The 461,373-nt window shown below is 45.9% G+C and carries 386 protein-coding genes, 8 tRNA genes, 3 rRNA genes, 1 other RNA gene, 2 pseudogenes and 1 riboswitch (2 of these 401 only partly in view); of the genes and pseudogenes, 187 read left to right on the forward strand and 213 right to left on the reverse strand.

The window, feature by feature from the left end:
• From ACU37H_RS16890 to tpiA, 6 genes are all read left to right on the forward strand, one after another.
• On the forward strand, nt 1-1,135 hold the 3' portion of the coding sequence (locus tag ACU37H_RS16890; protein WP_472704902.1) for a family 43 glycosylhydrolase. 371 nt of this gene lie to the left of the window's left edge; only the last 1,135 of its 1,506 coding nucleotides appear in the window; its start codon lies beyond the left edge, outside the window; the stop codon is at nt 1,133-1,135.
• A gap of 53 nt (nt 1,136-1,188) precedes the next feature.
• Nucleotides 1,189-2,289 (forward strand): glycoside hydrolase family 88/105 protein, encoded by a 1,101-nt coding sequence (locus ACU37H_RS16895; RefSeq protein ID WP_472704900.1) that lies wholly within the window; start codon nt 1,189-1,191, stop codon nt 2,287-2,289.
• Nucleotides 2,290-2,335: 46 nt separating this feature from the next.
• Nucleotides 2,336-2,698 (forward strand): DUF2200 domain-containing protein, encoded by a 363-nt coding sequence (locus tag ACU37H_RS16900; protein WP_472704898.1) that lies wholly within the window; start codon nt 2,336-2,338, stop codon nt 2,696-2,698.
• A gap of 309 nt (nt 2,699-3,007) precedes the next feature.
• Nucleotides 3,008-3,256, forward strand: coding sequence for a type B 50S ribosomal protein L31 (locus tag ACU37H_RS16905; RefSeq protein WP_472704896.1), 249 nt, complete (start codon nt 3,008-3,010; stop codon nt 3,254-3,256).
• A gap of 103 nt (nt 3,257-3,359) precedes the next feature.
• Nucleotides 3,360-4,601, forward strand: a complete 1,242-nt coding sequence (locus tag ACU37H_RS16910) for a putative sugar nucleotidyl transferase (RefSeq protein ID WP_472704894.1) — start codon at nt 3,360-3,362, stop codon at nt 4,599-4,601.
• 14 nt (nt 4,602-4,615) lie between these two features.
• Complete coding sequence (gene tpiA, locus ACU37H_RS16915; RefSeq protein WP_472704892.1) at nt 4,616-5,377, forward strand: triose-phosphate isomerase; 762 nt, start codon at nt 4,616-4,618, stop codon at nt 5,375-5,377.
• Nucleotides 5,378-6,105: 728 nt separating this feature from the next.
• On the opposite strand, the gene ACU37H_RS16920 is transcribed toward tpiA, so the two are convergent.
• The 10 genes from ACU37H_RS16920 to ACU37H_RS16965 all read right to left on the reverse strand — a co-directional run bounded on the left by ACU37H_RS16920 (nt 6,106) and on the right by ACU37H_RS16965 (nt 20,600).
• Nucleotides 6,106-6,972 carry a TIM barrel protein gene (locus ACU37H_RS16920; protein WP_472704890.1) on the reverse strand — a complete coding sequence of 289 codons (867 nt, stop codon included), beginning with the start codon at nt 6,970-6,972 and terminating at the stop codon, nt 6,106-6,108.
• A gap of 148 nt (nt 6,973-7,120) precedes the next feature.
• Entirely contained in the window at nt 7,121-7,984 is an 864-nt protein-coding gene (locus tag ACU37H_RS16925; RefSeq protein ID WP_472704888.1) for a hydroxypyruvate isomerase family protein, read from the reverse strand.
• A gap of 7 nt (nt 7,985-7,991) precedes the next feature.
• On the reverse strand, nt 7,992-9,197 hold the full coding sequence (locus tag ACU37H_RS16930) for a nucleoside permease (RefSeq protein WP_494407566.1): 1,206 nt from the start codon (nt 9,195-9,197) through the stop codon (nt 7,992-7,994).
• A gap of 313 nt (nt 9,198-9,510) precedes the next feature.
• The gene (gene pyrG, locus ACU37H_RS16935) at nt 9,511-11,154 is read right to left on the reverse strand and encodes a CTP synthase (RefSeq protein ID WP_472704884.1); all 1,644 of its coding nucleotides are present in this window, start codon (nt 11,152-11,154) and stop codon (nt 9,511-9,513) included.
• Nucleotides 11,155-11,461: 307 nt separating this feature from the next.
• Nucleotides 11,462-13,882 carry an outer membrane beta-barrel protein gene (locus ACU37H_RS16940; protein ID WP_472704882.1) on the reverse strand — a complete coding sequence of 807 codons (2,421 nt, stop codon included), beginning with the start codon at nt 13,880-13,882 and terminating at the stop codon, nt 11,462-11,464.
• 30 nt (nt 13,883-13,912) lie between these two features.
• Entirely contained in the window at nt 13,913-15,256 is a 1,344-nt protein-coding gene (locus tag ACU37H_RS16945) for a DUF3526 domain-containing protein (protein WP_472704880.1), read from the reverse strand.
• Between the two features lie 3 nt (nt 15,257-15,259).
• Nucleotides 15,260-16,702, reverse strand: coding sequence for an ABC transporter permease (locus ACU37H_RS16950; RefSeq protein ID WP_472704878.1), 1,443 nt, complete (start codon nt 16,700-16,702; stop codon nt 15,260-15,262).
• 39 nt (nt 16,703-16,741) lie between these two features.
• On the reverse strand, nt 16,742-19,237 hold the full coding sequence (locus ACU37H_RS16955) for a TonB-dependent siderophore receptor (protein ID WP_472704876.1): 2,496 nt from the start codon (nt 19,235-19,237) through the stop codon (nt 16,742-16,744).
• A 176-nt stretch (nt 19,238-19,413) separates the two neighbouring features.
• Nucleotides 19,414-20,118 carry an ABC transporter ATP-binding protein gene (locus tag ACU37H_RS16960; protein WP_472704874.1) on the reverse strand — a complete coding sequence of 235 codons (705 nt, stop codon included), beginning with the start codon at nt 20,116-20,118 and terminating at the stop codon, nt 19,414-19,416.
• Nucleotides 20,119-20,264: 146 nt separating this feature from the next.
• Nucleotides 20,265-20,600, reverse strand: coding sequence for a hypothetical protein (locus ACU37H_RS16965; protein WP_472704872.1), 336 nt, complete (start codon nt 20,598-20,600; stop codon nt 20,265-20,267).
• A 237-nt stretch (nt 20,601-20,837) separates the two neighbouring features.
• Between ACU37H_RS16965 and ACU37H_RS16970 the strand changes: the two genes are divergently transcribed.
• Nucleotides 20,838-22,103, forward strand: a complete 1,266-nt coding sequence (locus ACU37H_RS16970; protein ID WP_472704870.1) for a spondin domain-containing protein — start codon at nt 20,838-20,840, stop codon at nt 22,101-22,103.
• A gap of 47 nt (nt 22,104-22,150) precedes the next feature.
• Here ACU37H_RS16970 and ACU37H_RS16975 read toward each other — a convergent pair whose 3' ends face one another.
• Nucleotides 22,151-22,354 (reverse strand): hypothetical protein, encoded by a 204-nt coding sequence (locus tag ACU37H_RS16975; RefSeq protein ID WP_472704868.1) that lies wholly within the window; start codon nt 22,352-22,354, stop codon nt 22,151-22,153.
• Here ACU37H_RS16975 and ACU37H_RS16980 point away from each other — a divergent pair.
• From ACU37H_RS16980 to ACU37H_RS16995, 4 genes are all read left to right on the forward strand, one after another.
• A complete protein-coding gene (locus ACU37H_RS16980) occupies nt 22,354-23,199 on the forward strand; it encodes a helix-turn-helix domain-containing protein (protein ID WP_472704866.1) in 846 nt (281 codons plus the stop codon). The two genes, ACU37H_RS16975 and ACU37H_RS16980, sit on opposite strands and share 1 nt — an antisense overlap.
• Before the next feature lie 36 nt (nt 23,200-23,235).
• Complete coding sequence (locus ACU37H_RS16985) at nt 23,236-23,865, forward strand: peroxiredoxin-like family protein (RefSeq protein ID WP_472704864.1); 630 nt, start codon at nt 23,236-23,238, stop codon at nt 23,863-23,865.
• Between the two features lie 141 nt (nt 23,866-24,006).
• Nucleotides 24,007-25,800, forward strand: coding sequence for a PAS domain-containing sensor histidine kinase (locus ACU37H_RS16990; protein ID WP_472704862.1), 1,794 nt, complete (start codon nt 24,007-24,009; stop codon nt 25,798-25,800).
• Nucleotides 25,797-26,207 (forward strand): response regulator, encoded by a 411-nt coding sequence (locus ACU37H_RS16995; protein ID WP_472704860.1) that lies wholly within the window; start codon nt 25,797-25,799, stop codon nt 26,205-26,207. Before ACU37H_RS16990 ends, ACU37H_RS16995 begins: the two co-directional genes overlap by 4 nt.
• Before the next feature lie 37 nt (nt 26,208-26,244).
• On the opposite strand, the gene proC is transcribed toward ACU37H_RS16995, so the two are convergent.
• The 6 genes from proC to folK form a co-directional block, all read right to left on the reverse strand.
• Complete coding sequence (gene proC / locus ACU37H_RS17000) at nt 26,245-27,039, reverse strand: pyrroline-5-carboxylate reductase (RefSeq protein ID WP_472704858.1); 795 nt, start codon at nt 27,037-27,039, stop codon at nt 26,245-26,247.
• Between the two features lie 105 nt (nt 27,040-27,144).
• The gene (locus ACU37H_RS17005) at nt 27,145-27,930 is read right to left on the reverse strand and encodes a DUF3050 domain-containing protein (RefSeq protein ID WP_472704856.1); all 786 of its coding nucleotides are present in this window, start codon (nt 27,928-27,930) and stop codon (nt 27,145-27,147) included.
• A gap of 145 nt (nt 27,931-28,075) precedes the next feature.
• Nucleotides 28,076-30,307: a phosphoribosylformylglycinamidine synthase subunit PurL gene (purL, locus tag ACU37H_RS17010; protein ID WP_472704854.1), complete on the reverse strand. Its 2,232-nt coding sequence runs from the start codon at nt 30,305-30,307 to the stop codon at nt 28,076-28,078.
• 299 nt (nt 30,308-30,606) lie between these two features.
• Nucleotides 30,607-31,890: an MFS transporter gene (locus ACU37H_RS17015; protein WP_472704852.1), complete on the reverse strand. Its 1,284-nt coding sequence runs from the start codon at nt 31,888-31,890 to the stop codon at nt 30,607-30,609.
• 114 nt (nt 31,891-32,004) lie between these two features.
• Nucleotides 32,005-32,634 carry a deoxynucleoside kinase gene (locus ACU37H_RS17020; RefSeq protein ID WP_472704850.1) on the reverse strand — a complete coding sequence of 210 codons (630 nt, stop codon included), beginning with the start codon at nt 32,632-32,634 and terminating at the stop codon, nt 32,005-32,007.
• Nucleotides 32,635-32,702: 68 nt separating this feature from the next.
• Nucleotides 32,703-33,206 carry a 2-amino-4-hydroxy-6-hydroxymethyldihydropteridine diphosphokinase gene (gene folK / locus ACU37H_RS17025; protein ID WP_472704848.1) on the reverse strand — a complete coding sequence of 168 codons (504 nt, stop codon included), beginning with the start codon at nt 33,204-33,206 and terminating at the stop codon, nt 32,703-32,705.
• 405 nt (nt 33,207-33,611) lie between these two features.
• Between folK and sppA the strand changes: the two genes are divergently transcribed.
• The 3 genes from sppA to ACU37H_RS17040 all read left to right on the forward strand — a co-directional run bounded on the left by sppA (nt 33,612) and on the right by ACU37H_RS17040 (nt 37,070).
• Complete coding sequence (gene sppA / locus ACU37H_RS17030) at nt 33,612-35,366, forward strand: signal peptide peptidase SppA (RefSeq protein ID WP_472704846.1); 1,755 nt, start codon at nt 33,612-33,614, stop codon at nt 35,364-35,366.
• Nucleotides 35,367-35,448: 82 nt separating this feature from the next.
• Complete coding sequence (locus ACU37H_RS17035; RefSeq protein ID WP_472704844.1) at nt 35,449-36,549, forward strand: ABC transporter permease; 1,101 nt, start codon at nt 35,449-35,451, stop codon at nt 36,547-36,549.
• A 32-nt stretch (nt 36,550-36,581) separates the two neighbouring features.
• Nucleotides 36,582-37,070, forward strand: a complete 489-nt coding sequence (locus ACU37H_RS17040; RefSeq protein ID WP_472704842.1) for an SRPBCC family protein — start codon at nt 36,582-36,584, stop codon at nt 37,068-37,070.
• A 1-nt stretch (nt 37,071) separates the two neighbouring features.
• On the opposite strand, the gene ACU37H_RS17045 is transcribed toward ACU37H_RS17040, so the two are convergent.
• From ACU37H_RS17045 to ACU37H_RS17130, 18 genes and pseudogenes are all read right to left on the reverse strand, one after another.
• Nucleotides 37,072-37,815: a DUF4184 family protein gene (locus tag ACU37H_RS17045; protein ID WP_472704840.1), complete on the reverse strand. Its 744-nt coding sequence runs from the start codon at nt 37,813-37,815 to the stop codon at nt 37,072-37,074.
• A gap of 40 nt (nt 37,816-37,855) precedes the next feature.
• The gene (locus ACU37H_RS17050) at nt 37,856-38,209 is read right to left on the reverse strand and encodes a bleomycin resistance protein (protein WP_472704838.1); all 354 of its coding nucleotides are present in this window, start codon (nt 38,207-38,209) and stop codon (nt 37,856-37,858) included.
• A gap of 62 nt (nt 38,210-38,271) precedes the next feature.
• Entirely contained in the window at nt 38,272-38,868 is a 597-nt protein-coding gene (locus tag ACU37H_RS17055; RefSeq protein ID WP_472704836.1) for a dihydrofolate reductase family protein, read from the reverse strand.
• Between the two features lie 169 nt (nt 38,869-39,037).
• Nucleotides 39,038-39,304 carry a hypothetical protein gene (locus ACU37H_RS17060; RefSeq protein WP_494407617.1) on the reverse strand — a complete coding sequence of 89 codons (267 nt, stop codon included), beginning with the start codon at nt 39,302-39,304 and terminating at the stop codon, nt 39,038-39,040.
• Between the two features lie 31 nt (nt 39,305-39,335).
• A pseudogene (locus ACU37H_RS17065) lies at nt 39,336-39,407 on the reverse strand (hypothetical protein); the annotation flags it as partial.
• Nucleotides 39,408-39,507: 100 nt separating this feature from the next.
• Nucleotides 39,508-40,317 (reverse strand): hypothetical protein, encoded by an 810-nt coding sequence (locus ACU37H_RS17070; RefSeq protein WP_472704834.1) that lies wholly within the window; start codon nt 40,315-40,317, stop codon nt 39,508-39,510.
• A gap of 100 nt (nt 40,318-40,417) precedes the next feature.
• The gene (locus tag ACU37H_RS17075; RefSeq protein WP_472704832.1) at nt 40,418-40,999 is read right to left on the reverse strand and encodes an RNA 2'-phosphotransferase; all 582 of its coding nucleotides are present in this window, start codon (nt 40,997-40,999) and stop codon (nt 40,418-40,420) included.
• Nucleotides 41,000-41,246: 247 nt separating this feature from the next.
• Nucleotides 41,247-41,987 carry a hypothetical protein gene (locus ACU37H_RS17080; protein WP_472704831.1) on the reverse strand — a complete coding sequence of 247 codons (741 nt, stop codon included), beginning with the start codon at nt 41,985-41,987 and terminating at the stop codon, nt 41,247-41,249.
• A gap of 66 nt (nt 41,988-42,053) precedes the next feature.
• Nucleotides 42,054-42,518 (reverse strand): glycosyl-4,4'-diaponeurosporenoate acyltransferase CrtO family protein, encoded by a 465-nt coding sequence (locus tag ACU37H_RS17085; protein ID WP_472704829.1) that lies wholly within the window; start codon nt 42,516-42,518, stop codon nt 42,054-42,056.
• Between the two features lie 80 nt (nt 42,519-42,598).
• Complete coding sequence (locus ACU37H_RS17090) at nt 42,599-42,991, reverse strand: DUF1801 domain-containing protein (RefSeq protein WP_472704827.1); 393 nt, start codon at nt 42,989-42,991, stop codon at nt 42,599-42,601.
• On the reverse strand, nt 42,984-43,205 hold the full coding sequence (locus ACU37H_RS17095; RefSeq protein WP_472704825.1) for a hypothetical protein: 222 nt from the start codon (nt 43,203-43,205) through the stop codon (nt 42,984-42,986). Before ACU37H_RS17095 ends, ACU37H_RS17090 begins: the two co-directional genes overlap by 8 nt.
• Before the next feature lie 2 nt (nt 43,206-43,207).
• Nucleotides 43,208-43,852, reverse strand: coding sequence for a hypothetical protein (locus ACU37H_RS17100; RefSeq protein ID WP_494407567.1), 645 nt, complete (start codon nt 43,850-43,852; stop codon nt 43,208-43,210).
• Between the two features lie 222 nt (nt 43,853-44,074).
• Nucleotides 44,075-44,515: a DUF4279 domain-containing protein gene (locus tag ACU37H_RS17105; protein ID WP_472704821.1), complete on the reverse strand. Its 441-nt coding sequence runs from the start codon at nt 44,513-44,515 to the stop codon at nt 44,075-44,077.
• 135 nt (nt 44,516-44,650) lie between these two features.
• A complete protein-coding gene (locus ACU37H_RS17110; RefSeq protein WP_472704819.1) occupies nt 44,651-44,884 on the reverse strand; it encodes a hypothetical protein in 234 nt (77 codons plus the stop codon).
• The gene (locus ACU37H_RS17115; protein WP_472704817.1) at nt 44,881-45,186 is read right to left on the reverse strand and encodes a hypothetical protein; all 306 of its coding nucleotides are present in this window, start codon (nt 45,184-45,186) and stop codon (nt 44,881-44,883) included. Before ACU37H_RS17115 ends, ACU37H_RS17110 begins: the two co-directional genes overlap by 4 nt.
• A 165-nt stretch (nt 45,187-45,351) precedes the next feature.
• Nucleotides 45,352-46,536: a S41 family peptidase gene (locus ACU37H_RS17120; protein ID WP_472704815.1), complete on the reverse strand. Its 1,185-nt coding sequence runs from the start codon at nt 46,534-46,536 to the stop codon at nt 45,352-45,354.
• Between the two features lie 231 nt (nt 46,537-46,767).
• The gene (locus ACU37H_RS17125; protein WP_472704813.1) at nt 46,768-47,013 is read right to left on the reverse strand and encodes a hypothetical protein; all 246 of its coding nucleotides are present in this window, start codon (nt 47,011-47,013) and stop codon (nt 46,768-46,770) included.
• A complete protein-coding gene (locus ACU37H_RS17130; RefSeq protein WP_472704811.1) occupies nt 47,010-47,369 on the reverse strand; it encodes a hypothetical protein in 360 nt (119 codons plus the stop codon). Before ACU37H_RS17130 ends, ACU37H_RS17125 begins: the two co-directional genes overlap by 4 nt.
• A 983-nt stretch (nt 47,370-48,352) precedes the next feature.
• Between ACU37H_RS17130 and lipA the strand changes: the two genes are divergently transcribed.
• Nucleotides 48,353-49,276: a lipoyl synthase gene (lipA, locus tag ACU37H_RS17135; RefSeq protein WP_472704809.1), complete on the forward strand. Its 924-nt coding sequence runs from the start codon at nt 48,353-48,355 to the stop codon at nt 49,274-49,276.
• Between the two features lie 88 nt (nt 49,277-49,364).
• On the opposite strand, the gene ACU37H_RS17140 is transcribed toward lipA, so the two are convergent.
• From ACU37H_RS17140 to ACU37H_RS17155, 4 genes are all read right to left on the reverse strand, one after another.
• Nucleotides 49,365-49,886 (reverse strand): GNAT family N-acetyltransferase, encoded by a 522-nt coding sequence (locus tag ACU37H_RS17140; protein WP_472704807.1) that lies wholly within the window; start codon nt 49,884-49,886, stop codon nt 49,365-49,367.
• Between the two features lie 156 nt (nt 49,887-50,042).
• Nucleotides 50,043-50,585, reverse strand: coding sequence for a VOC family protein (locus ACU37H_RS17145; protein ID WP_472704805.1), 543 nt, complete (start codon nt 50,583-50,585; stop codon nt 50,043-50,045).
• Between the two features lie 225 nt (nt 50,586-50,810).
• On the reverse strand, nt 50,811-51,779 hold the full coding sequence (locus tag ACU37H_RS17150; protein WP_472704803.1) for an ROK family protein: 969 nt from the start codon (nt 51,777-51,779) through the stop codon (nt 50,811-50,813).
• Between the two features lie 134 nt (nt 51,780-51,913).
• Entirely contained in the window at nt 51,914-53,365 is a 1,452-nt protein-coding gene (locus tag ACU37H_RS17155; RefSeq protein ID WP_472704801.1) for an MFS transporter, read from the reverse strand.
• A 126-nt stretch (nt 53,366-53,491) separates the two neighbouring features.
• Between ACU37H_RS17155 and ACU37H_RS17160 the strand changes: the two genes are divergently transcribed.
• The 3 genes from ACU37H_RS17160 to ACU37H_RS17170 all read left to right on the forward strand — a co-directional run bounded on the left by ACU37H_RS17160 (nt 53,492) and on the right by ACU37H_RS17170 (nt 58,478).
• Nucleotides 53,492-54,913, forward strand: a complete 1,422-nt coding sequence (locus ACU37H_RS17160) for a glycogen synthase (protein ID WP_472704799.1) — start codon at nt 53,492-53,494, stop codon at nt 54,911-54,913.
• A 96-nt stretch (nt 54,914-55,009) separates the two neighbouring features.
• Nucleotides 55,010-56,290 (forward strand): glucose-1-phosphate adenylyltransferase, encoded by a 1,281-nt coding sequence (locus ACU37H_RS17165; RefSeq protein WP_472704797.1) that lies wholly within the window; start codon nt 55,010-55,012, stop codon nt 56,288-56,290.
• Between the two features lie 226 nt (nt 56,291-56,516).
• Complete coding sequence (locus ACU37H_RS17170) at nt 56,517-58,478, forward strand: DUF4347 domain-containing protein (protein ID WP_472704795.1); 1,962 nt, start codon at nt 56,517-56,519, stop codon at nt 58,476-58,478.
• 116 nt (nt 58,479-58,594) lie between these two features.
• On the opposite strand, the gene ACU37H_RS17175 is transcribed toward ACU37H_RS17170, so the two are convergent.
• Complete coding sequence (locus ACU37H_RS17175) at nt 58,595-59,776, reverse strand: L,D-transpeptidase family protein (protein ID WP_472704793.1); 1,182 nt, start codon at nt 59,774-59,776, stop codon at nt 58,595-58,597.
• Between the two features lie 159 nt (nt 59,777-59,935).
• Between ACU37H_RS17175 and ACU37H_RS17180 the strand changes: the two genes are divergently transcribed.
• The 4 genes from ACU37H_RS17180 (at nt 59,936) to ACU37H_RS17195 (ending at nt 66,923) form a co-directional block, all read left to right on the forward strand.
• Complete coding sequence (locus tag ACU37H_RS17180; protein WP_472704791.1) at nt 59,936-61,060, forward strand: 5-(carboxyamino)imidazole ribonucleotide synthase; 1,125 nt, start codon at nt 59,936-59,938, stop codon at nt 61,058-61,060.
• 205 nt (nt 61,061-61,265) lie between these two features.
• Entirely contained in the window at nt 61,266-62,327 is a 1,062-nt protein-coding gene (locus ACU37H_RS17185; RefSeq protein WP_472704789.1) for an efflux RND transporter periplasmic adaptor subunit, read from the forward strand.
• An 81-nt stretch (nt 62,328-62,408) separates the two neighbouring features.
• Nucleotides 62,409-65,555, forward strand: a complete 3,147-nt coding sequence (locus ACU37H_RS17190) for an efflux RND transporter permease subunit (protein WP_472704787.1) — start codon at nt 62,409-62,411, stop codon at nt 65,553-65,555.
• 39 nt (nt 65,556-65,594) lie between these two features.
• The gene (locus tag ACU37H_RS17195; protein ID WP_472704785.1) at nt 65,595-66,923 is read left to right on the forward strand and encodes a TolC family protein; all 1,329 of its coding nucleotides are present in this window, start codon (nt 65,595-65,597) and stop codon (nt 66,921-66,923) included.
• Here the strand turns inward: ACU37H_RS17195 and ACU37H_RS17200 are convergent.
• Complete coding sequence (locus ACU37H_RS17200) at nt 66,917-67,546, reverse strand: GtrA family protein (protein WP_472704783.1); 630 nt, start codon at nt 67,544-67,546, stop codon at nt 66,917-66,919. The genes ACU37H_RS17195 and ACU37H_RS17200 overlap by 7 nt on opposite strands.
• 92 nt (nt 67,547-67,638) lie before the next feature.
• Here ACU37H_RS17200 and argS point away from each other — a divergent pair, with 92 nt between their 5' ends.
• Both argS and ACU37H_RS17210 read left to right on the forward strand, forming a co-directional pair.
• Complete coding sequence (gene argS / locus ACU37H_RS17205; protein ID WP_472704781.1) at nt 67,639-69,411, forward strand: arginine--tRNA ligase; 1,773 nt, start codon at nt 67,639-67,641, stop codon at nt 69,409-69,411.
• A 183-nt stretch (nt 69,412-69,594) separates the two neighbouring features.
• Nucleotides 69,595-69,777 carry a hypothetical protein gene (locus ACU37H_RS17210; protein WP_472704779.1) on the forward strand — a complete coding sequence of 61 codons (183 nt, stop codon included), beginning with the start codon at nt 69,595-69,597 and terminating at the stop codon, nt 69,775-69,777.
• Between the two features lie 95 nt (nt 69,778-69,872).
• Here the strand turns inward: ACU37H_RS17210 and glgB are convergent, their stop codons facing one another.
• The gene (glgB, locus tag ACU37H_RS17215) at nt 69,873-71,837 is read right to left on the reverse strand and encodes a 1,4-alpha-glucan branching protein GlgB (RefSeq protein WP_472704777.1); all 1,965 of its coding nucleotides are present in this window, start codon (nt 71,835-71,837) and stop codon (nt 69,873-69,875) included.
• Between the two features lie 504 nt (nt 71,838-72,341).
• On the opposite strand from glgB, the gene ACU37H_RS17220 reads away from it, so the two are divergent.
• Together ACU37H_RS17220 and ACU37H_RS17225 are read left to right on the forward strand one after the other, a co-directional pair.
• Nucleotides 72,342-75,146, forward strand: coding sequence for an outer membrane beta-barrel family protein (locus ACU37H_RS17220; protein WP_472704775.1), 2,805 nt, complete (start codon nt 72,342-72,344; stop codon nt 75,144-75,146).
• A 14-nt stretch (nt 75,147-75,160) separates the two neighbouring features.
• Nucleotides 75,161-75,895, forward strand: a complete 735-nt coding sequence (locus tag ACU37H_RS17225) for a GLPGLI family protein (RefSeq protein WP_472704773.1) — start codon at nt 75,161-75,163, stop codon at nt 75,893-75,895.
• Here ACU37H_RS17225 and ACU37H_RS17230 read toward each other — a convergent pair whose 3' ends face one another.
• The gene (locus ACU37H_RS17230; protein ID WP_472704771.1) at nt 75,896-77,167 is read right to left on the reverse strand and encodes an aspartate kinase; all 1,272 of its coding nucleotides are present in this window, start codon (nt 77,165-77,167) and stop codon (nt 75,896-75,898) included.
• A 245-nt stretch (nt 77,168-77,412) separates the two neighbouring features.
• Between ACU37H_RS17230 and ACU37H_RS17235 the strand changes: the two genes are divergently transcribed.
• The 5 genes from ACU37H_RS17235 to ACU37H_RS17255 all read left to right on the forward strand — a co-directional run bounded on the left by ACU37H_RS17235 (nt 77,413) and on the right by ACU37H_RS17255 (nt 80,734).
• Nucleotides 77,413-78,174, forward strand: coding sequence for an ABC transporter ATP-binding protein (locus ACU37H_RS17235; RefSeq protein WP_472704769.1), 762 nt, complete (start codon nt 77,413-77,415; stop codon nt 78,172-78,174).
• A gap of 58 nt (nt 78,175-78,232) precedes the next feature.
• Nucleotides 78,233-78,670, forward strand: a complete 438-nt coding sequence (bamJ, locus tag ACU37H_RS17240; protein WP_472704767.1) for a BamJ family beta-barrel-assembly machinery protein — start codon at nt 78,233-78,235, stop codon at nt 78,668-78,670.
• A 1-nt stretch (nt 78,671) separates the two neighbouring features.
• Nucleotides 78,672-79,202, forward strand: a complete 531-nt coding sequence (locus ACU37H_RS17245) for a YfiT family bacillithiol transferase (RefSeq protein WP_472704765.1) — start codon at nt 78,672-78,674, stop codon at nt 79,200-79,202.
• A 282-nt stretch (nt 79,203-79,484) separates the two neighbouring features.
• Complete coding sequence (locus ACU37H_RS17250; protein WP_472704763.1) at nt 79,485-80,033, forward strand: NUDIX hydrolase; 549 nt, start codon at nt 79,485-79,487, stop codon at nt 80,031-80,033.
• Nucleotides 80,034-80,122: 89 nt separating this feature from the next.
• Nucleotides 80,123-80,734 (forward strand): DNA-3-methyladenine glycosylase family protein, encoded by a 612-nt coding sequence (locus tag ACU37H_RS17255; protein WP_472704761.1) that lies wholly within the window; start codon nt 80,123-80,125, stop codon nt 80,732-80,734.
• A 53-nt stretch (nt 80,735-80,787) separates the two neighbouring features.
• On the opposite strand, the gene ACU37H_RS17260 is transcribed toward ACU37H_RS17255, so the two are convergent.
• The 14 genes from ACU37H_RS17260 to ACU37H_RS17325 form a co-directional block, all read right to left on the reverse strand.
• Complete coding sequence (locus tag ACU37H_RS17260) at nt 80,788-82,209, reverse strand: alpha-L-fucosidase (protein ID WP_472704759.1); 1,422 nt, start codon at nt 82,207-82,209, stop codon at nt 80,788-80,790.
• Between the two features lie 245 nt (nt 82,210-82,454).
• Nucleotides 82,455-84,212, reverse strand: coding sequence for a SusD/RagB family nutrient-binding outer membrane lipoprotein (locus tag ACU37H_RS17265; protein ID WP_472704757.1), 1,758 nt, complete (start codon nt 84,210-84,212; stop codon nt 82,455-82,457).
• A 28-nt stretch (nt 84,213-84,240) separates the two neighbouring features.
• Nucleotides 84,241-87,552 (reverse strand): SusC/RagA family TonB-linked outer membrane protein, encoded by a 3,312-nt coding sequence (locus ACU37H_RS17270; RefSeq protein ID WP_472704755.1) that lies wholly within the window; start codon nt 87,550-87,552, stop codon nt 84,241-84,243.
• Nucleotides 87,553-87,892: 340 nt separating this feature from the next.
• Nucleotides 87,893-89,653 (reverse strand): SusD/RagB family nutrient-binding outer membrane lipoprotein, encoded by a 1,761-nt coding sequence (locus tag ACU37H_RS17275; RefSeq protein ID WP_472704753.1) that lies wholly within the window; start codon nt 89,651-89,653, stop codon nt 87,893-87,895.
• Between the two features lie 29 nt (nt 89,654-89,682).
• A complete protein-coding gene (locus tag ACU37H_RS17280; RefSeq protein ID WP_472704751.1) occupies nt 89,683-93,006 on the reverse strand; it encodes a SusC/RagA family TonB-linked outer membrane protein in 3,324 nt (1,107 codons plus the stop codon).
• Between the two features lie 501 nt (nt 93,007-93,507).
• A complete protein-coding gene (locus ACU37H_RS17285; RefSeq protein WP_472704749.1) occupies nt 93,508-95,082 on the reverse strand; it encodes a SusD/RagB family nutrient-binding outer membrane lipoprotein in 1,575 nt (524 codons plus the stop codon).
• Nucleotides 95,083-95,092: 10 nt separating this feature from the next.
• Nucleotides 95,093-98,443 carry a SusC/RagA family TonB-linked outer membrane protein gene (locus tag ACU37H_RS17290; protein WP_472704748.1) on the reverse strand — a complete coding sequence of 1,117 codons (3,351 nt, stop codon included), beginning with the start codon at nt 98,441-98,443 and terminating at the stop codon, nt 95,093-95,095.
• 329 nt (nt 98,444-98,772) lie between these two features.
• Nucleotides 98,773-100,449, reverse strand: coding sequence for a M57 family metalloprotease (locus tag ACU37H_RS17295; protein ID WP_472704746.1), 1,677 nt, complete (start codon nt 100,447-100,449; stop codon nt 98,773-98,775).
• A gap of 525 nt (nt 100,450-100,974) precedes the next feature.
• Nucleotides 100,975-102,630 (reverse strand): SusD/RagB family nutrient-binding outer membrane lipoprotein, encoded by a 1,656-nt coding sequence (locus tag ACU37H_RS17300; protein WP_472704744.1) that lies wholly within the window; start codon nt 102,628-102,630, stop codon nt 100,975-100,977.
• A gap of 42 nt (nt 102,631-102,672) precedes the next feature.
• Nucleotides 102,673-106,128 (reverse strand): SusC/RagA family TonB-linked outer membrane protein, encoded by a 3,456-nt coding sequence (locus ACU37H_RS17305; protein WP_472704742.1) that lies wholly within the window; start codon nt 106,126-106,128, stop codon nt 102,673-102,675.
• A gap of 519 nt (nt 106,129-106,647) precedes the next feature.
• Nucleotides 106,648-108,546: a SusD/RagB family nutrient-binding outer membrane lipoprotein gene (locus ACU37H_RS17310; protein WP_472704740.1), complete on the reverse strand. Its 1,899-nt coding sequence runs from the start codon at nt 108,544-108,546 to the stop codon at nt 106,648-106,650.
• A 14-nt stretch (nt 108,547-108,560) separates the two neighbouring features.
• Nucleotides 108,561-111,698: a SusC/RagA family TonB-linked outer membrane protein gene (locus ACU37H_RS17315; RefSeq protein WP_472704738.1), complete on the reverse strand. Its 3,138-nt coding sequence runs from the start codon at nt 111,696-111,698 to the stop codon at nt 108,561-108,563.
• 329 nt (nt 111,699-112,027) lie between these two features.
• Nucleotides 112,028-113,251, reverse strand: a complete 1,224-nt coding sequence (locus tag ACU37H_RS17320) for an ROK family protein (protein ID WP_472704736.1) — start codon at nt 113,249-113,251, stop codon at nt 112,028-112,030.
• Nucleotides 113,252-113,514: 263 nt separating this feature from the next.
• A complete protein-coding gene (locus ACU37H_RS17325; RefSeq protein ID WP_472704734.1) occupies nt 113,515-114,147 on the reverse strand; it encodes a MiaE family protein in 633 nt (210 codons plus the stop codon).
• 200 nt (nt 114,148-114,347) lie between these two features.
• On the opposite strand from ACU37H_RS17325, the gene rpsO reads away from it, so the two are divergent.
• Both rpsO and pnp read left to right on the forward strand, forming a co-directional pair.
• The gene (rpsO, locus tag ACU37H_RS17330) at nt 114,348-114,617 is read left to right on the forward strand and encodes a 30S ribosomal protein S15 (protein ID WP_472704732.1); all 270 of its coding nucleotides are present in this window, start codon (nt 114,348-114,350) and stop codon (nt 114,615-114,617) included.
• A gap of 257 nt (nt 114,618-114,874) precedes the next feature.
• The gene (gene pnp / locus ACU37H_RS17335) at nt 114,875-117,040 is read left to right on the forward strand and encodes a polyribonucleotide nucleotidyltransferase (protein ID WP_472704730.1); all 2,166 of its coding nucleotides are present in this window, start codon (nt 114,875-114,877) and stop codon (nt 117,038-117,040) included.
• 173 nt (nt 117,041-117,213) lie between these two features.
• Here the strand turns inward: pnp and nagB are convergent, their stop codons facing one another.
• Nucleotides 117,214-119,142, reverse strand: coding sequence for a glucosamine-6-phosphate deaminase (nagB, locus tag ACU37H_RS17340; protein WP_472704728.1), 1,929 nt, complete (start codon nt 119,140-119,142; stop codon nt 117,214-117,216).
• Nucleotides 119,143-119,188: 46 nt separating this feature from the next.
• Nucleotides 119,189-120,835 (reverse strand): beta-N-acetylhexosaminidase, encoded by a 1,647-nt coding sequence (locus ACU37H_RS17345; protein ID WP_472704726.1) that lies wholly within the window; start codon nt 120,833-120,835, stop codon nt 119,189-119,191.
• A gap of 94 nt (nt 120,836-120,929) precedes the next feature.
• Between ACU37H_RS17345 and ACU37H_RS17350 the strand changes: the two genes are divergently transcribed.
• Nucleotides 120,930-121,430, forward strand: coding sequence for a nuclear transport factor 2 family protein (locus tag ACU37H_RS17350; protein WP_472704724.1), 501 nt, complete (start codon nt 120,930-120,932; stop codon nt 121,428-121,430).
• Between the two features lie 9 nt (nt 121,431-121,439).
• Here the strand turns inward: ACU37H_RS17350 and ACU37H_RS17355 are convergent, their stop codons facing one another.
• From ACU37H_RS17355 to ACU37H_RS17365, 3 genes are all read right to left on the reverse strand, one after another.
• Nucleotides 121,440-122,144, reverse strand: coding sequence for a class I SAM-dependent methyltransferase (locus tag ACU37H_RS17355; protein WP_472704722.1), 705 nt, complete (start codon nt 122,142-122,144; stop codon nt 121,440-121,442).
• 118 nt (nt 122,145-122,262) lie between these two features.
• Complete coding sequence (locus ACU37H_RS17360) at nt 122,263-122,418, reverse strand: DUF308 domain-containing protein (RefSeq protein WP_494407568.1); 156 nt, start codon at nt 122,416-122,418, stop codon at nt 122,263-122,265.
• 628 nt (nt 122,419-123,046) lie between these two features.
• Nucleotides 123,047-123,589 carry an NADPH-dependent FMN reductase gene (locus ACU37H_RS17365; RefSeq protein ID WP_472704721.1) on the reverse strand — a complete coding sequence of 181 codons (543 nt, stop codon included), beginning with the start codon at nt 123,587-123,589 and terminating at the stop codon, nt 123,047-123,049.
• A 176-nt stretch (nt 123,590-123,765) separates the two neighbouring features.
• Here ACU37H_RS17365 and ACU37H_RS17370 point away from each other — a divergent pair, with 176 nt between their 5' ends.
• Entirely contained in the window at nt 123,766-124,791 is a 1,026-nt protein-coding gene (locus ACU37H_RS17370; RefSeq protein ID WP_472704719.1) for an isoaspartyl peptidase/L-asparaginase family protein, read from the forward strand.
• Nucleotides 124,792-124,842: 51 nt separating this feature from the next.
• Nucleotides 124,843-125,580, forward strand: a complete 738-nt coding sequence (locus tag ACU37H_RS17375; protein WP_472704717.1) for a copper homeostasis protein CutC — start codon at nt 124,843-124,845, stop codon at nt 125,578-125,580.
• A 13-nt stretch (nt 125,581-125,593) separates the two neighbouring features.
• On the opposite strand, the gene ACU37H_RS17380 is transcribed toward ACU37H_RS17375, so the two are convergent.
• The 9 genes from ACU37H_RS17380 to ACU37H_RS17420 form a co-directional block, all read right to left on the reverse strand.
• Nucleotides 125,594-126,403, reverse strand: coding sequence for a sensor histidine kinase (locus ACU37H_RS17380; protein WP_472704715.1), 810 nt, complete (start codon nt 126,401-126,403; stop codon nt 125,594-125,596).
• Nucleotides 126,393-127,064, reverse strand: a complete 672-nt coding sequence (locus ACU37H_RS17385) for a hypothetical protein (protein WP_472704713.1) — start codon at nt 127,062-127,064, stop codon at nt 126,393-126,395. The genes ACU37H_RS17380 and ACU37H_RS17385 overlap by 11 nt, the downstream gene beginning before the upstream one ends.
• On the reverse strand, nt 127,039-127,605 hold the full coding sequence (locus ACU37H_RS17390; RefSeq protein WP_472704711.1) for a hypothetical protein: 567 nt from the start codon (nt 127,603-127,605) through the stop codon (nt 127,039-127,041). The genes ACU37H_RS17385 and ACU37H_RS17390 overlap by 26 nt, the downstream gene beginning before the upstream one ends.
• A gap of 169 nt (nt 127,606-127,774) precedes the next feature.
• Nucleotides 127,775-128,416, reverse strand: coding sequence for a response regulator transcription factor (locus tag ACU37H_RS17395; RefSeq protein WP_472704709.1), 642 nt, complete (start codon nt 128,414-128,416; stop codon nt 127,775-127,777).
• Nucleotides 128,406-129,191: a sensor histidine kinase gene (locus ACU37H_RS17400; protein WP_472704707.1), complete on the reverse strand. Its 786-nt coding sequence runs from the start codon at nt 129,189-129,191 to the stop codon at nt 128,406-128,408. The genes ACU37H_RS17395 and ACU37H_RS17400 overlap by 11 nt, the downstream gene beginning before the upstream one ends.
• Nucleotides 129,161-129,841 carry a hypothetical protein gene (locus ACU37H_RS17405; RefSeq protein ID WP_472704705.1) on the reverse strand — a complete coding sequence of 227 codons (681 nt, stop codon included), beginning with the start codon at nt 129,839-129,841 and terminating at the stop codon, nt 129,161-129,163. The genes ACU37H_RS17400 and ACU37H_RS17405 overlap by 31 nt, the downstream gene beginning before the upstream one ends.
• Before the next feature lie 35 nt (nt 129,842-129,876).
• Entirely contained in the window at nt 129,877-130,125 is a 249-nt protein-coding gene (locus tag ACU37H_RS17410) for a hypothetical protein (protein ID WP_472704703.1), read from the reverse strand.
• A gap of 217 nt (nt 130,126-130,342) precedes the next feature.
• Entirely contained in the window at nt 130,343-131,344 is a 1,002-nt protein-coding gene (locus tag ACU37H_RS17415; protein ID WP_472704701.1) for a WD40/YVTN/BNR-like repeat-containing protein, read from the reverse strand.
• A 284-nt stretch (nt 131,345-131,628) separates the two neighbouring features.
• Nucleotides 131,629-131,700: transfer RNA gene (locus ACU37H_RS17420), tRNA-Glu, on the reverse strand.
• Between the two features lie 181 nt (nt 131,701-131,881).
• Here ACU37H_RS17420 and gap point away from each other — a divergent pair.
• Nucleotides 131,882-132,895, forward strand: coding sequence for a type I glyceraldehyde-3-phosphate dehydrogenase (gap, locus tag ACU37H_RS17425; protein WP_472704699.1), 1,014 nt, complete (start codon nt 131,882-131,884; stop codon nt 132,893-132,895).
• Between the two features lie 218 nt (nt 132,896-133,113).
• Nucleotides 133,114-134,313, forward strand: coding sequence for a phosphoglycerate kinase (locus ACU37H_RS17430; RefSeq protein ID WP_472704697.1), 1,200 nt, complete (start codon nt 133,114-133,116; stop codon nt 134,311-134,313).
• A 329-nt stretch (nt 134,314-134,642) separates the two neighbouring features.
• On the opposite strand, the gene tnpA is transcribed toward ACU37H_RS17430, so the two are convergent.
• Nucleotides 134,643-135,104, reverse strand: coding sequence for an IS200/IS605 family transposase (tnpA, locus tag ACU37H_RS17435; protein ID WP_472704695.1), 462 nt, complete (start codon nt 135,102-135,104; stop codon nt 134,643-134,645).
• A 253-nt stretch (nt 135,105-135,357) separates the two neighbouring features.
• On the opposite strand from tnpA, the gene ACU37H_RS17440 reads away from it, so the two are divergent.
• Nucleotides 135,358-135,732 (forward strand): diacylglycerol kinase family protein, encoded by a 375-nt coding sequence (locus tag ACU37H_RS17440; RefSeq protein ID WP_472704693.1) that lies wholly within the window; start codon nt 135,358-135,360, stop codon nt 135,730-135,732.
• 63 nt (nt 135,733-135,795) lie between these two features.
• On the opposite strand, the gene ACU37H_RS17445 is transcribed toward ACU37H_RS17440, so the two are convergent.
• From ACU37H_RS17445 to ACU37H_RS17465, 5 genes are all read right to left on the reverse strand, one after another.
• Complete coding sequence (locus ACU37H_RS17445) at nt 135,796-137,460, reverse strand: M56 family metallopeptidase (protein WP_472704691.1); 1,665 nt, start codon at nt 137,458-137,460, stop codon at nt 135,796-135,798.
• A 5-nt stretch (nt 137,461-137,465) separates the two neighbouring features.
• Nucleotides 137,466-137,849 (reverse strand): BlaI/MecI/CopY family transcriptional regulator, encoded by a 384-nt coding sequence (locus tag ACU37H_RS17450; RefSeq protein ID WP_472704689.1) that lies wholly within the window; start codon nt 137,847-137,849, stop codon nt 137,466-137,468.
• Nucleotides 137,850-137,969: 120 nt separating this feature from the next.
• A complete protein-coding gene (locus tag ACU37H_RS17455) occupies nt 137,970-139,139 on the reverse strand; it encodes a hypothetical protein (RefSeq protein WP_472704687.1) in 1,170 nt (389 codons plus the stop codon).
• Between the two features lie 310 nt (nt 139,140-139,449).
• Nucleotides 139,450-140,316, reverse strand: coding sequence for a transglutaminase family protein (locus tag ACU37H_RS17460; RefSeq protein WP_472704685.1), 867 nt, complete (start codon nt 140,314-140,316; stop codon nt 139,450-139,452).
• A 73-nt stretch (nt 140,317-140,389) separates the two neighbouring features.
• A complete protein-coding gene (locus tag ACU37H_RS17465) occupies nt 140,390-141,112 on the reverse strand; it encodes a YebC/PmpR family DNA-binding transcriptional regulator (protein WP_472704683.1) in 723 nt (240 codons plus the stop codon).
• 426 nt (nt 141,113-141,538) lie between these two features.
• Here ACU37H_RS17465 and ACU37H_RS17470 point away from each other — a divergent pair, with 426 nt between their 5' ends.
• Together ACU37H_RS17470 and ACU37H_RS17475 are read left to right on the forward strand one after the other, a co-directional pair.
• Entirely contained in the window at nt 141,539-142,324 is a 786-nt protein-coding gene (locus tag ACU37H_RS17470) for a HipA family kinase (RefSeq protein WP_472704681.1), read from the forward strand.
• Nucleotides 142,302-142,688 carry a DUF3037 domain-containing protein gene (locus tag ACU37H_RS17475; protein WP_472704680.1) on the forward strand — a complete coding sequence of 129 codons (387 nt, stop codon included), beginning with the start codon at nt 142,302-142,304 and terminating at the stop codon, nt 142,686-142,688. Before ACU37H_RS17470 ends, ACU37H_RS17475 begins: the two co-directional genes overlap by 23 nt.
• A 7-nt stretch (nt 142,689-142,695) precedes the next feature.
• Here ACU37H_RS17475 and ACU37H_RS17480 read toward each other — a convergent pair whose 3' ends face one another.
• From ACU37H_RS17480 to ACU37H_RS17520, 9 genes are all read right to left on the reverse strand, one after another.
• Nucleotides 142,696-143,682: a UbiA family prenyltransferase gene (locus tag ACU37H_RS17480; protein ID WP_472704679.1), complete on the reverse strand. Its 987-nt coding sequence runs from the start codon at nt 143,680-143,682 to the stop codon at nt 142,696-142,698.
• A 5-nt stretch (nt 143,683-143,687) separates the two neighbouring features.
• A complete protein-coding gene (locus ACU37H_RS17485) occupies nt 143,688-144,665 on the reverse strand; it encodes a glycosyltransferase family 2 protein (protein ID WP_472704677.1) in 978 nt (325 codons plus the stop codon).
• Nucleotides 144,666-145,832, reverse strand: a complete 1,167-nt coding sequence (locus ACU37H_RS17490; protein WP_472704675.1) for a glycosyltransferase family 4 protein — start codon at nt 145,830-145,832, stop codon at nt 144,666-144,668. It lies immediately after the preceding gene.
• The gene (locus ACU37H_RS17495) at nt 145,829-147,643 is read right to left on the reverse strand and encodes an ABC transporter ATP-binding protein (RefSeq protein ID WP_472704673.1); all 1,815 of its coding nucleotides are present in this window, start codon (nt 147,641-147,643) and stop codon (nt 145,829-145,831) included. The genes ACU37H_RS17490 and ACU37H_RS17495 overlap by 4 nt, the downstream gene beginning before the upstream one ends.
• Before the next feature lie 86 nt (nt 147,644-147,729).
• A complete protein-coding gene (locus ACU37H_RS17500; RefSeq protein ID WP_472704672.1) occupies nt 147,730-148,791 on the reverse strand; it encodes a hypothetical protein in 1,062 nt (353 codons plus the stop codon).
• A gap of 48 nt (nt 148,792-148,839) precedes the next feature.
• Nucleotides 148,840-149,658, reverse strand: coding sequence for a 4-(cytidine 5'-diphospho)-2-C-methyl-D-erythritol kinase (gene ispE / locus ACU37H_RS17505; RefSeq protein ID WP_472704670.1), 819 nt, complete (start codon nt 149,656-149,658; stop codon nt 148,840-148,842).
• Between the two features lie 58 nt (nt 149,659-149,716).
• Nucleotides 149,717-150,319 (reverse strand): bifunctional nuclease family protein, encoded by a 603-nt coding sequence (locus ACU37H_RS17510; protein ID WP_472704668.1) that lies wholly within the window; start codon nt 150,317-150,319, stop codon nt 149,717-149,719.
• Between the two features lie 90 nt (nt 150,320-150,409).
• Nucleotides 150,410-151,366 carry an electron transfer flavoprotein subunit alpha/FixB family protein gene (locus ACU37H_RS17515; RefSeq protein WP_472704666.1) on the reverse strand — a complete coding sequence of 319 codons (957 nt, stop codon included), beginning with the start codon at nt 151,364-151,366 and terminating at the stop codon, nt 150,410-150,412.
• Between the two features lie 60 nt (nt 151,367-151,426).
• Entirely contained in the window at nt 151,427-152,170 is a 744-nt protein-coding gene (locus ACU37H_RS17520; RefSeq protein ID WP_472704664.1) for an electron transfer flavoprotein subunit beta/FixA family protein, read from the reverse strand.
• A gap of 324 nt (nt 152,171-152,494) precedes the next feature.
• Here ACU37H_RS17520 and ACU37H_RS17525 point away from each other — a divergent pair, with 324 nt between their 5' ends.
• Both ACU37H_RS17525 and tilS read left to right on the forward strand, forming a co-directional pair.
• Nucleotides 152,495-152,806 carry a tetratricopeptide repeat protein gene (locus tag ACU37H_RS17525; protein WP_472704662.1) on the forward strand — a complete coding sequence of 104 codons (312 nt, stop codon included), beginning with the start codon at nt 152,495-152,497 and terminating at the stop codon, nt 152,804-152,806.
• 2 nt (nt 152,807-152,808) lie between these two features.
• Entirely contained in the window at nt 152,809-154,146 is a 1,338-nt protein-coding gene (tilS, locus tag ACU37H_RS17530; protein WP_472704660.1) for a tRNA lysidine(34) synthetase TilS, read from the forward strand.
• A gap of 74 nt (nt 154,147-154,220) precedes the next feature.
• On the opposite strand, the gene ACU37H_RS17535 is transcribed toward tilS, so the two are convergent.
• Nucleotides 154,221-155,372, reverse strand: a complete 1,152-nt coding sequence (locus ACU37H_RS17535; RefSeq protein ID WP_472704658.1) for an aldose epimerase family protein — start codon at nt 155,370-155,372, stop codon at nt 154,221-154,223.
• 221 nt (nt 155,373-155,593) lie between these two features.
• Between ACU37H_RS17535 and mnmC2 the strand changes: the two genes are divergently transcribed.
• Nucleotides 155,594-156,283, forward strand: coding sequence for a tRNA (5-methylaminomethyl-2-thiouridine)(34)-methyltransferase MnmC2 (gene mnmC2 / locus ACU37H_RS17540; RefSeq protein WP_472704656.1), 690 nt, complete (start codon nt 155,594-155,596; stop codon nt 156,281-156,283).
• A 22-nt stretch (nt 156,284-156,305) separates the two neighbouring features.
• Here the strand turns inward: mnmC2 and ACU37H_RS17545 are convergent, their stop codons facing one another.
• Nucleotides 156,306-156,893, reverse strand: coding sequence for a DUF4126 domain-containing protein (locus tag ACU37H_RS17545; protein WP_472704654.1), 588 nt, complete (start codon nt 156,891-156,893; stop codon nt 156,306-156,308).
• Nucleotides 156,894-157,058: 165 nt separating this feature from the next.
• Between ACU37H_RS17545 and ACU37H_RS17550 the strand changes: the two genes are divergently transcribed.
• Complete coding sequence (locus ACU37H_RS17550; RefSeq protein WP_472704652.1) at nt 157,059-157,649, forward strand: TrmH family RNA methyltransferase; 591 nt, start codon at nt 157,059-157,061, stop codon at nt 157,647-157,649.
• 17 nt (nt 157,650-157,666) lie between these two features.
• Here the strand turns inward: ACU37H_RS17550 and ACU37H_RS17555 are convergent, their stop codons facing one another.
• The 10 genes from ACU37H_RS17555 to miaB all read right to left on the reverse strand — a co-directional run bounded on the left by ACU37H_RS17555 (nt 157,667) and on the right by miaB (nt 165,412).
• Entirely contained in the window at nt 157,667-158,632 is a 966-nt protein-coding gene (locus ACU37H_RS17555; RefSeq protein WP_472704650.1) for a YihY/virulence factor BrkB family protein, read from the reverse strand.
• On the reverse strand, nt 158,629-159,654 hold the full coding sequence (gene mltG / locus ACU37H_RS17560; protein WP_472704648.1) for an endolytic transglycosylase MltG: 1,026 nt from the start codon (nt 159,652-159,654) through the stop codon (nt 158,629-158,631). Before mltG ends, ACU37H_RS17555 begins: the two co-directional genes overlap by 4 nt.
• A 340-nt stretch (nt 159,655-159,994) precedes the next feature.
• Nucleotides 159,995-160,351 carry a preprotein translocase subunit SecG gene (secG, locus tag ACU37H_RS17565; protein ID WP_472704646.1) on the reverse strand — a complete coding sequence of 119 codons (357 nt, stop codon included), beginning with the start codon at nt 160,349-160,351 and terminating at the stop codon, nt 159,995-159,997.
• Nucleotides 160,352-160,353: 2 nt separating this feature from the next.
• Complete coding sequence (locus tag ACU37H_RS17570) at nt 160,354-161,280, reverse strand: DUF8458 domain-containing protein (RefSeq protein ID WP_472704644.1); 927 nt, start codon at nt 161,278-161,280, stop codon at nt 160,354-160,356.
• Nucleotides 161,281-161,288: 8 nt separating this feature from the next.
• Nucleotides 161,289-161,825, reverse strand: coding sequence for an LPS assembly lipoprotein LptE (gene lptE / locus ACU37H_RS17575; RefSeq protein WP_472704642.1), 537 nt, complete (start codon nt 161,823-161,825; stop codon nt 161,289-161,291).
• Nucleotides 161,806-163,074, reverse strand: coding sequence for a sigma-54 interaction domain-containing protein (locus ACU37H_RS17580; RefSeq protein ID WP_472704640.1), 1,269 nt, complete (start codon nt 163,072-163,074; stop codon nt 161,806-161,808). Before ACU37H_RS17580 ends, lptE begins: the two co-directional genes overlap by 20 nt.
• 52 nt (nt 163,075-163,126) lie before the next feature.
• The gene (locus ACU37H_RS17585; protein ID WP_472704638.1) at nt 163,127-163,279 is read right to left on the reverse strand and encodes a nucleotidyltransferase domain-containing protein; all 153 of its coding nucleotides are present in this window, start codon (nt 163,277-163,279) and stop codon (nt 163,127-163,129) included.
• A 10-nt stretch (nt 163,280-163,289) separates the two neighbouring features.
• Nucleotides 163,290-163,628, reverse strand: a complete 339-nt coding sequence (locus ACU37H_RS17590; protein ID WP_472704636.1) for a HepT-like ribonuclease domain-containing protein — start codon at nt 163,626-163,628, stop codon at nt 163,290-163,292.
• Nucleotides 163,618-163,932, reverse strand: a complete 315-nt coding sequence (locus ACU37H_RS17595; RefSeq protein ID WP_472704634.1) for a nucleotidyltransferase family protein — start codon at nt 163,930-163,932, stop codon at nt 163,618-163,620. Before ACU37H_RS17595 ends, ACU37H_RS17590 begins: the two co-directional genes overlap by 11 nt.
• 13 nt (nt 163,933-163,945) lie before the next feature.
• Nucleotides 163,946-165,412 (reverse strand): tRNA (N6-isopentenyl adenosine(37)-C2)-methylthiotransferase MiaB, encoded by a 1,467-nt coding sequence (gene miaB / locus ACU37H_RS17600; RefSeq protein ID WP_472704632.1) that lies wholly within the window; start codon nt 165,410-165,412, stop codon nt 163,946-163,948.
• A 305-nt stretch (nt 165,413-165,717) separates the two neighbouring features.
• Between miaB and ACU37H_RS17605 the strand changes: the two genes are divergently transcribed.
• The 5 genes from ACU37H_RS17605 (at nt 165,718) to ACU37H_RS17625 (ending at nt 170,286) form a co-directional block, all read left to right on the forward strand.
• Entirely contained in the window at nt 165,718-166,269 is a 552-nt protein-coding gene (locus ACU37H_RS17605; RefSeq protein WP_472704630.1) for a YceD family protein, read from the forward strand.
• A 73-nt stretch (nt 166,270-166,342) separates the two neighbouring features.
• Nucleotides 166,343-166,537, forward strand: a complete 195-nt coding sequence (gene rpmF, locus ACU37H_RS17610; protein WP_472704628.1) for a 50S ribosomal protein L32 — start codon at nt 166,343-166,345, stop codon at nt 166,535-166,537.
• A 378-nt stretch (nt 166,538-166,915) separates the two neighbouring features.
• The gene (gene plsX / locus ACU37H_RS17615) at nt 166,916-167,866 is read left to right on the forward strand and encodes a phosphate acyltransferase PlsX (protein WP_472704627.1); all 951 of its coding nucleotides are present in this window, start codon (nt 166,916-166,918) and stop codon (nt 167,864-167,866) included.
• Nucleotides 167,867-167,876: 10 nt separating this feature from the next.
• On the forward strand, nt 167,877-168,848 hold the full coding sequence (locus ACU37H_RS17620) for a bile acid:sodium symporter family protein (RefSeq protein ID WP_472704625.1): 972 nt from the start codon (nt 167,877-167,879) through the stop codon (nt 168,846-168,848).
• A gap of 142 nt (nt 168,849-168,990) precedes the next feature.
• Nucleotides 168,991-170,286, forward strand: coding sequence for a thioredoxin domain-containing protein (locus ACU37H_RS17625; protein ID WP_472704623.1), 1,296 nt, complete (start codon nt 168,991-168,993; stop codon nt 170,284-170,286).
• Nucleotides 170,287-170,357: 71 nt separating this feature from the next.
• On the opposite strand, the gene hisIE is transcribed toward ACU37H_RS17625, so the two are convergent.
• From hisIE to ACU37H_RS17680, 11 genes are all read right to left on the reverse strand, one after another.
• Complete coding sequence (gene hisIE, locus ACU37H_RS17630; protein WP_472704621.1) at nt 170,358-170,951, reverse strand: bifunctional phosphoribosyl-AMP cyclohydrolase/phosphoribosyl-ATP diphosphatase HisIE; 594 nt, start codon at nt 170,949-170,951, stop codon at nt 170,358-170,360.
• 33 nt (nt 170,952-170,984) lie between these two features.
• Nucleotides 170,985-171,740 (reverse strand): imidazole glycerol phosphate synthase subunit HisF, encoded by a 756-nt coding sequence (gene hisF / locus ACU37H_RS17635; RefSeq protein ID WP_472704619.1) that lies wholly within the window; start codon nt 171,738-171,740, stop codon nt 170,985-170,987.
• 167 nt (nt 171,741-171,907) lie between these two features.
• Nucleotides 171,908-172,318 carry a GxxExxY protein gene (locus ACU37H_RS17640; protein ID WP_472704617.1) on the reverse strand — a complete coding sequence of 137 codons (411 nt, stop codon included), beginning with the start codon at nt 172,316-172,318 and terminating at the stop codon, nt 171,908-171,910.
• Nucleotides 172,319-172,353: 35 nt separating this feature from the next.
• Nucleotides 172,354-173,070, reverse strand: a complete 717-nt coding sequence (gene hisA, locus ACU37H_RS17645) for a 1-(5-phosphoribosyl)-5-[(5-phosphoribosylamino)methylideneamino]imidazole-4-carboxamide isomerase (protein WP_472704615.1) — start codon at nt 173,068-173,070, stop codon at nt 172,354-172,356.
• Between the two features lie 64 nt (nt 173,071-173,134).
• A complete protein-coding gene (hisH, locus tag ACU37H_RS17650) occupies nt 173,135-173,719 on the reverse strand; it encodes an imidazole glycerol phosphate synthase subunit HisH (protein ID WP_472704613.1) in 585 nt (194 codons plus the stop codon).
• Between the two features lie 10 nt (nt 173,720-173,729).
• Complete coding sequence (hisB, locus tag ACU37H_RS17655; protein WP_472704611.1) at nt 173,730-174,869, reverse strand: bifunctional histidinol-phosphatase/imidazoleglycerol-phosphate dehydratase HisB; 1,140 nt, start codon at nt 174,867-174,869, stop codon at nt 173,730-173,732.
• 62 nt (nt 174,870-174,931) lie between these two features.
• On the reverse strand, nt 174,932-176,005 hold the full coding sequence (hisC, locus tag ACU37H_RS17660) for a histidinol-phosphate transaminase (protein ID WP_472704609.1): 1,074 nt from the start codon (nt 176,003-176,005) through the stop codon (nt 174,932-174,934).
• 28 nt (nt 176,006-176,033) lie between these two features.
• On the reverse strand, nt 176,034-177,326 hold the full coding sequence (hisD, locus tag ACU37H_RS17665) for a histidinol dehydrogenase (protein WP_472704607.1): 1,293 nt from the start codon (nt 177,324-177,326) through the stop codon (nt 176,034-176,036).
• Nucleotides 177,327-177,403: 77 nt separating this feature from the next.
• Nucleotides 177,404-178,342 carry an ATP phosphoribosyltransferase gene (gene hisG / locus ACU37H_RS17670; protein ID WP_472704605.1) on the reverse strand — a complete coding sequence of 313 codons (939 nt, stop codon included), beginning with the start codon at nt 178,340-178,342 and terminating at the stop codon, nt 177,404-177,406.
• 269 nt (nt 178,343-178,611) lie between these two features.
• Nucleotides 178,612-181,131, reverse strand: a complete 2,520-nt coding sequence (locus ACU37H_RS17675) for a TonB-dependent receptor domain-containing protein (RefSeq protein WP_472704603.1) — start codon at nt 181,129-181,131, stop codon at nt 178,612-178,614.
• 143 nt (nt 181,132-181,274) lie between these two features.
• On the reverse strand, nt 181,275-182,483 hold the full coding sequence (locus ACU37H_RS17680; protein ID WP_472704601.1) for an immunoglobulin domain-containing protein: 1,209 nt from the start codon (nt 182,481-182,483) through the stop codon (nt 181,275-181,277).
• Between the two features lie 43 nt (nt 182,484-182,526).
• Between ACU37H_RS17680 and ACU37H_RS17685 the strand changes: the two genes are divergently transcribed.
• The 13 genes from ACU37H_RS17685 to ACU37H_RS17745 all read left to right on the forward strand — a co-directional run bounded on the left by ACU37H_RS17685 (nt 182,527) and on the right by ACU37H_RS17745 (nt 195,579).
• Nucleotides 182,527-182,802: a hypothetical protein gene (locus ACU37H_RS17685; RefSeq protein WP_472704599.1), complete on the forward strand. Its 276-nt coding sequence runs from the start codon at nt 182,527-182,529 to the stop codon at nt 182,800-182,802.
• An 11-nt stretch (nt 182,803-182,813) separates the two neighbouring features.
• Nucleotides 182,814-184,697: a heparinase II/III domain-containing protein gene (locus ACU37H_RS17690; protein ID WP_472704597.1), complete on the forward strand. Its 1,884-nt coding sequence runs from the start codon at nt 182,814-182,816 to the stop codon at nt 184,695-184,697.
• A 62-nt stretch (nt 184,698-184,759) separates the two neighbouring features.
• Complete coding sequence (locus tag ACU37H_RS17695; RefSeq protein WP_472704595.1) at nt 184,760-185,533, forward strand: exonuclease domain-containing protein; 774 nt, start codon at nt 184,760-184,762, stop codon at nt 185,531-185,533.
• Nucleotides 185,534-185,588: 55 nt separating this feature from the next.
• Nucleotides 185,589-186,347 (forward strand): polyprenol monophosphomannose synthase, encoded by a 759-nt coding sequence (locus tag ACU37H_RS17700; RefSeq protein WP_472704593.1) that lies wholly within the window; start codon nt 185,589-185,591, stop codon nt 186,345-186,347.
• A gap of 106 nt (nt 186,348-186,453) precedes the next feature.
• Complete coding sequence (locus tag ACU37H_RS17705) at nt 186,454-186,906, forward strand: DUF4268 domain-containing protein (RefSeq protein WP_472704591.1); 453 nt, start codon at nt 186,454-186,456, stop codon at nt 186,904-186,906.
• 266 nt (nt 186,907-187,172) lie between these two features.
• Nucleotides 187,173-188,072: an alpha/beta hydrolase gene (locus ACU37H_RS17710; protein ID WP_472704589.1), complete on the forward strand. Its 900-nt coding sequence runs from the start codon at nt 187,173-187,175 to the stop codon at nt 188,070-188,072.
• A gap of 130 nt (nt 188,073-188,202) precedes the next feature.
• Nucleotides 188,203-189,606, forward strand: coding sequence for an MBL fold metallo-hydrolase RNA specificity domain-containing protein (locus ACU37H_RS17715; RefSeq protein WP_472704587.1), 1,404 nt, complete (start codon nt 188,203-188,205; stop codon nt 189,604-189,606).
• 288 nt (nt 189,607-189,894) lie between these two features.
• Nucleotides 189,895-190,755 (forward strand): SPFH domain-containing protein, encoded by an 861-nt coding sequence (locus tag ACU37H_RS17720; RefSeq protein ID WP_472704585.1) that lies wholly within the window; start codon nt 189,895-189,897, stop codon nt 190,753-190,755.
• Nucleotides 190,756-190,771: 16 nt separating this feature from the next.
• The gene (locus ACU37H_RS17725; protein WP_472704583.1) at nt 190,772-190,960 is read left to right on the forward strand and encodes a type II toxin-antitoxin system antitoxin; all 189 of its coding nucleotides are present in this window, start codon (nt 190,772-190,774) and stop codon (nt 190,958-190,960) included.
• 100 nt (nt 190,961-191,060) lie between these two features.
• The gene (locus tag ACU37H_RS17730) at nt 191,061-193,517 is read left to right on the forward strand and encodes a penicillin acylase family protein (RefSeq protein WP_472704581.1); all 2,457 of its coding nucleotides are present in this window, start codon (nt 191,061-191,063) and stop codon (nt 193,515-193,517) included.
• A 58-nt stretch (nt 193,518-193,575) separates the two neighbouring features.
• Nucleotides 193,576-193,923 carry a hypothetical protein gene (locus ACU37H_RS17735; RefSeq protein ID WP_472704579.1) on the forward strand — a complete coding sequence of 116 codons (348 nt, stop codon included), beginning with the start codon at nt 193,576-193,578 and terminating at the stop codon, nt 193,921-193,923.
• A gap of 351 nt (nt 193,924-194,274) precedes the next feature.
• Nucleotides 194,275-195,315 (forward strand): oxygen-dependent tRNA uridine(34) hydroxylase TrhO, encoded by a 1,041-nt coding sequence (gene trhO, locus ACU37H_RS17740; RefSeq protein ID WP_472704578.1) that lies wholly within the window; start codon nt 194,275-194,277, stop codon nt 195,313-195,315.
• Nucleotides 195,316-195,408: 93 nt separating this feature from the next.
• A complete protein-coding gene (locus ACU37H_RS17745) occupies nt 195,409-195,579 on the forward strand; it encodes a hypothetical protein (protein ID WP_472704576.1) in 171 nt (56 codons plus the stop codon).
• A gap of 12 nt (nt 195,580-195,591) precedes the next feature.
• Here the strand turns inward: ACU37H_RS17745 and ACU37H_RS17750 are convergent, their stop codons facing one another.
• The 3 genes from ACU37H_RS17750 to ACU37H_RS17760 form a co-directional block, all read right to left on the reverse strand.
• On the reverse strand, nt 195,592-196,152 hold the full coding sequence (locus ACU37H_RS17750; protein WP_472704574.1) for a DUF1003 domain-containing protein: 561 nt from the start codon (nt 196,150-196,152) through the stop codon (nt 195,592-195,594).
• 65 nt (nt 196,153-196,217) lie between these two features.
• Nucleotides 196,218-196,913 carry an ROK family protein gene (locus tag ACU37H_RS17755; protein WP_472704572.1) on the reverse strand — a complete coding sequence of 232 codons (696 nt, stop codon included), beginning with the start codon at nt 196,911-196,913 and terminating at the stop codon, nt 196,218-196,220.
• Between the two features lie 57 nt (nt 196,914-196,970).
• Nucleotides 196,971-198,164 (reverse strand): hypothetical protein, encoded by a 1,194-nt coding sequence (locus tag ACU37H_RS17760; RefSeq protein ID WP_472704570.1) that lies wholly within the window; start codon nt 198,162-198,164, stop codon nt 196,971-196,973.
• Nucleotides 198,165-198,329: 165 nt separating this feature from the next.
• Between ACU37H_RS17760 and ACU37H_RS17765 the strand changes: the two genes are divergently transcribed.
• From ACU37H_RS17765 to ACU37H_RS17775, 3 genes are all read left to right on the forward strand, one after another.
• Nucleotides 198,330-200,180: an ABC transporter ATP-binding protein gene (locus ACU37H_RS17765; protein WP_472704568.1), complete on the forward strand. Its 1,851-nt coding sequence runs from the start codon at nt 198,330-198,332 to the stop codon at nt 200,178-200,180.
• Nucleotides 200,181-200,289: 109 nt separating this feature from the next.
• Complete coding sequence (locus ACU37H_RS17770; RefSeq protein ID WP_472704566.1) at nt 200,290-200,934, forward strand: rhomboid family intramembrane serine protease; 645 nt, start codon at nt 200,290-200,292, stop codon at nt 200,932-200,934.
• Nucleotides 200,935-201,020: 86 nt separating this feature from the next.
• Nucleotides 201,021-201,296, forward strand: coding sequence for a hypothetical protein (locus ACU37H_RS17775; RefSeq protein ID WP_472704564.1), 276 nt, complete (start codon nt 201,021-201,023; stop codon nt 201,294-201,296).
• Nucleotides 201,297-201,441: 145 nt separating this feature from the next.
• Here ACU37H_RS17775 and ACU37H_RS17780 read toward each other — a convergent pair whose 3' ends face one another.
• The 3 genes from ACU37H_RS17780 to rseP form a co-directional block, all read right to left on the reverse strand.
• Complete coding sequence (locus tag ACU37H_RS17780; RefSeq protein WP_472704562.1) at nt 201,442-202,107, reverse strand: DUF4352 domain-containing protein; 666 nt, start codon at nt 202,105-202,107, stop codon at nt 201,442-201,444.
• Nucleotides 202,108-202,498: 391 nt separating this feature from the next.
• Nucleotides 202,499-202,874, reverse strand: a transfer-messenger RNA (tmRNA) gene (gene ssrA / locus ACU37H_RS17785).
• A 181-nt stretch (nt 202,875-203,055) separates the two neighbouring features.
• Complete coding sequence (rseP, locus tag ACU37H_RS17790) at nt 203,056-204,441, reverse strand: RIP metalloprotease RseP (protein ID WP_472704560.1); 1,386 nt, start codon at nt 204,439-204,441, stop codon at nt 203,056-203,058.
• 239 nt (nt 204,442-204,680) lie between these two features.
• Between rseP and ACU37H_RS17795 the strand changes: the two genes are divergently transcribed.
• Entirely contained in the window at nt 204,681-205,157 is a 477-nt protein-coding gene (locus tag ACU37H_RS17795; protein ID WP_472704558.1) for a DUF3276 family protein, read from the forward strand.
• Between the two features lie 34 nt (nt 205,158-205,191).
• Here the strand turns inward: ACU37H_RS17795 and ACU37H_RS17800 are convergent, their stop codons facing one another.
• The 4 genes from ACU37H_RS17800 to rplU all read right to left on the reverse strand — a co-directional run bounded on the left by ACU37H_RS17800 (nt 205,192) and on the right by rplU (nt 208,052).
• A complete protein-coding gene (locus ACU37H_RS17800) occupies nt 205,192-206,874 on the reverse strand; it encodes a DNA polymerase/3'-5' exonuclease PolX (RefSeq protein WP_472704556.1) in 1,683 nt (560 codons plus the stop codon).
• Between the two features lie 116 nt (nt 206,875-206,990).
• Nucleotides 206,991-207,284 carry a hypothetical protein gene (locus ACU37H_RS17805; protein WP_472704554.1) on the reverse strand — a complete coding sequence of 98 codons (294 nt, stop codon included), beginning with the start codon at nt 207,282-207,284 and terminating at the stop codon, nt 206,991-206,993.
• A gap of 133 nt (nt 207,285-207,417) precedes the next feature.
• A complete protein-coding gene (rpmA, locus tag ACU37H_RS17810) occupies nt 207,418-207,681 on the reverse strand; it encodes a 50S ribosomal protein L27 (protein WP_472704552.1) in 264 nt (87 codons plus the stop codon).
• Nucleotides 207,682-207,752: 71 nt separating this feature from the next.
• Complete coding sequence (gene rplU / locus ACU37H_RS17815) at nt 207,753-208,052, reverse strand: 50S ribosomal protein L21 (RefSeq protein ID WP_472704550.1); 300 nt, start codon at nt 208,050-208,052, stop codon at nt 207,753-207,755.
• 153 nt (nt 208,053-208,205) lie between these two features.
• Here rplU and ACU37H_RS17820 point away from each other — a divergent pair, with 153 nt between their 5' ends.
• The 5 genes from ACU37H_RS17820 to ACU37H_RS17840 all read left to right on the forward strand — a co-directional run bounded on the left by ACU37H_RS17820 (nt 208,206) and on the right by ACU37H_RS17840 (nt 216,095).
• Nucleotides 208,206-209,705, forward strand: coding sequence for a GH3 auxin-responsive promoter family protein (locus ACU37H_RS17820; protein WP_472704548.1), 1,500 nt, complete (start codon nt 208,206-208,208; stop codon nt 209,703-209,705).
• Nucleotides 209,706-209,832: 127 nt separating this feature from the next.
• Entirely contained in the window at nt 209,833-210,987 is a 1,155-nt protein-coding gene (locus tag ACU37H_RS17825; protein ID WP_472704547.1) for a 1-deoxy-D-xylulose-5-phosphate reductoisomerase, read from the forward strand.
• A gap of 1,080 nt (nt 210,988-212,067) precedes the next feature.
• Nucleotides 212,068-212,559 (forward strand): hypothetical protein, encoded by a 492-nt coding sequence (locus ACU37H_RS17830; RefSeq protein WP_472704545.1) that lies wholly within the window; start codon nt 212,068-212,070, stop codon nt 212,557-212,559.
• Nucleotides 212,560-213,090: 531 nt separating this feature from the next.
• Nucleotides 213,091-215,235 carry an AAA family ATPase gene (locus ACU37H_RS17835; RefSeq protein ID WP_472704543.1) on the forward strand — a complete coding sequence of 715 codons (2,145 nt, stop codon included), beginning with the start codon at nt 213,091-213,093 and terminating at the stop codon, nt 215,233-215,235.
• Nucleotides 215,236-215,399: 164 nt separating this feature from the next.
• Entirely contained in the window at nt 215,400-216,095 is a 696-nt protein-coding gene (locus ACU37H_RS17840; protein WP_472704541.1) for a hypothetical protein, read from the forward strand.
• A 368-nt stretch (nt 216,096-216,463) separates the two neighbouring features.
• Here the strand turns inward: ACU37H_RS17840 and ACU37H_RS17845 are convergent, their stop codons facing one another.
• The gene (locus ACU37H_RS17845; RefSeq protein WP_472704539.1) at nt 216,464-216,895 is read right to left on the reverse strand and encodes a helix-turn-helix transcriptional regulator; all 432 of its coding nucleotides are present in this window, start codon (nt 216,893-216,895) and stop codon (nt 216,464-216,466) included.
• Between the two features lie 308 nt (nt 216,896-217,203).
• Here ACU37H_RS17845 and ACU37H_RS17850 point away from each other — a divergent pair, with 308 nt between their 5' ends.
• The 6 genes from ACU37H_RS17850 (at nt 217,204) to ACU37H_RS17875 (ending at nt 225,860) form a co-directional block, all read left to right on the forward strand.
• The gene (locus ACU37H_RS17850) at nt 217,204-217,623 is read left to right on the forward strand and encodes a VOC family protein (protein WP_472704537.1); all 420 of its coding nucleotides are present in this window, start codon (nt 217,204-217,206) and stop codon (nt 217,621-217,623) included.
• A gap of 352 nt (nt 217,624-217,975) precedes the next feature.
• On the forward strand, nt 217,976-218,557 hold the full coding sequence (locus tag ACU37H_RS17855; protein WP_472704534.1) for a hypothetical protein: 582 nt from the start codon (nt 217,976-217,978) through the stop codon (nt 218,555-218,557).
• Between the two features lie 40 nt (nt 218,558-218,597).
• Nucleotides 218,598-219,545, forward strand: a complete 948-nt coding sequence (locus tag ACU37H_RS17860) for an SRPBCC family protein (protein ID WP_494407569.1) — start codon at nt 218,598-218,600, stop codon at nt 219,543-219,545.
• Between the two features lie 812 nt (nt 219,546-220,357).
• Nucleotides 220,358-221,176, forward strand: coding sequence for an alpha/beta hydrolase (locus tag ACU37H_RS17865; RefSeq protein ID WP_472704530.1), 819 nt, complete (start codon nt 220,358-220,360; stop codon nt 221,174-221,176).
• 155 nt (nt 221,177-221,331) lie between these two features.
• Nucleotides 221,332-222,114, forward strand: a complete 783-nt coding sequence (mazG, locus tag ACU37H_RS17870) for a nucleoside triphosphate pyrophosphohydrolase (RefSeq protein WP_472704528.1) — start codon at nt 221,332-221,334, stop codon at nt 222,112-222,114.
• 2 nt (nt 222,115-222,116) lie between these two features.
• A complete protein-coding gene (locus ACU37H_RS17875) occupies nt 222,117-225,860 on the forward strand; it encodes an ATP-binding protein (RefSeq protein ID WP_472704526.1) in 3,744 nt (1,247 codons plus the stop codon).
• A gap of 66 nt (nt 225,861-225,926) precedes the next feature.
• On the opposite strand, the gene ACU37H_RS17880 is transcribed toward ACU37H_RS17875, so the two are convergent.
• The 10 genes from ACU37H_RS17880 to sufB form a co-directional block, all read right to left on the reverse strand.
• Nucleotides 225,927-226,139, reverse strand: coding sequence for a putative periplasmic lipoprotein (locus ACU37H_RS17880; protein WP_472704524.1), 213 nt, complete (start codon nt 226,137-226,139; stop codon nt 225,927-225,929).
• A gap of 135 nt (nt 226,140-226,274) precedes the next feature.
• Nucleotides 226,275-226,742 (reverse strand): RrF2 family transcriptional regulator, encoded by a 468-nt coding sequence (locus ACU37H_RS17885; RefSeq protein ID WP_472704522.1) that lies wholly within the window; start codon nt 226,740-226,742, stop codon nt 226,275-226,277.
• Between the two features lie 73 nt (nt 226,743-226,815).
• Entirely contained in the window at nt 226,816-227,127 is a 312-nt protein-coding gene (locus tag ACU37H_RS17890; protein ID WP_472704521.1) for an SUF system Fe-S cluster assembly protein, read from the reverse strand.
• A gap of 44 nt (nt 227,128-227,171) precedes the next feature.
• Complete coding sequence (locus ACU37H_RS17895; protein WP_472704519.1) at nt 227,172-227,606, reverse strand: SufE family protein; 435 nt, start codon at nt 227,604-227,606, stop codon at nt 227,172-227,174.
• 279 nt (nt 227,607-227,885) lie between these two features.
• Complete coding sequence (locus ACU37H_RS17900) at nt 227,886-229,130, reverse strand: SufS family cysteine desulfurase (protein ID WP_472704517.1); 1,245 nt, start codon at nt 229,128-229,130, stop codon at nt 227,886-227,888.
• Between the two features lie 135 nt (nt 229,131-229,265).
• The gene (gene sufD, locus ACU37H_RS17905) at nt 229,266-230,570 is read right to left on the reverse strand and encodes a Fe-S cluster assembly protein SufD (RefSeq protein ID WP_472704515.1); all 1,305 of its coding nucleotides are present in this window, start codon (nt 230,568-230,570) and stop codon (nt 229,266-229,268) included.
• Between the two features lie 84 nt (nt 230,571-230,654).
• Nucleotides 230,655-231,227 (reverse strand): Uma2 family endonuclease, encoded by a 573-nt coding sequence (locus ACU37H_RS17910; RefSeq protein ID WP_472704513.1) that lies wholly within the window; start codon nt 231,225-231,227, stop codon nt 230,655-230,657.
• A gap of 24 nt (nt 231,228-231,251) precedes the next feature.
• Nucleotides 231,252-232,001, reverse strand: coding sequence for a Fe-S cluster assembly ATPase SufC (gene sufC, locus ACU37H_RS17915; RefSeq protein WP_472704511.1), 750 nt, complete (start codon nt 231,999-232,001; stop codon nt 231,252-231,254).
• A 40-nt stretch (nt 232,002-232,041) separates the two neighbouring features.
• Nucleotides 232,042-232,431 (reverse strand): four helix bundle protein, encoded by a 390-nt coding sequence (locus ACU37H_RS17920; RefSeq protein WP_472704509.1) that lies wholly within the window; start codon nt 232,429-232,431, stop codon nt 232,042-232,044.
• A 94-nt stretch (nt 232,432-232,525) separates the two neighbouring features.
• Entirely contained in the window at nt 232,526-234,010 is a 1,485-nt protein-coding gene (gene sufB / locus ACU37H_RS17925; RefSeq protein WP_472704507.1) for a Fe-S cluster assembly protein SufB, read from the reverse strand.
• Nucleotides 234,011-234,276: 266 nt separating this feature from the next.
• On the opposite strand from sufB, the gene ACU37H_RS17930 reads away from it, so the two are divergent.
• Complete coding sequence (locus ACU37H_RS17930) at nt 234,277-234,600, forward strand: ferritin family protein (RefSeq protein WP_472704505.1); 324 nt, start codon at nt 234,277-234,279, stop codon at nt 234,598-234,600.
• Nucleotides 234,601-234,671: 71 nt separating this feature from the next.
• Here ACU37H_RS17930 and ACU37H_RS17935 read toward each other — a convergent pair whose 3' ends face one another.
• The 4 genes from ACU37H_RS17935 to ACU37H_RS17950 form a co-directional block, all read right to left on the reverse strand.
• Entirely contained in the window at nt 234,672-235,088 is a 417-nt protein-coding gene (locus tag ACU37H_RS17935) for a DUF6157 family protein (protein WP_472704503.1), read from the reverse strand.
• 68 nt (nt 235,089-235,156) lie between these two features.
• Nucleotides 235,157-235,612, reverse strand: coding sequence for a GNAT family N-acetyltransferase (locus ACU37H_RS17940; protein WP_472704501.1), 456 nt, complete (start codon nt 235,610-235,612; stop codon nt 235,157-235,159).
• Nucleotides 235,613-235,617: 5 nt separating this feature from the next.
• The gene (locus ACU37H_RS17945) at nt 235,618-236,115 is read right to left on the reverse strand and encodes a DinB family protein (RefSeq protein ID WP_472704499.1); all 498 of its coding nucleotides are present in this window, start codon (nt 236,113-236,115) and stop codon (nt 235,618-235,620) included.
• A gap of 182 nt (nt 236,116-236,297) precedes the next feature.
• Entirely contained in the window at nt 236,298-236,945 is a 648-nt protein-coding gene (locus ACU37H_RS17950) for a hypothetical protein (RefSeq protein WP_472704497.1), read from the reverse strand.
• A 503-nt stretch (nt 236,946-237,448) separates the two neighbouring features.
• Here ACU37H_RS17950 and ACU37H_RS17955 point away from each other — a divergent pair.
• From ACU37H_RS17955 to ACU37H_RS17970, 4 genes are read left to right on the forward strand one after another with little or no spacing between them, the layout of a single operon-like run.
• Nucleotides 237,449-238,213, forward strand: a complete 765-nt coding sequence (locus tag ACU37H_RS17955; RefSeq protein WP_472704495.1) for an SDR family NAD(P)-dependent oxidoreductase — start codon at nt 237,449-237,451, stop codon at nt 238,211-238,213.
• A gap of 34 nt (nt 238,214-238,247) precedes the next feature.
• Entirely contained in the window at nt 238,248-239,102 is an 855-nt protein-coding gene (locus ACU37H_RS17960) for a fumarylacetoacetate hydrolase family protein (RefSeq protein WP_472704493.1), read from the forward strand.
• 47 nt (nt 239,103-239,149) lie between these two features.
• Nucleotides 239,150-239,983, forward strand: a complete 834-nt coding sequence (locus ACU37H_RS17965) for an amidohydrolase family protein (protein ID WP_472704491.1) — start codon at nt 239,150-239,152, stop codon at nt 239,981-239,983.
• Between the two features lie 33 nt (nt 239,984-240,016).
• Nucleotides 240,017-240,394 (forward strand): retropepsin-like aspartic protease, encoded by a 378-nt coding sequence (locus tag ACU37H_RS17970; RefSeq protein WP_472704489.1) that lies wholly within the window; start codon nt 240,017-240,019, stop codon nt 240,392-240,394.
• 113 nt (nt 240,395-240,507) lie between these two features.
• Here ACU37H_RS17970 and ACU37H_RS17975 read toward each other — a convergent pair whose 3' ends face one another.
• Entirely contained in the window at nt 240,508-241,329 is an 822-nt protein-coding gene (locus tag ACU37H_RS17975) for an enoyl-ACP reductase FabI (RefSeq protein ID WP_472704487.1), read from the reverse strand.
• 96 nt (nt 241,330-241,425) lie between these two features.
• Here ACU37H_RS17975 and ACU37H_RS17980 point away from each other — a divergent pair.
• Together ACU37H_RS17980 and ACU37H_RS17985 are read left to right on the forward strand one after the other, a co-directional pair.
• Nucleotides 241,426-241,797, forward strand: a pseudogene (locus ACU37H_RS17980) (DUF1016 N-terminal domain-containing protein); the annotation flags it as partial.
• A gap of 171 nt (nt 241,798-241,968) precedes the next feature.
• Nucleotides 241,969-242,427, forward strand: a complete 459-nt coding sequence (locus ACU37H_RS17985; RefSeq protein ID WP_494407618.1) for a PDDEXK nuclease domain-containing protein — start codon at nt 241,969-241,971, stop codon at nt 242,425-242,427.
• A 59-nt stretch (nt 242,428-242,486) separates the two neighbouring features.
• Here ACU37H_RS17985 and ACU37H_RS17990 read toward each other — a convergent pair whose 3' ends face one another.
• The 3 genes from ACU37H_RS17990 to recN are packed head-to-tail and all read right to left on the reverse strand — an operon-like array spanning nt 242,487 to nt 245,243.
• A complete protein-coding gene (locus ACU37H_RS17990) occupies nt 242,487-243,341 on the reverse strand; it encodes a phosphatase PAP2 family protein (RefSeq protein ID WP_472704485.1) in 855 nt (284 codons plus the stop codon).
• A 13-nt stretch (nt 243,342-243,354) separates the two neighbouring features.
• Nucleotides 243,355-243,561, reverse strand: a complete 207-nt coding sequence (locus ACU37H_RS17995) for a hypothetical protein (protein WP_472704483.1) — start codon at nt 243,559-243,561, stop codon at nt 243,355-243,357.
• 11 nt (nt 243,562-243,572) lie between these two features.
• Nucleotides 243,573-245,243: a DNA repair protein RecN gene (recN, locus tag ACU37H_RS18000; RefSeq protein ID WP_494407570.1), complete on the reverse strand. Its 1,671-nt coding sequence runs from the start codon at nt 245,241-245,243 to the stop codon at nt 243,573-243,575.
• Between the two features lie 153 nt (nt 245,244-245,396).
• Between recN and ACU37H_RS18005 the strand changes: the two genes are divergently transcribed.
• The 4 genes from ACU37H_RS18005 to ACU37H_RS18020 all read left to right on the forward strand — a co-directional run bounded on the left by ACU37H_RS18005 (nt 245,397) and on the right by ACU37H_RS18020 (nt 248,419).
• Entirely contained in the window at nt 245,397-245,789 is a 393-nt protein-coding gene (locus ACU37H_RS18005) for a hypothetical protein (protein ID WP_472704479.1), read from the forward strand.
• Between the two features lie 153 nt (nt 245,790-245,942).
• Nucleotides 245,943-246,374: a type II 3-dehydroquinate dehydratase gene (aroQ, locus tag ACU37H_RS18010; RefSeq protein WP_472704477.1), complete on the forward strand. Its 432-nt coding sequence runs from the start codon at nt 245,943-245,945 to the stop codon at nt 246,372-246,374.
• A 98-nt stretch (nt 246,375-246,472) separates the two neighbouring features.
• The gene (locus ACU37H_RS18015; protein WP_472704475.1) at nt 246,473-247,708 is read left to right on the forward strand and encodes an MFS transporter; all 1,236 of its coding nucleotides are present in this window, start codon (nt 246,473-246,475) and stop codon (nt 247,706-247,708) included.
• Nucleotides 247,709-247,813: 105 nt separating this feature from the next.
• Entirely contained in the window at nt 247,814-248,419 is a 606-nt protein-coding gene (locus tag ACU37H_RS18020; protein ID WP_472704473.1) for a hypothetical protein, read from the forward strand.
• Between the two features lie 121 nt (nt 248,420-248,540).
• On the opposite strand, the gene ACU37H_RS18025 is transcribed toward ACU37H_RS18020, so the two are convergent.
• From ACU37H_RS18025 to rfaE1, 3 genes are all read right to left on the reverse strand, one after another.
• The gene (locus ACU37H_RS18025) at nt 248,541-249,521 is read right to left on the reverse strand and encodes a glycosyltransferase family 9 protein (RefSeq protein WP_472704471.1); all 981 of its coding nucleotides are present in this window, start codon (nt 249,519-249,521) and stop codon (nt 248,541-248,543) included.
• Nucleotides 249,522-249,616: 95 nt separating this feature from the next.
• Complete coding sequence (gene rfaE2, locus ACU37H_RS18030; protein ID WP_472704469.1) at nt 249,617-250,114, reverse strand: D-glycero-beta-D-manno-heptose 1-phosphate adenylyltransferase; 498 nt, start codon at nt 250,112-250,114, stop codon at nt 249,617-249,619.
• Nucleotides 250,104-251,126, reverse strand: a complete 1,023-nt coding sequence (rfaE1, locus tag ACU37H_RS18035; protein ID WP_472704467.1) for a D-glycero-beta-D-manno-heptose-7-phosphate kinase — start codon at nt 251,124-251,126, stop codon at nt 250,104-250,106. Before rfaE1 ends, rfaE2 begins: the two co-directional genes overlap by 11 nt.
• A gap of 82 nt (nt 251,127-251,208) precedes the next feature.
• Between rfaE1 and ACU37H_RS18040 the strand changes: the two genes are divergently transcribed.
• On the forward strand, nt 251,209-252,891 hold the full coding sequence (locus tag ACU37H_RS18040; protein ID WP_472704465.1) for a S41 family peptidase: 1,683 nt from the start codon (nt 251,209-251,211) through the stop codon (nt 252,889-252,891).
• Between the two features lie 6 nt (nt 252,892-252,897).
• Here ACU37H_RS18040 and ACU37H_RS18045 read toward each other — a convergent pair whose 3' ends face one another.
• The 3 genes from ACU37H_RS18045 to ACU37H_RS18055 form a co-directional block, all read right to left on the reverse strand.
• Nucleotides 252,898-253,080 carry a hypothetical protein gene (locus ACU37H_RS18045; RefSeq protein WP_472704463.1) on the reverse strand — a complete coding sequence of 61 codons (183 nt, stop codon included), beginning with the start codon at nt 253,078-253,080 and terminating at the stop codon, nt 252,898-252,900.
• Between the two features lie 37 nt (nt 253,081-253,117).
• Entirely contained in the window at nt 253,118-254,296 is a 1,179-nt protein-coding gene (locus ACU37H_RS18050; protein ID WP_472704461.1) for a M20 metallopeptidase family protein, read from the reverse strand.
• 106 nt (nt 254,297-254,402) lie between these two features.
• Nucleotides 254,403-254,834 carry an SPOR domain-containing protein gene (locus ACU37H_RS18055; protein ID WP_472704459.1) on the reverse strand — a complete coding sequence of 144 codons (432 nt, stop codon included), beginning with the start codon at nt 254,832-254,834 and terminating at the stop codon, nt 254,403-254,405.
• Between the two features lie 180 nt (nt 254,835-255,014).
• Between ACU37H_RS18055 and ACU37H_RS18060 the strand changes: the two genes are divergently transcribed.
• From ACU37H_RS18060 to ACU37H_RS18080, 5 genes are all read left to right on the forward strand, one after another.
• Nucleotides 255,015-255,254 carry a uroporphyrinogen decarboxylase gene (locus tag ACU37H_RS18060; RefSeq protein WP_472704457.1) on the forward strand — a complete coding sequence of 80 codons (240 nt, stop codon included), beginning with the start codon at nt 255,015-255,017 and terminating at the stop codon, nt 255,252-255,254.
• Nucleotides 255,255-255,294: 40 nt separating this feature from the next.
• Nucleotides 255,295-256,332 (forward strand): glycosyltransferase family 2 protein, encoded by a 1,038-nt coding sequence (locus tag ACU37H_RS18065; RefSeq protein WP_472704455.1) that lies wholly within the window; start codon nt 255,295-255,297, stop codon nt 256,330-256,332.
• A gap of 65 nt (nt 256,333-256,397) precedes the next feature.
• The gene (locus tag ACU37H_RS18070) at nt 256,398-256,637 is read left to right on the forward strand and encodes a hypothetical protein (protein ID WP_472704454.1); all 240 of its coding nucleotides are present in this window, start codon (nt 256,398-256,400) and stop codon (nt 256,635-256,637) included.
• Between the two features lie 94 nt (nt 256,638-256,731).
• Nucleotides 256,732-256,804: transfer RNA gene (locus tag ACU37H_RS18075), tRNA-Gly, on the forward strand.
• 47 nt (nt 256,805-256,851) lie between these two features.
• Nucleotides 256,852-256,940, forward strand: a tRNA-Leu gene (locus ACU37H_RS18080).
• Between the two features lie 339 nt (nt 256,941-257,279).
• Here ACU37H_RS18080 and ACU37H_RS18085 read toward each other — a convergent pair.
• From ACU37H_RS18085 to ACU37H_RS18140, 12 genes are all read right to left on the reverse strand, one after another.
• On the reverse strand, nt 257,280-257,729 hold the full coding sequence (locus tag ACU37H_RS18085; RefSeq protein ID WP_472704452.1) for a protein-disulfide reductase DsbD domain-containing protein: 450 nt from the start codon (nt 257,727-257,729) through the stop codon (nt 257,280-257,282).
• Nucleotides 257,730-257,740: 11 nt separating this feature from the next.
• Nucleotides 257,741-259,303: a redoxin domain-containing protein gene (locus tag ACU37H_RS18090; RefSeq protein WP_472704450.1), complete on the reverse strand. Its 1,563-nt coding sequence runs from the start codon at nt 259,301-259,303 to the stop codon at nt 257,741-257,743.
• 16 nt (nt 259,304-259,319) lie between these two features.
• Nucleotides 259,320-260,852 (reverse strand): RagB/SusD family nutrient uptake outer membrane protein, encoded by a 1,533-nt coding sequence (locus ACU37H_RS18095; RefSeq protein WP_472704448.1) that lies wholly within the window; start codon nt 260,850-260,852, stop codon nt 259,320-259,322.
• A 22-nt stretch (nt 260,853-260,874) separates the two neighbouring features.
• A complete protein-coding gene (locus ACU37H_RS18100) occupies nt 260,875-264,369 on the reverse strand; it encodes a SusC/RagA family TonB-linked outer membrane protein (RefSeq protein WP_472704446.1) in 3,495 nt (1,164 codons plus the stop codon).
• Between the two features lie 125 nt (nt 264,370-264,494).
• A complete protein-coding gene (locus ACU37H_RS18105; RefSeq protein ID WP_472704445.1) occupies nt 264,495-265,274 on the reverse strand; it encodes a FecR family protein in 780 nt (259 codons plus the stop codon).
• Nucleotides 265,275-265,329: 55 nt separating this feature from the next.
• Complete coding sequence (locus tag ACU37H_RS18110; RefSeq protein WP_472704443.1) at nt 265,330-265,692, reverse strand: hypothetical protein; 363 nt, start codon at nt 265,690-265,692, stop codon at nt 265,330-265,332.
• A 62-nt stretch (nt 265,693-265,754) separates the two neighbouring features.
• Nucleotides 265,755-266,354 (reverse strand): RNA polymerase sigma factor, encoded by a 600-nt coding sequence (locus tag ACU37H_RS18115; protein ID WP_472704441.1) that lies wholly within the window; start codon nt 266,352-266,354, stop codon nt 265,755-265,757.
• A 390-nt stretch (nt 266,355-266,744) separates the two neighbouring features.
• Complete coding sequence (locus ACU37H_RS18120) at nt 266,745-267,830, reverse strand: serine hydrolase domain-containing protein (RefSeq protein ID WP_472704439.1); 1,086 nt, start codon at nt 267,828-267,830, stop codon at nt 266,745-266,747.
• A gap of 471 nt (nt 267,831-268,301) precedes the next feature.
• A complete protein-coding gene (locus ACU37H_RS18125; RefSeq protein ID WP_472704437.1) occupies nt 268,302-269,303 on the reverse strand; it encodes a DUF4973 domain-containing protein in 1,002 nt (333 codons plus the stop codon).
• Nucleotides 269,304-269,322: 19 nt separating this feature from the next.
• Nucleotides 269,323-271,335 (reverse strand): RagB/SusD family nutrient uptake outer membrane protein, encoded by a 2,013-nt coding sequence (locus tag ACU37H_RS18130; RefSeq protein ID WP_472704435.1) that lies wholly within the window; start codon nt 271,333-271,335, stop codon nt 269,323-269,325.
• 10 nt (nt 271,336-271,345) lie between these two features.
• Nucleotides 271,346-274,417 carry a SusC/RagA family TonB-linked outer membrane protein gene (locus ACU37H_RS18135; RefSeq protein ID WP_472704433.1) on the reverse strand — a complete coding sequence of 1,024 codons (3,072 nt, stop codon included), beginning with the start codon at nt 274,415-274,417 and terminating at the stop codon, nt 271,346-271,348.
• Between the two features lie 95 nt (nt 274,418-274,512).
• Nucleotides 274,513-275,889 (reverse strand): IPT/TIG domain-containing protein, encoded by a 1,377-nt coding sequence (locus ACU37H_RS18140; RefSeq protein ID WP_472704431.1) that lies wholly within the window; start codon nt 275,887-275,889, stop codon nt 274,513-274,515.
• A gap of 572 nt (nt 275,890-276,461) precedes the next feature.
• Here ACU37H_RS18140 and ACU37H_RS18145 point away from each other — a divergent pair.
• The 7 genes from ACU37H_RS18145 (at nt 276,462) to ACU37H_RS18175 (ending at nt 289,686) form a co-directional block, all read left to right on the forward strand.
• Entirely contained in the window at nt 276,462-277,547 is a 1,086-nt protein-coding gene (locus tag ACU37H_RS18145) for a Gfo/Idh/MocA family protein (RefSeq protein ID WP_472704429.1), read from the forward strand.
• Nucleotides 277,548-277,660: 113 nt separating this feature from the next.
• The gene (locus tag ACU37H_RS18150) at nt 277,661-279,676 is read left to right on the forward strand and encodes a beta-L-arabinofuranosidase domain-containing protein (protein WP_472704427.1); all 2,016 of its coding nucleotides are present in this window, start codon (nt 277,661-277,663) and stop codon (nt 279,674-279,676) included.
• Nucleotides 279,677-280,127: 451 nt separating this feature from the next.
• Nucleotides 280,128-283,250 carry a SusC/RagA family TonB-linked outer membrane protein gene (locus ACU37H_RS18155; protein ID WP_472704425.1) on the forward strand — a complete coding sequence of 1,041 codons (3,123 nt, stop codon included), beginning with the start codon at nt 280,128-280,130 and terminating at the stop codon, nt 283,248-283,250.
• 81 nt (nt 283,251-283,331) lie between these two features.
• Nucleotides 283,332-285,197, forward strand: a complete 1,866-nt coding sequence (locus ACU37H_RS18160) for a RagB/SusD family nutrient uptake outer membrane protein (protein WP_472704423.1) — start codon at nt 283,332-283,334, stop codon at nt 285,195-285,197.
• Nucleotides 285,198-285,295: 98 nt separating this feature from the next.
• Nucleotides 285,296-285,991: a DUF3823 domain-containing protein gene (locus ACU37H_RS18165; RefSeq protein WP_472704421.1), complete on the forward strand. Its 696-nt coding sequence runs from the start codon at nt 285,296-285,298 to the stop codon at nt 285,989-285,991.
• A 65-nt stretch (nt 285,992-286,056) separates the two neighbouring features.
• Nucleotides 286,057-287,688, forward strand: a complete 1,632-nt coding sequence (locus ACU37H_RS18170; protein WP_472704419.1) for an arylsulfatase — start codon at nt 286,057-286,059, stop codon at nt 287,686-287,688.
• A 156-nt stretch (nt 287,689-287,844) separates the two neighbouring features.
• On the forward strand, nt 287,845-289,686 hold the full coding sequence (locus ACU37H_RS18175; RefSeq protein ID WP_472704417.1) for a glycoside hydrolase family 2 protein: 1,842 nt from the start codon (nt 287,845-287,847) through the stop codon (nt 289,684-289,686).
• Between the two features lie 133 nt (nt 289,687-289,819).
• On the opposite strand, the gene ACU37H_RS18180 is transcribed toward ACU37H_RS18175, so the two are convergent.
• Together ACU37H_RS18180 and ACU37H_RS18185 are read right to left on the reverse strand one after the other, a co-directional pair.
• Complete coding sequence (locus ACU37H_RS18180) at nt 289,820-290,593, reverse strand: response regulator transcription factor (RefSeq protein WP_472704415.1); 774 nt, start codon at nt 290,591-290,593, stop codon at nt 289,820-289,822.
• Entirely contained in the window at nt 290,565-293,756 is a 3,192-nt protein-coding gene (locus ACU37H_RS18185) for a ligand-binding sensor domain-containing protein (protein ID WP_472704413.1), read from the reverse strand. The genes ACU37H_RS18180 and ACU37H_RS18185 overlap by 29 nt, the downstream gene beginning before the upstream one ends.
• Nucleotides 293,757-294,243: 487 nt before the next feature.
• Here ACU37H_RS18185 and ACU37H_RS18190 point away from each other — a divergent pair, with 487 nt between their 5' ends.
• On the forward strand, nt 294,244-294,690 hold the full coding sequence (locus tag ACU37H_RS18190; RefSeq protein ID WP_472704411.1) for a helix-turn-helix domain-containing protein: 447 nt from the start codon (nt 294,244-294,246) through the stop codon (nt 294,688-294,690).
• Entirely contained in the window at nt 294,680-295,243 is a 564-nt protein-coding gene (locus ACU37H_RS18195) for a PIN domain-containing protein (protein WP_472704409.1), read from the forward strand. The genes ACU37H_RS18190 and ACU37H_RS18195 overlap by 11 nt, the downstream gene beginning before the upstream one ends.
• 247 nt (nt 295,244-295,490) lie before the next feature.
• Here ACU37H_RS18195 and ACU37H_RS18200 read toward each other — a convergent pair.
• Nucleotides 295,491-295,564: transfer RNA gene (locus ACU37H_RS18200), tRNA-Arg, on the reverse strand.
• Between the two features lie 108 nt (nt 295,565-295,672).
• Nucleotides 295,673-295,819 carry a hypothetical protein gene (locus ACU37H_RS18205; RefSeq protein WP_472704407.1) on the reverse strand — a complete coding sequence of 49 codons (147 nt, stop codon included), beginning with the start codon at nt 295,817-295,819 and terminating at the stop codon, nt 295,673-295,675.
• Between the two features lie 180 nt (nt 295,820-295,999).
• Between ACU37H_RS18205 and ACU37H_RS18210 the strand changes: the two genes are divergently transcribed.
• Nucleotides 296,000-298,639 carry a response regulator gene (locus tag ACU37H_RS18210; RefSeq protein WP_472704405.1) on the forward strand — a complete coding sequence of 880 codons (2,640 nt, stop codon included), beginning with the start codon at nt 296,000-296,002 and terminating at the stop codon, nt 298,637-298,639.
• A gap of 91 nt (nt 298,640-298,730) precedes the next feature.
• On the opposite strand, the gene ACU37H_RS18215 is transcribed toward ACU37H_RS18210, so the two are convergent.
• The gene (locus tag ACU37H_RS18215) at nt 298,731-299,957 is read right to left on the reverse strand and encodes a 4-hydroxy-3-methylbut-2-enyl diphosphate reductase (RefSeq protein ID WP_472704403.1); all 1,227 of its coding nucleotides are present in this window, start codon (nt 299,955-299,957) and stop codon (nt 298,731-298,733) included.
• A gap of 359 nt (nt 299,958-300,316) precedes the next feature.
• Between ACU37H_RS18215 and ACU37H_RS18220 the strand changes: the two genes are divergently transcribed.
• Entirely contained in the window at nt 300,317-301,597 is a 1,281-nt protein-coding gene (locus ACU37H_RS18220; RefSeq protein ID WP_472704401.1) for an alpha-amylase family glycosyl hydrolase, read from the forward strand.
• Between the two features lie 182 nt (nt 301,598-301,779).
• On the opposite strand, the gene ACU37H_RS18225 is transcribed toward ACU37H_RS18220, so the two are convergent.
• Nucleotides 301,780-303,327 (reverse strand): trypsin-like peptidase domain-containing protein, encoded by a 1,548-nt coding sequence (locus tag ACU37H_RS18225; protein ID WP_472704399.1) that lies wholly within the window; start codon nt 303,325-303,327, stop codon nt 301,780-301,782.
• A 208-nt stretch (nt 303,328-303,535) separates the two neighbouring features.
• Nucleotides 303,536-304,537 carry an aldehyde dehydrogenase family protein gene (locus tag ACU37H_RS18230; RefSeq protein WP_472704397.1) on the reverse strand — a complete coding sequence of 334 codons (1,002 nt, stop codon included), beginning with the start codon at nt 304,535-304,537 and terminating at the stop codon, nt 303,536-303,538.
• A 98-nt stretch (nt 304,538-304,635) separates the two neighbouring features.
• Here ACU37H_RS18230 and ACU37H_RS18235 point away from each other — a divergent pair, with 98 nt between their 5' ends.
• From ACU37H_RS18235 to ACU37H_RS18255, 5 genes are all read left to right on the forward strand, one after another.
• Nucleotides 304,636-304,983 (forward strand): 4Fe-4S dicluster domain-containing protein, encoded by a 348-nt coding sequence (locus tag ACU37H_RS18235; RefSeq protein ID WP_472704395.1) that lies wholly within the window; start codon nt 304,636-304,638, stop codon nt 304,981-304,983.
• Between the two features lie 21 nt (nt 304,984-305,004).
• A complete protein-coding gene (locus ACU37H_RS18240) occupies nt 305,005-305,385 on the forward strand; it encodes a DUF5618 family protein (protein ID WP_472704393.1) in 381 nt (126 codons plus the stop codon).
• A 124-nt stretch (nt 305,386-305,509) separates the two neighbouring features.
• Nucleotides 305,510-306,496 carry a D-alanine--D-alanine ligase gene (locus tag ACU37H_RS18245; RefSeq protein ID WP_472704391.1) on the forward strand — a complete coding sequence of 329 codons (987 nt, stop codon included), beginning with the start codon at nt 305,510-305,512 and terminating at the stop codon, nt 306,494-306,496.
• Between the two features lie 29 nt (nt 306,497-306,525).
• Nucleotides 306,526-307,359, forward strand: a complete 834-nt coding sequence (locus tag ACU37H_RS18250) for a PASTA domain-containing protein (RefSeq protein ID WP_472704390.1) — start codon at nt 306,526-306,528, stop codon at nt 307,357-307,359.
• A 36-nt stretch (nt 307,360-307,395) separates the two neighbouring features.
• A complete protein-coding gene (locus ACU37H_RS18255) occupies nt 307,396-307,710 on the forward strand; it encodes a rhodanese-like domain-containing protein (RefSeq protein WP_472704388.1) in 315 nt (104 codons plus the stop codon).
• 80 nt (nt 307,711-307,790) lie between these two features.
• Here ACU37H_RS18255 and ACU37H_RS18260 read toward each other — a convergent pair whose 3' ends face one another.
• Complete coding sequence (locus tag ACU37H_RS18260; protein WP_472704386.1) at nt 307,791-310,037, reverse strand: TonB-dependent receptor; 2,247 nt, start codon at nt 310,035-310,037, stop codon at nt 307,791-307,793.
• A 57-nt stretch (nt 310,038-310,094) separates the two neighbouring features.
• A riboswitch (TPP riboswitch) is annotated at nt 310,095-310,204 on the reverse strand.
• 170 nt (nt 310,205-310,374) lie between these two features.
• The gene (lepB, locus tag ACU37H_RS18265; protein ID WP_472704384.1) at nt 310,375-311,922 is read right to left on the reverse strand and encodes a signal peptidase I; all 1,548 of its coding nucleotides are present in this window, start codon (nt 311,920-311,922) and stop codon (nt 310,375-310,377) included.
• A 255-nt stretch (nt 311,923-312,177) separates the two neighbouring features.
• On the opposite strand from lepB, the gene ACU37H_RS18270 reads away from it, so the two are divergent.
• Nucleotides 312,178-313,443 carry a thioredoxin family protein gene (locus ACU37H_RS18270; RefSeq protein ID WP_472704382.1) on the forward strand — a complete coding sequence of 422 codons (1,266 nt, stop codon included), beginning with the start codon at nt 312,178-312,180 and terminating at the stop codon, nt 313,441-313,443.
• Between the two features lie 39 nt (nt 313,444-313,482).
• On the opposite strand, the gene ACU37H_RS18275 is transcribed toward ACU37H_RS18270, so the two are convergent.
• Nucleotides 313,483-313,965 (reverse strand): cytidine deaminase, encoded by a 483-nt coding sequence (locus ACU37H_RS18275; protein ID WP_472704380.1) that lies wholly within the window; start codon nt 313,963-313,965, stop codon nt 313,483-313,485.
• A gap of 79 nt (nt 313,966-314,044) precedes the next feature.
• On the opposite strand from ACU37H_RS18275, the gene ACU37H_RS18280 reads away from it, so the two are divergent.
• The 6 genes from ACU37H_RS18280 (at nt 314,045) to ACU37H_RS18305 (ending at nt 318,528) form a co-directional block, all read left to right on the forward strand.
• The gene (locus tag ACU37H_RS18280; RefSeq protein WP_472704378.1) at nt 314,045-314,974 is read left to right on the forward strand and encodes a 3-keto-disaccharide hydrolase; all 930 of its coding nucleotides are present in this window, start codon (nt 314,045-314,047) and stop codon (nt 314,972-314,974) included.
• 260 nt (nt 314,975-315,234) lie between these two features.
• A tRNA-Met gene (locus ACU37H_RS18285) sits at nt 315,235-315,306 on the forward strand.
• A 48-nt stretch (nt 315,307-315,354) separates the two neighbouring features.
• Complete coding sequence (locus ACU37H_RS18290; protein ID WP_472704376.1) at nt 315,355-315,585, forward strand: GIY-YIG nuclease family protein; 231 nt, start codon at nt 315,355-315,357, stop codon at nt 315,583-315,585.
• 264 nt (nt 315,586-315,849) lie between these two features.
• A complete protein-coding gene (gene era, locus ACU37H_RS18295) occupies nt 315,850-316,722 on the forward strand; it encodes a GTPase Era (protein ID WP_472704374.1) in 873 nt (290 codons plus the stop codon).
• A gap of 91 nt (nt 316,723-316,813) precedes the next feature.
• Nucleotides 316,814-318,124, forward strand: coding sequence for a ribosome biogenesis GTPase Der (gene der / locus ACU37H_RS18300; protein ID WP_472704372.1), 1,311 nt, complete (start codon nt 316,814-316,816; stop codon nt 318,122-318,124).
• A 56-nt stretch (nt 318,125-318,180) separates the two neighbouring features.
• A complete protein-coding gene (locus ACU37H_RS18305; RefSeq protein ID WP_472704370.1) occupies nt 318,181-318,528 on the forward strand; it encodes a hypothetical protein in 348 nt (115 codons plus the stop codon).
• A gap of 389 nt (nt 318,529-318,917) precedes the next feature.
• Here the strand turns inward: ACU37H_RS18305 and ACU37H_RS18310 are convergent, their stop codons facing one another.
• The 4 genes from ACU37H_RS18310 to ACU37H_RS18325 all read right to left on the reverse strand — a co-directional run bounded on the left by ACU37H_RS18310 (nt 318,918) and on the right by ACU37H_RS18325 (nt 325,705).
• Nucleotides 318,918-319,673, reverse strand: coding sequence for a zinc ribbon domain-containing protein (locus ACU37H_RS18310; RefSeq protein ID WP_472704368.1), 756 nt, complete (start codon nt 319,671-319,673; stop codon nt 318,918-318,920).
• A 37-nt stretch (nt 319,674-319,710) separates the two neighbouring features.
• A complete protein-coding gene (locus ACU37H_RS18315) occupies nt 319,711-320,805 on the reverse strand; it encodes a Nif3-like dinuclear metal center hexameric protein (RefSeq protein ID WP_472704367.1) in 1,095 nt (364 codons plus the stop codon).
• An 89-nt stretch (nt 320,806-320,894) separates the two neighbouring features.
• Nucleotides 320,895-323,231, reverse strand: coding sequence for a hypothetical protein (locus ACU37H_RS18320; RefSeq protein ID WP_472704365.1), 2,337 nt, complete (start codon nt 323,229-323,231; stop codon nt 320,895-320,897).
• 98 nt (nt 323,232-323,329) lie between these two features.
• Complete coding sequence (locus tag ACU37H_RS18325; protein WP_472704364.1) at nt 323,330-325,705, reverse strand: hypothetical protein; 2,376 nt, start codon at nt 325,703-325,705, stop codon at nt 323,330-323,332.
• Between the two features lie 230 nt (nt 325,706-325,935).
• Here ACU37H_RS18325 and ACU37H_RS18330 point away from each other — a divergent pair, with 230 nt between their 5' ends.
• Both ACU37H_RS18330 and dnaJ read left to right on the forward strand, forming a co-directional pair.
• Nucleotides 325,936-326,484 (forward strand): nucleotide exchange factor GrpE, encoded by a 549-nt coding sequence (locus ACU37H_RS18330; protein WP_472704363.1) that lies wholly within the window; start codon nt 325,936-325,938, stop codon nt 326,482-326,484.
• Nucleotides 326,485-326,568: 84 nt separating this feature from the next.
• Entirely contained in the window at nt 326,569-327,735 is a 1,167-nt protein-coding gene (dnaJ, locus tag ACU37H_RS18335) for a molecular chaperone DnaJ (protein ID WP_472704361.1), read from the forward strand.
• 467 nt (nt 327,736-328,202) lie between these two features.
• Here the strand turns inward: dnaJ and ACU37H_RS18340 are convergent, their stop codons facing one another.
• Entirely contained in the window at nt 328,203-329,333 is a 1,131-nt protein-coding gene (locus ACU37H_RS18340; RefSeq protein WP_472704359.1) for a PepSY-associated TM helix domain-containing protein, read from the reverse strand.
• 205 nt (nt 329,334-329,538) lie between these two features.
• On the opposite strand from ACU37H_RS18340, the gene ACU37H_RS18345 reads away from it, so the two are divergent.
• The 3 genes from ACU37H_RS18345 to ACU37H_RS18355 all read left to right on the forward strand — a co-directional run bounded on the left by ACU37H_RS18345 (nt 329,539) and on the right by ACU37H_RS18355 (nt 334,960).
• Nucleotides 329,539-330,303 (forward strand): SIMPL domain-containing protein, encoded by a 765-nt coding sequence (locus ACU37H_RS18345; protein WP_472704357.1) that lies wholly within the window; start codon nt 329,539-329,541, stop codon nt 330,301-330,303.
• 18 nt (nt 330,304-330,321) lie between these two features.
• Nucleotides 330,322-332,787, forward strand: coding sequence for a mechanosensitive ion channel family protein (locus ACU37H_RS18350; protein ID WP_472704355.1), 2,466 nt, complete (start codon nt 330,322-330,324; stop codon nt 332,785-332,787).
• Nucleotides 332,788-332,968: 181 nt separating this feature from the next.
• Nucleotides 332,969-334,960 (forward strand): menaquinone biosynthesis decarboxylase, encoded by a 1,992-nt coding sequence (locus ACU37H_RS18355; RefSeq protein WP_472704353.1) that lies wholly within the window; start codon nt 332,969-332,971, stop codon nt 334,958-334,960.
• A gap of 61 nt (nt 334,961-335,021) precedes the next feature.
• Here ACU37H_RS18355 and ACU37H_RS18360 read toward each other — a convergent pair whose 3' ends face one another.
• The 7 genes from ACU37H_RS18360 to ACU37H_RS18390 all read right to left on the reverse strand — a co-directional run bounded on the left by ACU37H_RS18360 (nt 335,022) and on the right by ACU37H_RS18390 (nt 341,475).
• A complete protein-coding gene (locus ACU37H_RS18360; protein ID WP_472704351.1) occupies nt 335,022-335,606 on the reverse strand; it encodes a hypothetical protein in 585 nt (194 codons plus the stop codon).
• A gap of 98 nt (nt 335,607-335,704) precedes the next feature.
• Nucleotides 335,705-336,145, reverse strand: coding sequence for a hypothetical protein (locus ACU37H_RS18365; RefSeq protein WP_472704349.1), 441 nt, complete (start codon nt 336,143-336,145; stop codon nt 335,705-335,707).
• A gap of 182 nt (nt 336,146-336,327) precedes the next feature.
• Nucleotides 336,328-337,143 (reverse strand): M48 family metallopeptidase, encoded by an 816-nt coding sequence (locus ACU37H_RS18370; RefSeq protein WP_472704347.1) that lies wholly within the window; start codon nt 337,141-337,143, stop codon nt 336,328-336,330.
• A 199-nt stretch (nt 337,144-337,342) separates the two neighbouring features.
• Entirely contained in the window at nt 337,343-337,999 is a 657-nt protein-coding gene (gene plsY, locus ACU37H_RS18375; protein ID WP_472704345.1) for a glycerol-3-phosphate 1-O-acyltransferase PlsY, read from the reverse strand.
• Nucleotides 338,000-338,315: 316 nt separating this feature from the next.
• The gene (gene prmA / locus ACU37H_RS18380; protein WP_472704344.1) at nt 338,316-339,131 is read right to left on the reverse strand and encodes a 50S ribosomal protein L11 methyltransferase; all 816 of its coding nucleotides are present in this window, start codon (nt 339,129-339,131) and stop codon (nt 338,316-338,318) included.
• Nucleotides 339,132-339,140: 9 nt separating this feature from the next.
• Nucleotides 339,141-340,472 (reverse strand): DUF445 domain-containing protein, encoded by a 1,332-nt coding sequence (locus tag ACU37H_RS18385; RefSeq protein WP_472704342.1) that lies wholly within the window; start codon nt 340,470-340,472, stop codon nt 339,141-339,143.
• Between the two features lie 10 nt (nt 340,473-340,482).
• A complete protein-coding gene (locus ACU37H_RS18390; protein ID WP_472704340.1) occupies nt 340,483-341,475 on the reverse strand; it encodes a YpdA family putative bacillithiol disulfide reductase in 993 nt (330 codons plus the stop codon).
• Nucleotides 341,476-341,796: 321 nt separating this feature from the next.
• Between ACU37H_RS18390 and ACU37H_RS18395 the strand changes: the two genes are divergently transcribed.
• The 4 genes from ACU37H_RS18395 (at nt 341,797) to ACU37H_RS18410 (ending at nt 347,620) form a co-directional block, all read left to right on the forward strand.
• On the forward strand, nt 341,797-342,786 hold the full coding sequence (locus ACU37H_RS18395) for a pyruvate dehydrogenase complex E1 component subunit beta (protein WP_472704338.1): 990 nt from the start codon (nt 341,797-341,799) through the stop codon (nt 342,784-342,786).
• 95 nt (nt 342,787-342,881) lie between these two features.
• A complete protein-coding gene (locus ACU37H_RS18400; protein ID WP_472704336.1) occupies nt 342,882-344,072 on the forward strand; it encodes a sigma-54-dependent transcriptional regulator in 1,191 nt (396 codons plus the stop codon).
• 152 nt (nt 344,073-344,224) lie between these two features.
• Nucleotides 344,225-345,892 carry a TldD/PmbA family protein gene (locus ACU37H_RS18405; RefSeq protein WP_472704334.1) on the forward strand — a complete coding sequence of 556 codons (1,668 nt, stop codon included), beginning with the start codon at nt 344,225-344,227 and terminating at the stop codon, nt 345,890-345,892.
• A gap of 57 nt (nt 345,893-345,949) precedes the next feature.
• Nucleotides 345,950-347,620, forward strand: coding sequence for a metallopeptidase TldD-related protein (locus ACU37H_RS18410; RefSeq protein ID WP_472704332.1), 1,671 nt, complete (start codon nt 345,950-345,952; stop codon nt 347,618-347,620).
• A 118-nt stretch (nt 347,621-347,738) separates the two neighbouring features.
• On the opposite strand, the gene ACU37H_RS18415 is transcribed toward ACU37H_RS18410, so the two are convergent.
• Entirely contained in the window at nt 347,739-348,413 is a 675-nt protein-coding gene (locus ACU37H_RS18415; protein ID WP_472704330.1) for a hypothetical protein, read from the reverse strand.
• Nucleotides 348,414-348,879: 466 nt separating this feature from the next.
• On the opposite strand from ACU37H_RS18415, the gene ACU37H_RS18420 reads away from it, so the two are divergent.
• From ACU37H_RS18420 to ACU37H_RS18500, 17 genes are all read left to right on the forward strand, one after another.
• Complete coding sequence (locus ACU37H_RS18420) at nt 348,880-349,461, forward strand: LemA family protein (RefSeq protein WP_472704328.1); 582 nt, start codon at nt 348,880-348,882, stop codon at nt 349,459-349,461.
• Nucleotides 349,462-349,474: 13 nt separating this feature from the next.
• Nucleotides 349,475-350,056 (forward strand): LemA family protein, encoded by a 582-nt coding sequence (locus ACU37H_RS18425; protein WP_472704326.1) that lies wholly within the window; start codon nt 349,475-349,477, stop codon nt 350,054-350,056.
• Nucleotides 350,057-350,060: 4 nt separating this feature from the next.
• A complete protein-coding gene (locus ACU37H_RS18430) occupies nt 350,061-350,525 on the forward strand; it encodes a TPM domain-containing protein (RefSeq protein ID WP_472704324.1) in 465 nt (154 codons plus the stop codon).
• A gap of 97 nt (nt 350,526-350,622) precedes the next feature.
• Nucleotides 350,623-351,408, forward strand: coding sequence for a TPM domain-containing protein (locus ACU37H_RS18435; RefSeq protein WP_472704322.1), 786 nt, complete (start codon nt 350,623-350,625; stop codon nt 351,406-351,408).
• A gap of 91 nt (nt 351,409-351,499) precedes the next feature.
• Nucleotides 351,500-352,750: a DUF4476 domain-containing protein gene (locus tag ACU37H_RS18440; protein WP_472704321.1), complete on the forward strand. Its 1,251-nt coding sequence runs from the start codon at nt 351,500-351,502 to the stop codon at nt 352,748-352,750.
• 72 nt (nt 352,751-352,822) lie between these two features.
• Nucleotides 352,823-353,548 (forward strand): tRNA pseudouridine(38-40) synthase TruA, encoded by a 726-nt coding sequence (gene truA, locus ACU37H_RS18445; RefSeq protein WP_472704320.1) that lies wholly within the window; start codon nt 352,823-352,825, stop codon nt 353,546-353,548.
• Nucleotides 353,549-353,946: 398 nt separating this feature from the next.
• On the forward strand, nt 353,947-357,120 hold the full coding sequence (locus ACU37H_RS18450; protein ID WP_472704318.1) for a SusC/RagA family TonB-linked outer membrane protein: 3,174 nt from the start codon (nt 353,947-353,949) through the stop codon (nt 357,118-357,120).
• Between the two features lie 26 nt (nt 357,121-357,146).
• Nucleotides 357,147-359,069: a RagB/SusD family nutrient uptake outer membrane protein gene (locus tag ACU37H_RS18455; protein WP_472704316.1), complete on the forward strand. Its 1,923-nt coding sequence runs from the start codon at nt 357,147-357,149 to the stop codon at nt 359,067-359,069.
• 29 nt (nt 359,070-359,098) lie between these two features.
• On the forward strand, nt 359,099-360,307 hold the full coding sequence (locus ACU37H_RS18460) for a DUF5000 domain-containing lipoprotein (protein ID WP_472704315.1): 1,209 nt from the start codon (nt 359,099-359,101) through the stop codon (nt 360,305-360,307).
• Between the two features lie 107 nt (nt 360,308-360,414).
• A complete protein-coding gene (locus ACU37H_RS18465; protein ID WP_472704313.1) occupies nt 360,415-361,551 on the forward strand; it encodes a DUF4998 domain-containing protein in 1,137 nt (378 codons plus the stop codon).
• A 1,020-nt stretch (nt 361,552-362,571) separates the two neighbouring features.
• Nucleotides 362,572-364,097: ribosomal RNA gene (locus tag ACU37H_RS18470) — 16S ribosomal RNA — on the forward strand.
• Nucleotides 364,098-364,271: 174 nt separating this feature from the next.
• Nucleotides 364,272-364,346 (forward strand) — tRNA-Ile (locus ACU37H_RS18475).
• A 78-nt stretch (nt 364,347-364,424) separates the two neighbouring features.
• Nucleotides 364,425-364,498, forward strand: a tRNA-Ala gene (locus tag ACU37H_RS18480).
• A 334-nt stretch (nt 364,499-364,832) separates the two neighbouring features.
• Nucleotides 364,833-367,644, forward strand: a 23S ribosomal RNA gene (locus ACU37H_RS18485).
• Nucleotides 367,645-367,786: 142 nt separating this feature from the next.
• A 5S ribosomal RNA gene (gene rrf, locus ACU37H_RS18490) occupies nt 367,787-367,898 on the forward strand.
• The 16S, 23S and 5S rRNA genes sit together here with 2 tRNA genes alongside, the layout of an rRNA operon.
• Nucleotides 367,899-368,193: 295 nt before the next feature.
• A complete protein-coding gene (gene pth / locus ACU37H_RS18495) occupies nt 368,194-368,775 on the forward strand; it encodes an aminoacyl-tRNA hydrolase (RefSeq protein ID WP_472705901.1) in 582 nt (193 codons plus the stop codon).
• A gap of 22 nt (nt 368,776-368,797) precedes the next feature.
• Nucleotides 368,798-369,409: a fumarylacetoacetate hydrolase family protein gene (locus tag ACU37H_RS18500; protein WP_472705903.1), complete on the forward strand. Its 612-nt coding sequence runs from the start codon at nt 368,798-368,800 to the stop codon at nt 369,407-369,409.
• Nucleotides 369,410-369,580: 171 nt separating this feature from the next.
• On the opposite strand, the gene ACU37H_RS18505 is transcribed toward ACU37H_RS18500, so the two are convergent.
• Nucleotides 369,581-369,826, reverse strand: coding sequence for a hypothetical protein (locus ACU37H_RS18505; RefSeq protein ID WP_472705905.1), 246 nt, complete (start codon nt 369,824-369,826; stop codon nt 369,581-369,583).
• A gap of 103 nt (nt 369,827-369,929) precedes the next feature.
• Here ACU37H_RS18505 and ACU37H_RS18510 point away from each other — a divergent pair, with 103 nt between their 5' ends.
• Together ACU37H_RS18510 and ACU37H_RS18515 are read left to right on the forward strand one after the other, a co-directional pair.
• Nucleotides 369,930-372,287, forward strand: coding sequence for a TonB-dependent receptor (locus ACU37H_RS18510; protein WP_472705907.1), 2,358 nt, complete (start codon nt 369,930-369,932; stop codon nt 372,285-372,287).
• Nucleotides 372,288-372,458: 171 nt separating this feature from the next.
• Nucleotides 372,459-372,956 carry a DUF4442 domain-containing protein gene (locus tag ACU37H_RS18515; protein ID WP_472705908.1) on the forward strand — a complete coding sequence of 166 codons (498 nt, stop codon included), beginning with the start codon at nt 372,459-372,461 and terminating at the stop codon, nt 372,954-372,956.
• Here the strand turns inward: ACU37H_RS18515 and ACU37H_RS18520 are convergent.
• From ACU37H_RS18520 to mgtE, 3 genes are all read right to left on the reverse strand, one after another.
• Nucleotides 372,928-375,147, reverse strand: a complete 2,220-nt coding sequence (locus ACU37H_RS18520) for a DUF4954 family protein (protein ID WP_472705910.1) — start codon at nt 375,145-375,147, stop codon at nt 372,928-372,930. The two genes, ACU37H_RS18515 and ACU37H_RS18520, sit on opposite strands and share 29 nt — an antisense overlap.
• 97 nt (nt 375,148-375,244) lie before the next feature.
• The gene (glmS, locus tag ACU37H_RS18525; RefSeq protein ID WP_472705912.1) at nt 375,245-377,083 is read right to left on the reverse strand and encodes a glutamine--fructose-6-phosphate transaminase (isomerizing); all 1,839 of its coding nucleotides are present in this window, start codon (nt 377,081-377,083) and stop codon (nt 375,245-375,247) included.
• 293 nt (nt 377,084-377,376) lie between these two features.
• On the reverse strand, nt 377,377-378,768 hold the full coding sequence (mgtE, locus tag ACU37H_RS18530; protein WP_472705914.1) for a magnesium transporter: 1,392 nt from the start codon (nt 378,766-378,768) through the stop codon (nt 377,377-377,379).
• Between the two features lie 222 nt (nt 378,769-378,990).
• Here mgtE and ACU37H_RS18535 point away from each other — a divergent pair, with 222 nt between their 5' ends.
• On the forward strand, nt 378,991-379,374 hold the full coding sequence (locus ACU37H_RS18535) for an SET domain-containing protein (protein WP_472705916.1): 384 nt from the start codon (nt 378,991-378,993) through the stop codon (nt 379,372-379,374).
• Nucleotides 379,375-379,377: 3 nt separating this feature from the next.
• On the opposite strand, the gene ACU37H_RS18540 is transcribed toward ACU37H_RS18535, so the two are convergent.
• The 3 genes from ACU37H_RS18540 to ACU37H_RS18550 are packed head-to-tail and all read right to left on the reverse strand — an operon-like array spanning nt 379,378 to nt 381,149.
• Complete coding sequence (locus ACU37H_RS18540) at nt 379,378-379,830, reverse strand: RES family NAD+ phosphorylase (RefSeq protein ID WP_472705918.1); 453 nt, start codon at nt 379,828-379,830, stop codon at nt 379,378-379,380.
• Nucleotides 379,830-380,279, reverse strand: a complete 450-nt coding sequence (locus ACU37H_RS18545) for an Xre family toxin-antitoxin system antitoxin (RefSeq protein WP_472705920.1) — start codon at nt 380,277-380,279, stop codon at nt 379,830-379,832. Before ACU37H_RS18545 ends, ACU37H_RS18540 begins: the two co-directional genes overlap by 1 nt.
• 48 nt (nt 380,280-380,327) lie before the next feature.
• On the reverse strand, nt 380,328-381,149 hold the full coding sequence (locus tag ACU37H_RS18550) for a DUF4846 domain-containing protein (protein WP_472705921.1): 822 nt from the start codon (nt 381,147-381,149) through the stop codon (nt 380,328-380,330).
• 175 nt (nt 381,150-381,324) lie between these two features.
• Between ACU37H_RS18550 and rnhA the strand changes: the two genes are divergently transcribed.
• Genes rnhA through ACU37H_RS18565 form a run of 3 tightly spaced genes read left to right on the forward strand, consistent with a single transcriptional unit; the run spans nt 381,325 to nt 383,365 of the window.
• Entirely contained in the window at nt 381,325-381,795 is a 471-nt protein-coding gene (gene rnhA, locus ACU37H_RS18555) for a ribonuclease HI (protein ID WP_472705923.1), read from the forward strand.
• A gap of 31 nt (nt 381,796-381,826) precedes the next feature.
• Nucleotides 381,827-382,156, forward strand: coding sequence for an L-rhamnose mutarotase (locus ACU37H_RS18560; protein WP_472705925.1), 330 nt, complete (start codon nt 381,827-381,829; stop codon nt 382,154-382,156).
• 12 nt (nt 382,157-382,168) lie between these two features.
• Nucleotides 382,169-383,365 carry a serine hydrolase domain-containing protein gene (locus tag ACU37H_RS18565; RefSeq protein ID WP_472705927.1) on the forward strand — a complete coding sequence of 399 codons (1,197 nt, stop codon included), beginning with the start codon at nt 382,169-382,171 and terminating at the stop codon, nt 383,363-383,365.
• A 47-nt stretch (nt 383,366-383,412) separates the two neighbouring features.
• On the opposite strand, the gene ACU37H_RS18570 is transcribed toward ACU37H_RS18565, so the two are convergent.
• Nucleotides 383,413-383,634, reverse strand: a complete 222-nt coding sequence (locus ACU37H_RS18570; protein ID WP_114792839.1) for a DUF2795 domain-containing protein — start codon at nt 383,632-383,634, stop codon at nt 383,413-383,415.
• A 254-nt stretch (nt 383,635-383,888) separates the two neighbouring features.
• Between ACU37H_RS18570 and ACU37H_RS18575 the strand changes: the two genes are divergently transcribed.
• The 6 genes from ACU37H_RS18575 to ACU37H_RS18600 all read left to right on the forward strand — a co-directional run bounded on the left by ACU37H_RS18575 (nt 383,889) and on the right by ACU37H_RS18600 (nt 390,110).
• Entirely contained in the window at nt 383,889-384,563 is a 675-nt protein-coding gene (locus tag ACU37H_RS18575; protein ID WP_472705929.1) for an ABC transporter ATP-binding protein, read from the forward strand.
• A gap of 871 nt (nt 384,564-385,434) precedes the next feature.
• Nucleotides 385,435-386,967: an MFS transporter gene (locus ACU37H_RS18580; RefSeq protein ID WP_472705931.1), complete on the forward strand. Its 1,533-nt coding sequence runs from the start codon at nt 385,435-385,437 to the stop codon at nt 386,965-386,967.
• 60 nt (nt 386,968-387,027) lie between these two features.
• Nucleotides 387,028-387,282 carry a DUF6814 family protein gene (locus tag ACU37H_RS18585; protein WP_472705933.1) on the forward strand — a complete coding sequence of 85 codons (255 nt, stop codon included), beginning with the start codon at nt 387,028-387,030 and terminating at the stop codon, nt 387,280-387,282.
• Between the two features lie 72 nt (nt 387,283-387,354).
• Nucleotides 387,355-387,687, forward strand: a complete 333-nt coding sequence (locus ACU37H_RS18590; protein ID WP_472705935.1) for a hypothetical protein — start codon at nt 387,355-387,357, stop codon at nt 387,685-387,687.
• An 87-nt stretch (nt 387,688-387,774) separates the two neighbouring features.
• Nucleotides 387,775-389,439: a SulP family inorganic anion transporter gene (locus ACU37H_RS18595; protein ID WP_472705937.1), complete on the forward strand. Its 1,665-nt coding sequence runs from the start codon at nt 387,775-387,777 to the stop codon at nt 389,437-389,439.
• A gap of 32 nt (nt 389,440-389,471) precedes the next feature.
• A complete protein-coding gene (locus ACU37H_RS18600; RefSeq protein WP_472705939.1) occupies nt 389,472-390,110 on the forward strand; it encodes a carbonic anhydrase in 639 nt (212 codons plus the stop codon).
• Between the two features lie 92 nt (nt 390,111-390,202).
• On the opposite strand, the gene lpdA is transcribed toward ACU37H_RS18600, so the two are convergent.
• The 3 genes from lpdA to ACU37H_RS18615 all read right to left on the reverse strand — a co-directional run bounded on the left by lpdA (nt 390,203) and on the right by ACU37H_RS18615 (nt 393,106).
• Nucleotides 390,203-391,606: a dihydrolipoyl dehydrogenase gene (gene lpdA / locus ACU37H_RS18605; RefSeq protein WP_472705941.1), complete on the reverse strand. Its 1,404-nt coding sequence runs from the start codon at nt 391,604-391,606 to the stop codon at nt 390,203-390,205.
• Between the two features lie 124 nt (nt 391,607-391,730).
• On the reverse strand, nt 391,731-392,597 hold the full coding sequence (locus ACU37H_RS18610; protein ID WP_472705943.1) for a sugar phosphate isomerase/epimerase family protein: 867 nt from the start codon (nt 392,595-392,597) through the stop codon (nt 391,731-391,733).
• Nucleotides 392,597-393,106: a DinB family protein gene (locus tag ACU37H_RS18615; protein ID WP_472705945.1), complete on the reverse strand. Its 510-nt coding sequence runs from the start codon at nt 393,104-393,106 to the stop codon at nt 392,597-392,599. The genes ACU37H_RS18610 and ACU37H_RS18615 overlap by 1 nt, the downstream gene beginning before the upstream one ends.
• 163 nt (nt 393,107-393,269) lie before the next feature.
• On the opposite strand from ACU37H_RS18615, the gene rpmB reads away from it, so the two are divergent.
• From rpmB to ftsY, 4 genes are all read left to right on the forward strand, one after another.
• On the forward strand, nt 393,270-393,506 hold the full coding sequence (gene rpmB / locus ACU37H_RS18620) for a 50S ribosomal protein L28 (RefSeq protein WP_472705947.1): 237 nt from the start codon (nt 393,270-393,272) through the stop codon (nt 393,504-393,506).
• 20 nt (nt 393,507-393,526) lie between these two features.
• Nucleotides 393,527-393,715 (forward strand): 50S ribosomal protein L33, encoded by a 189-nt coding sequence (rpmG, locus tag ACU37H_RS18625; RefSeq protein ID WP_114788943.1) that lies wholly within the window; start codon nt 393,527-393,529, stop codon nt 393,713-393,715.
• 76 nt (nt 393,716-393,791) lie between these two features.
• Nucleotides 393,792-393,965 carry a DUF4295 domain-containing protein gene (locus ACU37H_RS18630; protein ID WP_240827089.1) on the forward strand — a complete coding sequence of 58 codons (174 nt, stop codon included), beginning with the start codon at nt 393,792-393,794 and terminating at the stop codon, nt 393,963-393,965.
• Between the two features lie 147 nt (nt 393,966-394,112).
• The gene (gene ftsY, locus ACU37H_RS18635) at nt 394,113-395,093 is read left to right on the forward strand and encodes a signal recognition particle-docking protein FtsY (RefSeq protein ID WP_472705950.1); all 981 of its coding nucleotides are present in this window, start codon (nt 394,113-394,115) and stop codon (nt 395,091-395,093) included.
• A 67-nt stretch (nt 395,094-395,160) separates the two neighbouring features.
• Here the strand turns inward: ftsY and ACU37H_RS18640 are convergent, their stop codons facing one another.
• From ACU37H_RS18640 to ACU37H_RS18675, 8 genes are all read right to left on the reverse strand, one after another.
• Nucleotides 395,161-395,940 carry an SDR family NAD(P)-dependent oxidoreductase gene (locus ACU37H_RS18640; protein ID WP_472705952.1) on the reverse strand — a complete coding sequence of 260 codons (780 nt, stop codon included), beginning with the start codon at nt 395,938-395,940 and terminating at the stop codon, nt 395,161-395,163.
• Between the two features lie 268 nt (nt 395,941-396,208).
• A complete protein-coding gene (locus tag ACU37H_RS18645) occupies nt 396,209-398,497 on the reverse strand; it encodes a DUF5703 domain-containing protein (RefSeq protein WP_472705954.1) in 2,289 nt (762 codons plus the stop codon).
• Between the two features lie 119 nt (nt 398,498-398,616).
• Nucleotides 398,617-399,783 (reverse strand): mandelate racemase/muconate lactonizing enzyme family protein, encoded by a 1,167-nt coding sequence (locus ACU37H_RS18650; protein ID WP_472705956.1) that lies wholly within the window; start codon nt 399,781-399,783, stop codon nt 398,617-398,619.
• A 120-nt stretch (nt 399,784-399,903) separates the two neighbouring features.
• Nucleotides 399,904-402,828 (reverse strand): glycoside hydrolase family 2 protein, encoded by a 2,925-nt coding sequence (locus ACU37H_RS18655; RefSeq protein WP_472705958.1) that lies wholly within the window; start codon nt 402,826-402,828, stop codon nt 399,904-399,906.
• 57 nt (nt 402,829-402,885) lie between these two features.
• On the reverse strand, nt 402,886-403,590 hold the full coding sequence (locus tag ACU37H_RS18660) for an RraA family protein (protein WP_472705960.1): 705 nt from the start codon (nt 403,588-403,590) through the stop codon (nt 402,886-402,888).
• 187 nt (nt 403,591-403,777) lie between these two features.
• Nucleotides 403,778-404,674 carry an AraC family transcriptional regulator gene (locus ACU37H_RS18665; protein ID WP_472705962.1) on the reverse strand — a complete coding sequence of 299 codons (897 nt, stop codon included), beginning with the start codon at nt 404,672-404,674 and terminating at the stop codon, nt 403,778-403,780.
• 666 nt (nt 404,675-405,340) lie between these two features.
• A complete protein-coding gene (locus ACU37H_RS18670; RefSeq protein ID WP_472705963.1) occupies nt 405,341-406,981 on the reverse strand; it encodes a RagB/SusD family nutrient uptake outer membrane protein in 1,641 nt (546 codons plus the stop codon).
• A 95-nt stretch (nt 406,982-407,076) separates the two neighbouring features.
• The gene (locus ACU37H_RS18675; RefSeq protein ID WP_472705965.1) at nt 407,077-410,133 is read right to left on the reverse strand and encodes a SusC/RagA family TonB-linked outer membrane protein; all 3,057 of its coding nucleotides are present in this window, start codon (nt 410,131-410,133) and stop codon (nt 407,077-407,079) included.
• Nucleotides 410,134-410,509: 376 nt separating this feature from the next.
• Between ACU37H_RS18675 and ACU37H_RS18680 the strand changes: the two genes are divergently transcribed.
• Entirely contained in the window at nt 410,510-412,051 is a 1,542-nt protein-coding gene (locus tag ACU37H_RS18680) for a sulfatase-like hydrolase/transferase (protein WP_472705966.1), read from the forward strand.
• A 149-nt stretch (nt 412,052-412,200) separates the two neighbouring features.
• Here ACU37H_RS18680 and ACU37H_RS18685 read toward each other — a convergent pair whose 3' ends face one another.
• Entirely contained in the window at nt 412,201-412,872 is a 672-nt protein-coding gene (locus ACU37H_RS18685; protein ID WP_472705968.1) for a gluconate 2-dehydrogenase subunit 3 family protein, read from the reverse strand.
• Between the two features lie 76 nt (nt 412,873-412,948).
• On the reverse strand, nt 412,949-414,688 hold the full coding sequence (locus ACU37H_RS18690; RefSeq protein ID WP_472705970.1) for a GMC oxidoreductase: 1,740 nt from the start codon (nt 414,686-414,688) through the stop codon (nt 412,949-412,951).
• A 131-nt stretch (nt 414,689-414,819) separates the two neighbouring features.
• Here ACU37H_RS18690 and ACU37H_RS18695 point away from each other — a divergent pair, with 131 nt between their 5' ends.
• Both ACU37H_RS18695 and ACU37H_RS18700 read left to right on the forward strand, forming a co-directional pair.
• The gene (locus ACU37H_RS18695) at nt 414,820-415,452 is read left to right on the forward strand and encodes a DUF4230 domain-containing protein (protein WP_472705972.1); all 633 of its coding nucleotides are present in this window, start codon (nt 414,820-414,822) and stop codon (nt 415,450-415,452) included.
• Nucleotides 415,453-415,597: 145 nt separating this feature from the next.
• A complete protein-coding gene (locus tag ACU37H_RS18700) occupies nt 415,598-417,037 on the forward strand; it encodes a Gfo/Idh/MocA family protein (RefSeq protein ID WP_472705974.1) in 1,440 nt (479 codons plus the stop codon).
• A gap of 343 nt (nt 417,038-417,380) precedes the next feature.
• Here ACU37H_RS18700 and ACU37H_RS18705 read toward each other — a convergent pair whose 3' ends face one another.
• Nucleotides 417,381-419,606: a sodium-translocating pyrophosphatase gene (locus ACU37H_RS18705; protein ID WP_472705976.1), complete on the reverse strand. Its 2,226-nt coding sequence runs from the start codon at nt 419,604-419,606 to the stop codon at nt 417,381-417,383.
• 617 nt (nt 419,607-420,223) lie between these two features.
• Here ACU37H_RS18705 and ACU37H_RS18710 point away from each other — a divergent pair.
• A complete protein-coding gene (locus ACU37H_RS18710; RefSeq protein WP_472705977.1) occupies nt 420,224-421,954 on the forward strand; it encodes a hypothetical protein in 1,731 nt (576 codons plus the stop codon).
• A 134-nt stretch (nt 421,955-422,088) separates the two neighbouring features.
• Here ACU37H_RS18710 and ACU37H_RS18715 read toward each other — a convergent pair whose 3' ends face one another.
• The 3 genes from ACU37H_RS18715 to amaB form a co-directional block, all read right to left on the reverse strand.
• Nucleotides 422,089-423,477 carry a saccharopine dehydrogenase C-terminal domain-containing protein gene (locus tag ACU37H_RS18715; protein ID WP_472705979.1) on the reverse strand — a complete coding sequence of 463 codons (1,389 nt, stop codon included), beginning with the start codon at nt 423,475-423,477 and terminating at the stop codon, nt 422,089-422,091.
• 38 nt (nt 423,478-423,515) lie between these two features.
• A complete protein-coding gene (locus ACU37H_RS18720) occupies nt 423,516-425,165 on the reverse strand; it encodes a S8 family peptidase (RefSeq protein WP_472705981.1) in 1,650 nt (549 codons plus the stop codon).
• Between the two features lie 171 nt (nt 425,166-425,336).
• Nucleotides 425,337-426,839 carry an L-piperidine-6-carboxylate dehydrogenase gene (gene amaB, locus ACU37H_RS18725; RefSeq protein WP_472705983.1) on the reverse strand — a complete coding sequence of 501 codons (1,503 nt, stop codon included), beginning with the start codon at nt 426,837-426,839 and terminating at the stop codon, nt 425,337-425,339.
• Nucleotides 426,840-427,032: 193 nt separating this feature from the next.
• Between amaB and ACU37H_RS18730 the strand changes: the two genes are divergently transcribed.
• Nucleotides 427,033-427,959, forward strand: a complete 927-nt coding sequence (locus ACU37H_RS18730; protein ID WP_472705985.1) for an aspartate carbamoyltransferase catalytic subunit — start codon at nt 427,033-427,035, stop codon at nt 427,957-427,959.
• Between the two features lie 185 nt (nt 427,960-428,144).
• On the forward strand, nt 428,145-428,630 hold the full coding sequence (coaD, locus tag ACU37H_RS18735; RefSeq protein WP_472705987.1) for a pantetheine-phosphate adenylyltransferase: 486 nt from the start codon (nt 428,145-428,147) through the stop codon (nt 428,628-428,630).
• Here coaD and ACU37H_RS18740 read toward each other — a convergent pair.
• The 5 genes from ACU37H_RS18740 to ACU37H_RS18760 form a co-directional block, all read right to left on the reverse strand.
• Entirely contained in the window at nt 428,623-429,339 is a 717-nt protein-coding gene (locus ACU37H_RS18740; protein ID WP_472705989.1) for a hypothetical protein, read from the reverse strand. The genes coaD and ACU37H_RS18740 overlap by 8 nt on opposite strands.
• A 1-nt stretch (nt 429,340) precedes the next feature.
• Entirely contained in the window at nt 429,341-429,730 is a 390-nt protein-coding gene (locus ACU37H_RS18745; RefSeq protein ID WP_472705991.1) for a DoxX family protein, read from the reverse strand.
• Nucleotides 429,731-429,944: 214 nt separating this feature from the next.
• Complete coding sequence (locus ACU37H_RS18750; protein WP_472705993.1) at nt 429,945-430,646, reverse strand: Crp/Fnr family transcriptional regulator; 702 nt, start codon at nt 430,644-430,646, stop codon at nt 429,945-429,947.
• Nucleotides 430,647-430,823: 177 nt separating this feature from the next.
• Nucleotides 430,824-432,560 carry an energy transducer TonB gene (locus ACU37H_RS18755; protein ID WP_472705995.1) on the reverse strand — a complete coding sequence of 579 codons (1,737 nt, stop codon included), beginning with the start codon at nt 432,558-432,560 and terminating at the stop codon, nt 430,824-430,826.
• 6 nt (nt 432,561-432,566) lie between these two features.
• Nucleotides 432,567-432,935 carry a BlaI/MecI/CopY family transcriptional regulator gene (locus ACU37H_RS18760; RefSeq protein ID WP_472705997.1) on the reverse strand — a complete coding sequence of 123 codons (369 nt, stop codon included), beginning with the start codon at nt 432,933-432,935 and terminating at the stop codon, nt 432,567-432,569.
• 217 nt (nt 432,936-433,152) lie between these two features.
• Here ACU37H_RS18760 and ACU37H_RS18765 point away from each other — a divergent pair, with 217 nt between their 5' ends.
• From ACU37H_RS18765 to ACU37H_RS18775, 3 genes are all read left to right on the forward strand, one after another.
• Nucleotides 433,153-433,437, forward strand: a complete 285-nt coding sequence (locus ACU37H_RS18765) for a type II toxin-antitoxin system HigB family toxin (RefSeq protein WP_472705999.1) — start codon at nt 433,153-433,155, stop codon at nt 433,435-433,437.
• 55 nt (nt 433,438-433,492) lie between these two features.
• The gene (locus tag ACU37H_RS18770) at nt 433,493-433,930 is read left to right on the forward strand and encodes a helix-turn-helix domain-containing protein (protein ID WP_472706001.1); all 438 of its coding nucleotides are present in this window, start codon (nt 433,493-433,495) and stop codon (nt 433,928-433,930) included.
• A gap of 94 nt (nt 433,931-434,024) precedes the next feature.
• Nucleotides 434,025-434,714, forward strand: a complete 690-nt coding sequence (locus tag ACU37H_RS18775; RefSeq protein WP_472706003.1) for a cell division ATP-binding protein FtsE — start codon at nt 434,025-434,027, stop codon at nt 434,712-434,714.
• On the opposite strand, the gene ACU37H_RS18780 is transcribed toward ACU37H_RS18775, so the two are convergent.
• The 4 genes from ACU37H_RS18780 to ACU37H_RS18795 form a co-directional block, all read right to left on the reverse strand.
• Nucleotides 434,695-435,822 carry a glycosyltransferase family 4 protein gene (locus ACU37H_RS18780; RefSeq protein WP_472706005.1) on the reverse strand — a complete coding sequence of 376 codons (1,128 nt, stop codon included), beginning with the start codon at nt 435,820-435,822 and terminating at the stop codon, nt 434,695-434,697. The two genes, ACU37H_RS18775 and ACU37H_RS18780, sit on opposite strands and share 20 nt — an antisense overlap.
• A 322-nt stretch (nt 435,823-436,144) precedes the next feature.
• Nucleotides 436,145-438,814, reverse strand: coding sequence for a TonB-dependent receptor (locus ACU37H_RS18785; protein WP_472706007.1), 2,670 nt, complete (start codon nt 438,812-438,814; stop codon nt 436,145-436,147).
• 114 nt (nt 438,815-438,928) lie between these two features.
• Nucleotides 438,929-439,486 (reverse strand): DUF445 domain-containing protein, encoded by a 558-nt coding sequence (locus ACU37H_RS18790; protein WP_472706009.1) that lies wholly within the window; start codon nt 439,484-439,486, stop codon nt 438,929-438,931.
• A gap of 112 nt (nt 439,487-439,598) precedes the next feature.
• Nucleotides 439,599-439,672: transfer RNA gene (locus ACU37H_RS18795), tRNA-His, on the reverse strand.
• Nucleotides 439,673-439,929: 257 nt separating this feature from the next.
• On the opposite strand from ACU37H_RS18795, the gene ACU37H_RS18800 reads away from it, so the two are divergent.
• From ACU37H_RS18800 to ACU37H_RS18885, 18 genes are all read left to right on the forward strand, one after another.
• A complete protein-coding gene (locus ACU37H_RS18800) occupies nt 439,930-442,050 on the forward strand; it encodes a carboxy terminal-processing peptidase (protein WP_472706011.1) in 2,121 nt (706 codons plus the stop codon).
• 149 nt (nt 442,051-442,199) lie between these two features.
• Complete coding sequence (locus tag ACU37H_RS18805) at nt 442,200-444,734, forward strand: SLBB domain-containing protein (protein WP_472706013.1); 2,535 nt, start codon at nt 442,200-442,202, stop codon at nt 444,732-444,734.
• Between the two features lie 16 nt (nt 444,735-444,750).
• Nucleotides 444,751-445,854 (forward strand): GumC domain-containing protein, encoded by a 1,104-nt coding sequence (locus ACU37H_RS18810; RefSeq protein ID WP_472706015.1) that lies wholly within the window; start codon nt 444,751-444,753, stop codon nt 445,852-445,854.
• 248 nt (nt 445,855-446,102) lie between these two features.
• Nucleotides 446,103-447,653, forward strand: coding sequence for a lipopolysaccharide biosynthesis protein (locus ACU37H_RS18815; protein WP_472706017.1), 1,551 nt, complete (start codon nt 446,103-446,105; stop codon nt 447,651-447,653).
• Between the two features lie 5 nt (nt 447,654-447,658).
• Nucleotides 447,659-448,204, forward strand: a complete 546-nt coding sequence (locus ACU37H_RS18820; protein ID WP_472706019.1) for a CatB-related O-acetyltransferase — start codon at nt 447,659-447,661, stop codon at nt 448,202-448,204.
• Nucleotides 448,204-449,130: a polysaccharide pyruvyl transferase family protein gene (locus ACU37H_RS18825; protein ID WP_472706021.1), complete on the forward strand. Its 927-nt coding sequence runs from the start codon at nt 448,204-448,206 to the stop codon at nt 449,128-449,130. The genes ACU37H_RS18820 and ACU37H_RS18825 overlap by 1 nt, the downstream gene beginning before the upstream one ends.
• Nucleotides 449,131-450,144, forward strand: coding sequence for a glycosyltransferase family 2 protein (locus ACU37H_RS18830; RefSeq protein WP_472706023.1), 1,014 nt, complete (start codon nt 449,131-449,133; stop codon nt 450,142-450,144).
• Nucleotides 450,141-451,196: a glycosyltransferase family 2 protein gene (locus ACU37H_RS18835; RefSeq protein WP_472706025.1), complete on the forward strand. Its 1,056-nt coding sequence runs from the start codon at nt 450,141-450,143 to the stop codon at nt 451,194-451,196. The genes ACU37H_RS18830 and ACU37H_RS18835 overlap by 4 nt, the downstream gene beginning before the upstream one ends.
• 14 nt (nt 451,197-451,210) lie before the next feature.
• A complete protein-coding gene (locus ACU37H_RS18840; protein ID WP_472706027.1) occupies nt 451,211-452,305 on the forward strand; it encodes an EpsG family protein in 1,095 nt (364 codons plus the stop codon).
• Nucleotides 452,306-452,315: 10 nt separating this feature from the next.
• On the forward strand, nt 452,316-453,188 hold the full coding sequence (locus tag ACU37H_RS18845) for a glycosyltransferase family 2 protein (protein WP_472706029.1): 873 nt from the start codon (nt 452,316-452,318) through the stop codon (nt 453,186-453,188).
• Between the two features lie 3 nt (nt 453,189-453,191).
• Complete coding sequence (locus ACU37H_RS18850) at nt 453,192-454,373, forward strand: right-handed parallel beta-helix repeat-containing protein (RefSeq protein ID WP_472706031.1); 1,182 nt, start codon at nt 453,192-453,194, stop codon at nt 454,371-454,373.
• A gap of 35 nt (nt 454,374-454,408) precedes the next feature.
• Nucleotides 454,409-455,803 (forward strand): phenylacetate--CoA ligase family protein, encoded by a 1,395-nt coding sequence (locus tag ACU37H_RS18855; RefSeq protein ID WP_472706033.1) that lies wholly within the window; start codon nt 454,409-454,411, stop codon nt 455,801-455,803.
• Between the two features lie 59 nt (nt 455,804-455,862).
• Nucleotides 455,863-457,116, forward strand: coding sequence for a nucleotide sugar dehydrogenase (locus tag ACU37H_RS18860; RefSeq protein WP_472706035.1), 1,254 nt, complete (start codon nt 455,863-455,865; stop codon nt 457,114-457,116).
• 10 nt (nt 457,117-457,126) lie between these two features.
• The gene (locus ACU37H_RS18865) at nt 457,127-458,101 is read left to right on the forward strand and encodes an SDR family oxidoreductase (protein ID WP_472706037.1); all 975 of its coding nucleotides are present in this window, start codon (nt 457,127-457,129) and stop codon (nt 458,099-458,101) included.
• A 164-nt stretch (nt 458,102-458,265) separates the two neighbouring features.
• Nucleotides 458,266-459,426 (forward strand): glycosyltransferase family 4 protein, encoded by a 1,161-nt coding sequence (locus tag ACU37H_RS18870; protein ID WP_472706039.1) that lies wholly within the window; start codon nt 458,266-458,268, stop codon nt 459,424-459,426.
• A gap of 51 nt (nt 459,427-459,477) precedes the next feature.
• Nucleotides 459,478-460,098 (forward strand): acetyltransferase, encoded by a 621-nt coding sequence (locus ACU37H_RS18875; RefSeq protein WP_472706041.1) that lies wholly within the window; start codon nt 459,478-459,480, stop codon nt 460,096-460,098.
• Nucleotides 460,091-461,233 (forward strand): DegT/DnrJ/EryC1/StrS family aminotransferase, encoded by a 1,143-nt coding sequence (locus ACU37H_RS18880; RefSeq protein ID WP_472706043.1) that lies wholly within the window; start codon nt 460,091-460,093, stop codon nt 461,231-461,233. Before ACU37H_RS18875 ends, ACU37H_RS18880 begins: the two co-directional genes overlap by 8 nt.
• A gap of 15 nt (nt 461,234-461,248) precedes the next feature.
• On the forward strand, nt 461,249-461,373 hold the beginning of the coding sequence (locus ACU37H_RS18885) for a polysaccharide biosynthesis protein (RefSeq protein WP_472706045.1). The gene runs 1,087 nt beyond the window's last position; 125 of the gene's 1,212 nt are visible here — the first part of the coding sequence; its start codon is at nt 461,249-461,251; the stop codon falls past the right edge of the window.

Here is a 461,373-nt window from a genome sequence, read left to right on the forward strand (position 1 = left end):
CAATGGCCAGAACGCCAATCACCGCATGTATGTGGTGGAAAATACCTCGCCCAACCCGGTTGAGGGGAGCTGGGAATTGAAAGGAAAAGTGGCGGATGCCACGGATCAATGGGCCATCGACGGAACGGTTTTTCGCCATAATGGCCAGCTATACATGTTGTGGTCAGGCGGCAATGCAGGTGCGCCTCCGCAACATATTTACATTGCCAGGATGAGTAACCCGTGGACCATCTCAGGTGAAAAAGTGATCATTTCCTCACCGGAATACAATTGGGAGAAAACAGGAAACCCGATCAATGAAGGTCCGCAGGTGCTGGTCAATCCGCAGGGCCGCGTCTTTATCGTGTACTCGGGTAGCGGCTATTGGGTCGATACCTATTGCCTCGGGCTGCTTTCCCTTAGCGAGAACGGGGACCCGATGAATCCGTCTGACTGGGTGAAAACTCCGGAGCCTGTCTTTTCGATGAATGCAGCAAGCAGCGCTTACGGACCGGGACATAACGGGTTTTTCAAATCGCCCGACGGTACGGAAGACTGGATCATTTATCATGCACGCACAAAGCCGAACGGCGGCAGCAACAACGGCCGAAACCCTCGTATACAGAGGTTTTCATGGAACGCAGATGGTACGCCTAATTTTGGAACACCTGCTCCCGTTGAAACACCTTTGAGAAGACCATCGGGAGAAACGATACGGTTGATCTATCCTAAAGATCAGTGGACGATTGCCGGGTTTAGTTCGGAAGAAACGAATAACAGCCGTTTGGCCATCCGCCTGATCGATGATCAGTTATCAACCTACTGGATTGCCCGTTATTCGTCTGAGCCTACCCAATACCCCGACCATTGGATCAGTGTAGACATGGGTATTGCAGCCAAAGTGGACGGGTTTATTATCTCTCAGAAAGCCGGCGACCGCAAGGTAAAAGAGCTGGAGATCTTTAGCAGCAACGATAGTACGACCTGGGAAAGCCTCGGCGTATTTTCTCTGAACAATATTGACCTCCTGAAGCAATATGTGGATCTGCCACAGCGCAGGGAGTTCAGGTATTTTAAACTCGTTCCCCGATCGGGTCATGACAGCCAGCCGCAGCCCGGACTGGCAGAGGTTTCCGCCTTCAGGCTTCCGAATTAAAGTCGCCGGATGGTTTAGTCGTTTGGATAAGCAGTTTTTGTAAAATCATTCTCATGTATAAAAAAATAGGTACTATTTTGTTGGTTCTCTTTTCTCAGTTGTCGTTTTCACAGGCTGATCTTACCCAATTTCCCAAAGGCTATACGCCGGAAGAAGTGGGGAAGCTGGTGGCCTATCGGTTTGTGTATGCCAACCACGCACTTCATGCCGGGAAATGGATCAGCTATCCGGAAACTTTCTATTGGAATGGGGCGCTGAATTATTCAAGGTTAACCAAAGACGCTATGCTGACCAAATTCCTGCAGCGACGGTTTGACCTGCTGGTGTCCGAAGAGCAGCAGCTGTTACCGCCCAAGAATCATGTCGATCTGAATATGTTTGGCAGCCTGCCCTTAACGCTCTATCATATCACGAAGGATCAGCGTTACCTCGATATGGGGCGGTCCTATGCAGATACCCAGTGGGAGCTGCCTACCGGTGCGAAGCCACAGGAGAAGACCTGGGCTGATAAGGGGTATAGCTGGCAAACGCGGCTTTGGATCGATGATATGTACATGATCACGATCGTGCAGACACAGGCTTATGCGGCTACCGGCGATCAGAAATACCTCGACCGGGCAGCGCGCGAAATGGTGTTGTACCTGGATGAGCTGCAGCGTCCCAACGGTCTTTTTTACCACGCGCCTGATGTTCCTTTTTATTGGGGCCGCGGCAATGGCTGGATGGCCGCGGGTGTGACGGAATTGCTGCGCTACCTGCCTAAGAATCACAAGGACCGGCCCAGGATCATGGAAGGCTATCAGAAGATGATGAAAAGCCTGAAACAATACCAGCGTGCGAACGGTATGTGGAATCAATTGATCGATCATCCTGATTGCTGGGCGGAAACTTCCGGAAGCGCGATGTTTACCTACGCTTTTATCAGTGGTGTAAAGCATGGCTGGTTGAATGAAAAGGAATACGCACCCGCCGCGAGAAAAGCATGGATGGCGCTGGTGGGCTACGTGAATGGTAAAGGTGCGGTGGCAGAAGTATGTGTCGGAACCAATAAAAAAAATGACCAGCAATACTACTACGATCGTCCGCGCGTAACCGGTGACTATCATGGGCAGGCGCCTTATCTGTGGTGTGTCAATGCCCTTCTTGAAAAATAGCAGGCCTGGCGGAGCCGGTTGAAAATTGTAATTTTGTGCGGATCAAATGAAAGCGCAGATGAACAACTCGAGGATCTATACCATGTCGTTTGCCGGCGTGTACCCGCATTATATCCAGAAAGCGGAAAAGAAGGGACGGACGAAAGAGGAAGTGGATGAAATTATCTTTTGGCTGACGGGTTATGATGCTTCATCATTGCAGCGGCAGATTGACGACAAAGTGAATTTCGAAACGTTCTTTGGCCAGGCGCCAAAGATGAATGAAAATGCGTCGAAGATCACCGGCGTGATCTGTGGCTACCGGGTGGAAGAGATCGAAGACCCGCTGGTGCAAAAAGTGCGGTATCTTGACAAGATGATCGACGAGCTGGCGAAAGGCAAGGCGATGGAAAAGATCCTGAGAAAATAACGCGTATAAGCTGAGGCGGATGCTGGTCAAAAGGCAGCGGCGGGTTGTGTCCATGGCGAATCACCGGTACCTGGTCGGACCGGGACGCCCGCCTGTACCTTTCGGACAGGGTCAGGTCAGACGCCAATTTAGGGCATTCGGGACACTGTTCCAACCTGCTTTAGAGGTGTTTGTCCTGCGAATCTTTCAGGCTTTGCCCTGTAATTCTGAAAAATATTGTACCTTTGCCGCTCTCCGGAATCTTTCCGGCTCAAAATTATTATATCACCGGTACGGCAAAATCCGTACAACCTTAAAAATCATAAAGTTATGAAACAAGGTATCCATCCAGAACATTACCGTTTTGTCGTATTTAAAGACATGAGTAACGGTGATGCCTTTTTAGGAAAATCTACCGCTAATTCAAAAGAAACCATCCAATGGGAAGACGGTAACGAGTACCCGGTAATCAAATTGGAGATTTCAAGTACTTCTCACCCTTTCTTTACCGGTAAAAACATGCTGGTTGACACCGCAGGCCGTATCGATAAGTTCAAAAAGAAATACGCGAAAAAATAATTATTCCAAAAGGGATAACCTTTGTAAAAACCCCGCCCCGCGGGGTTTTTTTATTGCTGATGCTTCTTACTGCTTGCTTTCAAATGCTTATCTTAGTGGCCCCATGACGAAGTATATTGTATTTGCACCCCATGCATGTGAGCCTGAGTTGCTCTATCCTTTTGCATTTACAAGAAAGGTTCAAGATTTCAGAGTGGGCGCGTTGACTATCCGCGAAAAATGGGAGTATCTGCTGGGGCTTCCTTCCCTGGATCTGCCGGATCCGCGCTATTCCCGGCATTTTCCTTCCACCAGCCCGGACCAGATAGGGGACAATGTGTTGATGTATATCATCCCGGGAAATTTATTACCGGACGGCGAACTGGTCCGTCAGATACAACACCTCCAGCCCGGACAAGCGCTGGGCAATGAGAACGGCGAAGCCGTGATCCGGTGCGTCACTCATGCCGGTCAGGTAAACGGCGGCCACCGGGTAATAGCCACCCCGGCATTCCGGTTATTGGAATTTTTTCTGGATATTATCCGCTATAATAAAGAGGAGTTGATCTCAGACTTTGATATTTTGCGGGCTCATAAAACCGCGCAGGCGATCGACAGCTCTAATGGAGTAACGGCGCCGGAAAACATTTTTATCGAAGAAGGGGCCGTGGTCCGGCATGCTTTATTAAATGCGGCAGATGGTCCGATATTTATTGCAAAGAATGCACTGGTGATGGAAGGTGTTTGCCTGCGTGGTCCGATCTATGTCGGCGAAGGGGCTACCCTGAAGATGCGGACGACGGTGTATGGCGCTACCACGATCGGTCCTCATTGCGTGATAGGAGGGGAGGTGAAGAACACCATGTTCTTCGGTTATTCTAATAAAGGACACGATGGCTACCTGGGAGATTCGATCATTGGAGAATGGTGTAATTTTGGTGCCGGTACGAGTTGCAGCAACATGAAGAATAATGTGGGCGCTGTGACTTACAATCTTGGTGACTCGATGTTTGTTGCAGGGAAGAAAGGAGGAGTAGTGATGGGTGACTTTAGCCGGACGGCTATCAATACGTCTATTAATACAGGCACATTAATCGGTGTTAGCGCACACGTTTTTGGCAATGGACTCACTCCGAAATTCATACCTAATTTTAGCTGGGGATTTGAACGGGAGGAAAAGAAGACCCTCAGTACCGTAAAGGATATAGAAGAACAGATGCGTGCGGATGTGGAGCGACGAAAAAGGACGCAGAAATATGACCTGGAAAAAGCGCTTAGAGACGCGCACGAATGGAAACAGCTGAAAGGGCAGCGCTTAACCGAAACAGAAAAAAATATATTGACAGAACTTTATAATAAACGATAAAAATTATCATCAAAATGAGAAAACAAATAGCAGCGGCAAACTGGAAAATGAATCTTTCTTACCTCGAAGGTCAGCAACTACTGGGCGCAATCCTGGAAAACGATCTTGGAAGTAAAGATCACCATGAAGTGATATTTGCCGTTCCTTTTCCTTACCTGATCATGGCGAAGGAGAAAACGACGTCGCTGAAAAATTATTTTATTGCTGCGCAGAATTGCAGCAACAAGAAATCTGGTGCTTATACAGGCGAAGTGTCTGTAGATATGCTTGATTCGATCAACATCAAACATTGCATTATCGGCCACAGCGAAAGAAGAGAATACTTTAACGAGAGCAATCAAATGCTGGCTGAAAAAGTAAACCTGTTGCTGGAAAAAGGCATGACTCCGATATTCTGCTGTGGCGAGTCTTTAGACATCCGCGAAGCCAATACACAAAATGCGTTCGTGGAAACACAACTGAAAGAGTCGCTGTTCCATCTGTCTGCGGACGAAGTTAAAAAAGTAGTGATCGCGTATGAACCTATCTGGGCGATCGGTACCGGAAAAACGGCGTCCACCGAGCAGGCGCAGGAAATGCATGCCCATCTTCGTGCGGTATTAGCCGGTCAATACGGCGCTGAAGTGGCTGATGAAATTTCGATCCTGTATGGCGGTAGCGTAAAGCCCAACAATGCAAAAGAGATCTTTGCCAGCCCTGATGTAGATGGTGGTCTTGTAGGCGGTGCTTCATTGGTAGCGCTCGACTTTATCGAAATTATCAAAGCGTTGAAGTAAATATAATACGGAGATTCCTCCGCTTGTTTTGCTGAAGGCAAAACTGCGGTCGGAACGACGGATAATAATGGGATCTCGCATATAGTCCTGGCGGGCACTTCGCTGTGCTCCGGTCGGAACGAGGGCATACTAAGGACCGTCATGGTGAGCGCCTTGCCCGGCCCGGAGGGTCGGGAAGCACAGCGGAGTCCCTGCCCGGATGAATCCGTTCGCCAGCCCGAAAGATTCGTTCTGGCGGGGAGACGGGGAACCATCTCATCCCTAATGAATGAGATTTCTCCCCGCCCGTACCGTTCGGGCGGGCGCTCGCTTCACGTTGTTACGCTCGGTCGAAACGACGGTACAACATGCGCCCTACGACCGTCATGGTGAGCGAAGCATAGCGGAGCCGAACCATCTCTTTTACGAAGCGGGATTCCTCCCCGTCCGTACCGTCGGGGCGGGCATTTCGCTGTGCTCCGGTCGGAACGAGGGCATACTAAGGACCGTCATGGTGAGCGCCTTGCCCGGCCCGGAGGGTCGGGAAGCATAGCGGGAGCCGAACCATCTCTTTTACGAAGCGGGATTCCTCCCCGTCCGTACCGTCGGGGCAGGCACTTCGCTGTGCTCCGGTCGGAATGACGAGACACAACACTTTTATAAAAAAGGGATGTCACTTTGAAGCGACATCCCTTTTTCTATGTGGCTGAACCACGGATTTTAAATAACCCGGGTTCCTGCTGTCTTTTCTAAAACACGAGCTGGTTGAGGTAGGCAGCGCCTTCCTTCACACATTGAATCGGTTCTTTTTCGTAAGCCTCTTGTTCGAGGATATAATGCTGCATGCCGAGGTTCTTGGCCTGTCCCAGGATCGACTTATAATCGATGGATCCATTACCGACAATACAGCTTTGGTTGGGTTCACCTTCTTTAAAAGGCGTATCCTTCTTGCGGTCTTTGATGTGGCACAGCTTAAAGCGCCAGCGGTATTTGTTCATCCACTCCACAGGATCCTGCCCGGCGGTCACTACCCAATAGATATCCATCTCAAAATCTACCAATGCAGGGTCTGTATTTTTCATCATGATATCCTGCGGATACTGGCCGTCTTGCAGGCGGAAGGAATAATCATGATTGTGGTAGGCAAAACGCAAGCCGTTCTTACGGCAGATAGCGCCGGCTTTGTTAAATTCATCAGCGGCTTTTTTGTAATCATCGAGCCGTCTTTGTTTTCCCAGCCAGGGGCAGATCAGGTATTTCATACCGATCTCACCGGCTTCGGCGGCTTTCCGTTCAAAGTCCGTCCTGTGATCGCAATGGCTGCTGATAATAGACATGCCCAATCCGCCCAGGTACTTTTTGAAATCGGTATTTTTCATCCCCCAGAACATGCCCTGGGCGCCTTCGTAACTTTCAATCGTTTTATAACCAAAAGAAGAGAGCTGTTTCAACACCCCTTTAGGATCTTTGGGCAGATCGTCCCTCAGAGAATATAATTGAATTCCCAGGTTCTTTATAGTTCCTTTGCCCGCTGCGGCTCTGCTGCCGGCGCAAGAGGCGAGCGCCATGCCTAAAGCCGCACTGCCGCTCATTTTTAGAAAATGCTTCCTATCCATTTTGATGAATTTAGTTTTCGAATTATTACTTCAGGGCTACCCGCTGCTTTGCCAGCCATTGATTCTGATACGGTTCACAATGTGACACTTAGTATCTCGGCTACGAACCATAAACTATGGACTATAGGTCATCAACCATCAACTCTCATTACACATCACACACTCTTACGGCTTGTTCCAGGGCATTGAAGCGGTCTGCTTCCGTTTTACCGGTCGGAATAAACTCCTGGGCCACATAGCCTTTGAACCCCGTGTCCAGGATGGCCTGCATGATAGCTGGGTAGTATAGTTCCTGTTTATCGTTTAATTCGTTCCGGCCGGGAACGCCTGCTGTGTGGTAATGCGCAAAATACTTGTGATGCGCGCGGATGTTAGCGATTACGTTTCCTTCATCTACCTGCATATGGTAAATGTCGTAAAGTAGCTTGAAATGCTCGCTGTCCAGTCTTTTGCACAGCTCAACGCCCCAGGCAGTATGATCGCACATGTAATCCTTATGATCTACTTTGCTGTTCAGCAATTCCATCACGAGCACTACGTTGTGCTTTTCGGCAAGCGGTAAGATCTTTTTCAATCCTTCCGCACAATTTTTCAAACCGGTTTCATCGTCCATGCCCCGGCGGTTGCCGCTAAAGCAGATCAGGTTTTTATAGCCTGCCTTGCCTACCAATGGAATACCTTCCTCGTAATCTTTAATAAGAGAGGCGTGGAATTCTTTGCCGGCAAATCCATCGGTCAGGCTCACTTTTCCCGGAATGTAACACATACTGCAGGTGATACCATGTTTTTGAATGGTGGGCCAGTCTTTTGGTCCTAACAGGTCAATGGCCGATAAGCCCATTTTTTTCACTGTCGTGCACAGTTCCTCCAGCGGCACTTTTCCAAAGGTCCACTGGCAAACACTGTGATTAATATTTCCTTTTAACGGTTCCATCGATTTTTGTTCGTTGGCTAAGCTGCTCAACGGTGAAAGACCTGCTGCGAGCGAGCCGGCAGCAAGGGTTTTAAGCATATGTCTTCTATTTTGCATCTACAGGTTGAGTTTTATCGTTCTTAAAAACTATAGCAAATAAAAAGCAAACCACCGCTGCAATACCTGCCGGTACCAGCCATACGTTGTGCCAGTAGCTGTCGGAGTTTTGAACTGATTTGTAATGTTCGGTTACAAAACCCGCTACCCAGAAGCCAATCAATTGTCCGACACCATATGTTGCAAGCGTGATCAACCCTTGCGCAGAGCTTTTATATTTTTCACCGGCTTTGCTATCGGTATAGATCTGGCCCGATACAAAGAAGAAGTCGTAACAGATACCGTGCAATGCAATGCCTATGATCAGCATGAAAGAAAGATCGCCGGCGTCACCATAAGCGAAGAGCACGTAGCGCACCGCCCAGGCCAGCATCCCGATCAGGATGGTATTTTTAAATCCGAAACGCTTAAAAAGGAAGGGGATCAATAGCAGGAACAGTACTTCAGATACCTGTCCGATAGCCATCTTGGCCGTTGGGTTTTCCAGGCCTACACCTGTAAGAAAGGGATTGGCATTCTGATAGTAAAACGCCAGCGGAATACAGATCAATATAGAAGTAATAAAGAAAACCAGGAAGTTCTTGTTCTTTAATAATTGCAGGGCATCTAGTCCCAGGATCTGGCTGACAGAAGCGCCTTGCTCTGCTTTTTTAGGTGGTGTCTTAGGCAGCGAAAAGCTGAAGAGTCCCAACACTAAAGAGGCGATAGACGCCATCAGGAACGTATTTCTTAATGTATCATTAGCCGTGTTGTTCTCTTTATTGTCCCAATGGAAGACATAGCTGATGATCACGCCGGCGATGATCCAGCCGATCGTTCCGAAGATCCTGATGGAGGGGAACTCTTTCTCAGGATTTTGCATTTGCCGGAAGGAAACAGAGTTTACGAGCGCCAGGGTAGGCATATAAGCGATCATGTAGGCCAATGCATAAGGGTAAAACGCAGCAGAATTTTCAGACTTGAACATCATGTACATCAGCACAGCGCCCAGCAGGTGGAGCACACCCAGGATCCGCTCGGCATTGAAGAAGCGGTCAGCAATTAAGCCAATAATAAAAGGAGCGATGATAGCTCCCCAGGACTGCGTTGAAAAAATATTGGCGATTTCCAGGCCGTTAGCTTTTAGATTCGTCCCTAAAAAAGTTCCTAATGTCACAAACCATGCGCCCCAGATGAAGAATTCGAGAAACATCATAAAGGAAAGTTGGATTCTTGTGCCTGATTTCATATTGCTTTCGTTAATGTGTGGTTAATTGATGAATGATTAATGGATAAATGTAGCAATTTAATCCATAAAAATATACGGGCTTACAGATTTTATTATAGCTGTAAAAATAAAGAAGCTGCCTCAAAAGCAAAGAGATTTCACACAAATAGCACAACGCGTACGAAGAAGCCGGCGGTAGTTGCTTGCCAACCTGCCGTTGTTTCTTTGTTTTTCTGTGTTACTGATGCGTGAAACAGCACTTTTGATACAGCTTCCTTACAATAAGTTGATGAAGCCCTGCTTATAATTTGGCCATCTCTGCCCGGTGTTCTTTCGGGGTTGTTGTGCTTCTTGCAATGGCTGCCTTTACAAAATGAACGAAGATGGGCTGCGGATTTTCTACCGTACTCTTCAGTTCCGGGTGGTACTGGGCGCCTACAAAGAAGGGGTGATTGGTCAGTTCGATGAACTCTACCAGTCCGCTGTCCGGATTTTTACCGCTGGCGATCATACCGGCTTGCTCAAACGCTTCCAGGTATTTATTGTTGAATTCCCAGCGGTGCCTGTGTCTTTCTGTGATCGTATCAGACCCATAGATGGTATGAGCCAGGCTGCCCGGCTTTATAGCGCAGGTATAAGAACCCAGGCGCATGGTGCCGCCTTTTTCAGTTACCTCCTTTTGTTCTTCCATCAGGTCGATAACCGGCTCTTTGGCATTCTCATCCATTTCAGTGGAGTTGGCTTCTTTGATACCAAGGACGTTACGGGCAAATTCAATGGCCGCCATTTGCATGCCGAGGCAGATACCAAAGAAGGGTAAGCCATTTTCACGCGCATACTTGACGGCTGTTATTTTTCCTTCGATACCGCGCAAGCCAAAACCTGGCGCTACCAGTAAGCCTTCCAGTCCGGCCAGCTTCTCTTCCACATTTTCTTCTGTGATATATTCGCTGTGCACATTCACGATCTGCACCTGGCACTCGTTTACCGCTCCGGCGTGAACGAAGGCTTCGAGGATCGACTTATAAGCATCCTGCAATTCCAGGTATTTCCCGATCAGCCCGATGCGCACCACTGTTTTGGGATATTTCAGCTTATCCAGGAAAGTGCGCCATTTGGTAAGCTCCGGTTCGTTGTATTGGGTAATGTTCAGTTTTTTGAGGCAGGTCACATCCAGCTTTTCGCGCAGCATCGCCAATGGTACTTCATAGATCGTTGATTGGTCCGTTGCTTCAATCACGGCTTCCTGCTTTACATTACAGAATAACGCGATCTTTCTTTTCAGATCCGGTGTCAGTGGCCTTTCCGTGCGACATACGATCACATCGGGGCTTACCCCTTCCTGGCTCAACATCCTCACACTGTGCTGGGTAGGTTTGGTCTTCAGCTCTTTCGCTGCTTTCAGGTAGGGGATATAGGTCAGGTGGATCACCACGGTGTCTTCTTCCGGTAATTCCCATTGCAGCTGGCGGATCGATTCCACAAACGGCAGGCTTTCGATATCACCGATAGTACCTCCGATCTCCGTGATCACGATGTCATAATCACCTGTATTGCCCAGCTCCATCATGCGGCGCTTGATCTCGTTGGTGATATGAGGAACGACCTGCACGGTTTTACCCAGGTAAGCACCTTCTCTTTCTTTGTTGATCACCGTCTGATAAATGCGGCCAGTGGTCACGTTGTTGGCCTGGGAAGTGAAAATATTCAGGAATCTTTCGTAGTGGCCCAGGTCAAGATCCGTTTCCGCACCGTCTTCGGTCACAAAACATTCACCGTGCTCATACGGATTCAGTGTTCCGGGGTCGATGTTGATATAAGGGTCAAACTTCTGAATCGTCACCCTCAAACCACGCGCTTGCAGCAGCTTGGCTAAGGAAGCTGCTATAATACCTTTTCCTAAAGAGGAAGTCACGCCACCCGTAACAAAAATATACTTGGCCATACCAAAAATGATTTTTACTTATATGATGTTGCCGCCTACCAGGATGGTAAAGCCACACCATATAATCAAATGATTATTATCTAAAAAATATTAAATGAAAAAACTAAAAAAGTGACCGACAGAAAATAATCGATGAGAAAATTTTTGAGGTCGCACAAAGGTATAGAATTCCTGTTTATTATGGAGCGGAGGGCGCTGCTTTTTTATGCGATTCATGACGCCGATCATGTCGAGCCACTTCTAAAAGACATTCTTATCCGGTTTTCGAAATGGATGAAAGCAGGCAAAACAGCGGTTCCATTCACGCTTACAACCGTTCCTGCTCTTCGGTTTGGCGCCGGCTGGCGGGCAGTGCCTTGCCACCGATATGCCAGGTGATCGATATGCCTGCCCGGCGGCTGTCGGGTTTTCCGTTATAGTAGTACGTGGTAATATCTGTGATCGAGTACATCCTGCGCCGGGTCGTGTTGAAAATGTCTGCAATCGACAGCCGGAGATCCATTTTGTTTTGCCACAGCGATTTTGTAAGGCCGGCATCTATATAATAATAGGGATCGACCCTGAAAAAGCCTTGCAAAGCTTCGCTGAAATAATAGGCGTTCAGCGAGGCTTTAAATCCTGCCGGCAATAAAAACTGCTGTTGCAGGGAGGCATTGGCCGACCATTGCGATACCTTTTGCTCACCGCTTAAAAAGGGAACGGGGTATCGGGTGTAGCTCGCACCGGAAGACAGCTGCACCTGCCAGTTTTTGACAAGGGAGAAGGGAATCGAAATAGTTGCATCGGTGCGGTGTAAAGTTCCGAAATTGGCGGTCTGGCTTTTTATCGTGCCGCTTTCTTCGTCAACCGCCAGTCGCTCGGCCATAAAAGCATCGCTTTTATTATAGGTTAAATTCAATACATATTTTTTTCGCCACTGGTATACCGATGAAATGACCCAGGCCAGTTCCGGCACCAGGTCAGGATTTCCTGAAAAATAGAAGTACTGATCCCTGTACCAGCGAACTGGATTCAGACTCGTATAAGTGGGCCGGTTGATCCGCCGGCTCAGCGCGATGCTGAGATGATGTGCCGTGCCCCATTCCTGTTCGACAGACAGAGAAGGGAATAATTGCGTGTACTTCCATCTGTTCACTACACCCTGTTTCAGGGTGAATCCATTGGCATCGGTATGCTCCAGTCGTAAGCCCAGGTTTATTTCTGTATGATGCAGGCGTTTGCGGGCCGTGACATAAGCGGCAGCGATCCGCTCGGCGTAGCGAAACCTATCGCTCATCGCGTCGATGGCAATAAAAGCACCATTTTGCAGGGAGTCGAACCGGTATTCATTATCATTATTCACGGCTGCATATTTCAGCCCGGCTTTGAACAAGGTCTTTCCCAAAGGCAACTCCGCATCCGTCTTTATAGAACGGATGGTCACAAAGCCGGGCTGATAGGACCGGAGCTGGTTCGTTCCGGTGAGGTCATTTCCGGCATTATAATATTGCAGATCCATCAGCGCGTCCGAATAATTCCTGTAGGAAGTGTAGTCTGCATCGGCCGTAATTTTTTTGCCCGAACTGTCGATGTCGAACTGGTAGGAGAGGTTGACGGCATTATAATGGTAAGGCTCAATGATATTATTGTAAGACTGTGTGCGGCCGGTGGGTTTCTCTCCGTTGAAAAGCTGAATCCGTGTGTCGTGAAAGCAGGTAAAATCATCGAGGTAGCCGTGATAATGCAGGCCCAATCGGTGTTGGTCATTGAAGGCCCAGTCTGCGCCCAACCGGTAAGTATAATACTTTATGTTGTAACCAGATGCCGCTTCACGTTCCACCCGTCCGCTACCCCGTCCCGGAATAGTATTGCCTCCCGTTGCTTTTAAAAATTTATGCGGTGTGCTGTAGTCAAACGAAGCGTAGGCGGCGATGCTTTTGGAGTAGTACCCCAGGGTGAGCTGCTGATTGGTCATCAGGTACTGTCCTTTACTCACTGCCGATCGCAGGTCCATCACGAAACCGGGGTTTAGCTTTTTCCTGGAAACGATATGGATGATGCCTGCATTTCCAGCTGCATCAAGGCCTGCGTCGGGCGCATTGATCAGTTCAATCGTGCTGATGTCTTCGGCGCTCAGGCCTTTCAGATAGTTGACAAGCTGTGTCCCTGACAGATAGGTCATCCGGTTATTCATCATAACATTGACGCCGGCCGATCCGCGTAAGGTGATGTTTTCGTTTTGGTCCAGGGTCACCCCGGGTAAACGCGAAATAATATCCAGTGCGGTTTGCCCGCTGCCCAGCGCCATGTCCCGCACGCGGAATTGTAGCTTGCCCTCTTTGAACGATACTGCGGGCGCCGCAGCTTTTACGATCACGGTTTTCAAGGTGTCCGATAACGGCTGTAATGTCCAGCCGGACTGCATATGCGGGCGACTGGCGTCAAGCAATAAGCTATCGCTTGTAACCGGATGGTAACTCAGATGTGAAATGAATAATTGGTAATATGCTGGTACAAGCGATCGAAACGAAAAATTGCCGGAGCTGTCCGTAAGTGTTGCGGCATTGCTGTCGGGGCCGTCGATGCGTTTCAATTGCACACTGGCTCCGGTCAGAGCATGCCCCTCGGCCGCTGTTATTCTGCCTGAGATGACGCCTGACTGGGCCATGCTTTCCTGTGTCCAGACGAGGAGCAGCGTCCAGAGCAAGAGGTGGACTTGCTTCGCTTTTATAAATAGGTCAGGTTTCATATTCTTAAAGGACTATGACGGACAGTTGAATCAGGACATTTTCCGGAATACACCAACGCCGGCACCGCCGAAAATGCCTGTCATCAGCAACAATGGCAGTAGCAATGCTGCCATCGACATTTTAGAGACGGGTTTAAAATATTCCGGGGCATGCGTTTCCCACGGTTCGGAAGCGACCGTGCTGTCTCCGAAAATTTTGGGATAAAAATGGAGCTTGGTCCGTTCATGAAACTGCGCTGTGCTGTCGAGATATTGTAAATATTGCGTCAACCCGGTACCAGCAATGTCAGTAAACTGCAACTGTGCCTGCATCGAAGGGATCCATCGCGCTACGGCTTCGCTTGCCTGCTGGCGCGCATGTAATTTCCGGTGCATGCGTTTGCTGTCGGCGGCAGCTTCGTTATCTCCCAGCTGTTGCATGGCATAGTACCATAAATAATTAAACTTAGGCCCCTTCCACTCGTAATGACTGTACTGAGGATAATATTTAAAAAAGGCATTCAATGTGTGTGCCGGATCTTTATCCCATTTCGTATGGTAGCCATCCCGCTGCTTCAGGAAAGTGCTGTACGCTTCTTTTACAGGATAGCGGGAGGTGACATAGCTGTTTACCATGGCCGGAAGCAGCAGGCAAATGACTACCCAGCTGGTTAACAGGAGCAGCGCGCTGATGCTGCTGCTTTTATGAAATGCGATAATAAAAAAGCTGATTGCAAACCAAACACTGACATAGAGCATGGCTGTAAGCGCATAAGTCCGGAAAGCTGCGTCGGGCGGAATGCCTACGATGATCAACGCCAGGATCAGCAAGAGGATCAGCAATGCCTGGACGACGATAAAACGGATGCTCAGCTTCCGGATGAGGAAACGGAGCGGCTGCACGGCCTGCACGTTGACCAACGGCCAGGTACCGCCTTCTTTCTCCTGCGAAAGCAGGTTGAAGTTGAATGCAATGATGAGCAGCGGAAACAGGAAAAGGATCACGAAGCTCAGATCAAAATTGCCGGTCAGCTGATTGTAAGGATTAAACAGGTCCGTATCATACCGCTGTGCTTCGAGTCCGCGGATCGTCAGGTATTGTATGTTGGTATTGATATCCAGCTGCCCTATGGACAGGGCCGCGATGGGCTTAGGCTGATGGATATACGCAAAACGCAGGTAATACATGAGTAACCCGAACTGATCTGGTATATGGCTCACATTTCTTTCTATTTGTTCTTTCTGTAATGCAGTAACCGATTGGATAGCCTGTTCCTGCTTTTGCAGGAAGGCTTTTCCGATGTAAATACTTACCAGGCCCGTACCCAGAAACAGGGCAAGGGCTATCATTACGGAGCGGCTTCGTATAAAATTGAGGAATGCTAAACGGTACATAAATTATAATGCTTTTGCTTTGGCAGCGGTGAAGTAAATAGCGCCGATCGATATCAGCAACCACGCGGCCAAAGCGGCTATGGTCCATTGCTGTTGGTGGATCACGGAGGATAATGATGGAAACCGATGTTTGAAGTCGGCGAACTCAGTCCAGTGACTTTTGTCAATGCTATGCGGCTGCTCATCTTTGCCGGGCTTACGGTTGCTGATGTGTCGGATCTGTAACTCATTCATGCTTTGCGCCAGGTGATACCGGTATTCTTCGGCTTCCTGCTGAAAAGAGCGATAGGCTTTAAAGTCGGTACCACTTATGGCCATGTTCATGTTCCTGATAGCGAGCAGCGGGTTGATAAAGGCGGCCAGGTAGCTGATATGATTCTGTTGCTCGTAGCGGTCATACAATTGCTGCAAATGCCTGTTGTAAACTTCGGCGCTCATCTTTTCGCCTTGCTGCATCTGGAACCCGCTATAATTAAAAGGAAGTTGCTCCACGGAGTCGACATGATGCGCTTTCAAAACCGAATCTTTTAGCCGGGTAAAGTGAGGATCGTCTGGGTTATGACTGTTACCGATCTGAAGCACGTCTTTTTCCACCGCGGTTTCAAATACAATCTTTCCCGGAGCCGGATAGAGAAAGCTCCCTGCGGCTTGTAAGGTTTTGGGTAATACGATCACCATCAACAACCAGATGCCTAAGAGTTGCAGCAAGGATGCGCGGCTGTTGCGACTTCCGGCTGATATGCAAATGGAGATAACACTGATGACCCATAAAAAGACCAGGCTGCCGGCCAACAGCCAGCCACTTCTGGCCCAGACGCCCGCGCCGGCAGGCAATTGCCCTGTAAGCAGCAATTGTGTCGCTGCCGCGATCACGGCGGGCAGCAGGAATAATAGTGACAGCCCAAACAGCCCGAGGCTGTAGCCCCAAACGATTTGCCTGAAGCCGGCACCCTGGATCAGCAATATTTTCAGGGTGCCGTTTTCCCGCTGTTGCGCGATAGCGCTGAATCCGAGAAAAAAAACAATCAGCGGCAACACGATCTGCAATAGCATTGATAAACTCAATTCACCGAAGCGCAGGAGCCCGGTGCTGAAACCCGCTTCGCTGAAGTTGACGGTATTCTGCTTATGGGCTTCTAAGAAGACTGCATTGCCGGTGTAGCTCTCCATACCATAATCGTACATACTTAACGGATGCTTCAGGCGAAATGCGAACGTGCCGAAATGAGCCATCCGGTGGGGATGCTTATCGGGATTGGCTTCCCAGCTTTGCCTGGCCTGCCGCTGAAAGTCAAGCCGCAGGCGGTTTTGCGCGTTGTATGTTTGATAGCCGGTGTAAGAGGCATACACCACAAGCAACAGCCAAACTACGTAAATGGGTGCGAGCACTTTGCTGCGCAATGTCACAGAAAAAAAATGAGTCGCTACGATCCTGATAGCATTCATGGGCGATGTTTTATATCTGATGATGGCTTATCATCTCTTTTAAAAAGTATAAGTGGCGGTCAACATGAGGTTCCGCGGTGCACCGGGAAACAAACGCTGGTAATTTTGCGCGCCAATCCAGTAAGTCTTATCCAAAACATTGTTCACATTCAGCGCTACCTGCATATTACCTGTCGAAGGCCGGTAGTAGAGCGCGAGATCCACAAGCGTGTAAGCCGGTGTTGTAAATGACCGGTCAAACCAGGGAACCTGGTTGCCCTGGTATTGCAGTCCCAGTCCCAGTCCTATGTCTTTAAGTAAAGTAGTAGCGGGGAAGTTGTATCGCGACCAGAGATTGGCGCTGTGAAAAGGCGTGTTTTGCTTGCGCGCTCCTTCCAGCTTGGGGTCATTGTCTTCAATGATCCGGGCGTCAATAAAACTGTACGACGCATACACCTGCAAAGACGATGATACGTAGCCTGTAACATCTATTTCAAAACCACGGCTGCGTTCAGCGCCACGTGTCACCATCGAATCGGGATAGTCCGCGAGGTTGGCATTCATCAGTAAATTTTTTTGATTGATTTCGTATAGCGCTGCATTTAGATTCAGCTTGTCATGGAGGAAGCTCGCTTTCGCACCTACTTCTTTAAGATTGCTGACCAGTGGTTTAAATCTTGATGCAGATTCATCGGTCCAGAAATAACTGCCGGTACTGGGCAGCAAGGTCACGGTGTTGCTTTGAGGCTGGTACCCTTCGAGGTAAGTAGCATAAGCGTTAACATGAGGAGACACTTTATACGTCACGCCGATCCTGGGAACGAGTTTCTTGTTGGTAAAAGATAATTCCCGGGGCGCTTTATAATTGGTGATATCCCTGAACCAGTCATGCCTCAGGCCCAGCAACACGATAAACTTGTTCCAGCGGAGCTGCTCCTGTACATATACCGCATGGGTTGTCGTGAGCGCTGCCGGGATCGCCGTGCGGCGGTTGAGTGTGTAGTCATCTATATTGCGGACCGTGTAAGTGGGATTCTTCAGATCGAAATACGGGACGTTCGGTTGAGGAAATACGACCCCTTCATGGGTGATGGTTTGATATTGATCGGCGTTAGCCGCAACAAAGGAGTTGGCCACCGTGCCGTTCTTCAACATGAACCCGCGGGCTGCATTTTGTCCGCCACCTTTCACTTTTTGCCAGCTGCTCAGATCATAACCGATAAGAAATTCATGCTTTACCTGGCCCGTGGCTGCCTTGAAATTGAAAAAGGCGCTCAGGTTATCGATATTCCAGTGCTGCTGCCGTTGAACAAATTGCATGGCCACCAGGGATCTGGAGGGCTGATTGTTGATGTCTACTGCAAATGCATTGGTCGTGCGGTGCTCCAGCAGATCCTCTTCCCAGGTTTGTTTCATGTAAGCGGCGTTAAAGCTGACGTGTTGATTGAACTGGTGGGCCAGGCTGGTGGTCAGGATCAATTCTTTGGATTTGAAGAAATCGCTGCCTGCGCCCAGGTTCAGACTGATGGGCGTGCTGTTCAAATCAGTCTTACCCGCAGTTGCCCCAAATATGGGTTGACCGCGGTCGAGGTTACCTGCCATGTTGCTAAAGATCATTTCAACGTTCAGCGCGGTTTTGTCGCTGGGCAGATAGGTTAGTGAAGGCGATAGCAGCAGCGCATTATTTTGCACCAGGTCCCTGTAGCTCCGGGCCCGCTGGTAAGCGCCGTTGAGCCGGTAGAGCAATGTTTTCTCTTTGTTCAACGGCCCCGTGAAGTCGAGGGTGCCGCGTAAGGTGTTGAAGCTTCCGGCGCTCAGGCTGATCTCTTTACGGTTTGTTGCCAATGGTTTCTTCGTCACCAGGTTCACGCTGCCACCGGGATCTACGCTGGCGAAAGTGGCGCTGGCCGGGCCTTTGATCACTTCCACCCGTTCGATATGAGCGGTGATGGGCTGCAGGAAATAATATTGCCGCGTCCGCATGCCGTTGATGAGCTGTCCCTCCTCGTTCTGGCTGATGCCCCTGATCGTATACTGATTATAAAAACTGGCTGGGATCACACCGGGAATCACTTTGATGGCATCCGCGAGCTGGAAGGCCTGCCGGTCTTTCATGATCTCCTTGGTCACTGTTCCCACGGATTGGGGTAACTCTTTGTTGAGGCTCGCTGTTCGTGTAGTGCTGAACGTGTAGGCACTGTAATATTTTTTTTCAACGCGTCCCAGCACTTCCACTGTTTGCAGATCCGTGATTTGAGGACGCAGGATGACCGATAACGCAGCAGCTCCCGAAAGCACGAGGGATTGCTGAAAATCTTCATAGCCTACAGCGGATACCTGCACATTGATTTTTCCTTTTTTCAAGTCAGGCACCATGAAGTGACCGGCACTGTCTGTAACCACTTTTCGGGTGATCTCTTTTTGTCCGATCATGACGAGCGCACCCGACAAGGGATGCTGGTGCTCGTCAGATACCGTACCCTGCAATGCGTGCTGACTGTGCGCGCAGAGGTAGTGAACGGTTAAAATAAACAAGAGTAAAGATTGTTTCATCATTATTGTAGTTTAGGTTTTGATTGTATATCGATAGGCCCGTAGATCGCGCCGTGCGGCAGCTCGGGCAGTTCGTAATCTTTTTCATCGCGACAGTTGTAGTGCCACCATTCCATTGGTATATACTTTAGCCGGCAGCTTACCGTGATCATCAGATCAGATGAATGTTGGTCTGCTGCTTAAATGGTTTCCAGGTATAATTGCTGTAACTCGTTGGCGGAAATGCCGCTGGTAGGAGTGGTATGGACGAGGCTTCCCTGTTTCATGATGCCGATGCGCGAGCCAACGTTTACCGCGTTGAAAATATCATGCGTCGCCATAAAAATGGTCTTGCCCTCGGCAGCGAGCGATTGGCAGACTGTTGTAAATTCTGATGTAGCCTTGGGATCCAGGCCGCTGGTTGGCTCATCCATAAATATAACATCAGCATTTTTAGCTAATGCGATGGCAATGCCCACCTTTTGCCGCATACCCTTACTGTAAGTGCTGAGCTTTTTTCCGTAAGCTTCCTGTTGCAGGCCGGACCGCTGCAGGAAGGCGGATAAAAGTTTCTTATTGTAGCGAAATCCGGCCAGGCGGCTGAAATAGTCCAGGTTTTCCAGGCCCGTCAGGTTGCCGTACAGTTGTACGACCTCGGGGATGTAGGCAATGAGGTCTTTGGTGCCGGTATTATTCGGCTTCACCTCTATTCCTTTGATAAAAGCCTTGCCGGACGTGGCCTGGATAAAGCCCAGGAATGAATTGATGGTGGTGGTTTTGCCCGCACCGTTTTGTCCTAACAGGCAAAAGACTTCACCGGCCGTTATGCGCAGATCCAGCGCCCGAAGGGCCGTGTAATGTTGATAATTTTTGGTAAGCTGTACAGCTTCTAATATGTATGACATAATGTGGATTTATCCGGATGGACAGTTGGGGTAGAGCGGTTACCTGCTGGTTTCGCAGAATGCCTGACCGGTCCTGATCCGGATGAATCAGGTATGGGCGGCAATTAAGATAACGGCTGTAGTGATCGGATTAGTGATCAAAATGATCAGCACACTAAAATGGCGGGCGGGCCGCGGGTGAGAGAGAGGCTGGTTGCTGTTTTGGAAGTGGGAAGACCTGCGTCGATATCAAAAATGGAAAAAGGGTTCGGCGGTAAGGATAAGGTCAACGCTTCAGGAACATAAGGTGCATACTGATGAGAACAGATCTTGCACTGTGCGTCGTTTGACAGATCCGCTTTGTGAACCCCGCTTTTCTCTTTCGAAACCGTCGTCGCTGCTGTATTATGATGATGCCACAATGAGACCGGTAGGGCCACCCACGTGTATACCACCAATAAGATCAGGCTGACGAACGGACGATATGAGGTTTTTAAGTACAATTATTTTTTGAAACGAAGTTGCAAATATAGAGGTTTTGAAAATTCGCTCCTAACTAAATTTTGAAAACCTGAACAGGTGTTTCGGATCATGTCTTAAGCGCTTAAAAGCTGTTAAAAGGAAATATCGGTAAGACAAAGGGAAATCCGGGTATTTACTAACCGGTCGTTACCAGGTAGCTTTGTAGCACTTGTAATTAAAAAAAATTGTAGCGTATGATGTATCAAAGAAAGTCGATAATGAAGTCCCTTTTGCTTTTGCCGGTAACGATCCTGGCATTAGCTTCTTGTACAAGGGATAAAGTGGAAGTGAAACAACCCAAAACGATCACTATTGAGAATGTGTTGGATAGCCGGCCGCTCGTGCATTCCGGAACATTCAAGGGCGAAGGAACACCTCCGGTTATTCTTCCGGGCCAGTCAGTGTCTATTACTTTTTCTGCGGCCAGGGGGCAGGCGTTGACGTTTGCAACCATGTACGGATGGTCCAACGATTTATTTTTTGCTCCTGAAAATCCGGGCATACCATTATTTGCGGAAGACGGAAGTCCCGTAACCGGCGATGTGTCGGCGCAGGTAAAGTTGTGGGATAATGGTACCCGTGTCAATCAGTCACCGGGCAAGGATGTTACACATCCGGGCACTGCTGAGTCAGCTGCTAAAAATATCAAAGAAGTGAAATTGATGGACGATCAGGGTAATGTATATCTTGACGCCTCTAAATTGATGGGGGTTTCCCTCGCGTATGAGAATTCGATATTCACATTGACGATTACCAACAACTCCGGCGGTACGCTCAATGAAACGCCCTTCAGTCCCGGGGTTTGGGCGGTGTCTTATATCGCAGGCGGTAACCTGTTGAACGCTGAGCCGATCTACACGGCCGGAAAGATGACCGCTAACGGACTTACGGCTCTTGCCGAGACAGGAGATAACGCAGCGATGATTTCCTATCTTACCGGTCTGACCGGGATATTTACACCGCTGTCGCCGGTGCTGGTAGTGGTGTACCAGAGTGATGAAAATCCTTTGTACACAGAAGGTCAAAAGGACAGGGGAGAAGGGCTTAAGGAGTTGGCTCAAACCGGAGATGCTGAAGTACTGGCCGCTGCTTTAAAGTCAAAGCCGAATATTAAAGACGTTTACGTCCTGAAAGAACCAGCCACAACGGTCTTACTGCCGATGGTCGGTGATAAACCGGGCGGCAAGGTTTCGCAGCAACTGCATGTAGTGAACGGAGATAAGATCGCTATTGCCACGATGTATGGTCTGTCCAACGACTGGTTTTTTGCGGGCGTCGGTATTGACGCTTTAGCAAAAGGCGACAGGTCATCTGACATTAAGTTGTACGACAATGGTACTGCCGTCAATCAATATCCCGGAGCGGGTGCGTCGCAGAAAGCGCTGGGAGGAACTCCGATTCCGGAAAGCAAACCCATTGCAGCTGTGCCTGATCCGAATGCTTTCACTACGCTGCCTCAGATTGTGAAAGTAACATTGAATTAAGAAGGATAGCGGGTCCGCCGGCAAAAAAGCTGGCGGATCTGGCTATTTCAATAGTCGGGCATACAGATATTTTTGGTACCCATGTCCTGAAGAATATCGATGGTATATAACGCTAAAAAGATGAATACAGATACAACCCTCCATTGCCCATTCATGTCTTTGTTGCGTAATTGATAGTCGATATGTGCTGTTTTGGAGCCAATAGATATTTTTTGTACCATTGTATGAACTGCGTACAAAACTTTCAGCATTGAAATATCTTTTTAGTGACACCCGTACCAATGGATTATTCCGGATCTATAAAGAAGACAAAGAGCAGTCATTACACGGCGAAGGCTTCGTTAAACAGGATACGATTAACAGTATTGTGTACAACAGATATGAGAGCCAGATGGTGATCATTGATGAAGTGCCTTACACGTTTCCACCGCGATCCGTACTGCCTTTAATGAACAACCAGCACTTTGTGTTTGAGCATCCGGAGAAATTAAGCGCCTGGCAATTCAACAGGGAGTTCTACTGCATTGTGGATCATGATGTGGAAGTGGGTTGTGTAGGATTTCTGTTTTACGGCGTGAGGCATCCGCTGTTTGTATCCTTGTCAGACAAAGAGGCGAATGACATTGAAATGATTGAACAACTTTGTGTCGAAGACACGCGGGTGAAGGACCGGATGCAGGGAGAGATGTTGCGCACCTTGTTAAAAAGGCTGATCATCAGTATTACCCGGATCGCGCGCCGGCAGAACGCCGGAGCAAGAAACCTAGAAGACGACAAGCTGGATATCGTAAGAATGTTCAATCTTACGCTGGAAGTGCATTTTAAAACAGAGCATTCTGTGCAATTCTACGCCAAAGCATTGAACCGGTCCCCTAAAACGCTGAGCAACCTGTTTGCCGCGTTGAACTATCCTCCGCCGTCGAAGGTGATCCAAAACCGGATCTTGCTGGAAGCCAGACGCTACCTGCATTATTCGGATAAGACCGCTAAAGAGATCTCCTATGCATTGGGCTTTACCAGCCCGGCCCATTTCAGCCGTTTCTTTAAGCAACATGCCGGAGAAAGTATTTCGAACTTCAAGACCGGTCGCAGATAAGCCGGTATATTTAATAACATTTAAACTCAATTTATAATGAAGTATTTTAAAATAATATTCGCTATTCCTTTATTCCTTTTCGCAGGCATGATGAGCACTTATGCGCAGGACTATCAAGCACCCGATCAGCCAGACCAGGTACATCCGCTATTGGTAGGTGCCAATATCCTAGACGTGAAACTGACAAATGCCTCAGGTGATCAAGTGGACCTGTCTAAAACCCTGGCTGATAAACCCACTGTTCTTGTGTTTTACCGGGGTGGATGGTGTCCTTATTGCCAGGTGCAACTGGCTTCATTGCAAAAATCACTTGGAACCTTACAGTCATTGGGCTATCAGGTATTGGCGGTGAGCACAGACAGCCCGGAAAACCTGAAGGAAACAGCTGCAAAACGCAAGTTGTCGTATCCGTTACTTTCCGACGCGGACCTGACGCTGTCTAAAAAACTGGGAATCGCGTTTGTCGCTCCTAAAAACTATCACTCCTTTCTGGGCAAGGCTTCGGGTGGCAAAAATGTCGACAACCTGCTGCCGGTACCAGCTGTGTATATCGTAGATAAAAAAGGCACCATCAAATTTCAGCACATCGACCCGGACTTCAAGACCCGGATGGGACTAAAACTGCTCACTGATGTGGCAAAAGCTTACGCGGAAACAGTACAATAATATCATACCAACGATATAGATCTCTAATCCTGGAAGCAGGATAGCAGGGCGGACGTGTCTTTCACGTTCGCTCTGATCACTATCAAAGTGCCTTTAATTTTTTAAGGCAAAAACCACTATCTTGCTGCTATAGTTTTAACAGTGAAGACGTATTTAACAGACTCTGCTAAAGATTGTATCCTCGGCATCAGCCTCACCGGCAAGATCATTTACGCGAATCATGCGGCCCTCCAGCAATTCCATGACACGCAGAACGGCCCTTTGGAAGGGCAGCCCTTTGCCTCGCTGCTGGTGCCCGAGTCGCGCGATGCGTTCGATACGATCCTGGAACGCGTCACATTTAACGAACAACTGGAGTCCGTAAGAGCTGAAGTGATTGCGGTTCCCGATAGCCGTAAGTCTGTAGTGATCCAGTATTCTTCAATACTGGATGAGCAGCAGCGCATCCTGGGCGTCTCCGCCGTGATCAGGCCGGCCAGCCAGACCTACAAGGTGGCGAGTAAGGCGCAGGCATTGCTGGAAACCGCGCCTGACGCGATGGTAATCGTCAACCGCAGCGGCCAGATCGTACTATCCAATGCACAGACCGAAAACCTTTTTGGCTATACCAAAGAAGAATTGCTGGGCCGCGATGTGGAAGTGCTGATCCCTGATTCTTTTCTCAAACATCATAAGGCACACCGCGAAAGTTATTTCCAGAGCCCTACCATGCGCAGCATGGGAAAGGGACTGGAGTTGCATGGCCGGCGTAAAGATGCAACGACCTTCCAGGCGGAAATTTCGTTGAGCCCGCTGATCACGGAGGAGGGCACTTTTGTGTCGGCTGCCATCCGCGACATCACGGAAAGAAAGCGCGCAGAGCGTATGTTCCGCGGACTGTTGGAAAGTGCTCCGGACGCGATGGTAATAGTCAGTAAGGAAGGTATTATACAGCTCGTGAATACACAGGTGGAAAATATCTTCGGCTATGAGCGCAGCGAGCTGATCGGCAAGAAAGTGGAAATCCTGATTCCTGACCGGTTTCGGGGCAATCATACATCGCACAGGGATCACTTTTTCTTTAATCCCAAAGTGAGGCCTATGGGCGCGGGGCTTGAATTGAAAGGCCTACGGAAAAGCGGCGAAGAGTTCCCCATAGAAATTTCCCTGAGCCCGCTCGAAACAGATGAAGGCATCATTGTAAGCGCGGCAATCAGGGATATTACCGACCGGATCAAAGCGCAGAATGTGTTGAAGGCCTATAACCAGGAGCTGGAAAATAAGAACCGGGAGCTCGAGCAATTCGCCTACATTGCGTCGCATGACCTGCAGGAACCTTTGCGCACGGTGATGAGCTTTGTGGAACTGCTTCATGAAGATTATGGCCCCGTGTTTACGGACCAGGGCAGGCTCTATCTTGATTTCATCAATGAGTCTACCAACCGGATGAGTAACCTGATCAAGGCGTTGCTGGATTATTCACTGATAGGACGCAATAGTGAACTGTCGTCTGTCGATTGTAACGTCGTTGTAGGCTCTGTGATCAGCGATCTCTCTGCCAAGATCAGGGAGTCGGGGGCCACGGTGGAGGTGGGAGACCTTCCTGTTATCAATGTTTACCGCACGGAACTACGCATGTTGTTTCAAAACCTGATGGTGAACGCGCTCAAGTTTACGGAAGCCGGCAGACCTCCGGTTATCAATGTGGAGTGTGCCGAACGGGACGATTGCTGGATGTTCTTTGTGAAAGACAATGGCATCGGCGTAGAAGAAGAATATAGTGAGAAGATCTTCCGGATCTTTCAGCGGCTACATTCGAACAGCAGTTATGAAGGAACCGGAATCGGGCTGGCCCACTGCAAAAAAATTGTAGATTTGCACGAAGGTGATATCAGTGTGGCGCCTAACAGCCCTTTTGGCAGTGTGTTTTCCTTTACCATTTCAAAGCATTTATGAGCAGATCGATTAAGTTAAAGTGTATCGTTCTTATCGACGATAACAAGGCGGCTAATTTTATCAATAAAGTGATCCTGGACAAAATGGACTGTGCGGAACAAATTATTTGCTTCCAGAGTGCCGAGGAAGCTTTTAAGGCACTGACCAGTCGCGATGCGGATGAACATATCCAACCGGATCTGATCTTCCTGGACATCAACATGCCAAAAATGGATGGCTGGGAATTTGTTCAGAAGCTTTCACAAAATTCGCAGGTAGCGTCGCTTCATGTGCCGATCATCATTCTTACATCCTCGTCTAATCCTTCTGATCTCCACAAGGCGGATGAAATGCCTGAGATCAAAGAACTCATCAATAAACCATTGAAGAAGGAGACCGTGGCTACAATACTCGAACGGTATTTTTAACCACGGGCAGGGCTATAAATCAGGCTCAGGGGAAACCTTAATCCTTTGCTATTTTCTTGTAGCTGGTAATGACACCTCTGATCAGGGAAGAACTGAAACCCCGATGCTCCATTTCATTCAGCCCCACGATCGTGCAGCCTTTGGGAGTGGTTACCTTATCAATTTCCTGTTCGGGATGACTGCCGTGTTCCAGCAATAATTCAGCAGCGCCTTTTACCGTCTGGGCTGCGATCAGGCTGGCCGTTCTGGCATCAAACCCAATTTCAATACCTCCCTGGATATTGGCTCTCACGTAGCGCAAGGCAAAGGCCGTTCCGCAGGCGCCGAGTACAGTAGCCGCATCCATCAGTTTGTCGTCGATCACGGCAACCTTGCCCACCGTATTGAACATTTTAGTCACCAATTGTACTTGCTTGTCTGACGCATTATCAAAGCTGATGCAGGTCATGCTTTCCCGTATTGCGATGGCTGTATTGGGCATAGCACGAAATACCGGCAGCTGGATTTGGGCCATTTCTTTCAGGTCGCTAACCGTGACGCCGGTGATGACGGAGATCAGCACGTGCTTTTTGGTTAACACCGGGGCGATCATTTTCATCACTCCTTCGATCTGGAAAGGCTTTACAGCCAAGATGATCACTTCGCTGGAGGCAGTGGCGGCGACATTGTCGTCGGTGATGGTCACTGTTTTTGGCAACTCACCTTTCAGGGTAGAAATATTTCTTTTGGTAATTGTGATAGCAGCAGGATTTGAAAACCCGCTATTGATAAGGCCTTGCGCGATAGCAGTGCCTAAATTACCCCCTCCGATGATTGCTATTTTTTGAGCCACTTTGTTTTATTTAAAGGATGAATGCCTGCAAATATATTATATCCGGTTGGTTTGCTGCTGCCTTCCGATGCGCCCGGACGCTGATCAGTTGTTGTGTCTGACCCATTACTGCGCCTGGTTTTTCTTAAGTATCTCAGCGTGGATCGCATCCCAGAGCCTGCTTCTTTGTTGTAATGATTGTTCCGTAGCCGCAGTAGCTTCCTGCCAGTATGTAGCATCATCGCCGCATAAGCTGGAAGTCATCTGCAGCGCCAGCTGGCTGTGATGATCCCCATCCACTTCAATATGCCGTTCGATATAATACTTAAAAACAGAGATCTCTCCCGGCAGATTTTTGTGAATCTCGTTGATGATAGAAAGGAACATGTCCGGGATCAGGTCTTCACGGCCAAAGGTGAATACCGCCGATTGAACATGATCTTTTCCGCCGCCAATGGTATCGAACGTGAAACGCACAAAATCTTTGACCGCTTCCGGCGTTTCTGCCTTCTGAAAGGCTGCCTCAAGATCGCCCGATGCTTTCAGCTCTTCTACGAAAACTTCGATAGACCGGGTGTCTGCGCCACATTGTTTCATCGCGTCCAGGTACATCTCATAATGGCTTTTGCGTTCGCCATTCATGTCGACGTCAGACTCTTCTCCGTTCACAATTTCATTGATCAGGTGCCTGGTGTCCCCTGAACCTTTAGGATACCAGGGAACGGTAGTGCAGGTCAGGCTGTTTTGTAAAGATTTCAGCAATGACATAAAATCCCAAACGGCATATACATGATACTGCATGAAGATCTTCAGGTCGTCTACATTTTTAATCACCTGATATACCTGGTGATCGACAATCGATTGTCGCAGGGGAGTTATGGTTTGTTGCAGCTGTTGTAACGGTAATTCCATGATCTGACTTTAAGCTTTCTGTTAAGAGAAGGCTGTTATATGCCCGAAGTGTCGCACGGTGAACACGAGGAGATGAGCATAGATGCACCTGCATCCTCACATCTCTCATGATACGTTCGACCTTTCAGGGGTATTTTTGAATTGATTAAAGACTGCTCAACGCATCGGCCGCGGCTTCTTTGCTGAGGTACCGCTCAATGGCTGTGTCGTAGAACTTTTTCCATTTCTGAATATCACCCCAGTTTTCGCCGTCCACGTTGACCATGCTATTGGTCACCGCACCGATCTTGGTAACAGGGATCGCGCCTGCCGCGGCTTCGAACGCCGCAATATTTTCTGCTGCCACCGTTACGACCACGCGGCTTTGTCCTTCACCGAACAGGAATGCATCCTTGCGGAGATCCTTGCTGCTGCTGATGCTGAAGCCCAGGCCATTTACAAAGCCACTCTCACAAAGGTTTACAAACACACCGCCTTCGCTGACATCGTGCGCTGATTGGATCAGTTTGTTTTGGATAAGGCTCAACAGGTTTTGCTGCAAAGCAAACTCATCTTCGAGTTCAAAATGCGGCGCAGGCGACTTCGTCACACCGTGAACATGGTACACATACTCAGATGAGTTGATATCATCTGTTTGTTGACCTAATATATAAATCGCATCGCCCTCGCGTTTGAAGCCAAGCGTCATTTTGCTGTCGATATCTTCCAGCAATCCCACCATACCAATAGTAGGCGTGGGGTTCACGGGACCATCGGGGTTCTGGTTGTAGAAGCTCACGTTCCCACCAGTTACCGGTGTGTTGAACTTCCGGCAGGCATCACCCATACCTTTAATAGCGTTGGCAAACTGGTAATATACTTCAGGATCGTAAGGGTTACCAAAATTCAGACAGTTGGTAACGCCGAGAGGCTCACCGCCGCTGCACACAATATTCCGGGCCGCTTCGCTTACGGCGATCATGGCGCCTTTGTAAGGGTCTGCGTATACATACCGGCTGTTACAATCTGTGGTTACTGCCAATCCTTTCTTCGTGCCTTTCACCACCACGATGGCAGCATCGGAAGGCGCATTGGTAGACGCATTCACGGTACCCACCATGCTATCGTATTGGTTGAAGATCCACCTTTTGGATGCGATAGACGGCAGGGAGATGATCCTTTCTGCCACGATCTTCAGATCTCCGGGTTGCTTCACGGAAGCCGGATCAAAAGCGTTGATCTCGGCCAGGTATTTAGGTTCTCTGTATTCGCGGTCATATTGCGGAGCGCCGCCACCGAGCACCAGCTCTTCAGCAGGTATGGATGCTTCCAGCTCTCCGTTCATATAAAAATTGAGTACACCATCGTCTGTCACATGTCCGATCACGGAGCAGGGAAGATCCCATTTTTCAAAAACAGCTTCAACTTCTTTTTCACGGCCTTTCTCGGCTACCAGCAACATGCGTTCCTGGCTTTCGCTCAATAACAATTCCCAGGCTTTCATATTTTGCTGACGGGTAGGTACTTTTTCCAGGTCGATCTTCATGCCCACGCCGCCTTTGGCGCTCATTTCCGCAGTAGAACAAATGATCCCCGCAGCGCCCATGTCCTGCATACCTACTACCGCGCCGGTCTGGATCACTTCCAGGCAAGCTTCTAATAATTTCTTTTCCTGGAAGGGGTCACCCACCTGTACGGCCGGTAATTCCTGTACACTTTCGGAAGTGATATCTGCGGAAGCAAAAGAAGCGCCGCCGATACCATCTTTCCCGGTCGCACTACCTACGAACATGACGGGATTGCCGGTTCCTTCAGCCGTTGCGGAAACGGTTTCGCCGGTTTTTACGATACCTACGCTCATCGCGTTCACCAAAGGATTGGTGTGATAACAATTATCGAAATAGATTTCACCGCCTACCGTGGGAACCCCGAAGCAGTTGCCGTAATGACCAATACCGTGTACGACGCCCGCCAGGAGGTGCTGTGTTTTAGCTTCCTCTAAACGGCCGAAGCGAAGCGAGTTCAGCGCCGCGATCGGTCTGGCGCCCATCGTAAAAATGTCACGGTGAATACCGCCTACACCGGTGGCGGCGCCCTGAAATGGTTCCAGCGCTGAAGGGTGGTTGTGCGATTCAATCTTAAACACCACACCCAGGCCATCCCCGATATCCATCAGGCCCGCATTTTCCTCACCGGCCGCCACCAGCATTTTTCCTCCCTCACGCGGCAGGGTTTTAAGCCATTTGATCGAGTTTTTATAGCTGCAATGCTCGCTCCACATAGCGGAGAAGGCACAGAGCTCGTTAAAATTGGGCATACGGCCCAGTTTTTTCTGGATCAACTCAAATTCTTCTGCTGTCAGTCGTAATTGTTCGGCGGTTTTTACTGTTATTTCCATGAATTGTTACTTAAGGCGTATAATTGAAAACGGGAGGATTGCGCCCCGCTAAGCTTTAAAAAGCAGCAAACTTACATGAAATTTTTCACCTTATCACGGGTAAAGTGGAGGCGGGGTGCATAACTTTTGCTTCTTTCCCTCCGTGTATTTTCTTTGAGGTCTGCCGGTAAAAAAATCAAAAAACATTGTGCATCCGCTGGGAGCAGGTGAGCCAAAGCATCCACAAAAAAGCGGGATCTGATGAATGCCTTTAACATCGTTTCCCAGGCCGGCCACACTTTTTAACAATGTAGCGGCTGTCAATACTCGAACTTACGCAGGGTAGGGGCCTTGAACCAGGTGGTGATCACCACTGCCAGCGTCATGCAACCTCCAAAAACGACGGAAGGGATGACGCCCAGGGCCCGCGACATGACGCCGCTTTCAAATTGTCCTAATTCATTGCTGCTCAATACGAACATGCCGCTGACACTGCTCACGCGGCCGCGCATATGATCCGGGGTCAGCAATTGCATCACAGTGCCGCGAACTACCACGCTCACGCCATCGAGAATGCCGGCGATAACCAGCACGCTAAAGGATAGCCAGAACAGCTTGGAAAGGCCAAACAAGATGATGCAGGTACCGAAGCCGGCCACCGCAATGAGCATTTTTCGGCCCTGGTTGCTTTTCATGGGCCAGAGTGTCAATATGATCACAATAAAGATCGCGCCGATATCCGTGGCGGCATTCAGCCAGCCGAAGCCTTTGGGACCAATTTTTAAAATATCGCTCGCAAACACAGGGATCATCGCCACAGCGCCGCCAAATAAAACGGCAAACATATCCAACGCCATCGCAGCCAGCAAGGCTTTGGTGCGGAACACAAAAGACAAGCCTTCCATTATACTTTCCCAGGTCCGTTTTTCCGGCGGTGCCGCGCCATCCGCCGTAGCGACCTTGATCGGCGGCTTGGGCTTTAAGCGGGACAGGGCAACGATGCTCAGGCAAATCAGTGTGGCAATCACCAGCAGCGTGCTGCTGATCCCCAGACCTGCAATCAGGAAGCCACCCACCGCATGGCCCGTTACCGAAGCAGACAGCCAGGTGCCCTGGTTCCAGGTGGTGGCGTTTTGCAGCAGGTTTTTGGGTACGATCGTGGCGATCATCGCGCTGAAGCTGGGCCCTACAAAAGATCTCAGGATACCCGTAAAAAAGAAGACACCGTAAATGAACCAGGCAATGTGCGAAGTGTGCAGTAGCTCCTGTGTTTTTTCGGTGGATAAAGTAAATAAGGTTAGGGCTGCGATGAGGTAGCCCGTCACGCCGCGAAGGATCAGTTTTCTTTTATCATTGGTATCCACCCGATGTCCGGAATACAAAGCCAGGGACAAAGCCGGTATTACTTCTGATAGTCCGATCAGCCCGATCGCCAGTGGGTCTTTGGTCAACTGGTAGATCCACCATCCTACGACGGTAGTGATCATGCGCATGGCGGCTACAAAGGTGAAGCGGCCGATCATGAGATTTCTGTATTCAGGTACGCGTACTGCTGCAAAAGGGTCGTTCGTGAGCTGTACCTCGGAAGGGGATGTGCTTGTCATGAATGCCGCAAAATTAAGAAATGTGCAGCTTTGATAATGAAAAGTCGGAAGTCGGAGGTCGGAGGTTGAAGTGCGACCTTGTTGGTTGCTGCGTGAACGGGTGGGTCGGGCTTATTACAAATGCACATGATGGATGCCCGGCTCGTAGTCTCGCTCCAGCGCTGCATAAATGATCTTCAGGTGCTCATCATGCGTGATGAAATCCGCATTGGACGCATCTACCAGCAGCACAGGAAAGGGCAGCTGGCGGATATATTGCAGATAGGTCTCCTGTATGCTCAGCAAATAATCATCGGGGATCTGCTGCTCGTAGGACCGTTGTCTTTTACGGATATTTTCCTGCAGTTTTCTTACTGGCGCATGAAGGTAGATCAGGATTTCGGGTTGTATCAACTGTTGCTGCACGATGTCAAACAGCCGTTGGTAGAGTTTGAACTCGTCTTCGCTAAGCGTTACTTTGGCAAACAACAACGACTTCTTGAATAAATAGTCCGTAACCGTAACCTGCTGAAACATATTTTTCTGAAACAGGATCTCCTGCAGTTGCTTGTACCTTTCGGCCATAAAGAACAGCTCAAGCGGAAACGCGAATTGTTTGGGGTTATCGTAAAACTTAGGGAGAAACGGGTTGTCGGCGAAGGCTTCCAGCACCAGCCGAGCATTGTAATGATGGCTTAATGCGGTGGCCAGCGTGGTTTTTCCCACACCAATATTTCCTTCTATCGTTATAAATTCGTAACGCACGTCTATGAAACTGTTTGAGCGATTGCTTTCCTTTTATTTGCCTGGGGCAGTCTGCAAATATAAAGCTGTCACTCGTGCGGTGAGATTTTTTTTACCGCTAACAGGTCGGTGCTGGCCTGGAGGAGCTCTGCTGCGGTTTGGTGTAGCTGGGGGTGCACCATGCTTCCGGCCACTTCAGCCAGCGGAGCCAGCACAAAATTTCTTTCGGCGATGCGGGGGTGGGGCACTGTCAATGCGGGAGACTGGATGATATCATCATTAAAAAATAATATATCGATATCGACAATCCTTGCACCGTATTGAACGGTTCTGATCCGGCCCATCTCTTTTTCGATCGCGAGAATGGTATGAAGTGTGGACAGGGCGTCCAGCGGTGTGATAACTTTGACCACCTGGTTATAGAACGCGGGCTGATCTGTGATGCCCCAGGGAGCTGTTTCGTAGATGGCTGATGCCTGGTGTACTTCGCCCACCCGTTCGCGGATCAGGCGTATCGCCTGTTCCAGATTTTGTTGCTTATCTCCCAGATTGGTACCGAGCAAGAGAAATACCTGGTTTACATCACGGCTCATAGTTGAATATATTCTTTTTTATAGCGCTTCAGTTTGCGGTTGAGTCATCATTCGCCGGCCGCTATTGGAGGGCCGGTCTGCTGCTTCCTACGCTTCTAATCATGGTTCAGACGGTAAATATCTTTAATTTTGGCGATTGTATCGTGAAGTAGCTGAAGGCATCTGACTTTTTTGCTGATCGCAGTGAACGGCCTGATACATTTTGTAAAAAAAATTTATCAACTGCGGAAAGTCTGAAACGATTTGGTAGCTGACCAGTTTAATCATCAGCTGAAATAATAATGAAAGGAGCATAAAAATCAGCGGGCTGCATTAGACCGGAAACAGGGATCATTTTGATGCGCATTCCCTGCCCCTTCGGTCAGGCGGGCATCTAACAAATAAAATTCAATAAAAAATAAACAGATGAAGTCTTTTTTTAAAATTTTTCTCGCTGCATTTTTGGCAATAGTCGTGTTTTGTGTGGTGTTGTTCTTTTTCTTTGCCGGCATTATGGGAAGCGCTTTATCCGACCAGGCGCCTGTGATCGCGGAAAAATCCGTTTTGGAAATCGACCTCAGTAAAACCTTTGAAGAACGACCCATCACCAATATCCGATCCGTTATTGCTTCAGAATCTTTAGAAGAGAAAGTTTCTTTCTATGATGTGATCCGGCTGATCGAGAAGGCCCGCGACGATAAAAACATCGGGGGCATTTTGCTCAGAGCCAACGGCAATGGAAATGGCTTTGGCAATAGTGATGAGATCCGGAAAGCATTGCTGGACTTTAAGGCTTCCAAAAAATTCATTATTGCTCATGCAGACATGATGTCTCAAAGGGCCTATAGCATTGCGAACGTCGCCGATAAAGTATATGTGAGCCCTAAAGGAATTTTTGAGTGGGTCGGTTTTAGTGTGAACTATTTTTTTCTTAAAGGGGCTTTGGACAAACTGGAGATTCGTCCGCAAATATTTTATGCGGGAAAGTTCAAGAGCGCTACCGAGCCATTGCGCGCGGAAAAGATGACCGATGCGAATCGCTTACAGACAACAGTATGGCTGAATGATATTTACCATGATTTCCTGGCAAAGACCGCGCAGATGCGCAAGGTTGATACAACCACATTGCATCAGCTGGCAGTAACCGGCGTAATCCGTACTCCTGAAGATGCCGTTACTCATAAGTTGATCGACGGAGTGAAATATGACGATGGCCTCCAGGATGAAATTAAAAGCCGCCTGAAAGTGGAGGCGGATAAAAAGATCAATTTTGTAACGATTGAAAAATACCGCTCGGCGAACCGGAACCTGCAGGGAAGCGGGGATAATATTGCATTGATCTATGCTACCGGAGAGATCGTAGACGGGCAAGGGGAAGTGGATAATATCGGGAGCACCCGTTATGTAGATCTGCTTCGCAAGGCGCGCCTGGACAAATCGGTTAAAGCCATTGTTGTGCGGGTCAACTCAGGCGGAGGCAGCGCATTGGCAAGTGAAAATATCTGGCGTGAAATGACCCTTGCTAAAAAAGCAAAGCCGCTCATTGTCAGCTTTGGCGACGTGGCCGCCTCAGGTGGTTATTATATATCAGCAGCGGCTGACAGCATCTTTGCTTCGGAGAATACCATCACCGGCTCCATCGGCGTATTTGGCGTGGTGCCTGACATGAGCGGCTTCTTCAAAAACAAGCTGGGCGTGACTTTCGACGGCGTGAAGACCGGGCCGCTTGCTGACGCGGGCAGTATCGATCACCCGATGACCGAACAGGAACGGCAGCTGGTGCAGACGAGGATCGAGCAGATCTATGCAGACTTTAAACAGCGCGTGGCCGAGGGCAGGGAAAAAGATACCGCTTATATCGAAACGATTGCGCAGGGAAGAGTGTGGACCGGAACGCGAGCAAAGGAAGTGGGGCTGATAGATGCGCATGGCGGCCTGGAAACGGCGATTGCTGCGGCCGCTAAAAGAGCAAAGCTCGCAAAATACGAGGTGAAGGAATATCCCAGGCCCGACGGTTTACTGGAACGGCTGCTGGGTAGCAATGATATTGGCATGACAGAAGCCACTGTTAAAAAAGAATTGGGGGACGATTATTACCGGGTGTATCGCCAGCTCCTTAAAATCAAAAACATGACGCAGGGTGCACAGACCAGGTTGCCGTTTGATTTTACCATTCGTTAAAACACGGTTATATCTAGCCATCACACATCAGAAATCATACATTTGACATCAGACATCCTAAATCAGAAATTTTACATTCTACATGTCCTATAGTCAGTCAAGAGCATTGTGGGCCGTGACAAAAGCCAGCTTCAAAGCGATCTTCAGTCAGCCGTCAGCCTTATTCTTCAGCTTCTTGTTTCCCATTATTTTCATTTTGATCTTCGGTGCATTCAGCGACCGGCCTCCCAGCCCTTACAAAGTGGCGATCCGCGAAGGCAGTGATACCACGAACATGTTGTACGATAGTATGGTCAACAGTTCGCGGTTGAACATCATTCGTTATGGAGGCGATACGGCCAAACAAAACCAGGACCTGATCAAAGGCAATATTGCAGCAGTCATTAACATTCAGCCGGTACATCCTGACTCAACGTCTTACTATAAGGTGCACCTTATTTCCAGCGAAGCCAGTGGTGGCAGCGTGTACAACCTGATGCGCACCCTCGATTACCAGGCGCTGCAGATTGAGCTGGACGAGGCGCATCAGTTGCAAAGGGAATATTCATTCGTTCCCCAAATCGTTCCCGGAAAAAAGTACCGCCAGATCGATTTCGTGTTGCCGGGCCAATTGGGATTCTCGATTCTTTTTGCCACGATGTTTGGAATTGCTTTCGTGTTCTTCAACCTGCGGGAACAGCTGGTGTTAAAGCGTTTCTATGCTTCACCGATCCGCAAGATCAATATCCTGATAGGCATCGGCGCGAGCCGCTTGGTCTTCCAGCTCATTAACGTGGTGGTGCTGATCCTGTTTGGCCACTTCTTCCTGAACTTTACATTAGTGAACGGCGCTGTAACCTTCATCGAGATGATCGTGATGACCATCTATATGTTGTTCCTGTTGATGGGTGTGGGATTGATCTTCGCCAGCCTGGCAAAGAGCGATACCAGCATTCCTTTATTGATCAACCTTTTTGGATTTCCCCAGATCTTATTATCCGGAACTTTTTTCTCGATTGATGTATTTCCACAATGGCTACAGGACCTGTGCCAGCTATTGCCTTTGACGCAATTCAATAATGCAGTGCGAAAGATATCTTTTGAAGGCCTGCATTTATGGGACTGCTGGAAGGAGATTGGTATTTTAGGACTTTGGATCGTTGTTGTATATGCGATCGTTATGAAGGTGATGAAATGGGAGTAGGAGAGATACTTCTTTAGAATAAAAATATGTACATGAAATATATCCGTCTTTTTATATTGAGCATTGTCGTCTTTTTTGTCCTCGCCTGTATTGTAGCCTTTTTTATCCCCTCGCAGATCAGGGTATTGAGAATGGTGCATATTGCGAATGGAAGAGACAGCGTGTTAAACGAGGTGAGAGACCTTTCGCGCTGGAAAAACTGGTATCCCGGTTTTGAAAATGTGCAGTTTTCGGCCACAGAACAAAGCCAGGAAAAAGTGGTGAAAGCCAATGCAGATGGCATTTTACTGAAAGTGACAGAATCTTCCGACAGCACAGTTGTGGTGAATATGACGCGTGGTGATCGTCCGGTGATCGCCGGCTGGCAGCTCAATAAAAATGAAAAGAATGATTCGCTGGCGCTGCAGGCCTATATGGACTTCCAGTTGAAGTGGTATCCCTGGGAAAAATTTTCCAGCCTGATGCTGGATAAGGGATATGGCGATAGACTGCAGCAGGGATTGGAGCAATTGAAAAAGTGATCTAATGATCTTGGTGCGGGACAGCCTTCCTGCCTGACAGATAAGGCGTGATGACCAGTGAAATTAACAGTGCACTGATCCCGGTCACGATCAGGTTTCCATATTGGTGCAACCCCAGGCCGCTTATTATTCTTAAAAACACGATGGTTAATGTCAGACCTGTTACCAGTAACCAGTATCGTAAAAAAGCCGGAGCTTTCCCGTCGTTGCGACGCGGAAGCCGATAAATAGCCAGGGCGATGATAAGACCGCCGATCAGAGTGCTCAAATGTTGCAGTATCCTAAACACAGGCACGGGCTTATTAAACAATACTACATCTTCGCGTAATGCCGCGATCTGCTGTACAAAGAACCCTTCTTTATGCGTGAAGCTGTCCCAGAAAATATGTGAGCCTGCGCCGATGATCAGGGAAATGAGCACCGCCAATCCATATTTTTTAAAATGCCGGATCCAATCAAAGCCTTTAAATACGATAAGCCTTGATCTTAAGGCAGCAGGAAGATGCTCCAGTAAACTGTCGCGAACCACTATATGAAAGACAAAGGTCAGCAGCAACCCTAAGGGAACATCCAACCAGAATAGCCCGCCTATCGTATGGCTGTAATCGCTTTGCACCCGCATCCGCACGAAATATTCAAAATCAGGCGTGAGGCTGCCTGCGACCAGACCTGTTAAAGATATCCATGGTTTTCGCAGATAACCGAGTGGTAATACGATAGCAGGATGAGAAAAAGTAAAAGGCATCGTTCATGGTTTTAACGTTCACAGTTATAGGTGCAACCCGTTACAGGCTTTGACCAAAGGTGATCAGGTTGTTGTCAGGGTCCAGCACTGAAAATTCTTTTTGTCCCCAGGGCTTCGCCTGAAGCGGGCCATTGGGATGAATAGCGCCCTGGTCTGATAGATCACGGTAAAGCTGCTCAATGTCTGTTGTGCGGATATAGATCTGCCCATCATTCTCTTGCGGATCAAGCGCTTTGAACTTAAAGAAATGAATTTCTACCTGGTCTCTTTTAATCATCAGGTAATCCTCAAAGTCCGCACTTCCGATTTCCTGGAAGCCGAGCTTCGCGAGATAAAAGCTACGGGTAATGGCCTTGTCCCGCATGGGCAATTTCGGATGAATGGCTGTAAGCATCTTGGTTTTTTTGATGTAATGATCTTGCAGAACACCCTACACCCGATAAAAGCCGCTGCACATTATTGGGCGCCTGCCGTTCCCGTTTCCACTGCTCCGGCACGAAGATAATGCGCAAAGATAACACCCCGCGGCGTCACTGTACTTTCTGTTAACACAAACGCGGCAGGGATCGGTCCGTGATCAAACAATTTTTTCCCTTTGCCCAGCGTTAAAGGGTGGATCATCAACCAGAACTCATCCACCAGGTCGTTAGCCAAAAGGCTTTGTACCAGCTCGCCACTGCCCCAGACTTGAATGTCCGCGCCTTGGGAAGCTTTGAGCTTTTCAATTTCTGCGAGGCTGTTCAGGAAAACGCAGTTATTCCATTCAGACTCACTCTTGGTGGTAGAGCATACATATTTGGTCACCTCGTTAATGCCGGGCCAATGCTCTGCATGTTGGGGCCAGTAATGTTCCCAGATGTCAAAAGTTTTCCGGCCTAACAGGAGATCCGCAGGCTGCATCAGTTTTTCCATGACTTTGCCGGAAACGTCGTCATCATAAGGAGCAACCCAGCCGCCATATTCGAAGCCGCCAGACGTATCTTCTTCCGGTCCGCCGGGGCCTTGCATCACGCCGTCCAGCGTGATCATTGACATAACGATTAATTTTCGCATACAATAGATTTTATAGAAGATAAAGTTCCTTATTTCAGTGGAAGTTGCGGCGGTACAAATGCGACAATGATAGGGACCGATCACGACGTCTATACTGCGGTCGCTAAGTTGTTCCCGTGCGCCTTGGTGCCAAGTTTTATTCTATCGTATCAGTGAAGCCTGCGATATGTTATCCGGGGTTCCGTGGATTAGTTGTTGAGTCTGCTTTTCTGATGTACGCGGCCAGATCTTTTTCAACACCAATTTCGCTTTGCTCCAGGTGTTTGACAATCCTGCCAATCTCGTCCTTGTTTTTGTTCTGACTAAGCTTTTGCCGGCCCTGCAGGTCTGTTACCTCAAGCTCGAAGGCTACGATCCCTTTGCGCATTCCTGTTTTAAATTTCTCCGGAAGTCGCGCCCATTGTTGCCGATACTCCGGTTCATACAACCGGATCATCTCCTCAATTGCTGCTACTTTTTTAGATTCGTCATGAAGGATTTTCGCTTTCCCATATGCATGGCACGGCAATGTAGTCCCAGGTGGGAACGTTTTCACGTTTGTCATAATGAACAGGTGAAACATAGGCGTGAGGCTGCGGGTCGCTTTTTTCGGACTTCCCGAGAGATTACAAGCCTGTTACTTTTAAAAAGTGAGGTTTGTTACTCCATTTTTTCCGGCATTCCCTGTTTTTTTTCAATATGTATCCAACTCCAAATGTCGCCGGATTTTAATGGTGTGCTTATGCTTGTCGAGTTGTCAATTATAATCTTTTCAAAGTAAGGCTTATAATACCAGGCAAAAAAAACTGCTCCCAATGTCGGTTTTTCGGCCTCCTGATAATTTAACCGGATTTCTTGAGGTTTGTCCACTTTGAATCCGTAAAATGCACCTTGGTAGTAACTATCGTCCTTAAGTATTTTTGTACCTGAGGGGTCAATGGTATAAATGAACTCACCACCATATACAGCTACGCTATTGGGTTGAAAGGCCGGTAAAATCCAAACTGTAAATGTTCGATTTTCATTTTCTTTGATGTATTGATTAAATCTTAAATGGACGGTATCCTTAAGCGCCTTCACTTCTTTAGTAGCCGTTTGTAAAGCCCGTGAGTATTTGTGAAGTATAGTGGTGTCGATCGTTGCAGCGGTTCTTCTTATCTGCCCTTTGTCGTCTGCCAGAAAATGAAACACAAGGTCAAATTGATTGTTTTCAAATTTCCCGTATACGGCGTGCCAGATTCCATTTTTCTTAAAACAAAACCAGTCACTCCCCAGTCTTTGTAGATCTTTTTTATCCTGCGCCATAACGCTGTCCGAAGTTTTCCAAGCGATCATATCATACTCGCATAACCATTCTGCGACTTCCATTTTCTTATTGAAGTCTGCCACGTCAAAATGGAGATCTTTTGAGTTTTGACCGTAAATAATGCTCGTCAATCCGATAAACAAGCAGGTCAATAGTTTATTCATTTTGTCATTTTTTATTTAATTAGTCCGAAGCGGAGCAGCTGGAGTGTAAATTATATCCAACTTAAAAAAATAGGCCTAGCCGAGCCCGTCAACGATGCGTTTAAAACTTCATTCCTGTAGTATGATTTTTCTCATCAAGTGGTTCCAGGTAAGGAGCAGGTACATCGTCTGTCAACCAAACACCGTTATCAGATATGAAGAAACGAAAACCATCGCGATGCATTTTTGAGGCAAACACTTTAAAAATAAATGGTTTTCCATGTCGCGTTCCCACTTGCAAAGCTGTTTCCGGATCTGCACTTAAATGAACATGCTGCCTGCTTCGCCTTTCTAACCCCGTTACCAAAATGGAGCGAACGGATTGTTCACCTGTCCCGTGAAATAATATTTCAGGCGGTTCCTGACTCGTGTACCCTAACTCGATCATTACAGAATGTCCCTGGCTCGCTCTTATTTTATCGAGTTCTGCATTAAAAGCAAATCTTTTTTTGGAATTGGTTGCGACAATGTGATCCAATATCTTTCTGTCAAACCGCACTCCGTAATCATTTGACCTGCCCATTAACTCTTCAATATCGGCCCATCCGTTCTGATCTAATTGTATACCTATTATTTCTGGTTTGTGTCGCAGCACGAGACTGAGAAACTTGCTGATGTCTTTAGATTGTTTGTCACTGATCATGTTAGTTTAATTACTTACGGCTTGTAACGATTTGTGGTCAAATTTAGCAAATAGTTATATTCGACCTCAGCTCCTAAACCCCTACACAAGCAGGAGTCATTCTTGCCTGATTGCTTAACTGGTTATCGCCCCGCCTCTAATCCAGTACCAACGTTCCACCTTCACTGAATATCGTTTTGTCATCTTTTGTAATCTTGAGGGTAATGTCAGGCGAGTCTTCCGCTCCGATAACGTTCCTGTAAACGTGCTAGGTATAATCACCCTGAATAAAAGTGATCACATGATTTCCGCCGCTTCCTTCAAACTCTAATACCCCATTTTCAAGAATGATATCTGGTTGCGAGGATTCTTTTTCATGCAGCTTCCAGGAAGCATATCGGTATTTGTAACCGGGCAGTTCGTCTATCCGGATCAGGTATTTTTTGGTTTTGATCTTGTAGGTCGGACTTTCGAAGTTTTTTAACGACGGGTGTACGGCTGCTTTCTGTTTCGCTATAAGATGCTGTCTTAGTTTTTTCTCATAGGCGCTTTCATAATTCACAGCCGTTATCATTTCTTCGTCATAGGCCAACCATACGATACCGCGATCTAACATCGTTCCTCTCCAGCCCACTTTAGACCACTGTCCTGGTTCTGAATCAGCAATTTTCTTAATGAGCACCGTGTCAAAAACCTGATTAAATCGCTGTTTAAATTCCTGTTTGTTTTTAATCGGTGGTACAGGATATTCTCTACGTAGTGGAAACCGGATGATGTCGGAAATTTTGTCGATATGCTTCTCCTTAAACAGCGCAATAACATTATTGATGTGGGCTGTTTCATCTTCGTTTGATTTTTCGTTGGCGTTCACAGCTTCCGGGCTCTTAATGGGCTGGTCTATGGTATCCTTATTGATCTCCTTGTCAGGCGTTTTGTCTTTACCGCGTCTCGCGTTACAGGCAAAAAGCAAAAGCGTGACTGCTATAAATAGTTGTTTTAGGTGTTTCATTTTAGGTTTTTGGTCTTTGATGGCGTTTAATTTCTCAGTCCGTATAGTTTTGAAGTTAGATAGATTTTATTTTTTTGTTGCTATTTTTAGCCTGATCAGTCGGTCCATTCGGCGCTTGTTTTCCTGTTGTAACAGGGAAGGGTATAAGTTCATCAGTACATTCACTACCATGATTACCAGCCCAAACCATAAATTATGAGTAAAGGTCTTATAGATGGCAAACACGGTCACAAACAGGAACGCGATAAGATGACTGATTTCAGCGATCGTCATTTCTTTTCGTAGGGCAACCAGGTCTGTTCTTTGATCTTTTACCTGGATTTTTGGATTGAAAAACCTGAAAAACGTATGCTTCACGATCCACCGGAAATACCCGATGCCTATGTATTGATTCACTTTTTTGCTCCGGATAAAATTCAGGTCCGATAGTTTCTCATAATATGCAGTCTTCAGCAATATGCCATTCACGATCATCCCGACGATCCAGGATATAAAAGATATCGATATGCCGAACGAAATATATTTAATCATCAGTTGTTTTTATTGCAGAGAGTTGGGGTTTGCTTAGTTATTTTATTACCTGCTGTTTTAGTACAACAGCTTGTTGTGTGTCATTTCAGTCGTTCCAGCTTTCCTTTTCGTTTAACGATGTTTTTGTAGTCCCATTGTATATTCCGGCTTTTGTCAAGCCATCGTTCCAGATCTGCAGTGTCGATTTCCTCCGCGCTGTTATAGAAAACAGATGCGTCTTTGAATTTTTTGCCCAATACGTTAAGCCCTTTCTCGTCAAAGTCCGCGCCGCTCCAGAACATCAATCGTATTCCTTTTTTTTGTTTGGAGTAACCGACTGTCGGGTTGCCTTCTAAAAACCAAACCGGATGGGCGTGCCACATTTTGCTTTCAGCGTCGGGAAGCCGGAGGTCTATTATTTCAGACAGTAATGTACAAATATCTTTGTCTGACCCGGACTGATGCACGTTGTATACCTGGATATCTTTATTCATTCTTGGGTTGTTGGTTGGGATTGATTTGTAGGGCTACCCACATCCAAATATCAGAAAGAATTTGACAGGACAAAAATTTTTTCGCCGGGCGATGATGGAAGAATCCTTTGATGATGCTTTGAGCTATTACTTGAAGATGTTCATTATGTAGCGTTCCGTGTTTTTGAAGCCTTATTGCAAATACCACGTTATAGGCAGTCTTGTTTGTCGTCATTCTTAAAAGTCAAGTTTACTGCTCTTGAAATATAGTTTCATATTATTTCTCAGTTTTTGTCTTGGCAATATTTCTTGTCCGTCCGTTGAGCCGTTGCTTGCAAAATAGCTACCGCTTTTAAATTCAACATATCCATAAATAATTTGCTTTTTAGATGAATCGGGAATTTCAGATAAAACAATTTTTGTGTCTGTACAAGGAACTTCAAGTCGGGAAATTAAGCTGTCATTTTCATTGTAGGCACAAGTTGGAAAATCGTCAGAACTAAGCATATGATAAAGTCTTGCTGTGTCATTTAATATTTCAACGCCAAAGCCAATTCCACCCCAAATTCCATATGCTCCATCTATTGTCAATGTGTCACCTTGCCACAAGTAGAAAGATTTAAACGGTGTTTTGTTTTCGCCAAATTTTGAGCTAAAAATCAAACTGTCATTTTTGTATGATTGAATGTCGCCCGAGTTTAAATACACTTGCATTTTGTCGCTAAACATTTCGTAGTCTTTGGAAGTTTCAATGTGTTTTTCAACTTCGTTTTTTATGCTTGGGTCAATTGTCAAGCCGATGGTAGTTTGAATACTTTTTTTCTGTCCGCAAGCCGCTAAAGTCAGGCAAATAATAAAAAATGTGATTATGTTTTTTGTCATTGAGTTGTGTCGGTAAGGTTGCCTATAACGTTCGGGTATTGCGGAAGGTGGGGAAATCAATGCACAAATGTTGAATTCTGCAACTCCGAAAGCCGAAGCGAATTGATTAGCTAATTTACATTTTTTAAGCGAATAAAATTCGCTTTGGCAGAATAGAAGCACAAAAGTTGAGGCTTGCACTTCAGCCCCGCTTTTGGCGATACCGTGTTAGCAGTAGTGGTTCTATTCCATAAAGCTGTTTCCGCGTACATAAAGGTCAAAACTTATTGATAGTTTTAAGTCGTTCATTCTTCTTATGTCGGCTGTGTCAATATTGTGTCCACCAATCATTCCGTTTGCGTTATGAATGTCCATTGCTACTTGAATGTAGCAATTTGCATTGTCAACAAGCCTTTTTATACCGTTTTTGTCTTGCTCCAAGAAGTCAAGTAGTTTTTTTAGTTTGTCTTCAAACTCGTCTGGTTCTGGATTAGGCAAAACTTCAAAATTGCTAAATGTGTGATTTGATTTTCCATTTTTCCTAAGATCGCCTTTATTCCAAAATTCGGTTGGAATTAAATTCGTCATTGCTCTTAAGTCGTCCACAGATAAGTTTTCTGATGTCGCTCTGAAGTAAACCCGATTATATGCTTCTGTTCCAACACCTGTAACCTCCTGTGTCATGGTATTAATGTAAACTGCAAAATAGAATCGTTCGTCAACTACTGGCAAATAAGCAATGATATAATCGTCCTTTGTATAATGTTTTCAAAAATGTCCCATAACCTCCGATGTCAATCAACTCGTCTTTGATAGAATTTATTGCAAGTCCGAACATTTAGTTTCTTCGTCAAAATAAATTTTGTAGCCCCTTTCATTTTCCTCAAGCACAGTCCATAATTCGTAAACGTCGGTCGAGTCATTAGCATTTTTATATTTCTGTTTTGTAGGCTCGATTAAACACTTTGTTAAGTCAAGTCCAAATACATTTTTAATGTCAGGTCCGGCCATAGTTTCACTATTTATTATGTCTCTAATTTCCTTGGCTGTCATTCTGTGATTTTTAAATGTTTGATGAGGATTTCTTCAACTTCTTCAGCGGATAAATTGTCAAAATCACCTCCGGGTGTATATGGAAAGTCATCTGTTGTCGGTGGGTTTTCCAGCGAAACAAAAAACACATTGTCGATTCTTCCACTGTCAGTGATGTAAACTGTATATTTTTTTGTTTTGTCTGCAAGTCCAATTGCTGTATTGTCAGCGTCCCAATAGTCCGTTACAATGATATTCTCTGAACCATATTTTTCTAAAAGATGGTCTGTCAATTGCCTTATTTGTTGGGTCTTTTGTTCCAATTGTATAAATTCTTGTATTTAGATTGTCGTCTCTTTTGGTTGCAAGTAACGTTTTTGGGCTTGGCGAAGGTGGGGGATTTTTTGCAAAAAAGTTCAATAGAAGTCCAAAGATGAGCATCTACCTTTCAGCCGCCATACTGCAAATACTATGTTAGCGGCTGTTTTTTATTCAATTTCTTGAACTTTCTGCATGGTCTGTTCGCTGTTTTGAGTCAGGCTTTCAGGTAAGAAACTTTCTCGTGGCGTTCCGTTTATGTGATACAATCTTTCGGTCGGAATCTGAAAACCAATTTTCGTTTCGGTAAGTTGAAAATGTGAAACTGCTCCGATTAGTCCAGCCATTTGGGTTCCTATAATTTTAGCTCGATTCATTCCGTCAAACCCGACCTCCATTCCTTCTCCCATACTTCCTGTCCACCGTCCGACGAGTATATAGACATTGCCATTATAAATTTTCTTTCTTGGTGTTACATATTCAACCCAATGTCGCTTGGTTCGGTATTCTTTTTCATCAAACTCGTGAATCTGGTACGGGAGCATTTGATTTGTGAATCGTCCCATTATTGCTCTGGCAACTGTCGTGTTTCCTCCTCCAGGTGTTTCTGTTAAATCAATAATTAAATTCTTATACTCAAACAAGCTATCTAATGTTTTGTCAAATTCCGCGATCAGATTATTTTTTCCCAAAGAATTATTGATTTTGATGTAAGCGGTATTTTTGTTCATTGCTTTACAATAAAGCAATTCGTCTCTATTTCCGTAATTAACTGGAAAATAAGTTTTTGCTTTTCGATTTTCGATTACTGTAATTGCTCTTTTTTTATCGTGTGTTCCTGCAAAAAGCATGTTAAGTGCATATTGGTACATTTTTGAGGTAGGATTTTCGGTGTATCTTGGAAGAAATTTTTCCAATTGCTTTTCAATAGGATTTCCGTTGAAAAGTTTTACTTCCATTCCTATTTTTAATCCCGACAGATCTGCTCCAAAACCTTTCCGTAAATCCTTAATATAAAATCTATCTCCCAATTTTTGAACATATAAATCTAAACCTGAAGGAATCAGCCTATTCGACGTACTCAGGTTGGTGTTTAAAGACGAATGTCCGTTATGAAGCTCGTTTAAAACGTTCTCGAGAAATCTGATAAATTCGTAATCATTTGAAATTTTTTCAACCTCAGGCTCGTAAATTTCTCTGACCTTGTTCCAATCAATATTTTGTTTTTCCAAATAGGCATAATGATTATTTATATCTCTCCAGAATTCACTAAAATCTTTTTGGTATTTTGACTGGGCCAAAATGGAATTTCCTGCCAAAATTAAACTCAGCATTAATGTCAAAGAAAATCTCATATGCTCTTTATTTTTGGCCTGTTAAAAATTGCTGTCGACAGTTTATGTAATGCTATACCCATCATTTGTCGTTGTGTTGTCTTTTTACGTTTACCAATAACGTTTCGGGTATTGCCAAGGGCGGGGCACTAGAAATCAATCTAAAAACGAACCTTGTACAAAAGCCCAATCGAAGAACTTCAGCCCTGCTTTTGGCAAATCCTTGTTGAGTGTAGTATTTTCTGTTTGTTATTATAATTCTGTTTTCTTAATGATCTGAATTCCGCCAATACTATAAGCAACATTTATTGGTACTGGTTGTCCATCTAAATAAAAATTTCCGTTATAAAATTGTGTCAATCGCTCGCCAATTAGAAAATGATAATTTTCTTTGTCGTTTAATATTTCGAAATTTTCCTCAGTCAATTCTATTTGTTCAATATATTCAACAAAACCAAGTTTATATAATTCTGGAATTGTAATTTTTTCATTATTCAATAAATTGTTTTTACAACTTCACTTTCATTTGCTTTTCCAAATTCAATTGCAGGTGTTGTAGATTTCTTTCCTGTAACTTCACAAGAAATAAATTCGGCTATTCCCTCGTAAATACAATTTGAAAGAAGATTGTCAACTGGTCTGTTTTGATTTGTACGAATATATTCGTGTGTACACAATAGTGCTAAATCCTGAATTGGGTCTTTATAAATTTGATAAAATGGCTTTCTCCATTCAGGTAATTCATCTATGATTGTATTTTCATCAGCCAATGAAAGTTCTGAACCAATTAAGACTTTATTTTCGTGTATTGTTCCACCTGTTCTAAAAGCACCTATTGCAAAATAAATCGGCATTGGTTTTAATTCAGGATAATGTGATTTCAGCTTTTTAATATCTGTTTCTATTTTGGATATAGTTCGCCTATGTTTAAAGTATTATTTCTGATTGAAGTCCAAAATTTAGGACTATTATTTATGTAATCTAAAAATTCCTTTTGAGTATAATTTCTGACGATGATAAGACTTTTTAATCCCTCCGTTCCCTTGTCTAAATAAAGTTCTTTGAAATATTTTTGTTGAAGCAAAGTGTCTTTTGTTGAAGTTATTTATCATAAGCTTCCCAAAAATTATGAATGTCTTTTGAAACAAATTCTTGTTTGAAGTCTTGTGCAAAAATGAAGTTTGAAAAGATAAAAAAGGGTCAAAAAATAATTTTTCATTTGTTCAATTTTGGTGTCTGTTTTTTTAGCATTGCCGCTAACCCTCAAATATACGCAAGTTTAAAAAAACCTTAAACAACCTGTCTTTTTGATAGGAAACACTTGTTCCCAACAGTTTACGCGCAATAAAAACTGCCGAATTTTGTATTATTTTGTTTCAAAACGGTAACCTGATGAATATCAAATGCGCAGATGGGAAAGCTCACTAGTACGCCACGAGAAGCGTGCAAAGACATTTTTAAAATGCCATTAAACTGCCTGACATCAATAAAATGCAGTAAACGAAAATTATCTATTTTGCGTCGATCCCTTTCAGCGTTTCGATTATAACTTATCCTATAAATACCGAACCCGCGTTGCGCAATCAATAACGCGCAAACCTTAACCCCCAAACTTTAAACCCTAAACCCTTCAACCACCTTCACCCACCATTCAACCTTCCGCGAACAAACCGATGCCCTATATTGTTAGTTCATGGGCTGCCGCGCCTGTAAGGTGTAGCCGCGCCCACAGCGGGGCCGGAGCGAAGCGGAGCCTGGAAGGGGCGGAACTGCAGTTGGTAGATGTTCTGCTGCTGAGAGCCCCAACAGTCAATTTAAAGCATTATTTTCGCAGCATATGACGGAGTTACCTGTTACCACAAGAGTGAAGAAACCTGATTGGCTACGTGTCAAACTGCCCATTGGGGAGGAGTATAAGCACGTGCGCGGCCTGGTGGATACGCATAAATTGCATACCATTTGCGAGAGCGGCAACTGCCCCAACATGGGCGAGTGCTGGGGCGCGGGCACGGCTACTTTTATGATCCTGGGTAATGTCTGCACCCGGAGCTGCGGATTTTGTGCGGTGGCAACAGGAAGGCCCCTGCCGGTGGATTATGACGAACCGCAGCGCGTGGCGGAAGCGATCTTTTTGATGAAAGTGAAACATGCAGTGATCACCTCGGTGGACCGCGATGAACTGAAAGATGGCGGTGCGCAGATATGGCACAACACGATCAAAGCCGTGAAGACGCTCAATCCCGGCACGACCTTGGAAACGCTGATCCCCGACTTCAAAGGAAAGAAAGAAGATATTCAAACGGTGATGGACGCCGCACCGGAAGTGATCTCCCATAATATTGAAACAGTAGAGCGCCTCACCCGCCAGGTGAGGATCCAGGCCAAATACTGGCGCAGCATGGAAGTGATCCGCACCCTGAAGGAAGGCGGCATGCGCACCAAAAGCGGCATTATGCTGGGCCTGGGCGAAACGAAAGAAGAAGTGGTGCAAACCATGCAGGACCTGAAAGACAATGGCTGCGATGTTGTGACGATCGGTCAGTACCTGCAACCCACACAAAAACACTTACCCGTACAGCGTTTTGTACACCCGGATGAGTTTGCTTATTACAGGGACGCCGGTTATGAAATGGGATTGGACTATGTAGAAAGCGGCCCGCTGGTGCGTTCTTCTTATCACAGCGAAAGGCATGTATTTCCCGGCCTGGGAAGAAAGGAGTGGGAGCAAAGCAAATTGGCGGTGTACGAGGCGAAGGGTTGATTTCCCGGATCAGCTTCAAATAGTTAAACCGTTAAGGCGTCCGGGTGGTTAAGTGCTGTTGTTTCTTAATCTCCTGATGGACGTTCCCTCAAATTACGTCGCGTTTCATTAACAGATCAGTTTGTTCGTCGTTGCCCAGCTTGAACACGTGCTGATCAAAGACGGTAAAGCCATTCTTTTCGTAGAAGTTGATGGCCCGCGTATTGTGTTCCCACACACCGAGCCAGATATAATCCAGTTGCTTTTCTTTCGCCAGCTGCAGCGCCTTCTGATAGAGTTGTTGTCCTATTTTTTGTTTGTGGAATTCCTTTAAGACATAGATCCGCTCGATTTCCAGGCTGCGATCGTCCCGGAGCTCGGTTTGTGCCAGACCGAAGTTTAGTTTGATATATCCGGCGATGACCGTGCCAAGCGTGGCGAAATAATAGGCCGTGTGCGGATTGTTCAATTCAGTAGTCAACCGATCGATGGAAAAGCTATCGGAAATATAGCGGTTCATGTTCTCTTCCGTATTCACTTCTGAGAAAGTATCGCGGAAAGTCTGTATGCTAATGCGTTGTAAATGACCGATATCTTCTATTGATACGGGTCTGATGTTTATCTGTTCCATGTTGTTGCCATGTAATGAAGAATAAGAAACAGTGTTCGGGTTATTAAAGGCCGTCACGTTTTTCAGGCTGCGTTACGGTCCAGTGCTCGTTGTCCATTGCTTATTGTCCATTGTCCATTGCTAATTGCCTATTGCTCATTGTCCCTTGCTCGTTGCCTATTGCTTATTGCCTATTGTTCGTTGTCCATTGCTTATTGCCCATTGTCTATTACTCATTCCCTCCGCCAACAGTCCTTCCACATCCAATCGTTTCGTATACATATCCAGAGATCCGTCTGGCTTTGCAGGCCATAACTCTTTGGGTCTGTCCCAATACAGCTCAACGCCGTTTCCGTCGGGATCATCCAGGTAGATCGCTTCCGATACGCCATGGTCCGCGGCGCCGGTGATCGGGTATTCAGCGTCGATCAGTCGTCGGAGCGCAATAGCGAGATCCTTCCGTGTGGGGTAAAGGATCGCCGTGTGATACAGGCCAGGCGCGGTTTCCGGCGCACGCTCGCCGCCCAGGCTGTGCCAGGTGTTGAGACCAATATGATGATGATAGCCGCCCGCGGAAATAAATGCGGCCTGTGATCCGTAAAGCGTTGTGATCTGAAACCCGAGCAACCCCACATAAAAGTCCAAAGACCTCTGCAGATCCGACACCTTTAAATGGACATGCCCGATACGGGTTTGTGATGGAATGGTATAATTGCTCATAATTGAGGAGGAAGACGGAAAAAGTCCGAAGAAGACCGAGGTCCGAAGACGGAAGAGGTCCGAAGACGGAAGACGAAAGAAGTCCGAAGACGGAAGACCGAAGTCCGGAGAAGGTTAAAGAAAGATGGATGACCGATGGTCGAAGCGCTGAAAACTTTCAACAGAGGCCCCTGATCTTTCGACTTCTGACCTCCGACCTCCGACCTCCGACTTTCCGACCGCTCTCTACTTCTCCCAGACCAGTGCACTTGCGCCCAGTATGGCTGCATCCGCTTCCTTCAGCTCGCTGAATACCAGTTTCACTTTATTCTGGAAGATCGGCAACAGGTTCTTCTCCATATGTTCTTTGGTCGGCTTCATGATATAATCGCCGGCTTTGATCACGCCTCCAAACAGGATGATCGCCTCGGGAGAGGAGAACATGATAAAATTAGCCAGGGCTTCGCCCAGTATCTGGCCGGTGTACCGGAACACTTCAAGAGCAATGGCATCGCCTTTTTCAGCAGCTTCGTAGACGGCTTTTGAATCCAGCAATTCTTCCGGCACCGCATTCAGGATGGAACCAGGGTTCTCGGCTCTCAGTTTTTTAGCGGTAACAGTAATACCCGTAGCGGAACAATAAGCTTCGAGAGACCCGTGAGCCCCGGTGCTGTAGTGCTTACGGCCGCCGGGGCGAACTATAATATGTCCCAATTCGCCTGCAAAGCCGTCGTGACCGTACACCACCTGACCGTTGCACACAATGCCGCTTCCCACCCCGGTGCCCAGCGTGATCATGATAAAATCTTTCATGCCGCGCGCGGCTCCGTACATCATTTCACCCATGGCCGCCGCGTTGGCATCATTGGTCAGGGTACAGGGAACGCCAAATTTCTGGCTGATCATATCAGCGATCTGGATCGTGCCTTTCCAGGGTAGATTAGGCGCATATTCTATAGCGCCGGTGTAATAATTCCCGTTGGGGGCGCCTACGCCGATACCTTTTAATTTATACTCCTGTTCGAATTTTTCAACCAGCGGTTGAAGCGCAGTGTATAGGGCTTCTACATATTCGTCAATCGTCGGAAAAATGTCTGTTTTAATATCTCCTTTGTCAAAAATCAGTCCGCGGTGATTTACTAATCCGAATTTGGTGTTCGTGCCACCAATATCAATGCCGATCACCATTTCCCTTGATAAATCGTAAACGCCCATGTGTCTTTTTTATTTTTATTAGTTCTTGTATAGCAAAGAACCGATAATGACCGAAACCTCATTGATACTGCAAAGCGTATGAGTTTTTTTCATTAAAGGTTACTGAAAGCAGGTGCAATATTATAACAGATTTATTAATGACCGCCACTAACTTTTACGTCGTAGTCAATTCCCTGCTGTTTTAAGACCGCTTTTGCCCTTATAGCATAGTATGCAAGATATGCAAAACACGCAACACCCGTGAAATACGAGAATTGGATGCCCAGCAGGTCCGGCGATGCCAGGTAGCCCTGGAGCAGGCTGATAAAGCCGCCTCCCATGATCATTAATATCAGCAAGCTGGAGCCTTTGTTTGTGTGTTTTCCCAAGCCGGCGATAGCCAGAGTGAAAATACAGGGCCACAGGGTAGAGCAAAACAGTCCCACGCTGATGAAGGCAAACACGCTTACCATGCCGTCCGCGAAAATACCGATCAGCAGCGCTACGATACCCATGCAGCTAAAGATCAGCAGCTGGCGGGCAGGATTGCCCTTGCTCAGTACATCACAGATGATCAGTGCAACAATGATCAGCGCATAAATAGGGAACGGAGTAATGTCGTGATTGGCGATCTTGTTGACAATGAGGAAAACGCCAAATGCGATATACGGCATCAGGAAGCGCAAAATGCTTTTTGCACCTTTTGAAAGATTAAAAGCTCCCACGGAACCAGTCCATCTGCCAATCATCAGGCTCGCCCAGAACAAAGAAACAAAGGGTGCGATCTTATCAGTAGACGTGTTTAAGTGCTCCTTCATGAACTCGGGCAGGTTAGCGGCCGTGCTTACTTCCACGCCTACATAAACAAATATGGCAATCATACCCATAACCAATTGGGGATAGCCCAGTGCGCTTGGTTTGTGGGCCACTTTTACGGCATTTTCGCTTTCTTCGTCTGCGATCTCGTCCAGGTCTATCTTGTTAGGCACAGACGAGAATTTAAAGATAAGCGCTACTACAATGAAGGCCAGGCCCAGGATCAGGTAAGGCACTTTAATACTTTGAATATCGGCATGCGTGTTACCGGCGGTAGCGGAACCAAAGATGGCAAAGCTGACGATCAACGGACCGATGGTCGTACCGAAATTGTTGATGCCCCCGGCCAGGCTCAGGCGCTGCGATCCCAGCTTAGGGTCGCCCATGATGATGGCCAGCGGGTTGGCAGCAGTTTGTTGCAATGAAAATCCCAGTCCCACGATGAACAATCCGGTGATGAAAAGAGGGAAAGAGGCGGTCTCTGCCGCAGGATAAAACAGCAGGGTGCCCAGGGCAGAAATGATCAACCCGACAGCAATACCATTCTTATAGCCCAGGCGTTCCAACAGGTCTTTTCCGATCACGCGGCTGATCAGGAGGAATATCAGTGATCCGATAGTATAAGCCACATAAAAAGCGAAAGCAACCAGTTGTGATTGCCATTGTTCCAGGTGTAACTGCTCTTTAAAAACAGGTATCAAGATGTCGTTGCTTGCGGCAACAAAGCCCCAAAAAAAGAACACTATTATTAGTGTTCCAAACTGAGACCACTTAGTGGTTTGAGTAGTCATTTCAATCGTTTTAAGTATTGCCGGTAAATGTAAAAAGATAAACCGTAACTAAAAATTTTAAATTGAAACGAATGTTTTTTGTTTTATATAAAATATCACTACTTTTAAGCGAAGCAATTATTATTTATGGAAATTGTTCATATATCGGCAGAGTGTTATCCTATGGCGAAAGCAGGTGGTTTGGGAGATGTGGTAGGGGCACTGCCCAAATATCAAAACGAGTTAGGCCATGTTGCGAAAGTGGTGATGCCCATGTACCGTACCAAATTTCTATACGATAACGAATGGGAGTTGGTGCACGAGGGCGGCCAGGCTTTAGGTAATCATTGGTTCAAGTATAGCGTCATTAAAGAAAAGACCAACAAGCTGGGCTTTGACTTATATCTGGTAGATATCAATGGCGTGCTGGACCGGGAGAAGATCTATGGTTATGATGATGACACCGAAAGGTTCGTCTCTTTCCAATTAGCAGTTTGTGATTGGATGAGTCGCTGGCAGCACAAGCCCGACGTGATTCATTGCCATGATCATCAGGCAGGCTTTATACCTTTCTTTTGCAAGCACGTATATGCTTTCCGTTACCAGCTGGCGGATATACCCACTGTATTTACGATTCACAACGGTCAATACCAGGGCCAGTTTAGCTGGGATAAGTATTACCTGATCCCCGCTTATGATACCTGGAACTGGGGCTACCTGGATTGGAACAACGATATCAATCCCATGGCTTCCGCCGTCAAATGTGCCTGGAAGGTGACGACAGTTAGTCCTAATTATATGGAAGAGCTGCGCCAGTCGGCCGCGGGGCTGGAGGCGTTGTTCGAGTATGAGCGCGGTAAATGCACCGGTATCATTAACGGGATTGATACGGAAGTATGGGATCCGGCTACGGATACTTTCCTGGTAGAGAATTACGACAGCACTACCGTCAGCCAGGGAAAAGCTGCTCATAAAAAAGAACTCACGAAACAATTTGGATTAGACCCGCAACGGCCACTGATCAGTTTTATCGGCCGCCTGGTGGACGAGAAGGCAGCGGACCTGCTGCCGGAGGCCATCAGCCAGTCGGTATACCAGTATGGGGGCAAAGCGTCTTTCCTCATTTTGGGCTCGGGCAATCCCTATGTAGAGGCGGCGCTGGCCAATATGAATAAGACCCTGAAAGGTTATGTCAATACCTATATAGGTTACAGCGAGTCGCTGAGCCACCTGATCTACGCCGGTTCCGACTTCCTGTTGATGCCAAGCAGGGTAGAGCCATGCGGGCTGAACCAGATGTATGCGTTACGTTATGGAACCATCCCGATGGTGCGCAATGTGGGCGGGTTAAAGGATACCGTGCTCGACTACGGGGAGCCCGGAGGTTTCGGCATTACGATGGAACAGTCGAGCGTCGGCGATATTGCCTATTCAGTAGGACGCGCTATTGATCTGTTTGAAAACAAGCCGGGACAGTTTGCAGAGATCAGGGAACGCATTATGGCGATTGATCACAGCTGGACTACATCGGCCAGGCAATATACAGATCTGTATGCATCTTTGAGGTAGACCGAACCGGTACGCCTTTATTATTAATAACATCCTTCAATTTGTATTATCAAAAGCTCTCAGCCTTAAAATGAAAAAACTTTAAATATATATCTTATGAGTATTTCGCAGGAAGTAATTGCAATGATTTTAGGAGGCGGTGCTGGAACAAGGCTTGCTCCATTAACAAGCAGCAGGTCAAAGCCTGCGGTACCTATCGCAGGTAAATACAGGTTGGTTGATATTCCCATTTCCAATTGCATCAATTCAGACATCAATCGCATGTTTGTGTTGACTCAATATAACTCGGCTTCGTTAAACAGACACATTAAGAACACTTACCGGTTTAGCGCTTTCAGTACCGCTTTTGTTGATATCCTTGCTGCAGAGCAAACACCCGACAATCCGGCCTGGTACCAGGGCACGGCCGATGCCGTTCGCCAGTGCCTGCGGCATTTATCTGCTTTTCCAAGCGAGTATGTCCTGATTCTCTCCGGCGATCAGCTGTATCAAATGGACTTTAATAAGATGCTGGACAATCACAAGGCCTGCGGAGCGGATATTTCTATCGCAACCATACCGGTAGGGGATCGCGAAGCGCCGGAGTTCGGTATTTTGAAGGCGGATGAAGAAAGCCTGATCAGCTCATTTATTGAGAAGCCATCCCGGGACATCCTGCCGGAATGGGTAAGCGACACGGGTGCGGCCATGCAACAGAAAGGCAGGAATTATCTTGCTTCCATGGGTATCTACATTTTCAACCGTCAGTTACTGCTCGACCTGTTGCTGAAGATTCATCCGGACGCAACGGATTTTGGTAAGGAGATCATACCTTCTTCTATCAGCACCTACAAGGTGGCCAGCTATCAATATGAAGGCTACTGGACAGATATCGGGAACATCTACTCGTTCTTCGAAGCGAATCTGGAGCTGACAGCTGACATACCGGAGTTTAATTTATTCGATAATACAAAATCAATTTATACCCGTCCGCGCATGTTGCCGCCCGCTAAGATCAGTGGTACGACGCTGGAAAAAACAGTGATCGCCGACGGTTGTATCATTAACGCATCGCGCATTGAACATAGTGTGATCGGCATCCGGTCCAGGATTGGCTATGGATCCACTATTGTGAGTTGCTACATTATGGGCAGCGATTATTATGAAACGATCGACGATATCAACAATGATCAAAATAAAGGTGTGCCGCCGATTGGGATTGGCAAACGCTGTTATCTTAAAAACTGTATCATCGATAAAAACTGCCGCATCGGCGATGATGTGCGGCTGAATGGCGGACCTCATCTGGCCAATGCAGAAACGGATCTGTATGTGATCAAAGAAGGCGTGATCGTTACAAAAAAAGGCGCCGTATTCCCCAATGGATATGTAGTTTAAACGTTACATCAATCAGATCAGGATACTGTCCGCCTCCAATTTGGAGGCGGTTTTTTTTGCTAGGAAATGAACGGGGTAAAGCTCCTGTAAATATAAATATTTATAAAAATGTATATGTTTTTAATTAAATATAATATATTTGCTATTGATTGCAGCCTGATATCCGATGCCCGGCTTCCTTTAAACGCATCGTTCACGCTAATTAAGAAACGCTAAAACTTGATCTATGGAACTAAAGTTATACCCTCTTGTATGGGCTATCGCGGCAACATTATTTCATGAACCAGTTAATCTTGCTGAAGCACCTGCGTCCAACATGTATATCGATCGCTCAGTCGCCGGTTCGTTTAATCGTTTGCAGGCTTCCCCGGGTTTTCAACTGGTTACCCATGGCCGGCCAGGAGAACTTTTTATCCAGGGGAAATGGTGCAACGAAAAAGAAATCGCATCGTTCCTGAAACTCCAACTGGACGGAGCTTCAAAAGAGATGCATCATATCAACATATTCGGTTGTGAGTTTGCAAAAGGCGAGAAAGGAAAAAAAGCAGTTGCGTATCTCGAAAGGGAAATGGGTACAACGATTGCTGCTTCAGATGATATAACAGGTAAAGATGGGGACTGGACGCTTGAAGCAGGCTTGCCGGTAGTGATCAAAGGCATGGACGATTATGCATTTAATCTGCAGTGTACTACTTGTACGGCCACCGCGGGAACCGCTCACAATCAGGACATGGACCAGGATGGTATCTGTAATTCAGATGATGTTGACGATGACAACGATGGCATATCGGATGTAGAGGAACAGGGGAGCCGCGCTTACTTTGATGTAACCGAAATAATTCGAAATTCAGTACCTCCCAACTCTGAAGATAATACAATTACTAATCTGGATGTAAGCAGTGCGCTGGGGTTGCCGCCGGGAAGTGTTATAATAAACGGAGAGAAAATCAACCGGAGTGCTGGTCCGCTTCACGTAGATGCCATCGAAGAAAACAGCATATATACCATATCAGGTAATGTGCCTGTATATGTGCGTGGCATACATGGAGGTAGCATAGCTGCTGAGAAGAGGGACGCGGTCCGGTCTTACGACGGCAATGTCTACACACTGACATCAACCCTGTCGAGTGGTTTTGTTAGCGGTAATTTCACAGACGGGAACGGCCGCGTCGTGTATTACGTCGAAAACCAGCAGTCAACATTAGCCACCAATGTGGAAGATTTCAATTGGGTATCTAAAGATTATGTTACCAAAATGGGATACTTCACCACCAGTGGAAATGATAATAGTGCCTACCGGTTGGAGATGGGCTTTTACCGCGATACCGATCAGGACGGTGTTCCCAATCATTTGGATCTGGATAGTGATAATGATGGCATACCTGATGCGATAGAAGGTTGTGGCAACAGAAATGTGTCATTAACAAATTGCCGGTTCCCCAATCATTCGACACAAAGTGGTAATTGCGGGGCCGCGCTCACTTCGGAAGGTGTCGCTCCCTGCACTGATGCTCCCATTGATACGGATGGAGATACCTTGCCTGATTACCTGGATCTGAACAGTGATGGCGACGGTTGCAGCGACGCAGAAGAAGCGCGTAATATGTCCGATAATGTAAATAAGACTGATTCCAGCTACACGGCCGATAACGCCACTGACGATGGATTGACAGACGCCGGATGCCACGTACCTCCCGATGACAATTGGATCACCAACGCTGATGACTGCGCGGCTGCGCTACCAGTCATCTTCGGAGGGGTGAGTGCGCGGATAAAGAATGGTCTCCTGCAGGTGAACTGGGAAACGTTGAGTGAACGGTCGGTGAGCAGCTTTGAAATCGAAGTATCAAAAGATGGAACCAATTTCAAGACGATCAGCACTACGCTTAGCAAAGCGACGCAGGGCTTCTCAGATGCTGCTATTGTGTATTCGGAAGAAGTGCCTTTAAGCAGCCTGAGCTGGCTGGGGGCATCGCTGTTGATCATGTTCGCAGGATGGACACAGCGCAGACGCAAATGGAGTTTACTACTGGTTGTTTCAATCGGGTTGGCCATCACCGTTTACAGTTGCTACAAGACCGATAACCTGCAGATGAATAAGCAGGACAAGCTGTATGTGCGCGTTAAACAGGTCGACAAAGATGGAGGCATGAGCTACTCTCAGGTGGTAGTCGCTGTGGTAAAATAAGTGATCGCATTCTGACCTGGGTAACAAAATCAATCCTTATGACTGCAAAATAGGGTATCAAAAAAGAGGTTGCCATTTATTTCGGCAACCTCTTATCGTATCAATGCTTTTGTGTATTAATCAGCGCCCACCGGCACGGTTTGCACCATCTTCTTGGCTACCGGTTTTTCACGGTAAATGGCAGGCGACCATTTAGGCATCTGCTCCATCTTCTCTACCAGCACCGCATTAAAGTAGTCGTCTACGCCATTCAACACTTTGAAGTTGACCGGTGTTCCGTCTTTATCAATGATAAACTCTACCTGCGCGTACACTTTAGTGACGCCATCGGGGAATGCAGGAACCATTTCCTTGCCCAGTTGCTTCAGGTAAGCGGCATAAGCTTCTCCGCCGCCGGGAAACTCCGGCCATTTAGCTACGGCGTCGGCCACAAAGTCGATCTTCCTCACTGTCGGTTTGTGATTGCTTTTGGGCCGAACCTTGGGCTGGAACTTCGGCACTCTGGGAAGTGCGTCGTTGATCACATATTCACCATTATCCTTGATCATCACAATAGGGATCTGCTTATACTTTTCAAAATAATCAAAGGCGTCTTCCATCTTGCCGGCAAAATCTTTCAACTGCGGGTTTTCCTTCGTTAATTTTCCCAGATATTCATAGCTCTTCTTCACATCATACTTGATAGGGAAGATATGAACAGGAATAAAGTCGAGGCCCACCGATTTACTGCTGGCCGTCAGCACGTATAGTTCATCGATCTGATCATCTTTAATGGGAATACAACCCACGGTGGCGCATCCGCCGTGGATATAAATATCGCCGCCGGGTTTAACCGGATCGCTCAGTACCCTATCTGAAGCGTTGGGATAGTTCAATCCCAATGAGAGATAATAGGAGCTGTTCGGGTTGAATTCATTAATATGATAAAATCCTTCCGGCACCTGGTAATCCCCTTCAAACCGTTTGGGGCCGAGGGTACCCACCAGCGCACAAACCTTATAGATCTTTAATAATTTGTAAGGTTCCTGTACCGTGTTTTTCACCCACACTTCCAGCTGGCTGTCATACTTGAACGAGCGGATATACATGTACCGCGCTGGCCACTTCAGGTTCTTGGCTTCAAACAATGCTTTTAGGTTGGCCTCCTTGCGTGCAAAGGACTCACGCGGCCGCTGAAAACCCATCTGATAAGTGACAAAGGACGCGCTGGCTGGTAAGTTGACAGAAGATGTCTGCGCCCCGAGTGGTAAACAACCTGTAATAATAAGAATGATCGAAAGAATATTTTTAATCATCATCGATAATATTGCCCGATTTAAGAAGTTAGAAACGAAACACTTGTGTAATAGTGCCCCTTGACCAATACATGCAAATTTAACTCATCTGCAACAAAAATTGTCTAACTAAATGTTATAAATGAAAGCGCTTCCAATCCGGTACACGCCTATCTTTGCGCCATGCAAAAAATCGGAATTTTAGGCGGTGGCCAGTTGGGAAGAATGTTGTTACAGGCAGCAGCCAATTATCCTGTGACAACCTACATTTTAGAAAGCGATGAAGAAAGCCCCGCCGCGCATCTCTGTCACCACTTTGTAAAAGGCGATATCAGGAACTTTGATGATGTGTATCGCTTTGGAAAGGAGCTGGATGCCATTACGATTGAAATTGAGAATGTCAATATCGACGCATTGGAGCAGCTGGAAAAAGAAGGAAAAACTATTTTTCCGAAGCCATCCGTGCTCCGCACGATTTGTAACAAGGCCATTCAAAAGAAATACTACACCGAAAATAATATTCCTACGTCGCCTTACTTGCTGACGCATAACATGGCCGACCTGTCGGATAACCTGGATTTTTTACCCGCTGTTCATAAACTGGCAGAAGGTGGCTATGACGGCAAAGGGGTGCAGGTATTGAACGAGGAGAAGGATATCACCAAAGGTTTTGACGCGCTGAGCGTACTCGAAAAGAAAGTCAATATTGCCAAAGAAATTGCCATGATGATCGCCGTGGGCATCGATGGGAAAATGGCGCTGTACCCACCCGTCGAAATGGTATTTGACCAGGACCTCAACTTACTCGCTTACCAGCTTTGCCCTGCCGGAATCACTGAAGAAGTGCATTTCAAAGTGGAGGCCGTTGCCCTTGCCACTATTAAGAATTTCAAGTCGCCCGGTATTTTCGCCGTCGAAATGTTTGTAACGCCGGAGGGAGATGTGCTGGTCAATGAAACCGCCCCACGCGTTCACAACAGCGGCCACCACACGATCGAAGCGCATTACAGCTCTCAGTTTGACATGTTGTGGCGGGTGATGCTCAACTATCCTTTGGGTAGCACCGAACCCATCATGCCTTCCCTGATGCAAAACATCATTGGGGCCGAGGGCCATAGCGGAACGGCTCACTATGAAGGCCTTGAAGAAATGTTGAAAATTGAAAATGCGTTCTTCCACATATACGGAAAGAAAACAACCAAGCCCGGTAGAAAGATGGGACACGTAACGATCATCAGCGATGAAAAAGCGGATCTGTTGCATAAGGCCAACCGTATCAAGCATAATCTGTCGGTGATCGCGAAATAAGAACGATAACCAAAGCGATCGTCCGTATGTTGCTCCCCGCCCGGCTCCGCGTCGTTGCTCTCCGGCTGTTTGGCGTGACGAAGTCTTGAAAGAATACATTTCTGTTAGCTCCGACCGGATGATGATCCGGGGATATAGCAGGAAATTTCATTTTTTGTCGTCATATGTTCGGTACCCGCTTCATTTCAAGGATTAACAATATTGGATGATCTTAAAACCTGTATTCCCCGCTATCCTCAGTATAGCGATTGCCTCTTTTTTTGCCGCCTGCGGATCAAAAAAGGAAACGCCTAAAGGCCGGCCGGCGCAGCAGCGCAATGCCCCACAATTAGAGGGCTACATTGTGACGGCCGAAACCTTTGCCGAATTGATAGAAGTGCCCGGATCCATCGTGGCCAATGAAGTTACCGAGATCCGTCCGGAAGTATCCGGGAGGCTGGTACGGTTACATATTGCCGAAGGTAAAACCGTTGCCAAAGGTGCTTTGCTTGCTAAAATCTACGACGGTGACCTGCAGGCCGAGCTTAAAAAGCTGGAATCGCAGATGGCAATTGCTAAATCCAATGAAGGTCGCGCTTCCCGGCTGCTGGAGATCCAGGGCATCAGCCGCAGCGATTATGATGTGACCTTGCTCAATCTTAATAATATCCGCGCTGATATCGATGTCATTAAGACGCAGATCTACCGCACCGAAATACGGGCGCCATTCAGCGGAAGGTTAGGTCTGCGGAATATCAGCCCCGGTGCTTATGTAAGCCCTGCCGATGTGATTGCCACCATCAACCAGGTCAATGAATTAAAACTGGATTTTTCTATTCCCGAAAAATATATCGGCCTGATCAACGTAGGTCAGAATGTCAACTTCACGGTGCAGGGTAGTGACCAGGTGTTCGCCGCCGGGGTATACGCTACCGAATCCAATGTGGGCGTTACCAACAGGAGTCTGCTGGTCCGTGCACGGGTATTCGGAAAAACTGCGGGTCTTGTTCCCGGCGCTTTTGCCAAAGTGAAGATCGGGTTCACGCCCAACAACAATGCCCTTTTCGTTCCCTCCCAATCGGTGGTGCCAACGATAAAAGGTAAGCAGGTTATTCTCTATCAAAGTGGAAAAGCTGTCTACCAGGATGTAGAAGTTGGTGCCCGCGATTCCGCGCGTGTCGAAGTGATCAGCGGTCTCAAAGAGGGCGATACGGTTTTGACCACCGGTATTATGACCACCAAACCGGGCACGGCCATCAAGCTGAACAAAGTGCGCAAGGGAGAATAATGCACTGATAAGTAGTTCGTGCAGGAGCCCGTCCCGTAAAGCCAGGTGCCCTTTGTAAAAAAGAAAATCCCAGATGCTTCAATGAATATTTCTGAATTAAGTTTACGAAGACCGGTGTTAGCGATAGTGATGAATATTGTCATTATTGTCTTCGGTATTATTGCTTTCAAGTTTTTGGGGGTGCGGGATTACCCGGCGATCGATCCGCCCAATATCGGCGTCCGCACCAGTTATTCCGGTGCCAATGCCGATATCATTGAATCACAGATCACCGAGCCACTTGAAGAAGCGATCAACGGTATTCCCGGTATCAGGAATATTGAGTCCACCAGCAGTGCCGGTAGCAGCAGTATCAATGTGGAATTTGAAGTGGGTGCGGATCTCGAAACAGCGGCCAACGATGTGCGCGACAAAGTGTCTGCTGCGCAGCGTCAGCTTCCCGACGATCTGGATGCGCCATCTTCCGTTAGTAAGGCCGATGCCAGTGCAGAACCTATCCTTGCCATGACCGTGCAGAGCGACACCAAAAACCCGATGCAGCTAACCGAATATGCCACCAATGTCCTGGTAGACCGGTTACAAACGATTCCCGGCGTGAGTAGTATTGACACCTGGGGTGAAAAGCGATTTGCGATGCGCCTCTGGCTCGACCCTAATAAAATGGCGGCCTTTGACGTGACGCCAACAGAAATTCAAAATGCGCTGCAGCGGGAAAATATTGAACTGCCTTCGGGTAAATTATCCGGAGAAAGCACTGAGCTGACCATCCGCACTTTCGGGAGATTGGATACGGAAGAAGAGTTTGCCGATATTATCATCAAAAATGTAAACGGCGCAGACATTCGTGTGAAGGACGTAGCATCAGTCGTGCTGGGCCCCGAGAATGAAGAGACCCAGTTGAAAGAAAGTGCCATTCCTATGATTGCGCTGGCCGTGATCCCGCAGCCGGGTGCCAACTACGTGGCCATCTCCGATGAATTTTATAAAAGGATCGAAAGCATTAAAGAAGAAGTGCCAGCCGATATCAAGCTCAACATCGCGCTGGATCAGACAGAATACATTAAGAAGTCGATCACAGAAGTGGAAGAAACGCTTTTCATCGCCATCGGGTTGGTGGTGCTGATCATTTACCTGTTCTTCCGGGATTGGATCCTGTCTATCCGTCCGCTGATCGATATTCCTGTGTCGCTGATCGGTGCGTTTTTCATCATGTACATTATGGGTTATACCATCAACGTATTGTCCCTGCTGGCGATCGTGCTGGCAACGGGGTTAGTGGTAGATGATGGTATCGTGGTCACGGAAAATATTTTTAAGAAGCTGGAGCAGGGGATGAGCAAGCGCAAAGCAGCCCTGGAGGGATCCAAAGAAATTTATTTCGCGGTGATTGCCACGTCTATCACGCTTGCAGTCGTGTTCCTGCCGATTGTATTCCTGCAGGGATTTGTGGGACGTTTGTTCCGCGAGTTCGGGATCGTCGTGGCTGGAGCAGTGATCATTTCCGCGTTCGTATCACTTACGTTAACGCCTGTGCTCAACGTATTTGTTTCTAAAAAAGATGTTCATAAAAAGTCCTGGTTCTATAAGAAGACGGAGCCTTTCTTCGTGGGTATGGAACGCGGCTACGAGCGCAGCCTGAAAGCCTTCATGAAGGTCTTCCTCACGGTTCGCTCGCGCCATGTGCATTGGCTGGCGTGGACATTGGTGCTCGTTTGTTTTGGTATCATCTTCCTGATCGGTTCCAATATTCAGTCAGAGCTGGCGCCCATGGAAGATAAAAGCCAGTTCAGGCTGAGCCTGACGGCCGCAGAAGGCACTTCCTTTACCGCCATGGACCGCTACGTAGATCAGGTGTCGCAGTTTATTATAGACTCTGTTCCTGAACATGAGATCGTGCTTTCCATGGCGGGGTCCCGGAGCAGTGGCGGCGTGAATGGCGGCTTTGCCCGGGTGCGCCTGGTAAAGCCCGGTGAACGGGAGCGAAGTCAGAAGGAAATCGTTGAATATGTCAATAAAGGTGTGTCCAAATTCACTAACGGAAGGGCCTTTGCGATACAGGATCAAACCATACAGGTGAACCGCCGCGGCGGACAGGCCGTACAATTTGTGTTGCAGAATAACGACTTTGCGAGGCTGTCCGAAGTGTTGCCGACCTTCCTGGAAGAGGCCAACAACAGCGACGTATTTCAGCAGGTAGATGCAGATCTCAAATTCAACAAACCGGAACTGCGGGTGCATGTGGATCGCCTGAAAGCAGCGCAGCTAGGCGTTTCCATTGCCGACGTATCGCAAGCGCTTCAAACGGCTTACAGTAATCAGCGGCTGGGCTATTTCACCAAGAGCGGTAAGCAATACCAGGTAATGGCACAGGTAGACCGGATCAACCGAGACGATCCTGACGATCTGAAAAAAATATTTGTAAGAAACAACAGCGGACAGCTTATCAGCCTGGACAATATTACCAACTCCGTAGAATCGACAACGCCGCCATCCATCTATCACTTCAACCGCTACAAATCAGCTACCATATCTGCCGGACTTACAGAAGGGCATACCGTGGGCGACGGAGTTAAAGAAATGGAGCGCATTGCACAAAAAGTATTGGATGATACATTCACTACCTCATTGACCGGTACGGCCCGCGACTTCGCGGAAAGCAGCAGTAATACGAGCTTTGCGTTTTTGCTCGCGTTGGGCCTGATCTACCTGATCCTGGCGGCGCAGTTTGAAAGTTTCCGGGATCCGTTTATTATCATGATCACCGTGCCGCTCGCGTTGGCCGGAGCGCTGCTGTCATTATGGATCTTTGGACAGACACTGAACATCTTCTCCCAGATCGGTATGATCATGCTGATCGGGTTGGTCACCAAGAACGGGATCTTAATTGTAGAATTTGCCAACCAGAGCCGTAAGAAAGGAATGGAAAAAAACGATGCCGTGCTATACGCTGCAGGTCAGCGTTTACGGCCCATCCTGATGACCAGCATGGCGATGGCCCTCGGCGCGTTACCAATTGCCTTGTCCCTGGGCGCCGCCGCCACCAGCCGGATACCGTTGGGTATCGTGATCGTGGGAGGAATTATTTTCTCGCTGATATTGACATTGTATATTTTGCCTTGTATCTACAGTGATATGTCTTCCCGGAGAAAGCGAAAAGAATTTGAAGAGATGCTGGAAGAGGAGCAGGGGCAGCATCCGCATCCTGCCATCACGCCGGTGCAGGGTTAATTGGATTGACGGTTGTAGTAATTTTAGTTAAAGAATCGCATGCGCATTACCATTTTAATTATTGTTATCAGTTTCATGATGGGCAACGCGGTTGCCGCTCAGCGGGTGCTGACGCTTGAAGAGGCCATCGCAACGGCTTTGCAGAACAATTATGATATACAGATTGCCCGGAATGACTCACTGGTCGCGGCGATCGACTACAGCTACCGGAATGCTGTTTTTCTTCCGCTCGTGAATGCCGATGCGACGCGCACTTTCAATAATAATAACCAGCGCCAGACATTGGCCGATGGCACGGAGCGCAAGTCTAATAATATCCGCTCCAACAATCTTCAGGCCCGCATTGGACTGGATTGGGTGCTCTTTGATGGGTTCCGGATGTTCGCCACCAGGGATAAAGCAAGGGTCTTGCTGGAAGCCGGTTCCTACGCCGCCAAAGAGCAGGTGGTCAATACAGTGGCGCAGGTAGTAAACACCTACTACAATATCGCCCGCCAGCAGCAGCTGGTGCGCGCTACAGATGTGCAGATCCGGCTGAATGACGAAAGAGCCCGGTTGGCCAGTTATAAACTGGAGATCGGAAGTGGCGCCAAGCCGGATGTATTGCAAAGCAAAGTGGATCTGAACGAACAACGTGCCCTGAAAATGCAACAGGAAACGCGGATCGAACAATTGAAACAGGAACTGATACAAGCGATGAACAGTAAAGTGCGGGAGCATGAGTTTGAAGTGCCCGACACTATTCCCTTGAATCCCTTCATCGCGCTGGGAGATATACAGGATGGTATCGAAAGAACGAACCCTTCGCTGTTGAGGGCGCGTACCAATATCGACGTAGCCAAATACACGCTGAAAGAAACAAGAGCCGGATTGTGGCCCACCATCTCGTTTGGGACGGCTTATAATTTTAACCGCACGATTAACGGAAGGGTGATCAATAATTTCTCGACCTTGTTTAATCAACAAAATGGTTTGAATTATGGTTTTACCGCTAGCGTGCCGATATTTAACCAGTTCTCCGTCAGGCGGCAGATCAGGCAGGACCGGCTTTCTGTCAACCTCCAGGAATTGAATTATGACAACCAGCGGTCATTGATCTACTTATCCGTTATCAATGCATTCAAGGATTACCAGCAGCAGCAGAAATTATTAAGACTGGAAGAGGAGAGTATCGAACTCGCCGAAGAAAATGTCGGGATCGTATTTGAGACCTATAAACTGGGTGCTGCCACCCTGGTGCAATTACGGGAAGCGCAATTGAGCCTGGCACAGGCCTACGACCGGTTGATCGACGCGCGGTATAATCTGAAAGTTTCAGAAACGGAGTTGCTGAGGTTGAAAGGCAATATTGTCAGATCGACCTATTGATCCTCTTTTTCGACGTAATCCGGCAGCGCGCCTTTTCTGAAGGTAAAATGTCGCTGGGCCAGGTAGCTTATAACGATCACGATAAGGGTAGTTGCCAGTTGTGCGAAGGTTGGATAAACATGCAGCACTTCCACCGCCAGCTTCAGCAATACATAGTTTAACACGAGGTTGAACAGGCAGACCAGAAAATAGCGGAACATCTGAACATGCCCCCTGATCCGGCTGTCATCAAACACCACATATTTCATCAGGAAAAATCCCCAGAAAAAAGCGGCTGTAAAAGATATGATCAATGCGGCGGTGTAGGATTCGAGCGCATAAAACCCGAGATCCAGGTCACGCGTACGGAGCACATAATGATAGGCCACATAAAAGACCACCAGGCCAAATATCGTGTTGGACACGCCAGACACCGCATACCGGAATGTTTGTAACGGCATTAACCTTTTAACCGGGGGATAAAAAAAGTCAATGATGGGTAATATGACGTTCCTGGCTTTATAAAAATGTTGCCTCATCTGGCTGCGAAGATAGCTGTAAAGACGGGAAGTCGGAGGTCCGGGGTCAGAGGTCTGAAGAAGTAGCATGGTCGTGTTATTGGTGTCGATACTACGATGAACCATATGCGCTTGTTGGCAGTCTTTCGGGACTTTCCGACATCCGATTTCCGACCTCGGACTTTAGGACTATCTTTGCACGAAAAATTACAGACAGTATGAGCATTGTTGCGGAATTGAAACCGGTTATTGTTGCTGCTTTAAACGATTTATATCAACAGGACTTTAAGGAAGATGCGGTGGCCATCAATATCACGAAACCTGAGTTTGAAGGTGATTATACATTGGTATTGTTTTCTTTTATCAAACAGTTGAAAAAGAAGCCGGAAGATCTCGGCGCAGAAATAGGAACGTATCTCGTGGACAAGCATCCACAGCTGGTGACGGCCTACAATGTGATCAAAGGGTTTTTAAACTTATCCGTTAATGCCGGCTATTGGAAACAATTCCTGGAAACACATTTCAACCAAAAGAACCAGGCGCCTTTGCAGCAGGAGGGTAAACAGATCATGCTGGAATATGCGTCGCCCAATACTAACAAACCACTGCACCTCGGGCACCTGCGCAATATATTCCTTGGCTGGAGCGTTTCTGAGATCTTAAAAAAGCAGGGAAATGCGGTTTTTAAGAGTTCCATTTCCAACGACCGTGGTATTCATATTTGCAAATCGATGGTGGCCTGGCAACAATTTGCCAATGGGCAAACACCGGAAGGAGCAGGCATTAAAGGCGATCACCTGGTAGGTGATTATTACGTGTTGTTTGGCACAAAGCATAAGGAACAAATGGCCGGGTTGATCGAGGGTGGGATGAGTAAAGAAGAGGCAGATAAAAGCACGCCGATCATGAAAGCTGCCCAGCAGATGCTGGTAGAGTGGGAGCAGGGCAATGAAGAGGTAATGGCGCTGTGGAGGCAGATGAACGGCTGGGTGTACGAAGGGTTCAATAAAACCTATGATCGGATCGGTGCTGACTTTGATAAAAACTATTATGAGAGCCAAACCTATTTGCTGGGTAAAGAGTTTGTACAGGAAGGACTGAAGAAAGGCGTGTTCTATCAGAAAGATGATGGTAGTGTGTGGATCGATCTGACTTCTGAAGGACTTGACGAAAAGATCGTACAGCGTAAAGACGGCACTTCTGTTTATATCACACAAGACCTGGGCCTGGCCGATGAGAAATACAAAGATTTTCCCTATGATGAAAGCATTTATGTGATCGCCGATGAGCAGAACTATCACATGAAGGTATTGAAGCTGATCTTACAAAAGCTCGGAAAGCCTTATGCAGACAGCATTCATCACCTGAGTTATGGATTGGTGGAACTGCCGAATGGCCGTATGAAAACAAGGGAAGGCACGGTGGTCGACGCTGATGACCTGATCAATGAACTGGTGAAAGTGTCTGCTGCTAAAACAGAAGAGCTGGGGAAGGTGAGTGGCTTTGCGCAGGACGAGTTGAACGAATTGTATGAAACGATTGCGCTGGGCGCCCTGAAATTTTTCCTGCTGAGAGTGGATCCTAAAAAGCGAATGGTGTTCAACCCCGAAGAAAGCATCGACTTTCATGGGTTTACGGGACCTTTTATTCAATATACACACGCACGCATCCGGTCCGTGTTAAGGAGCGAAACCATTAACGAATCCGCAATATCAACGGATCTGCTGCCACTGGAGAAGGAGCTGATCTTTTTACTGGAACAATTCAACGTCACTATTCACCAGGCAGCGGCTGAAATGAATCCTTCGCTTATAGCCATTTATGCGTTCAATCTGTCCAAGCTATTCAATAGCTTTTACGCAGCTCACTCTATCAGGAGCGCAGAAAGCGAAGAGAAGAAACAGTTGCGGTTAAAGATCTCCATGCTGACGGCAAATACCATTGCCGAAGCGATGAGGTTGCTGGGCATTAAAGTACCGGAGCGGATGTAAAATATGGGGTGGCCTCTCTTCCGAGCTTTCCCTGGACGGGGGCGCGGCATTAACAGCTACCTTTTCTCATTTTGTGAAAATATCGATCCTATTCGCAAATTTCATATGAATGTTGCGATTTCATTCGCAATTTTTATATGAATTTTTCGATTTCATTATAATCTGGCTTATTTTTTTTCAGGTATGATCGACCGCTTGCAAGAAAATATCATCGTTAAATACCTTAAAGATAAAAAAGCCCTTATCCTGATGGGGGCGCGTCAGGTGGGTAAAACCATCGCACCGTCTTTTTCTTCCAGGTTATCTATTTCCTGTGGCGCATGGGTACGCCAGAAATATCTCTTTGCAATCCTGTTGTGGTTGTGATTAAATTTCAGGAAAAGCTTTATCGATGCTTATTCGCCGGAAATGACCACAGTAATCACTAATGACAACTTTGATGAATTCATCAGCTAATACACTCACTTCAGGATCAACCCGGCCAGCGGTGGCAGGTTCAGCGTGATCCGGTATTTCTGCGTTTCGGGGTCGAGGCATTCGCAACGCAATGATTCATTGAACACATCGCCTGTTCCGTCAAATTTCTTCAGATCAGAATTGAAGATTTCCTGGGTGTACGCCTTTCCGTAGGTTTCTATCACCCAGTCGTGCCGCACTTCAGGCGTTGCGTTGAGCACCACCAGCAGATCGTCATCTGGCTTTTCTGCTTTTCTTTTGTAGACCATCACACATTCACCACGGTGGTTGAGATCGATCCATTCAAACCCATCCTTGCTGAATTGTTTCTCGTACAACGCAGGTTCCTCCTTCAAGACCTTGTTGAGCGTCTGCAGACATTGCTGAGCGCCCTTGTGACTGCCATGTTCCAGCAGGTGCCAATCGAGCTGACCTTTGTAATTCCATTCGGATGTTTGTCCAAACTCACTGCCCATGAACAACAGTTTACCGCCGGGGTGCGTCCACATGTAGGTAAAGAACAACCTGAGGTTGGCGAACTTTTGCCACAGGTCGCCGGGCATCTTGAAGACCAGCGGACTCTTGCCATGCACCACTTCGTCATGGCTGATCGGAAGCATGAAGTTCTCGTCATAATAATACATCATGCTGAACGTAAACTGATCCTGCTGTTGAGCGCGGTTCCACGGATCCAGCTTGAAATAATTCAATGAGTCGTGCATCCAGCCCATCATCCACTTCATGCCAAAGCCAAGGCCACCGGCGAAAGTGGGTCTTGAAACGCCAGGCCAATCCGTTGCTTCTTCAGCAATGGTCTGCACGCCTTTAAAATCGCGGAAAACCATTTCATTCAAATGTTTGATAAACTCAATGGCTTCCAGGTTGCCATCGCCGCCGTGTTCATTCGGTTCCCATTGCCCTTCTTTGCGCGAATAGTTCAGTTTCAGCATAGAGCTTACTGCGTCCACCCTGATGCCGTCGATATGGAAAAGCTCAAACCAGAAACGTGCATTGCTGATCAGGAAAGATTTGACTTCCCCTCTTTTATAGTTGAAGATATAACTGTTCCAGTCAGGGTGAAAACCCTTGCGCATATCCGCATATTCATAAGTATGGTTGCCGTCAAATAAAAACAGGCCGTGCGAATCGTAAGGAAAATGAGAAGGTACCCAATCGAGGATGACACCGATACCCTCCTGGTGAAAAGCATCTATCAGGCGCATCAGTCCCTGCGGATCGCCAAAGCGGGAGGTAGGAGCGAAGTAGCCGGTGATCTGATAGCCCCAGCTTCCATCAAAAGGATGCTCGGCTACCGGCATAAACTCCACGTGTGTAAATCCCATTTCTTTCACATACGGTACCAGCTTTTCGCGAAGCCCATCATAGGTGAGATATGTATGCTCATCTTCGGGGTTGGGTCTTAGCCAGCTGGCCAGGTGCACTTCATATACGCTCCACGGCGCTTGTAGAGAATTAGGTTGTTCGCGGCCCGACATCCAGTCGCCATCAGCCCATTCGTAGTGGAGGTCCCAGGTGATGGAGGCAGTTAACGGCTTCACTTCCCAAAAGTGAGCAAATGGATCTCCCTTGTCCGCAATACTGTTGTCGGGACCTACGATATGATATTTGTACACTTCGCCCAAATGAAAGCCGGGAATAAAGCCTTCCCATATGCCGCTGTTGTCCCAGCGGGCCGTCAGGGGATGGGAGAGTTTGTTCCAATCATTGAAATTACCGGTAACGAAAACGAACTTTGCGCTGGGCGCCCACACACAGAAATACATGCCCCAAACTCCATTGACCTGTAAAGAGCGCGAACCAAATTTTTCATACAAGGTGTAATGAGTGCCGGCCTGGAAGTTGGTAATATCTTCATCGGTTAAGATCGAATAATTCCAGACAGGCTTCGACGTGTCTATAAAATTGTTCCTTTCAAAAGATTCCTGTATGTTTTTGATATCAGCTGGCATGTATAATGTTTCGAGCAATTTACGATAATTATGATGCCCATAAAATCTTTGGCCTGATAAAACGCTGCTTTACCGGTAAATAACTACCGTTAACCGGAAGAGCATGCTTTACGTTCGGCGCTTACTGCTACTTTTGGTATGAGCTTCCTCTACTCCGCTTCACCGTGGCCGGAATGATGAATTCTACATGTTTTTATCAATCCTCATTGCCACCGAAGTTTTGCTCCGGCCATGCTGAGATATCTGTTACACCGTTTGGAGGGCCCGACTGGATGGTTTACGGAGGCGTTCGGGTTGAAATGGGGTTCTCTCTGCATGGGGGGTGGACCCGAATCGTGCATCTTGTTTAGCGTCTCAGGGAGATTCTACGTAATTTTCGTAGATATTTATTATTATCGTATTTTAACAAAAGTTTGAGAAATTGATGTTCCCACAATGTATTGATTTTGTGCATTTTTGCTTTTTGCGCGTCATAATGGTTTTATTATAACTATCGAAACAACTATGAGAATCTATCTGACATTTGCCCTGTTGATCATTCTTTGCTTGCCTGCTTTTTCGCAAACAACCACCATCAAAGGTGCTTTGGTGGACTCGTCTGATCAAAAAAGTTTACAGAATACAGTGGTCGCACTTTTAAACGGCCGGGATTCTATCCTGGTAGATTATAAAAGGGCGGGCGCTGATGGTTCGTTCCAGTTTAATGTGCCTGATACAGGAAGCTATCTGTTACTGGTAACCCATCCTTATTTTGCCGACTTCTCCGAAAAAATTACACTGCAGCCCGGTAAGCCTAAAGACATGGGCTTTATCAATATGATATCGAAAGCGAAGCTGCTGGATGAGGTGATTGTGAAAGCTAATAAAACGATGTTCATGCGGGGTGACACGACGGTATTTACGGCCGACAGTTTCAAAGTGGCCGAGGGAGCGAACGTAGAGGAGCTTTTGAAAAAACTGCCGGGATTCCAGGTCGATCGAAACGGAAATATAACTGCGATGGGCCAGGCTGTTAAGAAGGTGCTGGTAGATGGGGAGGTGTTCTTCGGAAGTGATCCGGGCATCGCAACTAAAAACCTGAGAGCCGATGTAGTGGAAGAAGTGAAAGTGTACGATCGCGGCAGTGATCAGGCTAATTTCACCGGCATTGACGACGGGGTCAAGGATCGAACGGTTGACCTGAAGCTGAAAGAGGACAAGAAAAAAGGTTATTTCGGTAAGATCGATGCAGGCGGTGGCTATCGGGAACGGTCCGCCTCGAATGACGATGCCGGCAAAGGACGATATTATGGCGCGGCCATGCTGAATTCCTTCAAGGCGAAACGTAAGATAGCCGGATATGCCATTAGCAGTGATATCGGATTTATGAATCTGAACTGGGACGACGCTTCGAAATACGGCGGCGGAAATGATAACGTACAGGTGACAGATGATGGCGGCATTATGATTTTCGGGGACAGCAGAAACCGTAGCAACGGTATCCCGATCAATTACAACGCAGGTATACATTACAGCAATAAATTCAATCAGGACAAGCATTCGGTGAACGGCGGATATCGCTATGTGCGTATTGAAGCTCCCGGAAATACACAGGTCTTTGCCAGGAATTTCACACCTGACCTGGCCTATAACACTGCCTCGAATTCGGACTTCATGAATGTCTCTGACAAACACAGTGGCAACCTGACCCTGGAAACCAAGCTTGACTCCATGAACACGCTGAAACTCACGACCGGCGTTAACTTTAATTTCAGTAAATCGAATTCAGCTTACTACGCCGAAAACACGAATTCGGAAACCGGCGCGTTTATCAACATAAACGACAGAAAGTCTAATGACGATGTGGATCAATCTGCCTATAACGCCAATCTGCTTTGGATGCATAAATTTAAAAAACAGTATAGAACGCTTTCCGTTAATACGACCTTGAACGCTAATAAAACTAACAGCGATGGTTTCCTGATTTCGAAATTACAGATCTATGAAGACAATGCATTAGATACCACCCAGAGTATTGATCAGCGCAACTTGCTTAATAATAGTAGCAACGCCTTTGGCACACGTATTTCTTACACAGAGCCTTTAGCAAAAGATTTTTACCTGGAGGCCAGTTATGCCTTTAATCTTACCAGCCGTGATCAGCTGCGGGACATCTTTTCAAAAAAGGGAGATGCTTATACGAACAGAGTGGATTCTTTGAGCAACGATTACGGATTTAATGAGATGTCTAACACGCCCGGTCTTGGGTTTAGGTATAGTAATAAAAAAGTAAATATCAATGTAGGCTCATCAGTAGGGTTAACCAATTATGAGCAGGTCGACAAAACACTGGGATCTACCACCAGCTATGATTTTACCAATCACTTTCCAAGGGCGAACATTGCCTATAAATTTACGCCTAACAAAAGCATCCGGCTGTATTATAATGGACGAACCAATGCGCCATCTCTTGATCAGCTGCAACCAATCCGCGTAAATACTGATCCGTTAAACCAGGTGATTGGTAATCCTGATCTTCGCCCCTCGTTCAATCACTCTTTCAGTTTGAGCTACAACTCATGGAAGATGTTATCTGAAACCGGCTTGTATTTAGGAGTTAACGGCGGTTTCACGCAAAACGCATTTGTAACTGCCAGCACCATTATCAATGCTGTGCGGACCATTCAAACGGTTAACACCAATGGTATCTGGTACGGAAGTGTCTACAGCTGGTACAATAAAAAATTCAGGTCGATCAACCTGGATCTGGGTCTGAGTCCTAATATCCGGTTCAATCAAAGCGTAGATTTCGTGGGCGGTAATGGCCCCGTTTCTAAAAATATCACCAAAAACTCTTTCTATAATCTGCAGGTTAGTCTGTCCAGAGACGTTGAAAAGAAATACAGAATCAGTATCGATCCTTATTTTGGTTATAATATTGCCAGGGCGTCCGTGAGCACGCAGGCAAACGCTGAGTACTGGACCGGCGGGGGCTATTTTTCCGGAAGATTATATTTGCCTAAGGAGTTCGAGCTTTCTACTAATGTAGACGCCTCGCTCAGGCAAAAAGATTCCCGTTTTCCAACCAATAACAATTTCGTTTTCTGGAATGCCGAGTTAGTGAAATGGATCTATAAAAAAGAGTTTCAGCTCAAAGCTGCCGTCAATGATATTTTAAATCAGAGGAACGGGTACTCAAGAAACTTTGGAGAGCAGGGTAGTTTTACTGAGACGTACAATACCGTTTTACGCAGACATTTTTTGTTAGGGTTTGTTTGGAATTTCAATAAAATGAATGGAGGAGCCGCTGCCGCACCAGCAGCTCAATAAAAAAAATAATAACGATGAAAAATATTTTTACGCTTTTTGTATTGCTGGTCGCTTTGCAGTCGTCGGCGCAAAAGTTTATCACTGCCGGATCGATCGAGTATGAAGTAAAAGCCAATGTTCACGCTCAGAACGAGGGGAACGAATGGTTTGACCGGTTCAAAGATCAGGTACCCAAATTCAATACGAATTATTATACACTTCTTTTTGATAATAATGTATCTCTTTACAAATTTGACAGAAAAGGGGACGCAAAGAGAGGCTTTTGGGGAATGAACGAGGAAGAAAATCTCTGGTATAATGATTACAACAATAACACGTACGCGACGTTGATGACATTAGAAGGCTATTTGCTGTTCAATGGTCCACAAAGAAAAATCAACTGGAAGCTTTTCCCCAACGATCAGCGGGAAATTGCGGGCTTCAACTGCCGCAAAGCCCAAGCGGTCCTGTTTGATAGCGTGTATGTATTTGCGTATTACACGGATGAGATCGCTATAAGTGGCGGACCGATGAATCTGAATGGCTTGCCAGGCGCGATATTGGGTGTCACCGTGCCGAGGCTGCATACCAGCTGGATTGCAACAGGTGTCAAGTTAGAAGCACCCAAACCTTCAGAATTAACCGCACCTACGAAAGGAAAGAAAAAGTCGCAGGCCGAAGTAAAAACGGATCTGGCCAGCCTTGCAAAATCCTGGGGAAGCGAGAGCAAAAAATGGATCGACCAGTTATACTGGCGCACCTTCCTGTAATCACAGCCACTCCTGATAAAGCAACCTCAGGTTGTGCGAGGTTTGCTGTCTTACTAAAAAATTTTTGCCGTCGACATACCGCTTCAAAGCGGCTTCATCGTAGTGCCGGATCGTCAACAGCGTCAGCCCCGGCGTTATCTGCACGTCAAAGTTGGTCGCGGCGGCAGCGGCAAACTGGCTGATCTTATCCTCCTTATGATCGAAAGCGTAAATGATATTGATCGCGCCGTTTTGTGTCAGGGTAGGCGTGATAAATAATTGTTCGAATAGTTCGTAAAGGATCTCCGTATTATGCTCACCGATAAATGAGAAGTCTTTAGATTTTAATTCTACCATCACCTGGTTTCTCTTGATCACGATGATGGGTGGCAGCTGCTTCACGATATTATTGTGAATATGCGTACCCGGAAGACTGGCATCCAGAAAGCATTTGACATATAATGGGATGCCTTTATTCTGTAGGGGTTTGATTGTCTTGGGGTGGATCACCTGGGCGCCATAATAGGCCATCTCGATGACCTCGGTATAGCTGAGTTCCGGAATCGGCACTGCATCGTGGATCTCTTTGGGATCAGCATTCATCACGCTTTCAACGTCTTTCCAGATCACCTGGCTTTCGGCGTCCAGCATATTGGAAAACACTGCTGCTGTGTAATCACTTCCTTCGCGGCCCAACGTCGTGCTTTCGTTCTCGTCCGTGGCCCCGATAAATCCCTGGGTCAACACGATATTACCGGCTTCCAGCAGGGGTTTGATCTCGTCATTCGTTTTGTTTTGGGTAAATTCCCAATCGATATTAGCGTCCCTGAAGTTATCGTCCGTTCGGATAATATCGCGTACGTCGATCCAGGTATTAGGTATATTTATTTCATTGAGGTAGTGACTGACGATCGCGGTGGATAGAAGCTCGCCGGCACAGACGATCTGGTCGTAATAATAATCGTATTCACGCACCGGTTGATCATGCAATAACCATTCTACTTCCGTGAAAAAGTCTTTCAACTGTGCTTCACAGGCCAGGTAGCGGGTCACCAGCAGGTATTTAGCGGTGGTCAGATGTTGTTGTTTCACCTGGTTGAACAGTTGTAAGGCTTCCTCTTTTTGGGAGGCGTAAAAAGCTTCGGCCACTTTTTCCAGTGCGTTGGTCGTTTTTCCCATTGCAGAGATCACCACCAGCAGCTGCTCATTGGGATAATGCTGTAAGATAGCTGCCAGGTTTTTAACACGCTCCACACTGTTTACCGATGCTCCTCCAAACTTGAATACTTTCATGATCGAATCTTTTTAGGAATTGCAAATGTCGTGGTTTGGTGGTAATCTGCCTGTAATCCGGGTGCACAACATTTCTACATTTTTGATGTTTTTACCAAGGACTTCAAAGGAAATACACAGAGCAATACGATGACAAAGAAGAAAAATGTTTATGCACCATGTAAATCTGCCTTTCCATTAAGGCAGCCCCTTTCACGTGTCAACTTTTCAACTGCCTATTACCAACTAAATTGTAGTTTTATCCCATGGCAAACGTGATGATATCCGTACAGGACCTCGTAAAGAATTATGGTGACTTCCGGGCGGTGAAAGGAATTTCTTTTGAGGTGTACGAAAATGAAATCTTTGGTCTGCTCGGTCCCAATGGTGCCGGCAAATCTACCACACTGGAAATCATTGAAACCCTCCGGAAGAAGACGAGCGGCACCATCAGCGTGGCTGGGTACGATCTGGATCAACACCCTAACACCATCAAAGGGTTGATTGGTGTTCAGTTGCAGGCCAGCAGCTATTATCCCGGGCTCAACCTGCTGCAGCTGATCGATCTTTTTGCTGGTTTGTATAACCAGGAGGTGGACGGTATGGAGCTGCTGCGATCGGTGAACCTGGAGGAGAAAGCGAAGGCAAAATTTAAGGAGTTGAGCGGCGGACAAAAACAACGTTTCTCTGTGGCCACCACACTCATCAACCGCCCCAAGGTTATTTTTCTGGATGAACCCACTACCGGCCTGGATCCCCAGGCACGACGGAACCTCTGGGAACTGATCAAGACGATTAAAGCCCAGGGTACGACCATTATTATTACCACTCATTATATGGACGAGGCCGAATATCTCTGCGACCGTATCGCCATTATTGATGCCGGCAATATCGTGGCGCTGGACACGCCCGATCACCTGATCGATCATCTAGTGGCTTCAGGATTTGAGCGGCCAAAGGAGGTTAAGAAGGCGAACCTGGAAGATGTATTTATTCAGCTTACGGGGAAATCTTTGAGGGAAAGCTGATCTGAAGGATCACTCCCGGATGAAATGGTCCATAAATTGCATAGCAAGAACAAAACATATGAATTTACAAGAAAAATTAAGAAAAGCAATGAACGAAAAAATAGACAAGCAAAAGCAAATAGGGCGCGAGTTTTTAGAGCAAAATAAAAACAAAGAAGGCGTTAAAGAGCTCGACGGCGGCATACAGTATGAGGTGTTAAAAGAAGGAACAGGCGTGCAGCCGGATCCTACCGATTCGATAACAGCCCATTATAAAGGAGCGTTACTGGACGGAAAAGAATTTGACAGCTCTTTTAAAAGAAACCAGCCTTTCACGGCGCGCCTTACCCAATTGATCAGGGGATGGCAGGTAGCTATTCCTTTGATGAAAGAGGGAAGTCACTGGCGGCTTTGGATACCATCAGAGCTGGCTTACGGCGATCGCGGTGCGGGTGCAGACATTCCCGGTGGCGCGACACTGATATTTGAAGTGGAATTATTAAAAGTGAACCGGTAAAATGGAAATAGAAAACCAGTACCCTATTGGCCATTTAGAGGTGCAGCCGTTTTCTGAAGCAGTCAGAGACAGTGCCCTGGCAGATATCAGATTTCTGCCCAATGCACTGGAAGCTGCTATCACCAACCTGGACGAAACGCAATTGCACACTCCTTACCGCGAGGGTGGGTGGACGGTGCATCAATTGGTGCATCACGTCGCCGACAGTCACATTAATGCCTATACGCGCTTTAAGCTTTGCCTGACGGAAGAGCTTCCTACTATTAAGCCTTATGATGAAAATGCATGGGCGCAGCTGGATGATGTAAAATCTTTACCCGTTAACATGTCTATCACTTTGTTGTATGCGCTGCATACGCGCTGGTACGAAGCTATCAAAAATGTGACTGATGAAGGGTGGAAGCGTGCCGCGTGGCATCCCGGGCTGCAACAGGAGCTTTCGCTTTGGCACTTTCTCCAGTCTTATGCCTGGCATGGCCGGCATCATGTGGCGCAGATCAACGGACTGAGGGAGAAGAGGGGATGGAGGTAAAGTGATTGGTAAGTTCAAAGTTGGATAAGTGTACGCGACGGCTGTTGAAACAGATGGTCTGACCTTTGCCCATCCGGCCAGGTGGGCGTCCCGGTCTGACCATCTGTTCTTGTTGAGATGCGCATCACCGGAAAAGAGTACCGCGTCCGCCCGGCACAGGCGGATAAGATCGATGCGTTATGTTATATAGCTGGTCTAATAAAAGATTCAATGGCTGCCCGTAATTAGGAAATTGATAAAGCCTCGAAGAGGTTTTCCCCATTAAATGAAGACTCAGTTATTATGAAGTGGAAAATATTAAAGTCGGAACAACTGTTCAATGACCTTTGGTTTAAAGTCAGGAAAGATACCTGCGAAACACCGCAGGGAAAGATTGTGGATCCTTATTATGTGTACGAGTTCCCCACATGGGTGACCTGTTTTGCCTTAACCGAAGACAATAAGGTTGTGATGGAAATGCAGTACCGGCATGCAATCGGCGAAACCTGCTGGGAAATCCCCGGAGGCTGTGTAGACGCGGAAGATGCCGACCTGGAAACGGCCATCAGGCGCGAGCTGCTGGAGGAGACCGGCTACGAATTTTCCAGCTATGAGTATCTGGGAAAGACCTGTGCGAATCCTTCAACAAATAATAACTGGATGCACATGTTTCTGGCAAGAGGCGGAAAAAAGACATCCGAGCAAAACCTCGACCCCAACGAGGAGATACAGGTGACACTGATGGACCTTGAAGAATTTAAAGCTAAATTCAGGAACAATGAATTTATACAGTCGATGCATGTGACCTGTATGCTATATGCCCTGATGAAGCTGGGCGAGTTGAAGGTTTAGCGCTTATCGAGGCCGTTTGAATGTTGATGGAAGCCAGTGACAACGGCTCAATTTTATTTCACCGTATGCAACAAGATTAAACCTTTCATATGTCTTATCGGCGACACTTAAATAAGGATCCTGTCTTAAAGGCCGTTATCAAGCGGCAGCAACCTCTTGTGTTGGAGCTCAGGAAAAATATTTGCCTGCATATTTGTGCTTCTATCATGAGCCAGCAATTGAGTACGAAAGTAGCCGCTGTTATCTATGCCCGGTTTTTGACGCTGCTCCGTAGCCGGAATCCCAGGCCTTCATCCATCCTGCAAGTGCCCCACGAGCAACTGAGAGGTATTGGCTTGTCGAATGCAAAAGCCGTCTACATTAAAAACGTTTGCCAGTTCTTTATCGACCATAAATTAACAGATGCGAAGCTGCATCAAATGAGCAACGAAGAGCTGCTCGTGTTGTTAACGCAAATAAAGGGTGTTGGTAAATGGACAGTGGAAATGATTCTCATGTTTGCTATGGCGCGGGAGGATATTTTTTCTACCGGAGACCTAGGCATACAAAAGGCGATGATACAATTGTACCAGATAGAGTACAACAATCAAAAGGAGCTGATCGAAAGAATGACGGCTATCTCAGACCAATGGAGTCCTTACCGCACCTATGCCTGCAAACATTTATGGCGACACCTCGATGCACCACTGATACCTGTATAGGATCTTGAAAGCTGCATCAGAATGACGTCCGTTATCTATGCGAGTATACCTGTTTACCTGCTCTTGGTGAAAGCAATCGCCACCGCTGCTGTCTTCAATCCTTTTGGCAATTGTACAGTCACCTTGCCGTCTTTTTCAGACCATTTTAGCTTTTGACCAGTTTGCAGTAATGTCATTTTAGAACCCCTGGCGGGAAGATTGCCGCTCCAATCAAGTGACGAAGGAACAGTCGTGCCGTTTTTAACCGGAGTTAATGCATATATGGTCTTGCCGTCTTTCGATTGAGTAAAAAATGTGTTTCCGTCCTTATAAATTTCGGTGGTGCGGGTATTATAAATAGCTGCTCCGTTGACATCCATCCATTTTCCAATTTCAGAAAGCCTTTCAATGATGGGTTGCTGCAACGTGCCATCCGGGCCGGGCCCCACTCCTAACAAGAGACTACCGCCTTTAGCCACGATCTCGATCAGGCTGCCAATCACCTGCGAAGCAGGCTTGAACTTCTCATTAGGCACATAACCCCAGGCGCCACCCAATGTCATACAGCTCTCCCAGGGATTATCAATTTTATGATCCGGGATGCGTTGTTCCGGTGTCTGATAGTTTTCATAAGGGCCATGCACGGTCCGGTCTACAATCAACAGGCCGGGCTGCGCCTTCCGTGCCATCGCGGCGATCTTAGGCATATCGATGTCCTGGCTCCATTGGGGAATAGGAGCGCCCCAGCTCAATACTTCTTCGTTCACCGTTTCGCGCGGACGGACCCAGCCACCATCCAGCCATAGGATATCCATTTTGCCATAATCGTGCATCAGCTCGCTGATCTGGTTGTAGGTATATTTCTTGAAGTTGTCCCATCTCCAGGGATACTTCTTGATATCATAGTTATTGTTACGGTTGGGCGTGGCATACATAGGCCACCAATAGTCCGGGCTGTGCCAATCAGGTTTGGAAAAGTAGGCGCCGATCATCATGCCTTCCTTGCGGAATGCATCAAATACATATTTGGCCACATTGGCCTTAGGGTGATCTTTAAACGGACCATCAGTGATTTTGAAGTCCGTCTCTTTGGTATCGAACATGCAAAATCCATCGTGGTGCTTCGTGGTAAACACCAGGTATTTCATACCCGCGTTTTTCGCTGCTTTCGCCCATTGTTCGGGGTTGAAGTTGACAGGATTGAAATCTTTTTTCAGTCCCCAATACCACTTTTTATAGTCCCCATAGTAGGAGTTACTGTCCCGGGTGATCCAGTCCTCCGAACACAGCGACCACGACTCGATGATCCCCGGTGCCGCATACAAACCCCAATGAATGATCATCCCGAATTTCTGATCCTGCCATTGATCCAGCTTTTCTTTTACCAGCTGATCTTCAGGCCATTCATATTTAGCAGAAGCGGGATGAATGCCTTGCTCCTGCGCGGACACCGAGGCGACCCATAATATACCCAGCAAAAAAGCTAATCTTTTCATCTTTTTGTTTTTTTAATTTTTTGGTCGGACCCGCCCGTCAAGCCTTTCGTTACCGCGCCATCTGATCATCATCAAGCCCGGCCAAAGCAAGTGTGTTGATTGAGATTGGAATATCCATCCGCCTCTTTCTTTATTTTAAAAAAGCGACCTTGGATCACATTACCGGATCACAACTTGTTTCCAGGTTAAAAATACAGGAACAGGCATTAAAAAACCGCCCGGAGGCGGTTTTTTAAAAAGTGAGGTTATTCGTAATTGTAATTGTCCCAATATGGATTAACTGTACGAAGACTTTCCGGAACCCAGAAGATGGGGCTTGTGAAATTATCCTGGTCCCTCACTTTAGCATAATTATCAGCATTAGTTGATTGCTCGGACGTAGGATATTTGAGCCTTTCTGGAAATGGTTTCATTACCTTACCGCCAAATGTCAATGGTTCTAATTTTGGATGTCTAGTTCTTCTTTGTTCAGACCAAAGTTCGTAAGGGCACATGATGTTTAAATGGATGAACTTTTGTTGCATGATGATTTCCATTTTGTCATCAAGTCGGGTCTTACCGTTGAACCGTGCTACCATAAAATTCGCGTAGGTATTTGTTGTGGCAGCATCCGGTTTTGAAGGATGCATAATAGGGTGCTCTTTAGCGTACAGGCTTTCTGCATTTCTTTCATACCAAAAGTCTGTGGAGTGTAAAATGGCGTCTTTGATGTGTTCGCCAGCTGTCTTACCGGTATTTCCCATTCCTTTGGCAGCTACTTCAGCCAATAACAGATCGACTTCTGCTTTTGACATCATATAGACTGGAAAATAAACATTTCTGGTGTAGGTAACATAGTTGTATTGGGACTTACTGTCTTGCTTAAAGTTCTGTGTTATATCGCCTGTCGGGCCTCCGACATAATATCTCTCACCATCAACATATCCCTGTTTTGCTCCGTCTGCATTCATGGTAACACCTCTATAATCTCCCACAATCGGTGTTTCAAATTTGCTGTATTTAGTCGGCATTGCAATAACGGGCAGCCTTGGGTCGTCTTTGCCAGCTTCATATATAGAACTATCGAAGTTCATCCTTTTCATGATGATATTAGGAATGAACGTGCCGGGCCAGGCTTCTTTTAAACCCCTTAACCACTCACCTCCGTTTTGTACATCAATCTGATAAGGCATTCTCCATACCATATCGGTTGCTGGCAGATTGTTTTTTGAGAGAACGTCCTGGATATGAGCCTTAGCAGTGGCCTCATCAACACCGGAAATTCTTATGGCATATTTCAAACGCAGCGCATTGATATATTGTCTCCATTTTTGCACATCACCTTGAAATGCGATATCCTGTACACTGAAAGTGCTGATGGCCCCAGGCGACATTTTGCTATACACTTCCGGAAGCTGGGCTTCTATAGTTTTTAATTCATCCAAAACGCTTGTATATATCGACTTAGCGTCATCGTATTTTGGGAAGAAGACCCTGTCGGCTCCGGCAAATGCTTCAGAATAAGGAATGGAATTGTAGAAGTCAACCGTTAGCAAAGCCGAATAGTCCTTCACTACCGTTGCAAGCAGGTAATAGATTTTATTATTATCAAGTTCGTCGCCTGATACCAAAGCAATATTATCCTTGATGGAAACCCATCCCGCTGCTCCACCATAAAAGGCAGATAGCCGACCCTGCCACAAGGCTGTTGCCCTACCAAAGCCATCAGATCCGCTCAGATCATCATATAAATTGAACCAGCCGTAACGATCAGTTATGTATCGTTGAGCAACTTGTGTATATCCAGCTACTCCCATGGCACCGCTACCGGCAATTTCCCACCACCATTCGCCGTAATCCTGAACGTATACTTTCCATTTGTAAAGAGAATTTGTGAATAATCCTCCGAAGAGATTTCCCGTGTTACTGTAGATTTCGGGGTTTGAAAACTCGTCGTCCAACACCTTCTTACAAGAGGAAAAGACGAGCAAAGCTGACAATAACCCAATGAATATTTTTTTCATGTTAATATATTGATTTTATAAGAGTTGATTAGAAGCTCACTGTGACACCAAAAGAATAAGATCTTATTGAAGGGAAGAACGAGTACTCAATGTAGGACTGAGCACCTAAAGCACCTTCCGGATCTATGTTGGGCACCGTTTTGTACAGGTAACCTAAGTTTCTTGCCGCAAGCGAAAGCATCACCTTTTGTAAGCGCGCTTTCTCTACGATTTTTTTCGGGATGGTGTACTGAACAGCTAATTCTCTTATTTTAATGTAATCATTTTTGAATAAACGATCGGGTGGCCATGACGTGCTCAGGTCATTTATGAACGTTTGATAATAAGCAGGGGCGCTAATGATCACGTCATTTTTAACATAAGTAGTCTGCCCGTTTGTTGTAACCTCCCTGACTCCGTCCAAAATAATACCATCACTATAAATGATACCGTCTTTTGCTTCGGCAGGAGCCGCTTTATTATGTTCCCAGGCTACTTTTTTGTTGGAAGTTTTATCGATATAGTACGCCAATCCTCCCTGCGATTCATCCCTACCAGGAAGCGAGGCCTTGATGGCGCCGGTTCCCATCAGATAGTTGTTGGTATAGGAGAATATGGTTCCTCCAAATTTGTAATCCATGCCAAAATGAAAATTGAATCCTTTAAAAGAGAAATCACTGTATACCCCTCCAAATATCCTGGGGTTAACATTCTTTCCAGTGCTTTGCACTTTATCTGTAAGTTGATAGAACCCGTTTGTATTTATAATTCTATTTCCGTCTGCATTCTTTTTATAGTCGTAGGCTCTTATTTCACCGATGGGTTCTCCTTCTTTTGCCCATACCTGGAATCCACTGTTGCCATCGACTTGTTTTTCGGTGATACCAGGATACAGTTTCACAATTTTAGAGCGTTGATTAGCGGCAGTAAATGTGACATCCCAACGATATTTTTCAGTAGCTATCGGTGCACCTTTTACAAATAACTCATAGCCCCAGTTCTTAGTATTACCCGTGTTGATTTTAGCGCCACCGGGATATCCGGTTGCTGCTGAAAGAGGGTTGGTAATAATTTGGTTGTAGATATTGTTAGTATAAAATGAGAAGTCAACCTCAAGCCGGCTTCTTTCAAACCAGCGGTTATTAAAGCCTACTTCAAATTCTCTTTTTCTAAACGGTTTGATCGCTTCTAAAAGTAAAGTAGTGGGCGGTGTAACGATGCTAGGACCGGAGGGATAAGGCAATTGTCCTACAGAAAATACATTATTAGCAAAGTACCGGTTCCCGGTCGCCGTGCTTGGTCCGCCACCAACGTCTGCCCACGAAGCTCTTAACTTACCAAATTGCAGTTTGGGTATCTCGAAATTCTCTGAAAAGTTCCACGTAAATGATAAGCCTGGATAGAAGTAGGAATTGTTAGGACTCTGAAGAGTCGAGTTCCAGTCATTTCGTGCTTGAGCTTCCAGGTAGAATGCATTCTTATACGAAAACGTGGCAGATCCCAAGACGCTGTATAACGACTCTGATCCTCTGTTCAATCCTGTCACTTTATCCCTTGCACCTGCACTAGGCCAGAAACGTATATCCGCATTGTTTAAAGAATACCAGCCAGGAAATAATAACCCCATATCTCCCGTCGAAGAATAAATATTATTAGTAGTGATTTTCTGATACGCGCCACCTCCATATATGAATAGATCCATATCAGTGTTTAATTTTTTCTCAAACTTTAGCAGACCCTGATAATTTTGCACAGTAGTATTGTCTTTTGTCCATGCATACTTCCCTCCAATCCTTGCAGGAGTCAGGCGAACTATTTTATCTTGCGTTATGTAGTCTGTATTGGTGTAATCTAATGATGCTTGTCCGATTAATGATAGCCACTTGGTGAATTGAAGCGTAGTGCGAACCGAGCTAACAAGATGCAGTTTTTTGTCATTGTTCAGGTTGTCGTTTTGCTCCCATAAAATTTCTGCAACTTTACCTGGCCAAAACAATCCTGTAAACCCTACCGGTTCTAAATCTCTCCTGAATCCTTCGGCATCTTTATAAAAGCTCTTCATCCAATTATAGTCATAATCACGATTTAAACCTGAGGCTACCCATTGACCGATGTTGGGCCTTCTGTTTTTAGTGTTGGTGGTGTAAAGGTTGTTAATAAACTCAAACCGTGCAAAGGGAGATACTTTAAAATTACCGTTAAAGCTGAAAGTGTTTTGTTTTTGAGTAAATCCTGGCAAAACGTCTTCGTAAGTATTTCTCGTATAGGAGGCACGGACACTACCCATTTCGCCGCCTCCTGCTATAGCTATATTGGTTCTATTGTATATAGCTGTTTGAAAAAAGTCAATGAAATTGTCAGGATAGGCTTTATAGGTGCTCATTGTGCTATCATACAGCATGATAGGACTTCCGTCAAAGGCAGGTCCAAAACTATACCTGCTCCTGGGCAAAACTCGTATAGGAGTTCCCGAGGATGTGTCATATTGGAAATCTTTAACGCTGCTTCCACTACCATATTGGTTTTGAAAGTCAATAAAAGTGAATGGTTTATCGACGGTCGTTTGATGTGACAACTGTATACCTAATCCTCTGGTGCCTCTTCCGCTTTTGGTAGTGATAAGGACCACGCCATTCAGAGCCTGGCTACCATAAAGTACGGTCGCCTTAGCGCCTTTCAGTATTTCTATGCTTTCTATATCTTCAGGATTTAGATCGTTAATTCCGGATCCGTAATCGAACGAGTTTAGTGGATCGTAATTTCTTCCTTCCATTGAAGTTTTCTGGTCATACAGCGGCACGCCGTCCACAACGAAGAGTGGTCGGGTGTTAGTATTGGACTCTAAGCCGGCAGCACCACGTATTCTTACGTTTACGCCAGCCGTTGGCCCACCGGATCCAATATTAATTCCGACCCCTGCTGCTTTACCATAGATAGCAAGAAATGGGTTTTGAGTAGCACCCGCCTTCAACAACTCTTCTCCACTGACGGTTGCTGTAGCATATCCCAGCGAACGAGCCTCCCGTTTAATTCCCAAGGCTGTCTCCACTATCACCGTCTCCATTTGGGTGTCGTCCATTTCGAGTATAACAGTTATAGTGACGGCGGCTCCCACCTTCACTGATTTCGTCTTATAACCTACCGAGCTAAATTCGAGAGTGGCATCTTCGGAGTTAATGGTTACTGAAAAGCTCCCTTTTTCATCTGTGATTCCACCCACTGCGGTTCCTTTTACCAAATAGGTAGCATTGGCAATCGGCGTTCCCTGATCATTGGTTACGTTACCTGTTACTGTTCGTTGTTGCGCCCATAAGCAAAGCGATGTACAACTTAAGAGCAAGGCAAGTAACATTTTTTGCATTGTTTTCCTCATACTGGTTGTCTTTAGTTTAATAAAAAAATCTAGCGCATATGCGCAAATATCTTTCTGGCTGAGAGGAGGTAAGGAGGGGAACCTGATAAGAATAGCGGTGTTATTGCTAAGGATCTAATACGTTAGGCGTTCTGAGGATCTTGCATACACAAATTATCCCCCGGTGTTATCTAGTAAAGCTATTCTTAAAAGCAATAGTTCTAATCGCAAATATAGGATTCTTTAACTAAAATTTAATATACTTATTAAATTATTTATTTACTTTTTTTTGTCGACTAAAAGGAAATGACAAAAAAAACCGCCCGGAGGCGGTTTTTTAAAAAGTGAGTTATTCGTAATTGTAATTGTCCCAATACGGATTGACACTTCGAAGGTTATTAGGAACCCAGAAAATCGGGCTGGTGAAATTATCCTGCTCTCTGACCGTGGCGTAGTTTTCTGCATTGGTCGATTGTTCGGACGTTGGATATCTAAGTCTTTCCGGATATGGCTTCATTACTTTTCCGCCTAACGTCAATGGTTCCAGTTTCGGATGTCTTGTTCTTCTTTGTTCGGACCAAAGTTCGTAGGGACACATAATATTCAGATGGATGAACTTTTGTTGCATGATGATCTCCATTTTATCATCAAGGGAGGTTTTGCTGTTATATCGTGTGGCAACAAAATCTCCAAACGTGCTGATCGTGGCAGCGCTTGGTTTTGAAGGATGCATGATCGGATATTGAGTTGCGTAAGGGCTTTCTGCATTTCTTTGATACCAAAAGTCAGTGGAATGTGAAATCGCATCTTTGATGTGATCGCCAGCTGTTTTGCCTGTATTGCCGTAACCTTTCAGCGCAACTTCGGCCAGCAAGAGATCTACTTCGGCCTGAGACATCATATATACAGGAAACTTAGAGTTGCGTGTGTAGGTGACGTAACTGTATTGTGATTTTGAGTCTTGCGCAAAGTTTTGTGTGATATCTCCGACGGGGCCGCCTGTATAATAACGCTCCCCTGCTACATAAGCTGGTTTTGCGCCATCAGCATTCATAGTAACACCTCTGTAATCACCTACCGCTGGGGAAGATGTGAAGTCGCTGTATTTAGTTGGCATAGCCATAACGGGGAGTCTGGGGTCATCTGTGCCAGATTCATACTTGGTGGTACCGAAGTTCATTCTATTCATGATGATGTTCGGAATAAATGTTCCTGGCCATGCTTCGTTCAAACCCCTCAACCATTCACCTCCACTTTGTACATCAATAGGGTAGGGCATCACCCAAGCCATATCACTCGCCGGCAAATTATTCTTTGACAGTACATCTTGAATATGCGACTTGGCTAAAGTTTCGTCAACACCTGAAATTCTTACGGCATATTTGAGACGCAGCGCATTGATATATTGCCTCCATTTTTGTATATCACCCTGGAATGCGATATCCTGCACATTGAATGTACTGATCGCTCCGGGAGACATTTTACTATACACTTCCGGAAGTTCCGCTTCTATGGCTTTCAATTCATCTAAAACACTTACATATATCGATTTTGGATCGTCGTATTTCGGGAAAAAGACCTTATCCTTTCCTCCAAACGCTTCGGAGTAAGGAATAAAATTATAAAAGTCCACAGTAAGGAGCGCCGAGTAATCTTTCACCACCGTAGCTAATAAAAAATAGATTTTATTATTATCAAGATCGGTGCCGGATACGAGTCCGATATTGTCCTTTATAGAAACCCATCCTGCTGCGCCTCCATAAAATGCAGATAGTCTTCCCTGCCACAGTGCAGTAGCGCTGCCAAAGGCGTTGGTGCCGCTGAGATCATCGTATAAGCTAAACCAGGCGTAGCGGTCGGTTATATACCGTTGCGCGATCTGCGTGTAGCCTGCAACGCCCATGGCGCCACTGCCGGCAATTTCCCACCACCATTCTCCATAATCCTGTACATATACTTTCCATTTGTATAACGAGTTGGTAAAAAGTCCGCCAAACAGGTTTCCGGTCTTGTCGTAGATTTCGGGATTCGGAAACTCATCATCCAATACTTTCTTACAAGAAGAAAGAATAAGCAGAGATGAGATTATTCCTAAGAATATTTTTTTCATATACTTTGTATTAATTAATTAAAGAGTGATTAGAAGCTAACAGTTACGCCAAATGAGTAAGATCTGATAGAAGGGAAAAAGGAATACTCTATATAGGATTGAGCTCCTAAGGCACCTTCCGGGTCTATATTCGGCACCGTTTTATACAGATATCCCAGGTTCCTTGCAGCAAGTGAAAGCATTACTTTTTGTAAGCGCGCTTTCTCTACGATCTTTTTGGGAATGGTGTATTGAAGAGATAGCTCTCTGATTTTGATATAGTCGTTTTTAAATAATCTGTCGGGAGGCCATGAGGTGCTTAAGTCATTAATAAATGTTTGATAATAAGAAGGCGCATCAACGATCAGGTCATTTTTAACGTAGGTAGTTTGACCATTTTCTGTCATTTCCTTCACACCTTCCAACACAATACCGTCGCTATATACAATACCACCACGTGCCTGGGATGGCGCTGCAGTATTATGTTGCCACGCTACTTTTTTTCCTGTAGCGTCATCAATATAGTAAGCCAGGCCTCCTTGTGACTCATCTCTGCCGGGCAGAGAGGCTGCTATGGCACCTGTACCCATCAGGTAGTTATTAGTATAAGAGAAAATCGTTCCTCCAAACTTATAATCCATACCGAAGTGGAAATTGAAGCCCTTGAATGAAAAGTCACTGTATAAGCCTCCAAATATTTTCGGGTTTACATTCTTTCCTGTGTTTTCCGCTTTTTCTGTAAGCTGATATATCCCGTTTTCATTTACAATTCTGTTACCTGCTTCGTCTCTCTTGTAATCATATGCTCTGATTTCTCCTATCGGTTCGCCTTCCTGTGCCCATACCTGGAATCCGCCATTACCATCCACCTGCTTCTCAGTAATGCCGGGGTATAGCTTTACAATTTTAGATCTTTGATTGGCGGCAGTAAATGTTAGGTCCCAACGATATTTCTCTGTTGCTACCGGAGCACCTTTCACAAATAGTTCATATCCCCAGTTCTTAGTATTACCAGTGTTGATCTTCGCTCCATCAGGATACCCGGTGGCTGCAGAAAGCGGATTGGTAATAATTTGATTGTATACATTATTAGTGTAGAAGGAGAAATCTACTTCAAGTCTGCTTCTCTCAAACCAACGATTGTTAAAACCGACTTCAAATTCTCTTTTCCTGAATGGCTTGATCGCCTCCAAAAGTAAGGACGTAGGCGGGGTCACGATCGCCGGTCCTGAGCTGTAAGGAAGTTGGTTTACCTCAAATACATTGTTTGCAAAATAACGGTCACCAGTTGCCGTACTGGGACCGCCACCTACGTCTGCCCATGAAAATCTTAATTTACCAAATTGCAATTCGGGTATCTTAACGTTTTCTGAATAATTCCAGGTTAAAGATAGCCCGGGGTAAAAATAAGAATTATTGGGACTTTGAAGAGTTGAGTTCCAATCATTACGGGCCTGCGCTTCGACGTAGATAGTGTTTTTATAAGAGAAGGTTGCAGAACCTAAGATACTATATAAGGATTCTGAACCTCTTTTCAATCCCATTACCTTATCCCTCGACCCGGCAGTGGGCCAATATCTTGTGTCGGCGTTTTTCAAAGAAAACCACCCTGGATATTGAAGCCCCATTTCACCGGTTGAAGCATACATGTTGTTCGCGGTTATCTTTTGATAGGCGCCTCCACCGTAAACGAACAGGTTCATATCTGAATTCAGGTTCTTTTCAAATTTTAATAATCCCTGATAATTCTGAACTGTTGTATTATCCTTGGTCCAGGCATATTTTCCACCGATGCGGACCGGACTCATGCGAACGATTTTATCCTGTGTGATGTAATCTGTATTGGTATAATCTAATGAAGCCTGTCCGATTAAGGATAACCATTTGGTGAATTGAAGGGTGGTGCGAACAGAGCTCACTAAATGCAGCTTCTTATCATTGTTCAGATTGTCATTCTGCTCCCATAAGATTTCTGCCACTTTAGCCGGCCAAAATAATCCTCCAAATCCAAGCTGTTCGAAATCTTTTCTATATCCTTCCGGATCTCTGTAAAAATCTTTCATCCAGTTGTAATCATAATCCCTGTTTAGGCCAGATGCTACCCACTGCCCGATGTTAGGCCTTCGGTTCTTTGTGTTAATCGTGTATAGATTATTAACAAACTCGAAGCTGGCAAAAGGAGATACCTTAAAATTTCCGTTAAAGCTAAATGTATTTTGTCCCTGGGTAAATCCTGGCAACACGTCTTCATAAGTGTTCCTGGTATAAGATCCTCTTACACTACCCATGGGCCCGCCGCCCGAGATCGCAACGTTGGTCCTGTTGTAAATAGCTGTTTGAAAAAAGTCAATAAAGTTGTCCGGATAGGCTTTGTAAGTGCTCATGGTACTATCGTAAAGCATAATAGCGCTTCCATCAAAAGCAGGTCCAAAGCTAAAACGACTTCTAGGTAACGTTCTTACCTGGTTGCCATTAATGGTCGCATACTGCGTATCGCGTACACTTTCCCCGCTACCATATTGATTTTGAAAATCTATAAAAGTAAAAGGCTTGTCGATAGTGGTCTGATGCGAGACCTGGATGCCCAGACCTCTGGTGCCCCGACCGCTTTTTGTTGTTATCAATACTACGCCGTTTAGTGCCTGGCTTCCATATAATACAGTTGCCTTTGCGCCTTTCAAAATCTCAATAGATTCAATGTCCTCCGAATTCAAATCGTTAATTCCTGATCCATAATCGAAAGAGTTCATCGGGTCGTATCCCCTTGCTTCCATGGAAGTTTTTTGATCATACAGAGGAACACCATCAACCACAAAAAGCGGTCTCGTATTGGTATTCGATTCCAAGCCCGCAGCGCCGCGGATTCGAATATTTACGCCGGCGGTTGGTCCACCAGAACCGATATTGATGCCTACACCAGCCGCTTTACCATAGATTGCCAGAAACGGGTTTTGGGTGGCTCCGGCTTTTGTCAGCTCGTCACCATTAATGGTAGCGGTAGCATACCCTAACGATCTGCGGTCTCGCTTGATTCCCAGTGCAGTGACTACCACCTCATCCATGCCGGTTGCTTCGGAATTGACGAGTACCACTGACAATGTACTGTTTTGTCCGACGGTAACTTCGGTCGTTTGATAACCTACAGCACTGACTTCCAGCACTGCATTTTCGCTATCAATCTGGATGGAAAAAGTTCCATTTTCATCGGTCACACCTCCTGTCTTACTTCCTTTGATCATGTAAGAGGCGGCAGCAATGGGCTTCCCGTCACTATCGGTAACTACACCCGTTACCGTTCTCTGCTGAGCTAATGAGAGTAGGGCGGTACAACTCATCAGCAATGCAAGCAGCATTTTTTGCATTGTTTTCTTCATTCTTGTTGTTTTTGATTTTTATTAAAAGACTCTTGAAGAGCAGCTAGAGGTTATGTTATAGTTTTAATATTTAAGCAGGGCACAACAATACACTTCACCAAGGCTAAATGGCCTTTGATGGTGTTACCAACGCGTCATCCATGTCACGCCATCTTCCAATGGCGACCTTAATTTTTATTTATCTTGAGGGCCGGTACAAATCGTTTTTTGGGAGTACGGGCTTTGGTTTGAAATGTTAAGTAAATGTAAATACCATTTTTCAAAAAATAAAATACTTTTTAAATTATTTTTTATCTTTTGTTGAATGGTGCTAATGCGTGATGAGCGGAATCAGGGAGATTATAGGCGCAAATGAATTTAATGAGGCAAGCTCATTCGGATAACAAGCAGGTATCTGGAGTTTACGGTTGTTATTTGAGGACGAACGAGGTATACAAAAAAGCTGCCCTCAAGATCTGTTGTTGCAGAGCCTGGGGCAGCCGATGTAAAACCGATATTAAATCACTTAGTGTCCCAGAAAAGCAGGGTATTTATATTATCCTGACTTTTCACTGTACTGTAATTCTCCGTGTTGTAGTTAACTTCGTCGGCAGGTAAGTTCCACTTAACCGGTGGTGTTTTCTGTATATCGGAAGGCTGTACAACAAAATTAAACACCGGAAAATCCAATCTCCGAACCTCTGCCCATGATTCCATTGGCTGAATGATATTAAAGTGTAGCCATTTTTGCGTGGCTACAAGTTCCATCTTATTAGCGGTGCCCGCCCAATTCAAATTATTGATGAACGTGCTAATATTTGTTTCGGATGGGATTGCCGGAGCTGATACGGTGTTGTCATTGCTAACGCTTCTTATATTATACATCATTTCAATGGAAGCTTTAACGCCACTCTCAAAGGCTGTTTTAGCGGAAGCTGTATTTCCATTGTTCAAATAGTATTCAGCTGAAGCGAAGTGCATTTCAGCGGCACTGATCAATATTCCCGGAAAATACTGATTCCTGGAATAAGTGGATCTGTTATAAATGGAGAGGGTACCACCGTTAACCAGATCGGTTTGCGCACTGCTGTTCAGCGATTGATCGAGGCCGTTGTAAGTGCTTCCTGCGTTTACGCCTGGCTCAAACATAACCGGCAGCCTCGGATCCGCCGCGCCTTTCATCAGGTCGATCATTTTTTTTCCGGCTATATTTCTGTTCCAGCCTTGCGCTTCCAGAGCGTCTCTAATTGATGCCTTGATGTCAGTGGCGGGATCATACACCTTAATTTGGATATTCTCGCTATTGCTTAAAACGATCGGATAAGTGCTGCTATTTCCGAATATTTGAGCCAACTCAGTTTCTGCTCTTGTGCGGAAGGATGATGCTCCCGATACCCTGAGCAGCATTCGTACACGAAGAGAGTTACAATACCTTTTCCAGCGGGTGATGTCACCGCCATTTAAAATATCCTGCTTTTTTAAGCCGGTTAAAATTCCTGCATCTACCTTGATATTGTTGAGTTCATCGCTTATTTTTTTCAAATCATCCAACATCGTAGTGTAGATCGCTTCGGCGTTGTCATAGGGTGCCTTCGAAACAGTGTATTCACCGCCATTGGCATTTAATAGCCCTGCTTTCGACCACGGAATGCTGCCATGCAGGTCCACGACCTGTTGTGTTTGATCGTAAAAGAATATTTTAGCGGTCAGAAAAAAGATCCGGTATTGTGCCTTTTCCGTTTCTGAAAGACTGTTGTATATATTTTCTAATTCCTTATACTGCGCAAGGCTACTGTAATAAGTAGACCACCTGTCTGATATGGAGGCACCGCCTGGGGTAAGTTGATTGGCCTCGTTGATCCAACCGGTTGCCTGAACATACCGGATGGTGGTGTTACCCATGATCACAAAATAATTCCAGTAACTGGGTATAACCAATTCTCTATTTTGATAGAACAAACCTGCAAACTGCTTATCTATAGTTGTTGCAGACACTTTTGAAGGATCTCTGTAATAGTCATCGAACGAAGACTTTTTACAAGAGGTAACGGATGCTACGGTTAATAGTAATCCGAATATTGTTATATATCTTTTCATTTTTACTTATTTAGAATGTTGCACGTAACATGATACCAAACGAACGGGTGGCCGGGCTCGTACCAGCATTGGTAACCTGGTTTACCCAATAGGATCCTGCAGTCATTTGCTCCGGATCCAGGTCTTTTATCGTACGATATATAAAGAAGAGGTTGCGTCCGTAAACAGATAGTTGTATATTTTTTGCACGGAGCTTCGATGATATGGCGTTCGGTAAACGATATGCAAGCGATATTTCACGCATTTTAAAATAATCGTTTTTCTGAACGTATAATTCGTATCTGGCCTTACTGGAATATTGAGGTCCCCCCCAGTTATAGGTATTCCAGTAATAGTAGGCCTGCGAAATAACGTTGGTGTTTGGTGCGCCGTCGCTGGTTACGCCCTCTAATAGCATACCATCATGATATACGGTCTCTCCATTGGGGCCGGTATTGCCATCCCATGCAATTCCTTTGTTATTAGCATCGAGGTAATAGGAAATGCCACCGTGGGCTGCGTCCATATTGGTTAACGTTTCTTCCAATAACCCGCGGCTTTTCATCCAATTGATACCGGTCGGCATCACATGTCCTCCTAAACGAAAGTCAACAAGCAGATCGAGCGAAAAGTTTTTGTAGCTAAAGTTATTGATAAATCCACCTACAGCCTTTGGCATTGCGTTGCCGGCTTTCTTCCATCCATTGACACTTCCATCCAGTTCATATAATCCGCTTGAGCCTACAAGGAGATTGCCATTTTGGTGTGTCGCCACCGGCCGTACCAAGATGTCGCCCATTGACTGGCCGACTTTAGAAACCAACATAGCCGCATCTCCGTCGTAGGTCCTATGTGTTATTTGTGTTTCGCCGTTTGGAAGTTCTTCGATAGTGTTTTTGTTCATCGAAAAATTCAGTATGGAATTCCATTTGAAGTCGGGTTTACTGATGGGGTACCCTGAAATAGCAAACTCCCAGCCTCTGTTTCTCAGTGCGCCGGCATTAGCCAGAATAGACGATGCGCCGCTGGTAATAGGAATGGTGAGGTTCAAGATCTGATCCTTTACGAGACCATTGTAGTAGGTAATGTCTATACCGAAGCGGTTTTTGAACATCCGTGTTTCCAAACCAAACTCCACTTCATGTTTATTTTCAGGTTTTATCTTTTCATTTCCAAACGAAGAGGTGGGTAGTACAGTATAAATGGGCGCTGCATTTCCTTGTGTGCCCAGCGATTTTTGTGTATAGCTTAAAGCGCTGGCATATATTTCCGGATACTTACCAACTACGCCCCATGACCCCCTCAACTTAGCGTAGCTAACAAATGAAGGCAGCTTTAGTATGTCACTCAGGATTAAACTCGAATTAACTGATGGGTAATACAATGTATTATTATCCGGATGCATGGTGGAAACCCGCTCCCTCCTGAAAGTCGCTTCCACAAACCAGTAATCTTTCAAGTTACCATTGATCGTAGCAAAAATCGCATCTCTCAAAAGGTTACGACGAAAATTGTAAGCGTCGTTTGTATAAGTTCTTGCACCTGCAGCTTTTAAATCAAACCAATCCCTCTGGCTGAGCCCACTTACATTTTCGGGGCCGGTATTTGCTTCCACTGATACTTCCTGAGTTTTAGTTGCTGTGTAACCGGCCATTGCTCCGAAAGTAAAGTTTTCGCTTATTTTTTTGTTGTAGGAGGCCAGGACATCTGCATAGTAAACGTTGCTGTTTAAATTGGCAATGCTGAAAGCTCCTGAAGGACCATAGAGAAGAGGTATTGTATTAGGTTTTTTCTCCTCGGTGTTCATTTGAGTAAGATCGGCTGAGAATCTTCCCCTTAAAGACAACTCTTTAGTAAGCTCCCATGTATTGGTGAACGAACCTATGAAACGATTGCTTCTCTCATCGTGTTCATTGGCTTTGATATTCCAGATATAGTTAAGCACATCGGTTTTATAACCATTTCTTACCAGATTTTCATCTGGCGTCAGGCTTTGGTTAGTACCTGTAACAAATTTGTATCCTAAACTTGTTTTGTATTTGTTCAGATACCATTCAGGGTTGTCGAACGGACTGATCATGCCACTAAAATTGTTGATCAGGCGATCCGTTAGAAATGGCCTGTTATGAGTGTGTTGATTGATATAATTTATCACAACATCCGTCGTAAGTTTTTTCCCAATCTTAAATGTGCTGTTCAGGTTGGCAATATTTTTAGAATTCCGGGATCCTAAAGAAGTCATCTGGTTGTCTTGCCTTGTCAAAGAAAACCGCGTATTGGAATTTTCGGAGGCATGACTTAATGCGATATTGAAGTTGGTATTATTCCCGTTTTGAAAAAATTTATGGTAGGCGTTTTGTGCTGAATAGGGCCGGATAACTCCGTCCCAGGCCATAATAGGTTGCCCGTCGAATTTCGGTCCGAAATTAATAGATTGAGTAGTAACACCTCTTGTTTCTTTGGTGCCGTCTTTGTCTAAATCATAATAATAGAATCCATCAGCTGCCTGGCCGGCGTCGCTTACATGTAACGGAGCACCCGGTCCCCGCACGTCCTGAAATCGGGGCAAGTAGGCTAGCCGGTCGTTTGTATAATTAGCATTAACATCAATACTAAATCCTGATTTTCCTTTCCCGGACTTTTTCGTCACCAAGACAACGCCGTTTAACGCCTCCGATCCATAAAGCGCCGCGGCTGACGCGCCTTTCAGAATGGATATAGATTCAATATCCTCGGGGTTCAGATCCTCAAGGCCATTTCCTCTTGCCCTTTGATCCCCCCAATAATTAGCATTGTTGAAGGTGTTCTGACGAAGCACAACGCCGTCTATGATTATCAGCGGTTGCGAGTTGCCGGTTATAGAATTAATTCCTCTTATATTGATATTGATACCGGAAGTTGCGCCACCTGGTGCCGCGGAAATCCTTACACCAGGAGCTTTCCCGTACAGCGCGCCTGCAAAGTTCGGACTTCCTGTTTTTGTCAGTTCTTTGGCGCTTATCGTACTGGTTGCGTATCCAAGCGACTTTTCCTGCTTCTTAATGCCCAGCGCTGTTACAACTACTTCTTCCATCCCGGCATCTGCTCGGACCAATACTACGGAAAGATCACTTTTATTTCCCACTGCTACTTCTTTTTTCACGTAACCCACCGCAGTGAATTCCAAAATAGCATTTGCTCCGTCGACCGAAAGAGAAAATTTTCCGTTTTCATCGCTCACACCTCCTGTGGCGGTCCCTTTCACTGTAAAGGATGCGTTCGGAACAGCAGCTCCTGTTTCGTCCATCACCGTTCCGGTGATTGTACGCTGCTGTGCCCATAACAGCAACGAAGTGCAGCTCATAAGCAGGGCCAGCAACATTTTTTGCATTGTTTTCTTCATAATAGTTCTCATTTTTAAATAATAAAAAGTAAGGACGCGTTACGCGTCATTCCATTTTGGTTGCGAGGACGGTTATGGGGCGTAAAGTGATGGCGATTAAAAGTGCCATTGTCAGAACACTTCAACTGCTGGGGTAAATGAGCCAGTCTCCAAGAATATTGCTTAAGATATTGTTAGCAGTGTTGTGTCTTTTTCATGATAGCGAATCAAAAAAGTTGAGAACAAACATACGAATCTTTTAATATAAATTATAATAGTTTTTAAATTTTTTACTATCTCTGGAAGGGACACAAAAAACCGCCCGAAGGCGGTTGAGTAAAGTCAAACTGTTATAAGTCGCTAATTGTTAAAGTTGCGTTACCAACTGAGACACCCGAATAAGAGGCAGTGTATCCTGTTTGCGTGCCGTAACCATTAAGAACAAATTCTTTCATAGCTACGCCTGGCCCGCCAGGCACAACGATTTCTATATGATATTGGCCAGGTGGTATACCCGAAAGTATTGCACTGCCCTCAGCATTAGAGAAGTAAGATGATAAGTTATAAGTTTGGTTAAAGTTTGAGTTATAAACATTGATTTGACCATTCAAATAATCTGCGTTGTTAATGATAGTGATTCCTGTGGCACAAGTTCCTTGTTGATTAGCGTAAGTTTGACCGTAAGCATTTAGTTGCGCCCTTGCCTTCGAGTCAGCATCCGCCTGAGATATTTTTGAAAAAAACTGATTTGCATAAACTGTATAGGTAACCGGTGACCCATTACCCGAAGGACAGTCGTTTTTAGTAAACACTTTACTTTGAGCTACGTTTGAATAGTGATTGGGAAATACTTCGATAAAAAAACCATCGCCGATAAAGTGAGTGCCCAATGAAATCCCATTACTGCTATTAATAAGTGTAGCAGATTCAGATCCATTTATTGATGCGTAGTAGGGTGTGTGACCCGGAGGTAAAGACGCGATTATTTCGTAGTCATAGGTGATGTAGGGTAGCGATACATAACTTGAACTGTTTGCGTTTGCCACTGTTCCTGAATTCGAAAAAAGCGAACAGCCGGTGTTGGATCTGAAAGTAAAAGCCCCCGGTAGGAATACCGAACTCGCGTTTTTTAACTCAACTGATACGGATTGGGATGGTTTCGGATATAAATATTGAATAGCAATTTTGTCAAAATTACTGAAGCCAACGCCATTGGTATTATTAAGGCTTTGAGTCCAGTAGGCGCCGGCATATGAGTCTGCCATTATAAATGAATTGGGGTCAGGGTTAGAACCAAAACCAGGAGTGCCTGGAATACTATTTAAGTAAAAATTATAGTCAGTTCCGGAGAAATTCCAATTTTCAGTCGAAACTGGTGTATCTGTATGGGCTAAACCAATAGTATGTCCAAGTTCATGGGTGGTTAATCGTGTCGCTGATGCTACGCTGGGGAAATTTTCGTGATAATATAAGTTTAAGTATACATGTTCTCCGGGTTTTCCGTTTATCGGATAATAACCATAACCTCCTCTGTCACTTTCTCCCTCGTCAACAAGCTGCACAATTATATCAGCATAATTAGCATTTGACACTTCATTCATATTAATCGAAATGTCGGGTATAAGTGTGTTGAAGTTACTTATCGCAGCTCTGATCGCATTTTTATATCTATCGATGATTGCTTGAGAATATGCTGTAGTTTCGACATTTATGAATATTGAAATGCTGTTTCTATTTTGAATACTTATTGGACCACATCCCCAATATGTAAAAGCATTGGTGGTTTTAGCCACAACCTGTCTTTTGACGGTTGTTTGCCAGTTTTTTTTCCTGAAAAAAATGTCGCCGTCAACAATATAAAAGTCATCTTCCTCTTTAATAATATCGGTTGATACTCCGATATGAGCTGCGAAGGATTCTATATCAGATCGGTTTCCATTATCGAAATGCTGTGAAAAATCCCGTCTACAGGATGTAATTAGAATAATTACTATGCTTAGTAAGCATAAGAGTTTGGCGTTTTTCATACGTTTATTTTTTAGGTTATATAAAATGATCGACCGAGAAACAGAATTTGATCAATTGATTCGAAGAGCAAATTTTTTTGCACCTTTAGCTTAGTGTCCAAATGAACTACCATCATGATTGGTAGCTGGATAAAAAAATGCCTTCATGGAATGAAGGCAAAATCTCCAAGAAAATAAATATGATTAGTAAACTTATTATTTGGTGTTAATGTATTCCAAATATAATTAATGTATTTGAAACAAAAAAATTTATTCTAAGATTTTCAGCAGCTTGAATGCTGTTGGCTTTGACTCAAACTTTCACCATCAATCATCATTTTTTGCAGCCTCTAACAAGTAAAATATTCTTTGCGGTTCAACATGCTACTAAATATGGGAGGACCTCAAATTCCGTGTTAACTCTAACTCATCTGGCCGGATTTATGGGGAGCTTACAAACTGGTACCAGTTGTTCGACACGTGCCATCTTAAAAAAGAGGCCATCTCGGATTGTCGAGACGGCCTTCATTAACGAGGGAAAACTATTTAAGGCATCCAATATACCTTCTTCGTAGCCTGTACGTCAGGGGCGTCGCCGTTGCTGGCTTTTAACCAGTTATCGCGGTTATTCACTTCTTCATCATTAGGGTAAGGCAACTTGTTAAACACCTGGGGTGTGTATCCCGGAGCTTTAGGAGTGAGGCCTGTTCTTCTCACAATGGCCCATGCTTCTGGCTGCTCCCACAAGGCTGCTAACCAGGCCTGTGTAATGATCTTACTGAGGTTCTGCGTGGTCTGACCCGCTACCAGCGCGACTTTTGGTTGTGCCAGGAAGTTCGCGACGGCATTAGCTCCCAAGGTCGGTTTCGCTGAAGAAGGCCAGATACCACTGGAGGTAGTCTCAACATAAGTGTACCAGAAATCGATGGACGACCTTAAGCCTGCCTGGTATTCCTGGTTGGCCTTTGTGAAGTCGGCAGCCACACCCATACCACGGGTATAGATTTCTGCTTTTAAGAAATGTACATCAGCTTCGGATATGATAATATACGGCAGCGACTGGAAATCTCTGACCAGGTAAAAATTAAATCCAGCAAACCGGTTGTCCTTCAACGTGTCTTTGGGCCAGGGCGCGTTCGTGCTCAGGTTGGGATACAAGCTGCTGGAGCCTTCGGCAACAGACCTGTTCTGCGGCTGTGGTACCCAGTTGCCGGCATTGTTGGGCATGAACCAAACAAACGCGCGTGGATCAAAAATTCCTGATCCGTTGGTGGCATTGGAATTAGAGATCTGCTCCCAAACATTGCTGCTCAGCCTGATGTTGCTCACGGAAAGCTCTCTGAAAGCATACCATAGCCTGTCGCCATAATCAGGGTTTTGAGGGACGATGATCTGGGGATAATTGCCGTAGTTATTTTGACGCATCGCCTCCATATTGTCATAAGTGATCGCGTCGGGCAGCGGCTTGTTGCCTCCAATGATATCGGTAATAATGGGATTGGCCAGTCCAGGGTTCTTAGCATGCAGGCGTACTGCATAACGCAGCCGCAGGGCATTACCAAATTTAACCCATGATGTATAATTGCTTCCTAAGAATGATTCGTTATTGCCGAGTGCTACCTGGCCCGAAGTTCCTGCGGAGATCGCATTTACTGCGGTAGCCAAATCATTCAATACCGATTCGTAAACACTCAACTCATCATCATATGCCGGTCTGTAATAAGTGGTACCCGCACTGGCATCACCTGCCTGGGAGTAAGGGATGCTGCCATACCGGTCAAGCATGGATAAGGTCTTAGACGAGATGAGGATGGTCGCCATACCGCGCAGATTGGTATATGCTGCGGGATTCACGTCGGCATCGATCAGTTTCACCAGGAGCTTATAATCTGCCAGATCCTTATAATAATTCGTCCAATAATTGGAAATATAATTGGTGTAAGGAATGGAAACGTTTTGCACACCTTGCTGATTCGTGATCGGCATTAACAAACCGGTGTGTAAGGTGTAGTCTTCATTCGTTGCATTGCGGGAGAGCTGGTTAAACAATGCTACAGGAGAAGCCGTAGTCACCGTTACGTCCTTGTAAGGACTATTGGTTTCCTCGAAATTTTTCGTGCAAGAGGCGGAAGCTAAAAGCAACAGTATGCCTGCACTATGAACCATCCTGCTGATTCTTTTTATAGGTACATTTTGTTTCATGATAAACGACATTTTGAGTTGTTAAATTTTCCTAAGTCCTTATTAGAAAGAAGTTCTTACGGTGAAACCGAAAGAGCGAACCTTAGGCATAGATGAATATTCAATACCTTGAATATTACCGATACCATTCACACCTTCAGGGTTAAGTCCTTTTGGAATAGTAGTGAAAATGTAGAACAGGTCGCGGCCATACACGGAAAGATTCAGGTTTTGCAGCACTTTCGTTGCTTTCACTACATTTTGCGGTACCTGGTAAGAAAGCGATACCTCTCTCAGTTTCATCCAGGAGTTTTCAAACACATGTGCCGAGCGGGGAACACCGATATGGTTCCAGGCGGAATAAGTGCCGGCATAATACCACAGGTAATGAACTACGTCATTGTTGGGAGTGCCGTCTGCAAAAACACCATCAAAATTTACACCTACATTACCAGTAGTACCGTCAGGATACGTGTAGGGTAATCCGCCCCCGTTTCTTTCCTTTAAGGTCTCCTGAAGGTTACCACTTCCCATCGCCGCAGCATAAGAACCGAAGTAAGTGTCGCCACCGATCTTGGCATCTGCCAGCATATAAAGAGAGAAGTTTTTATAACGCAGGGTATTGGTGATACCGCCGGTTACTAAAGGCTGTGAGTTGCCGATAGGCACTTCATTAGGTGTTAGCACCCATTGTGTGCCTGCATAATAGGTCTCGCCATTTGCAGTGAAAGTCACCGGTTGACCGTCCGTTCCTACCGCACGTTTCACAACTTTTTCTCCGTTCAGATAAGTATAATCTTTACCATAAATAGTTCCGTAATAGTCACCCACTTTCACTCTTTGAGAAACCCCTGATCCGCCAAAGAAGTTGCCGAGGTTTAACTCTTCGATACCGTCAGACAATGCCAACACTTTTGTTTTCGAATGAGCGGCATTGATGCCAATGTTCCAGGAGAAGTCGTCGGTTCTCACCGGGGTTGCGTTTAAGATCAGCTCCAGACCATTGTTACCCAGTGAGCCTGTATTGATGGTAATGCTATTATATCCCGATGAAATAGGCAATGGATTGCTCAGGATCTGATTGAAACTCTTCATCCAGTAGGCGGTGAAGTCCAAAGTGATGCGGTTTTGCAGGAAAGCCAGGTTCAGACCAGTTTGGAATGAGCGGCTTCTTGCAGGTTTTACGCCGGGGATCTTTAATGCATCTGGTAAGCTGGAAGCCAGTACGCCATTATAGGTATTACTTTCCAACAGGTTGTGGATGGCATAAGGATCTGTATCGCTACCGGTTTCCGCATAAGACAGCTTTAATTTACCGAAGCTCAGCCAGGGAAGGCTTTCGCTGATGCTGCTGATGCCATCTGTGAACACATAGCTCATGTTGACGGATGGGTAGAAATAGCTGTTATCAGTAGAAGGTAGCGTGCTCGACCAGTCGTTGCGCGCCGTAGCTTCCAGGAACAAGTAGTTTTTATACGAAAGGTTCAGGAATGAATACAAAGAATTGATCTTTTTGGCATATTTCAATTCCTCTGCCGGGTCATTGGGCGGTGTTCCATTATTCAAAGCGAAGATGAACGGCTTCACAAATGGGGCTCTTGTCCAGTTACTGATCGATTTATCGTCTCTGTAATAGCTTTCACCACCTGCAGTCAGACTGGCGTTGAAATGTTCGCTGAACAGCCCATCTTTATGCAATCTTAAATAAGCGATCATATTCCGGCTCATGTTCCGGGCCATTGTTTCCCGGTATACACCATCTGCCTTTCCTAAAACATCGGTCGGGTAAGTAATGAATGTCGCGAAGTCATTCGAATTGTCTATACCACCTTGTGCAGTAACGCTCAGAAATTTAGTAAGGTCGGCAGTCAACTTTAAGCTTCCCAAAAACTGGTTCCTGGTGAAGTCGTTGTTATTCATGAGCAGGTTCCAGTATTGATTATTCAGGTAGCCTGTACTGTAAGGGTATTGGGGCACGTCTGAAGCAGGATAAGTGCCGTTGCCATCAGTAATATTCCTCCTCTCACCGTTAGGTCCGAAAGCCTGAGAAAAGGCTAGCTGCGGATTGTAATCTCTTGCCATAGAGTAGGTCGGGCCCGCTTGCCAGGCGGCGCCAATCTGCGGCGCGTTATGTCTGAAAAAGTTGACATAGCTCGATGTGGCTTCCCCATATAATTTCTCACTGATTTTAAAAGTAGATCCCAGGTTGAAGGTATTCGAGTTCATCTTGCTGTTGATCATATTAGGCTTCGTATCATTGCGGGTGTAAGACAACCTGAAAGTCGCTTTCTCATTACCACCTGAAACCGCTATGTTGTGTTGTGCTACAGAACCATCAGGGAAGAACGCTTTCCAGTTGTCAGGCTGAGGCGAGTAAGGCCTGAGCACACCATCGTAATTCATGATAGGCTGACCGTCCATCCGTGGTCCCCAGGAATAACTACCGGGATAACTGAAGTAGGTATAAAAGTCGTAAGCATTAGGGTAGGGCAGAGGACCATGAGAATTGTTCACATAGTTGTCCGCCGGGTTGGTATTGTTACCAATCTGCATGCGCTGTCCCTGGCTGTTGTAAGGGAACCACTTGCTTTGATCTGCAGATGTCATGCTGGCTACGCCACCTTGTCCATATTCATTCTGATAATCAAAAAGCTCCCAGGGTTTGGTAGCCCGGTACGAGAAACTGTAATCGACGCCGATACCAGACCGGTTGGAACCTTTTTTGCGGGTGATGAGGATCACACCGTTCGCACCTCTTGCACCATAAAGTGCAGCTGCTTCAGGTCCTTTCAGCACCGTAATATCTTCAATATCTTCCTGGTTGATCAGGTTCATACCTGTACCCCAGTCGTTGTTTCCCGAAACGTCTGCACCAACACCTCCGAGCACGGATTTACCGCCACCACCATTATTATTGTTCACGTTCACAGGATCATTATTAATAGGAACACCATCTACGATGATCATCGCGCGGTTATCACCCGTTAACAAGGTGTTACCTCTCACGACCAATCTCGAGGAAGCTCCGTCAGCACCGCCCCCGGATTGGGAGATCTGCAAACCGGCAACTTTACCCATCAGGCCCTGGGCAATGGTAGGAGCCTGGGCAATCGTTAAGTCGTCGCCCTTTACCGTCTGTGCGGAATACCCCAGCGACCTGGCTTCTCTTTTGATACCAAGGGCCGTGGTCACCACCACTTCTTCCATTCCCTGGACGTCCGAGGTTTCAAGTATGACGTTTAACGTGTTGCTGCTTCCCACAGTAACTTCTTTGGTGGTGTATCCCACTGAGGTAAACTCAAGCACGGTATTGCTGCCGTCTACCGCGACAGAAAAGCTACCGTTTTCAGCGGTGACACCACCTCTTGACGTACCCTTAATAATGTAGGATACATTTGCGATGGGCTCACCCTTACTGTCTGTAACAGTACCAGTAACTGTCCGCTGCTGCGCATATGCGAGGAGCGTGAAGCAACTCATGATGCACGCGAACAGCAGTTTTTGCATTGTTTTGTTCATACTTGTTCGATTTGGATTGATTAATAGAATTCTTATAGCAGTGGTTTAGGATATCATTGTTTACAGCTTTTAAGAAACAGTATTAAGTGGTGCGCCAGACATGTTTGCCTGCTCACCCAGGGCAATCGCAATAAGCTTGCTACACGTCAATTTCCGGAAGGTTATTGAACAACTCTGTTTAGGGCCTGTACCAATCGTTTTTTGAAAGTGGCTTACGGGCGTCGGGCTTAATGCTAAAGTAAATGTAAACACCTTTTTTGAAAAAATAAAATACTTTTTAAATTTTTTTATAACTATTTATTAAAGGTGGATTCTTTTGCCGCAATAGGTCGGGGCGTAAGAGTTGGCTAAGGGATGTATGTTGTTGCGCGGGCCGCAAGTTAGTATAACTTTGCTTTTGCGAGGGAAAATGAGATCATATTTTTCGCGACGATCGGATGCTATCGCGATCGTTTTTAACAGGTTACGAAAAAACCGCCCTAAGGCGGTTTTTTTTATACAGTTTCAAATATATCTGGTTTATTGTTTTTTCGCCCACCAAAGAGGTGTAAAGACATTGTCCTCGCCGCCTAATAATTGAACGGCTTTGGTATAACCAGCCGGATCGCTGATTTTTAAACTCGATGGATAGGGAAGTCGCTGCGGAAAAAATTTCACACTGACCGTCATGTAATTACTTGCTGTAAGCGCCGGCAAATTGGAGTTAGGACTTTCCACCGCAATGTTTTCCATAAACGGAAGGCCTAACCTACGGTGGTCGCACCAGGACTCTAAAGCAAGCCAGGGAACCTGTGCCAGGTATTTTTGCGTAATGATCTTGGTCAAACGGTCGTTCGTAACAGTGCCGTTTTTATACAACCCGTTTACCGCGTAAGGCATATTATAGACTCCGCTGGAATTAGTGTAGCCATCGACATAACTCTTAGCAGCCGTAACAGCCGGTTCGGTGATATGATCCCAGTTGGCTGAAGTGCCCGCGACATTATAGCTATTGGAGCTCAGATAGGTATCGGCAAACTGGCTCAATCCCCAGAAAGCAAAACTTGCTTTCACCCCTGACTCATATGCTTCTTTGGCGCCTGTACCCACAGACCAGCCTTTTAAGGCGGCCTCTGCTAACAGGAAATAGGTTTCCCATGAACCGAAAAACAGTCGTTTCTCCGTGCTCGTCCTGAAATTATTGGCAAGTGCCGGCGTGCCCTGGGTAGTTCCGCGCATTGGATTCAAAGCGAATTTATCTCCCCAGTTCCCAATGACATAGGCGTTCCAGGTGAATTTGGTATTGACCGGAATTGAGTCGGTAACGCCGCTAATTGCGGGCAACTTAAAGTTCAGCGTATTGGCATTTGTGTTTCCAAAAAAGTTGGGGTTGCTGTAATCGCCAGGTATAACAAACAGCTTGTAAGCCCTGGGATCAATGCTATGAGGCAATCCATCCATCCAAAAGCCTGTTAAAGGGTCATTGGTCTTTGATGGATAATGCTGGGAAACCTTCATACCAATGTAGTTGTCTGGCTTTATATATGCCTGATAATCGGCGCCTAGTTGCGTCGAAGAAGGAATACCGCCGAGACCGAGGTATAAATTATTTAAGGTCTTGGAAAGAAGCTGCGCATTCCAGGGGCGGCTCATGACACCGGTTAAGGCGTTCCAGCCTCCCTTTTCCTGAACGCTAAAGTGGTCGCCGCTGCTTTTTATCAGCAGGTTACTGGCGGCAGCATCTTCAAATTCAGCTCTGGCTTTTTCCTGATCAACTTCTGCAATTCTCATGGCTAAACGCAGCCTAAGTGAGTTGGCATATTTTTTCCATTTTTCAAAATCAAAGGAATAAGCCGGATCGTATTTTTTAATATCCTGCGGCACTGTTTCACTATCAAACTTTTTTACAGCGTCTTTCAGTTCGTCCAGCAGAAAATAGTATACGTCTTTGAGACTGCTGAATTCGGGATTTTTTCCCTGGAATGCATTCACAGGAATGGGCCCGAAATTGTCCGCCAGCTCCGACATCAGGTATACTCGCCAGATGCGGGCCACCTGCTTGAGGTTATTATTATAAGGCTTGGCTGTTCCTGTAGCTGCTTTTTCATCTGCAATCTGAATGGCGGTGTTGGCGTGGTTTTGCCAATCTGCCGAATAGCGGAGATAGTCGCTGCTCCATCCGTCGTCATACCCCCCGCCTGCAATGCCGGTCGTTAATTGTTGCCGCGCGGCCGTTTTCCAATAGAGCACAAACACCCGTTCTGCAATATGTGGGTCCATTTGAGTACCGATGATAGAGTTGTTGATAAAATACTCTACTTGCACCTGATCTGCAGTGGCAGCCGTCGGGTTCTCGTTGATCATTTCAAACTTGGAACATCCGGAGAGCAGCGCTCCCGACAAGAGGCCCAATCCGATATTATATATTATTTTTTTCATTGTCTTCGTTTTAATTAAAATCCAAAAAGGAAGTTTAGAAAATAGGAGCGTCCGGTGGGTGGCGCAAAAAATTCAAAACCGATAGCATTGGAGCCGGTTGCAAATACAGACTCCGGATCAATGCCGTTCAGATTGCTTTTGATCATCCAAACATTGTTGACAGAGAATCCGATCTTGGCCCTTTGCACAATAGAATTTTTAAGGAAGCTTTTAGGCAGCGAATAATTAAGCGACACGTTTCTCAGGCGGATATTCGTGGCGTCATAAACGTTGGCTTCAGTGATGCCTAAGTTACCTACAGCTATTGCACCCCAATAATCTTGTTGTACAACTTCTTTTGTATTAGGCAGGTAGTTGCCGCTCTTGGCCGGATCAACCACTACTCCGTCAACTACGAACTTTTCTCTTTGCCCCCCTGGCGCTGTCTTTGCTGCAAGGCCTGCTTCCTGAAGGATCAGGTTGGTACCAGAGAATATTTCTCCGCCAATGCGACCATCTAATAATAATCCCAACGTGAAATTTTTATAGCTAAAAGTGTTGCTCAGGCCCAGTATCGCTTTGGGTAACTGGTTGCCTAATAAGGCAGCTTTTGGATCTGCCTGTGGCAAACCCTCGCTCGACAGCAACGGCTTGCCATAATGCGCACTGTTCGGATCAGTTACTCTCAAAAATTTGGTTCCCCAGATATCCCCGTAATTGCTTCCTTTAACAGCATTGATCTGCACGTTGTCGTATCCACCCAGGTTGTATACATCTACGTCTTCATACAGGTCAACGATTTTGTTTTTGTTCCTGGCGTAGTTGAAAGTGATATCCCAGGTTAACCCTTTTTCGTGTTCGATAGGGCGTGCATTCAACACCAGCTCGATACCGGAGTTTTGAATGTTACCGGCATTGACACGTTTGAACTGGTAACCGCTTAACGGATTAGTCGGAATTCTTAAGATCTGATTAGTGGCATTCTGCTTGTAATAAGTAAGATCAAAGCCAAACCTGTTCCTGAAGAACTTACTTTCCAATCCTACTTCAAAATTTCTAATCAGTTCGCTTACGATATTTTCATCGTTCAGCGTGTTTTCCCTACCGGCTGTAGTATTACCGTTAGGGTCTTTACCTATAGTGTAGTTATTATATAATTGATAAGGAGGCAGGTCGTTTCCGACTGTAGCGTATGAGGCTCTTACTTTCGTAAAACTTAACCATGCCGGTGTATGACCTCCCGTACGATTGATCATGTCGGTTACGATCAATGATGTGCTGACAGAAGGGTAGAAGTAAGAACGGTTCTGTTTAGTTAAAGCAGACGACCAGTCGTTACGCGCTGTGAAATTCAAGAACCAGAAGCCATTATAGTTAATCTCTGCAGTGCTGAACATAGAGTTGATCTGCTTTTTCTCAAATATCTGGCTAAGCGTTGCGGGATTCTTACCATTGTTCAGAGAAAACAAATTAGGAACTTCCAATTCTCCGGAATTAGCCGCTACATACTTGCGGTCTCTTTTCATCATTTGGCCATACACGCCAATCGACCCACCGAACTTTCCCAACAAATTATCTTTAGATGCGGTAATCGATCCAATGAAATTCTTCTCTATAAATGCATCTGTACTATAAGCGTATCTGCCGTTGGTCAGGATCGGGCTACTGGCGTAAAGCTTTGTTTCGCCAATGGTGTTGAATATGTCAGCACCACCTCTTAATTCACCTACTAACCAATCGGTAAATTGATACTTGATAGACCCGTTCAATAAAAAACGGTCTCGCTGATCCTGGTTGATATTGTTATCTACTGCCCAATACGGATTCACGGCAGAAGACTGATCGCTTGGCAGCCAGTAAAAATGATTGCCATTCTTGTCTACCCCTGGCTGAAGATCCCGTATGTCAAAGGACCGGGGCTGCAGCAGAACGGTGTAGAAATAGTTATTTGCATTGTTACCGCTCAATGGCCTGTTGGTAGCCTTATTGTTCATATACTGAACTTTGAAGTCAGTTGTCCATTTTTTATTCAAGCCAAAATTGGACACTGCTCTTGTAGTCAGGTTCAACCGCTCCAGCTTGGCGCCGGGTATACGGCTATTGTCAGAGAAGTAAGTACCTGAAGAATAGATGCTGGTATTGGGAGATATTTGTTGCTGAAAAGAAAGATTATGGGTAGTATTAAAACCTGTTTTAAAGAAAGCGTTGATGTTATCAAACGCCTGCATAGCAACGGTAGCGCTATCCCATTTTTTATAGCTCTGCCCTTCAATCTTCGGACCCCAGCTCGATGTATTATTTACTACGTATGCGCCGTAAGAACCCTGACCAAATGAAGACTGAAGTTCAGGCTCCATGAACAAGGTTTCCATTCCAAATGTAGCGGAGTAAGTAATACCAGCTCCGGGCTTCTTTGTCCCTTTCTTCGTTGTAATTAATATAACACCGTTACCTGCTCTTGAACCATACAAGGCTGAAGCTGCACCGCCCTTTAACACACTCAGGCTTTCGATGTCATCGGGGTTTAAATCCGCCAGGCCGTTACCCATGTCCACTGCCGGATTCCAATAGTCGTTGTTGGCTGATCCTGTAAAATTATCCATCGGTATTCCATCTACAACGATGAGCGGCTGGTTGCTTCCGGTCAGAGAATTAAAACCCCTGAGGACTATCTTGGAAGATCCGGCAGGTCCGTTACTTCCTCTCACTACCTGTAAGCCGGCTATTTGTCCGGTGAGCGCGTTGGCGAGATTAGCCTCTCTTCGTTCAACGAGCGCTTCTCCTTTCACCTCCTGGAAGGCATAACCCAGTGCTTTTTTCTCACGTTTAATGCCCATCGCTGTCACCACCACTTCTTCCATGCCTTTGGCTTCAGCACGCGTAAGTGTGATGGAAAGCGTGTTTTGGGTGCCCACTGAAATCTCTTTGTTCAAATAGCCGACAGCGCTGCATTCGATCACCGCGTCGTTGCCATTAATGGTTAATGAGAAGGTTCCGTTGGCATCGGTCGTTCCGCCGGAGCCAGTCCCTTTGATCGTTAAGGAAGCGTCAGGAATCGGCACATTTTGTTCATCCGTTACTGTGCCCGTAACGGTTCGCTGCTGTGCGTGAACGAGTAGCGTCACACTACTCATAATAATAACGAACAGCAGTCTTTGCATTGTTTTGTTCATAGTTACTGATTTTTTGGTTTACAAATGAATACGCCACAGCCAGCAAATGGCCGCAGTCTGCTCCCCTGTGGGGCAGCAGCAGTTAAAAAATTTAGGTAGCATCAACCTGGAGTGCACTCTTTTTGAGCAGTAGATCGCAAAACGATAGGTTTAGCAAAGCAGCTTCGTAAATTGCCGGTTAATAATGGGTTAAATGCTTTTTGATTAATTAATATGTCTTTTAGTACGATACATCATCATCATTTTTCAAATTAAACAATACGGTATTAAAATATAACACGCAGCGCGGAAATAATGCCGACAGTTTACAAGATGTATGGTCGCAGCAGTTAAGCGATCATCATTTTTTCTGCCAATAGCTTTGGAAGCTTTTCGTAATTATCCATGATCAGCGCTGTTGCGCCGATCAGTTCTGCGTTATATCCCAGTGAGGATATTTTGATTTCAGTATTTTCAGAAATTTTGGGTATGCAGTGTTCGTTCACCGCCTGTTGTATCGGCGCTACCCATACTTTACCAGCGAGCGAACCAATGCCGCTGATCACAATCAATTCGGGATTGAGCAAATGGATCAGTATGGCTACTCCGCGTCCTATGTTGTAAGCGGCTTCCGATATTAATTCTATTGCAAATTTGTCTCCTTTGTGAGCCGCTTCAATGATCTTCTTGGCAGACTCTTCCATCCGGTTGCCGTTCAACTCTTTGATAAGGGTAGGAGCGGTTTGCTTTTTAAAGGTCTTTACTGCTTTCTGGGCAACCACCAGTAAGGAAGTCTCTGTTTCAAGACAGCCGTGTTTGCCGCAGCTGCAGATCTTGTTATTATCAAACAAAGGTATGTGGCTAAACTCACCGGCAAATCCGTCTTTACCGCGAAATAACCTTCCATCTGAAATAATTCCCAAGCCCACACCCCAGCCCACATTGATCACCATCACATGGCTTTTATTTTTCGCAGCACCCCACTTCAGCTCGGCCAGCCCTACGAGGCTCGAATCATTATCGATCAGCGTGGGGATCTTCAGCGCTTCCTCAATATTGCTTACAATGGTGCCTTGTGTACAAGGCAGAAATGTATGATTGATTCCTTTTGCCACATCTACAAAGCCCGGCATACCTATGCCAATGCCTGCAATTTTTGACGGAGGAATACCTGAACGTTGTATAAAAACCTGTAAGTGCCGGATCAATTCTTTCAGGCTATTGGGATTGTCAGCCAGCACCAGATCGAATTTCTCCACTTCCCCGACAATAGTATTGTCGTTCGAAATCAGTGCGACACGGGTCACCAGCTGATCCATTGCAACTGCCACTACATATAAGGTACCATTTTTGATACTGTAGGTTTGTGGTCTGCGTCCCCCTGTTGAGGCAGCATACCCTTTCTCCACGACCATTTTGAGGCCGATCAGCTCATTAAGGTATTGCGTGGTAAGCGGTATACTTTTACCAATCAGGTTGCTCAGGTCTGCACAAGACAATTGTTTATTAAAAAACAAGTGCTTTAAAATCTCTTTATAAAATTTCTGCTTTTTGGAGATAATGTTGGCAATCATTTGTCAAGGTTTTCTTTAGCAGTTAAGGATACGAGTGATAAATGTAGGTATTATTTTTTAATAATTGAAAAAACTTTTTAAATTTTTTTCTGAAGTCTGAGGATGGAGAGGCTAAGTCCGAAGCCTAAAATCGGAAGACCTAATGCCGAAAGCTGAAGACAACATCAACCTCGGTCTCGCATCCCTGCCACGGACTTTCGGACTTTTATGTCTTGCCCCCAACTGCAGACCTTCACTTCTGTCTCCTGGCGCCCGATCTCCGACTAATGTATCCGATCTCCTCTCACTTCCAGCTCATTCATTATGACCGTTTCGTGCGATAACCATTCTGCCCAGCGGCTGCGCACCTTTTCCCTGGGCAGGTAGGTCTCCGCGAGTTCGATAAAAAGTGTGTAATGGCCTGCCTCGCTTTCCATAAAACGCCGGTAGAATTTGGCAAGGTAAGGATCGTTCAATCCTTCGCTTAGTCTTTTAAAGCGCTCGCAACTACGGGCTTCGATCATGGCCATCATCAGTAACTGATCCAGAAACCGGTCATCCGGAGCGCCTCCTTTCTGTTGAAACTGGATCAGCGCATTGACATATTCATCTTTTCGCTGTTTGCCTAGTCTCAAGCCGCGCTTGTGCAGCTCCTGTAAAACCAACCGGAAATGGCCCCATTCTTCAGTGACAATAGGAGCCAGCTCAACCACCAGTTTCTCTTTTTCACTGTATTTTTGTATCAATGTGATGCAGCTCGTGGCGGCTTTCTGTTCGCAATAAGCATGATCGGTCAGGATAGCTTCCAGGGAAATTCCCGCCAAATCTACCCAACGCGGATCGGTAGGCAGCTGGAGACCCAATATATTTCTGGTGTGTTGGTCGTATTGCATGGTGCAAAAATAGCGTTGAGTCATGATTTTTAAGCGAATCGGATCATGGCGGCCTGGTAGGGCCGATTTTGACGCTCACCTGGGTGACAAGTTTCACATTTTAAGGTACCAGGCGGTGATTTCGAAAAATCTCGGCCCTAAATTCCAAATTTTAAATTTATTCCTTACCTTTGCCGCCTTAAATTATAGGATACAAAACAGGATGACCTTTTAAAAAAGACAGTATGCCACTTACAAAAGAAAGAAACGCACAGATTTTTGAAGAATTCGGTGGAAATGCCGCTAACACAGGTTCTATTGAGGGCCAGATCGCGCAATTAACCGAGCGTATCAGCCAGATCAGCGGACATTTAAAGCAAAATAAAAAAGATTTCTCTACTCACCGCGGCCTTATGCAGCTGGTAGGTAAACGTAAAAGCCTGCTGGGATATTTACAGAAGCATAACCTTGAGGGCTATCGTGCTTTAATTGAGAAGCTGGGATTAAGAAAATAGTAATCCTCCTTCGGTAACGTTGGGGAAACTGTTTTATATCCTGGGTTTGATTAGATAATTTCAGACTTAACATATTATCGTATTCCCAACATTGACCAGTGTTGGGAATACGTGTTTTTGTACCCCAAATCTTGTCAACCGGAATAGCTCTTGATTATACCCGATTGCTAGCCGGTATTGCCGGTCTGTTAGTCGCCAGGGCTAATAATGAAAGCACTGCTGCTTGATCCATAATTCAAAAAATCTAAAACGTTTTTATGTTACAACAACCATTAAGAAAGACCTTCGATCTCGGCGATGGCCGCGAAGTTACTATAGAGACGGGCCGTTTGGCACGTCAGGCAGATGGCTCCGTTACCGTGAGCATCGGCAAAATGATGCTGCTGGCGACCGTGGTGGCCAACAAGGAACCTAAAGAAGGCCAGAGCTTTTTCCCTTTAACAGTAGATTATCAGGAGAAGTTTGCTTCTGCAGGCCGCATTCCCGGTTCATTTTTCAAGCGTGAAGGAAAACTGAGCGATTATGAAGTGCTGATTTCCCGTTTGATCGATCGTGCGATCAGGCCCTTGTTCCCCGACGACTATTTTTGTGAAGTTCAGGTGCTGGTAACACTGGTGAGCAGTGACCCGGACATTCTGCCCGATGCTTTCGCTTGTTTGGCTGCTTCCGCAGCATTGGCCGTATCAGATGTGCCTATCAAAGAGATCCTGAGTGAAGTGCGTGTAGCACGCATCAACGGCGCCTTCAAGGTGAACCCTGGCCGCAGCGAAATGGAGAATGCTGATATGGACTTCATCATCGCCGCTACTGAAAAGAACCTGATGATGGTGGAAGGTGAGTCTGACGAATGTTCAGAAGCCGACCTGATCGAAGCGTTAGGCATAGCGCACGAAGCCATCCGCATCCAGATCAAAGCTCAACAGGAGTTGAGAGATCTGAAAGGCGTGAGTACCAAACGTGAATATGCATTGCCTGCTATGAACGAGGCGATGAAAGAAAAAGTATATGCATTTGCCGGTCCGAAGGTATACGAGATCGCAAAAAGCAAATCCGCTAAGCACGATCGTTCCAGCCAGTTCAAGGCATTGGAAGACGAACTGATCGCCAAGCTGGTGGAAGAGTCAACTGAAGAAGTTCCTTTTACCGATATTGAAAAGAAGCTGGCATTAAAATATTATCACGACGTACAGTATGATGTCGTTCGCGACATGGTGCTGGATGACCGGATCCGCCTCGACGGACGTGCGCTGAATGAGATCCGTCCGCTGGATATGGAAGTGGATGTATTGCCTTCTCCTCACGGTTCTGCATTGTTCACAAGGGGAGAGACCCAGTCTCTCACTACCGTAACACTGGGCACTGGCCTGGACGAATTGCTGATTGAAACAGCCGCTACCTCTAAATATTCCAAATTTATCCTTCATTATAATTTCCCTCCTTTCTCTACCGGTGAAGTAAAACCGATGCGTGGACCTGGTCGCCGGGAAGTAGGACATGGTAACCTGGCTATGCGTTCGTTAAAACAAATGATGCCTTCAGAAGCTGAGTTTGGATATACGGTGCGCGTTGTAAGTGACATCCTTGAGTCAAACGGTTCTTCATCTATGGCGACTGTTTGTGCGGGATCACTGGCATTGATGGATGCGGGTGTACCTTTCCCTAAACACGTGGCGGGTATTGCAATGGGACTGATTACTAAAGGAGAGAAATACTCTATTCTAAGCGATATCTTAGGAGATGAAGATCACCTGGGAGACATGGACTTTAAAGTGACGGGTACCCGCGATGGTATTTGTGGTGTACAGATGGATATCAAAGTGGATGGTCTGTCTATGGAAGTGATGAAAGAAGCGCTGGAACAAGCGAAAGCCGGCAGGTTACATATCCTGGAACATATGTACAAAGCAATCCCTGAAGCCAGAACGGAAGTGAAGCCACATGCTCCAAGGGTTGTTAAGATGTTTATCGATAAAGAATTTATCGGTGCAGTGATCGGGCCAGGCGGTAAGGTGATCCAGGAAATTCAGCGTGAGACAGGCGCTACCATTAATATCGAAGAAGTGAATAACATGGGAGAGATCAGCATCTTCGGTGTTGAAAAAGAAGCGGTGACCAAAGCAGAAGATTGGATCAAAGGTATTGTAGCAGTGCCTGTTGTGGGCGATGTATACGATGCCACGGTTAAGTCAGTGGTGCCGTTTGGAGCCTTCGTAGAGTTCTTGCCAGGTAAACAAGGATTGGTTCACATCAGTGAGATCAGCTGGAAGCGCTTAGAAACGCTTGATGGATTAGTAAAAGAAGGAGATGCGATGAAAGTGAAGTTGATCGGAACTGATCCGAAATCAGGTAAATTCAAGCTTTCCAGGAAAGCCTTGATTCCAAAACCGGAAAGAAAGCCGGAGGGCGATGCTCCTCAATCTTAAAATATCAGAAGGTGTTCCAAAAGAGCACCTTCTTTTTTTATATAAGTGGCATCTGAGGAACATCCTATCAGGATTGCCTTTGCTATATCTTCCATTACGCTTGCTTACGCCCAATAAAAAAACCGCCCCGGTAACCGGGACGGCTTCTTACTGAAGGTTTAATCTGTGTTCGTTTAATAATGCCATCTTACGAAGGCTTCCATTGCCGCGTAATGCGTCAGACCGAGATCCGCATAGATCTTGGCTGTTGCTGCATTTCTTTCTTCTGCACGTTGCCAGAACTCGCGGTCGTCGCTTCCCTGGAAAGGCACACTGTCTTTCTGAGATTGATGAATAAAAATACCGAAACGTTTTTTCAAAACCTGAGCCGGGCTCATAGGGATGGCCATTTCAATATCTTCGATATCCCATTCCTGCCATGCTCCTTTGTAGAGCCAGAGCCAGCAGTCGTTGATCCATTCGTCTCCGTCTGCTTTGATCCTTTGCAATGCTTTTAATACGGCATTGAAGCAAACCAGGTGGGTACCATGCGGATCAGCAAAATCACCGGCACAATACACCTGGTGTGGTTTTATTTCGCGCAGTAATTCAACGGTTAGTTCAACATCTTTTTCTCCGAGCGGATTCTTTTCAATCGTGCCTGTCTCGTAGAAAGGCAGGTTCTGAAAATGAATATGAGCCGGGTTGATACCAACATAGTTACACGTCGCTTTCGCTTCCCCGCGCCGGATCAGGCCTTTGATCTCCCGGATGATAGGAGAGTCTACCTGTCCCGGCTTCTTGCCCGAGATATAAGTTTTAGCTTCTGATAAAATTTGAGAAGGGATCTCCGAATGAATGTTGGCTATCTCGTTGAACCCGACCGCGAAGTCGAGGAACCTCGTAACGAATTCGTCGGTTACCGCGATATTACCTGAAGTCTGGTAAGCCACATGCACCTCGTGTCCCTGGTCGTGGAGCCGCTGGAAAGTGCCGCCCATACTGATAATATCGTCATCAGGATGCGGAGAAAATATTACGCAGCGCTTAGGGTAGGGGTTGGACCGCTCGGGGTGCGCCGGAATGATCGCATTAGGTTTGCCTCCGGGCCAGCCAGTGATGCTATCGCGAAGCATATAATAAACTTCGAGATTGATTTCGTAAGCGTCTCCTTTTTCAACCAGCAGATCGCTAAGACCATTGTCATTATAATCCTCATTCGTCAGGCTCAACACGGTCTTGCCCAACTGGAGCGCCATGTTCACTACTGCCTTCTTAATGGTCTTGGGCGTCCATTCACAATCTCCGGTAAGCCAGGGTGATTTGGAACGGGTCAGCTGTGATGCCGCTGCTTCGTCTATCACGAAACTTACGTTATCGTGGTTTTGCAGGAAGGAGGCAGGTACTGTTTCGCTGTCGTCGTCCTCTACTGCTTTTTTAACAGCAGCTGCTTTTGCGGGGCCCCATGCCATCAGGATGATCTGCTTGGACTTCATGATGGTGCTGATCCCCATGGTGATTGCCATGCGGGGCACCTCCGAGATATTGGCAAACTCGTAAGCATTCGCCAGGCGGGTGCTGTTGGTCAGGTTCACCAGGCGGGTTCTCGTGTAGATGCCGGAACCAGGTTCATTGAATCCGATGTGGCCGTTGTTCCCGATACCCAGGATCTGAAGATCGATGCCACCGGCGTCCTCGATTTTCTTTTCGTAGGCCGCGCAGGCAGATTTAATATCTTCTTTGCGGATATCGCCATCAGGAATATTAATATTTTCGGGTTGTATATCCACCTGGCTAAACAAATGCGTTTGCATGAACCGATAATAGCTCTGCGGCGCTTCTTTACTGATAGGATAATATTCATCCAGGTTAAAGCTGATCACATTGCTGAAGCTTAGTCCTTCCTCTTTGTGCATGCGCACCAGCTCGGCGTAGAGGGTTTTAGGGCTCGACCCGGTCGCCAATCCTAATACACAATTCTTTCCTTCAGCTTGCTTTTTTCTGATGAGCTCCGCGATCTGTTGAGCAATAACCACTGACCCCGCCTTCACGTCTGCCTGTATATTGACACTGATTTTTTCCAGGCTGTCAATGTGGTTACTTAATGTTTGTCTCTTGTCCATTGTTCGGTTTTAAAAAATGATGCTTCTTTTATGCAGTTGTTGAATCTTATTGCTTACCGTAATAATTGGTACCCCACAGATCATACCGTTTTTTCTGGGTTTCCAGGCGTTTGCTGAAGTCGTTCCAATCTTTTTTATCTTCCGGCGTCCATAATACTTCGCTCACGGCTGCCACACGTGGAAAGATCATATATTCCACTTTGGAGGGATTAGAGACGTATTCTGTCCACAAGTTAGCTTGTCCGCCTTGTACATAAGGTTTTTCTTCTGCTGTTAAGGCATCAGGATATATTTTCCAGCTGTACACCTTATCGATTGGCAGGTGACCTTTATTATTACTGATGGTAACGGAGTCTTCATGCTTAGCTTGCTGATAATCGATATAAGCGTAAGTGGTAGGCGTCATGATCACGTTGTGATGTTGTTTCGCCGCTTCGATACCGCCTTTCTCGCCGCGCCAGCTCATAACCCACGCGTTAGGCGCCAGACCGCCTTCCAGGATTTCATCCCATCCAATCAGCGTCTTGCCTTTGGCATTCAGGTACTTTTCCATGCGCTGCACGAAATAGCTTTGCAGGTAGTGTTCCGCTCTATGGGTTTTATCGGTTTTTATACCGAGGTCTTTTATTCTTTTCTGGCAGTTAGGACAATATTCCCAGTTGATCTTGGGCGCTTCATCGCCGCCGATATGTACGACTTTGGAGGGGAACAGAGGAATCACTTCGTCCAATACATTTTCCAGGAATTCGAAAGTAGATTCTTTACCAGCGCAGAAGATGTCGTCGTAAACACCCCAGCTTTGCATGACCTGTTTACCCGCAAGGTCGCCAGCCCAATATTCGTCGGTATTGTCCCTGATGAAATAATCGTAAGTCGGTTTGTCCGGGAAACAGCTTAAAAAAGGATACGCCGCGATAGCCGCGCTTCCATGTCCCGGCATCTCAATTTCGGGTACAACGGTAATGAACCGGTCTGCAGCGTACTTAACCACCTCTTTCACTTCTTCCTGTGTGTAAAAACCGCCGTAACGCTCGTTGGTATTACCTGTTCCGGGGAAACGGCCGATGATCGTCCCGTTTCTCCATGCGCCCACTTCAGTAAGCCTGGGATATTTTTTAATTTCAATCCGCCAGCCCTGATCATCCGTCAAATGCCAGTGGAAGGAATTCATTTTGTGCAGGGCGATATAATCAATGTATTTCTTCAAAAAAGACACGGGGAAAAAGTGGCGCGACACATCCAGCATCAGGCCGCGGTATTGCACCGTTGGCGCATCGGTGATGCTAACAGCCGGGATGGCCAGCGTAGCAGATTTGGTAGTGGGGAGCAGCTGTATCAAGGTCTGTATCCCGTAAAAAGCTCCCGGTGCTGTATTGCCTTTGATCGTAACCGCATTCTTTCCGGCGTTCAGCGTGTATCCGTCCTTCCCGGTATTTCCCGCCATAATAATGATACCTTTGCTGCCGGAAGACCGCACAGGAAGCGAAAAGCCAAAATAGCTTTTCAGGTAGTCGTTCAGGAAATTAGCCGATAGTATTTCATCTTTGCTTTTCGCTACGATGACCGTCTTGTTCGAAATAGTGAACGAACCGGTTTTCTCGACAACACTCGTCGGCTTGGGAATGATATTAATGTTTTGTGCTGATAAGCACTGGCTAGCTAGCAGTAGTACAAAAACGAAAGGTTTTAACATAGCAAAGAATATTTTTAGAGTTGCCAAGATAAGTATTTTTGCAGACGATCTGAGCACAAAATCAGCGCAAACGATTGTCTTTTAAAAAGTGAATATGACAAATAAGCAAGTAGTAGAAAAGTTTTATGAAGCCTTTAGCAGAAGGGATTTCCAGACCATGAACAGTTGTTATGCCGAAGATGTGCTGTTCAGTGATCCGGTGTTTGGATTCCTGCGTGGTGATGAGGTGAAGGCGATGTGGGAAATGTTATGCACCAATGCCAAAGACTTCTCGCTGACGTATAATGAAATTACAGAGATCGATCATCAGTATATTACCTGCAAGTGGACAGCGATCTACACGTTCACAGCCACGGGGAGAAAGGTGGTTAATCGTGCAAAAGCGTTTATGAAGATCAGCGATGGCATCATCCTCGAACACAGCGATGGCTTTAAGCTGGCGACCTGGCTGGAGCAGGCTTTTGGGCTGACCGGTAAACTATTTGGGTGGACCAACTTTATGAAACGCAAGGTGCATCGCCGCGCCCGGAAAAACCTGCAGGCCTTTATGGATGGGGAGAGCACTCCTGAAAAGCCCGACCAGCCTGCTTTGTAGCGGGTTTAACTATTTGATACCGCCAAAGGCAGCAAAGCATAAATTTTTGTGCAATAGCTCTACCTGGCTAAAACCTACCTGGCGCATCAGGTCGAGCTGATAAGTGACGGACCGGGGCGAATCTTCCTGATCGATATAATCCAATACTTTTTGGCGATACTCGCTGCCGCCCAGCTCTTCCAGGTAATCACCGTACCGCTTCCAGATATAGTCGTTGAGTGCTGCGTTATCCTGCGTTACCAGGTCGCTGATCATCAGGCAGCCACCGGGCTTGAGAAGATTAAACAGTTTTCTGAAAGTGTTCAGCCAGTCCTTATCATCTCTTAAATGATGAAGCACCGCCCCTGCCAATACAATATCAAAGCTGTTTTCCGCTAAGGCGGCGTCGCGGATATCGCTTTGCAGAATCGTTACAGAGCCTGAGGTCTGCGCAGTGACACGCTCGAGGGCTTTGTCCAGCATGGGCTGGCTCAGGTCAACCAGGGTACAGTGCAGGTCTGGCAGTTTCGAAAGCATTTTAAGGGTATAATTGCCCGCGCCGCAACCAATATCCAGCAAATGCGTGGCCTGCGGCCGTATCGATCTGGCTGCTTCGGTGATCAATTCGAGAGAAAGAGTAGCATCAATGGTCGATTGTTGTCCGGTTTCCAGGTTGGAAAACCTTTCTACATCGTTATCAAAACGTTCTCTTATTGCTGCTACTGAAGATTTCATGGGTTCCATTTATTTAATCCAATCCCGAAGTTACGGATCTGAAACAATGTTCAGGGCAGAGCTCCGACATGAATATAATGCAACTGAAAAGTAAGAGCCAAGGGTGCTTTACCCGTTTTTACTTTTTCTTACATAAAAAAACAATCCCGATAATAATAAGTATGGTTCCATTAACAATAAATAAATATTTGTTATTTATATCGGGTAGGCTGAAATACTCATATAATTGAAACAACCCGAGTAGCACTAGAAATGCGGAAATGACCATTCTCATGTAATACGTTTTAATATTGAGGTAATAAGTCCATTTCTTTGTTGGTATCCAACTCTTTGCAGCTAAATAGAATAAACGGAAGATCCCTCTTTAAAACGGAAATAGTTCCAAACAGGTATTAGAAAAACCTGAATAACAATTGTAAGCAAACCGTAAAATACAACGTTACAGCAATAGAATTTGGTCATCCGGATTTGGAACAAAGCCCAGCAGCACTGCGAGTGAGTTTTTGATGTTGATCCAACATTTGTCAACACAGTTAATAGAAGCAACGCTAAATAGTTTTTTAAGAATGACGATCAGACAAGTTTTTAACTGCAATGTAAACAAGTAGTACAGTCAATATCATCAGCAATAAGAAAAAAAAATCGGCTTTAAGTCTTCCGTAATTTTTTTCCTTGAAAGAAACATAGATGCTATTTAGCTTACTGCCAAACGTCATTACTGCGAGAATAATAAATAAAGGACTTAATTCCATAATCGTTAACTTTTTCTCCATAACCACCAGCCGAATGACACTTTAAATATAATAATAAATACTTATATATTATTTAAGAAATACGATGACGTGCTACAAAAAAGCCCAAAGAGAACCAACTCTTTGGACTTACATACTTAACAATAAAAATTACTGCGCGATCTTCTCTGCCAGCCACAGGTATTCAGAAGCAAAATTGTGAATGCTCTTCTCAAAGGCCGGATCGATCAGGTCTCCGTTCGCGTCGATCTTTTTATCAATGGTGGGGATCACCAGCAGTTGCGGACATACCACTGTGAACAGCCCGGCGCCCAGCAGGATCAGTTGTTGCGCGGCTCTCATGCCACCAAATCCGCCGTTGGACGCGGTTACAACGCCTAATGTTTTATGTAATTGTTTAGGAAAATGATCAACCAGGTTTTTCAGCGAAGGTGAATAACCCCCGTTATATTCGGGTGTCACAAAAATAAATGCATCTGCTTTGAAAACCCGCTCAAACAAAGGCTTCCAGGGATCGGGTGTATTGTCTATCGAATTAAATACTTTCTCCACCCAGGGCAGCTGGTGTTCGCGGCAATCAATAATGCCCACGTGATGTTCCGTGTGCTTTTGAAACCATTTTTGTACGGCATAGGCAGCTCTCACTGTTAAACTCTCTTTCCTGGGGCTTCCTGATATTATTTCGATGTGCATCTTATAAAGTTTAGAAAATTAACAGCGAAGTAAAGCAATTGTTGTCAAATAGCTGATAAAACAAGGTGTTTCAGGTGGGCCACCGTCATTTTTATCGCAAACGACTTCTTAAAACTTACGCATGGCAGATTTGAATATATCGTAAAGTCCTAATTTCGACATCAAATCTTTATATCATGATGGACCGTAAACGTTTTCTACAGCTCAGCGCGCTCACCGGTATTGCAACAACCTGGGCGAACAAGGCCCGAAGCCAGGCCGGCACGAAGGTGAGCGGCCCGGTAGTGATCTCTACCTGGGATGCCGGCCTGAGAGCGAATAAAGGCGCCTGGGAAGTATTAGGGAAAGGAGGCAGCGCTTTAGACGCCGTGGAAAAAGGTGTAATGGTAACAGAAAATGAGATCAACTGTTGCGTCGGACTGGGCGCCAACCCGGACAGGGATGGTTTTGTGACCCTGGATGCCTGCATTATGGACCACCAGTTCAACTGCGGCAGTGTGGCATTTCTCGAACGGATCAAACACCCCATTTCCGTTGCGCGCAGGGTGATGGAAAAAACGCCGCACGTCATGTTGGTGGGCGACGGCGCTCAACAGTTTGCCGTGGCTGAAGGGTTTACTTTGGAACCGCAGGAGTTGTCGCCAGACGCCAAAAAGGCTTATGAAAAATGGTTGCAAAATTCAAAATACGAACCGCAGATCAACCGGGAAAATATCGAGAACAAAGGCCATGGCCCTTTTGCCCCGGCTCAGATCGATGGAGAATGGAATCATGATACGATCGGGATGGTCGCTTTGGATGCGAACGGGCACCTGGGCGGTAGCTGCACCACCAGCGGCATGGGCTTTAAGATGAGAGGTCGCCTGGGCGACTCGCCCATTATCGGAGCCGGCCTGTATGTCGATGGGGAAGTAGGAGCTTGTACGGCTACCGGGCAGGGTGAAGATGTGATCCGGGTAGCCGGGTCTCACAGTGTAGTAGAGATGATGCGGCAAGGTTATGGTCCGGAAATGGCGTGCCAGAAGGTTATTGAGCGCATCGTTAAAATAAAAGGAGACGATGTGAAGAAAATTCAGGTGGCATTTTTAGCGATCAACAAAAATGGCGTAGTAGGTGCTTATGCCATCCACAAAGGCTTTAGCTATGCTTTAAAAACCTACACGACTGAGAAGCTGATCACTGCAAAGAGCTGGTTTAATTAAGGAATGTGGTTGAAAAGTTCACAAGTTGAAAGGTTTAATTTTTAATAACTCATGCTTCAGAAATATCTTTTAGAAATTGCGACATCCGATTTTGAATCCACCAGGAGCGCTGTGGCCGGTGGGGCGGATCGCATTGAACTTTGTGCGAACCTCGGTGAGGGCGGAACGACACAGTCTTACGGTGTGATCAAAAAATGCCGGGAAACTTTTGATGTCAAATTGTATCCCATTATCCGCGTACGTGGTGGCGACTTTTATTATTCTGATGAAGAGTTTGAGTGCATGTTGTACGATGTGCTCAAATGCAAAGAGCTGAACTGTGACGGAATAGTGATCGGCTTTCTAAAGAGGGATGGTGCTATTGATCTTGAAAGAACAGCAAAGGTCGTGGAAGCGGCCTATCCGTTGGGCGTCACGTTTCATCGGGCTTTCGACAGATGCCTTGATCCTTTGAAATCCCTGGAAGCCTTGATAGACCTGGGTTGTGAGCGTATTCTTACCAGTGGCCAGCAGTTGACCGCGCCCGAAGGAGCAGACCTTATTGCGGAGTTGAATACGGCGGCAGACGGCCGGATCATCATCATGCCCGGCAGCGGCGTGAGGGAAAATAATGTGCGGGCGCTTGCTGATCAAACCCACTGCTTTGAGTTTCACACCTCGCTGAGAACGCTCAAAAAAAGCGACATGACCTTCTTTCCACCCGCTTTCAGCGATAATGCAGAGAATAATCATTATAGTGTTGAAGAAAATGCAGTCAGAAGCATGAAGGCAACCATGCTTGCTCCTTAATCGTTGCCCGTGATCAAGAGGCTTCATTAAAATGCTGCTCTGCCTCCAGGGGAACAACTATCTCTATAAGCACTCCCTTATTGAGCCCGCTGGTGAGTGTGAAGCGGGCGCCAATGGTTTTCGCGCGGTTTTCCATGTTGAGCAAACCAATTCCGGTATTAGAGATTGACTCGGGATCAAATCCTTTTCCATTATCCTGAACGCGGATCAGTAATGCTTCCGGATCGGCATTGATGCTGATGTGGATCTCGCTTCCCGGCGCATGTTTAACAGCGTTGCCGATGGCTTCCTGCACCATCCGGAACAGGATCACCTCTTTTCGCGGATCAAGATCTAATTGGTCCACATTCAGGTTCAGACTGGCTTTGGAAATACCCATTTTGTTGATGCGCGATATTTCAAGCTGAAGAGAAGCTATAATGCCCGCCCTTGTTACCTTTTCACCCAGCAACGTTTGAGAAATATGACGGATATCCTGCAGGCTGTTCGAGAGGATCTCCTGGCAGGAATGCAGCTTTTTATTGTCGCTGAAAACAGCTTCCTGCGAAAGAAGGTTCAGGTAAATCGTGGCGGCTGATAATTGTTGCCCGACATTGTCATGAAGCTCGCGGCTGATATCGTCAAATGCTTTTTCCTGGATCTCAATCGTACTTTTTAAAAGATCTTCATTGAACTGCGTTTGAAGCCGTTGCTTCTCCTTTTGATTTTCCTGTTGTTTTTTATAGTAGCTCGTTACAAAAAAAACAATGAAGACACAGAACACTGTAAAGAGCAGCATCCCGGTGATGATGAATACATACATTTCGGAAAGACTAGCCGACATTGTTGTATCGTTTACTGTTGAGGTAGATGGAAAAGCCCAGCGTTATATAATAAATATAATTTACAAAGTAAACGGTATTTGTTATAAAGCTGGTGTCGATGTGATACTTAATGAATATGTTATAAAAACTCCAGCAGAAAAACGTGCAGGTGAAATAAGCCAGCACCGCTGCGTTGCACCAGAATATATCGAGCGACCATAATGACTTGCCCGTCACATCAGTGATAAGGCGCTTGAACATCAGAAAAGCATAGATGATAAATACCAGGCCAGACATCAGTATGATATTGGAGGGAATCGTCCAGATGCTTTGATAGTACATCGCATTGATCAACGAAAACAGCACCATCAGTAGGGGGGAATAGGAAAACCAGGCGCTCTTCCTGAGGTACACGCTGTAGAATAACGTGATCAGAAAGAACTGAAGCGGCGCAAACAAATGGTACCCGGGCATGCTATTGACAAACCGCATGACAAAAAAACGGGAAACCACGTCGCTCGCAATGCCCAGCCCGATAAGCAGCACAAGCACTTTGTAAGGCGCACTTAATTTCCTGAAGCGCGTCAGCGTTAAAAGAAATACGATCGTAATGATGACCAGGTAGGTGACCAGCCGTGGTGACCAGACGTTGAAGCTAGTCAAGAGGTGGAGGGACATCATTATTACATTTATGAGGACAGGGGTCGGTCATATCTGCATAGGAGCCAGACTCCTCAACGTTATTTCCTTTTTCTGATCTGGATAAGGCTTTTTCTGATCCTGCTGCACCTTCGTTTAATACCGTGCCGCGCAGGATGATCGTGTAAGCTCTCTTATCCAGTGTTGGATCTGCCTTACCGAAACGGATATCGTATCCCGCAATTTTTGCTTTAGGATTTTTTTTCATGATGGTGCTGTCCATCGCATGTAGGGTGCCGATACTGATCCAGAATCCCCGAAGCTCTTCATTTTCCTGCTTTCCCGTAACCAGCCGGTAGTTGCTGTCAAGGCTTCTCTGGTCGCGCAGGTAATTCCGGATATATTCTTTTGCTTTCTTTTCGTCCATCAGACCAGCTTTGGTTGGCAGGTACACGTAAGTTGGGCCGTCGTCCTCTTCCGCCTTTTCAGATACTCTGTCATAAATATAAAAAATGAAGAAACCGAGCAAAATGAGAAAAAGATAGAACGGGACTCTTTTAACAGTTAATGATTCAGTAGCCATGGGTTTATTTTTATAAGGGATCCAAACTTACACCAAAAATGGATAGGCCGGATAGATGGGTGCATAACATTTTTAAGTTATCATCTTTCTTTTACCACAAAGAATTCACAGAAGAAGGAGAAAACTATTATGCAACGGAATATATTTTATCTCAAATAACGGTTTCGCGTTATAGAGTGACCAGCTTTTTCCGCAACGCTTCGAGGCACAGTCCCACCCGGCTTTGCACATTGAGTTTTTTAAACAGTGATTCCCGGTACCCGTCAATAGTGCGTTCGCTAAGATTCATTTCGGATGCGATCTGCTTGTACGTAAGCTCGCTGCAAGCGTGTTGCAGGAAGATCATTTCTTTCGGCGTTATCTGGGCCTCATCCTTTTCATCCGCTTTCATCAGTATCCGGCGAAAGTTAATATTTCCCGCATCGGCGTTATAATATCCTTTGCGGTTAATTTCGTCCAGGGCTTTTTCCAGCTCATTAGGATGCGTATCTTTTAAAAGATAGCCGCAGCATCCTGCTTTAAACATCGAAATAATGGCATGGTCATCCGCGTTCATGGAAAGTGCCACAGGCTTGATTTGGGGATAATGTTCAGACAACCACTTAGCAGTTTCCACACCGTTCATCAATGGCATATTTACATCGATCAACATGATTTCCGGAAGCTCTTTCCGGTTTTTTATTTTTTCCTGCAGGTCCTTACCATTGGATGCCTCAAGGATCACATCATACACTTTAAAGCTTTCCAGCATAAGGCTGAGAGACTTCAAAAAAAGCTGGTGATCGTCGACCAGGCCTATCTTAATCTTCATATTGTTCCGGGTTTTCAGGAATGAATATAAGAATATTCGTGCCTTGTTGTACTTCCTGGTATTTCATAATGCCTCCCAACAGTTTGGTGCGATCGGTCATGTTCTTAAGTCCCATTCCGTTCAGTGTTGGCCGCGCCGGCATACCGTTGCCATTGTCGGTAATTTCAATCTCAAAATACGGATCACCCCGGCGCAGGCTGATAGAGATCTCATCACAGCGGCTATGCTTTAGGGCGTTTTGTACGGCTTCCTGTATGATCCGGAAAAGCATCAGTTGTTTCGCTGAAGAAAGTTGCGGCTCTGCCTGAACGTCCAGTTTCACTTTGATGTCGCTGCAGGTGGAAACCCTGATTATTTCCCGCTGCAGATTATCCAGGAGCTTAAATTGTGAAAGCCATTCTTTATCGAGCGACCTTGATAGTAACCGGAGCTCATGGATCGCCGACGCAATGGTGGCGTTCGCTGTTTGCAGTGCATCAGGGGGCCTTTTTAGTTTCCGTTCTGCAAGGCCGATCAGCATGCGTGAAGTGCTGAGCAACTGCCCGAGGTTGTCGTGAAGCTCTTTCCCGATATGCGAGAACGTTTGTTCCTGCACCTCGATTTGCGATCTCAACAACTGGCTGTTGAAGGCTTCTTCCAGCAGTTTCTTTTCTTTCAGATGTTTATAGTCTTTGCGTTTATAGGCCATTAACAATACAACGATGAATAGTGTGATCAATAAAAAAAATACCGTTGCACCCGGTATTAAGATAATATCGTCCGGTAATTTTTGCATAACACTCCGTAGCCTATATACAGGCTGCATATGAACAGTAAAATATTATGGAACCGCCACAAGACAGCCAGGGTACTGCTATCGGAACTGATCAGGTATTTATACGATAAGAATATGAAGAAAGCGCCTGCATAGTAAGTGAAAATACCGACAAGGCACCAGAATATACTGGTTTCGGGTATGTTGATGTTTTCCGACGTATGGATGAGTTGAGTATAGAAGTAATAAATACAAAGGCTAACAATAATGACACTTTCCAAAGCCGCGCTGATACTGTTGAATTGGGAGATCCCATCGCCGCTGCTCAACAAGAGCGCAGATACCGCGATATAACCAATGAGTAATGCGTTGAACCGAAACGGTCTTATAAAAATCAGGTGCCTCGCGAAAAGGTATAAAAGCATTAAAAAGCAGCCGGTTGAATTTAATTTATACACCCAATAATTATTATTCAGCAAAGGAAAATCGGTAGGGATGGCTGCCCGCTCTATCAGCGTGGCGATAGTGTTGCAGAGTAGCTGAACCAGGCAGAATCCCAGGATATATCTCATTTCCCGCGAGAGCGATTGTTTGCTGGTCAACAGAAGAGACACCGCCATCGCCGGTCCGATGGTATCGAGGATATTTAGTATGTCAGAAATAGTTTTCAAAGGGCTGATAAATTAGAATAGGAGGAACGTCCGCGTTAGTCGCCACAGCCCGGCGGATAAGGACAGCCACTGACTTTAGCGGAGAGCGATCTGATCTTATTGGCACCGTTGTCAGCGATCGCCTTTATTTCTATAATATTGATCTTCTCTTTGTCCGCTGTTTGTCTGACTTTGATCTCCTGGCAAAAGATGATCCCCTTTGCCTCCGGGTTTTCTTTCAATAATTGTTCAATATTTTCCCTTGTAAAGTAAAATTCAATTTTACATGGATTGGTTTGCGCCATATTGTTAGTAGTTATATATCATTCGTAGCACAAACATATCAACATGCGCTGGCTGTCCATACGGGAAAAATCCCGTATGGGGACCGTACTTTTCCGGGGATATTAAAGGTGGCCGCCTTCTAATTTTGGCGGTAAATAAAAGACACTTGAGCAGTTGTGGCTAACTTATGGGAAGCACGTCTAGTCCTGTGAGCCATCGATGGAAGTAATGGGGATTTTACAATTGTAATTTTCCCAATCTTCCATTATTACCAGCAAAATAAACAGCGTTTTCTTTTTCGGCGTACACGCAGGTGTTAAAGCTTTCATCACTGATCTTTTTCCAGTTGACTCCGCCATCATCGCTGATGTCAATACCGGTAATGCCACACGTGATGGCCTTATTGTTCCCGATAAAACACACGCTGCTCCTGTAGCCTGCTGGCATCGTGGTTGGTAAATGCCAGGTTTTCCCGCCGTCGTGGCTGTACACAAACGCGCTATCGGTTTTTGGAAGATCGTTATAGTTGCCACTTGCCACCAGGAGTCGGCGGCCCTGGCTGGCCACGCCATTAGCGCCGGTCATAGTCTGACCTTGCGTGGTGGGTAACAGGATGGCCTTTTGGTCAAAGAAAATACGGGAAGAAAGTCCGCCGCTCACCAGGTAATAACGTGACCCTGACCAAATGACATTTGTACCGCTGGCAGCGAAAAAGGCCTCGCCCGGGAGTGGCGTCACGGGAAACAATTTCCGATCCTCCTGCCAGGTCTTCCCACCGTCGTCAGTTGTGGCGACGAAAAAAGCACCATTTACCGGATCGCCGATCACCACACCTCTTTTTTTATCCCGGAAGGCCATGGCATCGAGAAACATCAGGCTGTCGGCATTTTCATAGACTTTTTTCCATGTGTGTCCACCATCGCTGGTTTTGAGGATGTAGGCCGGCGATGCGATCGACATGACGATCGCGGTATATTCATCCAGCGCTTCAATGTCGCGGAATTCATTTTTTTCGAAACCTTTTACCGTTTGCCAGGTCCATGTAGCGCCACGATCTGTTGACCGACCGACCGTTCCGCCGCTTCCGCTTACCCAAACGGAATTGCCGCAAACGTTCAGCCCGCGAAAGCTGGTTCGGGTGTCTTTTTGCACGATGGTGATCTGCTGATTGTAGGCGGTATGATATAGTAAGGAGCAGGCGAGTAACCAGGCCGCCCTTTGCAGTATTGCTTTTTTCATGTACGGAAGTTGAGACGGTTCAAATAGCAGGGGCCAGGATGTCAATAACTACTTTTTTCCTTTCATGGAATACCCGGCAAAAGCCAAAATAATAAGTACAATGATAATAAACTCGAACATTTTTTAAATATAGGAAAAAGTGGTTAGAGTACCTGCAAACGCCGGTCTTTTTGATGACAGACGCGTGGAAAAGGCTTGCGGCGATCGTCAGGAACAAAAATTTATGTGGGAGGCTAGCCTGAACTCAGGCCAATAAAAAAACCGGGCTAAAAGCCCGGCTCTTGTACCGCGTACGGGAATCGAACCCGTGATTCATCCGTGAAAGGGATGCGTCTTAACCCCTTGACCAACGCGGCTTGTTGTTTTTGGGAGTGCAAATATAGGAAGGCGTTTTATTCTGGCAAAACTTTTTTATAAAATCTTTTTTGAAACAAGACGGTGGAAAAAAATAAAATGTATTAAGTACACTTTCCTCTTTAAATTCACTAACTTCACGCCTCCAAAAAAAGTACTTATTTAATTAAATTACTAAAAATCATGAGCACAGTAAAAGTAGCCATCAATGGTTTCGGTAGAATCGGACGTTTAGTTTTTCGTCAGATCTACAATCAACAAGGCATTGATGTGGTAGCAATTAATGATCTGACAAGTCCGAAAACTTTGGCGCATTTATTAAAATACGACTCAGCACAAGGCCCCTTTAATAAAAATGTTTCTCATTCTGATAATTCCATTACTGTAGAAGGCGAAGAAATCAAAATCTACGCTCAGAAAGATCCTTCTCAAATTCCCTGGGGAGAACATGATGTGGATGTAGTATTAGAGTGCACTGGCTTCTTTACTGACAAAGACAAAGCGTCTGCTCACATCACTGCCGGTGCTAAGCGTGTAGTAATCTCTGCTCCTGCAACCGGTGATCTGAAAACGATCGTTTTCAACGTAAACCACGATATCTTAGACGGTAGCGAAACCATCATCAGCTGTGCTTCTTGTACTACCAACTGTTTGGCTCCAATGGCAAAAGTACTGGATGATACTTATGGTATCGAGATCGGTATTATGACTACCATCCACGCTTATACTAACGACCAGAACACTTTAGATGCGCCGCATCCTAAAGGAGACCTGCGTCGTGCCCGTGCCGCTTCTTCCAACATCGTGCCTAACAGCACTGGTGCTGCAAAAGCTATCGGCCTGGTATTGCCTAACCTGAAAGGTAAACTGGACGGTAGCGCACAGCGTGTTCCTACCATCACGGGTTCTATCACTGAGTTGAACGTGATCCTGGGTAAGGCAACTACTGCAGAAGAAATCAATGCAGCGATGAAAGCAGCAGCTAACGAAAGCTTTGGCTACAACGAAGATGAAATCGTGAGCAGCGATGTAATCGGAACCAGCTATGGCTCTTTATTCGATGCTACTTTAACTAAAGTGATGAACGTAGGTGACAAGCACATTGCGCGTACGGTTTCCTGGTACGATAACGAAATGAGCTATGTATCTCAGTTAGTTCGTACGGTTAAGTATTTCGCTGGATTAATAAGCAAATAATTAGCATATTTAAGTAAAAAGCGGAGCATCATGTTCCGCTTTTTGTTTTTATTGTCCCGGCAGAAAAATATATGGGATCGGTATTGCGTCGCACACTTCACTTGTAATGCACCTCCCAACCCATATAATCGATACCATGTTCATCGGATAGTTTATTGGCCCTGCGCCATCTATTACTTGTCAACACATAACTTTTCACCTTTTCAATTGATCACATCATGTCTAAATTTTCCAACTATAACTTTAAGGGTCAGAAAGCCCTCGTGCGTGTGGACTTTAATGTTCCGCTCAATGAGAACATGGAAATTACTTCCGACGCGCGCATGAAAGCGGCCGTACCTACTATTAAAAAAATACTGTCTGACGGCGGTAAAGTGATTTTAATGTCTCATCTCGGTCGCCCGAAAACCGGGCCTGAAGATAAATTTTCATTAAAGCATTTGGTAAAGCACCTCAGCGAATTGTTAGACGGCGCACCTGTGTTGTTTGCTGATGATTGTGTGGGCGAGCAGGCCTATCTGACTGCCGACATGATGCGCGAAGGAGAAGTGTTGCTGTTAGAAAACCTCCGTTTCTACAAGGAAGAAGAAAAAGGGGATGAGGCATTCGCAGAAAAATTAAGCAAGCTGGGCGACGTGTATGTGAACGATGCGTTCGGGACAGCACACCGCGCTCACGCTTCTACCGCAGTGATTGCTAAATTCTTCCCGGCAGATAAAAGAATGTTTGGCCTGTTAATGGAAGCCGAAGTAAACAACGCACAAAAGGTATTAGGCGATGCGCAAAAGCCGTTCACTGCCATATTGGGTGGTGCGAAAGTGTCTGATAAGATCCTGATCATCGAAAACCTGCTGGAGCGTGCTACTGATATTATCATTGGCGGCGGTATGGCCTACACGTTCTTCAAAGCGATGGGTGGAAACATCGGCGCTTCGCTTTGTGAAGAAGACCGTTTAGACACCGCCAAAGAGATCCTGGAAAAAGCGAAAGAGAAAAATGTGTGCATTCATTTGCCAGGCGAAAGTCTGATTGCCGATAAGTTTGCCGCTGATGCTGATACGTCAGAAGCGCCCAGCAACAATATCCCTGAAGGTTGGATGGGATTGGATATTGCCGGCGAATCAAGAGGACAGTTTGCCAATGTGATCAAAAAGTCAAAAACCATTTTATGGAACGGTCCGATGGGCGTGTTCGAAATGGAAAAATTCCAGGGGGGAACCAAGGCCATTGCTGATGCAGTTGCAGAAGCGACAGAGAACGGCGCCTTCTCGCTGGTAGGCGGTGGCGACAGCGTTTCCGCGGTTAATAAATTCGGTTATGCCGACAAAGTAAGCTATGTATCCACCGGTGGTGGCGCTATGCTTGAGTTTTTCGAAGGAAAGACTTTGCCGGGTATCGCTGCCGTTAATGAAGCATAATAACTATCAGGCTAATTAATAGCAATGCGAAACCCGCGAGGTTTCGCATTTTTTTTATGTGGGGGTGTTGGGGTTAATGTATCGAGCCTACGGCTCTCGATGTTATTATTGCCATTTTGTTCAGCTCAGCGGAATAAATTCCGGCGTTATTGTATGAAGCAGGCCTAAAGGCCTTCAGCTGGCAAGTTGTTAAACATAGAGATATTCCACTTTGCTAACTTGCAAGGTTTTATCAGTACATCGTCCATATTCAAAACCCCTGCGAAGCGTAGCTTCGGCCCATCGTATAGCTCCGGAATTTATTCCGGCGAAAAAATGCGACGCATTTTTTATATCAAAGGATCAAAAATATATTGTCGTTCGTAAGGAATATCAAATTCCTGCAGCAGGCCTAGATATTCAGTTTGAAAGGTCCTAGCCCGATGATGCTCTTGCTGGTTTTCGATGTATCGGTAGACGAAGCTGACGTCGCGTTCGCTGTAGGAAAATGCTCCATATCCCCCTTGCCATTCAAACCGGCGGGCTGTTAGCCGGTGATCATTTACATATTTGGATGATTGCGCTTTTACTGTTTTCATTAACTCGGAAATAGATATAACCGGTTTCAAGCCAATAAGGCAATGCATATGGTCTTCAACTCCATTCACAATAAGCGTTTTACAGCCCGCTTCGTTAATCAGGTTGCCAATCACTGCCTGCAATTGTGGACGCCATGCGTCGTTAAGTACGGCTGCTCTGTATTTCACGGCAAAAACCGTTTGGATATACAATTTGTGGTAGGTGTTAGCCATTGGTCAACTATTTGTGGAATGGTGGACGGTTAGGTTAGCCTGTTCCGATTGTTTCGCTAAAGTAATAAAAACAACTCGAAAACTTGCGAGGAGCACGTTCGCTATTTTACACTGAAAGTGCATCATTCGTGTATTGGTGCGCATTCGTTTTGTTAGTAGGCATGTCGCAGGGTCTCACCATATTGATTTGTTCGCGCCGTCTGTCATTGTGAACGACCATTATTTAAGGTAATATAATTAGATTTGTTGCCGCATGCAACAGCGTTTCTCCATAAAGAAATTTATAAAAAGTTTTGCCTACGCTTTCAACGGGTTGAGGCTGGTCGCAAGGTCCGAGCAGAATTTTAAGGTACATGTAGCTGCAGCCATTGTTGCGATTGTCCTTGGTTTTGTTCTGAAACTATCGGCCATGGAGTTTTGCGTGATCATTATTTGCATTGCCAGCGTCATGTCCCTTGAAATCATTAATACGTCTATAGAAAAGATCTGTGATTTTGCAAAACCGGATTATGACGAGAAGATCAAAGTGATCAAGGATCTGGCTGCTGCAGCGGTGCTGATAGCCTCCATTGCATCACTGGTCATCGGCATGATTATTTTTCTACCCAAGCTCGGGATCTTTAGTTAGCGTAGTGTGCCGCATCGCCCCGACCAGTCAGGCGTTTCAGCAGCGATTAATAGCGCATTCATTTTACAGATCGACCACTTTCTTGCTACGCAGGCTATCCATTTTAGTTATGGCAGATTGGTATTGTGTGATCAATGAATCCAATGCTTTTATTTCGGCACGTTTCTTAACTCCCTTCGACAGTTCTTTCTTGTAATCATTTAAAGCCAGTGCCGCCTCTTTATATTTTTTGTAAACGCTATCCAGTTTGAATCCTTGTAATGCCGTAGCCAGGTTTTCGTTTGCTCTTTCCCAGTCGATATTGGCATAGTGCATGCGCAACAGGTTGGCTTGCTTTTCCCAGTTGGCCGCTTCCAGTTTTTGGCTGTAGGCTTCTTTCAGCAGTTGTTTCTCTTCTGCGGTTACCGTTTCGGCTAAGGAGCTTTCAATTGCTTTCCAGCTCAGCTCTGTCACGATCTTTTTCGTGGCGGCCAGCGCTTCCTGTACCGTCAGCTCTTCCGTTGCTTCCAGTTCGGGCGTGATAATCGTGACGTTGTTCACAAATGTTGCCGGCACTTCCGGTGTATTATCAACGGGATCTTGCGCCTCGGGTGCCACCGTTTCTGAGACGATGGTCTCTGTATGTGATGCTACCTCTTCGGTATGCTCAATGATTGTAATCTCTTTTACCGGCGTGCTTTCCGGCTCCGGTTCCACCGGACTCCTATCGATTACAGCAGGTTGATAAACGGCCACGGGGGTGAGGTTGTAGGCCACACCTTCGCTCCAACCGGTTTGCTGTGTTGGCTTTTGCAGGAGCGCGGCCACTAACGTGATCAGGATAAATGAAGCGCCCAGTGTCAGGCTTTTTAAAGATGGGTGACGCCGGCTTGCCGATCCCAGTAGCCATTCTATTCTTTCGAGGAGAGAACTGCTTTTGCCGGAAATAGGCACCGCCAGCCGGCTCTGGATGCTGGCGTTTTGTTGGGCAAGCTGCAGCAGCGTGTCAGCATACATATGATTATCATACTGAAACTGCAGTACCCATTTGTCTGCGCTTTTTTCGCGCTCCAGGTTCTGCATCCTGGCGAGCAGTTTGATGAATGGGTTAAAATATAAAATAGTAAGAATGATTTGTGTGATGACATTTTTCAGGTAGTCATTTCTCCTGATGTGCGCCAACTCATGAAGGATAATGGCTTCGGCCTGGTGTGTTGTCAACTGGTTGACCAGGGCTACAGGAAGCAGGATCACGGGTTTGATAAAGCCTACGGTTAGCGGAGAGGTAACCAGTTGAGAGGTGTAGATCTTTACTTTTCTTTTGATGTCCAGGTATTGAACCGCATTCAGCAGGAAGATCTTCAAGTGGCCCGGAACCCTTGCCAGGCCTTTATTTCGTAACACATAAACGTTCCTCAGACCAAAGAAGAGTCGGACCGTGGGTATCATCAGCAATAGTATATAAAGCAGTGCTGCATAAAACATCGCGTTATACAAATGGTCAATGTCTAATATCCATGTTAATATCCCGGCGTTCATTTGCGGCGCAGCGAGGGATACGCAGAATGTGATGACGAAAGCGGCAAAGCTGGTGATCAGCGCTGCAAAGCTCAGCTGGCTAAGTTTTGCCGGTGATATCCGAAACCTCGACATCCCGAGAACGCACAACCATATCAGGCCGGCCTGCCAGATGCTGTTGAGGATCGCATTTCCTAAAGCAGTAAGTAGTAATTGCAAGCTTTCGGGCATAGTCGTTATTTTTTCTTAAGATCGTCAATTAATGATTGAATCTGATTCAGTTCGTCTTCAGACACTTTCTGACTGCCCAGCGCCTGCATTACCAGCTGCGATGAAGAGCCACCAAAAAGATTGCTGATAAATTTATTCAGAAGAAACTTTTGCGTGTTCTCCCGGTTGGTAACTGCTTTATAAATATGAGTACGCGCCGAGTCGTCCCGCTGCACCAATCCCTTTTCATTCATGATTTGCATCAGCTTCAATGTGGTCGTGTAACCGATATCCCTTGTGGTTACCAGCTCTTCATGCACGTCCCTGACGGTCGCTTTCCCTTTTTTCCAAAGTACCTGTAAAATTTCCAACTCGCTTTCTGTTGGCTTCAGCGTTCTTAATTCAGCCATAAAACACCCATTTTTTCAGCAATTTACGATTTCTTTCGTATAATTAACATCTTCCTAGATGCCGAGTTGATTTTTTAACAATTGTTTGAGTCAGGGACGGCATGCAGGCCAGCCCGATGGTTATTTCACCACGGCGGTTATCACGGGGGAGTGACTTGCTGTACCGTCTTTGTCAACCTGTTTTACCCGTACATACACTTTTTTCTCCTTAGAAGGCAGGTTCACGTCAGCCCTGGAGCATCCGTATAACAGCCCACCGGTTACTACCAACGCCAAAGAAGCCATCATCCACCAGGAACGGCGTTTTGAGGCGAACATACCTAATATCAGTACAGACATGCCCATAACAGCAGTCATGGCGCTCAGAGGGACCGATTGCTCATACCGGATCGGCGCCTCGGAAAAGCCGTTGACTGCTTTGCTGGGTTGCCTGGCTACGCTGTAAAAGCTCTTACCATCGGTCGATGCTTCTATTTCGAAATAGGCAACATTGGTTTCTGACAAAGTCTCCCAGTTTACGGTCAGCGTATTGTTCTTAATTTGAGCATACACGTTACCAAAAACGAGCGGCAACGGATCGCCGGCCCTTTGTGCCGACAGGCAGCCGAGGTTAACGCTACCTGTTTGTATAGTCAGGGCGGAGTGTATCGGGTCTGTTTCGCTTCTTGTTACGTTTGCAGCCGTAACCGCATTCTGTACTTCATAGTTCATGACCGTATCGCTCCCTCTCTTTGCAACGAATACCATAGTCGCTGCGCCGTCGGCCTGAGGCTTGAGCACAATAAAGATGGAATCGCCAAAGGTGGGGTTGTAGACGCCATTGGCATTGCTCGGTTGAACACCTGACCCCTGGGCTGTATTAATATAAAAGATAGAACCCTGCACACGGACATTCGCCACCCAGTAATCGCGATATTCCTGCTCTGTACTAGGATTTACCTGATTGTATCCCGCACCAGCAAAATCGTCGTTGAAGGACCATCCTAATGTCCACGAGTCGGAGTTTTGGGTGGAATTACCTACTTTGTAGAATACAGAAAGAGTAGAGGTCTGCGCAGAAAGGTTGATTTCCTCGCCTGCTTTTACGATCGATGACCAGACGGCAGAAGCGTCGTCAGTTACTCTTGAACTGTCAAAATGGTCGGCGAGTCTTATATTCTCGCCATCATCATAGACAAACTTGTCGTCAGCTGAGCTGCTGCCGGTATTGGTCTTTTTCCAATCGGTTTCTGTTGGGTAACTTCCGTTAATATTTTCGCATCGGGATTGAGCAAATGCTTCTTGATTCATAAGCATAAAACATACAAAAAATAAAAAAATGGAGCATATCCCCTTCAGGGATGTTGAAAGATACTTTTTCATGGTTCAGTGTTTTTGTGTTTTAGAGTTCGATTAGCCTTTAGAGCGCTTAGGTTCTGTCAGGTAGCGCCACAAATATACTACAATTATTGTATAAGTAAAAAAGTGTATATATTTTTTGGTTGTCCGCAAGGGTACCAGCTACAAACCGGTTTGCGGTTTTGTTTACAGTAAAAGTGCGAATAAAAGGGTGATCAGGTGGATGGCGGGTGAGACTGTATCCTGGGGACGGCATCAAAGATTAGTCCTGCAAGATGTTGATAAGCTCCTCCATCTCATTAAAGAGGTACAACTTATCATCTGTAGTATAACATTGTTGCAGATCGCTCAGCAGCTTTTGAATGATCTGTTTATTATTCTGCGGTCTGAAGTAATCCGGTTGTACGGCCAGTGAAATACGGTTAAAATAATTATAAAGATCATTGTGCGTAAACACCTGCCCGATGGTCGGATCGATGAAGAAATCGATGTTGAGGTGCAGTTTGTCAACGTCGCTTTCCGTCCTGGATTTAAAATAAGCCAGTACAAACTGGTTGGGAATGCGGATGAGCCGTACAGGAATGTCCAGCAGCTCGCAAAGCAGGAGGTACAGTACACCATTGCCGGTTTGATTGCCCTTTTTAGATTCAATGATATTGGAAATCAGAAAATCGTTTGGGGAACTGGCTTCGCGGTTGGTTCCTTTCAGCCCGAAGTAATTATATAAAATACTCGTGACCACATTGATTTGCTCCAGGGGCGTCAGGTAATTGTTGAGTTCGATCCAGATATTCCTGCGAAGGCGTTCAATATCCTGGATAACCTTGCCTGTATGCAGATCAGGGTAGAGCAATTTAGATACCAGCAGGGCACCGGGTATAAGCTCGTGGTGAGAGGAGGCGCTCCATTCTTTAAAATCATTTCTGAGGCTCAGAAAATGCAGGCGATGGATCAACAGCTCGATCCGTTGCTGAACGGCATCATCAACGGTATGTTCCCAAAGATTTTCAAGATTGGCAATGATGGGAGTGCCATAAGCGATGATGCGATTGCTGACCGCTTCAAAAACCTCTGTGTCGGGATCTTCGATCAGTGTAAGTAATGCTTCAACTTCTTTTTCATTGTCCATTGAAACAAATATAGGAATTGTTAGCCGGTAGTCCATGGTCCATCAACTATGGTCCACGGAATATGGTGTCTTATCAACCCATATTGTGAAACACTTTCTGAACGTCATCGTCCTGTTCCAGACGTTCGATCAGTTTACTGACTTCTTCGGCTTGTTCATCGTTTACCGGAACGGTGGTGGATGGGATCCACTCTACCTCAGCGCTGTTAGGCGTGATATTTTTTTCTTCGAGCGCTTTTTGCATGTTGCCAAAATCGGTGAACCCGGTACGAAGCACGATAATGTTATTGCCCTCTTCGTCTGTGCTTTCACCCAGTTCTTCCAGGCCATAATCGATCAGCTCCAGCTCCAGGTCTTCAATATTCAGCCCCGCGGGTTTTAATTTGAAAACCCCCATTTTGTTAAACTGGAAAGCCACGCTGCCGCTGTTGCCCATAGCGCCGCCACCTTTGTTGAAATGCGATTTCACATTGGCTACTGTGCGCACGTGGTTGTCGGTTGCTGTTTCTACAAGGATCGCCACACCGTGGGGTGCATACCCTTCGTAAAGGATCTCTTCATAGTTCTCCATCTCTTTACCCTGCGCGCGTTTGATCGCGGCTTCCACGCGATCTTTAGGCATGTTTACGCTCTTGGCGTTTTGCATGCAGCGGCGAAGGGCCGGGTTGGTGGCAGGGTCGGGGCCGCCTGCTTTTACAGCAATGGCGATTTCCTTACCAATTCTTGTAAATTGTTTGGCCATGCGGTCGTAGCGAGCAAACATGGTGGCTTTACGAACTTCAAAAATCCTTCCCATAATGAAATGAATCTATTTGTTTTTTGAGGTGGCAAACTTACAGGAAAAATTTCATCTTCGGGACAGTCAGGTCAGCGCAAACGATTTAAAATGGTGAGGAGATGAGTAGCGATCGATAAAACGGTAAAGAGTGCCGCTGATACCTTTGTAGCGATAGTCGTTCTACCTGCATTGTATGAATTTGAAAAGCAAACGATTTGAGTAGGTCGGTTAACCTTGTGAATACGCGAATTGATTTGAAGATCAAAACGGCTATTGTTTCCTGGAAGAGCTAAACCTGCGTCTGACCGTCCTCGGTCTGACGCAGGTTTAGCCATGAGTGCACAAAAATGATTTGTAACTTCATTCAATAATTATACTGCCTGAAAGGTTTTGGGGAATCATTGAAAGTCATTGTATCTTTCAGGCCTAATCAAAAAGAATATCGTGCCCGATATAAGAACCATTCATGTTACCCGGTACGTCACACCCCTGCGGGAAGGAGGTTCACTGCCCGCTATTGCGGAGGGGGATGACGGGTTTCTCTATGCTCTGAAGTTTAAAGGAGCAGGACAGGGCATTAAAGCTCTTGTCGCTGAGTTTATTGGTGGCGCCGTAGCCCGGTTGCTGGGATTGAAAGTTCCTGAAATAGTGCTGGCGCAGCTCGATGAAGCTTTTGGCCGCACAGAGCCAGACGAAGAAATACAGGACCTGCTGAAAGCGAGCCAGGGATTGAACATCGCGCTTCACTATCTGAGCGGCGCTATCACTTTCGATCCGGCGGTGAACAGCGTTGATTCGAAAACGGCTTCTACCATTGTATGGCTGGATGCTTTCCTGACGAATATGGACCGGACCGCCCGCAATACGAACATGTTAATGTGGCACAGAGAACTTTGGCTGATCGATCACGGTGCCTGCCTGTATTTTCATCATAATTGGGAGAACTGGTCGGCGCAAATGAAGAGTGCGTTTCCATTGATCAAGGATCATGTACTGCTTAAAGATGCCGGGGGGCTGGAGGAAGCAGATGCTTTTTGCAAAACGGTCATCACCGCAAGGCGTATCCATGAAATCATTGACGCGATCCCGGACGAATGGCTGGCCTACGAAGAGACAAATGGCGATATCGCCACCACCAGGCAGGTGTACAAAGAGTTCCTGACCTACAGGCTGCAACACAGTGAAATATTTTTAAACCAGGCGACCCATGCAAGAGCGGCACTTATATGAATATGCCGTGATACGCGTGGTGCCACGCGTAGAGCGGGAAGAGTTTATCAATGTGGGCATTATCCTGTTTTGCAAAAAGACAGGGCACATCGGTTGCAGCTTATTTTTCAACGAACGTAAATTGTTGTCTTTGGACGCCGAAGCAGACATCGATTCCATCCGCGGAAACCTGTCGGCCCTGGAGGCGATCGCTTTAGGAAAAAAGGAATGTCTTTCGCCGATATCCAAGCTGGACGCGCCGTCTCGCTTTCGCTGGCTGACCGCCACCAGGAGCACGATCATTCAATGTTCCAAAGTACATCCCGGCATGAGCGGTGACCTCCAACAGACATTGGAGCAACTCCTGGAGGCTGTAGTAAAATAAGGTGCGGCTATCGGAAGATTGCCCTCTTCACATCTTTCAGCATCTGAATGGTCTTGAAGGGGAACAGGATGAAATGGATCAGCAAGAGAATCCATCCCTTTGGTTGATAGAAAGCCGCATACAGCAAGAGCGAAAGAGGAAAAAGCGCCTGCATAAAATCCAGCATCAAAATCTGGTAGGGGCGACCCGGTTCAATAATGATCACGGGGAAGAGATGCAGTCTTCTATATCTGAGCAGGACCAATATCCCGTAGGCCAGGCCGGCGAGATACGCGAAGCTGTTATCGAGTTTCAAAAGAATCCCCAAAGTGGCTGCCAGCTCTGCAATGAAAATGATTCTTTCAGTTGTGCGGAATGCAGCAGGTTGGCGCTTTGTGGCAAAAGTTTCGATGCCTGATGTAAGATCATTAACCCGGTCGTGGAACTGGTGCCAGAGAATACCTCTCATGCCGTAACACAACGCCCATGTTGCTATGAGCAGCAACCATACAATATCGATAGTTACTCCGGAAACGAAAGACATAGTGCTCACCATCAGCAGGCTGGTAAAAATATGAGAGCCTCCTGCATCTGCGAAAACGCCCAGTACGCCGCGGTTCTTGAGCCGCACGGGTCGGAAGCTGTACATGCTGAACAGGATCCAGGGCATCAGGTAAAACACACATGAAAGTGCATCGGGCCAATAAAAAAAGACCATAAAGCAGGCTCCCGGCAAAAGACAAATAACAGGTAAAAGGATTTGTTGCTTTTGGGAAAGCCCGGCCATGCGGTTGGTTTTTCCGGCGGCCAGGTCGTCTTCAATATCTGTGAGGTCGTTGATAATACTGACATAGGCCGCGCCGACCACGAGAGAAAGCAGGATCATTCCGATGGTTGCTGCCTGATCAAAGATATTCTGATCATGCAGGAGCAGCGTGGCATAGGCAATGCTTAGCAAGGGAGGCAATTTATACTCCCACCATTCTGCGTGTCGTAATGTTTTTAAAAATGACATGGCTGCTAGCTAAGCCGCTTTTTTTCTTTTTTCTCATCCATGATCCGCCTGTAACCGCTCGATATAATGGCGGGAATGCTTTTGAAGGTATGTAAGGTATCCAGTTGCAGCGAACGGCCCAGCAGTTTAGAAGTCTCTCTGAAATTAAATTCCCGGATCAGGTTGTGCTTGGCCAGTTCAACGAGGCTATAGACATGCTTCTTTTGCATGAGGCGGTATTCGCTGCGCGTCATTTTATCTTTAAAATCGTTCAGCATCTTTTCCATGTCGGAGATGTACAAATACTCCAACACTTCGCTTCTTTTGCGGCCATCATAGATATTGATATCATCGATACATTTTCTCCAAACCTTATCCAGCGTAAAGGCGGCTTTTCTTTCAGAAGAATAGATGGAGCGAACCAACAAATACCAGTCGTCCCCGATTTTAATTTCGCGGTTCCAGCCATCGGCCACAAATTCCCGGGTCATGATCAAAGACGAGGAAGGAGAGGGGCAGCCCTGGATATAAATATGCCGCAACACTTTCGAATCCAGGTTCACCCAGCCGTCTTTCATTTTTGAAAAATACGGTTCCAGGAAAATATTGGTAGACAGGAAATCCCAGAACTGACCCTTCGAATCTTGCTGGTCCCAGTTCAGAAAAACAAAATCAAGATCTTCTGCTACCATTTTTTCTACGCCGCGCTCAAGGAATTCCGGATACCATTCATCATCCGAGTCCAGTGTTGTAATAAGCGAACCTTTAGACAGCTCCAGTCCGCGGTTGCGGGCGCTGGCTTGTCCGCGATTCTCCTGGTACACATAACGGACGTCAGGATACTGCCCGACGATTTGCTCGGTATTATCCGATGAACCATCGTTCACCACAATGATCTCGTAGTGTGGATAGGTCTGCGACAAAACGCTCTCAATAGCGGTCGGCAAGGTTTTAGCCCGGTTATACGTGGGTATGATAACAGAAACGAGAGGGCTGGTTTTCATTTATAGTACTAATTTTAATATCGATTCAGCAAATGCTTGTTCGGGAGCGGGTGGCAGCACTTCGCGGATAAACCTGTTGGCATTGAGGCCGATTTGTTGCCATTGGTCGCGGGCTTCCCAGGCGGTTTCCATGACAGCGGCAAAATCTTTTTCGGTTGCATCTCCGATAAAACCGGTTTTCCCATGTTCAATAATATCAGCGTGTCCTCCTGCATTAGTCGTTATCACGGTCCGCCCTGCAGCCATCGCTTCAAGGACGGAGAGGGCCATTCCTTCGCTTCTCGAAGGTAAAACCAATGCGTGATATTCGCTCCAGAGTTGCGCGATATCTTTATGATGACCGGTAAATGCTACATTCTTTACATCCAGCAGATCCCTAAGCGCATGGATACCGGCTTCGTCATGCCCCGAGCCAACAAAAGATACTTTGACGGGGCGCGACCGCCAGGGCTCTTTGGATAAGATGCGCAGCAATATGTCCTGCCCTTTGTCGATGATAAATAACCGTCCTACACAAGCCAGTTGAAACACTTCATCGACAGCAGGATAGGGTAGCGGTTCTTTAGAGATCTTTACAGGATTCCATACCACTTCAGCGTTGGTAAACCGGAAGCCGAACTGCTCTTCCGTCAACTGCTGATTGTGGCGCGATACGAAATAACATTTTTCAGCTTTCTGAAAGGTCTCGATCATGTAGGATCTTTCCGCAGTAACCGGCCAGAAAAAATCGACGGCTTTTTGAGCGATAATGCAATAAGGAATACCCAATTGCAAGCACTGGTAAGCATAACCGATGCCATCAAAGTTGATACCCTGTGCGATGATCGCCATGGCAGGTCTGCGGCGCTGCAATTCTTTTCTGAACGCCAGTGCGTGCGGACTATTGGTATAGAACGGAGATCGTTCTTTTTCGAACACCTTGCGGTAGAGCTTCTTTCCGGTTCGTTTGATCAGGGATTGCGGCCGGTCCAGTTCAATACCCGCTACACCCTGTTGCAGCAATTGACGAATTTCGGGATGGTCAAAATTGATGCGATCTTTATACAAGGTAAAGGACAGCCCCTGCGCGCGTAAGTAAGGGATAGCGCGTGCCCACAGCTCTTCGCTGCCGCCCCAGTCGTCCATGCAGCAGGTCACTATGGCTATATGTTGCGGGTTGCGGCTCATGATTCGGTCTCTGATTTAGCAGCTTCGCCAAACAGCGAAGCGTACGCGCCGTTTTTATGAATCAGTTCTTCATCTGTTCCTTCTTCCACGATCTGTCCGTTGGCAAGGACGTAGATATAATCTGCATGCACAATCGCTGACCGGCGGTGACTAATAATGATGGCGCCGCGATTGCCGATCCGTTCGCGAATCGAATCGAAAAGCTCTTTCTCTGAGATGGCATCCAAAGCGCTGGACGCCTCGTCAAAGATCAGGAATCGCGCGTCTGAATAGAAACACCTGGCGAGGGCCAGCTTCTGCCATTGGCCGATGCTCACTTCTTCACCGTCTTCCAATATGCGGCCCATCATGCTGTCATACTTATCGGGAAACTTTTCAATAAAGTCAGCAGCGCCTGAGTTTTGGGCTGCTTCGCGGATACGCTGTTCATCATAAGCCCTGGAAATATTGCCAAAGTAAATGTTCTCTCCTGCAGTGAAATTGTATTTATTAAAATCCTGGAACACAATACCGAGTTGCCTGCGGTATGCCGCAGCATCCAGTTGCCTGATATCAACACCCCCATACAAAATAGCGCCTTCGGTTGGATCATACAACCTGCATAACAGTTTAATAAGTGTCGATTTCCCTGCGCCGTTCAGCCCTACCAGTCCGATCATCTTGCCGGCGGGAATGGTGAGATCAATACCGCGGATCGTCTTCTGATCAGCATGAGGATAAGCAAAGTGAACATTCTGAAGTGCAATGCTGACCTCGTCTTGAGTGGGAATAGGAGCAGGTTCTTTCTGATCCGGTAATTGACTTTTGAGATGCAGCAAATCAAAAACGCTGTCGATATAAATGCTGTTCTGGTATACATTAGAAATACCGCCCGCGAGATTTTGAAGCAACGTAAATGCCTGCGGAAAGGCTACGAGGAATAAAGTGATATCGCCGGTGCTGGTTTCGCCCGAGATGGACTTGAGGGCAATAAATCCTATGCAAAAGAAAACACCGATATAAGATAAAGTAGTGGTGACGATCTCGAGCTGTGTTCTTTTTAGATTGATCGAGAGCTTGTCTTTAACCAACACCTTCCTGATCGAAGTGAACTTTTCTTTGAAATATCGACCTAAAGAATAAGTCCGAATCTCTTTAGCTGCCGTATCGGTAGTGATCAGGTTGCTGAAATAAGCAGACTTGCGTTCCTGCGGCGTTTGAGCGATGCGAAGCGCATTTAATTTTTTCGAAAAGATCAGGCGCACCAAAAGCGTAGGAACAATGAACAGCGCCAACAACGGGAGCAATAGCCAGTTGATCAGGATCAGGGCTGATCCTACAGCTGCCAGTGACAAACAGTTTTTTACAATCTCTATCAGGCTCGTGATGATCAGGCCGGGCTTATCTGCACCCGAATCCAAGGCTCTTTTCAAGGTGTCATAGTAGGACGGACTTTCATAAAATGACAGCTCAAGGTTGACAGCCTGGTGGTGCACTTTTTCCAATACATGTTCTGTTGTCTTGACGGATAAGACTTCCACGGCATACACAGAAAAAGAACGAAGCACAAAGTATAAGATACCGGCAACACCCCCTAACACCACGTATTTGATGATCTCAGTCTGGGCAGCCGGGTTGGAAGGCGCTAACGCCACCACGTCGATCAGCAGTTTCATGAAATACAGGGAGCCAAAAAAGACGATTGTTTCTATAAGGATCAGCGAAACGGACAGGTATAGCCATCCTGTGGCCGCTTCCTTAACCAGTGTTATGATCCGAGATAACCCTAACTTGCTTTTAATATGGGATATTTTTCTTTGAATAGAAGTCATAGAGGGCTCATGAGCTTATTAGATATATCTTTTGGATTTAGGGGCCGGCGCAAAGATATTGTTAAAAAGAGGAAAGGCCGGAGACATTATTCAGTTTTCAATAAATGTTTTTGATACAGGTGCAGCGCTTCTATACACAAGGCAGTAGTCACTTCTTCGCAGCCCCAAACCAGTATCTTAGCAGGTCCGGATAAGAACTCGAAACGCCTCCATTCCCCCGTGCCGGCCTGAAGTGAAAGCAGCCTTTCCACATAGCCACCGATGCGTTCATCCCTACAACCGATATTGATCAGCGCGGAGATAGCCAAACCGATCTCAAGATCACAGTCATTGAAATGGGCGCTGTCTTGGATGGCTGAAAAAATCCGCTCCTGAACGATGGGTTGTATTTCCTTCAATTCAGGGATATTGAGGACAAATAACCTTGATAAGAAATAATAGTATACGATTTGATTCAGGTACCACTTGTCTGAACCGGCTTCCTTGTTTTGCTTAATGATGTCAATAATATACGCTACCGCGGGCTTTGTGATCTCGCTATAACCGAGGTGACAGGTGATGTTGCTGTTCACGATCGCGTCTATATCATCTCTCCGGTGGTCTCTTTGTGTCCAGTATAATAAGGTTTTAACAGGGCTCTTTAATTCTCTTGCGATCAGTCGCCAAAAGGTCCTGGAGTATTTTAAAAAATTTCCATGGATCGTAAACCAGGTATAGAATAGGCCGTTTTTAGCGCGATTCATCAGCAGCATCGGCGTATTATCCTGGAAAGCGACATCTCTGGCTTTGAGGAAAGCAGATATCAACACTGTGTCGTCTGTGTCCGGAGGCAGGTATTTATACAGATGATGCCATTTGGTGAAGTATTGCCATACACCGCCCCTCATGATCTGATACGATAAAAAGCCGGTAGCCCTGGTCAACATACGATCCACCTCGGGCCGGTCCTGGAAAGGCAACAAGCAAGTGCCGATCACAGCCGTGATGCCCGTGACGCTGTCTGGCACACACCATTCCTGCATAGCTTCGTCGGGAGCGATATAACATACAAATTCTCCGTTAGGAAACTGGTGGTGATTCAGGTAGTCGATACCCTTGTTGATAGAAGTGTCAATTTGTTCCTTCAGGTCGCTTTTTGCAGATACCATCCGTAAGCAATAGATTTAGGGGGTGAATAGTCCGGGTTTAAAGAGCAATCAAATGTATGGAATTATCTTCTTAATAAAGTAGTTCCGGGGCAGATTAAGGCTGATGCTCAGGTGTTTTTCGAATAATCCGTATACCGTGCTGCCGCTACCGCTCATGGCCGCAAACGAAGCGCCTGCTGCGTAAAGATCCTCTTTTATAGCAGCGATGGCCGGATGCGCTTTGAATACCGCTGCTTCAAAGTCATTGACAATGTGATCCTTCCAGGCAGCTACCGGTTGTTGTATCATTTCCTTCAGGTCAAAGGCCGGAGGCTGCGGGTGTAGCTGGCTGAAAGCCCAGGGCGTAGCGATATGGATCGCCGGATGCACAAGAACCATTTGATACCCGGACAGATCCAATGAAACCTTTTCAAAAACTTCCCCGCGACCGCGCGCGAAAACAGGTTGATTCCTGATAAAGAACGGGCAATCACTTCCCAGCTGCAACGCATAGTGAAGCAACCGTTCTTCTGTGAGCTCCAGGTTAAATTTTTTATTGAGTGCCTGCAATGCATAAGCGCCGTTGGCGCTTCCAGCGCCGAGTCCTGCGCCCGTGGGAATGTTCTTCAGTAAATGGAAATGAACCGCGGGAAGATCGCTGAAGTCATCTTTGAGCAGCTTCCAGGCTTTGATGACCGTATTCTGTTCGGTATTCCCCGGCACCGGGAGGCCATACAGCGACAGGCGGGTTTCTTGCGCCTCGAGCAATTCGATTACATCCAGCAACGGAATGGGGTAGAAGATGGTTTCCAGGTCGTGATAACCGTCGGGCCTTTTCCGGGTAACGGATAGGCCAATATTGATCTTGCAGTTTGAAAAGCGAATCAAAGCAAATGTCTGATTGAAGATACATCAGACATCGTACATCCGACATCCGACATTGATTTTATTTCTTTTTACGACTGTTCAGCTCATCCCTGATGGCGATGGCTTTCATATAATCCTCCGTCTCCAGCACTTCGTTGAGCAGCTTGTTCAGCTCATCCACGCTCATGCTTTTCAGGTCGTCTCCGGAATTGTCTAAGGTGGCGCTGGCGAGTATTTCAGCACTTTCCTGGGTTGCCGCGGCCTGGCCCTTGTCGTCCATCACGATACCGGCGCTGCCAAGGATATGCTCATAGGTGTAAATAGGGCAGCCAAACCGAACCGCCAGGGCAATGGCATCAGAAGTTCTGCTGTCAATCTCGATCGTATCATGATCGGATGAGCAAACGAGCTTGCTGAAGAAAATACCTTCCTGCAAATCGGAAATCACAATTTCGTGAAGATCAATGGTGAACGCCATCATGAAATTTTTCATCAGGTCGTGCGTCAGTGGCCGGCTGGGGTTCATTTTCTCCAAAGCCACAGCAATAGCCTGGGCCTCAAAGCCGCCGATAACAATGGGCAGTCTCCGCAAACCATTTACTTCTCCCAATACAACCGCATAGGAATGCGTTTGTGTGATGCTATGAGATAATGCTACTACTTCCAGTTCTATTTTTTTCATAAAACAAGCCACGAAACTAAGGATTTTTTCGGGCATTAAAAAAGCTAATGGACCTCCATTAGCTTAATTCTTTATGAGGGGAGGAATGAATCAGTTCAGCTCCTTAATAGCCGCTGTGAGTTTGGGCACTACTTCAAAAAGATCGCCCACGATGCCATAATCCGCAGCCTTGAAGAACGGCGCTTCCGGGTCCTTATTAATGACCACGATCACTTTGCTGCGATTGACACCAGCCAGGTGCTGGATCGCTCCGGAAATGCCCACGGCCAGGTAGAGATTCGGTGCGATGGCTCCCCCGGTCTGGCCGACGTGCTCGTTGTGCGGGCGCCAATGGGCGTCGGCAACGGGACGGCTGCAAGCTAAGGCAGCATGCAGTTCTTTAGCCAGGTCTTCCAGGATGCCCCAGTTTTCAGGTCCCTTCATGCCGCGGCCGCCGCTGACAACGATCTCGGCTTCTGCGAGCGGCACTTCTCCGCTTTGCCTCGTAACATTCGTGACCTTCACCTTTGGCGTGTCGACGGATATATTGACTTCGGTCACTGTTGCAGTGCCGCTCCCTTCCTCGATCCTGAAAGCATTGGGATTCAGCGATATAATTTTAACCGGGGTGGATATGCTGACATGGGCAAAGGCTTTTCCCGAGAAGACGCTTTTCTTCACGACAAAACCATCACCTGCTTCGGGCAATGCTACAGCTCCGGCAACAAGTCCGGCTTTTAGACGAGCAGATAATCTGGGCGCAATAGCTTTGCCGTCGGTATTATTAGAAAATACAATCACCGTAGCGCCGGTCTGTTGTGCTACTTCAGCGATCGCTTTGGTGTACACCTGTGCGTCAAAATGTTTTAAAGCATCATTTTTTACCTGGTGAATGGTAGTGATGCCATATTTGCCCAGCGCCGCCAGGTCTTCCGTTACAGGGGCCAGCACGACGCCTTGCGCTTCCAGGCCTTGTTGCTTAGCTAACTGACTTCCATAGGTCATAGCTTCCAAAGAAGATTTCTTAACGCTGCCGTCTTCGGCTATATCGATAAATACTAATACCATGTTGATGTTTGATTTCTGATGTGATGATTTCTGATGTAATGTTGGAAAAGTCGCTCCCTGCTAGATCACTTTTGCTTCTTCTTTCAGCAATCTTGCTAACTCCGCGACATTATCCGCATCAATTAACTTCACGCCTGCTTTGGCGGGCGGTAAGGCGAAGGTTTCTACGCTGGTCAAAGCTTCTACAGCAACCGGCTCTACCACTTTCAAAGGCTTGGTTCTTGCAGCCATAATGCCTCTCATATTGGGTATGCGTTGCTCTGCCATTCCCTTATTACAGCTTACAACTACAGGCACATTGACTTCACATACTTCTTCACCACCTTCTATCTCGCGGGTGACGGTGGCTGTTGAGCCGTTGAGTTCAAATTTCGTAGCCAAAGAAATATAAGGAAGGTCCAGCAATTCGGCGATCATACCGCCTACCGAGCTGCCATTGTAATCAATGGTTTCTTTGCCGGTGAAGATCAGGTCATATCCGCCATCTTTTGCAACCGCGGCAATTTGCGAAGCAATTGAAAAGCTGTCGCTGCTTTCAGCATTTACGCGGATCGCTTCGTCGCCACCCAACGCCAGCGCCTTGCGTATAATAGCGTCCGTGTCGGCCGCGCCTACTGTTACCAAATGAATGATCGTTGAAGGATCTGCTTCTTTCAACTCGATAGCCCGTACCAGCGCATAATATTCATCATTCGGATTGATGATCCATTGCACATTGCTGGTATCAAATTTCGTGTTGTTATCGGTGAAAGCTATTTTTGCCGTTGTGTCTGGCGTTTTGCTGATACATACGAGTATTTTCATCCGTTACTATTTAGGTTTATGCGCCAGAGGTAGCCGCTTTACGAACTGTTGTTGAACAATTCTCACGCCCGGATCCATATGGCGGGATTTATAAAAAGGTTGTTTATGCAACTAAACAAAGATAACGGTTATTAGCAGAAAAAGCAATTTTTGCCAATGCCGAAGTGTAAATTTCAGGCGTGGATGTACCGGTGATCTGCCTCGGATTGATATCAGAATAAGTATGGACCGCCGGGAGGACCGTCCGGACTATATTTGAGCCGCGGGTTATAAGCGCAGCAATTAAAATGATCAGGTTTTACATTATCCAAAACCTTAAAAGGTATGTCAAGGATCGAACAACTACATGAATTATTAAAAGAAAGTCCTGCCGATTCTTTTCTGCAACATGCATTGGCATTGGAATACGTGAAAGTAGACAAGGACGAGGATGCCCGCCAGCTTTTCGAAAAGCTCCTGGAAGAAAACCCCGATTACGTAGGCAGCTATTATCACCTGGGAAAGTTGTGGGAGCGCGCGGGAAAAGAGGAGGAGGCAATGGCTGTTTACGAGCGAGGCATGGCAGTAGCCCAAAAGCTCAGGGAACAGCATGCTTACAGTGAGTTAAGAAGCGCATACGAATACCTGGCTTATTAAAAATGTTACCATTGGTAGAGCAATTTACAGCGCATATTCATCAACATCATCTATTCACCCGGAATAACCGGCTGCTGATTGCTGTGAGCGGCGGCATAGACTCGGTGGTGTTGTGTCATTTGTGTAAAGAGGCGGGTTATGCTTTTGCGATAGCCCATTGCAATTTTAGTTTACGCGGAAGCGACAGCGACCGGGATGAGGCTTTCGTAAAGGAGCTGGCAGCGTCATTAGAAGTACCGTTTTTTTCTGTGCGATTTGACACAAAGCGGATTGCTCAGGAACGCAAATGGTCTACGCAGGTGGTCGCAAGGATGTTGCGTTACGATTGGTTCGACACCTTAAAAGAACAGCAGGGATTTGACTACATCCTGACAGCTCATCACGCCGACGATAATATCGAAACATTGCTGATGCATTTTTTCCGCGGCACAGGTATCGCTGGCCTCGCGGGCATTAAAGTTGCTAATGATCACATCCGCCGCCCCTTGCTGTTTGCCAGGCGCGCCAACCTGGAACGCTATCTCGAAGAACATCAATTGCCTTTCGTGCAGGATGAAAGTAATTTTACGGATGACTATACCAGGAACTATTTTCGCAATACCCTCCTTCCGATGCTAACAAAAATATATCCCGAGGTTCAACAAAATCTTCTTCATAACATAGAGCGATTCAAGGAAGTGGAACAGATTTATACACAGGAGATCGATCGTTTGCGCAAAAAGATACTGATCGTGGACGGGGCGGGAGCGAGAATACCGGTTTTGCTGTTACAGAAGACACCGGCAATGCGCACGGTGATGCTGGAGCTGCTGAAGCCATTCGGGTTCCAGGCGGCGCAATTACCGGATCTGGTGCAGCTGGTGACGACCAGCGATTCAGGGAAATTTATATGGTCCGCAACACACCGGATCCTGAAAGATCGTAAACATCTCATCATTACGCCGCTGGCCCGTGTTGACCATACTGCCGTGATCATTGACCAGGAAGGTGTGTTCCCGTTTGAAGGCGGAACCGTCGAGCTGAAAAGTGCGCTTTCAGCCGCTTTTGAAGAAGGAGAGCACGTCGCTGTTGTCGATGCAAAAGAGATACAGTTCCCTTTGTTGTTAAGGCCCTGGAGGACGGGAGATTATTTCTATCCGCTGGGCATGGCGAAGAAAAAAAAGCTGGCGCGCTTTCTTATTGATAAAAAATTATCACTGGTGGAGAAGGAGAAGGTTTGGGTGATCGAAATGAACAAGAAGATCATATGGGTGGTGGGCTTGAGAATCGACGATCGCTTCAAAGTGACCGATGCTACGCGCGCGGTATTCAGATTTTCTTTCGCTCCAAGTCAACCTTAAATAAAAAAGGGCCGCCTCGCGTCAGAGTACTCATCAACTCTTTAGCAGGCGGCCCTTTTATGTTCGTTCGTTAATTACTTGAACTTATAAATGGTCGTCGTTTTATAGGTTTCTCCCGGTTTTAATGTAGTAGACGGGAAGGAGGGAACGTTAGGAGAGTTCGGATAGTGTTGTGTTTCCAGGCAAAGCGCAGTGCGATGCTCATCCTTGGTTCCGTATTTCAGGTCCTTGCTGCTGTTCATGAAGTTGCCACCATAAAATTGCAAACCGGGCTCTGTGGAAATTACCTCCATTACGATGCCGCTTTTATCGCCGGTCACTTCAGCCACCTTTCTCAGGCCGGAACCTTTGATAACAAAGTTGTGATCATATCCCTTGCCGTAAGTCAGCTGCTGGTTATTTTCTTCCAGGCGCGCACCGATGGCAGTGGGTTGTGTAAAATCGAACGGTGTTCCTTTTACAGATTCATTTTTGCCGAAAGGAATCAGTGTAGAATCTACAGGCGTATATTCGTCCGCGTTGATGTACAAAGTATGATTGTTGATTGTGCCACCGCCGTTCAGGTTGAAGTAGGCGTGGTTGGTCAGGTTACACACGGTGGTTTTGTCTGTTGTGGCTTCATAATCTATTTTAAGTCCTTTGTCAGCGGTCAGGCTGTAAGTGACTTTAACGTTCAGATTACCCGGGAAGCCCATTTCTCCGTCTTTGGAAAGATAAGTTAACTGAAGTGTGCTATCGTTGGGTTGAACCGGATCCCACACCTGCTCATGAAAGCCTTTAGGCCCGCCGTGCAGGGTGTTAGGCCCGTTGTTAATAGGCAGGCTGTATTCAACGCCATCCAGAGTGAACTTCCCTTTTGCAATGCGGTTACCGTAACGTCCGATCAATGCGCCAAAGTTGGTGCCGGAACGCATAGCTTTCAAAGTACCTCCGCCTCTCAGCACGTCAACGATCGTTCCGTTTTTATCTGGTACCAGCAGGTTGACGAGGCGACCACCATAGTTGGTGATGGCTGCTTCGAGGCCATTGTTTCTCAAATAAAAAACACTGACCATTTTCCCGTCGATCGTGTCGCTAAAGGCGTCGTTGTCTACCAGCTTTACTTCGCTGGAGTCAGGAGCTGCTGCGTCGCCTTTACCGGCTTCATTTTTGGGCTGTGAGTTGCAGGAGAGCACTGCGGCTGAAACCGCTGCCGCCGTGGTAAAAAGGAAAAAATACTTTTTCATCCGTTATTTTTATTGTTTTTAGTTGCCGGATGGAACTTGGCATATCCTTCCACTGCGGATATGGGCAATGCCTCGTTTCATTCAGATGGGTTAAAAATTAATATTTATGTAATCTTTTTAAAATCGTTTAATGGCAAACCATCTAAGTAGATCAAAGCCATTTGAGGGTCTTACGTACTTAAACAGTAATGCAATATATTCAAATAATCAAAGCGGAACAAATGAGTATAAAATATCAGGTCATTGAAACGGGCGATGGCAGTCATACGCTGTCCATAGCGGGCAGTGATACGACCTTCCATTCCCGGCGCGGGGCCATACAAGAATCGGAGCACGTGTTTATGGCGACCGGATTTCACTATATGCAGGAACGGAAGGCTGACAGGCGTGAGCTGGTGGTCATGGAAGTGGGCTTTGGCACGGGTCTGAACGCGTTGCTTACAGCCAAAGCAGCCAGGGAAGTCCATCGGAAGGTGAGGTATTATTCGATTGAAAAAAATCCGCTGCCCCCAGAAATATATCAACAGCTGAACTATGCCGATCTCTTGAACGAAAGGGACACCTATCGCGCCATTGTAAATGCGCCATGGAACCAATCGGAACATGTACATGCCTTTTTCGAGCTATATAAGATCCATGATGATCTGTTGACGTATCCATTCACCAATCCTGTGGACGTTATTTACTTTGATGCCTTTGCGCCCGGTGACCAGATGGAGATGTGGAGTGAGGCCGTTTGGGCCAGGATGTCCGGTATATTGCAACCAGGCGGCGTGCTGGTGACCTATTGTTCAAAAAGTATTGTCAGGAAATCCTTGCTGCAAGCAGGTTTCAAAGTTGAAAAGCTGCCTGGTCCGCCCGGTAAAAGAGAGATCATAAGAGCGATAAAACATGCGGACACGCCATCTTGATGCACAAGCGAACTATTCTTTATCAGTGAGGCGGCGCCTGGCTGTTCCGTTTAAATCTTCGGAAGAGGCGCTTGGCTATCCAGAAGAATAGGATTACAAAGAGTAACGCCATAACTATCGGCAATACAAAGCTAAGCACCGCGCCACCCACAGCTGCTGTATTCTCTCCCGTGGCTACAATTGCGTTGCCTGCGCCCAAAGTCGTCTTACTGCTCAGCAGTCTTAACATTCCCATGCCAGAGGCCACCAGGCCCGCACTGCCACCGCCTGCAATAATGCCTGTTGTCCATCTCAACCAATCGCTGTCAATGGGCAGGACAGAGGTGGCGAGCATAGTTCCTGCAACTGCAGCTAAAGGCGCTGCAATTGTGTCGAGAATATTATCAATAAAGGGGATGTAGTAGGCGGCTATTTCGAAGACGGTGGCAGCACCAATGGTGACCAGGGCAGGCGTGGTCGCCAACCATTGAAAATGCGCTGCCGTATGAAACAGTTGAAAGCGGTGGGCCAAACCGGCTACGAGCATGGGTACGAAGACCCGGAATCCGCAGCAGGCCGCAAGCGCGATACCCAATGCAACAGCGGTGATGGTTTCAATTGTGGTATTCATCGGATATCATTTGATCCAGGCACGGCGGGGACTAAAGGGTCGCTCATTAACTGGAACATCAGGGACACCAATAACCGACAATCCATCCTCAGCCGCCTCTGGCATGGATTTTATAAAGTTAGCTGAAATCATTAATATTGACGTTCTTGAAATTAACGGGCAAACATGACAGAAGAAAGACGCAACCGACTGCTGGGTGTTATTGCCAAGCGGCAACCCGACCTGGCCATCGTTCTTGAAAATGTTTTCGATCCTCATAACGTATCTGCTGTAATGCGCAGCTGCGATGCGGTGGGTGTCCAGGAAGTATATATCCTGAACACCAAGATTCCCAAACATCGCAGATGGGGCTTCCGCAGCGGTGCCAGCGCCGCCAAATGGCTTACCATTCACCAGTTTACGGATAGGAACGAGTGTTTTGCTGTGCTAAGAAAAAAGTATGAAAGAATATTTACCACGCATCTCAATCATGAGGCGGTGAGTGTGTACGAAATGAATTTTACCGAAAGTGTCGCGCTGATCTTTGGCAATGAACATTCCGGCGTCAGCGACGAGGTACGCATGTTGGCAGATGGCAATTTCCATGTTCCCCAGGTGGGCATCATTAAGTCGTTAAATATTAGTGTGGCCTGCGCCGTTACTTTATACGAGGCCTTCCGCCAAAAACAGCTCGCAGGCCATTATGGAAACGATGAGGCGAACGAAGTCTATAAAGCGGGCATCCGCCAGCAATGGGGCGTGGGCGAGGAGGGATAAATAGTGAATGAAAGCTGTTAAGACGATTCTTTTAGAGCGTCTTTGTCTTCTTTTGTTCGGGCCAGGGTATAAATGCTGGCATTGATTTCGAACCCGATCAACAGAATAAGGGAGTTTAGAAAGATGAATGCCAGTAATACAATGATCGTCCCGATAGAGCCATACAATTTATTATAAGCTCCAAACTGTCCTACGTACCAGGAAAAGGCTAATGAACAAATGACTACCAGAAGAGTAGCGATAACGGAGCCGGGAGTGAGGATCCTCCATTTTTTGTATACGGAGGGCGCATGCCGGTAGATATAAGAAATGATGGTAAAGATCAGCAATAGGATCAGCACCCAGCGTACCTTCCCGAGGGCAGCAGCCAGTAAGGCGTTTTCTATCCCTAACCATTCCAGCACAGACGCCTGCGCAATCAGCAGCGCAAGGCATAAAATGAACAGGAAGACCAGCACGAGGGTGATCCGGATGGCCGTTAATCTTTTCCTGAGCCCTTTTCTTTTCGTAAATCCCGCGTATTCTTTGTCAAAGGAACGCATCACACCCATCATCGCGTTGGAAGAGAAGAATAAGGATAAGAATACACTGAAGAATAAAAGGCCGGTGCGCGGTTCGTTGAGAATGCTGTGCACGAAATCATAAATAGCACTATAATGCTTCGCCGGTACTACATCTGCTATGAGTAGATATAACTGTCCTTCCAGGTTCAGGTCGATGATAAAATCAAAGGTTGAAATAATCGGAATGAGGGTACACAAAAACAGCAGCAGCGGAGGCAGCGCCATGGCCGAATTGAAAGAAATGGCTGACGCTCTTTCTATCAGGTCGTCCCAGATCACATGCTCTTTGAACTTCTTCACCGTATTGAACAGCGAGATGCTCTTGAAGCCCGGCAAATTTTCGCGGTGGCTTTGCTCAACCAATTTTTTCCACAGCGGCGTGCCGATGATCTTTTCTTTTATTTTTTGTCCTAAACTCATTCTTTTGTTGTGGGTATTTTCCCAAAACGCTCATTTAGTGCCTGCTGATATTCTTTCGCCAGTTTGAGATGATCCTGGTAATTGGTGGAAAAAACATGCGTGCCATCGAAGGCAGGACTGGCCACAAAATAAATATAATCGGTCTGGGGAGCGTTTAATACCGCATCGATCGTGGCTTCCTGGGGCGTACAAATAGGGCCGGGTGGAAGACCTTTGTTCTGATAAGTATTATACGGCGAAGGTGTAGAAAGATGTTTGAACAATACGCGCTTGATGCTAAAATCTTTTAACGCAAACTTCACTGTGGGATCGGCCTGCAGGGGCATTCCTTTTTTGATCCGGTTGATATAAACGCTGGCAATGGTGCCCTTTTCTTTTTTAGCGTTGGTTTCTTCGTCAACGATGGAGGCCATCGTAATCACCTGGGTCACCGAAAGGCCTTTCTCTTCCGCTTTCTGCTTGCGGTCGGGTGTCCAGAATTTTTCATAAGCGTCGTAAAATTTGCTAAAGACCACATCCGGCGTCGTGTTCCACTTGTATTCGTAGGTAAGTGGTAAGACAGCAGACATAACCGTGTTGGAATCCAAATCAAAAGGTCTCAAAGAATCACTACTGTTCAGGTAGGCAATGGCTGTTGCAGAGTCAAACTCAAAGGACTTGCCCATTTTACCGGCCAGCTGCTCCTTCGTGCGCAGCTTAGTTACTACAAATTTTACCGGCGTCTGGCTGCCGTTACGCAGCATGCGCAACAGGTTCAAAACGCTCATGCCACCGTTTACCTGATATTTTCCGGGCTTCACAACATCAAAGCTTAAAAATCGCTCAGCCAGGTTAAACCAGGTCAGGCCGGGCAAAACGTTTTCCTGTACCAGCTGTTGTTTCAGCTGCTCCATCGTAGTACCCGTTTTAACGTAGAGGAACCCGTCTTCCGGTTTTTTAGCCGCAGGTCCTACCAGTTTAAATACGACGAATGCTCCGGCTATCAGAACGATCAGGAGCAACAATCGAATCAGTTTTTTCATTCGTAAACATTTTATTGATTGCAGCCGGTCTGCTAAGGATCAGATCGACTATTGTCTAATAATGCTGTGGATGGATCCATCTTCGTCTATCCTGAATATATAAACGAAAATTTCAACTCGACCGGTTTTTACCGGTAATCTTTTACATCCGGCTTGTAAGTAATAGGTATCAGAAAAAGACGATCATCCATCTTAATTCTGAAAACAGCGATCATCATGTCTGTCTCTTGGTATTACCACCACAAAGGCAGGTGAAAATATACAAAAAGCACCTACTAAAAATGAAAAACCTGTAAAGACTTTAACATCTTTACAGGTTGAACAATTATGTGCTAAAAAATTATTTGCCTGAATCTCCCGCTGGTGGCGCTTGCAAAGGTGCCGTGTTAAGTGGAGTAGTAGGTTGCGCTGCAGGAGCCTGAACAGGCGCACCGCTAACGTCTTGTAACCTGCCATTATTATCTGCATCAGCGCCGGAAATAAAGAAAGTAGACAGCAGGCTCAATACACCGATGATCACGGCGAAAATCCAGGTGCCTCTCTCCAGGATATCGTTGGTTTGTTTCACACCCATGAACTGGCTGCTCACCCCAGCAAAGCTACCGGCTAATCCGCCACCCTTAGGGTTCTGAATCAATACAAAAAAGCCTAAGATCACTGAGGCCAATATGATGAGAATTACGAATAAGATTGTCATATCTACTTTTTTAAATAGTCAATTTTCGCTGCAAAATAAGCGCTTTTACCGGGAATTTGCAAACTTAATTTCTTGTATATCGCAATGGCTTTTCTGATGTCGCCCTGCTTGGCCCAAACTTCGGCCATAGCTTCGGTGTCGGCATTGTCACCGCTAACAGATTTTTCCGCCATGATCTCGATCGTTTTTTCTTCGTTGGTAGTAATGGCGCCTTTATCGTGCGCACCAGGAAGCCGCTTCATTTGCTTGAGCCAGGCGGTAAAACTCTTCAGCTGTGTACCGAACCGGTCGCCTGAATTGGTATCGCTCCATTTGATGCCCTGCGCCGCAAAATAGTCTACGGTATAATAAGGCGTGAACGACAGTTCGCTTTTTGCGGGGTCGATGGCTTCGATCTTGAATTCTGGCAACGGCGGGAGTGGTTCTTCATCATCAAGCGGGGCTTCTTCAACCACAGGCTCTTCCTGCGCTGCTATTTCACTGTGTTCTTGCGGCTCCTCAACAGTTGCCGGTTCAACGGTCAATGCTTCTGTTAATAAAGCATCAGGAGGTTCTATGTCCGTTGTTTCTGTTGCTACATCAGGCCGCTCTGTTGGTTCTGAAACGGACGTTGATTCATCATCGGGTTCCACTGCCGGAATCGCTTCCCTGTTCGCCGTTTCTTTGACAGGTTTACTCCAGACAACCGGACGGTCTTCGGTTTCGACCAGGAGATGGATTGATAGCGGATGATTATAGTATAATAAGGCTTTCTGCAGCTGCGCTGGGTATTGCCCGCTCTGAGCGGCTTTGAGCTTCCTGGCATACAACAGCTGCAGGGCGCCGGCGTAAGGATATTTTTCAGTTAAGGCCTGCAACTCTTCGATGCCGCAATCCTCAAGCTTTTTAGACAGCACAGTATCAGACAACGTATCAGTAAAACGATTCATACTCCGGGTTACCAGTTTGAGAAAATACGGTTAAAAATGGCATCGGGTATATCCCTCAGCATCTGGTCGAGCAGGCTTTGCTCGGCTTGTTGCAGACTTAGCGAGCCCGCGTAATCAAAAGGAGTTGTTACGTCGTATTTACCGATAGTTTTTTGAGTGATATTGTCACGGATCACGATGTTGACACCCACATTCAGCCGATTGGTATTTACCTGCTGGTTCGAAATACCGGCTGTGGAGATGGTGTAATTAGTAATGGTGCAATCGATCACCCATTGTGCATCGTCGCCACGGGTTTGCTGCAGGCGGGTTTGGCGCAACACTTTCTGGATCAACCGGTCGGTCAAGGCCGGCGCCAGGCTGGGGTTCACGTAAGACGCCCTGTTAGCGATCTGGTTGATACGGACTACTTTCAGCGAGTCAGGGATCGATTTAGCGTCCTGGAAACCGTAAGAGACCTTGCAGCTGCTTTGTGTAAAGGCAATAAAAAAAATGGCGATCACAAGAGAAAAAACGCCCCATCTTTTATAACTCTTCAATGTCATATTCTTTTAATTTTCTGTAAAGTGTCCGCTCGCTGATACCCAGGTCCAGGGCGGCATCTTTTCTTTTGCTTTTGTGCTTTTTCAAAGCCTTGATGATCAGCTCTTTTTCTTTATCCATGATGTTGAGGCTTTCTTCTACCTCCTCGTGTTCGTGAATCCCGTTGTCCATACCGATATGTACCGGGTAAGATGGCTGAGGCTGCGGGGGAACATTGCCGCCCATCTCAATTTGTAAAGGTGCTGATATTTGCTGAAAACTTTCCTGGTTTGTTTTCAAATCTTTCAGATTATTAACAAATGAAGGGTTCTGTTCAACGATAGAAGGGTTTTGCAGCACTTCGAGAAACATTTTTTTCAGTTCATTCACATCTTTCTTCATGTCAAAGAACAGCTTGTACAAGATCTCCCGCTCGTTTTGAAATTCCTGCTGGTTTTGTGTATTCACCACCATCGGCAGCCGGTTGTTGGAGTAGGGCTGCAGGTAACGGCTGAGCTCCCTGGCATTGATGACTTTATCCGGCGACAATACAGATACCTGTTCTGCAATATTTTTCAGTTCCCTGATATTACCCGGCCAGGGATAGGTGAGGAGCAGATTTTTAGCATCTTCTTCCAGCTGCACAGAAGAGGTCCTGTATTTATCGGCAAAGTCGGCAGCAAATTTTCTAAACAACAAAACGATGTCTTCTTTCCGGTGGGCCAGCGATGGCACCCTGATGGGTACGGTGCTCAGGCGGTAATAGAGGTCTTCCCGGAATTTGTTTTGCTGCACCAGTTGCAGCAGGTCTTTATTGGTAGCGGCTATCACGCGCACATCGGTCTTTTGCACTTTGCTTGACCCCACGCGGATATATTCGCCCGCTTCGAGCACCCGGAGCAGGCGCGCCTGTGTTCCCAGGGGCATCTCACCGATCTCATCTAAAAAAATAGTACCGCCGTTTACGGTTTCGAAGTAGCCTTTGCGGGCGTCAACAGCGCCGGTGAAGGAGCCTTTTTCGTGGCCGAACAATTCAGAATCGATCGTGCCTTCCGGTATGGCGCCACAGTTCACCGCGATAAAGGAATTGTGCTTGCGCGAAGACAGCGAGTGAATGATGGAGGAAAAAGCTTCCTTACCCACACCGCTGTCACCTATAATTAAAACCGTCAGATCTGTATTGGATACCTGCACGGCCACCTGCAAAGCATAATTTAACTCCGGCGAGTTGCCGATGATGCCAAAGCGGTTTTTTATTGATTGTAAATCCATTTCCTCATTGCTTTAATTGCTCTTAAATTATCTAAACGATCCAACAAATTGATTATATTTCTAAGAGGGTCAAGTTGCTCAAGATGTCACTATCGTCATTGAATTTGCTCCTGGTAACACTTCCAAAAACATACAACTCCTTTACGAAATGATTTTTACATATTTCAATAATCAGTTGCTGGTTTTCTTTGATGATGGAATGCATAACCGGTTGTTTACCTATTATCGAATAGCGTCGTAATTTCGTTTTTGAGGACAGGGATATTCTTCTCAACGATTCTCCATAAAACATCACCGCTTACGAGGTCGTAATCGTGCGTAAGAATATGGCGGAGCGCTATTATCTTCTTTTTATCGGTGATAATAATCGTCTTATCAATTTTGTCCATCTGCCATACCGCTTCTCCAATAATAGACAGCCGTCTTTCTACAGCGTCATAAATAGTCCAATCAGATAAAAAATCTTTCAAAGATTTAATATGACGGATATGAAACTCAATCCGATCTATTGATAATCTTATATCGTCTAAGTATTTCAATATTTCAGGCTGCATAGAGTAATACTTTTTCTTTTTCTATTCGCTCTCTAAAATATTTATTCTTTATCGCATCCCTGATCACAAGATCTACTTTTCTTCCCGTTATATTTTCTAAGGCAAACCAAAAATCAAAATAATCGAATTTTTCTGGTCCCATACCTGTGTTGTCTCGTTTATAATCTACCAAAAAATCAATATCACTGGACGCGGTAAAGTCATGTTCCCTCACACCAGAGCCAAAGGCATACAGAGTGTCCACTTGCATCTTTTCGCAAAGATTTCTTATTTTATTAAGGTTTTCTTGTATTTCCGAAATCATAAGATGAGACTTTTTACACTATCGTTCCAAACAAAGTCGCCTGTGTACAATCTTTTATCTGTACATCGACATAATCGCCCTTTTGAAGTGGGGCGCTGTTTTTGGGGAAGACCACCACTTTGTTTTGAGAAGTGCGGCCCACCCAGTCATCGGCGCTGCGTTTGCTGTCGCCGTCGATCAGCACTTTAAAGGTCTTGCCGATGTCTTTTTTATAGTTGGTAAGCGAGAGCTCGTTTTGTTTTTCAATGATTTCCTGCAGGCGACGCTTTTTAATGTCCAGTGGTATATCATCCTGGTAGCGTCGCTGTGCCAGTGTGCCGGGCCTTTCGCTATAAAAAAACATATAGCTCAGATCATATTGGCTGTAGTCCATGATCGACAGCGTCTCCTGGTGCTCTTCTTCTGTTTCTGTGCAAAAACCGGCGATAATATCAGAAGTGATGCTGCAGTCCGGGATGATCTGCCTGATCTCGTCGACCTTGCGCATATACCATTCGCGGGTATAAGTACGGTTCATCAATTGCAGCACGCGGGAAGAGCCGCTCTGCACTGGCAAGTGGATGCATTTACAAATATTTTCGTAAGCAGCCATAGTGTGCAATACTTCACTGGTAATATCTTTTGGATGGGACGTCGAAAAGCGTACCCGCAGCAAAGGAGATATTTGCGCCACCCGCTCGAGCAGCATCGCAAAGGTTACTGCTTCCGCTTGTCCCGCCGAAAGGCCAGCTTCCGGCGAGGCCGTCGCTGCGTTTTTAGCCTGCGGCGCGATATAATAATAACTGTCTACATTCTGACCTAATAGTGTCACTTCCCGGTAGCCGTTTTCAAACAGGTCCCGGCATTCATTGATGATACTTTCCGCATCGCGGCTGCGCTCACGACCCCGCGTAAACGGTACTACGCAAAAGGAGCACATATTATTACAGCCCCGCATGATGCTCACAAAGGCGCTTACGCCATTGGAATTTAGTCGCACCGGAGCGATATCAGCGTAGGTTTCTTCGCGGCTCAAAAGCACATTCACCGTTTTTTGTCCGCTCTCGGCCTCTTCCACCAATCCGGGAAGGCTTCGATAGGCGTCGGGACCCACCACGATGTCCACCAGCTTTTCTTCTTCCAGGAACTTGGCCTTCAACCGTTCTGCCATACAGCCCAGCACCCCGATCAAAGTGGACGGGTTCTGCGTTTTCAGCTTTTTAAATTCTGTCAGTCGCTTGCGAACCGTCTGCTCGGCTTTTTCACGAATGGAACAGGTATTAATAAAGATCAGGTCGGCTTCCTCCACATTCCGCGTCGCTCCAAATCCCTCTTTGTTCAGGATCGATGCAACTACCTCACTGTCAGCGAAATTCATCTGACAACCATAGCTTTCTATATAAAATTTCTTTTTGTACTGATTGGGATCCACTGCAAACGGCGCGTAGCTTTCACCCTGCCGCGCTTCATCATGAGTCTTATTGGCTACTAAATCAAGCATTACATTCCTATTTATAGTTTCAAGCGTGCAAAGATAGGCGATTTTTTAAAAATTGCTGACAGGATGACAGGGGAATGGGGGATGGTTTATAGTCGATAGTCTATGGTTGATGGTTCATAGCAATGGGCAATGGGCAATACGCAATAAGCAATGAGAAATATTCAATATGCAATGGTCGATCGACCATGGTCCATGGTCTAAAGCAACATTAAATACCTTCATTCAAAATAATCTGCATGAAAGCTGCTATTTTTGCAAAATTGTTCGTACATTTGCACGCTCTAAATTCGAGGTAAAGTAGCTTTATGGCTAACAGGAGGGATTACGATATCGCATTTGTGGGGTTAAAGCCTGGTATTCATGAATATAATTACGATATTTCGGATAAGTTCTTTGAGGCATTTCAGCAGCAGGATTTTACAGACTGCCATGCCCAGGTAAAATTGCTTTTGGACAAAAAGAGCAGTTTTATGATGTTGAAGTTCGAGATCGGAGGGAGCCTGATGGTGATCTGTGACAGATGTAATAACGACCTGAAACTGGATTTGTGGGACGAGTTCAACATTACCGTAAAGATGGTCGAAGAGCCTGAATTGATGAACGAACAGGAGGACGATCCGGATGTTTATTACATTAGCCATGGCGAAAGTCATATCAATGTGGAAAACTGGATCTACGAGTTCATCAACCTGAGTATCCCGATGCATAAGACCTGCGGATTTGACAATGCCGACGGTCCTCAATGTAATAAGGAGGCGCTGAAAATGTTGAATAAGTTAGAAACTGAAAAGCCACCCCAGCCGGACGTAAACCCGATCTGGAAAGGACTGGAACAGTTTAAGAATAAAAAGAACTAGCCTCACAGGGCCGGATCACGAGAATAAATTTTTTAGACAAACAGAATTTTTAAACGCATTTAAATAAAGAGTTATGCCAAATCCTAAACGCAGGCACAGCCAGCAAAGAAGCGCAAAACGCAGAACACATTATAAAGCGACTGGTCAGACTTTAACTACTGACGCGTCTACTGGCGAAACCCATGTACGCCACCGCGCACACGTGAGTGAAGGAAAGTTGATCTATAAAGGCAAGGTGGTAGCTGAACAAGCTCCTGCAAAGGCTTAAGCTGCTTTAGTTCTATATTATTTTTTTAGGAATTCCATGTACATGTTGGCCTTTGTTGGCTGATGTATCTGGAATTTTTTTATTTTAGCTGGTACAAAGAGGATGTATCATTCTGTAGCGATTCCTCTCGGGGCAAGTGGTAGGGCTACCGGGCGGTTAGCCGAAACATGCTCACAAAGCCAGGAGGCCGGTGTTGTCGAAAATTGGCCTCAAAAATGCTTAAAAAAGATCGGGGCCTGATGGTCGCTGATGACTGGTGAATGAAACCGGATTGTCAGCATCTTCATTTTGAATGACAATGGAGAATAGACATTTTTGATCATCAGTCGTACTACCCGGTGGCTGTCAGGTTGGGCAGAAACAATAAAACAGTTGCGAATGAATATTGGAATAGATATGATGGGCGGTGATTATGCGCCGGTGGAAGCAGTTAAAGGAATCGGACAATATTTGTCCGCGCATGAATCTTCAGCGTTGTCGCTGGTCTTGTTTGGCGATCAGGTGCAGATCACTGCGCTGCTGACGGAATATAACGTGCCTATGTCCAGGTGTTCTGTGGTGCCGACCACGCAGGTCATAGAGATGAACGAGCATCCCACCAAGGCGCTGAAAGAAAAATCCAACTCATCTATATCTGTCGGTTTTCAATACCTGGCTTCCGGAAAAATTGACGCTTTTGTCAGCGCCGGCAACACAGGGGCCATGCTGGTGGGCGCCATGTTCAGCATCAAAACCGTGGAAGGCGTATTGAGGCCCACTATATCTTCTGTTATCCCCAAACAAAATGGCAGCACAGGTTTGCTGTTAGATGTTGGTCTAAATGCTGATTGTAAGCCGGAACAATTGAACCAGTTCGCGGTGATGGGATCCGTATTCAGCAAATACATTTTTGATATCGAAACGCCAAGGGTCGGATTGATCAACGTAGGAGAAGAGGAGGGAAAAGGTAATATTCTTGCGCAAGCAACTTATCCTTTATTAAAGAACAACAGCGCGATCCGTTTTGTCGGTAATGTCGAAGGACGCGATGTGTTCGATGACAAAGCTGATGTGATGGTCTGTGAAGGGTTTACCGGCAACGTGATTTTAAAGCTCGCGGAATCGGTTTACGATATCGCTCAAAACCAGCAACTGGACAATCCTTACCTGAACCGGTTCAACTTTGAGATCTACGGTGGTACACCCGTTCTCGGCGTGGAAAAACCCGTCATCATTGGTCACGGTATTTCTCATGCCACTGCCTTCGGTAACATGATCGACGTAGCGGTAAAGATGATCGATACCGACGTGTTAGGCAAAGTCAAAGATGCCATTGCAGGCATTTCATAAGCTCCAATCTGTGAAACCTAAGATAGACCTTTTTGTCCTCGCTATCATAGGCGTAATTCTTTTAGCCTGGCTATATCCTGACCCGGGGGCTGAGGATAGTACAATTCCCCTGGACACGATCGGCAGCATCGGCGTGTCACTCATCTTTTTCTTTTATGGGTTGAAGCTCAGTCCGGATAAGATCAGATCGGGATTGAAAAACTGGAAGCTGCATGCTACCATACAAGCAGCGACTTACCTGTTATTCCCTTTACTGGTCATTCCATTTTATTTTTTTATAAAAGAAGATAGTTTCACCTTCTGGCTGGCCTTCCTGTTTCTGGCCGCCTTGCCGTCTACGGTTTCTTCTTCCGTGGTGATGGTCTCAATTGCAAAGGGAAACATTCCTGCGGCTATTTTCAATGCGAGTATTTCGGGGCTAATCGGGATTGCGGTAACGCCTTTGTGGATGGGGTTATTCCTGCACAGCGATGGTGCGGGGTTTGACTTGGGAGCTATTTATCTGAAATTGTTAACCGAAATATTATTACCCGTTGTGCTGGGTTTACTACTCCAAAAGTATACACAGCGTTGGGTAGCGAAAAGCAGCCGGTATTTGTCTTTGTTTGATAAAGCGGTTGTCCTGCTCATTGTATATAAGAGCTTTGCTGAATCGTTTGAAAAGCGGGTGTTCCAGGCTGTAAGCGTGGCCGATCTTCTGCTGATTGCTGCGGGTGTAGTGGTTTTGTTTTATACCGTGTACCGGTTGATTGGTGTCGCGGCAAAGTCAATGGGGTTCAACCTCGGGGATCGCATCACGGCGCAGTTTTGCGGAACTAAAAAGTCACTGGTACACGGAACCGTTTTTTCCAAAGTCTTATTGCCCGCTTCCCTGCCTGCAGGGGTCATCTTATTGCCGCTGATGTTATATCATGCGCTGCAGATCTTCGTGATCAGTATTATTGCGGCGAAGTGGGGGCGGAAGTCAACTACAGCTACATAAGTATTATTTTAAATTTTTATTTGTAAATTGCTGACAAGTATTGGAAGGCGGATGCGGATTTTGAGTTGAGCAATGCGGACTGCTGCTTTCAGTTACCCGAATGGGTTTCATACAATGTTATTAGAAGTATCAAAAATTTGAAATGAAAAGATGCTTGACCGTTTTAATCGGACTTTTTCTAACTGCTACCATACTATTTGCACAAAATAAACAGCGCCTTGGAGCAGATACAATATTCGGAATCGGTAGCATAGTCTCAGATTATCCAAATGTTGAATGGATCAAGGGGACACCGACAATAAAATTTGATAAAGAGAAAATTTACGTTATTGAATGTTGGGCCACGTGGTGTGGTCCCTGTATAGACGCCATTCCTCATCTTAATGAATTAAGTAAAAAGTTTTCGGATGAAATAATTTTTATCGGACAAAGCGTCTGGGAGGATGATAAAGATGCAGTTAAAAAGTTTGTAGAAAAAAAAGAATATGAAATGAACTATTCCGTTGCATTCGGCGGCGGATATGAAAGCGACTTTGTTACGCATTGGCTGAAGGCCGCTAATTTAACCTCGATTCCGGTAACGTTTATCGTTCAAAATAACAGAGTTGTATGGATTACACACCCTAGCGCACTAACCGAGAAAAATCTGCGTTTGCTTATTGATAAGGAATTTTCAATTGAGAAAGGCGAAAGTTTAAGCCCTTATAGAAAATTGCAGGAGGCCACTGAGTTAATGGAACAGGGCAAGGTGAAAGACGCCGGGCGTAAAATTGATAATGTTTTGCAGGACTATCCTGGATATTCATCCGGGCATTATTTGAAGGTGCAATGGTTTAAAAAGCAAGGAAAACAAGAAGATGCCTTACACTACGCAAATAATCTGTTTGTTAAGCAGCCCTCTGAATGGAAATTCACTTACTACGATGAGTTGATGGAGGCAAAGAAGTATGATACTTTAGCTATTCTTTTGGATGAAGATCTTGCCATGAATCCGGGTGATGTTGAGGCTGTCATGTTGCGTTATACACTTTTTGGTCAAAAAAAAGAGTATGGAAAAATTGCAACAATGATCGGAAAGGCCGCGGACAAATGTAGCGATGTAAATGCATTAACCAGACTAGCCTTGATCGATAAATACGTTAATGATTCAGCCCCTGATGCTGAAGTACAAGCGGCGATTTTACAAGCAGGACAAAGACTTCTGTCGCTGAATCCTGGACATTATAATGTTGCGATATCAGTAGCCGAGCAGTTCTGGAAAACTGATAAAGAAGATGCGATCCGTACATTGAATAGGGCGATTCAACTTTCTCCAAAAACAGAAAAAGGTATCAAGTATGGGAAAGTACTGGAACTAATTGTTGCTTCGTTACAGAAAGGGGTGTTTCCCGATGAGCACCAAATAAACGCATGGAGATCTTCCGTTTTCGAAAGATGATGTCTCCGCAAAGTTCCATCAAATGTTTTTGTCGGGCCATGCTGTTAGACTTACCAGTAACGGGCCACTTATTACTTCTTATGTCTTGCTTCCAGGACCTGTAGCACTTCTGACAATGAATACCCTTTGGCCTGCAACAGTACCAGGTAATGAAACATCAGATCTGCCGCTTCGCCCAGGAACAATTCCTTGTTATCGTCCTTGGCCTCAATCACAATCTCAACCGCTTCTTCACCCACTTTCTGCGCGATCTTATTGATCCCTTTCGCAAACAACGATGCGGTATACGATTTTTCCGACGGGTTATTTTTCCGGTCAATGATCACCTGCTCCAACGTCTGCAACGAGAACACGTCATTGGCTTTTCCAAAGCAGCTGATATCGCCTGTGTGACAGGTAGGCCCTTGCGGCGCTGCTTTGATAAGAATGGTGTCATTGTCACAATCGACCAATATCTCTTTGACCAACAAATAGTTTTCAGACGTTTCTCCTTTTGTCCATAAGCGTTGTTTGCTTCTGCTGTAAAACGTCACCTTGCCTTGTTCCTGCGTTGCGGCAAACGCTTCTTCGTTCATAAAGCCCAGCATCAGCACTTCAAGTGTGCAGACATCCTGGATGATCACCGGCATCAGGCCGTCGGTATATTTTGAAAAATCAGGAGACATATATATTCAGAATTTAGCTTTTTTAGATGGTAACTATAATCGTACGGGAATATGCTTCCCGCGTAAATATTCTTTCAGATCCTTGATCTCAATTTCTTTAAAGTGAAAAATGCTGGCTGCCAAAGCCGCGTCTGCAAAGCCTTTGGAGAAAACTTCATCAAAGTGCTCCATCGTTCCGGCACCGCCTGAAGCGATAACAGGAATGTTAACGGATTGACTGATCGCTGCGGTAATATCAACCGCAAAGCCTGCCTTTGTTCCGTCGTTCTCCATCGAGGTCAACAGGATCTCGCCGGCACCGAGGTCGCGGCATTGCTTTACCCACTCCGTTGCAATCAATGGCGTAGGAGTGCGGCCACCGTGGGTCACCACTTTCCAAACGCCATCAAATAGTTTAATATCCACCGCTACCACTACGCATTGGCTGCCGAAATGCTGAGCGAGCTCCGCAACCAGCTCCGGCCTTTTAACAGCCGAGGTGTTCACCGATATTTTATCCGCACCGTTTTCCAGCAATACCGACACGTCTTCCACCGTGTTGATGCCACCGCCGACTGTAAAAGGAATGTTAATATGCGTGGCGATCTTTTTTACCAGCTCGGCCAGGGTCTTGCGTTTGTCCACCGTGGCGGTAATATCGAGGAACACCAGCTCGTCCGCACCTTCCTGGCTGTACCGGATGGCCAGCTCAACGGGATCTCCCGCATCACGCAGCTCAACAAAGTTGGTGCCCTTTACCGTGCGGCCATCTTTGATATCTAAACAGGGTATGATTCTTTTTGCGAGCATTACGATTAATTTGAAATTTTGTTTATGATTTTTTAAGCATCAACACATAGTTACATAGCTAACGCTGACAAAAGTCTGTATAGAAAACAAGTTTTATAAACATAGGAGGCATCATTCTGCTTCTAAAATTATTGGGAATCTTATACTTTAACACACCCATATTAACATCAATCAGGCAAAACGCTGAAATATTCATTGACAAATGTTTTCTGACCTCCTCTGAAAATGTTTGAACAATTGAAATTTATAAGTATGCCCTTGGGGCATCGCAATAGCTTCATATAGGTCAGAAGCTGCGCTTCATATACCGGAAGGATTTCGTGTACAGATTTTAATTCAACAACTATACAGTCTTCAATGAAAAAATCGCATCTAAAGTCCACATCAAGTGTTTTTTCTTTGTAGATGACAGGGATTTTCATCTCTGTGAAGAATTTTATTTCTCTATGTAATAACTCTTCCTTCAAACATAACTGATAAACACTCTCAAGTAGTCCTCTGCCCATAAATTTATGAACCTCAATAGCACAACCTATTATTTCATAGGTTAAAATATCTAAACGCTTTTTTGTCAGCATTACCTATGTCTCTATGTGGTTTAATTTTTTGCTCATCAAATATCAAATTTCAAATCAGAAATTGAAATCCTCCCTTCATAAATTGCCTTCCCCACGATAGCGCCGCTGCACCCCGTAGCTTTCAGATCTTCCAGGTCCTTCATCGAACTTACACCTCCGCTGGCGATCAACTGAATGCCTTCCACTTCATCCAGGATCTTCCGGTACAGATCGTTAGCGCTTCCTTGCAAAAGCCCGTCCTTGCTGATGTCCGTGCAGAAAAACTGCTGAATGCCTTTGGACGCATAATTCTTTATAAAGTCAATGATATTGATATCTGTGGCTACCGTCCATCCTTTGATCTGGATCTTTTCATCCAGGACGTCAGCACCTAAAATGAATTTATCCACGCCATACGCCATCAACCACTGTAATAATAACGCTTCGTTTTTTACGGCGATACTTCCGATTGCGGCGTAAGCTGCCCCTGAGTTGAAGGTGATGGCAACACTTTCATCATCACTGATGCCGCCGCTGAAGTCGGTTTTTAAGTTGGTCTTGCCGGCGATTTGTTCCAATACTTTCCAGTTCTTCACTTTGCCCGCTTTGGCTCCGTCCAGGTCCACCAGGTGCAGCCGCTGTAAACCCGCGTCTTCAAAGGATTTGGCCACTTCCAGCGGATGTTCGTTGTAAATTTTCTTCTGGTTGTAATCGCCTTTGCTGAGGCGCACACACTTGCCGTCAATAATATCTATAGCGGGAATGATCTGCATTTATTTTAATGTTTGTTCTTTATTAGTTTTTCAATGCCGTCGATTCTGTAGCACTGATGATAATCTACAAGTCCAGGAAATTTTTCAATATCTGCGCACCGGCGTCTGCGCTTTTTTCGGGGTGAAACTGGACGCCGTAAAAATTGTCTTTGTTCAGAGCACAGCTGAAATCGATGCCATAATGACTTTGCCCGATCGTGTGCTCGTTCAGTTCCGCATAATAACTGTGCACAAAATAACAATAGCTGTCGCTCGGAACGTTCCTGAACAACGGGTTCTCCTTCACCTGGATATTGTTCCAACCAATCTGTGGGATTTTGAGATGATCGCTTTGAAAGCGCTTCACCTGCACATCAAACAGGTTAAGACAGGCGGTGTCATTTTCTTCACTGTGTTTACAAAGCAATTGCATACCCAGGCAGATGCCAAACAGCGGTTGTTTCGCAGCTTTGATCACTTCGTCCAGTTTGCGCTCCTTCAGGTAGTGCATCGCCGTACTGGCTTCACCCACGCCCGGGAAGATGATCTTATCTGCCGATAAGATCCTGCCGGCATCGTCGGTGACTTCAGCCGATACGCCGATACGTTGCAATGCAAAGAGCACTGACTGTATATTGCCGGCATTATATTTTACAATAACTACATCCATTGGTATTAATTTATAAGAGCCCTTTAGTGCTGGGTAACTGCTGATTACCTGGCGTCCGTTTAATCGCCATTTTGATCGCTTTGGCCAGACCTTTGAAAATCGCTTCTATCTTATGATGCTCATTGTCGCCTTCTGCTTTAATATTGAGATTGCACTTAGCGGCATCGCTAAAGGACTTGAAGAAATGGTAAAACATTTCGGTCGGCATTTCACCTATTTTCTCCCTGTTGAAAGCCGCGTCCCAAACCAACCAGGGCCGGCCGCCAAAGTCAATGGCTACCTGCGCCAGGCAATCATCCATGGGCAGGAGGAAGCCATATCTTTCAATACCGGCCTTATTGCCCAATGCCCGGTGAAAGGCCTCGCCCAACGCAATCGCCGTATCTTCTATCGTATGGTGCTCGTCAATATGCAGGTCTCCTTTGGTAATGATCTTTAGGTTGATACCACTGTGCCGGCCTAACTGGTGTAACATATGATCGAAGAAGCCCAGGCCGGTCTCTATTTCACAAAGCCCGGTACCATCGAGGTTGATCTCAATATCGATCTGCGTTTCATTGGTGTTGCGGGTGTGCCGGATCACGCGCGCCTGTAGCTGCAGAAAAGCATAAATCTCTTCCCAGCTTTTCGTTTTAAGGGCAATGGTTTGATCCAATTCTTTCAGGGTGTCGGACACTTCGTCGGCGCCCAACTGTTCGTCAAGGTTCAGCCAGATTCCTTTACAGCCTAAGTTTTTTGCAAGCTGTATATCGGTGATGCGATCTCCTATGACGTAGGAGTTGGCTAAATCGTAATCTTTATTGTTGATGTAAGCGTTGAGCAAACCAATACCGGGTTTCCGGGTAGGCGCATTTTCGTGCGGGAAGGTTTTATCGATCAGCACTTCTTTGAACAGGATCCCTTCGGTTTCGAGATTGCGCATGACCAGCTCCTGGTAAGGCCAGAAGGTTGTCTCGGGAAAAGAATCGGTTCCAAGACCGTCCTGGTTGGTGATCATGACCAGCTCATAATCCATGTCGCGCGCAATCTTGCCCATCCAGGTAAACATGCCGGGAAAGAAGGTGATCTTTTCTATCGAGTCGAGCTGATAAGTAGGAGGCGCTTCCTTGATCAATGTGCCATCCCTGTCTATGAATAAAACTTTTTTCATCAAATATGTTTTGTTCGCGGCTGAACCGCTGATTTTTTAAGGTTCGATAATGATCGTATCCTTTACGGCTGGTAGTCCTTCAGTGCTTCGATCAGCTGTTCATTTTCAGCGGCCGTTCCCACGGTAATCCTCAGGCATCCTTCACAACCTTTAGTCTTCGTGCGGCTGCGCACAATGATACCCTTGTTTTGGAGGTATGCAAAAATATCATCTGCCTGGTTCATTTTTACCAAAATAAAATTAGCATCAGAAGGGAATAGCTGCTCCACAAACGGCAAGGCCCGCAGTTGTTGTTCGAGCCAGTCACGTTGCGCAATAGTCGTCTTGGTCCATTCATTTACCTGCATGATATTTTTCAGTCCGCGCAATGCCAGTTGCTGAGTGGCCTCATTGATGTTATAGGGATACTTGACATTGTTCATCAGCTTGATGATGTCTTCGCTCGCAAAGGCAAGTCCCAGGCGCAACGCAGCCAGGCCCCATGCTTTTGAGAGCGTCTGCATCACCACCAGGTTCGGGTATTCCGCCACCTGCTGTGAGAAGGTTTTCTGGCGGGCGTAATTGATGTAAGCTTCGTCAATGACAACGATGCCGTCAAAATTGTTCAGGATGATCTCTATGTCTTGTCTTACGATGCTATTCCCTGTAGGATTGTTGGGCGAGCAGATAAAGATCAGTTTGGTGTGATCGTCCACGGCATCCGCTATCGCCTGAATATCCATTTGATAGTCCTTTGTCAGCGGCACTTCTTTCACTTTGACATTATTGATCGCAGCGCTAACGCTATACATCCCGTAGGTGGGAGGCAGGGTAATGATATTATCGATTCCCGGCTCACAAAAGATCCGCATCAGCACGTCGATCGCTTCATCACTTCCGTTGCCGGCAAATATGTTGGCGACGGGAATGCCCTTGATCTCGCCGATCCTTTTTTTCAGGTTCATCTGCAAAGGATCCGGATACCGGTTCAATGATTCATGAAGATCGTCGATGTCCAGGTTGACGGGAGAACCGATTGCATTTTCGTTGGCGTCAAGCATCACGCTTGCCTCGCCGGTAAACTCGTGCCTTGCCGTGGTGTAAGGCGCGAGTGTTCTAATATTGTCTCTTACGAGAGCGTCCAGACTGAAATCCATTTGGATGATTTTTGATAATTCCGATGTGTTAGCGCCCCGTATTTTTAACCTGGCGCAATCTTATTTTTACCGCTTCGCTATGGGCCTGCAGGCCTTCGGCTTCTGCCATCGCGGTTACTGTTTTTGAAATGTTAGAGAGCCCTTCTTTGCTCAATTGCTGGAAGGTGATTTTTTTATAAAAGCTATCCAACGACACGCCGCTGTAGGCGGTAGCATAGCCGTTGGTCGGAAGTGTATGATTGGTGCCGCTTGCATAATCACCTGCACTCTCCGGTGAATAATTTCCGACAAACACCGACCCGGCACTGCTGATTTGCTTCAACATCCGGCTCGACGTTTTGCAGGCTAATATCAGGTGTTCCGGTGCGTATTGATTGGAAAAGTCAACTGCTTCCATGATGTTCTTCACCACGACGAAACGGGCATGCTGCAAAGCGCGGGCGGCAATTTCTTTCCTGGGGAGCAGTAATAGTTGTTCCTCTACCGCTTCAGTTACTTTTTTGGCCATATCCAGGTTCGTACATACCAATATCACCTGCGAATCGGGGCCATGTTCTGCCTGGGCCAGGAGATCAGCTGCAACGAATGATGGTTGAGCCGTATGATCTGCTATTACCAACACTTCAGAAGGGCCTGCCGGCATATCGATTGCTACTTTGGTTTGCAGGATCTGCTTGGCTGCGGTTACATATTGGTTGCCCGGTCCGAAGATCTTAAACACAGCGGGAATACTTTTCGTGCCATAGGCCATCGCGGCGATCGCCTGTGCACCGCCCGTCTTGTAGATCTTGCGGATGCCGCAAAGCCCTGCTGCAAAAAGGATCGCTTCGTGGATCTTCCCGTTTTTATCGGGAGGAGAACACATTACCACTTCTTTACAGCCTGCTATCATGGCCGGTATGCCCAGCATTAACACAGTGGAGAACAGGGGAGCGGAGCCGCCCGGAATATAAAGCCCGACTTTTTCAATAGCCCTTGCCTCGCGCCAGCATAATACGCCCTTCGTTGTCTCTACTTTAGATACAACCTGCTTCTGGGTCAGGTGAAATTTCTGGATATTATTCCTGGCCTGAACGATCGCCCGCTTTAAAGCAGGAGGGATCGCCTTCTCAGCTGCGGCCATTTCTTTGGGAGAAACCTGGAGCGTTTTCAGGATCACTCCGTCAAACTTTTCTGCATAATTCTTTAATGCGGAATCTCCGTTGTTCGCTACATCGTAGATAATATTATTCACCGAAGCCTGAATCGTATTGCTGTTCTGAAGCGGCCGCTGGCAAAGCCTGACCCATGATGGGGAGGAAGGATATTTATATATTTTCAAATTGCAGCATTTTAAAAATTTAACATTCAAAGACAGGTTGTTTGACTACCTGCAAAAGGCAGCTTCCGCATGATGACCTATTCGATGATCTTTTCGATCGGCAAAATTAAAATTCCCTGTGCGCCCGCAGCTTTCAATTTTTCTATCACGTTCCAGAAATCATTTTCACCAATAACCGAGTGAATAGAAGACCAGCCTTCCTGTGCCAACGGAACAATGGTAGGACTGTTGATGCCCGGCAGGTAAGAGCAGATCTCTGGGATGCTTTCGTTGGGCGCATTCAGGAGAACGTACTTGTTGTATTTCGCCTTTCTTACAGAGCGGATGCGGAAGAGCAATTTATCTAAAAGCGCACTCCTCGTTTTAGAAAGATTATTGCCAGCGATCAAAACCGCTTCTGATTTCAATATTGTTTCGAGCTCGTATAATTCATTGCTGAAAAGAGTGCTGCCGCTGCTTACCAGGTCACAGATGGCGTCTGCCAGTCCGATACGTGGAGCTATTTCAACGGATCCGCTTATCTCGTGGATATCAGCAGTGATCTTATTTTGTTTTAACCATTTGCGAAGGATCAAAGGATAGCTGGTCGCTATTTTGATACCATCAAGATCTTTAATCGTTTTATATTTTTTGCCTTTGGGAAGGGCGATTGACAACCTGCATTTTCCATAGCCTAACCGTTCTACGATCTCGGTTTCTTTATTTTTTTCCAGCACCACATTTTCGCCCACAAAGCCGATGTCTGCAACGCCATCCTGTACATACTCAGGAATGTCATCATCTCTCAGGAATAAGATCTCAGCATCGAAGTTTTCAGCATTTATCTTCAATTGGTTGTTGCCATTCGGTACACCGATACCACATTCTTTTAATAACCTGAGCGAGTCTTCGCTCAGCCTGCCGGATTTTTGCACCGCAATACGAAGCTTTTCAGACGCTGCCTTTGAAGGTTTCTTGTCGGCACCGGCGGAGCGGGGCGTTACTGCTTTTCCTTTTTTTACATTTTTTTTTGTCATGATTCGTTTGTTGTTTCAGGTTGTTGTCAAATATCCTTTCCCGGGCTAAAATAAAAAAGGCTTACATGTCTGTAAGCCCTTTATAAATTGATACATAGCACCACCGGCTTACTGTTGTAAGTATGCAAAATGATGATGAGTATGTAAATTGTTATTGTTCATTGCGCGGCAAATATAGAAACTAATTTAGAAAATGAAAATTTATTTTGAGAGAATGATCCGATCATCAGTAACGCTGTTGTATCATGTCCTTCAGTGTTATTGACTGGTTATAATTTGGCCTCAACGCCCACCCGGATGGTTCTTCCCGGTGAAGGCATCTGGATGACGGTGCCTACATCATATTGATACCGGTCTGTAAGATTATCTACCGAAAAAGACAGCTTGATGTTTTTACTGACCCGGTAAGAACCAAACACATCTATCACATGATCGGCGGGGATGGCCACAGCAGCAGCCGCAGCGACACCTGTTCCGCTAAGCCAGTCCTTGGGATTTTCCTTCTGGTTGTGATACCTGAACCGGCCTCCTAAAGATAACTTTTGCTTCAACGCGTTGACCCCTGTGCTCACAGAAAGCGATTGCCGGGGTGGTATGCGGCTGGGCAGCACGCTCCATTCAAATCCTTGTGTGTTGCAGGCGGGAACCCCGCCAGCTGCTCCTAATAGTTCAGAGCATACTTTGGCATTCTTGTAAAAGATGGCCGAGATATCGAGGAAACAATACGGTGATTCATACAGCCCGATCAGCTCCAGGCCTTCCAGGTTGTACCGGTCGTAATTGATAAAGGAAAACGAAGATCCGGGCGCATCGGGTTGTGCGGAACTGACAGGCAAGGAAGCCGCGGAAATAAATTGTCGCGTGCGATTGCTGAAAATACCGGCGCCGAATACAAGCTGATCCTGCATAGCGAACAGGTTAGGAAACCTGCTTTGCAAACCGAGTTCCCAAGCTTGCGTGGATTCTGTTTTTAGCGGATAGTCCTCATTATAGCTGAATGTTTGAATGGAGGTGGTCGACTCATACAAGCTGGGCTCACGGCTGATGCGGGAAGCCTTACCATACCAGGTCATCCAGCTCCACGGTGAGTAGCTCACCTGCGCGATCCAGTCGCCGTTTACTCCATAATTGTATTTTTTTTCAGTATTGTGGTCCTGAACGGTGGCGCCGTGCACTTTTATTTCAGCCTGCAGCAGGAACTGTTTCCACTTATATTTTCCCGATACAAAGGCATTGTAAGCATTTCTTCTTCCGTTTCGCGAAGCTCCGGTCAACCCATCGTTGTCGGTTTCGCGAAGCGGACTAATCTTTTCAGTGAACACGGCAGCGCCGTAACTGATCAGGAGAGGAAGATTGCTGAACCCTGAAGTATTTTGAACCATGACACCGTTCCGGTCGTTCTCAAAACGATGCTGATATTGATCGCCTAAAGATCCTGCACTTTGTCCCAGGCCATTGCGCTGGTTGAAGTTGCCATAGCTTCCGAAAGCCGATACCTCCAGGTTGGCATGGATGCCGGGGTTGTAGTGATATTTTAAGCTGTAGGTGTTCAGGTGTGCGGTACCTAATGACCATTGGGGCATACTTTCAACGCCTTTCGGATATCGTTTAAAGTTTGAGTCATTATGATTTTTATACCAATAGGCGGCGAGCACTTCGCCCGCCTCCTGGCCGTGATAGCGATACATAGCTTCCAAATGCCGATCCGTACTGATTTTCCAGCCAAGCTTGGTCAGGAAATAGCGGCTGCTGTAGCTCGTGTTCACCACTTCCTGTCCCGGTCTTACCGCGGGATTTTTGTACAGGTCTCTGTGATCGGCTACCAGGGAGTCATAGTAGACGGGGTCGAAGCCATAACGCTCAGCGCCTCTCTTGCCCGCATAATAATTACCCTGATCATGGAAGCCCGTGGCTGCTATCCAATCAACGTTTTTTCCTTTGTAACCCAGTGCCAGCGTGGCATTGCCGCTGCCGACCTTAGTTTCGGCAATATCATTTTGTAACACATAATACTGGTTGATTTTTTCGTTAGCGCTGATAGAAGGTTTGCGGCTATTGTTTGCAAGGTTTCCTTTAAAGCTGATTCCCCATTTTTTTCCGGGTAACACGACGTCGTTGGCATCAACAGTATTCAGGGTTACTACACCGCCGGTGGCGCCGGAAAGATTGGCGTTGAAGGCCGCACCTTTGCTGACGCCTGCTTTTTTGACAAGGTCCATCTCGATATAGGTCCGATCGCTCGAGCCCTGGTAACCTCTGAACGTTTGGGTGGACTGCAATACTCCATCGACTAACACGGGCACGCGCCCTTCACCCTGAAGCCCGCGGATACCGATATCCAGCGCCCCGGCTTCATTGCGGATGTTGTTGACCTGAAGACTAGGAATACCCTGGAAGACATCCCCGTTAGAGCTGCCGCGATAGCGGCTGATTTCCTCCGGATCCAGCTGAACGGATTGCAGATTTTTCAACAGCTTCCCGTTGATCAGCACTTCTTCCAGCTCCACGTAGGCAGACTTGTTTTCAGAAAGGACAACAACGAAAGGCAGCTTGTCTACTATAAATTTTCTTCGCCTGACCAACAAGGTGTCGCCTTTTTTCAGATCCAGTTGAAACCAGCCACGATCGTCTGTTACTGTTTTCTGATCCGAAGTAGCTACGGGTGTGTGGGGCCATGGGGCGCCATCAGGGCGAAGCAGGCGGCCGTTGCCCTGGGCTGCTCCGCTCCGGCAAAGCAGCAACATGGTTGATAAAAAGGCTCCGATGCGGAGCAGCGGTACAATGTTCATTGCTATGATAATTAAAAAGGCCGCGCAAAAAATAAAAATGCCCGTGAGAGGATGGCCATTGCGCAGGCAGAAATCAGCGGCTGCGATACCTCAGAGGTGGGTATCACAGTCGCTGAAAAAATATTCGGAATTGTAATCGCTTTTTACGGCTCTCTTCTTTTCACGACAACAATGGAGTTGGCGCCAGCTCTGGCTGTTCCGTCAGTTAAAGCGATCGGTGTTTGATTTTTCCAGTATTTAGCTATATTATTTTTCCCGTTGGATTCGTATCCGGCGGTATATACGTCTTCACCCACTACGTAGATCGATCTGGGTGCGGCATGTTGCTTGCCGTCGGTCAGCGTTACTTCCTGTCCGTTCTTCCAATATTTAGCCACGTCTTTGGTGCCGTTAGATTCGTATCCTGCCACATATATGTCGTCGCCGTCTACGAAGATGGCCGTGGCGATCGCCCGCTGCTTGCCGTCGCTAAGTACAGTTTCCTTTCCGTTTTTCCAGTATTTAGCCACGTCTTTAGTTCCGTTGTTTTCGTAGCCCGCTGCGTACACATCGCCGTTTGCCACCACAATCGCATTGGCATCCGCGTTTCGTGATCCATCCGTCAGGTTAAAGACCTCTTTGTTCTTCCAATATTTAGCCCGGCTGACAAAGGAACTGTTGGATTCACGTCCCGCAATGTACACGTCATTGCCTGCTACATAAATACCATTAGCGGCAGCATATAGTTTGCCGTCGGTCAAAGCCGTTTCTTGCCCGTTCTTCCAGTACTTCGCCACATCTACAGCGCCGTTTGATTCATAGCCCGAGATATATACATTGCCCTGCGATACGTGCATCGCAGTGGTAAAGGCGCTTTGAAGGCCGTTACTGAGATTAGCAGCAACGTCGTTCTTCCAATGCTGTGCTACGAATTTGAAAGTGGTGCCAAAGCCATAACCGGTCGCGTGGACATTATCGCCGTCGATAAAGATGGATCGGATGTAGCTGTTTTCCTTCCCGTCACCCAGGCTTACCGCCGTGCCGTTTTTCCAGTACTGTGCGACATCTTTGGTACCATTGGATGCGAACCCGCCTACGTACACGTCTTGTTGAGTTGCGTATACTTTGATAGTAACCGGCTGACTCTGACTGTTCCCTTTTTTCGCAGCGATGGTATAGGTTCCTTTTTCAGAAAAAACATGGCTTTGGCCCTGGATCGCCTGGTTATTGACGTATATCACCGCATCAGTTGCCGCCTTTCCATCTGCCGTGACGGTAAACGTAACTGGCTGCCCGACCTCCACCTCCAAAGCGGAGGGGGTGATCAACACCGTCATTTTCGTATCTATCTTGTTTTTCTTGCAAGATGTCATAGACGCTATTGTTACCAAAAAAAGTGATAGCACAAATAATAAAATGGAACTTTTTCTCATTGTCTTTAATTTTAAGGTTTATAAAAAGCGCTGCATGAGGCATGCGCAAAGCGGGCCGTGTTTTGGTATTGAGGAATGGTTAGGAGTTCCTGTTCAACGATTCAGCTTGTCACAAATGCCTGCTTATAACGGCGCAAAAGTAGAGGAGTATGGCTGGCTGTATTTTCGAAATGCGGAAAAACTGTTTTCGAATTACGGAAATATTTCATTTATAGTTGTTTCCTGTTTTATAGTTTATAGATCTGTTTTTTCTTTATAAGATTGTTTGTCATGTTAATATGTAATTATTTACCGGGGACCAGGTGTCTTTTTGTATTGTTCTTTTTAACCATCGGCGTGACAGCTCCACGGCTGTTGGCCGCCCAGGATAAGGGGCATCCCCGCCTGCTGCTGCTCAAAGGAGAGGAGACGCAAATTGAAAAGGCGCTGCAACAAAATCCGAACCTTAAAAAGATCCACGATGCCATCATCAGCGCATCTGACAACTTTTTATCCCAGCCCGTATTGACCCGGAAATTGGAAGGCCGGCGATTGCTGGGCGTTTCGAGAGAATGCATCCGCCGTGTATTCTATTTGTCGTATGCCTATCGAATGACAAAAAATAAGGCGTTTGCAAAAAGAGCGGCCGCCGAGCTGTTGGCAGTGAGCGCGTTTACTGATTGGAACCCTTCTCATTTTTTGGATGTGGCCGAAATGACCCTCGGTGTGGCGATCGGCTATGACTGGCTGTTTGAGTACTTGTCTCCATCTTCCAGGGATATCATCAAAAATGCGATCATCAAAAAAGGAATACAACCGTCCTTTGGTGATAAAGGAACCTGGTGGATCAACGGTACCAACAACTGGAACCAGGTTTGCCACGCAGGGATTTCATTCGGAGCGATAGCGCTTTACGAGGATGATCCGGATCGGACGGAGCAGGTTTTACAGCGGGCAGTAGCCAATCTTCCCGCTGTGATGAAAGGCTATAACCCGGACGGCGCCTATCCTGAAGGCTATAATTACTGGGGCTACGGGACTATGTTTAATGTATTGTTCATCGATGCGTATGAAAAGTTTAAAAAAACAACGTATAGCTTCGATCAGCTGGGCGGGTTTTTGAAGACGCCTTATTATATGCTTCATATGGAGGGGGCTTCGGGCAACAGTTTCAATTACTCTGATGCCGGAAACGGGGTGGACATTCAACCAGCCTTGTTTTGGTTTGCTAAAAAGAAAGAAGATCTTTCGTTGATCTGGAATGAATCCAAATTTATACAAAGGAGTAGTCTGCCGGAGTTGACGGTTGAACGTACCTTGCCCGCCTTGCTGATCTGGGCGAAAGACTTTAAAAAATTTAAAGTGCCCGCACCTGAAAACCTGACCTGGTCCGGCTCGGGGCCAAACCCGGTGTGGTTGATGCGCACTTCATGGACTGATCCCAACGCTATCTATGTCGGACTTAAATGCGGCTCGCCCTCGGTCAGCCATGGACATATGGATGTAGGTTCCTTTGTTTTGGATGCCGACGGCGAGCGATGGGCTGAAGACCTGGGCATGCAGAATTACCATTCTCTGGAATCGAAGAAAGTCGACCTCTGGAATATGAGCCAGCAATCTCAGCGCTGGACTATTTTCAGGTACAACAATTGGGCGCATAACACGCTAACCGTGAATCAGCAGTTACAACGGGTCAATGGTAAAGCAGAGCTGGAATCGCATTCAGCGGACCGGCGCCTGATGAATGGAATCACCGACTTTACCAGTGTTTATTCGGGACTAGAATCTGCAAAGCGCGGCGTTGCGGTCGCAGACGGAAAATGGGTGATCGTTCGGGATGAAATAAAGACTGCGGATAGTCTGGTGACACTCCGTTGGACCCTGGTGACCCGAGCAGCCGTTGCTATAACAAGTGATCATTCTTTCAGGTTGACCCAGCACGATAAAAAGATGAACGCCATCATCGATGCTTCGCAACCCGTTTCTGTCAAACAATGGCCGGCCGTGTCTGAAAATGATTTTGATGCCGCCAACCCCGGCGTCACATTGATTGGGTTTGAAACAGTGGTCCCTGCAGGTAAAGAGGCGTACTTCAATGTGGTCTTTCATCCGGGCCAGGGCGATGGGATGAAGCGTCGCCCGATTCCGGCATTGGGCCAGTGGCCTAAAGATTAACATTTGGGCTACGTATCCGAAGTATCGCATATTCATTATCTTTAGCCCCGAAAAAATAGAGAATGTTACAAATTACCAAGCCCATTGCGTTCATAGACCTGGAAACTACGGGGGTGAACCTGGGAACAGACAGGATTGTTGAAATTGCAGTTGTAAAGTTGTTACCTGATGGCTCTAGAACCGTGAAGAGAAAGATCATCAATCCTGAAATGCCTATTCCGAAAACATCGAGCGATGTGCATGGCATCACCGACGATATGGTGAAAGATGCACCGACTTTTGCACAGGCTGCACAGGAGTTGAAGCAGGTGCTGGACGATTGCGATCTGGCCGGCTACAATTCTAACCGCTTTGATATACCGATGCTGGTAGAAGAGTTCCTGCGTGCCGGTGTGGAGCTGGATATGAAAGGCCGTCGCCTCCTGGATGTACAGAACATCTTTCACAAAATGGAACAGCGCACGCTTTCTGCTGCGTATAAGTTTTATTGCGGGAAAGTGCTTGAGTCAGCTCACTCTGCTGAAGCAGATGCAACAGCTACGCTCGAGGTCCTGATGGGGCAGCTGGAGCGCTATCCCGAACTGGGCAATACCATCGACTCGATCAATAAGTTTTTGGGCGAAGAAGTGATCGTCGATTTCGCACGCCGCTTTATTATGTGCGATGGCGTAGAAGTTTTCAATTTTGGAAAATACAAAGGCCAGTCAGTGGCCGATATACTTACAAAAGAGCCTCAATACTACGATTGGATGATGCGTGGAGACTTCCCGCAGCAAACCAAACAAAAACTTACCGAGATATTTACCCGGACCAAGTTAAAAGGTTTAAAGCTCTGAGGCCGGCCCGTATAGCGGGCATCATTAGATAACGAAAAATCCATAGGTTCCAGGTTTGGATAAATTAGTCATTATACCCACTTACAACGAGAAGGACAATGTTGAAAATATCCTCGAAGCGGTTTTAAGGCTTGAGGGGGATTTTCATGTGCTGATTGTTGATGACGGCTCTCCCGATGGCACGGCCGATATCGTTCGTGGTTTACAAAATACGTATGCGGGCCGCCTTTTTCTCGAAGAAAGGAGAGGCAAGCTGGGCCTGGGCACGGCCTATATTCACGGGTTTAAATGGGCCATTGCGAGGGGATACGGTTATATATTCGAGATGGATGCCGATTTCTCCCACAATCCCAAAGACCTGATCCGGTTGTACAACGCCTGTAAGAACGAAGGTGCTGATGTATCCATCGGCAGCCGATATGTGAAAGGTGGTGGCGTGATTAACTGGCCGGCCGATCGCATTGCGCTTTCGAAGGGAGGATCGCTGTATACCCGCATCATTACCTGGATGCCGGTCAAAGATCCTACTGCGGGATTTATGTGCTACACATCGCGCGTGTTGGAAAATATCGATTTTGATAGCATCACGTTTGTCGGCTATGCCTTCCAGATAGAAATGAAATTTGCAGCGTGGAAGCTTGGATTTAAGATCAAAGAAGTGCCCATCATTTTCCAGGACAGAACAAAAGGCCAGTCAAAAATGAATAAGGGTATAGTGAAAGAAGGCATACTCGGTGTGTTAAATCTGCGCTGGCAAAGTCTTTTCAAGAACTACCGCAAGAAAGTAAGAACGAAAGTGGTGAGCGGGCAATGAGCAATGGGCGATAGACAATAGATGATAGACAATAGACAATAGACCATCGGCCATGGACCATCTACAAGATCGTTCGTCATAATTTTCAAAGGCACCTTCATCTGCGATGTATAGCAAAACCGAAGCATCCAATATTAAAAAGGAATTCTGGACGACGTTCGGGCTTTATATGAAGCCGGTAAAGAACGCGGAGGGCCACACTATTAACTGGGTCAATTATAAAACGGGTGTCCGCCATATCTATTTCCGGATGGATGCCACCAAACGTGATGCTGCCATCGCTATTGAGCTTAAACACCCTTCCCCCCAAGATCGGTCAGCTGTTTTTGAACAGCTGGAAACACTGAAAAGTTATTTGCATCAGGTTCTGGAAGAACCCTGGACCTGGCAGCCTGTTTTTTATGATGAGGATGGCAGCGCCGGTTCGCGCATCTTTACACAAATCGAAGATGTCAATGTTTTCAGGAAGGAAAGCTGGCCAACGATCATCTCCTTCCTCAAAGAGCGAATCGTCAGGCTGGATCTTTTCTGGCAGGAGGTCAAGCTCCAATTCGAGTGATAAAAGCAATGTTCCATTCGGGCAGGCTCGCCCGCGCCGGTAAAGACGGTGCGTATTTAGATTTCATTCTTTTGCTGTGGTATAAGCGGCTTGAAGTGCATCCCATCTAAAGGTGTTCTTTGAGGTCTCTGCGATAAAAACATCTGCGCCCCTCTCAATCTGTCATCTTACCTCGCATTTACCTATCTTTAAGCTAACGAATGGTCACGGCTTGCTGCATATACGCTTCGTGACTTCATCTAATGCCACAATCAATGCGTGTACGAATGAAAATCAACATTCTTCTTTTTATGTTCTTGATGGGAAATATGGTTAATGCACAAGAAGCCGTAAAGTTGTACGACGTAGTGCCTAACAGCAAGCCTGCAGGCAATAACGAAAAAAGTGAAACCGGGGCCGATGGTATCACCCGCATCAGCGAAGTGACCGAGCCGGAAATGTTCGTATACCGTCCCGAGCATCCCAATGGAACCGCAGTGCTGATTTGTCCGGGTGGCGGCTATCGCATATTAGCCATCAGTCATGAGGGGCACGATGTAGCAAAAGTGCTTGCGGACTGGGGCATTACTGCTTTTGTATTAAAGTATCGCCTGCCCGATGATAAAACCATGCTCGACAAATCGATTGGACCGTTGCAGGACGCCGAAAGAGCGATGCAGCTGATCCGCGGGCAGGCAAAACAATGGAAGATCAACCCTAAAAGGGTAGGAGTGATGGGCTTTTCCGCAGGCGGACACCTGGCGGCTTCCTTGTCTACCCAATATCAAACTTCACTGATCGAAAACTCAAAGAAGATTTCTTTTCGCCCCGATTTCTCTGTATTGGTTTACCCGGTCATTAGTTTCACCGATAGTCTCACGCACCGCGGTAGCAGGGATAATCTGATCGGCAAAAATCCTTCGTCCGGGAAAATCAAACGATACTCCAACGAACTGTTAGTGGATAAAAGGACACCACCGGCTTTTCTGGTACATGCAAAGGATGATGGCGCCGTACCTGTGGCTAACACGATGGTGTATTACAAAGCTTTACAAGATCATAAAATTCCCGCCCGCATCCGGCTTTTTGAAAAAGGCGGACATGGCTTCGGAATGCATAACAAACAGGAAGCAGGACAGTGGATGGATGATCTTAAACAATGGCTTTCGGAGCAGAAATTTTTGTAAGCGTTGAATCGATGTATTCATGAAACCTCGATGTCTTTTTGGTATACATAATGCGTTCTTCTGCAAACTATCTTCCGGGCGGATACTCGACAAACAAAAGCAGCGAAGCTGCAAAACAAAAAATATACGAATGAAAATAGCTTTTCACGGAGCAGCTCAAACAGTGACTGGCTCCAAACATGTGATCACTTTGAAAAACGGAAAAAAAGTATTGCTCGACTGCGGCATGTTTCAGGGCATGGGCGACGAAACAGAATCGTTGAACCGAGACTTTGGATTCGTAAGCAGCGAGATCGATGCAATGGTATTGTCTCACGCACATATTGACCATTCGGGCCTGATCCCCAGGCTCGCCGCAGAAGGGTTCAGCGGGCAGATCTACTGTACACCTGCAACCAAAGACCTCGCAGCGATATTGCTCATGGACAGCGCTGAAATACAGGAAAACGATGCCCGCTTTATGGAAAAGAAGCGTCCGGCAGGCCTTCCGGAATTAATGAAGCCTTTATACACGATCGAAGATGCCAAACAGAGCATGTCTTTATTTGCCCCGAAAGAATACGGCACCTGGTTCACAGTGACAGAAGGAGTCGAATGTATGTTCACCGACGCGGGGCATATCATCGGAAGCGCCTGCGTGCATCTCAGGATCAATGAAGACGGGAAGGAGCGCCGGCTGACATTCAGCGGTGACCTGGGCAGATACCGCGATATCATTCTTCGTTCGCCGGAAGTGTTTCCACAGGCAGATTACATCGTTATGGAATCGACTTACGGTAACTCGCTTCACGATAATATCACCGGGACTGTGGAGCAGCTTCAGGACTGGATACAGCGGGTGTGTGTAGAACGAAAAGGCAAGCTGATCATGCCCGCTTTCAGTGTAGGAAGAACCCAGGAAATTCTGTATTTCCTGAATCAGCTGGATCTCGAAAACCGGCTTCCCAAAATCCCGGTGTATGTGGATAGTCCGTTGAGCATTGAAGCCACCGACATGGTCAAGCGATATCCTCAATACTTCAATAAGCGCATCCAGCATGTAATGAAAAACGATGATGACCCGTTTATGTTTACCGGCTTGACCTATATTAAAGATGTGAGAGATTCAAAAGCGCTCAACTTTCGCAATGGTCCGATGGTGATCATTTCAGCGTCCGGTATGGCGGATGCGGGTCGTGTTAAACACCATATCAGCAACAACATCGAGAACTCCCGTAACGCGATTGTGATGACCGGTTATTGTGAGCCCAATTCCCTGGGTGCACGACTGTTGCGCGGTGTGAAAGAAGTGGGCATCTTTGGCACAGAACACCAGGTAAATGCGGAGATCGGGCAGATCAGGAGCATGAGTGCCCATGGTGATTATGAAGACATGAGCCAGTGGCTGGCTTGTCAGGATCCCAGGGGAGTCAGAAAGCTGTTCCTGGTGCACGGAGAGCCGGATGTGCAATCAGATTTCAAAAACCGATTGCACAAAAAGGGATTCCCTGATGTGGTGATCCCCGAAAGACATTATGAAATTGGTTTGGATTAAATACATCGATGGATACGGTCGTTAACCACCGATGAAATATTGAATTAGCATCAACCTGCCCGATTGATACAATACAAAATGTCATTCGTGTATTGGTCGCTCTGCGGGGGCGTCTGATCTCTGGTCTGAAGCTTTTTTTATGGCGCAGCTACGCGATGCTTACCGACTGGAATAGGTCTGCCGGCCTTCTGTCTCAGTTCCCGCTGCGCGAAAAAAAATCTTCATTCGGGATAATCGTAGATTCAAAAATAATTGATATATTTATGATATCATTTTAATATCAGTTATATGGAAAAGATCAAAAAACCCATGTCAGGCTATGCTGCCATAGTGCTGGCGCTTTTACTGGCTGCTGCAGCGTTGTATTGTTTTTCTAACGCCCATCTCGGATCCTTATATGTGGTTCCCGGTGTGGTAAGCGTCATTGTCTTAGGATTTCTTCTGAAAGGACTGCTGATCATTCAACCCAATCATTCGAGAGTGCTGACCTTCTTTGGTAAGTATGTTGGTTCGGTGAAAGAAAACGGTTTGTTCTTTATCAATCCGCTTTATGCCAGTTATAAAATAAGCCTTCGCTCTCAAAATGCGCAGGGCCAAACGTTGAAGGTCAACGATAAGATGGGGAACCCCATCGAAATTGGCGCCGTCACCGTCTGGAAGGTAAAAGACACTTATAAAGCCGCTTTTGAAGTGGCGAATTATGCAGATTATGTGAGAACGCAAAGTGAGGCCGCCATCAGGCATCTGGCGGTGAGTTTTCCTTATGATAACCTCGAAGATGAAAATGCAGATATCACCTTAAGGGATGGTGCTGAAAAAGTGAATCAGTTGTTGGAGCAGGAGCTTTCGGAAAGACTGGCACCTGCGGGTATCCTGGTTCAGGAGGCACGCATCAGCCATCTGGCCTACGCATCAGAGATAGCCGGCGCGATGTTGCAGCGTCAGCAAGCCACCGCCATCGTGGCGGCGCGTACCAAAATTGTAGAAGGTGCGGTCGGGATGGTGGATCTCGCTTTAAAAAAACTCTCCCAGGAAAACATTGTGGAGCTTGATGACGAGCGGAAGGCCGCGATGGTCAGCAATCTCATGGTAGTATTATGCGGCGAAAAAGCGGCCACGCCCGTGTTGAACGCCGGCACACTTTATTAATAGAAAAGGAGGCGCTTTGAGTGATAAGAAAAATTTTATCCTGAGAATCGACAGCGACACATTCAAGTTGCTCGAGAAGTGGGCCGCCGATGATTTCAGAAGTGTGAACGGGCAAATTGAATATTTGCTTCATGAAGCACTGATCAAAAGCGGTAGAAAAAAGGTGAGCAAAGATCCGCCTGGTTCACATCCTAAAAAAAAGTAGGTATCTTTCCTTAAATTAGATGAACGAACCGGAATGTTAAGTTCACTGTCAGTAATGATACCATCACCTTTGAGAAGGCATAAACAATAAATATTTACAAATGAGACTGCTGCCATTCTTTTTCTCCGTCCTGGTCACCCTGCTGCTGCTCTTCTTATTAGGCCGGCCCATGGGCGATAAAGTGCCGATGCCTTTGGGCAGTTTTTTGAGTCCCCAGACAGGATTCTGGCAAAATGCGGAAGACACTGCATTTGACTACAACATTGATCTGGTGCAGGAAGGCCTGAAAGGCAACGCGCGTGTTTATTTTGACGAAAGACTGGTCCCGCATGTGTTTGCTGAAAACGATGAGGATCTGTATTATATCCAGGGATACCTGCATGCCCGCTTCCGATTGTTTCAGATGGACCTGCAAACACGGGCTGCCGAGGGACGTGTCAGTGAGATCGCCGGCCCCGATGCCATTCGTTATGACCGGGAGCAGCGGCGGTTGGGAATGAAGTTTGCTGCAGAGAACACTTTGAAGGAAGTAGAAAAGGACCGGGAGGCCCTGGCGCGTTACACAGCCTATACTAATGGGGTAAATGCGTATATACAGAGCCTTACCGAAAGCTCTTTACCACTGGAGTACAAGATCCTTAATTTCCGGCCAGAGCAGTGGTCCAATCTCAGAACGATGTTGCTGTTAAAGATGATGGCCAAAATGTTATCATCGGGCACAGAGCGCGACCTGGAAAATACCAACCTGAGAACGATATTGTCTTCTCAGCAATTCAATCTTTTATATCCCCAGGTGCCGGATTCCCTGGTGCCCATCGTACCCAAAGGCACTTTATTTCCTGAGCCTACGCATCAATATCAATATCCCGCTGATGTGGACTCAGTCTATTTCAAACATTCCAGGGCTGTTGCTGCATCGGCACAATATCCCGAAGACAAGGATAACGGGAGTAATAACTGGGTCGTAGCGGGTAGTAAAACCGCCAGCGGTGCGCCCATTCTTTGCAACGATCCGCACCTGGAATTGTCACTTCCTTCCATTTGGTACGAAATGCAGTTAAGCACGCCTTCCTCAAGCGCTTATGGTGTGACCCTTCCGGGAAGTCCCTATGTGATCATCGGCTTCAATGATCATATAGCCTGGGGTGTTACTAATGCTCAAAGAGATGTAAAGGATTATTACACGATACGTTTTCGCGATCCATCCAGGAAAGAGTACTGGTTTGACAGCACCTGGAAGCTGGCACAGCAGAGAATTGAACAGATCAAAGTCAAGGGAACCAAGGATGTCTTCGACACCGTCTCTTACACCCTGTTTGGTCCGGTGATATACGACAATGCTTATGCCGATACGGTAGCAGATGAGGCAGCATTGGCAGTTAAATGGGCCGCTCATTTTACCGGCGATGATGGCAATACATTTTATAGATTAAACCGCGCCGCTAACTACACCGATTATGTAGCGGCTATCCAAACCTTTGAGTGCCCGGGACAGAATTTTGTGTTTGCTTCAAAAACAGGTGATATCGCTATCTGGCAGCAGGGCAGGTTCCCGGACCGCTGGCAGGGGCAGGGACAATACATTATGCCAGGGCAGGATAGCAGCTACCTGTGGCAGGGATACATTCCCCAGGGCGAAAACCCGCACAGCCTCAACCCGGCAAGAGGCTTCCTTGAAAGCGCGAACCAGCGCCCGGCAGATGGTACTTATCCCTACTTTATCCCGGGTTCTTATATCACGCCGCGGGGCATTGCGATCGAACATTTTTTATCGCAGATGAATGGAATCGGTGTTCAGCAAATGATGCAGCTGCAGAATAATTATCATAATATATTGGCCAGCCAGATCGTGCCGGTATTAATGGTTCATACGGACGAAGCGGCTTTAACGGCGCCGGCAAAGAAATATTTTGACAAGATCCGTCAATGGAACTTCGACGCAGGTCCGGCCTCCGTCGGTCAGACCATCTACCAGTTTTGGCTCGATAGCCTGCAGCGGAATATCTGGGTGGACGAGCTCAGCAAGGCTGCGTCAAATGTACCGGCGCCCGAAGAGCAAACTTTGATGGAGCTGCTGAAAATCGACTCGACCGTGCTTGGTTTTGTAGATGATAAAAACACACCACAGGTAGAAACGTTGACTTACCAGGTAACGCGGTCGTTAAACAAAGCTGCTGTGGCATTGGCTGAAGCAGAAAAAGACGGAAAGCTGGAATGGGCAAAATTTAAAGAGCCTGCGATTTATCACTTACTGAAAACGCTGCGATCTTTTGCGCATGAGAATTTACCGGTCGGCGGGGCAGGAACCGTGATCAATGCGATCAAAAAAAGCCACGGGCCCAGTTGGCGGATGATCGTGCAACTGTCTGCCAATACGGAAGCCTATGGCGTCTATCCCGGTGGGCAAAACGGAAACCCGGGCAGCAGGTTCTATGACAATGCGGTTGATACGTGGGTTGGTGGAAAGTATTACCAGTTATGGATGATGAAGGCCGATCAGGCAAAAGACCCGCGTGTAAAATGGACCATGAACTTTCTGACCAGTAAAAAAATATAAGCCATAACCGCCGTGCAATGCCTGTTTCGGTGGTAAGTGCGTCATAAAAAATTGATCCATGAAATTCTTTATATCTATCCTGGCAATCGGAATTCTGTCATTCATTATTGGCCAGTATGCACCCTGGTGGAGCCTTGCCATTGTCGCATTCGTGATCTCGCTGTTGCTGCCTCAACGGCCGTTAAGCGCCTTCTTTTCGGGCTTTTTCAGCATCTTTTTGCTATGGCTGATTCTGGCGCTTTTGATCAACGCTTCCAACGGAGGTATACTCGCTAACCGCATCGGACTGATGTTGGGAACCGGGCAGAACCCCGCCTTGCTGGCCTGCATAGGCGCTTTAGCCGGAGGGATCGTGGCCGGATTTGCGGCCTTAAGCGCTGCTTATCTGCGTGCGAAGCCCAGATAAAATACGGATCGTCATAAGTGGCCTTATCAATTCATTCTTTAAATCCGTCCCGGGCAGTCTAATCCCGGTAAATTGCATGTACTTTCGGCCGGTGCCGGATCTTCTTCTGTGTTGTTTCGGTATCTATATCAACGCGTCTAACCCCGTTCTTACCGTAACGGGTGGGCGTGCCCAAATGATACAGGCGGGGCGTCCCCGGCCTACTGCATATTTCAACTTTACAATGTTATGTATTCCTTCATTTTCGCAAGTCGCTAAAAATAAATACCTTTGCAGTCTGAAATTTGGTGCAGCCTGCAACTGCCCAATTATTAATTAATTCCCGCTTCGGCGAGGTCAAATTTCAATCGAATGGCATTACACAACAGAGTATCCCGCAAGGAGCTGAAAGAGCGCATTTTAAAAGATCCCACACCGCGCACGACCATTTCTTTTTATCAATATTTCCGCATCGCCGATCCGGCGTCTTTTCGTAACAGTTTATACAAAACATTTTCAGAGATAGGCGTGTTAGGCCGCATTTATGTGGCCGAAGAGGGCATTAACGCACAGATCAGTGTTCCCGCATCTAACCTTGAGCTCTTCAGAAGCACTTTGTACGGCGCAGACCCCGCGCTGAATCAGCTCCGGCTGAATATTGCCGTTGATGATGACGGAAAATCCTTTTATGTTCTGGATATCAAGGTGCGTCCCAAAATCGTAGCAGACGGTATCGATGATCCGGCTTTTGATATGGCCAACCGTGGGAAGTATGCGGACGCCGACACTTTCAACCGGCTGGCGGGTGATCCTGATACGATCATCATCGATATGCGCAATCATTACGAATTTGAGGTGGGACATTTCGAAAATGCTATTGAAATTCCCAGCGATACTTTCAGAGAACAGCTGCCCATGGCGGTGGAAATGATGGAGCCGCATAAGGATAAGAATATCATTATGTATTGCACCGGCGGTATCCGCTGTGAAAAAGCATCTGCCTACATGCTGCATAAAGGATTTAAGAATGTGTTCCACCTGGAAGGCGGTATCATCAATTATGTCAATAACGTGAAGGAGCGGGGCCTGGAAAACAAGTTTCACGGAAAGAACTTCGTGTTTGATCAAAGGCTCGGCGAGCGGGTCACAGAGGAGATTATTGCTAAATGCCATCAATGTGGAAAGCCGGCAGACACACACGTGAACTGTGTGAATGATGCGTGCCATTTATTGTTTATTCAATGTGAAGAATGTGCGGCGGCCTACCAGGGTTGTTGCAGTGAAAGTTGCAAAGATTTTATCAATCTGCCTGAAGATCAGCAGAAACAGTTGCGCAGCGGGATAGATATGGGAAGAAATGTGTTCAATAAGGCCAAGTCAAGGCTGAGTAATTTATCTAAAAATGTTGACTAAAAATAAAAAATAACTTTTTTTTGACAGTTTTGCAGCCTTTGGAATGAATTTTGCGTCTCTCATACTAATTAAGAACGCCCAAACCTTAGTATTATGAACCGAATATCCAGAATGCTACTCCTATTGGTACTTGTCACCACGCCTGTTGCGCTTTTTGTGCTTGATAACCAACATGTAATGAAAGACAATACCGAGCTCATCACGCCTTCAAAAGCCGAAACCACCGAAAATGTTGCTTACTCTAACTATCAAATAGAAGAATAACGCCCCGGAATTTTATTCGTTTTCTCCTCTTAAATGAGCGATTTCCTGCTGCAGTTTACTAATAAGTTGTTGTATTTCAGCAATTTTATCTGCTGAGCCAGGTTTTAGTGCCGTTTCACCCTCCGTCGTTTCCCGTGGTTCGTCGTCATCTTCGTCCTCGTCCAGTTCTTCCTGGATCTCTTCCACATCCTCCTGGATTTCTTCCACGTCCTCCTGGATCTCTTCTACGTCTTCCTGGATTTCGTCCACGTCCTCCTGGATCTCTTCAATGTCTTCCTGGATCTCTTCTACATCTTCCTGAATTTCTTCAATGTCCTCGCTGTTCTTATTGACCGACATTTGTATAAATATCGCCAGATAGATCGCCTCAAGTGATACCATGGTCGTCAGTACCAGGAGCATTTTGTCAAAAGTGACTATATGAAGGGCGGGAAGCGCAAAAGCGATAATAAATAACAGGGTATGAACTACAAGTGAAGCGGTGGAACCAATCCATCGGGTCGCAACGTTGGCAATCCGCTCAAGCCGTTCCTTGTTCCGTTCTGTTACAGAACTATTCTCTTTCTGACGCATTAGTTTTTTTTATAAGGCAGCAAAAGTAGACAATAGTACTGTACCGTAAAACTATTTATAAAAACTTATTGTTCCCAGAGTTTAACACCGCCATCAATGCCATCAATATTCGTGACCAAAATGATGTTATCATCCAAAGGAAAATCAAGCTTACGGGACAACCCGCCGCCAATATACAGGCGATCATAGTTGAAAACGGTCTTCATAATAGAGAGCACGCGCTGCATTCTCTTGTTCCACTTTTTCTTACCGATTTCGTTGTAGGCTGCTTCGCCGATATAAGCATCGTAGTCCTGGCCTTTATGTACCGGGTGATGGGCCACTTCCAGGTGTGGCAACACTTTGCCGTCCAGGTACAGCGCTGTTCCAAAGCCCGTGCCCAGTGTCGTCATCATTTCAAAACCTTTGCCGCTCACACAGCCTAATCCGAGCATATCCGCATCGTTGATAACACGGGCGGGTTTTCCTAATGTCACCATCAGTTCCTCCGCCATATTCACACCGGCCCAATGTTCCGTTCCCAGGTTCGGGGCTGTATGCACGATGCCATCGCGCACATAGCCGGGGAATCCTGCGGATATGCGGTCATACTTAAGGCCTTTGACCAATTCCTGGATCGCCGCCAATACGTTGGCAGGATTGGCCGTTTCCGGAGTAGGCACTTTCGTGTAATCGGTAAGGATCTTGCCACTCTTGCTGAGTGTACATGCTTTGATCTTAGAACCGCCTATATCAATAGAAAGAGTGATTGTCGTCGCCATCTGGATTGCTATTTTAAAAGGGATAAAGTTATGGACATTGAAATGATTGAACCGCAGTTATTGTTCCCACAAGCCGAAAGTACCGCCGGTCCAGGTTTTGTCTTTATTGTACCGCACGCCGATCATCTTGCCTTTGCTGAGCCTTACCAGGTTGTTGACCGGTACCGGGCGCGCGGCGTTTTCAGGCCAGAAATAAAACACGCGAATTTCCGCTTTGGCCGGCTCGTCCGGCGTTTCAATCACCGGGGCATACTGAACCTTACGCTGCAGGATCCAGTTTTCAGGATCGTTGATCTGATCAATATCCTGGTTGGTAACATCTATCACCACGCCCTGGCCTGCAAAGGAAAACAGAGGTTTTAATACATATTGATCCAGATCTGCCGGTATTGCTTTCAGTTCGTTTAAAAACTGAGTTTCAGGGATATTTGGATGCTGTATCAGCGGTAATGTGAATTTGCTGATCCTGTAAAACCAGTTGGGGTGCGGCATCCATTCGACATCAATGTCTTCGAACAACACCGTTGCTTTCTCCTGCACCCAATCTTCCTGCTGAAGCAGCTCATCAAAAATGACCCGGTTATAAATGCGTTGGATGCGTATCTCTTTTTCATCATGCAGGTAATACAACTCGCGTCCTTTTTTTATGAGCTTCGTTACACAAACCGTCGGGATGCCCACGTACTGCTGTGTGTAATAAAAATCAATATTCGTCTTTTGTTTTTCGGGGAAGATCTCCAGCAATACCACGTGTTCAGGCTGATGATCTTTCAGCAAGAGTTCTTTCAGCAGGCGCAGGTAAGAAGTCCGGTCATAACCGCCCAGGTAGCTTGAAAACCCTTCTGGTTTTTCAAAATGCTTTGAGAACGTATCGTCCAGCAACACCTGGTAGGCAAAAAGAGTAGGGAAGGCCTGCATTTCAATCAACTGCGGCTCTAATCCGCCTTCTTGGTTGAAGCACACTCCAAAATCGAAGGTCAGACATCCCGGTCTTTCATCTTCATGTTTCACTTCCAGCTGGGGTGGAATGGCTTTTTGAGTCCGTTCCTTAAAATCGGGTTTCAGGATGACATCGATGATGCTTTCGCAGGCGCTGATCATCTGCTGGTGAAAATATTTTGGTATAAATACAGGGGTTTCCGCCGTCCGGAATTGAACAGGACCATGCCCGGCGTTCAGATCGTTTAAAAACGCATCATATTTTTCCTGGCGAAATTTCTCATTAAACTGTTGTCTTAATTCTTTAATCATGTAGAAAAAATATATAGACAAGATAGGAAATATGTTGGAAAATGGTGACGTTGAAATGGCCTGATGATCCTGGCGCGAAATCGGCGGCGCCCTCTTACCGAACAAATTTCAACAATCATCCCGGAATTGTTCATCAACGTTGCACAAAACCCTACCTTGCAGCTTATGCGTCACTTACGAGCTTTAGGAAAGTATTTCTGGAAATACAGGGTCAGACTGGGAGCTGGTGTTTTGTTTGTTATTCTATCGAACTATTTCAACGTCCTCTCTCCGCAGCTGATGCGTTTCATCATCAATTATGTGGACAGGGCCCTGGCGCTGACGAAAACGGGTCCGGCCAATGAGACCCGCGGATACGATATCCTGGTCAGGAAAGTGATCGGTCTTATCGGCGAGCAGCAAAGCGTGGCGCGGGTGGTGATCATTGCCAGTATCATTATCCTGATCCTGGCCTTATTAAGGAGCTTTTTCATGTTTCTGATGCGGCAAACAATCATCGTGATGAGCCGTCATATAGAATATGATCAGAAGAATGAAGTGTATACGAAATACCAGTACCTCGACAGCCTGTTTTTCAAACGTCATAATATCGGGGATCTGATGAACCGCATTGCTGAGGATGTCAGCCGCGTGAGGATCTTCACGGGGCCTGCGATCATGTATATCGTGAACCTGCTTTCTGTCATTGCTTTCAGCGTGTTCTTCATGCTGCAGAGCAGTAAGGAACTGACTTTTTATGTATTGATCCCACTGCCCATACTTGCTATCATTATTTATTTTGTTAACAGCACGATTCATAAGAAAAGCGAGCGGATCCAGGAAGCCTTGTCAGACCTGACGACTAATGCCCAGGAGTCTTACTCCGGCATCCGGGTGATCAAGTCCTTCGTGCAGGAAAGCGCCATGCTGAGATTTTTTAAAGATAATACAGAGCGCTACCGCCGCAACGCTGTAAGCCTGGCCAAGACCGAAGCGATATACTTTCCTTCGATCAACCTGCTGATTGGTATAAGCACGCTGCTGACCATTATGATCGGGGGATTGTATTATATCAACAATGAGCACAACATCAGCCTGGGCACGATTGTAGAATTTATTGTGTATGTCAATATGCTCACGTTTCCAGTGAGCGCCATCGGCTTAACCGCCAGTATGGTGCAGCGGGCCGCCGCTTCGCAAAAGCGTCTTAACGAATTCCTGGATATCGAGCCGGTCATCAAAGACAGCCCTGCCGCCAGGCCCGTTACACTCGCGGGCGCCGTCAAATTTGATGATGTCACTTTCACATACCCGGATACGGGCATTACAGCGCTGCAGCATTTTCAGCTGGATATCAGAAAGGGAGAGAAGATCGCCATTACCGGTCGCACGGGCAGCGGGAAATCTACGGTCGCGCAGTTGCTGCTGCGTATGTACAATGTAGAGCAGGGGAAGATTATCCTGGATCAGACCCCGATCGAAGAAGTGGAGCTGGCATCTTTGCGAAGCCAGATCAGTTATGTGCCGCAGGATGTCTTTTTATTCAGCGATACCGTGGAGAATAATATACGTTTTGGTATTCCCAACGCCAAAAGAGAAGATGTGGTAGAAGCCGCGCGGATTGCGGGCGTAGATAAGGAAATAGATGGTTTCTCCAATGGATATGATACCATGATCGGCGAACGTGGTGTGACATTGAGCGGGGGACAAAAGCAGCGCATCTCCATTGCCCGGGCACTGATCAAAGATCCGTCGCTGATCATTTTTGACGATTGTCTCAGCGCCGTTGATGCAAAGACAGAAACCGAGATCATGGGCCGGCTGAATGAATACCTTTCAGACCGCACCGCGATCATTATCACCCACAGGGTATTTTCATTGCTGAGCTTTGACCGCATCATCGTGCTGGACAACGGAAGTATTGTGGAGCAAGGCACGCATGCGCAGTTGATGGAGATCGAAGGTGGTTTTTATTCGAAGTTATACCGGCAGCAGCAGGGGCATCGCCTGACGGATGAGGAAGTTGGTTTTGAATGATAATAATCTGTAGAAGGTCTCGGTATTATTGATTTTATTTGCCGGGCATAACCCGGTCCGAACGTTGTTTCTGGTGTATTATTTGACTTAATTAAAATAAATTTATTGGATGGTATTCACATTTTCAATCACGCTCATTATAACTGCTATTACTGTAGTCGTTTCTTTGTTGGGATTTAACAGTCAAAAGGTGATCGATGATCTCATCTTTTACGGACCGGCTATTTCGAAGCGGAATCAATATTACCGCTTCATTACCTGCGGCTTTATACATGCCGATTTTATGCACCTGGCGTTTAACATGTTTGCTTTTTACAGCTTCGGCGTAGTGTTGGAAAAGGGACTGTTTGCGACCCCCGAGACGTTCGGGGGAGAGGCGCCCTTCTATTTTATCATGTTGTATGTGGGCGGACTGATCGTTTCAAGCGTTCCTGATTATTTCAAACATAAGGATAACTATCATTTCAGGAGCCTGGGTGCTTCAGGAGCGGTTGCAGCGGTGATCTTTTCCTGTATCGTATTGTATCCCACCATTCCCATCAGCTTTTTCTTTTTACCGGGTATTCCCGGTTGGATATTTGGCCTGATCTATCTCGGTATCTCTGCCTACCTCGACAAGCAGGGCGGCGGAAACATCAACCACGGCGCGCATTTGTGGGGCGCCATTTTCGGGATCGTCTATACCTTTCTTTTCGTGTCTCTCAAAGGAGATCTGAACGTTTTGCAAAACTTCATCAGCAGCATACGGGGGTAAAATTATATAGCAGGCCCTTCTGGAACTTAGGCCGATTTTTAGTATATTAGAGGATTAAACGATTTAATAACTAAAAATGACTTGCTATGTCTGAACATCATTTCCCGCGCGGCTTTGACTCCTGGCAGAAAACTCATTTCGAAGTGGTCGAAGCGCTGTGCTATTTAAGAGATCTACAGGAAGGACAACAATCCAAAAGCTTTTCGCAAATGCTTGACAGGAGCGCTACGCCGCATATGTACAACCTGGCTATTGAGCTGACAGATAAGTTTGAAAGTAAGGACTTCGACCGCAAAGGCAGCTCTTTGTTTGACCTGATAGAAGAGTTTGTGTATAAAGAAACGCATCAGAACACTAATTGATCCATTAGTGTCTTTCCATCAAAAAAAGCAGCGTGTATGATCGATACACGCTGCTTTTTTCATCTTTAAATTGTAATCGATTTTTACAGTTTATAAGACCGTGCGACTTTGGCAAATCGTCAATAACGTTACAGGGGCTTTATTTTTATTTTATTTGCCCCAAATCAATCAATTCGTCATCATTGCTGCGTCCGGGCTGCCAGTATGCGGTGCCTGTAATTTCGGCGGGAAGCTTATAAACAAGATTAGTTGTCTTTGAAGTTAAAGGGTTAAGCTGGTCAAGCATCGTTCCCCATCCATCAAGCATTACCGTTTCCGACTTGTCAAATTCATATTTTTGTCCATTGTAGTCAATCCAAACAGAGCCATCGATAATCATCCTGCTTTCTTTATCGGTGTTTTTAAAAGTGGCGTTGATGATAAGGTATTTATTCCCGGCTTCTGCTTTCAGGTCGGCAAATTCGTTGCCGGTACTTACCTTTTCTTTCACAGAAACCTCATTTGCGGTAATCTGAAAATATTCCGTTTGCAATACCTGTCCTACGGGTACTAAATTTTTTGCCGGTGGTGTGTCAGAATCCGCTCCGGATATACTTGTTACGGAGGGGTCATCCTCTGTTCCAGGCATTACAATGCCAATGATAATTAACGCGACAATAGAAATTAATAAAATTTTCAGCCACCTGGGAATTCCTTTCTTTTTCGGCTGAATCGGGTTGGTTGCAGTTGTCATGTTTTGATGTTTTAAGTTATAAAATAATGATGTTACGACATGGGTTTGCGTACATGCAATATTAAATAAATTTTCCAAGTAATCGAGGGTGCACAACACATTCCTTTGCAAGTATTTGTGCCGTGTAGCCGTCCTCCGGTTAACCGGTTGTCTGACACCTCACTTGTCGTTCAGGTCGTGCCTTATAGCTATGGTTCAATCCGCGGCTGCTATAGCTATACTTTAGTTAGCGTTGCCCCTTTAGGGACTCATTGATTGCCAATTGTGGAAATAGGAGAGTGGGGGTTATAGTGAGCAAACTGTAAAAGTATCGACCGCGTTTTACAGGTTGTGGAGACAATGTAAACACGGGTGTTGAACAGACATCAAGTATAATAGCAAGGCGGTAATTAATCTGGTCGGTGTAAAAGGTCTCTAATAATTTAAAATCAATACAATTTATTGAAGCTAACAAATTGTATTGATTTTTTGGTGGAGGCGACCGGGATCGAACCGGTGTCCAAACATATTCTCCAAAAGCTTTCTACATGCTTATTTCCTTATTAATTGTCGGCCCTGAACCGGAAAAGAACAAACCCATTCAAAGCTTAGCTGTATAGTCTTTTGCTACGCTCACAGCCTTGCGTAGCAGCATTCTGCATTTTGTTGTTGAGTCGGCGGCGGAGCATGGCAGCAGAACAACCTGCTCAACGCGGCCCTAATGACTATCTAATCACTGATTAGGCAGCCATGGCATACTGTGTATTGCCATTTAAAGTTTGAGTATTCAGATTAACGGGCTAATTACACAACGCCCGACATGCTTACACTTTCAAAGACCTACGCTGTCAAAACCAAACGCCCCCGAAGAGAAGTTGGTGGTTTATTATAGTTCACATAGTTGATACAAACGTTCAACTTATGAACTCATTAAACCAACTGCAAATATAACTCATCTGTCTCGCGTAACCAATTTATTTGCGGGAACAGATATAATGGGCATATTCGTGGAATTACATTAATTCATTACTGATCATCTACTACTCCCTATTTCCCCCAGCCGAACCAGTCGTTACCATTGGCGTATAGCATCAGTCCCAGCAACAGGATCATACCTACCATCTGCGCATACTCCAGGAATTTTTCGTTCGGCTTGCGGCCACTCACCATCTCGTATAAGGTGAACATCACATGCCCGCCATCCAATGCAGGGATAGGCAACAGGTTCATAAAGGCCAGTACGATCGACAGGAAAGCGGTAATATTCCAGAATGCTTCCCAGCTCCATGTGGTCGGGAATATAGAGCCCATAGCTTTAAATCCACCCACACCCTTATACGCTTCTGTTTTAGGATTCAGGATCAGCGCGAACTGGTCCACATACGCTTTCAGCTTTTCCACCGATTTCCTGACACCCGCCGGAAAGGCTGCGAAGAAACCGTATTCCCTGCGCTCAATTTTATAAGCGCCCAGTTTTTCGTAGGCTTCTTCCGTCAGGAAGGGTACGCCGATCTTTCCGTCGGCATCCACTTTGGTCTGCAAGGTCAATGGCTGACCGTTTCTAAGAACGGAGATCGCAACCGTCTGGTTCTTTTTGTCCTTCAAAAGGGGAGACATTTCATCATAAAAACGAACGGGCGTGGAGTCGATCGCAGTGATCAGATCCATTTCCCGGAGGCCGGCTTTATAACCCGGCAGCGTATCCAATCCCAGTTTGCTGTCAAACGCTCCAACGTAAGCCGGCACGCGCGGCATGAACATAAATGCCTTTTTCCGGCGACTTTCCACCAGCTTGCCAATCAGATTGACCGGCACATTGATCGTCATTTTTTTTCCTTCACGCTCGATATCGATGGTTTCGCTTCCGATCAGGATCTTAGCAGCCAGGTCTTCAAAATAGGGCACAGGCTCTCCGTTTACCGCCAGTATTTTATCTCCGGTTTTCAGTCCGATTTCATTCATGAGGCTATCGGTAACAGTGACCCCATGCTGCAAGGAGCTCATCGGTGTTTTCTTCTCACCCCATACAAAAAGGATCATCGCGTAAATGATGAAAGCCACCAGCACGTTCATGATGATCCCTGCCAGCATGATGATCAGCCGCTGCCAGGCGGGTTTGCTGCGAAACTCATAAGACTTTGCCGGTTGTTTCATCTGCTCCTTATCCATGCTCTCGTCAATCATCCCGCTGATCTTCACGTAACCTCCCAGCGGTAACCAACCCACGCCATACTCTGTATCACCCACTTTCTTTTTAAAGAGAGAAAACCAGGGATCAAAGAACAGGTAGAACTTTTCCACCCGGCAACCAAACCATCTTGCAGTAATGTAGTGCCCGAATTCATGCAGTAAGACCAGGAGAGAAAGGGCCAAAATAAGCTGTGCCACCTGAACGCCAACACCAGACCAGTTAATAGCTAAAATATAAAGCATTATCGTAGTGAATATTAATTTTAAGCCTGCAAAGATACACCGAATGTCCTTACTGAATTGCTAAAACAGGTTTTTGACATCTGTATTTTTTTTCTAATAAAGCTGAAATCTGCTGTAAACTTTTTAATCTACGCGGTTGTAAATTATTTTATTGTATTTAACAACTATTTTATTGTTTTTTCAAAAACATGGTTATATTTGTTAGCTAGTAAACTTTTCATAAAGTAAATATTACGAAAGTGGAGAACGGAAACAACGACAAAAAAATGGAGGCCATCTACAGCAAAAGGCTCCGTGCCGGAAAAAGAAGAACTTATTTTTTTGATGTAAGGTCTACCAAAGGAAACGATTATTATTTGACGATTACCGAAAGTCGTAAACGGTTTGATGATAATGGTTATGACAGGCACAAAGTGTTTCTTTACAAAGAAGACTTTAATAAGTTTCTGAAAGCATTGAACGAAGCGGTTGAGTATGTGAAAACGGAACTGATGCCCGATTTTGATTTTGACGCGTTTAACCACGACGAATATGACGAAGAGGGAGGAAGCCATGTTTCCCACTCCCAGGCTCCGGCAACGGGCAGTGTCCCTGTAGCAGTTCCTCCCGCAACTGAACAGCCAGACAATGATGAAAAAGTGGTGGAAAATGTGGCTCCCAAAACGGATGATTCCGGTACCGCTTCTACCAGCCATGAAGAGGTAGACAAATGGTAATTTAATACAAATGATTTGATACAGTCAAAGGCCGCTACATCTTAGCGGCCTTTGTGTTTTGTAAATAGGTTTCAAAAGCCTGCAGGCCAAAGCTGCTGAGATTGTGAGCCGCCGATAATCCTCCTTTTTGGGCGGCCAGCACACCATACTCGATATCGCTCAATCCCTCTATCGAATGGGCGTCGGGGTTAATCGACACTAAAACATTTTTTTCAATAGCATAAGGGATCCAGGTCCAGTCGAGGTCCAGCCGGTGCGGGTTGGCGTTGATCTCTATAACCACACGATTCGCAGCACACGCATCGATCATTTTTTCGTGATCAATAGGATAACCGTTTCGGCTCAGTAATAACCGCCCCGTAGGATGCCCGAGAATGGTGGTGTATGGATTCTCGATGGCGCGCAGCAGGCGCTGCATCGCTTTTTCCTGGCTCATATACAGGTTGCTGTGCACCGAAGCGATCACCAGGTCGAAAGAGGAGAGTACCTCGTCGCTGTAATCCAGGCTGCCGTCATTCAAAATATCACTTTCGATACTTTTAAAGATCCGGAACGGCGCCAGCTTTTTATTCAACTGATCAATATATGCGTGCTGCTCCCTGATTCGCTCTTCCGACAAGCCGTTCGCGTAAGCGGCTGTTTTAGAGTGATCAGACATTACCAGGTATTCAAACCCGTTTTTAATAAGGTGTGCCGCCAGCTCGTCAATCGTGTTAACGCCATCGGACCAGTTGCTGTGATTATGAATGAGTCCTTTAATATCTCTGGTCTGGATGATGACGGGCAGGCTTCCGGCTTTTGCCTGCTCCAGCGCGGCGGTGGTTTCGCGGTAAAAAGGCGCGATGAAAGGAAGGCCCGCTTTTTCGAAGATCGAGTTCTCGTCCGGGTAATTCGTTTTGTCAAATGCTTCCCGCGGCTGTTGCCCGAAAAAAGAGTCGAGGAACTGGTCGCCGGCAGACGTGAGGAACTGCTTTTTGAACAGGTTGCCTGGTTCGCTGTAAAGCTTTAGTTTCAGGCCATTCGTCAGTTTGTATACGATGAATGAGTCCGTTTCTTCAATGAGTTCGGGAGGATAAGCGGTTTGAAATTTAGGCTTGATGTCGTTTAGGGTCGCCTGCACCACAAATTCCAGTTCACTGATGGTCAATAATTGCCGGCGAAAATCGCCCGTAGCCAGTACGTTTCCTTTACCAAACAGGTTTTCCAGGTAACTTTGTATCGTAGGGTAAAGCTCGCGCACCTGGGCGTATAAAAAGTGCCCGATGTGTTGGTTATAAAACCGGATCGCTTCCAGCACATTGGCCTGTGTTTTCGCACCAAATCCTTTGTACCGCGTCAACCGGTTTTCATTACACGCATATTCCAGCTCGCCAATCGAAGCGATCCCCATTTCCTGCCAAACCGTGTGGATCTTTTTCGGCCCCAGCCCTTTGATCTTCAGCATTTCGCGAACACCTTCCGGTGTGTTGTCGACCATTTCCTGCAAGGCGCTCATAGTGCCGGTGTCCAGCAGCTCCGCCACTTTTGACGCCACGGAAGGCCCCAATCCTTTAATAGAAGCAATGGCACCGCGATCCGTTTCAGCTAAAGGGAACTCCAGCTTTTCAATATGAAAAGCGGCGATGGAATAGGTTTTGGACTTGAAGGAGTTTTCTCCGTGGATATCCATGAGTTTGGACAGCAGGGAAAAGTGGTCCGCGATATCTGCGTTGTTCATACTGCAAAATAAGGATTTACGGTTAACTGTCTGCCTGTTTACCCGTGCCTTCCACGGCAGGGGGGAGCAAAAAAAAACCTCCGGAGGAGGTTTTATAATTTCGTAAGCGGATAGGCTTATTTTTTCTTAGCTGCTGCTTTTTTAGGAGCTGCTTTTTTTGCTGCTGCCTTTTTGGGAGCTGCTTTTTTTGCTGCTGCCTTTTTAGGAGCTGCTTTTTTCGCTGCTGCTTTTTTAGGAGCTGCTTTTTTCGCTGCTGCCTTTTTAGGAGCTGCTTTTTTTGCTGCTGCTTTTTTAGGAGCTGCTTTTTTAGCTGCTGCTTTTTTAGGAGCCGCTTTTTTAGCTGCTGCTTTTGCCATTGATTTTGAATTTAATTGATTAGTAAATGGGTTATCGTCAGTAAAATTAGACAAAAATAGAATACCTGCAAATTATTTTTCCACAAGTTATCAAGGAGCGATCGGCTATTATACACATGGCTTGCGGCTAAACAAAAAAAGGACGGCTATAAACGCCGTCCGGTACTATCTTTTAAAAATGATCGTCTTACGCTTGTGCTGCTTCTGCAACAGAAACGAAAGTGCGGTTCTTTCTTCCTTTTTTAAATTCAACCACGCCATCAGCTAATGCAAATAAAGTAAAATCTTTACCTACTCCTACATTAGCACCGGGATGGTAAACAGTTCCGCGCTGGCGTACGATGATGTTACCTGCAGTAGCTGGTTGTCCGCCAAATATTTTAACTCCTAATCTTTTGCTTTCCGAGTCGCGACCGTTTTTAACACTACCTTCGCCTTTTTTATGTGCCATTTTGTTATGTGTTTAAAAGTTTATAAGTTGATAAGGTGCATATGCAGGGCATACTCACCGGTTAACTAAAATTAAGCGATACCAGTAACTTTGATTTTCGTATAAGCGGTACGGTGACCTTTCTTTTTGTGAAATCCTTTTCTTCTTTTCATTTTGTAAGCAATAACTGTATCCCCTTTAATGTGGTCTACAATTTCAGCGCTAACTTTTGCTTTGTTATCAGCACCAACAGAAAGTTTTCCATCAGCGTGTACGAACAACACCTCTAAATCAATAGAGTCGCCTGCTTTACCTTCCAGCTGGGGAACGAATAAAGTCTGGTTCTTTTCAACCTTATATTGTTGGCCTGCTACTTTAATTACTGCTATCATCTTATAAAAATTAGGCGGCAAAGGTAGTTATTATTTTTGATAAATCAACAACATTTATGAACTTTATACAAATCCTTTCCCGGTTCCCGCTCACTCCGGCTATTTTTGTATAAATTTGATTGCTTCACAGTTCGAACAAATTTGTATAAGTTAATGAAAATCAAATCTCTTTTGGCGAAGCCTTTTGCTTCAATGGTCCACAAAAATATCAGGAAGGGCATGATGACAGCGGTGAGTGATCAGCAGGCCATCCTGAAAAACCTGGTCAAGACTGGCAAAAATACACAATTTGGAAAGGACCACCGGCTGGAACAAGTGAGCACCTATGATGAATTTGCTGCCGCTGTGCCGGTTAGAGATTATGAAGCGCTCACATCTTATATCAATTTAATAAAGGAAGGCAAGCATAATATATTGTGGAGGGGCGTGCCTATTTATTTTGCCAAAACCTCCGGCACCACCAGTGGCACCAAGTACATTCCCATCACGAAAGATTCTATCGATAATCATATTCATTCTGCGCGCAACGCTTTGTTGTGTTACATGGCTGAAACCGGCAACACCCGGTTTGCGGATGGCAAGATGATCTTTCTCAGCGGTTCGCCGGAGCTCGAGCGGGTGGGGGGCATTCCTACCGGCCGGTTGAGCGGCATTGTCAATCACCACGTTCCCAAATACCTGCGCCGGAACCAGTTGCCCGACTACGAAACCAATTGCATCGAGGATTGGGAGACGAAGCTGCAGAAGATTGTAGACGAAACGATCAACCAGGACATGACCCTGATCAGCGGCATTCCGCCATGGGTACAAATGTATTTTGACGAGCTGATCAAACGTACCGGCAAGCCCGTCGGCGAGCTGTTTCCGAATTTTTCAGTGATGGTGTATGGCGGCGTGAACTTTGAGCCGTACCGGGCCCGGCTTTCGCAAAGCATCGGCAGGAAGATCGACGGGATAGAAACCTTTCCGGCATCCGAGGGCTTTTTTGCCTTCCAGGATACCCAAACCGAACCGGGGCTATTGCTGAACACCGATAGCGGGATCTTTTTTGAATTCATCCCCGAGGAAGAGATCGGGAAAGAAAACCCCAGGCGGGTATGCCTGGCCGATGTGAAAACCGGCGTCAACTATGCACTTATTATTAATAGTAATGCAGGCCTTTGGGGCTATGATATAGGTGATATGGTTAAATTTGTTTCGACAGAGCCTTACCGGCTCATCGTTACAGGAAGAACCAAGCATTTTATTTCAGCTTTCGGCGAACATGTGATCGGTGAGGAAGTGGAGTATAGCCTGCTAAAAGCCGCAGCGGAAGATAATGTACACATTACTGAATTCACCGTCGCGCCTTATGTAAACGAGGGCGAAGGAAAAAGCTATCATGAGTGGTTTATTGAATTCGATAATGCCCCGGCTGATATGCACCAGTTTTCGAGGAAGGTCGATGTATATTTACGCCAGAAAAATGTGTATTACGACGACCTGATCTCCGGCAATATCCTGCAGACACTCAAGATCACGCCGGTACGGAAAAATGGTTTCATTGATTACATGAAATCGATCGGCAAATTGGGCGGTCAGAATAAAGTGCCCCGGTTGAGCAACGATAGGAAGATTGCGGACAGCCTGGTGCAGTGGGCGGATAATGAATGATAATAATGTGTAGAACGATGGACAGGCGCCCGGAGCAGTTCCCGAAAGGAGCTGTCGGATGGAGGCGGGGAATGAATACCCAGCTTCGGGATTAATAAACCTTCTACTTACCCTCTTATATAAAGCGATGATAAAAAGGATTGGAATTTTTGGTTCGACCGGCTCGATCGGCAAGCAGGCGCTTGAAGTGATCAAGCACAACCCCGACCAGTTTTCGGTTGAAATACTGACGGCCAACAGCAATTATGAAACGCTGGTAGAGCAGGCCCTGGAACATGATCCTAATATGGTAGTGATCGGCGACAAAAGCCTTTACGAAAAAGTGAAGGAGGAATTGTCGGGTACGGATATCAAGGTTTTTGCCGGTGAAGAGGCGCTGGAGGAAGTGGCTGCCATGAATTGCTACGACATGATGCTGGCGGCCATCGTAGGGTTTGCGGGCCTGAAGCCCACGCTGCGGGCCATTGAAACAAAAAAAGCCATCGCGCTGGCCAATAAAGAAACATTAGTGGTGGCGGGTGATATTGTAATGGACCTGGCCGTGCAAAACCAGGTGCCCATTATCCCGGTTGATTCGGAACACTCGGCTATTTTCCAATGCCTGGTGGGAGAGAGCCGCAATAAAATTGAAAAGATCTACCTCACGGCTTCCGGCGGGCCCTTCCTGGGACGGAAAACCAATTTCCTGGTGAACGTGAAAAGGGAGCATGCGTTGCAGCATCCCAACTGGCAGATGGGCGCCAAGATCTCCGTGGATTCTGCCACGCTGATGAATAAAGGCCTGGAGATGATCGAAGCCAAATGGCTGTTCAACCTGGAGCCTGATCAGATCGAAGTGCTGGTGCATCCACAGAGCGCCATTCATAGTATGGTGCAGTTTGAAGACGGCAGCCTCAAAGCGCAGCTGGGCGTGGCTGATATGCGGCTGCCCATTCAATACGCTATGGCGTTTCCCTATCGTATTCCCAACGATTATCCGCGCTTCAGTTTTAAAAAGTTCAATACGTTCACGTTCGAAGAGCCCGATCTGCGTACGTTCCGCAACCTAGCCCTGTCCATCGAAGCATTGGAAAAAGGCGGCAATTTACCTTGCGTCATGAACGCCGCCAATGAAATAGCCGTCTATGCTTTTTTGAAGAACCGCATCGGCTTCCTCGAAATGACAGATGTGATCGAATCCGTGATGAACCGCGTCGCTTTTGTGGCCAAACCTTCTTTGGAGGATTACCTCAACAGCGATGCCGAAGCCAGGACCCTGGCGGCCGATATTATTCGTTTATAGATTTTTTCTCGCGGAGGCACGGGAACACGGAAGTCCGCGCTCCGTGCCTTTGTGCCTTGGTGAGCGATTATTTTAAAGCAAGATCAACCCTGTGTTCTCTGTGGTTCAAATATCTCTATGTCCTCTGTGGTGAAAAATATTTTGCGTCGAAGTTTTTTCTCACGGAGGCGCAGAGGACACAGAAGTCCGCGCTTTCCGTGCCTTTGTGCCTTGATGAGCGATTATTTTACAGCAAGATCCACCCTGTGTTCTCCGTGGTTTAAATATCTCCATGCCCTCTGTGGTTAAAAATATTTTACGTCGAAGTTTTTTCTCACGGAGGCGCAGAGGACCCGGAAGTCCGCGCTCCGTGCCTTTGTGCCTTGGTGAGCGATTATTTCAGAGCAAGATCCACCTTGTGCTCTCTGTGGTTCAAATATCTCTGTATCCTCTGCGGTTAAAAATATTTTACGTCGAAGTTTTTTCTCACGGAGGCGCAGAGGACCCGGAAGTCCGCGCTCCGTGCCTTTGTGCCTTGGTGAGCGATTATTTCAGAGCAAGATCCACCTTGTGCTCTCTGTGGTTCAAATATCTCTGTATCCTCTGCGGTTAAAAATATTTTACGTCGAAGTTTTTTCTCGCGGAGGCACAGAGGACACAGAAGTGATGCGTTCTCCGTGCCTTTGTGTCTTGGTGAGCGATTATTTTAAAGCAAGATCCACCCTGTGTTCTCCGTGGTTCAAATATCTCTATGCCCTCTGTGGTTAAAAATATTTTACGTCGAAGTTTTTCTCACGGAGGCGCAGAGGACACGGAAGTCCGCGCTTCGTGCCTTTGTGCCTTGGTGAGCGATTATTTTACAGCAAGATCCACCCTGCGTTCTCCGTGCCTTTGTGAGCATACATTATCAGAGCCGATCAACCCTGTGTTCTCTGGGGTTAAAAACCTCTATACTCTCTGTGGTTAATCTATCGTCACTTCTTTTTAGCATAATAATAGCAAATACCCATCAGCGATTTGCACTAATTTTAATACGGTATTAAAACACCAGCCCGCCTTTACCAAAACGAAACAATTTTTTTAAACCTAAAAGCACATTGTATGCCTTTTACAAATTTCGACAGCCGTCATTTTACGGCGGAGGAGCAAACGGCGCTGACCGATGCGTTAAACAACTTAGAAGCCGCTGTTGCCGGCAAATTAGCCAATCTTTCTGCCGATGAGCGCCGCCAGTATGGCAGCGTCAACGAGCAAAACAAACTCATCATTAACAAGGTAAGGGATTACCGCGCCGGCGAGGCCGCGTTAAGCAGCCCCGATGTTGACTGGGACGAATTTGAGCAGGACTACGCCACCCGCAGTATTTTGCAGAACACGATTCAGCGGTTGCAGAGCCTGGTAACGGGTCTGGGCGGGGCAAAGATCCTGCACGATTGGGACAACTACCAGGCGGCGTTGACCGATTATGAATTTGCCACGTACAAAAACAACCGGGGCGCTATAGGCTTTGCCACGAAGGCAGCCGAGCTGGCGCAGTTTTTCAACCGCACGGGAACCGTCACCACGCCACCCGCACCAACGGAGCAGGAATAAGCTCCCAACGCCAAATTAGACGTTCCGCACCCAACTTTGGGGTAGTACACGTCAAAACTGACGTAAAACAATCTACACATGGGGTCATTAACGCCAACTATGGCCTTAATGATCCCATGTTTGACGTTAAGGAATCCATCGTCGGGATAAACCACGCCATGTTTGACATCCCTAAGCACATCATCCGGCCAAACCGCGCCATCGTTAAGGCTCAAAGCCCCATCGTGTGAGCAAATAACGTCATGTTTGAGGTTCCGGACGTCATCTGCGGAGTAAAACACGTCATATTTGAGCTTAAAGATGTGTAAAGGGCTATTTATTACAACCAGATTTTGCATACATACGAACATGCGCATTTTGGATATTTACAGGCCTTCGCTTTTTAAATATTATATTTATAAGCATTGTAATATACTGGTTTTAGTATCTTTAAAGGCGGTTGATATATCTGGAGCTTGCGCGTATTTGAGAGTTATGCGTCATACAAACACAAACCCTAACTGACGAAAAGAAATGATAAGCAAAATAAACTTGAATAAGATCACAAGTTACAAAACGCCAACGGTGTTAGAGACTGACAAAAAAGTCAATCTGGTTTACGGCTTAAATGGCACAGGGAAAAGCACACTATCGAACTTTCTTTATAAACAATCAGAAGAAAGATTTAATAACTGTTCTATCGAAGGGATTGACGACAATCACGAATTCCTTGTTTACAATCAGACGTTTGTGCAAGAGAACTTTTTCGAGTCTGAAAATTTGAAAGGAATTTTTACACTTTCAAAGGAGAACAAAGAAGCGGAAACGAAGATTGCAAATGCTCAAAAAGAAATTGCAAAACTTGAAAGTGAAAAAGAAATAAAAAGCAAAGAACTTGAAACCGAAAGAACATCAATAAATCAAAAACAGGAAACTGCAAAAAATGCAGTTTGGAAAATTAAAACAGATTATAGTGGAGGTGATAGGGTTTTAGAATTTTGTTTGGAGAATTTAAAAGGTTCAAAAGACAACTTATTTAACCACATTGTTGGCTTAGCCAAACCAACTGAAAAACCTACAAAAAACATTGACGACTTAAAAAGTGATTTACAGTCAATTTCAGGTGACAACGCACAGAAATATTCTGCTTTATCTCAAATTACTTTTGCTTCGCAGAACATTGAAGAAGAAACTTTATTTAGCAAACAAATTGTAGGTAATGAAAACAGCGCTGTTTCACAGTTAATCAAAGAACTTGGTAATTCAGATTGGGTAAAAACAGGATTACAATACTTGCCAGAAGAACAAACACAAGAGCACTCTACTTGTCCGTTTTGTCAAGAGAAAACAATTTCAGATACATTGGTAGAAAGCCTCAAGAACTATTTTGATGCTTCTTACGAAGCGGATATAAAAACACTAAAATCGTTTTTGGAAAAATACTCTCTTCAAGGTATTCCAAGTAAATCTGTATTTGAAGCTAATCCTAAGTTTGAGACACACAAAAAAGATTTTGAAATTAAATACAATGCTTTTACAAAAGTTATCGAGGATAACAAAAAACAGATTGAAGATAAAATCAAAATGCCAAGCATTTCTGTTTCTCTCAAAAGTTCGTCAAAAGCACTTGAAGAATTAAACGAGGTTATTCAAAAAATCAATTTCCTTATTGAGGAACACAACAAAAATATTGACCAAATAGCAACTGTAAAGGCTAATATTAAAAAGACTTTTTGGGAAATTATGCGTTGGGATTATGACCAAACAATCAGTTCTATTAATACAGATAAAACAACATCAAAAAGCAAAATAGATACTTTAGAAACAGCACTGGAAGATAATGCAGCAAAAACTGCAACTCAAAAAAAGATCATTTCTGAACAACAAAAACAGACCGTTAATATTGAAGAAGCTGTTAAGAACATAAACAACGGTTTAATTGATTTGGGAATTACCGATTTTGAAATCAAAAAACATTCTGACAATCTTTACAAGATTGTTCGTGGAGATAACCAAGAAAGAGTTTTTCGTTCTTTGAGTGAGGGAGAAAAAATGATTATCAGCTTTTTATATTTTCTTGAATTATGCAGAGGAAAGAAAGAAGCAACGGAAACAGGCAAAAAGAAAATAATCGTTATTGACGACCCTATTTCAAGTTTATCTCATATTTATGTGTTTAATATCGGCAGACTAATTCACAACGAATTTTTAAGAAGCGACAATTACGAGCAAGTATTTTTGCTCACACATAGTTTGTATTTTTTTTACGAAATGACTGACACAAACAAAGAAAGACGGAAAGAACAGCAAAAACTTTTTAGACTTATAAAAAATGCAGCGGGAAGTAAAATTCTTGAAATGAGTTATGAAGAAATTCAAAATGATTATCACTCTTATTGGTTTATAATCAAAGACGACAAACAGCCTGCCGCCTTAATTGCAAACTGTATGAGAAATATAATTGAGTATTTTTTCAATTTTGTTGAAAAGAAAGATTTAAACAAGGTATTTCAAAAATCTGCAATGCAAGAAAATAGATATCAGGCATTTTGTAGATATATAAATCGCGAATCGCACTCTTTAGGCCAGAACATTTTTGATATTAAGGAGTTTAACTACACCGATTTCAAAGATGCCTTTGCTTTGGTTTTCAAAGAAAATGGCTACGAAGAGCATTATAAAAAAATGATTAAATGACAGAAGTACGAACGCATAACAAGGGTTTGCCGAAAGCGGGGCTGAAGTTCTTCGATTGAGCATTAGTGCAAGGTTCAACTTTCGTTCTTCGATTGAACTTTTGTGCTAAAAATCCCCGCCTTCGGCAAGCCCCGGCCCGTTATACGGCATTTTAAAGACGACATATGAACAAAGAAAAAGTATACGAAATAGGACAAGCATATATAAGACTTGATTTCAAAGCGACCGATGAATTTAAGGACGCATTTGAAAAGTTTCTTCTGTATAAAGGCAAACAGTATGCTAAAGAGTTTTATAACAAGGAACTGCTCATTGACGGTTTTTATTTTACCGTTGAACTTGAAGATGGCTCACTTAAATCAAGACTTAAAATATTTGGGAAAATTGCAATTGGTTCATTAATTGCCTATGGTGGTATTCGGACAGGTATAGACTATCTAATTAAGGATGCACAGACCGTTACGGAACACATTGCAAGGGACGTTGCTAACGAGCCAAACATTGAAAACAATAGAATTGGGAGAGTTGAAAGAAGGCTCGGAGTTCCAGGAAAAATAAAAAGGCTATATAACGACATTGAGAAAATTAGAGCAAACAGAAATGATTTAACACCAAATGAACAGCAAGAATTATTAGACCGAATTCAAAAACAGTTTGAAGAGCTAGTTTTAGAACTTGACCAACCTGAACTTCAGATTATTCAGCAAGACTTAATTCAAAACCAAATTCCATTACCTGAACGACAAGACAATGAAGACTTTTTCTTGCCCAGACAATATGCAATACGAGAAGACGAAACTCGACTTATAAGCGAAGATGAAATACAAGAGCCACGTCAATTGCCACCTCCCAGACAATAAGCTAAATATTTAAAAACAATGATACTTTTCTGTATCCTTCCGTGTTTTTAGGACAGTTAAGAGTTAGACTTAAATGATAAGGCTTCAAATTTCAGTTGCAAAAATAAGAGATGCTATTGCCCACAATACTGCGACAATTCCAAAAGAGTATCAAGACGAGCTGACTTTGTTTTTAAAGAAATATATCAAAATAATGAAAAACAACGGCAGCTAACACGGATAACCGTGGCACAACTATGTTTTTGTAAAAAGCCCCTAAAATCGGATCGCTACAAATGCGTTTATAGCCTTATTAACGGGGGCGCTTTTCAGTACATATGGAAACACATAAAAATTTGATAGAGTCCCGCAACCCACCATCCCTCAAATCACTTCCCTTCAATCAACCTTTCCAACCGCGCCATCATCTCGTCCCTTTCCTTCAGCATCCTTTCGTACAAAGCAATCTTTTCATCATATAGTTGGACGATTTTGTCCATGGGATTGAAAGTCGGTTGATGGCTATACAGGGAATGCATTACCGCGTTATCATTATTGGTAATCGTATTCGAAATAATATTGATCGCCTTTTCTTCATCAAAGTTTTGTATGGCTTCTACAGGGACTTTTAAGATGTCGGACAATTGTTGGAGCAGGGGCATGTCGATGGTTTCTTTCTGTTCTAAGAGGGATACTTTTTGCTGGTTCCAGTCATCACCCAGGTCGGCTGCCAGCGCGTCCTGCTTAATGCCCAACATTTCGCGGATGCGTTTTACGTTGCGGCCTTCGTGTATCTGTTTGGGATGTACGGTACTGGTCATAAGCAAATTTAAGTGTTATAACTAAACGATTATCTGCGCGTAAAGTTAGGTAAAATACTTATTGGTGCGGGTAATTAACCCTGGCACCATCGTACCATATCCGCAGTCCGGCTTAGGCCCGCTCGGCTATCGTAACGCCCGGATTCGTTGCAGAGAAAAGCATTACGCGTGCCGCCAGGCATGAAGCAATGTTACGGATTAAACACCTTCAGACCAGATGGCGCAATCCGCCTGTTTTTTGACGCGGTTGTACCTTGCATATTTTTGGTGAAGCGGTACATTTGAACTGTAACAAAATACAAAAAAGCATGGCAACGATCCATCCACACATTAACTTCAACGGAAACGCCGAAGAAGCATTTACCTTTTACCAATCAGTATTTGGCGGAGCGTTTGCAAAGATTATTCGTTTTAAAGACATTGCAAGTCCTGAATTTCCTATAGCGAAGGAAGAGGAGCATAAGATCATGCATATTGCGTTGTCGATCGGTCAACACCATATGCTGATGGGAAATGATGTTCCGGAAAGCATGGGGCGGACGAATGAAAATGAAAACAGGAGTAAAATTGCCATAAGTGCAGCAAGCAAAGAGGAAGCAGCCGAGTTATTTAACGGGCTTTCGGCGGGCGGACAAATTGAAGTGCCTTTTGATGAAAGCGCTGCGGGTACCTATTTTGGCATGTTCAGAGATAAATATGGGATTGAATGGATGGTGAATTTTGAATAACATTGACATACGATACAAAGATCCTCTCTGCGGTCTCTGTGAGCGGATATCTTAATTATAAAGGACCAAAGCAAAGTTACTCTGTGTTCTCTGTGCTTAAATAATTCGTTTCAAATTTTTATCACGTGTAGAATCTTTGGGGTTCACGGATTAGAAAGGATCATTCCTTCGGAATCGGTGAGCATAACATTCTTTCTTTTTATGTGATTTTTTACCGCAAAGAGTGCGCAGAGATTTGTTCTCAAAGCAGGCAGAGTGGGATAAAAAGGTTATGCCCCCTGTGTTGCCACCGCTTGCGGAAAAAGCAACCTTTACGTACCTTTGCGTCAACTGCAACAACAAATCTTGTGACTTGAGAAGACCAAAACTAATAAATGCAACTACCGTTTTTATATCGACATTGATCGTTGTGCCGGTATTGGCATTGATCGTTTACCTGACAGGGATTGAAGCGCATCGAACACTCTACCTGAACTCGCTGATCTCGACCACTATTATTTCCATTGTTTTTTTAGCGTTTATCACCATTGGGCTTTATAATGGCTGGAAGCTAAAGGATAGCCTTGGTAACTTCCTGGACAAATTTCATTTATGGAAAAAGCCAAAGGATTGGTCAATGGATATTTCAGACCTTGAATCGTTCGACATAGAAGACGTGGGCGGTTGTCTGCTGTCCGTGCTCGTGTGGGTGGTGTTAGCGTTTTTCGGATCATTGATTTTCTGGTTGTTGGGGACGTTTGTCTGGGCCACGATCCTCGTCACAGCAGGGGTGTTATACTGGATCGTTTTCCGGGCTTTTCGATTGATCTTTAGAAATTCGGCAACGTGTAAAGGCCATTTCGTCAAGAGCTTTGCGATCGCCTTACTGTTTACTTTTTTATATAATTGCTGGATCTACGCGATCATCCTGGGAACTCATTTTTTAAACAGCTAGCCGCACCTGCGAATGGCCGGATCAAGCAAATTAACCAGTTATGAAAATGAAAACCATCTTTAACGACCGGAGCTTTCAGTTGTCGATCATCCTGACGCTGATTTTCCTCGGGACGGGCATTGCTTTTTTACTTATGGGACTTGCCGAATATGGCTGGGTGATCTTTGTACTGCTACCTATTGTATTGGGTGTGGCTTTAGGAGCAATGCCCAATAAAAAATATATTATTTGGGGCGCTTTACTAACCACCGTTATCGCACTCCTCGGCCTGGTGTTTCCGGGGCTTTCGGGGCTTTTGTGCATCGTCATGACACTTCCTCTTGTTGTGCCTTTGATTTTTTTAGGATATGTGATGGCTCACCTGGTAAAGCGCTACAGGCAAATGAAAGGGACTGACAGACTCTCTGTGTTGCTTTTGCCCCTCATTCCATTTTTTATAGCCGCGCCTGCCGAGCATTTGGTAAATGCCGATAAGCAAGTGGTCAATGAAGTGGTTACGGAACAGGTTTTTGACTACACCCCGGAGCAGGTGTACGACGCAATCAAATCGGTTGACACACTGGATGCAGAGAAACCATACCTGATGTACTTCGACCTGCCTATTCCTACTAAATGCGTCCTGGAAAAGGAAGAGGTGGGCGGTCTCAGAACCTGTTATTTCAAAGCCGGCAAATCCAGCACGCGCGATTTTGGTAGCGGAACCATTGTGGAGCGGATCACGGAGCTTGAACGTGGAAAAGTTTTGAAGATGGATGTAATCGACTACCAGCTTGTGGGAAGAAACTGGCTGGGTTTTAAGGAAGCGATATATATCTTCGAGAAAGTAGGTAACAGCCGCTGCAAACTAACGAGAACCACCACCTACACTTCTGTGCTGGCGCCGCGATTTTACTGGCAACCGTTGGAAGAGCTGGGCATCAGGCAGGAGCATGAGTTTGTGTTTAATAATCTGGCGAAAGATCTGGAAGAAAAATACCGGAACCAATAAGTGATATCGAAGAAGAGGGTAAGCTATTTTAGACATATTCAAAACGAAGCGGAATATATTAGGGTTGAGCTGGTGTCCCTAATATCTTTTTAATAAAATATTATTCAAATTATGAAACGTTACCTTCAAAAGCTAATAAAGGCAGGGAGATGGGTCGCAGAGAAATCATGGTTTCTCGCAGCTTTTTTATTTTTGGTGTTTTTTATAAGCGGCAGTATAAAAAATGAAACGGATTTCTGGGAAATATTCATTCTTTGTCTGGTGATATGGCTTCTTGATCTTCTTTTCGTCAAAAAAGGTATCAGAGAAATCTTAAAAATGATCCTGGCCAAATACGAAAAAAGGCATCACAAGACCTAGCATACATAAAAAGAATAAGACTAAAATCGGCTTTAAATATAAATGTGTTACTTCTGCCGATAATGCGTTTGTAATATAGCGGTTGAATATAAATGCTCAACGGAAGTAATTCGGTTGAGCATTTTTGCAAAAACTATGTTCTGTAATTCTGATTTTGCCACATCGCCATTGTTTCAACCTTAGGCATCGCTAAAAGCTAACAAATAATTTGCCCATCTAAAAGTTACTTATTAAAAAAGCTGTGCGAGAGATCGTTCGAGACTAATTCTTATTGCTTCTGCTATATCTGCCGCGCAGAAAGCCTGCTGATCTTCCTTGCATAAGAGATCGGCACAAAGCCGATGTCCGCCTGCAATCATAAGCGGCTATGATCCTATCAATATTGTATATCAAAGTGATAGGCGCATCTGTCATTCTAAATGACTAAATTCGTTGCTCAAAGCTTTTCGAGTATGACTGTTAAGTTTAGCATGTGGCTGGTATGTTGCATCCTGTTATCCAATCTGAGCCGGGCCTCTAAAGTAGACACGATTGTTACACGCAGCAAGGTGATGAAAAAGGACATTAAGGCGGTGGTGATTACACCTGATCAGTATGATAAATCTGCCCAATACCCGGTCGTATATCTGTTGCATGGCTATAGCGGTAGTTATAAGGACTGGCCTAAGGCCGCAAGTGTACGTAAGGCGGCTGACCTGTATAATGAAATTATTGTTTGTGCTGACGGAGGTTTTGGCAGCTGGTACTGGGATAGCCCGGTGGATCCGTCGTTTCAGTATGAAACTTATGTGTCGAAGGAGCTGGTGAGCTGGATTGACGAACGATACAGCACGATTCAAAATGCCAAGGGACGCGCTATCGCCGGCCTGAGCATGGGAGGCCATGGAGCGCTCTACCTGGCGATCAGGCACCCGGATGTGTTTGGCGCTTGTGGCAGCATGAGCGGCGGCGTGGACATCCGGCCGTTCCCGAACAATTGGGATATGTCGAAACGCCTGGGCGCTTACGCCGATCAGCCGGAACGGTGGGAGCGGAACACGGTGATCAACATGCTTCACCTGATACAGCCCAAAACACTCAGCATTATCGTGGACTGTGGCACTTCAGACTTTTTCTACGAGGTGAACCAGGAATTGCACCGGCAGTTGCTGTACAGGAATATTCCCCATGATTATATTACCCGCCCGGGCGGGCATACCTGGCCGTATTGGGAAAATGCCGTCGGCTACCAGCTGTTGTTTTTCCATGATTTCTTTTCTAAACGGGATTGATTGTCTGACTTTTGCCATTTGATCCATTAATTTTCAGCCGGGGTTAATAACTGCACAATATTTGCACGCTACAGGTGACTCAGCTGAAGAACGGTGGCGATTCCAGGACAAAAATCCGGCTATTTCAATTATTTTATCTTTTTAACAGGCTATAAATGGTACAGAACGGGTTGGAGAGATTGGTAGACATTATGAATACCCTGAGGGAAAAATGTCCCTGGGACAGGAAACAGACCTTGCAGTCGCTGCGACAGATGACGCTCGAGGAGACCTATGAACTCACCGATGCCATCCTGGAGGAAAACTGGAAGGATATCAAAGAGGAGCTGGGTGATCTGCTGCTGCACATCGTGTTTTATTCCAAAATAGCCTCGGAACAACAACAGTTTACGGTGGAAGATGTAGCGCACGGGGTTTGTGACAAGCTGATCCAACGGCATCCGCATGTGTATCCTCCGGAGGAGCAGCATGAAGGACTGCGCGAGGTAAAAAACGAAGAAGACGTGAAGCAAAACTGGGAGCAGCTGAAACTAAAAGAAGGAAAAAAATCCGTCCTGAGTGGTGTGCCCGAATCATTGCCCAGCGTATTAAAGGCGATGCGGCTCCAGGAAAAGGCAAAGCAGGTGGGGTTTGAGTGGGAGAAAAAGGAAGACGTGTGGGCTAAGGTGGAGGAGGAGATGGGCGAACTGAAAGAAGCCGTGGAACAGGGATCCGTAGCCGGACAGGAGGAAGAGCTGGGCGATTTGCTGTTTTCGATGATCAACTATGCGAGGTTTCTCCATGTGGATGCAGATGCAGCGCTGGAGAAAACCAATAAAAAATTCAAAAAACGTTTTACTGAAATGGAACAGATTGCCGGGCAGCAAGGCAAAGGATTGAACAGTATGTCCCTGGAAGAGATGGACGCGATCTGGAATTCGATCAAAGCTGCAAAATAAGAATGACCAAGTTCATTAAAAATAAGGATTTCTGGAGCTACATCATATTGTTCTGTTCGCTGGCTTTATTCTCGGGCTCCTTTATTTTTCATACTTCCGCTTCTGAAAAAGCGTCTTTCAGGCATGCAGTTGCAAAGCTGGAAGAGCAGCTTCACGAGCAGGAGCGGGACGTCGCGTCTGTATTAAGCGATACCGCGTTGATCCGGCGGATCAGCACCGCGAAGGAAACGCAGAAAGATCTTGACTACCTGTATGGCAAGCCTTATTATTTTTACGTATATCAGGAAATTAACAATGGCCGGTACCTCAAGTTCTGGAACACCGCTGTCACGATCGTACCGGACAGTGTGTTAGCCCGTGTGCAGGACGAGGCATTTCTGCAGCTGGCGAATGGCTATTATTATATTAAGAAAAAGCCCAACGTTCTCAGGAAAGGTTTAAACATCAGCTACGCGATTTCGATCAAAACACAGTTTTTCATTACGACGGATAACCTCAAGGAATCCTATCCCTTAAATACCAACCTGGATGGCGTTGCTAATATTACCAGCAAGCCCAATGACTATCCGGTCAGATCATTATCAGGGAAGACGCTGTTTTACCTGAAGCTCAAGCCAGGCGCGGTGTTGAAAGGAAGCGATATCGGGTTTGTGATCATCAGGCTGATCAGTTTCTTTTTTATATTCCTGGCAGCCTATTTTATCTTGTTTAAGAATGTTGTCAGAAAACATAAATTCGCTGACATCCCCCTGTTTATTCTCTGCTTACTGACGTTCCGGGTGTTTTTATATGTGTTCAGAGATGCTTTCGGACTGGCGCAGCTGGAACTGTTCCGCCCGGAGTTGTACAATGCCGGCGTGCTATTGCCGAGCCTGGGGGAGTTGCTGATCAACAGTGCCCTTTTCTGCTGGTTCGGCATCTTTATCTGGAACCGCATCAAACCGGAAGGCGTGGAAAACCCGCAGCGCCATCCTGGAAAAGTGAAATGGTTAGCAGGTATATTATATATTCTATTCCTGCTATTGCTCACCTTCACGGTGGTGAACGTCGTCAGGAGTATCGTTTCCAACTCACAAGTATCCTTCGACGTAACCAACTTCTTCAGCCTGAGCATTTATACTGCGGTCGGTTTTATCATACTGGCTTTTCTTTCGCTGGGCTTTCACTATTTTTCACGCATTGTTTACACGTATTTGTTCCCGGCGTTTCCGGGGTCGGTGCATCTGATCTACCTGTTTATCGCGGTGGCAGGGCTCTCTTACATCGCACTGTCTCCTTCTTATCTTACCAAGCTATATCTGTTTTGCCTGTCCTGGCTGCTGTTATATACGTTCCTGTTTAACAACGAAAGGTCGCTCAATAAGCTGATCCGGTTTAATATCTCGGGCATTGTCATCTGGATATTCATCTTCTCGATCAGCATCTCGGTATTGATGTTGTCTGAAATTGACAAGGCCGAATTGAACCAGCGGAAACTGTACCTGGAAAAGCTGGACACCAAAAGCGATCCTGCTACGGAGCGGTTGATCATTATGGCCAACACCTACCTGGACAATGATTTTTTCCAGGATAATTTTTACCGGCTCTACAATGAAAAGGACAATAAATTCCTGCGCGACAGCATTCTCACCAATAATTATTCGAGGTACATCCGCGACTATTCGGGCAGCCTGTATTTTTTTGACAGCACCAACCGGCCGCTGTTCAACCCGGGTAATTTGTCCTACGAATCTATTAAAACGATCGTATTAAGGCAGTCGGACTCGACCAGTCTGCCGGATCTTTATTTGTATGAGCCCTCTTATGATAAGTTTGCCTACATCACTTACCGGCCCATCAAAAGTGATGAAGGGCGACCGATCGGAACGGTTTGCATCATATCTCAACCGAAAAAATTCTCACCGGCAGTGATCAGCCCCGAGCTCTTCCGGCAATACAGTGACTGGAAGTTCAACAACTCCCCGGTGTACAGTTATGCCGTATACTCCAATAAACTGTTGGTGGCGTCATCTAAAAAGTATCCGTTTACTTACAACCTTATCCCATCACAAATACCGAAAACGACTTTTGAGCTGCGAAATAATAAGGGGTACAGCGAGCTCTGGTACCGCCCGAGCAGCAACAAGGTGATGGTGATGGCGCGGAAGAATGAGCGCGTGCTCGAAACGATTACACTGTTCTCTTATATCTTCTGTGCTTTTCTTTTCCTGGTGGCTTTGATTCAGCTGGTGTCTAACCTGCTGAATGTGATCCTGAATAAAAAGCTGCTGAGAAAACGGCTTCAGTTCTCGGCCAGTATCCGCGGGCAGATCCACAATACGTTTATATTGATAACGCTTCTTTCTTTTGTCGTGATCGGGATGGCCACTATTTCTTTCTTTATCCAGCGTTTTGAAGATTCCAATAGCGAACATCTGAGCCGCACGATGAATATCATGGTGAACGAAATGCAGTCGAGAAAGGAGATCGGCTCTCTTGTGTACGAACAAGCGGATACCTTAAGTTCTCAACGACTGGAAGATATTATCAAAAGAGTGGCGGATATACATGGTGTTGATGTCAATATCTATAATTTCAAAGGCACGCTGCTGGCCAGTAGCCAGCCCGACATTTACCAGAAAGGCGTGCTGAGCACCCAGATCGATCCGCGGGCTTATTATTATCTCCTTCGGCTCCGGCATATTGAGCATACACAGAAGGAGATGGTGTCTGATCTGAAGTATACTAATATGTATGCGCCGTTGCGCAATGAGGACGGCTTTTTCTATGCTTATCTGAGTATACCTTATTTTACTTCTGAACAGGTGCTGAATGAGGAGATCTCACGATTCCTTGTGACTTTGATCAACCTGAATGCTTTTATCTTCCTCATTACAGGGTTGGTGGCTTTATTGATCACGAACCGGATCACGCATTCATTTGCACTGATCCGCGACAAGCTGATGCAGGTGAACCTGTCGAAGCACAATGAAATGATCGTCTGGGAAAAAAATGACGAGATCGGTAGCCTGGTAGCGGAGTATAACAAGATGGTGACGAAGTTACAGGTGAGTGCGGATGCGCTGGCAAAATCGGAAAGACAGGAGGCCTGGCGTGAAATGGCCCGCCAGGTGGCTCATGAAATCAAGAATCCGTTAACACCTATGAAGCTAAGTCTTCAATATTTGCAGAAAGCGATCGACAATAACAGTCCGAATGTGCAGCAACTGACATTCAACGTGTCGAAAACCCTGGTGGAGCAGATCGATCACCTGTCAAAGATTGCTGCAGACTTTTCTCAGTTCGCCAATATCAACCAGGTAAAAACGGAGATCTTTGATTTGCACGAAGTCATTCAGCCGCTGATCGTGATCTACAGCAAAAACCCTGAAGTGGAGCTGACCTGGCAACCGCTGTCGCAGACGCTTGATATTTTTGCGGACAAAACCCAGATGAACCGTGTCTTTACCAATCTCTTTGGTAATGCGATCGAAGCTATGCGACCAGATGTGAAATGCAAGATCGATGTGAAAGAGCGGATTGAGGGGAATAGGGTATCTGTGACGGTTGCGGACAATGGCGTAGGCATCAGCGAAGACATGCAGAACAAAATATTCATGCCCAACTTTACCACGAAAAGTTCCGGTACGGGACTAGGTCTGGCTATGTGTAAAACCATCATAGAGCAGGCGGGCGGCGAAATTACTTTTGAGACTCAGGTGGACAAGGGTACTTCCTTTCATATTGTGTTGCCCCTGATCCGGTAAGATCTACAAAAAAAGCCGGTTGACATTGTCAACCGGCCCTTTCTATAAAAACTTATTGATTGCTTCTTAGTGTTTCAAAGAATCAGCAGTTGCAGCAGCAGCAGAATCAACTGTAGCAGCAGCAGAATCAATAGTAGCTTTTGCAGAATCAGCAGTAGCATCAACTGAAGCAGCTAAAGAATCAGCAGTAGCTTCTGCAGACTCTTCAGTGTTAGTTTCAGCACTGTTACAAGCTGCGAAAGAAACAGCGATCAAAGCAATTGCGAAGAATTTTTTCATGATTGTCTTTTTTGTTTTAAAATTATAATTTGATCATTAATACCGAAAAGGGAAAGAGGTAACCCTCAGATCTAACAATTTTTTAGAAAAAATTATCGTGTGAAAAGTTAAATAAATGTTTTGATTTTTTGTAATTTATAACTTGCTCAGAAACTCGGGGCTAAGTGCATCGAATATTGTTTTTCGACTGTCATTCTCGCTAACGAGATCCTGCAAAGTGATTCGTTCTAACAAATTATTAACAGTCATCTGTATCATTTGCCAGAGCGACCGGGAGGAACAATCGACTGAACTGGTACAAAACCGCATCACAGCGCCTGTTTCATCCGTAAATTCTTTATCCAGCGGCGTGCCGAGCGCTTCCAACACGTTTTTGATCACTATTGCTGAAGCAGGGCGGGAGAGGACATAGCCGCCTTTATTGCCAGGGGTACTTCGTATAAAACCGGCCATTCGCAGCAGCCTGGTGAGCTTTGCAATGTAGTGCTGGCTCAACTGTTCCGTGTCGCTGAGTTGCGGAATGCTCATGCCTTCGTGGTCTTTGCACGATGCGATGCGGATGAGAATTCTTAACCCATATTCTTCTTGTGCAGTAATCTTCATATCAGCCCCCTGGATTCCCTTGAAGGGTTTTAAGTAGTTAAATATATGATACGATCAGTGTTAATTTGCGTTCTTACATGAAGCCCAGCTCCAGCTGAGCTGCTTCGCTCATCATGGATTTATTCCATGCCGGATCCCAGGTCACGGTAACCATTACGTCGCTTACCCCTTCTATTTCTCTCACTTTCTGGTCTACCTCCATGGGCAGACTTTGTGCTGCCGGACAGCCGGGGGCTGTCAAGGTCATCAATACAAATACATTGTTACCCTCATTGACTTCGACTTTATAGATCAGCCCCAATTCATAAATATTGACAGGCAGCTCGGGATCGAAGATGGTTTGTAACACCTCGATCACTTTGTCTTTTATATCAGATTCGTTCATTTTTGTTTGTTTAAAGTTTGATGTTGGAAGTACAACGTTTAAACTTACACTTCAAATGTTGAACTTTTAAATGCCAGTGCGTAATGCTTCATCTGCCGCACCATCGCCAGAAGGCCATTGGACCTTGTTTGTGCGAGGTGGCTGGTCATCCCGATCTTATTGATGAAGTCCATGTCGGCCTTAAGGATCTCATCGGGCGTATGACCGCTCAAAACGCGGATGAGCATACTGATCAGCCCTTTCACAATTACGGCATCACTTTCTGCCTGGTAATACACATTCCCGTCTTTGTATTCAGCCACCAGCCAAACTGTCGATTGGCAGCCTTTTACTTTGTTCTCGTCCTTTTTATGCGCTTCAGGCAAAGGCGCGAGCTTCTTCCCGAGATCGATAATATATTCATATTTATCATCCCAGCTATCAAATAATGAAAATTCGTCTACGATCTCCGCTTCTATTTCTTCAATTGTTTTTTTCATCCGAGTATCTTTTTATTGATCCGCCACGGCGGACGTTTTTTGGTCAAACGAAACTTCGCATATTCCTGTGTGCGAACAACTGACCCTACTTCCGTTCATTCTCCAATTTCTACAATGTCTTCATATAATGCTTCAGGATTGATGTCTGCACTACAGTGTATCATGAGCCAATAAGCGATAACTTGGTTTGATAAGATCCTAATTTGCCTCTTGCCTGAATAGCATCACTCTATTTTGACAAGGTCCTAATCAAAAGTAGGCCCCGGCTCAGCCGTCGCGTTACCTCAAAATTTTCACCGCCTTTTTCAATGCCTCAACCATCTGGTCTACTTCTTCCATTGTATTATACAGAGCGAAAGAGGCCCGGATCGTTCCGGGGATGCAAAAATGATTCATCAGCGGCTCGGCGCAATGGTGTCCGGTACGAACGGCAATGCCTTTATTATCGAGCAAAATGCCGATATCCTGCGGATGCACCCCCGAAATCACGAAGGACACCACGCTTACTTTATGATCGTTATCACCAATGATCTTCAGCCCATCAATTTCCCGCAACTGTTGGGTGGCATGCTGCAACAGCAGGTCTTCATGCCGGCGGATATTGCCTTTACCTACGTTATTGATATAATCTATGGCCGGCTTCAGCGCGATCGCGTCTGCGATATTGGGCGTCCCTGCTTCGAATTTATACGGAAGCTCGTTGTAGGTCGTTTTTTCAAACGTCACTTCTTTGATCATTTCTCCTCCGCCTGCGAACACCGGCATAGCTTCCAGCAACGCTTTTTTGCCGTACAAAACGCCCATGCCCGTTGGCCCCAGGAGCTTATGAGAAGAAAAAGCAAAAAAATCACAGTCCAGATCCTGAACGTCAATATCCAGGTGCATCGAGCTTTGTGCTCCGTCTATCAACACTACAGCTCCCTTTTCATGGGACAGTTGAATGATCTCTTTTACAGGGTTGACGGTACCCATGGCATTGGAGACATGGTTAACCGCCACCAGCCGGGTGCGGTCGTTTAATAATTTTTCAAACTCATCCATCAACAATTCACCGTTTTCATTGATGGGGACTACCTTCAGCCGGGCGCCATTTAATTCGCATATGATCTGCCAGGGTACAATATTGGAATGATGCTCCATGCCGGAAATAATGACCTCATCTCCGCTTTTTAAATTGTGCCTTGCCCAGGTGTAGGCCACCAGGTTAATACCTTCGGTGGTGCCCCGCGTGTAAATGATTTCCTCGCGTGAGTTTGCATTGATAAATGTCTTAACAGCGTCTCTTGTCGCCTCAAAATCTGCAGTGGCTTCTTCGGCCAGGGAATGAATGCCCCGGTGAACGTTCGCATTATTAAAACTGTAATAATTTACTAACGCATCGATTACGGCTTGTGGTTTCTGCGACGTGGCAGCATTATCGAAGTACACCAGAGGATGCCCCTTCACTTTCCGTTGCAGGATCGGGAAGTCTTTCCTGATGGCATTTACATCGAATGCCGTGTATGATTGTACTAATGTTTCCATAAAGGATAATTTTATCAGATACACGTGGCGATGTCTGCTGGCATTTGTCTACGTATACGGTATACCGCTTTGCAAACCAGGATAGCATGACTCGTTCGCTACGTCATCAGCGTTCAAAAAATAAGCTGCACCCGCTTACAAATCCAGCTTTCTTGTCACCAGCTCATTCACAAAAGCCCTTACATTTTCGTGTTTGATCTTTTCTAATACGTCCAAAGCAAAGCCATGAAGCAGGAGAGAGGTAGCCGTTTTTTCTTCGATACCACGGGAGCGCATATAAAATAATGCATCTTCATCCAGGCGGCCTACGGTACATCCATGCGAACATTTTACATCATCTGCAAAGATCTCTAACTGCGGCTTCGTGTTCACGCTCGCATTCTCAGACAACAGGATATTCCGGTTGCTCTGGTAAGCGTTGGTTTTCTGTGCGATCTGGCGCACAAATATCTTTCCGTTGAAGACGCCGGTCGAATGACCGTTCAACACGCCTTTATATAATTCGTTGCTCAGGCAGTTGGGCTGCCGGTTGTCTACCACCGTGTGGTTGTCAATATGCGTTTGCTGGTCGCCCAGGTACAGGCCAAACAGGTTGGCCTCGCAATATTCCGCGCTCATCACCATATTCAGGTTGTTGCGGATCAGGCCACCATTCAGACATACGGTAACGACGTTGGCAACGCTTTTACCCACCTGGTGAACATGCGTGGTGCTCACCACTTTAGAGTTGGCTTCGTCGTTCTGAATTTTATACAGATCCAGCACGGCGTCTTTCTCTACCACGAGCTCAATGACCTGGTTGGTAAAGCTTTCATCGGCTCCCAGCGTTACAAAGGTCTCCACGATCTGCACCTGAGCGTTTTGCGCAACGTGAACCAGGCTGCGCGGCTGCGCGAAAATGTTTCCCGCTCTTGCGTCGGTAATATTGTACAGGTAAATGGGATGACTGGCCGATTGGCTTTTAAAAACATGAACAAATACGCCTTCCTGGATAAAAGCCGTGTTGAGCGCGTTGATACCGTCTTTGTGATAATCAGCGCTATGTCCCAGGTGCTCTTTTACGATGGAACTATACGTTTCATGACCGGCTGCGCTTTGAAGCGAAATGATCTCCAGCTCTTCAGAGCGGGTGTGAGATAATTCCGGGTGAAAATGGCCGTTCACGAAAACGATCAGGTTGGCTTCTTCATGTCCCGGAAGCTGCAACGTTTCCAGGTCAGCCGCTGAAAAAGATTGCTCTTTCAGATCGGTCGTAAAGTGATAATCTTTATTGAAAAAATCATTGATCCGGGTATATTTCCACTCTTCATGCTTAACGGTCGGGATGCCGGTTTGCTCAAATTCAGCAAAGGCTTCATCTCTCATACCTTTAATATGAGCATCCACCGCATTTGCCTGAAGCTCTTCAAAACGTTCCTTAAAATATGATATTGTGTTCATTTAAACTTAATGTGAATAATTGGATGATGGATGATTATGATGCGATAGGTTGACCGGAGTCTCCTTTTTTATCTTAGCTAATCATCATATTAAATTTACGTTGGCATATAGCTCTTCGAAAGGCAACCTGAAATCAATGGAAGGCACCAGTAACTGATCCGATGGTCCTTCTGCTACAGAAATTTTCCAAAGTTCCTTTTCCTGCCGCTGATAGACAGCCGTCCACTGCGATGTACTGTCGATCAAAATGTATTCCCTGAGCGATGCAATCCTTTGATAATACAAAAACTTACGGATCGTGTCATAATCCCGGGTGGTACGCGACAACACTTCAAAAATGACAGAAGGGTTTTTAACCGTGTCTTTTTGCTGATCGGTCACCTCCGGTTCGCCGCAAATAACAGTAGCGTCGGGATAGGTGTAGGTCGCTACGGAGGGAATGCTCACCCGCAAGTCGCTGGGAAATATATTACAGTCCTTGCCTTTAAGAAAATTTCTGGTTTCACCGATAAGATTAGAGACTATGGTGTTATGTGCAATGCTTGCACCAGCCATAGCCGTTACGTCCCCGTTGAAATATTCGTGCTTTACAGGAGATTTTCTTTCTTCTTCTAGATAGACCTCGGGGGAAATATGTTTAGCTGCAGGATATGCCATTGTCTTTAATTTGGTTGCCTAAAATTAAACAACTGCGCTCTTAATGAAATCGTAGCCTTTTTCTTCCAGCTCGTAGGCCAGTTCTTTGGTACCGGATTTCACGATGCGGCCATTGTACAGAACGTGCACGAAATCGGGAACGATATAATTCAACAGGCGCTGGTAGTGGGTAACACAAAGCACAGCATTTTCGCTATTGCGCAGTTTATTAACGCCGTTTGCTACAATCCTGATCGCGTCGATATCCAGTCCGGAATCTGTCTCATCAAGGATCGCTAATTTAGGTTCCAGCATGGCCATCTGGAAGATTTCGTTGCGCTTCTTCTCGCCCCCGGAGAAACCTTCGTTTAAGGAACGACTTAACATTGCCTGATCAATTTCTACCAGGGCCATTTTTTCCTTCATTTTTTTGAGGAAGGAAACGGCGTCTAGTTCCTCTTCGCCACGGTATTTACGGATCTCGTTTACCGCAGTCTTCATAAAATTAGTCGTGCTCAGGCCCGGAATTTCAACCGGATACTGGAAGCTTAAAAACACCCCTTCGCCGGCACGCTCTTCCGGCGCCAGGTCCAACAGGTCTTTGCCCATAAATTCAACAGATCCGCCTAACACCTCATAATCTTCCTTACCTGCCAACACGGAAGCGAGCGTACTCTTACCAGAACCATTGGGTCCCATGATGGCGTGTACTTCTCCGGGATTTATTTGTAAATTGATTCCTTTTAATATTTCTCTGCCTTCAATACCTGCGCGCAGGTCTTTAATTGTTAACATGTTTTTGTTTGTTTGTTTAAAGTTTAAGGTTTGATGTCTGTTACCGATACTTTATTCCTTTAAACGTTGTTTTGTTTAGATAATTAATAAAGTTGCTAATTTTTCCGCTAAGGTATTCCAGCTCAGATTTGAGCATGATAAACTCATTTTCTTTTATATAACCCCAGTCAAACACCCGGTATAACTGAGACCTTGTTTCTCCGCATGAGCCTTTGGCGATTGCTAAAAATTGCCTAAACTCTCCATTTCTTCCTCTTTCAAAGCCCTCAGCAATATTGTCCATAGTGGAACCTATTGATGCCTTAATCTGATCTTTCAAACGATAATCACTTTTCAGGTCTGTCTGAGTAGCTATTAAATTAATTTTATTTGAAAGTGTCCTTGCCTCCTGCCATATTTCAAGGTCTTCAAAACGTGCTATCGTAGCCATGGGTAAAATTTGATGTTTCAGGTTGTTTTAAAGGTAGAGAAAGTTTGTCTTCCATTCTTACTTTAAACGTCAAACCTCGAACTCATCTAAAAATTTACCCAACGCTTCCTTCCAGGCTGATAGCCAGTAATTTTTGAGCTTCCACAGCAAATTCCATCGGTAATTGGTTCATCACCTCTTTTGCAAAACCATTGATGATTAATGCCACTGCTGTTTCAGTGTCGATCCCCCGTTGGTTGCAGTAGAAGATCTGATCTTCACCGATTTTAGAGGTAGTCGCTTCATGTTCTACGACACCGGTATTATTTTTTACCTCGATATAGGGGAAAGTGTGGGCGCCGCATTTATCACCGAGCAACAGGGAATCACATTGCGAAAAGTTCCTGGCATTGCTGGCGTTCTTTCCCACCCGCACTAAACCACGGTAACTATTGTTGCTGTAACCGGCTGATATACCTTTGCTTACAATTCGACTTCTCGTATTTTTGCCGAGGTGGATCATTTTTGTTCCCGTATCAGCTTGTTGACGATTGTTGGTAACGGCTACAGAGTAAAATTCCCCATTGGAATTGTCTCCCTGCAGGATCACACTTGGGTATTTCCAGGTGATCGAGGAGCCCGTTTCTACCTGTGTCCAGCTGATCTTGGAATTAACACCTTTACAAATACCCCTTTTGGTTACGAAGTTGTAGATACCACCTTTTCCTTCTTTATCACCAGGGTACCAGTTTTGCACAGTAGAGTATTTTACCTCAGCGTTATCTAAAGCAACAATTTCGACAACCGCTGCATGTAATTGATTTTCATCTCTCATCGGGGCTGTGCAACCTTCCAGGTAGCTCACATAACTGTCGTCTTCTGCGACGATCAACGTGCGCTCAAACTGCCCTGTATTTTCAGCATTGATCCTGAAATACGTGGACAACTCCATCGGGCAACGAACTCCTTTTGGAATAAAGCAGAAAGATCCGTCACTAAAAACCGCAGAGTTGAGCGCTGAAAAATAGTTGTCGGTCACCGGCACTACACTTCCTAAATACTGGCGTACGAGGTCGGGATGCTCCTGGATCGCTTCGCTCATCGAACAGAAAATGATACCCTGTTCGCTTAGTTGCTTTTTGAAAGAAGTGCCAATAGAGACACTGTCGATTACCGCGTCTACCGCTACTCCCGTCAACCGTTTTTGCTCTTCCAGTGAAATACCCAGTTTCTCAAAAGTTTTGATCAACTCGGGGTCTACTTCGTCCAGGCTGTTGGGTTTAACCTTTTGCTTGGGAGCAGAGTAATATATTACGTCCTGATAATCGATCGCGGGAAAGGTGACGTTGGCCCAGGTAGGCTCTTTCATCTTTTGCCATTGGCTATAGGCCTTTAATCTCCATTCCAGCATCCATTCCGGTTCATTTTTTTTTGCGGAGATAAAACGTACAATCTCTTCGCTAAGACCTTTTGGTGCTGATTCAGATTCGATTTCAGTTACAAAACCATATTTATATTCACTGTTTACGTGGCTTTCAATGGGATCCAACTCCGCCTCGCTGGTTTCGGGCTTGATTAATTGTTCTGTATCTGTATTCATGCTGCAAAGGTAGATTATTTATACTAAAAAGTATAAATGAAGCCCGGCTGGTTTTTATAAATTTTTTCAATAGCAATATTGATCGCGCTGATGGTAGGGTGCTGGCTAATCCAGTTGCTCTGCCTTGCATATCGGGAGGTGGTTGATAAAGGCAAAATTCGTAAATGTTACATCACCTGGTGGTAAGCATGTCCCGGAAGTTGCCTTGGCGCAATAATTGCCCTTCAATGATTGTTAATAAGTTATTTACGTTAAAATCGAAAACTATGGGATTTGATCAGTATCATGAACCCCCTGAGGAATTATCACAACCTGTCAGAACTTTTGCCAGGATGGTCCGTTCACTGATAGAAGAGGCGGAGGCTATCGATTGGTATGAACAGCGCATTCACGTAGAGAAGGATGAAGAAGCGAAAAAGATCATGCAGCAGGCGCAAAAAGAAGAATTCATCCATTTCGCGATGGACCTGGAATTTTTACTGCGAAAAAAGGAGGATTGGCGGCTGATTGTGAAGAACGTTTTGTTCAAGCCCGGAGATATTGTAGAGAATGGCGAAAAGGCGGAACAGAAGCTGGAAGAGGAAGAATAAATAATTTACCTGTTTATTAATGCAGCTGTTCCATAAAGAAGCAGCTGCGTTTTTGTGCAAAAGCGGCTCGGTTATTTCCGGGAACTGCGCATCGCCTTTATTTTTTTAACGGCTGGATCAGACAGGAAGCGGGCGTAGTCTTTGGATCCTGCCTCATACAATGCAATTTTGCCTTCTTCGTTGAAGTGGACGCCGAAGCCATATCTTTTTGTAAGCGGGGAAGCGCGCAGGCAAGGTTGTCCTTTCGAAAAGAAAACATTTCTTGCTTCCACCAGCTCAGCGCGGGTAAGCTCGTTTCGCCGGGCATACACCTGAAAAATGACGTCATCCGAGGTGTGCTGATAGGGATGTTTTGCAATCAGATCGTATTGTAATTGGGCAACGGTCTTGTTGTCGCCTTTTCGTTTGGGTTGTTCTGCAACGTCAACGGGGCAATCTTCGGCGATTTCAATAAAGGTATTAAAGTAATTGGTGGTATGCTGTTTCATGATATCTGTTTAGAGGTGGTATCCATTGCATGTTGCGTTCGGGCCTGATACGGCGAGTAGGGTTCAGATCAGGTAGCCAACCTCATTTCGGTCAGGAGTGGCTTGAATCCTGCTTTCTCGTAGGCCTTCACGGCGCCTGTATTTTCGCTGTATACTTGCAGGCGCACTTCATCCAATCCTTTGCTTTTTGCCCAGCTGCATAAAGCATCGATGATCTTCGCGTTGATGCCGCGGCCACGGAAATCGGGTGATACATACATGAAACCTAAAAACGCATAACGTTCAAAATTATTAAAAGGCTTTCCTTCCTGGATGCGGCCAGAACCGCTGCCTATGAGCACGCCGTCTGCTTCAGCGACCACAACGGTACAATCATCATCGCCGATCATTTCAGCAAGATCATAGTAATGGAAGTGGGTGGCTACCATCGTCGCATCGAAGGGGCGTTCTGCTTCGACAATGCCTTGTTCAAACCCGAGTAGCATGTCCAGATCAGCAAGCGTTGCGTTTCGAATCGTTATCATAGGAGTTATAATTGGTGCAGGATATTCCTGATTTGCCGGATGTGCCGGTGTGTATGCACTACGATAAAACTAAGCCATTCGTATCGGGTTAAATAGCCTACTGTCGGGAATTCCATTTCCATACATAGTGCGGTCAGATCTGACTGCAGTGTAATCTGTAGTAAGGTCTGTTTATTTTCTTCTATCTGTTGCAGCAATAGTTCCAGATCGTGAGGCGGGTCCTGCGGCCATAAGGAAGGGTCGGCTTTCGCCTTCAAATCCATGTTCTCGAACAGGCCCCGCAGCATGGCCGTATGTTGGTCGAAGCTTCTGTCCGTTGTCGTTGCCTCCCCGTCGGGGATACCGCTGCTGCATTTAATGATGTGTTCTGTAACCTGGCCAATCGTCCAGCTGCCTTCAAAAGGAACCCTATTGAGCTGATCCGAATTTAAAAGTCCAATAATCTGGGACAGTCCACCGAACACATCTGTAATGTCGTAGGCCAATTGTTGCTGCGTTTCCATATTAATTCGACAGTATTGGAGTAAAGAATGAAGATATTAAAAAATAAGGAAGTACAAAAGCCTTCGCAGGAGAAGGGGTCTTTCATGTCGGGGTTCTATGTCCGGTTAAAGGACCGCAGGGGGGTATACAGTGCAAAAAAAGATGCGCCGCCGAGCGCATCTTTTTTATGACATTAAGTGGATCACTTTGTGATATAAGGAAACTTCCTCGATGCGTTCCTCATCAATCGGTGCACCAGCCTTTTTGTGGACGAGCCGATAGCACCATCCGCTGTGAAATCATATCTCCATAATTCCTTTCCCGAATGTCCGTCTTTTACGTTTATGGTTGTTTCTACCACATTGGTTGTCACGCCCAGGTACTCAAAGTCCAGCGCTATTAAAGCAATAGCTGTACCTGTAGAAATGGGTTTTGCAGAAATGATATTAGTCTGAATGATGCCGTCCACTCCTAATACATCGGCTAACTTATCAGCACCTATTTCATCTATCTGATCATAAGAAATGCCTGCTTGTTTAAGTAAACGGTTAGTTTGCCCGACATCTTGTATTCTCGCTGAGTAATTCTTTTTTCCAGATCTTTTCATCAGCCAGGAAAACATTTTGCTTTGGACGTCATATCCTGTCTGTTCCGAAAGCTGATTCAGCTTTTCCAGCGACATGCGTTTTGCGTTGCCCGGGCGCAATTTCGTTCTGACACTTGCAGGCAGGATAGCCACGGATTGGTGACTCCGGATCGTTTTTTTAAAATGCGCCGATTTGTAAATAGACGGTCGGCCGCATGAAATAACTAACACCGATAACACTGCGAATAAAATAGAGGCTCTCATAATAATTGGTTTAAAAGTTTAAATGAAAAATTAGTTTAACTGTTTATGCCCATTTAGAGGATAATTACAGGAAATCGTTGCAAACAGCGCGAGTTTCATATTATGAAAAAAATGATATTGTTCGCGGCTGTACTTAAAAATGACTTGTTTTAAATCTGCTGGAATGCAGCAGGGAAGGGCGGTTCAGGAGTTTTGTCTATGCTTGCTATTGCCAGAAAAAAAGAATTAAAAATAAAATGCATATAACTTATTTTTAACGTTTTAACCGGGCGATTGAGGCTTCCGAAAGTGGGGGTTATGATAGCCGGCTCAAATGCCTGGCATATCATGCTTGTGTAAGAGAAACCGGATTTATACATCCTTCCTGGCGGAGTTGGTACGCAAGGAGCGGGAACTAATGAGATGTTAATAACAAGGAAGCGGAGATCATGCAAAGTTTCATATGCATTTTTTTATTCTGCACCGAATAAGCAGTACCTTCCGACTTTTAAAAAAAACCTAACATGTTTCAGTTAAGCCAGAAAAAAGCGATTGTAACCGGTGGCGGAAGTGGGATAGGCAAAGCCGTATGTTTGCTGTTTGCCCAATCCGGTGCCGAGGTCTTTGTAGCCGATCTCAATAAGGAGGCGGCAGAAAAAACGGTTGAGGAAATCAAAGCTAACGGAGGCACAGCAAGTGCCATGCCGCTCAACGTAGTGAACCAGCAGGAAGTTGTCGACGCTTTTGCCGCAGCAGGCGGCGTTGATGTATTAGTAAACAGCGCTGGTGTTTCGCATATCGGTAAAGTGGAGACCACTACTGCGGAAGATTTCGACAAAGTATTTAATGTGAATGTAAAAGGGGTGTATAATTGCCTGTATGCCGCTATTCCGTTGATGAAAAAGAATGGAGGCGGCGTCATTTTAAACCTGGCGTCCATTGCTTCCAGTGTGGGCATTCCCGACAGGTTTGCTTACAGTATGAGTAAGGGCGCGGTATTGGCGATGACCCTCTCTACGGCCAAAGATTACATCAAGGATCATATCCGCTGCAACTGTATTTCCCCCGCCCGGGTGCATACGCCTTTTGTGGATGGATTTTTAGCGAAAAACTATCCGGGTCGTGAAGAAGAGATGTTTGAGAAACTTTCACAGACCCAACCTATCGGACGCATGGCGAAGCCCGATGAAATTGCCGCATTGATTCTCTATCTATGCAGCGATGAGGCCTCTTTTATTACAGGCTGTGACTACCCGATTGACGGTGGCTTTATCAAGCTTAATAATTAAAATATATCTATCTATTTCAAATAATCAATTATAAATGAAACTAATCAGATTCGGTCAGCCTGGCGAAATCGGAACAGGCGTTATTATTGACGATGTTAAGTACGACACTTCTGCCTTTGGCGAAGATTATAACGAGAAATTTTTTGAAACCAACGGCCTGGCCCGTTTGGAAAAATTTGTGAAAGATAACAAGGGCACATTGCCCAAGATAAATGACAATGAACGGCTGGACAGCCCGGTAGCGCGTCCTTCCAAGATCCTTTGTATTGGCCTGAACTATGCCGACCACGCCAAAGAAACAGGCGCTACGGTTCCAGCCGAACCGGTGATCTTTATGAAATCTACCACATCTCTTTGCGGCCCTAACGATCATATCGTTATCCCCCGGAATTCGGTAAAAACAGACTGGGAAGTGGAGCTGGCAGTGGTGATTGGCAAAAAAGCAAGTTATGTGGAAGAAGCCGAAGCTATGGATTATATAGCGGGATATGTGCTGCACAACGATGTGAGCGAACGCGAGTTTCAATTGGAGCGCGCGGGCACCTGGGATAAGGGTAAAGGTTGTGATACTTTTGCACCGTTAGGACCCTTCCTGGCAACCAGGGATGAAATTGCGGATCCGGATAACCTGCGCTTGTGGTTAAAAGTAAACGGTCAAACTATGCAGGACGGAACCACCGCTAATTTTATTTTTAAATTGCCTCACGTGATCTCGTACGTAAGTCAATTCATGACATTATTACCCGGAGACGTAATATCTACAGGCACGCCAGCCGGTGTGGGTATGGGATTCAGTCCTTCCATTTACCTGAAACCTGGTGATGTAGTGGAACTGGGTATCGATGGATTAGGAACCTCTTCACAGACCTGTGTTGCGTGGAGCAGATAAGACCGGTCGACGGTTTATTGTATATGTAATACTTGTAATCAATTGTTATGGTTCCAAAAATAGATGCACATCAGCATTTCTGGGTGTTCGACCCCGTGCGGGATAGCTGGATCGATGATTCGATGAGAGCGATTCAGAGAGATTTCCTGCCCAAACAATTGAAACCTGTTTTGCAGGAAAATGGTCTCGATGGCTGCGTAGTCGTGCAGAGCGATCAATCGGAAGTAGAAAACATCTTCCAGCTCAATAACGCCATGCAACATGACTTTGTAAAAGGGGTTGTCGGTTGGGTGGATCTCCGGGCACGGGATATCAGCGAAAAGCTGGCGCATTACAGTTACTACAAAAAGATGAAAGGCTTTCGCCATGTGTTACAAGGGGAGCAGGACCGGGCGTTGATGTTGAAAAAGGCATTTATGAACGGCATAGGGCTATTGGAAAATCATCAGTTCACCTATGATATACTGATCTTCCCTGACCAGCTGAAATATGCTAAAAAGCTGGCCGAAGCGTTTCCCTACCAGAAATTTGTGATCGATCATCTGGCCAAACCCTATATTAAAAAGGGAACTATTGACGGATGGAAACAGGATATCCAATCTATTGCTCAGCTTCCCAATGTATGGTGCAAGGTCAGTGGAATGGTTACCGAAGCGGACTGGAAGCAATGGAAGCCGTCCGATTTTACCCCTTATCTGGATGTGGTGGTGGAAGCGTTTGGAACGAAGAGGATCATGTATGGCAGCGACTGGCCGGTATGTCTTGTGGCGGCTTCTTACAAGAAGATGAAAGCGATCGTTGATAAATATTTTGCTTCTTTTTCAGAGGCGGAAAAGAAGGCTTTTTATGGGGGAAACGCGGTGAAATTTTACCGGCTATAGTCATTGATGCGGACCTTATCAACAGGTAATGATATGCGAACAATAAAATTACCGCTTTTATATGTTGGTTCTAAAGGTGAAAAGACCTTATATACGTTGTTTGACAGCGGTGCCAACTTATCATGTATCCATCCGGACTATATCGCTGATATAGGCGAGATGCAGGCTTTAGGACGCGTGCGAAAATTGGCTACTGCAAGCGAGGGATTGTTTATAGAAGTGAAATATCGAATTAGTCTCGATTTTTATATCAATGATGTTTTGTTGTCGGATGAGTTTCTTGTGGTTCCCAATCTTAGTGAAGAAGCCATCATTGGCGCTGCTACGCTTCAGAAATGGCGGATCAAGTTAAATTTCGAATATGATATCGTAGAAGTGGACCCCAAAGTCGCTAAACTACAATTGATTTAGCGGTTTAAAAGATCGCAGGAGATACCATAAAAAAAGGAAAAACAATAAACTGCTTTTCCTTTTTTTATTTCGATTATGATGATAATTATTCTTTATCTGATAGGTATCGCTTCTCACTCACCACTACCCATCGCTTCTAATACCTTTGGCGTTACACCGGTGAAGCTAAAGCCTCCGTCATGGAAGAGGTTCTGCATCGTCACATATTTAGTGAGGTCGCTGAACATCACCGCGATATAATCGGCGCAGGCTTCGGCAGGAGCGTTGCCCAGGGGGCTCATTTTTTCAGCATAGTTGATAAAGCTGTCAAAGCCTTTAACACCGCTTCCGGCTGTAGTTGGAGTAGGAGATTGAGAAATGGTATTGACACGTACTTTCTTTTTCTCTCCGTAGTAATAGCCGAACATACGAGTGACGCTTTCCAATAATGCCTTCGCATCTGCCATCTCATTATAATCCGGGAATACGCGCTGCGCCGCGATGTAAGTAAGCGCCACTACGCTGGCATGCTCATTCAAAGCATCCAGTTCCCAGGCTGTTTTGAGAATCTTATGCAGGCTCATAGAAGAAATGTCAAAGGTCTTCTGGTTCCACTCGTAATTCATTTCTGTATAATGTTTCCCCTTGCGCACGTTCAGGCCCATACCCACAGAATGCAGGATGAAATCCAGTTTTCCGCCAAAATGCTGCATCGATTGCTCAACCAGATTTTTCAGGTCATCCATATTAGTCACATCTGCACCAATAACTGGAGCGTTGCCGCACTCAGCGGCCAATTGGTTGATGGCTCCCATTCTAAGGGCTACCGGAGCATTGGTCAGCACGATCTCTGCGCCTTCTGCATAGCACTTTTGCGCTGTTTTCCAGGCGATGGATTTCTCATCCAATGCGCCAAATATTATTCCTTTCTTTCCTTTTAAAAGATTATAAGCCATATTGTAAAATACATTAGGCGGTAAATGTAAGAATGATTTTTGATTTACGCTTTTGGAAATTGTATATTCATTGTTCAATAACCTACACCTACTGCTATGCTTGTTAACCGATCTATTGTTTCAGATATAAAAGATATTATTGCGCAATCCAGGGAGACCGCTGCCCGGGCTGTCGATCATCAACGGACACTGATGTATTGGCATATCGGGAAGCGCATTTTTGAAGAAGAGCAGGAAGGAAAAGATCGCGCAGATTACGGTTCGTATCTGATTAAGTACTTGTCCGGGTAGCTGCAGCCGGAATTTGGAAGCGGCTTTTCTGTGCGGCAAATGGAAAGATACCGACAGTTTTATCGCACTTTTCCAATTGCGTCTACACTGTGGACGCAATTGAGCTGGAGCCAGTATAAGATGCTTTTAAGCCTGGACCTACAGGAACAACGGGAGTTTTATATTGCCGAAACAATAAAAAACAACTGGACAGTTCGTCAATTGGAAAGGCAAATACACAGTAATTTATTTGAGCGTCTGTTGAAAAGCAGTGATAAGAAGAGTGTTCTGGCGGTAGCAAAAAATGAAAAGCTTCCGTCTGATGCAACAGAGATCATCAAAGACCCTATCTTTCTAGAGTTTTTAGGATTGAAAAGAGAGGCCGCTTACTACGAAAAGGACCTGGAAAGTGCTATTATATCTCACCTGCAGGAATTTTTATTAGAATTGGGAAACGGTTTCTCCTTTGTTGCCCGGCAAAAACGAATACATATCGAAGGGGATGAATTTTTTGTGGACCTGGTGTTCTACAATCGCCTGATGCAATGTTTTGTTATTGTTGAGATAAAAACCGCCAGGCTGACCCACCAGGATATCGGCCAGTTACAGATGTATGTCAACTATTATGATCGTGTGGAAAAGCTCGGCCATGAGCATCCGACAATAGGCATATTGCTGTGTGCCGACAAAAATGATGCGGTTGTAAAATTTACGCTTCCTGAAGGTCAAAAGCAAATTGTTGCCAGCCAATACAAATTGTATTTACCAACAGAAAAGCAATTGTTAGATGAGGTTCAGAAAGAACTGGACCATTTCGATAGAAAGTAGTTAGCCAAGGCTCCAATTATGTTTTTGGGAGGGGAGTGCCTTTTCGCGATCTGGAACAATCAACGGAAGGTAGGCAGCATACGATGTCTTTTTTGTCCTGCTGCATAAACGGCTTTTGTAACAAAATGGCCCAATGCCGCACCAATGATCACATCGCTGGCCCAATGCCGGTTATGGTAAATGCGGGAAAGCGCTGTCAGCGATGCCAGGGAGTACGCTGCCGGAGCCAGCCATTTCTGGTCTGGAAATTCCTCTGCCAGCGCGGTGGCCATGGTAAAGGCAATGGCGGCGTGAGCAGATGGAGTAGAGGTAAAGCCCTTCTTGCTGAACGGCATTGCGTATTGATAAGGATTGTTCGTTGCATCAGGACGTTGCCGCCTGATCAGATTTTTAGAAAGAAGTGTCAGGGTAGCGGTAATCGCCATGGCCTTACTGCCTCTCAGCCCAATGCTCTGCACATGCCGGCTGCCCGTAGCCAATCCGGCAGTATAAACAACGGGAAACACCAAAAGACCGTAAAAATCACCGACTGGTTCGACCACATCAGCAATGCTATTACTGAATGGGTTCTGGTTATGAAGGAACACGCTTTTGATCTCCTTATCAAAAAGCAGCGCGGTGCCTGTCGCTCCTGCCAGCAGGGAAAACCGGATCCAGTCCTGCTTTTGCCAACGCAGTGGACGCGTGGCTACGTGTGCCCCATCTTTAACCCCATCAACAATGAAGGTCTTGTCCAGTTTTTCATGCTGGTAATAAATAGGAAGAATGCTGTCGCTGATGATTGTTGTTGCGGATTCTTTGAAACAGGCACTGTCTACCTGCGATGTGGCGCTGATGCCCAAAACGCTGGCCAGTCCTAACAGGACCGATCGTTTCCATGTTATATATCGTTTAAAAGAGCGGTTGGTAATCAATCTTTACGGAAGTTTATAATGTAAGATAATCATAGAGCCAGCTTATGCTAAAAAGGCCGGCGAGATAAATGGCGGCCATGGCCGCAAACAATAAGACAGCGAAGAAAATAAGCCCGAAAGTACTTCTGCTTGACATCAGCTTGTTGTTCAAATAACGGTAGGTGTAGAGTTCACCAATTACCATAATGGCCAAGAGGCAGCAGATGAGTACAAGCTTCATGTAGATTGATTTTAATGCTGAATCATTTCCCTTGCATTTTCCAAAGCTGCTGTAGTGGGCTTTTCTCCACCCAACATTTTCGCGATGGTCGTGATGCGTTCCTTATTGTCCAGCTGCCTGATGTTCGTCTTCACTTTTTCTCCTTTCATTTCTTTGTAGACAAAGAAGTGCGAGTCCGCCTTGCCCGCAATTTGCGGCTGATGCGTAATACAAATCACCTGCCGGTTGGCTGCCAGTGTTTTCATGATTACTCCCACTTGTTTAGCAGCTTCCCCGGAAATCCCTGTATCAATCTCATCGAAAATTAGGGTAGGCATGTCCATCTTTTCCGCTACAAGGCTCTTGATACACAACATTAAACGACTGAGCTCACCACCACTGGCCACTTTCCGTACGGGCTTAAATTGCCCGCTTTTATTCGCATCAAACAAGAATTCAATATCGTCAATTCCATAACGGGTAGGTGATTGTGCCTGCATGGATACTTTTAATACCGCATTGGGCATGCCCACCTGCGCCAGCATCTGGTTCACTTTCTTTTCGAAAGCTGGTAGCTGTTTCTTCCGCGCTTGCGAGATTTTATTACCCAGGTTAGTGAGTTCCTGATGCAAAGCGGCGGTAGCACGTTCCAGCTCACTGATCTGATCGCCTATATTCAGAACAGCCTGCAGTTTTTCCTCCAGTCCCTGCTGGATTTGAAGCAGCTCGTTGGTGGTTTGCACACCATGCTTTTTCTGTAATCGGTACCCGGCGGACATTCGCTCGTTCAGCGTATCTATTTTTTCAGCATCATAACTGATCGTATCATTTAATCGATCCAGATCTGAGGCGATATCGTTCAGTTCGATCTGCGCGCTTTGCAGGCGTTCAATGATCGCAGGTAGCTCTTTGTGATAACTCCCATACCCGTTCAGCAATTGTACCAGACTTTTCAGTTGCTGAGTCAGCGGTTGTTCACTTTCGGCCAGTTCGCTATAGGCCCGGCTGAGTGTGCTTTTAATACCTTCAGCATTAGAAAGTACTTTCAATTCGGCATCTATTTCCTCTAGCTCATTTTCACGTAGCTGTAAGGATGCCAGCTCTTCATATTGGAATTTGTTATAATCACTTTCGCGCTCAAACTGGAGCTGCTGTTCCTTGAGTTCACCCAGTTTTTTGCCACTATTTTTCCATTGATCGAAGACAGACTGGTAAGCGGCTACTAATCCCTGTGCATCTGCTAGAGCATCGATGACATTGATCTGGAACTGGTTGTCGCTGAGCGAAAGGGTGTCAAACTGCTGATGAAGATCTACCAGGAGCTCGCTCAGTTGGTGCAACTGGTTCAGGTTAACAGGTGTGTCGTTGATGAAGGCCCTGCTTTTGCCGGTGGTGGCGATTTCCCGTCTGACCATCAATTGCGGCAATTCATCCAGGTCGTGATCTTTCAGAAAACGGCCGATCATGCTGTTTCCGCCTGCCTGGAAGCTGCCTTCGATAATACATTTTTTCTCCTTATTGACGAGTGCCGACGTGTCGGCTCTTTCTCCGAGTATAAGATTGAGTGCACCGATGATAATTGATTTACCAGCACCGGTCTCGCCGGTGATAATATTCATCCCTTTGGAAAAGTCAATTTCCAGGGCATCGATGATGGCGTAATTGTTTATAGACAAATGGTGTAACACCTGACAAACGTACACGAAATTTTTTATTCATAGAATACCCAAATGACGAATAATTTCCCTGGAATTGGGTCCGGCCCCCGGACCGCGGAGATGCTGTTTAGCGGAAATTTCAGGATAAGATCAGTTGCGATAATAAGAAGATGTAAATTAGCGCCGGAGACACAATTATTGGATAAACATTATGACATAGAAGGCTGTGTGGTGTCGGTCAACTTTAAGCCGCAGACGGTTCACCTGAGTGCTAATTACGCATTAAGAAGCCTCATTCGTCAGAGTTGGAAAAATGTAGAAACGCTGGCGTTATTAATCCTTAAAGATTATGAAGCGCTATTTCACCGGCCCCTGAGGATCCGGCTGAATTCTTTGATTGTAGAAATACTGGGACATGTGTATGCGTATAAGGTGATGATCTGGGCCAGAAAAACAGGATCGAATGGCTTATTCAGAAAGCTGTCCTTTCATGCCTGTAGTATCGATTGTGGTGAATCGCGTAAAGATAGTAACCGCTGGTTTTGGGATTTGTTCGGTTATTTTAAACCCTTACTGTTCTTTTTCAGGTGATAATTTTATCTTGTGCAGACAATCGCTTCCGGGCAGATTTTTAGAAAGTTGCGTGATCTTGTGTAAACCAGATTGATGGCAGTCATTAGGCAAGCTGGTCATGAGGCCTGATTTCTTCTTTTATCATTCAAATGAATTAATAAATTATTGTAAATGAAAATTTCAATTATAAACGGCCCCAATCTGAATCTTTTGGGACAGCGAGAGCCCGGTATTTATGGTTCAGAAGGCTTTGAATCGTTTTTAAAGACATTGAAAGATAAATATCCTGAGGTAACCTTTGACTATTTTCAAAGTAACGTGGAAGGGGAGTTGGTAAATGCGCTGCAGCAGCACGGGGCAACTTCAGCTGGAATTATTTTAAACCCCGCCGCCTATACGCATACTTCCGTAGCGATTGGTGATTGTATTGCGGCTATCAAAGCGCCGGTGGTGGAGGTGCATATCAGCAACGTGCATGCGAGGGAAGAATTCAGGAAACTGTCTCATGTAAGCGCCAAGGCTGCGGGAACGATTTGCGGGCTGGGGCTGGAAGGATACCGTCTGGCGGTGGAGTATTTTTTAGGAAAGGGCGCTGGGCAATAGACAATAGGCAATGAGCAATGGGCAATAGGCAATAACGGAAGTGTATAATATAACAGCAATGTAAAGACATCCATTAACTGTGATTGAAAAACTAACGAATGCAGGCTACTAATAAAAGTGTTTCGATATTCAACCTTACCGTTGTCGTGGCGGCGCTGGGCTATTTTGTGGATATTTATGATCTCCTGCTTTTCGGGATCATACGGATACCGAGTTTGCGGGAGATGGGGCTTACGCCTGATCAGATAACGACAGATGGGGAAAGCATTCTTTCCTGGCAGATGACCGGTCTGATGCTGGGAGGTATTTTATGGGGGATCGTTGGGGATAAGAAGGGGAGGAGCAGTGTGCTTTTTGGTTCCATATTGCTGTATTCGCTGGGTAATATTGCCAATGGTTTTGTTCAGACGGTCGAGCAATATAAATGGATCCGTTTTGTGGCCGGCATCGGCCTTGCTGGCGAATTGGGTGCAGGCATCACGCTGGTAGCTGAATTGTTGCCGAAAGAAAAGCGGGGCATCGGCACATCAATCGTGGCGGGTTTTGGTATCACCGGGGCAGTAGCTGCTTTTTTCATCAAAGAGAACTTTCATTGGCGCACCTGTTATTTTATCGGCGGTGGCCTGGGATTAGCGTTGCTGGCGCTTAGGGTGTCCGTGCTGGAGTCCGGGATGTTCAAAAAAATGAAAGAGAAAGCGGTGAGCCGTGGAAATATTTTTATGCTGCTCAATAACCGGGATCGCCTGCTGCGCTATGTTCAGAGCATATTGATCGGCGTACCAACCTGGCTGGTGATTGGCCTCCTGATCACTTTCAGCCGGGAATTCGGCGAGGCCTTTGGAATCGATGAGCCTATTGATCCCGGCAAAGCCATTATGTTTTCTTATGCCGGGTTGGCGGTGGGCGATGTGACGATTGGTCTCGTGAGCCAGTGGCTGAAAAGCAGGAAGAAAGCCTTGTATGTTTTTTATGCGTTCACAGCACTGTTTATGGTGCTGTATTTTACGGTACAGTGGAATGGAAGCGCGTTTCTGATGTATGCCCTGTGCACGGCGCTGGGCTTTGCGTCCGGCTTCTGGGCCATCTTTGTCACCATTGGTGCGGAACAGTTCGGTACGAATCTGCGTGCTACGGCGGCGACAACCATCCCCAACATGGTGAGAGGAACTGTTCCCTTAATGTTGATGTTATTCCAATTTTTAAGAAGCTTGCCGGGCGTCGGCTATGTAAATGGTGGTATTTATACCTGTGTGCTGGTATTTGTTTTATGTACGATTGCTGTCATTACTTCGAGGGAAACTTTTCACAAGGATCTGAATTTTGAGGAGGCGTAAGCGGGATATTCGTTTGTAAAATGCGATAGTACCACCCGTGTATGTTGTTGGTTGAGTTTTTCAGTACTTTTAAGTTTTATCAATCCAAATCTAAATTTTGCTGCCATGAAAACATCTATACTGCTATTTTTATTTTGTTTTGTAATCAATATCACAGCTGTCGGACAGGCGCAGGTCTATACAACGAAATTTAAATTATTTCCACTGGAGACTCTAACGCAGACCGTTACTTATGACGATGGTCAACACGTCGAAAGCAATAGCAGAAGGTCTACATTAGTGATGTTGGATGAAGCCGATAGGCATTGCCTGCTTACTGTAAGGTTGATCGAATATAAACTCGGTAAACAAGTCGCCGACGAAATTATTTTTTCTAAAATTTTAATTGATGGCAACGATTCGCTAAAGTCTTTTGAGGACTCGGCCATGCTGTTTTCACTTTACAGAAAGTGTGATGAAAGCGGCCTTTACACCTGGGGATTCAGAGCTCCGGGTTATTTTAAAGCCAGGTCTATAACCCTAAGCGAGGCAGATGACGCTTATCAGGTCGTTGCGATCCCCCAAATTTTTTTAAATGGTAAAATTCCTATCAGGCAATCCTTCCCCTTACTAGTACTTACAACGCCAGATAGAACCGGTAATTTTCCTTTTTACCGGGTTGAAACAGAGGTCGAAATGACCCTAAAATATGGAATGAAGTATATAGGCTGAAACATACTTTTATCATTGAAATGCTGATAGAACCGACAGATATAAAAAGGGTACGAAAGAAAAACGATAAGCTTCAATCAATGTAAATAATATAAAAACCGTAGCGAATATCTTTGAATCGTTATGCCTCATTCGCAAACTGCGCTACCGCCTGTTCGTCGATCTCATTCATGCATTTAAAATGACCTAAAGGACATTTAGGCAAACCATATTTGGAACAAGGTCTGCAATTGAGATCCACGCCGGCTATCAATGACTTCTCGATTTTATAAGGTTGAACGCCCAGTAATTCAGGCACGGTGCTGCCCCATATCGAGGCAATCGGTTTATTGAAAGCCTCCGCAATATGCGTCAGTCCGGTGTCAAAGCCGATGACGGTTTGGGCTTGTGACACGAGAAACACGGATTGGTCAAGAGTGGTCGCCCCGCAGGCATTATAGACCTTTGCTCCCAAATGTGCCGCGACCCTATCTCCGTTTTCTTTCACATCATTTCCACCCAACAGGACGACGGGCCGGTTTAGTTGCCTGCATAAAGAGACGATCTTTTCATTCGGCATGCGTTTCGTGAAATGTGCGGCGCCTATAATAAAGGCAATATAATTGTCCTGATGTGATGCGGGTAACAGATCCGACAATTGATGGGCTGTCTTAAGAAAATAGTCGATCGGTTTATGATCGTTCACAATGCCCAATGGGGCTGCCGCTTTTAGGTAACGGTCTACTAAATGAACAGGAGGTACCAGTTGCTTTCTTAATTTCAGGCTGAGCCATTTCCTTATAGTCTGCTTGTTGTAAGTATAAGATTTGATACCGGTTCGCCATTTGATGATGCGTGTTCTCAGGTTGCTATGGAGGTCGATAAGGCAGTCATAGCGTTCGTCCCTGATCTCGCGGATGGTATCGTTAAGGTTTTCTTTCAGCAAGAGCAGCTTATCTACATAGGGATTTCCATCGTAGATGTATTTGAATTGCGGCTTGGTAATAAAATGCACTTCCACCCCCGGCAGTTGCTGTTTCAGACAGCGGACAACCGGCGTGGTGTAAATGACATCGCCTAAAGAGCTGAAACGGATGACCAATATTTTGCGCGGGGTCTTCAATCGGATGAGTTTTTAAAAATCGTGGAAGTTGGTGCAGTGATATGAAGTAGGATTGCCTTTGGTTCTTGGTCTACAGTCCATGGACCATCGACCTTTCACTCATTCTTTATTTTGTCAATGATCGCCGTGGTAGAAAGACCTTGAATAAAGGGCATTATCTTCACCTCGCCGCCATTAGCCATAACTTCTTTGGCACCTACGATGTTATCGATATTGTAATCTGCAGACTTTACAAGCACGTCCGGAAGCAAAGTCTGTATAAGCGTTAGGGGAGTGTCTTCTTCAAAGATCACTACTGCATCCACGACGCGAAGTGCGGCTAATAGCAGCGCACGGTCCTGCTCTCCAATGATGGGCCTTTGCGGGCCTTTCAGTCTTTTGACAGAACTGTCTGCATTGAGTCCTACAATTAAACAATCACCGTTATTCCGGGCTTGCATCAAAGATTGTACATGACCGGCATGCAGTATATCAAAAACGCCATTGGTAAACACTACTTTCTGGCCTTCTTTTTTCCACCCGGACCGCAGGGACGAAGCGTCTTGCAGCGACATTATTTTGTGACGGATAAAGCTTTCAATGTTAAGACTCATGCGCGTTCATTAAGGATAATATTTCATCGATCGTAACGGCAACACTGCCGACTTTGCTTACGGCAATAGCAGCCGCATAGTTTGCCAGTTCGCAGGCGGTGGAGAGATCCAGGCCTATGGCCAGAAAGTATCCCAGCGTAGCAAATACCGTATCTCCGGCCCCGGTAACATCAAACACTTCTTTGGCTTTAACTGAAAAATGTTCATGCTTTTTTTTCGAAATAAGCGAGATGCCTTCTTCTGAGCGGGTTACTACTAAATATTGGGTTTTCGTTTTCTGAATTAATTTTCCGGCAGCATGTATCAGGTCTTCATCACTGTCGATCTTTTCGTTAATCGTAGCTTCAGCCAATTCCCGTTTATTAGGTTTGATCATCCAGGCACCGCTATATTTTTCATAGTGAAGGCCCTTGGGATCGACTATTACTTTTTTTTGAAAGTCATTGCAAAGCGCAATGACATCCTGAGTAAATTTTTTAGTAAGCACTCCTTTATTATAGTCAGACAGCATCACAAGGTCTGCGCGCTTCACATGCGCTTCCAGTTTTTTCAATAGCTGCTGTTGCAGCGTGTCGTCAATATCACTGCTTTTTTCACGGTCCACGCGAAGCAGCTGATACGTGCCCGCCATGATGCGCGTTTTCAATGTGGAAGGTCTCGTCGCATCTTTAACTACAAGGCGGGTATCGATCTCTTCAGCTTCGAGCTGTTGCAATATCACCGCCCGCGTAGCGTCATCTCCGGTCACGCCGCAAATGCTGACATCGGCGCTTAGTTTAAATAGATTTTGAGCCACGTTGGCTGCACCACCCAGCGTAATAGTTTCATTTTTAACAGCAACCACCGGGACGGGAGCTTCGGGAGAGATCCTGTCGGCACTGCCCCAGACGTATCTATCTGCCATAATATCACCAATCACCAGGATCCGCGGCCTTTTTTTTGTCTGAACAAGAGACAGGATTTCTTTTTTATTGATCATACTGCGGTAAATAGTTGCGCTAAAGTAAAGCATTTGCCTTTTTGTTAAAGATCATTTTATAGACAACTGGTCCTGTAATCGGGGAAGAAATTGTATCTTTAAGAAAATTCCGTATATGTTGATGCGAAAACTGGCCTTCTTGTCCACCATAATACTGCTGACAATTCTATCTTGTAAAAAGTCTGACGATCTGATCAAGCCCGATCCAGAGCCGGAGCCAGAGAAGCCAGATCCTCCTGCCACCAGCACTAAAAGCTACCAGGAGCGCTTGGCCGATACGCTGTACAAATTGGCGCAGCAAACTTATTACTGGAATAATCAATTGCCTGACAGCGCAAATTTCAAACCATTAGGCTACGCAAAGGCTGATACCTTAGAAGGACTCGATGCAGAATTGGTGGCGATAGCAAGGTCTACAAAAAACCCGGCCAACGCCAACAAGCCTTTCGAACAGGCTATTTATTATAACAATCAGGGAAACGCGGTTGATGATAACGGCTCGGCTAAATTCTCTTACATTGTCGAAACAGCCGATCTATACAACGGTGGTGCTGCTGCTTATGCAGCAATTACAGGGCAATCGAAGATCTCAGAAATTAAAATGACCCTGGATGGTAAGGACAATGATCTCGGATTTAGTGTTGGCCTGGTCCCTGTCAGCTATTCAGCCGGAACCACTGTCAGTATCCCGTATAATGACCAAGATAGTATTGTAACGTATATAAGATATGTTACCAAAGGTTCACCTGCTTACAATGCCGGGCTAAAAAGAGGAGATATAATTGCCAATCCTGAGTTGGATTATAATACCAAAGGAGGCGGCCCGATTGACAATGCGTTAAACAGTAGTTCGGTAAATCTTATCTTATACAGGCCGGCTACTAAAACAAGAGATACATTACCCACGATCAACAAAACAGTCTATACTTTTAATCCCGTGTTTAGAGATACGGTGATAACAGTAGGTAGCAAAAAAATTGCTTATGTGGCATATCAGTCTTTTACTTACGGAACGAATTCGACGTCGGCCTTAGATAAAAGCTTTGCCAAATTTAGCGACGCAACCGACATTGTGGTAGACCTTCGCCATAATGGCGGTGGGTCTGTAGGCACAGCTGAATACTTCATCAACCTATTGGCACCCGCCTCCGCAAATGGGTCTGTAAGCTTTGCAACGCACTACACGCAGACAATGGCAAACAAACAGGCTACGATTTTAAAAACACAGCCGGTTTATATCGATAATGTGAAACAGAGTTACACTTATTATGACATTGATTATTCGGTAGCAGCAAATACTGAGAAAATCAAAAAACAGGGAAGCTTTAATAACTCCGACAAAACAAAAGATATTTATTTTATTGTCAGCAGCGGAACTGCATCGGCATCGGAGTTAGTCATCAACAGCCTTAAGCCTTATTACAACGTACACTTAATTGGCGCTCGGTTTAGCGATTATGGTTACAAGACTTATGGAAAACCGGTCGGTTTTTTTGAGCTCCGGCTTGGTAAATACAGCACTTTCTTATCCAATTTTGAAACAAAAAATGCCAATGGCGAAGGGGGATATTATGATGGTATGACTACCAATTTTCAGGCGTTCGATGATGTGAAGTACAATTTTGGCGACCCTAATGAAAGCTGTTTCAAACTGGCCATTCAAAAAATTACCGGGAATCCCGGATACAACCCGTCGTCTTCAAATACTCGCTCGGTATATTCTTCAAACAGGCCTGTAGGAATTCCAATCGGCGGCGTTACACAGATACATGACATGGTGATCAATCCTGGAAAATAATAAAGCTTATTGCATATCGGGCAGGGCTTTATCAACCTTTTTGTCGAGGCTGTCTATTTTGGGGTCTCTGGTGTTTCTGTCTTTTAAAACATCGTTTGCCGCCGGGTCTTTCTGTTGCTTTTTACAATGGTGGCAGGAAGCCAGGCTCAAAGAAATTAAAAATGCGAAAAAGACTGTAAGTAATTTCATTTTCATTTTTTGTAAAGGTGATGTAGATAGAATTGTCTTACCATTTTTCAACCGATGCTCCCAACCATGCCATCAGGCCCATTCCTGTTTCAATGGCTTTTTCATCTATATCAAATGTAGGCGTATGAACATTGCGGATATTAGCCGGATCGCTCATCACGCCCAGGCGATAAAAACATCCTGCGACTTTCTGCGTATAATAGCCAAAATCTTCTGCGCCCATCCGCATTTCCGTTTCGCCCACCCGATCGGCACCCATATAAGCAATGGCCTGTCCCTTCGCGATTTCAGTCAGTGATTCATTATTAAATACGTTAGGATATCCCACATCGATATGCAGGTCTAATTCGCCGCCCATAGAAGTTACCAGGTGCTGAGACAGCGTCCGGATGATCTCGTGCGCCTCAAAGCGCCAGGCCTCGTCCATCGCTCTGAAAGTGCCCATCAGTTTCACTTCTCCGGGGATCACATTGGTCGTCGTGCCCGCATTGAAAGCGGTAATGGACAGAACAGAGGGCTGTAGCGGATTGTTGCGGCGGCTGATCACTTGTTGCAGTGCAACAACCAGGTGTGAAGCTATCAGGATCGGGTCGATCACAGATTGAGGAGCAGCAGCATGACCGCCTTTCCCTCTGATCGTAAGATACAATTCATCGGCGCTTGCCATGACCTTGCCCGCTCTGAAGCTGACCGTACCCGCCGGGAGCGCAGGGTGGACATGCAGTCCGAAAATCGCATCCGGGGCGGGATTGCTCAATACTCCCTCGCCAATCAGCAAACTGGCACCCCCGGGATTTTTTTCTTCGCCCGGTTGAAAGATCAGTTTGATCGTTCCTTCCCATTCCTCTTTAAGCTCCTGTAATATCTTTGCAGCGCCCAGCAGGCAAGTGGTATGCACGTCATGTCCGCAGGCGTGCATCACCCCTTCATTTTTTGATTTGTACGGAACATCGTTGGCCTCCACGATCGGCAACGCATCCATATCCGCGCGAAGGGCAATTACTTTTTTATCGGGGTTTTTACCTTTGAGCAGACCGATCACCCCGGTAGTTGCCATGACCTGAAAGGGAATACCCAGGGCTGTTAAACGTTCCCGGACAAATTGGGAAGTCTGAAATTCCTGGTAGCTGAGTTCGGGGTGGGCGTGAAGATGTCGCCTAACCTCGATATATTCCGGGGCGTATTGTTTTGCAAGGGATTGTATTTTTCCGATCATCAGGCAAACCTACATAAAATAGGTGACAGAAAATCGCTTGATGAAACCGCCAAGCGTTGCAGATAGGTATCTATCCCGACGAATAGGCCTTCGCATTCTTTTTGGATCAATCGACCGTTTCGAGGTCCTCCACTTTGATCTCGACAATATCGTTCATAATAAAGATGCTGCCGGGGAACATGGAAGCCATTCGTTTTTGATAGGATTGTGCTTCACTACGGCTGGTAAAATTGCCGGCTTTTACTTTATAATAAGGAGCCTGGTACCACATGTAGGCTTTCAACTCCGGAAAATTGGACAATACTTTTGTGCGGGCGCCGATCGCCTCTGCGCGGCTGTTGCTGCTGATCACTAAAAGGCGATAACCCCTTGCCGTTCTTCTTTTAGCCGTGTTGCGTGTAGACAGATCGTTAGCTTCTGCCTGCTTTTTTAATAGCACATCAATACGCGGATCTTTATAAACGTTGACGGTACTGGCCGTTTGCGCAGACAAACTTGTGGCTGCAATAAGAAATCCTATTAATAATATGCTTCTCATCTTTTACGATTTATATTTAATGATATCAACGTCATCAAGCGCGGAGAGACCTTTGACCTAAAACTTCAGGCTCTCCGTTTCAGAATCCGCCGCACCCTCTTTTGTTAGACCATTTTTTTGATCAAACGTTGCGCCAAAATTACCACAACAACGCTAAATTGAGCGGGTAAAATCATTTTTATGATCAATGTCACTGAAGCGATCGGATATATAGCGACCATCCTACTGGTCATTTCATTTTTGCCGCGCCGTGTAAAATACATCCGCTGGATCAACTTTTTCGCTTGCCTGGTCTTTGTGGTGTATGGTATACGCCTCGGTTTGAAATGGCCCATCGTTATCAGCAATGGTCTGATCGCCTTGATCCAGCTGTGCCATCTGTTTTTTAACACAAAAGCAGCAAAGGTGCAGGAAATATAAAACCGGACAAATCCGCAAGTCCCTATTTTTGCGCCGTAGAATGACGCAACCATTAGTAGCCATAGTAATTCTGAACTGGAATGGCAGGAAGTACCTGGAGCATTTTTTGCCTCACCTGGTACAATCAACCTATGCCAATTACCGGGTCATTGTGGCTGATAACGGGTCTACCGATGACTCAGTCGATTTTTTGCGCGGGCAATTCCCGGAGATCGAAGTGATCCAGCTTGATAAGAATTATGGATTTGCAACAGGTTACAACCTTGCCCTTGCACGCGTGACTGCCGGTTATTATATTTTACTTAACTCTGACGTTCAGGTGACACCCGGCTGGATAGAGCCCATGGTAGAACTTCTGGAACACCATGAAGAAATAGGCGCTTGTCAGCCCAAGATGTTATCCTACAACCAACCTGATTTTTTCGAGTATGCCGGAGCCGCGGGAGGGTGGCTGGATCATTATGGTTACCCGTTTGCGATGGGACGCGTCTTTGACGTCTCGGAGGAGGATCATGGCCAATATGATGTTGCGCAACCGGTGTTCTGGGCCACAGGCGCTGCCTTGTTCATCCGGCCGGAAGTTTTTCACGGGGCGGGTGGTTTCGACAATTATTTTTTTGCGCACCAGGAAGAAATTGATCTTTGCTGGCGCATACAACTGAAAGGATATAAAATATATAGTTGTCCCGCATCGGTAGTTTATCATGTCGGGGGAGGCACGTTACCCAAAGGAAATTCTTTAAAGACCTACCTGAATTTCCGGAACAACAATATTATGATCTATAAAAACATGGGAGGTTGGCGAAGGCCTTATGTTTTGATCGCGCGCGCCCTACTCGATGCGGTGTCTGCTTTTAAAAGCCTTTTGAAAGGAGACGGAGGTTATTTTGTGGCCGTTTTTAGCGCCCACCTTTCGTTTGCCAAGTGGATTGTTTGGGACAGGAGAAAGAGCGTATTCCCGCAAGACAAAAGCGCTCGCCTGGAAGGGTTCTGGAAAAAAAGTGTGGCCTGGGCCCACTTTGTAAAGGGGAAGAATAAATTTTCTGATTTAATGAAAAATGAAGACAAACGTGTCTAAAAAAGGGCGGGTCGTATGATGGTTTTTAGGTTGTTTCCTTTATTTTTGCACCACAATATTATTACATGGAACCACTGGATGTAGAAAAAATAAAAGAACAGGAATATCAGGAGAGTTTAAGGAATTATGAAAAAAAAGACTTTGGCCAGAGCTGGGTTAGAGCTTCTGCGTACATCTTTTATTTAAGCATCGCCTGTTTCTTTTTGATGACCTGGGGTGGATGTTACCGGTTGTACACGAAACGTTTTGAAAAGCCAAAGGTGCAGGTGCAGGAGAGTACCTTGTACACTCCGAAATACAAATAATTTTTTCGAAAATTATTTTGTTACAAAATCAAATCCCCTTATTTTTGCATCCCCTTACAGCGTAGGGGTTTACAACAAAAAAGTTCTTTTTTAAGCGGAAGTAGCTCATTTGGTAGAGCACGACCTTGCCAAGGTCGGGGTGGCCGGTTCGAGCCCGGTCTTCCGCTCTTAAAATCCTCTCTTTAGAGAGGATTTTTTTTGACGAATTCCGTCAGCCCTGGTGGTGGAATTGGTAGACACGCAGGACTTAAAATCCTGTTGGCAGCAATGTCAGTGCGGGTTCAAGTCCCGCCTGGGGCACCAAAAAAGCCTTGTAATCATTTTGATTTACAAGGCTTTTTTATTTGATGCGTGTCATTTTTGCGGCTCTTACTTTACCTTCTATTATGATTTTGGATGAAGGCCGGGCAAAGGGCCATCAACAAGGGGGATCTACGCTAAACCCCAAAGCAATAGGGAAGAAACACAATAAGGAAGCAATTGGCGCGATTGAAGTGAAGCACGCGGAATCAATTGTTGAGCGGCAACCATTGGAACCGCTTATATACTAACTCATAAATTCAAAGACCGTTTCGCAGATTACTATAAAGATTATGTAAAGGCGAAAGATTTTCCGCCGTTACGATTTCGTCAATAAACAGGTTATTGTATCCCTATCGAAAATTGTTTCGTGGTCGGAGGCATACACTCATGATCATTGCACACCATATAGGTAATGGCACCGGTAACATTTGTTTTTATACCTCCTTTTTTTACTTTCACTACCTGCACGAAATCCACTTTGTTTTCATAATATTTTACAGTAACGCCAAACAACTCTTCAAAATAACTTTTTAAATTACCCACTTCCTTCACGCCGCCAATAGTGGTTACTAATGGATTCTTTACAAAGCTGATACTGGCGGGCCTCCCGCCTTTCTCATCACTGTGCTGTGAATACAGATGCCATCCGCTCTCTATTTGGGCAGTGATGTGCAATTCATAAGTATCTGCCGCTATCTTTTTTGAACGGTAACTCAGCTTCACCTGGCTTTGCGCCTGCATTACTAGCGAAAAAAATAATCCTGCCAAAGAAAAAATTGTATATCTCATAATTATTGTTATTATTTTTTATTCCTGTCAATTACAGATTTAATCATTTCATACAACATGTCTTCATTGTTGCCATTAATTCTGAAGTCTTCGAAAATGATTTTCCCGTCCTGGTCTAAAATGAAGTTCATAGGCGCCATGTTATGGTTATCCAAATTACCTTTATTACGTCCATCATAATCTTCAAGCGGGATAAATGTATAACCGCTGGATTTTATGAACGGTATTACATAATCATTTTGTTCAGAATCAATATTAATGCCCACATAAGCCAGGTCCTTCTCATCAAAGCGGTTCACCACATTCTGAAAGTGAGGAAATTCGCCGCGACAGGGACCACATCCGGGAAACCAGTAAGTAAGCAATACTGCCTTGCCCTTAAAATTGGCGAGAGAGGCTTTTTCTTTTTTAAAATATTGGTTTAGTGAAAAGTCTGTAGCCTGCTTTGCTGCTGTATCCCGGCAGTAAGCCACTTCTTTTTCTACCTGCTCAGTAGTCTTACCCAGGAATTTTCCATATGCGAACAGATCTTTCTTCACTTCCTTTTCAGGTGAATCGGCGTAAGCAGTGAGCAGTTTGTTGTAGGCCATCTCTTTTTTCCCTGCATCTTTTAAAGCGGTTGCGCGCAGCAGTAAAACCGTTGTGTTTATATGATCCGGTGCCCGACGGGGTATTTTAAGACTATCTAATACAACCAACGCTTCCGATGCCTTATTCACGGACAGCAATTGATTTACCTTAACCACCTTATCAGCCAACGCCACCAGGCTGTTCCAATTCTTTTTATTCTCATCATTTTTCGCCGAGGTTGCAAGCTCCATGACCAGTTCCAAGGCTTTTTCAGGAGAGGCTGCGAGCAACAAAGAAAAGTAACCCGACATGCCTGAAGCAGACCACCGGTAATCCTGCGGATTGTATTTTCTCTTCAGCAGTTCATAGTACTTTATTTTGGCAGCATCATTTGTGGTGCGCGTAGCGAGCCAGTACAATGATTGGGCGCCACTTTCACTTTTTGGGAACCTTTCGGCCACTTCCAGGCTTAGCTTTTCATACATAGATTTGTCATTGTCTTTTGAAAAAGAATTGACATAATAAAAAGCATAATTCGGATTATCGGGTCTTATGCTGGCAGCTGTTTTAATATATGCCTTAGCTTTATCAAACTCGCCCCATCTTTCGGCATCGATCCATAAATCATTATAAGCTTTATCAAATTCAGGATCAATTTGAACCGCCTTTAATAAATACTGCTTCGCTTTAGGGCTCTCCTTTTGGAAATAAGCATGCCCCAGTGCATAAGGAAGCGCTGCGGATTTCGGATATTTTTCCATCCATGTTTTATACTGATTGATAAAGGCCTGATTGTCCTGAACATCCCCTCTGACAAAACCAGACGCTTTCAGATAAGCCTCATGTAATTGCAGACTATTTGGGGCCTTGTCAATTGCTTTTAGCAGATATGGAACAGACATTTCAGTCTCGGCCTGTTGTGTCTCCTGTGCATAACTTAGATTACTGATGCTGCAAGCGACAACAGCCTCAAGCAAACGCATTGATAAATAAATCTTATTCATTGCTATATTTTACTTTTTAGTACGGATTCTGTTCCAGCACGCCCTGGCTGCTGATGATATCCGCCCGGGGTATAGGCGCCGCCCAGCGCTTGGAATTGCTTTCTAATTTATAGAGAATCGGCGCCTGGGTGGTTTGTACAGTAGCTGCTGTATAAGGATAAAAGGTTCTGTGCAGTGTAACATCATCTGATGGATCCTCATTATTATTAAACCGCCTGATATCCTGCCATCGGGTGGTGAAAGGCATTTCTCTCCTTCTTTCGTCCAGTATCACCCTGATGGCGTCCTGTTTGGTAATCGCCGCCAGATCGGCTGTGCCCGCCCGCATCCGATTCCTGTGCAGCGTATTCACCGCAATCATCGCATTGACCACATCATTGGTACGCGCCAGGCATTCTGCTTTCACCAGGTACATTTCAGCCGTGGTGGGACCCGAAGGGAGCCAGGATTTAAAAAAGAAAACATAACCGGGATATCTGTATGAAGGATTGGTCAGCGCGCGATCGTATGAGTAGTTTTCAACAATATGATACTTATATCGCAAATCATTGGAGGTATCATATAAATTCAACAAATCCTGACTGGGGATATACCACCAGCTTTCGTTGTATAGCATCCTGAAGTACATAAACTCCTTCCAGCCCAACATATCAGTTACATCACTTTGGTTGTCGTGTGTGTAAGGAAACTGCAGTGTTACTTTTTTCCCATTAGCCGGACCACCGTCAATTAAAACATCGGACGACCTTCCATAACGCATATCGGTATTATAATCAACCAATGTATTATATTCATTTAACGCGTTGTTCGCGTATTTTAACGCCTCGGTATAATTGTTACGCTGCAGGTAATAACGGGCAGCAAAGCCGTTTACAGCAGCGGTATTTGCGCGCCAGTGCCTGGATTTTCCGTTTTGCACCAATGATACATTTAACTTTAACGCTTCCTTCAAGTCGGCTTCTATCAGGTCATACACTTCAGAAAGTTTGGAGCGCTTTACCGGTTCATCAAAACTGATTGTCAATTTTATGGGTAGCCCCAGCGCGTCCTTGTTTACGCCAGTATAAGGCAGGCAATAAGTATTGGCCAATTGAAAATAACTGTATGCCCGTATAAAATGCGCTTCAGCAGTAAGCGCGGCCTTATCCTCTGCACTTCCCGAAACTTTGTCAACATAGGCGAGCACCATGTTCGCGTTAAATATCTTACGGAATTCACCACTCCAGAAAATCTCCCTTGAATCATCCGGCAAATACTGCGTATCCCATAATGAGAATTCCACCGCAGCCATTGAGAACGTGACCGGTCGCGCATTATACAGGTTGATATTAAGCCCATTATCATCCGTACTGTAGACAGCAGTTCTGTTTCCCTCCTGGTAAAATACACTGTAATTATTCAGCAATGTATGTAGCTGGCCGGTAGTGGTTACTACCAGGGATGTATTTTTTGAAGGTTTTTCGCCCAAAAACTTATTGCAGGAAGACAGTATCGTTGCAACAAGAAGTAATACAGTGGTTGCGAAAAATATTTTTCTTTTTATAAACATTGTAGCCAGTTTTGTTGGTTGCTTAAAAAGTGAAACGTGCACCTAAAGTGTATTGAGGTTCTGGTTTCATACCGCCTTTAGGATATTCAGGATCCTCCTTGTGTTTGTTAGCCAGAACAGTGAACAGGTTATTACCCTGCCCGTAAACCTTGAAATTACCAGGCAATCTTAATGTCCTCATTATATTGACAGGGAGGCTGTAAGTAAGGTTTATCTCCTGCATGCGCAGGTAGGACGCGGACGCCACTAGGTAACTCATATATGGGTAGAACCGGTCCCAGAAATAAAATAACGGCTCGTTATCATTCAACGGCATGGGCACTATTTTATCGGGGTCGCCATTCACCACTTCTGATAAAGAGCTATTGGGTAATAAGCGGCCGGGACCCAATACAGGATAATTGAACGACTGCCTCTTAAACACATGACCAAATTTCCCGGTAACGATGAACGAAAGATCAAAATCATATATTTTAAACTGGCTGGTGAGGCCCAATGCATAAGGTGCCACCGTGGTGCCCATATCCAGCATATAAGTCCGGGCATTACCGGGAGTGAAGGCGGTAAAAGGGTAAAAATCAGTGCCGGCTCCTTTTACAACGGGCTGTTTATCTCTCTGACTGATACCGGCATATTGAAATGCCCACAATGTACTGGCATCCTTGCCCTCAACATAAGCCGATGTACCGCCATCAGTAAGATTATAGGAAGTATAATTTACTACAAATAACTTTGTAATCTTATTCCTGTTATAAGAAAAATTAATGCTGCCGCGCCATACAATATCTTCACTCTTTATTGCAGCCTTTGTGCCCAGTGTGAGTTCAATCCCACGATTGGTCATCTCGGCATTATTTAACTTCTGGCTCTTGGTGCCGTATACAGAGGGTATTGAAATTGTGGCAATAAGATCCCTGCCATACTTGTTGTAAACATCCAGTTTACCAAATAATTTATTTGACAACAGGCTGAAATCCGCGCCCACATTCCACGTGCCCGTTTTTTCCCAGCGTAGGGAAGGGTTACCATAACTGGAAATAGTCGCTGTATAATCATTGCTATAAATGTTGGGTGATGGTCCTAGCTCGATCAATGGGATAAAAGAAGTGCTCTTGTCCACATTGCCATTATAGCCGTAAGTAAGCCGCAGGCGTAAATCGTTCACCCATTTCACGGGCTCCATAAAGTTTTCCCGGATGATATTCCAACTACCACCTACCGACCAGAAAGGAGCATACCTGTATTTGGGATCATCTGAAATAAGGTTCGACGCATCTGTACGGGCGCTCCCGCTAAGGGTATACCTGTCCATAAAAGTATAGGCCAGGTTGCCATAAAGAGAATAGTACCTGTCGGTTCTGTAAGAGAAGGCATTAGTGTAAGCAAAACTCTGATTGGATCCCATCCAGTTCTTTATCTGTTTGAAGCTGCCACCAGGTCCGTTAGGAAAATTGCCTACAGTAAGCGTTGCGTCATTATATCCGTAAGCTGTAGGAGGATAACTTTCTTTTGTAACAATGTTATTCATTTCCGATCCGGCTACAAAAGTTACTTCATGCATGGCACCGAGCCGGCGGTTAAAATTCAGCTGGTTGCGGAAATTATATGCCTCCAGATCCTTCTTACCTTGCGTTAATATACTTCCTTTGGGTAAGTTAATTGTAACAGTATTGGTTGCCATGTCCCATGAAGCGGCCTGGTTCACCCGGTTTCTTACGTAAAAAGTGCGGTCATTATACAGGCTGCGGGAATCAGTTACCATCCGTTCATACTGTATTTTGCTGTCGAACGACAATCCGGTTAGTATTTTGAAAGTAAGACCAGCCTGTATCCTCGTCACTATTTGTTTTGTCTTTAAATCCCGGTTATTGATTTCCTGCACGGGGTTGTATTTCCAATCAGCATAAGGGAATTTACTCATTGGCACAAAGCGTTCCAGGATAGGCCAATAATACCTGTTGATGTTTGTGTACCCGCCGTTGTTATCAATAAGCATGTCATAAGGCGATAAACCCTGGATATCACCCAGCGTTACCCCGCTTGCTTCATTGTCGGTCATCTGGAAATAACCTGAAAAATTAAAATCCAGCCATTTGAACACGTTAGCAGTGGTGCGGTAATTGATCATATACCTCTTGCTCCCGCTTTCTTTAAAATTTAACTGGTTTTTCTCATACAATAACGACAGGTTATTGGTCATCCTGTCACTGCCGCCAGCAATATTCAGGTTCACCTGCGTGCTTGCAGGGTTGGCCAGCAGGTATTTTCTTATCTGATCTTTGTTGCTGAGTGTTTTTAAACCATCCAACACATTATTCAAATCCTGATCAGACAGGTATCCAAACTGGTGCTCATACAATGCTGTGGTAGCGATGGAGTTTGCAAAATAATAACCACCTGTTAGTGATCCTGTATTAATAGAAGATGACCATTTCTTGTTAAAGCTCATTTTTTCAAATTCCACGGTCTCTGCAGAAGAAGCAAGTGGATTTACATAATCGAGGTCCATTTTTCGGCCGACTCTTGTGAATACATTCAGTTCCACTTTAAGCGGTGTGTTTTTCCTGGCTTTTTTGGTGACCACTACAATCACCCCGTTGGCCGATTTTGCGCCCCAGATAGATGCTGCCGCAGCATCTTTTAACACGGTTACGCTTTCCACATCGTTGGGATTAATAGAAGCAAAACCGTCCTGTACGGGGAAACCATCCACCACGATCAAAGGTTCCCTGTCTGCATACAAACTGGTTTGCCCGCGTATTTGAAATACAGGTTTGCCATCCGCATCCATTATGGCCTGCATGCCCGCTACCTGCCCAACCAACCGGGCGCCGATATTGGTAGCAGGCTTGTTCAACTGGCTTTTGCTCACCAGGTCGTAGGCACCGGTGGCCCTTTCTTTTGAAATGGTTTGATAACCTGTACTGGCGACGGTAACTTCTTCTATGTTGGCAGGATTAATTGCCATTTTTACCGATATCGTATTTCGGCTATTGACCGCCACTTCTTGTTTAAAATAACCGATCCTTGAAAATAGGAGCATATCGTCAGGGTTCGCATTCAGAGTATATTCTCCTCTGCTATTGGTGGTTGTGCCACGGCGGGTTCCTTTCACAATCACGCTTACACCTTCCAGCGGGGCGCCGTTGTCATCCGTTACAGTACCCTGCACCCTGATCATTACCGGCATGGTCCACCGGGTATCTGCTGCATTCAACTGCCGGGGTCGTTCAATCAATGTTATTGTTTCCTGGTTCATTTCCCAGGTGAAGGGCTGCTGTTTACAGGCATCTTCCAACACCTGTTTCAGCGGCGCGTTCACTGCATTAAGTGTTACCGGCTTTGCCCTTCTGAGCAGGGACGCTTCATAAAAAAACACGTAGCCTGTCTGGCTTTTGATGGCCGAAAGCACTTTCTTAAAAGGTATATCCCTGCCCGAGATGGAGACAGTCTGTGCATTGGTGCTGGCAGATACCCGGAGAAAAAATACAACAAAAGCAAAAGTTGTCAACTTCATGGCAAGAAGGGTTTGTCGATGCAGAACGCTACGTAAGGGAAATAATCGCATAACTGGGATAGTCTCGTTTTATTACAGATTTTGGTTTGACAAAAATGTGAATGGAATAATTGCAACTGATTATATTAGGGCAACACAATAACTCTCTTTCCATCGATCTTAAAATTCATTTTGCTTTTTTCAAGAATCTTTAAGACATCGGACAAGGGCAATTTCTTTTGTATTTCGCCTTCAAATCGCCGGTCTGGCTTAGCTCCGTTGAAGACGACATCAACGCCATACCATCTTGATAACTGTCGCATCACTGTTCCAATATCAGCATTACTAAAGGAGAAATAACCGCTTTTCCAGGCCATTTCAGCATTTACATCCACGTCATTTACTGTACGGAGGCCATTACCATTCTGCCTGATACGGGCCTGCATACCGGGGCGTAACATTGCTGACTGTGCGGCGGCATGCACGTTCACACGGCCTTCTAATAATGTAATCTTAATATCCTCTTCATCATGATACGCATTGATATTAAAATGTGTGCCGAGCACTTCTATGGCGGTTTGTCCTGTCTGAACAATAAATTTTTTATGAGGGTCTCTGGCCACTTCGAAATAGCCTTCGCCCGTTAGCGAGACGTTCCGTTTGTTGTCACTAAACACAACCGGGTAAGTAATCGCTGAACCTGCATTGAGCCATACTTTTGTGCCATCGCTTAAAGTGATATTGATTACCTGGCTTCCGCGTGGGTTGCTAAGCGTATTTAATAGGGGTACAGCGGATTGTACTTTTTGATCCCCGTTTTCATAAGCGATAACCCCATTAGCGAGTTTCACCAGCCGCACTGCGCCTTGTGCCGCAAACTGGCCGTTACGGGCGCTGTCGAGATACATGATGGTACCATCTGCCATCTTGATGGTGGCCCTGTTGGTTTGAGGAGCCGTTATCTCTTTCGCAATAAAAGCTTTAGCATCCGGTTGTATCTCTGCTTTTGAGCGAACAAAGAAATAATAGCCCAGGCACGCATATTACAAGCGCTGCTGCGGCACGGAACCAGGTGTATCGCCTCTGTTTTTTTACAGTTAACGGAGGTGATACCTTCCCTGTCTGTATCTGCAGGATGGTGGTTATTTTCCTGAATATTAACGCCTTGTCATAATCCTCGTCCACAGCGAGGGCGGGATTGCTATACGCTCTTTGCAAAAATGCATCGAGGTCTGCCCCGGATGCTTCATCATTTACAAGACGTTGCAGTTCAGTCAGTTCAACAGGGCTGATTCTGTCTGCGATAAATTTTTGTAATAGTTGTTCTAATCTATAATTGGGCATACGTCATATATCATGACGGAAAAAGAACAGAAGGTAAGACAGGTTTTTAAAAAATATTTTTTTCAGCGTCCGGATACTATAGCAATCGCCATCAGCAGCAAATGGCTGTCTGCATGTGTTTCCATAAATTTCCTTATCTGCTGCAGGGCCCTTACCACATAGGTTTTTGATGAAACAGCCGAAATGCCGAGAGAAGCGGCTATTTGTTCATGCGTGAGCCCTTTATAGCGGCTCAGGACAAACACGTCTTTTATTTTCCCCGGCAATGTATCTACAGCTTTGTTCAACAGTTCATCGAGTTCTCTGAACTCTGCCTTTTCTTGTGGGGTGCCGGTATCGGATTGAAAGTAGTTTAATAGAAAATAGGTATTTGACGGATCAAATACGTTTTTGCGAAGATGGTCTATCACGAGGTTCCGGGAAAGCACATAGAGATATGATTCGGGGTTGGCAACATCCCGTAGGCGGTGCCTGTTTTCCCACAGCTTTACGAATATATCCTGCGAGAGATCGCGTGCTAGTTCAGGCTTTTTGGTCAGGTGCAGCGTTGTGCCGTAAACCTGCGGCCAGTAACGGTTGAAAACCAGGTTGAAAGCCTGCTCATCACCTTCAGCGACCTCTTTAAACAGTACTTTATCGGGATATGGATCATCGATCTCCAAAGAAAGATATTAAAATAATTTCAGCTATAAAAATAGGGATTAAGTTTGGTTTTCGATAATTCAATCTCCGATTTGCTGGCAAGAGGGTCGGCTGTGAATTGCTATCAAGTTTGTATTCAACGCAGAAGTAGTACCAATAATATTTCAGTTGTCTTTTTGAGTTGCCGGCTGTCGTTACTTTTCCGCATTTGCAATGAAGGGTCCCACGTAAATAAACATCACATCAGTTTTGTGATACCCTTGTGCGTGCATTCAGGCGGCTATGAGCGTTCCAACAGTCGAGTTCTGATACAATCCTTTATGAATGCCTTTTATCAGTTTTTCGGGCTAAAGCGGTGGGCACTTGCTTTTATTAAATCAGAAGGTAAGCTGTAAGTACATAAATATCGGCTACCGCTCTCCAACTTTGTAAGGCTGGTCATGTAGAATCGCAAAGATGGCATTATTAATAGGGTTTAGGTCAATGTCGAAGTTATTGCACAGCAAAATGATAAGCCGGTCCTCATTAATAATATAGGTCATAAATGACCGGAAGCCATTAACGGCTCCCTGGTGGAAGGCAAAGTGAACTTCCTGTTTTAGGCCGGGAGGAGTAAACTTAGTTATTCCAATTCCATAGCCATAGCCGGCCATATAAGGCCGCATCATTTTTTCCCGGCTTTCCCTGCTGATGAGCTGATCGCTGAACAATGCTTTGTTCCATAGCCATAAGTCCCCTGTCGTTGAATACATGCCACCCGCCGAAAATATACAGGATAACAGGTCTATGTATTCGGCATTAAGATAAGTACTATCCTTATAATTATATCCCCTGGCACGATTAAAGATCAATGCATGGGTTTCCATACCTGTATGCTGCATGCCCGCAGGTTGGAGGATCTTTGTCTGTAGTACCTCTGCATAGCTTTTGCCAGCCACAGCTTCAAGGATAACACCTAATATATAGTATCCCGTATTGCAGTACTTGTAAGCCGTTCCAGGTGGCGTAAGCAGGGAGTCTGAACAAAACTGTTCGATAAATTCCCGGTGGGTATAAGCCTGTTCACCCGACCGCTCCAAAAAACCGGGCTTCTCTGTAAACTCTGGTAGTCCTGAAGTATGAGTAAGTAGGTGATGCAGGGTGATACTGTCACCCCAGGGCTTTGGGTAGTACGGTAAATAACGGCTTAACGGTGCATGAAGTTGTAGCTTACCTGATTCTACCAGTTGCAGAATCAAAACCGCGGTAAATTGCTTTGTCACAGAGGCGATGCGAAAGCGGGTCGATGGTAAATTGGGCGTAGTGTTTTCCCTGTCAGCAAGACCGTAAGACCTTTCTATTAAAGGCTTGCCTTTTTCAACCACCAGTACATTGCCGTTAAATTGATGGTGTCGGACAAAATAATGTAATAGGCTATCAATCCGTGCTTCATAGGATGTCTGGGCCGACACGTTGCCGGCTATGAATAAAGTCAGGAGAACACAGAATTTAAACATGATGGTATTATTCGGTTTGATCGGGAAACGGGCAATCAAATGTACACCTTATTAAACGACCGTAAGATAGGGCAATTGTGACTTTTAAAGTATTTGCGATGACGCGTTGCCATTAAGGGCCAATGGTCGAAACCAGCAAGCCACAACAAAGGTTGTGGCTTGCTCACGGTTAAATATTGAGTGATTAATTTTTTTTGTCAAACTTTAATCACCTTAACTGACTTTCAGTTCGATCCAGGTCTACCTGCGTAATTCGCATGTGTAGGTCGTAATCAACTGTCTCCAACTCAGTTGATTTATTACGGGATCGGAACAGGGCCGGCATCAGGCAATGCAAAGGATAACTAACTTTTTAAACATCCATTTTAAATTGTTTAATACTAAGCTCAACGAAGTGGCCGTGGGTGAGGGCTTTTTTACATGAACGATGATCTCTTCACACTTGATGATACTTACGCTTACGGTTTTAATTTACCATTGAATCGCCTGATCTTCATCAGGTATCAAAGTATTCTTAAGTCTTGCCATGGTCATGGAGCCCTCGGCTCTGAAACGGACAGGGGTGCCGGGCATGGTGCTAATATCGTCGTATTTATATTTCAGATTGACGGTGCAGTACTGCGTTACCAGGTATTTCTTCGTCGCATCCACCACTTCCCTGATCTGATAAGTGGCCGGTTCGATCAGTTCAAAGTTGATGCTGCTGTTCGGCGCATACACGTTCAACGCACCTGATTTGTTTCCATCGGCGCCGACCGTAGGCTCCAGGAATTCCATGATGACCTTATAATCACCCCTGGCTTCGGACTTCTCTTCAAATACACCCGCGTAAAAGAAAACGGATTTTTCATCTACTACCCATGCGGTCCTGGTGCTGGACACGAGCGGGTTCTTGGTGTCGGTATCCAGGTAGACGTTCATTGATGTGGAAGAGTAATTGCCCGAATAATCATTAAACGGCTTGATGTATAACAAAGCTTTGCGCCATCCTTTGCGATAGTTGGAAAGATACGAGGGATCATCCTGTATGGTTAGTGGAAGTACATACCGCTCTACCAGGTCCAGGTTGTCAAATTTGAATTTGATCGGGTAGTTTTCTGTATGCGATCCACTGGGGATAAAGCAGGTAGAGGAGGGGAGCTCAAAATACTGATCCGGCAATTGCTTAAAATACAGGTCCGTGCGATACTGGTATTTTTCCTTGTTGTAAATATTCAGGGTATCCGCATCTACAGCGATCTTAACATACAGATCCTGGTGATTAGGCTGCGATCCGCTTACAATAACGGGCAGGTTATAAATGACTTCCCCGTTCTTATTATACCTCAGGTATACTTCGGAAACGCCTTCACTGCTCAGCCTTGCTTTAAAGGAAACCATCTGGGTGTAGAGCTCTTCTTTCCACTCATCGTTGCAGGCCAGGAAGACCCAGCTCATAGCTGCTATTGCGATATATATGCGTAAACTTTTCATAATAAAACTAAGATTTAGATTAATCAAATGAAGGCCAGCCGGGCGCTTGCGTCATACGTTTATTCTTCTGTAACTCGTCCCAATCGATCGGCCAGAAATACATTTTCTTCGAGAAGGTGGTTTGCAGCAGTGGTACTCTTACCGGTGTATAGAAGTCTGCCGCCCTGCTTTTCGTCATATACACGTTATATCCGTATATCTGCTCCGCTTCGTCAACAGGAGCGTCCTTCCAGCGACGCAGATCATAATAGCGCTGGTTTTCTCCGAGTAATTCGATCTGGCGTTCGTGCTTGATGCTCTTACGCAGGCTTTCTTTGTTGCCGTAGATCGCGAGATCGTAGTTAGGAACTCCACCGCGTATCCGAACCTGGCCGATGGCTTTTCTCATTTCTTCGATGTTGCGGGAAATAGCATGGCTGCCGCCGTCCCATGAAGGGATCGTGTAGCTGCCGCCAAGTTCGTTCAGGGCTTCTGCATACATCAGCAGGATATCTGCATAACGTATGGTAATTTCTACTTTGGGGAAGATCTTACCGCCGTTGCTGGTCGCATTGTCTTTGGGGTTCACATATTTCATCATTCCTATGCCGGTGGGCAGCCAACGGTCTCCGTTGATCATGCCTTCATTCTCACCACGGTAGTAAAAGATCTGCTGATTGGTCACTGCTGCTGCGTTATTTACAGCACTGGACATCGTCCAGAGCGCGCCGCTGAAAGCCACGGAAGCATAGAAGCGCGGTTCGCGGTTGGCAAATTCTTTCCAAACATTTTCCATCAAGGGTTTGAAATTTTCTACTTCGCTTTTTTGAACAAACATGTTGTTGCCATATTTACTGCGGATCAGCTGCCGGTCAAAAGGAGTGCCGTCATTCATGGCATACGCATCACATTGCTTCAATGTAATGCCATGACAATTATAACCACCGCCGACCTGCGGCATCTGGTGCCTGGCCAGCGAAATGATACCATGATCTTCGTCTGTTTGATTCTCTCCGCGGGTAAAGATCATTTCAGGATTTTCGGCGGCATACAGGTCCCCGTTAAACAAAGCCCGGTAAGATTCGAACGGATCCACATTGGCCCAGCCTTCAGGAAAATTTCTATCGGAGTATTCCGGATGGTAGGGCGGAAAAATAGTCGCGGGGTAATCCAATGTACCTTTGAATTTTGGAGCCGCGATATATAAACGATACTGGTTCAGATCGATCACATCTTTTGCAGCCGCGGCAGCCCTGGCCCATTTTTCTTCGCTGTATTGCTGTGAAATGAGTATCCTGCCCTGATCGTCGGTAAAGTCGGCCATTTCAAGGTTGCCATTGGCCAGCGGGCTCGCCGCGAACAGCAAGGCTTTCGCGCGTGTTGCCAGGGCTGCACCGCGGGTGGGACGGGCGATGTTGCGGTTGTCCCTTTTTAAAGGAAGATCTTTAGCAGCAAGCACCATCTCGTCTGAAATGAAGTTCACCACTTCGTCATAGGAATTGCGCGGATACGACAATTTTTCATAGTCTGCGTCATAGTCCACCCCCTTATCAGGCATGATAGGTACTGGTCCGTATTTGCGCAACAGAAGCCAATACAGATAGGCACGTATAAAGCGGGCCTGCGCTTTATAATCGGCCGCTTCTTTTTGTGTAAACGAACCGCCTTCGCTCATGGCATGGATCATTACAGAAGCCTGACGGATGCCGTCATAGGCCTGGGCCCAGGAGTAGCGCAGCCAGGTATAATCATATTCTCCGAATTTGAACTGCCGGTATTGCTGACCATTGGCTCCACCGGATTCATTGAAGAACATATCGTCAGAGTAATTTGAAAGCGTATAATTTCTGTGCCCAATTTCTAAGTTATAGTTCAGTAACCGGTTGTAGCAGGTGCCCAGCCACTGCTCGGTATAATCCTTGCTTTTGAAGATCCGTTCTTCACTTTGCCGGTCATCAAAATAGTGCTCTACATCCAGGTATTTTGCGCAGGAGCCGAAGATGGCGATCACGCCTGTCAGCAATAAGCCTGTTATTATTTGTTTTTTATTCATAGCCTGTATATTAAAGGTTGATCGTTAAGCCCAGAGTATAAGTTTTTGCAAGTGGATATGCCTGACCATTCGTGCTGTTCATTTCAGGATCCCACAGTTTGAATTTAGAGAAGGTAAGCAGGTTCGTGCCCAGGAAATAGATCCGCATCGTTTTGATGCCCCATCTGGTCGTGAAGGAGGATGGGAACGTATAACCGGCATCCACTGTTTTGAGGCGCATGTAAGAGCTCTCCCGGAGCCAGTAAGTAGAATTGCGGTAGTTGTTGGCGCTTCCGGCATAGCTTAACCTTGGATAGACGGCATTCACATCTTCATTCTCTCCCAGGATCCAGCGATTGGACTCAACCACATCGGTCAGGATATTACCCCAGTCTCCCTGGCTAAATGGATATACGGTGTAGCCTTCAATAAAGAAGGATGACTTACCGGCGCCCTGAAACAATACGCTGGCGTCAAAACTTTTATAGTTTGCAGAAACGCCAAAACCATATACCAGGTTGGGATAACGGGTAGCGCCGATGGGCACCACGTCGTTGTCATCAATGGTACCATCACCGTTGATGTCCTTATACTTAATATCGCCGGGGGCAGTGCGTCCGAAGTTCTGGGTCGGACTGTTGCGGATGTCTTCATAGTCTTTAAAGAGGCCCAGCGCTACCAATCCTCTGTTCTGGTTCACCCTGAAGCCGGAACGCCTGATATAAGGATAGTTACTGAATTGCTCATCTGCTTCCAGTATCTCGTTGCGGCTGTACGTCATCGTGCTGCGTACAGTGAGGTTCACCTGGTTGATCTTCTGTGAATACTTTAATTGACCGTCAAATCCTTTGGACAAGGTAGATCCCACATTGGCGCGTGGTGCGGCTGCTGGCAGAATACCTACGCTGGGAGGCATAAAATCCCGGGTCATGTAGATGCCATCGCGTTGCTCATGGAAGTAATCAAGCGCACCGCCGAATTTGTCGCCGAAGAAGGAAAAGTCAAGACCCAGGTCATGTTTGGTAGCGATCTCCCAGGTGATCGAGTTAGAAGCGATAATGCTGTATGCGAGGCTGGGAAAAGCATTAATGCTTTCGATATCGCCCCAGTTGTAACCCCTTTCCGCGTCCGTTGAAAACGAGGCCAGGTAAGGAAAGCGGATCGGCATATAATCATTACCCACCTTTCCATAAGAATAACGGATCTTAAACATGTCCATCCATTTCAGGTTATTGAGAACAAACTTTTCTTCTGCCACGTTCCAGGCTCCTGAAAGGGCCGGGAACAAACCGAACTGGTGACCGGTAGCAAAGTTCTCGGAGCCGTTGTAGCCGAAGTTGATATCAAAGAAGTAGCGTGACTGGAAGCCATATGTAAAGCGGCCTGCCACGCGCTGATTGCGCCGCTCGATACCCTGCATGATGTCTTCGCCATAATTGCCGGTGTTCACCTTTTTCTCCTGTGTGTATTGGATGATACCGCCCAGGTTATGGCTCTTGATGTTCTTGGTGTAATGCAGTTCTCCTTGCAGTGTTTCCAGTCTGTCGCTGGTGGCGCTCGAACGTTGTGTAAGCAATTGCTCGGTGATGGTCCGCCGCAACCTCAGTTCACCGGAGGATTCGCGCTGTCTTTCAGCGATCCATCCTTCCGGCCATTTCATCCGGCGGATAAAGTTGTTGTTGTTGTTGTCGTATCCGAAGCGTCCCACAAAACGCAGACCTGGCGTGATGAATTTCAGGTTCTGCTCGAGCGTAACATTGGTCTGCACTTTATTTTCCCAGTTTTCAATATATCCTTGTTGAGTGATCAGCACCCAGGGGTTCTGGCGATCCGCACCACCTCTGGAAGCTACCTGGCCTGTGGAATATTTGATCGGGATAGAAATGGGATTCTGCCCCATCAAAGAAGCCCAGATCTCACTGTAGTTTCCTCCCGGCAGATTTTGTTTTCCAAGAGAGCCGCTCACGCCAACCCTCACCAAAGTGGTTTTGGTCAGATTCATATCCACGTTCGCGCGGTAGTTCCATCTTTTATAGTTCGCGTTGGTATTATAACTTTTAAGGTTCTCGTCCGTTTCATACATACCACCCTCATTGATATAGCTGCCGGATACAAAGTAGCGCGCCAGGGCCCCGCCACCATTGAAGTTCAGCGAAGTACGCTGCGTAAAGGCGCCGGGCTTCAAAAACATGTCCATCCAGTTGATATCCGGAAACAGGTCGGGATCCAGTTGGTTCCTGATCAGGTCGAGATCTTCGGCGCTGTAAAAAGGTTCTTCATTGCGGGTGGTGCGCGCTTCATTCATCAGGTTAGCATAGGTGTAGCCATCCACCAGTTCGGGTGTGAAGGTCCTGGTATTATACGACGCTTCATATTTACCGTTGATGGTCACCTTATCCACCTTTCCTTTCTTGGTAGTGATAAGGACCACGCCATTAGCGCCGCGGGAACCATATATGGCCGTGGTAGAGGCATCTTTCAGTATGGTAAAGGTTTCGATATCTTCAATGTTGATTTCTGTTAATGACCGTTCAAAGCCATCCACCAATACCAGCGCCGCTGTGCCTGCACCAAACGTGGAGATACCGCGTATCCAGAACTCGGAGGCGTTGCTGCCTGGTTGACCACTCGACTGCATCGCCAGTACACCCGCTACGTTCCCCGCGAGGGCGTTGGTGATACTGGAGGTGGGCGTTTTCAGCGTTGTGAGGTCCACCGTCGTGATAGCGCCCGTCACGGTGGCTTTTTTCTGGCGACCCAGCGCGGTAACGATGATCTCGTCCATTGCTTTTTGTTCAGCAGCTTTCAGTGCCACATCTATTTTGAACTCGTCTTTAATCAATACTTCTTTTTGTTCATATCCCATTGAAGAGAAGATCAGCCATTGGTATTGATTCGCTTTGATGGTGTACAATCCCTTTTCATCGGTCGTTACCCCCAGTCCTGGTTGATCTTTCACAGTAATGGAGACGCCGCTGAGAGGTTCGTTCTGTTCGTTGGTGACAGTACCGGTAACGGTTACCGGCACCTGCGTTGTATCCTGTGCATAAGCAAAGAAGTGAGCGCAGGCAATCGCTATCAATATCAATACAGTTTTTTTCATTAATTGGTATTCAGTGATTGCATGTTGGATCATGATAAGGGCATGGCATGCCCTTGTCAACGAGGCAATCGGTTAAAAAAGAGGGTGATAGTCTGTTATTGTTCTACGGTTATGGTTCGTATGCGCTTGTTGACCCGTTCGGCAATGTAGAAGGTTTTATTGGCTACATCATAATCGATACCGGTGGGTTGTGAGAAGCGGGCTTCCAGCCGGGGATCACCGTCGATATATCCGTCCTTTTTTCCATCTGGTGTAGGACTGCCTTTGCCTGCAAAGGTGGTCACCATACCGGTGGGAGCGAGGATGCGGATGCTGTGGTTATTCTGATCGCAGAAATAAAAGTCATACTCGTCCGCCTGGCCTGCGTATTCCGGATTCTTTACAAACACACCCTGGTAGGCTCTGCCGATCCGGGCTGAAGTACCGATGGCGTCTACGTCGCCGGCTACATCGCCCGCAAAGATGATGGCGGGTTGCAGCTCCTGTGTTTCCCAGTTATAGATACATTTATAGATCCGGCTATGCGCCATGATATAGGCAAAGTTGCCGCTGGGGTGAAAAAAGATAAGCGTACTGAGGTTGCCACCAATCTTAAATAATTCCTTTGGTACCAGTTCTCCGGTCACCGGATCCGGAACTGCTTTCTTGATCGGCGTTCCATTATTCGTACTGTAAAACAAGCCGCTTTGCATGGGATGCGGCGCACAACCAAAAGCGCCAACGTCGTACACAATCGGATGAACGCGCCGGTAGTTTTCGGAGCGTAGTGAGTAGGCCAGTGCCACTTTGTTTGGCGTGCTCCGGTTGCCGTTATCATTTACAAGATACAGCGTGTCTGTATCAGGACTTAAAACGGTTGTCTGCATTTTACCAAACCCGGCCTGACCGTTGGTGACGAGCGTAGACACAGTTCTTCCGGCCAGGTCCACTCTTCTCACGGCGTAGTCCAGCTCGGTTACAAACAACACATTACTTTCGGGCTCATAGGTGACCCAGGCAGGATAGGTAAATCCAGCTTGTTCAAAGGTCCCGTCGATAATACCTGAATTGCCGTTTTCATCAACGTTGCCGACCAGCGTTCCCACCGAAGTACTTTTAATATAAGTGAACGGATCGGCGAAGGTATGCTCTGCAGCCTGACCAGATTCGTCGCCAATCACTACTTTCACCTGCCCTGTGCTGGTTTGTCCGGGCACCCAGCAGTAGATCTGCTTTCCATTGGAGCCTACTACTTTCAGTTCTCTGTCGCCGATATACACATGTATTTTCGAAATATCGGTGCCGAAATTCTCACCGCTGATATAAAGACGTGTGCGTATGGCACCTTGCTTTGGTGAGAAGTCAGAAAAGGTGGTGGGTTTACCGGGGTCGTGTTCGCTGGCGATAATTTCTTTGTCCTTGCAGGAATAGAACCCACCGGCTAGAAGCAAAAAAAGAAAACATAAATAAGCGTTCGTTTTTGTTACATTCATAATGGCTTGTCTTGTGGTTATAAATAGTCGCACGCTCATGCTAAACAGCAGCTGGGGATATAGTAGTATGGAAGCAGAAATACTATCTCCTTTATCTCCGTTTATGATTCGCGCTGATAACTCGTGACGCAATCGTTATTTCCCCGAGTCGTTACTCAATGTTTGTTTATAAAAGGCAGTCTAAATTGAATTTGAAATGTTAGAAGGCTTTCCAGTTCAAAATATCTATTTCATATAGTCAATTTCTCTTTTCCAGCAATCACCCGGCAATAGGTTTACCAACAATCGTTCATCAACCCGGATTCGTTACCGGTCTACCTGGGGTAGTTAATGATACCGCGAATTTGATACATTCGTCCCAAACGAACTGGTCGTTTTTTTGACGAATCGTTCCAAACGACTGATTACCGGAGGGAATAAGAGATGAACATGGAAAAACAGTCCAGGATCCAGCAGGGGCGTGGCTTTTGAAACCGATTAACATTTTGTAAATGCAGGATGGTCCGGTCTCTGATTTGTAAAACAAGCACTAAAAAAAAGCCTATTTTTAGAAGATCAAAAACAATCAGTCCATGAAGATACTGTACATAGCCCTGCTGCTTTTTTGTAGTATAGCCAATGCCTGCGCGCAGGACAACCCACCGCTTTCCGTTGCCCTGGCAGGTTTGAGCCATGATCATGTCAACCTGATTATGGATCATTATAAAAAGAAAGAGGTCCATATTGTCGGGATCGCCGAACGTGACATGGAGCTAAGGAAAAAGTTTAAGAAATCCTTACAGCTTCCGGACAGTATATTTTATGATGACCTCAAGACATTATTGAAACATCAGCAACCAGAGGTGGTCATGGCCTTCAATGCCATCAGTGAACATGTTGATGTGGTACGCGTTTGCGCGCCGATGAAGGTTCATGTGATGGTAGAAAAGCCACTGGCTACTACCGTAGCGGACGCAGAGGAAATGGCTGCACTGGCAAAGAAGCATGGAACTATGGTGCTGACCAATTATGAAACAACCTGGTATGGTACCAACCAGGCAATCTATAAAAAGATAAAGGCCGACGAAATCGGGCGTATCGTCAAAATGGTAGCGCATGACGGACATGAGGGGCCGAAAGAAATAGGATGCAGCCGTTTTTTCCTGGATTGGCTGACCGACCCGGTAAAGAACGGGGCCGGTGCATTGAGCGACTTTGGATGTTATGGCGCCAACTTATTTACCTGGGTCATGAATAATCAGATGCCCGTTTCTGTGTATGCAGTTACCCATCAGATGAAGCCGGCGGTTTATCCAAAAGTGGATGACGACGCGACCATTGTCCTCCAATATGCCAATGCTACCGGTATTATAGAAGCTTCGTGGAACTGGCCTTTCAGTATCAAAGACTGGGAGGTTTTTGGCAGCAACGGTTATCTGCAGGCAGTTAATGGACAGGTGCTGCGTAGTAAAACCAATAAAACCGGGTATGAGCTCAGTAATGTACCTTCACCTTCGGGGCCTTACCAGAGTTACCTGGCTTACGTGACCGCATTGTTACGCCATCAAATCGCTCCAGCCGATGATCTGTCTTCATTAAAGAATAACGTGATCGTGGTGAAGATCCTTCAGGCGGCAAAGGAATCTGCGAAGACAGGAAAAAAAGTATTGTTGAAATAACTATGGCGCGTTCAGGAACCATTCAGATCGGATGATAGCTATCTTCCGGCTTGCCAGGTTGCTTACTGTAAGATATTATATTTGTCCCTCTTTCTAAATACAACTTTTGCCGAATGAAATACTGGAGTAAGCTCGTTGCCCTTTTCTTATTAATAAGCGCCCATCCAACGAGCGCACAAATGCCGGGCCCCATAACACCCCGCGCACCTTTAAAGCAGGATATGTACCTGGAACTGCCCATTGGCGCCATCAAGCCACAGGGCTGGTTAAAGGAAATGCTGATCCGTCAGAAAAACGGTGCAACGGGTCGCCTGGATGAGTTGTATCCGCTGGTGATGGGCAAACGCAACGGATGGCTGGGCGGTGACGGCGATCAGTGGGAGCGGGGCCCTTATTGGATCGACGGCTTGTTACCACTGGCTTATATCCTGAAAGATCAGGAGCTGATCGCCAAAGTAAAACCCTGGGTAGAATGGGCGATCAACAGCCAGCAGCCGGACGGATATTTCGGACCTTCCAAAGATTATGGGCCGGAACGCGGCGTGCAGCGCGACAATAGCCGTGACTGGTGGCCCAAGATGGTCATGCTCAAAGTGCTGAAGCAATATTATATGGCTACCGGTGACCAACGGGTCATCAGGCTGTTCACTAATTATTTCAAATACCAGTTAAAGGAATTACCCTCAAAGCCGCTGGATCACTGGACCTTCTGGGCCCGGTTCCGCGCCGCAGATAATTTGATGGTCGTGTATTGGCTGTACAATATTACCGGGGAACGTTTCTTACTGGATCTCGCGAATGTCCTGCATCAGCAGACTTTTGATTTCACCAATGCGTTTCTGCATTCCGATCTGCTGAGCACCAAGGGTAGTATTCATGGGGTCAACCTGGCGCAGGGAATCAAGTCGCCCGTGATCTATTACCAGCAACACGAGGATCCAAAATATGTAGATGCCTTCAACAAAGGCCTGGCGGATCTTAGAAAGTTCAATGGTACGGCAAATGGTTTATATGGTGGAGATGAAGCGCTGCATGGCAACAGCGCCATACAAGGCGCTGAACTTTGTTCCGCGGTTGAAATGATGTTTTCATTAGAAAGTGCTTTACAAATAACGGGCAACGTAGAATACGCAGACCAGTTGGAGCGCATCGCTTTCAACGCGCTGCCCAGTCAGACCACCGATGATTATATGAATCATCAATACTTTCAACAAGCCAACCAGGTAATGATCACCAGGCATAACCGGAATTTTGACGTGAACCATGGCGGCACAGATATTTGTTATGGCTTTCTGACCGGTTATCCCTGCTGCACTTCCAACATGCACCAGGGGTGGCCCAAGTTTACGCAAAACCTTTGGTATGCCACGCCGGATAAAGGGCTGGCCGCTTTGGTATATGCGGAAAGCGAAGTGACGGCGAAAGTGGGCGATGATCAGTCAGTGACGATAAAAGAAGTGACCAGTTATCCATTCGATGATCAGATCCGGTTCAATATCAACTTTGACAAGCGTGACGCTAAAGTGTTATTCCCGCTGCATTTGCGGGTGCCTAAATGGTGCCGACAGGCTACCGTCAAGGTAAACGGTGAGTATTACTACCAGGCTTCCGCCGGCGAGATCATCAAAATCAACCGCCACTGGAAGAGTGGGGATGCAGTAACATTGGAGCTTCCCATGCATATTTTTAAAAATAGCTGGGATGAAAATGCGGTGTCGGTAGAACGGGGTCCGATTGTTTACGCGCTCAGGATTAGTGAAAAGGAACAATGGGTCAAAAATGAAAAAGACCCGGAACAGTATGGCGCCAGTTACCTTGAAATAAGACCTGCAACTCCCTGGAACTACGGACTGATCGCTGTTCCGGACCGCGAGTTCGACGCGCAATTTCAGTTGGAAAAAGGCGTCGTATCCGATTTTCCCTGGACGCCAAAAGCAGCGCCGCTAAAGCTTACAACAAAAGGGCGGCGAATCCCTGAGTGGACCTTATACAATGAGATGGCAGGCCCATCACCTTACAGTGTCATGTATAGCGAAGGCGTTGCGAAACAACCGGAAGAAAAGATCACCCTGGTTCCCTACGGCTGCACCCGGTTACGCATTTCCCAATTCCCGGTTTTGGGAAGATAAAAGACTTTCAACTTCGTTGAACGGTAAAAACTGCAACCTTGATTGATTCAGGGTTGCAGCGCTATCGGTGAATGGCAGTTCTAGTACGATGATCTTAATACAGTCTTGTTAGAAAGTCCACTATCGTTTTTTATAATCAATCTTAATTTTCATTCGTATCAAATGAATATCGCGCATTAAACATTTGCCTATTGTTTATTCTCTCTTTGTCTTACTACCTATTTGACGAATGAAGGGCGGCTTTGCCATAACGACCCCTATTGCCAACCATTCACAGGAAAATCCAATCAACCACTCATTCTGAACAGCTGGAAAAAAGATGATACAAAACGTCGAAATATTGAATAAGTCAGCAAATGCTTATTTAAATAATATTGCGTTCTAGCGAAAACCAAAGGTGCTCATAAGCCCGGGGATTGTTTAATATCTATCTTAATACTTGCCATTGTTTATGAAATTGTTTACACTATTTTATGGATTCATGCTGTGCTTTCTGTTGATGCCGCCCTCAAAAGCGCATGCAGCAGTACCGGGAACCATTTTTCGGGGACAGCAGCAGGATAGCCTTGTAACCGGCACTATCACTGATGCGGAAGGAGCCCCCGTTCCTGCGGTTACGGTATCAGTAAAAGATCAGCCCTTTTCTGCATTAAGCCGTGAAGATGGTAGCTATACCATCAATGCAGGCGCAAATGATATCCTTGTTTTTAGCAGCATTGGATACGCAACGCAGGAAGTGTCTGTAAACAACAGGATCAAAATAAATATCGTGCTGGAAGGGTCTTCACAGTCGATGAATGAGGTGATCGTCGTGGCGTATGGCGAACAAAAGCGTCAAAACGTTACCAGTTCGATTTCAACCATTACTTCGGAAGAGCTTACGGTAAGTCCCGTCCCTACTGTATCCCAGGCTTTAATCGGGAAGATCGCCGGGGTCAATACCCGGGTGCCGGATGGCCGGCCGGGCGCAAGTGCCAGGTTGCAGATCAGGAATCTAGGTACACCTTTGTTTGTAATAGATGGGGTGCCTTCAGGTGAAGAACAGTTCAATAATATCAACCCGGAAGATATAGAAAGCCTTTCGGTGTTGAAGGATGGATCTGCCGCCATATACGGTTTGCAGGCCTCCAACGGCGTGGTATTGGTGACGACCAAGAATGGAAGTGTCAATAAAGAAAATAAGGTTAGCCTTAATTTTTACCACGGTTTTCAAAGCTTAACACGTTTTCCCAAGCCTGCCAGTGCAGCTGATTATGTGAGAGCCCAGGCAGAAGCGGATATCAATCAAAACGGCACGAGCGTCTGGACGCCGGAAGAAGTAGCGAAGTGGCAGGAGGGAGGTGAAGGTTACGAAGGGTTTGACTGGTCGAGCTATGTGAGAAATTATGCACCTCAGACCTACATGAATGTCAACACTACCGGGGGCTCACAGAAAACAAGTTATTACTTATCGCTTGGAAGACTGAACCAGGATGCGATATTTGACGGGTACAATTTTAACCGCACTAACCTGCAGGCTAACGTGGACACGCGTATCGGGCAACGCATCAGAATCGGCATCAAAATCAACGGTAAGATCGAGTCTGAAGACCGGTTAGGCTTACCCGGTGAAGATGATTATTTCCAGGCGCTGCTGGGGCAGTTCAGGAATCTGCCGATCGAACGGCCTTACGCCAATGACAACCCGGAGTATCCCGCGACCACCACCAATTTCGCCACCAACTACGCAGTATTTCCTTTGTCGGGATATTTTAATCAGGTCAACAGAACCTTACAAACGACTTTTGACCTGGAGTATAAAACGCCCATCAAAGGCTTAACGGCCACCGGTATGTATGCCTATTTTTATAATACGTTGTTGAGAGATATTTCTGAAAAGACTTATAACACTTACGAATATAACAGCACCGAGGGAACATACACGGTAACCGGCGGACAAAGAAATCCATTTCGCAGTAAAGACAACGGACACATCACCGATAACGTGATGCGGTTACAGTTGAACTATAGCGGCAATTTTGGAAAGCATTCCGTAAAGGCGACGGGCGGTGTTGAGACGAAAGACCGGATGGATAAACTGTTCTGGGTGCGCTCTCAGCCTGTTAGCAATTATATCGACATCATCAATCAACCTGACGAATTCAGGGATATCTCAGACCGGGCGGATGAGTCTGCCAGGGCAGGTTTCTTTTTCAGGGCCAATTACAACTTTAGCGAAAAATACCTGCTGGAAGTGGGTGCCCGCTATGACGGATCCTGGCGCTTCCCTGAGGAACATCGCTGGGGATTATTCCCTTTTGTTACCGGCGGATGGCGCATCACCGAAGAGCCCTTCATGAAGCAATCTAAAATTACCGATGTGCTTACCGATCTTAAGTTACGTGCGTCTTATGGCGAAACCGGCCGGGAGCCCGACATTGGCGCCTTTGCCTATCTGAGCGGCTATAATTTCGGTGCCGGCAATGCTTATTTGGATGGACAGCTGATTACCGGGGTAGCAGCACGGGGACTTCCGATCACGACACTCACCTGGATCAAAAGCGCGATCAGCAATATCGGTCTCGACTTCGCATTATGGAAAGGGAAGTTTGGAGGTAGCTTCGAGGTCTTTCGCCGGACACTCACCGGGATCCCTGCTTCGAGGTATGATGTGTTGATTCCGCAGGAAGTGGGCTTTGGTCTTCCGGAGGAAAACCTGAACGCCAATATAACGCAGGGTTTGGAAATGGCACTTAACTACAATGGAAAAAGCGGCTTGTTTAGCTATACCGTAGGTGGTAATGCCACGTTAGCCCGGCTGAAAAACTGGTATTCCTACAAACCCAGGTTTGCCAACTCCGTAGATCAATACAGGAATTCGATCGAAGACCGCTGGGCCAATATTCAATGGGGATTAGAATACATCGGGCAGTTCCAGTCAGTTGAAGAGATCGCCAATTATCCGGTTGATATAGACGGACAGAACAACACTACTTTGTTGCCCGGAGACTTTATCTATAAAGATCAGAATGGCGATGGCGTGATAGATGGTTTGGATGAAAGGCCCACAGGTTACGGGGAAGGAAATCTGCCTTATCTCAACTTCGGCCTGAACTTAACGGGTCGTTTCCAAGGAATTGACCTGACTGTAAATTTTGCGGGCGCCACCATGCAAAGCCGTGGAAGAGCGGCAGAAATCAAGAACCCGTTTCAAAACGATGCCAACTCGCCGGACTATCTTTTAAATGATCGCTGGCATCATGAAGATATTTTTGATCCCAGTAGTCCATGGGTGCCCGGGACCTATCCGGCTCTCAAGAAAACCAACAACGAAAGCAATTTAAGGGCATCCACATTTTGGTTCAGGAACACGTCCTATGTGCGGCTCCGCGATTTGATCCTCGGATATACATTGCCTGATAAATGGCTGAAGAGAGCCAGGATCAGCAATGCAAGGATTTATGTAAACGGGTTTAATTTATTCTCTTTTGATAACACAAAAGATATTGATATAGATCCTGAAACCCAGCTGAACACGGGTTTGCAATATCCCTCGGTACGGGTCATCAACTTTGGTGTTAATCTAACTTTTTAATAGCATAGCAATGAACCGTTCATTATAAAATTTTATACCTGATCAGTTCCATTCGACTGTTAAAAACATAAATATTTACGAATGAAAAATATACAAAAGTTCACTTTCATTGCATTGATCCTGGTAATGCTTGTTCCATTTATCGGATGCAAAAAATATCTACAACGTGAGCCGACCGACATCCTGTTAGACGAGCAGGTGTGGAACGATCCTAAGCTGGCGCTCGCCGTATTGGCCAATTTATACAATCGCATTCAGCCCACAGGTGGTCTGGAGGGCGGTCTGCTGGCTCCCACTGATACAGACGAGGCCATGTGGTCCGGCGGGTTGGGTGGTAATAATAACCGCAACACACGCGTTAATTACCCTTATACCGACAAGCAGTTCTGGCCTTATGAGTTAATGAGAGATGTAGACCTCTTCCTCGAAAAGCTGGAAGTAGCCAATGTGATGGAAGAGGAAGATAAAATGCAGCTCCTGGCTGAAGGGAGGTTTATACGAGCCTATATCTACTTTCTGGCAGTGCGCAGCATGGGCGGTGTGCCACTGATCTTAAAGACCTATCAGTACACAGGCCCTGAAAGTGTGGAAGATATGAAAGAACCCAGGGCAACGGAAAGCGGGATTTATGATTTTATAGCGAGCGAGTTAGATGCGATAAAAGACCAGATGCCTCAGACGGAAAGCAGTAAGACCCGCGCCAATAAATGGACGGCGCTCGCGCTGAAGGCACAGGCGATGCTTTATGCAGGATCTATCGCCAAATATAATAACCTGCTTACAGAGCCCATCCAAACGGCAGGTGGCGAAGTAGGTATTCCGGCCAGCAAGGCCAATGAATACTATGAGCAAGCACTGGCAGCCGCAAAGGAGATCATCAACAACGGTCCTTATTCGCTCTACAATGCTAACGCAGACAAGGCCCAAAACTTCTATGACCTGTTCACCAAGAAAACAGGCAATCCTGAAGTGATATGGGCGATGGATTATACGCTGGATGGTAAATACCACAGCTTTACCGTTGAAAATATCCCGCGCTCTTTAAGAGAAAATGCAACAGGCAGCACCGGGCTGGTGCCGACTTTAAACCTGGTAGAAGCTTTTGAACGTGTTGACGGCAGCTCGGGTGTGTTGAGAACCAATGTGAGCAATGGCGGCGATTACATCTACTATGATAAGCCCGAAGATATTTTTGCCGGGAAAGATCCGCGCATGTTCGGAACCGTGATCACGCCTAATTCAACATTTCGTGGTGAGAAAATCGAGATCCAGGCGGGCGTGATGGAATGGAATCCTTCGACCAACCGGTATGTGGAAAGAACTTCTTCTGCGCTCAACAGCACTTTTACAGACGGAGGCTTACTAGTAGCGGCCAACGGCCCTCAGCCCAACGCAGCGAACGTTACAAATACCGGCTTCTTCTTACGGAAGTATGTTGATTCCAGGATCGGTTCGGGGCAGGCCGGACAGGGCAGTGATGTGTGGTGGATCCGCTACAGGCTCGGTGGTATCTTGTTGATGGCCACTGAGGCTGCGTATGAGTTAAACCAGGAGGCGGAAGCGCTGACCTATATCAACCAGGTGCGCGAGCGGGCGGGCTTTGGGCCGAACAGCCTTGATGCCTTAGATATGAACATCATCAGGCGTGAATTCCAGGTGGAGCTGGCTTTCGAAGAGCAACGCTACTGGGATCTGAAACGTTGGAGATTGTCGCATGTATTGTTCAACGGAAGCAGGCAAACAGAAAGCACGCTGGCTTACGCCTTATGGCCCTACCGCGTGGTAAGGCCCGATGATCCGACCAAACACAACAAATATGTTTTTGTGAAGCGCGTAGCACCACGGTTTACACAGCCGCGTAATTTCAGGATGGGAAATTATTATTCCCAGATTCCTCCGGGCGCCATTAACGCCAATCCGTTGTTAGTTAAGAATCCATTCCATTAATGATGAAATGAGCATAAAAGATAACAAGCTACATGATAAGCGATAGGCATTTCTAACTGGATCCCATTGTACTAATCAATTCAATAAAAAATAAACAGATGAAACCGCTTTTAAATATTTGTTTGCTGCTGATGGTGGTATTGTGCAGTTGTGAAAAAGATAATTATGACCCGCCGACATCACAACTTTCCGGTCGTATCACTTTTAACGGAGAACCGCTTTTTATCAGGCAGGGCATCAGCGTGATTCAATTGTACCAGCCCGGATATGAATTGCGCAATCCTATTAACGTCAACGTCAAGCAGGACGGCACTTTCGCATCACTCTTGTTTGATGGAGATTACCAGTTGATCAGGGTGTCCGGTAACGGTCCCTGGGAAAATAATACGGATACCATACCGGTAAAAGTGAATGGCGCCACCACTATCGACGTACCGGTTACGCCTTATTTTACTTTGAGTGATGTTCAGTTTTCGGTTGTGAATGATTCTGTAAGAGCCAGTTTCAAAATCAATAAGCAATCCGCCAGCAGGCAACTGGAGCGGGTTTACCTGGTGGTGGGCAAGACACAACTGGTAGATAATCTCATCAATGTTAATCCATCCAACCAGCAAAACCCTGATCCCAACGGATCAATGGCGGGAGCCAATCTTGATTTGACAAAAGTTTACACATTAAGCCACACACTGAATGCTGTAACGTTTACACCTCAACCGCATTTGTTTGCCCGGATTGCTGTGAAGACAGTGGGCTTTACGGAAATGAATTTTTCCGATGTGTTCCAGATCCGATAAGCTCTTTCAAATGAGGTAGGTCAAATAGTAGATCTTGATTCGAGCGGTTAAAATTTATGAAAGCGATGATGAAAAAGAATTACCTGTTAATCCTGAGCGTGCTGTCGATACTTTCCGTCGAGGCAGGCGCACAAGACCGGCGGCCTAATATCATATTGATCATGGCAGATGATATAGGGTTTTCCGATATCGGATGTTATGGCGGTGAAGTGCAAACGCCGCATCTTGATAAGCTGGCCGAGAATGGATTGCGCTTCAAACAGTTTTATAACAGTGCCAGATGTTGTCCCAGCCGTGCCGCGCTGATGACCGGGTTGTATCCGCACCAGGCAGGCATCGGTCATATGACCAATGATCCCGAGGATCGCGCGGCGTTCAATTATGGTGTACCTGCTTACCAGGGAGATATCAACAACGATTGTGTCACCATTGCAGAAGTGATGAAGTCCGCCGGATACAACACTTTTATGTCAGGTAAGTGGCACCTGGGTTATCACGACCGCGCCAGGTGGCCGCTGCAGCGAGGGTTTGATAAATATTACGGCATATTGGCCGGTGCTACCAATTATTTCCATCCGACAGGAGACAGGGGATTGACGCTGATGAATGACCCTGTTGAGCCCGAGGGAAGTGATTTTTATATCACAGACGCTTTCACCAATTACGCAATGAAGTTTATCCGGGAAAATCAGTCAGCTCCAAAAAGAACACCCTTCTTCCTGTACCTCGCCTATACAAGTCCCCACTGGCCTTTGAATGCCTTGAAAGCCGACGTAGACAAGTATCGGAATCGATACAAAGAAGGTTGGGATGCGTTGAGGAAAGCTCGTTTTGAAAAGATGAAACAACTAGGTATTATTGATGAAGCGTTGGAATTGAGCAGCGCTGATGGTGCTGACTGGGACCAGTTGTCAGACGAGAAGAAAGACGAGATGGAATACCGGATGGCGCTGTATGCGGCACAGATCGACCGGATGGATCAGAATATCGGCAAGCTGATAGCGACCCTTGAAGCGAAAGGCGAGCTGGACAATACGTTGATCCTTTTCGTAGCAGACAACGGGGCCTGTGCCGAAGGTGGGCAGCTGGGCGGCGGCAAGAAAGAGTTGTTAGGAACCCGGGAAGGATATTTCTTAAGCTATGGCCAGTCATGGGCCAATGTGTCGAACACGCCCTTCCGCAAGTATAAACATTGGGTACACGAGGGCGGTATCAGCAGCCCGCTCATCATTCATTGGCCTTCTAAAATGGCCTCGAATGTTAAGGGACGGCTGACGAACCAATACGGTTTTTTCCAGGACATCATGGCTACCTGTGTGGAAGCCGCGGCCGCTAAATATCCCGAAACATTCAAAGGGCATCGCATCACGCCGTTACAAGGGAATAGCTTGTTGTCGTTGGTAGCGGGAAAAGATCAGGCAGTTCATCAAAAGCCTATCTTCTGGGAACATGAGGGCAACGCAGCCGTGAGAATGGGCAACATGAAACTGGTGAAAGAATATCATCCTAAAAACGGCAGTCAGTGGGAACTATACGATATCAGCAAGGACCGGTCTGAATTGCATGATCTTGCTGCAAGCCAACCCGGACTGGTAAAAGAACTTGCCCGGCAGTACGACACCTGGGCCAAATCAGTAGGCGTCTTGCCTTATGATGAAGTTTTAAGGATCAGGAAAAATAAAGCTCGCCGCGAATAAATAAGTGGGATTATCGTCATTTGTGCTTACCCGCATTAAAATAGTTAGGTTTCAAACCTTAACGGTTATTCTGTTTACAGTATCCTTTCCTGTTTCAATAAAGATGCCTTTGTGCCATTAACAACCCGAATCTATTCAAAAAATCAACAGATCTATATGTTAAGAAATTATGTCAGCGCCGCGCTGATCGTGCTATGCAGCACATCGGCAATGGCACAGCAATGGCGTATGCAGCCGGTGTCCTTGTCTACGGAATGGGCGCAAAAAGTAACCCCTCAGAATGTGTGGCAGGAATATCCCCGACCGCAGTTAAAACGGCAGGCCTGGATGAATCTCAACGGGCTTTGGGATTATAGTATTCTTCCCAAAAATAAACCGGCCCCTTCCCGGTATGATGGAAAGATACTGGTTCCGTTCTGCGTGGAGTCTGCGCTGTCAGGTGTTAAAAAGTCTTTTTCACCTGACGATCGGCTTTATTATAAAAGGACTTTCACACTCCCTTCCGCGTGGAATACGAAAGACGTGATCCTGAATTTTGATGCGGTAGACTGGTCGGCTGCTGTTTGGGTCAACGGGGCTTTGGTAGGCGCTCATAAAGGCGCTTACGACCGGTTCTCTTTCAATATCACGCCTTATCTCAAAGCTTCGGGGACGCAGGAGATCGTGGTAGCGGTGGATGACCCTTCCAGTGAGGGCACGCAGGGGCGGGGGAAACAACAGCTTTCGCAGCACGGGATATGGTACACGCCGGTGAGCGGCATCTGGCAGACCGTGTGGCTGGAAGCAGTCTCGGCGGACGCCTGGCTGAGTGAGATCAGGGTGGTTACTGATATTGATAAAGGAACAGTGAAAGTTGTTCCTATGTCTAATCGTCCGTTAAGACCAGGTTACACGGTGGTTATCGATGTGATGGCCGACGGTAAGAAGTTGCAAAGCACCAACATTGCTCCCAATCGCGAGGTGGAGATCCCGATGCAAAACGCCCGGTTATGGTCACCCGATCATCCCTTTTTATACGACCTGCGGGTAACCTTGCTCAACAAAGACGGGAAGGAGCTGGACCAGATCAGCAGCTACTTCGGCATGCGGAAAATAAGTGTAGCTAGCAGGGACGGGCTGCAGTATATTCATTTAAACAATAAGCCGATCTTCCAGTATGGAACGCTTGACCAGGGCTGGTGGCCGGACGGGCTTCATACACCGCCTTCGGAAGAAGCAATGGTTTTTGATATTATAAAAACAAAGGAAATGGGCTTCAATATGATCCGCAAACATATCAAGGTGGAGCCGGATCTCTGGTATTATCATTGCGATAAGCTGGGTATGCTGGTGTGGCAGGATATGCCATCGGGAATGGTGGTTGAGAAAGGAGAGAAGGATAAGCCGCTTCATTTGCAGCATGTAGGCAAGAACGGTCCCGATCTGTATCGCGATGCTGAAAGTGCCGCGCAGTTTGAGTGGGAGCTAAGAAGGATGATCGACCAGCATTACAGCATGCCCAGCATTGTCACCTGGGTGCCATTAAACGAAGGCTGGGGGCAGTACGCCACCATCAGGCTTTCCAACACGGTGAAGATGCTGGATTCTACGCGCCTGGTCAATGCTGTAAGCGGATGGGCGCTGCGGCCTGTAGGTGATATGACGGATATTCACACCTATCAAACGACGGTGGAAGTGCCGCCTGCACCGCGCGACAGAGCCAGCGTTATCGGTGAGTTCGGAGGCATTGGTTACCCTGTGCCATCCCATTTATGGAATCCATCGATGCGGAACTGGGGGTATCAAACTTATCATTCAGCTGAAGAATTGTTGAAAAGCTATAAGCATAAATTGGATCAGATCGTCGATATGAAGAGAAACAAAGGCCTTTCTGCAGCCGTGTATACGCAAACCACGGATGTGGAAGGAGAGGTAAACGGCCTGATGACCTATGATCGTAAAGTGATCAAGATCCCGGTGAAACAGTTAAAGGAAATGCACGCTAAAGTATATAAATAACGCGAACGGCTCCGTCTGGCGTGTCTTTGGCAGCTTTGTAAAATTATTTTTCAGAAGTGCCACTACGATTGGACGGAGCCGTTATGTATTTCACAGATATTGATCAGACGTCGACTCAAATCTTGCCCTGGCTTTAAGAATTCCACCTGGTCTTTAAATGATCCAGGAATTTCTTAGGCGATGAGTTGAAATGTTTTTGAAAGTTTTTACCAAACACACTTTGGGAACTAAACCCCACTTGATTGGCAATCTGGAAGAATTTGTTATCATTCTCCGCAATCAGCTCAGCCGCCTTTTTCAAACGGATGCGATCGATAAAGTCTTTGGGAGATAGTTTACTCACGGCTTTCATCTTCCGGTAAAAAGTCGGGCGGCTCATGTTCATGTGTTCTGCCAGATCATCAACGCTCAGGTTCTTCTTATCCATATTGTCAATGATGAAATGGCTGACCTCTTGAATAAAAGCCTCGTCAGACCTGGATTTTAAAGTAAACAGTTTTTCATCCAGCGGCTTTTGAGCCACATGCTCCCTTATCTTGGTCCGGTTGTTTAAAAGATTCGCTACCTGCACCTGCAGCATTTTTGGAGAGAAGGGTTTGCTCATATAAGCGTCAGCACCCGTTTCGAGGCCTTCCAGCTTATCGTTATCGCTTTTGCGGGCCGTCAGCATAATGATCGGCATGTGGCCAAATGATACATCAGATTTCAGCAGTTTACACAGATCCAAACCGTTCATGCCGCTCATCATGATATCACTGATGATCAGATCGACCAGGTGATTATGCAGTATATTCAAACCTTCTTTGGCATCAGAGGCTTTGTAGACCGTGTATTGATCCTGAAGGATCTCACAAAGAAAGCCGAGTAATTCTTCTTCATCATCTATGATCAGTATGGAGGGTTTCATTTTCTATGGCTTTAATACGGGAAGTTGTCTGGCGTAAGGGTAAAGTTAATTCAAAAATATTTAAAAGTGAAGGTTCGGTAATGTAGTCAATGCGGCCCTCGTGCAGCTGGCTGAGTGACCGGGCCAGCGAAAGGCCGATGCCCGTTCCGCGCAAATGAGCGTGCGACGGGACGCGGTAAAAAGGTTCAAATATTTTTTTCCGGCTTTCAGCAGGGATCGGGGTGCCATCGTTGATGATCCTCACTTTAAAATGTTCCGGTTCGGCGGGGTCTTCATAGAGTTTCACTTCCACGAGGCTCTCAGCGTATTTAACCGCGTTAGACATGAGATTGCTGATGATCTTTTGAAACGCCTCCCGGTCTATATCAGCAATGACCGGTGTTGCCGGTAAGCGTAACTGGATATCGATCCGGTCATTTTCATTAGCCGGGTGGAAAGCCATAACAAGGTTGGGAAGGAAAGCGGTAATATCTGTTTCAACGAAATGCAGCTTCAATTGGTTGGTATCTATCTTCCTGAAGTCGAGCAGTTCGGTGGTGAGCTGTACCAGGCGATCCGTATTTCTGTTCACCAGCTCCAGGTTTCTTTTCACCGTATCGATGTCATGTATCTGCGTGATGGCCCATTCCAGCGGGCCTTTAATCAGGGCAAGCGGTGTTTGTATTTCATGGGCAATATTGGTGAAGAAGTTGATCTTAGTGTTGTACGTCTCGCGCTCCTTCTCCATTTCAAAGAGTTGGTTTTTTCTTTGATTTTTTTTCAGCAGATTTCTGTGGTGCAGATAAAATGCCAGCGCAATAGCCAGTAGGCCGGCAATGGCGTAGAGGATCAAAGCCGGAACACTTTTCCAGAAGGGTGGCAGGATCGTGATCGTGATAATGCGGGGTTTGGTAATCCAGTATCCCAGGTTGCTTTCCGCCTGCACGATAAACCGGTAGGTGCCGGCGGGAACATCCGTAAAATAGGCACGTCTGTTAGAAGCCAGGTGAATCCATTGTTTATCCAGGCCCTCCATCCGGTATTTATATTGAACAGCGTCTGCAGCGGAAAAATCAAGGGCCGCAAACTCAATACTAAATGTCGTTTGATCATCGTTCAGGGTAATGGAATCCGAATATTTGTGAGAGGCTGGTGTTTCATAATTGACAAGTACCCCGGTTATATAAAGTGGCGGCGCCTGCCGGTTGATCACCAGGTGTTCCGGTGTAAACGCGATCATGCCCTTAACGGTGCCGAAGTACATCTTTCCTGTTTCATCCTTAAAGGCTGAATTGTAATTGAACTGGTCTGTCATCAATCCGTTGGCCTTCGTGTACGTCCGGATTTTTCCGGTAGTGGTGTTCAGACAGATAAGCCCCTTGAGCGAGCTGATCCAGAGATTTTTGTTCCCATCTTCCAGGATTCGGTACAAGGTGTTGGTAGGCAAGCCGTCATCAGTGGTAAACCTTTTCACCATTTTTCTTTGCGGGTTCATCTTAAAAAGACCACCGCCCGCGGTAGCCAGCCACAGGTTGTTTTCCTTGTCCTCGTAAATGCCCTGGACGGTGTAAGCATATTGTGCCGAGTCATTCGCCACATTCAGGTTAATATTGCCCGACTGTCCTGTCTTGGGGTTGAAATAATACACACCTCTCACCAGGCTTCCGGTCCAGATCGTACCTGTATGATCCTCTTCAATCGCATAGACAAAGGATCCGCCAGGTACATATACTACCGGCGTTAGTCGTTTCGTGGGCTCGTGGTACTCAAAGAGCCCCGCGCCCGTGGTACCAACTAATATCCGGTTGTCCGACGTTTTATAAATGCACATGACTATATTGCTGTTCCTGCCGCCTTCGGGCACCCGTGGATGCCGGTCGATGATCCTGCCGCTGTTGATGTCCATCACTTCCAGCCCGTGAAAGAACAAACCGACCAGCAGTTGGTTATGGTAAGCAGCCAGGCCATGTACATTCGGATGTGACAGGCCCCGGGAAGGATGATCGTATGGGATCTGTGTAAATTTACCGGTCGCTTTGTCGAACCGGTTAAGGCCTGCGTCCTCCGTCCCTACCCACATATTGCCCTGGTGATCCTCTGTGATTTCCCTTACTGCGTTGCCAGAAATGGCCCCGGGTATATTTAAAGGATAGTACTTTTCAAATTGATTATTTTCTTTAGACAAATAATTCAGACCACCAAAAAAAGTGCCCAGCCACAGGCTTTCGCGTTTGTCTTCAAAAACAGCATATATGGCATTGTCATTAAGAGAGTAGGGATCAGCCGGTGTTTTCTTAATGTGCGTGATATTTTGATCATGCAGATTATAGATATACAATCCCGATTCTGAAGCAATATAGCACAGATCTTTTCGGGTGGAAGCGAATATATCTCTCACAAAGACCTCTGTCCCTTTGAAATCTTTCAACAAAAGATTATTGCAGGAGCCGTCTTTTATATTGATGTTGAAAAGACCGTAAATCGTGCCCACAAACAACTCGTTATCTATCAGCTTGAGCTTGGTGATATGATGCTTGCCTGATGTATTACAGGGTGCTGTTTTAAAGTCCGAAATTTTATTAGACCGGATATCCAATTTTTTGAGAAGACCCTCTGAGGTGGCCATCCACAGCTGATCCTGGCGGTCTATATCGATCGCAACCACTCTGAGATTAAAATCGGTTAGGACCTTTGTTGCGGGATCATATTTGTGTAAAGCCCTGCCTGATATGATCCAGAGATTGTTTTTTGAATCCACCTGTATATCGGTGATGTTGAGCGTGGGGAGGATATTCAGAACAGTGAGCTGTTCTGTAGCCGGATCCATTTTCAGCATGCCCGAAGCAGTGCCGATCCAGATAGATCCCTGGTGATCAGTGCGCAGAACTTTAATGTAGTTGGCGCCCGCGTTGGTTTTATGCGTCAGGTAGCTTTTAAAAGTGTATCCGTCGTACCTGTTGATGCCGCCCCTGGTGCCTATCCACATAAATCCGTAGCGGTCCTGGGTGATGGCGGTCACATTGTTATGTAACAAACCTTCATCCACCTGGTAATGCCGGAAGTAATGAAACGAAGCAGCCGTGGCGTGTTGGCCGATCATCAACAGCAGGAGGCAGAGGGTACCATACCATCCATATTTCAGGAAGTATGTTCTGATTCGAAAAAGAGGGCGAGGAGCAAGCATCTTCAGTACTTTCAAAACCGTGTATCCAAATATAAGCGGAAAAAAAGTTAGCCTGGTGATGAGAAGAGAGTTTTGAGAGCATGTTTTCTATTTTGAGACAAAACGTCGAAGTTTTGTTCAGTGTAGATGTTTATCCTTTTTCTTCTTAGCGTCTGCGCGGTGTTACGAAGATCGATCGCATGGAATTGACTTACCGCTTAGCAATCATATTTTTTAAATGAACGATCACCAATTTGTCCAACTTAGGCCTGTCCTAAAAATGATAAGGCTTCAACACACTTGCAAGTGGTCTAGAACTTAAATAACTATTGGATCAGTCCCGATACTCACTATATTGGTTTATGTAATTCCTGTTTAAGCGTTCAAACGGAAGGCGTCTATTCTTTGATACTGAAATTGTAGTAGATTGTTAAAACGGAAGGTTTAAATTTATGTTTCGTTTATTTCGTTTAACTTTGACTAGTACTATTACTATAATAATAAAATCATGGAAACATTAGAAAAAATCAGCAAGGCTGAGCAAAAAATCGCTTTTGAGTCCTATGATGCGCTGGTCTCTGTTATTGAGCAACTTAAGTCAAATAATCCTGAAATAGAAATAGAAGAAACCGGGGAAAAGATAAAAATACCTATCAAGGCATTAAAGTTCATGGGGGAGATGCTTAAAGCAATGAGCAGGGGTAAGCTTATATCCCTGGTACCTGTCGCTACAGAGGTAACAACGCAGCAGGCAGCAGAAATGTTAGGGTGCTCGCGACCACACTTGGTTAAGCTTCTGGAAGAAGGCTTAATAAACTATACAAAAGTTGGAAAACATCGACGAATTAAGTTTGAAGACGTTCAACAATACAGGAAGAAAATGAAAGGGCAGCAGAAACAACATATTATAGACATAATGAATTTTGACGAAGAAATAGGCCTGTATGATTCATAGTGTACGCTTTATTGCGGTATTAGATGCAAATGTTATTTATCCAATTGAAATAAGAGATATCTTGTTTTGGTTTACACACCACGGTCTATACACTCCAAAATGGGGAGAACATGTATTTGATGAGTGGCAAGATGTAATGGTGCGCAAAGGAGTTAGTCCTCAAGAAGCTACAAAACGCGTTAATAGGGCTAATCACGCCTTTCCTGATGCCCTTGTTACAAAATATAGTGGTTTAATTAAGGGATTAACATTACCTGACCAAAAAGATTGTCATGTTTTGGCGGCAGCCATCAAGTGTAATGCTAATGTTATTGTAACAAATAATCTTAAAGACTTCCCTATTGATTATGTACAGTCTTTTGGTGTTGATGTAAAATCCGCCGACGATTTTCTCACTGACATTATTGACCTAAATCGAAAAAGAGCAATTAAGGCGTTTAAGGAGTTGGTTTCAAACAGGAAAAATCCTGAAATGGACGAGTATGCGGTTTTAGACAGATTAAGAAACGCCGGATGCAATGACACCGCTAATTATATCCACGCTTTTTTATAAGTATACCTCCCATTTATTTTACTTTCCGTATATCTTACACGCGAGGGTGCGAAATAGACAAAATAGATACGAAATAGAGAAGGGGAATTGGTGAAAAAGATGCCCACGCCTTCCGCCTCTCCGTACCTCTTACGCGCAGGCGCGGAACCGGCTTTTAGTAGGGCTAAGAGACGAGTTGTATTGAAAATAGTTTTGAAACGTAAAACAAAAAAGCACCTACATTTCTGTAAGTGCCTGATCTTCAGTGTGACCGCGTCAGGATTCAAACCTGAAACCTTCTGATCCGTAGTCAGATGCTCTATTCAGTTGAGCTACGCAGCCATTCCCGTTATGGGAGAGCAAAGGTAATATTATTTCTGATTCCAGCAAAACGATTTTTTGCGAACGACATAAATTTTTGAGAAGCTGCTCCGGCTGGTCATGTCTTGTCTAATGCCGGGTCGCAGAAGGGACATCCGGGAAAAGCTCTTCGCCCATCCACCATTTCTTTTCAATTCCGGGGTGGGTGTAAGGAGCAGTGATTCGGACCTGGAAATTTCTGAGGATCAGGGCGAGTTTAATAAGGTACGTTTTCATGAGCGTTAATTTTTCATTGAGTTTTCAGGTACAAAGATAATTACCAGGCAAAGTCCGGTCAATAACTAATATTGGCGAGGTATTATTTAAATCTTATATTTACAGCTTACTTTTGTTCTATGACAACATAGGTCGCCCGATAAACTTAAGCCCCTGGAAATGATCTTGTTCAAAAAATAAATGACTGCCAAAAAGCCCATAAAACTTTCCGAAAAAGTAAAGATTACTATAGCGTTGTGCGTAAGCGCCATGATCCTGATCGCACTGGGTATCTATGCCAGTTCAAAGACTGTAAGATACAAGCAATCCATGCGTGATGTAAACCTGTCCGGCATCATCATTACGCATTCACAGGATGTGTTGAACGCTATACAGGACGTGCAGTCGGCCTACAGGGGATATATCATAACGAATGATTCCGCCTATTTAAAATCGTTTGACATTGCAAGCCGGTTTCTTCAGGCGCGAATCCACTCTTTAAAGAGCATGCCGATGGCCTATGCGCAAAGAACCTTGTTGGACAGCATTGGCGGTCTGGCTACCGAGCAAAGGCAACTGGCCTATAGTATTATCGTAAAGCGCCGCTATGTCTCGTTCCTGGAGGCGTGGAAGTTCCTGAACGGCGGGTCGGAGCAGCGGCTCGTCAATAAGTTGCGATACAGCGTACTCAAATTCATCAATACCGAAAAAAGTCTGCAGTCTGCCAAATTAAAAAGGGAGAATGATAGCTTTAATACGGTGATCTATGTGGTGGTGATCAGTGTGATCTGCGCGGTGTTGATCATCCTCCTGACACTTATTTATATCAGGATGATTTATCAGCGATTGATCAATACAGAGAAACTATTGATCAAATCGCAGTTGCGGCTGGAAAGTATATTGGACAAGCTACCGGTGGGGGTGATCATTGTCAATACCAAAAGCAATGAATACCACGCTAATCACAAAGCTGTGACGTTGCTCGACCGGCAGCTGCTTCCCGATGGCGATGTGTTTGAGATTCCTGATAAGACAGATCCCGGAAAGAGTGTACTAAAGCGCGAGATCAGGGACGAGCTGTTTATTTCTCATGCTTTACATGGCGAAGAAAATATCGGCTTTAACGAAACGACCATTAATGTGAACGGAAAGAATGTGCCCTTTCGCGTCAGTGCCATTCCCGTTTATAATGACAAGGATCAGCTTGAATATGCTATTTCCGTTTTTGACGATATCAGCAATATCAAGCAATTTGAAAACGAGCTGATCGAAGCCAAGAAACTGGTTGAAGAATCTCTGAAACTGAAGCAGTCGTTCCTCAGCAATATGAGCCACGAGATCCGGACGCCCATCAATGCGATCCTCGGGTTTGCAGAGCTGTTGGGCAAAAGAGATATCGGTTCTGAAGAAAACGAGTATGTGCGGATCATCCGTTCGGCCGGTGAAAACCTGTTGAGGTTGTTGAATGATATCCTGGATTTCTCCAAACTGGAATCTAACATGATGGTCTTCGAGGAACATCCTGTAAGCATCGATGGCATCCTCAATTCCATTTGCAATTTATACCTGCCCAAAGCAAGGAATAAAGGCATTGCATTAAGCTACGAATGCAATCCTAATGTTCCCGAAGTAGTGGTGGGCGATCCCGTGCGGTTGACGCAGGTGATCACCAATATTGTAGGAAATGCGATCAAATTCACGCCCAAAGGAAGTGTACTGATCTTTGCTGAATTGTTATCGACCAATGAAACCCATTCTATCATTGAGTTTAAAATAAAAGATTCCGGTATCGGTATTTCTAAAGATAAGTTGTCGCGCGTGTTTAAAAGATTTGAACAGGCAGGTGTCGAAACAACGCGTCTGTATGGCGGCACAGGCCTTGGATTGAGTATCGCCAAGCATATCGTACACAGCCAGGGCGGCACCATTTCTGTTACCAGTGAGTTAGGGGTCGGTTCTATTTTTAGCTTCACGATGCCTTTCGCGCATTTCGATTCTGAAAAATCAGTTAACAAAACGCCTATCGAGTCAGTAACCGATCTGTCCTTTTTAGAAGACCTCCGGATTTTATTGGTAGAGGACAATGCGCTGAACATAAAACTGATCAATGGCATCTTCCTCGGTACCAATGTGAAGGTGGATGTAGCAGAAACCGGCACACAAGCTATCGATAAAGTACGAGATAATTTTTACGACATTATCCTGATGGATATCGAGTTGCCGGATATGAATGGTTATGATACTACGCGGATCATCAGGAATGAGCTGAAGATCCAATTGCCCATCATTGCGCTTACCGCCCATGTGCTGGCCGGCGAAAAAGAGCGCTGCCTGGAAGCGGGCATGAACGATTATCTTACAAAACCGGTGAATACACGGCAACTCTTTGAAAAGATCAATGCCCTCATTACCCGTGAGTTTGGATTGAAACAGCTCAGCGAAGAGAACACCACTGTCAACACGCTATCCTCTCAAAAATTATTTTCAACCGAAACGGGAGTGGTAGATCTGAGCTATCTCCGTGAATTGTCTGATAACAACAGAGAGTTTGAAAAAGAAGTGATCGAGCTATTCCTGTCGCAGATTCCCGGGCAAATGGAAGAGCTCGACCAGGCCATCAGTCAGAGAAATTATCCCGAAATAAAAATGCTGGCGCATAAATTAAAGTCGTCTACCGCGGTGACCATCGGGAAAAAGCTGACGCCTCATTTTGAGCTGCTCGAAGAGAAGGCTGTCAACCATGAATTACCCGACGGAGCCTTACGCAGCTACCGCATTATCCAGGATGTCATCTCCAAAGGCGTCAAGCAGTTGGAAAACCTCCTCCAGACTTCCTATTAAAAATAATTTGTTCTACGCAAGGGCGAACGTTGATCCCGACCTGGCATGGATTATTTCGCCGTTGTGATTTGAGCGCCCAACAGCAACGGCCTTATAAAAATTCGCGGGCCACTTCCCCGACTGGTGTAGCCTCCGGATAAAAGCTGGTTATCTTTTCGATGACCCGCTCCACCAGCGCGTCAGGGCAGGAAGCTCCGCTTGTGATCAGGATTTTTACGGGCTTTTCAGGACTCAGGTAGCCCGAGGTCAGCAGCTCCTGGCCGGTATGAAAGTTGAAATGCAGGATCTCTTTTTCAGAGATGATCTTTTCGGGGCTGTTGATATAATAAGTCGGTAGTTTTTCTTCGCAGAGCTCGACCAGGTGTGAGGTATTGGAAGAATTGTAACCGCCTACCACAATGGCCAGATCGGCATCTGTACCCAGCATTGCCGAGACAGAAGTCTGGTTGTCATTGGTAGCATAGCACAGCGTATCTCTCGTGTCTGCAAAACGTTCAGCCAGGTTGTCTTTGGTCAGTTGATAGGTATCGATCATTACCTGCTTCAGGTAATCGGCAATCGCCTGGGTATCGCTCGCCAGCATCGTCGTTTGGTTCACTACACCGATCCTTTGAAAATCTCTCGTCACATCAAACCCCTCGCTGTACTGATTTTTAAACTCTTTGTAAAAATCATCAGCCGGAAAGGCGCCCGTAATATATCCTGCCAGGCGGATGGTCTGGTCCATGTCTTTCACCACCACTGAAGGGGCGCCCGCCGCGGCATGAGAAAAAGTAGCGCGGGTTTCTTCGTGCGACGGTTTGCCATGTATGATGATCGTATAATCTTTCTTGGCAATGGCCGCGCTCCGGTTCCAGACCTTTTCTACAAACGGACAGGTAGTATTATATTTTTCGGTGGGAATACCGATATCGTTCAGCTTCTTTTCAATCGAAAGGGTAGTGCCGAAGGCCGGGATCAGCACGATGTCTTCAGCAGTCAGTGTATCAAAAGGAATCAGCTCTTTCCCGTAAGTGTCCTGGAGAAACCGGACGCCATGGCTTACCAGGTCGGCGTTCACCTGCGGGTTGTGGATCATCTCGCTCAACAGGAAAATACGTTTTCCGGGATTCTCCTCGACCGTTTTAAAAGCGATCTCGATCGCATTCTCAACCCCATAGCAAAAACCGAAGTGACGGGCCAGGTAAATTTGCACCGGTCCGAAATCAAGCAGGGTGGGCGTGAAATCTTTTTTAAGTTTGTCCTGTTCCTTCCGGCGTTTTTTAATGGCGGATATAAGGGCGCTTCTGTAAAAAACCGGTACATCAAACTGCTTCATGCTGCAAAGATAAACAGGATTCCGCGATTACCGGTAAGGGCGTTAAAAAGGGAGCAATGAGTCACTGATTCACAAATGGGCGCCTTGAGTTGTATCTATGATACTTGCTTCAGCAAGACTCAGAAGCCGGTCATTTCGAAGCCGGGACGCGTCAATACTTATACTTTAGCAGCGAATACAAAAACAGATATCGAAATCATTAAAGCCTTAGTGGCCGCGGACGGTCAATTTATCCTATCTTCCCTTTGAATTAGCGGGCCGGGAAATGCGCGATCGCTGCGTCTTTGATCTGCCTGCATTTTATGAAACGACGCCTCACGCCGGATGTTCGGTACAGGCTATAAACAGCAACGAATTCAATGATAAAGCAGAGGGATTGGAAACACACAACAAATATTTACGAGGTTAATGTGCGTCAATACACGCCGGAGGGAACGTTTAAGGCTTTTGCGAAGGAGCTGCCGCGCTTAAAAGATATGGGCGTGGACGTGCTTTGGTTCATGCCTGTGACGCCGATCGCAAAGGAAAAAATGAAAGGGACGATGGGCAGCTATTATGCCTGCTCGGATTATACATCGATCAATCCGGAGTTTGGTGATCTGATCGATTTTAAGGCACTGATACAAGAGGCGCACGACCTGGGCTTCCGCGTGATCATGGATTGGGTGGCAAACCACACGGGCTGGGATCATGTATGGACGCGCACGCACCCTGACTTCTATAAGCATGACGCAGACACGGGCACCTTCCATGCCGCCAGCGGGATGGATGATATTATCGAACTCGACTTTCAAAATCCAGCTTTGCGGGCCGCGATGATAGAGGCTATGCAATTCTGGGTGCGCGAGTGCGATATCGACGGCTTTCGCTGCGACCTGGCGTCCTGGGTGGAAGTAGGTTTCTGGCGCGAAGCACGGCCCCGGGTGGATGCGCTAAAACCTTTATTCTGGCTGGGGGAATTTGACGAGCTCGAAAACCCGGACTACGGCGAAGTGTTTGACGCCAGCTATTCCTGGAAGTGGATGCATAAAACCAGGGATTTTTACCAGTATCGCCAACCGCTGCACGGGTTGACGGACCTGCTTCAACAATACGATGCCATCGGCAACGACAGCATGAGAGCCTGGTTTACCACCAATCACGATGAAAACAGCTGGAACGGCACAGAGTACGAAAAGTATGGCGCGATGGCGCGGTCGCTGGCGGTATTCAGCTGTACCTGGAATGGTATACCCTTACTGTACAGCGGACAGGAACTGCCGCTGAGGGACAAGCGGCTCGCGTTCTTTGATAAAGACCCCATACCCTGGACAGGCAACTATGAATTACATGGTTTCTATAAAACATTGCTTCATCTTCATGCGCACAATCCTGCATTACGTGGCGGAGATCCTGCCGCACAAACAATCAGGATCAATACAGGAGCGGATCACAACATTTTCGCCTACCTGAGAAAAAATGAAAATCATGAAGTGCTGGTGTTCCTGAACTGGTCGCATGACGCTGCCTGGGTGCATGTAGAGGGTAGCTATCTATCAGGAAGCTTTAAGGAGCTGTTTTCCGGAGCGCTGGTTGACTTCGGTCAGTATAAGCATTTCGAAATGCAGCCCTGGGAATACCGGGTGTATATCACGAAGTGAGTAGTACGGAAGTAAAGTATTTGCCAGACCATATTACCTGTCAGTTTCAGTTCCTTCCCTTTGGACCGGGGTGGGGTGAGGTCTATTTTAAATGTTATTCATCATATAATATTTTCGGCCATTGAAAGCATAAAAAAACCGGTCACACGACCGGTTTTTTTATGAGTTATATTTTTTGCGGGTTAGAATGAGCCACCGCCATCACCTCCCGATAAGTCGATCTGGTAAGAATATCTTCCGCTATATCCCGGATAGATACCTACTAACTCCACCACGTTGGTTCTTGCTTGTCCCAGTGCTTTGGCAAACTCATCCATTGTCTTCACTTCCTGTCCGTTCACCGACGTGATGATAAAGCCTTTCTCCATACGGGTTCTTTTCAGTGGTCCGTCTGCACGGATATTGGTCACTTCCACGCCACCACGGATACGAAGTTGTTCGGCCCGCTTAGACTCCACATTTTTAAGATCTACACCCAAACGCTCACCGATCGCTTCAGCTGAAGTCAATTGTACCAGCTTGGACTGCGCAGACAAGGTCACATCTACTGTGTTTTCTTTACCGTCCCTGATATAAGTGATCTTCACTTTATCGCCAGGCTGTGCACTCGCCAGTGCGCCACTGATTTCCAGGCCTGATACGATGCCACGCCCGTTGATCTTCGTGATGATATCACCTCTTTTGATGCCTGCTTTACCGGCGCCGCCAGAGGGATCTGTTCCGATCACGTACACACCGTCCTGCACATTCGCGCGTTTCAGGTATTCTTCGTTTTGTGAAGGCACTCCGGAATAAGTCACACCGAGGTAACCACGCTTCACATCACCATATTTAACAATGTCGTTCACGATCTTTTTCACGATAGTAGAAGGAATTGCGAAGGAGTAACCGGCATAGGTACCGCCTGGTGCGAGGATTGCTGAGTTGATACCGATTAGCTCTCCATTGGTGTTGATCAGGGCGCCGCCACTGTTACCCGAGTTCACCGCAGCGTCGGTCTGGATGAACGACTCTACAGGAGATTCGCTCTGCTGGCTGTTGATACCGATGCTGCGGCCTTTCGCACTGATGATACCGGCTGTAACGGTTGCTTCCAGGTTGAACGGATAACCTACTGCCAACACCCACTGGCCCAGCTGAAGGTTGTCAGAATTGCCATAAATTAAGTAAGGAAGATTGGTGGCTTCAATTTTCAAAACCGCCAGGTCTGTGCTCGGATCACGACCCACCACCTTAGCAGTGTAGGTCTTACGACCTTCATTCAACGTCACTTTTATTTCCGGAGCAATTCCTTTGCCCTCCCTGTCAGAGATCACGTGATTGTTTGTCACGATATACCCGTCCTGGCTGATGATCACACCGCTACCGGAAGCCCGCTGTTCAGGTATGATCTGAGGACCCATACCACCAAAAAAATCACCGAAAAAATCTTCAAAAGGATCAGCCCCTCTGCTGTTCGGCAAATCGTTGGTAAGTTTCTTTGCAGGGATCTTGGTTTTAATATGCACTACTGCAGGAACGGCCGATTGCGATGCTTTCGTGAAGTCGGTCGGCTCGGCCGCATTGCCATCATTATCAAAAAAGCCGGCGTAGTTCACAGGAAGTTTTCCATCCACCGGAACTCCCAAAGTGGCAGCTGGCCCCCTGAAAAATTTTCCGTAAATGTAAACTCCGGCAAATGCTGATAGTACGCTAATCACTACTACCAATACTAACTGTTTAACTTTCATATTCTTTTTCACTTTTAAATATGTTATTCAAAAACTATTCCTAACGATTTACAAAGTAACAAATTGTCAGACGTATTTCTTTTTGAGCAAAAGCAGTTTAACAAAGTTTTACTAAAGTCTTCGTACTTTGACAGACGTTTATTTAGACGTACATAATATACAAAAATTTCACGGGATGTAGGAAAATGTTTGTTAAAGCTCCGGCTCTTTATAATGCTTCCAGCCAGCGCATCGTGTCGACCCCGTCCGCATAATCAGTCAGTGAAGGATGCTGCGCTGCACCGAAGGGGATGAAACCCGCGCCGACAATGCATTGTACGGCATCACTTTGCTCCAGCTGCTGCCGCACGGTAGACAGGTCTTCATATTCCTCATAGTTCAACTGGCTCACCGGCGAAAAAATATTGGGATCGTCTACCAGCAGAAGTGAGGCGTTGCTCATGTACATTTTATTATTCAGAATATGCAGCGCCAGGTTATAGTCATAATTGTTCTTGTACCTATGATGGTCAGCCAGGTATTCATACTTTTTGAAGACATTGATCAGCGGTAAAAAATCATATCCTTTCGGAACATAGAGCTTCGTAATGTTACGGCAACCCATCCCGAAGTATTGATACACATCATCTGCCAGCGACGCCAGATCCCCTTCGGATTCAGCGCCCGACAGCACCGCCACAGAAGTTCTGTTTTTCCTGATGATGTGCGGGAACTTTCCAAAATAATATTCAAAATATCCTGCTGTGCTATTCGCACCGGTAGCAATATAAGCGTCACAGTTTTTTAAAAGGTCGGCGAATGCGACAGACGACGAGATCTCGGGTTCCCATTCGGTCATTTTTCCCACAAGGTGTTTGATTAATACCTCATCTTTTGATGATGCTTTAATCAGGCTCCGGTGGCCGCTGATCCACACGCACAGGAAGTCGTGAAAGCCGACCAGCGGGATATTGCCGGCCATGACGATACCAATGAGTTGGGATGATTCGGGCTCATCCTGTATACCAGGGTAGGAGCGGACCCACTGTTCCAGCGCTGTTTTCTGAAGGAATTGGGCGGTTATATTCTGCACACTGAGATCAATAAATTCCGGCAGAAACCAGCCGTTGCTGATATAAGCTTTTTCCTTTGCAGCCTGCCATTCCTCACTGTTTTCCTGCATGTATTGCCCCAGCCTGACCATCACATCTATTCGTTTCGATAAATTCATGTCGACGTTTTTTTAACTTATGGCGTATATCACGGGTTCATTCAGTAATTTTGCCATTTATACAAACAAATATAGTTTCATAAAACAAACAATAGGCTATGGCAATAAAAATTACTGATGAGTGTATAAACTGTGGAGCGTGTGAACCTGAATGTCCGAATAACGCCATTTATGAAGGAGGCGTGGAATGGGCCCTTGCTGACGGTACTTCTGTGAACGGAACCTTTACCTTAATGAATGGAAATGTGGTGGATGCGCATTTTAAAAATGAACCCCTTGCAGTGGACACCTATTATATTACACCCGATAAATGTACGGAATGCCAGGGCTTCCACGAGGAGCCGCAATGTGCTTCTGTATGTCCGGTAGACTGCTGTGTCCCTGACGAAATGTACCAGGAGACTGTAGAAGCGTTAATGGAAAAAAAAGAAAAGTTACACATGTAATTAATTTTGCAGGCGTTAACCATGAATACACATATTAAAGAAGCAAAGAAGTATATTGCTAACGCGAAAGAATTACTCGCGGAAAAGGCAAAAAAAGAGGATTATTTATACACTGATAAAAAGTATGTGAAACTGGCGGGTCACGCTGCTTATAGCGGCGTGTTAGTAGCGTTGGACGGAGTTTTTGACGAAGCTAAAAAAGGGCGAAAGGATGTTAAGTGGTATCGGGATCATTTAGCCAGGAAAAATAAAAAAATGCTGGGCTATTTCAGCAGTGTTTACGATACACTCCACTTAAGTATGGGTTATGACGGCAATCCCAATGCTAAAGTGGCCAAAGCTGGTTTAGACGATGCGGAACGCCTCATAAAATGGGCCCAGACGATGAGTGCAGCTGATTAATTTTAAGTTTATAATTTACTGTATGCCACTTATGTCTTTGAGCCTGGGTGGCATATTTATTAGCGATCCCCCTCAAGTTACAGGACCCGGGATCATCCAGGTGGATACAAATTAAACCAATCGAATGAAGAAAAATATTGCGTTGGTAACGGGCGGTTATTCCGGAGAATCCGTTATCTCTTACAAAAGTGCTACGACGATCCAGAACAACCTGGATCGGGAAAAATACGAGGTGTACAAGATCGACATCACCCGGGACAACTGGTCCTACATCGATAACGATCAGCCGGCAGCGATCGTCAACAAGAACGACTTTTCTATTGACATAAACGGTCGGAAGATCCGCTTCGACGCCGTGCTTATCGCTTTGCACGGAACACCGGGGGAAGACGGGAAGCTGCAGGGCTATTTTGATATGCTGGGCATTCCATACACGGGATGCAGCGCGGCCACTTCTGCCATCACGATGAACAAAAGCTACACCACCGGCGTGGCCGGGACGGCCGGCATTCACGTGGCTAAATCAGCGCTGCTGTTCGATCATTCGCCCGTTCCGGCCGAAGAACTGTTGCAGCAGCTGTCTTTGCCGCTTTTCGTAAAGCCCAACAGCGGCGGTTCCAGCATTGGTATGAGCAAAGTGCTGAAAGCTGAGGAGCTACAGCCAGCCATCGAAAAGGCCTTTGCGGAAGACCAGCAGGTGTTGGTGGAAGAAATGATTGTCGGCAGGGAATTCACCATCGGCGTGTATAAATCGAAAGGAGCGATAATAACTTTACCGATGACTGAAGTGAAAGCCGATGACTCTAAAGTATTTTTCGATTTCGAGGCGAAATATGAAGGTAAATCCGTAGAAGTAACCCCTGCTCAGGTTGATGAAGCTATTGCTGAAAAAATCAGAGCCGCAGCTCGCAGGGTGTATGCCATCTTCAATTGCCGCGGTGTGATCCGCATCGATTTTATCTACAATGAAGAAAAAGGAGTGCCTTTCATGCTGGAAGTGAACACCATACCCGGACAAAGTGCCGCCAGCCTGGTTCCCCAGCAGGTAGCCGCCGCAGGTGGAAACTTAAAAGATTTTTATAGTTTGTTGGTAGATGAATGTTTTTTGTAAACAGTATATTTACCGAATAAAACAGCCGAATGTTCAGATTTATTACGAGTAAACCACTTTGGGTAAACATATTAGCGGGGGTATTATTAGCCATTTTACTCTTCGTGGGAGTGATCAGTTTGCTGGGATGGTTAACCAATCATGACGATGCGAAGACCGTGCCCGGCGTTACCGGCAAGTCTCTGGCGGAAGCAGAAAGGATCTTAAACGATGCAGGATTTACGGTAGAGATCCAGGATAGTCTTTACTTTGACACGTTGGCTCCGATGCAGGTGATCCGCCAGGTGCCTGACGAACTGGAAGTCGTTAAGTCCAGTCGAACCGTATATCTTACCTATAACAGGGCGCTGCCACCGCAAATTGAGATGCCAAATATCGTTGGGTATAGTTTTAGAAATGCACTCATGGTGCTGGAAAATGCCGGACTTAAAGTGGGCGACACTACTTTCAGACCGGATTTTGCCAAGAATTCAGTATTGGAGCAGTTGTATAACGGGGTGATCATTCAGCCAGGCGCGAAGATCCCCATGGGAAGTAAGATTGACCTGGTGATCGGTTCCCAGTTGAGTAATAGTATGTATGCGATTCCCAACCTGATCGGCCTTACCACGATGCAGGCCCGGCAGTTGCTCGAAAGCAAAGGAATTATGCTGGCGTCTATCATTCCCAACGCTGATGTAAGAGATACGGCCAACGCCTATGTGTACAGGCAAAGTCCTGAACGCTTCGATGACAATGGTAATGTGATCAGCATCAGGGCCGGCCAGGTAATGGATGTGTGGGTGAGCGTTACCGCTCCGGTCATCGATTCCTTGGGCGGCGGCGGACAGGAGTCTGAAGACAGTCTTGGTTTGGAGCAATAGCAAACGGTTCATTTTGATAATCAAACTTTAAATATTATGGAAACCATTACAGTTCAGCAACTCAAAGAACGAATGGACAAAGGAGAGAAAATTAATCTTATCGATTGTCGCGAGCCTGCCGAATACGAAGAGTACAACATCGGCGCGACATTAATTCCCCTGGGAGATATCCAGAACGGAGATCTGGGTGCCCTCGAAGGAAAAGAAGACGAAGAAATCGTTATTCATTGCCGCAGCGGCAAAAGAAGCGCTGCCGCCTGCCTGTACCTGGATTCAATGGGCTTCAAAAAGACCGTGAATGTAGAAGGCGGCGTACTGGCCTGGAAAGATGCATTCGAAAAAGAAATATAGCCGGTAATACTCCGGTAATGAGAAAAGCCCTGCGTGTTATCTGATACGCAGGGCTTTCTTTATAAGGTGATAGACTAACTTTAAAAAGTAAAGCTCAATCCGACGTTCCAGTTGGTGCCTGCCTGTGGAAAATAATAATTCTCTGTCGTTGTCACGCCGTCAGCCAGGTAGCTGAAAGTGTAGCCGTTGTTTTCATATTTTTTGTTAAACACATTGTTCACCATCAGTACCACGCTGATGTCTTTAAAAGTGTTCGAAGAAAACTGGTAGCGTAACCTCGCATCCGTCAATGCATACGGGTTAATGCTCCTTAATTTGTTTTGAGAGTTGTCCAGATATTGACGTCCCACATATTTTTCCAGGAGATCAATGTAAAAACGTTGTTTGCTCTCGGGCACCGTGAACGGTTCAAAAGTTATGGAACCTCCTGCAACGACATTGGGAGAAAAGGAAATGTCTGTATCGCGAAACGTTTCTGCCACCTGGCCGCCATTGTCATAATCGTCGCTGTATTGAACGATCTCCCTGATTTTGTTTCGGCTGAAAGTGGCGTTGGCCTGGGCCTGCAGCCAATGAGCCGGTCTGAATCCGGCCGTTAATTCTACTCCTGCGCGATAGCTGTCGTCCACGTTGGTTCGCGCATAAGCGCCCACATCGTTGATCTTGCCGGTAGCGATCAGCTGGTCCTTATATTTCATGTAATAACCATTGATGCCGGCTTCCCACGTCCGTACATTAAACTGATAACCCAGTTCCACATCGGTCAGTTGTTCGTGCTTGGGCGCCTCCGTTGTGTTGGCCTCGAAGTCATCGCGGTTAGGCTCTTTGTTGGCCAGGGCCACAGAGCCATAGACCTTGCTCTGCGCAGTATTCATATGTTTGATAACATAGCTTACACCGACTTTCGGATTAAAAAAAGTATAGTCATTATTGGAGAGCAAGGCCGGGTTTTTCCTAAAGCCATTGATATCATAGGTCACATGCCTGATCTGCAGATCGGCAAAGGCATACAGATTCGTGATGATCTCTTGCTGTAACTTGCCATAAACATTCACATCGTTTTTAAACGCAGTCAGGTTGTACCAGCGATAGTCCAGCGGAACGCCCACTTCGGCCCATTTTACAAAGCCATAATGTTTGGCATCATAGCGCGTGTAAGCGCCGCCAAGGTTTAGCGTTGTTCTTTCCTTGCTGTAATTGACGGAGAACACCGTTCCGTAATAATGGTTATCCAGCCACAACTGACGCGTCAGGTCGGTGTTGCTGATCACAGAATCCCCGATCACCGGATCGTTCAAACCGTAATCCGCAAAGGCGTCGCCTGCGCGGTATTCGTTGTAATAGCCTTTTCCTCTCGTCAGGAAGAAACTGAGATTGGAAGACCACGCGGAGTTGAATTGATGGTTCAGGAACAGTTGATAATAATCTTGCTGATAGTTATCCGTCTGGTCATTATAATAACGGCCATTACCCATGTCGCCAAGCGTATTGGTCCTTCTGCCTGCAGCATCCAGCTGACTTGAATAGTCCACCGTAGCCGGATCGTCTTCAGAGGTAAAAGAAGTTCCTATGCCATTCCAGGCCTGGCCTGTTTTTTCCTTTCCGCTCAATAAGTTGAATTTGATATTACTCTTTTCATCTTTAGAGGTCCATCCCGCCAGGAACTGCAGCGATTTAAGGTCACTGTTCGAGCGTTGGATATATCCGCTCGAATTGATCTTTGATAAACGTACGTCAAACTGGAATCCCCCGCGCAGCAGGCCGGTACCCGCCTGCAGCGTATGTTTCCAGGTATTGAAGGAGCCGTAGGCGTTGCTGATCGTCGCGAACGCCTCCTTACTCTGTTCGATATTATAAATGTTCAACGAAGCACCAAAAGCGCCGGCTCCGTTGGTGGATGACCCTACGCCGCGTTGCAGCTGAACAGAACTCGTCGAAGACGCAACGTCACCGAAGTTAACAAAAAACGCGCCTTGTGATTCCGGATCATTGACCGGGATGCCGTTAAACGTAACGTTGGTCCGGGCGATATCCGTGCCCCGGATGCGCATGGACGAATAACCTACTCCAACGCCATCGTCTGAGCTGATAACCACGGAAGGAATCTGGTTGAGCAGGTTGGGAAAGTTCTGTCCCAGGTTTTGTTTCGCAATGTCTTTCTTGCTGATGTTGGATACGGCGAATGGTGATTTCTCATTCAGCCGGGTGGAGCGGATCTCCACAGGAGCGAGGGTTTGAACGCTGTCTGACCGCGTGGTGTCAGTTTGCGCGAAAAGAGCGCTGCTTGCTGTTAATAACAAGCCGCCGAACATAAAAGTCCTCTTCATTTGTTCTTTCTTTAAAAGATTAAAAAAATTAATGAGAGGGGAATGCTGAAATGAGAAAGGAGTGATCTTCTTCCTTCCCTGCGCAGGCATTACCCTGATCAGGTTTACGGGTATTATCTCAGCTTCATCAATTGTGTGTAATTGAATCGGCACCCCGGGAAACACTGGGCTTTAAAAAAGCGGTGCGAAGATAGGGATTATAGACGATAGTCTGCGGACCATAGACCATGGTCCATTGACAATAGTTGACCGGCGACAGCAACTTGATAGACATGATAAAGCATCTATCGCCTGCCATGGTCTATAAACCATTGACCATTGACTAAAAGACCATCGACTACTTGATGATATTAAACAAACGCTTCCACCTGGGACCGTTTTCGTAGCTGAACCAGATCATCCAGGCTTTACCTACAATGTGGGTTTCGGGAACAAAGCCCCAGAAGCGGCTGTCCTGAGAGTTATGACGGTTATCGCCCATCATCCAATAATAGTCATACTTAAAAGTATATTGGTCTGTCGCCTTCCCATTGATAATGTAAGAGCCATTTTTGTTTTCGAGTGTATTGCCTTCGTAATTTTTAATAGCACGTTCGTAAATAGGGTAGTTGTCGGCATTAAGCGTAATGGTAACGCCTTTTTTGGGTATCCACAATGGGCCGTAATTGTCTACAGACCAATGGTGGGAGGTGTCGTAATAAGGAAACAGCTGATAATTATAGTCATCCGGGTCGCTGATTTCTTTAGTGATCGATTTAGGATCAACCACAGGTAAAGATTTCAAAATGTTCAGTTCGGTTAATGTCAGGTTGATGCGATATACGCCCTGTCCAACTGGCATGAAATCATTTCCATCGGGAGAAATGCGAATGCCGGATTCTTTTAAGAACTCGGGGTCAATCTGAACGTTGTTTTTTGCGAGAAACGTGTAATAAGTTGCAGAAGCAGGAGGGATATCTGCAGGTCTGTTGTTTACATAAAGGATTCCATCAACAATTTTAATGGAATCATCCGGAACGCCCACGCACCTTTTGATATAATTATCCGTTTTATCAACCGGATGCACAACTACAGGGAATTCCGAAGGGCTATTTAAGACATTAATGGACGATTGATCTCCTAATTCCGCAAACCGGCGTATTTGATTGTAAGGTCTTAATGACTCAAACCCGTCTGCATGGATTACCGTATCGCCCGCCGGAAAGTTAAAGACCACGCAATCATTGCGCTTAACAGGCGCAGCAAACCAGCGCGTATAGGGCAACTGGATCAGTGTAGAGTAAGACTTTGTATTGAGTTTAGGTAAGTAGTTGTGAACAAAAGGAACCGACAAAGGTGTATTCGGAATGCGGGGCCCATAGCTCAGCTTGCTCACAAACAAAAAGTCTCTTACCAGCAATGTTTTCTCCATCGAGCTGGAAGGGATCGTATAGGCTTCAAAGATAAAGGTCCGGATCAGCGTAGCCGCAATGATCGCAAAAATAGCAGCATCCACCCATTCGCGCCATCCTGGCTTCTTATGCTTCTGCACGCCTTCAGCGCCGATGAATCTTGCGTCTTTGTGATTGGCCAGCCAGGGAAAATAAAAGGGAGCGAGCAATGCAGCTGCGGCGTGATCCAAAAAAGAGAAGCGGCAAAAAACCTTGGCAAATTCGATAAATATACCGGGAGTAATGAACCATCCTACCACAGGGATCAACTGCCAGAACACCCAATGCTTCGGGCGTTGTGCAATATCCTGCATCACCCAGGTATTATAAAAAGGAACATAGGCCTTCCACGATGCTCTTCCCGCCTGTTTAAACAATTTAGACAAACCAAACGAGGGAAGAAATACGAGCAGTAAGCTTATTAGATAAATAATTAGCAATTGATTGAAAGGCATTGGCCGAATTTTTAACGGCAAATTTATTGGAAAAGGATCAAATGCCTCAAAGCGATTTGTCAATTAACAAATTATATTCAATATTCTGTTAATTTATAACTTATCTTTAAGCCCCAACGCTTACAAACCATGTGACTGTTTTATGCTGAAGGTGATATTTCAAGCCCGATGGGCCGGCATCCATCATCAGCGGTATCAATGGTCATACTTACCAGTTCCTGTTGCAACATTTATAACCAAAAAATAAAACAACTGATGAAAAAGTACTTGCTAGCACTCTTCGCATTTTTATTGTTAACGGCGACCACTCACTCGCAAGGAGATACATCGGGAGGGATGAACTTCGAACATTTGCCTTCCTGGAACGATGTCGTGGCCAAAGCCAAAGCACAAAACAAGCCCATCTTTTTGGACTGTTACACCACCTGGTGCGGCCCTTGCAAGATGATGAGCAAGAACGTGTTTACAAAAGAGGAAGTCGGCGCATTTTATAACGATCATTATATTAATGTCAAAGTACAGTTAGATACGACGGACAAAGACGATGCTTATGTGAAGAGCTGGTACGACGACGGACATCACCTGGCTAAAAAATATGAAGTCCGCGCTTATCCCACCTATCTTATTTTTAACAGCGACGGGGAGATCATTCACCGGTTCGTAGGCAGCATGTCTCCGGAAAACTTCATTGAGGCAGGTAAGAAAATACTCGATCCGGAAAACCAGTATTATACACAGCTCAGGAAAGTAGAGGCCGGTGACTCATCAGCAGCACAGCTGTTGAAACTGGCTAAGTTGGCGAGGGCCGGTTATGATCAGCAAAACGCCACAAAGTATACTAACGCATACCTGGCAACTCAAACGGATTTGTATACAAAGGATAATCTCGAACTGTTGTACTCGGTTGCCAAAAGCAGCGATGACAAAGGATTTCAGATCGCTCTCAACGAACCGGAACGGGCAGACAAAATCCTGGAAGCGCCCAAAAAGAGCGCTAATCTGGTAAAACAAATTCTCTTGAATGAGCAGCTGGGAGGATTGCTTAAGAAAGGCAAAGGCGACGCAGAGCCTGATTTTACGGAGTTTGACAAGCAACTGAAAGAGAAGTATCCGGACTATGCAGATTACGTATCCACCTTTTCTAAAATGTATGTTTACCGCTCTAAAAAGAACTGGCCGCTATACGTGAAATATGCAGACGAGATGATCAAGATGGACGAGCCGGACGCCAACATGTTGAATAATCACGCCTGGTCTGTGTTCGAAAATGTTGCGGATCCATCCGTGCTGGAAAAAGCATTGGCCTGGAGTAAACTTTCCCTCGAAAAATCAGACAATAAAGTCGCCTACATGATAGATACACACGCCAATTTGCTTTACAAGCTGGGAAGAAAGGATGAAGCCATAAAGGAAGAAGAGCGGGCAGCTACCGTGGCCGAAAAAACGGGAGAAGATGTCAAGGGCTACAAAGAGCTTGTAGAAAAAATGAAGAAAGGTGAACCTACCTGGCCGGTAGAATAAAAGGTAGCACGCGGGACCGGTTTTTATGGTGGGTGGCAATTAAAGATCCTGTTCGCTGAAAGCAAAAGGCAACAAATCTTTGACAGAGCTGATGATATAGACCGGTCCTTCCATGCCTGCAAGGATCAGCCGGATCGGGTGACCCACCCTCGTTTCATACTCCAGTAAGGCTTGCCTGCACATGCCGCAGGGAGAAATGGGTTGATTGCTTACCTGGTCTTCCGGGTTATAAGTAACCGCCATTGCCTGGATCACTTCGTCAGGATATAAGGTTCCCACTGCTGCCAGCAAGCTGCGCTCGGCGCAAATGCCGACCGGAAAGGAGGCGTTTTCCTGGTTCGTGCCTTTCACAATTGATCCGTTTGCCAACCTCGCCACACTTGCTACATGAAATTTTGAATAGGGAGCATAAGAAGTGGCGGTCAGCGCGCGCGCCTCTTTCAGCAACGCCGCGTCGTGCACTTCCAGATCAGCTATACTTTCAGCCACCCAATACCTGAATTCGTGATTTTTTTCTTTCATCCTATTAAAGATAGGATTGTTACATTCACGTCCGTTAAAAAATTATATTTGTAGCATTCAAAATCATAAAAAATTTCTCATGATTAAAAAAGTAGTTGCATTTGCTATTGCCAGCTTATTTACCCTAAATTTATGGGCTATGGAAGCTAAAGATCTGATTGGACGCTGGGACATTACAATAGACAAAGACGGACAGGAAAAACCCTCCTGGCTTGAAGTGAAATTGTCTGGTATCAAAACCCTGGTAGGATATTTTGTTGGTGACGATGGCAGTGCACGCCCGGTTTCTGAAGTGAAGTGGGAGAACGGCAAGTTTTCATTCGCGATCCCTCCGCAGTGGCAATCTGAAGACAATGACCTGGTGGTGGAAGGTGAACTAACCGGCGACGGCCTGAAAGGCACTATGGTATATCCTAATGGCAAGAAGTACAACTGGACAGGTGTCAAAGCACCCTACCTGAAAAGAGAGAAGGCACCGGTATGGGGAACGCCGATCAAATTGTTCAACGGTAAAGACCTGACCGGCTGGAAAGCCGTAGGCGCTGAAAACCAGTGGGTCGTTAAAAATGGTATATTGACTAGCCCTAAATCAGGCGCCAATCTGATCACAGAACAGAAATTTGACGATTTCAAATTGCACATAGAATTCCGTTATCAGAAAGGTAGCAACAGCGGCGTTTACTTACGTGGACGTTATGAGCTGCAAATTTTAGATAATGACAAATCTGAGCACCCTTCCAATGTGTTATTCAGCGGCATCTATGGGTTTATCGCGCCCAGCGAGATCAACTCAAAAGGTCCCGGTGAGTGGCAGTCCTACGACGTGACATTGGTAGGTCGCATGGTTACAGTGGTGGCGAATGGCAAAACAGTTATCTCTAACCAGGAGATCCCCGGTATTACGGGCGGAGCACTGGATAGTAAAGAAGGAGAGCCAGGCCCGCTATACGTTCAGGGGGACCATGGTCCGATAGAGTTCCGGAACATTACAATTACTCCTGCGAAATAGCTTTTCGCGCAGACTGATATATACCTACCGCGGATTCACAGACATGTCTGATCAACATCAGCCGTTTGTGGATTCGCGGTTTTTTTATTTCTTAACCAGCCAGGATTGGTGGCGGAAGAGCTGCTCAAGAACTGATATTGATGACGTTACGGCTGTATGAATCGTTCACTCCCAAATGAAAACGCAGGCCGGAATCGCTGCTAAATAAATTTATTTCAGATTAGATTTTGCTGCTTTCGAAAAACCTCGTATATTTGCAGTGCGAGGTAGAGCAGCGGTAGCTCGTCGGGCTCATAACCCGAAGGTCCCAGGTTCGATCCCTGGCTTCGCAACTAAATTCCGCCAGCATTTTGACTGGCGGTTTTTTATGTATACCGTTTATGTATTATATAGCCAATCGTTTGACAAGATATATAGGGTTTACATCAAACCTTGAGGCGAGGTTATTGTCGCATAACGAATTGGGTAAGAGCGGATGGACGGTAAAATTCAGACCTTGGGAACTGATTTACCAGGAGGAATTTGCACATAAAGCAGATGCGATGAAGCGGGAGAAAGCGTTGAAAACAGCTGGAGGGCGGGAATGGATTTGGAAACTAATCAGAGGTTAGAGCTCATATCCGCCAGGCGGCGGACCCAGGTTCGATCCCTGGCTTCGCAACTAAATTCCGCCAGCATTTTAACTGGCGGTTTTTTATTTTGGGTAAACCTCACAGGTTTTTAAAACCTGTGAGGTTTTAAGTTTAATTTTGCGTCGGCCGGAGAATGTTGTTGCATCTTAATTGCGTTGCACACTTTCATGGTGTTACATTACTCGGTATCGCTATCTTTTTCGAAAACAGTCAACTGTCATCAGGCAACTGTCAACTAAAGGAATGAAATCAGGATTTGTAAACATATTCGGAAGACCCAATGCGGGCAAAAGCACGTTACTCAACGCTTTGATGGGAGAGAAGCTGGCCATCGTCTCGCACAAAGTGCAGACGACCCGCCATCGGATCAAAGCCATTCTTACAGAAAAGGACTATCAGATCATCTTTAGCGATACCCCGGGAATCATTCAGCCGGAATATAAGCTTCATGAAAAAATGATGCAATCTGTCAAAGGCGCTTTGGAAGATGCGGATGTAGCTTTACTGATCGTGGACGTGAACGACAACCTCGAGACTTGCAACGATATCTTCAGCGCCTTAAAGCTTCGCGTGCCGGCGGTGGTGGTACTCAATAAAATCGACCGGGCTTCCCAGGAGCGCATCCAGGAAGCGAAGGACTTTTTTGCTGACAAACCTTACTGTAAAAAACTGGTGGCGATTTCCGCTTTAACAGGCATCAACTTCAAAAAGTTCTTACAACCTATTGTTGAATTGCTTCCCGAAGGCGAGCCGTTTTATGAAGACGACAGCATCAGTGATCTGCCTGAAAAATTCTTTGTAAGTGAATTGATCCGTGAGAAGATCTACGAATGGGCACAGGATGAAATACCTTATCATACTGCCGTTCTCATCAGGGAATTTAAAGAGAAACAAACGCTCACCAAGATCGTTGCGGATATTATTGTGCACAGGGAAACCCAAAAGATGATCCTGATCGGGCAGAAAGGCAGCATGATCAAAAAGCTGGGAACCGCCGCCCGCGCGGATATTGAGGCTTTTTTAGGGCGGAAGGTCTTCCTGGAATTATTTGTAAAAGTAAAGCCCAAGTGGCGTGACAATGATCTGTATTTGAAGGAATACGGATATGGGCAATAGGGAAGAGTCGATGGACGATGGTCCATGGTCAAGGGAGGTAGTTCAGTGTCAGAAAAATATATAAATAAGAGATTTTAAATCAGCAATAAAGATGGGTTTTACATTAGCTATAGTTGGCAGACCGAACGTGGGGAAGAGTACTTTGTTCAATCGCTTGCTGGAACAGCGCAAGGCGATCGTGGATGATGTCAGCGGCGTGACACGTGACCGGCAATATGGCGTGAGCGACTGGAATGGTAAGCCATTCAACGTGATCGACACCGGCGGTTTTGTGCACGGTAGTGAAGACGTTTTCGAAAAGGAAATTGCCAAGCAGGTATTGATTGCGGTAGACGAAGCGGATGCCATTCTGTTTATGGTAGATGCTGGAACGGGCGTGACACACCTTGATGATGAGATGGCCAATGTCCTCCGCAAAAGTGTGAAGCCGGTTTTTTTAACGGTCAATAAAGTAGATAATAACGACCGGATGCTCGATGCTACTGAGTTTTACAGCATGGGCTTCGATGATGTTTACTTTATTGCGTCCGCCAGTGGCAGCGGGACCGGTGAATTGCTGGATGCGGTGGCTGCCCTGATTTCCGAAGATAAAAAGGAAGAAGAGGGTACAGATGAGCTGCCTAAGTTTGCTATTATCGGGCAACCCAATGTAGGAAAATCGTCTCTACTGAATGCGCTGGTAGGCAAAGAGCGCACGATCGTAAGCGACATTGCCGGTACAACCCGCGATACCATTCACACACATTATAACCTGTTCCAGAAAGAATTTATCCTGATCGATACAGCCGGTATCCGCCGCAAAGCGCGTGTGCACGAAGACCTGGAGTTCTATTCCGTGATTCGTGCGATCAAAGCCGTAGATGAAGCCGATGTCTGTTTGTTGCTGATTGACGCGGAGAAAGGCCTTACGGCGCAGGACCTGAATATTTTCAGCCTGGCTGCGCGCAAAGGAAAAGGCATTCTGCTGCTGGTCAACAAATGGGACCTGGTAAAAAAAGAAACCAATACAGCCAAAGAATACGAGACTGAGCTAAAGAAAAGACTGGCGCCGTTTAGCGATGTGCCTGTTGTATTTATCTCGGCACTGGAGAAGACGAGAATTTTCAAAGCTATGGAGACGGCGCTTGAAGTGTTTGACAACCGCAAGCGAAAAGTGTCCACCTCTAAGCTCAACGACGTGATGCTGAAAGCGGTGCAGGCGCACCATGCGCCCGTGGTTCGCGGCCATGCGATCAAGATCAAGTTTGTAACGCAGTTGCCGACGGCCGTGCCATCTTTCGCGTTCTTCTGTAATTTCCCCGACGATATCAAAACGCCTTACCGGAACTATCTCGAAAACCAGCTGCGTAAGAATTTCGATTTCAGCGGCGTGCCGGTGCGGTTGTTCTTCAGGAAGAAATAACGCGGAGCATGGGTTACCATTTTTCGTTTTAAGGATTTATAATAAACGCAATTCACATGAAGAAAGGCTATCTTACTATGTTAACGGCTGTTGTTATAGGTTTAGCATCCTGCGAAACTGCCTCCACAGCGAAAGAAGCAGAAGAAGATTCTATCGAAGCGGCCAGCTCCGCCATTGATGACACAGTATCTCAGGTGGATACCTCGCTTTCGTCGATCGGCGATTCTTTAAAAGCGGATATCGACAGCGCTGCATACAAAATCAAAGAAAGAACCAAAGAATTAGGTAGTGCTGCCAAGCAGAAAGCTAATGAAGGCGTAGAAAAACTGAAAGAAGGCGCGCAGAAGATCAAAGAAGCAGCCCAGGCCGGCGTGGATGCCGCGAAAGACGAGCTGAAGAAATAATGATTGGATGCTTCACTAAACCAGCATGGGCATAACAAATAATGCCCAAATTCTTATGCCCATGTGTTCCTGGCTCAATACAGCAACAAACTGCTGTTTAACCGGGAGTTTACGCTCTACGAGGATAGAAGTCTGCACAGCCGGCTGAAATGGTGCAAACCGGCGTCTGTCAGTCCAGCAATGCATCCGTTTTTTTCGAAATAATCGGGGTATTATAACGTTGTTGTTGTGAAACGCAAATAAGATCTCTTCAAAACGGTATCAGCCTTCAAATAACACATAATAAACAGAGCCGATGTTGCTTCGGTCGCCTGCTCATTCTTCTTTGTAAGGGCAAAAAAAAACTCCAATCCTTTGGGGATTGGAGAAAATAAAAAAAAGAAAAAATATTATTTCACTTCGATATTGTTGTGCAGTTCTTCGTCCACCAAAATGCGTCCGCAGTTCTCGCAGGCAACAATTTTTTTGTGTTGTTTGATCTCGCTTTGTTTTTGAGGGGGGATCGCATAAAAGCAACCACCGCAGGCATCTCTTACCACAGGTACTACTGCCAACCCATTGCGGAAATTACCGCGGATCTTTTCGTAGCTCGCCAGCAATCTGGGTTCTACCTCCTGTTTAGCTGCTTCCGATAATTTCGCAAATTCTTTTTCTTCTTTTTCGTTTGCGGTGATGATCTTTTCCAGTTCTGATTTTTTCAGCTCCAGTGATCCTTCTTTCGTAGCAATGTTTTTCTTCGCTTTTTCCAGCAGTACCACTTTGTCAGCGATCTCTTCGTTCGCATCCTTGATATGCTTTTCAGCCAGCTTAATTTCCAGCTGTTGCATTTCTGTCTCTTTATTGATCGCTTCGAACTCGCGGTTATTCTTTACGTTCTCGCTGTCCTTCTCATATTTTTTGATGAGGGCCTCGCTTTCTTTAATGGCTGCTTTGCGCTCTTCGATAAATTCAGTCACACCGTTGATCTCCTCCTCAATACGTGTTTGCCTTGCGCGTAGCCCTTGTAATTCATCTTCCAGGTCAGCGACTTCCATCGGCAATTCGCCTTTTAAAATTTTAATTTCATCCAATTTGCTGTCCACTTTCTGCAAATTGATCAATGAACCTAATTTTTCTTCAATGGAGAATTCTTTTAATTGTGCCATATTTTTAAAATATTAATCTTCTACAACCATAGCGGCTCTAAAAGTACTGAACAGGGTTTGTGTTTACCCCTGTTTTAAGGACGGCAAAGTTAGGGAATTTTTGCTCTAAAAGATTCGACAACAATTCCACTGTAAATTGCTCGCTCTCATAATGCCCGATGTCTGCCAGCAAAATACGGCGATCGGCATCAAAAAATTCATGGTATTTGATGTCAGAAGTAATATAAACGTCTGAATTGGATCGGATTGCATCTTTTAACAAGAAGATGCCGGCTCCCCCGCAGACGCTGATTTTTTTAACGGGTTTACCGGTTAAAGAAGTATGTTTTACGACTGCCAGACCAAATGTGTCTTTCAGCCTTGTGAGAAATTCGGTTGCCTCCACAGGTTCCGCCAGCTCGCCGGTCATCCCCGAGCCCACCAGCTGATGCTGGTTATTGAGCCGTATCACTTCATAAGCCACTTCTTCATAAGGGTGGCTGCCTTTCAATGCTTCAACGATCGGGTATTCGGCATAAGCGGGAAACAACATTTCTACTTTCAGCTCCTTGTCTTCATGCCTCTGGCCCTTTTCCCCTGAAAATGGATTAGCCGCCTCATTGGGCTTGAACGTACCGATGCCTTCTACCCGGAAACTGCATTCGCTGTAATTGCCGATTTGCCCTGCACCGGCCTCAAACAAAGCATTGGTCACTTTTACCGCGTGATCTGCCGGCACATAAAAATAAAGCTTGCTCAGTTGCCCGGATTTGGGCGATAAAACAGAACGATTGATCAGGCCAAGCTTGTCGGCTATCATCCCGTTTACCCCTTCCATGATGTTATCCAGGTTCGTATGAATGGCGTAGATCGCGATATCATTTTTGATGGCCTTAATGATCGTGCGTTCTATATAATTATTACCGGTAATTTTTTTCAGCCCGCCGAATATGATCGGGTGATGAGCCACCACAAGATTGCAGTTCCTTTCGATCGCTTCTTCAATCACGGCTTCAACTGCATCAAGGCAACAGATAACGCCGGTGCAGTCCCGGTTCAGGTCGCCCGTCAGCAAGCCGGCATTATCATAAGATTCCTGTAACGCAGGCGGAGCCACACTTTCGAGGTAGGCCGTAATATCTTTAATGGTCATACGCTGTTACAAATTTGTCCAAAGGTAAATTTTAAGGCGGTACGCCGGTCGCTAAAGATCCGGAGGATGCGCTGCGAAACGAATACGCTTTATTCCAATGTCTGTTCGATCATCAGCAACTTACCTTCATTTGTGATTCCTTCAGCAACAACCTTGAATTTCTTCGTCCGGTCGGTATTGTAAAAGTGGATGGGAATCTGCGGATGGTCTTTATCGACAATAACTTCAGGTTGCCAATCCAGGGTCAGCCGGTTGTCGCGGTAGTCAATATCCGGCGGTGTCGAATAGTCGGGGCTGTAAAACTCTTTAATGATGCTGTATCCGTCGTAGTCAACAATATCGCCAGAACTTTCCATTTCCTCGTTCAGATCATCCCCACGCTTGGTATAGATAGCAATCGCGGGGCTGTTGCCGCGTGCACCGATAAACTGCGGGTAAACCTTGATCAGCGCGATCTGGTTGGGTGGAATCGCGGAGATCATATTGGCATCCTGCATCAGCATCTCGTCAAGAAATAACTGCACCGGCTGCCGCCGGAAATACAACTGGTAATTATCAAAAAACTGGCTGTTGCGCTGCACGGTCAGGCTGGGCACCCGGCCGATCAGCCACTCAAATATATTGATCTGCGGTACAAACTGCCCGGTAAGGTTGATCGTTCGCGCGTTGATATTTCCGGAAAAAAGTCCGCTGGTATATTTTTTCTCCAGTTCTTCCAATGTCAGCCGGCGGCCCGCAATGTTTACGTTGTCCAGCAACACGCCTGTTCCCCGGTTGTAATTCGTGTAAGCGCCCTGCATGTTGGTAGTTAAAGAAGTATGGGTGTTGACTGCATCCGGACGCAGTAATGGCGGGATATTAAAGGTCTGGTATAAAGAGTCGGTATCGAGCTTCACCGTGATGAATTGGCTTTTATCGCCCATAATATCGCTGAAGAGGATGCGCGCCTTATCGAAGAACACCACTGAATCCATTTTAAACCGGCCTTCCGCATCAGTTTTCACCATTTCCAAAGCCCTGCCGGAATCTGCGGTCGATACCCACACCAGCAACTCTCTTTCCGCAAAGTTCTTTTTAGAGCCCCGAACGTTCACTTGCCCGGATAACGATATGTACCCCGGATCTTTATAAACCGGTTGAGACAGTGTATTATTGGCCACGTCCTGCCAGTTAAAGCGTCGCCAGCCGTTTGTCATCATCACCAGGTCCAGCGCCCGCTTCGCATCGGCCGTTTCCGAAAAGTAAAAGGCGGGGTGATGTACATAACCCGGAATGTCGCTCGTCAGCAAAAAGGAAGAAATGATATTTTCTTTTCGAAACCCGGGTTCGTTAAAGGCTTCGTCCGTCACTGCCACAGAGAAGTTGCCCATTACCGGTTCATTAAAACGGATCGACAGGTCATTCTTTCCCCTGGCTTTAGCGGTGAATGTTGTTTTTTCCAGCGATGCGTTGATGGAATATTCCTTGTTGTCAATAAAAACCAGGCGTTCGGCAAGGGGCATGCCGTCCTTGTTAAAAAAGGTCAGTTGCAAAAGGCCGGAATGTAACTTATCGGTGGGGATTGTGCCCGATGCCCCTGCTATCGGTTGTTTAGATACGACCTGATGTTGCATCTGGCTCACTGCATAGGCGGGCCGAAACCTTTCTCCTCCGGCCGACGTCCACGCATAATCAATGCGACCCGCGGATGGAGTGACGCGGAGGGCCAGGCCTTCCGCTGTTGCTACAGGTAATGTGAACACCTGGCCCTCATAATCGATCGTATATTTTTCACCGGCTACCGGCGTCAGTTTAAATGAGCCCATGCCGTCGTGCATGCTTTTCACCGCTGCCACTACCGCACCGCGCTGGTCTTTCACCGAAGCGCTGATGTTCTCGGGTAAGCCGTTGGATGCAGTGGCCTTAAAAGCCACTATATTTTCGACGCCAGCTAACAAGGTCCCGCCCTCAGGGAAAAACGACAATTGTTTGCTGCCGCCGGCTGGTTGCGTTTTATTGCGCGGCGTCTTTCCATATACCCTGATGGGCGTGCTGTAAATAAAATCCTTGCTATGGTTGAGCATCAGCGGCGTGTAGGCCCGGAACCGGTACGTGCCGGTGCTCAAACTGTCAGGCAGCTCGATCTGGCCATAGGTCAATCCGTTGAATACGGGCAAGACTTTTTTAGCGGTGACGGAACCGCTGCTGTTGATCAGCTCCACAAACAAAGTGGAGTTTCGGGCAGACGGCACAAAATCGGATAAAAAATAGCCTTTGAACCAGCTGGTCTGTCCCGCGAAATAGTCCTTTCTGTCCAGGTGGAGATAGACTTTCTCGATCGGGTTGGCCTCATGCCACGCCTCAAGTGCGGCTTCGGGTTGCTGCGCCCTGGCCGCATGAAATAACAAAACGGTTAAAAAGGAGTATATGATCTTATATCTATTCATAGAGCATAGTTAAATTACAAAAAAAATGGCGAACTGTTTTCTTTAGTTCACCATTAACGATGCATTTAACGATGCGTTTGCATAATAAATCGGATCGGTTAGTTCGTGCCGGGCTCGATTGTTTTTTCGATCATCAACATTCGGCCGTCCTCTGTGATTCCTTCCGCAACCACTTTAAAGCGTTTGGTTCTGTCATTGTTGTAAAAGATGATCGGGATGGTCGAGCGGCCGGGCGTGACAAAGTGAGACGGCTGCCAGCTCAGCGTCATGCGCACATCTGCCTTGTCGGCTTCAGGCTTTTTATCATAATCCGGGTTATAAAATTCCTTAAAGACGGTGTACCCGTTGTAAGTGATAATATCGGTGGCCGATTCCAGCGATGCCGAAAAGTCGTCGCCCCGCTTCGTGTAAATCGCAAGGCCGGTTCCGTTGCCCCGGACCGCAATGCTGTTAGGTATCAATTTGATCATAGCGATCTGGTTGACCGGGATGGATTCGATCATATCGGCATCTGTCTGCATCTCATCCAGGAACAGGGTTACGTTGTTACCGCCAAATCCACCGCCGCGGTAGGTGAGCGTGTAATTGCCCGGAGTGCCTGAGACCGAGAGGCCGGGCACGCGTCCCTGCAGGTACTGAAAGATGGTACCGGAAAAAATTTCGTTGCGCACATCATACGTGCGGTTGTTAATGCCGCCCGAAAAAAGGCTGCTCGCATAGCGTTCATCCAGCTTTTCCAGTTCTGACTTTTGTCGCACCTTTACCACTACGTTTTCCAGTGTTTTACCCTCTGCCCGCAAATAGTCCTGCAAGGCACCCTGCATTTTCTCATTGCTTACCAGGATGGCCGAATCGAGCGGAAGCGGATCTGATTCCACGGGATAACTGCGCCTCAGGGAGTCATTCGCCAGCTTCACCTCTATGAATTTGCTCTTTTTACCACGGATCTCGGAAAACAGGATTTTGTATTTGCTGTAAAATATCTGTGAGTCAAGTCTGAAATTACCCATCGAGTCCGTCTTCAGCATGTTGGGCATGCCGCGCCTTTGGGTGGTATCCATCGGCGACATGAAAACAATGATATCGGTATTCGGGAGCGTTTTTTTCCGTCCTTCAATAGTGATCTGTCCACTAAGGTTGATATAGCCGGGGTCTTTATAGCTGACAGGGGGTAATTGATCCTGTGCCACATCCGACCATTTAAAACGGGTCCAACCGTGGGTCATCATCAGCAGGTCCAGGGCATTTTTTACGGAGTCCGCATCCGAACTGAAATAGTAGGAGGGCTGGTGAATATAACCCCTGAGATCGCTGTTCAGCAAGAACCAGGAATAGATATTCTGAGCCCGGCGATCCGGTCCGTCATATTCCGCATCCGTGACGGACACGGAAAAACTGCCAACCACTGAATCGGGAACGGTAATGGAAAAACGGTTCCGTTGCCGCTCTGCAACATTGAGCGTATCGGTTTGTAAAGTGCCGGGTAAAATGTATTCTCCGTTGTCAACAAACGTAAGGCGCTCTGCCAGCGGCATGTAATCTTTATTGAACACCGTCAGGTGCAATATTCCCGAAAGAAAATTGTTTACCGGTATGACCCCGGTGATATCAGTCTTATAGGTTAGGGGGTGTGTGAAAATAATTTCGTTATTCATTTGTCCGACCAGATAGGCGGGTTGGAAGGTAGGATCTCCTTCTTTGGATTGAATGCGGAACTGTTTGCCGCGGGCACTGTTTTTGACGCTTAACGCCACACCGCGGATCGTCTGTTCGGGAAGCGGGTAGGAGCTGTTGGAGCCGAAAACCGCGGCAACGTATTTTCGTCCGGGTTGCGGAACGATTGAAAACACACCCATACCGTCGTGCGAGGTTCTGAAGGAAGTGACTGTTTCGCCATTGTCGCTCCTGATCTGACCTTCAATGCTCAGAGGCAGCCCGTTGTGGTCGACTGACTTAAACGCGATCATATTCAGCGTCCCGGTGACCAGATTGCCCCCCTCGGGGAAAAAGGAAACCTCGTTCTTCCCTTCGGATACTTCGCGGCGCTTTTTACGCTCTTCGCGCCCGAAGACGGACACCCTTTTATTAAAAACAAAGCCGGGCTGATTCAGCATCAGCGGGGAATAAGCCCTGATGAGATAATCTCCGGCAGGTAACGATTCGGGTAGTTCCAGTTGGCCGCCCGTGATACCCGCGTTAGCGGGGAAAACCACTCTTGCGACGACTGCCGATTGATTGTTCAACAACTCGACGTAAAGGGTGCTATTCTTGCTGGAGGGGATCCAGCCGGATAAAAAATAACCTTTGAACCAGATGGTCTGACCGGCGATGTAATTTTCCCGGTCCAGTTGGAGGTATAACTTCTCCACAGGGTTCGATGTAGACCACGCGGTTAGCTTTTTCTCAAGGGTTTGACCCGACAGCACATGGAAGGCTGCAAGTCCGGGCAATAACAGAAGCAGTAATTTTTTCATATAGTTGAAATTACATCGTGAAAATAATGCAAAGGACTGAAAATAAGCAGGAAGGTTGACTTTTTAACGATTTAATGTTGGCCGAACGGACATTTTGTCTTTGATTTTCGCTTGGCAGTATTCTTGTCATCCTTAGCTTTGCCGGAATCTGGCGTGTTTCATCGATTCATGTCAGGTTTTAACACAAAAAACAGAATCCTATCTGGAATAAAAAGAAAAAATATAAACGGATGAATCAAAACAATGATAATTTGACAGAACAGGAAGGGTTAAATATCAATGCTGACGAAAACCTGAGCGGAACAGAGCACCTGACCGACCCGGTGGAAGAAACCCAATTGAATGCCCTGGAGACAGAACTGGCGGAAAGTAAAGACCGGTACCTACGTTTAGCGGCCGAGTTTGATAATTTCAGAAGGCGTTCCAAAAAAGAGCGTGAAGAATTTTCCCAGATTGCCAACAAGGATCTGGTGCTGGCATTGCTGGAGGTATTAGATGATGCGGATCGTGCAACGCCTCAGCTGGCAGGTAGTGAGGATGAAAAACTGAAAGAAGGTATTTCTCTGGTTTTTAACAAATTGAAGAATACACTTCAAGCAAAAGGTTTGAAGGCAATGGAGTCTAAAGGATTGGATTTTGACCCGGATCTTCACGAGGCGATCACTGAAATTCCAGCGCCTTCAGAGGAACTTAAAGGTAAAGTGGTTGACGAGATAACAAAGGGTTACTTCCTGAATGACAAAATCATACGTCATGCAAAGGTGGTAGTGGGTAAGTAGGATCTTAATCCTGGTTTCTTTGAAAATTTGTCAATTTTATATTGAAAATCAGGTGTTAAGAAATTTTATTTCAAATTATAATAGATGTCAAAGAGAGATTTTTACGAAATATTGGGGGTGTCCAAAACCGCGTCTGCTGAGGAAATCAAGAAGGCGTACCGCAAGGTAGCCATGCAGTTTCACCCGGATAGGAATCCGGGGGATAAGTCGGCCGAGGAAAAGTTTAAGGAGGCCGCTGAGGCCTACGAAGTGCTGAGCGATACGGATAAACGAGCGCAATACGACCGGTTTGGGCATGCCGGGTTGAGCGGTGCGGGTCGTGGCGGATTTGGCGGCGGTGGCATGAACATGGACGATATTTTCAGCCAGTTCGGAGATGTATTTGGAGATGACATTTTTGGTAGCTTTTTTGGCGGCGGCGGCAGAGGCCGCAGCGGCGGACAAAGAGCCAGGGGCGTACGCGGCAGCAACCTGCGCGTAAAATTGAAACTGACTTACGAAGAGATTGCTAAAGGTGTTACGAAAAATATCAAGGTAAAAAAATACACGACTTGTACGACCTGCGGCGGAAACGGCGCAAAAGATAAAGGCAGCGTACAAACCTGCCGTACCTGCCAGGGAAGCGGCCAGGTGAGAAAAGTGCAAAACACCTTCCTGGGACAGATGCAAACGGTGACCACCTGTGCCGACTGTAACGGAGAAGGTACTACGATCACTGCAAAATGTTCCAATTGTAAAGGAAGCGGACGCGTTTATGGCGAGGAAACCATCACGATTGATGTGCCTGCCGGCGTTCAGGCGGGCATGCAGCTCAGTGTGGGTGGAAGAGGGAATGCAGGCGAGCGCGGCGGCGCACCGGGCGACCTGATTGTACTGATAGAAGAAGAAACGCACGCAGAACTGCAGCGCGAAGGATTAAATGTCGTGTATGATCTGCATATTTCCTTCACCGATGCGGTCTTCGGGATCAATGCGGAAGTTCCGACAATTGACGGACGCGCCAAGATCAAGATTCCCCAGGGAACGCAAAGCGGCAAGATCTTCCGTCTGAAAGGCAAGGGGTTCCCGAACGTACATTCCAGCTATGAAAAAGGCGATCAGCTGATCCATGTAAGTGTCTGGACACCTCAGGATCTGAACGAAGAAGAGAAGGCGCTGCTGGAAAAACTTTCCGAATCGCCCAATATGAAGCCTCATCCTGAAAAAACGGAAAAAAGCTTTTTCGATAAAGTAAAAGATTTATTTAGCTAATGTTGCGTTAAACGCATCCTGGCAGACAGTTTTACCTTAATACAACAATAGTTTAGTAAGAAGCCCGGCACAACTGAATCGTGCCGGGCTTCTTTATGTCTGTACCTGCTGGAAAATGAGATCGGGGGTGTCGGAATGGTCCTGCCAGGTTGCGGAATCATACGAACCATTCCGGAACAGGTTCTGACAGGCGATATTACCTATATTTTGCCGTCCGGAACCTGTATTTTAAGGTCGGAGACTGGTAATGCGGAGTCTGACACTTCATGATATAGAGGGGAAACCGGTTCGAATAGAAAGGGAACCGCAACGAAGGATTATAACAATAGTGCGCATCGCTCCGGAACCCGTGCCGATACGTTCCGAACCTGACCGGATACGTCGGGGACCCAGGTTAAAGCATGAAAATCCTCGCGGGGACAGTTCTGCTACTGTTATTTTGCGTTGCTGGCGATTGTATTGAATGGCTACGCCGGATTACTTTTCCTGATCTTTCTTTTGCGCCCGCGCCAGATCATGAATCCGGTCACCGGCAAACTGGCTGCAATGAGGCTGGCAAAAAACGCCAGAATCTTTCCGGGCAAACCTAAAACCGCGCCGACATGAATATCATAATTCATTCGCATGATCTTGTCTGACAAAGGAGCGTCGGTAAACTTGCCTGCATACACGCCTTCTGTCGGCAATTCCTTCCCGGTGAACTGATCATAATGATAAAAATCCGCGTTGAAATAGGAGTCCAGGTTGTGGTTGACGTATCCCTCTAACGCGTCCGCATCATTGTGAGGAAATACAATTCCCACTTTATTATCGGCTTTCTTTTGCTGCATCAGGTTCAGCCATACGGTGTTTACCATTTTTTGTCGGTCGACGGTTCCCGCCAGTGTACTGTCTGAAAGTGGGTGCACGTGAGGCGGCATTGTTTTGCCCGCGGACGTCACAAAATAAACGGACTTGGAAAACCATTCAAATCCCATCACCAGACCGGTAATCGCCAGGAAAATAGCGATCCAGGTCATGTAAAAGCCCAGGACGTTATGTATGTCGTAATTTTTCCGGCGCCATTGGGTGGTGGGTTTCCACTTAAATTTAAACCGCTGTTTAGCGGCTGATTTGTTTTTGGGCCACCACAGGATGATACCGGTGATCATCATGATCAGAAAGATGAGGGTCGCCGAAGAAATAATCATCCTGCCCGGCTCTCCCAGCCATAATTCGTAATGGCCCATCAGCATGGTCCGGAAAAAATCGTCGTCCATGTTCTTAACTTTCTGCACCTGCCCGGTGTAAGGGTTCACGAATATCTGGTAGTACACGCTGTCGTCGTAGTAATAAGCGAGCGCCGCATCTTTCGTTCCAAGATATTCGATCGAAACCGTTTCTTTTCCGTTCAGATATCGATCCACCGAATCTTTCAACACCGTTGGCGGAAGGTAGGAGGTCCCGGTCTGTTCCACGAAGCGGTAGGGCTGCGAAACCCGGGTGATCTCTCTCTCAAACGCGAGGATGCAGCCGGTGATACCCAGCCACAACACGACAATGCCAGACGCCAGGCCCAGCCACAGATGTAGTGTTCCAATTGTTTTTTTGAAGGTCATATAATTTTCGAGTTCCAGGCGAAGCTACTGGCCACCGGGAAAAATCATTTTCGAAATGCGGAAATTATTTATTAGAACAGGGATATATCCCGCTTTTACAATGTTTAAAAGCGGATTCGGCGGACAGAAACGCTTTTTGTATCCATCTTGTATTCATTTATCTTTGGCAGAAGCATCGGAACAGTGCTCCTTAAAACGACAACTCATGAACACCCTTCCATCAAAAAAACGATATACTGACTTGACTTTGTTAGGGCTGGCACTTATTGCCGTAGCGTTGGTGGTCGGAGCTTTTGTGGTAGCGGGGGCCTATAAATACAAGTTCAAGAGGGCGCAGACGATACGGGTAACGGGAAGTGCGGGTGTGGATTTTGTCAGTGACCTGATCGTATGGAACGGGAGTTATAGCCGTGACAATTATGATCTGAAGACAGCCTATGCACAACTGAAAAGCGACGAAAGCAACATCAAAAGTTATCTTACCCGGAAGGGTATCCGATCTTCTGAGATTATTTTTTCTGCAGTTAAAATAGACCGGCGATTCCGGACAAAATATTCGGAAGACGGCAAATATGCAGGCAATGAATTTGAGGGCTACAACCTGTCTCAAACGGTTAAGGTAGAATCCGGCGATATTGCTAAAGTCGAATCCTTGTCAAGAGAGATCACCGAGTTGATTCAAACGGGCATTGAACTAAATTCGCCCGAACCATTATATTTTTATACAAAACTTTCTGATTTAAAACTGGATCTATTGGCAAAGGCGGCTGAAGACGCACGCAAACGTGCTGATATCATCGCTGAGAACACCGGAGGTCACGTTGGCACTGTAAGCAAGGTGAATATGGGTATTTTCCAGATAACCGGTAAGAACAGCAACGAGGACTACAGCTACGGCGGAGCGTTCAACACTTCGTCTAAAAACAAAACGGCCAGCATTACAGTAAATCTTGAATGTGCTGTAGAATAGTAGAAAACTAACTTAGATATGCGTTTGATGATCATTTTCATCACGTCCTGCCTGCTTTCTTTTCTTTCAGGTAAGGCTGCTGGTATACAGCCTGTCGACTCTGTGATTCAGAAGTTGCAGGCAGACTCGACCCTGATGGAGCGTTTGCTGGCCGCGGGTGAACGGGAAAAAAGTAAAAATACAGAAATGTATCAGCGGGGGAAAGTGGCTGCCCTGCAGCGGAAAGCCCTTGAATACCTGTCCACCACGGTGCAGAGCGCCAAGCTTTATTTGAAGAACAGCGCTAACGTTGCTGATATAGCCAACGAGCTTGAATCGATTCGATATTCATTTGATATTGCGAAAGAAGGGATATTTGTAAACAAAGGCGCGGCGCAGACGGACAGAAACCTTTCGGTTTCTTCTGTGATCCTCGCCCAGCTTATTAAAGGTTTATCCGATCATAAAGAACAGGTCCATCAGCATGTCGAAGCACTGATGGGTTTCAGGAACAATATCGACTCCACTCTAAGTGTGGCGGCCATCTACAACTTTCCTAAAGATTCACTGGCCCTCGCAGAATATATAGCACAATTGAGGGTGATGGCCTTGCAGGGAGATCCGGCAGATAATGAGCTGAACACACAACTTAGCGCCGCCTATAAAATTCAGGCCGAAGTCGATTACCTGTTATTCATGCTGGAATCATCCCGCGATGAGATTGAAAAGTACCGGAACGACCTCGCTCGCTTCAGGGTAAGACCCGAGTTTTCCCCTCTTTGGGTACCCGCGATCGCCCACCGGCCAATAAGCGAGATCATCCGTTTTTCATTCCAGAAGGAATGGCTGGCACTTAAATTTTATCTGAAAGAAAATGAAGGGAACATTTTTGTCTTTTTTCTTTTTATTCTTCTGCTGTATGTATGGATTCATTCCCTGCAAAAGAAATGTGAGAACAGAAGGGTGCCGGCGGGCTTTCTGGTGATCCGGAAGCCGTTTATTTCGGCATTGGCGATCGGAACGGCTATTTACCAGTTCGCATTTATTAATTCTCCCTTTATATTTCATATCATACTCTGGATCATGGCCGTTATCAGTTTAATCCTGATACTGCGGCAGTTTATCTCTCCCTATTGGAACCGGCTTCTGTGGGTGATCAGCGCTTTCTTCCTTTTGGCCTGTTCCGGAAATTTTGTGTTGCAGTCTTCGAGGCCCGAACGATGGCTGATGCTCGTGTTATCACTTTCAGGAATAGGGTATGGCTTGCATATATTGATCAATGGCCGGCATGAAGAGCTGAAAGAAAAAAAGGTGCTTCTGTTTATCCGGATCATGGTGTTCGTAGAGCTCTTGTCGATCATCGCCAATGTCGGCGGATGGTATAATCTATCAAAAGCTCTTTTAATAACGGGCTATATAAGTTTATTCATGGGCGTTCTCTTTATCTGGGTAGTCAGACTCCTGAATGAAGCCCTGGCATTATCTTCGGAAGTTTACCAGTATGATGGCCGACGATTGTTTTATATCAACTTTAAAAGACTAGGCGCCAAAGCTCCCTTTATTTTCAACGCCTTGCTGATGGTGGGCTGGGTGATCATTTCCGGCAAAGACTTTTATGCGCTCAAACGGCTTGGAGGCTATTGGCAGGATTTTTTGCACGAAGAAAGGGCATTGGGCAGCTACAGTTTTTCTATCAATGGCATTGTGCTGTTTATCGTGATCGCCTATTGTTCTGTGATGATCTCGCGGATCATCTCTTTCTTCAGTGCAGAGCCCATGGAAATATATGGCAGTACCAATCCGAAATATAAAACCGGGGCTCACGGAAGCTGGATTTTGTTACTTAGAATTTTTATTATCTGCATCGGACTATTTCTTGCGTTTGCTGCTTCGGGCCTGCCGCTTGATAAAATCACCATTGTACTGGGTGCGTTAGGCGTAGGAATAGGCCTCGGGTTACAGGGCCTTGTCACCAACCTGGTGAGCGGGTTGATCATTGCTTTTGAACGGCCGGTAAATGTGGGAGACGTTATTGAAGTGAGCGGAAGGTCGGGGACCATGAAGTCAATCGGGTTCAGAAGCAGTATTATTACGCTCGCGGATGGCTCGGACTTGATCGTACCTAATGGCGATCTGCTCAACCAACATATGGTCAACTGGTCACTTTCTAAAAACATCAAAAGATTGTCCGTCCAGGTTGGAGTCGCTTACGGATCTGACCTGGAGCAGGTACGGTCGCTGTTAGAACAGATCGCCGTTGACAATGAAAGAATATTGAAAGCTCCTGCTCCTGTGGCTTTCGTGCAAAGGTTTGGCGACCGTTCTATCGACTTTGACCTGATCTTTTGGGTAGAACATCCATCTGAGGGGGCTTCGGCAGTTAGCGAGATCATTACCACGATTGACAAAACGTTCAGAGAAGCTCATATCGAAATACCGGTTTTTACCCCGGATCTTATCAGCCAACTGAATGCAGCGCAAAATCCAGGAAAAGCTCAGCAATAATATCAGCATCTGAGTTGGGATCGGCAACCTTCCTTTTTAGCCGTTGGGAGCTGCCGCTCATTCTATAAATTTCCGCCAGGAATAATAAAATGTTTACCTGCTCTATAAACCTCCGGAATTTAAGTTTGTTGTATGTTTGACGGATATTTATTGCGTATCTCATACAATTTTTTTCAGATATATGGCTTACAGAAATCAGCAGGAATTTATAAAAGCGTTGGAGCGGGAAGGGGAGTTGCTACGGATCAAAACCTACGTGAATCCACACCTGGAAATCGCAGAGATCACAGACCGCATCAGCAAGGAACCCGGCGGAGGAAAGGCTTTATTGTTCGAGAACACCGGGTATGAATTTCCAGTGTTGATGAACGCCTACGGAAGTGAAAAGCGGATGTGTATGGCCTTAGGTGTTCAGGAGCTGAACGATGTGGCCGCAGATATTGAGGCGCTGTTCAAGTTACTGTCTTCACCTAAAGAAAATATCCTCGATAAATTAAAATTGTTGCCTAAGCTGGGAGAGTTTGCTTCCTGGATGCCCAAAGTCAGGAAGGGCAGGGGAGAATGTCAGCAGGTGATCCTGACAGAAAAGCCTTTATCCTCCGGCGAGCCATGGGGAGGTTTGCCCGACATGGGGAAGCTCCCCGTCATTACCTGTTGGCCGCAGGATGGTGGGCCGTTCGTGACCTTGCCGGTGATTCACACGAAAGAGCCGAATAGCGGCATCCGCAACGTGGGAATGTATCGCATGCAGGTCTTTGGTCCTCAACTCACGGCGATGCACTGGCATAAGCACAAGGTATCTGCAAAGCATTTTAACGAATATAAAAAGCTGGGGAAAAGAATGCCCGTGGCGGTTGCATTGGGAGGTGATCCGGCCTATGCCTATTCGGCGACTGCACCACTGCCTGAAAATGTCGATGAGTACATGCTGGCCGGTTTCCTGAGAAAGAAAAAAGTGGAATTGGTAAAGTGTATTACGCAGCCGGAAATTGAAGTGCCGGCCGATGCCGACTTTGTCATTGAAGGATATGTGGATCCTAACGACGAGATGCTCTGGGAAGGACCCTTCGGAGACCATACCGGGTACTACTCGTTGCCGGACTGGTATCCAAAGTTTCACATCACCGCCATCACACACAAGAAAGGGGCCGTTTACCCCGCGACGATCGTAGGCATCCCGCCCCAGGAAGATGCCTGGCTGGGTAAGGCGACGGAGCGTATCTTTCTCGCGCCCATCAAAATGACGCTCGTTCCCGAGATCAAAGACATGGAAATGCCTGTGGAAGGGGTTTTCCATAACCTGGTTATTACACAGATCGAGAAGGAATACGCAGGGCAGGGGCAAAAAGTGATGAACGCCATGTGGGGCGCCGGGCAGATGATGTTCAACAAGATCCTGGTGTTATCGGCTGCGCCTAATGCCGCTCATGAAGGTGGAGCTAAGGAGCCTTATAAACTGAGTGATTACCTGAAGCTGGCCCGGGATGTATTCAGTCATCTGAATCCCGCGACCGATGTGTATTTCTCGCAGGGGCCGATGGACGTGCTGGATCACAGCTGTAGCAAGCTCGGGTTTGGCGGCAAGCTTTGTATTGACGGCACCTTCAAATTTGATGAAGAGAGGGATGACCGCTATGCCAACCTGCCCACACCGGGAGCTGTCGCCGAAGAGGAGATGAGAACAGCCTTTCCCGAAATCAAATTTTTAAACGCGGCCCTTCTGAAAAATGATATTTCGTGCCTGATCTTGTCAGTAGAAAAGAACCGTAAAGGGCATATCAGCGAACTGCACAATGCTATCTGTGCAGCGGGGTACGTGGATGGCGTGAAGCTGATCCTATACGTAGAGCATACGGTCAACGCCCTTGATTTGCCCACGGCTTTATGGCGCTTTTGCAACAATCTCGATCCGAAAAGAGATCATTTCCTGTATCGGAAAGATACAGGCGAAGGTAAGTATCACGCGGTGTTGGGGTTGGATGGCACAATCAAAACAAAAGATTTTGATGGATTTGAAAGAGACTGGCCCAATATTATCGTGGCTGATGATGCGACGATCGCTTCAGTAGACGCTAAATGGAGCGACCTGCAGATCGGAGCATTTATCCCTTCCCCCTCATTAAAATATAAAGATCAGATGTACGGCGAAAAAGCGGTAGCTGATCCGGGCTAAAAAATAAGCCGGTTCATTTGAACCGGCTTTTAAGTTGCTCATAGGATAATGTCGTGGTAAATTATTTTACTTCGTTCCTGATAGATTTCAGCTTAGAACCGGGCAGATATATCTGGAAACCTACGCCAATATTGGGCGAAAAGGCTGCAGCAGAACTACCAAACCCTGTTTTTAAATCTAATTTTGCCAAGGCTTCCAAGGCGATGTTTTCGTTGATGAAGTAAGCCAGACCTGGTCCGATACCTGCAACAAAACCATTTGTGGATCCCCCACCTTTAGATACGTTTCTACCACCTATACCCGCATTTGCTTCAGCAAAGAAAGTGGTATGTCTTACCAAATCACCTACTTCGCTTTTGGTAAAGTAGTAACGTGCTAACGGGCCAACCGCATAATCAACAGTGGTGCCACCGTCTTTAACAGAACGCAAATCAAGCTCCACTAATCCTCCGACAGCAAGTCTATCCTGAACAAACCATGCTGCTTTAGGCGATAGGTTAAAGTTGAATTCTGAGCCTCCGCCCTGGAATGTACCGCCTATTTTACCGATGGTACCGCCGATCAGATAATAACCCTTTTGTGTTTGCGCATTAGCAACAATTCCTGCCAGACAAAATGCTGTAGCTAGAAAGAAAATTTTTTTCATAAATTATAGTTTAATAGGGGAGCATTTGCAATAACTATGCCGCAAATAAAAAACCCGGTGCTAAACCGGGTTCTATACAAAAGTCATCTGCTAACATGTTATGCCAGCTGCGCCGTTCTTTTTCTTTCAGTGGGCGCTGCTGCACTTCTTTCCACTTTGTTCCGTTCAAATCTTGTAGCTGTCCATACGTGGTCTAACTCAACATTGTCAATGCTGGCGAACCCATCGTCGGTCAATTTGTTCCAGCTTCGATCACGATTAAGATCGGTAACGATCTTAGAAGTAGTTTTAGGATACGCAACCCAGAACTTAGTGTCCTCTTTTAATGAAGGCATCACATCATTCAAAATACCATTCAGCTGATTTTCATTAACGGCAAATACCAAGGCAAAGTCAAGTTTTCTTGATCTTAATAATGGTGTCATGTTTTTTGCGAATGAAAGCTTGCTGAATTGTTTTTCAATAGAAGAAGGTAAGCCTTGAATTAAAAGATTCTTTTCGTCTGCGTACTGTAATTTTTCAAAAACTGTTTGAATCATACAACTTGTGGGATTTATTAAAAAATACCAGATGTGTTACGACCTGGTTAAATATTTACAAGCCTCGAAAAGGTTTTGCAAAGGTAACCCAAATCGGGCTAATAAAGGGTAGATTTAACAAAAAAGTCATTGATAATTAATTATCAATGACTTTTAAATAAAAATATATATTTATATGTTTTCTACTTACTCATCGGCTTGTAGTATTTCATCGCCTCCGGCATGTACTTTTGCAGCTGTTCGATACGTCTTTCAGGTCCGGGGTGCGTGCTCAGGAATTCTGGCGTTCTGCCACCACCTGCTTTGGCCTGCATGCGCTGCCAGAGCCCGATAGCCTCTTGCGGGTTATATCCTGCCATCGCCGCCCAGATCATACCGTACCGGTCAGCTTCCAGCTCTTGCTTCCGGCCAAACGCTAATATTCCTACCTGTGAACCCAGGCCGACGGCTGTACCGAATATCTGGCGCATGCCAGCCGAGCTCTTATTTGCCATAAACGCATCCAGGATGCTGCCACCGTATTGCGCAGCGATCGTTTGGCTCATCCTTTCATTGGTGTGGCCAAACAGTGCATGCGACACTTCATGCCCCATCACATTTGCCAGCGCGGCTTCGTTTTGAGTGATCGGCAACAGACCGGTATATACCACGATCTTGCCACCTGGCATACACCAGGCATTCGCCTCGTTGCTTTGTACCAGCTTGGTCTCCCACTGGTATCCCTGCAGCTCCTGCGACATATTGTTTTGCCTGAAGAATTGCGTAACGGCGGCCACAATGCGCTGACCGACACGATTCACCATCTCTGCATCGCGGTTGTTGGAGGAGGGCTGTACTACTTTATTGCTCGATAAAAAGGATTGATATTCTCCCACGGCCATTTGCTGTAACTGGGATTCCGGAAGCAGCTTAAACTGGCTTCTGCCTGTAACAGCATTTGTGGAACAGGAAACTGTGATGGCTGCAACCGCTATCAGGCTGCAAATTTTTTTTATCATTGTTTTGGCATTTAGTTTAACCGATAATGTCAACCTGTATGTGCAATCTTTGTACCAAACTCAGGTAAAATTACACACCTTTCGCAGGAAGAGACGTTGAGGAGCGGCTGCAAAGTTGGCTGATCAGAAAGTATTTATCCGTCCTTGCCGGAAAGGTAATGATCAGACTGAACGAGAGGGAGTGGTTATTGGAAGACCGTTATGGGTTTTGATCTTTTTGTCTTCTCTTGTCCCTGTTTTTAAAGATCGGAACCTTGTTCTCTCCGCCTTTTATAATGCGGCCGATGTTTTTCTGATGCGTAAGCAATACCAGCAACGCCACAGCCACAGCAAATACGCGATAGAAGTGGTTGTCCACGTTGAAAATTACTAATATAAATACAGGAAAAGCGATGCTGGCGAGAATGGAGCTCAGCGACACAAACCTGGTCAGATACAATACTAATAAAAAGACCCCGGAGCAGGCCAGTGCCGTCCAGGGAGATATACCGATAACGAGTCCGAATAAAGTAGCTACGCCTTTGCCTCCTTTGAAATCAGCCCAGACCGGGAAAATATGTCCGATCACCGCAGCTATTCCTAAGATCAGTTGCATATTCAGGAAAGCGATGTCCGAGCTGAAATCAGAAGCAGGCAGAAGTCCTGCCAGCTTAACGGCTAAGAATCCTTTCAGCACGTCGCATATCATTACAAAAGAGCCCCAGCGAGGTCCTAATATTCTGAACGTATTAGTCGCGCCTGCATTGCCGCTTCCGTAGTCGCGGATATCAATGCCAAAAAATCCACGGCTCACCCAAACGGATGTTGGGATACTGCCCAGGCAATAAGCACATAAAACTAATAAGATTTCCTGCATTATAATAACCGTTATATAAAGCGTATTCTGAATACCAAATATAAGTGATCGTGTTTCAAAATACTGATAAAAAATCTACAAAAAAATAACCTTCAATCGTATGCATACGGAAGGCTACCGTTATCTCATGGACTGCAAATATATGGCCGAAAGTGAAAAAACGCACTTATGTCTCAGCAGATCGCGGCGCAACCGTTTATTATCAATTGTATTTAAAGATAGTATAAATCTGGATATCTGCCATATTTTTAAAAAAGGACAAGGTCTGTGTAAAGTGAAAATGCGGAGGTATTAAGAATTTAGCACACGTAATGTCTTAACGATTTTGCCGCTTCAACATCAGGCACATCCATTTATTTCTCGAGGTTTGTGCGATCGGTTGCAGCTCCTGCGTCCGGGCCGTTGTTTCGATGATCTCCTGGTCTTCTTCTAAAATACCACTCAGCAACAGCAATCCTCCCGGCCGCAGTTGTTGCGACAGGGTGGACATATTATCGACCAATACATTCCGGTTGATGTTTGCGAGGATGATATCAAACAGCTCATTCATTTGTCCCGAGTCAGACTGTATCAACGATATATTGCTGATACCGTTGCGTTCAAAATTCTCCCGGGCATTTATAATGCTCCATTCATCGATGTCGTTGGCCACCACCCCTGCGGCACCCAGCTTGGCAGCCAGTATCGCCAGTACGCCGGTGCCTGTACCAAAATCAAAAACATGCTTTTCGCTGAAGTCGATGGCCTGCATTTGCTGAATCATCAGGTAGGTAGTCGCATGATGCCCGGTGCCAAAGCTCATCTTCGGAGTGATAACGATCTCATGTTCCACCTCCTGGAAAGGTTCATGAAAGTCTGCCCGGATGCCCACAAACCGGTGGACCAGCACCGGGTTGAAATTAGATTCCCATAAGGCATTCCAGTTTTGAGCTGCGATGTCCTGCCGGCTGAAAGAGAGGTCAAGAGCCGCAGCAAGGTCTTTGATTTCCGCTTCATCATATTGTTCAGGCAGGAAGATCGCCTTCAATCCTCCCTCGGTTTCTTCAAATCCTTCCGCCTGTTCGTGGAGCCGTGCAATGACAATATCCTTCAATTCGTCCGCCAGCGGCTCAAATAATATTTCTATGTGCATGAATTAGTTTTAACTGTTTTCGATGATCCTTGTGACCGTATAAATGATGAGCCCTACCAGGCCGCCGACAATAGTGCCGTTGATCCGGATGAACTGCAGATCTTTGCCCACTTCCAGCTCCAGCTTGTTGCTCAGTTCTTTTCCCTCCCAGTTGCCCACCGTGTCGCTGATCAATGATCCGACCTTTGTTGCGTTACGAAGGATGTACCGGTAAGCGGTGTGCCGCACCCATCGGTCCAGCTTTAGCTGCAGCGCCTCATCCTGTTTTAAACTGGTATTGAAGTCACGGATGGTTTTTTCAATGTACCGGATAATGGTAGAATCGGAGGCATCCAGGTCTTTAACAATGCCCGAACGCACATGTTGCCAGATGGAAGTGGCATATTGCGCTACCTTGTCACCGTCCAGGATCACGTGCTTCACTTCCTGTAGTTCCTGTTGCCACTGTGGATTGGTGCGTATGTCATGGATGAAGCGCAGCAGCTGCTCATTCAGTTCCTGTCTCACTTTGTGGTTTGGATCGTCTTCTATCTCCAATAAATATTTTGCCAGGCCGGTGGTGATCCTCGATGCGATCATATTATCCACAAAACCGGGAATCAGGAAATGACTTTCCTTTTTCACCCGGTCACGGACCATGCTTTCGTTGTCAATGACATAACCCCGCAGCTTTCTTACCACGTAGTTCAGGATACGGACCTGGTCGCCTCGTTCAACAATAATATCCAGTCCCGATGCCAGCACTTCATTAAGCTGAAGATCCTTCAGCAGCTCTTTCGATTTACGGGTAATAAAATGAGTGATAGCTGCTTCATCCGCTTTCTGAACAATATCTTTCAGGATCCGCGCGGTCTCGGAAGTAAGCAATGCGACGTTTTTCGGTTGATCCAGCCACTGGACCAGCAGGCGGCTGATTTCAATCCTGGCGATGTAGGGACGGATTGTCGCGGCGTTCAGGAAGTTGCTCACGACGAAGCCACCCAGGTTATTGCCGATGCTCTTTTTGCGGTTCTCGATCAGGTTGGTATGCGGGATAGGAATGCCCATCGGGTGATGGAACAAAGCGGTCACCGCAAACCAATCTGCCAAAGCCCCCACCATGGCGGCTTCTGCAAAAGCGTTGGCATATCCCAGCCAGAGATAGCTTTCCGTTTTTAACAGCCAGGTAGTGCCGATATAGATCAATGCCATCAGCACAAAAAGGCCGGTAGCGATCGTTTTGTGCCGCCTGAGCTGCTGCCGCTTGATATGATCAGGTTCGTTCATTGAACTGCCGGATGTGGGTTTAATAATGGTTGAAAGTGGTTGAACATTGTTGAAGAGTTGACAGATCAGCTTCATGCACCGTCCGTTATTTACTGCGTTTCTTCACTATATCCCTGAGGATGGTCACCGCATGCGCCCGTGAATTTTCTATAAAAAGGCGATGGGTATTCATGCCCCCACAGATAACGCCTGCAAGATAAATGCCGGGAATGTTGGTCTCATGTGTTTCCGGGTGGATCGTTGGGCAGCGCACAGCATCCTCGCTGAGTGTGATGCCGATATGTTCCAGAAAATGAAGGTTAGGCTGATAGCCTGTGGCAGCAATGACCCAGTCATTTTTCAACGTAATGAGATCATCTGGCGTTTCAATATCCACTTCATCCGCGCGAATCTCTTTAATAGTGGCATTAAAATAAGCTTGGATGGCGCCTTCGCTGATGCGGTTTTCGATATCCGGTTTCACCCAATACTTTACACGCGATCCGATTGCCGCTCCTTTGATGACCATGGTCACGCGGGCGCCCTTGCGGTAGGTTTCCAAAGCTGCGTCCACCGCTGAGTTCATCGCACCGACCACCACAACATCCTGGAACGCATAAAAATGCGGATCCTTGTAATAATGCGTAACCTTCGGAAGTTCCTCACCCGGCACATTGAGCAGGTAAGGAATATCATAAAAGCCGGTTGCTATAATTACGTGATCACATTGATACGTTGATTTCGAAGTTTGAATGGTGAAAGCCTTCCTTTCTTCGTCTGTTACCGGGCTCTTGTCCACTTTCACCACCTCTTCAAAAAGGTGGATGCGCAGGTCAAAGCTCTGGGCCACCCTCCGGTAATATTCTAATGCTTCGTTCCGGGTCGGCTTGGGGTTGTTGGAAACAAAAGGCACGTTCCCGATCTCCAGTCGGTCGGAGGTCGAGAAAAAAGTCATGTTTACCGGGTAGTGATACAGGGAGTTGACCAGGCAGCCTTTCTCCAATACCACATAATCGATATTATTTTTTTGCGCCTCAATGGCGCAGGCCAGGCCGATGGGACCACCGCCGATGATAATGAGCGGAAAATAGGATTGCATAGGACAAAGATAACGGCATTCATTATCGATTACAGAAGGAACCTGTTATTTAGTTAAGGCATTGAAACTGCATTCGGGGCGTAATGAAACGTGGTCCTGAAAAAATATCTGAATTGGCAAATCCTTGTGAGAAGACTTTTTTACGGTCATTTTATATTTTATATTGAATATTCTACATTTTACGTTTAAATTTGCCCCACTTTAAAAGTATCAAATAACCGGCAGCGAATTTTTCAGCCCTGGATAAAAACGACCAGACAGTAAGAAATCGTATCAAAGTTGGCTCTTGATCACAAGCGTAATAAAACAGAGAAATTAAATATGGCAAGAATAATTGCATTCAGAGAGGCTTTAAGAGAAGCCATGAACGAGGAGATGAGGAGAGACGATCGTGTGTTTTTGATGGGAGAGGAAGTGGCAGAATATAACGGAGCTTACAAAGTGAGCCAGGGAATGCTGGCCGAGTTCGGGCCCAAAAGGATCTTGGATACCCCGATTGCGGAGCTTGGATTCACCGCCGTTGGCGTGGGCGCTGCACAGAGAGGTTTAAGGCCGATTGTAGAGTTCATGACCTGGAACTTTGCCGTATTAGCGCTGGATCAGATCTTAAATACTGCTTCAAAAATGCTGGCGATGAGCGGCGGACAGATTTCCTGCCCGATCGTATTCAGAGGTGGTAACGGTTCTGCCGGACAATTGGGTGCGCAGCACAGCACCGCTTTCGAAGCGATGTATGCGAATATCCCCGGTATCAAAGTGGTTTCACCCAGTAACCCTTACGATGCAAAAGGATTGCTGAAACAGGCGATCCGTTATGAAGAAGATCCCGTGATGTTCATGGAAAGTGAGCAGATGTACGGTGACAAAATGGAAGTTCCCGAAGAAGAATATTATATTGAATTAGGTAAAGCCGACGTTAAGAAAGAAGGAACCGATGTAACCATCGTGTCTTTCAACAAGATGATGAAAGTCGCCCTGGGCGCTGCTGCCGAGCTGGAGAAGGAAGGGATCAACGCCGAGGTGATTGATTTGCGCACGATCCGTCCGCTGGACGTTCCGACTATCGTGAACAGCATCAAGAAAACCAACAGGCTGGTGATCGTTGAAGAGCAGTGGCCATTTGCTTCCGTGTCTTCAGAAATCGCTTACAACGTGCAAAAAGATGCGTTTGATTATCTGGATGCCCCTATACGCCGTATTACTGCTGCTGATGCCCCACTACACTATGCTCCGAACCTCGTTGCCGCTGCGTTACCGGATGTTGCCCGCACCGTTAAACTGGTGAAAGAGGTGATGTATCAGCAGAAATAAATGATTATTATTCTATTTTGAAAGTCCATGAGCTATAATTATTGGCTTATGGACTTTTAACGTGAATATTCAAAACATTAAAATATTAATATCAAGTGCCCCATAGAAACAAAACAAACGATAACGCGCCGGTCATTCTGGTAATTGATGATGAGATATCGATCAGGAAAACGCTCATTGAGATTCTCTCTTTTGAAGGATATAAAACGCAGGAAGCAGCCGACGGTGAGCAGGGATTGAAGATCTTTTCGGAGCATAAATTCGATGCAGTCTTGTGTGACATCAAGATGCCGAAGATGGACGGTCTTGAGTTTCTGAGTAAGGCGCTGGAAGTGCACCCGGACATTCCCGTGATCATGATCTCCGGACATGGGACCATCGAAACCGCGGTGGAAGCAGTGAAGAAAGGGGCTTATGATTTTATTTCCAAGCCGCCGGATCTGAACCGCCTGTTGATCACCATCAAAAACGCACTGGATAAAGGCACGCTTGTAACCGAAACTAAAGTGCTGAAAAAGCGCATCTCCAAAGTGCAGGAAATTGTCGGCGATTCCGAGCCGATCATGAAGATCAAAGATACGATCGACAAAGTGGCGCCGACCGAAGCCCGCGTTTTGGTAACTGGTGAAAACGGTGTAGGTAAAGAATTAGTAGCACGCTGGCTGCATGAAAAGAGTACACGCAACACCAGCCCGCTGGTCGAAGTGAACTGTGCGGCGATTCCTACAGAGCTGATCGAATCTGAATTATTCGGTCATGAAAAAGGTTCTTTTACATCAGCCGTTAAACAACGTATCGGGAAATTTGAGCAGGCCAATGGTGGTACGCTCTTCCTGGATGAGATCGGTGATATGAGCCTCAGCGCCCAAGCCAAAGTATTGCGGGCCTTGCAGGAAGGTAAGATCACCCGTGTCGGAGCAGATAAAGACATCAGTGTGGATGTAAGGGTGATTGCGGCAACCAACAAAGATCTGCTGCATGAAGTAGAACAAAAGAATTTCAGGCTTGACCTCTATCACCGCCTGAGCGTTATATTGATTCACGTGCCCTCTTTAAATGAGCGTCGTGAGGATATCCCGCAACTGATCGATAAATTCCTGGAAAGTATCTGTATCGATTACGGCATTGCCAAGAAAGGCATTGATCCCGGCGCGGTGAAGCTGCTGCAGGAATACAACTGGACCGGTAATATCCGTGAGCTTCGTAACGTCGTAGAACGGCTCGTCATCCTGAGTGGTAAAACCATTGTGGAAGATGATGTGAAAAGTTATGCAAATCCGAAATAATTGCATCTGTATATAAAGAGGCGTTAGTGTGTGTGGCAGCGGCTCATTCCCCGGGATGAGCCGCTGTGCTGCCGGACCATTGAGGTCAGAATTTAAGGAACTATTAAGACGCCTTCCGCAGGAGCCGGCTCAGTACTAATTATCTTTATATCATGACAAAAGCAACCCACGCTTTACTGCTTGTTTGTATCCATCTGGTCTATGCGGGCGCACATGCACAAGATCCGCTATCAAAAGTTTTAAAAGACGAGCTATACCGGGAGTTTAAGCAATTGAAAGCGGCTGATCCCAATGTCTACTACATGAGCTATCGCGTAGATGATATCATGTCGTACCAGGTGAAAGCCAGTTTTGGTGTGATCCATTCCATCGACTCCAATCATGTACGGGTCTTCACGCCTTCCGTCCGGGTAGGCACGTACCAGTTTGATAATACCCACAATGTTCAGTTTAGCGGCGCTTCGGGCATCGTACCCGTTGTAAACAGCCCAGATCTGGTGCGGTTGGCTCTTTGGAAAAATACCGACCTGGCCTACAAAAATGCGGCCCAGATGTACGAGCAACTGCTTACCAACAAGAAAGTGCGGGTAGCCGAGGAAGACACGGCGGCCGACTTTTCCATCGCCAAAAAAGAAGTATATCATGATCCTGCTCCCGATTATGCACAACTTCGTCCCGATCTCGACGAGGTGGCAAAGACCTTAAAATTATACACCGCTATCTTCAAGGACAACCCGGACCTGATGTCGGGTGGCGCCAATTTCGAATTCAAGATCACGCGTAAATATTTCGTCGATACAGATGGGTCTGACATTGCAGAGAATGCCACGGAGACCTGGCAAAGCATTTACGGAAACACCAAGGCAGACGATGGAATGGAGTTGCCTTTATACAAGCTCTATTTTGCTTATCAACCGGATCAATTACCCGCCAGGGATAGTATTGTAGCGGATACGCGCACTATGAGCAGCAAACTGAGCGCTTTGAGAAAGTCACCGCTCGCCGATCCGTTTGTAGGACCAGCGATACTTTCCGGCCGGGCAGCCGGGGTCTTTTTTCACGAGATCTTTGGTCACCGGCTGGAAGGAAAGAGAATGAAGAATGAGTTTGACGGACAAACCTTCAAAAATAAAATCGGAACGGAGGTACTGCCCGAATTTCTGAGCATATCCATGGATCCCACCACCAAAAATGTGGCGGGCGCTGAGGTAAACGGTTTTTACCGGTTTGATGACGAAGGCGTGGCTGCGCAAAAGGTCGATGTCGTAGAAAAAGGAATTCTGAGAAACTTTTTGATGACCCGCACGCCCATCAATGGTGTCAGCGGCAGTAACGGGCACGCGCGAACCGCGCCGGGCGGTGTGCCCGAAAGCCGGCAAAGCAATCTTGTGGTTTCAGGGAATAGCGACCTGTCTTTTGCCGATCTGCGAAATATGCTGATTGCCGAATGTAAGAAGCAGGGAAAGCCTTATGGCTACTTGTTCCAGGACGTGCAGGGCGGATTCACTAATGTGGGGCGCACGACCCCCAATGCATTCAACGTGCTGCCGACAGAAGTGTATAAAATATATGCAGACAATCGCCCTGACGAGCTCGTTCGCGGCGTTGACCTGATCGGTACGCCGTTATCCATGTTCAAGCATATTGCCGCTTGCAGCAACCAGATGGAAACGTTCAACGGTATGTGTGGCTCGGGGTCAGGCTGGGTGCCGGTTTCAGCTTCTTCGCCTGCCATATTTGTAGATGTGATCGAGACACAGAAAAAAAGCAAATCTTCAGAACGTCTCCCGGTATTGCCAAGACCAGACCTGGACAAATAGCTTTCCTAATCATCACTCTTGCGACAGGGTGATAAGAACCACTTAAAAAGTCAACGGATGAAGTGTAGAATCCTTTTCATAGCCCTGTTTATCGCAGGAGCTTGTCTGCCGGTAGCCGCTCAGGATCTGAAGGACAATTTTTATGTTTCAGTGCTGAAGCAGGAATTGCAGCGAAACATGGACCGTCTGCATCTGCCGGATCTTGAGAAGCCTTTTTTCATTGCGTATTACCTGCGCAATCAATATACTTTTAGTCTGAACAGCGAGCGGGGAGAGATTACCAGCGACGTCACTTCACCTGTGAATAACAAGTCGGTAGCGGTAAAGCTGAGGGTGGGAGATTACCACCGCAATTTCGATTACATGATGTACGACGGATACTTTGCAGAGCTGCCGCAGGAGGCAGATGCTGATGAATACCGGAGAGTGTTGTGGCTGGAAACCGATCGTGCCTATAAGAACAACGCAAGGCAGTACAATGGCTTTATGTCATCATTAAAGCGGGTCAATGTTGACGAAAAAGAGCTGGCGCTGGACGATCTGGCGAAAGTGCCCGTAGTGGTCAAAGATTTTGGAGCCGTAGAAATGATCCGCGTTGATCCGGCGGGCTGGGAGAAAAAGTTAGCAGCACTTTCCGCATTATTCAAAGGCCATCCGGCCATCACCCATTCTTATTGCCGTCTCACGGCCGCCAGCTATGAAGACTACCTGGTCAGCAGTGAAGGAGCCATCGTCAGGAAACCAGGCAGCGCCGTAACCTTTATGGTCTATGGAGCCACGGCCGACGATGAAGGAAATAATTATAACAGCGACTACAGCATTACCGTAAAGAACTTCAATGAGCTTCCTTCTTTCGAAATCCTTCAGAAAGAAGTGGAGAAAGTGATCGCCAGGATCAAAGAGAAAGAACAGGCAAAAGCCTTTGAAGGCTCATACATGGGACCGGTCCTCTTCACCGATGGGGCAGTGACCGATCTAGTCTACCAGTGTTTTGCCAAGCCGGTGCAGGCGACCCGCAAATCGATATTAGGCTATAATTCAGGTGAGACGGATTATGAAGAAAAACTGGGCCAGAAACTGGTGTCCGCCGATCTGACATTGACGGCGATTCCATCGCTCAAAAGCTTTAAAGGACGCAGCACGACGGGTTATTATCCTATCGATGATGAAGGCGTGGTCCCTCCGGATTCCCTGGTACTGGTTAAAAACGGTATTTTAAAATCGCTGCTCAACGGAAGAACGCCCACGCGGCGCTTTCCGCAATCACAGGGCTTTGCGCAGTCATCAATGGGACGCGGTTACAGTGCGGGCGTGATGCAACTGACTTCTGATGCACAAACGCCGTCCGATTCAATGACAGCGCGGCTGTTGCAGGTCGCCAAAGACGAAGGGCTGCCCTCCGCGTACATCGTTAAGAACCTTTCTTTCAGTGCGCCTGAAATTTACAAGATAGAGGTGGCTACCGGCAAAGTAGAAATGGTGAATGCCTGCAAAATAACCCCGCTTAATCTGAAATCTTTAAGACGGTTTGTCACGGCTTCAAATGTCCTGAAATTAGAAAACTCAATGGACCTGAGCATTATCGCGCCGGAGAGCCTGATCATTAACGAGGTGGAAATCGAGAAGAACGAGATGACGTCCAAACCCAAGCCGATCATCGTCTCCAACCCATTGCTGGACCCGCCCGCGTCAACTATGAAAAGTACTAAAAAGAAAAAGAGCCGTTAAATGAATTAACGGCCCTGAGGGTGCGTGACAATTTCATAGATGGTAAGGGAGAGACCTGTGCCTGCGATCCCCTGTGAAACGGCCTGGTTGGTGGCTTTCACAAGCACTTATGATTCCGCTAAATCTTTTCGGTTCCTCTCGATTCTTTATCCATTCGCTGGATATCTTTCAACCTGTCGGCAGCAATCGGATTGATATAATCCCAGAAAGCCGCTACACATACAATTTTCCACTGCCCGTCCACTCTTTCCATGACCCGTACTTCCTTACTGTGATGAAAGTTGTCACCTGCTTTATTGCTGTTGAACTGATCCCAGGTAAGGTAACAGGCATCCGGTCCGTAGAATTTGTACTTGATGTTTTTTCTTTCTACAGTAGGATGACTGCTCGATTGCGGTTCGGGATTGTCGTGGATATATTTTCCTACGGTATTGTCAATGCCATTCCAGCCAACGCTGGCGTCAAACGTGCCATCCCGATTGCTCCAGGCCTGGAAAGCGTAATCGGTTTGCGCGTAAGTTGATTTCCATGCTTCATAATCCCTGGCGAAGAAAGAAGCGGTTTCCTTTTCAATCGTTTCAAGGATTGCGTCTTTATCAGCCTGCCGGTCGACCGGTTCCGGATTGGCATTCGATGACTGGCATCCAAAGAAAGCAATGGTGGCATATAAGAGGAAGAGATGGACATAGAGCGGGAACAAACGGCGCTTTTTCAGTCTCAGGTTCTTGCTGTTGCAGCAATAATCGTCTGGCGAAGCACCCCCCATTGAAGTGTTAAATGAAGACTGGTACATAATGTTAAGTTTTAAAGGTGAAAACTTGCCATTCCTTCTCAGTATCGTTAGACAACGGGCCACCAGGAGTAGCGGCCACCTTTTGCATTGCTAATTTAACATTTTTTTTTAATCTGTCCTAATCAGGTTAAGCGGCAAAGTCATATATTTTTTGAGAAGCGATGTGTATCGGAAGGTAAAATGTTACGATCACCATGACGCTTCGGTAATGATGATTGCCGGCTGTGCAGGTTTGTATCGCTGCTGATGTTACTGCGCAGGCGAGGTTCGCCGATTTATTGATGAACTTTACCGAATAAGTACTGTATATCTCTTTTAACCAGCATTTATTCTATAAATTTGTTATCGGACATTCATTAAAATACAGTATACCCTTCCTAAGCCGTTGGCCTGAATGAGCTCCGGTAGGATGGGGACCGATCACCGGTAAATGCTGTCATTTAAAAAACGTTTAAAACAAACTCAAATGAAAGGAATTGGTTTAATTCTGCTTATTGCATTAATTGTTGTAGGTTTTATGGGCTGTAAAGGATATAACAGCCTGGTGAAGGAAGACGAGGTAGTAAAAAACGCCTGGGCCAATGTACAAGCTGACTACCAGAAGCGTAACGACCTGGTAGGAAATCTCGTGAACACAGTGAAAGGTGCTGCCAAGTTTGAGCAGGAAACACTTACCAAAGTGATCGAGGCAAGGTCCAAAGCCACTTCAGTCAATATTTCTGCGGATCAATTAACTCCTGAAAACATTCAGCAATTTCAGGCCGCGCAAGGGCAGGTAAGCAGCGCGCTCAGCCGGTTACTCGCGGTGGTAGAAAGCTATCCTGATCTGAAAGCCAATCAAAATTTCTTACAACTGCAAGGTCAGTTGGAGGGAATTGAGAATGAGATACGATCGTCGCGCAACAATTATAACAGTGCGGTCAACAGTTACAATACCAAGGTAAGATCTTTCCCTATGAATATACTGGGGGGGATGTTTGGTTTCAAAGCCAAAGAGCCATTCAAAGCAGATCCCGGAGCCGAGACAGCACCCAAAGTTGAATTTTAATTGATACCCAAGGATGCAGCAAAAGCACTTGATCAAATACGTTGCCGGGGTCGCCATACTCTTAGGGCTTTATACCGCTGTGGCGTATAACTCTTTAATAAAAAAAGAAGAGCAACTAGAGGAGCAGTGGGCCAACGTTCAGAGCGCGTACCAGCGCCGGCTGGAACTAACCCCCAACCTGGTAAACATCGTAAAAGGGATGGCTGATTTTGAGCAGGAGACATTCGTGCAGGTCGCACAGGCGAGAAGCAATGCTTCTGCTGCGGGTTCAGGCCAGATTGATGCCGCCAGTTATCAAAAGCAGTCCGGGCTCCAGGACACCCTGGCTGCAGCCTCCAATCGCCTGATAGCCGTCATCGAAAAATACCCCGTGTTGAGAGGTACTGAGGCTTTTCGCGGGTTACAGACGCAACTGGCAGGAAACGAAAGGAGAATAAAAGTAGCCCGTGTCGACTTCAATGAAGCCGTAAAGGATTACAATGAGGCGGTGCGCAGCTTTCCGAAAAGCCTTGTGGCAAAAGCTTTCGGCTTTGATGTAAAAGAAGGCTTTACCGCAGCCGAAGGCGCATCCAATAATGTTGAAATAAAATTTTAATCACGTGGCATTTTCATTGTTTGGTAAACGCAAATCTGAATTTCTTACAGAAGAAGAAAAGCAACAGGTGGTGCAGGCGATCCGCGACGCTGAAAGCCGCACCAGCGGCGAGATCCGCATTTACATGGAAAGTCATTGTAAATACGTGGACCCTGTAGAGCGGGCGTCCGAGGTTTTTTATAGTTTAAAAATGAATGAAACCAAAGAGCGGAACGGAGTGCTGCTGTATATTGCTGTTAAAGACCACCAGCTGGCCATTTTTGGCGACGAAGGTATTTACAACAAGACAGGAAAAGCGTATTGGAATGAACTCGTGAGTCATATTCTAAGCGAATTCAACCGCCATCATTTTGCGCAAGGCATTTGCCAATACATTTATGAAATAGGAGAGGGACTGCATTCCTTTTTCCCCTACGACAGGGCTACTGATCATAATGAGTTACCGGACGAGATCGTTTTTGGAAAATAATAATCAGTGAACCGCTTTATCTTTTTGATAATCCGCTTCACGTTGAAAACAGGCCACGCTTGTACGTAATGCAACGTGTGCCGGTGATATAGTATCGATGAAAAAATATCTAGCACTTCTAATACTGTTCGTTTCCTTTTTTGCCAATGCGCAGATTGAAGAGGCCGTTCCCGCGCCTCCCAGTCCGCCGAAGTTGGTAAATGACTTCACGGGCAACCGGTTTCTTACTACCGAGCAGCAGGCGGAGCTGGAAAAGAAACTGGTCGCCTACGACGATACCACTTCCAACCAGATAGCGATCGTTATTGTCGACGACCTGAAAGGCTACTCGCGTGATGAATTTGCGATCGCGCTGGGCCGCAAATGGGGCGTGGGCGGACAAAAGGAATTCAGTAACGGGATCGTGATCCTGGTAAATACCGGTGAGAAGGGCGGCGAGCGCGGCGTGTTTATCGCAACGGGTTATGGCCTGGAAGGCGTCATTCCCGACCTGGTCGCCGACCAGATCATACAGACCGCCTTGCTGCCCAATTTCAGGCAAGGCAATAACTACCGGGGGCTGGATCAGGCGACAACCGATATCATCGAAGCGGCTGCCGGAAGATACAGCGCGCCGGAGGGATACCGGCAGGAGCGGGGCCGCGGTAAAGTTTCAGGCTTACTATTTGCCGGACTGGTGATCATTGTCATCCTCATCATTATCAGTCGCCGGGGCGGCGGTGGCGGTGGCTATATGTCCAGGCGCGGGTATCGCGGCGGTGGCTGGGCAGGCCCGGTTATTTTCCCGGGCGGGTGGTCTGGCGGTGGTAGCAGCGGTGGAGGCGGCTTCGGAGGGTTCGGCGGCGGCAGCTTTGGCGGCGGTGGCGCCGGCGGCAGTTGGTAAAAATCTGCTTATAATTCGTTAATCTTAAATTTACTGGGCTATACTGTCAACTATTGGCTAAATTTGCCTGCAAGAAAAATCACATACGTTCATGAACAGGCACTTTCTACTATCGGCTTTATTTATTTGCATCGCTTCATTATCATTAGCGCAGAACTACCAGGTACAATCCAAGTATTTTGTATACCTGCAAACGGAACCGGCGCAGCCTTTTTATATCAAGATCAACGGGCAGCAAATCAGTGCCAATGCATCCGGTTATCTGATTTTACCGCAGCTGAAGGATGGTAATTATAAACTTACCGTGGGTTTCCCGGACAACAAGACCGAAGAGCAAAGATTCGATTTCAGGATCGATTCAAAAGATAAAGGATACCTGATCAAAGATTATGGCGCCGACGGATGGGGCCTGTTTGACCTTCAAACGATGGTGGTGCAAAAAGCGCTGAAGGGCGGAGGCAATGAAGAAGTAGTAGCGAAGCAGCAGCCTGAGCCACCAAAAGAAACCCCAGGAGAAGCTCCGAAGGAAACGCCGAAAGAAGAAACAGCTGTCGCGGCTGAAAATGTATCTGACTTCACAAAAGTATTGTCCCAGGCCGCCAATGACCCAACGCTTCTTGAAAAGCCTAAGCCAGCTCCGGTAGAAGAAAAGCCGGTGGAAGAAGCAGCCGCTGTAGCACAAGCTCCTCAGAGCGCTGACAACAACCCCACAGTTATAGAAGAGAGCCCGGCTCCTCAAAATAATCCGACAGTTAGCACAGGCGCCGGCAATGGCGTAACCATCGTGTATGATGAAAGAAGTGAATCCGGACAGGTAGATCCGATCACCATATTTATTCCGGCTCCTAAAGCCTCTTCAGCGCCGGTGAAAGAAGATCCTCCTGCCGTGACAGAAGAAAGCACACCGCCACCGGCAGCTACCGAAGGTCAGGCCGCGGCTTCCCAGGGAGAGAGCGGCGACGCAGGTTTTACGGTGGAAGAAAAAGAGCCGTTGCCTCAGAATGAAGCGGTAGCCGCACCTGCAAAGGAAGCGGTTGCGAATACCAATGATGCCTGCAAAGCTGTGGCAGATGACAACGATTTTCTGAAATTACGCCGTACGATGGCGTCAGAAGGAAACGACGATCAGATGATCTCTGAAGCGCAAAAAGCCTTCAAGTCTAAATGTTATACGACCGCCCAGATAAAATACCTGAGCAGTATGTTTCTTTCCAATGCCGGCAAATACAACTTCTTTGCGGCGGCTTATCCGCATGTAGCTGACAGGGAAAATTTTGCGTCGCTGGAATCTGAAATACGAGACAACAGTTACAAGAGTAAATTCAAAGGCCTGGTTCAATAATCCCGTTCGGTTTTTGAACAGCGCGTGCCTTACACAGGCACCGGATTGGTAACCCTAAAATCGTTATATCCCTTGCGTTATTTTTTAGAAGTGGCTTACAAAGGAACCCGCTTCAGCGGTTTCCAGGTGCAGCACAATGCGCTGACGGTTCAGGGTGAAATAGAAAAAGCCTTTCATACCCTACTGAAAGAAGAGGTAACATTAACGGGATCTTCACGGACAGATGCCGGCGTTCATGCGCTTCAGAACTTTTTTCATTTTGACCGCACAACTCCTTTTGAACAGAAATGGATCTACAACCTTAATGCAATCCTGCCCGGAGATATTGTTATCAAAAGTGTTCGGGAAGTGGCCGCAGATGCCCATTGCCGCTTCGATGCTTTGAGCCGCACCTATCACTACCATGTATACCAATACAAAAATCCCTTCATTGCTGACAGGGCTTATTATTTCCCCTATACATTAGATATCGACCAATTGAACAACGCTGCATCCCTGATCCAGACCTACACAGACTTTACCTCGTTTTCGAAGCGGAATACGCAGGTGAAAACTTTTAACTGCACCATTTTAAAAAGTCAGTGGATCGAAAAAGAGGATCAGCTGATCTATGAAGTTACTGCGAACCGTTTCTTAAGAGGTATGGTACGTGCGCTTACTGCTACGATGTTAAAAGTTGGCAGAGGCACTATGTCCCCGGACGAGCTGAAGGCCATCCTTGATGCCAAAGACAGTGGTAGCGCCTTCTTCGACACGCCTGCTCACGGTTTGACATTGGTGCGGGTGAGTTATCCATGAGGCTAAGCCCGGGCGGTTTCGCGCGAAGCGAGGCACGCTTTGAATACATTTACTTTATATATACAGGTACTCAATGCTGTCATGCAGTGACGGCACGTGGTCTATATCACTATTGCTATTCATGTTTAAATAGCAAATTTAATTTTCAAAAAAGAATACGATGTCTCGTCTCAGATCTGATTGCAAGAAAACCGGTGATGAGATGATTGCTTTTGTACCATGTGGTGTTTCAAGTATTATAATGCAAAATCGTGAGTGTTCTGATTTTATGGTTTACACTATTTTATTCGGCTGTGAAACTATTTTACCATTGGTGTTAAGATAGTGTAAATATTGGTATAAATCGTTGTTGGAAAGGGCTTGATCTCATAGGTATTTTAGATCGATAAAATCAGTTTATGAGATATCTGCTTTTGCTTGCTATTATTTTGAGCTGCTCCCATCTATCTGCTCAAAACAAAAAAATTATAACGGGAGTTGTAAAAGACACCAGTGAGCAGTTACTTTCAGGAGTAACCGTTCAGTTGAAAAATTCTCCGATCGTTACCATTACCGACTCTTCCGGACATTTCAGTATTGAAGCCCAAAACACAGCTACCGATGTCCTGCAGATCAGTTATGTCGGTTATCAACCCATTGAAAAGAAAGTTGATCCTGACCGGGAAATGATCATTTATATGGTGAGGGAAGCTAAAGAAGGCGATGAAGTCGTGGTGGTGGCCTTTGGTACACAAAAGAAAACGACGATGGTAGGGTCCGTTACCAGCATCAGTCCCCGGGAGTTGAAAGGTCCGACGAGTAATCTTACCAATATGCTGGCCGGCCGGATAGCGGGGGTCATCGCTTTTCAACGAAGCGGTGAGCCGGGTCAGGACAACGCGAATTTTTTCATTCGCGGTTTGGGAAACTTTGGATCGGGCCAACGAAGCCCTTTGATTTATATTGATGGAATTGAAAGCAGCAACACGGATCTGGCCCGTTTGCAACCGGACAACATCGAGAATTTTTCAGTTTTAAAAGATGCCAATGCCACCGCTTTATATGGCGCAAGGGGAGCTATTGGTGTCATGCTGATAACAACCAAACAAGGTGTATCGGGTCAAACTAAATTTAACTTTCGCATCGAAAACCGGCTATCCGGAAATACGAAGCTGTATAAGCTGGCCGATAATGTCACTTACATGAAGCTGGCTAATGAAGCGGTGACAACCCGCAGTGCTTCAGATCCTACGCCTTACGATCCGGGTAAAATAGACCGCACTGCCAACGGCGATGATCCTATTTTATATCCAAGCAACGACTGGATGAAGCTTTTGGTAAAAGATTATACCAGGAACACATCAGCCAATTTCGATATCAGCGGTGGTACTGAAAAGGCAAGGTTTTATGTATCGATGACCTACGATGACAACAACGGGCTTATGCGCGAACAAGAGCTCAATGATTTCAAAAGTAATATCAGTCTAAAGTCTTATACGATCTTGTCCAACGTAAACCTGAAGCTTACGAATACCACAGACGCATTGGTAAGCGTACGCGGGCGGTTTGATGACTATACCGGCCCGGTTGGAGGCGGTGCAGCGATATTTACAATGGCTTCCACGGCTAACCCCGTTGCTTATCCGGCCGTATATCCGCAAAGCTACCTGCCCTACATAAAGCATCCTCTTTTTGGAAATGCTTTCGTACCAGGTCTTGGCAGTGCTTTATACGTTAACCCTTATGCAAAAGCGGTTTCGGGTTATCAGGAAACGAATCAGTCCATTGTTACTCCACAGATAACAGTCAGTCAAAATCTGAAAGCTGTCACAAAAGGATTAAAAGCGCAGGTAATGGTATTTACGACAAGAGAGGCCTATTTCGCCGTGTCAAGACAATATAATCCCTTCTATTATCAGGCATATCATACCGGAGGCCAAACATCATTACTGCTGCTTAACGAAGTGCGGAACGGATCGCAGATCGGCGTCGCCCCTACAGAGTATCTTAATTATAACCCTGGTGAAAAGAAAGTAAGTACCGTGATGCATGGCCAGGGTACTATCGATTACCTGAGAGTATTTGGAAAACATTCGGTGGGCGCCAACCTCGTCACGTTGATCAGGTCGTCCGTTTCAGGGAATGCAGAAACGTTGCAAAAGTCTTTGCCTGCCCGTAACATAACTTATGCAGGCCGCGCCACCTATGGCTTTGATAACAGGTATTCTTTCGAGTTTAACTTCGGATACAATGCATCAGAGCGATTCTCAAAAAATAATCGTTGGGGATTCTTTCCCTCTATTGGAGGTGGATGGGTGGTCTCGAATGAAAAATTTTTCGAACCTCTACTCAATACGATTTCAAACTTTAAGCTAAGGGCTACATATGGAAAATCAGGTACCGATGCTATCGGCAGGGCAGACGAGCGCTTTTTCTATTTGTCCGAAATATCGTTTGATGGCGCAGGTTATGTATTCGGAGAAAATTTCGACTATCGAATACCTAAGGTTAGCACTTTAAGATATGCCAATGAACAGATAACCTGGGAGGAGAGCTCGCAAGCCAATTTAGGATTAGAAATGACCTTGTTTAAGAATCTGGGTATAGTTGTAGATGCATATAATCGGAAAGTTGAAAATATACTTCTAAACAGAAACGCCAGCGTGCCTACTACTTTAGGTTTGCAGGCATCAGTAGTGGCAAATACAGGACGTACCGACGTAAGGGGGCTGGAAGTAGCGTTAACTTACAATGCCACATTAAATAAAAACTTCAGCCTTACTTCCCGCGCCAATTTTACCTACAACAAAAATAAAGTGGTTCAGACGGAAGAGCCGGTTTATCCCAATAATATCGGCTACTTACAGCAGGCTGGCAATTCGAGCGATCAACTATACGGCTTAATTGCAGAGCGCTTGTTTACAGACGAAGTAGAAGTGAACAACTCTCCTCAACAGGGCTTTGGCCAGTATATGGCAGGAGATATAAAATATCGCGACCTGAATAATGATGGCAAGATCACCAACCTGGATATTGCGCCTATCGGCTGGCCCGAAGTACCGGAAATTACATATGGTTTTGGCGGCACTTTATTTTATAAAAGTCTGCTTGATTTTAGCTTCTTTTTACAAGGTTCTGCCAGATCCTCATTCTTTATTAATTCAGGTTCTTCTTTAGATGGAAGCTCAAATGTTAAAGGTATTGCACCCTTTATTACTCATGGAGGCCCGGCTGCTGTGCAACAGACCGGCTTATTGGATATCATAGCGCAGGATCACTGGTCGGAAGACAACAGAAATCCCTACGCCTTTTGGCCAAGATTAAGCAGCACTATCAATAATAACAATGCGCAGGCTTCAACCTGGTGGCTTCAGAATGGAAATTTTTTACGCATCAAGCAGGTAGATATCGGGTTTAATCCTGACATTAAACTCATTGGCAAGTGGAATCTGTCTATGGCGCGCATTTACTTAAGCGCACAAAACCTTTTCACTTTCAGCAGCTTTAAGCTTTGGGATGTGGAAATGGCTGGCAACGGCCTCGGTTACCCGTTGCAAAGAGTGTATAGCTTAGGTATACGAATCGGTTTTTAACCTTTAAGTTTTATAAAATAATTGAAATGAAACCAATAATAAATAAGACAACAAGAAGGCTAATGTATTTCCCAGTCATTCTTTTACTGACGCTGCCTTCCTGCAAAAAGTTTTTAGACATTGTCCCCGATAATGTGGCTACGATTGATAATGCTTTTACATTAAGACAGGAGGCAGAAAAATACCTGGCCACCTGCTATTCCTATTTGCCCGATGAAGGCAGCACTGTGACCAATCCTGCATTTTTAGGTGGGGATGAAATGACTACTAATCTTACAAGTCGTTATGATGAATATGTCAATAATCTGCCCCGCGGTAACCAGAATGTAACATCCCCCTTTTTTAATTATTGGGACGGCAGCTCAGGCCGCGTGGCTTCCATGTTCCGGGGTATAAGAGATTGTAATGTGTTTATTGAAAACATGAGTGATTTGAGTAAGGTACCGGATATAGGACTGGACGAGCGAAACCGGTGGATCGGCGAGGCTATGTTCTTAAAAGCTTACTATCATTTTTTATTGTTACGTGCTTATGGCCCCATTCCTATAACCGATGTCAATATCCCGATTGACGCACCGGTGGAACAGTTCAGGGTAAAAAGGAACCCGGTAGATGAAGTGGTAAATTACCTGTCCGTATTATACGATTCTGCTGCTGCACGGCTGCCCGACGTGGTGTTGGACAGGATATTTGAATTGGGAAGGGTAACCCGCCCCGCGGCTCTGGCTATGAAAGCGAAAATGCTGGTATTGGCCGCAAGCCCGCTATTTAATGGAAACAATGATTATGTAAATTTTAAAGATAAAGAGGGAAGGTTACTAGTGAATACCACTTTTGATATCAACAAGTGGAAACGGGCCGCTGATGCGTGCAAAACTGCGATAGACGCTTGCGAAGCAGCAGGAATCATTTTACACACTTATCCGCCGCCTATTTACAAACTATCAGACACAACCCTAACACAGCTGAGTCTCAGAAACGCCGTAACCGATGATGAGTGGAGCAACGAATTGATATGGGGATCGTCGATAGCTAATACTACTTTACTGCAGGGCAGGGTTGCAGCCCATTTTGACCCGCGGTATGGAGCCAGCACAGGCATTAATACAGACCAGGGTGCTACTTATAAAGTCACTCAGTTCTTTTATACGAAAAACGGCGTACCCATTACAGAAGATAAAACACTGAACTATAATGCTCCGGCCGAATTAAGAACTGCGACATCGGATGAACGATATAATATCAAGCAGGGTTATGTAACAGCCAGGATCAATTATGACAGGGAAAACAGGTACTATGCCTTTTTAGGATTCGACGGAGGTATTTGGTATATGCCAAGCGCCTTGTCTGACCAAACGACGTTGCGTCTGGAAGTGCGGGCAGGCGGCGTCAGCACTGGAACGATTATGACCCAGACCGGCTTGTTTGCTAAAAAGCTCATCAATCTGAAGTTTGTGTATGGAGCCAGTAATGCAATAACCAATGTCAAGTATCCCTGGCCCACGATGCGGCTTGCAGATCTTTATCTGCTGTATGCAGAAGCTTTGAATGAAAGCGAGGGCCCGGTAGCTGATGTCTTTACGTATTTGGATCGCATCCGGCAACGGGCCGGCCTGATGGGTATCAGAGCTTCCTGGGATAATTACTCGAACAATCCATCCAAATACAGCACCAAAGAGGGGATGAGGAGTATTATCAGGCAAGAGCGCTCAATCGAACTTTGTTTTGAAGGCAGCCGCTTCTGGGATGTAAGGCGCTGGAAAACTGCCGCCGTGGAGCTCAGCGGTAACGTTCAGGGTTGGGATGTGAACCAGTCGCCGCCGGCGCTGTATTATCGCCTCTTAACCTTTAACACTCAAAAATTCGTAGCCCCGAGAGACTACCTGTGGCCTATTGCTGAAAAAAATCTTTTGGTAAACGATAACCTGGTTCAAAATCCCGGCTGGTAAAAATTATATTTTATATAAAACTTGCTTATATGAACACAAAACATTTTTTAATCATAAGCCTCTGTTGCTTGCTGGCATTTACGCAATGCCGCCAGGAAGCCATCAACGTTCCCGTGGAAAGTGGTGGCGCCAAACCGGCTACGGTATCAAACATCCGGGTGGTAGACAACACCAACGGAAGATCAACGATCACTTATACACTTCCTTCCGCAGAAGACTTGTTGTATGTAAAAGCCGTTTACGAAATACGGCCGGGAGTAAAAAGAGAGGTGCTCACTTCCTACTATACCAACACGATGACGCTTGATGGATTTTCCAAAGCCGGTGCTTACGAGGTAAAGCTGTATGCCATTACCAGGGGCCAGGTCTCTTCTGATGCCGCTTCTGTCACGGTCAATCCTTTAGAATCACCAATAAATATCTCTTTTAAAAATCTGCAGATACAGCCGGGTTTTGGTGGGCCTAATATTAAAACGAACAATGCATCAAGAGATCCCATTGTAATTGTGCCTTTAGTGGACACCATCGGCAACGGCAACTATTACATTCTTGATAAGATTCATACGCAACGTGATAACATCAATGTAACGATCAGGGGATTGCAGGACAAGCCAACAAAATTTGCGTTTTATATCACGGACAAATATGGCAACACCAGTGATACGCTTTATCAGGAGATCACTCCCTTCTCCGAAATAAAGCTGGATAAAGCCAAATTCTCAGCGTTTGCACTGCCGGGAAATGCGCAGTTGATGTACACTAATCAGGGAGTAAGATATGAATTGCTGTGGGATAATAACTATAGTACCAAGCCGCGCTGGCCTACGTTCTATACGCTCACGAGTGATTTGAATCCCCAGACGATTACCTGGAGCATTGGCGTTACGACCACTTTAAGCAGGATCGTTATTTATGGAAGACCGGAACAGCCCGACAGATTTTATGAGCAGGGAAACCTCAGAGATTTTGAAGTGTGGGGATCAGCCAATCCCAACCCTGACGGCAGCTACGACGGCAGCTGGATAAAGCTGGCCACTAAGTCTATTGTACGGCCTTCAGGTCTCTCTCCCGGTACGCCTTCCACTGCCGAAGATATTGCTTACGCGACCGCCGGTTGGGAAGTGGAGTTTGATCCTGGTCTGCCCGCGGTAAAATATTTACGCATCAGAAGTCTTCGCAACTGGCAAAATACAACCTGGATGACGATGCACCAGATAGATGTGTTTGGAAGTAAATAAAATCGGTTTGCGATGGCTGGTGATGCATGTAAAAACATAAGTGAAACGGACGTTGCAACCGCTGTACAATAGATATCATATTCTGAAATCAGAATTAAAATAAGACAATGGAAAAATTTTTAAAAATAGGATTAGCTGTATGTTTAGCGATATCGGCTATATCCTGCGAAAAGATGGACGCATATAAAGACAGGTTTCAGAAGGGTAAGGAAATTTCTTATCCCGGTATACTCGATTCTGTAAAATTGGGTGCGGGCCGGAACCGGGTGTTGTTAACGGGTTTATTCACCTCAGATCCTAAAATCAAAGGCTACACTGTTTATTGGAATGGGGGATTAGACTCTTTAACGCGCAACATTGTAAGAACATCAGGGGTCGATACCGTGCGGGAACTTATTGGCGATTTGCCGGAAGGCAACAGCAGCTTTCAGATCCGCTCTTTTGATCATGCAGGAAACATATCCGTTCCGGTAAACATAAGCGGCAATGTTTATGGCGCCAATTATCAGGAGGGTATTACCAATCGCGGATACACTTTTTCAAAAGACCCCGGCACGGGACTGATCACGATCAACTGGATTGAAGCCGGGGCCACCCTGGTCGGAACGGAAGCAAAATATATCGACCAGTCTGGTTCGGAAATGCGGTTATGGATTACAAACCGTGATAAGCTGGCAACTACGATATCTGATCTGAAACCCGGAGAGAATATCCTGGTACGATCCTATTATTTACCTGAACCAACGGCTATCGATACGTTTTTGGTTGTAAAAGCAGATACACTGCAGATCCCGTTTTATCATGCTCCGTTTACTACCAGTACGGTGGTGTCGGCCAGCTCGCCGGCCCAGGAAGGCTCGTTGGCTAATTTACTGGACAATAACCCCGTTACTTACTATGCTTCCAGGTATTCGTCTCCCACGCCGGAACAGACCTATCCTTTTACTTTTGTTTTCAGCACGGGCGAGAACAGTGCTCAGGTAAGGGGGATGTACTTTTATTCCCGTCAAAACTCCAGGGCGGGCGATGCTAAGGACATAGAAATATATACCAGCGATGATAATGTCAATTATATCAGCCAGGGTAAAACCAGCTTACCTAGCAGCCCGAACCTCTTCGAATATTTATTTCCCGGGGGAGCGGTAACAACCAGGTATGTGAAGGTCATAATAAGGAATGGCCATACAGCGAACGCTTATGTCGTGTTTGGCGAGATGAACTTGTTGAAGAACGAAAAGCGATAACAGGAACTATTCAAATTATCAAAGTTGCGGGGAGCCGGTGAGCGCTGGATGAAAGACTCTCGCTTTGGTCGAAAGATCAAGGTGTACGTGTTGGTCAAACTCCTGAGATATCATGTGTGTCACCTTTCGCAAACAGAGCGAGATCGCATCATGATCCGCATTCCGGGGTTGAAATGAGAAGGGGAGCGGCCTCCCGCAACAATATCCATGTTACCAGTTGTATTATTAAAACGAGCGAAATAAAAAATTCTAAAAATTTATTGTCATTTGTTTTGCGGTTTGAAATATAGTTCTATATTTGCACCCCGTTAGCGACGAAGCGGCGGTAAGTTCTCTGAAAAAGAAGTAATTAAAGAGGTGAGGTTCAATAAATAATGATGGTTGTTTCAGGTGATCATCCGCTTATTTGCCGGCTTGCAGCGTTGCTGTTCTTTTTGAAAAAAAAGAAAAAAAGTTTGGTTAGTTTTGAAAAAAACGTTGTATCTTTGCCGTCCGATTTTAGAGATCGGCAGTTCTTGTAAAGGTGTTGAAGCGGTAAAATTTTTCGAAAAAGTTTTGAAAAAATTTGGCAGATTCAAAAATAAGTTTACCTTTGCAATCCCAATCGAAAAACGACATCAACTCAGGGTCGTTTAAGTTCTTCAAAAGTTACATAAGGTGATCAAGGCGTGAAGAGACGCTGAAGTGGTTGAGAGCCGCTGGTATCAATAGATTCTGGGTGGTGATAGTTTTCTGTGTGCCTTAAAAGTGGCGTAGTTCTTTAGATACTTTGATAATGACATAAAGGTCTGATGGTTCGTAACCATGTTATCAGCAAATACTTTGTTCTTCCCCTTTTTTGTAGAGGGTTTAGAGTAAGGTAAAGTTCTTTGAAAGTTTGGAAGCAATAGCACAATCAATTTCTACTTGAAAAAGTAGGACACGAAAGGTAAGTCAAAAAGCAAATAACATTTGGATTTTTTGACACGTTTAATTTTCTCTTTAGAGTAAATACAACAAGTCAGTAAATCAAACTCATTTACAACGGAGAGTTTGATCCTGGCTCAGGATGAACGCTAGCGGCAGGCTTAATACATGCAAGTCGAGGGGTAACATGGTCTTCGGACTGATGACGACCGGCAAACGGGTGCGGAACACGTACACAACCTTCCTTTTAGTGGGGGATAGCCCAGGGAAACTTGGATTAATACCCCGTAACATGTTGATGAGGCATCTTATTAATATTATAGTGGCAACACGCTAGAAGACGGGTGTGCGTATGATTAGGTAGTTGGCGGAGTAACGGCCCACCAAGCCTACGATCATTAACTGGTGTGAGAGCACGACCAGTCACACGGGCACTGAGACACGGGCCCGACTCCTACGGGAGGCAGCAGTAAGGAATATTGGTCAATGGAGGAAACTCTGAACCAGCCATGCCGCGTGGAGGATGAAGGTCCTCTGGATTGTAAACTTCTTTTATATGGGACGAAAAAAGGGAATTCTTTCTCGACTGACGGTACCATATGAATAAGCACCGGCTAACTCCGTGCCAGCAGCCGCGGTAATACGGAGGGTGCAAGCGTTATCCGGATTCACTGGGTTTAAAGGGAGCGTAGGTGGGTTGCCAAGTCCGTGGTGAAATCTCCGAGCTTAACTCGGAAACTGCCGTGGATACTGGTAGTCTTGAATATTGTGGAGGTTAGCGGAATATGTCATGTAGCGGTGAAATGCTTAGATATGACATAGAACACCAATTGCGAAGGCAGCTGGCTACACATATATTGACACTGAGGCTCGAAAGCGTGGGGATCAAACAGGATTAGATACCCTGGTAGTCCACGCCCTAAACTATGGATACTCGACATACGCGATACACTGTGTGTGTCTGAGCGAAAGCATTAAGTATCCCACCTGGGAAGTACGACCGCAAGGTTGAAACTCAAAGGAATTGGCGGGGGTCCGCACAAGCGGTGGAGCATGTGGTTTAATTCGATGATACGCGAGGAACCTTACCTGGGCTAGAATGCGAGTGCCGAACCATGAAAGTGGTTTTTCTAGCAATAGACACAAAGCAAGGTGCTGCATGGCTGTCGTCAGCTCGTGCCGTGAGGTGTTGGGTTAAGTCCCGCAACGAGCGCAACCCCCATCACTAGTTGCCATCAGGTAACGCTGGGAACTCTAGTGAAACTGCCGTCGTAAGACGTGAGGAAGGAGGGGATGATGTCAAGTCATCATGGCCTTTATGCCCAGGGCTACACACGTGCTACAATGGGGAGGACAAAGAGTCGCAACATAGTGATATGAAGCTAATCTCAAAAACCTTCTCTCAGTTCAGATCGCAGTCTGCAACTCGACTGCGTGAAGCTGGAATCGCTAGTAATCGTATATCAGCAATGATACGGTGAATACGTTCCCGGACCTTGCACACACCGCCCGTCAAGCCATGAAAGCCGGGTGTACCTAAAGTCGGTAACCGCAAGGAGCTGCCTAGGGTAAAACTGGTAATTGGGGCTAAGTCGTAACAAGGTAGCCGTATCGGAAGGTGCGGCTGGAATACCTCCTTTTTAGAGCAAGCACTTACCGGTGCTATTGTTTCCTTTTCTTTCAATCTTATTATTGTCGATGGATGATGGTCAATGGACCATGGACAAAGACAAGGAAGTTCTTTATATAATTAAAACAAGCCCGAGGGTTTACGGAGGCGCGATCTCAAAGCCCCATTAGGGGTTTGGGTAAACAGATCCGTAGCTCAGCCTGGTTAGAGCACTACACTGATAATGTAGGGGTCACCAGTTCAAATCTGGTCGGGTCTACTGAAGTTGACGGTTGACAGCGGATAGTTGGCAGTAAGATTCTGTCATCTGTCATCTACCAACTACCAACTCTCGTATGGGGGGTTAGCTCAGTTGGCTAGAGCATCTGCCTTGCACGCAGAGGGTCATCGGTTCGACTCCGATATCCTCCACTTTACAAAGTTGACGGTTGACGGTAAAGAGTTGACAGGTTAACGGGTTGAAAAGTTCTTTAAATATGATAATGGCATTAAGGCCTGCTGGTTCGTAACCAAATTATCAACTAAAATCAACATTCCCCTTTAGGGGATGGGGATTAAAAGTTCTTTGACATATTGGAAAAAAATATTGTTAGGAGAGTACCTAACAAGTTTATCGATCATAATTGTAGAAATCACCATTTTTTTGGTTGGTCTGAAGCAATGTGGTCGGGTAACAACTACAACAAACTAAAAATAAAGTCCAGCAGCGATGCTGGCCTCATATTAATTAAGTTTTATAAACTTTTTTAAAGCAATTAAGGGCGTATGGTGGATGCCTTGGGTCTGAGAGGCGATGAAGGACGTGGTAAGCTGCGAAAAGCCAGGGGGAACTGCACACGAGTATTACATCCCTGGATCTCCGAATGGGACAACCTAATATACTGAAGGTATATTATCCCGGACTTGTTCCGGGAAGCCAACCCGCTGAACTGAAACATCTAAGTAGGCGGAGGAAAAGAAAATAAGTCAATGATTCCCTAAGTAGTGGCGAGCGAACGGGGAAGAGCCTAAACCACAGCGGCGTGCTGCTGTGGGGTTGTAGGACCGCATTTAGAAACTGTCATCAAGCTGAATTTTTTGGAAAATTAAGCCATAGAGCGTGAAAGCCGCGTAAGCGTAAATTGACAGGGACGAGCGGTATCCTGAGTAGGGCGGGACCGGAGGAATCCTGCTTGAATCTGCCAGCACCATCTGGTAAGGCTAAATACTCCTCAGACACCGATAGTGAACCAGTACCGTAAGGGAAAGGTGAAAAGCACCCTAAATAAGGGAGTGAAATAGTACCTGAAACCGTACGCCTACAAGCGGTCGGAGCAGCATTTATGTTGTGACGGCGTGCCTTTTGCATAATGAGCCTACGAGTTACTCCTCACTGGCGAGGTTAAGTTAAGACTAACGGAGCCGTAGCGAAAGCGAGTCCCAACAGGGCGCTTAGTCAGTGGGGGTAGACGCGAAACTTTGTGATCTATCCATGGGCAGGTTGAAGGTGTGGTAACACACACTGGAGGACCGAACCCGTTGACGTTGAAAAGTCTTGGGATGACCTGTGGATAGGGGTGAAAGGCCAATCAAACTGAGAGATAGCTCGTTCTCCCCGAAATGTTTTTAGGAACAGCCTCGGTTTATAAAGTCTGTTAGAGGTAGAGCTACTGATTGGGCTAGGGGGCTTCACCGCCTACCAAACCCTGACAAACTCCGAATGCTAACAGATGTTTACCGGGAGTGAGGCTGCGGGCGCTAAGGTCCGTGGCCGAGAGGGAAATAACCCAGAATAGCAGCTAAGGTCCCCAATGCATAGTTAAGTTAATCAAACGATGTAGAGCTTCTATAACAGCCAGGATGTTTGCTTGGAAGCAGCAATTCATTTAAAGAGTGCGTAACAGCTCACTGGTCGAGAGGCTCTGCGCGGAAAATAATCGGGTATTAAACTATGAACCGAAGCTCTATGATTGCCACTAGGTGGTATATCGGTAGGGGAGCATTCTGACTGCGTCGAAGGTGTACGGTGACGTATGCTGGAGCGGTTAGAAAAGAAAATGTAGGCATAAGTAACGATAAATAAGGTGAAAAACCTTATCGCCGAAAGTCTAAGGGTTCCTGATCAACGTTAATCGGATCAGGGTTAGCCCGGTCCTTAGTCAAACCCGAAGGGGGTAGACGATGGAAAGCAGGTTAATATTCCTGCGCCCACTATGCATTAAAAGTGACGGAGAATGCTAGCACCATAAGCTGACGGATTAGCTGAGTGGATCCTTCGGGTGAAGCGCAGGTGTGAAAGTTCTTCCAAGAAAAGCGAGCATAGCGGCCGGTACCGCAAACCGACACAGGTAGACGGGATGAGTATTCTAAGGCGCTCGGGTGAGCCGTGGAGAAGGAACTAGGCAAATTGACGCTGTAACTTCGGGATAAAGCGTACCATCTTCGGATGGTCTCAGTAAAATGGTTCAACCAACTGTTTAACAAAAACATAGGGCCCTGCAAAATCGAAAGATGACGTATAGAGCCTGATACCTGCCCGGTGCTGGAAGGTTAAGGAAGGGTGTTCGACGCAAGTCAAAGCTCCTGACTGAAGCCCCAGTAAACGGCGGCCGTAACTATAACGGTCCTAAGGTAGCGAAATTCCTTGTCGGGTAAGTTCCGACCTGCACGAATGGTCTAATGAGTTGAACGCTGTCTCCTCCACGAGCCCGGTGAAATTGTAGTATCGGTGAAGATGCCGGTTACCCGCCACGGGACGGAAAGACCCCGTGAACCTTCACTACAACTTTGCATTGATTTTGAATTACGGATGTGTAGAATAGTTGGGACGCTATGAAGCGGTGGCGCCAGCCATTGTGGAGCGGTCGTTGAAATACCAACCTTCTTTGATTTAGAATCTAATCCACTTAAAGTGGAAACAGTGCATGGTGGGTAGTTTGACTGGGGTGGTCGCCTCCTAAAGAGTAACGGAGGCTTGCAAAGGTTCCCTCAGTACGGTTGGTAATCGTACGAAGAGCGCATTAGTAAAAGGGAGCTTGACTGTGAGGCAAACAGGCCGAGCAGGGACGAAAGTCGGCTAAAGTGATCCGGCGGTTCTGTATGGAAGGGCCGTCGCTCAAAGGATAAAAGGTACTCCGGGGATAACAGGCTGATCTCCCCCAAGAGCTCATATCGACGGGGAGGTTTGGCACCTCGATGTCGGTTCGTCACATCCTGGGGCTGGAGAAGGTCCCAAGGGTTCGGCTGTTCGCCGATTAAAGTGGCACGTGAACTGGGTTCAGAACGTCGCAAGACAGTTCGGTCCCTATCTGTGGTGGGCGTTAGTAAATTGAGAGAACATGACCTTAGTACGAGAGGACCGGGTCGTACGTACCGCTGGTGTATCAGTTGTGCCGCCAGGTGCAATGCTGAGTAGCTAAGTACGGACAGGATAAACGCTGAAAGCATCTAAGCGTGAAACCTATCTCAAGATGAGTTTACTTTTAAGGGCCGTAAGAGACTATTACGTTGATAGGCTACAGGTGTAAAGGTGGTAACATCAAAGCCGAGTAGTACTAATTGCCCGTACGCTTTAATTTTATTATGTTAGGTACTCTTCTAATTTTTTAGTTTTTCCAATATGTTAATCTTATTTTAGTTGACAGGTTTAGAAGTTGAAATGGTAACAAGGAAATATTGCTTATCAACTTATAAACATATAAACTTATCAACTCAAGATTTTATGGTGGTTATACCAAGGGTGTTCACCTCTTCCCATACCGAACAGAGAAGTTAAGCCCCTTAAGGCCGATGGTACTGCACCACAATGCGGGAGAGTAGGTAGCTGCCATTCTTATTTTTAAATGCCCTTCAAGAATATTGAAGGGCATTTTTATTGATACCCGTTCTCCGGGTATCCGACAAATTACAAACTGCAAAGTGGGGCAACCCCACCACATTTTTTTCTACAGTTATTGCTTCAAGCAACAAAAACTAACAAATCTCTCTTTTATTTCAGCTAATATTACCGCCGCAGGGCAATCGGCTTGAAAATTGCTTCAATTCCAATAAATTACTTGGAAAAATTGTAACCTTATCTTGGCGTAAATCATTATTTTACAGAGAATTTGTAATTTTGATGGTTCAACATGAAATTCTTAATAGTAGGGCTCGGTAATATCGGGAGTGAGTACACACACACCAGACATAATATAGGTTTTGACGTGGCTGCCGCACTAGTTCAAAAACACGGAGGTGTCTTTAACCAGGACCGTCTGGCCTATGTGGCCGAGTTTAAATGGAAAGGGAGAATATTTATTTGTGTATGTCCCACAACATACATGAATTTAAGTGGCAAGGCGTTCAAATATTGGGTCGACAAGGAAAAGATCTCCCTTGAAAACACGCTAACGATCCTGGATGACCTGGCACTGCCCGTCAATAAGTTGAGAATAAGAGGAAGTGGCAGTGATGGCGGGCATAACGGCCTTAGAAGTATCCAGGAGGCAATAAACACAGTTGCTTACCCCAAACTGCGGTTTGGCATCGGTAGCAACTTTCCAAAAGGTATGCAATCAGACTTTGTTTTGGGAAAATGGACAAAGGCGGAAGAGCCGGTCGTTCAGCTCAAGATACAGAAGTCGGTAGAAGCTATAGAAATATTCGCGACACAGGGGCTCAATGCTGCAATGAATGCCGTCAATAACCTAGCATTTGATGTGACAGCATAACCTGGAGAAAAACCCTTATGACATGAAAATTTTTTGTATAGGAAGAAATTATGTAGCCCACGCCAAAGAACTTGGCAATGAAGTACCGGAAGAACCAGTCATCTTCCTGAAACCGAAGACGGCGCTACTAAAGCCGAATCTTCCATTTTATTACCCGGAATTTACCAATGAGCTTCACTACGAATGCGAGCTGGTACTCCGCATCTGTAAAAATGGCCGGTATATCAACAAAAGATATGCACATCAATATTACGATGCGATTACGCTCGGAGTCGATTTCACTGCGCGGGATATACAAAATGATCTGAAGCGTCGGGGTCTTCCCTGGGAAAAAGCGAAAGCCTGGGATAATTCTGCCGTTCTCGGCCAATGGAGACCTGTTGCTGATTTCCCTAATCTGAAAGACATCAACTTCGGATTTTATAAAAACAATGAATTGGTGCAGGAAGGGAATTCGGGCCTGATGATCCATAGCTTTCACACATTACTGGTCAATATTTCCAAATATTTCTCGCTGAACATAGGTGATGTAATCTTCACAGGAACGCCGGCCGGCGTAGGAGAAGTGCTTCCCGGCGACGAACTCGAGGGCATTCTGGAAGATCAGATCGTCCTGAATTTGAGAGTCGACTGATCAGGCGTTTCTTTAGGGCGGCTTTTGAGTTGGCGCTCTTAGAGTTTACGACTATATTTGCAACATTGTTTCAGTTTGAAAAAGAGCCGGCTCATATCAAAGTTGCTCGCAACAGCCCTGTTGCTGACATTCTTCGTCAGCGTCACACCCAGGATATATTTCCACGACCTCTTATCGGCTCACACCGACTACACGTACAAAGGGAGCCATAGCGGCCACGCTGAACTGACCACTTATCAATTTAATTGTGGCTTCGTTGACCTGGCAACAACCATTCCTTTCATCGCTGCAAAGGCGATTGATGTTCATCATCCCGTTTCTTTCTTCAGCAAAATCGCCGATAGCTGCGTACACCAGCTTCGAAACGCCTTTGCAGACTACTCCCGCCGGCGCGGCCCTCCATACATGTTTTAACATCCCTACTTTTTGATCATTTTTATTCCCGTCGTCTCCCGGACACACCGGTGGCCGCTTGTCGCTTCATAGCGATCCGTTATTCTACAACGCACTAATTTCTGTTATGCAATCAAGATATATCGTCTCATTCCTCTTCGTCTTCCTTACTCAAACCCTTTTCGCCAACGACAGAGCAGGTCTCTCAGGCGTGGTGAAGGATGAAGTGTCCGGTGCCCCGCTGGCGGGCGCTACCATATCCATTCCTGATCTGAAGATCTCTACCACGACCGACGAAAAAGGTGCTTACTCCTTCAGGTCGCTGCCCAACGGCCGCCTAACCGTTCAGGTGTCTTATATCGGTTACAAATCAAAAGTGGAAACCGTAGTAGTTTCGGGAAACGCTACGCATGATTTCCTTTTATCGCGTTCGGTTGTTGAAAGCGAAAATGTCACCGTCACCGGGGTATCATCTGCCACCCGGCTGAAACGCACGCCTGTACAGGTTTCTATTATTTCAAGGCGAGACATCCAACGAACGGTCGGTAATAACCTGCTTGAAATAGCGGCTAAGGAACCCGGAGTCACCATTGTAACTACAGGCCCGGCTATCGCCAAACCTTTTATCCGTGGCTTAGGCTATAACAGGGTCGTGACCATCAACGACGGTGTTCGCCAGGAAGGACAGCAATGGGGCGATGAGCATGGATTAGAAGTGGATGAGTATAGTGCACAGAAAATAGAAATACTGCGCGGACCTGCTTCTCTGATGTATGGGAGCGACGCTATCGGCGGTGTGATCAATATCATCACGAATACGCCAGTGGCCACTAACACGGTGCAGGCCAATCTGCAGAGCACGTACAATTCTAACAACCGGATGTTCGGGCAATACGCCAACGTGGCCGGTAACGTCAATGGGTTTAACTGGAACGCCTATGGCAGCTTTAAAAGTGCGGGGGATTATAAAAACAAATATGATGGGAGTGTATTGAACAGCCGGTTTGGCGAAAAGAATTTCGGAGGTTATATCGGTTTAAATAAAAGCTGGGGATTCTCGCATCTCCTGTTTTCGCATTTTGATCAAAAGATCGGGATGGTGGAAGGCGACCGCGATGAAAATGGTAACCTGGTGCTGGAAGGCTATGAGCTCAACCGGTCGCTAGAAAGAAGCAGAACACCGCTCGTACCATCGCAGGGCATCCGTCATACCAGACTTGCGCTTGATAATTCATTCTCGCTCATCAATGGGGCACGAATTACAGTTTTAGCTGCTTATCAGCAAAATCAGCGGAAAGAGTTTGCAGACGTTGCAGCGCCCGACGAGCCGGAAGCCTACTTCGATCTGAAGACGATCAATTACAACCTGGCTTATCACCTGGCGGAAGTCAATAACTGGAAAACCAGCTTTGGGGTAAACGGAATGAAGCAGTGGAACGAGAACAAGGCGGAGGAAGCGATCATCCCGGATTACAACTTGTTCGATGTTGGGGTCTATGGCGTTACTGCCAAAACCTGGGGGCCGACTACGTTGAGCGGCGGACTTAGGTATGATTCGCGACAGCTCAACAGCAAGGCGCTGCAGGAAGAAGGGGAAGACCGCTTCACCGCTTTTGAAAAAAGTTTTTCCAATGTCTCGGCCAGCATCGGCGTGGCGCACACTATCAGTGATCATGTATCTTTGAAATTCAATGTCGGCAGGGGTTTCAGGGCGCCGAACTCATCTGAGCTTTCGTCCAATGGCGAACATGAAGGCACGAATCGTTATGAGATTGGTGACCAGAACCTGAAGAGCGAGGTGTCCACTTCTGTGGACGGAGGCGTTGAAATTACCACGAATCACGTCGACATCAGTGTAGCTCCGTATTTTAACTACATCGATAATTATATCTTCTACAACCGGTTGCCAGGGGCCAATAGCACGGATTCCCTGATCGACGGAGCGCCTGCGTTTCAGTTTAATCAGCAGAGTGCCAGGCTTGTGGGAATAGAGGCCCGGTTTGACGTGCATCCCCATCCGCTGGACTGGCTGCACTTTGAAAACACGGTCTCCTTTGTCAGAGGTCGCTTCACAGAGCCGGTTGACGGTTCTTATAATCTGCCTTTGATTGCACCCGCCAGCTTACTCACAGAGCTGAGAGCCGAGTTTGCACAGGCCACTAAAGCACTTGCTAACTTTTACGCAAAGGTGGAAATGAATGCGGTAGCCCGCCAGGATCAGTTCTTTTCTGGTTTTGAAACGGAAACACCTACTGCAGGGTATGTTTTATTCAACGCGGGAATAGGCACGGATATTATGATCGCAGGCCATAAGCGATTCTCGCTGAACCTGGGTGTTCAGAATATCGGCGATGTTGGCTATCAAAGCCATCTCAGCCGTCTGAAGTATGCAGCCGAAAATCCGGTAACGGGACGCGTGGGCGTGTTCAATATGGGAAGAAACTTCACCGCCCGCTTGATCGTTCCGTTCGAATGGAAGTTGTAAGAAGTATGACCTTCTGGTCTTTGCTTCACCCCTGATCAGTAACAGGACTATCGGTGCCGAGAGCACTCCATGTGAGGGTTATTCCGTTCGCCTGGCAGTAGTTGTAGTCTGTGCAAAGTATAGCCGTTGTTTGAAATTTTTATATTGTATAACTTTATAAAAATCGACGGCATGCGTACACATGAAGAATTTATACAGCTGGCGAGATCTTCGCGGTTCAAATGGTTTTTATTAAAAAAACTTCCGGCGGCCTATTTCAGTGGTGTGCGTGTAAAAGACATCAACCGTGAAGCCTGCAGCGTCACCGTGCCGTTCAGGTGGTTCAGTCAAAATCCTTTCAAGTCCACTTACTTCGCTTGTCTTGCTATGGCGGCAGAGCTGAGTACAGGTGCTTTAGCGATGGCCAATGTCTTTAAACGTAAGCCGCCTGTGTCGATGTTAGTGATCAGAATGGAAGCCGAATATTTTAAGAAGGCGACAGGCATCACCACTTTTACCTGCGCAGCGGGGCAGGCTTTCACTGATGCGGTTCAGGCAGCTGTTGAAACCGGCCAACCGCAGGTACTATCCGTGTTGTCCGAAGGAACAAATGAAGAAGGCGAACTGGTTGCCCGGTTTCAGATTACCTGGTCGTTCAAAGTCAAAGCGAAGAGGGAAGGGGCTCACTAAAACGCTCGATCAGCCGGTTAATATCATCCCGGAATGTCGCCAGTTCTTGATTTTGCTGGTGGATAAAGCTGTTGCTTTCAAAGGCGCCCAGCACGCTTTCCATTTCTTCTTTCGAGTCATACACCATATTCTTGAAGGGATTCTTATAGTCTTTTTCCTTCGACGTGTAAACGCTTTTTGTGATCCATTCTTTCGTCTCGACCGTTTGTTTAAAAAACGCTTTGAAGTAAGCGGTGTTCATATCTTCCAGTTGCAAACCCTCCAGTTTGGTGAGGATGAACAAAGCGTGCGCCGTCTTCTGCTCCTGGTAGGTGCTGGCTTCGTGAAGATAAAACTCATGGATCTCATTCCAGGTTTCAACACTCCCGATCCTGATCTTTTCCAACTGCGTATTAAGGCTGTTTTTAGAAATCAGCTGACCTCCCACGTTCACCCATTCTGCTGAGTTGTGAAAAGGATGTCGGGTCGCCAGCTCTTCGAGACCGCCGATAGTGTGATCTTTAAAGTAGCTCGCGAGCGTAGTGCCTACGTAAAAAAGTAACATTCTTTTATAAGCGTTGTAACCTTCCTGTACCTTGATGATCTGGACAGGGCGCTTTGAGTTTTCAATCCCACTGCCGATGATGTTGAGCTTTTGCACGACCGGCGATTCATGCTCTAATAGCGATTTCCCTTTGTTGATATAGTCCGCGTCACTGCCGATCATAGTGTTGGCGAGGTAAAAGGCTTTGCCTGTAAACAGCTCCAGCAACTGAAGGGAGCGCAGCATTTCATTAGCTGTGTCCGGGGCCAGGCAATCAAATTCCAGCTGTTGCAATTTTTCGATCCGCTTGTCGCGATCGGCAAACTTCCGCTCGTTGCGTTGGATCGCATACATGTTATACATGAACCAGTAAGCGGGCATCACGATCAGCTTATTATGCTGCTCGTCATTACTGATCAACGAGAACGGGAAAGGGATATCCAGCTCAGCCGGGTAGTTCCCTTTAGCGATCATGGAAAAAGAAGCGAAGCGCGAATTATGTTTGAGGCTTACACAAAGTCCGGGCCAGAAGCCACGTCCCGCCTGTATTTCACCATCTGCCCCTCTTGAATTATGATTTGAACCAATGGTTGCCCCGGCCGCCATATTGCTTTGACCCATCAATAACGCTGCACATAAAAAGGAATTGTTATGATGCTGCTCATGCAAAGGAAAGATCAGCGAATTGAGCACTTCGCAACAGGACACGGTGGCGTTTTCGCCCAGGTAAGAATTGATCAGCCTTGCACCATATTTTAACTGGGAAAAAGGAGACAGGATAAAACGAACCGCTTTTACACCGTAGAACGCGCGGCTGCCCACGCCCATGATACCATTGACCATCTCGCAACCTTCACCGATTTGCGTCCTCGCTTTTTCGTTTGAGTTAATCGTCAGGTTCTTCAATTTGCTGGCGCCTTTAATGTAGGCGTCCGTACCGATCTTCACATCTTTTATGATATGCGTATTCTTGATCACTGTTCTTTTGCCCACGGTTCCGTAGTATCCGTGGAGCGCGTTGAATTGCTGTTCTGTAAATCTTTGGAAGGCATCCATCAGCTTTTGATCGCCGCGGTATTTAGTCCATAGCCAGGCATCGCCGGCGAGCATGCCATCGAAGGGAAGCACTTTTCTGCCCGCGTTTTCGTTACACAGTTCCAGCCATATTCTCACGCTCTCCTCTTCGCCTTCTTTAAGGATGCCATTGCCAAATTTCGCGTGAGAGGTACAACTCATTTCATTGACATTGGCAATAATCACATCCTCATCGATAATATAATGTCCCAGGTGCCTCACATTGGAGATCGACACGTTATCGCCTATATCGCAACTCACGATCTGGCTGTGATACAGGCCCACAGGGAACTTTACTTCACTGAACTCCAGGAAATATTGTTCCAGTTTGCCGATTCTCACCAGCCCGTAAAAGGTACATTCTTCTATCAGGTGAATGTCGATGCCGTCGCGCACCAACACATCGTCCCAGTTGGAAGAACGGTTGCGGTTCGATTGAAGTATAGTAATTTCCTGTTTGGTTAGCGGCCGATAATCGGAAGCAGGATTTTGCTGAAATCGCAGATAATACTCGTCTTTACCTTCCGGTAAATATTCGGTTGGGATAAAATGGTATCCCAACTGATCTGCTTTGTGTTTTTTTATGTTATTCATGTACGTCGTTAAAGACTTGTGACAGCAATGCTGGTGGATGAAGGTTCAACAGTGAACCGGCTTCTGCATCACCTTGTTAATAGATAGCGTGACGGCTTTATTCCACCGTAACGCTTTTCGCCAGGTTTCTTGGCATGTCAACGTTGCAGCCTTTGGCTACGCCAATGTAATAAGATAATAGTTGTAAGGGGATCACGTTGATCAATGGCGCAATTACTTCATCTGCTTCAGGCACTACCATAACATCATCGCAAAGCGCTTTCGACGTTTCATCTCCCTCCGTGATTACGGCCAGTAATTTACCTTTTCTCGCTCTGATCTCCTGCATATTGCTCACCACTTTCTCGTGGTAGATGTCCTTTGTCGCAACAAAAACCACCGGCAGGTTTTCGTCAACGAGTGCTATCGGCCCGTGCTTCATCTCCGCGGCGGGATAGCCTTCGGCGTGGATATAGGATATTTCTTTCAGCTTTAAGGCTCCTTCCAGGGCGATCGCAAAATTGTATCCGCGACCCAGATAAAGGAAATCCCTGGCGTCTTTGTATTTCTCTGCAATGGCCCTGATATGCTCATGATGATTCAGGACCCAGGCTGCCTTTTCGGGCACCGCGTCCAGCTCATTCAACAACTGTCTGTACCGTTCGTTGGACAAGCTGCCTTTCATATATCCTACTTTCAGGGCAATCATCATCAGCACGGTCAATTGTGCGGTAAATGCTTTGGTGGAAGCTACGCCAATCTCAGGGCCCGCGTGTGTATAGGCGCCGGCGTGAGACGCACGGGCAATAGAAGAGCCCACCACATTCACCACACCCAGGATAATTGCGCCTTTTTCTTTTGCACTTTCTATAGCTACCAGCGTATCAGCTGTTTCACCGCTCTGGCTGATGGCCAGGATCACATCGCCCTTATTGATCACCGGGTTTCTGTAACGGAATTCAGATGCATATTCCACTTCTACATTGATGCGGCACAATTCTTCAATAATATATTCTGCCACCAATCCTGCATGCCAGCTGGTGCCGCAGGCAATAATGATGATCCGGTTGGCATTGATAATTTGCTCTGCATATTGTTGTATGCCTGCCATCGTGATCGTTCCGGCGGCTGCGTCTAAACGGCCGCGAAGGCAATCATAAATGGTGGTGGGTTGCTCGAAAATCTCCTTCAGCATAAAATGATCATAGCCGCCTTTTTCGATAGCCGCCAGTTCCAGATCCAGCTTCTGCACGTAAGGCGTAATTTTTTCATTGCCCAGGTTTTTCAGGATCAGTTCATCAGGTTTGATGATGGCCAGTTCATAATCATTTACATAAACGACTTCCTTGGTGTATTCTAACATCGGAGAAGCGTCCGATCCCAGGAAGTGTTCGCCCTTTCCAACACCGATGACCAGCGGGCTGCCTTTGCGCGCAGCAATAATAGTGTCCGGATTATCTTGTTCAATCAATAAGATCACGTAAGCGCCCGTCACGCGCTTCAACGCAATCCGGATGGCTTCCTCCAGTGAACAATCATTATTCGTTTTGATCTCCTCGATGAAATTGAGTAACACTTCAGTATCTGTGTCACTTTTAAATGTGTACCCTTTTTTGGTCAGTTCCGATTTAAGCTGCGCGTAATTTTCAATGATTCCGTTGTGGATCATCGCGATCTTTCCGCTTGAAGAGTAGTGGGGATGGGCGTTGCGGTCATTGGGCTCTCCATGGGTGGCCCAGCGCGTGTGGCCGATGCCTGCCGTGCTGGTTACATTGCTCGTCCCGATACTTTCTTCCAGGTCAGCCACTTTTCCTTTCTTCTTATAAACCGTCACCTGATCCTGTTGCTGCAACGCCACGCCGGCACTGTCATAACCCCGGTATTCGAGTCTTTTTAGTCCTTTTATAATAATGGGATACGCCTGTCTTTTGCCTGTATAGCCTACAATTCCACACATTGTTTAGAGTTTAGGACAGCGAAAATAAGGTTTTTAAATTTTTGCGCAACCGATTGCGCATTTCGCTGCGGGTATAAAAAATAAGAATAGTTGTCGGACTACAACAAATACAGTTCCAATTTTTTATAAGATTATAAACAATCGACTGTCTGTTATCAGGCAATAGATAAAACCCCGAAGAGATTTTCCTTTCGTTATTACAACCAACCGGCTTGGATAAAGCCATTGCGTTGAAAATCTTTGCATTCCAGCCTGAAAATTTTATTCAGGAGGCGGATCGTTATTTCCTGGATTTAGAGAAGAGAGCCTTTTAATAACATAAAGGCAACGGAGAAATAAATGATCAAACCTGTTACGTCCACCAGCGTTGCAACGAAAGGTGCAGAGCTTACGGCAGGGTCAGCGCCCATCTTCTTTAATAAAATGGGAAGCATACTGCCCGATAAAGTGCCCCACAACACAACACCCAGCAGTGTTAAGCCAAGTGTGCCGCCGAGCAGTAACCAGTGTTCGCCATATAAATTAGGAGTGACTAAATGGAAAACGAAGATGCGCAGAAAACCGATGATGCCCAATACCGTTCCGAGCAGGATACCGGAGATGATCTCCCGGCGCATCACATGCCACCAGTCTTTGATATGTACTTCGCCAACCGCCATAGCCTGTATGATCAGGGTAGAGGCCTGCGAACCGCTGTTGCCGCCGCTACTAATGATCAGCGGGATAAACAATGCCAGCACCACCGCGCGCGCAATCTCATCCTCGAAAAATGCCATGGCTGTCGCCGTCAGCATTTCTCCCAGGAACAAAATGACCAGCCAGGGAACGCGCTTTTTAAATAATCGTAAAAGAGGGATATCCAGGTAAGGTTCTTCAAAGGCCTGCGTACCACCCATTTTCTGCATGTCCTCGCTGTACTCTTCTTCTGCTACCCACAGGATATCGTCGATGGTGACAATTCCCAGTAACTTGCTGCTTTCGCTGACTACCGGAAGGGCCACGCGGTTATTCATTTTAAATATTTCGGCAGCAGTTTCCTGATCGTCATACGCCTTCAGGGAGATGACCCGCTCGTCCATCAGTTCCGACACTTTCGTTTGCGGGTCGCTCAATATAAACTCGCCGATACGGATATCATCCAATAATTCTCCTGCGTCGTTGATCACGTAGATCACGTTGATCGCTTCGCTGTTCTTGCCGTATTTGCGAATGACGCCAAACACTTCTTCCACCGTATTATGCGAATACACATACACATAATCCGGGTTCATCAACCGCCCGATACTGTTTTCAGGATATCCCAGCAACGAAAGCGTCACGCGGCGCTCTTCCGGATCCAGCAGCTTGATCAGCTCGCGCACCACGTTGGCCGGCAGCTCTTCCAGGAAATCCGTACGGTCATCCGCAGGTAATTCATTCAACAGTGCGGCCGTGTAACTAGGTGGAAGCTCTTGTATAATATTGTTCTGTTCAGAAACCTCAAGCAATTTAAACACGTTTACAGCGCGGTGCACCGACATATTGGCGATGATCAGCGCCTCGTGTTCCGGAAATTCGTAGACCAATTCCACCACATCACTGATGTTTTGGTCATCCAGAAATTCTTTGATCTCTGACTTTTTACCAAACTCAATTAGCGTCTCAAACTGTGCTGAAATGGGTATTGCTCCTTCTTCCAATTGCATGCGCCAAACTTACAGGAAATTTTTCATCCGGAAGTTACCCGGGGCGTCAATCACCATTTCATAATAAAAGGTTGGATCGGGAGCCGTTGAAAATATCTGACAGAACGTTTTATAAAGTTTTCATTGTTCAGGTTTCGTGTTAGTATCAGATCAGGCTTTCATTCACCTGCAAGTTGACCGCCTTGTTATAAAATAGCAATACTTTTGTAAAAAAATAATCAGTTGATAGCACATTGCCTGTACGTAGCCGAAACCGCTGATATGGGACGCGGTGTTTTTACAACAGAAGATATTTCCAAAGGGTCGGTGATCGAAAGAGCGCCCGTGGTCGTCATGTCCGCAAGAGAACGGCAACTTTTAGACCAGACCTTATTGCATGATTATATTTTTGAGTGGGGAGATGATACCGATGAATGCTGTATGGCCTTAGGTTGGGCTGCTGTCTACAACCATGCCTATCAAAGTAACTGCGATTACGAAATGGATTATGACGAACAAACCATTACCATCATTACCGTCAGGGATATAAAAGCAGGAGAGGAGCTGTTTATCAATTACAGCGGTAGCTGGGATGCTACTAAGAAGGTGTGGTTCGATGCCCGGTAATCTTTAGAAGAGCCGGTTGTCCAAACCATAAGGTCTTGTGGTCGCAATCTTGATCTTCTTAAAATCGCTATGCGTGGGATTTAGTAAATAGTTACTTTCTTCAGGAATAATGACCGATGGTATTTTGAGGATCAGGTCAGTTTTTGATTTTAGAAATTCATCACCGATGTATTGGGTATAATCCGGATCCGTGCTCCAGCTTTTCTTCAATGCCGATTTGTCGATCTCAATGATTTCGCTGTCCGGCACCTGTAGTTCCACCAGGTGATAGGAGGGCAGCAATGGGGTAGCCGTTCTGTCGTAGTTGACTACGATCTCCAGAACAGCAAGTGAAATATGGTGTGCACAATAGAGCGCGTATTGCCCTTTATTATTCCACCGGCCACCATATAAAAAGGCCCCATAACCCGACAGATCCTCTTTAAATTCTGATCGAACAAGTCTGTAGATAATCATTATGCAGAAATACCGTGTTGCATTCTTCCCAGGGTATCGATGATTTCCTGGATACCGTTGTGGGTGGTTAACTTGCTTTTGGCAACGGCGCCGTTCAAAGAGAAGGGTTTGCTTTGCAACCAGGTTTTAAAACCTTCCTTTCCAAACATCTCATTGCCCATATCTATTAAAACCTCCAAAAGAAGGATCCGTTCTATCTGGAGGCCGTTGAAGCCGCCATCATCCTTGGCATAGCGATGCAAACTGCGTTCACTCATGAAGAGCATTTCGGCCCATTCGCCAAGTGTAAAAGCACCTTTATTTAAAATCTTTTTAAAATCTTTATAGGTGAAATTCTTCACGAGTGTTTGAACCTGGTGAGACCTGGGCATAATATGATATACAGCCGCTGGCTCTTCCACTTTACTTAGGGGAAAGTCCGGAATGTATTTTTTCGTGTTCTTTTTCATATTACGTCATTTGTCACAAAGGTACGTGTTTTTTGTCGGTTTTTGAAATTATTTCCACTGATACAACTGATCAGGCTCAAATGTCCATTCTGGTGTCTGGATTTTCCGCCCCTCCTGAACTGCGTACCAGGGATTGGACGCTTCATGCGCGGGGTTTTTCAACACATGGATGTCCTGGGCGGGCATATAGCTTTGCCCCAGCAGAAATATCGTCTTTCCCTGGGTGTTCCGTCCTGTCGCCATCACGATCACGGCATGACCGGGAGCGCCTGGCTGTAAAAATACATCTCCTGGCTGCACATCGGCAATTTTCCTCTTTTTTAATGAGCTGCCCAGGCTGGCCGTGCCGCAATAGCTGAACACAAATCTCAGGTAATCGTCAAATGCCTGCCTTGTGCCGGCGCGGGGCGTAGGAGCAACCTGGTAAGCAATTAAACCGTTGCCCCGAAGCCTGTATCTTTTGCCTTTGATCCATTGAGCAAAGTTGACGACAGTTCCGCTGACCGTTGTAAAAGTGATCGCACTATACTCTTGTTTTCCAAAAAGATATTCTGCCCGCAACCGCATAACGGCATCTGCACATTGCTGCAGGTCCTGATCTCCGGTATTAATGTTCAAAACCGCATACTGGGCATTCTGGTTGGCTTTTCGCCTTCCATCATAGAGATAAACCGTTTTGTCTTTTTTCAATCTGATATGGTTCAAAAAAGTAGCAAATGGATTTTTATGGACGGGATGAAAGCCTTCTGGCATCAGGATATCTGAAACCAGTTGTTCCGTGCTGATCGGGGCGTTTTTAACCGGGGCCGGATCTTCATGGCAGTTACCGATATGGATTAAAGAGAACAAGAAGAAACCGCTATATTTCATAAGTACATAGTTTAAGATTTGTAATGGTCGATGTCCCTCTATGCGGACGGTGAACGGGCTTACCAATTTTCCTGTAAAGAGATTTTTGTCATGCTCCGTTTACTCGGTATTTTTAATACAAGACACTGTTGCTTTAAATTTTCATAATTGCGGTGGAGCCGTATATTTGTCAGCATTGGAAAAGGAAATAACTATTTACACAGACGGCGCTTCGCGCGGCAACCCCGGCCCTGGCGGATATGGCGTTATTCTTATGTATCAAGGACATGCCAAAGAGTTATCGGCAGGGTTTAAAAGAACGACCAATAACCGCATGGAGTTGATGGCTGTGATAGCCGGCCTGAAGGCATTAAAAACGCAGGATATACCGGTGGTTATTTATTCCGACAGCCAATATGTCGTCAACGCTATCTCCAAAGGATGGTTGCGCAACTGGATAAGAACAGATTTCAAGGGTGGTAAAAAAAATAAAGATCTCTGGTTGCAGTATCACCAGCTGGCCCGCAACTACCAGATCACTATTAAATGGGTGCGTGGGCACGCCGACAATCCCTTTAACAATCGTTGCGATGTACTGGCCACTACTGCTGCTGATGGTAAAAATCTGGCGGTGGATATGGGTTTTGAGCAGGACCTGGCTATATAACAGCTGACCAATCACTAAAATATTTTTAAGGATGCATAAATATTGTTTTGCTGTAGATCTCAAAGATGATCCCCGGCTGATCGAAGAGTATGAGGCCTATCATAAAAAGATCTGGCCGGAAATCGAACAAAGTATTCGCGATGCGGGCATAGAAAACATGGAGATCTACCGCCTGGAGAATCGTTTGTTCATGATCATGGAAGTCAATGATGCCTTTACCTTCGAAAAGAAGCAGGCGGCTGATGCCGCCAATGAAAAGGTGCAGGAGTGGGAAACCCTCATGTGGAACTATCAGCAGGCGCTGCCCTTTGCTAAGCCAGGGGAAAAGTGGGTCATGATGAAAAAGATCTTCCAGTTATAATCATACCATTTTATGAAGGCCCGCCACCTGATCTGTCTTGTCAGCATCCCTCTGCTGCTCTCTTCCTGTTATGTGTTGCGCGCTTACCGGTTCAGAAAATTTGAATTAAAAGACCTGGGCCACTTCCGGGCCGTCCCTATTCAGAGAGCCGGGCAGCCTTTTCGCTTTTACGAAAATCCGGGAAACAGCTATAAATGGACTTCTTATCTCGATACCAGCCTTGAAAACAGCCAAACCTATGGCTTCCTTGTGATCCGCAACGACACCATTTTGTACGAAAAATATTTTGATCAGCTTGGTGCGTCTGATATTTTCCCTTCCTTTTCCGTGGCTAAATCTTTCGTAGGAACGTTGGCGCAAATCGCGCGACAGGAGGGATATATCCGATCCTTCAGCGATCCCGTCACCCATTATTTGCCCTGGCTATTCAAAAGTGATCCGGCCTGGAAACAGGTGACCATCCAGCAGGTGCTCGACATGCGAACGGATGTAGAGAGCAACGAGACGTACAACAGCCCGTTTAGCGATGTCATCCGCCTGGGATTCACCCGGAACCAGTTGAAGCAGATCAAAAGGTTAAAGACCAAGCCCGGCTCCAACAATTTTGAATACAAAAGCGCCAATACACAGTTGCTGGCCACCCTTATCGAAGCGGCAACAAAAAGGCGGCTACCCGAGTATCTTCAGGAAAAAATATGGCAACCGCTCGGTATGGAAAGCAATGCGCAATGGCAAACAGATGCAAAGGGCATGGTCCGTGCTTTCTGTTGCCTCAATGCGACGGTAAAAGACTTTGCTAAGCTCGGCCGGCTCTACCTTAATGACGGAAACTGGAACGGGCAGCAAATACTCTCCCCGGATTGGGTGCAAACGATTTTGAACCCTGACACGATGCGGGCCTATCACGGGTACAAAAATCATTGGTGGAGCAGCCGCGTGATACGCCGGTTTAATGATTCGTTACAGGCCGCAGACTTTGTGGCAAAGCAGGAAGGAAAATGGTATACCTCCAAAAGCAGCCGGAATGGTAATATTTTCTACAGCGCTTATAGTAACATGCCTGCAGTTTTCGCGCAGGGAATGCTGGGGCAATACATTTATATCAACCCCGGTAAAAACCTGATCATCGTCAGGATGGGGCACAACTGGAGCCATCCCCGGATGTATGCTCAAAGGTTTATTGAGGACCTGGCTACAAGGATCCAATAAAAAAAGCCGCCCGCAGGCAGCTTTAATAGTTTTATGCTTAAAAGCCTTTAATATTCGTCTTCATTAAAAAGAAAGTCTTCCTGTGTAGGATAGTCAGGCCAGATATCCTCTATCGTTTCATAAACGTCGCCCTCGTCCTCCAGCTCTTGCAAATTTTCTACTACTTCCAAAGGAGCACCGCTACGAATCGCGTAGTCAATCAGTTCGTCCTTCGTTGCCGGCCAGGGAGCGTCTTCAAGATATGAAGCTAATTCTAGTGTCCAAAACATAGTATAATCGGTTTTCTATATTTAACGTTAATATGCAACAAAGGGTTGCAACTGGTTTAAAAAATTTGTGCAAAAGTAAATGTATTGTACAATTTATCAAATTGCTTTTTTTACCTGATTTTTTTAAAAGATTTAGCAATAATAAAAAGCAATCTTTTACATTTGAAACCGGGCTACCGATGCGATCCGGCTTTCGGGCGGAGTAGCCAAAAACCGTTACTGGCTATATTTGCGCGACACACAACTCCAATTAAATGATATACGGAAAAAACATTCATAAAGCTTACGGAAATATTCAGGTGCTCAAAGGGGTTGATATCCAGATCGAAAAAGGAGAGGTGGTGTCCATCGTAGGGCCCTCGGGCAGTGGGAAAAGCACTTTATTACATATTTTAGGTACGCTCGATAAGGCCGATCAGGGACAGGTCGAAATGAATGGCGTGGACATTCAGAGCCTCAGTTCCCGGAGGCTGGCCGCATTCCGCAACCAGAACATCGGATTCGTCTTCCAGTTTCACCATTTGTTACCCGAATTTTCGGCACTCGAAAATGTGTGTATACCGGGCTGGATCTACGGCAGTAAGAAAAAGGAAGTAGAAGAGCGGGCCCGGGAGCTGCTGAAAGTGCTGGGTGTATCCCACCGGATCAACAACAAACCCAACGAGCTGAGCGGGGGGGAGCAACAAAGGGTAGCGGTTGCACGGGCGCTCATCAACCAGCCGTCCATTGTCTTTGCCGATGAGCCTACCGGAAACCTGGACACAGCCAATGCCCAGGAACTGCATGATCTCATGTTTGACCTGAGGTCCAAATACGCGCAAACCTTCCTGATTGTAACGCACAACAACGAATTAGCCCGGCTCAGCGACAAAGTGTTGCAAATGAAGGATGGACTGATTGTCGGTGTTAATGCTTCCGATTTTCGATAAGAAATTACATTTTCACGCACGATGACTACCGGTCCGTCCTTCCGGACGGAAAACGCGCACGCGGTATTTTCTGCCCCCGGTCTGACGGTCTCCGTCTGACCGTTGCTATATGCGCGGTGAATAAAATATGCTCCAAGATAAAGGTTGCTCCCCTTCCGAACAGATGCGTCCGGGCAGCGGCTTCACCACGTCACGCTCGCAACGACGGGGACCGTTGTCGTCATTCCGGCCGAAGCGCAGGTATTCTCTGACCCCGGTCTGACGGTCTCCGTCTGACCGTTTTTGTATCCGGGGTTGGTAAATGTACTCGCAAGAGAGAGATTGCTCCCATTCCGAACAGATGCATCCGGGCAGCGGCTTCACCACGTCACGTTCGCAATGACGGGGGCCGTTGTCGTCATTCCGGCCGAAGCCAGCGCAGGTATTCTCCTGACCCGGTCTGACGGTCTCCGTCTGACCGTTGCTATATGCGCGGTGAATAAAACATGCTCCAAGATAAAGATTGCTCCCCTTCCGAACAGATGCATCCGGGCAGCGGCTTCACCACGTCACGTTCGCAACGACGGGAGGCAATGCCCCATCATCAGGTAGCGTTCGGAGTGTAACAGAAGCTGTTTCTATCTTTCTGAATGCCGTGAGATTTCGTTGTGGTCCTTTTAACAGCCATGCTAGCCTGAAAACCAAGGGCCTCTGTTTTGTAAAAACTAAAAAAAACTTACCTATATTTAGCGTGCATTAACAATTTGCTTTTGCCATCCAATGATTCTTGTGCTTGCTTGCCGGGAGCCCTCTATACCGCAGGTAATGCCTCCTTTATAATGGTGGAATCATTTTACATAGGTGACTATAAAGCAAAAACTAAACGTCATACATGAATTCATCTAAGCAGGGAAATGTTATTACACGCGTGATAGCCGCATCGTCTTTGGGAACCATGATCGAGTGGTACGACTTCTATATTTTCGGGATGCTTGCCAAAACTATTTCTACTGAATTTTTCCCGGAAGGAAATGCTACCGCCGCTTTGCTCAGCACGTTGGCCATTTTTGCAGCCGGCTTTATCGTCAGGCCATTCGGAGCGCTCGTTTTCGGCCGCCTGGGAGATATTTTCGGCCGAAAATCGACCTTCCTGTTAACGCTGGTGCTGATGGGTGGTTCAACTTTTCTCATTGGCCTTGTACCCGGCTATCAGACGATCGGTATTGCTGCCCCTTTGTTAGTACTATTGTTACGGTTGGTCCAGGGACTGGCCCTGGGCGGAGAATATGGAGGTGCCGCCACCTACGTTGCGGAACACGCGCCCGCCCATCGGCGTGGGTATTTCACCAGCTGGATCCAGACAACCGCCACTTTAGGTCTGTTCCTGGCCCTTGGCGTCATCATGCTGGTGAAGTTCAATATGTCTGACCAATCCTTCAATGCCGAATGGGGCGGTTGGCGCTATCCGTTCTGGTTCTCGATCCTGCTCGTGGGCGTTTCGGTTTACATCAGGATGAAAATGGAAGAGTCACCGCTGTTTTCCCGGTTAAAATCCGAAGGAAAGACGGCTAAAAATCCGCTGAAAGAAAGCTTTAGTCACAAAGCAAACTTCAAAATGGTATTGCTGGCGCTTTTTGGCGCTGTCATGGGACAAGGCGTGGTGTGGTACACCGGCCAGTTTTACGCACAAAGTTTTTTGGAAACGAAGGTGATGCTCGATTTCGAACAAAGCCGGACCATCATGCTTTGGGCCATCTTGTTTGCAACGCCTTTCTTTATATTTTTCGGATGGTTGAGCGACAAGCTCGGACGCAAATGGATCATGCTCCTGGGAATGCTGGTAGCCATCGTGACCTACCGGCCCATCTTCAATTATTTCCTCGAAAAATCGGATGTCGCCACCTGGCAACAGCGCGGTATCTCCGGCGGCCATGCGCAGGTGATCAAGCGGGAGGCCCTGGGTGATGATGGAGATAGCATCATGACGCATGTTCAGTCGTTCCGCCTTGCTTCAGGCGGAGCCTATACCCAGCAGCGGGTGGACACGCTGAAGGCTGCCAGCCAGGTGACTGTTTCCGGGCAACCGGTGATCAAAGACAAGGTTCTGCCGCGTGATCTGTATTGGAAATATACCGGACTGGTATTCATCCTGATCTTATACGTAACCATGGTATACGGGCCCATCGCTGCCTTCCTGGTCGAGCTGTTCCCGGTGCGCATCAGGTATACGTCTATGTCGCTTCCGTATCATATTGGCAACGGCGTTTTCGGGGGGCTGGTGCCTTTCATCGGCGTATTGCTGCAAACCACGTTTACCAGCGACCCGTTGGTAGGACTTTGGTACCCGATTGCGGTAGCGGCGCTCTGCTTCATCATTGGGGCAGTTTACCTGACTAATAGAATCGACGAGGAAGTAAACGATTAATGTATTCGGCTCAGCGGCTGTGGTAATACCGCTCATTGTAAAACTAAAATATCATTGTTCATGAATTTTATCAAAAGACTATTAGGAGTGATCTGGTTCTTGCTGGGACCCGCCATTATCTTTTTCCTGGTCATGGGTGCTGTAAGAAATATTGACCCTTCAGGCAACAAAGACATCAACAATCCTGTTATATGGATTATTATTATCGCTATATTCGTACCGATAGCGATCGGCCTGATGATCTTTGGGTGGTATGCCATTAAGAATGAATACCGGCAGCTGCCACAGGATTCGGACCATCTGAATTTTGAATGAGTTAATAAATTGCAAGGTTTTTAATATTATGCTTTTTGAAAACACATTTTAATTTATCTTCGCTCCATAGAAATGAGTAAATTATCGGGACACATATCGGCTGTATTTCTGTCGGCTTTACTGTTTCTGCTGACCTTGGGATTACCGTTGACATACGGATCCAAGCTGGCGAAGCAGGACGTGGCCCAGGGACAGACCTGCGATAAGAACCCGTATTCTAATACTACCGAAGAAAAGACCACATCCAACGCGTTAACGATCAGCGAAGAGTATGTTCACGAGACGCGGACGGATATGCACCTGCCTCCGCGGCAAATTACCACCGCGTACATTCATGCACACGAGGCAACCTACACCGCTTACCACGGGGAACTTCATTGTCCGCCCCCTAACGCTAACGTCTGATATTCCATTACTTGTTATTTAGTTCCGGTTTTCGATTCTCTCATTTATATATAGCCTGAAAAAAGGTCTATAACCTTAATCGTTTTTATGACAAATCAACCTGCTTCGAAAGGTTTGATGAAGTCGCTTGGAAGCGACTTGCCATCTTCCATTGTAGTATTTCTGGTAGCCCTCCCTTTGTGTCTTGGGGTGGCCCTGGCGTCCAACGCGCCTTTGTTTAGCGGCATTATCGCCGGTGTGTCCGGTGGCATCGTCGTCGGTATCCTCAGTAAATCCCACCTAAGTGTCAGTGGCCCTGCTGCTGGTCTTACCGCCATTGTGGCTTCGGCCATCACAACGCTGGCTTCGTTCGAGGCATTCCTTGTTGTGGTGGTGCTCGCGGGTGCGATGCAGCTGGTATTGGGATTTTGCAAAGCCGGTATCATCGGAGATTATGTTCCCAATAGTGTCATCAAGGGCATGTTGGCAGCCATCGGTCTGATCCTTATTTTGAACCAGGTGCCCCATTTGCTGGGCGATGATTCGTCTTTCGAAATAGATGAAAACACGCCTGTGAAGGGGAACATCTTTGTGAATTTCTTTAAATCCTTCGGAAATATCAACAGTTCTGCTGTTGTGATCGGAGGCATCTGCCTCGCATTTTATTTCCTTTGGGAAGCCTGGGTCGCCAATAAAAAGGGATTTATCAAACTGGTTCCTGCGCCGTTGCTGATCGTTTTTCTCGGGGTTGGGCTTAACTATATTTTCAAAACGACGCAGGGTCTGCCCGTGTTGGAAGGCGGACACCTGGTGTCCATTCCTGTGGCGTCTTCCACCAGTGAGTTTTTCTCGTTCTTCACCATGCCCGACTGGAGCTATATCACTAATCCCGACGTATGGATACTGGCCGTAACGGTGGCGTTGGTAGCCAGCCTGGAAAGCCTGCTTTGTATTGAAGCGGTGGACGACCTGGATCCCTATCAGCGTGTAACGCCTACGAACCGGGAGTTGAAAGCCCAGGGCTTTGGCAATATGGTGTCCGGCCTGGTAGGAGGGATTCCGGTGACCAGTGTGATCGTACGTTCTTCCGCCAACGTCAACGCAGGCGCCAAGTCCAAAATGTCTACCATTTTGCATGGTACCTTTTTGCTGTTGCTGGTAGCTTTTATCCCTGCTATTTTAAACCTCATACCCAAATCAGCGTTGGCGGCGATCCTGATCTTTACCGGTTATAAACTGGCGAAACCCTCGCTGTTCAAAGCTTTCTATCAGAAGGGCTGGGATGTGTTTCTCCCGTTTGTGATCACCATTGCCGCTATTCTGGCAACGGATCTTTTAAAAGGTGTGATCCTGGGGATCATTGTTGGCTTATTCTTTGCTTTTCGTTCTAACTTTAGGAAAGCTGTGTTTGTAGTCAACGACGATTCCCGCTATTTATTCCGCTTGCGTAAGGATGTGTCGTTCCTGAACAAGGCGATCATCAAAAAGAAGCTGGAAGAAGTGCCGGAGAACGCCCACGTGATCATTGATACCAAACGGGCCGATTATATCGATCGGGACGTAGTGGAAACGATTGAGGACTTTACCTTACATGCGCCGCTTAAAAACATAAAGGTCGATCTGTACACAAGCAGTTTTGTAGATCATGGATTTTCTTACAAGGTGCTGGCGAATAATAACGAAGACGGCTCTCTAAAAAGGAATTATGAAGAGGTGATCGAATCTGTGATACAAGGAAACGGAAACGGAAACAATAATAAGAAAACAAATTAATTACCCAAACAAAAAAAGTCTAAAAAAGCATTATGAAATCGTACAGTGAATTATTAGAGTCGAATAAGGAATGGGCAGCGAAAATGTTATCTGTTGACCCTTCATTTTTTAAAGGTCTTGCGGAAACGCAAACACCTGAGTTTTTATGGATCGGTTGTAGCGACAGCCGTGTGCCAGCCAATGAGATCACCGGCACCAAACCGGGAGAGATCTTTGTGCATCGAAATATCGCCAACCTCGTAGTTCACACCGATGTTAATATGTTGAGCGTTCTTGAATATGCGGTAATGCACCTGAAAGTGAAACATGTTATTGTGTGTGGCCATTACGGCTGTGGGGGTGTAAAAGCGGCAATGGGTAATAACGATTTCAACCAGATATTGAATATGTGGTTGCGCGTGATCAAAGACGTTTATAAAGATAACCGCGCGGAGCTGGATGCGATCGAAGATGAGAACGAGCGTGCAGACCGTATGGTAGAGCTGAATGTGAGGGAGCAGGCAGAGAAGCTGTGCAAAACCTCGATCATTCAGAAAGCGTGGAAACTGCGCCAGGGGCCTGAGATCCACGGTTGGGTGTACGGATTGAAAGATGGTAAGCTAAAAGAGATCATCAATATCAAACCGGGCGAAACCGTAATCGACCCGATCTATGTTTACGACAACATTTAATCATAAAGGCGTTCGGATAACGCCTTCATACAAAAAGCCCCGGAAGTGAAATGCTTCCGGGGCTTTTTTATGTCTTGAGTTAATCGAATTGCTTACAGGTGGATCGCTTCGCCATAAGCTACTTCGATCGCATCTTTAATGCTTTCGCTGATCGTTGGGTGCGGGTGAATTGCATTCAACACCTCGTGGTAAGTCGTCTCCAGCTTGCGGCCTACTACTGTTTCGGCGATCATTTCGGTAACGTTATACCCGATCATGTGTGTGCCCAGCCATTCGCCGTATTTAGCATCGAAGATTACTTTAACGAAACCTTCTGCATGTCCGGCGGCGCTTGCTTTACCGCTGGCGCTTAACGGGAATTTGCCCACTTTTACTTCGTAGCCGGCTTCTTTCGCTTTCGCTTCTGTGAAACCTACACTGGCTACTTCGGGATAGCAGTAAGTACATCCCGGTACGTTGTTATAGTCGATTGCTTCAGGCTGATGTTTGTATTTACCTTCTGCGTGAGCGATAGCTTCCACACAAATGATGGCCTCTTTGCTCGCAACGTGGGCCAGGGCCTGACCGGGAACACAGTCACCGATCGCGTATACACCAGCTACGTTTGTTTTATAGAACTTGTCAACACTGATTTTGCCTTTCTCTGTTTTCACTCCCACCGTTTCCAGGCCGATGCCTTCAATGTTGGCCGATACGCCTACGGCGCTTAACACCACGTCGGCTTCCAGCGTCACTTCTCCGTTAGCTGTTTTTACTTTTGCTTTCACGCCATTGCCCGAAGTGTCTACAGAAGTTACCTCGCTGTTCACCAGTACGTCGATGCCTTGTTTCTTAAGATTCTTTTCGAGCTCTTTTGAAATGTCTTCATCTTCGACAGGCACGATGCGTGGTAAAAACTCTACTACGGTTACTTTCGTGCCAAGGCTGTTATAGAAATAACCAAACTCAATACCGATCGCACCGCTTCCTACCACGATCATGCTCTTAGGCTGCTCAGGCAATACCATGGCTTCGCGATAGCCAATAATTTTTTTGCCATCCTGCTTCAGAGCAGGTAATTCGCGGCTGCGACCGCCGGTAGCGATGATGATATGTTTTCCTTCTACGATCTGGGTTTTGCCATCAGCACCTTTCACTTCAATCTGTCCTTTGGATTTCAGTGTACCGAATCCCATCACCACATCGATCTTATTTTTACGCATCAGGAACTGCACGCCTTTGCTCATCTTGTCGGCTACGCCACGGCTGCGCTTCACAATGGCTTCAAAGTTGGGTTTTCCACTTGCTTCAATTCCGAAATCCTGGGCGTGTTTAATGTCGTTATACACCTGTGCGCTTTTCAGCAAAGCTTTGGTAGGAATACAACCCCAGTTCAGGCAAATGCCGCCGAGGCTTTCCTTTTCGATAATTGCTGTCTTCAGCCCCAGCTGAGAGGCGCGGATAGCCGCTACATAACCGCCCGGGCCGCTGCCCAATACTACTACATCATATGCCATGTGTGATAAATTTTATTTTTTATTGATTGATACCGTGATTCATTGTCTATGAACTAAACCCTGCGAATTTAGCTCAATTACAGTAAACTGCAAAGGATCGCTGCGGCATCAGAGAAAGGAGGGATCAGCGGGCCGCTTCGGACCATTGCCGGTAGATGGTTTGTCTGGCCACGGGAAGTTCTGCATCCAGGTTACTAAACCTGCATTCAAGTGCGATCTTGCCTTTATATCCGATTTGCTGCATGGCTGCGAAATAGGGCCTGAAGTCATCTCCCGCCACTCCGGGAGCGGACCTGGTTTCTTTTTCGCCAATGTCGCAGTGATAGATCAACGGACCGCCGTCAATGATCACATCGGCCAGCTCGTTTTCGCGCATCATATGATAGAGGTCTACGCAAATTTTATAATTAGGATGATTGACTGCCCGCGCGACCTTAATACATTCTTCCACCGTATTGAGGAAATTACATTCAGAACGGTTCTGGCTTTCGAGCGCCAGCGTTATGTGGTAGCGGGCGGCCAGCGGCGCCAGCTTTTTACCGATGGCAACAAATTGCGCAAAAGCCGAATCGCGGCTAAATCCTTCCGGTATCTGTCGCGAAGCCCCGCTGCCAAATACTATTAATGGTATTCCTAAAGCCCTGGCCCGTTTAAAGACGGTCTCGGCGTAGGCGACCACGCGGTTTTCGTCCACATTCGGTCCTGTAGTTTTGATACTTCCGGGGATGAACACGTTGCACACAGTCAGCGCTACAGGGCCGCGATATGCAGGACTGCCGGCGTTGAAACTGCTATCGGGCGTTAACGGCTGGAGCACCTCACTGACCGTGGGCTGGATGAATTGGTACTCGTGTTTTTCGAGAATGGGGGCTTTATCGAGCTCGGCGCATACGCCTAATTCCGGAACGGGCGGCGGCGCCTGCGCGCTGGTTTTTTGGAAGGAAACTGAAAGGGTGGTCGCGAGGGCAAAGAAGAAGATCTGTTTTTTCATTAAATCTCGTATTGGGCTTTCAGGATGGATTGATGATGCAGCCAATGGCCTACAATATTATATCCCAGTGCCAGCACAGTGGTGGTATAATTGCTTACGGTGCCTTTGCGATTCAGCTCGGTGGTAGAAAAGTGTTCAAATAACAAGATCGTGCTATGCCTGAGCAGCAATAATTCTTTTTTCAGATACCCCAGGCTTTTTCTGCCCACTTCTGCGTGGTAGGCATATTGGTCCTGGTCGAAGCCGGGCAGGGGTTGGGTTTCGCCGCGGGCCACACAAAGCGCCCGGTAGGCAAACACGCGCTCGGTATCGATGCAATGCTGCAGCACCTGGCGGACTGTCCATTTCTCCGGGGCGTAGGAAAAATCAGCTTTTGACTCCGGGATGTCGTCGAGCGCTTCTTTCAATGTGGTAAGACTGTCTGGTAAGATGACTTGTAAATCATTTCCGGCTACCTTTGACACGTAAGGTTCGAAATAGGGCGGGTAATCTGCTGGCTGTGGTCGCATATATCGGAGTGTTAAAAACGGTTGATAATGTTTTTTTTATCTAAAATACGGTATAATAAATAGTCACAGGCAGAAAACTTATCCGGACGATTTAAAAAAAACAAAGGAAATTAGTATTTAAACTCAAAAAATCCCTTACCTTTGCAATCCAAAAATTTTTATTATGGCAAGAGTATGTCAGGTTACAGGTAAAACGCCGATCGGAGGGAACAAGGTTTCGCATTCTAACATCAAGACCAAGCGTAGATTTTTACCGAATTTACAGAAGAAGAGGTTTTACCTTGTTGAGGAAGATAAATGGATTACTTTAAAATTATCTACTGACGCTATCCGTACTATTAATAAAAACGGCCTGTACTCTGTAGTGAAACAATTGCGCGCGAAAGGCGAGAAAATCTAATTTTTTAAAAGCATTATACCATGGCAAAGAAAGCGAAAGGCAACAGAGTTCAGGTAATATTGGAGTGCACCGAGCACAAGACCAGTGGTCAGCCTGGTACTAGCCGTTATATTACCGTAAAAAACAAAAAGAACAATCCTGAAAGATTGGAGTTGAAAAAGTTCAATCCCATTCTGAAGAAAGTTACTGTTCATAAAGAAATTAAATAATTAGTTGACAGGTTAACGGGTTTAATGACGAAAACCTTTTCAACACTTCAACATATCAACTTTTTAACTCAATACAATGGCAAAAGCAGCTTCAAAAAACGCGAAGGTAAAAGACGCCAAAGCAGCAGCAGAAAGTAAGAACTGGACTAAAGTGATCCGCGCTGTAAGGAGCCCTAAAACAGGTGCTTATACTTTTAAAGAGCAGATTGTCCACAAAGAGAAAGTGAAAGATTTCCTGGCTCAAAAGTAATTTTGGCTTTTACAATAATATTAGCAAAGCTATTCGTACAACTGCGGATGGCTTTTCTTGTTTTTGATATACAGCCCTGCACAAACTGTCTTCCGGGAAGGAGAAACAGATGAATCGTTTTATAATCAAATCATTGTACATTCACTTATGAGTTTTTTAAAAAAGCTGTTCGGTAAAAAAGAGAAAGAGTCGCTGGACCAGGGTTTGCAGAAAACCAAAGAAGGTTTTTTAAGTAAGATCAGCAAAGCGATCGCGGGCAAAAGCACCGTCGATGAAGAGGTGCTGGACAACCTGGAAGAAGCCCTGGTGAGCGCGGATGTGGGTGTGGAAACGACAGTGAGGATCATCAATCGCATCGAAGAGCGGGTGGCCAAAGATAAATACCTGAACACGTCGGAACTGAATACCATCCTGAAAGAGGAAATTGAAAAGATCCTGGTGGATGCACCGGAGTCCGGCAGCTATACTTTTGAAAGTGCAATGCCGGCTCAGCCTTATATCATCCTCGTGGTGGGAGTGAACGGAGTAGGCAAAACCACTACGATTGGTAAACTGGCTCATAATTTTAAAAAGGCAGGTAAGAATGTTTTGCTGGGTGCTGCGGATACGTTCCGTGCGGCCGCCGTGGACCAGCTGACCATCTGGAGCGAAAGGGTAGGCGTGCCTATCGTTAAACAGGCTATGGGGAGCGATCCTGCTGCCGTCGCCTTCGATACTGCACAGAGCGCTGTCAGCCGTAAAAGTGATGTAGTGCTCATCGACACAGCGGGCCGGTTGCACAATAAGGCGCACCTGATGGATGAGTTGAATAAGATCAAAAGAGTGATCCAAAAGTTTATTCCCGAAGCGCCGCACGAGGTCTTGCTGGTGCTTGACGGATCTACGGGGCAAAATGCCTTGGAACAGGCGAAACACTTTACCGCGGCGACTGATGTGACTGCAATGGCGATCACCAAGCTGGATGGAACGGCTAAAGGTGGTGTGGTATTGGCCATCGCCGACCAGTTCAAGATACCGGTGAAGTTTATCGGCGTCGGTGAAAAGGCGGACGATCTACTGGTCTTTGATAAGCACGAGTTTGTGGATAGCCTGTTTAACCTGAAAACATCACCTGACAAGGAATACTAATACGGGTGCATGCCTGGTCCAGATCGAGTAATATTAGTTGCTAGTACCAGAGCCCATGACCTGTCCATCAGGCGCTGTCCTGCATGACCGCGTTTCTGCCGCCGTCCACTAAGTAGGTAGTCCCTGAAGCAAAGGAAGCATATTCGCTGGCAAGAAACACACACCATCCCCCGATTTCTTCTACGGTACCCAACTTTTTTACCGGATGCAGATCGACGGTTCGTTGCCGTTCAGCTGCAGGGTCCGCGAATTCATCAAACCATTGCTGATTGCCCGGCGTATCGATAAAACCAGGCGCAATGCCCACCGTTCGGATCTTTGGACCCCATTCTATGGCAAGACTTCGTACCAGGCCGCTAAGCGCTGTTTTAGCTACATTGTAAGGAAAGCAGCCGGGAATGGTATGATAGGCATGATTAGATGTCATCACAATGATCACGCCTTGCTGTTGTTCCAGGTGCGGTTTACAAAGTTTGGCTAACTGCCAGTGCGATGTGAGGTTCAGGTTGATATTGTGCTTCCAATGTGCTTCGCTGCAATCCGCAGCGCCTTCAAAAATATTTTGACCTGCATTGGAGATCAATATATCGATCTGACCCCATGCCGCTTTCGTATGGTTCACAAACCTTTGCAAGTCCCTTTCGTCGGTGACATCGCATGTTGTATACAAAGCTTTGGCGCCGTGCGCTTCAACTTTCTTTAAAAATTGACTGCCATCTGAAGCTAAGGCGCAACCGGAAACAGCTGCTCCTGCAAGGGCAAACATTTCGGCTACCCCTGCGCCAATGCCTGATGTGACGCCTGTTATCGCCACTACTTTTCCTGATAAATCGATTTGTAATGCCATAAAAAAAATTAATGCTATGCTTCACAGGAATAAATATAACCACATAGATACAAAGTGTTCTACATCAAAAACGCACTAAAATATTCGATGACAAAGTTGTTGCCTGGTCTTGAACATGCTTGTCGCATCTTAATACGATAACGATATTTCGCGCTACAAACAAATTTAATTTTGATCCACGTCAGGGATTGCCTTTGCGCCTTACAGGAACTTCAATCAATCTAAATACTTTTATTTGCAGTACCTGTGTGGTCACCTCCCCGTTTCATTATTTATTCAACATCAGTACCACATCTTTTCTCCGGCTTTCCGGAAACACCTTTAACGTGCTTACGATTCCGTTTTTATAAACCACCTCGACCGTGGTATTCCGGAAGGCACGCAATTTAAAAGTCACGTCCCACTCTTTGGGCCACGCAGGAAACAGATAAATGCTGTCTCCTTCGCAATGCATCAACATTTCCTGCAAGGTATTCATCATGTTGCCCACACCGTCATAATCCGGCTTCCAATCGTGCGGACTGTCCATATAGCCCGGGAACCGGAAGTTTTTCAGATTGGCCTTGCTGCGCGCTTCAATATCCTTGGCGGCTTCATAGGCCAAACCTAACCGTGCCGAAAAAATACCGGTCTGATACCAGCATACCCTGCCTGGGTTGGGCATTTTGTAAAACGCTTTTTCTACCTCGCTTTTATTCGGTTTGTTGAAACCATAGATCCTGAACGGGAAAAGACAATATAGGTCCGGTGCCTCATAATTCGTACGCTTGGAATTGTAAACTTCCGCATTGTCGACGATGCGGCTTCCATCCGCTTGTTGCTTTTTAGGCAGCGGAGGCAAAATGGCTTTCATCTTTGACCAGTCTGCTCTATCTGCAGCGGTGGTGAACTGCGAAGGCAGTTGTAATAATTCGCTTAACACGTAGTGCAGGCCAGCTACGGAGGGCATGTCGTTTTCTACGCCGGTCCAGTAAGTTTCCAGTGCATGAGTGGGGAAAATATGCAATCGGCCTTTATCATCTTTATGGAACCGCGTCTCGTAGAATAGCAAGGCTTTCCGGGCCCAGGGTAAAGCCTTCTCCAGCAGGAATTGCTGATCGCCGGTGTAATGATAATAGTCCAGCAACAGCACCGTCATTTCAAGACATTGCTGCCAGATGTTTTGGGTGTATTCTTCGCCGTACTCCTTGTTGCCAAACCCGAAGTCGCCCATACCCGGCAGTCCAAATGTGGTGATACACTCCTGCATGTAAATGCCCGAGGCGTTGTAGTATTTTTTGGCGCGGGCCTCGAAGACAGGGATCAGATCCAGGTAAAAATTGAAATAAGGCTGCATCAGATCGAAGTTGCCCTGCGCGTATTGGGGCTGATACAGGAAGCGGACATTTTGCCACCAGAAGTTGACACCGTAATAGCGGTAATCAGCCGAGTAATTATTTTTCCGCACATCGGTCGAGTAATAAGCATACCGTGGATCAACATTGAAAATGCCCCCCTGGAATCTTGCCGGAAACTTATTGCGCATCTGGCAGGCCAGTTGGTATTTGGATAAAATATAGGTCTGCGTATAGTGGGCCAGGGAACGGCTCAGCGAATCAGTGCCAACGGCAGCTTTAGGGGCGCCCACATATATGCTACTTCGTTGCCAGAAATCGTTCCACCAGCTTTTGGTTTGACGATACGCCTTATCAGCTTTAACAGCGCTGGCATGGATCTTTTTTATAGCAGAGCGCCAGGACGACGCGGTGGGCGTCTGTTCTGTGTAGCCCGCTATTTTGATATCGATTTTTTTCACCGGTTGTTTAGTGTACAGCACTGTATCAGACGCATTCACTAATCCTTTTGCTGAAACATATCCTCCAAATGTATTGTTCACCAAAGGATCATTAATTAAATGACTGTACGCGCTCATTCCTTGTTCACGTATATGAACTGGAACACAACTGTAAGCGTTGCGATGGTACCAGCTAATGGCGTTCTTCTCAGAAACGATCGTATCCGCTGATTCCCATGTATTGATGCCTTTACCTTCCGGCACGCCGGTCCGGTAGACCCAGGTGGAGGGGAGTTCTTTTTCGTTCAGCTGGTGCCGGGTACGGCGCCAGTTTTCCAATGTAATTTTTACGGAAACGGGCTTTTCACTGTTGCCGTTGATATAGAGAACAGGGGAGCCGGAGTGAACAAAGATGCGCAGGGAGATCTTTTCACCGGGCTGGCCTGCTTCCAGCCGGATACTTCCGTCGTTGATATGCAACACCTGCAAAAAAGGTTTGCTACTGCCGAAAGGATTGCCTGAAAAGGATATGCGTAAGCGTCCCAGCTTCAACAGTCGTTGCAGTTCAGAATGGGAATCGTTGCGGGAAAGGTACAGCAGCAGATCGCCGTTTTCTTCTACCCACACGTTGCTGCCCAGGCTGCCGTTGCCGATGGGCATGTTGCCCGATTCGTTGGCGGACGGAGTATTCCAGCTAACGTCGTAATCTGAGACCGTATGTTGACCAAAGGCCAGGATCTGCAGACATCCAATGCATAATGATAATAGTATTCTTTTAAACATAATTTTGATTTGTGATGATGCTGATTGTTCTCTTTATAGCAGTATTTTTTTGACAGACCGAATCGTATAGTCACATAAGTGGACCGCTCCATGCGTCAGGATATAACAGGCGCTGTAGCTTATATATAAAATCCGTTGCGCGGTTGCGTGATTCCCGGATGCAGTTCCATTTCTGATTCCACCAGATCCACGCCCAGGCCCGGCCGGTCACTGAGTTGCAAATGCCCGTTGCTGACCATGTCTTGTATCGGATGATCTATAACAGTATCTCTCCAGGGCACATCGTTGAACATAAATTCCTGCCTGAAAAAATTAGGAACAGAAGCGCAAACATGCGCTGATGCCAGGGTGGACAATGGCCCGTTGGGGTTATGCGGCGCTAATAACACATTGTAAGCTTCCATCATAGTGGCCATGCGCTTCATCTCGCTGGGGCCACCGCAACGGGTGATATCTGGCATCATGATATCGCAGATATGTTTTTCCAGTACCGGGCGAATATTATGCCTTGTGTAATGACGTTCACCCACGCAAATGGAAACATTGGAAGGAATGCGGTCGCGCATCGCCTTCAGGGTGTCCGCGCTTTCCGGACCGGCAGGCTCTTCATACCAGGTGATGTCCAATGCTGAAAGGCGTTGTGCCATCTTCACCGCCACCCGGTAGTTGAGCATAGCATGTGTTTCGATCATGATGTCAAAGTCTGGTCCCACAGCGTCTCTTACGGCTTTGCTTACTTCAAAGGCCAAATCCTGTTGTGCAGCGCTAAGTGTCAGGTTGGGAGAAAGGTCTTCGCCATACAAATAATTGGTGTGTGCAAAGGGATCAAACTTGAGGCCGGTGAAACCGGCTTCTTTTACTTTCCGGGCCTGTGCTGCATAATCTGCTGCATTATGTCCGCCACCGGTAAACCAGTAATTGGCGTACAACAAAATATTCTTTCTGAAAGCGCCGCCCAGCAGTTCATAGCAGGGCGCTCCATACACTTTCCCTTTCAGGTCCAGCAAAGCCATGTCAATCCCGCTAATGGCGCACATGCTGGCGCCAAAAGGTCCTAACCAGTTCAGATCGCGATACAGTTTGGTCCAGATGAAATCCGTCTTCATTGGGTCGAGCCCGATGATGCGTTGGCCTACATGTTTGGCCGCTTCGTAAACAATGGGGCTGCCCGGCCAGTTGGTGGCTTCACCCACGCCTGTATGCCCCGTGTCGGTATATATTTTCAACAGCGTCCAGTTGTACTTTACGCCTTCCACCAGCCATACTTTAACGTCTGTTATTTTCATCTTTCAGTTGTTAAGTTTATAGTTCCGCAGTTTTCTCAATGTCAGGATCGCCTATAAAAATAATCATCGTTTTTGAATATATCCCTGCTACCTGATCCGGCCGGTTGCCGGCCCTTTGATCTATTTGAACTCCAACACCACGCCGCCGGTCAAAGTCTCTCCTTTGATCTTTATGCGGCCGTCCGTGAACGGCGAACTGTAAAACCGTTCCGATCCATTGTTGCTGTAATCTGCAATCAGCCACTGGATGCGTTGATCCTGGAACCAGCTTCTTGACGACTGAACCCCCTGGCCCCATGCGGTGATGCCGTCTCCTTCCTTATCTTTCAAAGAAGCGGTGTAGATATATCTTTTTGTGGAACGAAAATCATTGCTCCCTAATTCGGTGGCATCGTCTCTCCAATCGTGTTGCGGCACGACGCGCGGTTCTTCCACTCCGTTGGTGGGTCGTGCATTCAGCAGGGCCTGACCTCTTTCTCTGGCAATGTCATTGTCGGGATAGCTGGTGAATGCAGCCTTTCTATGCCAGCTGAGCTGGTTCATGTATTGAGGCAATTCCATTAACATTCCGTATTGGTAGGGAAGACTGTCATTCCCCTTATAATCAATTTTGTAATGGACTTTAAGCAGATCTCCAATGAAAGTGTAAGCGATGCGGGCAGGGCTTCCATCCTTGAAGATGCTTTTGAGTGTGACAAGAACACTGTCGCCACTTTGCATTGCCTGTATGCTGTCCGCGAAAATGGTGTACAACGGGTAACTTTTCATTGGATAGATATCGTTCTGATAGGTCTCTCCGGCTACATTAGGCTTGCCTCCATCTTCGTTGTTGCGCGGAATGACTGCAAACACCGGCCCCTGGGTCATGACTACTTTTTCATCTTTCCTGATCTCTGTGATGATGCCGGTCCTTTTGCTGATCAGGAATTGGTAGGCCCCTTTTTTCACCGTCAGGGCTGCCTCGTTTTCACTCAATACGGGTGCCGGAGCGGATGTGTTCACGGGTGGCACTGTATTCGTTTTTTCAAAGCGGTACACTTCTTTATTCGCTATGAACCCGCGCGGATCTTTAAACTCGAGCGTGATCTTTTTGGTGCCCGGTCTGACAGGAACTTTGATCAGGCCTCTGCCGTGTGGCGGTATGGATGATACTATCTTAATAGTATTCGTATCGTCGTAGGTTGCTGTAATGGCAATATCTTTCAGGGAAGAGAAATCGTAACGGTTTTCGACGTGAAGTAGCAGCTGACCGCTTTTGATATTTGCAGTATCGACTTTAGTGACTTTTACAGGCGCATAAGCTTTCTTCATACCAAAATATTCCGGCTTCTTTCTGCGCCAGCCATCAAGCGGCCCCCAGGACCCGTAACCTACGAGGCGCCCGTCAGGCATATGAAAGATATCGTCTACACCACTCCAGATGGCGCCTCCAACACAGTTTTCGTAATAATATATCGAATCGTAGATCTTCGCCAATGGAGCACTGTAAAAAGCGCGCTGCCCCGGATCGGCTAATAGTTCTTTCAGGTTGTAGGTGGGCAAATGCGCGTATTCTCCGAAGAGTACCGGGCGGCTCATCGTGTCAGTTGCGCGCGGCCCGTCAATCCCGGGATAGTGGAAGTTGGCGATATCCGCTTTGCTCCCATAATTATTGAAGCCGCCCCAGCATTGATCGTGAAAAGTCGTCGGGCGCGTGGGATCCAATGCCTTTACCGCCCGATTGACCTGATCCCAAAGCGGACTCCAGGCACTTTCATTACCCAGCGACCACATGATGACAGAAGGATGATTGCGATGAGCTACTACTTTTTCAATATTCGCCTGTAACATGAAAGGAAAGAATTTCTCATCCTTATAATTCCATTTCTTCCAGATAGGCGAGGCATGGTGCTGGATCCAGCAAAGCGATGACTCGTCTTCTACAAATAATCCCAGGGAGTCGCAGGCGTTCAAAAAAGTTTCGGTGGGCGGGTAGTGAGACGTACGGATAAAATTACAATTGGCTTCGCTAAACAACAGGGCGTCTTTGAGTTCCAGGTCGGCACTGATGCTGCGCCCTGTGAGCGGATGTACCGAATGGCGGTTGACACCGTGCAGTTTAATGGGTTGACCGTTGACAAAAACACGCTGCCCTTTTATTTCCACCTGGCGAAACCCGATTTTTTGTTTGATCGTTTCCACCGGTTGTCCCTGCAGCAACAAAGTCGTGGTAAGCTCGTATAAATAAGGATGTTCAGGGTTCCATTGCTGCACGTTAAGACCGGATTTTTGGTAAGACCGGTTGGTTGTTTTTTCGCTAAATACTACTTTGCCTTTTGAGTCGCGCAGCGTGTATTGAAGCGATCCGCGTGCTGCTTCTCCAGATAGCGAAGAAGTGAGCGATAAGTTGGCCTTTTTGTATTGCTTATCAAAAGTCGTCACAACAACGAGGTCCTGGACATGTGTTTTGGGAACAACAAATAAGGTCACCTCTCGAAGTATACCGCCCACTGTATGCACGGCATATTGCGAAGTGCAGGCGAGAATGTCGGAAACCGTTCTGGATCGGACTTCGACTGTCAATGTGTTATCTCCCTGCTTCAATGCCTCAGTGATATCGGCTTCAAAAGGCACAAAGCTACCTTCATGTTCCGCCACTTTTGTCCCGTTCACCTTTACCACAGCATGCGAGCTTACGCCATCAAATCTGATGATGATACGCTTTTCTCGCCAATCTTTTGGAACAGGTAGGTTGCGGGTGTACACTGCCGTTTCTCCGTCATTGACGGTAAAGCCCTGCATTTCCCATTCGCCGGGAACCTGGATCTTACTTTTGGGAGACGCACCATTAACCGACAAATACCATTCGCCTGCCAGTGATAACACCGGATCTTTCACCCCATCCACCGCCGCTGGCTTTGGCGTTAATGAAAGAGCCTTCCCCGGATCGGTAGTGCCCTGACCGAACACGGTACTGCCGCTGATCCACAGGAAGAATAGCATGATGGTATTATACTTCAGAAATTTGTTGATCTGGTTGAAACGCATTATATAAGTAACTTTCATCTAAAAAATTATAACCCTGCTCTTGTCTGTGTGATTGCCCGCTGCTTATTATCATCCTTACAGGATACCGTAAGTTTCAAAGGCTTCCTTGGCGGGCATGCCCTCGCGTATCTTTTGCTGTACCATTTTTTCGCCTCTTGCTTTTTCAATGGCTTTTGCAAACACTTCTTCTTCTATTTGTCGCGGTACAATGCAGACGCCGTCAATATCTCCGATAACGATGTCGCCGGGGTTGATGCGTACATTCCGTATCTGAATCGGCACCCGGAAGTCAATAACCTTGCCTCGCGGTCCCTGATCCTGTGCATAGCGGCCATAGGAGAAGGTGGGAAAGTTGAGTTGCCATATCCCTGCGGTATCTCTTGAATAGCCATCAACGACGGCGCCCGCTGCGCCCAGCTTTATAGCCCTCGTGCTCATCAGTTCTCCCCAGAGCGCATAAGTGGGAGAGGCGCCCGCACAGATATACACTTCATTTTTCTTCAGGTCATCCAGGGCATCCAACATCAGCCCAAAAGGTCTGTCCAGCAAGGGATTATTACTGCCTTTTTCACCGAACACGTCAGCCTCCAGGACCGTCATGGCCCTGCCCACAACAAACATATCATCTCTGAGAGGTTTTATTTCCGGTGGTAAGAACTGGTCCAGATAGCCCAGCTGATCCATGATATCACCTATCACGGCGCTGTACAGCTCTTTTTTAATAATATCGAACAATTCGTCATCTGATTCCCATAAACAGTTAGTGGTTGCCTTTTGCATAGTGATAGGTTGGTTAAATGTTGTTAATAATTGTTATGCTAAAATATACCCCTGTTATCAAGATTGATGCATCAATCTTGATAATTGTCTAAACTATTTTATCCATTTATGAATGGATCACACGGGCGCCTGGCTAGTCTGAAGGAAGGTGCGGATTGCTATCCAACATTGCAGCAGCCCCGGTATTTTAATGATCGGAACGGTTATCTGTATGTTTTGCGGCAAGCACCTTCTTTCGATATTCTGAAGGTGTTATTTGATGAATGGCTTTGAAAAATTTGTTGAAATTGGCAACGCTGTTGTATCCGCATTCATAACAAATGTCAGTGATAGACTGGTGCTCACTCTGCAGTAGTTTGGATGCATGACCGATCCTGAGCTCATTTAAAAATTGTATTACGGATTTTTGAGTACGACTTTTAAAGTAGCGGCAAAAAGCGTTGGGAGTCATGTTGCACAACGCTGCAATCTCTGTTAGAGAGATATCGTTATGGAAATGCTGCATCATGTATTGATACACTTTGCTGATGCGGTTGGTATCTTTCTCATCATAACAGTTTTTGTAAGAAACGCTGGCCAGATAAGTGTATTCGCCGGACTCGGACAACATATGAACGAGCTCGAGAAACAGGATGATCTTCTTTAAATCATTCTCTCCCGATAAATGCCGAAGCTGGCGGATGATCTTCTTTTTGGTTTCGCCGTAAAAAGATAATCCCCGGTAAGATCGCTCCACCAGTTGCTCGATAGGCTGTAACAATGTTGGTTCGTCTGTGAGATTTAATAAAAAGTCAGGAGGAAAATATACAACAGTCGACTTTACCTTCTGATCACCTTCTTCATGAAATACTGATTCTTCATTTTGCCAGATATGAGGAAGATTGGGGCCCATCAATACCAGGTCGTCTTCTTCAAAATTATCTACATGGTCGCCCACGATCCTCTTTCCGAAGCTTTTTTCAATCCATACCAGTTCGCACAGCTGGTGGAAGTGGAACGGCGCCGAGAGAAAAGATGCTTCCACATGTTTGATCTTGATGGTCTTAGTGCCAGCAAGGGAAACGTCGATAAGTTGTGGCTTCATTATCAGTTGGTTTTAAACTAAATTACCTTTATTTTGGTTATTTTTAAATAATTTGAATAAAAAAGTTTATAAATCTGGCTTTTTTAAGCAATTAATTGGGGACCGCTTCATGGATGTTGAGGGTTCTGTTCCTTCAGATAAGTTTCGATAAAGCCGATTTTTCCGATTACCTGTTTATCGACCGGGATAAAAAAACCTTCGGTCGCTTTTTACCTTTTCTTTCATCTTGCCTGGCCGATCGTTTTGTTCAGACAGGTCTTTGCTCAAGTCATACAATTCATAAAACCAGCAGCCGTCCGCGGAAGACCGCGCAGGAATGGCTTCCAGTGGTCACAGCGCAAAGCACAGTCGCCCGAATACATCTGATGCATCATGGGCGTTTTGGGGAAGCAGCCTTTGGATCCTTCAGCTGCAAAAAACTAATGCTGTCACCGTCAGGTGGTTGGTTGCCCGACAGCTTCCGTCCATCTTGCCATTATTTTACATGTTGAGTTGAGCAAAGCATTTGGCCGTTCCTGAAGTAACCAGAAGCATTTCCAGGTACATGGCATTGATCGTTCTATACGAAGATAATCCCTGCGGTGATCCATAAAAATGGACTTTTGCATCAAAAGAATATACTATTTTACTGCGACCGCTTACAGAGGAGATGAATCCCGAACTCCATCACCGATGGTATCCGGGGTTTTGTTCCAGTCTCGCTTCTGCGTTTCTTTCGATCTCCGAATTGGGAATAGGCCACAGGTTTTGATAATCGAATATCTTATTGTGTGCATAAGTGCCGTTGTACATCGGGTTGTATTTCCTGATCCTTTCGATGTTGGTATTTGTTCTCATTAGCGTCAGTAATCTTTGTTCTTCGATAAAGAGTTCCCGGGCTCGTTCGTCCAGGATCAGTTGTAAGCTTACATCGCCTGCTTCAATAAGCGGCGCTGCCGCGCGCTGTCTTATAGTATTGATATCACTCGCGGCCAGTGCTGGTGCGCCTTCCAGGAAATAAGCTTCTGCGCGCAGGAGGTAGGTTTCGGCCAGCCTGATCACGTAGCGGTCGCGATAGCTGTGATTGGCCTGGTTGATAATCACGTCTGCCGGGAAATTGCCGATCGCTGTGGATTTGGCGAAAATAGCGCTCCAGGAATGGTTTAAGATATTGCTGGTAGCCGGGAAGGCTTCGCTGGCGACGATGTATTTTCCGTAATAAGCCGATGCCGGATTATCGGCTTTAATGTCGCGGATGATATTGTAAGAGGAGTTCCTGATATCGTTGCCGCTTTTCAACCACACCTGGTTTAACATATAATCGGATGCCGCCCACCAGCCGATACCCCTGCCGCCATTGGCAAATGATGGCCCCACAAAAAGATTCCTGCCATCTTTACCTTTTAATCCCATGTAATTGGGAACAAGGAAGCGGGCGAGATTATCGTCGATCTGTCCGCCGGGTATCTGGTACTCATATTGCGACACATAGATACCTTCCGTGTTGCCGGACTTTCTGTTTTGATTGCCCCTTCTGAACAGGTCCCAGTACACATCTCCCGGTTTGTTTTTTTCTTTTCCGAATCGCATGGTCATCAATGCGTAGCCCGAGTGATCGATCACTTCAGTGGCGGCAATGATGGCTTCGCGATAATGTTTAGTAGCGATGTAGGCTTCGGCCAGCAAATGATAAGCCGCACCTTTCGGGATCCTGCCATCCTGCTGTACTTCATCAGCGCCAGGCAAATGAGTAGCAGCATAAGTCAGGTCACTGATCACCTGTGCCCACACATCGCTTGCCGGAGCCCTGACAAAATCTCTTCTTGGCGAGTCGATCTCTTCCAATATAATCGGAACGCCGCCATACATGATCACCAGGTGCCGGTAAGCAAAGGCACGGAAGAACATGGCTTCCGCCTTTTTAATATTCTTTTCTTCTGCAGATGGATACGGGATCGCGTCAATGCGATTAAGTATCACGTTGGCATCATAGATCCATTGGTAAAACTGATTCCAAAAAAATGAAACCTGTTTTGTTTCCGGGGTAATGTTATCACCCCAGGAGTTTAGCACGTGGTTGATCGCAATCGCATCATAACCTACATCTGTCACATAGGAGAATGTGAACGAAGTGCCGTCCGCTCCGCTTCCGTAGAGGACGTTACTTACATTTCGATATAGTTTAACGACAGCGATATCGATCTGCGCCGGAGTTTTATACGAGTTTTCCGGGGAGTAGAAACTATATGCTGTTTCTTTTAACCACTTGTCTTTGTTGCAGGATACCAGCCATACACTGATGCACAAAAGATAAATAATTTTCTTCATGGTATATTTTTTTGGGCAGTCTGGCTGCCGTGTTTTCTGTTGGAATAAACCTGATGTAAGTCTGATAGCATCTTCTTTTCACCGTCTCTGCATTTCTAAAACCGGAGATTCAGGCCGATTGTAAAGCTTTTCATGACAGAGGCCCCCGGCGTGAAGCCTACACCGGTCTCCGGATCGAGGCCCTTCCATTTCGTGAAGGTGAATAGATTTTTGCCCGAGATAAATAGCCGTAGCTGTTGAATATTTAATGCCTCTTCTATAGGGTCGCTAAGCTCGTAGGATAGCGACAGGTCCTGTACACGCACAAAGTTTCTTTGTGTGTACCGTTCACCGCCATATTGCGACGCCAGGTCAAGGCGCCTGTAGCGGGCATTGGGACGTTCGGGCATCCAATAGTCCCAGGCGCCGCTGGGTACGTTATTGTAGCTGAGCTGATCTCTTTTGGCCCAGTTCAGGTTGGCATGAGGAGTATCATTTCCATAATAACCCTTTCTGCCTCCCTGGATAGAATGGATAAACAGGTATAGTTCAAAGTTTTTATAACGCACGCGGTTGGTGATTCCCAGGCGATATGCAGGATCTGTGTAGCCCAGGATCCTGCGGTCGGTCAGCGAAGAAATGGCGCCATCATCGTTCAGGTCCCTGAGCTTGTAAGTGCCCGGATAAAAGCCTGCAGGAATTTTATCATCGAGTTGCCACATGCCGATGACCTCATAATCGTAAATAACACTTTGTGGTTGCCCGATAAATAATTTGTTATCCACCAGGTTGTCTTCTTTTCCATCGCCATCGTTGTCTGCTCCCAATAAGGATTCAATTTTATTGCGGTAACGGCTATAATTAATGGTTGTGGTCCAGGTCCAATCGCGGTTATCCAGAATGCTTCCTGTGAGAAACAGATCCAGTCCGTGATTGGATACAGATGCGATATTGGTATTGATCGAATTGAAGCCGGTGACATTAGGAATAGCAATGGCATACAGGATATTTTTAGTCTGGTTCCTGTAATAATCAATTGTTGCGCTCAGCCTTGAATGGAATAGGGTAAGATCAAGGCCGAGGTTCGCACCCCGGGTTGTTTCCCAACTCAATGCAGGATTGGCAAGAGAAATAATGCCCTGGCCGGGAGCGCTGTTGCCCCCATCGCCAAACACATATGCCGGTGCCGTAAGGACTTTTGCCCAGGTATCATACCGACCAACGCCTCTTCTTCCGATCTGTCCGTAGGACACTCTCCATTTTAAAAAATCAAGCCAGGCAATAGGTTCGAGAAACCGCTCCTTGCTCATCACCCATCCCAGGGCTGCAGTAGGGAATACGCCTATCTTGTTGTCTTGTCCAAACCCCGAGAACCCATCTCTTCTAACGGTACCGGTGAAGTAATATTTGCCTTTATAATCGTATAATAACCGCGCCATCGAGTAAAGGCTGGTTTCCACTTCTTTCAAAGAAGTTACGATGCTTTTTTCAGGATCTCCGCCTTCCAGGTAATCATAGCCCAGCGCGTCAATTGCAAAGAAATTAGCCTGCGCATCGAACCCTGTCATGCTTCTTCTTTCAATTCCATACAACAAAGTAGCGCTCACGGTATGGCTTGTAAACGTGCGCTGGTAGGCAAGAATATCGTCCAGCGTATAATCCCTTCCTTCGTCAAAAGTCCGGTAGGCTTGTCCCTGGCGGCTGTTGGCGTAAGGGTTAAAAAGGGATGTGTCTGTCATCCGGTAGTTGTTGGCATAATTGACGCGATAAGACAAGCCGCTCAAGGGCAGTTTTATATTCGCATACAGAATGTTGCTGAATGTTTTATTCACCTGCTGGTTGTCTTGCATGATCGTAAGGAAAGGGTTGAGCAGGATCCCGTCAGGATAGGTTTCATACGCACCGGCGGAGTCGTAGACCGGCGCCCAGGGTTGTAAATAAAAAGGGGTGCTCACACCCGCCGTCATCCCCGAATAATCGCCGATGCTCACAAATGTCTGTGTCCCGATACCGAGCCAGCGATTCACGGTAAAGTCGAGATTCACCCTGAAATTATATCGTTTGTAGTTGTCGTTTCTTAAATAGCCCTTCTGATCGGTAATACCTCCGGAAACGAAATAGGCCAGCGATTTGCTTTTCCCGCTGATGCTCAGGTTATGGGTGTTGACGCGGCCGTTCTGTGTGAACAGGTCCCACCAACGATTGTCTCTCCCCGTCTCATAACCCGTGCCTATTTCTTTGGTCTTAAATTCCAGTTGATAGTCGGGATTGGCTTCGAGATAGTCAGGCCCGATCCGCGCGCCCTCGTGCCAGAAGATATCGCGGAAAAAGTTCCTGTATTCTTCGTTACCCATCGCGGTTAATTCATGGGAGGGCGTTTGCACGGAATAGCTGCCGCGATATTCGACGATGGGTTTATCAGCGATTTGTCCTTCCCTGGTGGTGATCAGTATCACGCCATTGGAAGCCTCCGAACCGTAGATGGCCGCAGAGCTGGCGTCTTTTAAGATATCGACGGATGCGACATCTGCGGGATTAATATCCACCAGGTCGCCCCGGTAGATAATGCCATCTACTACAACCAAAGGCGCGTTTGCCGCCGCAGTGCGGGATAAGGTGTTGGATGCCCTTACGGAAAGTGTGGGCGTTTGTCCGGCCTGAGTGACTGCGCCTACGTTTAACCCCGGTACGTTTCCCTGCAGCGCCTGTGTGATCGAAATGTTGGGAAAATCGGTCGCCTGATCAAGAGAGGCATTGACAACAGCTCCGGTCAGGTCTCTTTTCTTGATTTTAGCCCCATAACCGATGACTACTACTTCATCGAGCTCGTCTGCTTGCGCTTCAAGGACGACCGAGACTATGCCGCGGCCGGTTACGTTTTCTTCTTTGACCCGGAAACCTACTGCGCTGAATACGAGCACCGCATTGTCCCGGGCTACATTGATAGAATAGCGTCCGTTATTATCTGTGGTAGCGCCAACCACTGCGTTTTTTACTGTCACAGTTACTCCGGACAATGGTTTGTTGTTATGGTCGGTCACGATGCCGGTAATGCGTTGGGTATGCTCCTGCGCGGTCAGGCACAGCAGGGAAAATAAGACGCTGAACAAACACAGTAGCGTTCTTTTTATCAGGAAAATTGAAGAAAGGATGCAGCCGGTTGTCTTCATCATAATAGGCAATTTTTTTAAGCGGTTCGCTTGGCAGTTGGTCAAATAATGCTGAGTAGGGTCTGTGCGTAAGACCTGAGCGATAATAAATTTTGTCATTGAAGATAATGGGCGCTCTGACTCACAGGATCGATCAGAGAAGAACAAAGGTTATGGTGATCGCATTGTTATATCCGTGGTTATGTGTTATTTCATGACAGCGCAGGGTATTGAAGCCGTTTGAAAAACATGAGCTAATCAGCAGCGTAAACCGGTGTTGCAGGCGGAACCAGTCGAGATAATTATAAGAACAGCAATAAAGGTATTAAGATTTTTGAATATTTTATAAAAAATGAATATTTTTAAACGATAATTTATATTAGTTTTTCAAAAACGATTTATGAGATATTGCCTTTTCTGCTTGACACTGCTTTTTTGTTTAAGAGGCGAAAGCCAATCCAATGCTGCTAAACCCAATATTATATTCTTGTTTTCAGATGACCAGCGGGATAATACTTTTGGCGCTATGGGTCACCCCGTGATCAAAACGCCGCATGCTGATAAACTGATCAGAAGCGGGGTTCGATTCAGCAACACGTATATAGCCGAACCCACCTGCGCTCCCAGCCGCGTGGCAGTGCTGACGGGCATGCACGAGCGCATCAATGGGGTGGGCTTTTCTTCATCCTACCAGTTGACGGAACAACAGTGGGAACAGACATATCCGGCTTTACTAAGAAAAAATGGTTATTACACGGGTTTCATAGGAAAGATCGGGATGGAGTATTATACCTTTAGGGGAAAAGCGGGCGAGAAGTTTGATTATTGGCGCGGTCACGACGGCTGGGCCACCTTTTGGGCGAAGTCGATGAAGCCCTATGCTGACTCAGAGGCCGACATCATCACAGCCGTAGACGGGGAAAGTATTCAGCGGTTTCTGACCACGGTGCCGGCCGACAAGCCTTTTTGCTTATCGGTTAGTTTTTCTGTTCCTCACGGAAGCCAGATCACATCTATGTATCCCGAACGCGATCCACATCCTTTCTGCACGGTGGCTGCTAATCAAAATCCCCGCCTGAAGCACAACCCCTTCTACGATACCTTGTACCGCACGCAATACATTCCCATACCAGCAGCGACTGCGACCAATCCGTATGCTTATATTCCCGAGTTCCTGATGGATCAGCAGCAGGGCAGGGCCAACACCGTATATCCTTACGATTATGATACAGCCACCTGCCGGGAACACCATATTCGCTATTACCAGCAAATATCCGCCATGGATCAGGCGATCGGCGACATGATGGCAACGCTGGAAAAAAAGGGATGGAGCGACAACACTATCATCATTTTTGCCAGCGACCACGGTCTCTTGATGGGAGAATATGGTATGGGTGGCAAAGGACTTTTATACGACCTGACCTCCAAGATCCCATGCTTTATCCATGATCCAAGGCAGCCTCAAAACCGTAAAGGAGTTACGGTGGATAAACTGGTGTCAAGTCTTGATTTAACTGCTACTATTTTGGATTACGCCGGCGTACGTCAACCCTCGCAAATGCAGGGCCGTAGCCTCGTTCCGCTTATTTCCGGTCAGCCGGTCGATTGGCGGAAGGAGCTGTTCCTGGAAAATTTGTTCACCTCGCGAGATACCCCTTTTGGCGAAGGCGTCGTGATGGGCAAATGGAAATATATACGCATGTATGACGGAGTGATGCCTTACAATGAAACGCATGTTGATTTCAAAGGCAGGAAGCCGGACTTTGAGCAGCTATTTGATCTCGATGCCGATCCGGGAGAGGTAAATAACCTCGTAGAAAAAATGGCGCATAGTAAAATGCTGAAAGAACTGAGAAGTAAAACAGAAAAGTATTCGATCCGGATCAATAAAGACAGGGACGCTTACAGGCAAACACACCAGGTAAGTAAGCGGGTCTCCTAAACACTGAGAGCAAACAACCAGTAAAGTACGACAAGGAATTAACAATAAGCCGCGTTCACGGAACGCGGCTTATTGTTAATAATTTACAGGAGTGATGCCAACCCGCCTGAATTAACGTCAGGCTGAAGGGTAGGGTACTCATTTTATCATTAGGCAGGGTCGAAGCTTAAACAAACTTCCAGGTCTCTTGCCGAGTAAGCCAGACCGTATTGTTTTAATACGTCGTCCGGAACACCGTTCCATTGATTGGGTTTGTTGCCCGCATAACCCAGGTCTTTCACGCCAATTTCAGAGGTATAGAAACCGGTGGCGGTCAGATCGCGTAGGGTAGAGAAGAAAGCTACGCCTTGTGCAAGCTCCGCTTTACCTTTCGCTCTTTCAGGATAAGCAATCAGGTCTACCACTTCGATCCGCTGTTGCTCATTACAATCTTTGAAGGTCTTATTATATTTTCTGAGGCAGAACATGTCGAGCCAGCGCAAACCACCGCGCAGCGGCACCTGGAAGCCGGGTTGATCTTTGACCGTAAATTCGATGAATTCAGGAACTTTTGCTTCACTGGCGCTGCCGCTCACTTCATCTTTCGGGATGATGATATCGCCGAGGATGGTGATCGTCGCCATTTCGTGCTCTGTAAAAAAGTTGGGCAGGTTCGCCACCGATTTTTCATACTGCAGTTCATCTTCATAACGATGTACACCGAACTTGGATTCGGGCGTAACGGGTGCTGCCTTTTTTTCTTCAGGCTTACAACCGGTCGCCAGGGTTGCAGATGCCAGGGCACTTGCTGCAATATATTTTAAGGAGTCTCTACGTTTCATTTTGATAAAATTAATGGTTCTTAAATGGTGGTGAGTAGTAAAAACAATAAACTATGACCATGGTCCATGAACCTTTTTACAGATTTTGCTTTTTCATTTCATCGATGATATACTCGCTGGCTCTCATGCTCAGCGCCAGGATCGTCCAGGTGATGTTTTTATCTGCCTGCGATGTAAACTGGCTGCCATCTACACAGAAGAGGTTTTTACAATCATGCGCCTGGCTCCACTTATTTAAAGCCGATGTTTTCGCACTGTCGCCCATGCGCGCTGTTCCTGCTTCGTGGATAATATATCCGGGTTTATCCAACCCGTAGTTATTCTCAGGACCGTCATCACCCCAGGTAATCACGGCACCCATATTGTGCATGATCTCTTTGAATGTTTCTTTCATGTGCTTGGCCTGCTTGATCTCGTAATCACTTTGTGTTACGTTAAAGCGAAGCACCGGAATACCATATTTATCAACGGTGTTGGGATCGATCTCGCAATAGTTGTGTTCGTAGGCAATTGCTTCACCCCGGCCGGCCATTCCCACGTTAGCTCCGTAAAAATAACGCTGATCTTCTTTAAACGACGCTCCGTATCCACCCGCTTCTTTTTTCTTGCCGTTTACCGGATATTTGCCGTTCATTGCTTCCATGCCCATACCAAAACCATATGCAGGCTGCCCGAAGCCACCCCAGTATTCAATGTGATAACCGCGTGGAAAGTCCAGCTTCTTATTGTCGAGCCACCATGGCGTATATACGTGCATCCCACCAACGCCGTCTTCGTTATATCTTTTTCTGCCAAACAGTTCAGGGATGTAACCGCCCATGGCAGCACCGTTACTGTCCTGAAGGTATTTACCTACGACGTTGCTGCTGTTTGCCAATCCGTTCGGGTGGCGCTGCGATTTAGAGTTCAACAGTAAGCGTGCAGTTTCGCAGGCGCTCGCGGCGAGGATCACTACGCGGCCTTCTACCTGGTATTCCAGCATGTCTTCTTTGTTGACATAGGATACGCCGGTAGCCTTTCCATCTGTGTCCGTCAATACTTCACGCGCCATCGCGTTGGCGATCACCTCCAGTTTACCGGTTTTTAACGCCGGATAGATCAGTACATTGGAAGAAGAGAAATCGGCTTTGGCCATGCTGCAGTTTCTGCCGCATTGGGCACAGAAGAAGCAGGCGCCGCGCTCTTCGTTGATGGTTTTTGTTAGAATAGACAAGCGGGAAGGGATGACCGGTACGTTTGATTTTTCCGCGCCTTTTTTAATGAACATCTCGTGCAGACGTGGCTTGGGAGGAGGGAGGAAAATTCCGTCCGGTTCGTTGGGGAAATTTTCGACGCTTCCGAATACACCGATCAGCTTATCAACTTTATCGTAATAAGGTTTTACATCGTCGTAGGTAATAGGCCAGTCGGCGCCGATACCGTCGTTGCTGTATCCTTTAAAATCTTTCGGTCCGAAACGCAGTGAGATGCGTCCCCAGTGGTTGGTACGTCCGCCCAGCATCCGCGCGCGAAACCATTCCCATTCGGTTCCCGAGGCGCGGGTATAAGGCTCTCCCTCAATCTCCCATCCGCCGTAGCAAGCGTCGAAGTCGCCGAAAGGCCGGTATTTGGTGGCCCTTCCGCGGCGTGGAGAATCCCATGGGTTCTTCAATTGATAGATCTCTTTCTGCGGATTATACATAGGCCCCGCTTCGAGCATACACACGTTTAAACCGGCGTTAGCCAGTGTATAAGCAGCCATTCCTCCTCCTGCTCCTGATCCCACTATAACGACATCGTACTTTTTTGGTTGCTTTTTTATTTGTAAATCGGACATCTGGCAAAGTTATTTTTCGAGAATTAAAGATACAATTATACAAATTTTGAAATAAAATGTGCAAAATCTATTTTGCAAAATTTTGGCAAACTGATTTGAATCATTAAACTTTGAGAAATAATCAGGAATTAATGCGTAACAGGTTTTCGTTATTTTTTGTATTCTTGTTGATTATTATCATTGGATTGCTTGCTTATTTTCTTGGTAAGAAGAGTGCTTCCACTACCGTGGACAATGTGGTAATGAATGATGTGCTGATCCGACAGATTGCTGAACTTTCTGCATTGGAAGTGCGGGGCAATGCCAGTATAAAAAGCAGCAACATCAAAAATGACGGGAGCATCTCAGATAATTTCAGGAGATTATTTCTGGAGCGGACTTTCAATATTTCCGTACCTTATGTCGCGAAATATGGAATTAGCCTCGACAACCAATCGATTAATATCGAAGAAAAGAACAAACAAGTGTATATTGTGCTGCCCGACCCCAAATTGCTGAGCTACGAATTGAGGATGGATAAGGCTGACGCCGCATCGCGCAAAGGCTGGTTTGAAACGAGTGATGAAGAAGCCTACAACAAGCTGATGCGAAAGCTGTACACGCAATCAAAAGCACAACTGGAGCAGCATAACGGCTATCGTGAGCGTTCGAAAGAAAAGATCAGGAAAATTATTCAAGACTATTACGCCCCTCTGAATTTTAATGTTGAAGTGACGTTTGTAAAAGATCTGAAGAGCAGCGTAACGGAGCTTGAAAGGCAATAAAAACATTAACAGTATTTTTAATAGTCCATTTTCAATTATTTCATCTTATATCTCATATGAACAGCGTGTCCGGATTTTTCTTCCGTAAAGAAAAGATCATGTGCTGCTTTTCATGAAGCCATTAAAAAAAACAAAAAAAGTACGAATGAAAAAAAATCTTTTCAATTCCCGTAGAAATTTTCTAAGGAACGCAGCGGTGGTTGGAGCAGGAGTAACCATTGTACCAAGACATGTGCTCGGCCGTGGTTTTGTAGCGCCCAGCGACAAACTGAACATTGCCGGCATTGGTGCGGGCGGTAAAGGAGAAAGCGATATTGCCGAAATGGCCAAAAGCCCTCATGTAAACATCGTAGCACTGTGTGACGTTGACGACAGACAGGCGGTCAACTCCCGCAAAAGATTTCCAAAAGCCAATTATTACAAGGATTTTAGAGACCTGCTGGCTAAGGAAAAAAATAATATTGACGCGTGTACGGTAAGTACACCTGACCATACGCACGCGGTTGCCACTTTAGCGGCCATGCAATTGGGCAAACACGTTTATACTCAGAAGCCTTTGACACACGATATTTATGAGGCGCGTATACTGGCTCAGGCTGCTAAAAAATATAAGGTGGTTACACAAATGGGTAACCAGGGGGCTTCCGGTGACGGCGTTAGACAATCCAAAGAGATTTATGACGCAGGCATGATCGGTGATGTATACGAAGTACATGCCTGGACCAACCGTCCGATCTGGCCGCAAGGCGTACCTAAGCCAACCGGCAATCATCCGATCCCTAAAGAGCTGGATTGGAACTTATGGCAGGGAACTGCAAAGGCAGACGATTACAATCCGGCATATGTACCTTTCAACTGGCGCGGATTCTGGGCTTACGGAACAGGGGCGTTAGGAGATATGGCCTGTCACATCATGGATCCGATCTACCGTATCCTGCCGATCCTTTATCCTGAATCAGCAGAGTGTAGCATTGCCAATCAATGGACGGGGATGAACCAGCCGGCGAACAACAACTTCAGCTGCCCGACTTCCTCTATCATTCACCTGGTATATCCGAGAACGGATAAAAAAGGAAAGATCAATGTTTCCTGGTATGACGGTGGTTTGTTACCACAAAGACCGGAAGAATTGTTACCGGATGAAGAGTTAGGCAACTGGGACGGCGGATGTTTGTTTGTAGGAACAAAAGGGAAGCTGTTGATGGACTGTTACGGTGCCAAACCAAGGTTATTGCCTACCAAGTTAATGAAGGAAAAGACAATGCCTAAAGCTACGCTGAAGCGTGTTCCCGAAGGACATTACCTGCAGTGGGTAAACGCTTGTATGGCAGGTTATGGAAAAGGCGAGACCAGCTCTCCGTTTGAGTATGCAGGTCCGTTTACCGAAAGTATCCTGATGGGTAACCTGGCGATCAGAAGCGCCATGTACATGGATCCAAGTGTTTCCGGATGGGGTAAAGATCCGTTTACCGGCCGTAAGAAATTACTGTGGGATGCGGAGAACATGAAGATTACCAACTTCGATGTGGCCAACCAGTTTGTAAAAAGAGAGTACAGAGAAGGTTGGGGCAGCCTCACCTTGTAATGAACGACTTCAATTCATGATACCAGCTCCGGCGAAGCCGGAGCTTTTTTTGTGCACATGAGGGGCAATATCATTGAATAGAATTCCTCCCCATCCGTACCATCCGGGCGGGTGCTCCGATCGGAACGGCGAACACCAACGACCCTCATTGCGGTCGCCTGCCCGCCCCGATGAATCCGTTCTCCAGCCCGAAAGATTCACTCTGGCGGGGACGGGTAACCCGACCATCTCATGTCTTCGCCCATGGTTTTGGAAAAAAAGAAGGCTTACTTTGTGTATGTTACACTTAGTAAGCCTTCCTTATTAAAGTATGTAATATCGTAGTGCTATTCAGCCATCGAAATTAATAAGCCGCATGATTGGCGTGATCGTGTTGCTGTAGCGCCTTCACGATTTTCTTTGTAACGGGCGCCGGAACTTTCACTTCCATTTCATCCGGCAGCGATAGCTGGGCGAGGGTTGGCGCAATCACCAGCGAAACAATGGACATCAGTTTGATAAGGATGTTCATAGATGGACCAGAAGTGTCTTTCAGCGGATCTCCCACTGTGTCGCCGGTTACAGATGCTTTATAAGGCTCTGAATTCTTATAATACATTTCACCGTTGATCTCAACGCCCTTTTCAAAAGACTTTTTCGCATTATCCCAGGCGCCACCGGCGTTATTCTGGAACATCCCTAACAACACACCACTTACGGTAGCACCGGCCAGGAATCCGCCTAATGCTTCTGCACCTAAACCCGGTAAGAATCCAATCACCAAAGGAGAAATTACGGCGATGGTTCCTGGTACGATCATTTTTTTAATAGAAGCTTCGGTGGATATTTCAACGCATTTGTCATATTCCGGTTTGCCCGTACCTTCCATGATCCCGGGTATCGTGCGGAACTGCCGTCTTACTTCCTCCACCATGGCCATGGCAGCTTCTCCTACAGCGCGGATGGCTAAAGAAGAAAACAGGAAGGGAATCATTGCCCCTACAAATAAACAAGCCAGTACATTGGCTTTATAAATATCAATGCCCTGGATACCGGCCACGCCGACGAAAGCGGCAAACAATGCCAACGCCGTTAAGGCGGCCGACGCAATAGCAAAACCTTTTCCGGTGGCAGCCGTTGTATTACCCACTGCATCCAATACATCGGTCTTCTCACGCACATCTTTCGGCAGTTCGCTCATTTCAGCAATACCACCCGCATTATCTGCGATAGGACCAAAGGCGTCAATCGCCAATTGCATCGCCGTAGTGGCCATCATGGCGGCGGCGGCAATGGCAACACCGTATAACCCTGCACACTCGTAAGAACCCCAGATACCGGCGGCCAACACGATTATGGGTAAAAAGGTAGATTCCATGCCCATTGCAATACCCCCGATCACATTGGTAGCATGTCCGGTAGAAGATTTTTTAATGATCCTGTTGACAGGACGTCTGCCCATCGCCGTGTAATATTCTGTGATGATGCTCATCAATGCACCTACCAGCAATCCCACGCCTATCGCGCCTAAGACACCGTATTTAGTGAAAACAAAACCACGCAACTCCATCTGATCGGGCATCAGCCAGAGTACGAGACCTATAGAAGCGATAGCAGTCAACACCATGGAGCCCCAGTTGCCCATGTTCAGGGCCTTTTGAACTGTTTCAGTGCTGATGGGAGCGTTTTCGCTGATCTTAACGAAGAGCGTACCGATAATTGAGAATAATATACCCACGCCTGCGATCAACATCGGAAGGATGATGGGAGAGAAGCCGTCTAACGCATCGTTAGCGCTTTGAATGTTAATTTGTTGTCCCAAGACGATCGTGGCCAGCACCGTAGCAACATAAGAGCCAAACAGATCGGCGCCCATTCCTGCAACGTCACCCACATTGTCGCCTACGTTATCGGCGATGGTAGCGGGGTTGCGCGGATCATCTTCAGGTATGCCGGCTTCAACCTTTCCTACGAGGTCAGCCCCTACATCCGCGGCTTTGGTGTAAATACCGCCGCCTACACGGGCAAACAATGCGATCGATTCTGCTCCGAGCGAAAACCCGGTCAGCACCTCAATCGTCTGGATCATCTCTTCGGAATTCAGCGGAGCGCCGGGAGCGAAATAATGTTTAAATACGATATACAATCCACCTAAACCTAAAACAGCCATACCGGCTACGCCAACACCCATCACAGCGCCACCGCCGAAAGATACGTTCAACGCTTTCTTCAGGCTGCTCCGTGCGGCATGTGCCGTCCGTACATTAGACAAGGTAGCAGACCTCATTCCGATATAACCAGCTAGTGCGCTCAGGATCGCACCTATAATAAAAGCGACAGAGATCAACCAATGGGAGTGAGGATTGGTTTGTGCCAATATAGCCAGCAAAATACCCACTACTACTACGAAATAGCCTAGTATTTTCCATTCTGCTCTTAAAAAAGCCATAGCGCCTACGCTGATGTAGTCACTGATCTCTTTCATTCTTGGTGTTCCGGTGTCTTGCTTAGAAACCCACTTAAACTTGAAATACGTGTACAATAAGCCTATAACGGCCATCACAGGTACTAAATAGATGATGTGTTGCATATAATTATGAAATCATGTCTTATTTTGGCAAGGCTGCAAATATAAGTGATGGAATTAAATTGTTATGGTTTATTTCGATCCAGCTGGCTTTGTTTATAGTACCCATTTCATTAAGTGCGGGGCAAACGCATCTAAACCAATACCGGAGATGCACAAGTGCGGAACAGGTGCCGTTTAAAAACAGGCGCAAAACCGGAGTAGCTGATTTTTTTATATCTAAAGTGACACATGTCTTAGCCTATATTAATTGAACGATGAATGTAATTTAGAAAAGTCTTGATGCTTCGAAATATTCAACGGGTGTGACCACGTGCGCAATTTTGGCTCACAAAGCCAAACTCATATTCGTGTAAAGCCTTTTGTAGGAAAGAGTTGTAGTTCCCTATTCGGGTTTCTTTTACAGACCATCACGCAGCCACTTGCTTTTTCGGGCTTTTTAATAGATCCGATGTGTATGTGGGGAATAAACATAAAAAAAATACATTATATTATAAGGAGTTTTAATAAAAAATCTGTATTTTCCCGGTGTTAAGTGTTTGTCTATGAGTTCATAGAGAAACACTTTCCCGAAAAACACAGTAGCGTTGCTAACGCGCTTTAAACTTAAGAAACTAAATATGAAAAAAGCCTTCTTGTCTTTTTTGACTGCCGTGCTATGTTTTGGCGTCATCCTTTCCAGTGCAACCCATACCGCAGCTCAATGTGCTCCCTGCGCCGGTTTGAGCGGAGGAACAGGACCAGCCGATGATCTGGACGGTGATGGTGTTTGTAATGATAAAGATGTGGACGACGATAACGATGGGATTTCGGATATCGCCGAAGGCGCCACTACCAGTAATAATTCCATTGTGAACGGCAACTTCGGTACGAATACTGAAACGACCAGCGAAGGTAATCTGAACGGCTGGACAACCAATGGCTCGGGATCGGATTCCTCAGCTAATAACTGGATCGCGTGGAGGGGAGCTGCGGTAGTCTGGAGAGATGGCGCCCAGGGTTTGAATCTTTATCAGACCGTACCTTTTAAGACTTCGGCTACGCCGGATCTTGCAACGTTTACGGTAAGAGTAAAAGCCATAAACACAACTGATGCGCCAAACAGTTGGGCTTTCGGGTTCCTGGATATTTTTGTGGAAGCGAGTTCTGGCCTCGTTAAACTGTTCAGCGTCCAAAATCCGCTTACATCCAACCGCAATACAGATTCTGTCTACATTACGGAGGTAGACCCTACATTGGTGCAAAGCCTTTCTGTTAATGGTGATTATACGCGGCGCAGATTTGCTGTAGGCGAATATGTCACGATCCGGGCAAATATAAATACCGCAACATTAGCTAACTCAGGTTTACTCTTGGCGCAGCGCAATAACAAACCAGGTTGGACACAACCCAGTCAAAACGGAGCTGATGATTTTTATGTAGACGACTTTTCTTATACCTACAACCAGCATACAGATACAGACGGCGACACTGTACCCGATCATCATGATCTCGATAGTGATAATGACGGAATCCTTGATGTCATAGAAGCCAATCCTGAAAACTACGACAGTGTCGCCCTGGGCGATCAATGCAGGTATCCGGATGGTGATAATTTAGTCAACGGTTGTGAAGATGGAAGCACGGATCATGCTGTGGCTACCGTGATAGATACCGACGCCGATAACATACCGGATTATCTGGATCTGGACAGTGACAATGATGATTGTCCCGACGCCAGGGAAGCTAATATAGACGGGGATGTAAACAGAAGCACCGATGAGTATGAAACAGCGGTTGCTGAAGGTGCTGATCGTAATGGTCTTACCAATGCGGGCTGCGGTTCAAGGCCTGCCGACTATGATTGGATCGATGGTGTGCCGAACCTGGAGGATGGTTGCAGGCAAAAGGAGAATTTGTCTGTGTTGTTTACCAACTTGAGCGCGTTTGTCAGGGGCGGATTCTTACAGGTATCCTGGACCACGGCAGCAGAAACCGAAAGCCATCATTTTGAAATAGAGGTATCGAAAGACGGCAACAACTGGATAAAAATCGGTGATAATATTGCCAGCAAGGCGAACGGAGGCAACTCGGATATGAGTATACAATATGACGAAACCATCCCTCTAAGCGGCATGGCACTAACCGGTGTTTACCTGATCCTGTTAAGCCTGAGCGCTATGTTCCGGCGCCACAAATGGCTGGGATCGGTGCTCGTTGCAGTGATGATCGTCAGCGCCCTGCCATATGGTTGTGTAAAAAACACGGCTATCGACAACGACCGCGCTAAGAAGTCTTACGTACGCATTAAGCAGGTGGATAAGGACGGTACGGCCTGTTATTCAAAAGTCATCACTGCGATTATAAAGTAAAGGAATCCATAACGGGCATTGCATTTTATGCAAACTAAAGATAGCGGGGCCTGTTATTAAGGATAAAGACATTGAAAGAGCGAACCCACGCAGGGCCTCTTCGCGGGTTCTTTTTTTAGTTAGACTTTATGATCTTATGTACAACAAGTTTCTACCATTTCAGTAAATCCAATACCGTTTTCTTTTAGCTTTATTAAAATAGGATGATATATAGCTTCTATTACCGGGATGTGAAGCCCTGTAACATTCAGTTGCTTTTGGAGAATCAATTCAGCGGCGATCGCTAAAGGTAAGCCTACCGTCTTAGCCATTGCCGTGTCCAAAGCATTGTCGCCTTTCACCACCATATAACTTTTCAGCGACTGTTGTTGTCTGTCTAACTCGTATGTAATCTCGTGCAGCATCACGATCATATCTTTATCCTTGTCAGACAACTTCAACCGGTGTTCCAGCAGGTATTGAAGAATGGTTGCCGGCGAGGCGCCCTTTAGTGGCGGAATAGGTTGTTCGGAAAACAGTCCTAAAAAACCGAACAGCAGTTGTATGAGTGGACGGTCCGCGCGATCCACCTGTTCCTCGATAAATTCTTCCAGGTCATTCGCCAGCCCGGTTTGTTGAATCGAATGATTTACCCAATGCCGTATGGACCTGTCCTCGACACCAATAAGTGGTACTTCCCCGGTAAGACCTGCCCGAATGATATACTGCCAGCCTTTGCAAAAATCGGGATGCCGAAGCGTGGTCCTCATGAAGGTGTGTACATGCTGCAATCCATATAATGCTGCGTAGCATTGCGCGTCGCGATTGGGATACCATGCATAGTTGCCCAGCCCGGGAATATCTACGGTTTCACAATTACTGAAGAGATCCTGATGGGCGACATGTGTCAGCTGATCATTTCTTTTAAAGGTCGCGCCACTTTTTCCTGCATGCACTACATTAGCGGGATTCCATGTGATCTTGTAATGCCAGGGATTATCATCGCTTTCCGGTGCTACAAGTCCTCCGCAATGCGATCTGAAATCAGTAATACGTCCGCCTTTTGATTGTATATCATCAATGAGCTGCATGGCGCTCATATGGTCAATACCCGGATCGAGTCCCATCTCATAAAGGAAGAGCAGTTGGCGTTCCCTGATTTGCGGCTCCAGCAGCCTGGTCTGGTCATCCACGTACGAAGCGGTCAGTAGATTTTTGTGGTTGTCCAGGCAGTCAAGAGCGATCAGGTAATGCAGCTGCGGCGGCAACATCGAGATGACGATATCGGCTTGCTTAATGATGTTCTTCCTTGCTGCGCCATCATTTATATCAAAAGCGATGGCCTTAGCGGATGGGTGTCCCTTGATTTTTGACAGGGCCAACTCCTTATTCCCGTCTACTACAGTGATATGCCACTGGTAAATGGGCGCCTGCAAAAGAAGTTGGCCGATCAGAACGGTTGCGGATTTTCCGGCACCGAAAATGAGAATATGGTTGGAAGTGGTTGACAAGAATGGTACACCTATAGTTAACAAAAAAGCCACCTTTAAGGTAGCTTTTTTGTCTGGGAACACCAAGTTGTTTATTTCTTCTTCTTTGTTTTTGTTTTGCCGGCATTACCGCCTTTGCTTTTCTGATCGGCCAGCTGCACTGCTTTGTAAGCATTGACAATACCACCATATACCGATATTTCAGACATCATCACTTCGGGACCGCCTCCGGGATTTGCCACTTTGGAAGTAGGCTTGCTCACGCTGTTTTCAATGATCTCTTTCACCTCGACAGCAGAAAGATCAGGATAGTAGCTCATGATCAATGCGGCAATCCCAGAAACCACAGGAGCTGCCATACTGGTGCCCTGCAGGTTAGCGTAAGTATTGCCTCCCGGAACTGTTGAATAAATCCGAACACCGGGGGAGAATACATCTACTTCTTTTTTACCGTAGTTGGAAAAGCTCGCAGTAAGTCCGCCCGCTTTTTTATCGCCGCTGGCACCGATGGTAATCCAGTTGGCGGGTCTTTCACCGCCGACAAAAGTAGCTGAAGGAAAGTTGAACGCTGTGTCAATATTGGCTGCGTCATTACCAGCTGCATGCACCATCAAAACGTCTTTGCTGGCGGCATATTTAACGGCTTCGTCTACCCATTTTTTCTCAGGGGAATAACCCTTGCCGAAGCTCATGTTGATCACGCGTGCGCCATTGTCCACCGCATAGCGTATAGCCAGTGCAATGTCTTTATCATGCTCGTCGCCGTCAGGCACGGCTCTGATGCTCATCAGCTTCACGTTGTCGGCAACACCATCCACACCCACACTGTTGTTTCTTGCCGCACCGATAATACCTGCTACGTGCGTGCCATGCAATGCGGATTCATTATCAACCAGCACATTGCCGTTACCGTAATATTTGTCATTGAAATCGCTGTAGTTGTCGTTGACCACCTCGCCGCGATAATTCTGCGGAGCTCTTTCAGCAATGGTTATTTTATCCAGGTCTTTCTGGATTTCTTCCATTAACATTTTGCTGCTGATGTCGTCGTTGTCGTTGCCTTTACAAGTAGCCATCATGATTTGTTTCACTTTTGTAGCAGACGCTGCTAAAGGTGTGTAAGCAGCCAGATCTTTACAGGTATACACCTCTTTTTTCAGATCGGCACGGATCACAGAATCTCCTTCTTTGAACACCTCAGCCATCAGCTTCATGAATTCCGCCTCTTCCTTGTTGGAATTGTTCTTTTCGATCTCTTCTTTAGCTCTTACCCACATGTTGTAATCGTACCTGTCACTGGCCGGAATCTCACCGGCGGATTTGCCTTCAAACTTTTGTTTGAATTTCCAGTACACACGCGCCCCTTCGAAAGAGTCTTTTGTTACATTTTTTGTACCGTCCTTGCTACCCAGGAAGTTCCACCCGTGGATATCATCAATATAGCCATTCTTGTCATCATCGATACCGTTACCGGGTATTTCTTTTTCGTTGACCCACAATACCGGTTTCAGGTCTTCATGTGTCGTGTCGATCCCGGAATCCACGATCCCTACGACTACAGTCGAGCTTTTGCGACCTTTGGATTTCAAAAAGTCGTATGCCTGATCGAGGCTGATGCCATAAAGACTGTCTTTCTGCAGATCTTTTAAATGCCAGCCCTGTGGAACAGACTGTTGCGCGGCTACATGGGAAAAAGCCCCTGCCGCTAAAACAATACCTAATGCACTAAATAATCTATTCATGTAAAACAATTAATTATTAAAACAAACTACAAAAATAGAGCTAACACCTTAAAACTTATCATAAAATGATAAACGGCGGTAAAAAGCAGTTTAGTGGTTATTAGCCGATAGCTTGTAGTCGATGGTCCATAGCCAATGGTCCATCGACTATGGACTATGAGCTCTATTTTGTTATCCCAGATCAAACTTAATACCCTGCGCCAGCGGCAGCTGGTCGCTGTAGTTGATAGTATTTGTTTGCCTGCGCATATAGTTTTTCCACGCATCGCTGCCACTTTCGCGACCGCCGCCGGTTTCTTTTTCTCCGCCAAAAGCGCCGCCGATCTCGGCCCCCGAAGTGCCGATGTTGACATTGGCGATACCGCAATCGCTTCCGGCGTGTGACAGGAACAGCTCTGCCTCCCGGAGGTTATTGGTCATGATAGAAGAGGAGAGGCCCTGTGGCACGCTGTTTTGAATCTGTATGGCTTCATTGATGGTGTTGTAATGCATCAGGTACAGAATCGGCGCGAATGTCTCCGTTTGCACCACGGCCGTATCCTGTGTCACTTCAGCGATGCACGGCGTGACATAACATCCGCTGTCAAACCCATCGCCTTCCAATACCTTGCCTTCTACAAGGAAGTGGCCGCCTTGCTGCCGGCACTGTTCAATAGCGGCCTGGTACGCGGCTACTGCTTGCCGATCGATCAGGGGGCCCATATGATTCTCCGTATTGAGAGGATTCCCGATTTTTATCTGTTGGTAGGCGTTCACCAGCCGTTCCTTGAAATCTTCATAGATCGATGCTTCCACAATCAGCCTGCGGGTGCTGGTGCATCGTTGCCCTGCCGTTCCGACGGCCCCAAATAAAGCAGCGGGGATGGCGATATTGAGATCGGCATCCTTTGAGATGATGATGGCGTTATTGCCGCCTAATTCCAACAGGGTGCGGCCGAGACGCCCGGCCACCTGAGCAGCTACCTGTTTGCCCATTGCTGTTGATCCGGTGGCGGATACCAGTGGGACCCGCTGATCTTTGGCCAGCCATTCGCCCGCTGCCCGGCCGCCAATGACCAGCCGGCTGACACCCTCGGGAACATCGTTCGCCGCGAACACCTCAGAAACAATCTGCTGACACGCGATTGCGCACAAGGGTGTTTTTTCAGAGGGCTTCCAGATGCACACGTCGCCGCAAACCCAGGCCAGCATGGCATTCCAGCTCCATACCGCTACCGGGAAGTTAAAGGCGGAGATAATCCCTGTCACGCCTAATGGATGATATTGCTCGTACATACGGTGACCCGGACGTTCACTGTGCATGGTCAATCCGTGCAGCTGGCGGCTCAGTCCCACAGCGAAATCGCAGATATCGATCATCTCCTGCACTTCGCCCCATCCTTCCTGCAGGCTTTTGCCCATTTCATATGATACCAGTTGACCCAGGTCCTGTTTCGCCTTTCTCAATGCCTCACCGATCTGTCTCACTACTTCACCGCGCCGTGGCGCCGGCCACAGCCGCCATTCCAGGAAAGCTGCTTCAGACATTTGAACGATCTTTTCATAATCCTCGCGGGTGGTGGTCTTTACCGAAGCGATCAGCTGCCCGTCAACAGGAGAGTAGGAGTCGATGACTTCGCCGGAGGCATCGTTGTTGTTTACTTTTTCTATACCGAGTGCGTTAAGGAAATTCATAGTGCTGCTTTTACAATAAAGATAAAAATCTAAAATGTCAAATCATCCGTTTAGGGAGCATAACATTTTTATTCTGCTCTGCTACTTTGCAAACAAGTCTTTGCGCGCTTTGCTGTAAAAAAATAATAAAAAGAAAAAATGTTAGCAACCTAAATTTCAGTCGTATTAATCAATGCCCTATCTTTGATTTTTAATGAAGCTTTCCACGCAACATTTGCTCGGCATTAAAGACCTTACCAAAGAAGATATTGGTCTTTTTTTAGATACCGCCACTCAATTCAAAGAAGTTTTACAGAGACCTGTTAAAAAAGTCCCCTCGTTGAGAGATTTTACGATCGTAAACCTGTTTTACGAAAACTCGACGCGTACCAGGATATCTTTTGAGCTGGCAGAGAAGCGGCTTTCCGCCGACACGATCAATTTTACCGCCTCAGGCTCTTCCGTGTCCAAAGGAGAAACGCTGTTAGATACGGTAAATAACATCCTGTCGATGAAAGTGGATATGGTGGTCATGCGCCACAGCGCCAGCGGGGCGCCTCACTTTCTGGCGCAGCATATTCCTGCTGCGATTGTGAATGCGGGCGACGGTGTGAACGAACACCCAACGCAGGGATTGTTGGACGCTTTTTCTATCAGGGAAAAAATCGGCAAACTTCAGGGAACGAAAGTGGCTATCATCGGCGATATTGTACATAGCCGGGTAGCCATGAGCAATATTTATCTGTTGAAAAAAATGGGTGCTGAAGTGACCGTTTGTGGTCCGCCCACACTCATCCCTAAATACATCCGCGAGGCCTTTGGTGTGAATGTAAGTTACAATGTGGAGGAGACGCTTAACTGGTGTGATGTGGCTAATGTATTGCGGATTCAGCTGGAGCGTCAGAACCAGGTTTTGTTTTCTTCCCTTAGAGAATATAATCTTAGTTACGGGATCAGCCGGAAATTGCTGGAGCGCGTTCAGAAGGATATTGTAGTGATGCATCCCGGACCCATCAACAGGGGGGTAGAGCTGGATAGTGACGTCGCCGACAGCGGACAGTCGATTATATTACAACAGGTAGAAAATGGCGTGGCCGTTCGCATGGCCGTTTTATATTTGCTTTCTAATAAGAATCATTAGGGGAGGTGAACAGTTGATAAATGACTGTTTACCGGTTATCCGCACTTGTAACTGTATTTAAAGTTTTGGTAGCAGGTGTTTCATGATCGATATATCGTGCGTCGATGATTCAATATGTTAAAGCGAATGTCTTCTTACTGATCTGTCAACGGTCAACTGTCATCTGCATAAATAGTTAAAACTATATGTCTAACAGAATTTGCCTTTTCCCCGGAACTTTTGACCCTATGACTTTGGGGCATGAGGATATTATCAACCGGGCTATACCCTTATTTGATAAGATCATTGTGGGGATCGGCTTTAATACTTCTAAAAAGCCGATGTTTTCCAACACCCAGCGTCTGCAATGGATCAAAGATATTTATGGACATTCTGACAAAGTGGAAGGGGCCATATATGAAGGCCTGACGGTCAACTTCTGTAAAAAGATCGGTGCGAAATTTATTCTCAGGGGCATCCGGTACGTCAGCGATTTCGAATATGAGAAGACGATTGCGGATGCTAACAGAGCGCTGGACAAAGACATTGAAACCGTATTTCTTACAGGCGAGCCAAAATATACATCAGTCGCTTCCACGATCGTACGCGATATCATTAAGAATGGCGGTGACGCTAGTCCTTTCCTCTCTAAAGTGGTCTGTGACTCTCTGAAAGAGAACACAATTATTTAAGGAACCAGGTCACGCCAACGGAAGGCATCAGGGTTTTATAGCGAAAACGATCGTTCGCTTCCGGTTGGGTCTGTACCTCAGTATCGGTCGTATATTCAGAGAAGTAGAAACTTACACCGCCATGAATACCGAGCTGATCAGTTAGTTTATATCGTACGGTCAAGGCGGAATTCAGGTTTCCCAAATCATTATCGCTGATCAGTAAAGCATTGAATCCGGTTGGTTTTGCTTTAACGTTAGCCGTTTGAGCACCTTCGGAAATATAAGTGGCGTCGTCGATCTTCTTGCCAAACGAAAATCCCACCAGATCAATATTAAATCCCGCATACAGCCTGGGCGAAATATTATAGCCCAGTTCCAGCGCAATGTTGAGCGCGTTGGTGTTTGATTTTGGAACGAGTAAGGAGTCGATATTCTTTGTAATATTTTCTGTAAACAGCACGCCCGGGCCCGTTTTGCCGCTCGTTAATTTTGCCGGTGCTGTTGCATGATGCTTGTCAGACGCGAAGTACGACGTAAAACGTGCACCTAAGCCTATTTCAATTTTTTGTCTTTTACCCAATTGCCAGTTATGGAAATAAGACGGAGATATCGCGAAGCCGTTGCCCGCAGAAGCGGTAAGGTTCACGACCTGGCTGCGATGAGCCGTTTGTGCCATTAAAACTGTGGGTGTCAGGATAAACAGGAAGGGTATTACTTTTTTGATCATTTTAGTCATTTGTACGCATTAAAATTTTTCCAAAACGGAATAGGACATAACAGGCGGAAACGGACGCTACACAGGCGGTAAGGAACAATAAACCTTCGTCACTTGTACCGTTTTGATAGCTGATAGAAACACCTGAACCAAATATCTGAATGGCGATCGCACTCAACATAGTCGCGCAAGTGAGCAAGGCGCCATATATAGAAAAGCGGGGAATCAGTATCAGAACAGCAGCAACCAGCTCGATCATTCCCGCTGCGATACGGCCCCACGGATCTACGCCCAGTTTGGAGAAATAGACGAGTGAGTCAGCAGGTACTGTAAATTTATAAAAGAATAGCAGCGCTATCAGCAATGACACTGAGCCCAGTATTCTGGCCATCCATAAAGCCATGTTATAATTTGTTAGTTCGTTTATTTTGTTCAACATCCGGTCTTTAAGCCGTGCGGGACCGCAGTTTATAAGGTTTATTTATCATCAGCTATCCCCAATGTTGCCGGCGGTTAACGGCGCAGCAATCTGCTTCTTAAAGAACGTATTAGGAACCAGATAAATAAATCCTTTTGCTAATGCAAAGGTAGGCCGGGATTATTTGAAAAAAGGTCGCCTAGCCGACAATCGCAGGATTTTGGATCTTCCGCAAGTCGGGAACCACAATTTCGCGCCGGTTGAGCGACAGTAGTCCTTCTTTTTCTAACTGGTTGATGATGGAAGTGGTGGTCTGCCGCGAAGAACCGATGAGGCGTGCAATATCCTCGTGCGTCAGAAAATTGTCACAGATGTAAGTGATGTTATCTTCGGTGAACCCATTCACCAGGCATTGCTGACAGAAAAAGCTGATCAGCCGCGAACGAACGTCATTGTTGAGCAGGTTGAGCAGGCGGAACTCGGCATTTCTCAGCTTATGTCCGACCATTTTGCCGAATTTGATCGCTAACTGCGGTTTTTTTTGCAGCATTTTTTCAAAGTCCTCAATTTTGAAAGAACACAGGCTTACGTCGGTTTTATAGGCCTGCGCAAATTCGCCCTGCAGGTTGTTTTTTTCCAGCGTGAACTGGCCGAAAATCTCGCCTTTATTGACGATTTCCTTGATCAGCTCTTCGCCTTTATCATTAATAAAACCGATCTTAATAAACCCCTCTTTTACAAAGTAAAGCCGGTTGTGCAGGTAGGAGTCGAAGTAAATATATTCCCCCTTTTTGGCAGACAAAAAATTGGTGATCACGTTAAGCTCGATAATGTCTGCTTCGCTTAATGATGACCACAGGTCATAGTTTCGGATCAGTAAAAATTTTTCGTCTATAGTCATTTGGCCGGATACTGGGTTTCAATGAGCCGCCATTTTAGGCCGCCCACTTAAATATAACAAAAGCATTACAAAAATAGGGAATATTACGGCCGTTTTTTGTATGGGAATTGTCATAAAGTGACCTGCCAGATCACTTTATATTTTACAATCCGGGTGCGGGTCATAGGTTTTCAACGGTCAGGAATCAGTGATCTGGAACGTGATCGGTTGTTTCCGGTAGGCTTTTACTGTTCTGCCGTTTTGAATGGCAGGTTGCCATTTGCCAGATCTTTTCATTACCCTCAGTGCCTCTTCCTCCATACCATATCCGTGGCGGGTCAGTGCCTTAAAATTGCTGGCGTTTCCATCTTTGTCTACAATGAATTGAACGATCGTGGTGTAGGTTCCCGGACTGGCTCCATTGTCTACCGGAACCTGTCCGTTTAGATTTCTTGTCAGAAAGTTAATCCAATTGCCTGGGTAGGCGGCATCTACTTCTGTTCTTGTAAAAATTTCGGTCTCGTTGTCCGCTTTGACCATTGGTTGCTGATCGGCCTTCGTTTCTTCGCTTATCATAAAAGTGATTGGTTGCTTACGATAGGCGGTTACTTTTTTACCATTTTGCATGGCAGGGATCCATTTGCCAGATCGCATTATAACCCTGATCATTTCTTCTTCCATGCCATAGCCTTGACTGGAGAGTGCTTTCACATCCTTCACATTTCCATTTACATCCACAAGAAACTGAGCTATCGCCGTGTACGTGCCTGCAGGAGCACCTCTGTCCACCGGTACATTGACATCTAAGTTTCTCATTAAAAAGTTAGTCCAGTCTCCTGGATATTTTGCCTCGGCATCTACTGAATAAGCTTCCGACTCGGGGGCAGCTTTATGTTTATCGTCTTTAATAATCGACGAGTTGATAACCGGTTTTGGCTTATCGTCGATCACCTCTGTTGCCGTTGGAGAAATGGTGCTGTCAACACTAACTGAATTCGCACTTTCTGCCGGTGCTTTAGAAACTTTATTTTCGGCAGCGGCTGGTCCATTTGTTGGTTCGGGCGTTGGCTCATCGTTGCAACTAATGATAATGATAGCCGCTGTCAATAAAATTGTAGGCAATACCAATAACTTTCTCAGCCATTGGTAAGCCGGTTTTTTTGATGAGGTTAACATAGCAATTCTTCTTTTTAATTGGTTATGAAAAAAGGGATTCGTCAGTCTTTGTGCGGGAGTGCCAAGCGCCTGCATCACCAGCAACTCTGCGTAATCGCTGGTATCGTGATGCTGCGCAGCATACTTGTCGGCTAAAAATTCCTGTATCGTTTTTATTTCATTCCTGATCCAGTAAAAAAAGGGATTGAACCAAAACGCAGCGGTTACGATCTCCATGAACAGTATGTCATAACTATGTTTCTGTTTGATATGATACATTTCATGTCTGAACACCTGTTCTCCATTTTGAGAGTCAAGGCTGATGCGTTGATTCCAGAAAAGCCATTTGAAAAAAGAGAATGGCGCTTGGGGATGATTCGTTTCTATAAAGTCAATATTTTCGATCCTGGACACCATGCTGTATTGCCTGATGCGCAAAATTTTATATACTGCCATAGCAATTCTTACAAGGAAAAATAATGTCGCGGTGGTATGCAATATATATACGATGAAAGCGCCTGTCAGCCATTGATCCGTGATCTTTCCAGAAACCACAACAATGCTGTCATTGATACTGCCCAGCGACTGGTAAATGACGCCGTCGTCATCTGCGTTCAGGTAAAGCTGGATCTTAAACAACGGCAAAACCAGGCTCAGGACCGCCGCCGCCAGAAGGTAAAACCGGTTGTATTGGTGAAATTTTTCATTGCGCAGGAAAAGGTAATAATACCCATATAGTATTCCTGAGCAAATGATCATTTGTAAGAGGTAAGCAATCATGGCGTGTTATTTTTTCGTTTTGGATGATTTGATCTGTTGCAGTAAGTTTTCCAACTCCTCTACACTCAGGTTGTTTTCCTTCACCATGAACGATACCACGTTGGCAAACGAGCCTTCAAAATAGCCTTTCACCATTTGTTTCATAGTCTTTTTAGAGTAGGCTTCTTTGTTAATGGCTGCGACATATTGATGTTGCCTTCCGAACACATTTACGGTCACAAAGTCTTTTTCCACGAGTATTTTCAATATAGTGGCCACCGTGTTCTGGTGCGGCTTTGGCGTTTCCATATGGTCCAGCACTTCCCTTAAAAACAGGGGCCCATTGTTCCAGAGAATGTGCATGATCTGTTCCTCCGCCTTGGTGAGTTGTTTCATAATTCGCTCTTTTAACCGCAATTTAAAACTAAATATTTAGTTTAGCAACTATTTTTTTAGTTTAACGATTTCCTGACGGATGTTGTCCATGATTTTATAGTTGCTGGCGTGCGGTTGATTATTTAGTATATATATCTTTATGTAGCCTGACCTATCAAACAAAGTTCACAGGGTGTGAATATTCACTTTTTGTGAATAATTTAAAAAGCTAACTTGCATGAAAGTTCATTTGATTAAAGAAACCATCAGGGATTTTGTATTAGAAAGATCCGGCAGTATCATTTCTTTTGAGATCTGGCTTACAAGAATAAAAAAAGCGGATTGGCGTAAGCCTTCTGACATAAAGAACACCTTTCCAGCTGCGGACTTCTTGGGTAAAAGCAGCCTCAGGGTGGTATTCGATATCGGGGGTAATAATTTACAGGATGATTTGCAAGTATTCGTTCGGGCCTGGAGCTGTGCGATTGTACGTGTGTTGGATTGGAACACATGCAGCGTATGATAAGCTTTGTGCAAGCAACGAGCAGTATACAGTGTTTGTTTATTAAAATAGTTTTATGGAAGCATTAAAATATAAGGTGATTAAGAGCGGGAAGCAATACAATGACTATTGCCGGATTCTTCATGATCTGGATTTTACGAATAAGAAAAAAAGTAAAAAAGTAAGGGACGAGATCGAATTACTGACGTTACTGATTGAAAAATATGATGAAGAGCATGCCGTTTTTAAAGAGCAATCTCCGGTAGACCTGTTAAGATCTTTGATGGAGGATCAGCACATGAAATCGATCGATTTGGCTAATCAGCTAAAAGTAAGTCCTGGACTGATTTCTGATGTTTTGAACTACAAAAAGGGATTCTCAAAGAAGATTATACGGGAATTAGCATCAATTTTCAAATTGTCGCAGGAAGCATTCAACCGCCCTTATGAATTAATTACGCCGTCGAAAAAGCCGGTAGGAAAAGGGCGGCGGCCGTCTTCGGTGGGAGGTTGATAATTGGGACAAACGTGTCATGCTGTAAATGTAACCTTATTGATCTTATAATGACCATTTTACTTTACTTTGCAACCTTCAACTTACAAGTCATATGCAGCAGGCGATCATAGACATACAACATGCAAACATCTACCAGGGTGATAACCTGGTGCTCGAAGACGTGAACCTTACGGTCAGGGAGGGCGAATTTGTCTACCTGGTCGGAAGAACCGGTACGGGTAAATCGAGTTTGCTAAAGACCTTGTATGGCGACCTGCTGCTGACAGAAGGAGATGCGCGCGTGGTGGACTACCAATTGAAGAATCTGCACTGGAAGCAGGTGCCTTTTCTAAGACGCAAGCTGGGCGTGGTTTTCCAGGACTTTAGATTACTTACCGACCGCAATGTGGCAAACAACCTCAAGTTCGTATTGAAAGCTACCGGGTGGGAAGATAAAACCAAAATGGACGAGAAGGTTTCCGAGGTATTGGAGCTGGTGGGTTTGAAAGACAAAGCCCGTAAAATGCCTTTTGAGATGAGCGGCGGTGAGCAGCAACGTGTGGACATCGCCCGTGCGCTATTGAATAGCCCGAAGCTGATTCTCGCCGACGAGCCGACAGGTAACCTGGACCCGATTACGACGGATGAGATCATGAACCTCTTGCTATCGATCGCCCGCAATAGTAATGCTGCCATAGTGATGGCTACCCATGATTATGCCGTCGTAAAAAAATATCCCGCCCGTTTGATCAAAACAGAAGGTGGCCGGGTGATCGACAACGCTACCATAGATAATCTATAAACTGCTGAATGTTTCTGTCGTTATCGTAAACGCCTTCAAGCAGCCGTTTACGCAGCAACACTTCTTCTTCTTCAAACGGAAGATAATATAATTGAGAGATGATAGCTGCCAGTGCGTTCGCATTGGTACCGATATGACAGGCCTCTTCAAGCCCGGTGCCTTCGACCATAGCAGGAGTGGTAACGCAATGCCTTCCTTTGTACAAAGCATGCAGCAACTTCAGCCGGATGCCGGTGATATTTTTATTAAAGCAGGGAAGGATGTTAATGTGAGCCTTCTGCACCAGGTCTTCCATTTCTTTTTCTCCGGGGTTGCTCACCAGGCAAGTGTTCTGACAAAGACCGGCTGCTTTTTCAATGCTTTTGGTCGGATTTTTACCGGCGATCACAAAGGGAATTCTCACCTTGTTAAACACGTTGCTCAAAAGCCAGAGCGCCGCTTTTTCCGTGGCAGGAACCGCCAGGTTTCCATGGAACAGGCACAAGCTGCCAATTCCCGTAGGACATTCCACTTTCTGCCAGCTGAGAAACGGTGGTACCACCTGTACGTTCTGAAAGCCCAGGTCATCGAAACTTTGCTTGTCTTCGTCGGACACACAGGCATACATGCAGTTATCGGGGAGGGTGGGGGTATATTTTTTTGTGAGCAGGCTTTCGGCGATATAATAGGTCTTTTTAGCGGGGTTCATCGTGCTGCGCGCCAATTCACGATAGTAGAGCGACTCCTCATGATGCATCCGCACACAGATATTTCGTTTTCCATCATTGATACTTCCCAGGATCCCGGTTGTGTGAAGGCCTTCCAGCAATACGGGGTAGTCGTCTTTTTTAAGGTTTTCTATGAGCTGTTCATTGCAGCGTGCACTCACGAACGTCGGCGTGCGAAGCGACAAACAATCGAGCGGCTCCTTTCTGGCATACGATTGAACGGTTTCGCAATACCGGCCCAGTTCCGCAGCGCTGCATTTATCACTAAACTTAAAATAATGCAGGTGTATCCGGATACCTTTCCGGTGAAAAGCTTTAATGCGATTCATCATGTCGATGGAACCGCCGCAGTCCGCGGGACAAGGTGCATCGAGACAAACGATATGTAAATACTTATTCAATTCTTGCAATCCTCCATCTAAGGGTAAACGCGGCATCCGCTGCTTACAAGCTCCAGCGCGCCGGAGCGCTGTTATACAACAACAGTGTCATGAAATTGTTCGGGCCCGCGACCCTGTTCAGCATTCTTTGCTCTAAGATATTTATTTACAATATATTAACCGATCGGGTCTATGAGATTTTAGTAATCGTTAAAAAGATAGGGTGTTGCGCCTGACGCTGGAAGAGTATGCTGTTTGTATTCTTTGATCGGCGAGGGTACAGGATATAAAAAAAGCGGGAAAGATCAAATCTTTCACGCTTTTTAGGTGGAGAAATATGTTTTTACTGCGGCATGCCCTGCATTCCGCCCTGCATGCTTTCCTGTTCTGATCTCATGTTCTTGCGCTTCAACAGGGAGGCGTCAAATTTACCAAACCGGTACGCAAAGTTGATGCTGAAGAATTGCTGGTCGCGAACGCGGTATTGATGCTGATTGAAGAATCCTGCGCTGGTATACACATCATTCACTCTTGTCTTGAAGATGTCGTTGCCGCTTAAAGTAACAGAAGCTGCCTTGCTTTTCAGGAACTCGTATTTCAGCGCCACGTCCACACCATAAGTGGGCATACTATAACCCTGGGCATTTCCGCTTACGTTGCCGCCAAAGCCACCCCGGCCGCCGCCGCTTCCGCCTGCCGTACCACCCGGAGACAGTACTGTTTTGGAATTATAATCGCCGGAAACCTGCAGGGTGAAATTTTTGGGAAGCTTGAAGGTATTGTTGATCTTGGCAAACCAGCTATAGATCTGGTCTGCGGTAGGAATGGACGGGTCGTCGATATTGATCTTCGACGTGTACACGTTCAGGTTGCTCGTGATATCCCACCATTTCGTCGGAGCATTTTTAGCTACTGCTTCAAATCCGCCTACAAAGCTTGAATTGGCATTGATATAAGTGTTTACCAGCACCAGTTCATTCGTCAGGGGATTAGTCTCCCTGGACTGATATCGCGTGATCAACCCGGTTGTATTCTTGTAATACACCGAAAGGATCAGGTTATTGGCCCGGTCAAAGTTTTTAGAGTATGACAATTCCAATGAATTGGTGAACTCAGGCCTTAAGTTAGGGTTACCACGGCTGAGATTCAGTGAATCCGAGTAGTCTACAAACGGGAACAACTGGAAAAAGCCCGGGCGGTTGATCCGGCGGCTGTAGTTCAGTTGCAACTGCTGATCATTGGGTAATTCCTGTGATAAGAAGATGCTTGGGAACAGGCTTACCGGGTAAGAAATGCTGAAATTGGAAACCGTGTCTACCACGTCGCCGTCGCGGCGCGTGCTGCTGTAAACCGTGCCCTTATAATCCGAGCTTTCCATCCGAAGTCCTAACTGGTAACCGAATTTTTCACCGATCTTACTGGAGAATGTTGCATAGCTGGCATATATCTGGTCCGTATAATCAAATTTGGATGAAAGTAACGGCTGGGGAATCAGGACATTGCCCGGTCCTACAAGATTATAAACGTTATCGCTTGATGTCTTTGTCTGGTTGAAACGCACGCCCGCCTCCAGCTTTGATTTCTCGGATAACGGATTGGTATAATCAATCTGTGCATTCAGGCGCTGGTTATTACCGTTGCCATTTTGTTGCTGAACGCTGGTATTGGTCAATGGTCCGCCGCTTTGAGCATAATTATTGTTCGTGATGATATTGGTGCTGTTATTCTTGCTTCTGTTGTATTGTCCATCTGCAGTCAACTGATGGCCTGTTTTAGGGAAATTGTGTACAAAGCCCAGTGACCCGCCTTTCATATTAAAATGAAAGTTCGCATCAGCCGTTCTTAAAATACGCGATTGGATATCGCTCGCACTCGCAATCGTATCAACAACAATATCACTATTGGTAACGTTGTCGAACTTGCCATCCACGGTAATGCCCGACAAGGTCAGCGTGTTACGATTGTCTAAAAGGTAATCGAACCCAGCCCTGGCAAAAAGGAATCGTCCATCACCGATGGCGCGGTCCACCTGGCGTAAATTGATGGTTGTATCGTTCAGGAATGTAGATCTTTCAGTCGTTCCGTCTGAAATTGTTTTCCGCTGGTTATAGCCGATGTTGGCAAAGACATTGAATTTGCCCTGGCGTACATTCAGGTTGCCGCCGAGGTTGTAACGTCCGCGTTCGTCAATGCCCGCGCGCACGGATCCATTATAACCTACGGTTCTCGTTTTCTTCAAGACAATATTCAGAATACCGGCTGTACCGCCGGATGCATCAAATTTTGCAGAAGGGTTCGTGATCACTTCCACGCTCGCGATCTGATCTGCGGGAATTTGATCGAGCGTTAATGTGGTAGGACGACCATCTACGAAAATCTGCGGGCTGGAATTGCGGATGCTGATGTTACCATCAATGTCCACATTTACAGAAGGCACATTTTTTAATACATCTGTCGCCGTTCCTCCGGCTGAAGTGAGGTTGTTTTCTACATTATAGATCTTACGGTCGATCCCTAACTGAACAGCGGGTTTGCTTCCGGTTACAGTTACCCCCTGCAACACTTCAACATCAGCACCGAGCTTGATATTGCCCAGGTCTTTGTCCAGCGCTGCCATGACTGCAGCCATGTCCACCTTGCCGCCGCTCATCATTTTTGGATCGATGAAAGAAAAATTCCGGATATCTGTTTTGTGACCTAATCCGGAAATCACCAGTTTATACCGTCCCATGGCTGGAATGCCTGTTACCCTGAATTCTCCATTTGCCGCTGCCAGCGCACCCGTCACCAGGACTTCCTGGCGCTCTTTGGTCGCCGAGTCCCCGTCCGTACCGGCCTGGGCGGAGACTTTGGTTTGGAACAGCTGAATCGTGGCCGCATCGATACCTTTTCCGGTAGCGGAATCCACTACCTTACCATAAATACTACCGGTTGGCATTTGGCCGTTTCCTCCAACCTGGGCTATAGCCGAGCCTGTAAAAAACAAAGCCAGCGCTAAAAAGACATTTCGCATTTTCGAGAGATTTGGGGTTTAGACGTGAAAAAGGGGCATAACTTGTACTGTTACAATTATAAATGGATGAACGCGTTAATTTCCGTTTAAAAGGAAACCATTTGAAAACAGCGGTTACTGACCAATGATATAAAATAGAAGCAGGTTGACCGATCCGATCACAAAACCCAGCAGGGCTCCACCCAGGATCATCTTTTGCATCAGGGGTGAAAGCTGCTTTTTCAGGATGTTTTGGATATCGGCCTTTTCGATCTCCGACTCGACCAAGTGGGGGATATCGATACGTTCTTTCAGATTACCGATGATGTTGCCCATCACCTTTGGGAAAAGCGCTCTGAGTTGGGCAACAAAAACCTCTTTGATCTTGTCGGTCGTTTTGTTACCAACAAACATCGCCAGCATCGGGATTTCCTGTGGCAGCTTTACCGAAAGAAATTCGTCAATATGATGTTCAATCATAGGCATGGCCTTTTCTACCAGTTCGGGGTTGTTGATTTCTCCTTCCAGCTTCTGAACGGGTAATAAAGACGCCGCTTTCTGTGCCAGGGTACTGGATAACTGTTTTTGTTTGCCGGGCACGTAAACGTTCAGCAGATAACGTCCAAACAGGAGATTACACAGCCCGCCGATCAGCGCCGATATCAATGGTATCAAAAATAGCCAGGGGTTCATGCTTTTAGTTTGTTAATAAGCTGCTTGTAATTTAGATAGATAAGTGTTTCGGGCACATCTACTTATAAAAAATAAAAAAACCCTGAACAAAGCATTCAGGGTATTATTGTTGGGTGGATGACCGGTCTCGAACCGGCGACCTTCTGAACCACAATCAGATGCTCTAACCAACTGAGCTACAACCACCGTTTAAGGGCTGCAAATGTAGGAAAATTTGGAATGATTTTAAAAAAATTTAGGAAAATCTTTTAAAACATTTTCTGGTGTCGCTGTTATGTTAACAAGGATTTGACCGTCTTACGAGAAATTATGGTGTGGGAATTGCTTATTACAGTGTCTATAATATATATAACGCTTATAAATCTTTAGCAAAATAGTTTTAATAAGAGTTCGATTAATATTAATTTTGGTTGGTGCAAAATTTTATAAAATACATATTTAATATGAAGAGGTTACCGTTTCTGATATTGCTGGTGGTTGTGGCAGCGTCTTTTTTCGCTTTCAAGAATAAGTTGATCTCCAATAATGATCCGGTTGGGAAATATGAATTGATCATGACGATGGTAGCCCGTTTGCTTTCTCAGGGACACTACGATCCTAAGGCTATTAACGATGATTTTTCCGAAAAAGTATTTACCAAGTATCTTGAGGATCTGGATCCCCGGAAAAATATATTTCTCAAAAGAGATGTCGATTCCTTGTCTGAGCTATATGCCAAGCAAATTGATGATGAGCTGAATGGTGCACCCGTGCAGAGCTTTCTCGGCGTATCGAAAGTATTCGACCAGCGGATTGCAGAATCAGAGCAGTGGAAAAATGCGATCCTGGACAAGCCTTTCGATTTTACGATCGATGAGAATGCCGAGCTGGATGGCAAAAAATTATTATACGCGGCCAACCAGGAAGAGCGTAAAGACAGGTGGCGTAAGCTGATGAAGTATTATGCGCTGGAATTGTACGTGAACCTGGAAGATGACAAATCTAAAAACAGCAAGTCAAAGGATCAGCTTGAAAAAGAAGCCCGTCAGAAAACGGATACGATCATGACCCGTCTGTTTGATCGTTACAAAGTAAAATTCAGAGAAGAGGATAAGTTCAATCTGTTAGTTGATAATATCACCACGGCGATGGATCCTCACACCGAATTTTTCCCGCCCGCTGACAAACGTTATTTTGATGAAGAATTAAGCGGAAGCTTTTTCGGGATCGGGGCCGGACTTCAATACAGTGACGGGTTGATTAAAATTATCAGCATTAATGCGGGCAGCCCGGCGGCCAAGTCCGGCGAACTGGCTCCGGGTGATATCATTACAAAAGTAGCTCAGGGAAAAGAAGGTGAACCGGTAGATATGTTGGGCTATGACGTACAGGATGCGGTAAAGATCATCAGGGGAAAAGAAGGTACGGTAGTGAGGCTGACTATTAAGAAGCCCGACGGGACCGTAAAAGAAGTGTCTCTGGTAAGAGCCAAGATCGATAATGATATTGATACCTATGCCAGAAGTGCTATTATCCGCGACAGCGTTAAGAACACTAAAGTAGGTGTTATTTATCTGCCTGAATTTTACACACCTTTCCAGGATCCTAACGGACGCCGCAGTTTCACGGACGTCGCACGTGAGGTGCAAAAACTGAAAGATGAAAATGTGGACGGGATTATTATGGACCTGCGCAGGAACGGTGGTGGCTCTTTGTGGGACGTGGTTCAGATGGTCGGATTATTTATTAAAGAAGGTCCGATCGTACAGGTGAAAGACCGCGTATCTGGTCCGCAGGTGTTGAAAGACGAAGACAATTCCGTGCTTTATACGGGTCCGCTGGCGGTGATGGTCGATGAGTTCAGTGCGTCCGCATCGGAAATATTCGCCGCTGCCATTCAGGACTATAAAAGAGGGATCATTATTGGTAGCACTTCTACTTACGGGAAAGGTACGGTTCAGCAGAACATCGGTTTGGATCATTCCGGGTTTAAAAGAGATGGAGATGGAGATTTGGGCGCTGTTAAGTTAACATTAAGAAAGTTCTATCGCATCAGTGGCGGTTCCACACAAAAAGAAGGTGTGAGATCGGACATTGTGCTGCCCAGCCAGTATGAACCGTTGAAGCTACGCGAAAAGGATAATGAGTTTGCGCTTCAATACGATGAAATACAAAAATCCAATTATACGCCGTGGAATTCGGAATATGACTTGAACACGCTGAAGCAATTAAGCAATGCCCGTCTGCAAAAAGACAGTTCGTTCCAGATCATCAAGAGGAACAGCACCTGGTTAGCCAATGAAAATGAGAGAAGCTACCCGCTCAGCGTGGCCAAATACAAGGCAGAGAAAAAGATCATCAAAGCTAAGGCTGATCAGATCAATGCCGCTCAGAAGCTGAAACAGCCATTAAATGTGTCGCTATTGCCGCTGGAATTGGCCAAATACGAAAACGACGAAAATAAGCAGGAGCGATTGAAACTTTGGATCAAGTCTTTGAGCGAGGACATTTATCTGAAGCAAGCCGGTGAAGTAATGGACGATATGATTGTAGAGGCGAAAAATGTGGCCGTGCGCGCTAATTAACACTAAAAATTATATATATTTGAAAAATCCACCCTATGTTGCGGTGGATTTTTCAATTGTGCAAAAAAAAACTTAGTGAAAAACAGGCTTACTACTTAAATTTGCACGCAATTTGCTGATAGCAGACCGTCCTTAATCTTATGACTAATATGATAGCAAAAAAAACCGCCCGTTTCGTCTTTACCGTATTACTTTTTTTCACGATTGCAGGGTTGAATGCACAAAACGAGTCACAGGGCAAAACTCAGAACCAGAATCAAAGAAGCCAGGGAGAAACTACCAAGCAAGCGCCTACTGGTAATGATTTGGGTGGCGTTAATGTCGATAACATGTCCGATGCGCAGGTACAGGATGTGATGAAGCGTATGAGCGAATCTGGATATTCTGAAGCTCAGTTAGAACAAGCTGCGAAGGCCAGAGGAATGGATGCCATGCAGATTCAAAAGTTTAAAGAGCGGCTTGCAAAAATGAACGGTCAGAAGAAGGTGGAACAACCGACTGATGAAAATGCTGAAGAGGCCGATACAGAAGAGACAGAGAATGAGAAAAACCAAAAAAGTGATGAAGCAGAGCAAAGAAACTCAAGAATATTTGGAGCGCAGATGTTTAGCAGAGCCTTTTCGTCATTTGAGCCCAACATGCGTATGGCAACACCAGCTAACTATGTGATCGGTCCCGATGACGAATTACTGCTGGATTTAACCGGGGACAATGAAGTGAGCTATAAATTAACTGTTTCGCCTGAGGGTTTTATTTCATTGGAATATGTTGGTCGTGTTGCCGTTGGTGGCCTGACTATAGAACAAGCTAAAAGCAAAATCAAAGCTCAGATGGATAATACTTATCCTTCTTTGAGAAGTGGCCGGACCCAGTTGTCTTTGAACCTGGGTAATATAAGAAGCATCAAGGTAATTATTAGCGGCGAAGTAATGCGTCCCGGAACCTACACATTGCCTTCGGTATCGAGTGTTTTTAATGCTTTGTACAATTCGGGCGGTCCTAACGACCGGGGATCTTTCAGGAATATCCAAATCATCCGGGGCAATAATGTGATTGCGACGGTCGATCTGTACGACTTTTTGATCAATGGTATACAAACTGGGAATATAAGATTGCAGGATCAGGATGTGATTCATATACCGGTGTATCAGATCCATGTCGATGTTATAGGAGAGGTAAAGCGTTCTGCTATCTATGAAATCCGCCCCGAGGAGTCGCTGGTTGACGTGCTACGTTATGCGGGAGGCTTCTCTGACCTGGCTTACAAGGCGCGCGTAAAAATTGTTCAGAACACAGCAACGGCCCAGAAAATCATCGTTACACCTTTGTCCGAGTTCCCGAATTACATGCCGAAAAATGGTGACAAAGTATTTGTAGATGCCATTTTTGACAGGTTTGAAAATAAAGTCCAGATAAACGGGGCTGTAGCGCGGCCGGGCATCTTCGAGTTTAAGCCGGGTCTAAAACTTTCCGAACTCATACAGCAGGCAGATGGTTTAACGCCTGATGTATTCATGAGCAATGGTTATATTATTCGCGCTAACGCTGATAATACCAGTTCTATTGTGTCTTTCGATGTGGCCGAAGTGATGAAGGGGGGCGCATCCGATTTAGAACTTAAGAGAGATGATGTAGTACAGATCTCATCCATATTTGATTTGCGTGACGAATATACCGTGTCAATCGGAGGGGAGGTACGCAAGCCAGGTTCTTTCGCATTTTCGAATAACCTGACCGTAGAAAACCTGATCCAGATGGCCGGAGGTTTTAACGAAGGGGCTAATCCAGCTAATATTGAAATTGCCCGACGCGTAAAAGGAGCTGATTTAAGCCAAACGACCGCTGAGACTGCTCAAATTTTTAATATTGCGGTTGATAGTAATTTGAGGATTGTAAATAGAGATTTTGTGCTGCAGCCATTCGATAAGGTTTCTGTCCGTCCTATTGAGGGGTTTATGCCGCTGCGCCAGATACAGGTTATTGGCGAAGTTATTCGTCCAGGCGTATATACAATAAAATCAAAAAACGAGCGCATCTCGGACGTAATAAAAAGAGCGGGCGGGCTCACGGCTTTTGCATATCCTGAGGGGGCGTCTCTGAAAAGACCCGGAAGTTTCGATGATTTAAACGAGAAACTTGATAAAGAAGAAGAAGATGTCAAAGCTTTAAATCTTCAACGGCTTAATCAACCCGACTCTCCCACTGAAGAAGGGGGAAATGCCGCTCAGAGAATTAATTTAACCAGGAAGGCAACATCAGATTTGGTAGGAATTCAATTAGACAAAATCTTAAGTAATCCTGAATCGAGGATTGATTTAGTGCTTGAAGGCGGTGATATTATCAGAGTTCCAAGCCTGCTGCAAACCGTAAAAGTAACGGGTGAAGTTTTGCGCCCTGTTAATGTGGTTTATGTTCCTGGAAGACCCTTTAAGTACTATATTAACAGTGCTGGTGGTTTTGCTGACAACGCGCTGAAAAGAGGTTCCTTTATAAGTCATTCTAACGGATCTGTTCAGGGGACTAAAAAGACGATATTCTTCAACAACTATCCAGAAGTTAGGCCGGGATCCGAAATTTCTGTTCCGCAGAAACCATTTAAAGAAAGAATGTCGGCACAGGCCTGGGTAGGAATTGGCACAGGTATAGCTTCGTTGGCCGCTCTTATTTTTGCAATATTGAAATAGATAATAGGGTACAAGCATGTCAGATAATATAAATAGCAGAACCCCAGAATTGAATAAAAGTGATGAGACTTCACTAAAGGACTTGATTTTATCCATTAGGGAGTGGCTCAAGTATTTTATATCAAAATGGTATTTGATTGGCATTATTGCGCTAGCAGGAGCTACTTTGGGGTTAGTTTATTCTTTGTCAAAGGAAACAGTTTATATAGCAACAACAAGTTTTGTTCTCGACGCTAGCAATAGGAGTGGCGGATTGGGCGCGTATGTCGGCGTGGCAAGTTCCTTAGGAATAGATTTGGGCGGAGGCACAGGCGGATTATTTGACGATCAAAATATAATTGAACTGTATCGTTCAAGGAAAATGTTGTCCAAGACTTTACTTACAAAAATTGGAGGTAAAAATGAATTACTGATAGATCGCTTCATTGAGCTTAATGGATATCGAGAAAAATGGAAGGAAAACGCTAATTTCAAAAATATACAATTCAAAGAGGATAATAATTATAGAGATCAAGCAGAACAAATTATTCATGACAGTATTATCGGTAGGTTTGTTAACGATATAGTCAAGAATTATCTGGAGGTAGAAAAGAAGGATGATGAAATAAACATCATATCAGTTGTAGTATCCAGCCGTGATGAAATATTTTCCAAAGCATTCAACCAAGCGCTTGTGGAGAATGTCAATCAGTTTTATTTGGATACAAAAACGAAGGTGGCGGCCGAAAACGTTTCAATTCTTCAAAAAAAGGTAGATTCAGTTCGAGCTAGACTAACCGGAACAATTAATAGAGCTGCGGCGGTATCTGATGCGACGCCTAATCAGAATCCTACTCGCATGAGCCAGCGAATCGCTCCCATACAAAATGCTAATGCAGATGCGGCCATAAATCAGCAAGTTTTAGGTTCGTTGTTACAAAATTTGGAATTAAGCAAAATCTCTCTAATCAAGGAAAAACCGTTGATACAGATTGTAGATGAACCAATCTTACCTCTCGATAAAGATCGTTTGGGAAAAGTTAAGGCAATGATCATTGGTGGGTTTCTGGCCGCATTTATGATGATGCTGTTTCTTTGCGGCAAGAAGATAATTCGTGACGCTTTAAAAGAGGACGCCTGATGTGTAAAGAAAGGCGTAAGTGCGGCATATAACTATCAGGCTCTCTTTATGTAAGGCAATTATATTGCGTTGAGGCCTTACGTTCTAATAAAAAGTAAAGATCGGCTGTGGAGTGCTGGAAAAAGGGCTGAATTAAGAGTGCGGGATTTGAAAGCATAAAATTCGATAACGCAGTATAATCTATAAAAGCTTTGGGACCCCCAATTGCTTACTTCTCAGCTTATCAAATAAATGTGTTATAAAAATAAATGTCAGACAATAAACGTATTGCGAGAAATACTCTATTCCTCTATTTCAGAATGATGCTGGTGATGGGAGTATCTCTATACACATCTAGAATAGTTCTAAGAGAGTTAGGCATCTCTGATTACGGCATCTATTCTTTAGTCGGTGGTTTTGTCGCTATTTTCAGATTTTTAGACGCCTCAATGTCCTCTGCCGCGCAACGTTATCTGTCTTTTAACATCGGCCAAGGATGTAATCAGCAATTGAGAAAGACATTCAGTACGATTGTCGTAATTGGAATAGTTATTGCTGCGTTAGTGCTCATTTTTGCCGAAACGATCGGATTATGGTATATACGAAATAAAATGGTCTATCCTGTAGAAAGGACTTTTGCAGTACATGTAGTTTTTCAACTTTCTGTCGTCACCGCTTTAATTGGAATAGTTCAGATACCATACAACGCTTTGTTGATAGCGAGAGAAAAAATGAATGTATACGCCTATTTCAGCACAGCTGAGGTGTGCCTAAGGCTTATTACTGTTTTTTCACTAGTATATTGGGGCTCAGATAAACTCATTGTGTACGCAGTGTTAGTTTTACTTACTACTGTGATCGTACAGTCTCTTTATCAAGGATATTGCCGAATGAACTATAAAGAGAGTAAATTTAAATTTTACAGGGATTGGCCCTATTACAGAGAACTAGTCAGCTATTCAGGATGGAATCTTTTTGGAAGTATTTCGATTGTGGCAAAACGACAAGGTAACAATATCGTCTTAAATCTTTTTTTCGGTACAGTTGTGAATGCGGCTTATGGAATTATGAATACAGTTGTTACCGCTATAACATCCTTTGTCACAAATTTTCAGATCGCTTCAAATCCGCAGATTATCAAACTGTACGCGTTAGACGATTTTGACGGTATGCAAAAATTAATAAATCAAACAGCCAAATTTTCATTTTATTTAAGTCTCATTTTTATGGCCCCGGCGTTTTTAAATATTGATTATATCCTGGATTTATGGTTAGTTGAGCCGCCGAAATATGCAGGGACTTTTACTCGTTTGGCTCTTGTATTTACGTTAGTGGATGCTATTTCCGGTCCGTTGATGACAGGTATAACGGCTACTGGGAAGATAAAAGTTTATCAAATAGTAATCGGATTCCTTAATATATTAAACTTGCCCCTATCATATTGTGCCTTTAAGTTTAAACTTTTTAGCCAACCTCAAATTATACTCTGGATATGGATATCCATATCCGTTCTTTCCTTGTTTTTCAGGTTGTACTTTTTTAGAGTCTTACTTCATATGAAGTATGATATTAAATCATTTTTTATGAAAGTTCTGCTTCGGATTAGCATAGTTTGTCTTCTTTGTATCCTTGCCGGATATTTCCTTAGTCACTACATGTCCGTGGATTCTCTCACCCGTTTAATACAACAGACTTTTGTTTATTGCGGATTGTTAATGCTGTTTATATACTTCTTTGGGACTGAAAAAAGTGAGCGAATGATAGTATTAAAGCTAAGGCAGAAATTGACAGACAATATCAAAAAAATCGGACTAAAATGAGACTGTTGACAAGGATTAAGAGGCTATATCAGGCCTTAAAGGTTATTTCTGCTCCTACGAAACCACCATTTTTAATAACTACTAACGGATCGATCGTGAGTACAGGGAAGGAATCTTACCACAACGGAAATTTTGTAGCGAAAGGAAATGGAATATTGGAAGTGGGTAGCTATTGTGCTATAGGGTCAGATGTTAAAATAATACTTGCCAACCATGACGTTAGTAAAACTTGCATGCAATACACCTTTTACAAAAAGAATTTTAATTTGCAAGCGTCGCATCAAGACAAGATCGTTACTCGGATTGAAAATGATGTCTGGATTGGGGATAACGTGATCATTTTACCTGGAGTGACAATTGGAACTGGTGCGGTGTTGGGAGCAGGAGCAGTCGTGACGAAAAATGTAGCCCCTTATTCAATTGTTGCAGGCTGTCCAGCTAAACTAATAAAAATGAGATTTAAGGAGGATAAGGTTAAATTATTGTTGGAGTCCAAATGGTGGACTTGGAGTGAAAAAAAAATTAGAGAAAATAAAGAATTTTTTTTATAATGATTAACTTATATTGGTTTAAGTATCATAAAGGACAAGGAAATTTTGGGGACGAATTGAATCCCTATCTTATCACAAGATTGACAGATGTTCCTTTTCGTTATGTCAATGTTAGGTTTCTTAAAGAGAATAAGATCTCCGCCTTAAGACTGCTTTTATCTTATTTCTGGAACCGTAGACTGGATTTAAAGGACTTTACGCGATATCTTTTCTACAATTTTTTTTCTCCTCCTACAATTTTTTTATGCATAGGAAGTGTTTTGGATCATTGCGAATACAATAACGTAGTGGTTTGGGGTTCCGGGATTATCAGCAAAGATTCAAAAATACCAAAAGGAACATATCTCGCCGTTAGGGGCTGTAAATCATTAGAAAGGGTGAAAACAGCCGGTTTGCCCGCAACCGATGTTGTAGGAGATCCAGCCGTTTTGTTACCTATTATATATAAACCTTCGAATGCCAAGAAATACAAAATTGGCATTATTCCGCACATCGCTCATTACGACAGGGTAAAGTCAATGTTTAATGAGAAAGAAGTTGTAGTTATTGATCTCTTAGCAGAGATAGAAAAAATTATAGATACGATTTACGAATGTGAATTTACTATATCTACCTCTCTGCATGGTATAATTGTATCTCACACTTACGGAGTCAAATCGGTATGGGCTGAAGTCAACGACATAAATTTGTCGGGCGACAATATAAAGTTTCAGGACTATTTTTCGTCTGTAAACATAGAGCCGTATGCTCCGATAGATATAAGCTTATTATACGGTTTAACCGTGGAATCTATAATCGAAAGAGTGCAAATGGAATATGCAAATGCTTTGTTGCCAGATGAAAAAAGAATTAGCGATATTCAAAGTAATTTGTTAAAGAGTTTCCCCTTTCCTCTTAAGGCACACATAAGAAAATTAATGAGATAGATGGTTAATCCTATAATCACTGTGATTATTCCCGTATATAACGTTGAACGCTATCTGCATCAATGTCTTGACTCTGTTTTAAATCAAAGCCTTACAGATATCGAAGTTATATTGATTAATGATGGCTCTACTGATGAAAGTGGGATAGTGTGCGATAAATATGCAGAAAATGACAGTCGGATTCGTGTCTTTCATCAGCAAAATAAAGGGGTCAGCGCCGCTAGAAATTTAGGTATTCGAATGGCAGTGGGGGACTGGCTTTGCTTTGTTGACGGAGATGACTTACTGGCTGATGAATCTGTTTTAGAAACCGTTACGAATACTAAATCCGAAGATCCGGAGATCGTTATAGCCAGATCGTTTAACTTTATAAATAGCAAGAAGGCCGACGAAAGGTATTATTTTGATAAATCAATTATTGAGACCTCTTTTGATGGACATGGGTTAATCACGTCCGAGAATTACAACAGGGGAAGCGTGTGCGGATGTTTGTTTAAGCGAACCTTTGTAAATATCTTCGAGTTGTCATTTCCTGAAGGGTTAAGGAATGCTGAGGATAGTGTGTTTTTCATTTTATGTGTTACTTATAGCACAAAGATTCAATTTTCAAATGTTGATTTTTATTTCGTAAATAGTAGACCTGAAAGCGCATCTCGAAGTTGGACAATTGATAGAGTGGAATCAATGACAAAAGGAGTTGACTTTTTGTACTCACGCATGGACAACGATAATAATCTCACAGCGAAGCAAACTGCCGTTATATATTATGGGATATATATATTGTTTTCTTCCATTGTTCATAAGTCCTACTCCATTAAATCCATAGGAAACATAATCAATCTAAGATTAAGTATTAAAAACTCATTCAGGCATAGAATTAAGACAGGACAAATTAGCTGGAATAAAGCCAAAATACAAGTTTTAAATCTATCGGTCACCGCCTTCATTTTATTCACTTATACGAATATTTTCATCGGAAAAATACTTAAAAGTTTTATAAAAAAACGCGTTTGAAAAAAAACTTAATATCAATTATTTGTCCGGTATACAACAAGGAGCAGTATATCACGGCTACTATAAAGTCTGTATTAAATCAGAGCTATTCGAACTGGGAGTTAATTTTGGTAGATGATCAGTCAACAGATCGCTCATTTGAACTTGCGTTATCCTTTCAGGAGCTAGATGAAAGAGTGAAGTTGTATAGACGCTCTGATTATACTTTGAAGAAAGGGGCGTCAGTGTGTCGAAATATAGGTTTAGAAAAGGCCTTAGGCGACTATGTTATTTTTTTGGATGCGGATGATGTATTGACTCCAGACTGTCTAACGTATCGAAATGAAGTCATTAAAAAATTTCCGGGGAAAGACGGCTATATTTTTAATCACGGGTATTTTAAACACAATGTCGCAGCAAGAACGAAAAAGAATATAACATATCTTGCAATTGATACCTTGGCTTACAAGTTATATTCTAATAAAAACCGTTTGTTCTTGAAGAGATTCGCCTCTTATGCGTTGCCCTGGACGATATCTAATCCTCTTTGGAAATTATCGATACTAAGATCAGTTCATGGATTTAATGAAGGTTTTTCTCGTTTACAAGATCCGGAATTACATCTTCGTTTATTGTCGTTAGATCCGAATTTACATATTTCATATTATGGAGATAAAGAGACTGTGCTAATAAGGACTGATGAAGACCGAAGATCTGTTAATGCTACTCAACATCTGAAGAATCATTTAACTTCGATAGAGCAATTTCTTCTTTTTTTTTCGGAGTATTTCAACCAACGTAATGAAAAAGAGAATTTGAGATATTTGAGAGGTTATTTACTAGCGGCAGAACAAGGGTATATTCATTGGAAACAAAAAAATAAAATGTATGATGATGAACTTTGGAACATGTTATCCAATATAAGAAGATCAAGTACCCAATACGGCATTAGTACCAAACGGTACCACATCTTACTCAAAATAGTGCACTTCTTTGGAGAAAGAAGTTTTTTTTACAAATTGAAAATGCATACAATTGTCATTAACCTTTACAAACTAAGACTTTGGCTGTAACATAATAAAATTTTATGCTTCTTCGTGCCGCTGATACTATCCAATATATAAAAATATATTATGTATTATACATTTTTATATTAGTCTTAACCGGACCTATATATTTTTTATTTAAAAAAAGAATAAGTGGGGATGTCGCTCGCATCTTAAATTTCTTAGTGATTGTTAACATTATTGCAGCAGCCTTTTATTTTGGTCTGCGGAATAATGATGTGGGTGGAGATACATCTAACTATATGTATATATATTCGAGGGCGGGTCACCTCACTTTTAAGGAATTTTTAGCGATATATAACTCCGATGTATTTTTTTATGTTGTAATGTACTTGTCTCAAAAGGTCATTCCTGTGGGATTGTTCTTCTGCCTAATATCCTTTTTGTTTCTGTTAAGTTATTACACATTGGCTCGAGGCTATTTCAAAAAAAATGCACCATTTTTATTATTTTGTGTTCTAGGTACCTTCTTCTTAATATCATTGAACACAAACATTGTTCGCAATGCTCTTGGATTAAGCTTTTGTTTTCTTTTTCTCTATTACAGAGAGACAAGATCAAAATGGAGTTGGATGTTCTTAATATTAGCTGTTACATCGCACATTTCCTGTTTACTTTTTGTGATAGCGTATTTCTTCTCCCGAATTTTCTCTAAAAAATGCGATTGGCTTATAATCATATGGTTCATAGCTGTCGCATTGAGTGTTATTGGCGTAGGGTTGGAAAAGCTACCAATTGTCGGTGATTATATTGAATCGTATAATCGTTTAAATCAATATTTGGAGAAAACTGGGCAAAATGATAAATACCAGACAGGATTTCGGATCGATTTTACGATTTTCAATTTTATTTTTATTGTTCTTGGCTACTTTGCGTATAAAAAACAGTCAAAACCTAGGTATTATATAATGTATTTGATGCTTAGCATTGTATTTGTACTGTATTATTCTATGCCTTATTCAGATCGGGTTGGTGTATTTTCGTGGATTTTCATTCCTTTTATCACGTTTGATTTCGCTAATAGAAAATGGTTTACGAAATATGACCTCAACTTTACGATTTATTATCTAATCTGGTTCTTTATAACTTTAATTTCTGTTACCGTAGCCTTGTAAAATAAGTTCTATGCCTCTTGTAACCATTGGGTTGCCCGTATACAATGCCGAAAAGTTTATAAAGGACGCTATACAGTCCATACTGAATCAAACTTTTCAGGATTTTGAATTAATTATCATAGAGGACGGAAGTACCGACAAGTCTTTGGATATTGTTCGATCTATACCCGACCAGAGAATAATAGTCATTCATGACGGGCTGAATAAGGGCTTGCCCCAACGGCTAAATGAAATTGCACAACATGCCAAGGGGAAATATATCGCACGAATGGATGCAGATGACATAATGTTTGTTGAAAGAATTGAATCCCAAGTTCGAATACTTGAGACCAATGGCGGGATTGATGTTCTCGGCACGACCATTTTGTCTATCGACGAACGAAATGGAATAAGAGGTGAGAGGAAACAAAAGCAAAAGGTTAGAGGTCAAAAATTAGTGTACCCGGTTGCATCATTTACGCACCCAACCATTATGGCGAGAAAAGAATGGTTCATTGCTAACCCTTATGATCCCCAAGCGACAAGAATAGAAGATGCGGAACTATGGTGGCGTACTCAACAAACGAATAATTTTTTTGAGCTAAAAACTCCGCTTTTGTTTTACAGGGAATTCGGTGGAAAATATTATAAAAAGTATCTTAAGGCTCTAAAAGGCATGAATTATGTTCTAAAAAAGCTATTTAAAAACAAGAATCGTCAATTGCGCTTCGTCACTTTTGCAAAGATCTACCTGATTTTTCTTGCGAAATCCCTTTCGTACTGGGCTTTATATTTGTTAGGGATGGAAGACGCTGTAATAAAGCGAAGAAACAGACCATTAAATGTTGCGAAATTAGAAAGATTTCAAAACGAATTAAGAAAATCATTAACCACCCATGATTAAGATATGAAAGTATATAAAATTTTCACCCTTATCTTTGTTTGTTTCTTTAACTCGGATTATTCGAGTGCTCAATTTCGTTATAAACCTCTTCCTGCCAATTACTTGCAAGATATGCCGGAAAAATATGACAAAATGTTACTTTCTGCGAAAAAATCGGCAGTAGATCTCACAAATTATTTGCCTAAAGGTTACGAAAAAGACGGGACAGTCGATTATACTCAATATCTGCAAAGAGGAATTAATGAAAACAGTACTATCTTGCTGCCTAATTTCCCAGTTCTGGTAAGTGGAATATATTTGAAAGAACACTCAAGTGTCATTTTTCAACAACACTCAAAATTGATAATGAAGCCTAATGCCTTGCCCCGTTACCAGGTAATTGCTATTCATGGGGTGAAAAATGTAGTTATCTATAATGCAAATGTCGAGGGAGATCGTGGTTATCACAAAGGAACAAAAGGAGAATGGGGGTTTGGAATAGACATCCGTGGATCAAGAGATATCACAATTGTCAATGGAAAGATCAACAATTGTTGGGGAGACGGTTTGATGGTCGCTGATACTAAGGCTCATATAAATCCTTCCGCGAAGGCTTTTTACCCAGTTGATAATATTCGTGTTATCAACTTGTGGGTCGACAATAACCGGCGAAACGGGATTAGTATAACCGGCGGCCGTAATATCTTACTGCAAGATGTCGTCTTTTCCAATACTAATGGTACGGCCCCGGCGTGCGGGATAGATATTGAGCCGGACCATAATCGCGGAACGTTAGATAATATCATTTTAACCAGACCCTTCACCTTCAATAATTACCGGGCAGGAATTAATATCAACTTGATGGCCTATGTGGACAAAACTCCAAAGAAAGGGAATATACAAATTCTTAATCATACAGACAGCCTTTCATACATCGGGATGTATTATGCAGGGTTTAAAAAGCCTTCTTCTTCTGAATCAGCTAAGGCAAAAATGAGCGGAAAAGTTCTTGTCAAGAATTCAAGATGGATTGGTAATGTATCTCAAGCAAGACCGTCTGCAGTTAATACAGCCAATTACCAGGATGTAATTTTTCAAAACCTTAGGATCTTTGATGTGGTTAATCGAAAAGCGATAAGAAGTTTGAATAAAGAGACCCGTATTAAAAAAATGATGACACCTGAGAAAGGGTTTATAATTCAATAATTCGGATAACAAGATAAAATCATAAGAGAATTGAAATGAAGGAAAGACTTTACACGGTTTTACCAAATTTTTTACAATCAGTTTTGATTTCAATATATAATATCAGAGCTTATAAAATTCGTTATGGTGGGTTATACAAAAACTATCGCAAGGAATTTTTAAATAATAGGAATAAGTCTCGAGAAGAACTTCTGGAAATTCAAACCCTAAAGTTCAAAAAATTTTTAGATAATGCAGTGTCTGGCTCAGAGTTTTATCGAGAAAAAGTGAAGGGTAACGGCAGGTTTAACGACCTAAAATCTATTGACACTCTTCCTATAATAGATAAGGAAGAGTTTAGAAAGAATGTGGACAGGATAAAGCACATGGGGAGAAATAAGCTGGTACTATCTAAAACAGGTGGTACTACAGGAAAGTCATTAGAAATTGGCTACACCCATGCGAATGTGCAGGAACGCAATGCTATGCTCGATGACTTTCGTTCACGTCATGGGTATGAACTGGGGAAAAAAACTGCTTGGTTCTCTGGAAAGAATTTATTGACAGATCTCGATGTTAGGAAGAGTCGTTTTTGGAAGACAGATTGTTACTATAAGGTCAGGTATTATTCAACCTTCCACATCAAGCGACAATATTTGAGCTGTTATATCGAAAATTTGATCAGGTTTAAACCCGAGTATCTGGTCGGTTTTCCATCTTCAATTCTTGAGATAGCGAAGTATGGTATCGAAAACAATTATCAATTCCCAGAGAATACAGTGAAGGCAATCTTTCCAACTGCAGAAACTGTCACCGCTTCAATGAGGGAGGTTATAGAATCATTTTTCAAGTCAAAAATGTATGATCAGTATGCGTCTTCCGAAGGTGCGCCGTTTATATTTGAATGTGAAAAACATCATTTACATCTTGAATTACAAAGTGGAGTCTTTGAGGTCCTAAACGAAAATAACGAATCTGTTAATTCAGGACGTTTAATTGTGACGTCATTTACGACGGAAGCATACCCACTAATTAGATACGATATAGGAGATAGAATTACGCTGGCTGATAAAAACGTTTCGTGCAGCTGCGGTAATCATAATCCGATTGTTGAAGAGATTTTAGGAAGAAGTGACGATTTCGTTTATTCACCGGAACATGGAAAAATAAATTTAGGAAACGTTTCAAATACGCTAAAAGGGGTGAAAGGAATTGTTCAGTTTCAAGTGATCCAAAATGAGCTAAGTTCCATTGATATTTTAATAATAAGGGATGAGAATGTTTATAAGGAACATTTTGAAAAAACCTTTAAGAAAAACTGGATACAGCGCGTAGGCGATAAAATGGATATTAATCTTAAATATGTTGATAATATTCCCTGTGAAAAAAGTGGGAAGTTTCGAATGGTAAAAAACAACATTAAAGGAGTTGTGGACAAAATATTTAACTAGCGCAATTTATATACATTTAAATACAATTAATCAATACCTTATCTTCGCAATTGACAACTATGCAAAATTCTAAAACCATTGCCATTATTGGCTTAGGCTATGTTGGCCTACCTCTTGCCGTTGAGTTCGGTAAAAAATTTAAAACAATAGGAATTGATATCAGCAAGGTGCGAATAGAAGAGTTAAAGAAATTTTATGATCGCACACTGGAAGTGGATGAGGCAGGTCTTAAAGCGGCGTCACACCTTAACTATTCATGTGATATTTCCGATGCGAAGAATGCTCAGATTTACATTGTAACAGTCCCAACTCCGGTTGACAAACATAATAACCCTGACCTGACTCCGGTAAGGAAAGCGTCTGAATCTGTGGCGTCAGTAATAAAAAAGGGGGATGTCATTATCTATGAATCGACTGTGTATCCTGGAGTAACTGAAGATTTTTGCGTTCCAATTTTAGAAAAGATATCCGGCCTTAAATTCAATGAAGACTTTTTTTGCGGGTATTCTCCCGAAAGAATTAATCCTGGAGACAAATTACATACCGTTACAAAAATTAAAAAAGTCACCTCAGGTTCTACGCCGGAGATTGCTACTCAAATAGATGATTTATATTCCACAATAATTGAGGCGGGGACTTTTAAAGCTTCTTCGATTAAAGTGGCTGAGGCAGCAAAAGTTATTGAAAATGCCCAACGTGACATAAACATAGCGTTCGTTAATGAGTTAGCTAAAATATTTAATTTATTAAAGATTGACACTACAGAAGTATTAGAGGCAGCTGGAACAAAATGGAATTTCTTACCCTTTAAACCAGGGTTGGTGGGTGGCCACTGTATAGGAGTAGATCCCTTTTATATAGCTCAAAAGGCGATGGAGGCGGGATACAATCCTGAAATTATACTGGCTGGCCGTAGGCTTAATGATAGCATGGGCGCGTATGTGGCAAATGAACTTATAAAGCTTCTGATACAAAATGATTTTAAGGTAAAGGGAACTAAAGTGCTTGTTTTAGGCATAACGTTTAAAGAAAATTGTCCAGATATCAGAAATAGTAAAGTGATTGATATTGTAAAGGAACTGCGATCCTTCGGAGCTGATGTTGATGTGTATGATCCCTTAGCCAGTCCTGAAGAAGTAGCTCATGAATATGGTATCGACCTTATAACCGAACTACAACCACTTGGTAATTATTCCGGGGTAATAGTAGCCGTAGGGCACAATGAATTTAGGTCGTTGGATATCAAGGCAGTTCCTGTCATATATGACGTAAAGGGAGTATTCGAAAAGTCATTAGTAACAGCGAGGTTATAAAAAATAAGCAATGAAGTCTTTTCATATTGATGATATCTCAGATAAAACCTTTTTAGTCACAGGTGGTGCTGGATTTATAGGATCACATATTGTAGAATATCTATTGAACTTTGGAGCGAAGAAAGTACGGGTGCTTGATAATTTTTCTACAGGGTTGCTCTCAAATATCGAGATGTTCAAACGGAGTTCTGCTTTTGAATTAGTTGAGGGAGATATAAGAGATTTAGATACATGCCGAAGATGCTGCGAAGGCATTGAGTACATAAGCCACCAGGCTGCACTTGGTTCGGTGCCAAGGTCTGTCAATGACCCAGTAACAACAAATGCGGTGAATGTGAGTGGCTTTTTGAACATGCTGACCTCCGCAAAAGATTTTGGAGTTAAAAGATTCGTTTATGCAGCAAGCTCTAGTACTTATGGAGACCACCCCGGTTTACCGAAAATAGAAGACAAAATAGGGAACCCTTTGTCACCATATGCAGTCACAAAGTTTGTAAACGAACTTTACGCTGATGTTTTTTCAAAAGTTTACAATTTTCATACAGTAGGTCTACGGTATTTTAATGTATTTGGTCCGCGGCAAAATCCTGAAGGAGCCTATGCTGCAGTGATCCCTTTATTTTTTAAAGCGGCGATGCAAAAGGTCAGTCCCACTATAAATGGAGATGGTGAAACCAGCCGTGATTTCACCTTTATTGAAAATGTAGTACAGGCTAATATCAAAAGCTTATTGGCTAATAACATAAGCCAACACGAAGTATTCAATATCGCATTTGGTGAGAAAACCACTTTAAATGATTTGTGGAGTGAAATTGCGGCACTCGTGAAAGTTAGACAAGCTCCAGTTTACGCTCCAGAACGAAAAGGAGATGTCAGGCATAGCCTTGCATCTATTGCAAAAGCCCAAAAGATCATCGGATATTATCCCGAAGTTTCTGTACATGAGGGCTTAAGTCGCACTTTTGAATTTTACGCCAACGTCTGATTTAACGGGACTATTTGCAGTCGGGATGTTTAAGTAATTGTATTGAAAAAGCAAAGGCCTAGGTCAAGTTTCTCTATGGCCTTTATTGAGTCTCTGGTAATTGACAAGGTGACCCATTTTCTTCGATTTTACTACAGTTGTTTTATAATAACATTTTATCTGGAATGACAGACGTTAAAAATAAGAAGGTTAAACTCGTCCGAATTACCACCGTTCCGATCTCGTTAAAAATTCTCTTGAGAGGGCAATGTCGTTTCATGTCCGATTATTTTGACGTTATCGGGATTGCGTCAGACGGCAAGGAACTGGCGGAGGTTCAGGAAGTTGAAAGTATCAGGGTAATTCCCGTAAATATGTCCAGAAAGATTACTCCGTTATCAGACATTAAATCTTTGTGGAATTTATTGATGATCCTAAAGAAAGAAAAGCCACAAATAGTGCATACTCATACGCCTAAAGCGGGGTTAATAGGCATGATCGCATCTAAACTTGCGAGGGTGCCACATAGGCTTCACACAGTTGCGGGAATGCCACTCATGCAAATGTCAGGGGTCAAAAGAAAAATTTTAAATGTCGCCGAAAAACTAACGTACTGTTGCTCAACAAAAGTTTATCCTAATTCTTACGGGTTGCGTGATTTCATTCTACAGCAAAAGTTTGCACATGCAGATAAGCTTAAGGTCATAGCCAATGGATCTTCTAATGGGATAGATACCTTATACTTTTCTCCTGCTCAAATACCTGAAGCAATGAAAAACGAGCTCAAACTATCTTTGGGAGTTGGGCCAAAAGATTTTTTATTCGTTTTTGTTGGGCGCCTGGTAAGGGATAAGGGAATTAATGAGTTGATACGAGCATTTAGCACGTTAAATAAGGTTGACTGCAAACTGCTGTTAGTTGGGTCTTTCGAAGAAGATCTGGATCCATTGGAAAGTCAGACATTAAATGCCATAAATACAAACCCCAACATTATTTCGGTCGGTTTTCAAAAGGACGTTCGCTCTTATTTTGCAATTTCAGACGCCTTAGTGTTCCCGAGTTACCGGGAAGGGTTTCCTAATGTGGTAATGCAGGCGGGGGCAATGGAATTACCTGTAATAGTTAGCGATATTAATGGATGTAATGAAATTGTTAGTAATGGAGTGAATGGAATCATCATACCTCCCCAAAAAGAAAAGGAATTAAGAAATGCTATGCTGCGAATGATAGAGGATAGCAGTTTTCGTGACAATTTAAAACAAAATGCCCGTCAAATGATTGTGAGCCGTTATGAACAGCAGTTGGTTTGGCAGTCATTGCTTGAAGAATATCGGCAGTTAACTTAGATTATAAGACAGGTTCTTTCTGAATAAAATATCTGTTTACATTTGTACTTAATGAAAGAGATTTTTAATATTATAGGCAGTGGCGGCCATGCGATGGTTATTGCTGATATAATACAGTCGTGTGGAAATGAAGTGAGGACATTTTATGATATAAAATTGTTGGCAGATAAACTACTTGGAGTCCCAGTTCTCCACCTTAAAGAAAACGCATTAGATAACAATTATGCCTTAGTTGTCGGCGTCGGAAATAATAAAATCAGACAACGCATTGTACGTGAGAATGCAAGCAGCAGGTTTGTTAGGGTTATTCATCCCTCAGCCCAAATTTCGACATATGCGAGAATTGATGCTGGGACGGTTGTCATGTCGGGCGTTTCGGTTAATGCTAAGGCTGAAGTCGGCAGGCATTGCATTATTAATACTAATGCTTCAGTAGATCACGAGTGTATTCTGGGGGATTTTGTACATATTTCTCCCAACGCCAGTTTATGCGGAAACGTTCAAATTGGCGAAGGTGCTCATATCGGCGCTGGCGCTGTTATTATTCCAGGTATAAAAATTGGTGAATGGGCAACTATAGGCGCTGGTGCAGTAGTAACAAAGGATATCCCAGGTTTTGCAGTAGCAGTAGGAAATCCGGCTAAAATTATTAAAATGAAAAACAATGAATGAACGAATAGCATTATCAATTCCTCATCTTGGAGGGGGTGAAAGCAAATATGTGAACGAAGCTATTGACACAGGCTGGGTGGTGCCGTTGGGACCAAACGTAAATGCATTTGAAGACGATCTGCAAAAATACCTGGACGAGAAAGTGTATATATCTGCGTTGAATTCAGGAACGGCTGCTTTACATCTTGGACTGATTTTACTGGGAGTAAAAGAAGGGGATGAAGTGATTTGCCAATCAATGACCTTTTCTGCTTCTGCAAATCCAATCATTTATCAGGGGGCAACCTCCATTTTTGTAGACAGTGAATCAGATACCTGGAATATGTGCCCTGTGTATTTGGAAGAAGCAATTACCGATCGCATATCGAAAGGAAAAAAGCCGAAAGCAATTATCCCCGTGCATTTGTATGGGATGCCTGCTAAAATGGATGAAATTCTGGCTGTAGCCGATAAATATCAAATTCCCATTTTAGAAGATGCTGCGGAAGCGCTGGGTTCAAGTTATAAAGACGCTAAGTGTGGTACGCTAGGTGAAATGGCTTGCTTGTCATTTAACGGGAATAAGATTATAACTACATCGGGCGGCGGGGCACTGGTTACTAAAAAGGAAGAAGATAGCAGTAGAGCTAAATTTTTTGCTACGCAGGCCAAAGACGAGGCGCCACATTATCAGCATACTCATATTGGCTATAATTATCGGATGAGTAACTTGGTGGCAGGAGTGGGGCGTGGTCAGATGGAAGTCTTAGATCAATGGGTAGAAAAAAGACGAAATAATTTCAAAACTTACAAAAAAGGTTTTACCGATACGCCAGGTATTACATTTCAGGAAGAGCAAACCGGTATGTTCAGTAATCGTTGGCTGACATCCATTCTTGTAAATTCCGAGATGACAAATGGTGTTACCAGAGAAGATATCCGCCTGGCATTACAAAAGCAGAATATTGAAACGCGTCCACTGTGGAAACCAATGCATCAACAGCCGGTGTTTGCGGATGCGCCTTATTATGGTGGCGGTGTTTCTGATAAATTGTTCGAAAACGGGCTTTGTATCCCGTCAAGCTCTTTATTAACCGAGGCTGAATTGCAAAGAGTAGTATCCTCAATAAACGAAATAATTTCAAAAGGGAAATAACGCATTTAATAAATCATGTCTCTACAATTTAACATTCAGGAATTCATCGGGGAAGCTATAACCCACCGTTCAAAAAGCCTTTTTTCAGATGATTTGAAAAGTTTTGATGTCAAACTCAGATCGGAGATTGAGGGGAAGCG

The organism is Niabella sp. ZPM-14 (assembly GCF_055693045.2).

Coding starts and splice junctions, on each gene's coding strand:
- ACU37H_RS18290 (WP_472704376.1), top strand. CDS start 315,355: ATGTATTATATAGCCAATCGTTTGACAAGATATATAGGGTTTACATCA.
- ACU37H_RS17845 (WP_472704539.1), bottom strand. CDS start 216,895: ATGACCAGTACCGTACATCCCAAACAGATACACGAAGGCCGCAACGTA.
- ACU37H_RS18205 (WP_472704407.1), bottom strand. CDS start 295,819: ATGAAAACGTACCTTATTAAACTCGCCCTGATCCTCAGAAATTTCCAG.
- ACU37H_RS17075 (WP_472704832.1), bottom strand. CDS start 40,999: ATGATCAGTGACAAACAATCTAAAGACATCAGCAAGTTTCTCAGTCTC.
- ACU37H_RS17225 (WP_472704773.1), top strand. CDS start 75,161: ATGAAAAATATTTTTACGCTTTTTGTATTGCTGGTCGCTTTGCAGTCG.
- ACU37H_RS18765 (WP_472705999.1), top strand. CDS start 433,153: ATGAAAGTTCATTTGATTAAAGAAACCATCAGGGATTTTGTATTAGAA.
- ACU37H_RS18815 (WP_472706017.1), top strand. CDS start 446,103: ATGTCAGACAATAAACGTATTGCGAGAAATACTCTATTCCTCTATTTC.
- ACU37H_RS16940 (WP_472704882.1), bottom strand. CDS start 13,882: ATGAAACCTGACCTATTTATAAAAGCGAAGCAAGTCCACCTCTTGCTC.
- ACU37H_RS17625 (WP_472704623.1), top strand. CDS start 168,991: ATGAAAAGATGCTTGACCGTTTTAATCGGACTTTTTCTAACTGCTACC.
- rpmF (WP_472704628.1), top strand. CDS start 166,343: ATGCCAAATCCTAAACGCAGGCACAGCCAGCAAAGAAGCGCAAAACGC.
- ACU37H_RS18615 (WP_472705945.1), bottom strand. CDS start 393,106: ATGCGACCACAGCCAGCAGATTACCCGCCCTATTTCGAACCTTACGTG.
- rpmG (WP_114788943.1), top strand. CDS start 393,527: ATGGCAAAGAAAGCGAAAGGCAACAGAGTTCAGGTAATATTGGAGTGC.
- ACU37H_RS18510 (WP_472705907.1), top strand. CDS start 369,930: ATGCAATCAAGATATATCGTCTCATTCCTCTTCGTCTTCCTTACTCAA.
- ACU37H_RS17735 (WP_472704579.1), top strand. CDS start 193,576: ATGAAATTCTTTATATCTATCCTGGCAATCGGAATTCTGTCATTCATT.
- ACU37H_RS18570 (WP_114792839.1), bottom strand. CDS start 383,634: ATGTTTTGGACACTAGAATTAGCTTCATATCTTGAAGACGCTCCCTGG.
- ACU37H_RS18830 (WP_472706023.1), top strand. CDS start 449,131: ATGGTTAATCCTATAATCACTGTGATTATTCCCGTATATAACGTTGAA.
- ACU37H_RS17355 (WP_472704722.1), bottom strand. CDS start 122,144: ATGAAATCTTCAGTAGCAGCAATAAGAGAACGTTTTGATAACGATGTA.
- ACU37H_RS17035 (WP_472704844.1), top strand. CDS start 35,449: ATGTCCTATAGTCAGTCAAGAGCATTGTGGGCCGTGACAAAAGCCAGC.
- ACU37H_RS17315 (WP_472704738.1), bottom strand. CDS start 111,698: ATGAACAAAACAATGCAAAGACTGCTGTTCGTTATTATTATGAGTAGT.
- ACU37H_RS17100 (WP_494407567.1), bottom strand. CDS start 43,852: ATGACAAAAAACATAATCACATTTTTTATTATTTGCCTGACTTTAGCG.
- ACU37H_RS17525 (WP_472704662.1), top strand. CDS start 152,495: ATGTCAAGGATCGAACAACTACATGAATTATTAAAAGAAAGTCCTGCC.
- ACU37H_RS17235 (WP_472704769.1), top strand. CDS start 77,413: ATGGCAAACGTGATGATATCCGTACAGGACCTCGTAAAGAATTATGGT.
- ACU37H_RS18685 (WP_472705968.1), bottom strand. CDS start 412,872: ATGAAACGTAGAGACTCCTTAAAATATATTGCAGCAAGTGCCCTGGCA.
- ACU37H_RS17520 (WP_472704664.1), bottom strand. CDS start 152,170: ATGAAAATACTCGTATGTATCAGCAAAACGCCAGACACAACGGCAAAA.
- ACU37H_RS18120 (WP_472704439.1), bottom strand. CDS start 267,830: ATGTTTAAATTCTGTGTTCTCCTGACTTTATTCATAGCCGGCAACGTG.
- ACU37H_RS18395 (WP_472704338.1), top strand. CDS start 341,797: ATGGCAAGAATAATTGCATTCAGAGAGGCTTTAAGAGAAGCCATGAAC.
- ACU37H_RS16910 (WP_472704894.1), top strand. CDS start 3,360: ATGACGAAGTATATTGTATTTGCACCCCATGCATGTGAGCCTGAGTTG.
- ACU37H_RS17675 (WP_472704603.1), bottom strand. CDS start 181,131: ATGAACATTGTACCGCTGCTCCGCATCGGAGCCTTTTTATCAACCATG.
- ACU37H_RS18660 (WP_472705960.1), bottom strand. CDS start 403,590: ATGCAAAAGGCAACCACTAACTGTTTATGGGAATCAGATGACGAATTG.
- hisC (WP_472704609.1), bottom strand. CDS start 176,005: ATGGATTTCAGTCTGGACGCTCTCGTAAGAGACAATATTAGAACACTC.
- ACU37H_RS17465 (WP_472704683.1), bottom strand. CDS start 141,112: ATGGGAAGGATTTTTGAAGTTCGTAAAGCCACCATGTTTGCTCGCTAC.
- ACU37H_RS17350 (WP_472704724.1), top strand. CDS start 120,930: ATGACAAATAAGCAAGTAGTAGAAAAGTTTTATGAAGCCTTTAGCAGA.
- ACU37H_RS17395 (WP_472704709.1), bottom strand. CDS start 128,416: ATGAAGATTAAGATAGGCCTGGTCGACGATCACCAGCTTTTTTTGAAG.
- mnmC2 (WP_472704656.1), top strand. CDS start 155,594: ATGAGTATAAAATATCAGGTCATTGAAACGGGCGATGGCAGTCATACG.
- ACU37H_RS18745 (WP_472705991.1), bottom strand. CDS start 429,730: ATGGCTTTATGGATGGCCAGAATACTGGGCTCAGTGTCATTGCTGATA.
- glgB (WP_472704777.1), bottom strand. CDS start 71,837: ATGCCAGCTGATATCAAAAACATACAGGAATCTTTTGAAAGGAACAAT.
- ACU37H_RS17400 (WP_472704707.1), bottom strand. CDS start 129,191: ATGCAAAAATTACCGGACGATATTATCTTAATACCGGGTGCAACGGTA.
- ACU37H_RS17300 (WP_472704744.1), bottom strand. CDS start 102,630: ATGAAACAAAATGTACCTATAAAAAGAATCAGCAGGATGGTTCATAGT.
- ACU37H_RS18145 (WP_472704429.1), top strand. CDS start 276,462: ATGAAGATACTGTACATAGCCCTGCTGCTTTTTTGTAGTATAGCCAAT.
- der (WP_472704372.1), top strand. CDS start 316,814: ATGGGTTTTACATTAGCTATAGTTGGCAGACCGAACGTGGGGAAGAGT.
- ACU37H_RS18825 (WP_472706021.1), top strand. CDS start 448,204: ATGATTAACTTATATTGGTTTAAGTATCATAAAGGACAAGGAAATTTT.
- ACU37H_RS17825 (WP_472704547.1), top strand. CDS start 209,833: ATGATAAAAAGGATTGGAATTTTTGGTTCGACCGGCTCGATCGGCAAG.
- ACU37H_RS18740 (WP_472705989.1), bottom strand. CDS start 429,339: ATGATCAAAAAAGTAATACCCTTCCTGTTTATCCTGACACCCACAGTT.
- ACU37H_RS17445 (WP_472704691.1), bottom strand. CDS start 137,460: ATGCCCGAAAGCTTGCAATTACTACTTACTGCTTTAGGAAATGCGATC.
- ACU37H_RS18655 (WP_472705958.1), bottom strand. CDS start 402,828: ATGAAAGTTACTTATATAATGCGTTTCAACCAGATCAACAAATTTCTG.
- pth (WP_472705901.1), top strand. CDS start 368,194: ATGAAATTCTTAATAGTAGGGCTCGGTAATATCGGGAGTGAGTACACA.
- ACU37H_RS18130 (WP_472704435.1), bottom strand. CDS start 271,335: ATGAATAAAAAACAAATAATAACAGGCTTATTGCTGACAGGCGTGATC.
- ACU37H_RS17255 (WP_472704761.1), top strand. CDS start 80,123: ATGTCTTATCGGCGACACTTAAATAAGGATCCTGTCTTAAAGGCCGTT.
- ACU37H_RS17370 (WP_472704719.1), top strand. CDS start 123,766: ATGATGGACCGTAAACGTTTTCTACAGCTCAGCGCGCTCACCGGTATT.
- ACU37H_RS17510 (WP_472704668.1), bottom strand. CDS start 150,319: ATGAAAAAAATAGAACTGGAAGTAGTAGCATTATCTCATAGCATCACA.
- rseP (WP_472704560.1), bottom strand. CDS start 204,441: ATGCTTTATATTTTAGCTATTAACTGGTCTGGTGTTGGCGTTCAGGTG.
- nagB (WP_472704728.1), bottom strand. CDS start 119,142: ATGGACAAGAGACAAACATTAAGTAACCACATTGACAGCCTGGAAAAA.
- ACU37H_RS18105 (WP_472704445.1), bottom strand. CDS start 265,274: ATGGCAGATGGTACCATCATGTATCTCGACAGCGCCCGTAACGGCCAG.
- ACU37H_RS18705 (WP_472705976.1), bottom strand. CDS start 419,606: ATGCAACACATCATCTATTTAGTACCTGTGATGGCCGTTATAGGCTTA.
- ACU37H_RS18540 (WP_472705918.1), bottom strand. CDS start 379,830: ATGATTATCTACAGACTTGTTCGATCAGAATTTAAAGAGGATCTGTCG.
- ACU37H_RS17360 (WP_494407568.1), bottom strand. CDS start 122,418: ATGAGAATGGTCATTTCCGCATTTCTAGTGCTACTCGGGTTGTTTCAA.
- ACU37H_RS17550 (WP_472704652.1), top strand. CDS start 157,059: ATGACAGAAGAAAGACGCAACCGACTGCTGGGTGTTATTGCCAAGCGG.
- ACU37H_RS17745 (WP_472704576.1), top strand. CDS start 195,409: ATGAACCGAATATCCAGAATGCTACTCCTATTGGTACTTGTCACCACG.
- ACU37H_RS17345 (WP_472704726.1), bottom strand. CDS start 120,835: ATGTTAAAACCTTTCGTTTTTGTACTACTGCTAGCTAGCCAGTGCTTA.
- rpsO (WP_472704732.1), top strand. CDS start 114,348: ATGCCACTTACAAAAGAAAGAAACGCACAGATTTTTGAAGAATTCGGT.
- ACU37H_RS18645 (WP_472705954.1), bottom strand. CDS start 398,497: ATGTTTAAAAGAATACTATTATCATTATGCATTGGATGTCTGCAGATC.
- ACU37H_RS17195 (WP_472704785.1), top strand. CDS start 65,595: ATGCGCATTACCATTTTAATTATTGTTATCAGTTTCATGATGGGCAAC.
- ACU37H_RS17950 (WP_472704497.1), bottom strand. CDS start 236,945: ATGAGAGCCTCTATTTTATTCGCAGTGTTATCGGTGTTAGTTATTTCA.
- ACU37H_RS17995 (WP_472704483.1), bottom strand. CDS start 243,561: ATGAAGCTTGTACTCATCTGCTGCCTCTTGGCCATTATGGTAATTGGT.
- ACU37H_RS18505 (WP_472705905.1), bottom strand. CDS start 369,826: ATGTTAAAACATGTATGGAGGGCCGCGCCGGCGGGAGTAGTCTGCAAA.
- ACU37H_RS18855 (WP_472706033.1), top strand. CDS start 454,409: ATGAAGGAAAGACTTTACACGGTTTTACCAAATTTTTTACAATCAGTT.
- ACU37H_RS17460 (WP_472704685.1), bottom strand. CDS start 140,316: ATGGACAATGAAAAAGAAGTTGAAGCATTACTTACACTGATCGAAGAT.
- ACU37H_RS18270 (WP_472704382.1), top strand. CDS start 312,178: ATGAAAAAGTACTTGCTAGCACTCTTCGCATTTTTATTGTTAACGGCG.
- ACU37H_RS18790 (WP_472706009.1), bottom strand. CDS start 439,486: ATGAACCCCTGGCTATTTTTGATACCATTGATATCGGCGCTGATCGGC.
- era (WP_472704374.1), top strand. CDS start 315,850: ATGAAATCAGGATTTGTAAACATATTCGGAAGACCCAATGCGGGCAAA.
- tilS (WP_472704660.1), top strand. CDS start 152,809: ATGTTACCATTGGTAGAGCAATTTACAGCGCATATTCATCAACATCAT.
- ACU37H_RS17895 (WP_472704519.1), bottom strand. CDS start 227,606: ATGAAAAAAACAATTGAAGAAATAGAAGCGGAGATCGTAGACGAATTT.
- secG (WP_472704646.1), bottom strand. CDS start 160,351: ATGACAATCTTATTCGTAATTCTCATCATATTGGCCTCAGTGATCTTA.
- ACU37H_RS17865 (WP_472704530.1), top strand. CDS start 220,358: ATGACTGTTAAGTTTAGCATGTGGCTGGTATGTTGCATCCTGTTATCC.
- ACU37H_RS17705 (WP_472704591.1), top strand. CDS start 186,454: ATGTATAGCAAAACCGAAGCATCCAATATTAAAAAGGAATTCTGGACG.
- ACU37H_RS17055 (WP_472704836.1), bottom strand. CDS start 38,868: ATGCGAAAATTAATCGTTATGTCAATGATCACGCTGGACGGCGTGATG.
- ACU37H_RS17640 (WP_472704617.1), bottom strand. CDS start 172,318: ATGCTGACAAAAAAGCGTTTAGATATTTTAACCTATGAAATAATAGGT.
- ACU37H_RS17570 (WP_472704644.1), bottom strand. CDS start 161,280: ATGAATCGTTTTACTGATACGTTGTCTGATACTGTGCTGTCTAAAAAG.
- ACU37H_RS18230 (WP_472704397.1), bottom strand. CDS start 304,537: ATGAATTTATCGAAACGAATAGATGTGATGGTCAGGCTGGGGCAATAC.
- ACU37H_RS18500 (WP_472705903.1), top strand. CDS start 368,798: ATGAAAATTTTTTGTATAGGAAGAAATTATGTAGCCCACGCCAAAGAA.
- ACU37H_RS18785 (WP_472706007.1), bottom strand. CDS start 438,814: ATGCGAAATGTCTTTTTAGCGCTGGCTTTGTTTTTTACAGGCTCGGCT.
- ACU37H_RS18865 (WP_472706037.1), top strand. CDS start 457,127: ATGAAGTCTTTTCATATTGATGATATCTCAGATAAAACCTTTTTAGTC.
- ACU37H_RS18600 (WP_472705939.1), top strand. CDS start 389,472: ATGAAATCGTACAGTGAATTATTAGAGTCGAATAAGGAATGGGCAGCG.
- ACU37H_RS16975 (WP_472704868.1), bottom strand. CDS start 22,354: ATGCTGAAAGTTTTGTACGCAGTTCATACAATGGTACAAAAAATATCT.
- ACU37H_RS18225 (WP_472704399.1), bottom strand. CDS start 303,327: ATGAAAGTTAAACAGTTAGTATTGGTAGTAGTGATTAGCGTACTATCA.
- ACU37H_RS17295 (WP_472704746.1), bottom strand. CDS start 100,449: ATGAAAAACGCCAAACTCTTATGCTTACTAAGCATAGTAATTATTCTA.
- ACU37H_RS17765 (WP_472704568.1), top strand. CDS start 198,330: ATGCGTCACTTACGAGCTTTAGGAAAGTATTTCTGGAAATACAGGGTC.
- ACU37H_RS17170 (WP_472704795.1), top strand. CDS start 56,517: ATGGAACTAAAGTTATACCCTCTTGTATGGGCTATCGCGGCAACATTA.
- ACU37H_RS18675 (WP_472705965.1), bottom strand. CDS start 410,133: ATGATGAAGACAACCGGCTGCATCCTTTCTTCAATTTTCCTGATAAAA.
- ACU37H_RS17155 (WP_472704801.1), bottom strand. CDS start 53,365: ATGACTACTCAAACCACTAAGTGGTCTCAGTTTGGAACACTAATAATA.
- ACU37H_RS17095 (WP_472704825.1), bottom strand. CDS start 43,205: ATGACGACAAACAAGACTGCCTATAACGTGGTATTTGCAATAAGGCTT.
- ACU37H_RS17070 (WP_472704834.1), bottom strand. CDS start 40,317: ATGAATAAACTATTGACCTGCTTGTTTATCGGATTGACGAGCATTATT.
- ACU37H_RS18385 (WP_472704342.1), bottom strand. CDS start 340,472: ATGAAGCTGATCTGTCAACTCTTCAACAATGTTCAACCACTTTCAACC.
- ACU37H_RS18695 (WP_472705972.1), top strand. CDS start 414,820: ATGCGTAACAGGTTTTCGTTATTTTTTGTATTCTTGTTGATTATTATC.
- ACU37H_RS16950 (WP_472704878.1), bottom strand. CDS start 16,702: ATGAATGCTATCAGGATCGTAGCGACTCATTTTTTTTCTGTGACATTG.
- ACU37H_RS17250 (WP_472704763.1), top strand. CDS start 79,485: ATGAAGTGGAAAATATTAAAGTCGGAACAACTGTTCAATGACCTTTGG.
- ACU37H_RS17585 (WP_472704638.1), bottom strand. CDS start 163,279: ATGCATTCCATCATCAAAGAAAACCAGCAACTGATTATTGAAATATGT.
- ACU37H_RS18210 (WP_472704405.1), top strand. CDS start 296,000: ATGACTGCCAAAAAGCCCATAAAACTTTCCGAAAAAGTAAAGATTACT.
- lipA (WP_472704809.1), top strand. CDS start 48,353: ATGACGGAGTTACCTGTTACCACAAGAGTGAAGAAACCTGATTGGCTA.
- ACU37H_RS18250 (WP_472704390.1), top strand. CDS start 306,526: ATGTTCAGATTTATTACGAGTAAACCACTTTGGGTAAACATATTAGCG.
- ACU37H_RS17500 (WP_472704672.1), bottom strand. CDS start 148,791: ATGGTATCTGCAAAAAGCGACCTGAAGGAACAAATTGACACTTCTATC.
- ACU37H_RS17960 (WP_472704493.1), top strand. CDS start 238,248: ATGAAACTAATCAGATTCGGTCAGCCTGGCGAAATCGGAACAGGCGTT.
- ACU37H_RS16955 (WP_472704876.1), bottom strand. CDS start 19,237: ATGATGAAACAATCTTTACTCTTGTTTATTTTAACCGTTCACTACCTC.
- ACU37H_RS17190 (WP_472704787.1), top strand. CDS start 62,409: ATGAATATTTCTGAATTAAGTTTACGAAGACCGGTGTTAGCGATAGTG.
- ACU37H_RS18085 (WP_472704452.1), bottom strand. CDS start 257,729: ATGAGATATACAATTTTTTCTTTGGCAGGATTATTTTTTTCGCTAGTA.
- ACU37H_RS18840 (WP_472706027.1), top strand. CDS start 451,211: ATGCTTCTTCGTGCCGCTGATACTATCCAATATATAAAAATATATTAT.
- hisG (WP_472704605.1), bottom strand. CDS start 178,342: ATGACAAAAAAAAATGTAAAAAAAGGAAAAGCAGTAACGCCCCGCTCC.
- mltG (WP_472704648.1), bottom strand. CDS start 159,654: ATGAAAAAACTGATTCGATTGTTGCTCCTGATCGTTCTGATAGCCGGA.
- ACU37H_RS17830 (WP_472704545.1), top strand. CDS start 212,068: ATGCCTTTTACAAATTTCGACAGCCGTCATTTTACGGCGGAGGAGCAA.
- ACU37H_RS17275 (WP_472704753.1), bottom strand. CDS start 89,653: ATGAAAAAAATATTCTTAGGAATAATCTCATCTCTGCTTATTCTTTCT.
- hisB (WP_472704611.1), bottom strand. CDS start 174,869: ATGAAAAAAGTTTTATTCATAGACAGGGATGGCACATTGATCAAGGAA.
- ACU37H_RS18110 (WP_472704443.1), bottom strand. CDS start 265,692: ATGCCCAATTATAGATTAGAACAACTATTACAAAAATTTATCGCAGAC.
- ACU37H_RS18065 (WP_472704455.1), top strand. CDS start 255,295: ATGACGCAACCATTAGTAGCCATAGTAATTCTGAACTGGAATGGCAGG.
- ACU37H_RS18325 (WP_472704364.1), bottom strand. CDS start 325,705: ATGAAAAAATTACTGCTTCTGTTATTGCCCGGACTTGCAGCCTTCCAT.
- sufD (WP_472704515.1), bottom strand. CDS start 230,570: ATGAACACAATATCATATTTTAAGGAACGTTTTGAAGAGCTTCAGGCA.
- ACU37H_RS17175 (WP_472704793.1), bottom strand. CDS start 59,776: ATGATGATTAAAAATATTCTTTCGATCATTCTTATTATTACAGGTTGT.
- ACU37H_RS17760 (WP_472704570.1), bottom strand. CDS start 198,164: ATGATTAAAGAATTAAGACAACAGTTTAATGAGAAATTTCGCCAGGAA.
- ACU37H_RS16925 (WP_472704888.1), bottom strand. CDS start 7,984: ATGCTTAAAACCCTTGCTGCCGGCTCGCTCGCAGCAGGTCTTTCACCG.
- ACU37H_RS17800 (WP_472704556.1), bottom strand. CDS start 206,874: ATGAACAACGCAGATATCGCGGACCACTTTTCCCTGCTGTCCAAACTC.
- ACU37H_RS18700 (WP_472705974.1), top strand. CDS start 415,598: ATGAAAAAAAATCTTTTCAATTCCCGTAGAAATTTTCTAAGGAACGCA.
- hisF (WP_472704619.1), bottom strand. CDS start 171,740: ATGCTCGCAAAAAGAATCATACCCTGTTTAGATATCAAAGATGGCCGC.
- ACU37H_RS18460 (WP_472704315.1), top strand. CDS start 359,099: ATGAACACAAAACATTTTTTAATCATAAGCCTCTGTTGCTTGCTGGCA.
- ACU37H_RS16895 (WP_472704900.1), top strand. CDS start 1,189: ATGTATAAAAAAATAGGTACTATTTTGTTGGTTCTCTTTTCTCAGTTG.
- bamJ (WP_472704767.1), top strand. CDS start 78,233: ATGAATTTACAAGAAAAATTAAGAAAAGCAATGAACGAAAAAATAGAC.
- ACU37H_RS18160 (WP_472704423.1), top strand. CDS start 283,332: ATGAAAAATATACAAAAGTTCACTTTCATTGCATTGATCCTGGTAATG.
- ACU37H_RS16970 (WP_472704870.1), top strand. CDS start 20,838: ATGAAGTCCCTTTTGCTTTTGCCGGTAACGATCCTGGCATTAGCTTCT.
- ACU37H_RS18420 (WP_472704328.1), top strand. CDS start 348,880: ATGAAAGGAATTGGTTTAATTCTGCTTATTGCATTAATTGTTGTAGGT.
- ACU37H_RS16905 (WP_472704896.1), top strand. CDS start 3,008: ATGAAACAAGGTATCCATCCAGAACATTACCGTTTTGTCGTATTTAAA.
- ACU37H_RS18670 (WP_472705963.1), bottom strand. CDS start 406,981: ATGAAGAAAATTATTTATCTTTTGTGCATCAGTGTATGGCTGGTATCC.
- ACU37H_RS17820 (WP_472704548.1), top strand. CDS start 208,206: ATGAAAATCAAATCTCTTTTGGCGAAGCCTTTTGCTTCAATGGTCCAC.
- ACU37H_RS17965 (WP_472704491.1), top strand. CDS start 239,150: ATGGTTCCAAAAATAGATGCACATCAGCATTTCTGGGTGTTCGACCCC.
- ACU37H_RS18585 (WP_472705933.1), top strand. CDS start 387,028: ATGAATTTTATCAAAAGACTATTAGGAGTGATCTGGTTCTTGCTGGGA.
- ACU37H_RS17185 (WP_472704789.1), top strand. CDS start 61,266: ATGATCTTAAAACCTGTATTCCCCGCTATCCTCAGTATAGCGATTGCC.
- ACU37H_RS17280 (WP_472704751.1), bottom strand. CDS start 93,006: ATGAAGAAAACAATGCAAAAAATGCTGCTTGCATTGCTGATGAGTTGT.
- ACU37H_RS17050 (WP_472704838.1), bottom strand. CDS start 38,209: ATGCTTACAGCCATTCATCCGAAATTGCCCATGCGGGACAAGGCCATT.
- ACU37H_RS17920 (WP_472704509.1), bottom strand. CDS start 232,431: ATGGCTACGATAGCACGTTTTGAAGACCTTGAAATATGGCAGGAGGCA.
- plsX (WP_472704627.1), top strand. CDS start 166,916: ATGAATATTGGAATAGATATGATGGGCGGTGATTATGCGCCGGTGGAA.
- rfaE1 (WP_472704467.1), bottom strand. CDS start 251,126: ATGCTTTACTTTAGCGCAACTATTTACCGCAGTATGATCAATAAAAAA.
- ACU37H_RS17685 (WP_472704599.1), top strand. CDS start 182,527: ATGGAACTTTTTCTCATTGTCTTTAATTTTAAGGTTTATAAAAAGCGC.
- ACU37H_RS18305 (WP_472704370.1), top strand. CDS start 318,181: ATGAAGAAAGGCTATCTTACTATGTTAACGGCTGTTGTTATAGGTTTA.
- lpdA (WP_472705941.1), bottom strand. CDS start 391,606: ATGGCATATGATGTAGTAGTATTGGGCAGCGGCCCGGGCGGTTATGTA.
- ACU37H_RS16900 (WP_472704898.1), top strand. CDS start 2,336: ATGAAAGCGCAGATGAACAACTCGAGGATCTATACCATGTCGTTTGCC.
- ACU37H_RS18055 (WP_472704459.1), bottom strand. CDS start 254,834: ATGAGAAGCATATTATTAATAGGATTTCTTATTGCAGCCACAAGTTTG.
- ACU37H_RS18155 (WP_472704425.1), top strand. CDS start 280,128: ATGAAATTGTTTACACTATTTTATGGATTCATGCTGTGCTTTCTGTTG.
- ACU37H_RS17880 (WP_472704524.1), bottom strand. CDS start 226,139: ATGAAAAAATTCTTCGCAATTGCTTTGATCGCTGTTTCTTTCGCAGCT.
- ACU37H_RS17455 (WP_472704687.1), bottom strand. CDS start 139,139: ATGAATCAAGAAGCATTTGCTCAATCCCGATGCGAAAATATTAACGGA.
- ACU37H_RS17580 (WP_472704640.1), bottom strand. CDS start 163,074: ATGGATTTACAATCAATAAAAAACCGCTTTGGCATCATCGGCAACTCG.
- ACU37H_RS17080 (WP_472704831.1), bottom strand. CDS start 41,987: ATGAAACACCTAAAACAACTATTTATAGCAGTCACGCTTTTGCTTTTT.
- ACU37H_RS17285 (WP_472704749.1), bottom strand. CDS start 95,082: ATGAAAAGATATATAACAATATTCGGATTACTATTAACCGTAGCATCC.
- ACU37H_RS17875 (WP_472704526.1), top strand. CDS start 222,117: ATGACCAAGTTCATTAAAAATAAGGATTTCTGGAGCTACATCATATTG.
- ACU37H_RS17160 (WP_472704799.1), top strand. CDS start 53,492: ATGGAAATTGTTCATATATCGGCAGAGTGTTATCCTATGGCGAAAGCA.
- ACU37H_RS18720 (WP_472705981.1), bottom strand. CDS start 425,165: ATGAATAGATTATTTAGTGCATTAGGTATTGTTTTAGCGGCAGGGGCT.
- ACU37H_RS18730 (WP_472705985.1), top strand. CDS start 427,033: ATGAAGCTTTCCACGCAACATTTGCTCGGCATTAAAGACCTTACCAAA.
- trhO (WP_472704578.1), top strand. CDS start 194,275: ATGGCATTACACAACAGAGTATCCCGCAAGGAGCTGAAAGAGCGCATT.
- rplU (WP_472704550.1), bottom strand. CDS start 208,052: ATGATAGCAGTAATTAAAGTAGCAGGCCAACAATATAAGGTTGAAAAG.
- ACU37H_RS18800 (WP_472706011.1), top strand. CDS start 439,930: ATGAAGAGGTTACCGTTTCTGATATTGCTGGTGGTTGTGGCAGCGTCT.
- ACU37H_RS18350 (WP_472704355.1), top strand. CDS start 330,322: ATGCGTTTGATGATCATTTTCATCACGTCCTGCCTGCTTTCTTTTCTT.
- ACU37H_RS18805 (WP_472706013.1), top strand. CDS start 442,200: ATGATAGCAAAAAAAACCGCCCGTTTCGTCTTTACCGTATTACTTTTT.
- ACU37H_RS18015 (WP_472704475.1), top strand. CDS start 246,473: ATGCAGGCTACTAATAAAAGTGTTTCGATATTCAACCTTACCGTTGTC.
- ACU37H_RS17515 (WP_472704666.1), bottom strand. CDS start 151,366: ATGGTATTAGTATTTATCGATATAGCCGAAGACGGCAGCGTTAAGAAA.
- dnaJ (WP_472704361.1), top strand. CDS start 326,569: ATGTCAAAGAGAGATTTTTACGAAATATTGGGGGTGTCCAAAACCGCG.
- ACU37H_RS17930 (WP_472704505.1), top strand. CDS start 234,277: ATGGGATTTGATCAGTATCATGAACCCCCTGAGGAATTATCACAACCT.
- ACU37H_RS17415 (WP_472704701.1), bottom strand. CDS start 131,344: ATGAAAAAAGCAATACTGCAAAGGGCGGCCTGGTTACTCGCCTGCTCC.
- ACU37H_RS18680 (WP_472705966.1), top strand. CDS start 410,510: ATGAGATATTGCCTTTTCTGCTTGACACTGCTTTTTTGTTTAAGAGGC.
- ACU37H_RS17900 (WP_472704517.1), bottom strand. CDS start 229,130: ATGGAAACATTAGTACAATCATACACGGCATTCGATGTAAATGCCATC.
- ACU37H_RS17495 (WP_472704673.1), bottom strand. CDS start 147,643: ATGACTTCTATTCAAAGAAAAATATCCCATATTAAAAGCAAGTTAGGG.
- plsY (WP_472704345.1), bottom strand. CDS start 337,999: ATGCAGGAAATCTTATTAGTTTTATGTGCTTATTGCCTGGGCAGTATC.
- ACU37H_RS16995 (WP_472704860.1), top strand. CDS start 25,797: ATGAGCAGATCGATTAAGTTAAAGTGTATCGTTCTTATCGACGATAAC.
- ACU37H_RS17975 (WP_472704487.1), bottom strand. CDS start 241,329: ATGGCTTATAATCTTTTAAAAGGAAAGAAAGGAATAATATTTGGCGCA.
- ACU37H_RS18450 (WP_472704318.1), top strand. CDS start 353,947: ATGAGATATCTGCTTTTGCTTGCTATTATTTTGAGCTGCTCCCATCTA.
- ACU37H_RS17480 (WP_472704679.1), bottom strand. CDS start 143,682: ATGTCATTTTTAAAAACATTACGACACGCAGAATGGTGGGAGTATAAA.
- ACU37H_RS17770 (WP_472704566.1), top strand. CDS start 200,290: ATGGTATTCACATTTTCAATCACGCTCATTATAACTGCTATTACTGTA.
- ACU37H_RS17290 (WP_472704748.1), bottom strand. CDS start 98,443: ATGAAGAAAACAATGCAAAAAATGTTGCTGGCCCTGCTTATGAGCTGC.
- ACU37H_RS18410 (WP_472704332.1), top strand. CDS start 345,950: ATGAAGTGTAGAATCCTTTTCATAGCCCTGTTTATCGCAGGAGCTTGT.
- ACU37H_RS17325 (WP_472704734.1), bottom strand. CDS start 114,147: ATGACTCAACGCTATTTTTGCACCATGCAATACGACCAACACACCAGA.
- ACU37H_RS17775 (WP_472704564.1), top strand. CDS start 201,021: ATGTCTGAACATCATTTCCCGCGCGGCTTTGACTCCTGGCAGAAAACT.
- mazG (WP_472704528.1), top strand. CDS start 221,332: ATGGTACAGAACGGGTTGGAGAGATTGGTAGACATTATGAATACCCTG.
- lepB (WP_472704384.1), bottom strand. CDS start 311,922: ATGCCTTTCAATCAATTGCTAATTATTTATCTAATAAGCTTACTGCTC.
- ACU37H_RS16985 (WP_472704864.1), top strand. CDS start 23,236: ATGAAGTATTTTAAAATAATATTCGCTATTCCTTTATTCCTTTTCGCA.
- ACU37H_RS18090 (WP_472704450.1), bottom strand. CDS start 259,303: ATGAATAAGATTTATTTATCAATGCGTTTGCTTGAGGCTGTTGTCGCT.
- ACU37H_RS16960 (WP_472704874.1), bottom strand. CDS start 20,118: ATGTCATACATATTAGAAGCTGTACAGCTTACCAAAAATTATCAACAT.
- ACU37H_RS18240 (WP_472704393.1), top strand. CDS start 305,005: ATGAATACACATATTAAAGAAGCAAAGAAGTATATTGCTAACGCGAAA.
- ACU37H_RS18690 (WP_472705970.1), bottom strand. CDS start 414,688: ATGTCCGATTTACAAATAAAAAAGCAACCAAAAAAGTACGATGTCGTT.
- aroQ (WP_472704477.1), top strand. CDS start 245,943: ATGAAAATTTCAATTATAAACGGCCCCAATCTGAATCTTTTGGGACAG.
- ACU37H_RS17210 (WP_472704779.1), top strand. CDS start 69,595: ATGATCGACCGCTTGCAAGAAAATATCATCGTTAAATACCTTAAAGAT.
- ACU37H_RS17710 (WP_472704589.1), top strand. CDS start 187,173: ATGAAAATCAACATTCTTCTTTTTATGTTCTTGATGGGAAATATGGTT.
- ACU37H_RS18330 (WP_472704363.1), top strand. CDS start 325,936: ATGAATCAAAACAATGATAATTTGACAGAACAGGAAGGGTTAAATATC.
- ACU37H_RS17885 (WP_472704522.1), bottom strand. CDS start 226,742: ATGAAGATTACTGCACAAGAAGAATATGGGTTAAGAATTCTCATCCGC.
- ACU37H_RS18165 (WP_472704421.1), top strand. CDS start 285,296: ATGAAACCGCTTTTAAATATTTGTTTGCTGCTGATGGTGGTATTGTGC.
- ACU37H_RS17130 (WP_472704811.1), bottom strand. CDS start 47,369: ATGCCGATTTATTTTGCAATAGGTGCTTTTAGAACAGGTGGAACAATA.
- ACU37H_RS17150 (WP_472704803.1), bottom strand. CDS start 51,779: ATGGGCGTTTACGATTTATCAAGGGAAATGGTGATCGGCATTGATATT.
- ACU37H_RS18775 (WP_472706003.1), top strand. CDS start 434,025: ATGCAGCAGGCGATCATAGACATACAACATGCAAACATCTACCAGGGT.
- ACU37H_RS18810 (WP_472706015.1), top strand. CDS start 444,751: ATGTCAGATAATATAAATAGCAGAACCCCAGAATTGAATAAAAGTGAT.
- ACU37H_RS18760 (WP_472705997.1), bottom strand. CDS start 432,935: ATGAAACAACTCACCAAGGCGGAGGAACAGATCATGCACATTCTCTGG.
- ACU37H_RS17695 (WP_472704595.1), top strand. CDS start 184,760: ATGTTACAAATTACCAAGCCCATTGCGTTCATAGACCTGGAAACTACG.
- ACU37H_RS18045 (WP_472704463.1), bottom strand. CDS start 253,080: ATGAAATTACTTACAGTCTTTTTCGCATTTTTAATTTCTTTGAGCCTG.
- ACU37H_RS18355 (WP_472704353.1), top strand. CDS start 332,969: ATGGCTTACAGAAATCAGCAGGAATTTATAAAAGCGTTGGAGCGGGAA.
- ACU37H_RS17005 (WP_472704856.1), bottom strand. CDS start 27,930: ATGGAATTACCGTTACAACAGCTGCAACAAACCATAACTCCCCTGCGA.
- ACU37H_RS17755 (WP_472704572.1), bottom strand. CDS start 196,913: ATGGCGACGACAATCACTCTTTCTATTGATATAGGCGGTTCTAAGATC.
- mgtE (WP_472705914.1), bottom strand. CDS start 378,768: ATGCAATTGGAAGAAGGAGCAATACCCATTTCAGCACAGTTTGAGACG.
- ACU37H_RS18405 (WP_472704334.1), top strand. CDS start 344,225: ATGACAAAAGCAACCCACGCTTTACTGCTTGTTTGTATCCATCTGGTC.
- ACU37H_RS18520 (WP_472705910.1), bottom strand. CDS start 375,147: ATGAATAACATAAAAAAACACAAAGCAGATCAGTTGGGATACCATTTT.
- ACU37H_RS17310 (WP_472704740.1), bottom strand. CDS start 108,546: ATGAAAAAAATAATATATAATATCGGATTGGGCCTCTTGTCGGGAGCG.
- ACU37H_RS18095 (WP_472704448.1), bottom strand. CDS start 260,852: ATGTTTATAAAAAGAAAAATATTTTTCGCAACCACTGTATTACTTCTT.
- ACU37H_RS18070 (WP_472704454.1), top strand. CDS start 256,398: ATGGAACCACTGGATGTAGAAAAAATAAAAGAACAGGAATATCAGGAG.
- ACU37H_RS17015 (WP_472704852.1), bottom strand. CDS start 31,890: ATGACAAGCACATCCCCTTCCGAGGTACAGCTCACGAACGACCCTTTT.
- ACU37H_RS17085 (WP_472704829.1), bottom strand. CDS start 42,518: ATGATTAAATATATTTCGTTCGGCATATCGATATCTTTTATATCCTGG.
- ACU37H_RS17750 (WP_472704574.1), bottom strand. CDS start 196,152: ATGCGTCAGAAAGAGAATAGTTCTGTAACAGAACGGAACAAGGAACGG.
- hisA (WP_472704615.1), bottom strand. CDS start 173,070: ATGCAGATCATTCCCGCTATAGATATTATTGACGGCAAGTGTGTGCGC.
- ACU37H_RS17715 (WP_472704587.1), top strand. CDS start 188,203: ATGAAAATAGCTTTTCACGGAGCAGCTCAAACAGTGACTGGCTCCAAA.
- ACU37H_RS17040 (WP_472704842.1), top strand. CDS start 36,582: ATGAAATATATCCGTCTTTTTATATTGAGCATTGTCGTCTTTTTTGTC.
- ACU37H_RS18360 (WP_472704351.1), bottom strand. CDS start 335,606: ATGAAAAAAATTTTCTTTCTAGCTACAGCATTTTGTCTGGCAGGAATT.
- coaD (WP_472705987.1), top strand. CDS start 428,145: ATGTCTAACAGAATTTGCCTTTTCCCCGGAACTTTTGACCCTATGACT.
- ACU37H_RS18875 (WP_472706041.1), top strand. CDS start 459,478: ATGAAAGAGATTTTTAATATTATAGGCAGTGGCGGCCATGCGATGGTT.
- ACU37H_RS18345 (WP_472704357.1), top strand. CDS start 329,539: ATGAACACCCTTCCATCAAAAAAACGATATACTGACTTGACTTTGTTA.
- ACU37H_RS18275 (WP_472704380.1), bottom strand. CDS start 313,965: ATGAAAGAAAAAAATCACGAATTCAGGTATTGGGTGGCTGAAAGTATA.
- ACU37H_RS18850 (WP_472706031.1), top strand. CDS start 453,192: ATGAAAGTATATAAAATTTTCACCCTTATCTTTGTTTGTTTCTTTAAC.
- ACU37H_RS18280 (WP_472704378.1), top strand. CDS start 314,045: ATGATTAAAAAAGTAGTTGCATTTGCTATTGCCAGCTTATTTACCCTA.
- ACU37H_RS18135 (WP_472704433.1), bottom strand. CDS start 274,417: ATGAAAAAAACTGTATTGATATTGATAGCGATTGCCTGCGCTCACTTC.
- ACU37H_RS16920 (WP_472704890.1), bottom strand. CDS start 6,972: ATGGATAGGAAGCATTTTCTAAAAATGAGCGGCAGTGCGGCTTTAGGC.
- ACU37H_RS17680 (WP_472704601.1), bottom strand. CDS start 182,483: ATGACATCTTGCAAGAAAAACAAGATAGATACGAAAATGACGGTGTTG.
- ACU37H_RS17120 (WP_472704815.1), bottom strand. CDS start 46,536: ATGAGATTTTCTTTGACATTAATGCTGAGTTTAATTTTGGCAGGAAAT.
- ACU37H_RS17720 (WP_472704585.1), top strand. CDS start 189,895: ATGGAAAAGATCAAAAAACCCATGTCAGGCTATGCTGCCATAGTGCTG.
- ACU37H_RS17385 (WP_472704713.1), bottom strand. CDS start 127,064: ATGATGTCCCTCCACCTCTTGACTAGCTTCAACGTCTGGTCACCACGG.
- ACU37H_RS17230 (WP_472704771.1), bottom strand. CDS start 77,167: ATGAAAGTATTCAAGTTTGGAGGAGCATCGGTAAACAGTGTGGAGCGT.
- ACU37H_RS17595 (WP_472704634.1), bottom strand. CDS start 163,932: ATGATTTCGGAAATACAAGAAAACCTTAATAAAATAAGAAATCTTTGC.
- ACU37H_RS17140 (WP_472704807.1), bottom strand. CDS start 49,886: ATGGAACAGATAAACATCAGACCCGTATCAATAGAAGATATCGGTCAT.
- ACU37H_RS18595 (WP_472705937.1), top strand. CDS start 387,775: ATGACAAATCAACCTGCTTCGAAAGGTTTGATGAAGTCGCTTGGAAGC.
- ACU37H_RS18755 (WP_472705995.1), bottom strand. CDS start 432,560: ATGATTGCTTACCTCTTACAAATGATCATTTGCTCAGGAATACTATAT.
- pnp (WP_472704730.1), top strand. CDS start 114,875: ATGTTACAACAACCATTAAGAAAGACCTTCGATCTCGGCGATGGCCGC.
- ACU37H_RS17840 (WP_472704541.1), top strand. CDS start 215,400: ATGAACAAAGAAAAAGTATACGAAATAGGACAAGCATATATAAGACTT.
- ACU37H_RS18100 (WP_472704446.1), bottom strand. CDS start 264,369: ATGAAGTTGACAACTTTTGCTTTTGTTGTATTTTTTCTCCGGGTATCT.
- hisH (WP_472704613.1), bottom strand. CDS start 173,719: ATGGATGTAGTTATTGTAAAATATAATGCCGGCAATATACAGTCAGTG.
- ACU37H_RS18150 (WP_472704427.1), top strand. CDS start 277,661: ATGAAATACTGGAGTAAGCTCGTTGCCCTTTTCTTATTAATAAGCGCC.
- ACU37H_RS17245 (WP_472704765.1), top strand. CDS start 78,672: ATGGAAATAGAAAACCAGTACCCTATTGGCCATTTAGAGGTGCAGCCG.
- ACU37H_RS17940 (WP_472704501.1), bottom strand. CDS start 235,612: ATGATAACGATTCGAAACGCAACGCTTGCTGATCTGGACATGCTACTC.
- ACU37H_RS17890 (WP_472704521.1), bottom strand. CDS start 227,127: ATGAACGAATCTGATATAAAAGACAAAGTGATCGAGGTGTTACAAACC.
- ACU37H_RS18370 (WP_472704347.1), bottom strand. CDS start 337,143: ATGATAAAAAAAATTTGCAGCCTGATAGCGGTTGCAGCCATCACAGTT.
- ACU37H_RS17260 (WP_472704759.1), bottom strand. CDS start 82,209: ATGAAAAGATTAGCTTTTTTGCTGGGTATATTATGGGTCGCCTCGGTG.
- ACU37H_RS17860 (WP_494407569.1), top strand. CDS start 218,598: ATGAAAATGAAAACCATCTTTAACGACCGGAGCTTTCAGTTGTCGATC.
- ACU37H_RS17320 (WP_472704736.1), bottom strand. CDS start 113,251: ATGATTGCCAACATTATCTCCAAAAAGCAGAAATTTTATAAAGAGATT.
- ACU37H_RS18640 (WP_472705952.1), bottom strand. CDS start 395,940: ATGGCATTACAAATCGATTTATCAGGAAAAGTAGTGGCGATAACAGGC.
- ACU37H_RS18050 (WP_472704461.1), bottom strand. CDS start 254,296: ATGATCGGAAAAATACAATCCCTTGCAAAACAATACGCCCCGGAATAT.
- ACU37H_RS18180 (WP_472704415.1), bottom strand. CDS start 290,593: ATGAAACCCTCCATACTGATCATAGATGATGAAGAAGAATTACTCGGC.
- ACU37H_RS17485 (WP_472704677.1), bottom strand. CDS start 144,665: ATGAAAACCAGCCCTCTCGTTTCTGTTATCATACCCACGTATAACCGG.
- ACU37H_RS18465 (WP_472704313.1), top strand. CDS start 360,415: ATGGAAAAATTTTTAAAAATAGGATTAGCTGTATGTTTAGCGATATCG.
- ACU37H_RS18170 (WP_472704419.1), top strand. CDS start 286,057: ATGATGAAAAAGAATTACCTGTTAATCCTGAGCGTGCTGTCGATACTT.
- ACU37H_RS18565 (WP_472705927.1), top strand. CDS start 382,169: ATGAAGGCCCGCCACCTGATCTGTCTTGTCAGCATCCCTCTGCTGCTC.
- ACU37H_RS18750 (WP_472705993.1), bottom strand. CDS start 430,646: ATGACTATAGACGAAAAATTTTTACTGATCCGAAACTATGACCTGTGG.
- ACU37H_RS17430 (WP_472704697.1), top strand. CDS start 133,114: ATGTCTAAATTTTCCAACTATAACTTTAAGGGTCAGAAAGCCCTCGTG.
- ACU37H_RS17110 (WP_472704819.1), bottom strand. CDS start 44,884: ATGACAGCCAAGGAAATTAGAGACATAATAAATAGTGAAACTATGGCC.
- ACU37H_RS17555 (WP_472704650.1), bottom strand. CDS start 158,632: ATGAGTTTAGGACAAAAAATAAAAGAAAAGATCATCGGCACGCCGCTG.
- miaB (WP_472704632.1), bottom strand. CDS start 165,412: ATGCTTGATTTAGTAGCCAATAAGACTCATGATGAAGCGCGGCAGGGT.
- ACU37H_RS18455 (WP_472704316.1), top strand. CDS start 357,147: ATGAAACCAATAATAAATAAGACAACAAGAAGGCTAATGTATTTCCCA.
- ACU37H_RS17850 (WP_472704537.1), top strand. CDS start 217,204: ATGGCAACGATCCATCCACACATTAACTTCAACGGAAACGCCGAAGAA.
- ACU37H_RS16930 (WP_494407566.1), bottom strand. CDS start 9,197: ATGATGTTTCTCGAATTCTTCATCTGGGGCGCATGGTTTGTGACATTA.
- ACU37H_RS17380 (WP_472704715.1), bottom strand. CDS start 126,403: ATGTCGGCTAGTCTTTCCGAAATGTATGTATTCATCATCACCGGGATG.
- ACU37H_RS18665 (WP_472705962.1), bottom strand. CDS start 404,674: ATGAAGCCACAACTTATCGACGTTTCCCTTGCTGGCACTAAGACCATC.
- ACU37H_RS17145 (WP_472704805.1), bottom strand. CDS start 50,585: ATGAGCAATTATACCATTCCATCACAAACCCGTATCGGGCATGTCCAT.
- ACU37H_RS18880 (WP_472706043.1), top strand. CDS start 460,091: ATGAATGAACGAATAGCATTATCAATTCCTCATCTTGGAGGGGGTGAA.
- tnpA (WP_472704695.1), bottom strand. CDS start 135,104: ATGGCTAACACCTACCACAAATTGTATATCCAAACGGTTTTTGCCGTG.
- ACU37H_RS17970 (WP_472704489.1), top strand. CDS start 240,017: ATGCGAACAATAAAATTACCGCTTTTATATGTTGGTTCTAAAGGTGAA.
- ACU37H_RS18630 (WP_240827089.1), top strand. CDS start 393,792: ATGGCAAAAGCAGCTTCAAAAAACGCGAAGGTAAAAGACGCCAAAGCA.
- folK (WP_472704848.1), bottom strand. CDS start 33,206: ATGAGCCGTGATGTAAACCAGGTATTTCTCTTGCTCGGTACCAATCTG.
- ACU37H_RS17060 (WP_494407617.1), bottom strand. CDS start 39,304: ATGATCCGGTTGTATGAACCGGAGTATCGGCAACAATGGGCGCGACTT.
- ACU37H_RS18435 (WP_472704322.1), top strand. CDS start 350,623: ATGAAAAAATATCTAGCACTTCTAATACTGTTCGTTTCCTTTTTTGCC.
- tpiA (WP_472704892.1), top strand. CDS start 4,616: ATGAGAAAACAAATAGCAGCGGCAAACTGGAAAATGAATCTTTCTTAC.
- gap (WP_472704699.1), top strand. CDS start 131,882: ATGAGCACAGTAAAAGTAGCCATCAATGGTTTCGGTAGAATCGGACGT.
- rpmB (WP_472705947.1), top strand. CDS start 393,270: ATGGCAAGAGTATGTCAGGTTACAGGTAAAACGCCGATCGGAGGGAAC.
- ACU37H_RS18365 (WP_472704349.1), bottom strand. CDS start 336,145: ATGATTCAAACAGTTTTTGAAAAATTACAGTACGCAGACGAAAAGAAT.
- ACU37H_RS17045 (WP_472704840.1), bottom strand. CDS start 37,815: ATGCCTTTTACTTTTTCTCATCCTGCTATCGTATTACCACTCGGTTAT.
- ACU37H_RS17730 (WP_472704581.1), top strand. CDS start 191,061: ATGAGACTGCTGCCATTCTTTTTCTCCGTCCTGGTCACCCTGCTGCTG.
- ACU37H_RS18590 (WP_472705935.1), top strand. CDS start 387,355: ATGAGTAAATTATCGGGACACATATCGGCTGTATTTCTGTCGGCTTTA.
- sufC (WP_472704511.1), bottom strand. CDS start 232,001: ATGTTAACAATTAAAGACCTGCGCGCAGGTATTGAAGGCAGAGAAATA.
- ACU37H_RS18550 (WP_472705921.1), bottom strand. CDS start 381,149: ATGAAATATAGCGGTTTCTTCTTGTTCTCTTTAATCCATATCGGTAAC.
- ACU37H_RS17690 (WP_472704597.1), top strand. CDS start 182,814: ATGTTAATATGTAATTATTTACCGGGGACCAGGTGTCTTTTTGTATTG.
- ACU37H_RS17910 (WP_472704513.1), bottom strand. CDS start 231,227: ATGGCATATCCTGCAGCTAAACATATTTCCCCCGAGGTCTATCTAGAA.
- rfaE2 (WP_472704469.1), bottom strand. CDS start 250,114: ATGAGTCTTAACATTGAAAGCTTTATCCGTCACAAAATAATGTCGCTG.
- ACU37H_RS18215 (WP_472704403.1), bottom strand. CDS start 299,957: ATGAAGCAGTTTGATGTACCGGTTTTTTACAGAAGCGCCCTTATATCC.
- ACU37H_RS17535 (WP_472704658.1), bottom strand. CDS start 155,372: ATGAAAAAGTATTTTTTCCTTTTTACCACGGCGGCAGCGGTTTCAGCC.
- ACU37H_RS18220 (WP_472704401.1), top strand. CDS start 300,317: ATGATAAAGCAGAGGGATTGGAAACACACAACAAATATTTACGAGGTT.
- ACU37H_RS17265 (WP_472704757.1), bottom strand. CDS start 84,212: ATGAAAAAAATATTCATTGGGTTATTGTCAGCTTTGCTCGTCTTTTCC.
- ACU37H_RS18260 (WP_472704386.1), bottom strand. CDS start 310,037: ATGAAGAGGACTTTTATGTTCGGCGGCTTGTTATTAACAGCAAGCAGC.
- ACU37H_RS17955 (WP_472704495.1), top strand. CDS start 237,449: ATGTTTCAGTTAAGCCAGAAAAAAGCGATTGTAACCGGTGGCGGAAGT.
- ACU37H_RS17180 (WP_472704791.1), top strand. CDS start 59,936: ATGCAAAAAATCGGAATTTTAGGCGGTGGCCAGTTGGGAAGAATGTTG.
- ACU37H_RS17490 (WP_472704675.1), bottom strand. CDS start 145,832: ATGAGCCGCAACCCGCAACATATAGCCATAGTGACCTGCTGCATGGAC.
- ACU37H_RS18255 (WP_472704388.1), top strand. CDS start 307,396: ATGGAAACCATTACAGTTCAGCAACTCAAAGAACGAATGGACAAAGGA.
- ACU37H_RS17410 (WP_472704703.1), bottom strand. CDS start 130,125: ATGGCGCAAACCAATCCATGTAAAATTGAATTTTACTTTACAAGGGAA.
- ACU37H_RS18515 (WP_472705908.1), top strand. CDS start 372,459: ATGCGTACACATGAAGAATTTATACAGCTGGCGAGATCTTCGCGGTTC.
- ACU37H_RS16945 (WP_472704880.1), bottom strand. CDS start 15,256: ATGTACCGTTTAGCATTCCTCAATTTTATACGAAGCCGCTCCGTAATG.
- hisIE (WP_472704621.1), bottom strand. CDS start 170,951: ATGTCTCCTGATTTTTCAAAATATACCGACGGCCTGATGCCGGTGATC.
- ACU37H_RS18175 (WP_472704417.1), top strand. CDS start 287,845: ATGTTAAGAAATTATGTCAGCGCCGCGCTGATCGTGCTATGCAGCACA.
- ftsY (WP_472705950.1), top strand. CDS start 394,113: ATGAGTTTTTTAAAAAAGCTGTTCGGTAAAAAAGAGAAAGAGTCGCTG.
- ACU37H_RS18195 (WP_472704409.1), top strand. CDS start 294,680: ATGATTCATAGTGTACGCTTTATTGCGGTATTAGATGCAAATGTTATT.
- ACU37H_RS18770 (WP_472706001.1), top strand. CDS start 433,493: ATGGAAGCATTAAAATATAAGGTGATTAAGAGCGGGAAGCAATACAAT.
- ACU37H_RS18870 (WP_472706039.1), top strand. CDS start 458,266: ATGACAGACGTTAAAAATAAGAAGGTTAAACTCGTCCGAATTACCACC.
- ACU37H_RS17440 (WP_472704693.1), top strand. CDS start 135,358: ATGCAACAGCGTTTCTCCATAAAGAAATTTATAAAAAGTTTTGCCTAC.
- sppA (WP_472704846.1), top strand. CDS start 33,612: ATGAAGTCTTTTTTTAAAATTTTTCTCGCTGCATTTTTGGCAATAGTC.
- rpmA (WP_472704552.1), bottom strand. CDS start 207,681: ATGGCACATAAAAAAGGCGAAGGTAGTGTTAAAAACGGTCGCGACTCG.
- ACU37H_RS18845 (WP_472706029.1), top strand. CDS start 452,316: ATGCCTCTTGTAACCATTGGGTTGCCCGTATACAATGCCGAAAAGTTT.
- glmS (WP_472705912.1), bottom strand. CDS start 377,083: ATGTGTGGAATTGTAGGCTATACAGGCAAAAGACAGGCGTATCCCATT.
- ACU37H_RS18310 (WP_472704368.1), bottom strand. CDS start 319,673: ATGGCACAATTAAAAGAATTCTCCATTGAAGAAAAATTAGGTTCATTG.
- ACU37H_RS17305 (WP_472704742.1), bottom strand. CDS start 106,128: ATGAACAAAACAATGCAAAAACTGCTGTTCGCGTGCATCATGAGTTGC.
- ACU37H_RS18125 (WP_472704437.1), bottom strand. CDS start 269,303: ATGAAAAGTTTACGCATATATATCGCAATAGCAGCTATGAGCTGGGTC.
- ACU37H_RS17375 (WP_472704717.1), top strand. CDS start 124,843: ATGCTTCAGAAATATCTTTTAGAAATTGCGACATCCGATTTTGAATCC.
- ACU37H_RS17945 (WP_472704499.1), bottom strand. CDS start 236,115: ATGGAAACGCAGCAACAATTGGCCTACGACATTACAGATGTGTTCGGT.
- ACU37H_RS18710 (WP_472705977.1), top strand. CDS start 420,224: ATGAAAAAAGCCTTCTTGTCTTTTTTGACTGCCGTGCTATGTTTTGGC.
- ACU37H_RS18140 (WP_472704431.1), bottom strand. CDS start 275,889: ATGAATGTAACAAAAACGAACGCTTATTTATGTTTTCTTTTTTTGCTT.
- ACU37H_RS17220 (WP_472704775.1), top strand. CDS start 72,342: ATGAGAATCTATCTGACATTTGCCCTGTTGATCATTCTTTGCTTGCCT.
- ACU37H_RS18320 (WP_472704365.1), bottom strand. CDS start 323,231: ATGAATAGATATAAGATCATATACTCCTTTTTAACCGTTTTGTTATTT.
- pyrG (WP_472704884.1), bottom strand. CDS start 11,154: ATGGCCAAGTATATTTTTGTTACGGGTGGCGTGACTTCCTCTTTAGGA.
- ACU37H_RS17590 (WP_472704636.1), bottom strand. CDS start 163,628: ATGCAGCCTGAAATATTGAAATACTTAGACGATATAAGATTATCAATA.
- ACU37H_RS18560 (WP_472705925.1), top strand. CDS start 381,827: ATGCATAAATATTGTTTTGCTGTAGATCTCAAAGATGATCCCCGGCTG.
- ACU37H_RS17935 (WP_472704503.1), bottom strand. CDS start 235,088: ATGAAACAGCATACCACCAATTACTTTAATACCTTTATTGAAATCGCC.
- ACU37H_RS18390 (WP_472704340.1), bottom strand. CDS start 341,475: ATGCAATCCTATTTTCCGCTCATTATCATCGGCGGTGGTCCCATCGGC.
- ACU37H_RS18040 (WP_472704465.1), top strand. CDS start 251,209: ATGTTGATGCGAAAACTGGCCTTCTTGTCCACCATAATACTGCTGACA.
- ACU37H_RS18315 (WP_472704367.1), bottom strand. CDS start 320,805: ATGACCATTAAAGATATTACGGCCTACCTCGAAAGTGTGGCTCCGCCT.
- argS (WP_472704781.1), top strand. CDS start 67,639: ATGAGCATTGTTGCGGAATTGAAACCGGTTATTGTTGCTGCTTTAAAC.
- ACU37H_RS17200 (WP_472704783.1), bottom strand. CDS start 67,546: ATGGTTCATCGTAGTATCGACACCAATAACACGACCATGCTACTTCTT.
- ACU37H_RS18185 (WP_472704413.1), bottom strand. CDS start 293,756: ATGCTTGCTCCTCGCCCTCTTTTTCGAATCAGAACATACTTCCTGAAA.
- ACU37H_RS17450 (WP_472704689.1), bottom strand. CDS start 137,849: ATGGCTGAATTAAGAACGCTGAAGCCAACAGAAAGCGAGTTGGAAATT.
- ACU37H_RS18610 (WP_472705943.1), bottom strand. CDS start 392,597: ATGAAAAAACAGATCTTCTTCTTTGCCCTCGCGACCACCCTTTCAGTT.
- ACU37H_RS18425 (WP_472704326.1), top strand. CDS start 349,475: ATGCAGCAAAAGCACTTGATCAAATACGTTGCCGGGGTCGCCATACTC.
- ACU37H_RS18235 (WP_472704395.1), top strand. CDS start 304,636: ATGGCAATAAAAATTACTGATGAGTGTATAAACTGTGGAGCGTGTGAA.
- ACU37H_RS18340 (WP_472704359.1), bottom strand. CDS start 329,333: ATGACCTTCAAAAAAACAATTGGAACACTACATCTGTGGCTGGGCCTG.
- ACU37H_RS17365 (WP_472704721.1), bottom strand. CDS start 123,589: ATGCACATCGAAATAATATCAGGAAGCCCCAGGAAAGAGAGTTTAACA.
- ACU37H_RS18575 (WP_472705929.1), top strand. CDS start 383,889: ATGATATACGGAAAAAACATTCATAAAGCTTACGGAAATATTCAGGTG.
- ACU37H_RS17475 (WP_472704680.1), top strand. CDS start 142,302: ATGCAAGAGCGGCACTTATATGAATATGCCGTGATACGCGTGGTGCCA.
- ACU37H_RS17105 (WP_472704821.1), bottom strand. CDS start 44,515: ATGACACAGGAGGTTACAGGTGTTGGAACAGAAGCATATAATCGGGTT.
- ACU37H_RS17165 (WP_472704797.1), top strand. CDS start 55,010: ATGAGTATTTCGCAGGAAGTAATTGCAATGATTTTAGGAGGCGGTGCT.
- ACU37H_RS18415 (WP_472704330.1), bottom strand. CDS start 348,413: ATGTACCAGTCTTCATTTAACACTTCAATGGGGGGTGCTTCGCCAGAC.
- ACU37H_RS18650 (WP_472705956.1), bottom strand. CDS start 399,783: ATGAAAATAACAGACGTTAAAGTATGGCTGGTGGAAGGCGTAAAGTAC.
- lptE (WP_472704642.1), bottom strand. CDS start 161,825: ATGACATTGAAGAGTTATAAAAGATGGGGCGTTTTTTCTCTTGTGATC.
- ACU37H_RS18580 (WP_472705931.1), top strand. CDS start 385,435: ATGAATTCATCTAAGCAGGGAAATGTTATTACACGCGTGATAGCCGCA.
- prmA (WP_472704344.1), bottom strand. CDS start 339,131: ATGCACATAGAAATATTATTTGAGCCGCTGGCGGACGAATTGAAGGAT.
- ACU37H_RS17270 (WP_472704755.1), bottom strand. CDS start 87,552: ATGCAAAAAATGTTACTTGCCTTGCTCTTAAGTTGTACATCGCTTTGC.
- ACU37H_RS17390 (WP_472704711.1), bottom strand. CDS start 127,605: ATGGCTACTGAATCATTAACTGTTAAAAGAGTCCCGTTCTATCTTTTT.
- ACU37H_RS18545 (WP_472705920.1), bottom strand. CDS start 380,279: ATGAAAAAGAACACGAAAAAATACATTCCGGACTTTCCCCTAAGTAAA.
- amaB (WP_472705983.1), bottom strand. CDS start 426,839: ATGAATTTCCTTAACGCACTCGGTATAGAAAAAGTAAACAACAACGAT.
- sufB (WP_472704507.1), bottom strand. CDS start 234,010: ATGAATACAGATACAGAACAATTAATCAAGCCCGAAACCAGCGAGGCG.
- ACU37H_RS18860 (WP_472706035.1), top strand. CDS start 455,863: ATGCAAAATTCTAAAACCATTGCCATTATTGGCTTAGGCTATGTTGGC.
- ACU37H_RS18440 (WP_472704321.1), top strand. CDS start 351,500: ATGAACAGGCACTTTCTACTATCGGCTTTATTTATTTGCATCGCTTCA.
- ACU37H_RS18060 (WP_472704457.1), top strand. CDS start 255,015: ATGATCAATGTCACTGAAGCGATCGGATATATAGCGACCATCCTACTG.
- ACU37H_RS17545 (WP_472704654.1), bottom strand. CDS start 156,893: ATGAATACCACAATTGAAACCATCACCGCTGTTGCATTGGGTATCGCG.
- ACU37H_RS17605 (WP_472704630.1), top strand. CDS start 165,718: ATGGCTAACAGGAGGGATTACGATATCGCATTTGTGGGGTTAAAGCCT.
- ACU37H_RS18020 (WP_472704473.1), top strand. CDS start 247,814: ATGAAAACATCTATACTGCTATTTTTATTTTGTTTTGTAATCAATATC.
- ACU37H_RS17090 (WP_472704827.1), bottom strand. CDS start 42,991: ATGAATAAAGATATCCAGGTATACAACGTGCATCAGTCCGGGTCAGAC.
- purL (WP_472704854.1), bottom strand. CDS start 30,307: ATGGAAATAACAGTAAAAACCGCCGAACAATTACGACTGACAGCAGAA.
- ACU37H_RS18245 (WP_472704391.1), top strand. CDS start 305,510: ATGAAGAAAAATATTGCGTTGGTAACGGGCGGTTATTCCGGAGAATCC.
- ACU37H_RS18190 (WP_472704411.1), top strand. CDS start 294,244: ATGGAAACATTAGAAAAAATCAGCAAGGCTGAGCAAAAAATCGCTTTT.